This window comes from Streptomyces nigra, assembly GCF_003074055.1.
GTDB lineage: Bacteria > Actinomycetota > Actinomycetes > Streptomycetales > Streptomycetaceae > Streptomyces > Streptomyces nigra.
This window is the reverse complement of record NZ_CP029043.1, coordinates 1,542,501-1,998,626: the sequence shown is the minus strand read 5'-3', so window position 1 is coordinate 1,998,626 and position 456,126 is coordinate 1,542,501. Positions and strand designations below refer to the sequence as shown.

The following is a 456,126-nucleotide window of genomic DNA, read 5'->3' as shown; positions in this document are numbered from 1 at the left end:
GTCACCGCGGCGTTCCTCAGCGACACCGTCGGCGGCACCCCGCGCGCCAAGTACCAGGGTGTCGTACTGCCCCACGAGGCGCCGTTCGGCGCGGGCTCGGCCGAGCAGACCGCGCTGGAGAACTTCGAGCGCACCTTCGGTATCCCGCAGGTCGACGCCTACACCTGGGCCCACCCCGGCGTCGGCCTCGACTACACCACCGAGGGCGGCTGGGCGGGCAGCCTCGACGGACACGAGGCCGCCGTCACCGCCCAGGGCCGGGCCGGCGCCTTCGGCTATCTCGACGGCGCCTTCACCTTCGAGGACAACGACCCGTCGATCTCGGAGAGTTACGGCTACGCCGCCCGGCCCCGGGCCGGTTTCACCAGCTATGTCGACGTCCCGGTGCCGGGGGGCTCCGGGCGGGGCAGCCTGGTCGGCGAGTACGCCGCCGACGGGCGCCGCCAGCTCGTCGTCACCTTCGCCTACAACCAGTACCAGCAGCAGTTCCGTCTGCTGGCGCGCGGCATCGTGGAGTGGCTGACCCAGGGCGTCCACCTCGGCCAGGCCCGCAACTACCTCGCGGTGCACGTCGACGACGTGTTCGCGCCCGACGCCCGCTGGGACACCGAGCGCAACTGCACACCCGGCGACATCGACTGCGTCGGGGGCGGCGGCGAGGAGGCCCCGCCGATCCGGATGACCGAGCAGGACGCGGTCCGGGCCGCCCAGTGGCAGCGCGAGAGCGGCTTCCGCCTCGACATGGTCTACAACGCGGGCTCGGGCGAGGAGTGGAAGGCCGAGCACGGCGGCACCGACGCGCTCGCCGCGCGGCTGCTCGCCGACCGCAACCAGTACCGCTGGATCAACCACACCTACACGCACCCCTTCCTCGGCTGCGTCCAGGACACCTCGACGGTGCCGTGGAGCTGCGCGAAGAACGCCGACGGCTCGATCCGGTACATGAGCCGGTCCGAGATCTCCGCCCAGATCCGGGACAACCACACCTGGGGCGTGACCAAGGGCCTCCCGCTCGACCGCACGGAACTGGTCACCGGCGAGCACTCGGGCCTGAAGAACCTGCCGCAGCAGCCCGCCGACAACCCCAACCTGGCCGGCGCCCTCGCCGACAACGGGGTCAAGTGGATCGCCTCGGACAACTCCCGCGAGTCCGCCCAGCGCCCGGTCGGCTCCGCCCTCACCGTCCCCCGCTACCCGATGAACGTGTACTACAACACGGGCACGGCGGAGGAGATGGCCGACGAGTACAACTGGATCTACACCTCGAAGGCCGACGGCGGCAGCGGCATCTGCGAGTCCAACCCCGCCTCCACCTGCCTCGACGAGCCGCTGGACGTCGCCACCGGCTACGCCGAGCACATCGTGCCGCAGGAGGCCCGCGCGGCGCTCGGGCACGCCATCTCCAACGACCCGCGCCCGCACTACGTCCACCAGTCCAACCTGGCCGAGGACCGGATCCTCTACCCGGTCCTGGACAAGGTGCTCGCCGACCACGGCGCCCTGTTCGCGGACAACACCCCGCTGGAGAACCTCCGCCAGAGCGCCATCGGCACCGAGTTCAAGCGCCGTGACGCCTGGCAGAGCGCCCTCTCCCAGAACCGGGTGACCGCGTACCGGGTCGGCTCCAAGGTCACCGTCAGCGCGCCCTCCGGTGTGCAGATCCCGGTGACCGTGCCGGAGGGCACCCGTAAGCAACTCCTGCTCGGCACCGCCGCGTTCGGCACCCCGTACGCGGGGCTGCGCTCGGCGTGGACGACACCGGAGCTGCTCCAGACGGCGGTGACGCTGAGACTGCCGTAGCGGTCCGCCCGCGGGGACCCGGTGACGGGCGGCGGGTCCCCGCGGGCTCAGCCCAGCGACAGCACGACCAGCGCGGTGGTGGCCGCCGTCTCCGCGAGCCCGCCGAAGACGTCCCCGGTGACCCCGCCGAAGCGCCGGACGCAGTGCCGCAGCAGCAGCTCGGCGCAGCCCAGCGCGGCGAGGACAGCGAGCGCGGCGCGTACGGCACCGTCCGCCCCGAGGAGGGCCCCGGCAGCGGCGGCCACGACGGTCACGGCCAGTACGACGCCGGCGGCGGCCCGCACCGGGACGACCCCCGCGACCGCCGCCCCCAGCCCTTCCGGGCGGGCGGGCGGCACACCTGTCCGAGCGGCGAGGGTGAGCGCGAGCCGGGCCGCGACGGCCGCGACGATGGTGGCCAGGGCGCCCCGGGCGCATGAGTCGTCGTACAGCCGTGCCAGCGCGGCGACCTGCGCGAGCAGGACGAACAGCAGCGTGATCACACCGAACGGCCCGACGTCCGACTGCTTCATGATCCGCAGCGCGTCCTCGGCGGGCTTGGCGCTGCCGAGCCCGTCCGCGGTGTCGGCGAGCCCGTCCAGATGCAGCCCCCGGGTGAGGACGGCCGGGACAGCGGCCGCCGCGACCGCCGCGAGGAGAGGGCCGGCGCCCAGGAACAGCAGCACCAGGGCGACGGCGGCCGCACCGCACCCCAGCACCACCCCGACCAGAGGGGCGCACAGCATCCCGCCGCGCGCCGCGTCCCGGTCCCAGCGCTCCACCCGCACCGGGAGCACGCTCAGCGTGCCGAAGGCGAAGCGGAGGCCGTGCAGGGGCGGCGGGGTCATGGACACGCCCGCAGACTAGCCCGGACGTCCGTCCCGCCGGGCAGGCCACCCCCGTGCCGACCACACTGGGAACATGGGTGACTGGTGGCAGACCAACATCGTCGAACCGGGGAAACTTCCCCTGCTCCTGGCCCTGACCGCGTTCGTGGTGACGTTCCTTGTCACCCGGGTCATCACCCGCCTCATCCGGGCGGGCAAGGGCCCCTTCCGGAACATCAGCACCGGCTCGGTCCACATCCACCACGTCGTCCCGGGGATCATCCTCACGGTGATCGGCGGCTTCTGCGCGGTCGCGGGCGGTCAGCGCGGCTTCGGCTCGGCCCTCGCCGCGGTGATCTTCGGTATGGGCGCGGGCCTGGTCATGGACGAGTTCGCGCTGATCCTGCACCTGGACGACGTGTACTGGAGCGAGGAGGGCCGCAAGAGCGTCGAAGTGGTCGTGCTCACCGTCGCCCTCGTCGGCCTGCTGCTGCTCGGCTTCGCGCCGTTCGGGGTGGACGGCCTCGACGACGACGAGCTGCAGAGCCGGGGGACGGTCCTCGGCACCATCGGCGGGAACTTCCTGATCGCCCTGCTCGCCCTGTTCAAGGGCAAGGCCAAGATGGCCCTCTTCGGGGTGGTGATCCCGTTCGTCGCCCTGTTCGGCGCCATCCGCCTCGCCCGGCCCACGTCCCCCTGGGCGAAACGCTTCTACCGTCGCCGCCCGCGCGCCCGCGCCAAGTCCCTTCTGCGCTCCTACCACCACGACCGGCGCTGGCTCGTCCCCAGCCGCAAGTTTCAGGACTGGCTCGGCGGCGCTCCCGACATCGAGCCCGCCCGCGCCCTGGAACGCCGCTGACGCACCGACGCCACCGCGCACAGCACCGCCGCCGCCACGACGGCCACCACATGCTCCCGCCCGGCGAGGTTGTCCTTCAGCAGGACCTCGACGACCATCGCCGCCGCCACCGCACCCGCCGTCGGATACGCCCCGTGCCGCCAGCCCACGAAGACCGCCAGCCCCACCACGGCGGCCGACGGGCCGGTGTCCACGACCCGGGCGTCCGAGGCGGGCAGCCCCAGCGGATGGTCCGGGCCGAGCGCGACACCCAGGCGCGCGTACAGGGTCCCGGCGAGCGTCGCGGCGTAGGCGACGGCCACCGTCCGCCACCACCCCAGGGACAGCTCGGCGATCCCGAGGACGACCAGGATCTGCGCGAGCGCCCCCCACACCGGCAGGTCGGCCGCGGGCACGAACGGTGGCAACGGGGTGCGCGCGAGTGCCTGCCACAGCGGGTCCTCGGCCCGTACGCCCCCGAGGTCCTGGACGACCGGCTCGCCCCAGGGCTGGTTCTGGACCACCTGAACGAGCGCGGTGAGACCGACGGCGGCGAGCGTCAGGGGCACGCCCCGCCGGCGCCGCCGCGCCCATCCGGCCCGCACGGCCCGGCAGAGCGGGCCCCACTCGGCGCGGGCCGCGCGACCGAGCCTGTCAGCTCCCACGAACCGTGATCCTATGTCCCGGTTCGCCCTGCTTCCTGCTCAGCCGTCTCGGGGCCGCCCTACTCGGCGGCGGCCTCCAGAGGCTCGTCCGTCTTCGCCGGGGTCTCCGGCAGCTCCGCCGCCAGGGCGGCGGCGGCCTGCACCAGGGGCAGCGCCAGCAGCCCGCCGGCGCCCTCGCCGACCCGGACACCGTGGTCGAGCAAGGGCTCCAGAGCCATCCGGTCCAGCGCCTTCGCCTGCCCCGGCTCCCCGCTGACGTGCGCGGCCAGCCACCAGTCCGGCGCCCGGAACGCGACCCGCTGCGCCACCAGCGCGCACGCGGCGACCACCACGCCGTCCAGCAGGACCGGCAGCTTGCGCACCGCGCTCTGCAGCAGGAACCCGGTGATCGCGGCGAGATCCGCCCCGCCGACCGTCGCCAGCAGCTGCAGCTGGTCCCCGAGCACCGGCCGCGCCCGGCGCAGGGCGTCCCGGATCGCGGCGCACTTGCGCATCCACGCCAGGTCGTCGATGGCGACCCCGCCCCGACCGGTGACCACCGAGGCGTCCGTCCCGCACAGCGCGGCGACCAGAACCCCGGCCGCCGTGGTGCCGCCGACGCTCACGTCGCCCAGCACGATCAGATCCGTACCGGAGTCGGCCTCCTCGTCGGCGACCGCCATCCCCGCCCGGAACGCCGCCTCGGCCTCCTCGGCCGTCAGTGCGTCCTCGATGTCGATACGGCCGCTGCCGCGTCGCACCCGGTGCCGTACGACGTCCTCCGGGAGCGAGCCCGGGTCGCAGTCCAGTGCCATGTCGACCACCCGGACCGGGACGCCGAGCCGCCGCGCCAGCACGGACACCGGCCGGGCGCCCTCCAGGATCTCCCGCACCAGCTCCGCGGCGGTGCCCGCCGGTCGCGCCGACACGCCGAGTCCGGCGACCCCGTGGTCCCCGGCGAACAGCACGGCCTTGGGCCGTTCGACCGGCCGCACCGGAACCGCAGCCTGGGCGGCGGCCAGCCATTCGCCGAGCTCGTCGAGGCGGCCCAGCGCGCCGGCCGGCACGGTCTGGCGCTCCCGGCGTGCCTCGGCGTCGCGGCGCACCCCCGCGTCGGGGCGCTCGATCAGATCACTGAAGTCGTCGAGTTGAAGCGAGCTCATTCGCCGAACAGTACCGCCACCGCTCGAACAGAACGGCGCCCTGTCGCCTCCATCGCTTGCGCCGCGCGCCCACCACGACCGGGTGACGTCGTTGCACCCACCATCGGCATCCCATACGTTCCGTTTTGCAGTGGATTGTCGGGGCATGCTCGCACCGTCTCCGCCGTACGCCCTCGCCGTACGCCCCACGCCCGGGAGCCCCTCATGACCGCGACCGCACCCGCCGAACGCCCGGAGACCGCCTGCGCGTTCACGCTCGCCGCGTGCCGGGAGCACACCTACGTCCCCCGCCACCTCGGGCTCACCCGGCGCGGACCGCGCCATCTACGGGCCGCCGCCCGCGCGGCGCTCGGCTTCCCCGAACCGGAGAGCTGGCTCGACGTCGGCACCGGTTACGGCCGCTTCCCCGAGACCGCCAAGGAGGTCTTCCCGTACACCGCGTTCGACGGCCTGGACCCCAGCCACCGGGTCCTCCAGGCACGTGTCGCCGAACGCGTGGAGGAGGCCCACGTCGGGCATCTGACGGACCCCCGGATCACGGACCGGCTCCGCGACCGCTACGACGTCGTCAGCATGTTCCGGCACCTGGAACACGCCCCCGACCCGCTCGCCGAACTCCGCGCCGCCCTGGCCGTACTGCGCCCGGGCGGCCATCTGATCCTGGAACTCCCCAACTCCCGCTGCCTGTTCGCCGCGCTCCTCGGCCCGGCCTGGGTCCCGCACAGCCGCCCCGGCCATCTGCACCTGCTGCCGGCCGACGCGCTCCGCGAGGCACTGGAGTCCCACGGCTGCACGGTGGTGACGACGGACCACCGCGCCGCCCACCTCCCCTACGACCTGGCGGCCACGACGTCCCTGCTCCTGTCCCGCCTGCTCCCGTCCCCCCTGGACCGCCTGGGCGCCCCTTTGGTGGCAGCGGCCTGGACCCTGGACCACCTCCTGGCCCCGCTCCTGCGCCGCACCCCCCGAACGAACGCCTACAGAATCATCGCCCGCAAAGAACCAAGGTGACCTGAAGACGCCGGCGCCGGAGGTGCCTCCAGGGGCGCGGGGAACTGCGCGCCCAGCCCCGACGGCCCGCACTCGCGACACGGCAGAACCCGGCAGTTCAGCCGCGCAGCACCACCGCCTGTCCCGCCACCACCAAGACGACCTCCTCACACTCACCCGCCACCGCCGCGTTCAACCGCCCCAGTTCATCCCGGTACCGTCGCCCGGACGCCGTGGCCGGCACAATCCCGGACCCCACCTCGTTGGACACGGCCACAACGGTCCGCCGCGCCCCCCGCACCGCCTCGACAAGCAAGCGCACGCGCTCCCGCAGGGCCTTCTCCCCACCGTCCGCCCACACCGCGTCGTCCCACGCCCCCACCGCGTCCATCGCGTCCGTCAGCCACAGCGACAGGCAGTCCACCAGCAGCGGCGCCCCCTCCTCCGCCAGCAGCGGCACCAGGTCGCAGGTCTCGGTCGTCCGCCACGACCCCGGCCGCCGCTCCCGGTGCGCGGCGACCCGCTCCGCCCACTCGGTGTCCCCGCCCCGCGTGCCGCCGGTCGCCACGTACAGCACGTCAGGGAACGACTCCAGGCGCCGCTCCGCCTCCACCGACTTCCCGGACCGCGCGCCGCCCAGCACCAGCGTCCGCCGGGGCACGTCCGGCAGCTGCGCCCCGTCGTCGTACGCCCCCACGACCAGCGTCGTCCCGTCCGGCACCGCCCGCGCACCCGCCGCCGCGAGCCGCCGCCGCAGCTCGTCACCCGGCGGGACGTCGTGGTCCAGATGGACGGCGAGGACGTCCGTGTCCGGACCGACGGCCCCCACCGCCCGCAGCTTCGCCAAAGCGTCCGGCCGCCCCACGACATCGGCGGCCACCAGGTCGTACCGCCCCACCGACCCCTCCTCCAGACCGGCCGGCGCGCCCCCCGGCGGCAGATACAGCAGGCGTTTGCCGTCCGGCCCGGTGACCTCGTAGCCGGTGCCCGGCGCGTCCATGGCCACCGCCCGCACCCGATGCCCCGTCAGCAGCGCCAGCTCCCGTCCGTCCGGCACCCGGCCAGGCTGCGGCACGCCCGCCGGCACCTCCACGGCGGGCCCGTTGTGCGGATGGGTCAGCAGCACCTGCCGTACGGACCCCAGCGACCGCCCGGCCCGTGCCGCGGCGAACGCCGCGCCCGGCGTCAGATCGAGCATCAGCGCCCCGTCCACGAGGAGCGCGGTGGCGGCGCGCGCGCCGTCGCCGAGGGCGCGCGCGCACGCCGCGCACGGGCAGTCGGGGCGGGGGAGTCCCGCGGGGGCGCCGGTGCCGAGAAGAGTGAGTTCCACGCCCCGATTTTCGCCTGTCCGCGCAGGTCCCGCGCAGCCGACTAGGCTCAGCGCAGGAGCCGGACCTCGTTCCGGCTCTCCCTTTGCACGTGCTGACACCTTGGAGGCGTAGATGGCGGCATGGACGTGGCGGTTCGAGAAGGCCGACGGGGCGGAGGTCCAGCCCGCGGTGCAGCCCGAGGAGTTCACCACCCAGGGGGACGCCGAGTCCTGGATCGGGGAGCACTGGAAGGAGCTCCAGGAGGGCGGCGCGGACCAGGTCCGCCTGTTCGAGGACGCCACCGAGATCTACGGGCCGATGAGCCTGCACGCCGAAGCCGAGGCGTGACGCGACCGGGGCGGGGGCCGCGCGCCCCCGCCCCCGTCACTGCTCGCCCAGCGTCACGTCCGCCTTCTCCTCGTCCCCGTCGCGCAGGAACGTCACCGATGTCCGTTCCCCCGGCTCGTCGGCGGCCAGCGCCTCCGACAGCGACGCGATGGTGGTGATGTCCGTGTCACCCAGCCGGGTGATGACATCGCCCCGTCTGAGCCCGGCCTTGTCGGCGGCGCCGCCCGACTGCACCTCGACGACGGCCACCCCCACCGGGTCGAGATCCTGGTCCACGACCGTCCGCCCGGTGATGCCGAGCGCCGCCCGTCCCGAGTCGGTGACCCGGCCGTTCTCGATGATCTGATCGGCGATCTTCCGCACCGTCGACGCCGGGATCGCGAACCCGATGCCCGGCGCCGCGCCGCCGCCCGCGTTCGGGTCGACGGCGGCGAGCGTCGGGATGCCGACGACCCGGCTGTCCAGATCGACCAGGGCGCCGCCGCTGTTGCCCGGGTTGATGGCCGCCGACGTCTGCACCATGTTGGCGATCGTCGCGCCCGTACCGCCGTCGTCACCGCCCTCGGTGACGGTCCGTCCGGTCGCCGAGACGATGCCCTGGGTCACGCTGGACGACAGTCCGAGCGGCGACCCCATCGCCAGCACGATCTGCCCGACCCGCACCTTCGAGGAGTCCCCGAACTGGGCCGGACGCAGCCCGTCCGGCGGGTCGTCCAGCCGGACGACGGCGAGGTCCTGCGGCGGATACGACGCCACGAGCCGCGCGGTGAGTTCGCGCTCGCTGCCCGCGGTCGTCACCCGGAACGTCTTCTCGTTCCCGACGACGTGCGCGTTGGTGACGATGTGTCCCTGGTCGTCGTAGACCACCCCGGACCCGAGGTCACGGGCGGCCTGGATCTGCACGACCGACGGCAGGACGTCCCGGATCACCTGGAGATAGCCGTCCTGCAGATCGTCGGCGGCCGCCTTCGCCCGGGGGACGGCGGCCTGGCTCGTCGCGGCGCGCGGGTCACGCGGGGACGACGGCCCGGAGCACCCGGCGAGGAGCAGCGCGGCGCTCAGCAGCAGGGCCGCCGCGACGGCCGGCCGCGGGGCGGGGGGACGGCGAACATCCATGGCCCCGAGTCTCGCCCCGGCCCGCGCAGGCGGCCTGTGGAGCGCACCCGAACGGGCTCAGCCCCGCACTCCGCACAGATGCAGCAGGGCGGCCACACCCCGGTACGGGTCGGTCTTCCCGGCCCGCTCCTCGACGGCGAGGAGGGTGCCGAGGTCGTCGGGGATCTCCGCCCCGTCGGCGGCCGTGTCCGTGCACACCCGCACGCCGTACCAGGTGTGCAGGGGCGCCCCGATCCCGGCGAGCGTCGCCGTCAGATCGGACAGCCGGTCCGCCCGTACGTCCAGGCCGAGGCGGGTGGGGGTCCCCCCGTTCGAGTCTGCTCGAGAATGGGGGAGGTAGGCGCTGGTGTCGAAGGCGGCCAGCGCGGTCTCCCAGTCGCCGGCCAGGCCCGGGCGCAGGGCGAGCGCGTCGCCGTTGCGTACGAGCAGCGACAGCAGACCGCCGGGCGCCAGCATCCGCGCCAGCCCGGCCAGCAGCGGATCGGGCTCGTCGACGTACATGAGCACGCCGTGGCAGAGCACGACGTCGAAGCTGCCCGGCAGGAAGTGCACCCCGGTGTCGCGCCCGTCGCTCTGGACGAGACGCACCCGCTCCCGGATGCCCTCGGGCTCGCGGGCCAGCCGCGCGCGGGCCGCCGCGATCATCGTCGCGTCCCGCTCGACGCCCGTCACCTGGTGACCGGCGCGGGCCAGCCGCAGCGCCTGTGTGCCCTGGCCCATGCCCACGTCGAGGACACGCAGCCGCTTCCCGACCGGGAACCGGCCCGCTATCTGCTCGTCGAGCTGCCGGGTCACCAGCTCCTGCCGTACGACCTCACGCAGACCGCCCACCTTGCTCAGCCAGGCGTCGGCCGCGCCCCCGGAGAAGTCGGCAGCGCTCAGGGCCGCTCTCCGCGCTTGACCTGGGGCTTGGGCAGCCGGAGCCGGCGCATCTGGAGCGAGCGCATCAGCGCGTAGGCGACGGCGCCGCGGCGGCTCTCGTTCGGGAAGCGCTCGGCGAGCCGCTTCTTCAGACGGAACGCGGTGACGAACGAGTCGAGCACGATCAGCACGATCACGATGAGCCACAGCAGCAGCGCGATGTTCTGCAGCGCGGGCACCCGCACCATGCTCAGCACGAGGATGACCACGGCCATCGGGAGGAAGAACTCCGCGATGTTGAAGCGCGAGTCGACGAAGTCACGCGCGAACCGGCGGACCGGGCCCTTGTCACGCGCGGGCAGGTAACGCTCGTCGCCCGAGGCCAGCGCCTGGCGCTGCCGCTCCAGGGCGGCACGGCGCTCCTCGCGCTGGCGCTTGGCGGCGTCCTTGCGCGACATCGACGTGTTGGCCACGCTGCGGCGCTGCGACTGGGCCGCACTGCGCTTGGGCGTGGGGCGGCCCTTGGGGGCCTCGGGATGGCGGGTCTGAGTGGAGTCGGTCACCGGCGCCTTGGCGGCGTCCTGGGCCTTCTCTTCCTTGGCACGGCTACGGAACACAAAACCCAAGGGTACGGGGTGCACGGGGTTGGACCCCAGCCCCGTGGGGAACGATCCGGCAACACCAGTCGTCGTACGGGGACAGAGGGGACGTCGTGGACGGGTCCCTCCGGCGGTCACGGGGGGAGTCCCGCGGCGGCACCGGGCCTGCCGGTCACGGCACACCCGGGGGTCACCTACTCCTCACGCCGGAGCGGAGGCGTACGCAGTCGTCCTTGGGGATGAGCGCATCCGTCCCCGAACAGTGCGGTAATGGATGCAGGGCCCGTACTGTGGGTTCTGTCGCAGGTGCTGGAGCTGGAGTCCGTCAGAAGGGGGCGCGCGAAGCCCATGAGCGGTGTCATGAAGCGTATGGGGATGATCTTCCGCGCGAAGGCGAACAAGGCCCTTGACCGGGCCGAGGACCCGCGCGAGACCCTCGATTACTCGTACCAGAAGCAGCTGGAGCTGCTCCAGAAGGTGCGCCGGGGCGTGGCCGACGTGGCCACCTCCCGCAAGCGCCTGGAGCTCCAGCTGAACCAGCTCCAGTCGCAGTCGTCCAAGCTGGAGGACCAGGGCCGTAAGGCGCTCGCGCTCGGCCGCGAGGACCTGGCCCGCGAGGCGCTGTCCCGGCGCGCCGCCCTCCAGCAGCAGGTGACGGACCTGGAGACCCAGCACGCGACCCTGCAGGGCGAGGAGGAGAAGCTCACCCTCGCGGCCCAGCGGCTCCAGGCCAAGGTGGACGCCTTCCGCACCAAGAAGGAGACCATCAAGGCCACCTACACCGCGGCCCAGGCCCAGACCCGGATCGGCGAGGCGTTCTCCGGCATCTCCGAGGAGATGGGCGACGTCGGCCTGGCGATCCAGCGGGCCGAGGACAAGACGGCCCAGCTCCAGGCCCGCGCCGGCGCCATCGACGAGCTGCTGGCCTCCGGCGCCCTGGACGACCAGTCCGGTATGCACAAGGACGACATCCAGGCCGAGCTGGACCGGCTCTCCGGTGGTACGGATGTAGAGCTGGAGCTGCAGCGCATGAAGGCGGAGCTGGCGGGAGGCTCCTCGGCCGGACAGCAGGCCATCGAGGGCGGCACCGGACAGCAGCAGTCCCAGCAGCAGCCGCAGGACACCCCGCGCTTCGACAAGCAGTAGCGGACGGCCGGGGTCCACGCCGAGGAGGCCGAGATGGGCGACCTGATCGTCCGGATCATGGGTGAGGGGCAGGTGCGTCTCTCCGACAGCCACCTGCCCGAGCTGAACAAGCTGGACGACGAGCTCCTCGCGGAGATGGAGGGCGGCGACGGCCCCGGCTTCCGCCGCACCCTCACCGCCCTGCTCGCCGAGGTCCGCGGGCGGGGCACCCCGCTCCCCGACGACTCCCTGGAGCCGTCGGACCTGATCCTGCCGTCCCCGGACGCCACCCTGGAGGAGGTCCGGGAACTGCTCAGCGACGACGGACTGATCCCCAACTGACCCGTCACCCCTGCCGTAGCGGGGTGGCCGGCCAGCACCCGCGACACCGGGCACACCCATCCGAGGAAGACCGAGTTGGCCCCCGTTACGAGCTCCGCAGGGCAGCGCGTCCGCCGTCACCTCACGGCACACCCCATGGCCCTGGACGCGGCGCTGGCCGTCGCCGTCCTGGTCTGCATGGTGGCGGGCTCGTTCGTGGACCCGCACGGTGAGGACGGCGTCACCTGGGGGCTGCGCACCCCGGATGCCCTCAGCCTGCTGCTGATGGCCCTCGGCGCGGCGGCCCTCGTCCTGCGCCGCCGCGCCCCCATCCCGGTCCTCGCCGCGACCGGCGGCCTCTCCCTCGTGGAGTTCGCCACCGGCGACCCGCGCGCCCCCGTCGCCATGGCCGCGGTCGTCGCGCTCTACACCGTCGCCTCCACCACCGACCGCTCCACGACCTGGCGGATCGGCCTGCTCACCGTCACCGTCCTGACCGGCTCCGCGATGCTCGCCGGGCCGCTGCCCTGGTACTCCCAGGAGAACCTCGCCATCTTCGCCTGGACCGGCATCGGTGCCACCGCGGGAGACGCGGTCCGCAGCCGCCGGGCCGTGGTCACCGCCATCCGCGAACGCGCCGAGCGGGCCGAGCGCACCCGCGAGGAGGAGGCCCGCCGTCGGGTCGCCGAGGAGCGCCTGCGCATCGCCCGCGATCTGCACGACGTCGTCGCCCACCACATCGCCCTGGTCAATGTGCAGGCCGGCGTCGCCGCCCATGTCATGGACAAGCGGCCCGACCAGGCCAAGGAGGCCCTCGCCCACGTACGGGAGGCCAGCCGCTCCGCCCTCGACGAACTGCGCGCCACCGTCGGGCTGCTCCGGCAGTCCGGCGACCCCGAGGCCCCCACCGAACCGGCGCCCGGCCTCGACCGCCTCGACGACCTCGCGGGCACCTTCCGCAACGCCGGACTCCAGGTGGACGTCGCCCGAGCCGACCAGGACACCACGCTCCCCGCCGCCGTCGACCTCGCCGCCTACCGCGTCATCCAGGAGGCCCTGACCAATGTGCAGAAGCACGCCGGGCCCGGCGCCCGGGCCGAGGTCAGCGTCGTCCGCGTCGGCCCGAACGTCGAGGTCACCGTCCTCGACGACGGCTCCGGCCAGGACGACGGCACCGCGGGCGGCGGCCACGGCCTGCTCGGCATGCGCGAACGCGTCTCCGCCCTGCGCGGCACCCTGACCACCGGCCCCCGCTACGGCGGCGGGTTCCGCGTCCACGCGATCCTGCCGGTCGGAGCCGGCGTCCGGGCCACCGAGGACGCCGTGTGACGGGCGGACGGGAACTCGCCGGGACCCTCCGGCAGTTGTCGTGACACCGGAACCACCCCCCAGCGCCCGCCGAGGAAGCCGTATGCCGATCCGTGTCCTGCTCGCCGACGACCAGGCCCTGCTGCGCAGCGCCTTCCGGGTGCTGGTCGACTCCGAACCGGACATGGAGGTCGTCGGCGAGGCCTCCGACGGCGAGGAGGCGGTCCGGCTGGCGAAGCAGGAGCGCGCGGACGTCGTCCTCATGGACATCCGGATGCCCGGCACCGACGGCCTCGCCGCCACCCGCATGATCAGCGCCGACCCGGCCCTCGCCCATGTCCGCGTCGTCATACTGACCACCTTCGAGGTCGACGACTACGTCGTGCAGTCGCTGCGGGCCGGCGCGTCCGGGTTCCTCGGCAAGGGCTCCGAACCCGACGAGCTCCTCGCCGCGATCCGGGTCGCCGCGGGCGGCGAGGCCCTGCTGTCCCCGGCCGCCACCAAGAGCCTGATCGCCCGCTTCCTCGCCCATGGCGACGGCGACGGCCGCGACCCCGCCCGCGGCGAGCGGCTCGACGCCCTGACCGTCCGCGAGCGCGAGGTGCTGGTCCAGGTCGCCGGCGGACTCTCCAACGACGAGATCGCCGAGCGGCTCGAGGTCAGCCCGCTCACCGTGAAGACCCACGTCAACCGCGCCATGTCCAAGCTGGGTGCCCGCGACCGTGCCCAGCTCGTCGTCATCGCCTACGAGTCGGGGCTGGTACGTCCGAGGGTGGAGTGAACTCCAGCCCGTGTACTGCGCCCGGAGTAGACGCCGGGCGAGAAATGGACCTGGGGGCTAGGGAACGGGCTTCCGCGATGGCCCAGGGTGTAGGGGCGGGCGCCCACCTGTGTGCCGCGCCACCGCGGCCCGCCCGCCCGTCCACGCCTTCCGCCCACAGGAGAGAGACCTTCCACCCATGTCCTGGCTGTCCCGATTCAGCCTCGCGCAACGAGCTCTGATCGGCCTGATCTCGATCATCGCGCTGGTCTTCGGCGCGATCGCGATACCCCAGCTCAAGCAGCAGCTGCTGCCCTCCATCGAACTGCCCATGGTGTCCGTGATCGCCCCCTACCAGGGCGCGTCCCCGGACGTGGTCGAGAAGCAGGTCGTCGAGCCGATCGAGGACAGCCTCGAAGCCGTCGACGGCATCACCGGCGTCACCTCCACCGCCGCCGAAGGCAACGCCGTCATCATGGCGTCCTTCGACTACGGCCCCGGCACCCAGCAGCTCGTCGCCGACGTCCAGCAGGCCGTCAACCGGGCCCGCGTCCAGCTGCCCGACTCCGTCGACCCGCAGGTGATCGCCGGCTCCACCGACGACATCCCGACCGTCGTCCTCGCCGTCACCTCCGGCAAGGACCAGCAGGCCCTGGCCGACCAGCTCGACCGGACCCTGGTGCCCGCCCTCAAGGAGATCGACGGCGTCGGCCAGGTCACCGTCGACGGTGTGCGCGACCTCCAGGTCGCCGTCACGCCCGACGACGGCAAGCTCGCCGAGGCCGGGCTCACCCCGGCGGACCTCTCCAAGGCCCTCCAGGCCGGCGGCGCCACCCTGCCCGCCGGCTCCTTCGACGAGGACGGCGCCAACCACACCGTGCAGGTCGGCGGCGGCTTCACCTCGCTCGACCAGATCAAGGACCTGCGGGTCAAGGGCCAGGGCAAGGGCAAGCCCGTACGCCTCGCCGACGCGGCCGCCGTCGCCCAGGAGCAGGCCCCGGCCGACTCCCTCACCCGCACCGACGGCAAGCCCTCGCTGGCCGTCGCCGTGACGATGGACCGTGACGGCAGCGCCGTCGCCATCTCCGACGCCGTCGCGGACAAGCTGCCGAAGCTGCGCGCGGACCTCGGCTCGGACGCCACGCTCACCGTGGTCAGCGACCAGGGCCCGGCGGTGAAGAAGTCCATCGACGGACTGACCACCGAGGGCGCGCTCGGTCTGCTCTTCGCGGTCCTGGTCATCCTGGTCTTCCTCGCGTCGATCCGCTCGACGCTGGTGACCGCGGTGTCCATCCCGCTGTCGGTCGTCCTCGCCCTGATCGTGCTGTGGACGCGGGACCTCTCGCTCAACATGCTGACGCTCGGCGCGCTGACCATCGCGATCGGCCGGGTAGTCGACGACTCGATCGTGGTCCTGGAGAACATCAAGCGGCACCTCGGCTACGGCGAGGAGCGCGAGGACGCCATCCTCAAGGCGGTCCGCGAGGTCGCCGGCGCGGTGACCTCCTCGACGCTCACCACGGTGGCCGTCTTCCTGCCGATCGGCCTGGTCGGCGGCATGGTGGGCGAGCTGTTCGGCTCGTTCAGCCTGACGGTGACGGCGGCCCTGCTGGCGTCGCTGCTGGTGTCCCTCACGGTCGTGCCCGTGCTGTCGTACTGGTTCCTGCGCGCCCCGAAGGGCACGCCCGAGGACGCCGACGAGGCGCGCCGCGCCGCCGAGGAGAAGGAGGCGCGCAGCCGGCTCCAGCGGATCTACGTGCCCGTCCTGCGCTTCGCCACCCGCCGCAGGCTGACCAGTGTGCTGATCGCCGTCGCCGTCCTGTTCGGCACGTTCGGCATGGCGCCGCTGCTGAAGACGAACTTCTTCGACCAGGGCGAGCAGGAGGTCCTCACCGTCAAGCAGGAGCTCGAGCCCGGCACCAGCCTCGCCGCGACCGACGCGCAGGCCAAGAAGGTCGAGAAGCTCCTCGCCGGCACCGACGGCGTCAAGGACTACCAGGTCACCGTCGGCTCGTCCGGCTTCATGGCCGCCTTCGGCGGCGGCACCGACACCAACCAGGCGTCGTACCAGGTGATGCTGGAGGGCTCCGCGTCCTACGACGACGTGCAGAGCCGTATCGAGGCCGGCCTGAAGAAGCTCGACGGCATCGGCACGACCACCATCTCCGCCGGTGACGGCTTCGGCGCCCAGGACCTGAGCGTCGTCGTCAAGGCGGCCGACGGGGAGGTGCTGCGCTCGGCGGCCGAGCAGGTCCGCAAGGCCGTGGCAGGCCTGGACGACGTCACCGACGTCACCAGCGACCTGTCCCAGAGCGTGCCCCGCGTCTCGGTGCGGGCCAACGAGAAGGCGGCCGCGGCCGGCTTCGACGACCAGAGCCTCGGCCTGGCCGTGGCCCAGGCGGTCCGCGGCACCACCGCGGCCCAGGCGACCCTCGACGACACCGAGCGGGACGTCGTCATCAAGTCGGCCGAGCCGGCGACGACCCTGAAGGAGCTGCGGGCGCTGCGCCTCGGCCCGGTGAAGCTCGGGGACATCGCGGAGGTGAAGCTGGTGGACGGACCGGTGTCGATGACCCGGATCGACGGCCGGCGCGCCGCCACCATCACGGCCAAGCCGACCGGTGACAACACCGGCGCGGTCAGCGCCGACCTCCAGTCGAAGATCGACGGGCTGAAGCTCCCGGCGGGCGCGACGGCCGACATCGGCGGTGTCTCCGAGGACCAGGACGAGGCGTTCGCCAACCTGGGCCTGGCGATGCTGGCGGCGATCGCGATCGTCTTCATGCTGCTGGTGGCGACCTTCCGCTCGCTCGCGCAGCCGCTGATCCTGCTCGTCTCCGTGCCGTTCGCGGCGACCGGCGCGATCGGCCTGCTGGTGGCGACCGGCACCCCGATGGGCGTCCCCGCGATGATCGGCATGCTGATGCTGATCGGCATCGTGGTCACCAACGCCATCGTGCTGATCGACCTCATCAACCAGTACCGGGCCCAGGGGTACGGCGTCGTCGAGGCCGTGGTCGAGGGCGGCCGGCACCGGCTGCGCCCGATCCTCATGACGGCGCTGGCGACGATCTTCGCCCTGCTCCCGATGGCGCTCGGCGTCACCGGCGAGGGCGGTTTCATCGCCCAGCCGCTGGCCGTGGTCGTGATCGGCGGTCTGATCACCTCCACCCTGCTCACCCTGCTCCTCGTCCCGACGCTCTACGCGATGCTCGAACTGCGCAAGGAGCGCCGGGCGAAGAAGCGGGCGGCCAAGCGGGCCCGGAAGGCCGGCCTGCCCGAGCAGCCGGCGCCGGACGCCTCCTCCGAGGAGACACAGCCCGCGTCCGTGTGACGCGTGACCGTGTGACCCGCGACGGCCGGGTCCCGAACCTGAACAACCGGTTCGGGACCCGGCCGTCGTCGTTTCACCGTTACGTATGCTGGGGCCTCGAACTGGCTCACGGGGGAAGGGCTCGGGTGTGCCGCTGCGCAAGGACGACCCGAAGTCGGTCGGTGGCTACCGGCTGCTGGACCGGCTCGGCGCGGGCGGCATGGGTGCCGTCTACCGGGGCAGATCGCGGTCCGGCCGCGAGGTCGCCGTGAAGGTGGTGCACGCCCAGTACGCCGAGGACCCCGTCTTCCGGACCCGTTTCCGCCAGGAGATCGCCGCCGTCCGCAAGGTGAGCGGTGTCTTCACCGCCCCCGTCCTGGACGCCGACCCGGACGCCGAACGCCCCTGGATGGCGACCCAGTACGTGCCGGGCCCCTCGCTCGCCGCCCGGGTCCGCGACGAGGGACCGCTGAACCGGACGGAGCTCCGACGGCTGGCGCTCGGCCTGGTCGAGGCGTTGCGGGACATCCACCGCGCCGGGGTCGTCCACCGCGACCTCAAGCCCGCCAACGTGCTCATGGCCGACGACGGCCCCCGGGTCATCGACTTCGGCATCTCGCGCGCGGCCGAGAACCACAACACCCTCACCGAGACCGGCCAGATGATCGGCACCCCGCCGTTCATGTCCCCGGAGCAGCTGACCGACGCCCGCTCGGTGGGCCCGGCCTCCGACGTCTTCTCCCTGGGCGCCCTGATCGTCTTCGCCGCCACCGCGCGCGGCCCGTTCGACGCGGACAGCCCCTATCTGACGGCGTATCGGGTGGTGCACGACGCCCCGGTCCTGGACGGTGTGGCGGAGCCTCTGCGCCCGATCCTGGAACGCTGCCTGGCCAAGGACCCAGGGGAGCGGCCCGAACCGGGCACCCTGGCGGCCGAGTTCATGGCCGCGCTGCCGGAGACGGGCGACGACGACGGCGGCACGGTCCGGCTGCGCGCCGGCGAGCTGGCCCTGGTGCGGACCCGCCCCGCGGGGACCGCCGATGCCGATTCCCTCTCTCATGAGGAGCCGCCCGTCCGCCGAAGGGGCCGCGCCCGCAGGCTGTGGGCCGTGGCCGGGACCGCCGTCGTGCTCGCGCTCGGGCTGACGGCCTACCTCCTCGCCGGCCCAGGGGACGAGGACCGACCGAAGGGCACCGACGTCGCCGCGCCCTCCCGCTGGGCCGCCCTGCCGGCCGGCTGGCGGCCCTGGCAGACGACGACGGAGGCGACGGCCGCGAGCGGGGTGAAGCGGGCTTCCGACGTGGCCGGGGTGGGCCACTTCGACGCCCCGCGGTGCATGGCGGACGGAACGGCCGTGTTCTGCGCGGGCGACGGGACGCTGCCCGTGCGGATCGACGCGCTCACCGGGAAGGCCGTCTGGCGCGCCGACGGAGTGCCGTCCGCCCTGGGCAAGGGCCTGTTCAGCTTCTCGGTGCTCGGGGTCGTGGACGGCACGGTGGTGGTCGAGCAGCTGTACCGCCCCAGCAGGGAGGGAGAGCAGCGGTTCTCGGTCAGCGCCCTGGACGCGCGCACCGGGAAGCGGCTCTGGCACCGCGCGGTGAACGCCGGGCAGGCCCGTCCCCATATGTCCGGCGACCTCGTCGTCGCCCCGGACGACGGCGGCGGCCGGACGCTGGTCGCCCGCTCGGCACGCACCGGCGCCGAACGCTGGACGGCCGCCCTGCCGGAAGGCCAGTACTGCGACTGGGCGCCCACCCGGCCCGGCCTGCCCATGATGTGCGGGCCGGGCGCGGCGGCCGCGAAGAACCGGCTGCTCCTGAGCCTGGACGAGGCCGACGGCACCGCGCACACCGCCAAGGTGCCCTACGAGTCGGTTGCCCTCGGGATGTTCGAGGGACGTGTCCTCCTGCTCGACCGCGCCGACGACCTGCAAAGGGACGCGTATGCGCGGATCCGGCTGGTCGACACGGGCACGGGCCGCGCCACCACGACGCGGCTCGCCCATGAACTCGAAGGAGAGGTGACCCTCGCGGGCGGCGTCCTCTGGTGCGTCTCGACCTCCGGCCGTCTCACCGCCGTGTCGGCCCGGACCGGCGAGCGGCTGTGGACCACCCGGACCAGCATGGAGCGCTCCTGGGGCATCACCCACGACCCGCGCGCCCGCACGGTCTTCCTCTCCACCGCCAGCGGCCGGGTCGCCGCCCTAGACGCCAGGAAGGGCACCCTGCTCTGGGAGACGATGCCGCGTGCCCAGCGGGCGGAGAGCCTGGGCCAGGAGTCGTCACAGGTGCTGCTGAGCGGCGGCGCCCTCGTCGTCACCACGTCCGAGGGCGGTCTGTTCACGCTGGACCCCGCCCACCCCGACCGGGAGCCCGTGTCGGGGTGAGGGCGGGGCGGGCGGCTACGGCAGCGCCAGCATCCGCTCCAGCGCCAGCTTCGCGAACGCCTCGGTCTCCTTGTCGACCTCGATGCGGTTGACCAGGGTGCCCTCGGCCAGCGACTCCAGCGTCCACACCAGGTGGGGCAGGTCGATGCGGTTCATCGTCGAGCAGAAGCAGACCGTCTTGTCGAGGAAGACGATCTCCTTGCCCTCGGGCGCGAAACGGTTCGCCAGCCGGCGGACCAGGTTCAGCTCCGTGCCGATGGCCCACTTGGAGCCGGCCGGGGCGGCCTCCAGCGCCTTGATGATGTACTCGGTCGACCCGACGTAGTCCGCCGCGGCCACGACCTCGTGCTTGCACTCGGGGTGGACCAGGACGTTGACGCCCGGGATGCGCTCGCGCACGTCGTTGACGGAGTCCAGGCTGAAGCGGCCGTGCACCGAGCAGTGCCCGCGCCACAGGATCATCTTCGCCGCGCGCAGCTCGTCGGCGGTCAGCCCGCCGTTCGGCTTGTGCGGGTTGTAGACGACGCAGTCCTCCAGGGACATGCCCATGTCGCGGACCGCGGTGTTGCGCCCGAGGTGCTGGTCGGGCAGGAAGAGCACCTTCTCGCCCTGCTCGAAGGCCCAGTCCAGGGCGCGCTTGGCGTTGGACGAGGTGCAGATCGTGCCGCCGTGCTTGCCCGTGAACGCCTTGATGTCCGCGGACGAGTTCATGTACGAGACGGGTACGACCTGCTCGGCTATGCCGGCCTCGGTCAGCACGTCCCAGCACTCGGCGACCTGCTCGGCCGTCGCCATGTCGGCCATCGAGCAGCCGGCGGCGAGGTCGGGGAGGACGACCTTCTGGTCGTCGGAGGTCAGGATGTCCGCGGACTCCGCCATGAAGTGCACACCGCAGAACACGATGTACTCGGCCTCCGGGCGCGCGGCGGCGTCGCGGGCCAGCTTGAAGGAGTCACCGGTCACATCCGCGAACTGGATGACCTCGTCGCGCTGGTAGTGGTGGCCGAGCACGAAGACCTTGTCACCGAGCTTCTCCTTGGCCGCGCGGGCCCGCTCGACCAGGTCCGGGTCGGACGGCGAGGGAAGGTCACCGGGACACTCGACGCCGCGCTCGCTCCTCGGGTCGGCCTCGCGGCCGAGAAGCAACAGGGCGAGGGGCGTCGGCTGTACGTCGAGCTCCTGGGTCTGGGCGGTGGTCACGACACGCACCCTTTCTGTTCTGCGGCTCGCCGGCGCCGGAAGTCCGGTCCGGCGGGTCAAGCGGGACACCTTCTCCGACTTCTCGTCGGATTGACGCTATCTATCATAACCGGTTCACGTCAGTTTGACGATGCCGGTCGTGTCGATGTGACGGGAATCCCGGAACGACCCGCCCGCGGCCCCTCAACAGGGCGCTGTCCGCGCCGCCGGGCATGTGCGAGCATGAAGAGGGCGAGCAAGAGAAGCGGAAAAGCACGCTCGGCCCGGAATGAATCCGCGGCCTTGCCGGTTGCACTCGTCGGCAAGCAGTCTCCGTACAACCCGGGAGAGATGTAGATGTCCGTATCGGACGAGACCAGCACCGCCACCGACGGCATCATTCTGAGCGACGCCGCCGCGGCCAAGGTCAAGGCCCTGCTGGACCAGGAAGGCCGTGACGACCTGGCTCTGCGTGTCGCCGTTCAGCCGGGTGGCTGCTCGGGCCTGCGCTACCAGCTCTTCTTCGACGAGCGTTCGCTCGACGGCGACGTCGTGAAGGACTTCGGCGGAGTCAAGGTCGTCACCGACCGCATGAGCGCCCCGTACCTGGGTGGCGCCTCCATCGACTTCGTCGACACCATCGAGAAGCAGGGCTTCACGATCGACAACCCCAACGCGACGGGCTCCTGCGCCTGCGGCGACTCGTTCAGCTAGCCGGACCGGCCCGGACCGGCCGATCCGCGTGGAAAGGCGGCGACCCCCTCCGACGGGGCCGCCGCCTTCCTGTGTCCGGGAGTCCCTACCGGGCCCCGGACGTCTGCGGTGTCGCGGGCAGCCGCGCGCCCGGCTTCTCCAGCGGCACGCTCTGCCCGTCCGTGCCCACGACCTTCCGGTCGCCGAGCGGCTCGTCCAGCTGGACGGTCCGGTGGAACACCTTGGCGATGAGGATGCAGACCTTCTCCGGCCGCGTGGTCTCCGTCACCCGGACCGTCACGGTGCCGCCGCTCTCGCTCGCCGTCACGTCGTAGTCGGCGCACACCCCGCCGGTGAACGTCACGGTCAGCTCCCTGCCCTCGGCCGAGTAGCCCTCCACCGTCACGTTGCGGGTGACCGGCGACGCGGACGGGTCGTCCTTCGGGGCGGACGGACGCGGGCTCGGCCCGTCCGTCGCCTCACCGGACGACGAGGCCAGATACTCCGGATCGACCGCCGGATGCGTCACCGTGAAGCTGTCCCGCGCGTCGGGCGCCCGTACCTCGAACAGCCAGGACGGCACCAGGGCCTGCCGGCCGTCCACCGCGTGCGCGGCCAGCCCGAACACCGCCTTCTCGACCGTGACCGTGTCCTTCGACGGGGATTCCGGCGCCGCCTCGCAGGGCACCGCGGTGCCCTCCTTCAGCGGTACGGGGTCGGCGCAGCCCCCGATGCCCGTACGGCCGTCGGCGGCCGGTGTCCTGTTCATGAGCCCGAGCGTCTTCTCCGCGCTCAGCACCGGGTAGGTGTCGCTCTTCTCGGGCGACGCGAGCAGACCGCTGCCGCCGACCACCTCGCCCTGGGCGTTCACGGTGACCCCGGTGGTCCAGCCGTACGTGGGCAGCCCGTCCACCACCGGTTCGGCGTGCACCGTCCGCTGGGCGCCCATGACCTGGCTCGCGTCCAGCTTCGCCTCGTCCTGTCCGGCCGCCTCCAGCACCGGCTCCGCCGCCTTCTTCGCGACGTCCTCGGCGGGCGGGTCCCCGGCGCGGGCCGACGGCGTCTTGGAGCACTCGGCGACACCCCGGCAGTCGTCGGTGCCGGCGGCGAACCGCTGGAACGTCCAGGCGCCCGGCGCCTTCTTGTCCACCTGGAGCGTGGGCCCCGAGCCGTCCTTCACGCCGATGTGCCAGGTCTCGCCGCGGGACACAGGGGTGCCGTCCACGCCGAGCGCCTCGGCCAGCCGCGCCACGTCGTCCGCGCCGACCTGGCCCGCGGCCCGGTACACCGGCGCCGACCCCGGCCCGTCCGGCAGCTCGCCGCCCGCCCGGTACGTCACGCCGTACGGGTTCGGCTCCCCGGGCGCGATGCCGGGCGAACCGCCGCCGTCGGTGGCCCCGTCCAGGTTCAGCGGCGGGGGAGTGGAGCCGCCGGCCCCGGCCGCCGCGGACCCGTCCGACCCACCCGAGGCGTTCGCGGCGAGATAGGCACCGCCCCCACCGAGGAGCAGCACGGCGGCGGCTGCGGCGGCAATGGCGGCGGAAGACCGTCGTCGGCCCCCGGCCCCCTGGCCGTGCCGACCGTCGACGTCCGGCACATCGGCAGGGGCGCCCCCAGCATCCGGCACCCGGGCACCGGCCTCCACGGCTTCCGGCACCTCGGCACCGGCCTCGGCAGCTACGGCCTCCGGCGTCTCGGCCTCGGCATCAGCCTCTACGGCCTCCGGCGCCCGGTCCTCGTCACCAGTGCCGTCGGCGTCCGTCACATCGGCCTCGGCCTCGGCCTCCGCAGCCTGCGTGCCCTCGGCGTCCTCTCCCCGGCTGCCGTCCGAAGCACCGGCACCGGCGTCCTCGGCGTCCGACGCCTGACCCTCACCGGCACCCCCGGCGCCCACGCCCCCCGGAGCCTCCACGTCGGCCGACCCCCCGGCGCCGGGCGCCCCCGCGTCCCTCCGGTCGCCGCCGGAGGCAGCCGCGTCCTCACGGTCACCGCCGGAGGCAACCGGGTCGTCGTTCTCGGGTCGCTCGGTGTTCACCGCATCGCTCCTTTGGCTGCGCACATGTCCCAGAACCCTGACCCGGCCCTGTCAAAACCGGATCCGTCGGGTCGTATCCCGCATCCCCTTTACGGGGGACGCCGATGGGACGCAGCGGGGGAGCGCACGGTTCCCCATGAGGCGCCCGGGTGGGCGCCGGTCGCTCAGTCGCCGTAGTCGGACATCGCGTCCAGCAGCCGTGCCGACCTCGGCGGCACCGACACCCCGTGGATGAGTGCGGGAGAGACCGGGTGGGAAAGGACCCGGTCGGGGACGGCCCAGTGAGGTGCCATCCGCGCGCAGTCGCCGAGCAGCGATGCCAGCCCGGCCTCCTGGTCGGCCGGAGCGGGGGCGCGGACCTCGAATTTCGTCATGGCGGCACCGTAAGCACCCCGGGGCCCGAGAAGAAAGATCTACTATCGGGTAGTTTCGGCCACTTCAGCGAGCCGGTCACGGAAGGTAGCGTGGACTGTCAACCCAACCTCCCCCCAGGAGACTCCCCGCCGTGCGCATCGCAGTCACCGGCTCCATCGCCACCGACCACCTCATGACCTTCCCCGGTCGCTTCGCCGACCAGTTCGTCGCGGACCAGCTGCACACGGTCTCGCTCTCCTTCCTGGTCGACAACCTGGACGTGCGCCGCGGCGGTGTGGGCGCGAACATCGCCTTCGGCATGGGCCAGCTGGGCACGAAGCCGATCCTGGTCGGCGCCGCCGGCTCCGACTTCGACGAGTACCGGGCCTGGCTGGACCGGCACGGCGTCGACACCGGCTCGGTCCGTATCTCCGAGACCCTGCACACCGCCCGCTTCGTCTGCACCACGGACGCCGACCACAACCAGATCGGCTCCTTCTACACGGGCGCGATGAGCGAGGCCCGTCTGATCGAGCTGAAGACCGTCGCGGACCGTGTGGGCGGCCTCGACCTGGTCCTGATCGGCGCCGACGACCCCGAGGGCATGCTCCGCCACACCGAGGAGTGCCGCTCCCGGCAGATCCCGTTCGCCGCCGACTTCTCCCAGCAGATCGCGCGGATGGACGGCGAGGAGATCCGGATACTGCTGGACGGCGCGACCTACCTCTTCTCCAACGAGTACGAGAAGGGCCTCATCGAGTCGAAGACCGGCTGGAGCGACGCCGAGATCCTGTCCCGGGTCGGTCACCGCGTGACCACGCTCGGCTCGCGCGGTGTGCGCATCGAGCGGCAGGGCGAGGACCCGATCGAGGTCGGCTGCCCCGAGGAGGAGCGCAAGGCCGACCCCACCGGCGTCGGCGACGCCTTCCGGGCCGGCTTCCTGTCCGGTCTGGCCTGGGGCGTCTCCCTGGAGCGCGCCGCCCAGATCGGCTGCATGCTGGCGACCCTCGTCATCGAGACCGTCGGCACCCAGGAGTACCAGCTGCGCCGCGCCCACTTCATGGAGCGCTTCGCCAAGGCGTACGGCCATGACGCGAGCGAAGAGGTGCGGGCCCACCTGGCCTGAGCCCGGACCTCTCCGGACCGGCTAGCCGAGCCGGCGGACCAGGTAGGCCGTCCCCTGTTCCGCCGGTTCCTCGCCCACGTACTCCTGGCCCCGCATCTCGCACCACGCCGGGATGTCCAGCCGGGCCGCCTCGTCGTCGGACAGGACCCGCACCAGCCCGCCCACCGGTACCTGCCCGATGACCTTGGCGAGCTCGATGACGGGGATCGGGCACCGCTTGCCCAGTGAGTCCACGACCAGCACGTCGTCCCCTTCCTCCCGGGCCACCGGCCCCGAGGCCGGGGCGTCCAGCTTCTCCCGGACGCCCGCCACCGCCCCCGGCAGCACCTGAAGGAACCGCTCGACCTCCTCGGCGTCCGTGCCCGGCGGCAGCGACACCCGGATGTTCCCCTCGCTCAGCACCCCCATCGCCCTCAGCACATGGCTGGGCGTCAGAGTGCTGCTCGTACAGGACGAACCGGACGACACGGAGAACCCGGCACGGTCCAGCTCGTGCAGCAGTGTCTCCCCGTCGACATAGAGACAGGAGAAGGTGACGATCCCGGGCAGCCGCCGCACCGGATCGCCGACCACCTCCACGTCCGGCACCAGCCGCGGCACCCGCGCCCGGATCCGCTCCGTCAGCTCCCGCAGCCGTACCGCCTCTTGGGCCGCCTCCGCCCGTACGGCCCGCAGCGAGGCGGCGGCCGCGACGATCGCCGGGATGTTCTCGAACCCGGGAGCGCGGCCCGACTCCCGTTCGTCCACCGGACCTTGCGCGGCGAAGCGCACGCCCTTGCGGACCACGAGCAGCCCCACGCCCGACGGCCCGCCCCACTTGTGGGCGCTGCCGGTCAGCACCGACCAGTCGCCCTCCACCCGCCCCCACCCGAGCGACTGCGCCGCGTCCACCAGCAACGGCACCCCGGCCTCCCGGCACACCGCGGCCACCTCCGCCACCGGCTGCTCGGTGCCCACCTCGTGGTTGGCCGACTGCAGACACGCCAGCGCGGTGTCCGGACGCAGCGCCTCCCGGTAGGCGTCCGCCGTCACCGCCCCGGCGCGGTCCACCGCCACCTGACTGACCGAACCCCCCGCCGCTTCGTGCGCGTCAGCCGCATGGAGCACACAGGAGTGTTCGACGGCCGACACGATCAGGTGACGTCCGATCCGCCGCCGTCCGCCCAACACCCCGGCGACACCGGTGTGGACGGCCCGCGTCCCGGACGTCGTGAACGTCAGCTCGTCGGGCCGGCACCCCACCGCCTCGGCGGCCGCCTCCCGGGCGGCGTCCAGCAGCAACCGGGCCCGCCTGCCCTCCCGGTGGAGCCGTGCGGGGTCGGCCCACCCCTCGTCCAGCGAGGCCTGCAGGGCCTGCCGGGCGACGGAGTGGAGAGGAACACTGGAAGCAGCGTCGAAGTAGCCCACACGGCAACGCTAGAGCGTCCGTTCGGCGGCCCGCCTCCCAGGGGCGCGCAGGCCGTGCGACCGGCCCCGGACGGCCCGCCGCCGCCAATCCAGCGAACCCCCCGTTCCACTAGGCACCCCTCCCCGCGAACCCCCGGAGGGCGTCGGCTAGGGTTTGGTCCGCATAAACATCCAAACCCCTGCCCGACGCAGGGCGGCGACCGACCAGCGAGAAGGCCAGGCCGCAGCCGAACCGCGCGGGCGAGACTCTCGGGAAGGCGCTACGTGAGTCCCAACGGCTCCGACCGCTCGCCGCGGCGCCCGATGCGGCGGAAGCTGCTGCAGGCAATGACCGCGGGCCTGGTCCTGGCGACAGCCACCGGTTGCTCGTACAACTGGGAAGACTTCCCCCGCCTTGGTATGCCCACCCCGACCACGGAAGAGGCTCCTCGGATCCTCTCCCTGTGGCAGGGTTCCTGGGCGGCTGCGCTCGCCGTCGGCGTGCTGGTGTGGGGTCTGATCATCTGGAGCGCGATCTTCCACCGGCGCAGCCGGACGAAGGTCGAGGTTCCCCCGCAGACCCGGTACAACATGCCCATCGAGGCGCTGTACACCGTGGTCCCGCTCATCATCGTCTCCGTGCTGTTCTACTTCACGGCACGCGACGAGTCGAAGCTCCTCGAGCTCAAGGACAAGCCCGACGTCACGGTGAACGTGGTCGGCTTCCAGTGGAGCTGGTGCTTCAACATGGTCGCCGACGTCGAGGGCTCCACCGGCGACGCGAAGACGTCCAAGGAACTGGCCGCCATCCCGGACCGGTACAAGGACGACTTCCCGGCGAACGCCGGCGGCGTCTACGACTGCGGCACCCCCGGCACCCGGAACCCGCAGACGGGCAACCCGGGTCCGACCCTGTGGCTGCCGAAGGGCAAGACCGTCCGCTTCGTGCTCACCTCGCGTGACGTCATCCACTCCTTCTGGGTGGTGCCGTTCCTCATGAAGCAGGACGTCATCCCGGGCCACACCAACGCCTTCGAGGTGACCCCCAACCGTGAGGGCACCTTCCTGGGCAAGTGCGCCGAACTGTGCGGCGTCGACCACTCCCGGATGCTCTTCAACGTGAAGGTCGTCTCCCCCGACCTGTACGAGAAGCACCTGAAGGACCTCGCGAAGAAGGGGCAGACCGGTTACGTTCCCGCCGGCATCGCGCAGACGAGCCACGAGAAGAACCGGGAGACGACAAACCTGTGAGCATCGTCAACGAACCCTTGGGTGCCCCCGAGGCGGGCACCTATGAGAACGAACTGCCGGTCCGCCGCCGGCAGCCCGGCAACGTCGTGGTCAAGTGGCTCACCACCACCGACCACAAGACGATCGGCACGCTGTACCTGGTCACGTCGTTCGTGTTCTTCGTGATCGGTGGCGTGATGGCGCTGGTCATGCGCGCCGAGCTCGCTCGACCCGGTCTGCAGATCATGTCGAACGAGCAGTTCAACCAGGCGTTCACGATGCACGGCACGATCATGCTGCTGATGTTCGCGACGCCGCTGTTCGCGGGCTTCGCGAACTGGATCATGCCGCTGCAGATCGGCGCGCCCGACGTGGCGTTCCCGCGGCTGAACATGTTCGCCTACTGGCTGTACCTGTTCGGCTCGCTCATCGCGGTCGGCGGGTTCCTCACCCCCGACGGCGCGGCCGACTTCGGCTGGTTCGCCTACAGCCCGCTCTCGGACGCGGTCCGCTCGCCGGGCATCGGCGCCGACATGTGGATCATGGGTCTGGCCTTCTCCGGCTTCGGCACGATCCTCGGCTCGGTCAACTTCATCACCACGATCATCTGCATGCGCGCGCCGGGCATGACCATGTTCCGCATGCCGATCTTCGTGTGGAACGTGCTGCTGACCGCGGTCCTGGTCCTGCTCGCCTTCCCCGTGCTGGCGGCGGCGCTCTTCGCGCTGGAGGCGGACCGCAAGTTCGGCGCCCACATCTTCGACTCGGCCAACGGCGGAGCGCTGCTGTGGCAGCACCTCTTCTGGTTCTTCGGACACCCGGAGGTGTACATCATCGCGCTGCCGTTCTTCGGCATCATCAGTGAGGTCATCCCGGTCTTCTCCCGCAAGCCGATGTTCGGCTACATGGGCCTGATCGCGGCGACCATCGCCATCGCCGGTCTGTCCGTGACCGTGTGGGCGCACCACATGTACGTCACCGGCGGAGTGCTCCTGCCGTTCTTCTCCTTCATGACGTTCCTCATCGCCGTACCCACCGGCGTGAAGTTCTTCAACTGGATCGGAACGATGTGGAAGGGCTCGTTGTCCTTCGAGACACCGATGCTCTGGGCGGTCGGCTTCCTGATCACCTTCACCTTCGGTGGTCTGACCGGCGTCATCCTGGCCTCGCCTCCGCTGGACTTCCACGTCTCCGACTCGTACTTCGTGGTGGCCCACTTCCACTACGTGGTGTTCGGCACCGTGGTGTTCGCGATGTTCGCCGGCTTCCACTTCTGGTGGCCGAAGATGACCGGCAAGATGCTCGACGAGCGCCTCGGCAAGGTCACCTTCTGGACGCTGTTCATCGGCTTCCACGGCACCTTCCTGGTCCAGCACTGGCTGGGTGCCGAGGGCATGCCCCGTCGTTACGCGGACTACCTCGCGGCCGACGGCTTCACCGCCCTGAACACCTTCTCGACGATCAGCTCGTTCGTCCTCGGCCTGTCGCTCCTGCCGTTCTTCTACAACGTCTGGAAGACGGCCAAGTACGGCAAGCCGGTCGGCGTCGACGACCCGTGGGGCTACGGCCGTTCGCTCGAATGGGCGACGTCCTGCCCGCCGCCGCGGCACAACTTCATCACTCTGCCGCGGATCCGATCCGAATCCCCGGCGTTCGACCTGCATCACCCTGAGATCGCCGCACTCGACCAGCTCGAGAACGCGCCTCACGGTGACAAGGCTCTGGCTGGTGGCAAGGAGGCCGGCAAGTGAAGATCCAGGGCAGGATGTTCATGTGGCTGGGCGTCTTCATCCTCGCCATGGCGATCGTCTATGGCGTGTGGTCGAAGGAGCCGGCCGGTACCACGGCCCTCTTCCTGGCCTTCGGCCTCGCGGTCATGATCGGCTTCTACCTGGGCTTCACGGCCCGGCGGGTCGACGCGGGCGCGCAGGACGACAAGGAGGCGGACGTCGCGGACGACGCCGGCGAGGTGGGCTTCTTCAGCCCGCACAGCTGGCAGCCCCTCTCCCTCGCGATCGGTGGCGCTCTCGCGTTCCTCTCGATCGCGATCGGCTGGTGGCTGATGTACTTCTCGCTGCCGATGATCCTCATCGGCATCTGGGGCTGGGTCTTCGAGTACTACCGCGGTGAGAGCCGCACCCAGTGACCTGAACCCGTTCCACCGGAAGCCCGGACACTCCGTCAGGAGGGTCCGGGCTTCCGGCGTTCCCCGACACGCCGTACGCCTCCGCCGTCACCCGAACGCATGACTCGGCGCGCCGCCACGGACGTCGCTTCCTAGCGTGAGGCCATGAGCAATACACCGCGCACGAGCACCGTCATAGGCTGCGCGCTGCTGCTGATCGCGCTCGGCGCGAGTGCCGCAGGCTGCAGCAGCGACGGCAACCCGCTCTCCGCAGAGCCCTACGACGCCGCGGAGCAGATCGCCTTCAACGGCCCCATAGGGGACGGCCGCAAGGTCGACCCGGACAAGGCCCTGGAGATCACCGCCGAGGACTCCGACGGACGGATCACGGACGTCGTCGCCCAGGACGCCACAGGACGGCATGTGGCGGGCGAACTCTCGGCCGACGGCACCCGGTGGCACAGCACCTCCCCGCTGGCCGCCGACGCCCGCTACACGGTGCGGGTGAGCACGGAGGACGAGGACGGTGCCCCCGGCCGCAAGGTCGCCACCTTCGACACCAGCAGGCCGGCCAGCCAGAAGCCGCTCACGGTCACGTTCGGCCCCCGGGCCGGCAAGTACGGGGTCGGCCAGCCCGTCACCGCCAAACTGAGCGCGCCCGTGCGGACCAAGGAGGAGCGGGCCACCGTCGAACGGGCCCTGCGGGTGGAGTCGATACCCGCCGTCTCCGGTGCCTGGCACTGGGTCGACGACAAGGAACTCCACTACCGGCCCAAGGACTACTGGCCGGCCGGCGCGACCGTCCGCGCGCGCAGCAACCTGGAGGGCATCAGGGTCGGCGACCGGCTGCGGGGCGGCAAGTCCAAGTCCCTCAGCCTCGACATCGGCGACCGGGTCATCGCGGTCACGGACGCCGGGTCCCATGTGATGACCGTCTACCGCAACGGCGAGGTCATCCGCGAGATACCGGTCACCACGGGCAAGCCCGGCTACGACACGCGCAACGGCGTCAAGGTCGTCCTCGCCAAGGAGGGCACCGTCCGGATGACCAGCGCGAGCATAGGCAGCTCGGACTTCTACGACCTGATCGTGCATCACTCGGTGCGCGTCACCAACAGCGGCGAGTACGTCCACGCCGCCCCCTGGTCGACCGGCTCCCAGGGATACGCCAACGTCAGCCACGGCTGCACGGGCATGAGCACCGCCAACGCCGCCTGGTTCTACGAGACCATCAAGGAGGGCGACATCGTCGAGGTGGTGAACTCCGGCGGCGAGATGATGGCGCCCTTCGGCAACGGCTACGGCGACTGGAATCTCAGCTGGCGCAAGTGGCGCGGCGGAAGCGCCCTCGTCGCCGACACGCCGGACGGCCCCAGCCCGGCCGAACGGGCCAGGCTGAGACCGCAGAACGTCTGACCGCGGACGGCGCAGACGGAGCAGAGGCGGAGGCCCCGCCAAAAGCCCTCTAGGCGCTCTGCAGGCGCCTGGTGCGCAGCAGGGAGGCCAGGGCCTGGGCGAACTCCACGGGGTCCACAGGCAGCGTCACAGCGGCCTCGGCGCGGCTCCAGGTGGCCAGCCACGCGTCCTGCGGGCGCCCCATGAGGAGCAGCACGGGCGGGGCCTCGAACACCTCATCCTTGATCTGCTTGCACAGCCCCATGCCGCCCATGGGCACGGCCTCGCCGTCCAGGACGCAGACGTCGATCCCGCCCTTGTCCAGCTCCTTGATGACGGCGGCCGGCGTCGCGCACTCCACGAACTCCACCACCGGCACGTCCGGTGCGGGCCGTCGCCCGGTGGCGAGCCGCACCTGCTCGCGGGTGTTGGAGTCGTCGCTGTAGACCAGCACCGTGGCGGTCGGCTGCATGGGTTCCTCCGTGACGTCGGCGTCGTAAGGACAGGGCCCGTTGGGCCGGATGCTACTCCCTTGAACACCACGTCAACACCGGTATGAACGGGGAAGACACTCCGAACGGCACCCCCCGGAGTGAGGGCGGGATAAGCGACCGACATAATGTCGGTCGTGGCGACAGCAACGACAGTAGAAACCGGGCACGCGCACCCGTCGGTCAACAGGCCGAACCTCACCAGCGTCGGAACCATCATCTGGCTGAGTTCCGAGCTGATGTTCTTCGCGGCCCTCTTCGCGATGTACTTCACCCTGCGATCGGTGACGGGACCCGAGTTCTGGGCAGAGAAGGCCGAGGCCTTGAACTTCCCGTTCTCGGCGACGAACACCACGATCCTGGTGCTCTCCTCACTCACCTGCCAGCTCGGCGTCTTCGCCGCCGAGCGCGGTGACGTGAAGAAGCTCCGGGGCTGGTTCATCGTCACCTTCATCATGGGTGCGATCTTCATCGGCGGTCAGGTGTACGAGTACACCGAGCTGGTCAAGCACGAGGGCCTCTCGCTCTCGTCGGACCCGTACGGCTCGGTCTTCTACCTGACCACCGGCTTCCACGGCCTGCACGTGACGGGCGGTCTCATCGCCTTCCTGCTGGTCCTCGGCCGCACCTACGCGGCCCGGAGGTTCACGCACGAACAGGCGACCGCTGCGATCGTCGTGTCCTACTACTGGCACTTCGTCGATGTCGTCTGGATCGGACTCTTCGCCACGATCTACATGATCAAGTAGCCGGGCCCGATCCCGCGCGCGTTCCACCAACGCACCTACCAGAAGCATCGACGCAGAAGATCCTGACACCGGGGTAATCCGTGAAAAAGCTCTCCGCACGACGACGCCATCCGCTGGCGGCAGTCGTCGTCCTACTCCTCGCGCTGGCGTGCACGGGGGGGCTGTACGCCGTGTTCGCGCCCGCGGACAAGGCGCAGGCCGAGGAATCCGCCCAGTCCCTCACCATCGAGGAGGGCAAGAAGCTCTACACCGTCGGCTGCGCCAGCTGCCACGGAACCGATGGTCAGGGCACCTCCGACGGTCCGAGCCTGGTCGGCGTCGGCGCCGCCGCCGTGGACTTCCAGGTCTCGACGGGCCGCATGCCGGCCGCCACCTCCCAGGCCGCCCAGGTCCCGCGGAAGAAGAACATCTACTCGCAGGCCGAGATCGACCAGCTCGCGGCGTTCGTCGCCTCGCTGGGTGCCGGTCCCTCCGTCCCGACGAAGGACCAGTACGACCCCGAGGGCGCGGACATCGCCAAGGGCGGTGAGCTCTTCCGCAACAACTGCGCCCAGTGCCACAACTTCACCGGCAAGGGCGGCGCCCTGACGAAGGGCAAGTACGCCCCGAGCCTGGAGGGCGTCGAGCCCAAGCACATCTACGAGGCCATGCAGACGGGCCCGCAGAACATGCCGTCCTTCCCCGACACCGTGATGTCGGAGCAGAACAAGAAGGACATCATCGCGTACCTGCACGCGGTCAACAGTGACGAGACGGAGAACCCGGGCGGTCTGGAGCTGGGCGGCCTCGGGCCGGTCAGCGAGGGCCTCTTCGCCTGGATCTTCGGCCTCGGTGCCCTGATCGCGATCGCCACCTGGGTCGCAGCTCGGACCGCAAAGGCCAGGAAGTCATGAGTAGCCAAGACATCCCAGAAGAGAAGCTGCCCGCTGAGCAGGGCGCCCACGTCGCGGTGGCGGACGAGAAGCACCCGTTCGCCGACCCCGGGCTGCCCCCGCACGAGCACCGCATCCAGGACGTCGACGAGCGGGCCGCCAAGCGGTCCGAGCGCACCGTCGCCCTGCTGTTCACGCTCTCCATGCTGGCCACCGTCGGCTTCATCGCCTCCTACGTGGCGATCCCGCACGACAAGTCGGTCTTCGTCTTCCCGATCGGTCACCTCAACGCGCTGAACTTCGCGCTGGGCCTGACCCTCGGCGCGGCGCTGTTCTGCATCGGCGCGGGCGCGGTCCACTGGGCCCGCACCCTGATGTCCGACGTGGAGGTGGCGGACGAGCGGCACCCGATCGCCGCCGAGCCGGACGTCAAGGCCAAGGTCATGGCCGACTTCCGGCAGGGCGCCAAGGAGTCGGCGCTGGGCCGCCGCAAGCTGATCCGCAACACGATGTTCGGCGCGCTGGCCCTGTTCCCGCTCTCCGGCGTCGTCCTGCTGCGCGACCTCGGCCCGCTGCCCGGCACCAAGCTGCGCCACACGCTGTGGTCCAAGGGCAAGCTGCTCGTCAACATGAACACGAACGAGCCGCTGCGTCCCGAGGACGTCGCGGTCGGTTCGCTGACCTTCGCCAAGCCCGAGGGCCTGGAGGAGCACGACCACGAGTTCCAGAACGAGATCGCCAAGGCTGCCCTGATGATCATCCGGCTCCAGCCGGACGACATCAAGGACAAGCAGGAACTCGACTGGTCCTACCAGGGCATCGTCGCGTACTCGAAGATCTGCACCCACGTGGGCTGCCCGATCTCCCTGTACGAGCAGCAGACGCACCACGCGCTCTGCCCCTGCCACCAGTCCACCTTCGACCTCTCCGACGGCGCCAAGGTCATCTTCGGCCCGGCCGGTCACCCCCTGCCGCAGCTGCGCATCGGTGTGAACGACGAGGGCTACCTCGAGGCGCTCGGCGACTTCACGGAGCCCGTCGGTCCTGCATTCTGGGAGCGCGGATGAGCACTTCAGAGACCACCGAGTCCCGCTCTCGCGGGAAGGCGCCGGCCGGCGAGCGAGTCGCCGACTGGGCCGACGGCCGCCTGGGGATCTACTCCCTGGCCAAGGCCAACATGCGCAAGATCTTCCCCGACCACTGGTCGTTCATGCTGGGTGAGGTCTGCCTCTACAGCTTCATCATCATCATCCTCACGGGTGTGTATCTGACGCTGTTCTTCCACCCGTCGATGAACGAGGTGGAGTACCACGGCAGCTACGTCCCGCTGCAGGGCCAGCTGATGTCGGAGGCGTTCAGCTCCACGCTGCACATCTCCTTCGACGTCCGCGGCGGTCTGCTCATCCGGCAGATCCACCACTGGGCGGCGCTGATCTTCCTCGCCGGCATGTTCGTGCACATGATGCGCGTGTTCTTCACGGGCGCGTTCCGCAAGCCGCGTGAGATCAACTGGCTGTTCGGCTTCCTGCTGTTCGTCCTGGGCATGTTCACCGGATTCACCGGCTACTCGCTCCCGGACGACCTGCTCTCCGGCACCGGTGTCCGCTTCACCGAGGGCGCGATCCTGTCCATGCCGATCGTCGGCACGTACATCTCGTTCTTCCTCTTCGGCGGCGAGTTCCCGGGCGTCGACTTCGTGGCCCGGTTCTACTCGATCCACATCCTGCTGCTGCCGGGCATCATGCTCGGCCTGGTCGTCGGCCACCTGATCCTGGTCTTCTACCACAAGCACACGCAGTTCGCGGGTCCCGGAAAGACCAACAAGAACGTCGTCGGCATGCCGCTGCTGCCGGTCTACATGGCCAAGGCCGGAGGCTTCTTCTTCCTGGTCTTCGGTGTCATCGCGGTCATCGCGGCGATCGCGCAGATCAACCCGGTCTGGGCCATCGGCCCCTACCGTCCGGACATGGTCTCCACCGGCGCCCAGCCCGACTGGTACATGGGCTTCGCCGAGGGTCTGGTCCGGTACATGCCGGGCTGGGAGATCAACCTGTGGGGTCACACGCTGGTCCTCGGCGTGTTCATCCCGCTGGTGCTGTTCGGCGTGGTCCTCGCGGCGATCGCGGTCTACCCGTTCATCGAGTCCTGGGTCACCGGCGACAAGCGCGAGCACCACATCCTGGACCGCCCGCGGAACGCCCCGACGCGTACCGCGTTCGGCGTCGCCTGGATCACGGTGTACATGATCGGTCTGGTCGGCGGTGGCAACGACCTGTGGGCCACCCACTTCCACCTGTCGATCAACGCGGTCACCTGGTTCGTCCGGATCAGCTTCTTCGTCGGACCGGTCCTCGCGTTCATCATCACCAAGCGGATCTGCCTCGGCCTGCAGCGCCGGGACAAGGACAAGGTGCTGCACGGCCGCGAGTCGGGCATCATCAAGCGCCTGCCGCACGGTGAGTTCATCGAGATCCACGAGCCGCTCAGCCAGGACGCGACGTACACGCTCACCGCGCACGAGCAGTACAAGCCGGCCGAGATCGGCCCGACGGTCGACGAGAACGGCGTCGAGCGCAAGGTGAAGGCGTCCGAGAAGCTGCGCGCCAAGCTCAGCAAGTCGTACTACGGCCCGGACGGCCAGATCCCCAAGCCGACCGTCGAGGAGTACAAGGAGATCACGAGCGGCCACGGCCACCACTGATCGCTGCACCGCCACACACGGCAGAAGGGTCCCGTCCGGTCTTCGGACGGGGCCCTTCTCCGTGTCCGGCGCCTGGATAGGGTGGACCTCGTTGAGACCGATGTCCCGAAGTGCGGGACACCTGACCCTGGAGCGGCTTATGAGCGCTGTGACCCCCGCTGGAGGCGACACCGCGGCGGGCCGTTCCTGGCCCGAGGTGCTGAGCGCCCTGCTGGCCGGTCGGGACCTGAGCGCCGCCGACACCGCCTGGGCGATGGACCGGTTCATGAGCGGCGAGGCGTCCGACGCGCAGATCGCCGGGTTCATGGTCGCCCTGCGCGCCAAGGGCGAGACGGTCGAGGAGATCAACGGCCTGGTCGAGGCGATGTACGCCCACGCCCAGCCCCTGCACATCCCGGGCCCGGCCGTGGACATCGTCGGCACCGGCGGCGACCGGGCCAAGACGGTCAACATCTCCACCATGTCCGCCGTCGTGATCGCCGGGACCGGCGCCAAGGTCGTCAAGCACGGCAACCGCGCCTCCTCCTCGGCGAGCGGATCCTCCGACGTGCTGGAGAAGCTCGGCATCAACCTGGACCTGTCACCCGAAGGGGTGGCGCGGGTCGTGGACGAGGCCGGGATCACCTTCTGCTTCGCCGCCAAGTTCCACCCCTCGATGCGGTTCGTCGGCGGGGTGCGCCGGGACCTCGGCATCCCGACCTCGTTCAACCTGCTCGGCCCGCTCACCAACCCGGCCCGGGTCAGCGCGTCGGCCATCGGCTGCTTCGACACGCGGATGGCCGGGCTGATGGCCGGCGTCCTCGCCGAGCGCGGCTCGTCCGCCCTGGTGTTCCGGGGCGACGACGGCCTCGACGAGCTGACGACGACGGCCACCTCCCGGGTGTGGGTCGTCCGCGACGGCACGGTCCGCGAGGAGGGCTTCGACCCGCGGGACGTCGGCCTCGAACTGGTGCCGGTGGAGGCCCTGCGCGGCGCCGACGCCTCCTACAACGCGGAGGTCGCCCGGCGGCTGCTGGACGGCGAGACGGGCCCGGTGCGGGACGCCGTCCTGCTCAACTCGGCCGCCGCGCTGGTCGCGTTGGAGCCCGCGGACGCCCCGCTCGCCGAGCAGATCCGGCTCGGCATGGCGAAGGCCGCCGAGTCCATCGACTCGGGCGCGGCCAAGCGGACGCTGGAGCGGTGGGTGGCCGCCAGCAACGCCTGACAGGCACCTCGTCGTCCCGCGATCCGGACATGGGTTGCGGGACGACGATCATCTCGGTACGTTCCCGTACCAGGTCATGAGTGACAGTCATGAGGCCCCGGCCGACTGTCCGGCAACCCTCCGTCCGTGGCGGGGTGCCCCGGGTGAGGACCAGGCCGCAGGCAGCGAGGTCTGCGGCAAGCGCGGATCCCTCACGATTCCAGGGATCCTGGTCGTCGAGGAGTCTTCCGTGAGCAAGCGAATGCGATAGGGCCGCCGAGCCCCGCCTCCGCGCACCCTTCTTCACTTTCCCCTTCCTCTCACGGGAGTTCCGCCATGTCCGTCTCCACCGCTGCCTCCGCCCAGGACGTTTGTGCCCCGCTGCCCGTTCTGGGTGCCGATGTCACCGTTCCGCTCGTCACCGGGGGCGAGGTGGCCTACGCGGCCCTCGACTACGCCGCGAGCGCCCCCGCCCTCCAGCGCGTCTGGGACGACGTGGCCGCCTACGCGCCGTACTACGGCAGCGTCCACCGGGGCGCCGGGTACCTCTCGCAGCTCTCCACCGACCTGTTCGAGAACGCCCGGCGCACGGTCGCCGAGTTCCTCGGCTGCCGCGAGGACGACCAGGTCGTCTTCACGCGCTCCACCACCGACTCGCTCAACCTGCTCGCCGCCGCGCTCCCGGTCGGCTGCGAGGTCTTCGTCTTCGAGACCGAGCACCACGCGTCCCTGCTGCCCTGGCGGGACGCCCGCGTCACCTACCTCGACGCGCCCCGCACGCCCGGTGAGGCGGTACGGACCCTGGAGCACGCCCTGGCCGACCGCGAGCCCCACGGCCCGGCCCTGGTCTGTGTCACCGGCGCCTCCAACGTCACCGGCGAGCTGTGGCCCGTACGGGAGCTGGCGGCGGCCGCGCACGCGCACGGCGCCCGGATCGTGCTCGACGCGGCGCAGCTCGCCCCGCACCACCCGGTGAACGTGCGCGACCTGGACGTCGACTGGGTCGCCTTCTCCGGGCACAAGCTGTACGCCCCGTTCGGCACCGGCGTCCTCGCGGGCCGCGCGGACTGGCTGCGGGCGGCCGGGCCGTACCTCGCGGGCGGCGGCGCCAGCCGGTCGGTGACCCGGCGCGAGGACGGGGGAGTGGACGTCGAGTGGCACGACAGCGCCGCCCGCCACGAGGCCGGCTCCCCGAACGTCATCGGCGCCTACGCCGTCGCCTCCGCCTGCAAGGCGCTCACCGAGGCCGGCTTCGACAGCCTGGTCGCCCGGGAGCGGCAGCTGATCGAGAAGGTGCGCACCGGCCTCGCCGAGGTGCCCGAGGTCCGGGTGCTGTCCCTCTTCGGGGACGACGCCCCGCGCGTGGGCGTCATCTCGTTCGTCGTCGAGGGCTGGAACAGCTCGCACTTCGCCGCCGCCCTGTCCGCCGAGTACGGCATCGGCGTCCGCGACGGGCTGTTCTGCGCCCACCCGCTGGTGCGGACCCTGCTGGGCGGCGACCCGCAGACGCAGGGGGAGTGCGGCGCCCCGGAGGCGGCGCCCGGCGAGAAGTCCCTCAACGCGATCCGGGTCAGCTTCGGCGCCGGGACGCCGGACGAGCACGTCGAGCGGTTCGTGACGGCCGTGAAGGAGCTGGTGACGGACGGCGCCCGATGGAACTACCGGACCGAGAACGGCCGTTGCGTGCCCGACACCTCCGCCTGAGCGGGCCGTGCCCGGCGGCGCGCGGGCGCCGCCGGGACACCCCGGCTCAGCTGTCCAGGCCGATGGCGAACGCGGCCTCCAGGTCGTGCTGCGAGTACGTGCGGAAGGCGACGTGCGTGTCGGTGCCCTCGACGCCGGGGATCTTGCTGATCCGGCCCGGGATGACCTCGGCCAGGTCCTCGTGCCGCTTCACCCGCACCATGGCGATCAGGTCGTAGGTCCCGGTGACCGAGAAGACCTCGCTGACGCTGTCCAGCGACGCGATCTGCTCGGCGATCTCGGGGATCCGGTCCACGCTGGTCTTGATGAGGACGATCGCGGTGATCACGGCTGGTTCTCTCCCTCAGGGGCCGGAGCTCGGGTGGGTTTCACTCTAGTGCGCCGCCCGAAGCACGCCCACGCGTAGCCGAAGCCCAGGCCGAAGCCCACCAGGTGGGCCAGGTACGCCACCCCCGGGCCCGGTCCGGCCTGCCGTGCCGCGACCCACTGGACGGCCACCCAGAAGGGGAGCACCACCCAGGCGGGGAAGCGCAGCGGCAGGAAGAGCAGGAACGGCAGCAGGCTGGTCACCCGGGCCGTGGGGAACAGGAACAGGAACGCGCCGAGGACCGCCGAGATCGCCCCGGACGCGCCGACCAGGGGCTGGACCGAGTCGTCGTTCGCGGCGGCGTAGCCCAGCAGGGCCAGATACCCGCAGCCCAAACAGAACAGCGTGAACCGGGTCCGGCCCATCCGCTCCTCCGTCATCGCGCCGAAGACGTAGAGGAAGAGCATGTTGCCCAGCAGGTGGACCCAGCTGCCGTGCACGAAGAGGGCCGTGAGCGGGGTCAGCGCCGCCCGTGGGGTGCCCGCGAAGAGCTCCGCGGGCACCACGCCCCAGCGATGGAAGTAGGCCCGCTGCGCGGTGACCAGCTCCTCCCCGGAACCGAAGGCCGGATTGAGCCCGGCCGCGGGGCCCGCCAGGAAGAGCGCGGCGCACAGGGCGATCAGCGCGTGCGTCACCGGCGCCGACGGTCTGCGGCCCGCGGAGCCGGTCCGGGCCGGGGAGCGCGCCGGGCGCCTGGTGCGGATCATGAGTACAGAGCATGACGTAACGGGACGCACGCGCGCAGACCGCCTCGCCGCCGTGGACGGACGGGCGGCGGGTACCCGCCAGGCCGTAGGGTTACGAGCCACACGCACCGGCACACCCGGGCGTCGCGGACAATAGAAGGCCTAGAAGGAAAGAGCGCGGTCACGATGACGGTTCCCCTGCCCACCGAGACGACCCGGTGGCGCTGCACCCTCTGCGGCAACCTCACCCGCTTCGACGTGACCCGTTCGTCCAAGGTCGTGGAGTACGTCCACCTCGATCTGGCCGGCGAGCCGAAGGTAGAGGAGCGCGAGGTGCTCAGTGAGACGATCGAGTCGGTGCGCTGCCGCTGGTGCAACGCCGTGGACAAGGTGGAGCTCGTGGACAGGCCGGGCGCCGGCTCCTGACGGGAGCGGCACCGCACACGTATTGGGGTGACGGATGGTGGAGACACAAGGCGGGGAGCCGGACGACGGCACCGCTGAGGTGCTCGACCGTCCGCTGCCCGACGGGGTGCGCCGCAGGGTCGTGCAGATCGTGTCCGACGGGTTCGGCGGGCTGACCGTCGGCGAACTGCCCGCGCAGCTGCGGCAGTACGCCAGATTCGCGCCGAACCGCCGGGCGAAGTTCGCCGGGAACGCGATGGCGGCCGCCCTGGAGACCGATCCGCTGTTCCGTCAGCGCATCGGGGAGAAGCTCAGAGAGGCCCAGCCGGAGCTCACCGGCGCCCTCGACTCCGGTTCGGCGCCGGCGGCCGCGGACCCGCTCGACGTGGCGGCCGCGGCCTATGTGCTGCGGCCCGCGGGCTGGGTCAAGCTGGTCACCGCGGCCGGCGAGGAGGCCCAGCGGGCCGACGCCGAGCGGGCCGGCGAGGAGAGCCGCGCCGAGCTGGAGCGGCTGCGCGAGGAGCTGGCGCAGGCCCGCGAGCACACCCGGCACGAGACCGAGCGGCTGCGCGCCGAGCTGGACGCCTCGCGCAAGGAGGCCGAGTCCCTGCACCGCAAGCTGCGCTCGGCCCTCAGCGACGTCAAGCGCGGCGAGGCGGCCCTGCGCAAGGCCCACGCCGAGATCGAGGCCGTGCGGGCCGAGGGGACCACCCAGGTGTCGGCGGCCGAGAGCGAGACCCGGCGGCTCAAGGCGCGGCTCGCGGAGGCCGAGGCGGCGCTGGAGGCCACGCGCCGGGCGGCCCGCGAGGGGCGCAGCGTGGAGGACATGCGCGTACGGCTGCTCCTGGACACCCTGCTGGACGCCACGCAGGGGCTGCGCCGCGAACTGGCGCTGCCGCCGGTGTCGGTGCGGCCCGCCGAGACCGTGGACGCGGTCGAGCCGGGCCGGATGACCCCGAAGGACATCGCCGCCCGCGCGCTGTCCGAGCACGACCCGGCCGTCCTGGACCAGCTTCTCGCCCTGCCCCAGGCGCACTTGGTGGTCGACGGCTACAACGTCACCAAGACCGGCTATCCGCAGATGCCGCTGGAGAAGCAGCGTCTGCGGCTCCTCGGCCAGCTCTCGCAGCTCGCCGCGCAGACCGGTGCCGAGGTGACCTGTGTCTTCGACGGGGCCGAGCTGGCCGCGCCGGTGCTGCTGGCGCCGCCGCGCGGGGTGCGGGTGCTCTTCTCCAAGCCGGGGGTGACGGCCGACGAGCTGATCCGTCAGCTCGTGCGCGCCGAGCCGCCCGGCCGGCCCGTCATCGTCGCCTCGACCGACCGCGAGGTGGCGGACGGGGTCGCACGCGCCGGAGCGCGCCCCGTGGCATCTGCGGTACTTCTCAAGCGCCTGTCCTGAAGCGCCAACGTACAGGCGCAATGCCCGAATTGGCGCCCCTCGCGCGCAACGCAGCGTCAAGCCTGGGTGACGACCTGTGAGTTGTGTGTAAAGAATGACGGCTGGGGCGAGATTTTTCGGGTGAGGATTTGATCTGATCACAAGAGGGTCACTAGGGTCTGGCCTCGAACCTCCGAGCGGGTGATCACTCAGAAGAAGGAGTTCACCTCCGTGGCGTCCCACCGTCGACCCAAGCAGCCGAGCCGTGCACGTGTGACCGTGCTCACCACCGCGGCAGCCGCCGCCGTGGCCATCAGTTCTCAGGCGGCCAACGCGGCACCCAGCGAGAAGCCGAGCAAGGACGAGGTCAAGGCCAAGGTCGACGCCCTCTACGAGCAGGCCGAGCAGGCCACCGAGAAGTACAACGGCGCCAAGGAGAAGCAGGAGAAGCTCCAGAAGGAGATCTCCACGATCCAGGACAACGTCGCCCGGGGCCAGGACGACCTGAACGAGCTCCGCGACGCCATGGGTCTCGCCGCCGCCGCGCAGTACCGCACCGGCAGCATCGACTCCTCCGTCCAGCTGTTCCTGTCGGCCGACCCGGACGACTACCTGGACAAGGCCTCCACGATGGACCAGCTGAGCGCTCAGCAGGTCGAGTCGCTGAAGAAGATCCAGGAGAAGCAGCGCGAGCTGGCGCAGCAGCGCGCCGAGGCCGCCGACAAGCTCAAGGACCTCTCCTCCACCCGCACCGAGCTGGGCAAGAAGAAGAAGGAGGTCCAGGCCAAGCTGGGCGAGGCGCAGAAGCTGCTCAACAGCCTCAGCGCCGCCGAGAAGGCCGCCCTCGCCGCCGAGGACGCCCGGGCCAGCCGCTCCGCCTCGGACCGCGTCGACCTCGGCAACACCGCCCCCGGCACGGGCCGCGCCATGGCCGCCTTCCAGGCCGCCCAGAGCAAGATCGGCTCGCCCTACGTCTACGGCGCTTCCGGCCCGTCCTCCTTCGACTGCTCGGGCCTGACCTCCTGGGCCTTCGCCCAGGCCGGCGTCGGCATCCCGCGCACCTCGCAGGCGCAGGCCAACTACGGCACGAGGATCTACAGCCAGTCCCAGCTCAAGGTCGGCGACCTGGTCATCTTCTACGGTGACCTGCACCACGTCGGCTTCTACGCCGGCAACGGCCAGATCCTGCACGCCCCGCGCTCCGGCACGGTCGTGCGCTACGAGTCGATCAACAACATGCCGTTCCAGTTCGGCGTCCGGATCTGACCCGGAGCACCACCCAAGATCAACGCCGCGTGCCGCCCGATCGGGCGAATTGCGGTACCGCCGACTGCCCCCGCGCCCCGCCGATGACCTGCGTCAGAGGCGGGGCGTCACGGTGTGTGCCCGCCGCGGCCGTTGGTCGCCGCCCTGCCACGGAGCTACTGTCTGCCGCGTTTCCCCCGACGCCGGGGGAGCAGTCGTTGTCCGCCAGCGGAAGGAGCGCGGCTTCCCGTGGGGTCCCATCGTCGCCTTGAATCACCCGGGTTCGACCGGGGCGCCGGCGCAGCGCTGTGCGTCCTGTCGGCCGCGGCCGCCGCCCTCGGTGCCGTACCGGCGGCCGTCGCCGCGCCGCACGACGACACCCGGGCCGAGGTGGACCGCCTCTACACGGAGGCCGAGAAGGCCACCGAGGCGTACAACCGGGCCGAGGAACGCGCCGAGAAGCTGCGCACCGAGGTCAGAAGCGCCCAGGACCGCATCGCCCGGCAGCAGCAGGACATCAACTCCCAGCGGGACGCGCTCGGTTCGCTGGCCGGCGCCCAGTACCGCTCGGGCGGCATCGACCCGTCCCTCGCCCTGCTGCTCTCCGACGACCCGGCCGACTACCTCGACCGGGCCGCCACCCTCGCCCGGATCAGCGCCCACCACGCGGGCGAGCTCAAGGACCTCCAGGACGCCATGCGGCGCCTCGCCCAGGAACGGGCCGAGGCGGCCGGGAAACTCGCCGAGCTCGACAAGAGCCGCCAGGCCGTCGCCACGCACAAGCGGACCGTCGAGCGGAAGCTCACCCAGGCGCGCCGGCTCCTCAACTCCCTGACCGCCGCCGACCGCGCCGCCTACGAGCGGGCCTCCCGCTCGGGCCGCGACGAACTCCTCGGCCTCGGCGGCGCCCTGCCCGCGTCGGGCCGCGCCGCGGCCGCCGTCGCCGCCGCCCAGTCCGCGCTCGGCAGGCCGTACGTGTGGGGCGCCAACGGACCGTCCGGCTTCGACTGTTCGGGCCTGATCCAGTGGTCGTACGCGCAGGCAGGTGTCGCCCTGCCGCGCACCTCGCAGGGGCAGCGCTACGCCGGGCGGCAGGTCCCGCTCTCCGAGGCCCGGCCCGGCGACATCGTCACCTACCGCTCCGACGCCAGCCATGTCGGGATGTACATGGGCAACGGCCAGGTGATCCACGCGCCCTACCCGGGGGCGCCGGTGCGCTACGACCCGGTGGGCATGATCCCCGGCGCGACCGTCACCAGGGTCTGACCTCCGCGCCCGCGCCACCGTACGATCGGGAAATGGCTGGTCGCAGGCGGGTGCCGGGAACACGGGTCGTGGTCGCGCTCTGTCTGTTGCTCGCCGGGCTCGTCGGCTGCGGCGGGGAGCCCGGCGCCGACGGCACCCGCACCGAGGTGCAGCACCTCCTCGACCGCCGTGCCGAGGCCCTGCTCGGCCACGACCGGACGGCGTCCCCGCGTACGGGGGCGGCCGGCTGGGCGTCGCGGCTGCGTGAGGTGCCCCTCGCCGAGTGGTCCTACCGGGTCACCGGGCTGCGCCGGGACGGCGACCAGGCGGTGGCCGAGGCCGAACTGCGCTATCGCGTCGAGGGCTACGACCGCGCGCCCGTCACCGCGAACCGCACCCTCGGTCTCACCCGGGACACCGACGGCGACTGGTCCGTGCGGACCGAGCGGCCCGCCGAGGGCGCCGCCGAGCAGCTGTGGGACCAGGGCCGGGTCGAGGCCGTCCGCGGCGACCACAGCCTCGTCCTCGGCGTCGGCCGCTCCGAGAACGACCTGCGCGCGTTCGCGGGGCTCGCCGACCGCGCGGTGCCCGCCGTGTCAGGGGCCTGGGACGGCGACTGGTCCGGGCACGTCGTCGTCCTCGTGCCGAAGTCGCTGACCGGCATGGCGGCCCTGCTGGGCTCGCCCGAGTCCTCGTACCGGGGGATCGCCGCCGTCACCACCGGCGAGACCGACGCCCCGGCGAAGGCCCCCGCGGACCGGATCATCGTCAACCCGGACGCGTACGGCGTCCTCGGCGACCTCGGCCGGCAGGTCGTCCTCACCCACGAGACCACCCATGTGGCGACCCGCGCCCACACCACCCGCGCCACCCCGCTGTGGCTCTCCGAGGGCTACGCCGACTGGGTCGGCTACCGGGGCGGCGGCCGCACCCCGGACGAGGCCGCGCCCGAACTGGCCCGCGCGGTGCGCGAGGGACGGGTGCCGGCCGCGCTCCCGGCCGACGCGGACTTCGGCTTCACCGGCGAGTCCGGGCGCCTGGCGCGGGCGTACGAGGGCGGCTGGATGGCCTGCCGGATGATCGCCGGGCAGTGGGGCGAGGCCCGGCTCGCCGCGTTCTACCGGGCCGTCGGCGCGCACGACGGGCGCGAGGGCGCGGTGGCGGACGCCCTGGAGAAGGTGCTCGGCACCTCGACGGAGCGGTTCACCGAGCGGTGGCGGACGTATCTGCGCACCGAGTTCGGCTGATCCCGGCGCTTCAGGAGGGCAGGGACGTCTCGCGGGCGCGTTCCGCGGGCGGCGGCACGGGCAGCGGCTCGGGACGCCCGGTGGTGGAGCGCCACAGCGCGCGGGCCGCCAGCACGGTGGCGGCGACCAGCAGGCCGTTGCGGACGAACAGCAGGGTGACCCCGAGCGCGTCGCTCGCCACCACGTGCGCGAACCACACCGGGAACTCCAGCACCGTCGCCAGACACGCGGCGAGCACCAGGCCGGCCGGCAGCCGCATCGGGCTGCCCCGGAAGCACAGGCAGACGGCGGCCAGGCCGACCAGCCACACCAGATACTGCGGGCTGATCACCCGGCTGGTGGTGGTGAACATCAGCACCGCCACGAACGCCGCGTCCGCGAGCGTGTGCGGCGCGAACCGCCGCGCCCACAGCCGCCACAGCAGCAGCCAGCCGAACGCGAGGGCGCTCAGCGCCAGGGCGCCCGTGCTGACGGCGTCGACGTACGGGCCGAGGAACTCCACCGAGCCGTAGTTGAGCAGCACCTGGCCGTCCCAGCCGTGCTGCCGGGCCACATGGAGGACAAGGCCGCCCAGCGACTCGACCTCGGTGCCCCGGTCCCGCTGGAACGTCAGGAACGCGAACGCGCCGGGCATGGCCACGGCGAACCCGAGCGCGAGGGCGCCCGCGGTCAGGGCCGCCCACAGCCACGCCCCGCGCCGGCGGGCCGCCACCAGCAGCAGTACCGGCCACACCTTGAGCATCGCCCCGAACGCCGTCAGCGCGCCCATCAGCGCCGGGCGCCGGGCACCGGCCAGCAGCGCGGCCACGGCGACGGCGGTCACCATCACGTCGTAGCGCGCGTACACCGTCGGTCCGAGCAGCGGTACGCCCACCACCCACACCCAGGCCCCGCGGACGAGCCGGCCCGGGCGCAGGCCGGCGTACAGCAGGAGCAGCAGGACGACGAGGTCCGCGCAGAAGGCGAGGACGAAGAACGCCGAGGTGTAGTCGAGCCAGAAGACCAGTGCCGGCGAGAGGACGGCGAGAGCGGCGGCGGGCGGGTACTGCCAGGTGACGTCGTCCAGCGGGAAGGTGCCGGCGCGCAGCACCTCGTACCAGTCGTGGTAGATCACCGACACATCGCTGGTGACGTCCGGGCCGGGGAAGACGTACACCTTGAACACGAACAGCAGCAGGGCCGTCCTGGTCAGGCCCCAGACGGCCAGCAGCCACACCAGGGACCGCCGCGTGCCCGTCGTCTCCACCACAACCCCGTCCGTTCGATATCCGGCTCGAATGGACCATGATGTCCTGTCCCGCGGGGCACCGGCCACATACGCGGCCGGGCCCGGGCGCGTATGGACGCTTCGATAAGGTCGGCGGCGATGCACAAGACCCTGATCGTGACCAACGACTTCCCGCCCCGCCCCGGCGGCATCCAGGCGTTCCTGCACAACATGGCGCTGCGGCTCGACCCCGAGCGGCTCGTCGTCTACGCCTCCACCTGGAAGCGCGGGCGGGAGGGCGCCGAGGCCACCGCGGCCTTCGACGCCGAGCAGCCCTTCACGGTCGTACGGGACCGGACGACCATGCTGCTGCCGACGCCGGACGCGACCCGGCGGGCGGTGGACCTGCTGCGGGAGCACGGCTGTACGTCGGTGTGGTTCGGGGCTGCGGCGCCGCTCGGCCTGATGGCGCCGGCGCTGCGCAGGGCGGGCGCCGAGCGCCTTGTGGCCACGACCCACGGCCATGAGGCGGGCTGGGCGCAGCTGCCCGCCGCCCGGGGGCTGCTGGGCCGGATCGGGGAGAGCACCGACACGCTCACCTACCTCGGCGAGTACACCCGCTCGCGGATCGCCCGCGCGCTGTCGCCCGAGGCGGCCGCGCGGATGACGCAGCTGCCGCCGGGGGTCGACGAGAAGACGTTCCACCCCGGCTCGGGCGGCGACGAGGTCCGGGCGCGGCTCGGGCTGACGGACCGGCCTGTCGTGGTGTGTGTGAGCCGGCTGGTCCGGCGCAAGGGGCAGGACACCCTGATCCGCGCGCTGCCCCGCATCCTGGCCGCCGAGCCGGACACCGTGCTGCTGATCGTCGGCGGCGGGCCCTACGAGCAGGATCTGCGCCGGCTGGCCCGGGAGACCGGTGTCGCCGGCTCGGTCCGCTTCACCGGGGCGGTGCCCTGGTCGGAGCTGCCCGCGCACTACGGCGCCGGTGACGTCTTCGCCATGCCGTGCCGCACCCGGCGGGGCGGGCTCGACGTCGAGGGGCTCGGCATCGTCTACCTGGAGGCGTCGGCGACCGGGCTGCCGGTGGTGGCCGGTGACTCCGGCGGCGCGCCGGACGCCGTCCTGGACGGGGAGACCGGCTGGGTCGTGCGCGGCGACTCCCCGCAGGACGCGGCCGACCGCATCGTCACGCTGCTGGGGGACCCCGAGCTGCGGGTCCGGATGGGGGAGCGCGGCCGGGAGTGGGTCGAGGAGAAGTGGCGCTGGGACCTGCTGGCCGAGCGGCTCGAAGCCCTGCTCTGAGCCCGGTCGGCCGCAGGACGCACGAGGGCGCGGGCCCCCGAGGGGGACACCGCGCCCTTGCTCGTCTCCGGTGGAGCGCCTACTTCCGGTAGATCGCCTCGATCTCGTCGGCGAAGTCCTTCGCCACCACGTTGCGCTTCAGCTTCAGCGACGGCGTCAGATGGCCCGACTCCTCGGTGAACTGGGCGGGCAGGACACGGAACTTGCGCACCGACTCCGCCTTCGACACCGCGGCGTTGCCGTCGTCGATCGCCGACTGGATCGCGGCGAGCAGTTCGGGGTCCTCGCGCAGCGACACCGCCGTGGAACCGGCCGGCTTGCCGTGGTCGGCGCACCAGCGCCCGAGGAACTCGTCGTCGATGGTGACCAGGGCGCCCACGAACGGCCGTCCGTCGCCGACGACCATGCACTCCGCGACGAGCGCGTGCGCCCGGATACGGTCCTCGATCACGGCCGGGGCGACGTTCTTGCCGCCGGCGGTGACGATGATCTCCTTCTTGCGGCCGGTGATCCGGAGGTAGCCGTCCTCGTCGAGGGTGCCGATGTCACCGGTGTGGAACCAGCCGTCGGCCAGCGCCTCCTCGGTGGCGCCCGGGTTGTTCCAGTACTCCTTGAACAGGTGCTCGCCGTGCAGCAGCACCTCGCCGTCGTCCGCGATGCGCACCACGGAACCCGGCAGCGGCTGGCCGACCGTGCCGATCTTCTGCCGGTCCCAGGGGTTGAACGCGGTCGCCGCGCACGACTCCGTCAGGCCGTAGCCCTCCAGGACGGTGAAGCCGATGCCGCGGAAGAAGTGCCCGAGCCGCTCGCCCAGCGGGGCGCCGCCGGAGATGGCGTACTCGCCCCGGCCGCCGAGGACCGCGCGCAGCTTGCCGAAGACCAGCTTGTCGAAGACCTTGTGCTTGATCTTCAGACCGACGGACGGACCGGACGGCGTGTCCAGCGCCCGGCTGTACGCGATCGCCGTGTCCGCGGCCTTGTCGAAGATCTTGCCCTTGCCGTCGGCCTGCGCCTTGGCGCGCGCCGAGTTGTAGACCTTCTCGAAGACCCGCGGGACGCCCAGGATCAGCGTCGGGCGGAACGAGGCCAGCTCATCGGTGAGGTTCTTGATGTCCGGGACGGTGCCCAGCTTGATCGGCGCCATCATCGGGGCGATCTGCACCAGACGCCCGAAGACGTGGGCCAGCGGCAGGAAGAGCAGGACCGAACACTCGCCGGTGCGGAACAGGGGCCGCAGCCGCTCCACGATGTTGCCGCACTCGGCGAAGAAGCTGCGGTGGGTCAGCACGCAGCCCTTCGGGCGGCCCGTGGTGCCCGAGGTGTACACGATGGTCGCGGGGTCGTCGGCCTTCGCCAGCGAGCTGCGCTCCTCGACGGTGGCGTCGGCGACGTCCTGCCCGAGCCGGCCCAGCTCCTCGACGCCGCCGGCGTCGATCTGCCAGACGTGCTTCAGGGCGGGCAGCCGGTCGCGCACCGACTCGACGGCGGCGGTGTGGGCGTCCAGCTCCGTGACGACGGCGGTGGCGCCCGAGTCGCCGAGGATCCACTGCACCTGCTCCGGCGAGCTGGTCTCGTACACGGGCACGGTGACCGCGCCCGCGGACCAGATGGCGAAGTCCATCAGGGTCCACTCGTAGCGGGTGCGGGACATCAGGCCGACCCGGTCGCCGGGCTCGACGCCGGCGGCGATCAGGCCCTTGGCGGCCGCGCGCACCTCCGCGAGGAAGGCGGTCGCCGAGACGTCCTGCCAGGCACCGCCGACCTTGCGGGCGATGACGGCCACGTCGGGGTGCTGCGCGGCGTTTCTGCGGACGATGTCGGTGAGATTGCCGTCCGCAGGGACCTCGTACAAAGCCGGAAGGCTGAACTCGCGCAAGACTGCTGCTCCTCATAGGGCGCCGGCGCCACGACGTTGTGTGATGCGACCGATCGGTCCAAGGCTCGGGCAGGTGCTCACGGATTCACATGTTGAAATCCAGAGCACGACTGGACCGACCGGACGTTACCCGCCGGTATGGCGTCTCCGACAGGGGGTCCCGGCGAGATGTTCGCTGCGTCACACGGATTGGTGTTTCTGCGCGCACAGTAGTCGAGCGTTCGGACGACTGGCCAGTAACCATCGGTTCGGCCGCCACTGTTCACGTCCGCCCCACGGCGCCTACCCTTGATCGCCATGGCACCGACACCGACGGGAAACAACGGCACCCGCGTCCACGTGGTGAGCGACGTGCACGGCAACGCCCGTGACCTCGCCCGCGCCGGCGACGGCGCCGACGCCCTCATCTGCCTCGGCGACCTGGTGCTGTTCCTGGACTACGCCGACCACTCGCGCGGCATCTTCCCGGACCTGTTCGGCGTCGAGAACGCCGACCGGATCGTCGAACTGCGCACCGCCCGGCGCTTCGAGGAGGCCCGCGAGCTCGGGACGCGGCTGTGGGCCGGGATCGGCGAGGACCGGGCCGCGGTGATCGAGAAGGCGGTCCGCAAGCAGTACCGCGAGATGTTCTCGGTCCTGCCGACACCGACGTACGCCACCTACGGCAACGTCGACATCCCGCCCCTGTGGCCGGAGTACGCCGGCCCCGGCGTCACCGTCCTCGACGGGCAGCGGGCCGAGATCGGCGGCTGGACCTTCGGATTCGTCGGCGGCGGCCTGCGCACCCCGATGCGCACGCCCTACGAGATCAGCGACGAGGAGTACGCCGCGAAGATCGAGGCCGTCGGCGAGGTCGACGTGCTGTGCACCCACATCCCGCCGGAGGTGCCGGAACTCGTCTACGACACCGTCGCGCGGCGCTTCGAGCGCGGCAGCCGGGCGCTGCTGGCGGCGATCCGCCGCACCCGGCCCCGTTACTCGCTCTTCGGGCACGTCCACCAGCCCCTCGCCCGCCGGATGCGGATCGGCGCCACCGAGTGCGTGAACGTCGGGCACTTCGCGCGGTCCGGGAAGCCCTGGGCACTCGAATGGTGAGCGGAATCAGGCCCCCCGGGCGCTTTCCGGGCGATCGCCCAGGTGGGGGTGGATCCACCCGACCCGGCGCGCGGTAGCCTTCACGCTGCGCACGCGTGCGCACCACGAATTCTCACCGGCCGCTTCTGGAGGAGCCACGGCGATGGCGGAACACACCAGCTCGAGCATCACGATCGAGGCGGCACCGGCCGATGTCATGGGGGTCATCTCCGACTTCGCCCGCTATCCCGACTGGACCGGCGAGGTGAAGGAGGCGGAGGTCCTCGCGACCGACGGCCAGGGCCGCGCCGAGCAGGTCCGCCTCGTCATGGACGCCGGGGCGATCAAGGACGACCAGGTGCTGGCGTACACCTGGACCGGCGAGCACGAGGTCTCCTGGACACTGGTGAAGTCCCAGATGCTCCGCTCCCTGGACGGCTCCTACCTCCTCAAGCCGGCCGGCGCCGGCGCCACCGAGGTCACCTACGTGCTCACCGTGGACGTCAAGATCCCGATGCTCGGGATGATCAAGCGCAAGGCCGAGAAGGTCATCATCGACCGCGCCCTGGCCGGTCTGAAGAAGCGCGTGGAGTCCACCAAGTAGCTCCGCCCCCACCGAGAGCACCGCGCCGGGGCGGGACCGTGCCGTCCGTTACGGTTCACCCCTATGCGCACCATCCTGATCACCGGCCCGGGCGGCAGCGGCCGTACGACCGTCGCGGCGGCCACCGCGCTCGCGGCGGCCGCCGACGGCGCCCGCACGCTCGTGCTGAGTGCCGACCGCACCGACACCCTCGGCGCGGCACTCGGTGTGCGCACCGGGGCGGCCCCCGTCGAGGCCGCGCCCCGGCTCGCCGCCTGGCGCCCCGACGCCGCCACCGGCTTCCGCGACGACCTCGCCGCCTTCCAGGAGCGGGCCACCGGCGCCCTCGACCTCCTCGGCGCCTCCCGGCTCGACCCGGAGGAGGTCACCCCGCTGCCCGGCGCGGAGGAGCTCGCGCTGCTGCGGGCCCTGCGGGACGCCGCGCTCGCGGAGGCACACGACCTCCTCGTCGTCGACCTGCCCGCCACCCCCCCCGCCCTCGCCCTGCTCTCCCTGCCCGAGGAGCTGCGCCGCTATCTGCGCCGCCTGCTCCCGCCGGAACGGCAGGCGGCCCGCGCCCTGCGACCCGTCCTCGGCCGGCTGGCCGGCGTCCCCATGCCCGCGGAGTGGCTGTACGAGACCGCCGCCCGCTGGGACCTCGAGCTCGCCGCCGTCGAGGCCGTCGTCGCCGACCGCGACACCGTCGTACGGCTCGTCGCCGAACCCGGCCCGGGCGGCGCAGACGCGGCGCGCGACGCCGGGCTCGGCCTCGCCCTGCGGGGGCTGCGCCCCGACGTGCTGATCGCCAACCGGGTCCTGCCCGAGGCGGAGGCCGGACCGGGGAGCTGGCTCGCCGGGCCCGTCGCCCACCAGCGCAAGGTGACCGACGAGTGGCGCGGCGCCCACGACGTACGGGACGTCGCCCACCTCGGCCACGACCCCCGCGGCACCGACGACCTCGCCGCCCTCGCGGTCCCCGTCGTCAACGGGACGTCCTCCACCGTCGAGTGGCCCGTCACCGACCGGCTCGCCGACGACGGCGTCCTGGTCTGGCACATCCCCCTGCCCGGCGCCCACCGCGACGAGCTCGACCTGATCCGGCGCGGCGACGAACTCGTCCTCGCGGCCGGGCAGTTCCGGCGGATCGTGCCGCTGCCCTCCGTGCTGCGGCGGTGCACCGTGGACGGGGCCGCACTGCGCGACGGCGAGCTGCGGATCCGGTTCGCGCCGGACCCCGGCCTGTGGCCCCGCGCCCGGTGAAGCGGGTAGCGCCGTTCGGGTAACGTCGTAGGGACGAGCCGTAGTCAGGAGTCCGTCATGAGCGAAGAGCTCCCCCCGTCCGAGGCGGACGGGCACGAGCCCGTGGACGAGGTACGGACGGCCGACGCCGACGCCTGGGCGACGGCGTGCGCCGAGGACCTCGCCGAGGAGAAGGCCCGCCGCCGGGCCCAGAACGGAATGCCGCCCGGCTCGGCCGCCGAGGAGCTGCGCAAGTTCGTCGACGCCGTCGCCGACCGGCTCTCCACCCTGCAGTCCCCGCTGCTCGGCGCGGTCGCCGGACCCGCCGCCCAGCAGGTGGTCAAGCAGGTCGTCGAGCAGGCCAAGGCCGCCGTCGAACCGGTCATCGAGCGCAACCCCGACGTCTTCGACCATCTCGCCGCCGCCGGCGGCGAACTGCTCGCCGCCTACCGCTCGGCCGTCCAGCATCAGGAGCGGCGCTGGACCGCCGGGGACGACGCCGACAAGGCCTCGCGCGACGGCCGCGACCGGGGCGACGACACCGGTCCCGGCGAGCGCATCGACCTCGACTGACCCCGCCCGCCCGGGCCGAGACACCCCCTGGGTCCCCGGCCCCGTCCGCCGGACGGACGACGCGGACTGGAGGGCAGGGGCCTCGGGTACGGTTGGCCGTAGCGGGGCTCGACCGAAACTGAGGGATTCATGGGACTCACCATCGGCGTCGACATCGGCGGCACGAAGATCGCGGCCGGCGTGGTCGACGAGGAAGGCAACATCCTCTCGACCCACAAGGTGCCGACCCCGGGCACGCCCGAGGGCATCGTGGACGCCATCGCCTCCGCGGTGGAGGGCGCGCGCGCCGGACACGAGATCGTCGGCGTGGGCATCGGTGCGGCCGGATACGTCAACCGCCAGCGTTCGGAGGTGTACTTCGCGCCGAACATCGACTGGCGCAACGAGCCGCTGAAGGAGAAGGTCGAGGCCCGGGTCGGCCTCCCCGTCGTCGTGGAGAACGACGCCAACGCGGCCGCCTGGGGCGAGTACAAGTTCGGCGCGGGCAAGGGCCACCGCAACGTCATCTGCATCACGCTGGGCACCGGCCTCGGCGGCGGCATCATCATCGGCAACAAGCTGCGCCGCGGGCACTTCGGCGTGGCGGCCGAGTTCGGCCACATCCGCATGGTGCCGGACGGCCTGCTGTGCGGCTGCGGCTCGCAGGGCTGCTGGGAGCAGTACGCCTCCGGCCGCGCCCTCGTGCGGTACGCCAAGCAGCGCGCCAACGCCACCCCGGAGAACGCCGAGATCCTGCTCGGCCTGGGCGACGGCACCCCCGACGGCATCGAGGGCAAGCACATCTCCATGGCCGCCCGGCAGGGCGACCCGGTCGCCGTCGACTCCTACCGGGAGCTCGCCCGCTGGGCCGGGGCCGGCCTCGCCGACCTGGCCTCGCTGTTCGACCCGTCCGCGTTCATCGTCGGCGGCGGCCTCTCCGACGAGGGCGAACTGGTCCTCGACCCGATCCGCAAGTCCTACAAGCGCTGGCTCGTGGGCGGCAACTGGCGGCCGGTCGCCGACGTCATCGCCGCGCAGCTGGGCAACAAGGCCGGACTCGTGGGTGCCGCGGACCTGGCGAGGGAGCCCGACCCGATCATGTGACGCGGTACGCCCTGTGAGGGCACCGCACGCGCCACCGCTCCGGGGCGCGGGGACCTGCGCGGCCGGCCACACCGACCGGCCGACGCATGACTCCGCGCCCCGAGCCGGGGGCGAGCGTTACATTGATCGGCATGGCGCTGCTCCCCGAGTCCCGCACCGACCCCGACGGTTCAGCCACCCTCCGCGTCCTGAGCTACAACGTCCGCTCGCTGCGCGACGACACCGCGGCCCTCGCCCGTGTGATCCGCGCCTGCGCCCCCGACCTGGTCCTCGTCCAGGAGGCACCGCGGTTCTTCCGCTGGCGCAAGAAGCTCGCCCGGCTGGCCCGCGCCGCCGACCTCGTCATCCTCACCGGCGGTGCCCCCGCGGCGGGTCCGGCGATCCTGTGCGGTCTGCGCGCCACCGTGGAGCGCACCGAGGACGTGCTGCTGCCACTCGTCCCCGGGCACCACCGGCGGGGCTTCGCCACCGCCGTGGTCCGCTTCGGCGGCGCCCGTCTCGGCGTCCTCAGCTGCCATCTCTCCCTGCACTCGGACGAGCGGCTGGAGCAGGCCGGCATGCTGCTGGACCGGCTGTCCGCGCTGGGCGTGGAGCACGCCGTCGCCGGGGGCGACCTCAACGACCGGCCCACCGGCCGCACCTTCCGCAAGCTCGCCGGCAGCCTCCAGGACTGCTGGGCCACCGCTCCCTGGGGCGGCGAGCACACCTCGACCCCGCTCGACCCTCATCAGCGCATCGACGCGATCTTCGCCACCCAGGGCATTCAGGTGCTGGGCTGCGGTGTCCCGCTGGAGCAGCCTGGGGTGACCCAGGCGGATCTGCGGGCGGCCACCGACCATCTGCCGGTGCTCGCCGCCCTCAAGGTGCCCGCCGCCGGCCAGAGCTGATCCCGGCGACGGGCTGTCCGCGTCAGACGACGGCGCCCCGGCCGGGGTCGTCGTCGCCCTCGTCGTCGGTCTTCATCCGCATCACGAGCGTGGCGAAGCCGCCGAGGAAACCGCCGACGCAGAGCGTGGTCAGCCACCAGGTCATGTCCCAGCCGAGCAGTACGGCGAGGAGCAGCAGCACCGGCCCGCCGAGCACCCCGAGCCAGGCGAACTTCGCGGTCGCGTCCGCCTCGGGCAGCGGCGGCGGCTCCGGCGGGACGAAGTGGCCCTCGTCGTCGGCGTCGAAGTCCTCCTCCGACGGCTCGGGCACGCTGTAGTCGCGGGGGCCGACACCGGGCGCGAACTGGACGGAGCCGCCCAGCGGGCGCACCGGCGGGTCCTCGCCGCCGTCGTCCTTCACGGCGGTGTCGCCGGGCTCGGCCCGCTCGGCCTTCGGCTCGGCGTCCGCGGCACTGCCCACCGGGTCGTTGGTGCCCGATTCGAGCAGCGCCAGGTCCTCCACCGACTTGAACGGCTTGGCCCCGGGCGGATCCGTCGGCTCCTCGCCGTACCCGGCGACGATCGCGGCCCAGGCGGCGTCCTCGTCGAACGGCACCTGCTGCTCTTCGGGCTCGCCCTCCTCGCGTCTGTCGCGGTCGGAGCCGGAGTCGTGCTCAGCCACGTGCGGTCGTCCCTTCCTTGCCGGCACCAATCGCGAGCCGGCCGATGAATGCGAGGCTCTCCTCGATGATCCGGTCCGCGTCATGGTCCAACGTCGCGACATGACGGCTCTGTTCCAGCACGATCTCCGTCACGTCCGTCGACGACACCCGGCTCAGGATCCGGGCCGGGTCCGCCGCGGGCACCACGCGGTCCTCCCGGCTGCGCAGAAGCAGCAGGGGCTGGGTGACCTGCGGCAGCTCGCCGTCGACCAGGCGCAGGAAGGTCCGCAGGGAGTGCGCCGCGTGCAGCGGCACCCGGTCGTAGCCGATCTCGACGCCGCCCTCCTTCGCGATGTCGCCGGCGATCCCGGGCACCGTGCGCACCAGGTGCCGGGTGACGGGCAGGGTCCGCGCGAACAGGCCGTGCAGCCGGTTCGCCGGGTTGACGGCGACCACGCCGGACACGTCCGGCCCGTGCTTGGCGGCCAGCCGCAGCGCCAGGGCGCCGCCCATCGACAGCCCCGCGGTGAACACCTGGGAGCAGCGGTCGCGCAGCGCGCGCAGCTCGCGGTCCACCTCGGCGTACCAGTCCTGCCAGCCGGTGAGCCGCAGGTCCTCCCAGCGTGTGCCGTGCCCCGGCAGCAGCGGCACCGAGACCGTGAACCCGCGCTCGGCGAGCCGCACAGCCCAGGGGCGCAGCGACTGCGGGGAGCCGGTGAATCCGTGGCACAGGAGGACCCCGACCTCTGTGCCCTCGTGGCGGTACGGCTCGGCTCCAGGAAGGACCGGCACCTTACGGTCTCCCGTTCGTGAGAGGGACGGCATGGACGTGTACGGCGACATCGGCTCACGCGGCAGCCGCTTGTCGGTACGACCCGGTGAGGTTCACCGTACGCGACCGCACTGACACCGACCAGGGCCGTCGGGTCGGTCCGTCGCACTCCGGGTTAAGGTCTCCTCCACACACACAGGAGGCACAGGGTTGTTGTACGGCGCGATGAAGGTGGCCATCGGGGGACCGTTGAAGGTCGCCTTCCGGCCCTGGGTGGAGGGCCTGGAGAACGTTCCCGCCGAGGGTGCCGCGATCCTGGCCAGCAACCACCTGTCGTTCTCCGACTCGTTCTTCCTGCCCGCGGTCCTGGACCGCAAGGTGACCTTCATCGCGAAGGCCGAGTACTTCACGACCCCCGGGGTCAAGGGCCGGCTGACGGCGGCGTTCTTCAAGGGCGTCGGCCAGCTGCCGGTGGACCGCTCCGGCGCGCGCGGCGCGGGCGAGGCCGCCATCAAGAGCGGCATAGAGGTGCTGGAGCGGGGCGAGCTGTTCGGGATCTACCCGGAGGGCACCCGCTCGCCCGACGGACGGCTCTACCGGGGCAAGCCGGGCGGCCTCGCGCGCGTGGCGCTCGCCACCGGGGCGCCGGTCATCCCCGTCGCCATGATCGACACCGAGAAGATCCAGCCTCCCGGGCAGGTCATGCCCAAGCTGATGCGGCCGGGCATCCGGATCGGCAAGCCCATGGACTTCGGCCGCTACCAGGGCATGGAGCACGACCGTTTCGTGCTGCGGGCGCTGACCGACGAGGTCATGTACGAGATCATGAAGCTCTCCGGCCAGGAGTACGTCGACATGTACGCGACCGCCGCCAAGCGGCAGATCGCGGAGGCCGCCAAGGCCGAGAAGGAACAGGCGAAGAGGACGAGGAAGCCGGACGAGGAGCGTCCCGGGGCCCGGTAGGGCGTCCGGGGCCGGGCCCGTCCGGCACACAGGGGGTGGGGGCGTGGCCAGGCGCGAGCGGGTCATGAGGATGTCGGTGGAGCAGCCGCTGTGGCGTGCGCTCGCCGGGTACCGCGTACTGACCATGGTCTACGCGATCGGCCTGTTCGTCAGCGCGCACGACCAGGTGGCCCGGCCCTGGGTGGCCCTCGGCTACTTCGCCGTCCTGGTCGTCTGGACGCTGGCCACCCTGCCCAGGGTCGCCAACGCCGCGAGCTGCACCCGGCCCTTCCTCGCCGTGGACCTGTCCGTCGCCGTCGTCGGCATCCTGCTCACCCGGATCGCGGAGACGCCCGAGCGGATCGACGCCGGGGCGCCCACCCTGCCGTCGATCTGGACCGCGGGCGCCGTGCTGGCCTTCGCCATCAAGGGCGGCTGGCGCTGGGCGGCGTTCGCCTCCACCCTGGTCGCCGTCGCCAACCTGGCCGAGCGCTCCGGGGTGCCCACCCGCGACACCATCCACATGGTGCTGCTCGTCTGGATCGCCTCCATCGCCATCGGCTACGTCGTCGAGGTCGCCCGGGCCTCCGAGCGCACCCTCGCCCGCGCCCTGGAGATCGAGGCGGCCACCCGTGAACGGGAGCGGCTGGCCCGGGACATCCACGACAGCGTGCTCCAGGTGCTGGCGATGGTGCAGCGGCGCGGCGCGGTCATCGGCGGCGAGGCGGCCGAGCTCGGTCGGATGGCGGGCGAGCAGGAGGTGGCGCTGCGCACCCTGGTCTCCGGCGGCCTCGTCCCCGTGTCCCGGGTGTCGGAGGACGCCGCCGACGGCGCTCTCGTACGGGCCGTGGAGGTGCCGGACGAGGACGGCGACGGCCAGCCGGTGGATCTGCGGGCGCTGCTCGCCCCGTACGCCGGAGCGCGGGTCAGCCTCGCGGAGCCCGGGGCGCCGGTGCGGCTGGCCCCGGACGCCGCGCGGGAGCTGACGGCGGCCGTCGCGGCCGCCCTGGACAATGTGCGCACGCACGCCGGTGAGGGTGCGCGCGCGTGGATCCTCGTCGAGGACGAGCCCGGCGAGGTGGTCGTCACCGTCCGGGACGACGGCCCCGGCATCCCCGAGGGCCGGCTCGCCGAGGCCGAGGGGGAGGGCCGGCTCGGCGTCGCCCTGTCGATCCGGGGACGGCTGCGCGACCTCGGCGGCACCGCCGAGGTGATCTCGGTCCCGGGGCAGGGCACCGAGGTGGAACTGAAGGTACCGAAGGCCGGCAGTGCCTCACGGGGGAAGGCGGGACAGCGATGACGGACGGTACGGCCGCGCGGCGGGAGCCGATCAGGGTGATGGTGGTCGACGACCACCCGATGTGGCGCGACGCGGTCGCCCGCGATCTCGGGGCGTCGGGCTTCGAGGTCGTCGCCACCGCGGGCGACGGCGAGCAGGCGGTGCGCCGCGCCAAGGCCGCCGCCCCCGACGTCCTGGTGCTCGACCTCAATCTGCCCTTGAAGCCCGGCGTCCAGGTCTGCAAGGAGCTCGTCGCGCACAACCCCGCGCTGCGCGTGCTGGTGCTGTCCGCGAGCGGCGAGCACGCCGACGTCCTGGAGGCCGTGAAGTCCGGCGCGACCGGCTATCTGCTGAAGTCGGCGTCGACCGAGGAGCTGCTGGACGCGGTGCGCCGTACCGCCGTCGGCGACCCGGTGTTCACGCCGGGCCTGGCCGGGCTGGTCCTCGGCGAGTACCGCAGGCTGGCCTCGGAGCCGGCGCCGCCCGCGCAGGAGGCCGGCCGGTCCGGCGCCCCGCAGCTCACCGACCGCGAGACCGAGGTGCTGCGGCTGGTCGCGAAGGGCCTGAGCTACAAGCAGATCGCCGAGCGCCTGGTCATCTCGCACCGCACGGTGCAGAACCACGTCCAGAACACCCTCGGCAAGCTCCAGCTGCACAACCGGGTGGAACTGGTGCGGTACGCGATCGAGCGGGGCCTCGACGACGAGTGAACCGGGCGTCGCCGGATTGACGATCCGTCAAGCCAAATCCCCGGCCGTTCACCGGAATTGCCGGTCCGACCCATCGCTGTGTGACCTGGCTCACCATTAGCGTGGCCTCACCAGGCAACCGCGGCGAAGGGACATTTCCATGCGGGTCGGAGTACTGACCGGAGGCGGCGACTGCCCCGGTCTCAACGCCGTCATCCGGGCCGTCGTCCGCAAGGGCGTCCAGGAGTACGGCTACGACTTCGTCGGCTTCCGGGACGGCTGGCGGGGTCCGCTCGAGAACGACGCCATCCGTCTCGACATCCCCGCCGTGCGCGGCATCCTGCCCCGCGGCGGCACCATCCTCGGCTCCTCGCGCACCAACCCCCTGAAGGAACAGGACGGCATCCGGCGCATCAAGGACAACCTCGCCAAGCAGGAGGTCGAGGCGCTCATCGCCATCGGCGGCGAGGACACCCTCGGGGTCGCCGCCCGGCTGTCCGACGAGTACGGCGTGCCCTGCGTGGGCGTGCCGAAGACCATCGACAACGACCTGTCCGCCACCGACTACACCTTCGGCTTCGACACCGCCGTCGGCATCGCGACGGAGGCCATCGACCGGCTGCACACCACCGCCGAGTCGCATATGCGCGTCCTGGTCTGCGAGGTGATGGGCCGTCACGCCGGCTGGATCGCCCTGCACTCCGGGCTGGCGGGCGGCGCCAACGTCATCCTCATCCCCGAGCAGCGCTTCGACGTCGACAAGGTCTGCGCCTGGATCACCTCGCGCTTCAAGGCGTCGTACGCCCCGATCGTGGTGGTCGCCGAGGGCGCCATGCCCCAGGACGGCGACATGGTGCTCAAGGACGAGTCGCTCGACTCCTTCGGGCACGTCCGGCTCTCCGGCGTCGCCGAGTGGCTGGCCAAGGAGATCGAGAAGCGCACCGGCAAGGAGGCCCGCACCACCGTCCTCGGGCACATCCAGCGCGGCGGCACCCCGAGCGCCTTCGACCGCTGGCTCGCCACCCGCTTCGGGCTGCACGCCATCGAGGCGGTCCGCGACGGCGACTTCGGCACGATGGTCGCCCTGCGCGGCACGGACATCGTGCGCGTCCCGATCGCCGAGGCGACCGCGAAGCTGAAGACGGTCGACCCGAAGCTCTACGACGAGGTCGGCGTCTTCTTCGGCTGACGGCTGACGGCTGACGGCTGACGGCTGACGGCTGACGGCTGACGGCTGACGGCTGGACCGGCGATCGCTGACCGCCGCCGGGTCCGGGGCCGCCCGGCGGTGACGGGTTGTGGGCCGTATATTGCGGCCCACAGCCCCTACGGAGCCGGGAGCGGCCTTGGAGATCGTGGCGTTCGGCGTGCAGGCCGACGAGAAACCCCTGATCGAGCAGGCCTTCAGGGACCACCACGAGGTCCGCAGCCTGGACGTCTTCCTCAACGACGACACCGCCCCCATCGCGGTCGGCCACGAGATCGTCTGCACCAGCGTCAACTGCGACCTGGGCGCCTCCGTGCTGCGGGCCCTCGCGGCCGGCGGCACCCGGATGGTCGCCCAGCGCTCCACCGGCTTCAACAACATCGACCTCGACGTCGCCGCGGACCTCGGCCTGACCGTCGCCCGCGTCTCGTACTACTCGCCCTACTCGGTGGCCGAGTTCGCCTGGACCCTCGCCATGGCGGTGAACCGCCGGATCGTGCGCGCCTCCACGCGCACGCGTGACTTCGACTTCCGCCTCGACGGGCTGATGGGCCGTGATCTGCACGGCCGGACCGGGGGCGTCCTCGGCACCGGGAAGATCGGCGAGGCCTTCTCCCGCATCGCCCACGGGTTCGGCATGAAGCTGCTGGGCTGGGACGTCGCCGAGAACCCCGCCTGTATGCAGCTCGGCATGAAGTACGTCCCCAAGGAGCGGCTCCTGGCCGAGTCCGACCTGATCAGCCTGCACATCCCGCTGATGCCCGAGACCAGCAGGCTGATCGACGCGGCCGCCCTGAAGACGATGAAGGACGACGCGATCCTCGTGAACTCCAGCCGGGGCGGACTCATCGACACCGCGGCCCTCGTCGCCGAACTGCGCGAGGGCCGCTTCACCGGGGTCGGCCTCGACGTCTACGAGGCCGAGGCCGGCCTGTTCTTCCTCGACAAGTCGCTCCAGGCCATCGAGGACGACACCCTGGCCCGCCTGGTCACCTTCCCCAACGTCCTGGTCACCTCGCACCAGGCGTACTACACCCGGGACGCCGTCGGCCAGATCGTCGACACCACCGTGCGCAACGTCCTCGACTACACGGCCGGCCGCCGCTCGGAGAACGTGCTCGTGCCCCGCAGCTGAGCCACCAGCTCCCGGACGACGGCGGCGCCGTTCAGCGTCAGCACCGACTCGGGGTGGAACTGCACCCCGGCGAAGCCGGGCCCGCGCAGCGCGTGCACCTCGCCGTTGTCCGCCCGGCCGACCTCGACGCCGTGCGCGGCCAGCTCCTGGAGCGCCTCGTCGTCGCAGCGCGCCACGAAGCTGTTGTAGAAGCCGACCGTCTCCGGCCGTCCGAACAGGTCGATCGTGGTCTGCGCGCCCTGGTACGGCACGTCCTTGCGCACGATGTCCAGGCCCAGCTCGGCCGCGATCAGCTCATGGCCGAGGCAGACCCCGAGCACACCGTGCCGGTGGTGCCGGAGCACCTCGGCGGTCAGGTCCCGCAGCAGCCGCATCTTCGGGTCGGCCAGGTCGGAGGGGTCGCCGGGGCCGGGGCCGAGCACCACCGGGCCCTCGTGGGCGAGCACCGCCTCCCGCAGCCCGGGCTCGTCGTAGCGCCGGACGCTCACCCCGAGGCCGCCCGCGCGCAGCACATGCGCGAGCATCGCGGTGAAGGTGTCCTCGCCGTCCACGACCAGGGCGTCACCGGTCAGCTCGTCGCCCCGCTCCTGCATCCGCAGCCAGAACGGGGCCAGCGACGCCCGGCGCCCGTCCAGCGCGGCCCGTACGCGCGGGTCGTCGGCGAGCCGCACGCGCGCGTGCTCCGCCGCGGGCCGCGACGGCCGTACGCCCAGGGCCGCCAGCACCCCGGCCGCCTTCGCGTGGGTCTCGGCCACCTCGCCGGCCGGGTCCGAGCCGCGCACCAGCGTGGCGCCGACCGGAACCCGCAGCCGCCCGTCGGCGTCGATGTCGGCGGTGCGGATCAGGATGGGGGAGTCCAGGGTCTGCGCCCCGCCGGAGTCCCGTCCGAGCAGGGCCAGCGCGCCCGCGTAGTAGCCGCGCCCGCCGGACTCGTGCCGCTCGATGACCCGGCACGCGTTCTGCACCGGCGAGCCGGTCACGGTCGCCGCGAACATCGTCTCCCGCAGCACCTCCCGCGCGTCCAGCGAGGACTTCCCGCGCAACTGGTACTCGGTGTGCGCGAGATGGGCCATCTCCTTCAGCCGGGGCCCGATCACGACCCCGCCCATGTCGCCGACGGTGCACATCATCTTCAGTTCCTCGTCGACCACCATCGACAGCTCCTCGATCTCCTTGCCGTCGGCGAGGAAGCCGAGCAGATGCTCCGGGGTCGGGCCCTCGGGGGGTAGCGGTAGGTCCCGCTGATCGGGTTCATCACGACCGTGCCGCCCGACATCCGCACGTGCACCTCCGGGCTGGCCCCGACCAGTGTCCGCTCCCCGGTGTGCACGACGAACGTCCAGTACGCGCCCCGCTCGCCCTCCAGCAGCCGCCGGAACAGCGCCAGCGCGTCGGCCCGGGAGAACCCCTCGATCCGGCCCTCGTACGTCCGCCGGATCACGAAGTTGGCGCCCTCGCCGCGCCCGATCTCCTCGTCCAGCACCCGCCCGACGATCTCCGCGTACTCCTCGTCGCCGACGTCGAAGCCGCCGCCCTCGACCCGCACCTCGTGCGCCGGGAGCTGCGCCAGCGCGTCGTCCAGCGGCACGGTGTACGACTGCTCGGGCGTCAGCACCGTCAGCGGGGTGCCGTCGTCGCGGACGTCGAAGCCGCGCTCCCTGATCTGCCGGAAGGGCACGAGGGCGAGGCCCTCGTCGGGGAGGTCGGCGAGCCGCTCCCGGGTGCCGACGCGGCCGAGCAGGACCTCCACGGTGTTCTCGTCGTGGCCCGGCGCGCGACGGCGCAGCAGGGCGAACGGGCGGGGATCGTCGAGCAGGTCGAGCAGGTGCATGGGTCCGGTTCCCTCTCACTGGGAGGAACGGACCCCGAAAACACCGAAGGCCGCCCCTCGGGCGGCCTTCGCGAAGTCTTGGATACGCGCAGTCAGCGGGCCGCCGGATGAGCGGTCCACCACCAGTTCTGGATCGAGTGCGCGAACATGCCACGCACCCTACCGCATGTCCGACTGGTGTACCCCGTGTCTCAATTGCTGGGCATGGGGCGGGACGCCCGACACGACCCCGTAATGTTGAGGTCGTGACCGTGAACGCTAAGACCAGCCCGAGCGCTGGCAACACCTGGCGAAACCTGCCCGCGGCGCAGCAGCCCGAGTACCCCGACCCCGAGGCTCTGCGCGCAGTGATCGCGGACCTCGAGTCGTATCCGCCGCTCGTCTTCGCGGGCGAGTGCGACCAGCTGCGCGCCCGGCTGGCGGCCGTCGCCAAGGGAGAGGCGTTCCTCCTCCAGGGCGGCGACTGCGCCGAGGCGTTCGACGCCGTGTCCGCCGATCACATCCGCAACAAGCTCAAGACCCTCCTCCAGATGGGCGCCGTGCTGACGTACGCCGCCTCGGTGCCGGTCGTGAAGGTCGGCCGGATCGCCGGCCAGTACTCGAAGCCGCGCTCGAAGCCGACCGAGACCCGGGACGGCGTCACCCTGCCGACCTACCGCGGCGACTCCGTCAACGGCTTCGACTTCACCGAGGACGCCCGCGTCCCGGACCCCGAGCGCCTGAAGCGGATGTACAACGCGTCCGCCTCCACGCTCAACCTGGTGCGCGCCTTCACCACTGGCGGCTACGCCGACCTGCGCCAGGTGCACGCCTGGAACCAGGACTTCGTGAAGTCGTCCCCCTCCGGCCAGCGCTACGAGCAGCTCGCCCGCGAGATCGACCAGGCGCTGAACTTCATGCACGCCTGCGGGGCCGACCCGGAGGAGTTCAAGACCGTCGAGTTCTACGCCTCGCACGAGGCCCTGCTGCTCGACTACGAGTCCGCGCTGACCAGGGTCGACTCCCGCACCGGGCACCTGTACGACGTCTCCGGGCACATGGTGTGGATCGGTGAGCGCACCCGGCAGCTGGACGGCGCGCACATCGAGTTCGCCTCGCGGATCCGCAACCCCATCGGCATCAAGCTCGGCCCGACGACGACGGCCGAGGAGGCGCTGCAGTACATCGACCGCCTCGACCCGGAGCGCGAGCCGGGCCGGCTGACCTTCATCGTCCGCATGGGCGCCGACAAGATCCGGGACAAGCTCCCCGAGCTGGTCGAGAAGGTCACCGCCTCCGGTGCCACCGTGGCCTGGGTGACCGACCCGATGCACGGCAACACCTTCGAGGCGGCCTCCGGGCACAAGACCCGCCGCTTCGACGACGTGCTGGACGAGGTCAAGGGCTTCTTCGAGGTCCACAAGTCGCTGGGCACCCACCCGGGCGGCATCCATGTGGAGCTCACCGGCGACGACGTCACCGAGTGCGTGGGCGGCGGCGACGAGATCTTCGTCGACGATCTGCACCAGCGCTACGAGACGGCCTGCGACCCCCGGCTGAACCGCAGCCAGTCGCTGGACCTGGCGTTCCTCGTCGCGGAGATGTACCGCGACCAGTGATCTTCCCGATCATGGGGGGTGGGGCATGGATCACACAGGATCCATGCCCCACCCCACTTTTGTGCTCCTGCCATGACGGGTAAGGTTAGGTTTGCCTCACCGAACAGGGGATGGCACATCGACCCCGTCGGGAGGTGAACCGCGTGTACGTCTGCAGTTGCTTCGGCATCACCGAGCAGCAGGTCAAGAAGCACGCGGAGAACGGCGCCTGCACCCCCCGCCAGGTCGCCTCGGCCTGCAAGGCCGGCACCGACTGCGGATCGTGCGTGCGCCGTATCCAGGCATTGCTGGGCCGGGGCGCCTGCCCCCGCCCCGAGCTCGCCGACCAGGGCCGTCCGGTCGTCTCCGACCTCGAGGACGCCGCCTAGTCCGCCCAGCCCCCGGATCTAGCTGGGCTGCTCGATCTGCTGGGCGATGTAGAGCGCCTCGCCGAGCTTCTCGATGAGCTCCAGCTGGGTGTCCAGGTAGTCGATGTGGTGCTCCTCGTCCGCCAGGATCTCCTCGAAGATGTTCGCGGACGTGATGTCGCCCTTGGTGCGCATCACCTCGATCCCGCGCTTGAGGCGGTCGATCGCCTCCACCTCCACCTGCCGGTCGGCCTGGAACATCTCGGTGACCGTCTGGCCGACCCGGACGTGGAAGAGCCGCTGGTAGTTGGGCAGGCCGTCGAGCATGAGGATGCGCTCGGTGAGCTTGTCCGCGTGCTTCATCTCGTCGATGGACTCTTCCCGCGTGTACTTCGCGAGCTTCGTCCAGCCCTTGTTGTCCTGGATGCGGTAGTGCAGCCAGTACTGGTTGATCGCGGTGAGCTCACCGGTGAGCTGCTCGTTGAGGAATTCGAGGACCTCGGGGTCGCCCTGCATCGCTACGGGCTCCTTCCACGCGGGGGACTGGCAGGATGCGCCGCATGATTCCACCGGGCGCGAAGATCGTCCAGTAAGTCTTCACTTAGTAAGTAAGTGCATCCTTGGTCGGTTTTGGGTGGTGTGGTGGGGGGTGTGGTCAGGTGCACCGTCCCGGGTCTGTCAGGATGGAGGCATGGGTCAGCCGGTGGAGCGCGAAGGTGGGGCAGCAGCACATTCCGAGCTCCCGCCGGGTCAGCGCATCCAGCGCGGCTGGCCGGTCACGCACTACGGTCCGGTGCCCAAGTTCCGCCCCGAGCGCTGGGACTTCCGGGTCTTCGGCGCCACCGCCGACGGCGAGAAGCACAGCTGGACCCACGAGGAGTTCACGGCCCTGCCGTACACCAGCGTCGTCGCCGATCTGCACTGCGTCACGAAGTTCAGCTTGCTCGGCGCCGAGTGGGGCGGCATCCCGGCCCGCACGATCCTCGACATCGCGCCGCCCGCGTCCACCGTCACCCATGTCATGGTGTGGGCGGAGTACGGCTTCAGCTCCAACCTGCGGCTGGACGACTTCGCCCATGAGCGCGCGATCTTCGCCACCCACCGCGACGGCGAGCTGCTGACCGCCGAGCACGGCTTTCCGCTGCGCCTGGTCGTCCCCCATCTGTACGCCTGGAAAGGACCCAAGTGGGTCCGTGGCGTGGAGTACATGACCGCCGACCGCCGGGGCTTCTGGGAGGAGCGCGGCTACCACAACATCGGCGACCCGTGGCGCGAGCAGCGCTACTCCTACCAGGAAGAGCCCGGGGACGGCCCCGAGCTCTGACTCCCGGTTGCGTCGGCCTCAGTGGTACTGGTGCACCACCGCGTGGCCCCGGCCGCGCCCGATCATCCACTTGTTGACCGGGGTGGTGGCGACGAAGGCGACGGCCAGCGCGATCGCCAGCACCCACCAGAACAGCGGGTCGCCGAGCCCGGCGTCCATGGCGCCCGGCCACAGCACGATCACGCCGTTGTCGACCAGCTCCATCACCGCGATGGACAGGGTGTCCGCGGCCAGTGCCACCTTCACGGCGGCCCGCAGGCCGAGGCCCGCCTTGAGGACGCCGCGCAGGGTGAGCGCGTAGCCGAAGAAGAAGGCGAGCGCGATCGCGAGGATCAGGGTCGGCACGGCGCTCCAGCCGAGCGCGGTGCCGATCACCATGCCGAGCACCTCGCCGATGGCGCACCCGGTGAGGCAGTGGAGGGTGGCCCGGACGGCGGTCTCCCAGCCGGTGCCCCCGGTCATTCCCTCGTGGTGGTGGTGAACGTGTGACGCATGTGCTTCGTGTTGCATGACGCCCCCTGACGCGCGATATCCGTCTCTCGCTCCATCAGAACCATATACCCCCTGGGGGTATTCCGGTCTCGGTCAGCGGTCGCGAAGTTTCTTCAGCCGCTCCACATCCGCGGCATGACCCTCCTTGCCGCCCGGGGTCTCGATGATCAGGGGGACGCCCGCGGTGGCCGGGTGCGTCATCAGCGCGCGGAACGGGTCCTCGCCGATGTGCCCCGCGCCGATGTTCTCGTGCCGGTCCTTGTGGGCGCCGACGACGTCCTTGGAGTCGTTGGCGTGGATCAGCTTCAGCCGGCCCTCGCCGACCGTGTCCACCAGCAGGTCCAGGGTCTGGTGCATCCCGGAGGGGCCGGTGAGGTCGTGGCCGGCCGCGTAGATGTGGCAGGTGTCCAGGCAGACGCCCAGCTTCGGATGGGCGTCCAGCGCCTCGAAGTACGGCCCGAAGTCCCAGGTCCGCGAGCACAGCGAGGAGCCCTGCCCGGCGGTGGACTCCAGCAGCAGGAACGGGTCGTCGTCGTGGGTCAGCTCGTCCAGCAGCGGCAGCAGATGCTCGCGGACCTGTTTCAGGGCCACCGATCGGTCCCGGCCGCCGGTCGCGCTGCCCGTGTGCACCACCACGCCGAGCGCCCCGATCTCCCGGCCGCGCCGCAGCGAGTGCCGCAGCGACTCCACGGACCGCTCGACGGTCGCCTCGGTGTGCGAGCCGAAGTTGATCAGATACGGCGCGTGTACGTAGGCCGGTATGGACTCGGCGGCGCAGAGCGCCCGGAACTCCTCGTCCTGGCGCGGATTGCCGGGCGGGGTCGCCCAGCCCCGCGGGTTGGCGACGAAGACCTGGACCGTCTCGGCCTTCAGATCGCGGGCGTAGGCGAGGCCGACGGAGCTGAGGCCGCCGGCCACCGGGACATGGCCGCCGACGGGGTTGCGGGAGGGCCCGGGGAGGGCGGAACCGGACTGCTGACTTCTCACCCGTCCAGGGTGTCATGCGGCGGGAACGGCCCGGTCACCCGGCCGCCCCCGCCCGCCTCACCGGATGGTGATGGTGACCGTCGACCCCTTCGGCGCCTTGTCCCCGCCCTTGGGGGACTGCTTCTTCACCGTGTCCCCGAACAGGCCGAGCAGCCCGCGGTCCTCGTCGACCTCGAAGCCGGCGGCCTCCAGCTGGGCCTTGGCGTCGTCGACGCTGTCGCCGACCACGTCCGGGACCTCGATCATCTCGGGGCCCTTGGAGAGGGTCAGCGTGACGGTGTCGCCCTCGGCCGCCCGGGTGCCCTCGCCGGGCGACTGCCGGGCGACCAGACCCGCGTCGAACTCCGAGTTGACCCGGCCGGGGGCGATCCGCACCTTCAGGCCGGCCTCCTCCAGCTCGGCCCGCGCGTCCTCGGGGCTCTCGCCGGTGACGTCCGGGAGGTCGACCGGGCTGCCCTTGCTGACGGTCAGCGCGACCGCCGAGCCCGAGCGGACCGTGGAGCCCTCACCCGGGGACGTGGAGATGACCGAGCCGCGCGCGATCTCGTCGTCGAACTCCCGTGTCACCATGCCCGGCTCCAGACCGCGCTCCTTCAGCGCGGCCCGCGCCTGGGCCAGTGTGCGGTCCCTGAGGTCCGGCACCTTCACCGTCTTCGGGCCGAGGGAGACGACCAGGTCCACCGAGTCGTTCTGCCTAATGCGGGCGCCCGGCTTCGGGTCGGTGCTCATGACCGTGCCGCGGTCGAAGGTGTCGCTGTACGCCCGCCGCACCTTGCCGACGTCCAGCCCGTCCTGCTCCAGACGGTCCCTGGCCTGCGCCTCGTTCTTCGACAGCAGCGGGGGGACCTCGGTGAACTGCCCGGAGTTGATGTACCAGATCCCCGCGCCGAGGCCGAGGGCCAGCAGCACGGCGGCCACCACGACCATCGGGCCGCGCGGCCGGCGCGAGGCACGCGCGCGGGGCGGCCCGGCCGGCGGGGCCGGGGGCATCTCCAGACGGCTGGTGCGGTGGACGGGCTCGTCCCCGTCGACCGGCAGCGGCCGGGGCACCGTCAGCCCGCGCGGGATCACGCTCGTGCGGTCGTCCGCGTTGTCGTGCCCGTCGGACAGCGCCTGCGGCGGCATCGCGTCCAGCTGCTCGTCGGTGAGCGCCTGGCGCGCCACGCGGGCCTGCGCGAGCAGGGCCACGGCGTCGTACGGGCGGACGCCCGGGGTGCGGGCGGTGGCGGAGGCGACCAGCTCGTCCAGCTCGTAGGCCAGGCCCGGCACCACGGCGGAGGGCGGCGGGACGTCTTCGTGCAGATGCTTGTAGAGCACCACGGCGGGGGAGTCCCCGTCGTGCGGCTTCTCGCCGGTCAGCATCTCGTAGAGGACGACCCCGCACGCGTACACGTCGACACGGGCGTCGGCGGCGCCCGGCTGCTCTATCTGCTCGGGCGCGAGATACGAGACGGTGCCGAGGACGGCGCCGGTGGTGCTGGTCACGGTGTCCACCGAGCGCACCAGGCCGAAGTCGGCGACCTTGACCCGGCCGTCGTCCCCTATCAGGACGTTCTCCGGCTTCATGTCGCGGTGCACGAACCCCGCGCGGTGCGCGGCGCCGAGCGCGGCGAGCACCGGCTCCAGGATGTCGAGCGCGGCCCGCGGCTGGAGCGCCCCGCGCTCGCGCAGGACGTCGCGCAGGGTGCAGCCCGCGATGTACTCCATCGCGAGATAGACGTACGACCCGTCGGTGCCCTGGTCGAAGACCTGCACCACGTTCGGGTGGGCCAGCCGGGCGACGGACTTCGCCTCCCGGATGAACCGCTCGACGAACACCCCGTCCACCGCCAGCGCCGGATGCATCACCTTGAGCGCGAGCACGCGGTCGAGGCGGGTGTCCAGGGCCCGGTAGACCGTGGCCATCCCGCCGACCGCGATTCGCGCGTCCACGCGATACCGGCCGTCGAGCACCTGCCCGACCAGAGGGTCCTGAAGGGTCGTATCCACGCAGGTGAGTGTACGAGCCGACACCGACACCCCGTCCGGTCCCGCCGGGATCGGGGCGGGACTGCGACCGTCCTGTGACGGACGACTCAGCCTTCGGGAGCCGTGACCGAACGTACGTTCAGAACGCGGGCCGTTCCGGGTCCAGCCGCGCCAGGCCGTCCACCGGCGAGGACGCCTCCGCGAAGTGCCGCCTCGGGATGCGGCCCGCCCGGCGCGCCAGCCGGCCCGCCTCCACCGCGTGCCGCATCGCGTCGGCCATCAGCACCGGCTCCTGGGCCCGCGTCACCGCCGAGGCGAGCATCACACCCGCACAGCCCAGCTCCATCGCGAGCGCCGCGTCCGAGGCCGTACCGGCACCCGCGTCCAGGATCACCGGCACGCGCGCGTGCTCCACGATCAGCTGGAAGTTGTGCGGATTGCGGATACCGAGCCCCGAGCCGATGGGCGAGCCCAGCGGCATGATCGCCGCGCACCCGGCGTCCTCCAGCTTCCGCGCCAGCACCGGGTCGTCATTCGTGTACGGCAGCACCGTGAAACCGTCGTCCACCAGCGTCTCCGCCGCGTCCAGCAGCTCGACCGGGTCCGGCAGCAGGGTCCGCTCGTCGGCGATGACCTCCAGCTTCACCAGGTCCGTGCCGAGCGCCTCGCGCGCGAGGCGGGCCGTCAGCACCGCCTCGCCCGCGGTGAAGCATCCCGCGGTGTTCGGCAGCACCCGGATGCCGAGCCGGTCCAGCACCGACAGGACGGAGCCGTGCACCGAGGGGTCCACCCGGCGCATCGCGACGGTCGTCAGCTCCGTCCCGGACGCCACCAGCGCCCGCTCCAGGACGTCCAGGCTGGGCGCCCCGCCCGTGCCCATGATCAGCCGGGAGGTGAGGGACAGGTCCCCGATGACGAGGGGGTCGTCGGCCATGGTTCAGCCTCCTTGCACGGCGGTCAGGACCTCGACGCGGTCCCCCTCGCGCAGCGGCGTCGACGGCCACTGCGCGCGCGGGACGACGGTCTCGTTGAGGGCGGCGGCCACCCCGGAGGGGGCCTGCGTGAGAAGCCGTACGGCGGTGTCGAGCGCCGTACCGGGGTCGACCCGGCGCCGCTCGCCGTTGAGCGAGATGTTCATGCGGGCTGCTCCTCGCGGACGGCGGCGAACCGCAGCGGGGTGAAGTCACGGGCCACGTCCGGCAGTTCACCGGAGGTCAGGACGTGCGCCAGGACGTCCCCGGTGACCGGGGCGAGCAGCACGCCGTTGCGGCCGTGTCCGGTGGCGAGCAGCAGCCCGTCCAGCGCGGTCGGGCCGAGCAGCGGCGCGTTGTCGGGGGAGGCCGGGCGCAGGCCCGCCCGGGTCTCGGTCAGCGGCAGCTCGGTGATGCCGGGCACCAGCTCGTGGGCGTCCCGCAGCAGCTCGTACACGCCGCCGGCGGTCACCGTGGTGTCCCAGCCCAGCTCCTCGCTCGTCGCGCCGACGACCAGCTCGCCGTTCTCACGCGGCACCAGGTACACCTGGCTGCCCCGCACCACCGCCCGCACCGTACGGCTCAGGAACGGCGCGAGGCCCTTCGGCACGGTCAGCCGCAGCACCTGCCCCTTCACGGGCCGCACCGGCGGCCGTACGGCGTCGGGGACGCCCGCGAGCCGGCCGCTCAGGCTGCCCGCCGCGAGGACCACCCGGTCCGCGGCCAGCCGGGTGCCGTCCGTGGTGGTGACCCCGGTGGCCCGGTCCGCGGTGACGTCCAGGCGCTCGGCCCAGGTCCGGTGGAAGGTGACGCCGGCCCGCTCGCACGCGGCCAGCAGCGCCCCGGTGAGCCGCCGCGGGTCGATCTGGTGGTCGCCGTCCACCCGCAGCCCGCCGCGCACCCCGGGCGCCAGCATCGGCTCCAGGCGCCGGCACTCCCGGCCCGTCAGCCACTCCGAGTCCAGCCCCGAACGGCTCTGCAGGGCGTGCAGCTCGCGCAGGTGCGCGCGGTCGTCCGCGTCCAGGGCGACGGCGAGCGTGCCGCACCTGCGGTAGCCGAGGGCGTGCCCGGTGAGGTCGCCGAGCTCGGCCGCGAAGTCCGGATAGCGGCGGGCCGAGTCGAGGCTCAGGCCCAGCAGGGTCTGCTCGCCGTAGTGCAGTTCGGTGACCGCGGCCAGCATCCCGGCCGCCACCCGGGCGGCCCCGCCGCCCGGGTCCGGGTCCACCACGGCGGTGGCGAACCCGCGTTGCGCGGCCCGCCACGCCGTGACCAGTCCGATGATCCCGCCCCCCACGACGAGGACGTCTGAGGTACGCGTACGCGACATGGGCGTCCAGCCCCTCCCTTCGCCGGCATGACCCGGATCAGGTTCGTACGGTCGGAGGCCGCCAGCCTCCCTCTCAGCCCGGTGCGTCCGGGCTCCCGCGAGTGCTCTACGGTGGCCACCCTAGCCCGCAGTCCCCGGTATCGGTAAGGGAGCCTCCCCGCATGGCCCGCTCGCTCGAAGGTCTCGTCCTCGCCCCCGTCGCCGACCAGGCGCCGGGGCAGGTGGGGACGCGCACCCGGTTCACGTACCACGAGCAGGACGGCGTGATCTGGGCCGAGTACAGCGGCGGCGACGTCGTGCGCGGGCACCTCGTCGGCACCCGGGAGGGCGACCGCCTCGACTTCCGGTACGTGCAGCTGAAGCGGGACGGCACGACCTCGTCCGGGCACTGCCTGTCCACGGTGGGCGAACTCCCGGACGGGCGGGTGCGGCTGACGGAGACCTGGGAGTGGGAGTCGCAGCGGGGCAGCGGCACCAGCGTGGTGGAGCAGGTCCTCGCATCCGACTGACGGCCCGTCATGTGGCGGACGTACAACCGTTGCCGGCCGGCGGGGGTCTAGCGATCCAAGGACTGTTCCCCGGTGGGCGCCGTCCGTCCACCCGCGTCCCAGCAGAGGATCTCCCATGCCCAGACCCCCGCACAGCCGCCGCGCCTCGAGTGCCGCTGTCGTCGCCGGCCTGATCGTGCTGGCCGCGGCTCCCGCCGCCTTCGGCGAGGAAGCCGCACCCGACCTGGTCCTCGGCGGAGTCGAGCCGGTCCACGGGCTGCGGCCGGGGAGCACGTTCGACCTGCCGGTCACCGTGGCGAACAAGGGCACCGTGACCGCCCGGACGGCGTGGGTCTCCTACTCCGTCACCCGGGGGCTCGACCTCGTGGACGTCCCCTCCAACTGCCGTGTGCAGCACGTCAGGTCCTACGACGAGATGCCCGAGTACTGGACCGCGACGTGCGCGTACGACCAGCCGGTGGAGCCGGGCGTCGTCCTTACGCCCGAGAAGCCTCTCCGGGTCGAGGCACTGGACCGCGCGTACAACGACAGGCTGCGGCTGCGTGTCGGGTACGGGGACGCCCCGTCGGACGACGAGAACGGAGAGCCGTCGGTGCCGGGGACCGCGCCGGCGGTGAAACTGGTCGAGGGACCGGCCGGTGGCGCGGGTTCCGCGAAGTACGTCCACGTGCCGGTCACCACTGTCAACACGGCCGACTATCGGGTGACGGGTGCCGCGCTGAGCGGGAGGGCCGGTGACACGGTGACGATGAAGGTGAGGTTCGCCAACGCCGGGCCCGCCTGGCTCCTGGAGGAGGGCGAGGTGCCGGGCGTCCACGTCCTGATCAAGCTTCCCGCCGGAACGTCGGTGGTCAAGCGCGACTACTACTGCCACGACAAGGGCGGGACGTACAACTGCCCCGCACACCTCGGTATGAACATGCCCGAGGACGCCCAGATGGAATACACCTTCCAGCTGAGGATCGACAAGCGGATCGCCGGCGCCAAGGGCTCGATCGCGCTGAGCCCCGAACGCCGCTCGTTCGACCCCGACAAGGCCAACGACAAGGCCGACATCACGCTGGACGTGACGGGCGGCGGGTCGGCCGGCTCCACGGGAGGCTCGTCAGGCGGGTCGTCAGGCGGTTCCACGGGCGGCTCGGCCGGCGGGTCGTCGTCGACGGGTGGCGACGGCTCGAACGGCGGCGAACTGGCGGACACCGGCTCCTCGGCGCTGCCGCTCACGGGTGTGGCCGCCGCGGCGGTGGCCACGGGTGCGGGCGCGCTCCTCGCCATGCGACGCGGCCGGGGCCGGAACCCGAGCTGACGACGAGTGTCTATGGTGAGCGGGTGAGCGAGCCAACCACCCAGTCGCAGCGGTCCGTGGTCGTCGCCGGTGCCGGCATGGCCGGTGTGCAGACGGCGGTCGCCCTGCGGGAGAAGGGCTTCACCGGGACGATCACCGTGATCGGCGCCGAGCCCCACCAGCCGTACGACCGCCCGCCCCTGTCCAAGGCGGTGCTGCTCGGCACCGCCGAGGGCTCCGCCTTCGACGTCGACTTCGAGACGCTCGGCGTCGAACTGCGCCTCGGCTGCGAGGTGCTGGGCCTCCGCACCGCCGACCACGTCCTGGACACCGAGGCCGGGCCCGTCCCCTACGAGGTGCTGGTCCTCGCCACGGGCGCCGAGCCCCTGCGGCTGCCGGGCACCGAGGGCGTCCCCGGTGTGCATCTGCTGCGCACCCTGGACGACGCCGAGCGGCTGCGCCCGGTGCTCGCCCGGCAGCACGACGTCGTGGTCGTCGGCGCGGGCTGGATCGGCGCCGAGTTCACCACCGCCGCCCGTGAGGCCGGCTGCGCGGTCACCGTCGTCGAGGCCGCCGAACGGCCGCTCGCGGGCGCCCTGCCCGCCGAGGTGGCCGCCCCGATGGCCGCCTGGTACGCGGACAGCGGTGCGGTGCTGCGCACGGGCACCCGCGTGGAGCGCGTAGAGCCCGGCGAGGTCGTCCTGGCCGACGGCACGCGGGTACCGGCGGGCGCCGTCGTCGTCGGCATCGGGGCCCGGCCCGCCACCGCCTGGCTGACCGGCTCGGACATCGCGCTCGGCGCGCACGGCGAGGTCCTGGCCGACGACCGGCTGCGCACCTCGGTGCCGGACGTGTACGCGGTCGGCGACTGCGCCTCCTTCCCCTCCGGGCGCTACGGCGAGCGGCTGCTCGTCCACCACTGGGACAACGCCCTCCAGGGGCCGCGCACGGTCGCCGCCGACATCCTCGGCGAGACCGCCGCGCCCTACGACCCCGTGCCCTACTTCTGGTCCGAGCAGTTCGGCCGGTTCGTGCAGTACGCCGGACACCACCCGGGCGCCGACACGCTGCTGTGGCGCGGCGACCCGGCGGGCCCGTCCTGGTCGGTCTGCTGGCTGCGCGAGGGGCGGCTGACCGCGCTCCTGGCGGTGGGCCGGCCCCGGGACCTGGCCCAGGGACGGCGGCTGATCGAGGCGGGCACGCCGATGGACGCCACCCTGCTGGCGGACCCCGCGCGGCCCTTGAAGTCGGCGACCGCGTAGCGCGCGGGGGCGACGGCCGTGCCCGTGCGGACCGGCCTGGCTTCCGACTGTCGGTGCCAGATGGCAGGCTTGTTCCCGTGACCGAGATTGACGCAAAGATCGATGCTCTCGTCCCCGCCTGGCTCACCCTTCCCGACATCGCCGAGATGCTCGGCGTCGAGGTGACCCGCGTCCGGCAGCTGGTCAAGGAGGGCCAGCTCATCGCCGTACGCCGGGGTGAGAACCGCGCGCTGCACGTCCCCGCCGCCTTCATCGACGGGGACAAGGTCGTCAAGGGCCTGTCCGGGACCCTGACGCTCCTGCGGGACGACGGCTTCACGGACGAAGAGATGCTGGAGTGGCTCTTCACTCCCGACCCCTCCCTGCCCGGCACGCCGGCGCAGGCCCTGAGCGAGAACCGCGGCACGGAGGTGAAGCGCCGCGCCCAGGCGCTCGCCGTCTGACCCGCACACCGCCCGGCCCACGCGGCCGGCCCCGGGCCGTCGTCGACCGGTGACCCGGGCCCGGCCGCCCGGGTGAACGCCCCCGGGGCGTGGCGTCCGTCCGCCGCGCCCCGCGGGACAGCCCTGCCCGCCCGGCGACCCCGTCGGCGGCTTTGGGTACGGTGCCTGCGGCCGGCATCCGACCGGCACCGCCGACCCCAGGGGGCTCCGTATGTCCGACACCGCCACCGCGGGCAGCGCCCGCGCGCGACTCGCCGACGCCCGGCTCTATCTGTGCACCGACGCCCGCAGGCGCCAGGGCGACCTCGCGGAGTTCCTGGACGCCGTGCTCGCCGGCGGCGTCGACATCGTGCAGCTGCGCGACAAGGGCATGGAGGCCGCCGAGGAACTGGAGCATCTGCGGGTGTTCGCCGACGCGTGCGCCCGGCACGGCAAGCTGCTCGCCGTCAACGACCGGGCCGACGTGGCCCATGCCGCCGGCTCCGACGTCCTGCACCTCGGCCAGGGCGATCTGCCCGTCCCCGCCGCCCGCGCGATCCTCGGCCCCGACGTCCTGATCGGCCGCTCCACGCACAGCGAGGCGGAGGCCACCGCGGCCGCCCGCCAGGACGGCGTCGACTACTTCTGCACCGGGCCGTGCTGGCCCACCCCCACCAAGCCCGGCCGCCACGCCCCCGGTCTCGGCCTGGTCCGGCACACCGCCGCCCTCGGGACCGAGCGCCCCTGGTTCGCCATCGGCGGCATCGACCTCGGCAACCTCGACCAGGTGCTGGAGGCCGGCGCCCGCCGGGTCGTCGTCGTCCGGGCCGTCACGGAGGCGGACGACCCCGGGGCGGCCGCGGCGGAGTTCGCGAAGCGGCTGCGGCAGGACTGAACCGGTCCGTCTCATTTCCGCCGTCTCATTTTCCGTGCCGAGCCGTCTCGGATGATGGGCGTCCGGGGATCTTGGAGGGGTGTCCGGGGCGCTTCTCGGCCCCGATCTGTCCAAGGCGTGGACAGCAGGCCGACAAATCGGGCAAATGTCCGGCGTCCGGTTGGGGGACCGGGTACCCCTGGTTAACCTGCGAGTATGGCCCTCGGCACCGCATCCATCAGGTCGGACCACGCTCGTACCGTGCGCGACATGCTCGCGACCGGCAAGACGACGTATTCCTTCGAGTTCTACGCCCCCAAGACCCCGAAGGGCGAGCGGAACCTGTGGAACGCGCTGCGCAGGGTCGAGGCCGTGCGCCCCGATTTCGTCTCGGTGACCTACGGCGCGGGGGGCTCCACGCGCGCCGGCACCGTCAAGGCGACCGAGGCCATCGCCTCGGACACCACGCTGACGCCGATCGCCCACCTCACCGCCGTCGACCACTCCGTGGCCGACCTGCGCAACATCATCGGGCAGTACGCCGACGCCGGGATCCGCAACATGCTGGCGCTGCGCGGCGACCCGCCCGGTGACCCGCTGGGCGACTGGGTGCCGCACCCCCGGGGCCTGACCTACGCCGCCGAGCTCGTCGAGCTGATCAAGGCGTCCGGTGACTTCTGCGTGGGTGTCGCGGCCTTCCCGGCCATGCATCCGCGCTCCGCCGACCGGGAGACCGACGTACGGCACTTCGTGGACAAGTGCCGGGCCGGCGCGGACTACGCGATCACCCAGATGTTCTTCGAACCGGAGGATTATCTTCGGCTGCGCGACCGGGTTTCCGCCGTCGGCTGCGACACCCCGATCATCCCCGAGATCATGCCCATCGCCAGCGTACGGACCCTGGAGCGGATCCCCTCGCTCACCAACGCCGCGTTCCCGGACGCCCTCAGAGAGCGGATCCTCACAGCGAAGGACGATCCCGCGGCGGTACGCTCCATCGGTATCGAGTTCGCCACCGAGTTCTGTGCGCGGCTTCTGGCCGAGGGAGTGCCCGGACTGCACTTCATCACGCTCAACAACTCCACGGCGACACTGGAAATCCACGAGAACCTGGGCCTGCACCACCCACCGCAGGCCTAGACCGGTCGTCCTGATATACGTCACACTGCGTAGGCGGCCACTGGGAGAGGGGCGTACATGGGCTTGACGGTCCTCTACATCGCGTTCGGCGTCGTCGCGCTGTGGCTGCTCGGCGAGGTGCTGCTGCAGTACAAGGCGCGGCTGCGCTGGCGGCTGGTCGCCTTCGTCGGCTTCCTCGGCGTCGTCCTCGGCGTGCTCATCCCGTCCGTGATCGTCATCGGACTGGGCGCCGCGGCCTTCGCCGTCGGGCAGACCTACGTCACGCTGTCGTTCCGCCGTGGCTTCTCCGCCGGCTGGGCGGTCTCCGCGTCGGCCCTCGGCCCGCTGGCCGGCGCCAAGCGCCGCCGCGACGAGGAGGACCGCCAGGAGCCGACCCTGGAGGTCTCCGACCTGGAGGCCCGCGACGGCTACGCGGACGACGACACCGGCTACGGCCGGGCCGACGCCGGACAGATCGCCGACGACTACGACCGCGACGACGTCTTCACCCCCGCACGCGGGGGCCGGGGCGGCGCCGAGTCGTCCGCCGTCTACGAGCCGCAGCCCCTGCCGGAGGACACCGGCTCCTACGGCGTCTACAGCGACGCCGCCTACGCGGCCGCCGCCCAGCAGCAGGGCTACGCCGACGCGGGCCAGTCCCAGGAGCAGTACGCAGCCGCCGACCAGGGCTACGGGTACGACGGCTACGCCGGGTACGACCAGCAGCAGTACGGGTACGACGCCAACGGCCAGCAGCAGTACGCCGCCTACTCGGACCCGTACATCGGCACCCAGACCTACGGCGGCGGCTCCTACGACGCCTACGGGCAGCAGCAGTACGACCAGCAGCAGGCCTACGGGCAGGACCCGTACGCCACCGGCACCTACCCCGACGGCACGCCGGCCGCCGGCGTCTGGGTCCCGCAGCAGCGCACCGACGAGTACGGCGGCGAGCTCCCGCCGGAGCAGCAGCAGTACTACCAGGGCAACGGGCAGCAGCAGGGCCCTGGTTACGACGAGCAGTACCGTTTCTGACGGGTCCGCGCGCCGGGGCGCACGCCCGTCTCACTGCGAGCCCTGGAAGTCCGGCCCCTCCACGATCAGCCCGGCCGCCAGCGCGCCCGACATGCCCGCGTGCGGAAGCCCGCCGCCGGGGTGCGACCAGCCGCCGACCGTGAACAGCCCCGACAGGGCCGTGCTGTTGGACGCGTGCAGCATCCGTCCACCGGCGGCGGCCAGCGCCGGGGCGGGGACCGCGCCGCCCTCCGCGCCCGTCGCCTCCTCCACGGCGGCCGGGGTCACGACCTCGTGCCACAGCAGGCGCTCCCGCAGCTCCGGCACGGCCCGCTCGGCGACCGCGATCAGGTCGTCCGCGCGCCGGGCCGTCTCCTCGGCGGCACCGCCCCCGGCCGGCACCGTCGCCACCAGCACGGCCGTCTCATGAGCGGTGTCCGGGACCAGCGCCGGGTCACCGGCCCGCAGCACCGTGACCGTGGGACGCGCGGCCATGGCAGGCGCCGGGCCGAACAGGGCGTCCAGCTCGGCGTCGCGGTCCTCGGCGTGCACCACCGTGCGGTGCGCCGTGCCCTCCGGGCGGCCGCCGCGCAGGGCCAGCAGCACCGTCAGCCGGCTCGGCGCCCCGCGCCTGGCCGGGACCTCGCCCTCGGCGCGCACCGCCGTACCGCGCACGAGCCGGTCCAGGACGCCGGGCGCGACCCCGGACACCACGAGATCGGCCTCCACCGCGGTGCCGTCGGCCAGCTCCAGCCCGGCCGCCCGGCCGTCCTTCTCCAGGATCGCGGCGACCTCCGCCCCGAAGCGGAACTCCACCCGGCGGGCCAGGCACCGCTCGTACACGGCCCGCGCCAACTCCCGCAGCCCGCCGCGCACATACCAGGTCCCGAAGGCGTGCTCCATGTACGGCAGCACCGCCGCGTTCGCCGGCACCGCGCGGGGATCGAGGCCGTACGCGAGCGCGTGGCTCTCCAGGAGGGCGACCAGCCGGGGATCGCGCAGCTCCCAGGCGCCGACCTCGGCGAGGGTGCCGGCGCGCCGGGTGCGCAACAGCCGCTTGTGGGGCACCGCAGGGTAGGGCTCGCGCCCGGCCAGCACCGGCCAGTCGGGCCACAGGGGCTCCTCCAGCAGCGGTCTGCGGGTGCGGTCCCAGGTCTCGCGGGCGCGGACCAGGAAGTCGCCCCAGCGGCGGCCGGCCCCGGCGCCCAGAGCCTCGTCCAGGGCGGAGACGACGCCCGCGCGTGAGGCGTTCGGCAGCGCGGCCTCGGAGCCGTCCGCGAAGAGGTGCCGCGCGGACGGGTCGACCTGCACGAGGTCGACGCACTCCTCCAGCGGCTCCTTGCCGGTCTTGACGAACAGATCGCGGTACACGGCGGGCAGCGGGAGCAGCCCGGGACCCGTGTCGAAGGCGAAGCCGTCGCGCTCGAAGCGGCGCACCGCTCCGCCGTACGTCTCCGTCCGCTCGTACACCGCCACCCGGTGGCCCGCGACGGCCAGCCGGGCGGCGGCCGCCAAGGCGCCCATCCCGGCGCCGATCACCGCAATCCGTGCCATGCAGGGGACCTTATCGGCCGCCACCGACAACCGGTCCGCCGGGCCGCGTCCCAGCTCAGGCGGGCCGCTGGGGCACCGGGGTGCGCGCGAGCCGCTTCTCGGCCCGCCGCTCGGCCCGGCGCCGCAGGAACCGCCGGATCCGCGAGACGAGGAAGTACAGCAGCAGCACCCCGGCCAGCAGCAGGGCGCCCGCGACGACGGCGGCCGCGACGGGGTGGAAGATCGCGAGGGTGATGAGCGCGGCGACGCCGAGGTCCTCGGCGAGGCTCACCAGGATGTTGCTGAACGGCTCCGGGGAGCTGTTGACCGCCATCCGCGTCCCGGCCTTGACCAGATGGCTGACCAGCGCCGTGGCCCCGCCGACCGCGCCCGCCGCCAGCTCCGGCACCGAACCGCTCTGACCGGCGAGCAGCGCGGCGACGACCGCGCCGGACACCGGGCGGATCACGGTGTGCGCCGCGTCCCAGGCCGAGTCCACGTACGGGATCTTGTCGGCGACGGCCTCGCAGAGGAAGAGCACGCCGGCCGCGATCAGCACGTCCGGGCGCTGGAGCGCCTCGGGGACGTCGTCGCTCAGGCCGGTCGCGCCGAATATGCCGAGGAGCAGCACCACCGCGTACGCGTTGACGCCGCTCGCCCAGCCGCTCGTGAACACCAGGGGGAGTACGGACACGGGGGTGATCGTAGCCAGTGGGCGACGACGGGTCATGGGGCCGGGCGCGCAGCCCTGAGTACCCGTACCTAGCCGCGGAGATGAGTACGCGCGCGGATGGGCCGCGACCTGCCCGGACGGGAGAGTGGAGGCACGGAGAAGGGGATCGGCTCCGGCACCGGCGACACGGGGCGCCGGAACGGAGCGGCCCCGGATCCGCTCCTTCCGCCGACCCGGCGTCGGCGGGAGCGAGACCGGGGGACCCGGGGGACGGACCGAACGGGGGTCCAGCAGGAAACGGGGGAGTACGGGGGGCACGAGAAGGCGCCGGTCCGAGGACGGCCCGCGGGGGACGCGGCCGTCACGGACCGGCGCTTTCGTGTGTGCCGGAGGGACCTCAGCGGCGCCCGCTCACCCGGCCCTGCAACAGCCGGGACAGCGCCGCGTGGACGTCGTCCAGGGAGCGTTCCGGCTGGAACGACTTCCAGTCCAGCGCGGCCACCAGCACCATGCCGACCAGCGCGGCGGCGGTCAGCGGCACGTCGATCTCGTCGCTGAACTCACCGCCCTCCACACCCTCGCGGAGCACGTCCTCGACGACCGCCACGGCCTGCTGTCTGACCACCATCAGCGTGGACTGCCAGGCCCGGTTGGTCCGCCACAGCTCGGCCACATAGAGCTGGGTGAACGACGGGTAGCGGTCGATGAAGACGAGGCCCGCGCGGATCATCGCGTCGAGCGCGTCCACCTTGCTGCCGCCCTCGCGGGCCGTCGTCTCGGCGGCGTCCCGCAGGGAGGCCGTCAGCAGGCCCACCCCGTGCCGCAGCAACTCCTCGAAGAGGACCGACTTGCTGGCGAAGTTGTAGTAGACGGTGCCCTTCGCCACCCCGGCACGCTCGGCGATCTCGTCCACCGTGGTGGCGGAGAAGCCCTGTTCGGCGATGAGCGTGACGGCCGCCTCGTAGAGCTTCTGCCGGGTGGCCTCACGGCGCGTGCTGCCGCCCGACGCGGCGTTGCTGCTTTCCATGGCCCCGATTGTCCCGCGCCCGCTCACAGACTCAGCTCCGGGTGCAGCCGGTCGAGGGTCCACACCTGCCGGCGGCGGGCCGACAGCGCGGTCAGCGCCAGGCCGCCGGCCGTGAACGCGGCCAGGACCAGGCATCCCGTCCACACCGGTTGCAGCCCGCCGCCCGTGATGAGCCGGCGCAGCGCCTCGACGACGTACGTCATCGGCAGGAACGGGTGCAGCGCGTTGAAGAAGCCCGGGCTGGTCTGCACCGGGTAGGTGCCGCCCGCCGACGTCAGCTGCAGCATCAGCAGCGCCAGGACGAGGATCCGCCCGGCCGCGCCGAAGCGCGCGTTCAGCCACTGCACGATCGCCGCGAAGCACGCCGTCACCAGGAAGAGGAAGCCCACCGTCCCGGCCGCCCGCGCCATCTGCAGCCCGACCGCCCAGTGCAGCACCGCCATCAGCGCCCCGGTCTGCAGCACGCCGATCGCGACCACCGGCAGCCAGCCCGCCAGCGCGATCCGCCACGCAGAGGCGCCCGCCGCGAGCGCGCGCCGGTTCATCGGCGCGATCAGCATGTACGCCACCATCGCGCCCACCCACAGGGACAGCGGGATGAAGTACGGGGCGAAACCGGTGCCGTAGTTGGGCGCCTTGTGCATGTCCCGGGAGACCAGCTGGACCGGGTCGGCCATCACCTCGGTGCGCTGGTCGCGGTCCTTCTTGTCGTAGTCGGGGATCTTCCCGGCGCCCTCGTGCAGCCCGTTCGAGAGCTTGCCGGAGCCGTCGACCAGCTTGTACATGCCGCCGCTCAGGTCGTACGCGCCGGACTTGAGCCGGCCCACACCGGTGTCCAGGTCCACGGCGCCGGACTTCGCCGTGCCGAGACCGGTGTGCAGCCTCTTGGCGCCGGCGGCGACCTTCTCGGCGCCGTCGTTCAGCTTGTCGATACGGCTGACGGCGTCGTCGAGGTCCTCCGAGAGACGGGGCGCGCGCTCGGCGAGGGCGTCGGCCTGCTTCTGGAGCGTGGCGAGGTTCTTGTCGAGCCTCTTCAGATCGCCGTGCTGGTCGGCGATCAGCGTGTTCAGGTCGTCGGCGATCGTCGCCACGTCCGCCGCCGACTGCTTGGCCTTCTTCAGATCCGCGCAGACCGGGTCGGACAGGACGGCGTCCTCGCAGCGCGCCTGATAGACGGTGTCCAGGACGTCGGAGGCGGCGTGGGCGCCCTTGGCCGCTCCCGGGGCGCGTTCGACGAGGTCGTCGAGGTTGTTGCGCAGGGCGCCCGAGGTGTCGGAGACCAGCCGGGCGGTGTCGCCTATGGTCTTCTCGTTGCCCGCGAGGAACGGGCCGACCTTCCGGTCGACGGCGTTCACCTTGTCGGCCAGCGCCCGGGTGCCCGCGGCGACCCGCCGCGAGCCGTTCTCCAGGTCCCGCGCGCCCTTGTCGAGCCTCTTCAGCCCCGACGACAGCTCGCCGCTGCCTTCCTTGGCGTCCTTCAGGCCCTTGGCGAGGTCCTTGGAGCCCTTCTCGGCCTTGCCGATGCCGCCTTCGAGCTTGTCGGCGCCGTTCGCGGCCTTCACGGTCTCGCCGTGGATGTCGGAGAACGACACGAAGATGCGGTCCAGGAAGGACCGCGACGCCTTGGTGGACGCGGCGTCGCGCACCTCGCTGAAGACCGTCCGCGAGATCTGCCCGACGATGTAGTTGTTGGCGTCGTTCGTCCGCACCTGGAGGGCGCCGGTCTCCGGGCTCTCGCCGGCGCTGGAGGCGATCCGCCGGCTGAAGTCGGACGGCATGGACAGTGACAGGTAGTACGTGCCGTCCTCGACGCCCTTCTCGGCCTCGGCGGCGCTCACCTCGCGCCAGTCGAAGACGTCGCTCTCGTGCAGCCCCTCGGTGATGTCGTCGCCGGCCGTCAGCTCCTTCCCGCCGACGGTCGTCCCCGCGTCCTCGTTCACCAGGGCGACGGGGATGCGGTCGAGACGGCCGTACGGGTCCCAGAAGGACCACAGGTACAGCGCGCCGTACAGCAGGGGGAGCACGAGGACGGCGACCAGCGCGGCCCGGGGGAGCTTCCCCCGGCCGAAGCGCCGCAGCTCAAGCGCGGCCAGCCTGGGCGAGCGCATCGGCGGCCTCCTTTCCGTCGGTGCCGTTCTCGTCGGACTCGGAGTCCGACGCGGTCCCGGTGTCGTCGTCCGTCTTGTCGGTGCCCTCGTCGGTGCCGGTGCCGGCGGCCTCCTCGGCCGTCCCTGCCGTGGACACCCGTACCGTGCCGTCCGGGGCCTCGCTGCACACGGCCAGGACCGTGGTCCCGGACGCGGCGATCGACCTCAACAGCTCCCAGATCGCGGCGCGTTCGGCGTCCGAGAGCTTCAGGTCGGTGTCGTCGACGCCGAGCACGCGCGGGCGCGCGATGAGCGCGAGCGCCAGGGACAGCCGCAGCGCCTCCGCGCGCTCCAGATCCCGTACGGCGGTGCGCGCGCCCTTGGGCAGCGACTCCAGGTCCAGACCCGCGACCGTCAGGGCGCTCTCGATCCGCTCCCGCCGTGCCGCACGCCCCTCCTGCCGCGGACGCAGCAGCGCGCGCAGCGAGTCGCCGAACCGTCGCTGCAGCAGGGCGCGTTCGTTCAGGTGCTCGGCGACGGTCAGCGCCGGGTCGAGGTCGGTGACCCCGGGCACATGGGCGAGCGCGCTGACGCGCCGCACCGCCGCCATCCGCCGGGGCAGTTCCGCCCCCGCCACCGTCGCCGTGCCCTCGGTGGGTTTCATCCGCCCGGTGAGGGCCAGCAGAAGGCAGGTACGGCCGCTGCCGGACGGCCCCTCGATCGTGATCAGCGAACCGGGCCCGGCCTCGAAGGAGACCGCGCGGAACGCCCATCCGCGCGGTCCCCGGAGTCCGAGGCCCCGGGTCGTGACGCCGTCGGCTGCCACGGTTCCCCCCATCCCCGCCCCCTCATCTCTTTGAACTGACTGGTCAGTTCAAAAGGTAGCCCGAACTTGCGATCGAGGCAAAATCCCAGGTCGGAACGGATTGTCAGTGCCGTACCCCACGATGGGCACATACGGCAACCCGTATCGGGGCATGCCGTCACACAGACGACAGGAGGTTCGTCATGGCCAGCTCGCACGCAGCCGCCGCCCGCCGGCGCCGCGCCACCGGCCCTGCCCCCTCACTGACCGGCCCCGCGAGCGACGTGCACCCGGTGCTCCGCCGGGCCACGGCGCCGCCCGCCGCCCTCGACCTGCTCGCCCAGGCGCGCGCCGGACTCGACGAGGCGTCCGTCCTCGAGACCCCCAACGAGCGCTATGCCACGGCCCATCTGGCCGCCCTGCGCGTCGCCGCCGCCGTGCTCGCCGCCCGCGGCCGCCCGGAGACCACGCCCAGGCGCCGGGCCAGGATCCGGAGCGCCTGGGAAGTGCTCCCCGAGATAGCGCCCGAACTCGCCGAGTGGAGCGCGCTGTTCGCCGCCGGTGCCCGCCGTCGCGCCCGGGCCGAGGCCGGCATCCGGGGCGCGGCCAACCGCCGGGACGCCGACGACCTCATACGGGACGTGGCGATGTTCCTGCGGCTCGTCGAGCGGATGCTGGTGCTCCAGCCGGTCCTGCCCCAGCCGCGCCAGGACACCGACGCCGGCCCGGCCCCGGGACCCCGCTCCGAGGAGATGCCGGACGCGGGATGAGCCCGCGCGGGCCGCTGTCAGGACACCATCCACGGGCATACGGCGGCCCTGGTCGGCGCGGGAGTCCGGTGGGCGGGACGCCCGGGCCCGCCCGGTACCTGGATGGCCGCCCGGCGCCCGGGAGGCAATAGGGTGGGAGGTGCCTGCAGCCTCCCCGCGCCCCCTACCCGGCCCGGTGAGGCAGACCGTTCGCTCCGCCGTGCAGACGGCGGTCCCGCGCCGAGGAGTCAATCGCCGTGTCGGACCCGATGCGCCCGCCCGTCTCCGCCCAGCACCCCCAGGGGACACCGCGCTCCGGCCCCTCCCGGCCGCCCCGCGCCGGCCTGCGCACCGCCGTGGTCTGGGAGGTCCTCCAGGACGCCCTGGACCGCAGGGTCAAGGCCACGGGACGCCCCGCGCTGGACGTCCTCGACACCGGGGGCGGCAGCGGCAACTTCGCCGTGCCCCTGGCTCGCCTGGGCCACCGGGTCACCGTCGTCGACCCCAGCCCCAACGCGCTCTTCGCCCTGGAGCGGCGCGCCGCCGAGGCCGACGTCGCCGACCGGGTCCAGGGCGTGCAGGGCGACGCCCACGGGCTGTTCGACGTGGCCGAGCGCGGCGCCTACGACATCGTGCTGTGCCACGGCGTCCTGGAGTACGTCGACGACCCCGCCGAGGGCGTCCGCAACGCGGTGGCCGCGCTGCGCCCCGAGGGCGTGCTCAGCCTGCTCGCCGCCGGGCTCGGCGGCGCGGTGCTCGCGCGGGCCCTCGCCGGCCACTTCACGGAGGCCAAGCGGGCCCTGGAGGACCCCGACGGGCGCTGGGGCCAGGGCGACCCGGTGCCGCGGCGCTTCACCGTCGACCAGCTCACCGGGCTGGTCGAGGGCGCGGGCCTGCGGGTCGGTGCCGTGCACGGCGTGCGGGTCTTCGCCGACCTCGTGCCGGGCGTCCTCGTGGACACCGAGCCCGGGGCGCTGGAGGCGCTGCTGAAGCTGGAGGAGGCGGCGGCCGAGCTGCCCGCCTTCCACTCGGTGGCCACCCAGCTCCATGTGCTCGGTGAGACCGGCGAGGCGGCCGGGGCGTGAGCGGCCTGGTGCGTTCACCCCACCGGGGCATGCCTTGATCAGGGACTTGGCCGCACATGGAGTACGCCACAGGCCCCCCGTCCCGGCGCCCGGCGCCGTATGATCGAGGGAGACCGTTCCGGCATGACGGGTCGGCCGCTGGGGAAAGTAGATCTCAGCGAGCCGGGGCGCCATGCCGGGGCCCGGTTGGCCAATTGGCGTAGAGGGGCGGGTTTCACGGGGGCGATTCCCTGCCTATCCTGAAGGGACCCCCCGGGTCGCCCCGGCGACTGCACGATGAGGAGGACTCCGTGCCGCTCTCGGAGCACGAGCAGCGCATGCTCGAGCAGATGGAGCGAGCGCTGTACGCCGAAGATCCCAAGTTCGCGACAGCGCTCGAGGGAAGCGGGCTGCGCACGTACACCCGGCGACGGGTCTACCAGGCGGTCGCGGGCTTCCTCGTAGGTATCGCGCTCCTCATGGCTGGAATGGTCGCCAAGCAGGTGTGGCTCAGTGTGGTGGGCTTCCTTGTGATGCTTGGCTGTGCGGTCCTCGCCGTGACCGGCTGGCGCAAGGCCCCCAAACCGGGCGAGCAGCCCGCGGGCGGCCCGCAGGCCGGCCATCGGCCACGGCAGAGGCGCTCCATGATGGACAGGATCGAGCAGCGCTGGCAGCGCCGCCGCGACGAACAGGGCGGCCACTAGCCGCCGAGCCACTCCCGAACGACATCAGGGGGTGACCACCGAAGGGTGGTCACCCCCTGTCGTATGCCCGGGGCCGTACAGCTGAGGGCCGGTCGTATGGCCAAGGCCGTATGCCGCCGTATACCCAGGGCCATAAGGCCGCCGTATACCCGGGGCCGGGCCGTACGCCCGGGCCCTGCCCGGCGCCGGGCACAACCGCCTGCGCGGTCATCCGGCGCCCGGCTCACATCGGGCGCCGGCCCTCAGCCCCGCTGCCCCGGCGCCCACGGCCGGCGCCGGCTCGGGCGGGCCGCCGCCGCGCGCTGCTTCACCGCCGCCCAGCGGTCCGCGAGAGCCCACACCACCCGCACGGTCGAACGCGGAGCGAGGAGCGCCCGCAGCCGGGTCAGCAGGCTGACCTTGGCGTTCAGGTCGGCGCGGACCCTGCGGGCGTCCTCCGCCAGGCCGGCCACCGGGCGCGGGGCCGGGGCGTACAGGACCTGCTCGACCGCGTCCGCGATGCGGTGCACGGACTCCGCCGCCGGAGGATCGAGCAGGCCCAGGCGTACGATCCGGGCCGCGGTTCTGCGCGGGGTCTGGCTGTCGTCCGGCGGGATGCCGAAGTCCCACGCCGTGTCGGTCAGTTCCTGCCAGACCGCCAGCGTGTGCAGCGCCGCGTCCCCGTCCGAGCGGCCGTGCCCACCGAGCCGTACCGCTCTGGTCCGCAGCCGCCACAGCGCAGGCGCCAGCGGGATCAGCAGGGCCAGCAGCCCGCCGAGCGCCCAGGCCAGCGCCAGATACCACCGGGGGCCGTCGTCGTCCGAGCCCAGCGCCAGGGCCGGGGACTCGCTCGCGCACAGCTCGGGACGCTGACCCGCACAGCTGTCGCTCTCCGACGCCGAGGGGGACGGCGCCTCGCTCGCCGACTGCGAGGGGCGCGCCTCGTCCGGCTGCGCGCTGCTCGACGTGTCCGGCTGGGTGTACGACGGCACCGAGCCACGGGTCGGCGTCGGCTCGAAGCGCGTCCAGCCGACGCCCTCGAAGTACAGCTCGGGCCAGGCGTGCGCGTCCCGCAGCCCCACCGACACCGTGCCGTCGCCCTGCGGGGTGCCCGGCGCGAAGCCCACCGCGACGCGGGCCGGGATGTCCAGCGAGCGGGCCATCGCCGCCATCGCGAAGGAGAAGTGGACGCAGAAGCCCTCCCTGTCCTTCAGGAAGCGGGCGATCGCGCCGGGGCCGCTGCCGACCTTGACGTCGGTGTCGTACTCGAAGCCGCCCGTCAGCGAGAAGTAGTCCTGGAGCTTGACCGCCTGGTCGTAGCGGCTGGTCGCGCCCTCGGTGACCTCGCGCGCGGTGCGGGCGACGACGTCCGGCAGCGAGTCGGGCAGCTGTGTGAACTCACGCCGCAGCGCGGTCGGTGCCTCGGGCGCCTCCGCCAGCTGCTTCGCCGTCGGCCGCACGTCCAGGGAGCGCACGGTGTACGTGACACCGCGCGTGGTCTGACGGCGGTCGCCGACGACGGTCATGCCGAGCGGCTCGTACCGCCAGTCGCCGGGGATCTTCACGGCGCTCGGCGGATACGGCATCGGCAGCCAGTTCTGCGCGTACCAGTCGGCGGCCCGGACGGTCGTCACGACCTCCTTGCGCTTGATGTCCGGACCCAGCCCGAACGGGGTCGGGAACGGATCGGGCACCGCCTCGATGGTCCGCTTCGACGGCTGCCATGTCGTGCCGTCGAAGTCGTCGAGGGACACGATCCGCAGATACATGCTGGAGATGTCGGAGTTGTCGGTCCGCAGCGACAGGACCTGGCGGTCCTCCTCGACGTTCAGGCTGTCGCGCAGCGACACCAGCGGGTTCACCGCGGAGATCGTCCCGCCGCTCCCGCTGCCGGCGCCGATCCCCGTGCCCGCGGGGCCGAGCAGGCCGCCGTTCATGGCGGGCAGGGCGAGCGGCACGACCAGGGCGATACCCAGGGCGAGCACACCGATCCGCCGGCCGGTGCGCACCGGCGCGACCGCACCGCCCGGCGAAGCGCCGGGGTGGCGCGGGGCCCCGCTGAAGACCCGGCCCCACTGCGAGAGCCGGTCGCGGCCCTCGGCGAGGAGCAGCATCAGATAGCCGACGGCGGCGACCACGAACCACAGGCCGTCCGCCGCCCCCTCGGACAACCCCGCGGCCACCGAGTACAGCGCGAGCAGCGGCAGCCCGGCGGGGGCGGCGCTGCGGAACGTCACCGCGACGGCGTCCACCGCGAGCCCTATCACCAGGACACCGCCGACCAGCATCAGCCGGATGCCGGGCGTGAGCGGGGCGGGGGCCGAGTAGTGGTTGACGTCCTCGCCGCCCGCCTGCAGCAGATCGCCGAAGTGCCGGAACGCCTCCGGCCCGGGGATCACCCCGAGCACGGCCTCGCTGCTCGCGAACGCCAGGGTCAGCAGAGCCAGCGCGACGACGGCCTGCGTGGCCACGGTCAGCGGCCGGGCCAGCGGCACCCGCCGGGTCAGCATGCCCACGCCGCTCAGAATCGCCAGCATCAGCGCCGCCTGCATCAGCCAGCTCACCGACATGACCAGCGGCAGCAGGGCGCAGGACGCCATCAGGGTGGCCGCCGCGGCGCACAGCGCCATCCGTGTCCGCCCGCTCATCCCCACGCCTCCCCGCCACCGGCCGCGGTGAGCCCGCTGCGCTCCCGGTCGGCCTGCCGCCACATGTCCTCCAGCGAGGCGCCGCGGGGCACGCCGAGCGCGGTCCAGCCGGCCTCGCGCAGCAGACGCAGCCGCTCCCCGTGCCGGCCGGACAGGGCCCCGGGGACGTCCGTCGCCTCCCGCGTCCAGGTCTCGCTGTCGAGCACGAAGGCGATCGCGCCCCCGCTGCGCTGCCGCATCCGGGCGGCCACCGCCGCCTGTTCCTCGTCCAGGTCGCCGAAGAAGGCGACCAGCAGTCCCTCGTTGCCGCCGCGCAGCACGTCGTAGGCGCGCGACAGGCCCTCGTGGTCGGAGTGGTCGATCACCGCGAGGGTGTCCATCATCAGCCCGGCGGCGTCCGCCGACTCCTGGCTGGCGCCCGCGAATCCGTCGGTGCCCTCGCCCGGCACCGAGGACCCGGTGTCCGTCAGCAGCCGTACGGAGAAGCCCCGCTCCAGCATGTGCACCAGCACGGAGGCCGCACCGGAGACGGCCCACTCGAACGCCGAGTCGGGGCCCGCGCCCTGGAAGGCGTCGCCCCGGGTGTCGAGCAGCACGGTGCAGCGGGAGCGCTGCGGCTGCTCCTCGCGGCGCACCATGAGCTCGCCGTAGCGGGCGGTGGAGCGCCAGTGCACCCGGCGCAGGTCGTCGCCGTAGCGGTAGCCGCGCGGGATCACGTCGTCCTCGCCAGCCAGCGCCAGCGAGCGCTGCCGCCCGTCGCCGTACCCCTTCGCCTCGCCGCCGAAGCGGACCGGCGGCAGCGCCTCCACGCGCGGGACGACGGTGAGGTCGTCGTACGCGGAGAAGGAGCGGGTCAGCTCGCACATGCCGAACGGGTCGCTGAGGCGCAGCTGCAGCGGGCCCAGCGGATAGCGGCCGCGCAGGTCGGAGCGCACCCGGTAGGACACCTCGCGCCGGCCGCCCGCCTCCACCCGGTCCAGCACGAAGCGGGGCCGGGGACCGAGGACGTAGGGCACCCGGTCCTGGAGCATCAGCAGTCCGGTGGGCAGCCGGGAGACGTTGTCGATCCCCAGGTGCACCCGGGCCTCGCTGCCGGCGGGCACACGCGCGGGGGACAGCCGCCGGCTGCCCGCGACCCGGTAGCGGGTGCGGTACAGCACGGTCGCGCAGACCAGCGGCAGCGCGGCGAGCAGCAGCCCGACGCGCAGCAGGTCGCTCTGCCCCAGGACGTACGCGCAGACGGCGGCCGCGACGCCCGCCGCCAGGAAGGAGCGGCCGCGCGTCGTCAGACCGGCCAGTGCCGTACGGATCCCGCTGCGGTCACCGCGGTCCGCGTCGGCCCGGCCAGCCTCGCCGGAGGTCATCCGAGCCTCCGCGGCGGCTGATGGCCGTACGCCCCGGCGCCGCGGCCGAGACCGCCGAAGCCGCTCTGCTGGTGGGGCGCGGCCGGCACCGGGGTGCTCTGCAGGATCTCCTGGACGACCTGCTCGGCGGTGCGGCGGTTGAGCTGGGCCTGCGCGGTGGGCAGCAGACGGTGGGCCAGGACGGCCGGGGCGAGCGCCTGGACGTCGTCCGGCAGCGCGTACTCCCGACCGCTGAGGGCCGCCGACGCCTTCGCCGCGCGCAGCAGATGCAGCGTCGCGCGCGGGGAGGCGCCGAGTCTGAGGTCCGGGTGGATGCGCGTGGCCGCGACCAGCTCCACCGCGTACCGGCGGACCGGCTCGGCCACATGGACCCCGCGCACGGCGTCGATGAGTTTGACGATGTCGTGCGCGTGGGCCACCGGCTGGAGGTCCTCCAGCGGGGACACCCCGCCGTGCACGTCCAGCATCTGCAGCTCGGCCTCCACGCTGGGGTAGCCGACGGAGACCCGGGCCATGAAGCGGTCGCGCTGGGCCTCGGGCAGCGGGTAGGTGCCCTCCATCTCGACCGGGTTCTGCGTGGCCACCACCATGAAGGGGCTGGGCAGCTCGTAGGTGTGCCCGTCGATGGTGACCTGGCGCTCCTCCATGGACTCCAGGAGCGCGGACTGGGTCTTCGGCGAGGCGCGGTTGATCTCGTCGCCGATCACGATCTGCGCGAAGATCGCGCCCGGTTTGAACTCGAAGTCCTTGCGCTGCTGGTCCCAGATGGACACGCCCGTGATGTCGGACGGCAGCAGGTCGGGCGTGAACTGGATCCGCCGCACCGAGCAGTCGATGGATCGTGCCAGCGCCTTGGCCAGCATGGTCTTGCCCACGCCGGGGACATCCTCGATCAGAAGATGCCCCTCGGCGAGCAGTACGGTCAGCGAAAGCCGTACGACCTCGGGCTTGCCCTCGATCACACCCTCCACCGAACTGCGGACACGCTCCGCTGTGGCGGTCAGATCTGTGAGGCTCGCTCGATCGTCATAGGTCGTCACCCGGCCCTCCTCGGCCCGTTCTTACCGGGCCGACACAACGCGGACCGGCCCTCCCCTGGAACACGGGCACCACGCCTGAGGCGTTGCGCGTGCTGCCACACTCGCATTCTTGCTGCCGTTACCGATTCGTGTCACTCGACTGTGGACAACTGCCTGCGTTATGTCGGCCTTGGGGGCTTTTGTATGCCCCGCAGGGCGGGATCGACAGCGAAACGACAGGTGAAGCCGATGCTCACCAGGGGTGCGCGCGATGTCACCACGAGGTGTCGCCGGCCGGGGTCAGGAGGCGTCGACCTCGCGCAGCAGACCCGTCTTCACGTCGAAGACGAAGCCGCGCACATCGTCGTTGTGCAGCAGGAACGGCGAGGTGCGCACCCGCTGCATCGACTGGCGGACGTCCTGGTCGACGTCCCGGAAGGACTCCACCGCCCACGCCGGACGCTGGCCGACCTCCATCTCCAGCTCGTGCCGGAACTCCTCGGTGAGGGACTCCAGGCCGCAGTTGGTGTGGTGGATCAGGACGATGCTGCGGGTGCCGAGCGCCCGCTGGCTGATCGTGAGCGAACGGATCACGTCGTCGGTGACGACACCGCCCGCGTTGCGGATCGTGTGACAGTCACCCAGCTCCAGCCCCAGCGCGGCGTGCAGGTCGAGACGGGCGTCCATGCAGGCCACGATGGCGACGTGCAGGACGGGACGGGCGTCCATGCCCGGGTCGGCGAATTCGGCGGCGTACTGCGCGTTCGCGTCGACGAGGCGGTCGGTGACCGTCCCGCTGCGGTCTATCGCGTCGTCGGAGCCGGCGGGAACCGATGCAGAAGTCGTCATACCCATGACGGTACTGGTCACATCGGCGCCGGTCCTGTCGTGAGAGGGGACAAAGAACGTCATCGAGGCTTGTTGTGAGCTAACCCACAAGGGTGGTGTGAGTGCCCCCATACGGGCGGTTTCGCCGCCCGCCGGGCGTCATCGGAACCCGTCGCGGCGACGCGCAGGCCGGTTGATTGACCGCGCGACACCGTGGACTAAAGTGACGCGAAGCGGGAGGCGAGACTCCCCCTGCTGGACAGCAAACCCCGGAGGCTCCGGCGACTTTCCGGAGACCTCCCCGCGTGCGCGGCGCGTACGTGCGGCTCGGCCTCCTCCCGCTCCCGGTCGGCTGACGCTCCAGGCGCCGGCAGACCTCCCCTTCACGAGCGGCGGGAGACCCGGCGGTGCGTGCGCCGCCGGATCTGAGAGGGCCCAAGAGTGACAGGGCGCGAAGCGCTTCCCCACACGGACGGCGGGCGACGGGAGGACCGGCACGTCCCGGTGATGCTCCAGCGGTGCCTCGACCTGCTGGCCCCCGCCCTGGAGCGGCCCGGAGCCGTCGTCGTCGACTGCACCCTCGGCCTCGGCGGACACAGCGAGGCTCTGCTGAGGCGCTTCCCCGAGGCCCGGCTCGTCGCCCTCGACCGGGACACCGAGGCGCTGCGCCTCTCCGGCGAACGGCTCGCGCCCTACGGCGAGCGCGCCCACCTCGTGCACGCCGTCTACGACGAGCTGCCCGACGTCCTCGCCCGCCTCGGCGTCCCGCGCGTCCAAGGTGTCCTGTTCGACCTCGGCGTCTCCTCCATGCAGCTCGACGAGGCAGACCGCGGCTTCGCCTACGCCCAGGACGCCCCGCTCGACATGCGCATGGACCAGACGACCGGCATCAGCGCCGCCGAGGTCCTCAACACCTACCCGCCCGGTGAGCTCGTCCGCATCCTGCGCGCCTACGGCGAGGAGAAGCAGGCCAAGCGGATCGTGTCCGCCGTCGTGCGCGAGCGCGAGAAGGAGCCGTTCACCAACAGCGCCCGGCTCGTCGAGCTCATCCGGGACGCGCTGCCCCAGGCCGCCAAGCGCACCGGCGGCAATCCGGCCAAGCGCACCTTCCAGGCGCTGCGCATCGAGGTCAACGGCGAGCTGTCCGTCCTGGAGCGGGCGATCCCGGCCGCCGTGGAAGCCCTCGCCGTGGGCGGACGGATCGCGGTGCTGTCGTACCACTCGCTGGAGGACCGGCTGGTCAAGCAGGTCTTCGCGGCCGGCGCGACCACCACCGCCCCGCCCGGGCTGCCCGTCGTGCCCGAGCGCTACCAGCCCCGGCTCAAGCTGCTGACACGCGGTGCCGAACTTCCCACGGAGGAAGAGGTCGCCGAGAACCGCCGTGCCGCACCGGCGCGGCTGCGCGGCGCCGAGCGCATCAGGGAGTCCATCGAATGAGGGCCGAGAGGCAGGGGCGGACGCCCGGTCCCGGAGGGCACGCCGCCTCCGGACCGGAGCACCGGACGGGGGAGGGCGTGTGAGCGGGAAACCCGAACTGAGGGGCCGGGCCGCCCGGCTCGCCCGGCTCCTGCCCGCGGGGGCCGGACGCGCCGCCCGCGCCCCCTTCGTCCTCCTCGTCGTCCTTCTCCTCGGCGGCGGACTCATCGGACTGCTCGTCCTGAACTCCGCCCTCAGCGAGGGCGCGTTCCGGCTGGACGACCTCGAGCGGGAGACGAAGACCCTCACCGACGAGGAGCAGTCCCTCCAGCGCGACATCGACGCCTACTCCGCGCCCGACGCCCTCCAGCGCCGCGCCCGCGAACTCGGCATGGTGCCCGGCGGCGACCCCGCCTTCCTCGGCCCCGACGGCACCGTCAAGGGCGTCCCCAGCCCCGCGGCCGCCGGTCCCGCCGCCGCCCGCGACCCGCTCCTGCTCGCCCCCGAGGCCCTCACCGGCGACCCCGCCACACCCGGCACCTCACCCGCGCCGGACCCGGCCGCCGCCTCGCCGCAGGGCACGCCGAGCGCGTCCCCAGCCCCCTCCGACGCACAGCCCTCCCCGTACCCGACCCCCGGCAGGTGACGGAAGTGTCCGACAGGGAACCGCCGCGCCGCCGTGTGCCCGGACCCGCGAAGCCCGCCCGCTCCGGCGGCGCCCAGCGGCGCCCGGGACCCGGCGCCCGCCCCGCCCGCCGCCCGGCCCGGCCCCGCCCCGGCTCCCAGGGCACCATCCGGCTCGGCAGCCCCCGCCCCCGGCTGCGCATGGTCGGCCTGGCCCTGACCCTCGTCCTCAGCGCCTTCGTGGTGCGCCTGCTCCAGGTGCAGGGCATCGACGCGAGCACCTACGCCGCGAAGGCCGAGAAGAACCGCTACGTCGGCTACACCCTCGCCGCCGAGCGCGGCGGCATCACCGACCGCAACGGCGTTGCCCTCGCGACCAGCGTCGACGCGTACGACATCACGGCCGACCCCACCCTCTTCACCCGCGAGAAGCTCGGCGTCGACGACGGCCCCGAGCAGGCGGCCGCCCTCCTCGCGCCGATCCTCGGCCAGGAGCAGGACGACATCGTCAAGAAGCTCCGGCCGGCGAACAAGAACCTTCGCTACACCCTGCTGGCCAGCCGCCAGACCCCGCAGGTCTGGAAGCAGATCAAGGACCTGAAGACGGCGCTCGCCACCAAGTCCGAGGCCGACAAGGCCACGGTGAACGTCCTCGGCGGGGTCCTCTCGGTCGCCAGCAGCAAGCGCGTGTACCCCAACGGCGACCTCGCCGCCGGGATACTGGGCTGGGTCAACGCCGACGGCAAGGGCGGCGGCGGGGTCGAGCAGCAGCTGAACGAGGAGCTGTCCGGCAAGGACGGCGAGATCCGCTACGCCCAGTCCGGCGGGCGGCAGGTCCCCACCGTCAACGCCACCGAGACCCCGGCCGTGCCCGGCAGCGACGTCGAGCTCACCATCGACCGCGACATCCAGTGGGCCGCGCAGAACGCGATCAGCGAGCAGGTCGCCAAGTCCAAGGCGGACCGCGGGTACGTCATCGTCCAGGACACCCGCACCGGCGAGGTCCTCGCCATGGCCAACGCGCCCGGCTTCGACCCCAACGACCTGTCCGAGGCAAGCGGCGCCAACATGGGCAACGCGGCCCTCCAGGACGCCTACGAGCCCGGCTCCACCGCGAAGGTCATGTCGATGGCCGCCGTCCTGGAGGAGGGCGTGGCCACACCCGGCACGCATGTCGTCGTACCGAACCGGCTGCACCGCGGCGACCGGCTCTTCAAGGACGACATCGACCACGAGACCTGGTACCTCACGCTCAACGGCGTGCTCGCCAAGTCCAGCAACATCGGCACGATCCTCGCCACCGGCCAGCTCGGCAAGACCCAGCCCAAGGCCAACAAGGTCCTCTACGACTATCTGCGCAAGTTCGGCCTCGGCAGCTACACCGGGCTCGGCTTCCCCGGCGAGACCCCGGGCATCCTGGCCGCCCCCGGCAAGTGGTCGACGTCGCAGCAGTACACGATTCCTTTCGGCCAGGGCCTGTCCCTGAACGCCATGCAGGCCGCGTCCATCTACTCCACGATCGCCAACGGCGGTGTCCGCGTCGAACCCACCCTCGTCCGCGGCAGCAAGGGCCCCGACGGGCAGTTCACCGAGGCGCCCAAGCCCAGGAAGACCCGGGTGATCAGTGAGAAGACGGCGAAGACGCTCGCCCGGATGCTGGAGTCCGTCGTGGACGACCGCGAGGGCACCGGCACCAAGGCGCGCATCCCCGGCTACCGCGTCGCGGGCAAGACGGGTACGGCGAACCGAGTGGATCCGGCCACCGGCAAGTACCGCGGCTACACGTCGTCGTTCGCCGGCTTCGCACCCGCGGACAAGCCTCGGATCACCGTCTACTGCGCCATCCAGAACGCCACCCAGGGCAACTACTTCGGCGGCCAGATCTGCGGCCCCATCTACAAGCAGGTCATGGAGTTCGCGCTGAAGACCCTCCAGGTCCCGCCGACCGGGGCCAAGCCCGCCAACCTTCCGGTCGCCTACAAACCCTGACCCCCTGATCAGCACCGAGCAGCCAGGAACCGCACCGTGACAACGATCACCCCCGACCCCGGGAACCACGGCACCCCCCGCCCCTCACTTCGCCCGCAAGGGGGTACTCCCGGTACGCTCACCGCCGTGCCACACGCTGATCAGTCCCAAACCACCCAGAAGGGGCACCCCGTGACGTATCCGGGACCGCCCAGGCCGGTACAGGTCGCCGCCACACCCCTGGCGGAACTCGCCGATCAGCTGGGTGCCGCCACGCCGGCACAGCCGGACGGCGCCGTCGAGGTCACGGGCATCACCCATGACTCGCGGGCCGTCCGCCCCGGCGATCTGTACGCCGCCCTCCCGGGCGCCCGCCTGCACGGCGCCGACTTCGTGACCCAGGCCGCCGGCCTCGGCGCGGTCGCCGTGCTCACCGACCCGACCGGCGCCGAGCGCGCCGCCGCGACCGGCCTGCCGGTCCTGGTGGCCGACGACCCGCGCGGCCGGATGGGCGAACTCGCGGCCACCATCTACGGCCACCCGGGCCGCGACCTGCTCCAGATCGGCATCACCGGCACCTCCGGCAAGACCACCACCGCCTACCTCGTCGAGGGCGGCCTGCGCACGGCCCGCTCCACCGGCCTGATCGGCACGGTCGAGATGCGCATCGGCGACGAGCGGATCAAGTCCGAGCGCACCACCCCCGAGGCCACCGACCTGCAGGCCCTGTTCGCCGTCATGCGCGAGCGCGGCGTCGAGGCGGTCGCCATGGAGGTCTCCAGTCACGCCCTGGTGCTCGGGCGGGTCGACGGCTGTGTCTTCGACATCGCCGTCTTCACCAACCTGAGCCCGGAGCACATGGAGTTCCACTCCGACATGGAGGACTACTTCCAGGCCAAGGCACAGCTGTTCACCCCGGCGCGCAGCCGGCTCGGCGTGGTCAACGTCGACGACGAGTACGGCCGCCGGCTCGTGAAGGAGGCCGGCGTCCCGGTCGTCACCTTCTCCGCCGAGGGCCACCCGGACGCCGACTGGCGGGCCGAGGACGTCCGCATCGGCCCCATGGACGCCCGGTTCACGGTGATCGGCCCCAAGGACGAGCGGATCACCGCCACCTCGCCGCTGGCCGGTCCCTTCAACGTGGCCAACACCCTCGCCGCGATCGTCGCCCTGGCCGCCGCGGGTCTCGACCCGCAGACCGCCGCCGACGGCATCGCCGCCGTACCGGGCGTGCCGGGCCGGCTCGAGCGGGTGGACGCCGGGCAGCCGTACCTCGCGGTCGTGGACTACGCCCACAAGACCGACGCCGTCGAGTCCGTCCTGAAGGCCCTGCGCAAGGTCACCGAGGGCAAGGTGCACGTGGTGCTCGGCTGCGGCGGCGACCGGGACAGGACGAAACGGGAGCCGATGGGCGCTGCCGCGGCGCGGCTCGCCGACACCGCCGTCCTGACCTCCGACAACCCCCGCTCCGAGGACCCCCTCGCGATCCTCGCGGCCATGCTCCGGGGTGCTGCCTCCGTGCCGGCGCACGAGCGCGGCGAGGTGCAGGTCTTCGAGGACCGGGCCGCCGCGATCGCCGCCGCCGTCGCCCGCGCCCAGCCCGGGGACACCGTGCTGATCGCGGGCAAGGGCCACGAGCAGGGCCAGGACATCGCCGGGGTGGTCCGTCCCTTCGACGACCGCCAGGTGCTGCGCGAAGCCATCAAGAAGACCCAGGGATGAACTTGTGATCGCCCTCTCTCTCGCCGAGATCGCAGAAGTCGTCGGCGGGCAGACGTACGACATACCGGATCCGTCGGTCCAGGTCACCGGACCCGTCGTCCGGGACTCCCGTGAGGTGGAGCCCGGCAGCCTCTTCGTCGCCTTCGTCGGCGAGCGCGTGGACGGCCACGACTTCGCGGAAGCGGTCGTCGCGGCCGGCGCCGCCGCCGTCCTCGGCTCACGCCCGGTGGGCGTGCCCGCGATCGTCGTGCCGGACGTGCAGAAGGCCCTCGGCGCCCTCGCCCGCCATGTCGTCCGCCGGCTCGGTGCGACCCTCGTGGCGCTGACCGGCTCCGCCGGCAAGACCAGCACCAAGGACCTCATCGCCCAGGTGCTCCGCCACAAGGCGCCGACCGTGTTCACGCCGGGCTCGCTCAACAACGAGATCGGACTGCCGCTCACCGCCCTCAGCGCCACCGAGGACACCCGCTTCCTGGTCCTGGAGATGGGCGCGCGCGGCATCGGCCACATCCGCTACCTGACCGAACTGACCCCGCCGAAGGTCGGCCTGGTGCTCAACGTCGGCACCGCGCACATCGGCGAGTTCGGCGGCCGCGAGCAGATCGCCCAGGCGAAGGGCGAACTCGTCGAGAGCCTCCCCTCCGCCGAGGAGGGCGGCACCGCGGTCCTCAACGCCGACGACCCCCTCGTACGCGCCATGGCCTCCCGTACGAAGGCGAAGGTGGTCCTTTTCGGAGAGTCCGACGAAGCGGACGTTCGCGCCGAGAACGTGCGACTCACGGACAGCGGACAGCCCTCCTTCGTGCTTCACACACCCTCCGGGTGCAGCGATGTGACCATGCGCCTGTACGGTGAGCACCACGTGTCGAACGCGCTCGCCGCGGCCGCCGTCGCCCATGAGCTGGGCATGTCCGCGGAAGAGATCGCCACCGCGCTCTCCGAGGCGGGCTCCCTCTCCCGCTGGCGGATGGAGGTCACCGAGCGCCCGGACGGCGTGACGGTCGTCAACGACGCCTACAACGCGAACCCCGAGTCCATGCGAGCCGCTCTGCGCGCCCTCGCGGCGATGGGCCAGGGGCGCCGTACGTGGGCGGTGCTCGGCAAGATGGCCGAGCTCGGGGACGAGGCGCTCGCCGAGCACGACGCGGTCGGACGGCTCGCCGTCCGGCTCAATGTCGGCAAGCTCGTCGCGGTCGGGGGCAGGGAAGCGTCCTGGCTGCAACTGGGCGCATATAACGAGGGTTCGTGGGGTGAGGAGTCGGTGCACGTGTCCGACGCACAGGCGGCGGTCGACCTGTTGCGCAGCGAGTTGCGCCCAGGGGACGTCGTGCTCGTGAAGGCGTCCCGTTCGGTCGGTCTGGAGAGTGTCGCCGAGGCGCTGCTCGCGGGCGGTACCGAGGGTGAGGTCGCCGCCCGATGATGAATCAGGTCCTGTTCTCGGGTGTCATCGGTCTGTTCCTGACCCTGGTCGGCACTCCGCTGCTGATCAAGCTGCTGGCCCGCAAGGGCTACGGCCAGTACATCCGTGACGACGGCCCGCGCGAGCACCACAGCAAGCGCGGTACGCCGACGATGGGTGGTATCGCCTTCATCCTGGCGACGATCGCCGCGTACTTCCTGTCGAAGCTGATCACCGGCAAGCCGCCGACGTTCTCCGGCATCCTGGTGATCGGCCTCATGGCCGGCATGGGTCTGGTCGGCTTCCTGGACGACTACATCAAGATCGTCAAGCGGCGTTCGCTGGGTCTGCGGGCCAAGGCGAAGATGGCCGGCCAGCTGCTCGGCGGTATCGCCTTCGCGGTCCTGTCGCTGCAGTTCGCGGACAACCGCGGCAACACCCCGGCGTCCACCAAGCTCTCCTTCGTGCAGGACTTCGGCTGGTCCATCGGCCCGGTGCTGTTCGTCGTCTGGGCGCTGTTCATGATCCTGGCGATGTCCAACGGCGTGAACCTGACCGACGGTCTGGACGGCCTCGCCACCGGCGCCTCCGTGCTGGTCTTCGGCGCCTACACGTTCATCGGCGTCTGGCAGTTCCAGGAGTCCTGCGCCAACGCGCAGACCCTGACGAACCCGGGCGCCTGTTACGAAGTGCGCGATCCACTCGATCTCGCCGTCGTCTCCTCGGCGTTGATGGGCGCCTGCCTCGGCTTCCTGTGGTGGAACACGTCGCCCGCCAAGATCTTCATGGGCGACACCGGTTCGCTGGCCCTCGGCGGCGCGCTCGCCGGTCTCGCCATCTGCTCGCGCACCGAGCTGCTGCTCGCCATCCTCGGCGGCCTGTTCGTGCTCATCACCATGTCGGTGGTCATCCAGGTCGGTTCGTTCCGCCTGACCGGCAAGCGCGTCTTCCGTATGGCGCCACTGCAGCACCACTTCGAACTCAAAGGCTGGTCCGAAGTCCTTGTCGTGGTCCGCTTCTGGATCATCCAGGGCATCTGTGTGATCGTCGGACTGGGTCTCTTCTACGCGGGATGGGCAGCGGACAAGTGACCGACTGGCAGGGGAAGAACGTCACCGTCGCCGGGCTCGGCGTCTCCGGCATCCCGGCGGCCAAGGTGCTGCACGGCCTCGGCGCGAAGGTCACCGTCGTCAACGACGGCGACGACGACCGCGCCCGTGCGCAGGCCGCCGAACTGGAGGCGCTGGGCGTCACCGTGCGGCTCGGCGACGGGGCGACCCTGCCCGACGGCACCGAACTCGTCGTCACCGCGCCCGGCTGGAAGCCGGACAAGCCGCTGTTCGAGGCGGCCCGCGCGGCCGGCGTGGAGATCTGGGGCGACGTCGAACTCGCCTGGCGGCTGCGGGGCCCGGACGCGGCCCCCTGGCTCGCCGTCACCGGCACCAACGGCAAGACGACCACCGTCCAGATGCTCGCCGCCATCCTGCGCGCGGCCGGTCTGCGCACGGCGGCCGTGGGCAACATCGGGGTCTCCCTGCTGGACGCCGTCCTCGGTGACGAGCAGTACGACGTCCTCGCCGTCGAACTCTCCAGCTACCAGCTGCACTGGGCGCCCTCCCTGCGCGCCCACTCCGCCGCCGTGCTGAACCTCGCGCCCGACCACCTCGACTGGCACGGCTCCATGGAGGCGTACGCCGCCGACAAGGGCCGCGTCTACGAGGGCAATCGGGTCGCCTGCGTCTACAACGCCGCCGACAAGGCCACCGAGGACCTGGTGCGCGAGGCCGACGTCGAGGAGGGCTGCCGCGCCATCGGCTTCACCCTCGGCACCCCGGCCCCCTCCCAACTCGGCGTCGTCGAGGGCATCCTCGTCGACCGCGCCTTCGTGGAGGACCGGCACAAGAACGCCCAGGAGCTCGCCGAGGTCTCCGACGTCAACCCGCCGGCCCCGCACAACATCGCCAACGCCCTTGCGGCGGCGGCCCTCGCCCGCGCCTTCGGGGTGCCCCCGCGGGCCGTACGGGACGGGCTGCGGGCCTTCACCCCGGACGCCCACCGCATCGCGCACGTGGCGGACGTGGACGGCGTCGCCTACGTCGACGACTCCAAGGCCACCAACACCCACGCCGCCGAGGCGTCGTTGGCGGCGTACGAGTCCATCGTGTGGATCGCCGGCGGCCTCGCCAAGGGCGCCGAGTTCGAGGAACTGGTCGCCAAGTCCGCGCCGCGGCTGCGTGCGGCCGTGCTCATGGGCGCCGATCGAGCCCTGATCCGTGAAGCCCTGGCGCGACACGCGCCGGAAGTACCCGTCGTCGACCTCGACCGGACCGACACTGGGGCGATGCTCGCGGCAGTCCAGGAGGCGCGGCGGCTCGCACAGCCCGGCGACACGGTGCTCCTCGCTCCGGCGTGTGCCTCGATGGACATGTTCGCCAACTACAACCAGCGCGGTGACGCGTTCGCGGCGGCGGTCCGCGAACTCGGCGCGGGCGCCTGACGGCGGGTCTCGGCCACAGCGGGTGCTTCGGGACCCTTGGAGGACGCGTGACTCGGATGTGGCCGGACAGCACGTACGCCCTAGGCGAGGCGGTGAGCGCCGATGCCCGGTAGCCGTACCGGACGGCCCCCCGTCCAGCGGACCGTGCGGCGCCCCGCCGCCGCGCGCCCGGTGCGCGACAACGCCGTACGGCGGCTCCACCGGCGGCTGCGCCGGGCCTGGGACCGGCCGCTGACCGCCTACTACCTGATCTTCGGCGGCAGCCTCCTGATCACCGTCCTGGGTCTGGTGATGGTCTACTCGGCCTCCCAGATCACCGCGCTGCAGATGTCGCTGCCCGGCTCGTACTTCTTCCGCAAGCAGCTGCTGGCCGCGGTGATCGGCGCCGGGCTGCTCTTCGCGGCCTCCCGGATGCCGGTCAAGCTGCACCGGGCGCTCGCCTACCCGATCCTCGCGGGCGCCGTCTTCCTGATGGCGCTGGTGCAGGTGCCCGGGATAGGAGTCGCGGTCAACGGCAACCAGAACTGGATCGCGCTCGGCGGCTCCTTCCAGATCCAGCCCAGCGAGTTCGGCAAGCTGGCGCTGGTGCTGTGGGGCGCCGACCTGATCGCCCGCAAGCAGGACAAGAAGCTGCTGACCCAGTGGAAGCACATGCTGGTGCCGCTGGTGCCGGTCGCGTTCATGCTGCTCGGGCTGATCATGCTCGGCGGCGACATGGGCACGGCGATCATCCTGTCCGCGATCCTGTTCGGCCTGCTGTGGCTGGCGGGGGCGCCGACCCGGCTGTTCGTGGGCGTGCTGTCCGTCGCCGGCGCGATCGGCCTGCTGCTGATCAGGACCAGCGCGAACCGGATGGCCCGTCTGCAGTGCCTCGGCGCGACCGAGCCGCAGTCCGGGCCCGTCGACTGCTGGCAGGCCGTGCACGGGATCTACGCGCTCGCGTCCGGCGGGATCTTCGGATCCGGACTCGGGGCGAGCGTGGAGAAATGGGGCCAACTACCCGAAGCCCACACCGACTTCATCTTCGCCGTCACCGGTGAGGAACTGGGCCTGGCGGGGACGCTGTCGGTACTGGGTCTGTTCGCGGCTCTAGGCTATGCGGGTATCCGCGTGGCCGGACGCACGGAGGACCCCTTCGTCAGGTATGCCGCGGGAGGTGTGACCACCTGGATCACCGCGCAAGCCGTGATCAACATCGGTGCGGTGCTCGGCCTGCTGCCGATCGCCGGAGTCCCCCTCCCGCTGTTCTCCTACGGAGGATCCGCCCTGCTGCCGACCATGTTCGCCATCGGGCTGCTGATCGCGTTCGCGCGCGACGAGCCCGCTGCGCGGGCAGCGCTTTCCGTACGGCAACCACGCTTTGGTAAAAAGCGTGCGGGAGGCGCCGGGCTTGTTCGGGGGCCTCGGAGATGGAACACGATGCGACGGCGTGCCACGGCGGCGCGCTCGTCCGGAGAGCGGTGAATTTCGGTGCATGTCGTACTCGCCGGTGGGGGGACCGCCGGCCACATCGAGCCCGCGCTCGCCCTCGCGGACGCCCTGCGCAGGCAGGACCCGACCGTGGGGATCACGGCCCTGGGCACGGAACGTGGTCTGGAGACCACGCTCGTACCGCAGCGGGGCTATGAGCTCGCGCTGATCCCCGCCGTGCCCCTGCCACGCAAGCCCACGCCCGAACTGATCACCGTCCCGGGCCGGCTGCGCGGCACGATCAAGGCGACCGAGCAGATCCTGGAGCGCACCAAGGCGGACGCCGTCGTCGGCTTCGGCGGCTATGTCGCCCTGCCCGGTTACCTCGCCGCCAAGCGCCTCGGCGTGCCGATCGTCATCCACGAGGCCAACGCGCGCCCGGGCCTCGCCAACAAGATCGGCTCGCGCTACGCCGCCCAGGTCGCCGTCGCCACCCCGGACAGCAAGCTGCGCAACTCCCGTTACATCGGCATCCCGCTGCGCCACACCATCGCCACCCTCGACCGGGCCGCCCGCCGCCCCGAGGCTCGCGCGATGTTCGGGCTCGACCCCAACCTGCCGACGCTGCTGGTGTCCGGCGGCTCACAGGGCGCCCGCCGCCTCAACGAGGTCGTCCAGCAGGTCGCGCCCTACCTCCAGCAGGCCGGCATCCAGATCCTGCACGCGGTCGGTCCCAAGAACGAACTGCCGCACGTACAGCAGATGCCGGGGATGCCCCCCTACATCCCGGTAAGTTACCTGGACCGGATGGACCTCGCGTACGCCGCGGCCGACATGATGCTCTGCCGCGCGGGCGCGATGACCGTCGCCGAGCTCTCCGCCGTCGGACTCCCGGCCGCCTATGTCCCGCTGCCCATCGGCAACGGCGAACAGCGGCTGAACGCCCAGCCGGTGGTCAAGGCCGGCGGCGGCCTGCTGGTCGACGACGCGGAGCTCACCCCCGAGTGGGTGCAGCAGAACGTGCTGCCCGTGCTCGCCGACCCGCACCGGCTGTACGAGATGTCCCGCGCCGCCGGTGAGTTCGGCCGCCGGGACGCCGACGACCTGCTCGTCGGCATGGTGTACGAGGCGATCGCCTCGCACCGCCGCCAGTGACCGTATGACGGAGGGTAGGGAGCGTGGCCGGATCGACGACCGCCGAGCGCGGTGAACGCCAGCAGGAGTCGTCCGACCCGCCCCTCACCCGGCGGCGGTTGAGGCTGCCCCGGCTTCGTATGATCATCATTCTTTCCATCGTCCTGGTGCTGCTCGGCGCCGGCTCCGTCTGGCTGCTGTACGGCTCCTCGTGGCTGCGCGTCGAGCGGGTGTCGGTGTCCGGGACCCGGGTACTGACACCGGAGCAGGTACGGGACACCGCCGACGTCCCCGTCGGCGCACCGCTCGTCTCCGTCGACACCGAGGCGATCGAGGCGCGTCTGCGGCGCGAACTGCCCCGTATCGACCAGGTCGACGTGGTCCGTGCCTGGCCGCACGGAATCGGTCTGAAAGTGGTGGAGCGTACTCCGGTCCTGACGGTGCGAAGCGGGGAGGAATTCGTCGAAGTGGACAGAAAAGGCGTCCGTTTCGCCACCGCCCCTGAGCCGCCGAAAGGCGTCCCCGCGCTGGAATTGACGGTCTCCCGGTCGAGTTCCGCTTCGGCGAGCCTGCGGCGCTTCGGCGAGGCCCGGCTGGTGCGGGAGGCGGTGCGGGTCGCGGGCGCCCTCCCGGCGTCCGTCGCCCGGGGCACGCAGGTCGTCAAGGTCCGTTCCTACGACGACATCTCGCTCCTCCTGACCGGCGGCACGACCGTCGACTGGGGCAGCGGCGAGAACGGCGCGGCGAAGGCTCGCACACTCCACGCTCTCATGAAAGCCTCCCCGCGTGCGCGGCACTTCGACGTCAGTGTCCCCACGGCCCCGGCGTCATCAGGGAGTTGACGCACATCCGCGCAGGCCAGCACCCTGGTTGGGCAGCGACACGGCTGATCACATAGGGTGAAAAGAAAAACGGGAGGTTCGGCGTGTTCGTTGAACGTGCGCCACTTGTCGACTTAGTGTCCTGTTCAGAAGACTTCAGGGAACAGACACACTGGTAACCCTAAACTTCAGGGTTAGGGTTCGGGTCGGCGCTATGGACCGTCCCATTCGGCATCAGTCACCGGGTTCGCGAAGCGCACCGCTTCCGTCCTCCGGTGACCCGTAACTCGAGGCGAGAGGCCTTCGACGTGGCAGCACCGCAGAACTACCTCGCAGTCATCAAAGTCATCGGTGTCGGCGGCGGTGGTGTCAATGCCATCAACCGGATGATCGAGGTCGGTCTCAAGGGCGTCGAGTTCATCGCCATCAACACCGACGCGCAGGCGCTGTTGATGAGCGACGCCGACGTCAAGCTCGACGTCGGCCGCGAACTCACCCGCGGACTCGGCGCCGGAGCGAACCCGGCCGTCGGCCGCAAGGCCGCCGAGGACCACCGCGAGGAGATCGAGGAGGTCCTCAAGGGGGCCGACATGGTCTTCGTGACGGCCGGTGAAGGCGGCGGCACCGGCACCGGCGGCGCGCCCGTCGTGGCCAACATCGCCCGCTCCCTGGGCGCGCTCACCATCGGCGTGGTCACCCGCCCGTTCACCTTCGAGGGCCGGCGCCGCGCCAACCAGGCCGAGGACGGCATCGCCGAGCTGCGCGAAGAGGTCGACACCCTCATCGTCATCCCGAACGACCGGCTGCTGTCCATCTCGGACCGCCAGGTCTCGGTCCTGGACGCCTTCAAGTCGGCCGACCAGGTCCTGCTCTCCGGTGTCCAGGGCATCACCGACCTCATCACCACCCCCGGCCTCATCAACCTCGACTTCGCCGACGTCAAGTCGGTCATGTCCGAGGCAGGTTCGGCCCTCATGGGCATCGGCTCGGCCCGCGGCGACGACCGCGCGGTGGCCGCGGCCGAGATGGCGATCTCCTCGCCGCTCCTCGAGGCGTCCATCGACGGCGCCCGCGGTGTCCTGCTCTCCATCTCCGGCGGCTCCGACCTCGGCCTGTTCGAGATCAACGAGGCCGCCCAGCTGGTCAGCGAGGCCGCCCACCCCGAGGCCAACATCATCTTCGGCGCGGTCATCGACGACGCCCTCGGCGACGAGGTGCGGGTCACCGTGATCGCGGCCGGCTTCGACGGCGGCCAGCCGCCGGCCCGCCGGGACAACGTCCTCGGCTCGGCCTCGTCCACCCCGGCGCGCCGCGAGGAGCCCGCGCCCGCGGCCCGGCCGCAGCCCGAGAGCCGTCCGTCCTTCGGGTCCCTCGGCAGCGTGACGCCGAAGGAGGAGCCCGAGCCGGCGCCGGAGCCGGTGGCCGACATCCCGGTCGCCCCGCCGGTCCCGCCGTCGCGGACCTACGCCGACAGCGCGGCGGAAGAGCTGGACGTACCGGACTTCCTCAAGTGATCCTTCTGACGTGATAGGACAGCGCGACACCGTGAGCGGCGCGCACTTCGCTTTCACCGACCGGTGGGGCGGGGTGAGCGCCGCTCCGTATGAGGAGCTCAACCTCGGCGGGGCGGTCGGCGACGACCCCCGGGCCGTCGGGGCCAACCGCGAACGCGCGGCCGAGTCGCTCGGGCTCGACCCGGGCGACGTCGTCTGGATGAACCAGGTGCACGGCACCGATGTCGCCGTGGTCGACGGACCGTGGGGCGACGCGCCGGTGCCCGAGGTCGACGCGATCGTCACGACGCGCCGGGGGCTCGCCCTCGCGGTCCTCACCGCCGACTGCGTGCCGGTGCTGCTGGCCGACCCGGTCGCCGGGATCGCCGCCGCGGCCCACGCCGGACGCCCCGGCATGGTCGCCGGGGTCGTCCCGGCGGCGGTGGCGGCGATGACCCGGCTCGGCGCCGACCCCGCCCGGATCGTCGCCCGCACCGGACCCACGGTGTGCGGCCGGTGCTACGAGGTGCCCGAGGAGATGCGCGCCGACGTCGCCGCCGTCGAACCGGCGGCGCACGCCGAGACCAGCTGGGGCACCCCCGCCGTGGATGTCGCCGCCGGAGTGCACGCGCAGCTCGCCCGGCTCGGGGTGCGCGACCGGGAGCGGTCGCCGGTGTGCACACGGGAGTCGCCCGACCACTTCTCGTATCGCCGCGATCGCACCACGGGGCGACTCGCGGGATATGTCTGGCTGGACTGAATGGACATGACGGATCGTAAGGACGAACTCGCCGAGAACCTGGCGAAAGTGGAGCGTCGGATCGCCGCCGCCTGTGCGGCCGCCGGGCGCTCCCGTGACGAGGTGACCCTGATCGTGGTCACCAAGACCTACCCCGCGAGCGATGTGCGGATCCTGTCGGAGCTCGGTGTGCGGCACGTCGCCGAGAACCGCGACCAGGACGCGGCCCCCAAGGCCGCCGACTGCTCGAATCTGCCGCTCACCTGGCACTTCGTCGGACAGTTGCAGACCAATAAGGTCCGGTCCGTGGCTGGTTATGCCGATTTCGTGCAGTCCGTCGACCGGGCCCGCCTGGTGGCGGCCCTGTCGAAGGAGGCCGTACGGCAGGAGCGCGAGCTGGGCTGTCTGATCCAGGTGGCGCTGGACGCGGGTGAGAGCGCGCGCGGCGAGCGCGGCGGAGTGGCGCCGGGCGGCGTCGAGGAGTTGGCGGGTCTCGTCGCGGACGCGCCGGGGCTGCGGCTGGCGGGCCTGATGACCGTCGCGCCGCTCACCGGCGAGTACGCGGGCCGCCAACGGGCGGCGTTCGAGCGGTTGATGGATTTGTCGACTGACCTGCGCCGAGCTCATCCGGCTGCGAACATGGTGTCGGCAGGGATGAGCGCGGACCTCGAGGAGGCCGTGGCGGCCGGTGCGACACATGTGCGCGTCGGCACTGCGGTACTCGGAGTCCGCCCCAGGCTCGGGTAACGTCGCCAAGAAGTCGGACCACAGCAGAAAATATGGTCAATGTCGCCGAAAGGCGGACGTAACGACCGCGTGGATCGAAGGCACTTGGCAGTCGTCAGCCGATCCACCACAGAGCGGAGGACTCAGAGAATGGCCGGCGCGATGCGCAAGATGGCGGTCTACCTCGGCCTCGTGGAGGACGATGGGTACGACGGCCGGGGGTTCGACCCCGACGACGACTTCGAGCCCGAACTGGACCCGGAGCCGGAGCGGGACCACCGACGGCACGAGCCGTCCCACTCATCTCACAGTGCACATCAGTCCCAAAGGGACGAAGAGGTGCGAATCGTGCAGCCGCCCGCGCCCCGCGAACCGGTGGCCCGGTCGGCTTCGCTGTCCGCGGAATCCGGGCGTCCGGCGCGCATCGCGCCCGTGGCGTCCATCACACAAGAACGCGCAAGCCTGGAGAAGAACGCACCGGTGATCATGCCCAAGGTCGTGTCGGAACGAGAGCCGTACCGGATCACCACACTTCACCCGCGGACCTACAACGAGGCCCGTACCATCGGGGAACACTTCCGTGAAGGCACCCCGGTGATCATGAATCTGACTGAGATGGATGACACAGACGCGAAGCGACTTGTCGACTTTGCGGCCGGTTTGGTGTTTGGTCTTCACGGCAGTATCGAGCGGGTGACCCAGAAGGTGTTCCTGTTGTCTCCTGCTAACGTCGATGTCACGGCGGAGGACAAGGCCCGCATCGCAGAGGGCGGGTTCTTCAACCAGAGCTGAGACGCACCACCGGAAGAGCAGCACACCCGACAGGGACAGGGGAGAGGGAAACACCAATCATGAGCGTGGTCCTGCAGGTTCTTTACATCGCGCTGATGGTGTTCCTCATCGTGCTCATCTTCCGGTTGGTCATGGACTACGTCTTCCAGTTCGCCCGCTCATGGCAACCCGGCAAGGCGATGGTGGTCGTTCTGGAGGCCACCTACACTGTCACTGATCCACCGCTGAAGCTTCTGCGGCGGTTCATTCCGCCGCTGCGTCTCGGGGGCGTGGCGCTCGACCTGTCCTTCTTCGTACTGCTGATCATCGTCTACATCCTGATCACGCTCGTGCGGAGCGCGATGTGAACGATGTGACAGATACGGTCTTGCCGACTGCCGACGACTACGTTGAGGTGAAGAGATGCCGTTGACCCCCGAGGACGTGCGGAACAAGCAGTTCACGACCGTCCGCCTCCGAGAAGGCTATGACGAGGACGAGGTCGATGCCTTCCTCGACGAGGTCGAAGCCGAACTGACCCGCCTGCTCCGCGAGAACGAGGATCTGCGCGCCAAGCTGGCCGCGGCGACGCGTGCTGCTGCCCAGAACCAGCAGAACATGCGCAAGCCTCCGGAGGGCCCGGGCGGACCGGGCGGTCCGCAGGACCAGCAGCAGGGCGGTATGCCGCAGCAGGGCATGCGTGGTCCCGGGGGACCCGTTCCCGCCGGGATATCGGGCCCGCCGCAGCAGCAGATGGGTGGCCCCATGGGTGGTCCGCCCCAGCTGCCGAGCGGTGCCCCGCAGCTGCCCGCCGGCCCCGGCGGGCAGGGTGGCCCGCAGGGTCCCGGTCCGATGGGCCAGGGTCCGGGGCCGATGGGCCAGCCCCCCATGCAGCAGATGGGCGGCCCCATGGGCGGTCCTATGGGTGGCCCGATGGGCGGTCCCGGTCAGGGCGGCCCCGGTGGCGACAGCGCGGCCCGCGTTCTGTCGCTCGCCCAGCAGACCGCCGACCAGGCGATCGCGGAGGCCCGTTCCGAGGCCAACAAGATCGTGGGCGAGGCGCGTTCGCGCGCCGAGGGTCTGGAGCGTGACGCCCGTGCCAAGGCCGACGCCCTGGAGCGGGACGCGCAGGAGAAGCACCGCGTCGCGATGGGCTCCCTGGAGTCCGCCCGCGCCACGCTGGAGCGCAAGGTCGAGGACCTGCGCGGCTTCGAGCGCGAGTACCGCACGCGGCTGAAGTCCTACCTCGAGTCCCAGCTGCGTCAGCTGGAGACCCAGGCGGACGACTCGCTGGCCCCGCCGCGCACTCCGGCCACGGCGTCGCTGCCGCCGTCCCCGGCGCCCTCGATGGCTCCGGCCGGCGCGAGCGCCCCGTCGTACGGCGGCAACCAGACGATGGGCGGTGGCCCGTCGCCGGCCGGCCCGTCCTACGGCGGCCAGCAGCAGATGTCGCCGGCCATGACCCAGCCGATGGCCCCGGTCCGGCCGCAGGGCCCGTCCCCGATGGGACAGGCTCCGTCGCCGATGCGCGGTTTCCTCATCGACGAGGACGACAACTGACGGTCGGTAGTACGCCTCAGGCGTCGGCAGCGTTCAGGGCGAGGCCCCGGATTCAGTTCCGGGGCCTCGCCCTTTTGCTACGCGTGTTCACGGTGTATACGGCGTTTGTTCGGTGCTGGGTGTGATGTCCGACGCACACAACGCCGAAGGCCCGGCACCACCAAGATTTTTCCGGTGGGCCGGGCCTTCGCGTCAGGGCCTTGGCGTTCAGGGCCGTCGCGTTCAGGGGCTTCGCGTCGAAGGGCTGAGCGTCACGCCTTCCGGAGGCGGAACGTCAGGGTAAGGCCCTCGTCGGTGAACGGGGCGCCGTAACCGGAGTCGTCCGCCTCGCCCTGGGCGAAGTCCGTCGCCAGGACCTCGTCGGCGATCAGCCCGGCGTGCCGGTCGAGCGCCTCGACCGTCGCCGGGTCCGTCGCCGTCCAGCGCAGGGCGATCCGGTCGGCCACGTCCAGGCCGCTGTTCTTACGGGCCTCCTGGATCAGGCGGATCGCGTCGCGCGCCAGACCGGCGCGGCGCAGCTCCTCGGTGATCTCCAGGTCCAGGGCGACCGTGGCGCCCGAGTCGGAGGCCACCGACCAGCCCTCACGCGGGGTCTCCGTGATGATCACCTCGTCCGGGGCGAGGGCGACCGTCTCGCCGTCGACCTCGACCGACGCCGTGCCCTCGCGCAGGGCCAGGGACAGGGCGGCGGCGTCCGCGTTCGCGACGGCCTTCGCCACATCCTGGACGCGCTTGCCGAACCGCTTGCCCAGGGCGCGGAAGTTGGCCTTGGCGGTGGTGTCCACCAGGCTGCCGCCGACCTCGGACAGCGACGCCAGCGACTCGACGTTCAGCTCCTCGGTGATCTGCGTACGCAGCTCCGGGTGCAGGGCGTCGAAACCGGCGGCGGCGATCAGCGCGCGCGACAGCGGCTGACGGGTCTTGACGCCCGACTCCGCGCGCGTGGCGCGGCCGAGCTCGACCAGGCGGCGGACCAGGACCATCTGCTGGGACAGCTGCGGGTCGATCGCCGGCAGGTCGGCCTCCGGCCAGGACGCCAGATGCACCGACTCCGGCGCGTCCGGCGTCACCGGCACGATCAGGTCCTGCCACACCCGCTCGGTGATGAACGGGGTGAGCGGGGCCATCAGCTTGGTGACGGTCTCCACGACCTCGTGCAGGGTGCGCAGCGCCGCCTTGTCGCCCTGCCAGAAGCGGCGGCGCGAACGGCGGACGTACCAGTTGGACAGGTCGTCGACGAACGCCGAGAGCAGCTTGCCGGCGCGCTGGGTGTCGTAGCCCTCCAGCGCCTGGGTGACCTGGTCGGTGAGCGCGTGCAGCTCGGACAGCAGCCAGCGGTCCAGGACCGGGCGGTCGGCGGGGGCCGGATCGGCCGCGGACGGCGCCCAGTTGGACGTACGGGCGTACAGGGCCTGGAAGGCGACCGTGTTCCAGTACGTCAGGAGCGTCTTGCGGACGACCTCCTGGATCGTGGTGTGGCCGACGCGGCGGGCCGCCCACGGGGAGCCGCCCGCCGCCATGAACCAGCGCACCGCGTCCGCGCCGTGCTGGTCCATCAGCGGGATGGGCTGCAGGATGTTGCCCAGGTGCTTGGACATCTTGCGGCCGTCCTCGGCGAGGATGTGGCCGAGGCAGACGACGTTCTCGTACGACGACTTGTCGAAGACGAGCGTGCCCACCGCCATCAGCGTGTAGAACCAGCCGCGGGTCTGGTCGATGGCCTCGCAGATGAACTGCGCGGGGTAGCGGGCCTCGAACAGCTCCTTGTTCTTGTACGGGTAGCCCCACTGCGCGAACGGCATCGAACCCGAGTCGTACCAGGCGTCGATCACCTCCGGCACGCGCGTGGCGGTCTTCTCACAGGTCGGGCAGGCGAAGGTGACCTCGTCGATGTACGGCCGGTGCGGGTCGAGGCCGGACTGGTCGGTGCCGGTCAGCTCGGACAGCTCCGCGCGGGAGCCGACGACCGTGAGGTGGTCGTCCTCGCAGCGCCAGATCGGCAGCGGGGTGCCCCAGTAACGGTTGCGGGAGAGCGCCCAGTCGATGTTGTTGTTGAGCCAGTCGCCGTAGCGGCCGTGCTTGACCGTGTCCGGGAACCAGTTGGTGCCCTCGTTCTCCTCGAGGAGGCGGTCCTTGACGGCCGTGGTGCGGATGTACCAGGACGGCTGCGCGTAGTAGAGCAGCGCGGTGTGGCAGCGCCAGCAGTGCGGGTAGCTGTGCTCGTACGGGATGTGCTTGAAGAGGAGGCCGCGCTCGTCGAGGTCGGCGGTGAGCTTCTCGTCGGCCTTCTTGAAGAAGACGCCGCCGACGAGCGGGACGTCCTCCTCGAAGGTGCCGTCGGGGCGGACCGGGTTCACGACCGGGAGGCCGTAGGAGCGGCAGACCTTGAGGTCGTCCTCACCGAAGGCGGGGGACTGGTGGACCAGACCGGTGCCGTCCTCGGTGGTGACGTACTCGGCGTTGACCACGTAGTGGGCCTCGGCCGGGAACTCGACCAGCTCGAACGGGCGCTGGTACGTCCAGCGCTCCATCTCGGCGCCCGTGAAGGACTGTCCGGTGGTCTCCCAGCCCTCACCGAGGGACTTCTCGACCAGCGGCTCGGCGACGACCAGCTTCTCCTCGCCGTTCGTCGCGACGACGTAGGTGACGTCGGGATGCGCGGCGACGGCCGTGTTGGAGACGAGGGTCCACGGGGTGGTCGTCCACACCAGGAGGGCGGCCTCGCCGGCCAGCGGGCCGGAGGTCAGCGGGAAGCGGACGTAGACGGAGGGGTCGACGACCGTCTCGTAGCCCTGCGCAAGCTCGTGGTCGGACAGGCCGGTGCCGCAGCGGGGGCACCAGGGGGCGACCCGGTGGTCCTGGACCAGCAGGCCCTTGTTGAAGATCTCCTTCAGCGACCACCAGACGGACTCCACGTACTCGGGGTCCATCGTCCGGTAGGCGTCGTCGAGGTCGACCCAGTAGCCCATGCGGGTCGTCAGCTCGGCGAAGGCGTCGGTGTGGCGGGTCACCGACTCACGGCACTTGGCGTTGAACTCGGCGATGCCGTACGCCTCGATGTCCTGCTTGCCGGAGAAGCCGAGCTCCTTCTCGACCGCCAGCTCCACGGGCAGGCCGTGGCAGTCCCAGCCGGCCTTGCGGGCCACGTGGTAGCCGCGCATGGTGCGGAAGCGGGGGAAGACGTCCTTGAAGACGCGGGCCTCGATGTGGTGGGCGCCCGGCATGCCGTTGGCGGTGGGCGGGCCCTCGTAGAACACCCACTCGGGGCGCCCCTCGGACTGCTCCAGGCTCTTGGCGAAGATCTTCTGCTCGCGCCAGAAGTCGAGCACCGCGTGCTCGAGCGCGGGCAGGTCGACCTGGGCGGGCACCTGGCGGTACGTCGGCTGTGTCATCAGCGAGCTTCCTCCGGCGGACTTGCTGCCTTCCGTCCGGAGGGACGAGAGCCGGCTCTTTCCGTGCGCCGGTGCGGCGCGCTCCCGCGGTACCACCCTCCTTGGCCCTCCGGTGCGGGGTGTGCGCCGGTGAGCCCCCTCATTGGGGTCGCGATACCGGTTCTACTCGCCGCTGCGATGACGCTGCTGCGGCTTTCCTCCGGCGGCTCCGGGGTGATCTTCACGTCGCGCTCGCCCCCGGGCTCACACCGTCCCCGGGTCGCTCTGGGCTGCGTACGCCGCTACTCGTCCCCATCCACGCTTTTCGCTCAGCCCAGTGTACGGCGCCGCGGGGACACCGGCCGACCGGATTTACGGCACCGGAGCCGAGGGCGCGTGGGCGGGCGGACGCGGCGCGCGGTGACTCGAATGGCGCGGCACGCCTGTTCGGATCCCGGGACGTCGTTCCCGGCGGCATACCCGGCGGGGAGCTGGGCACAACGGATGCAAGTCCGGCGCGCTCCCTGCGCGGGGCGGGCGAATCGGGCGGTGTGCCCCGTTGCCGCGGGACTCGAGTCGATTTATCGTCCCAGCACGATTCGCGAGCAAGATCATAAAATGTGAAGGGGCCGCGGCATGGTGGCGAAGAAGACCGCCGTACAGCAGTCGGGGTCGAGCGGCTCGACCCGTGCCGGTGCCTCCGGGGGCGCGGCCGCCTCCGGGCGCGCGGCCAAGGACGTGAACGGCGGGAAGAGCGCCCAGGGGGGCGCGACCGCGAAGAAGGTGGCCGGGGCCGCCGCGAAGAAGGGGGCCACCAGGAGCACGGCGTCCGCGCGCGCGGACACCGGCGCGGGGAAGAAGAAGGCGAGCGTGACGGAAGGGACCGCCAGGGCGAGCGGGACGCGCGGCACCAGGAAGACCACCGCCGGCGGTGCGAAGAAGAAGGCGGTGGACGCGGGACGGGCGGCCGGGGAGCGGACGGCCGGCCGGAGCAGGGCCAAGAAGGCGGGCGCGGCGCAGACCGCGGAGCAGACGGGAGCCACGACAGTGGTTGCGAAGAAGACTCCTGGCACGGCCACGGCGGCCAAGACCGCCGTTCCCAAGGCGCGCATCGCCGCGGCGGACCCCGGCGACCTGGCCGTACGCCCCGGTGAGGACCCCTGGACCCCGGAAGAGGTCGAGGAGGCGCGGGCCGAGCTCCAGGCCGAGGAGACCCGGCTGCGCGAGGAGCTCAGCTCCTCCGAGCGGTCCCTCGCCGGTCTGATGCGGGACTCCGGGGACGGGGCCGGCGACGACCAGGCGGACACCGGCGCCAAGAACATCACGCGCGAGCACGAACTGGCCCTCGCCGCGAACGCGCGCGAGATGCTGATCCAGACCGAGCACGCCCTGGAGCGGCTGGACGCGGGCACCTACGGTCTGTGCGAGAACTGCGGCAACCCGATCGGCAAGGCCAGGATGCAGGCCTTCCCGCGCGCGACGCTGTGCGTGGAGTGCAAGCAGAAGCAGGAGCGCCGGTACTGACCGGCAGGCGGGTGACGCGGGACGTGCCGTACCCTCGTCCTCAGTCAGGTACCTAGGTCGAGGGACTCACGTGGCAGAGGCGGAGCGCATCATCGGTACGCCGGACTCCCCGGAGACGGGGGACGCCGGGCCGGAGCAGTCCGACCGGCGGGCGAAGGACACGGCGGACGCCGAGCGGCCCCGGGGCAGGCGCCGGATCGCCGTGCTGTTCGGCGTCGCCGCGTTCGCGTACGTCCTCGACCTGGTCAGCAAGATGTGGGTGGTCGCCGAGCTCGAGCACCACCCGCCGATCGAGATCATCGGGGACTGGCTGCAGTTCGAGGCGATCCGCAACGCGGGCGCTGCCTTCGGCTTCGGCGAGGCCTTCACCGTGATCTTCACGGTGATCGCGGCCGCCGTGATCGTGGTGATCGCCCGGCTCGCCCGCAAGCTGTACAGCCTGCCCTGGGCGATCGCGCTCGGCCTGCTGCTCGGCGGGGCGCTCGGCAACCTCACCGACCGGATCTTCCGCTCGCCCGGCGTCTTCGAGGGCGCCGTCGTGGACTTCATCGCGCCGAAGCACTTCGCCGTGTTCAACCTCGCGGACTCCGCGATCGTGTGCGGCGGCATCCTGATCGTGCTGCTGTCGTTCCGGGGCCTGGACCCGGACGGGACCGTCCACAAGGACTGACCGCAGGCCGGGTGCGACGGGGTTTTCCACAGGCCCGTGCGGGCCGGCCTGCCCCGTCCGGCATACTCGACGGGTGAGCACGATTCCCGAGATCCGTACCCTGCCCGTGCCGGACGGCCTGGAGGGCGAGCGCGTCGACGCCGCCATCTCCCGCATGTTCGGCTTCTCCCGTACGAAGGCGGCCGAGCTGGCCGCGGCGGGGAAGGTCACGGTCGACGGGTCGGTGGTCGGGAAGTCCGAGCGGGTGCACGGCGGGGCCTGGCTGGAGGTCGAGATGCCGCAGGCCCCCGCTCCCGTGCAGGTCGTCGCCGAGCCCGTCGAGGGCATGGAGATCGTCCATGACGACGACGACATCGTCGTGATCGTCAAGCCCGTCGGCGTCGCCGCCCACCCCTCGCCGGGCTGGAGCGGGCCGACGGTGATCGGCGGGCTGGCCGCCGCCGGCTACCGGATCTCCACCTCGGGCGCCGCCGAGCGCCAGGGCATCGTGCACCGGCTCGACGTGGGCACCTCCGGCCTCATGGTCGTCGCCAAGTCCGAGTACGCGTACACCTCGCTCAAGCGCCAGTTCAAGGAGCGCACGGTCGACAAGCGGTACCACACGCTCGTCCAGGGCCACCCCGACCCGACCAGCGGCACCATCGACGCCCCCATCGGCCGCCATCCGCAGCACGACTACAAGTGGGCGGTCACCGCCGAGGGCAAGGCGTCGGTCACGCACTACGACCTCATCGAGGCGTTCCGCGCGGCCTCGCTGCTCGACGTGAAGCTGGAGACCGGGCGCACCCACCAGATCCGCGTCCACATGGCCGCCCACCGGCACCCCTGCGTCGGCGACCTCACCTACGGCGCCGACCCGACGCTCGCCAAGCGGCTGCGGCTGACCCGCCAGTGGCTGCACGCCGTGCGGCTCGGCTTCGAGCACCCCGGGGACGGGCAGTGGGTGGAGTTCGCCAGCGACTACCCGGCCGACCTCCAGCAGGCCCTCGACCAGGTGCGCGAGGAGACCTACGCATGAGCCCGGCCGTCACGGTCAGGGTCGCCGAGGACCCCGCCGACCGCGAGGCGTGCTTCGCCGTCCGCAAGGAGGTCTTCGTCGCCGAGCAGGGCGTCCCGCCGGAGATCGAGTACGACGCCTACGACGAAGGCGCGGTCCATGTGCTGGCGGTCCGCGAGGACGGGCTGCCGCTCGGGACCGGCCGGCTGCTGTACGGCGAGGCGGCCGCCGCGAAGACCGGCGGGGACCCCGCCGTGGGCGCGCTCGGGCGGCTCGCCGTGACGAAGGAGGCCCGGGGCCTGGGCGTCGGCGCGGCCCTCGTGCGGGCCGTGGAGGACGCGGCCCGCGTGAGGGGCCTCACGGCCGTCGATCTGCACGCGCAGACCCACGCTCTGGGTTTCTACGAGCGTCTGGGGTACCAGGCGTACGGACCCGAGTTCCCCGACGCCGGGATACCCCACCGGGCGATGCGGCGCGACCTGACGCCGTAGGGCGCGAACGCGCTGGTGGGACGCGCTGCGTGGCAGGCTTGAGTCCGTCCGTGGATGCCTACTCGTCGGAGCGCTGACCGTGGATCAGTTGGCCCTGCTGTTCGTGCTGTTGCTCGGGGCCCTGGTGAGCGTCCCGGTCGGGGACCGGATCGGTCTGCCCGCGCCCGTGCTGATGACCCTGTTCGGGATCGTCCTCGCGCTGCTGGAGTTCGTCCCCAACGTGGACGTCCCGCCCGACCTGATCCTGCCGCTGCTGCTGCCACCGCTGCTCTACGCCGCCGTACGCCGCACGTCCTGGCGGCAGTTCGCGGCGAACGTTCGGCCCATCCTGCTGCTGGCCGTCGCCCTGGTCTTCGTCACCACCCTGTGCGTGGCCGCCGTCGCCCACACCATCGTGCCGGGCCTGCCGATCGCCGCGGCCGTGGCGCTGGGTGCCCTCGTCGCACCGCCCGACCCGGTCGCGGCCACCGCCGTGGCGGGCCAGCTCGGGCTGCCCCGCCGCCTGGTGTCGATCCTGGAGGGCGAGGGCCTCTTCAACGACGTCACGGCGATCGTGCTCTACCACGTGGCGATCGCCGCCGCCGTGAGCGGCACCTTCTCCCCGTGGCAGGCCGGACTCGACCTGGTGCTGTCCGCGGTGGTCGCGCTGGCCGTGGGGCTCGCCCTCGGCTGGGGCGCCTACAAGCTCATGGACCTCCTCGGCGACCCCACCCTGCAGATCGGGCTCTCGCTCCTCGTGCCGTACGCCTCGTACGTGATGGCCGAGGAACTGCACGGCTCCGGTGTGCTCGCGGTGCTCGTCACCGCCCTGTTCCTCGCCGAGTACGCCACCGACGCCGACGACGTCATGACCCGGCTCGCCGGGCACACCTTCTGGGACATCGTCGACACACTCGTCACCGGTGTCGCCTTCGGCCTGGTGGGCCTCGAACTGCACAACGCCATCAGCACCGCGTCCGGCCGCTGGGGCGAGATGCTCACCTGGGCCGGCGCGATCGTCGGTGTCGTCGTGCTCGTGCGCCTGCTCTATCTGCTGCCGGCCAGCTGGCTCGCCAAACGGATGCACGCCAGACGGGACGTCGAGGAGGAGATCCCGATGACCTGGCGCGAGACCGTCGTCATGTGGTGGTCGGGAATGCGCGGGGTGGCGTCCGTGGCGCTGGCGCTGGCCATCCCCCTGGAGACCGACGCGGGCTCGCCGTTCCCCGACCGGGACGAGATCATCTTCATCGCGTTCGGCGTGATCATGGCGACCCTCGTGCTCCAGGGGCTGACCCTGCCGTGGCTGGTCAAGCGGCTCGGCGTGGAGGCCGACAGCGAACACGAGAAGGAGTTCGAACGGACTCTGGCGATCCGCGCGGCCAAGGCCGCCAAACGCAGACTGCGGGAGATCGAGGCCGTCGAGGATCTGCCCGACGAGCTGTCCGAGCAGATGCTGCGGCGGGCCCTGGAGATCGGTGTGCGGATCAGCCCCGACCTGGGCGAGGAGGAGCGCCGGGAGGCCCACGATCAGCGGGTCAGACGGCTGAAGCGGGTACGGCGCATCCAGGGCGAGCTGCTGAGCGCCGCCCGGCACGAGGTGCTCGCGGCCCGCAGCGAGCCGGGCGCCGACCCCGAGGTCGTCGACCGGGTGCTGCGCCACCTGGACGTGCGCAGTCTGCGCTGATCCGCCCGCCGGGGCCGGTGACTTCGTACCATCTGATCATGGCTCGCAACGTTGTCATCAGTGGAGGCGGTACGGGGATCGGGCTGGCGACGGCCCGGTTGTTCGCCGCGGACGGCGATCAGGTGCTGCTGCTCGGGCGGCGCGCCGAGGTCCTGGAGGAGGCCGGGGTGCCCGGCGCCCTGACCTTGGCGGCGGATCTGAGCAGGCCGCGCGGGGCGCGGGCGGTGGAGCGCTTCGTCGCCGCCGAGTTCGGCACCGTGGACGTGCTGATCCACAGCGCCGGCGGCTCGGGCGGGCTGGAACCCTGGGTGGAGAGCGACGAACCGCTCGACGTCGTCCTGCACGACTGGACCCTGAACTTCGGCCTCAACACGCTGACCGCCGCCCTGCTCACCGAGGCGCTGAAGGACCGGCTCGCCGACCCCGGCGGGCGGGTGCTGTTCCTCAGCTCCATCGCCGCCTTCCGGGGCTCCGGCAGCGGGGCGTACGCGGCGTCCAAGGCGGCGCTGCACCCGTACGCCCATGATCTCGCCCGTCAGTTGGGGCCGCGCGGGATCACCGTGAACGTCGTCGCGCCCGGGTACGTCGAGGACACCGGGTTCTTCGGCGACGCGATGAGCGAGGAGCGGCGCGCGCGGCTCATCGCCGAGACGTCCAACGGGCGGGCCGGGACGCCCGGCGATGTGGCCGCGACGCTGCACTTTCTGGCCTCGCACGCCGCCGGCCACATCACCTCACAGATCATCCAGGTCAACGGCGGGGCCGAACGCGGGCACTGAACCCGTCAGGGCCGTTCGGTCCGGGCCGAGGGCTGCTGGCCGCGGGGCAGGGTGCGGCGGGCCGTCGGGACGCGGTCGGGGACCGGGAAGCCGGGCGGCAGGACCGCGTCCGCCGCGTTGACGCGGGGCAGCGCGTACGGGTGCCGCTCGGTCAGCCAGCGGATCAACTGCTCGCGGACCGTGACCCGCACCGTCCACAGGTCGTCCGCGTCCTTCGCGGTGACCAGGGCGCGGACCTCCATGGTGGAGGGCGTGGAGTCGGTGACGACCAGGCCGTGGTCGCGGCCGTCCCAGGCCGGGCACTCGCGCACGATGTCGCGGAGCTTCTCGCGCATCGCGTCCAGCGGCGCCGAGTGGTCGACGTGCAGATAGACCGTGCCGGTCATCTGCGCGCCGCCGCGCGACCAGTTCTCGAACGCCTTCGCCGTGAAGTACGACACGGGCATCGTGATCCGGCGCTCGTCCCAGGTCCGCACGGTCAGGAAGGTCAGGGTGATCTCCTCGACCGTGCCCCACTCCTCGTCGACCACGACCGTGTCCCCGATGCGCACCATGTCGCCGAAGGCGATCTGCAGGCCGGCGAACATGTTGCTCAGCGTGGACTGGGCGGCCACACCGGCGACGATGCCGAGGATGCCGGCCGAGGCCAGCAGCGAGGCGCCGGCCGCGCGGAACGCCGGGAACGTCAGCAGCATCGCGGCCACCGCCACCACGCCGACGACCGCGGACACCACGCGCATGATGAGCGTCACCTGGGTGCGGACCCGGCGGACCCGGGCCGCGTCGTGGTGCACCCGGGCGTAGCGGCTGTACGACGTCTCCACGACCGCGGCGGCGATCCGGATCGCCAGCCAGGCCGCGGCGCCGATCAGCACGAGCGTGAGCACCCGGCCCACGGCGACGCGGTGCTCCACCAGCAACTGGGACTCGTCGTAGGACCCTCTGAGCAGGGCCGCGCACAGCACGACCTGCCAGGGCACCCGGGCGCGGCGCAGCAGACCCCACAGCGGGGTCTCGCCGTGCCGTTCGTCGGCCTTGCGCATCACGAGGTCGGTGGCCCACCCGATGAGCAGGGTGAGCAGGACCGAGCCGCCGATCACGAGCAGTGGACGGAGTATCGTCTCCATCCCTCGAACGTAACCAGCCTTCGGGGGGCCTGAACATCATGGCCGGTGAGGCGCTGGTCACGGCCTCGCCGGGGCGGCTGGCACCATGGCCTCATGAACATCATGCTGTTTCACTCGACCTATGGGCTCAGGCCCGCGGTGCGGCAGGCCGCGGACCGGCTGCGTGCCGCCGGACACGAGGTGTGGACGCCCGACCTGTTCGAAGGGCACACCTTCGGGACGGTCGAGGAGGGCATGGAGTTCAACATGTCGATCGGCAAGGACGAGCTGCTGAAGCGGGCCGTCCTGGCCGCGGCCCCCTACTCGGACCGGGGGCTGGTCTACGCCGGGTTCTCGCTCGGCGCCTCGATCGCGCAGACGCTGGCGCTCGGCGACGACAAGGCCCGCGGGCTGCTGCTTCTGCACGGCACCTCGGACATCGCGGCGAACGCCTCCGTGGACGACCTCCCGGTGCAGTTGCACGTGGCCGAGCCGGACCCGTTCGAGACGGACGACTGGCTGAGCGCGTGGTACCTCCAGATGGGCCGCGCGGGCGCCGACGTCGAGGTCCACCGGTACGCGGGCGCCGGGCACCTCTACACGGACCCCGACCTCCCCGACTACGACGAGGAGGCGGCCGAGGCCACCTGGCGGGTGGCACTCGGCTTCCTGGAGAGCCTCTCAAACCTGGGGCCCGGTCACACCGGGTCGTAGGTGCGCTCGACCTTCTGCGTGCCGTTGCGGGTGCGGTAGGAGCGGGTCCACTTCGCGGTCGCGTCGCGCTTGGTGCGGTCGGACAGGACGTAGTAGTCCATCTGCGCGCGCTCGGCCGTGATGTCGAGGATCCCGTAGCCGTGCCGGTCGGTGTCGACCCAGTGGACATGCCGGTTCGCGGCGCGGATGACCGGGGACGCGATCGCGGAGAGTGTGCCCTCGGGGACCTTGACGATGTCGTCCAGGTTGTCCGACGTCACCGAGGTGACGACGAACTCCGTGGCGGCGGAGGCCGACAGCGGATAGGTGCCGGCGTCGACGGGGACGTCGTTCGCCCACGCCATGTGGATGTCGCCGGTGAGGAAGACGGTGTTGCGGATCGCGTTCGACCGCAGATGCGCGAGGAGTTCACGGCGGTCGTCCGTGTAGCCGTCCCACTGGTCGGGGTTGAGGGCGAGCCCCTCCTGCGGCAGGCCCAGCAGCTTGGCGAGCGGCTTGAGCAGATCGGCGGAGAGGGAGCCGATCGCGAACGGCGAGATCATCACGGAGTTGCCCACCAGCCGCCAGGTGGTGTCCGAGGACTTCAGGCCCGCCTTCAGCCAGTCCAGCTGGGCGCGTCCGGTGAGCGTGCGGTCGGGGTCGTCGACCTCGCCGTCGCCGACCGAGACCTGCTGGGAGCGGAAGGAGCGCAGGTCGAGCAGGGACAGGTCGACGAGCTTGCCGAAGCGCAGCCGGCGGTAGGTGGTGCCGGCGATCGCCGGGCGCACCGGCATCCACTCGAAGTACGCCTGCTTGGCGGCGGCCTGACGGGCCGTCCAGGCGCCCTCGGCGCCCTCGGTGTGGTTCTCGGCGCCGCCCGACCAGGTGTCGTTGGCGAACTCGTGGTCGTCCCAGATCGCGATGACCGGCGCCTTGGTGTGCAGGGCCTGGAGGTCGGGGTCCGTCTTGTACGTGGCGTGCCGGATCCGGTAGTCGGCGAGCGTGACGATCTCGTGGGCGGGGGAGTGCGGGCGGACGACCTTGCCGCGGGTGCCGTAGTCCCCGGTGCCGTACTCGTAGATGTAGTCGCCGAGATGGAGCCAGGCGTCGAGGTCGCCGCGGGCGGCGAGATGGCGGTACGCCGAGAAGTAGCCGGCCTCCCAGTTGGCGCAGGAGACCACGCCGAAGCGCAGGTTGGTCACCGCCGCGTCCGCCGCCGGCGCGGTGCGGGTCCGCGCCGCCGGGGAGTCGGTGCCGCCGGCCGAGAAGCGGAACCAGTAGTCGGTGGCCGGTGACAGGCCGCGGATGTCGGCCTTGACGGTGTGGTCGGAGGCCGCGGTCGCGGTGGTCGAGCCCTTGGCGACGACGTTCATGAACGCCTTGTCCAGGGCGACGGTCCAGCTGACCTCGACGTCCGGGCCGATCCCGGAACCGGGGACGGCGTCGGGCGTCGGCGTCACCCGGGTCCACAGCAGGACGCCGTCCGGCAGGGGATCGCCGGAGGCGACACCGTGCAGGAAGGCGGGGGCGGCGTCGACGGCGCGGGCGGGCAGGGCGCCGGCGAGCGGGACGGCCAGAACAGCCGTCGCCGCCGCGGCCTTGACGACCGAACGGCGGCGAGGGCTGAGCGCGTTGTACTGATCGGATGATCTGTATCGACTGGTCACAGCCGAACAGGTTACTGAGCGGTACTCGATCGGGCGGGCGAATCCGCGGAAATTCGCCCGCCCTTCACACGGAGGTCCGGCTTCCTTGCGGTCACCGGCGCTCGAAGGCGGAGATCAGCCCTTCAGCGCCGCGTCCACGGCCTTGGTGTACTCGTCCACCGTCCACGGCGCGTTGGCGTTGGACTTCTCCAGGATCTTGCCGTCCATCACCAGGCTCGGCGTGCCCGTCACACCGTCCTTGTTGGTGTCGAAGGTCTTCGACATGGCCAGCGCCCAGGCGTCGTACGTGCCCTTCTTGACGGCGTTCTGGAACTCGGTGTTGCCCTTCAGATCGGGCACGCTGTCCGCCACCTTGATCAGGTACGCGTCGTCCTTGAACTTGTCCTCGGACTCCAGCGGGTGGAACTTCTCCGAGTACAGGGCGCTCTTGTAGGCGAGGAACGCCTCGGGGCTCACATTCAGCGCGGCGCCCAGGGCGCTCATCGCGTTCTTCGAGCCCTCGCCGTTCGCCCCGATATCGCCCTCCTTCATCTGGTCGCCGTCGAGGAAGGTGCCGCCGACGAACTGCAGCTTGAACTTGCCGGCGTCGATGTCCTTCTCGACGGTCGGGCCGACGGCCTGCTCGAAGGAGGCGCAGACCGGGCAGCGCGGGTCCTCGTACAGCTTCAGGGTCTTCTTGGCGCTGTCCTTGCCGATGACGACGGTCGTGCCGTTCGTCCCGGTCGTGTTCGCCGGCGCGGTGACCTTGGCGTCGGTCAGCGACTCCCAGTAATTGGGCTTGTTCGCCTGGACGACCGCGTAGCCGATGCCGCCGGCCGCCGCCAGGACGCCGACGACCGAGGCCGCGACGACGATCTGGCGCCTGACCTTCGCGCGCTTGGCCTCGCGCTCGCGTTCGGCGCGCAGGCGCTCTCGGGCCGCCGACTTCGCCGCTTGGCTGTTCCGCTTGCTCATTGGTGATCTCCATGCATGGGGACGCGCACACGTCGTGTGCGGGGTACGTACGGGTGGGCCGTATTGCTCAGAAGGCGTTCACACGAACGCGGGGGAGCAGGGCGGTCCACGCCGTCCCAGGGAGTGCACGAGGAGCATCAGGCGCGCGGCGGCCGGGCGGTGCGCCGGGCGGGGCAGGCGCCGGGCCGGCGAGGCCCGCCGGACCGTCACCGCGGCGACCGCCAGCAGCAGCGGCCGGAACGTGGTCGCGCCGACGGCCCGCAGCAGCTGGGCCAGGGCCCGCTCGCCCCGGCGCAGCCAGGCCGCTGCGGCGAGGCCGACACCGACATGGGCGGCGAGCAGGAACCAGGCGGTGGCCGGGTCCGCGTGCGCGAGGAGCCCGCCGAGCCGGTCCGGGTCGGTGCCGGTGACCTGGGCCAGCGGGGTGCCGACCTTGGTGCCGTCGCCGCACAGCACGTCCCAGCCGACGGAGGCCAGCGGGCCCGCGACCGGACCGCCCGCCCTGCCGTAGCAGACGTGCTGCCCGGTGGTGAGGATCGTGTCGGCGGCCAGCTCCAGCGGGATCAGCAGCGCGGCGATCCGCCCGAAGCTCCGCTCCCGCCCGGCCAGCGCGTAGGCCAGGGCGAACACGGCGGCCGCCAGCAGGGCCACCGTGTTCAGCGGCAGGGGCGCACGGGACAGCAGGACGTGCGACGCCGTGCTCAGCGTCACCACGAGTGACGTGAACAGCGCCGCGCGTACCGCTCGCAGCTGGGTCCCGGAGATGTCCATATCGAAAGAAGAGTGTGGCATGAGAGGAGGTAAGGGACCCCTAAAGAGTGCCTGTGAGAGGTCCCCGGGGGCCGGTGGGCGAACCTTCCGTCACAGACCCGGGATCCGTCCGTTGCGGAACAGGTCCACGAAGATCTGGTGGTCGGCACGTGCGCGTGCGCCGTAGTCGTGCGCGAAGGAGACCAGCAGCTCGGCGAAGTTCTCCTCGTCGGCGGCGATCGCCGCGTCGATGGCGCGCTCCGTCGAGAACGGCACCAGCGACTCGCCGGAGGTGTCGTCCGCCGCCGCGTGCATCGCCGCGGTGGCCCGGCCGAGATCGGCGACGACCGCCGCGATCTCCTCCGGGTCGTCGATGTCGCTCCAGTCCAGGTCCACGGCGTACGGCGAGACCTCCGCGACCAGCTGGCCCGAGCCGTCCAGCTCCGTCCAGCCGAGCCACGGGTCGGCGTGCGCCTGGAGCGCGCGCTGGGAGATCACCGTGCGGTGGCCCTCGTGCTGGAAGTACCCGGCGATCGCCGGATCCGTGATGTGGCGGGAGACGGCCGGGGTCTGGGCCTGCTTGATGTAGATCACCACATCGTTCTCCAGGGCGTCGCTGTGGCCCTCCAGCAGGATGTTGTACGACGGCAGGCCCGCCGAGCCGATTCCGATGCCGCGCCGCCCCACGACGTCCTTGACCCGGTAGGAGTCGGGGCGGGCCAGCGAGGCGTCCGGCAGCGTCTCCAGATAGCCGTCGAACGCCGCGAGCACCTTGTACCGCGTGGCGGCGTCCAGCTCGATGGAACCGCCGCCGGGGGCGAAGCGGCGCTCGAAGTCCCGGATCTCCGTCATCGAGTCCAGCAGCCCGAAGCGGGTCAGCGAGCGGGCGACGCGCAGCGCGTCCAGGAGCGGGCCCTGGGCGGTGTCCAGCGTGTACGGCGGCACCTCGTCGCTCTTGGCGCCGGTCGCCAGGGCGTGGATGCGCGCGCGGTAGGCCTCCGCGTAGATCCGCACCAGCTCGCTGATCTGGTCGTCGCCGAGCGCCTTGGCGTAGCCGATCAGGGCGACGGAGGCGGCGAAGCGCTTGAGGTCCCAGGTGAAGGGGCCGACGTAGGCCTCGTCGAAGTCGTTGACGTTGAAGACCAGCCGGCCGTTGCTGTCCATGTACGTGCCGAAGTTCTCCGCGTGCAGGTCGCCGTGGATCCACACGCGCGAGGTGCGCTCGTCCAGGTACGGGCCGCCCCGCTTCTCGCTGTCGAGGTCGTGGTAGAAGAGGCTCGCCGTGCCCCGGTAGAAGGCGAAGGCCGAGGCCGCCATCTTCCGGAACTTCACGCGGAACGCGGCCGGGTCGGCGGCCAGGAGCTCGCCGAAGGCGGTCTCGAAGACGGCGAGGATCTCGTCGCCGCGCTGCTCGTCGTTGAGCTGGGGGACCGACATCGCTGGGTGCCTCCTGGTGCATGCGTACGACAGCGTTTCTGTCGTATCGAACGGGCGGGCCCATCGGAAAGTGCCCGCAAGCCCTCGCAGTGAAGGTACGCGGGGGAGAGCCGTGCGTGTCAGTGCCGAGGCATAGACTTCGACGCTGTCCCCGGAAGTGTCCGCCCGCCTGTCACCGACTGTTTTCCATGGAGGCCACGTCGTGTCGAAGCCGCCGTTCACGCACCTGCACGTCCACACCCAGTACTCGCTGCTGGACGGTGCCGCGCGGCTGAAGGACATGTTCAACGCCTGCAACGAGATGGGCATGACCCATATCGCCATGTCCGACCACGGCAACCTGCACGGGGCGTACGACTTCTTCCACTCCGCGCAGAAGGCCGGGATCACCCCGATCATCGGGATCGAGGCGTATGTCGCCCCCGAGTCCCGGCGCAACAAGCGCAAGATCCAGTGGGGCCAGCCGCACCAGAAGCGCGACGACGTCTCCGGTTCCGGTGGCTACACCCACAAGACGATGTGGGCCGTGAACAGCACGGGGCTGCACAACCTCTTCCGGCTCTCCTCCGACGCCTACGCCGAGGGCTGGCTGCAGAAGTGGCCCCGGATGGACAAGGAGACCATCTCGCAGTGGTCCGAGGGGATCGTGGCCTCCACCGGCTGCCCCTCCGGCGAGGTGCAGACCAGGCTGCGGCTCGGCCAGTTCGACGAGGCCCTGAAGGCCGCCGCCGACTACCAGGACATCTTCGGCAAGGACCGGTACTTCCTGGAGCTGATGGACCACGGCATCGACATCGAGCACCGGGTCCGCGACGGCCTGCTGGAGATCGGCAGGAAGCTCGGCATCCCGCCCCTGGTGACGAACGACTCGCACTACACGTACGCGCACGAGGCGACCGCCCACGACGCCCTGCTGTGCATCCAGACCGGCAAGAACCTCTCCGACCCGGACCGCTTCAAGTTCGACGGCACCGGCTACTACCTGAAGTCCACGGACGAGATGTACGCCATCGACTCCTCGGACGCCTGGCAGGAGGGCTGCGCCAACACCCTGCTGATCGCCGAGATGGTCGACACCACGGGCATGTTCGAGAAGCGCGACCTCATGCCCAAGTTCGACATCCCCGAGGGCTACACCGAGGTCACCTGGTTCAAGGAGGAGGTCCGCCGCGGCATGGAGCGCCGCTTCCCGGGCGGCATCCCCGAGGACCGTCAGAAGCAGGCCGACTACGAGATGGACGTCATCATCTCGATGGGCTTCCCCGGCTACTTCCTCGTCGTGGCCGACTTCATCATGTGGGCCAAGAACAACGGCATCGCGGTCGGCCCCGGCCGAGGCTCCGCGGCCGGTTCGATCGTCGCGTACGCCATGGGCATCACCGACCTCGACCCCATCCCGCACGGCCTGATCTTCGAGCGGTTCCTCAACCCCGAGCGCATCTCCATGCCCGATGTCGACATCGACTTCGACGAGCGCCGGCGCGTCGAGGTGATCCGGTACGTGACGGAGAAGTACGGCGCCGACAAGGTCGCCATGATCGGCACCTACGGCACCATCAAGGCCAAGAACGCGATCAAGGACTCCGCGCGCGTGCTGGGCTACCCGTACGCGATGGGCGACCGCATCACCAAGGCGATGCCCGCCGACGTCCTCGGCAAGGGCATCCCGCTCTCCGGTATCACGGACCCGAGCCACCCCCGGTACTCGGAGGCGGGCGAGGTCCGCGCGATGTACGAGAACGAACCGGACGTGAAGAAGGTCATCGACACCGCGCGCGGCGTGGAGGGCCTGGTCCGGCAGATGGGTGTGCACGCCGCCGGCGTGATCATGTCCAGCGAGACCATCACCGAGCACGTGCCCGTCTGGGTCCGGCACACCGACGGCGTGACCATCACGCAGTGGGACTACCCGAGCTGCGAGTCGCTCGGCCTGCTGAAGATGGACTTCCTCGGCCTGCGCAACCTGACGATCATGGACGACGCCGTCAAGATGGTGAAGTCCAACAAGGGGATCGACATCGATCTCCTCAGCCTCCCGCTGGACGACCCCACGACCTTCGAACTGCTCCAGCGCGGCGACACCCTCGGCGTCTTCCAGTTCGACGGCGGCCCCATGCGCTCGCTGCTGCGTCTGATGAAGCCGGACAACTTCGAAGACATCTCCGCCGTGTCGGCCCTGTACCGCCCGGGCCCCATGGGCATGAACTCCCACACGAACTACGCGCTGCGCAAGAACGGGCAGCAGGAGATCACGCCCATCCACAAGGAGCTCGAGGAGCCCCTGCGGGAGGTCCTGGACGTCACCTACGGCCTGATCGTCTACCAGGAGCAGGTGCAGAAGGCCGCCCAGATCGTCGCCGGCTACTCGCTCGGCGAGGCCGACATCCTCCGCCGGGTGATGGGCAAGAAGAAGCCCGAGGAACTGGCGAAGAACTTCACGATCTTCCAGGCCGGCGCCCGGAAGAACGGCTACAGCGACGAGGCCATCCAGGCGCTGTGGGACGTGCTGGTCCCGTTCGCCGGCTACGCGTTCAACAAGGCGCACTCGGCCGCGTACGGCCTGGTGTCGTACTGGACCGCCTACCTCAAGGCGAACCACCCCGCCGAGTACATGGCAGCGCTGCTCACGTCCGTCAAGGACGACAAGGACAAGTCCGCGGTCTATCTCAACGAGTGCCGGCGCATGGGCATCCGCGTGCTCCCGCCGAACGTCAACGAGTCCGTGCACAACTTCGCCGCCCAGGGCGACGACGTGATCCTCTTCGGCCTGGAGGCCGTCCGCAACGTCGGCACCAACGTCGTCGAGTCGATCATCAAGAGCCGCAAGGCGAAGGGGAAGTACTCCTCCTTCCCCGACTACCTCGACAAGATCGACGCGGCCGCGTGCAACAAGCGGACCACCGAGTCGCTGATCAAGGCGGGCGCGTTCGACAGCCTCGGGCACACCCGCAAGGGCCTCACCGCCCACTTCGAGCCGATGATCGACAACGTGGTGGCGGTCAAGCGCAAGGAGGCCGAGGGCCAGTTCGACCTCTTCGGCGGGATGGGCGAGGAGCAGAGCGACGAGCCCGGCTTCGGACTCGACGTGCAGTTCACCGACGAGGAGTGGGACAAGACCTATCTGCTCGCCCAGGAGCGGGAGATGCTCGGTCTGTACGTCTCCGACCACCCGCTGTTCGGTCTGGAGCACGTGCTGTCCGACAAGGCGGACGCGGGCATCGCCCAGCTCACCGGCGGAGAGCACTCCGACGGCGCGGTCGTCACCATCGGCGGCATCATCTCGGGCCTCCAGCGCAAGATGACCAAGCAGGGCAACGCCTGGGCGATCGCCACGGTCGAGGACCTCGCGGGCTCCATCGAGTGCATGTTCTTCCCGGCGACCTACCAGCTCGTCTCGACCCAACTCGTCGAGGACGCCGTGGTGTTCGTCAAGGGCCGCCTCGACAAGCGCGAGGACGTTCCGCGGCTCGTCGCGATGGAGCTGCAGGTGCCCGACCTCTCCAACGCGGGCGCCAACGCGCCGGTGATCCTCACCATCCCGGCCACGCGGGTCACCCCGCCGATGGTCAGCCGGCTCGGCGAGATCCTCAGCCACCACAGGGGCGAGAGCGAGGTCCGCATCAAGCTCCAGGGGCCGACCAAGACGACGGTGCTGCGCCTCGACCGGCACCGGGTGAAGCCCGATCCGGCGCTGTTCGGCGACTTGAAGGTGCTGCTCGGCCCGTCCTGCCTGGCCGGCTGACCGGCCGCCGCAGGAGTCGTCACGAAAGGGGCGCGTCCCGCACGGGACGCGCCCCTTTCGTCATACCCGGGTCTCAACAACCCTTACGCGGAGATCAGTTGTGACCGAAGCGCTTCTGCCGGCCCTTGCGGGCGATGTCGCCCGGGCTCGCCTGCGCGAGGGCGGGCCCGGCCGGGGGCTCCATCACCGTGGTGGTCTCGTTCTGCCGGGCACCACGCGCGGACTGGGGCTGCTTACGGTCCTGCTTCTTGTTCTTGGCCATGGTGATCTGCCTCCTGTGGGGGATCTAGGGGCCAGGGCCGGGACCAGATTCACATAGCCAGACAAAGAGTGCATGTCGGATAATTACCCTGTGTAGTGGCGGTTGTCGGGACGCCCGCCCCGCCGGGACGCCGTCCCGATCCGCCGAAACGCCACGCCGAAGATCGAGTTCGGCCCGTTAACCCCCGCACGGTCGGGCAGACTCGAAGAAAGCCTGAAGCAAACCTCCCGGGAAGAGGGTGAGTCGTGTGGACCGCTGCATCGTCCTGGTGGACGCCGGGTATCTGCTGGGGGCCGCCGCCAGCCTGCTCGCCGGGGAACCCTCCCGGTCCCGGATCAGCGTCGACCACGCCGCCCTCATCCAGGCGTTGCGCGCCTGCGCCGAGTCGGACACCCAGCAGCCCCTGCTGCGCATCTACTGGTTCGACGGCGCGCCCGACCGGGTCCCGCAGCCCGAGCACCGCCGGCTGCGGGTGATGCCGCGGGTCACCGTCCGGCTGGGCGCCCTGACCCGCAGCGACGGCCGCTGGGCGCAGAAGGGCGTGGACGCCGCGATGCACGCCGAACTCACCGAGCTCGCCCGCAACCGCGCCTGCTCCGACGTCGTCCTCGTCACCGGCGACGGGGATCTGCTGCCGGGCATGATGGCCGCCAAGGAGCACGGGGTCGCCGTCCATCTGTGGGCCGTGCAGGCCGCCGACGGCGACTACAACCAGTCCGAGGACCTGGTGGCCGAGGCGGACGAGCGGCGCGTGCTCGACCGGGCCTGGATCACCCAGGCCGTACGCGCCAAGGAACTGACCGGCGTGTGCGCGCCGCCGCCGGTGCCGCGTCCGGAGATCGCCGCGATCCTCTCCGCGCCCCTGCCCGACTCCGCGCTCGGCGCGACGGGCGAGCGGCGCGCCGAGGAGCCCGAGCACGCGCCCGCCGCCTCGGCCGACACCGGCGCACCGGAGCGCGTCCCGGCACCCAAGGGCGTCCCCACGCCCAAGGACCTCGCCGCCCTTCGCGCACCCGGCGTCCAGACCGCCCAGCCGGCGAGCGCCACCCTGCGCTGGTCCTCGGACAAGGGCTGGGTCGACCGTCCCGGCACCGCGGCCGAGCCGCCCGAGATCGCCTCCATGCCGACCCTCGCGCAGTTGACCACCGCCGAGCAGCGCTGGGCCGACCGCGAGGAGGACATCACGACGGTCGGAGGCGACCCGTACGAGGTCGGACAGGTCTTCGCCCGCCGCTGGATGGGGCGGCTCGGGGAGCAGGGGCATCTGCAGAAGCTGTCCGCGATGTACCCGCGCATCCCGCACCGCATCGACGGCGAGCTGCTGCGCTACGCGGCCCGCTTCGGCCTGCTCGCCCACAAGGACGACCAGATCGACGAGCACGACCGGTACGCGATCAGGGCGGGCTTCTGGCGCGAGATCGACGTGCGCACGGCGGAACACGCGCCGGCGGCCGACTGACGGACGCGGTCCCGCACGGCGTGTCGGACGTGCGGGGCGAGCTGGGGAATCGGCCGTATCCGGCGACCCGGGGACGGATCGGGGCGGCGGACCCCGTAGTCTCGTGCCTTGTGAGTACGCGCGCGGGACAGGCACTTCGGCACGGTGGTGACGTCGTGTGTGCCGTGCGCGGGCTGACCAAGACCTACCCGGCCGTCCGGGGGCGCCGCGGAGCGCCCGGCACGCCCGCGCTGCGGGCCACCGACGACGTGCGGCTCGACATCGCCCAGGGCGAGATCTTCGGGCTGCTCGGACCCAACGGGGCCGGCAAGACCACCGTCGTACGGCAGCTGACCGGGCTGATGCGGCCCGACTCCGGCAGCGTCGAGATCCTCGGGCACGACATCGTGCGCCACCCCGAGCGGGCCGCGCGCATCCTCGCCTACCTCGGCCAGGAGTCGACGGCCCTGGACGAGCTGACCGTCTCCCTCGCCGCCGAGACCACCGGCCGGCTGCGCGGCCTGGACGCCCGCACGGCCCGGGCCGAGCGCGACGACGTCCTCGACGAGCTGGGGCTCACCCCGATCGCCGGACGGCCCCTGCGCAAGCTCTCCGGCGGACAGCGCCGGCTGGCCTGCTTCGCCGCCGCGCTGGTGGGGGAGCGGCCGCTGCTCGTCCTGGACGAGCCGACCACCGGCATGGACCCGGTGGCCCGGCGCGCCGTCTGGTCGGCCGTGGACCGCCGGCGCGCCGAACGCGGCACCACGGTGCTGCTCGTCACCCACAACGTCATCGAGGCCGAGACCGTCCTCGACCGGGTCGCCGTGCTCGACCGGGGCCGGGTCATCGCCTGCGACACGCCGTCCGGGCTCAAGGAGCGCGTGGCCGGCGAGGTCCGTGTCGAGCTGCTCTGGCGGGAGCGGGCGCCGCTGGAGGTGCCCGAGGTCGCCGCGCTCCAGGACCGCGCCGTCGAGTCCGGCCGCCGCTGGACCCTGCGTCTCGCCCCCGAGGAGGCCCGCACGGTCGTCGCCACCGTCACCGGCGGGGCCGCCTTCGCCGCCCTGGACGACTTCACCCTCGCCGCGCCCAGCCTGGAGGACGTCTACCTGGCGCTGGGCGGTGCCGCACAGAAGGGCCTGGTGAAGGCGTGAGCGAGCGGAGTGCCACATCCGTACTGGAGACCGTACGGAGCAGGGCCACCGTTGTGTCGATCCCCTGTGCGAAAGGGAGCAGCGCCACGTGAGTGTCGTACCCGCCGAGGTTCTGCCGGGCGGCGCCCTGGCCGCGGACCGGACGTCCGGTCGGGCCCCGGCCGAGCTGGGGCCGCGCGCACGGCTGTGGCCGTCGCTGTGTGCCGTGTACCGGGCGCAGCTGTCCCGGGCGCGGGTCGCGCGCATCCCGCTGCTGTTCGTCGCGACCTTCCAGTCGGTCGGGATCATGATCCTGATGCGCGGTGTCGTCGACGGCGGGGCCGAGGCGCAGGCCGTGGTGGCCGGGTCGTCGGTGCTGGTCGTCGCCTTCGTCGCGCTGAACCTGCTCGCGCAGTACTTCGGGCAGCTGCGCGCCAGCGGCGGGCTCGACCACTACGCCACGCTGCCGGTGCCGCCCGCGGCCGTGGTGCTCGGCGCGGCCGGCGCGTACGCCTCCTTCACCGTGCCCGGGACCGTCGTGACGGCCGTCTTCGGCTGCCTGCTGTTCGGGCTGCCGATGACGCACCTGTGGATCCTCCTCGCCGTGATCCCGCTGGCCGGAGCCGCGCTCGCCGGGCTCGGCGCCGCCCTCGGGCTGCTCGCGCCGCGCCCCGAGCTGGCCACGCTGCTCGGGCAGCTCGGCATGTCCGCCGCCCTGCTGCTGGGCGTCCTGCCCGCCGACCGGATGCCGGAGGTGGTCCGGTTCGCCCGCGATCTGCTGCCCTCGACGTACGGCGTCGAGGCGTTCGCGCGGACCTTCGGGGAGCGGCCCGGCTGGGGGTTCGTCCTCGGTGACCTGGCCGTGTGCGCGGGCGTCGGCGTCGTCTCGCTGGCCGTCGCCACCTGGGCGTACCGCCGGGCGGCCGTCCGGTGACGCGCCGCACGGGGCGGCCTGGCACGATGGCAGGGTGACCGCTCCGCTGACTCCTCCACCGCCGCCGCGTGACCCGTCCTCCCCCGGGGGATGGCAGCAGCCCGCTGCCGGGTACACGGCCGCCGTGCCGCACGACGCCATATCCGACGCCGCCGGGGGCCCGCCGCCCGGCCCGTACGGCGCGCCGTCGTACGGGCAGGACGGCCCCGGGATGAAGGCCGAGCTGCGCGAGGGCGCCGTCGTCACGGTCGTGGTCGCGCTTCTCGGCGCGCTGCTCGGGGTGCTGTGGTGGCGGCTGGCGCCGAGCGTGCCGCTCGTCGGGGACGTCGTCGACGACGGCTGGGTCGTGTACTTCAAGGACTCCGAGGGCGAGCAGGCCATCGGGGTGGACGGCACCTTCACCCTGCTCGCGCTCGCGTTCGGCCTGGTGAGTGCCGTGGCCGTGTTCCTGTGGCGGCGGCGCGGCGGTGTGCCGCTGGTGGTGGGGCTGGCCCTGGGCGGCTTCCTCGGGTCGCTGCTGGCCTGGCGGATCGGGGTCTGGCTCGGCCCCACGGAGAACGTCATCGCCCACGCCAAGGCGGTGGGCAAGGGCGTCACCTTCTCGGCGCCCCTCAAGCTGGGCGCGAAGGGGGCCTGGCTGGCCTGGCCGCTCGCGGCCCTGATCGTGCACCTCGGCCTGACCGCGCTGTTCGGTCCCCGGGAGCCGGACCCGTACGAGAAGCAGCCCCCGGAGCCGAAGGACCCGTACGGCGCGCCGATGGCCTGAGGCCGCGGTGTGCCCAGGGGGCGCGTCTGCCCCCTGAGCGGTGGACCGTCACCTCACGCCGGGCGGCGTCCGTGGTTCGAACGGCCCTTCCTGATACGCCACTTGCGTTTGCGCGTCCTCTTCGACATGTCCTTGGTACTTAACCGAGGACGGGACTGCCGTCGAGGGCTCGTACACGCCAGGTGGAGGGCTCACGCACGTCCGACGGGAGCGAGGACCGCGCCCGTGAGCGCCGCCAGATCGGCGGGCGCGAGCTCCACCTCCAGGCCCCGGCGGCCCGCCGAGACGCAGATCGTGTCGTGGTCCGACGCCGAGGCGTCCAGGACCGTGCGCAGCCTCTTGCGCTGGCCCAGCGGCGAGATGCCGCCCCGCACATAGCCGGTGGTGCGCTCCGCGAGCGCCGGGTCCGCCATGGCGGCGCGCTTGCCGCCGACCGCCGCCGCCAGCGCCTTGAGGTCCAGCTGGCCCGCCACCGGGACCACCGCCACGGTCAGGGCGCCGTCCACGTCCGCGACCAGCGTCTTGAAGACCCGGTCCGGGGAGACGCCCATCGCCTGCGCGGCCTCCTCGCCGTACGAGGGGTGCGCGGGGTCGTGGTCGTAGGAGTGGACGGTGTAGGCGACACCGGCCGCGGTCAGCGCGACCGTGGCCGGGGTTCCGCCGGACTGCTGCTGCTTCTTCGACTTCTTCGCCATGGTGGCCGTTCCCCAGGGGTGGTGCGTCAGTTGAGGCTGGTCGGTACGCGGGTCAGGTCGGACGCCGGGAGCGAGGGCAGGGTACGGATGATCGAGGTCTCGGCGCGAAGGAGTTTCAGCTCGTCGCGCAGCCGGGACGCGGTGTCCGGGGCCTGGAGGAGCCGCTGCTTGGTCGGCGTGTCCAGCATCATCGCGGCGGCCACCAGGTAGGACACGACCGACGGCTGGTCCGGCAGGTCGGCGGTGGTGGACACGGACCGCTCACGGGCGCCGGCCAGCCGCTTCTGGTACTGCCGGAAGGCCCGCAGCACGCCTTCGGCGAGCGCTCCGGCCTCGTCGCCCGGCTCCTCGGTGAGCTCCTCCAGCTCGGCCGTCAGGAACGGACCCGACGCGTCCACGGAGACGAGCCGCACCCGGGTCGTGCCGGTCGCCAGCACCTCGAAGGTGCCGTCGGCCCGCTCCCGGATCGTCGCCGCGTCCGCGACGCACCCCACGGTGTGGAAGGCCGCCAGCGGGTCGGGGCCGAAGCCCGCGGCGGGGCCGCGCTCGGGAACGGCGGTCGGGTCCGGCATCCCGGGGGCGGCGACGGCCACCTCGTGGCCGTCCCGGATGGCGACCACGGCGAACCGGCGCGGATCCTCCTCGGGGGTCTTGAGGAGTTCGCGCATCATGGCGCGATACCGCTCCTCGAAGACGTTCAGCGGCAGGACGAGCCCCGGGAAAAGCACCGAGTTCAGCGGGAAGAGCGGAAGGCGGACGGTCACGGCGCCAAAGCCTAGTGGTCGCGCCGGCCGGCACGACGGGCGCGCCCACCTGGTGGATGCCCGGCGCGCCCCCCGGCCGGGGCCGCGCGCCGCCGCACCTGGTGCCGCACCTCCAGGAAACGGCCCAGCGGATCCTCCGCGGACCGGCTCCACGGGTAGGACGTGGCGTGCGGCCCGATCAGCCGCAACTGCTCCAGAGCGTCGTCCCAGCGGCCGAGTTCCACGAGGACGCAGGTCAGCTTGTTGCGGACGGCCGCGAGCCACAGGTCGGCCGTCGGGAACCGGGCCGAGAGCGCGACGGCCCGGTCGGCCGCGGCGTGCAGCCGCTCCGGGGGCACTCCGGGGCCGCACCCGTCGTTCAGGTAGGCGAGCGCCGCCCGGGCCGGCAGGGCCTGGACGAGGGAGTCGGCGGGGGCGTCCTGCGCGGCGCGGTCGGCGAAGTCCAGGCACTCGCGGTGCGAGCCGTGCCAGGAGGAGGCCAGATAGCGCAGGGCGGCGACATGGCAGCCGTAGTGCAGCGGGGCGCGGCGCACGGCCGCCTCCCACAGCTCGCCGAAGTAGGTGTGCCCGGCGCGGGAGCCGCGCGCGTGGTCCAGGGCCAGGCGCCAGGGCACCGGGTCGCGGTCGTCGGCCCGGGCGGCGGCGGTGATCAGCGGGCTCACCCCGCGCAGCAGCTCGGCGCGGGCCGGGGAGCGCCAGGCGTGGTCGACGGCGAGCTGGGCGCGCAGCAGCAGGACGTCCGGGTCGTCCGGGGCGGCGGCGTACCAGGTCTGCACCCACTCCGGCCGCGAGCGGGCGAAGGCGGCGAGCCGCAGGACGTACCGGTCGCGGTGGTCCCAGCGCCCGAGGGCGCGGGTGGCGGCGAGCAGGTCGGCGGCGGCGCGGTGGGACCCCTGGCCGGCCGCGACCAGCGCGGGGCCCAGGCGGTCGTCTGGCGCGTCGAGGAGCACCTCGTCGTCGGCGGGGAGTCCGGCGGCGGGGTGCTGCGCTGAGGGGCTGGTCGTCCGTGACGCCCGGCCGAACGGGAGCAGCAGAGCCATGGTGTCGACCATTGAAGGACCGCTGGTCACCGCCGCGCCAGAGGGAACGGCCAAGACGGGGAAAGTTGTACGCCCGCAGGTCAAGAACCGGTAAAGGTCAACTGTTCAACAACTGTCGGACATCCATGAAATCAGCTCACTCGTCACACCATTCCCATCGACATCGGACGTCCCGCCGGCCTCAGCTTCGGCGCAGTGTGCGCGTCGCCCCCGCCGCCACGGTCGTCGCCAGGATCCAGCCCAGCAGGATCATCGCCGCCGACACCCACTGCCACACGCCGCTGAGCTGCCAGAACCCCACCTGCCCCAGGTCGATCACCGGCAGCAGCAGATCCAGCGCGAACAGCGTCGGGTTCCAGGTCGGATGCTCACCGCCCTTGATCGGCGGATGATCGGCGTACCCGAAGGCCACCGAACCCGCCGCCCACAGGATCGCCATCCACACGGCGGCCCGGCCCGGCCGATAGCCGTAGGCGACCATCCAGTCCTGGACGTACCCCCACAGCTTCCCGGCGGGCGGCAGCGTCTCGCGCCGCCGGCGCTGCTTGGCGAGCAGCACCTCGCGCGCGTCCTCGTCCTCCCCGCCGGCCCGCAGCACGGAGGCCAGCAGCTCGTACGGCTCCGGGTTGTACTCGGCGGTCGCGGCCGCCACCCACTCCAGCCGCCGCTCCAGCGGGAACGGCCCGCGCGGCACCAGGTTCTCGTAGCCGAAGCCGCCCATGTGCAGCAGCCCCGGCCCCGGCCAGGCGTCCGCCCGGTCCATCAGGTTCACCACCCGCGCGCCCGACAGCACCACCCGGCCGCGCTCCATCCGCTCCCCGAGGAACCGCAGCTCCGGCGTCTGGATCCGGCGCATCGACAGCTCCTGCTCGTCCGTGAAGACGAACCGGGCCCGCTCCAGGTCGACCGCGTCCCCGAACCGCCCGTCGTCCAGCCGCACCCCGCCCCGGCACTCGAACCGCTGCACCCGGGTCCCGCGCGCCGGGGTGCGCCCGCTCAGCAGCGGACTGCCGACCCCCGCCGGGGTCAGGTACAGGGTCCGCCCGACGGTCAGCTGCGGCGCGTTCAGCGCGAGCCGGGTGTACGGGTTGACCAGCCGCGCCCCCCGCAGGCTCAGCGACACGCCGATGCTCGCGCCGCGCAGACTCAGCTCGCCGTGCGACTCCAGCATCTCGGCCTGGAGGTCCTGGCCGACGCTCATACCGTCCCCGGCGATCGAGCGGCCGCTGCGGTCCCGGTAGACCACCGCCTGGCTGAGCAGCAGATCCGTGCCGATGTGGGCGTCCGTGATCCGCACGCCGTTGTGGAAACGGCAGCGCGGCAGATGCAGATCGCCCTCCGTGTGCACCCGCGCCGCCTCCAGCCGCGGCACCGAGCAGTCCACCAGCCGCAGCGTGGTGAACCGGGCCTCCGGCAGCAGGACCTCCCGCTCGAAGCGGCAGCCGCGCATCTCGACGTACGGCTCGATGGTGCCGCCCGCCAGGTCCAGCGCGCCGCTGACCTGCACGCCCACCAGCTTCAGCGAGGACACCCGGCCCGCCAGCGGGGGCGGCCCGTCCAGCAGCAGCCAGCAGACGATCCGGGCCCGCACGGTCCGCTCCTCGCCCCAGGGATGACCGCCGTGCGGATCGTCGACCACGGTGTCGCCGCTGCTCAGGTCGTACACGCTGCCGTTGCGGAACGCCTGCCACATCCCGGCCTCGGCGGCGGTCAGATCGTCCGGCAGGTCCCCGTCCCGGATGCCGGCCCCCTCGGTCACGTCCTTCTCATCCTCCCCGGCTACTCGCGAGTCAGTGGCCCGTACCACCGTGATGCCCGCTGGGTGACGCCCCGAACGCAAGACGTGAAGAGGATCTTCCGGGTTCCCGGGACGGTCTGTATCAGCCATTGATACGCGTCCCCGGCGTCCGACGCGGGTCTGAGAGAATTGGGTACGTGATCTCCCGAATCGATCTGCGCGGCGACGCCCTCCCCGAGGGCCCCGCCCTGCGCGACCTGCTGCCCCGAGCCGACTTCGACGTCTCGGCCGCCCTCGAGAAGGTGCGTCCGATCTGTGAGGCCGTGCATCATCGGGGCGACGCGGCGCTGATCGACTTCGCCGAGAAGTTCGACGGAGTCCGGCTCGACCAGGTGCGCGTCCCCGCCGAGGCCCTGGAGAAGGCCCTCGCGGAGCTCGACCCGGCCGTGCGCGCGGCCCTGGAGGAGTCCATCCGCCGCGCCCGGCTCGTCCACCGCGAGCAGCGACGCACCGCGCACACCACCCAGGTCGTCCCCGGCGGCTCGGTCACCGAGAAGTGGGTACCGGTCGACCGCGTCGGCCTGTACGCGCCCGGTGGCCGCTCGGTCTACCCGTCGTCCGTGGTCATGAACGTCGTGCCCGCCCAGGAGGCGGGGGTGCCGTCGATCGCGCTGGCCTCACCGGCCCAGGCGGAGTTCGGCGGGCTGCCGCACCCGACGATCCTCGCCGCCTGCGCGCTGCTCGGCGTCGACGAGGTGTACGCCGCCGGCGGCGCCACCGCCGTCGCGATGTTCGCGTACGGCACCGAGTCCTGCCCGCCGGCCACCATGGTCACCGGCCCCGGCAACATCTGGGTCGCCGCGGCCAAGCGCTACTTCACCGGGAAGATCGGCATCGACGCCGAGGCCGGCCCCACCGAGATCGCGGTCCTCGCGGACTCCACGGCCGACCCGGTGCACGTCGCCTCCGACCTGATCAGCCAGGCCGAGCACGACCCGCTGGCCGCCGCCGTCCTCGTCACCGACTCCGTGGAGCTCGCGGACGCCGTGGCCGAGGAGCTGGAGCCGCAGGTCGCCGCCACCAAGCACATCGACGACCGGATCGTGCCCGCCCTCAAGGGCAAGCAGTCCGCGATCGTCCTCGTCGACGGGATCGACGAGGGCCTGCGGGTCGTCGACGCGTACGGCGCCGAGCACCTGGAGATCCAGACGGCCGACGCCGCCGCCGTGGCCGACCGGGTCCGCAACGCGGGCGCGATCTTCATCGGCCCCTGGGCGCCCGTCTCCCTCGGCGACTACGCGGCCGGGTCCAACCACGTCCTGCCCACCGGCGGCTGCGCCTGCCACTCCTCCGGCCTGTCCGTCCAGTCCTTCCTGCGCGGCATCCACATCGTGGACTACACGCGCGACGCGCTCGCCGAGGTCGCGCATCACGTGGTGACGCTCGCGGAGGCGGAGGATCTGCCGGCCCACGGCGCGGCGATCAAGGCACGGTTCGGCTGGAAGGTACCCGAGAGCAAGTGACTGGCATCGACGATCTCCCCGTACGGGACGAGCTGCGCGGCAAGTCCCCCTACGGGGCGCCCCAGCTGGACGTCCCCGTACGGCTCAACACCAACGAGAACCCCTACCCGCTGCCCGAGCCCCTGGTCGAGCGGATCGCCGAGCGCGTCCGCGAGGCCGCCCGCGACCTCAACCGCTACCCCGACCGGGACGCGGTCGAGCTGCGCACCCGGCTGGCCCGGTATCTGACGGACACCTCCGGCCACCCGGTGGGCCTCGCCGACGTGTGGGCGGCCAACGGCTCCAACGAGGTCATCCAGCAGCTGCTGCAGACCTTCGGCGGCCCCGGCCGTACCGCGATCGGCTTCGAGCCGTCGTACTCGATGCACGCGCTCATCGCGCGCGGCACCGGCACCGGCTGGATCTCCGGCCCCCGCGACGACGACTTCACCATCGACCTCGACGCCGCCCGGCGGGCGATCGCCGAGCACCGGCCCGACGTCGTCTTCATCACCACCCCCAACAACCCCACCGGCAACGCGGTCCCGCGCGAGACCGTCCTCGCCCTGTACGAGGCCGCACAGGCGGCCAAGCCGTCGATGGTGATCGTCGACGAGGCGTACGTCGAGTTCAGCCACGGCGACTCGCTGCTGCCGCTGCTCGAAGGACGGCCGCATCTCGTCGTCTCCCGGACGATGTCGAAGGCCTTCGGCGCGGCCGGTCTGCGCCTCGGCTACCTCGCCGCCGACCCCGCCGTGGTCGACGCCGTCCAGCTCGTCCGGCTGCCGTACCACCTGTCGGCCGTCACCCAGGCGACCGCGCTGGCCGCGCTGGAGCACACCGGCACACTGCTGAAGTACGTCGAGAAGCTGAAGGCCGAACGCGACCGGCTGGTCGCCGAACTGCTCGCCATCGGCTACGAGGTGACCGCCTCGGACGCCAACTTCGTGCAGTTCGGGCGGTTCGACGACGCCCACGAGGTCTGGCAGAAGATCCTCGACCGGGGCGTCCTGGTCCGGGACAACGGCGTACCCGGCTGGCTGCGGGTCACCGCCGGCACCCCCGAAGAGAACGACGCGTTCCTCGACGCGGTCCGTGAAGTGAAGAAGGAGCAGAGCGCATGAACCGCGTAGGACGCATAGAGCGGGTGACGAAGGAGACCTCGGTCCTCGTCGAGATCGACCTCGACGGGTCCGGCAAGGTCGACGTGGCGACCGGCGTCGGCTTCTACGACCACATGCTCGACCAGCTCGGCCGCCACGGCCTGTTCGACCTCACCGTCAAGACCGAGGGCGACCTGCACATCGACTCCCACCACACCATCGAGGACACCGCCCTCGCGCTGGGCGCCGCCTTCAAGCAGGCCCTCGGCGACAAGGTGGGCATCTACCGCTTCGGCAACTGCACGGTCCCGCTGGACGAGTCCCTCGCCCAGGTCACCGTCGACCTGTCCGGCCGCCCCTACCTCGTGCACACCGAGCCCGAGAACATGGCGCCGATGATCGGCGAGTACGACACCACGATGACCCGCCACATCCTGGAGTCCTTCGTCGCCCAGGCGCAGATCGCGCTGCACGTGCACGTGCCGTACGGACGCAACGCCCACCACATCGTGGAGTGCCAGTTCAAGGCGCTGGCCCGGGCCCTGCGCTACGCCTCCGAGCGCGACCCGCGCGCGGCCGGCATCCTGCCGTCGACGAAGGGCGCGCTGTAACCCCATGAACGGGCTGTCCACCATCCTGATCGTCGTCGGCCTCTTCCTGGTCGGCGGCATCATCTCGTTCGCCAAGCAGCAGATGCCCAAGAGCCTCATCGTGCTGCTCTCCGTCAGCGCCGCGCTGTGCCTCGTCGCCGGCGTCCTGAGGCTGGAGGTGTGAAATTGACCGCCAAGAACGTCGTGGTCTTCGACTACGGCTTCGGCAACGTGCGCTCCGCCGAGCGGGCCCTCGCCCGCGCCGGGGCGAACGTCGAGATCACCCGTGACTTCGACAAGGCCATGAACGCCGACGGACTGCTCGTGCCCGGCGTCGGCGCCTTCGCCGCCTGTATGCAGGGGCTCACCGACGCCCGCGGCGACTGGATCATCGACCGGCGGCTGTCCGGCGGACGTCCCGTCATGGGCATCTGCGTCGGTATGCAGATCCTGTTCGCGCGCGGCATCGAGCACGGCGTCGAGGCCGAGGGCCTCGGCGAGTGGCCGGGCTCCGTCGAGCCGCTGCAGGCCGACATCGTGCCCCACATGGGCTGGAACACCGTCGAGCCGGCCCCCGGCAGCGAGCTCTTCGCCGGCCTGGACGCCGACGCCCGGTTCTACTTCGTGCACTCCTACGCCGTGCACCATTGGAGCCTGCAGACCGAGAACCCGCTGATGACCGCCCCCAAGGTCACCTGGTCGACGCACGGTGAGCCCTTCGTGGCCGCCGTGGAGAACGGCGCCCTGTGGGCCACCCAGTTCCACCCCGAGAAGTCCGGCGACGCCGGAGCCCAGCTGCTCACCAACTGGATCGGAAGCCTGTAGAGACATGGCCAAGCTCGAACTCCTCCCCGCCGTCGACGTCCGTGACGGCCAGGCCGTCCGCCTCGTGCACGGCGAGTCCGGCACCGAGACCTCCTACGGCTCCCCGCTGGAGGCCGCCCTCGCCTGGCAGCGCTCCGGCGCCGAGTGGCTGCACCTGGTCGACCTGGACGCCGCCTTCGGCACCGGCGACAACCGCGAGCTGATCGCCGAGGTCGCGAAGGCCATGGACATCAAGGTGGAGCTGTCCGGCGGCATCCGTGACGACGACACCCTCGCCGCCGCGCTCGCCACCGGCTGCACCCGCGTCAACCTCGGCACGGCCGCCCTGGAGAGCCCCGAGTGGGTCGCCAAGGTCATCGCCGAGCACGGCGACAAGATCGCCGTCGGCCTCGACGTCCGCGGCACCACCCTGCGCGGCCGCGGCTGGACCCGCGACGGCGGCGACCTCTACGAGACGCTGGAGCGCCTCGACAAGGAGGGCTGCGCCCGCTACGTCGTCACCGACATCGCCAAGGACGGCACCCTCCAGGGCCCCAACCTGGAGCTGCTGAAGAACGTCTGCGCGGCCACCGACCGCCCGGTCGTCGCCTCCGGCGGCGTGTCCTCCCTGGACGACCTGCGGGCCATCGCCGAACTCGTCCCGCTCGGCGTCGAGGGCTCCATCGTCGGCAAGGCCCTGTACGCGAAGGCGTTCACCCTGGAAGAGGCCCTGGAGGCCGTGTCGTCATGACGTCCGAGCCCGTGCGGCGCGTGCAGAGCGGCAGCCCCTGGGAGGAGCCCTTCGGGTTCGCACGCGCCGTCGCGGCCGGCGACCGCGTCCTCGTGGGCGGCACCACCGCCTTCCGGGGACCGACCCTGTACGGGGAGGGCGACCCGTACGAACAGGCCAAGGTGGCCTTCACCGGCGCGCTGGAGGCGGTCGCCGCCTTCGGCCTCGGCCCCGAGTCGGTCGTCCGCACCCGGATGTACCTGAGCCACACGCGGGACATCGACGAGGTGGGCCGCGCCCACAAGGAGATCTTCGACGCGGTGCGCCCCGTCTCGACCCTGCTGGTCGTGGAGGGTTTCGTCGACCCGCGCATCCTGGTCGAAGTAGAGCTAGAGGCATACAGAGGAGCCGTGGATCAATGACCCTGGCGGTCCGAGTCATCCCCTGCCTGGACGTGGACAACGGCCGGGTCGTCAAGGGAGTCAACTTCCAGAACCTGCGCGACGCGGGCGACCCCGTCGAGATGGCCAAGGTGTACGACGCCGAGGGCGCCGACGAGCTGACGTTCCTGGACATCACCGCGTCCTCCGGCAACCGGGAGACCACCTACGACGTCGTGCGCCGCACCGCCGAGCAGGTGTTCATCCCGCTGACCGTCGGCGGGGGCGTGCGCACCGCCGAGGACGTCGACAAGCTGCTGCGCGCCGGCGCCGACAAGGTCGGCGTCAACACGGCCGCCATCGCCCGCCCGGACCTCATCCGGGAGATCGCCGAGCGGTTCGGCCGGCAGGTGCTCGTCCTCTCCGTCGACGCGCGCCGCACCCCCGAGGGCACCTTCGAGGTCACCACCCACGGCGGCCGCAAGGGCACCGGCATCGACGCCGTCGAGTGGGCGCACCAGGCCGCCGAGCTGGGTGCCGGCGAGATACTGCTGAACTCGATGGACGCCGACGGCACCAAGGACGGCTACGACCTGGAGATGATCCGCGCCGTGCGCAAGCACGTCACGATCCCCGTGATCGCCTCCGGCGGCGCCGGCAAGCTCGCCGACTTCACCCCGGCCGTCGAGGCGGGCGCCGACGCGGTGCTCGCGGCGTCGGTCTTCCACTTCGGCGACCTCAGGATCGGCCAGGTCAAGGACGCGCTGCGGGAGGCCGGACACCCGGTCCGCTGACCGGCGCCCTCAGGCGTCAGATCCCGAGCTGCTTCGTCTCGTGCAGCTTGGCGATCGCGTCCTTGTCGCCGTCCAGCTCGACCTTCGCCGCGCTCTGCCGGCCGTAGGAGAACAGCAGCAGCTCCGAGGGCTCGCCGGTCACCGTCACGACCGGCGTGCCCCGGTGGGCGACGACCGTCTGGCCGTCGGGGCGGCGCAGCACCAGGCCCGTGGGCGCGCCGCGGCCCATCAGACGGGCGGCCCGCTCCAGCCGGGACCACAGTGCGTCCTGGAACACCCGGTCCAGCTCACGCGGCGTCCAGTCGGGCTGCGCCCGGCGCACGTCCTCCGTGTGGACGTAGAACTCGATGGTGTTCGACGCCTCGTCGATCTGCTTGAGCTGGAAGGGCGAGAAACGCGGCGGGCCGGTACGGATGAGCTGGATCAGCTCCTCGTACGGCTTGGCCGCGAACTCCTCCATCGCCTTGTCCAGGCGCGGCCCGAGTTGCTTGATCAGCATGGCGGCGGCCGCGTCGGGCCGGCGCTCGCGCACCACCACGTGCGCCGCGAGATCACGGGTGCGCCAGCCCTCGCAGAGCGTCGGGGCCTCGGGGCCCTCGGCCTCCAAGAGGTCGGCGAGGAGGAGTCGTTCACGCTGTGCGAAGGTCGACATGGTGTCAGCCTACGACCGCGTACCGGGTCCGCCCAGTGGACGCCCGCCCGGAGCAGCCCGCCGCGCGCGGCACAATGGCAGGCATGACCACCAGCACGCCCCGCCCGTCCAGTGGGCTGGACCCCGAGATCGCCGCACGCCTCAAGCGCAGCGCGGACGGGCTCCTGCCGGCCATCGCCCAGCAGTACGACACCCGTGAGGTGCTGATGCTCGGCTGGATGGACGACGAGGCGCTGCATCGCACGCTCACCACCGGCCGCTGCACCTACTGGTCGCGCAGCCGGCAGGAGTACTGGGTCAAGGGCGACACCTCCGGCCACGTCCAGTGGGTGAAGTCGGTCGCCCTGGACTGCGACGCCGACACGCTCCTCGTCCAGGTCGACCAGGTCGGCGCCGCCTGCCACACCGGCGCCCGGACCTGCTTCGACGCGGACGTCCTCCTCGGCGACGCCGCCACCGCGGATCAGTAGGGTCGGCGGCCATGGACCTCGAGACCTTCCGCAAGCTGGCCACCGACCGGCGCGTCATCCCGGTCACCCGCAAGCTCCTCGCCGACGGCGACACCCCGGTCGCCCTCTACCGCAAGCTGGCCGCCGAGCGCCCCGGCACCTTCCTGCTGGAGTCCGCGGAGAACGGCCGCTCCTGGTCCCGGTACTCCTTCGTGGGCGTGCGCTCCGCCGCGACGCTCACCGAGCGCGACGGCCGGACCCACTGGCTCGGCACCCCGCCGGTCGGCGTCCCCGCCGACGGCGACCCGCTCGCCGCGCTGCGCGCCACCATCGAGGCCCTGCACACCCCGCACCAGGACGGCCTGCCGCCCTTCACCGGCGGCATGGTCGGCTACCTCGGCTACGACATCGTGCGCCGCCTGGAGAAGATCGGCCCCGGCGAGCGCGACGACCTGGGGCTGCCCGAGCTGACCATGCTCCTCACCAGCGACCTCGCCGTCATGGACCACTGGGAGGGTTCGGTCCTGCTGATCGCCAACGCGATCAACCACAACGACCTCGACTCCGGCGTCGACGAGGCCTACGCCGACGCCGTCGCCCGCCTCGACGCCATGCAGGCCGACCTCACCCGCCCGGTCGCCCAGCCGCCCGCCGTCCTGCCGCCCTCCGAGCTGCCCGAGTACACCGCGCTGTGGGGCGGCGAGGACTTCCAGGCCGCCGTCGAGGACATCAAGGAGCGCATCCGGGCCGGCGAGGCCTTCCAGGTCGTCCCCTCGCAGCGCTTCGAGACGCCGTGCACCGCGAGCGCGCTGGACGTCTACCGGGTGCTCCGGGCGACCAACCCGTCGCCGTACATGTACCTGTTCCGGTTCGACGGGTTCGACGTCGTCGGCTCCTCGCCGGAGGCGCTCGTCAAGGTCGAGGACGGGCGGGCCATGGTCCACCCGATCGCCGGCACCCGCTGGCGGGGGGCCACCCCGCAGGAGGACCAGGCGCTCGCCGACGACCTGCTCGCCGACCCCAAGGAGCGCGCCGAGCACCTGATGCTCGTCGACCTCGGGCGCAACGACCTCGGACGGGTCTGCGAGCCCGGCTCCGTCGAGGTCGTCGACTTCATGTCGATCGAGCGCTACTCCCACGTCATGCACATCGTCTCGACGGTCACCGGAAAGGTCGCCGAGGGCCGCACCGCCTTCGACGTCCTCACCGCCTGCTTCCCGGCCGGCACCCTCTCCGGCGCGCCCAAGCCCCGCGCGATGCAGATCATCGACGAACTCGAACCGTCGCGGCGTGGCCTGTACGGCGGCTGCGTCGGCTACCTCGACTTCGCCGGCGACTCCGACACCGCCATCGCCATCCGTACGGCCCTGCTGCGCGACGGCACGGCCTATGTGCAGGCGGGCGCCGGCATCGTCGCCGACTCCGACCCGGTCGCCGAGGACACCGAGTGCCGCAACAAGGCGGCAGCCGTCCTGCGCGCCGTCCACACCGCGAACCGGCTGGCCTAGGCCGTGTCCGCAAAGTCCCGCCTGCCGTTCGACGCCCGGCACGCCCTCTCGCCGCACCGGCCGGCCACCCGCGTACAACCAGTACGCGGGAGCCCGTCCGGCGCTCCCCCCAGCTCTTCGAGCAGGGGGTACCCCCAGAGCACGCACCGGACGCCGCTCGGCCCGCCCTACGGGCGGACGACGCGACTTTACGGACACGACCTAGGACCTTTCGTATGGATCAGCCCGCGACGCCGGGATGATCCGAACGAAAGGCCCTGAGCGCTCCGGGCGGCCACGTGGTGTCAGTCACCCGAACCCCGGGTCACCGTTCGGGCGGGGTTCGGGTGATAGTGGAGTACGTGACTGCTGTTCCTCACCCCCGTTCCGAAGCCCCGGGCTCCGCCCGCGCGGGCCGTCTGAGTCTCGCCCTCGCCCTGCTGAGCGGGGCGGCCGGCGCGGCCGTGGCCCTGCTCGCCACCCGGCAGCGCTGGTCGGAGGGCACCGCCGCGGTAGCCGGCGGCTCGTTCCCGCTCACCGCCAAGGGCAGCGACGTCACCGGCGTCCCCGCGGCCCTCGCGATAGTCGGGCTCGCCGCGCTGGTCGCCGTCTTCGCCGTCCGCCGGGCCGGCCGCGTCCTGGTCGCCGCGCTGCTCGCGCTGTCCGGCGCCGGCACCGTCGCCGCCGCCCTGCTCGGCGCCTCCGACAGCTCCGCGCTGGACGAGCAGGCCGCCCGCGTCTCCGGTGACACCGCCGCCACCGTCCAGTCCCTCACCCACACCGCCTGGCCGTACGCCGCCGCCGTCGGGGGCGCCCTGATCCTGCTCGCCGGGCTCCTGGCCCTGCGCTACGGCCGGATCTGGCCCGGCATGTCCGGCCGCTACGAGCGCAACGGCGCACCGCGCCCGCGCCGCGCGGCCCGCCCCGCCGACCCCGACCGCCCGGAGGAGATCTGGAAGGCGCTCGACCGGGGCGAGGACCCGACCGGAGCCTGACGTCCGCCCGGCCGCGACCCCCGATGACCGCACGCGCGCGCGTGCGGGACAATGACCGGGAGCGACCGGCTCACCCCACGTACGACACGTACACAGCAACGAGGAGCAAGCAATGGCGGGCAGCAGCCACGGTCACACTTTGGCCGCCTGGACCGGTGTCACGATCGCCTTCATCGGGTTCTGCGTGGCGGGCGCCTTCATGGTGATGGCCCAGCCGGCGGGTTTCTGGGCCGGTATGGGCGTCGTGATCCTCGGCGGCATCGTCGGCTGGGTCATGAGCGCCATGGGGCTGGGCCAGCCCAAGGACGCCCACGAGCCGCACCTCACCACCGAGGAGCGCCAGGCGGCCGGCGCCAAGGGCTGACCACCGCGCGACGCACCGAGGGGCGACCCGGCACCGACGGACGTGCCCGGGGGCGCCCCTCACGCCTGTGCGGGGCACAATGCTCGACGTGGACACCGACAGCCTCGGGACGCCGGCGCCCGGCGCGGCCGCCCTCGCCCGCCGCCTCGCCGTCCCGGCCGGCCTGCTCGCGGCCGTCGCCGGGGCCTTCGTGTACGTCGGCGCGGTCGACCCCAACGAACCGGGCCACTACCCGGCCTGCCCCCTGCTGGAGTACACCGGGATCTTCTGCCCGGGCTGCGGCGGACTGCGCAGCGCGCACGCCGTCGTGCACGGCGACCTCGCCGCCGCGCTCCAGGCCAACGTCCTCGCCGTGGCGGGATACGCGCTCTTCGCCGTGCTGTGGACCGTCTGGGTGGTCCGCGCGACACGCGGGCGCCCGCTGCGGATCGACCTCGGCCCGGCGCACCTGTGGACGGCCGGCGCTCTGACGCTGGTCTTCACCGTTGTCCGGAACTCGCCGTTCGGTGGCTGGCTGCACCCTTGATCAACCGTGGGACGTCCAGGTACTGGGACCGACGTCAACCGGATGCGAGGGCTCGGCCCGCCTGCGGCTACCATCGCAGTGACCATCGGTTTTGAACCGCTTTCTCAGCCAACCGTCTGGAAGGGGGCCGCTCGCGTGAGTGTGCTCGACGAGATCATCGACGGAGTCCGTGCCGACCTCGCGGAGCGGCAGGCGCGCGTCAGCCTCGACGAGCTCAAGGAGCGCGCGGCGAAGGCCCCCGCGGCCAAGGACGGTGTCGCCGCGCTCCGCGGCGACGGAGTCAAGGTCATCTGCGAGGTCAAGCGCTCCAGCCCGTCCAAGGGCGCGCTGGCCGCCATCGCCGACCCGGCCGGACTCGCCGCGGACTACGAGGCGGGCGGCGCCGCCGTCATCTCCGTCCTCACCGAGCAGCGCCGCTTCGGCGGCTCGCTGGCCGACCTGGAGGCCGTCCGCGCCCGCGTGGACATCCCGGTCCTGCGCAAGGACTTCATCGTCACGTCGTACCAGCTGTGGGAGGCCCGCGCGTACGGCGCCGACCTCGCCCTGCTGATCGTCGCGGCCCTCGACCAGGCCGCCCTGGAGTCCCTCATCGAGCGCGCCGAGTCCATCGGGCTCACCCCGCTCGTCGAGGTCCACGACGAGGACGAGGTCGACCGCGCGGTCGACGCCGGCGCCAAGATCATCGGCGTCAACGCCCGCAACCTCAAGACCCTCGAGGTCGACCGGGGCACCTTCGAGCGCGTCGCGCCCGAGATCCCGGACAGCCTCGTCAAGATCGCCGAGTCCGGCGTCCGCGGCCCGCACGACCTCATCGCGTACGCCAACGCCGGCGCCGACGCGGTCCTGGTCGGCGAGTCCCTCGTCACCGGCAAGGACCCGAAGACCGCGGTCTCCGACCTGGTGGCTGCGGGCGAGCACCCGGCGCTGCGGCACGGCCGCGGCTGAGCACCGATAGAATCGGCGCGATGACGCTCACGACGACCACCACGGACCGGTACGCCCGCCTCGCGCGGGGCTGCCGCCCCCGTGGCTGCCGAGCCCCGGCCCGCCGGGTCCACGGCCGTCGCGTGCGCTACGTCATCGGAGACGAACCCGGGCAGGTCAACGGCCGCCGATGGCAGCGCCCCTCTTAGGCCGTGTCCGCAAAGTCGCGCCTGCCGGCCGACGCGACTTCACGGACACGACCTAGGGGCGCGGGGCCCTTGTCGATGTGCGGCCACCGCCGCGCGGGCGCGACCAGCCACGACGCTGCCGCAGCCGACCGACAGCCTCCCGCCCCACGGCGCTCAGTGTTTTTTCGGCACACTCACCGTGAGGTTTCCGCATGCCCAGCGACTTCTTCATCCCCGACCCGGAGGGTCAGGTCCCCACGCCCGAAGGTTACTTCGGAGCCTTCGGCGGCAAGTTCATCCCGGAGGCCCTCGTCGCCGCCGTGGACGAGGTGGCCGTCGAGTACGACAAGGCCAAGCACGACCCCGAGTTCGCCCGTGAGCTCGACGACCTGCTGGTCAACTACACCGGCCGGCCCAGCTCCCTCACCGAGGTGCCCCGGTTCGCCGCAGAGGCCGGGGGCGCCCGGATCTTCCTCAAGCGCGAGGACCTGAACCACACCGGCTCCCACAAGATCAACAACGTGCTCGGCCAGGCCCTGCTCACCAGGCGCATGGGCAAGACCCGGGTGATCGCCGAGACCGGCGCGGGCCAGCACGGTGTCGCGACCGCGACGGCCTGCGCGCTGTTCGGCCTCGACTGCACGATCTACATGGGCGAGATCGACACCCAGCGCCAGGCCCTCAACGTGGCCCGGATGCGCATGCTCGGCGCCGAGGTCATCGCCGTGAAGTCCGGCAGCCGCACCCTCAAGGACGCCATCAACGAGGCGTTCCGCGACTGGGTCGCCAACGTCGACCACACCCACTACCTGTTCGGCACGGTCGCCGGTCCGCACCCGTTCCCCGCCATGGTCCGCGACTTCCACCGGGTCATCGGCGTCGAGGCCCGCCGCCAGATCCTGGAGCGCGCCGGACGCCTGCCCGACGCGGCCATCGCCTGCGTCGGCGGCGGCTCCAACGCCATCGGCCTCTTCCACGCCTTCATCCCGGACGCCGACGTCCGTCTCATCGGCTGCGAACCCGCCGGGCACGGCGTCGAGACCGGCGAGCACGCGGCCACCCTCACCGCGGGCGAGCCCGGCATCCTGCACGGCTCCCGCTCCTACGTCCTCCAGGACGACGAGGGCCAGATCACCGAGCCGTACTCCATCTCCGCCGGACTGGACTACCCGGGCATCGGGCCCGAGCACTCCTACCTCAAGGACAGCGGACGTGGCGAGTACCGCGCGATCACCGACGACGCGGCCATGCAGGCCCTGCGCCTGCTGTCGCGCACCGAGGGCATCATCCCGGCGATCGAGAGCGCCCACGCGCTCGCCGGCGCCCTGGAGGTCGGCCGGGAACTCGGCCCGGACGGGCTGATCGTCGTCAACCTCTCCGGCCGCGGCGACAAGGACATGGACACCGCCGCCCGCTACTTCGGGCTGTACGACACCGACGCCGAGGTCGCCGCCGACGAGGCCGACGTCGCGGAGATCGAGGGGGACGCCAAGTGAGCGGGAACATCCAACTGCTGTCGGACACCCTCGCCGCCGCCAAGGCCGAGGACCGGTCCGCGCTGATCGCCTATCTGCCGGCCGGCTTCCCCACCGTGGACGGCGGCATCGCGGCGATCAAGGCCGTCCTGGAGGGCGGCGCCGACGTCGTGGAGGTCGGTCTGCCGCACAGCGATCCGGTGCTCGACGGCCCGGTCATCCAGACCGCCGACGACATCGCCCTGCGCGGCGGGGTCAAGATCGCCGACGTGCTGCGCACGGTCCGGGAGGCCCACGCGGCCACCGGCAAGCCGATCCTCGTCATGACGTACTGGAACCCCATCGACCGCTACGGCGTCGAGCGGTTCACCGCCGAGCTGGCCGAGGCGGGCGGCGCCGGCTGCATCCTGCCCGACCTGCCCGTGCAGGAGTCCGCGCTGTGGCGGGAGCACGCCGACAAGCACGGTCTGGCGACCGTGTTCGTCGTGGCGCCCAGCAGCAAGGACGAGCGGCTCGCCCAGATCACCGCGGTGGGCAGCGGCTTCGTCTACGCCGCCTCGCTGATGGGGGTCACCGGCACCCGTGCGTCCGTCGGCGCGCAGGCGCACGACCTGGTCGAGCGCACCCGGGCGACCGGGACCGGCCTGCCCGTCTGCGTCGGCCTCGGTGTCTCCGACGCCGAGCAGGCCGCCGAGGTCGCCGGGTTCGCGGACGGCGTGATCGTCGGATCGGCCTTCGTCAAGCGGATGCTGGACGCGCCGGACGACGCGGCCGGTGTCGAGGCCGTCCGGGAACTCGCGGGCGAGCTGGCGAAGGGCGTGCGCCGGCGGACGTGACCGGCTCCCGCGCCGGGCGCGGGACATCGTCGGAAGAAGGGCCTTCCGTACGAGTCGCTCGAACGGGTGGACCTGGGACCGGGGAGGCGCGGTGCGCCTCCCCGGTTCGTTTCTGCGGTTGTGAGCGAAAAGAATCGAGACGCGAAGCGGACCGCCCGGGAGCGGCTGGCGGTCGAGCGGGAGAAGCAGAAGGCGGCCGACCGGCGGCGGCGCACACTGATCGTGGGCGCGAGCGTCGTCTGCGTACTGGGCCTCGCCGCCGTGATCGGGGTCGTCGCCGCCAACGCCGGCAAGGACAGCGGCAATGACGCCGGGCCGGTCGTCGGCCCCTCCGGAGCCCAGGGCAAGGACGGGCTGGCCATCCCGGTCGGCGAGGCGAGCGCCCCCTCGACGCTCACGGTCTGGGAGGACTTCCGCTGCCCGGCCTGCAAGTCCTTCGAGGACGCCTACCGCTCGACGATCCACGGGCTGACCGACTCCGGCAAGCTCAAGGTCGAGTACCACCTGGCGACGATCATCGACGGCAACATGGGCGGCACCGGCTCCCGCAACGCGGCGAACGCCGCGGCCTGCGCCCAGGACGCCGGGAAGTTCGTCGAGTACCACGACGTGCTGTACCGCAACCAGCCGCCGGAGATCGACGACGCCTTCGGTGAGAACAGCAAGCTGCTGGAGCTCGCCCGCAAGGTGGAGGGCCTGGACACGCCGGCCTTCCGCACGTGCGTCGAGGACGGCACGCACAACGGCTGGGTGGAGAAGTCCAACGACGCCTTCAAGTCGGGCGGCTTCAGCGGCACCCCCACCGTCCTGCTGAACGGCAAGAACATCTACCAGGACCAGACGATGACGCCCGCCAAGCTCAAGCAGATGGTGGAGGCGAACGCGAAGGGCTGAGCGCCCGTACGGGCACGGCCTGTTATGGACCCGTAGCCGGGCTGCCCGACATCGGTGCCGCCCGGCAGGGTAGCGTCGACCTTGCCATGGAACTTGCCTACATTCCCAGCCCGTCGCGCGGGGTGATCCACCTCGGTCCCATTCCGCTGCGCGGCTACGCCTTCTGCATCATCATCGGTGTCTTCGTAGCCGTCTGGCTCGGCAACAGGCGCTGGGTCGCCCGGGGCGGGCGGGCCGGCACGGTCGCGGACATCGCCGTCTGGGCCGTCCCGTTCGGCCTGATCGGCGGACGCCTCTACCACGTGATCACGGACTACGAGCTGTACTTCAGCGAGGGCCGTGACTGGGTGGACGCCCTCAAGATCTGGGAGGGCGGCCTCGGCATCTGGGGTGCCATCGCGCTGGGCGCGGTCGGCGCGTGGATCGGCTGCCGCCGCCGCGGCATCCCGCTGCCCGCGTACGCCGACGCCGTCGCCCCCGGCATCGCCCTGGCGCAGGCCCTCGGCCGCTGGGGCAACTGGTTCAACCAGGAGCTGTACGGCCGCCGCACCGACGTGCCGTGGGCGCTGGAGATCACGTCCTCCACGGACGGGCGGGTCCCGGGCCTCTACCACCCGACGTTCCTGTACGAGTCGCTGTGGTGCATCGGCGTCGCCCTGCTGGTGATCTGGGCCGACCGCCGCTTCCAGATGGGCCACGGCCGGGCGTTCGCGCTGTACGTCGCCGCGTACTGCGCCGGCCGGTTCTGGGTCGAGTACATGCGCGTCGACGACGCCCACCACATCCTCGGCCTGCGGCTGAACAACTGGACCGCGCTCCTGGTCTTCCTGCTCGCCGTGACCTACATCGTGGTGTCGGCGAAGAAGCGGCCCGGGCGTGAGGCCGTCGTCGAGCCCGGTGCGGCCGACGACGACTCAGGCGCTGCGTCCGCTGACAAGAAGACGGAGAGCGACGCCGCGACCGAGGACGAGAAGACGTCCGAGGCGGACGACGAGGCCAAGCCGGAGTCCGAGGCCACGTCCGAGTCCGAGGACGCCAAGGAACCGCGCGACGAGGCCGAGTCGGCTCGCAAGGGCTGACCCCCGACGGTCATCTCACGAAGGGCGCCCGGTCGACCGGGCGCCCTTCGTGTGTCTCAGCCGCGACGCGCCAGGGACAGCGTCCGGCGCGCGGCGGCCACCATCGCCGCGTCCACGAACCGCCCGTCCGGCAGCGCCAGCGCCCCCTGGTCCCTCGCCGCCGCCTTCACGATCGTCTCCGCCTGCTCCACCTCCCGCTCCGAGGGCAGATAGGCCCGCTCGATCACGGGCAGCTGCCGGGGGTGGATCGCCGCGCGGCCGAGGAAGCCCAGCGCGCGGCCGTGCGCGCAGGTCGCCGCCAGGCCCTCCAGGTCGCGGATGTCCGGGTGGATGGACTGGGCCGGCGGGGGCAGCCCGGCGGCCCGTGCGGCGACCACGACCCGGGAACGGCACCAGTCGAGCCCTGCGTCGCCCCGTACGCCCAGGTCGGCGCGCAGGTCCGCCTCGCCGAGGGAGATACCGCGCAGGGCCGGGTGCGCGGACGCGATCGCGTGCGCCCGTTCGATGCCGAGGGCCGATTCCAGGAGCGCGTGCAGCCGGGTCGTGCCCGGCGCCGAGGGCGGTGTGGTCTCGGCGAGATGGATGACCTGGTCGGCCGACGTCACCTTCGGCAGCCGCAGCGCGGCCAGACCGGGCAGGGCGGCCAGCGCCGCGAGATCCCGCTGCGCCGGCGGGGTGCCCAGCGCGTTCACCCGGACATGGACGGGCACGGGGTGCTCCGGCGCGGACAGCAGCTCGGCCGTGGCCGCCCGCGCGTAGTCCTTGCGGTCCGGGGCCACCGCGTCCTCCAGGTCGACGATGACGACGTCGGCGCCGGACGCGAGTGCCCCGGCCACCACCCGGGGCCGGTCCCCGGGGGCGTACAGCCAGGTCAGCGGGTACGGGGTGGTCTCCGCCGGGACGGTCACAGCGCGCCCTCCTCCCGCAGGGCCGCGAGGTCGGCGGGGGACAGCCCGAGACCGGTGAGGACCTCGTCGGTGTCCGCGCCGTGCGGCCGGCCCGCCCAGCGGATCGTGCCGGGCGTGGCGGAGAGCCGGAACAGGACGTTCTGCATCCGCAGCGGGCCCAGCTCGGGATCGTCCACGGTGGTGACCGTGTCGAGCGCCGCGTACTGCGGGTCCGTCATCACGTCCCGGATGTCCTGGACCGGGGCCACCGCCGCCTCCGCCTTCTCGAAGGCGGCCAGGACGTCGGCGCGGGTGTGCCGGGCGATCCAGTCGCCGACCGCCCGGTCCAGCACGTCGGCGTGGCGCGCCCGGTCCACGCCCGTCGCGAACCACGGCTCGTCGATCAGGTCGGGGCGCCCCACGAGCCGCATCACGCGCTCGGCGATCGACTGGGCGGACGTGGAGACGGCGACCCAGGTGCCGTCGGCCGTGCGGTAGGTGTTGCGCGGGGCGTTGTTGGCGGAGCGGTTGCCGGTGCGCTCCTGGACGTAGCCGAGCTGGTCGTACCAGGTCGGCTGGGGTCCGAGGGCCATCAGCATCGGCTCGATGAGCGCCATGTCGACGACCTGGCCCTCGCCGGTGCGCTCACGGGCCGCGAGGGCCGTCATCACGGCGTACGCGGTGGCGAGGCCCGCGATCGAGTCGGCCAGGCCGAACGGCGGGAGCGTCGGGGGCGCGTCGGGCTCCCCGGTGAGCGCGGCGAAGCCGCTCATCGCCTCGGCGAGGGTGCCGAAGCCGGGGCGGTGGGAGGAGGGGCCGAACTGCCCGAAGCCGGTGACCCGGGTCAGGACCAGACGGGGGTTGGCGGCCGACAGCTCCGGCCAGCCCAGGTCCCACTTCTCCAGGGTGCCGGGGCGGAAGTTCTCGATGATCACGTCCGCGGTGGCGGCCAGCCGCAGCAGGGTGGCGCGGCCGCCGGGCCGGGACAGGTTCAGGGTGATCGCGCGCTTGTTGCGGCCGAGGACCTTCCACCACAGCCCCACCCCGTCCTTGGCGGGGCCGTGCCCACGGGACGGGTCCGGCTTCTCGGGGTGCTCGACCTTGATCACCTCCGCGCCGAAGTCGCCGAGCATCGTCGCGGCCAGCGGGCCGGCGAACAGGGTGGCCAGGTCGATCACGCGCAGGCCGGCCAGGGGCGCCGGGGCCGCCGCGCTCATGACGCGTACCGTTCGTCGATCTCGGGCCGGTACGGCATCGACACCGTGGCGCCCTCCCGCTGCACGGACAGCGCGGCCGCGCAGGACGCCCAGGCCAGCGCGTCGGGCATCGGGCGGCCCTCGCCCAGTGCCACCGCGAGGGCGCCGACGAAGGTGTCGCCGGCGCCGGTGGAGTCGACGGCGGTGACCTTCAGGGCAGGGACCGTGAGCGGTTCGGCGCCCCGGGCGGCGTACAGGCTGCCGGACGCGCCCAGGGTGACGACGACCTCGGGGACCAGGCCCAGCAGGACGCCGGCCGCCTCGCGGGGGTCGGTGCGGCCGGTCAGGGTGGCGGCCTCGTGCTCGTTGGGGACGATCAGGTCGATGGCGCCGAGGAGCTCGTCGGGGAGCGGCCGGGCGGGGGAGGGGGTGAGGACCGTACGGACGCCGTGGCGGCGGGCGGCGCGGGCGCCCGCGAGCACGGCGGGCAGCGGGATCTCCAGCTGGAGCAGCAGGGTGTCGGCGTCGGCGATCACGCCCTCGTCACCCGGGCTGAGGTGGTCGAGGGTGGCGTTGGCGCCGGGGATGACGACGATCGCGTTGCCGCCCTCGTCGTCGACGACGATGTGCGCGGTGCCGGAGGGGCCCTCGACGGTGCGCAGGTCGTCGGTGTCGACCCCGGAGTGCTCGAGCGCGGAGCGCAGCTGGGCGCCGTAGGTGTCGTTGCCGACGGCGCCGATCATCAGCACGTCGCCGCCCGCGCGGGCCGCGGCGGTCGCCTGGTTGGCGCCCTTGCCGCCGGGGATCGTGCGGAACTCCCGGCCGGTGACGGTCTCGCCGCGCTGCGGGGCCTTCTCTACATAGGTGACGAGGTCCATGTTCGTGCTGCCGAGCACGACGATGTCGGTCATGGGCGGACGGCCTCCAAGGGGGTGAGGTCCGGGGCGGGGGCTTGGGCGAGGTCGTGTGTGAGCCGGGCGAGCGTGTCGAAGCCGGTGCCGTCGAGGCCGCCGACGGAGGTGGCGAGACGGTTCTTCAGCGGGGCGGTCCAATGGTCGGGCAGGGCGGCGGGGGAGCCGGCGAGAAGGCCTGCGACGCTGCCCGCCGTCGCGCCGTTGGAGTCGGTGTCCCAGCCGCCGGACACGGCACGGCAGATGGAGCCGGTGAAGTCGCCGTCGGCGTGGGTGAGGGCGGCGGCGATCAGGGCCGTGTTGGGGACGGCGTGGACCCAGTGGTGGTCCTCCCCGTGGACGGCGTGCAGTCGGTCGACGACCGTGTCGAAGTCCTCGTGGGCGCGCGCCAGCGTCATCGCGTGGTCGACGGCCCGGGCGAGGCGGGACTCGGACGGGATCACCGCGAGCCCGGCGCGCAGGCAGTCGTGGACGTCCTGCGGCCCGGTCGCGTGGGCCGCGCGGGCGATGACCGCCGCCGCGAACATCGCCGCGTAGACGCCGTTGGCGGTGTGCGTGAGGGTGGCGTCCCGGTGGGCCTGTTCGGCCGCGGCACCCGGATCGCCGGGGTGGGTCCAGCCGTGGACGTCGGCCCGGATGAGGGCACCGATCCACTCGCGGAACGGGTTGCGGTGGCGGGCCGTGTGCGGGGGTTCGACCCCGAGGAGGAGGTTGCGCAGCGCGACGCGTTCGGCGGTGAACGTACGGCCCGCGGGGAGTTCGTCCAGCCAGAGGCGGGCCACGTCCGCGGTGGTGAAGGCCCGGCCGTACCGCTGGAGCAGCAGCAGGTTGAGCAGCGGGTAGTTGAGGTCGTCGTCCTCGGGCATGCCGTCGATGTTCTCGGCCAGCGAGGTCGTGGCGGAGCGGCGGTTCCAGGGATGGGCGGCGAGCAGCTCGGGCGGGACGCCCCGGGCCGTGAAGTAGCCGCGCAGGGGCCAGTTGCCGGTCGGCCGGGCGAGCGCGCGGATGGCGTCGAGCGGCAGCTTCTCGACCGGCTTGCCCAGCAGACAGCCGACGGCCCGGCCCAGCCAGGCGGCCTCGAGCCGGGCCGGAGAGGTCCGCGCGGGGGAGGCCGGGGGCGCGGGCCAGTCGGGGCGGAGAGCCTTGATGGCGGCGAGGTCGGTGGGCTCCCGGTCCGCCGTCCGGCTCGGCAGGTCGGCCAGTTCGTCCAGCAGGTCCTCGGCCAGCGTGCGCAGATAGCGGGACGCCGGTTGTGGCGAGGCGCCCGCCCGCGCGGGAGCCGTACGGCCTCCGGCCGCCGCCCAGCGGGCCGCGATCCGTGCCGGCTCCCTGCCGTCCAGGGCGGCCTGGCGCAGCTCGTGGCCGATCAGATCCTCGGGCTGCACCCAGGTCACGCGGAGCACGGCCGGCCCTCCAGCGTCTCGAACGCCGCCTCGTGGGCGCGGCGGCGGGCCACGTCCCGGGTGTGCACCTCACGGGCCACCTCGGTCAGGACGCGGGGCGGCTCCCACAGGTCCAGCCGGCTGGCCTCCGCGACCGTCTTCGCCCAGTCCTCCGGGACCGGGGAGCCGAGGGCGCCGGCCACCGCGCCCGCCATCGTCGCGATCGAGTCGCAGTCACGGCCGTAGTTCACCGAGCCCAGCACCGCCCGGCGGAAGTCGCCGCCCCCGATCAGCACCATGGCCAGGGCGATGGGCAGTTCCTCGATCGCGTGCAGCCGGGAGGGCCGGCGGGCGCCCAGGGAGGGCCGGCGGTAGTCGGGGCCGACGGTGTCGTAGGGGGCGACCGCCTCGCGCAGCGGGACCAGCGCGGACTCGAAGTCGCCGTGAGCCGTGGCGGTCTCGCAGCACTTCTCGATGGCCTCGCGGGTGCCGTCCCGGGCCAGGGACAGACAGGCGCCGACGACAGAGTCGGGGGTCGCGCCGGGGGAGCAGGCCGCCGCCACGGCCGCCGCGAACACACCGGCCGCCTCACGTCCGTACGACGACTGGTGGGCGCCCGCGACGTCCAGCGCCTCGGCGTACGCGGCGCGCGGGTCGGCGGCGTTGACCAGGCCGACGGGGGCCATGTACATCGCGGCACCGCAGTTCACGATGTTGCCGACGCCGGCCTCCCGGGGGTCGACGTGGCCGTAGTGGAGGCGGGCCACGAGCCACTTCTCCGCCAGGAAGATCCGGTGCAGGGGGAGCGCCTCGGCCTCCAGCTCCGGGATCCAGCGGGGGTTCGCCATCAGGTCCGGGACCAGGTGGTCGGCGATCGCGTACGCGTCGAGGTGGTCGCGGACGGCCGCGTAGACGCGGATCAGCGCGTGCGTCATCAACGTGTCGTCGGTGACGTGCCCGTCGCCCTTGTGGTACGGCGCGATGGGGCGGGCCGTACGCCAGTCCTCGCCGTTCCAGGGGCCGACGACGCCGTGGACGCGGCCGCCGTGGCGCTCCAGGATCTGATCCGGGGAGTAGCCCTCCACCGGGCCGCCGAGGGCGTCGCCGACGGCCGCGCCGACCAGGGCGCCGGTGATCCGTTCGTCGAGACGCGGACCACTGTTTTCATCTGCTTTGGGCGTCATGCCGGAATCATCCTCCTGGTCGGTCCGGTTGTGCGGCTTCCAGGAGGTCGGCGAGTTCCACCAGGTCGGTGCCGGTGAGCCGGGGGAGCGCGCAGCCGGAGAGGGTGCGGCAGGCGTCGCGCCAGGCCGCCGCGACGCACGCGGCGCCGCCGAGCGCGCCGGTGAGCGCGCCGGTCAGGGCCGGTGCCGAGTCCGCCACCCGGGACAGGCAGGCGGCGGCGGGGACCGCCTCGGCGATACGGCCGTCCGCGGCGACGGCGAGCGCGAGGGCGACCGGCACGGTCTCGGCGGCGGCGACGCCGTAGCTGTAGACGTGGTCGACGATCTGGTGCTCCAGGAGGGGGACCAGGGCGAAGGCGCCGTCCGCGGCGCGGGCGAGGTCCACGGCGTGGTGGGCGTTGCGTCCGATCTCCGTGCCCTCGGGGAGTTCGGTGAGCGCCGCCGTGACGCAGGTGCCGGTGGGCGCGCCGGTGAGGGCCAGGGAGACGGCCGCGGCCATCGCCCGGGCGCCGAGGACGCCGTCGCCGTCCTGGGTGTAACGGGCGTCGAACTCGGCCAGGCCGGCGGCGCGTTCGGGGTCGCCGGGGTGGGCGACGGCCAGGACGCAGGCGCGTACGCAGGCCGCGTCGTCGAAGAAGTGCGGGTTGTCGTGGCCGGTGGCGGGTGGGCGGAGGCCGGTGGCGAGGTTGCCGAGGCCGGCGCGGACGGAGATGCGGGCGCGCAGCGGTAGGACCGCCGACTCGACCTCGGGGGCGCGGTCGGCTGCGGCGGCGATCTCGCCGGCGAGGGCGTTCCAGGTGAGGTCGATGGCTGCCCTGACGCGGCGGTCGCGGCTGAGGTCGCCCAGGGCGGTGTCGTCGCCGGCCCGCAGCAGGGCCTCCGCGGTGAACGCCGCCCACTCGGCGTCGTCGGAGGGGCCCAGACGGAGGGGTTCGGGGGGCTGGTTGAGGGCGATCGGTACGGGGAGGGTGGTCGTGGCGTTCTGCTCGGCGAACGTCTCCAGTTCGCGGGTCAGGCGCCGCGTCCAGTCCGGCATACGCGCGGCCCGGTGCCGGGCGGCGGGCCAGCCGGCGGCGTCGCCTGCGGCCAGGCCCAGGAGGAGTCCTTGGATGCGGTGCGCCGCGCCGGGCTGGGGTGCAGCGGCCTCGGCTTCGCCTTCGGCCAGGAGTTTCCCACCCGCACGGGGGTGCTGCGCGGGCTCGCGGGTGGGGACGGCCTCGGCTTCGCCTTCGGCCAGGAGTCTGCCACCCGCACCACCCGTGCAGCTTTCGTCGTCGGGTGCGGGTGGCCCCGGTGGGGCGAACTCGTCGTCGGCGTCCTCCGGTTCGGGGGGTGGGAGGAGGAGCGTCGGGCCTGTGGTGGGTGGGGACGCTTCGTCGGGGGTGGGGTCGGACCACGGGGTTGGGGGGGTCATCCGAGGGGCTCCTTTGTCGGGGTGAGGGCTCCGGTGATCCATTTGCGGTCGTCGCCGGGGACCAGGAGTTCCGCCACCTCCAGGACGTGGTGGCCCGCCATCGACGGCAGGCAGCTGCCGCGGGCCGGGGCGATCGCGGCCGCCCAGTCCGGGGGGATCGCCTGCTCGCCCTGCGTCGCGCCGGCCAGTGCGCCCGCCACCGCGGCAGTCGTGTCCGCGTCGCGACCCATGTTCACCGCCGTCAGGACCGCCTGGACGAAGTCGCCGTCGGCCGCCGCGTACGCGCCGAAGGCCAGGGCGACCGCCTCGGGGGCCAGGTCGGTCCAGGGGTAGCCGCCGATGACCACCGCGGAGCGCACCGCGCGTTCCCCCTCGTGGGCGACCGCGGCTGCCCGGCGCAGGGAGCGGGCCGTCCAGGAGTCGTCCGGGACCACGGCCAGCGCCGAGGCCACCACCACCGGGGTCGGGGCGCCCGTCATCGCCGCGGCCACCCCGGCCGCCACGGCCTGGCCGCCGTAGATGCCCTCGCCGTCGTGGCTCACCGAGCCGTCGATGGCGACCAGCCGGGCGGCCTCGGCGGGGCGGCCCGCGGCGAACACGCCGAAGGGCGCCGCCCGCATGGCCAGCCCGTCGCTCCAGGCGTGCCGGTGCTGTGCGGAGATGGGCGCCGCGAGACCCCGGCGGAGGTTCTCCAGCGTGCCCCGCTCGCTGAACCCGGCGCCCCGGAACGGCCCCTCCGCCCGGTCCGCGATCCACTCGTGCCAGGCGGCCTCGACATGGGCCGGCGTGAGCGCCGAGCCGTGGCGGGCGAGCAGCAGCCCGGAGAAGATCGCGTACTCGGTGTCGTCGGTACCGCACGGCCGTTCGCTGACGAAACCGGTGATGCGGCCCCACCGGGCGCGGATCTCCGAGGGCTTCATGTTCTCGGCGGGGGCGCCCAGCGCGTCGCCCACCGCCAGGCCCAGCAGGGCGCCGCGCGCCCGCTCGCGGAGTTCGCCGGCGTCACCGGGCGCCGGGACCGAGGGGATGCAGGCGATCGATGCCATACGCGGCCTCTCCTCCGGGGGCTCCGCCCAGGGCGCGGAGCCCTTTGCGGATGTGTCCCACCGTCGGCGGTTGACCTGAGCCTCGACGGCCCCACTGTCACCCGGTCGACGTGGCGTCCGAGGCCCCGGCGGCGTGGCGGGTTTTAGGGCAAAACCGCAGGTTAGCCCAGCCTTTCCTTGCTGGCGGGCGGGAATGGGGCGGCGTAGATTGGGTGTTGTCAAAGAGTAGAACACGTCTAAAGCAAGCCTTGCCTGACTTCGCGTTCTGCCGCCTCATCTGGCTTTTCCGAAGCTTTTCCGGCCACCTGACTTCCGGGGGGAACCTCATGGCGATCATCGAGACCGAGGCCGCGCTGCACGAGGCGCACCGTGACAACCACACGCACCGCGACGTGAACGGCGGCTGGCTGCGCCCCGCGGTCTTCGGCGCGATGGACGGCCTCGTCTCCAACCTCGCCCTCATGACCGGTGTCGCCGGCGGTGCCGTCAGCCACCAGACCATCGTGCTCAGCGGCCTCGCGGGCCTCGCGGCCGGCGCCTTCTCCATGGCCGCCGGCGAGTACACCTCGGTCGCCTCGCAACGCGAGCTCGTCGAGGCCGAACTGGCCGTCGAGCGGCGGGAGCTGCGCAAGCACCCCGAGGACGAGGAGGCCGAGCTGGCGGCCCTCTACGAGGCCCGGGGCGTGGACGCCGACCTCGCGCGGGCCGTCGCGGCACAGCTCTCCCGCGACCCCGAGCTGGCCCTGGAGATACACGCCAGGGAGGAGCTCGGCATCGACCCCGGCGACCTGCCCTCGCCCCTGGTCGCCGCGGTGTCGTCGTTCGGGTCCTTCGCCCTCGGCGCCCTGCTGCCCGTCCTGCCGTACCTGCTCGGCGCCACCGCGCTGTGGCCGGCCGTCCTGCTCGCGCTGCTCGGCCTCTTCCTGTGCGGTGCGGTCGTGGCCAAGGTGACGGCGCGCAGCTGGTGGTTCAGCGGTCTGCGGCAGCTCGCCCTGGGTGGCGCGGCGGCCGGTGTGACGTACGCCCTGGGCAGCTTCTTCGAAACGGCCGTAGGATAGCGCGGCTGGAACTTATACGTCGGACCGCATAAGTTTCCGTTACTCGCTGGTTTCGGATGCATGACCACCGGGCATGAGCCGTAAGCACTGTGGGCAATGAAGCCTGCAGCGCACACGCGGGGTGGGCGACGACGCCCCTTCCGCCTCCTCGAGGACCGACGGGCATGGACCTGTCCCGCTCGGTCCCCCCCCATACTTCGAGCCACGTGCGCGGGACCCCTGCCGCAGGCCGTGGTGTCCGCATGGTGGAACGGAGTATCCCGGTTCCCGAGAGTCGTTCCATCATGTAACCTGCACGAAATTTTGCGATCACGCAAAGGGCCAACGTCGTCCCTTGCACCTGCCCCCCGGCTTCCGACCCGGGGGATTCCCAGACAAATGACGACGACGGGAGAGCCGATGCGTACGCCGCGCCAGCCGTCCCAGCACTCCACGAATGGCCAGAACTGGTCGTTCATGGATGCTCGCCCTGCTGCGCAGGGTATGTACGACCCCCGCGACGAGCACGACGCCTGCGGCGTCGGCTTCGTGGCCACCCTCACCGGAGAGGCGAGCCACACGCTGGTCGAGCAGGCGCTGACCGTTCTGCGCAATCTCGAGCACCGCGGCGCCACCGGCTCCGAGCCCGACTCGGGTGACGGCGCGGGCATCCTCTCCCAGGTGCCGGACGCCTTCCTGCGCGAGGTCACCGCATTCGAGCTGCCCGAGGCCGGCGCCTACGCCGTCGGCATCGCCTTCCTGCCGGAGGAGGGGACCGAGGACACCGTCGCGCGCATCGAGACGATCGCCGCCGAGGAGGGCCTCGACGTCCTCGGCTGGCGCGAGGTCCCGGTCGCCCCCGGACTGCTCGGCGCCACCGCCCGCTCGACGATGCCGGCCTTCCGCCAGATCTTCGTCGCCGACGGCACCTCCACGGACATCGCCCTGGACCGCAAGGCGTTCGTGCTGCGCAAGCGCGCCGAGCGCGAGGCCGGGACGTACTTCCCGTCGCTGTCGTCCCGCACGATCGTCTACAAGGGCATGCTGACCACCGGCCAGCTGGAGCCCTTCTTCCCGGACCTGTCCGACCGCCGTTTCGCCTCCGCGATCGCGCTCGTCCACTCGCGCTTCTCCACGAACACCTTCCCGTCGTGGCCGCTCGCGCACCCCTACCGCTTCGTCGCGCACAACGGTGAGATCAACACCGTCAAGGGCAACCGCAACTGGATGCGCGCCCGCGAGTCGCAGCTCGTCTCCGACCTGTTCGGCGACAAGGGCCTGGAGCGCGTCTTCCCGGTCTGCACCCCGGACGCCTCCGACTCCGCCTCCTTCGACGAGGTGCTGGAGCTCCTCCACCTCGGCGGCCGCTCCCTGCCGCACTCGGTGCTGATGATGATCCCGGAGGCGTGGGAGAACCACGACTCCATGGACCCGGCCCGCCGCGCCTTCTACCAGTTCCACTCCACGATGATGGAGCCCTGGGACGGCCCGGCCTGCGTCACCTTCACCGACGGCACCCAGGTCGGCGCGGTCCTCGACCGCAACGGTCTGCGCCCCGGCCGCTACTGGGTCACGGACGACGGCCTCGTCGTCCTCGGCTCCGAGGTCGGCGTCCTCGACATCGACCCCGCCAAGGTCGTCCGCAAGGGCCGCCTCCAGCCGGGCCGCATGTTCCTCGTCGACACCGCCGAGCACCGCATCATCGAGGACGACGAGATCAAGGCGTCCCTCGCCGGCGAGCAGCCGTACGCGGAGTGGCTGGAGGCCGGCGAGATCGAGCTGTCGGACCTGCCCGAGCGCGAGCACATCGTGCACACCCACGCCTCGGTCACCCGCCGCCAGCAGACCTTCGGCTACACCGAGGAAGAGCTGCGCATCATCCTCGCGCCGATGGCCAAGGCCGGCGCCGAGCCGATCGGCTCGATGGGCACCGACTCGCCGATCGCCGCGCTGAGCGACCGCCCCCGGCTGCTCTTCGACTACTTCACCCAGCTGTTCGCGCAGGTCACCAACCCGCCGCTGGACGCCATCCGCGAGGAGCTCGTCACCTCGCTGCGCTCCTCGCTGGGCCCCCAGGGCAACCTGCTCGAGCCGACCGCCGCCTCCTGTCGCTCGGTCACCCTGCCCTTCCCGGTGATCGACAACGACGAGCTGGCCAAGCTCATCCACATCAACGCCGACGGCGACATGCCCGGCTTCAAGGCCGCGACGCTCTCCGGCCTGTACCGGGTCTCCGGCGGCGGCGACGCCCTCGCCGCGCGCATCGAGGAGATCTGCGCCGAGGCCGACGCCGCCATCGAGAACGGCGCCCGGCTGATCGTCCTGTCGGACCGCCACTCCGACGCCGAGCACGCGCCGATCCCGTCGCTGCTGCTCACCGCCGCCGTCCACCACCACCTCATCCGCACCAAGCAGCGCACCCACGTGGGCCTGCTGGTCGAGGCCGGCGACGTCCGCGAGGTCCACCACGTCGCCCTGCTCATCGGCTACGGCGCCGCCGCGGTCAACCCGTACCTGGCGATGGAGTCCGTCGAGGACCTGGTCCGCGCCGGCACCTTCCTGCCCGGCATGGAGGCCGAGCAGGCCATCCGCAACCTGATCTACGCTCTCGGCAAGGGCGTCCTCAAGGTCATGTCGAAGATGGGCATCTCCACCGTCGCCTCCTACCGGGGCGCCCAGGTCTTCGAGGCCGTCGGTCTCGAAGACGCCTTCGTGGAGAAGTACTTCAACGGCACGGCCACCAAGATCGGCGGCGTCGGCCTCGACGTCATCGCCCAGGAGGTCGCCGCCCGGCACGCCAAGGCCTACCCGGCCTCCGGCATCGCCCCGGCGCACCGCGCGCTGGACATAGGCGGCGAGTACCAGTGGCGCCGCGAGGGCGAGCCGCATCTGTTCGACCCGGAGACGGTCTTCCGCCTCCAGCACTCCACGCGCACCGGCCGCTACGACATCTTCAAGAAGTACACCGAGCGCGTGAACGAGCAGTCCGAGCGGCTGATGACGCTGCGCGGCCTGTTCGGCTTCAAGTCGGACCGCCCCTCGATCCCCGTCGAGGAGGTCGAGCCGGTCTCCGAGATCGTCAAGCGCTTCTCCACCGGCGCCATGTCGTACGGCTCCATCTCCAAGGAGGCGCACGAGACCCTCGCCATCGCCATGAACCAGCTGGGCGGCAAGTCCAACACCGGTGAGGGCGGCGAGGACCCGGACCGTCTGTACGACCCGGCCCGCCGGTCCTCCATCAAGCAGGTCGCCTCCGGCCGCTTCGGTGTGACCAGCGAGTACCTCGTCAACGCAGACGACATCCAGATCAAGATGGCCCAGGGCGCCAAGCCCGGCGAGGGCGGCCAGCTGCCCGGCCACAAGGTGTACCCGTGGGTGGCGAAGACCCGGCACTCCACGCCGGGCGTGGGGCTCATCTCCCCGCCGCCGCACCACGACATCTACTCGATCGAGGACCTGGCCCAGCTGATCCACGACCTGAAGAACGCCAACCCGCAGGCCCGCATCCACGTGAAGCTGGTCTCCGAGGTCGGCGTCGGCACGGTCGCGGCCGGTGTGTCCAAGGCCCACGCGGACGTCGTGCTGATCTCCGGTCACGACGGCGGCACCGGTGCCTCCCCGCTGACCTCGCTGAAGCACGCGGGCGGCCCCTGGGAGCTCGGCCTCGCCGAGACCCAGCAGACGCTGCTGCTCAACGGCCTGCGCGACCGCATCGTCGTGCAGACCGACGGCCAGCTGAAGACCGGCCGTGACGTCGTCATCGCCGCGCTGCTGGGCGCCGAGGAGTTCGGTTTCGCGACCGCGCCGCTCGTCGTCTCCGGCTGCGTCATGATGCGCGTCTGCCACCTGGACACCTGCCCGGTCGGCATCGCCACCCAGAACCCGGTGCTGCGCGACCGGTTCTCCGGCAAGGCCGAGTACATCGTCAACTTCTTCCGGTACATCGCCGAAGAGGTCCGCGAGCTCCTCGCCGAGCTGGGCTTCCGCTCCATCGAGGAGGCCGTCGGTCACGCCGAGGCGCTCGACGTGACCCGCGCGGTCGACCACTGGAAGGCGCAGGGCCTGAACCTGGAGCCGCTCTTCCACGTGCCCGACCTGCCGGCCGGCGCGGTCCGCCACCAGCTGGTCCAGCAGGACCACGGCCTGGAGAAGGCGCTCGACAACGAGCTGATCAAGCTCGCCGCCGACGCTCTCGCCGCCGACTCGGTGACCGACGCCCAGCCGGTGCGCGCCCAGGTGAAGGTCCGCAACATCAACCGCACGGTCGGCACCATGCTCGGCCACGAGGTGACGAAGAAGTTCGGTGGCGCGGGCCTGCCCGACGACACCATCGACATCACCTTCACCGGCTCCGCGGGCCAGTCCTTCGGCGCCTTCCTCCCGCGCGGTGTCACGCTGCGGCTGGAGGGCGACGCCAACGACTACGTCGGCAAGGGCCTCTCCGGCGGCCGGATCGTCGTCCGCCCGGACCGGGCCGCCGACCACCTGGCCGAGTACTCGACGATCGCGGGCAACACCATCGCCTACGGCGCGACCGGTGGCGAGCTGTTCCTGCGCGGTCGTACCGGCGAGCGGTTCTGCGTCCGCAACTCCGGCGCGACGGTCGTCTCCGAGGGCGTGGGCGACCACGGCTGCGAGTACATGACCGGCGGTCACGCGGTGGTCCTCGGTGAGACGGGCCGCAACTTCGCGGCCGGTATGTCCGGTGGCATCGCCTACGTCATCGACCTCGACCGGGACAACGTCAACGCCGGCAACGTCGATGCCGTCGAGGCGCTCGACGAGAGCGACAAGCAGTGGCTGCACGACGTCGTGCGCCGCCACCAGGAGGAGACCGCGTCCACGGTCGCCGAGAAGCTCCTCGCCGAGTGGGACACCGCGGTGGACCGCTTCAGCAAGATCATCCCCAGCACGTACAAGGCAGTGCTCGCCGCCAAGGACGCCGCCGAGCGAGCCGGTCTCTCCGAGACCGAGATCACCGAGAAGATGATGGAGGCGGCGACCAATGGCTGATCCCAAGGGCTTTCTCAACCACGGGCGCGAGGTCGCCAAGTCCCGCCCCGTCGACGTCCGGCTGAAGGACTGGAACGAGGTCTACGTCCCCGGCTCGCTGCTGCCGATCATCAGCAAGCAGGCCAGCCGGTGCATGGACTGCGGCATCCCGTTCTGTCACAACGGCTGTCCGCTCGGGAACCTCATCCCGGAGTGGAACGACTACGCCTACCGCGAGGACTGGGCGGCCGCCCAGGAGCGGCTGCACGCGACCAACAACTTCCCGGAGTTCACCGGTCGCCTCTGCCCCGCGCCCTGCGAGTCGGCGTGCGTGCTCGGCATCAACCAGCCGCCGGTCACCATCAAGAACGTCGAGGTCTCCATCATCGACAAGGCGTGGGAGGCCGGGGACGTCGCCCCGCAGATCCCGGAGCGCCTGTCCGGCAAGACCGTCGCCGTCATCGGCTCGGGCCCGGCGGGCCTCGCCGCCGCCCAGCAGCTGACCCGCGCCGGCCACACGGTCGCCGTCTACGAGCGCGCGGACCGCGTCGGAGGCCTCCTCCGGTACGGCATCCCCGAGTTCAAGATGGAGAAGCGGCACATCAACCGCCGTATCGAGCAGATGCGCGCGGAGGGCACCCGCTTCCGCACCGGTGTCGAGATCGGCCGCGACCTCAAGGCGACCGACCTGAAGAAGCGGTACGACGCCGTCGTCATCGCCGCCGGCTCCACCACCGCCCGTGACCTGCCCGTCCCCGGCCGGGAGCTGAAGGGCGTCTACCAGGCGATGGAGTACCTGCCGCTGGCGAACAAGGTCCAGGAGGGCGACTACGTCACCTCCCCGATCTCCGCCGAGGGCAAGCACGTCGTCGTCATCGGCGGCGGCGACACCGGCGCCGACTGCGTGGGCACCGCCCACCGCCAGGGCGCGGCCTCGGTCACGCAGCTGGAGATCATGCCCCGCCCGAACGACGACCGGAACAACGTCACCCAGCCGTGGCCGACGTTCCCGATGCTCTACAAGGTCACGTCCGCGCACGAGGAGGGCGGCGAGCGGGTCTACTCCGTCTCCACCACCCACTTCGAGGGCGACGAGGACGGCAACGTCCAGTGGCTGCACCTCACCGAGGTCGAGTTCGTCGACGGCAGGCTGACCCAGAAGCCGGGCACGGAGCGCAAGATCCCCGCCCAGCTGGTCACCCTCGCCATGGGCTTCACCGGCACCGACCGGGAGAACGGCCTGGTCGAGCAGTTCGGCCTGGAGCTCGACGAGCGCGGCAACATCGCCCGCGACGCCGACTTCCAGACCAACGTGCCGGGCGTGTTCGTCGCCGGTGACGCGGGCCGCGGCCAGTCGCTCATCGTGTGGGCGATCGCGGAGGGCCGATCGGCCGCCCGCGGCTGCGACCGTTTCCTGACCGGCGCCAGCGAGCTGCCGGCCCCGATCCGCCCGACGGACCGCGCCCTGGCGGTCTGATCCCGGCGGATCATCCGAGAACGTCCCGTACAACGGCGTACGGGCGGGAAATCCGGGGGCTTCCCCCGGACCCCCCGAGACGGCGTCTGCCTCGTCCCCGACCGGACGAACGGGCAGGCGCCGTCGGCATGCCCGTGGCTTTACGGCAGCCGGTACGTCTCGCCGTAGACCTTCCACTGCAGTGGGGGCTTCAGGGCGAGGTTTCCGTCGTAGAGGAACTGGCGCTGGGCCGTGTCGATGCGGCTGGTGTCGATGCCGGGGCGCTTGTCCTTCATGGCGGCGCGGCGGATGTCCAGGAAGATGTCCAGGTACGCCTTCTCCGAGCCGCCCTGGGCGGGGGTGTCCGCCTCGCGCTGGGCGCGTTCGCGCAGCACGTAGAAGCCGTCGTCGTCGATACCGGGGCCGTGGAAGACCATCGCGTCGAAGTAGATGAACTGGCCGAGCGTGCCCAGGCCGTCGAGCTTGGCCAGGCGTACCGCCGGTTCGAAGTAGGCGCGGTCCCGTTCGGCGAGCTGCGCCTGCTGGAACTCGGGTTTGCGGGCCTCCGCCTTCCACGCCTCGGTGAAGCCGGGGTCCAGGCCCTCGTGCGAGTCGGTGCCGTTGACCTCGCGCAGCGCCGGCAGGTACGTCGCGAGCCCGTTGTCCGGGTGGTCGGCGGTGTAGCGCTCGACCAGGGTGAGCAGGTCGTCGGTGCCGGTGCAGAAGCCGATGATGCCCGCCGTGTAGCCCTGGCCGTCGCCGATGTCCTCGATGTAGCCGAAGGTGCCGCGCCAGTTCAGGGTGGAGTTCTCGGCGCTCGACACCAGTTGCTGGGCCAGTGTCCTCATGGCCGGCGCGGCGAGGCCCGGCGGCCGGGACGCGATCAGCTCGTCGTCCGCCGAACGCTCGTCCTCCGCCCGGGACTTGGCCTCCTGCCGCGCGTCGTCCCGGCTGTTCGTGACGGCCGGCCCGGCCGGGCCCTCGGCGGAGTCGGTCGGCATGAGGAAGTACGCCGCCGCGGTGAGCGCCAGCGGCGCCGCCGCGAAGATCAGGATGCCGGAGCGCTTCACTGGGGTATCCCTCCACCGGTCAGTTCGGAGACCTTGGCGAACGCGGCCATGGCCAGCAGTGCGAGGACGCCCGCGCACGCGGCCGCCTGGATCAGGGCCTGCCGCGGCCCGCGCGGGGCGTAGGCGAAGGCGGCGGTCACCGCCGCACCCGTCAGCAGGCCGCCCAGATGCCCCTGCCAGGACGTCAGACCCGCCGACAGCACCAGCCACAGCATCAGGAACACCATGAACCGGTTGACGGCCCGCATGTCCGCGCCGATCCTGCGGGCCAGGACGTAGTAGGCGGCGCCCAGCCCGAAGATCGCGCCGGACGCGCCCAGCGACTCCACGTTCACGTCGGTGAGCATCAGCTCGAACACCGAGCCGCCCAGCGTCGCCAGCAGATACAGCGCGACGAACCGCAGCCGGCCCAGCATGGGCTCCACGGCCCGGCCGAGCTGCCACAGCGCGACCATGTTCAGCACGATGTGCAGCAGCCCGAAGGTGCCCTCGGTCGGCGGCATGTGGAGGAAGCCGCTGGTGAGCAACCGCTCCCACTCCCCGGCGACCAGACCGGACGGCTCGAAGCCGGACGGGTACCCGGGCCGGTAGATGTAGAAGCCGCCGTCCGGTCCGATCAGCCGGGCGGAGAGCATCGCGAACCGGTCGACCAGCTCGGGGCGGGCCAGCTCGGCCAGATACGCGAGCACGTTCAGGCCGATGAGGACCGACGTCACCAGCGGGGTCGTCGTGACCCGCCCGCCGACGAGCGTGCGGGCCTGCCGGACCGAGCGTGCCCCCTCCTTCACGCACTCCACGCACTGGTGCCCGACGGCCGCCTCCCGCATACAGGACGGGCAGATGTAGCGCTCGCAGCGCGTGCAGCGCACATGCGACTCCACCTTGGGGTGGCGGTAGCACGTGGTGACGGCTGCGTCGGTGGACTCGGGCTCCACTGCCGGCTCCCTGGAGGATCGAATGAACGGTGAGCCGGTGGGGACGGCGGCGAACAAAATATCGAACCCCGGTGCCGAAATCGAATGCCGGTACAGAACGGAAGGGAAGAGCGGGACAGGTGTGCCGTAGGGTCGGCCGCCGGGGTGCCGTACGAGGGGGCCCGGGATGCCGTACGAGGGGGATGGGGAATGGCCGCGATCAGTCTGAGCAAGGTGGAGGAGACCGCGCCCGCGCTGGCCGGCGTGTACCGCAGCGCCGGGGTGTCGCTGCGCAAGCACGGGCTGGACGAGGCACGGGCCGCCGTCTACCTGGTGGTCGACTACTCCGGCTCGATGAAGCCGTACTACAAGGACGGCAGTGTGCAGGCGCTCGCCGACCGGGTGCTCGGGCTGTCGGCGCATCTGGACGACGACGGCAGGGTCCCGGTCGTCTTCTTCTCCACGGACGTCGACGCCGTCACCGACATCGCGCTGGACGGGCACGAGGGCCGGATCGAGCGGATCGTGTCCGGACTCGGGCACATGGGCAAGACCAGCTACCACCTGGCCATGGACGCCGTCATCGACCACTACCTGGACAGCGGCTCGAAGGACCCCGCCCTCGTGGTGTTCCAGACCGACGGCGGGCCCATCAACCGGCTCGCCGCCGAGCGGTATCTGTGCAAGGCGGCGCGGCTGCCGCTGTTCTGGCAGTTCATCGGGTTCGGCGACCGGGGCAGCAAGCAGTTCGACTTCCTGCGCCGGCTCGACGAGCTGCCGGTGCCGGACAAGCGGGTCGTCGACAACGCCGGCTTCTTCCACGCCGGCTCCGACCCGTCCGCGATGCCGGACACCGAGCTCTACGACCGCCTCGTCGCGGAGTTCCCGCAGTGGCTGGCGGCCGCGCGGACGCGGGGCATCGTGCCGTCGGCCTGAGCACGGCCGGCGCTCACCGGCGGCCCGCGCCGCGCAGCACCTCGGTCCGGCAGCTGTCCGGGTCGCCCCAGGCGGCGCGCAGCACCCGGGCCTTGGTCAGCCACAGCGACAGGTCGTACTCGGCGGTGTAGCCGATCGCGCCGTGCGCCTGGAGGGCGGCGCGGGCGGTGGCGTACGCGGCCTCACCGGCGGCGACCTTGGCGGCGGCGACGTCCGCCGGGTCCAGGGTGAGGGCGGCCCCGAAGAGCAGGGGCCGGGCGAACTCCAGCCCTGTCTTGGCGTCGGCCAGCCGGTGCTTCACGGCCTGGAACGAGCCGACCGGGACGCCGAACTGGGTGCGCTGCCGGACGTAGGTGACCGTCCGGTCCAGCAGGGCCTCCCCGACGCCGAGGGCCTGCGCGGCGGTGCACAGCCGGGCGTACACGAGGGCCCGCGCCGGGGGCGGACCGGTCAGGAGCAGCTCCCCTCCGGGGTCGAGCGGGGTGAGACGGCGGGCCGGGTCCAGGGAGGGGCGCACCGGGCCGTGCCCGGGGGCGAGGCGCAGCCCCTCGCCGGTGACCGTGAGCCGGACGTCGGCCGTGTCCCCGTCCAGCGCGTACGGCGCCGTCCACGCCACCGTCGCCAGGGCCTCGCCCGACAGCAGCGCCGGCACCAGCCGCCCGGCGGGACCGGGCTCGGGCAGCCCCGCCAGCAGTACGGCCGCCGTGGCCGTCTCCACGAGGGGGCCCGGTACGGCGTGCCGACCCAACTCCACGAAGGCGGCGGCGAGTTCCACGGGGAGGGGGCCCAGCCCGCCGCGGGACCCGGGGACCGCCAGCGCGAACACGCCCGCCTCGGCGATCCGGGACCACAGCGCACGGCCCGCCGCGTGCACGCCCCGGCTCCAGGCGCGGACGACCGCCGGGGTGTCCGCCGCCGTCAGCATCTTGTCCAGCGAGCCGGTGAAGGCCCGCTGCTCGGCGTCGAGAAGGAATCTCATCGGCGGCGCTCCTTCGGCAGAACGGGCAGGGACCTCATCGGCGGCGCTCCTCCCGCAGGGAACTCATCGCAGGCACCCTCTCGGCAGCCCGTGCGGGAGTTTCATCCTCGGCGTCCCTTCGGCAGACCCAGCAGCCGTTCCGCGACGATGTCCCGCTGGATCTCGTTCGTGCCCGCGTACAGCGGTCCGGCCAGCGCGAAGACGTACCGCTCCGCCCACTCGGTGTCCGCCGCCTCGCCCTCCGGGCCGAGCAGATCCAGGGCCGTCTCCTGCAGCGCGATGTCGTACTCCGACCAGAACACCTTGTTCATGCTGGACTCCGGGCCGAGCGACCCGCCCTCCGCCAGCCGGGACGCAGCCGCCCACGCGAACAACTGGTAGGCGCGGGCCCCGATCAGCGCGTCGGCGACCCGGGCCCGCGCGCTCTCCGGCTCGCCCCGTGCCCGCCACAGCCGGTGGAGCCGGTCCGCGCCCGCGAGGAAGCGGCCGGGGGAGCGCAGCATCAGCCCGCGTTCGTTGCCCGCCGCCGCCATCGCGATCCGCCAGCCGTCGCCGGGCTCCCCGATCACGTCGGCGTCCGGCACGAACACCTCGTCCAGGAACAGCTCGGCGAAGGCCGGTCTGCCGTCGAGCCGGGCGATCGCACGGACCGTGACACCCGGGGCCCGCAGGCCGAACATCAGGTAGATCAGGCCCAGATGGGGCCGCTCCGCGTCCGGGTCGCAGCGGAACAGCCCGAACGCGCGGTCAGCGAACGCCGCCCGCGACGACCACGTCTTCTGCCCCGACAGCAGCCAGCCGCCGGACACCCGCACGGCCCGCGACCGCAGGGAGGCCAGGTCCGAACCGGCCTCCGGCTCCGACCACGCCTGCGCCCAGACCACCTCCCCGGTGGCCATGGGCGGCAGCACCCGCGCGCGCTGCTCCTCGGTGCCGTGCGCGAGGAGCGTCGGGGCGAGCAGACTGACGCCGTTCTGTCCGACGCGGCCCGGCGCCCCCGCCGCGTAGTACTCCTCCTCGAACAGCAGCCATCGCACCAGGCCGGCGTCCCGGCCGCCGTACCGGGCCGGCCAGTCGACGACCGACCAGCGATCGGCGGCCAGTTCGGCCTCCCAGGCGCGGTGCGCGGCGAAGCCCTCCTCGGTCTCCAGCGAGGGCGGCGGTTCGGCCGGCACATGTGCGCGCAGCCAGGCGCGGGCCTCGGCGCGGAACGCCTCGTCGGCGGCGGAGTGCATGAGGTCCACGGCCGGTCCCCCTCCGGACGGCTTCCCTAACAAGTGTTTGGTAGGTTAGCGTGCTGCCATGACACCCGTCGAGGCACCGGCGTACGTTCCCGGGCACGGACTGCTCCGCGGGCGCACGGCCGTCGTCACCGCGGCGGCGGGCGCCGGCATCGGCGGCGCGACCGCCCGCCGGCTCCTCGAGGAGGGCGCCCGGGTCCTGATCAGCGACCCGCACACCCGGCGGCTCAAGGACCACCAGGCCGAGCTGGCGGCGGAGTTCGGGGACGCGGTGACGTCCACGGCGTGCGACGTCACCGACGAGACCCGGGTGCGCGACCTGTTCGACACCGCGGAGCGCGAGCACGGCCGGCTGGACATCGTCGTCAACAACGCCGGGCTCGGCGGCACCGCACCCCTGGTCGACATGACCGACGAGCAGTGGACGCGCGTCCTCGACGTCACCCTCGGCGGCACCTTCCGCTGCACCCGGGCCGCCCTGCGCCGGATGCGCGCGACCGGCGGCGGTGTCATCGTCAACAACGCCTCCGTCGTCGGCTGGCGCGCCCAGGCCGGGCAGGCCCACTACGCCGCCGCCAAGGCCGGGGTGATGGCGCTGACCCGGTGCGCCGCGGTCGAGGCCGCCGCCTACGGGGTGCGGGTCAACGCGGTGGCGCCCAGCCTCGCCCTGCACCCGCACCTCGCCCGGGTGACGACGCCCGAACTGCTGGAGGAGCTGACCGCGCGCGAGGCGTTCGGGCGGGCCGCCGAACCCTGGGAGGTGGCCAACGTGATCGTCTTCCTCGCGTCGGACTACTCCTCGTACATGACCGGGGAGACCGTCTCCGTCAGCAGCCGGCACCCCTAGATCGACCCAGGACAATGGACCGGTGCCGACCAAGAAGAAGGAACCCCAGGTGACCGCCGCGGCCGCCCGACGCCGTGAACTCCTCGACACCGCCGCCGAGGTGTTCGCCGAACAGGGCTACAACGCCACGACCGTCCGCACCATCGCCGACCACGCCGGCATGCTCGCGGGCAGCCTCTACTACCACTTCGACTCCAAGGAGTCGATGCTCGAGGAGATCCTGCGGACCTTCCTCGACGAGCTGTGGGCCGGCTACGACGCCGTCCTGGAGTCCGGGCTGGGCCCGCGCGAGACGCTGGAGGCGCTCGTCACCGAGTCGTTCCGGGAGATCGACCGGCACCGGGCCGCCGTCGCGATCTACCAGAAGGAGAACAGGCAGCTCGCCGCGCAGGAGCGGTTCGCCTTCCTCGCCGACTCGCAGCGCCGGTTCGAGAAGGCGTGGCTGTCGACGCTCGAGCGCGGCGTCGCCGCCGACGTGTTCCGGCCCGACCTCGACGTCCGGCTGACCTACCGGTTCGTCCGCGACACCGTGTGGGTCGCCGCGTCCTGGTACCGGCCCGGCGGACAGCACAGCCCCGAGGAGATCGCCCGGCAGTACCTGTCGATGGTGCTGGACGGGATCGCCGTACGCCGATAACCCCTAGGTGGCAGGGAGTCGCCATGGCCGAGGCCTACATCGTCGAAGCGGTCCGTACGCCCGTCGGGCGGCGCGGAGGAGGACTCGGCGCGGTCCACCCCGCCGACCTGGGCGCCCACGTCCTGAAAGCCCTGATCGCACGTGTCGACGTCGACCCGGCCGCCGTCGAGGACGTCGTCTTCGGCTGTCTGGACGCCGTCGGTCCGCAGGCCGGCGACATCGCGCGGACCTGCTGGCTGGCGGCCGGACTGCCCGAGGAGGTGCCGGGCGTCACCGTGGACCGGCAGTGCGGCTCCTCGCAGCAGGCCGTGCACTTCGCCGCGCAGGCCGTGCTGTCCGGCACCCAGGACCTGGTGGTCGCGGGCGGCGTGCAGAACATGTCGATGATCCCCATCGCCTTCGCCACCCGGCAGGCCGCCGAGCCGCTGGGCCTGACCGAGGGCCCCTTCGCGGGCAGCGAGGGCTGGCGCGCCCGGTACGGGACGAAGCCCGTCAACCAGTTCGTCGGGGCGGAGACGATCGCCGCGAAGTGGCGCATCGGGCGGCGCGAACAGGAGGAGTTCGCGCTGCGCTCGCACCGGCGGGCGCTGCGGGCCGTCGACGAGGGCCGCTTCGAGCGGGAGATCGTGCCGTACGGGCCGGTCGCCGTGGACGAGGGGCCCCGCCGGGACACCTCGCTGGAGAAGATGGCCGCGCTGCGGCCGGTCCTCGACGGGGGCACGATCACCGCCGCCTGCTCCTCGCAGGTGTCCGACGGCGCGGCGGCGATGCTGCTGGCCTCCGAACGGGCGGTGCGCGAGCACGGCCTCATACCCAGGGCGCGGGTGCACCATCTGTCGGTGCGCGGGGAGGACCCCATCCGGATGCTCACCGCGCCGATCCCCGCCACCGCCCACGCGCTGAAGAAGACAGGGCTGCCGATCGACGCCATCGACCTCGTGGAGATCAACGAGGCGTTCGCCCCGGTCGTCCTGGCCTGGCTGAAGGAGACCGGCGCCGACCCCGACCGCGTCAACGTCAACGGCGGCGCCATCGCGCTCGGGCATCCGCTGGGCGCCACCGGCGTACGGCTCATGACGACCCTCCTGCACGAACTGGAGCGTACGGGCGGCCGGTTCGGGCTGCAGACCATGTGCGAGGGCGGAGGACAGGCCAACGTCACCGTCATCGAACGGGTCTGACGGCACCTCAGTACCCGCTCACCCCTGCCCGCGCCTCCTCCGCCTCCCGCATGATCCGGTCCACGAGGTCCGCGCACGACGGCAGGTCGCCGATCACCCCGGCGACCTGCCCGGCGGCCATCACCCCCAGATCCGTACGGCCGTCCACCATGGCCGCCCGCAGCAGCATCGGGGTGTTCGCGGCCAGCAGCACCTGGCTCCACGTCAGATCCTTGCCGTGCCGCAGCGCCCGGCCCTCCTGGAGCATCCGGCGCCAGCCGGTGCCCGACAGCGCCCGGTAACCGGCCGCCGCCCGGACCGCCCGCGCCAGCGCCCGCACCCGGCCGGAGCGCTCCAGCGCGTCGACCAGGTCCGTGCGCAGCATCCGGTGCGGCAGACCGTCCACGGCCCGGGTGACCGTGACATCGGCGACCGTGGCCGCCAGATAGCGGGCCTTCACCGCGTCCGGCACCGTCGAGTCCGACGTCAGCAGGAACCGCGTCCCCATCGCCACCCCGGCCGCCCCGTAGGCCAGCGCCGCCACCAGTCCGCGCCCGTCGAAGAAACCGCCCGCCGCCACGACCGGTATCCGCACCGCGTCGACCACCTGTGGCAGCAGCACCGTCGTCGCCACCGCGCCGGTGTGCCCGCCGCCCTCCGCGCCCTGCACGATCACAGCGTCCGCGCCCCACCCGGCGACCTTCTCGGCGTGCCGCGGCGCCCCCACCGTGGGCACGACGAGCACCCCCGCCTCCTTGAACCGGGCGATCAGCTCCGGGGAGGGCGCGAGGGCGAACGAGGCGACCCGCACCCCCTCCGCGATCAGGACATCGGCCCGGTCCCCGGCGTCCGGGGCGTCGGCCCGCAGATTCACCCCGAACGGCGCGTCCGTACGAAACCTGACCTCGCGTACCGCCTCGCGCAGCCGGTCCACCGTCATCGTCGCCGACGCCAGGATGCCCAGCGCCCCCGCGTTCGCCGTGGCCGCCACCAGACGCGGGCCCGCCACCCAGCCCATCCCCGTCTGCACGACCGGGTGCCGCACTCCGGTCAGCCGGGTCAGCGCCGTCTCCATCACCCGGCGACCTCCCGCGCCCGGGCGTTCCCCGGGTCGAGGACCTCGCGGATCAGCCGCAGTTCGGCCGGGGTGGGTGCCCGCGTCACCGCCACCTCGTCCGCCACGGCCGGCTCGAACGAGGTGGCCTCCCGCACCTGTTCCACGGTGACGCCGGGGTGCACCGCGACGAGCCGCATCGTGCGGTCGGGTGTGCCGAAGTCGAAGACACCGAGGTCGGACACCACCCGCCGCAGACAGTGGTAGCGGGCGCCGGCCGCACGGTCGTTGCCCACCCCGCACACCAAGTCGACCCGCTCCACGAAGACCCGCCGCGAATGCCGCGGCACCCAGTAACTCGTCGGGTTGTTCAGGGTGTTGACCGGCGCTCCCCGCACGCCGAGCAACTGGCGACTCGGCCGCTCCCAGGGGCCGACGCACGAGATGTTCTGGTTGCCGTGCCGGTCGAGCTGGCTCGCGCCCATCATCACGTGCCGGCGGCCGCCGGTGACCAGCGTGAGGTGCTGCCGGTACGGCAGCCAGCCCTCGACCGTGCCGTCGGGCGTGACCAGCAGGGCCTCCCCGTCGGTCAGCAGCAGATCCGGTGCGAAGGTCAGCCGGGCCAGCCGGGCGCCGACGGACGGGATCACCCCCATGGGACTGGCCAGCACCTCCCCGTCGCCCCGCCACTCCTCCGCGCAGGCGATCACGCAGTGCTCGGCACGGGTCACCTCCGTCATGGCCGCCTCCCCACGGCCGCCCGGTACGCCTGTTCGTCGCCGCCGAGATAGCGGGCCGCGAACTCCGGCCACGGTGTGGTCGCGTATGTCCGCTGGAACTCCTCGTCCCGGCCGTAGTCGGGGGCGCAGGACGTGAAGTGCGCGCCGCCCGGCGCCTCGATGACCCCCGTGACCCGGTGCCGTTTGACCAGCAGCGACTGCGGGGGCCCGCCCTTGGCCAACTCGGCGGTGTCGACGATCCGTTCGCAGGACACGTACGCCGTGTCCGCCGCCTCGCAGAACAGGTCGTCGAAGTACGGGTCGGGGCCCAGATACTGCCCGTTGCCCCGCCGGTCGGCGCGGTTGACGTGCACCAGGGCCGCGTCGAGCCGCAGCGCGGGCATGGCCACGAACGTCTCCCCGTCGTCGTACGGCGATGTCACCGTCCGCAGGCCCGGGTTGATCCGCATGACGTCGGAGCCGAGGCCGGCCCGCACCGGCAGGAACGGCAGCCGGTTCGCCGCCGCCCGCAGCCCCCACAGGAACATCGCCTCGTCGACCTCCGTCAGATCGAGCTCCCCGCGTTCGCGCGCCGCGCGGAAGTGCGGTTCGAGGGGGATGGAGTCCAGCGTCGCGAACGGGGCGACGAGCCTGCGGATCCGGCCGGCCGCCGCCAGCATCCCGACGTCCGGGCCGCCGTACGACACGACCGTCAGGCCTGTCACCCCGGACCGCAGCAGCGCCCTGACCAGCGCCATCGGCTTGCGGCGCGAACCCCAGCCGCCGATCCCGACCGTCATGCCGTCCCGCAGCCGGGAGACGGCCTCGTCGGCGGTCATCGTCTTGTCCGGCATCTACGCCCCCTCCGTCCCGCGCGTCCCGAAGCCGGCCCGCACCCGCTCGGCGACCCCGCTGAGCCCCGCCTCGAAGGTGAAGCCCTGCTCGAAGCGGTAGCTGCGGCGCACGTCGACCGGGTCGATGCCGTTGAGCGCGGCCTTGGCCAGGCGCAGCAGCCGCCCGTCCTTCGCGGCGATCTCCCGCGCCAGCTCCAGGGCGGCCGACGGCAGTTCGGCGCGCGGCACGACCCGCCACACCGAGCCGTGCGCGAGCAGCTCGGCCGCGGTGGCCGTGCGCGCCGTGTAGTACAGGGCGCGCAGCAGATGCTGCGGGACCAGCCGGGCCAGATGGGTCGCCGCGCCCAGCGCGCCCCGGTCCAGCTCGGGCAGCCCGAACACGGCGTCCTCGCTCGCCACGATCGCGTCCGCGTTGCCCACCAGTCCGATGCCGCCGCCCAGGCAGAAGCCGTGCACCGCCGCCACGACCGGCACCGGGCACTCGTACACCGCGGCGAACGCCTCCGCGCAGGCGTGGTTGACGTCGATCAGCGTGTCGTGGCCGCCGCGCTGGAGCTCCTTGATGTCGACCCCGGCGTTGAACCCGCGTCCCTCGGCGGTGAGGACGACACAGCGGACGTCCCGGTCGCGGCCCGCGCTGCGCACGGCGTCGGCCAGCGCCGACCAGCCGTCCACCGGCAGGGCGTTCACCGGCGGGAAGTCCACCGTGACGACGGCGATTCCCTCGGGATCCGTCCCGTCTTTCAGGGACGAGGTGGAGACACCCATGGCCGCATCAGCTACCTTTCCACCAAACGTTTGTTAGGTGGAGGGTAGCGGGGCATGGGGCTGGACGGGAAGGTCGTGGTCGTCACCGGCGGCACCCGCGGGGTCGGCGCCGGCATCGCGCGGGCCTTCGCCGAGGCCGGCGCCCAGGTGCTGACCTGCGCCCGCAGGCCGCCAGAAATGCCGCTGCCCGGCACCGAGTTCACGCCCCTGGACCTGCGGGACACGAGCGCTGTGCAGGACTTCTTCGGAGCGCTCCCGCGTCTGGACGTCCTCGTCAACAACGCGGGCGGCACCCCCTACCGGCGGCTGACCGACGCCGGCGCCGAGCGCCACGCGCGCGTCATCGAGCTGAACCTCCTCGCCCCGCTGACCGCGTCCCTGGCCGCCCACGAGCATCTGGAGCGCACGCGGGGCTCCGTCGTGATGATCGGCAGCGTCAGCGGCGGCCGGCCCTCGCCCGGCTCGGCGGCGTACGGGGCCGCCAAGGCCGGACTGGAGAGCCTCGCCCGGTCCATGGCGGTCGAGTGGGCGCCGCGGGTGCGCGTCAACACGCTGGTCGTCGGCATGGTCCGCACCGAGCGGTCGGGTGACCACTACGGAGACGAGCGCGGTGTCGCCCGGGTCGCCCGCACCGTCCCGCTGGGCCGCCTCGCCGAACCGGCCGACGTCGGAGCGGCCGCCGTCTTCCTCGCCTCCGCCGCCGCCGCCTACATCAGCGGTGCGAGCCTGCTCGTGCACGGTGGCGGCGAGCGGCCCGCGTTCCTGGACGCCGTCACCGATACCGAGGAGGCATGACATGAGCGGGATCTGCACGGAACGGGTCGTCGTCGTCACCGGCGCGGGCCGGGGCCTGGGCCGCGCCCACGCGCTGGCGTTCGCCGCCGAGGGCGCCCGCGTCATCGTCAACGACCTCGGCGTCGGCCCCGACGGCACCCGCGGCGACGACGGCCCGGCGCGGCGCGTCGCCGACGAGATCCGCGCGGCGGGCGGCGACGCCGTCCCCCACACCGGCGACGTGGCCACCGCCGACGGCGCGGCGTCCCTGGTCACCACGGCCCTGCGGACGTACGGGCGGCTCGACACGCTCGTCAACAACGCCGGGTTCCTGCGCGACCGCATGCTGGTCAACCTCGGCGAGGACGACTGGGACGCCGTGGTCCGCGTCCACCTCAGGGGCCACTTCCTGCCGCTGCGGCACGCCGCCGCGCACTGGCGGGCGGAGACCAAGGCGGGCCGGGCCCCGGCCGCCCGGATCGTCAACACGAGCAGTGGCGCCGGGCTGCTGGGCTCCGTCGGGCAGGGCGCCTACAGCGCCGCCAAGGCCGGGATCGTGGCCCTCACCCTCGTCGCCGCCGCCGAGCTGGCCCGCTACGGCGTCCAGGTCAACGCGATCGCCCCGGCGGCCCGCACCCGGATGACCGAGGCCGTCTTCGCCGAGGCGATGGCGGCCCCCGGCACCGGCTTCGACGCCATGGCCCCGGAGAACGTCTCCCCGCTGGTCGTCTGGCTGGGCTCGGCGGCGAGCACCGGGGTCACCGGCCGCGTCTTCGAGGCGGAGGGCGGCCGGATCACCGTCATGGAGGGCTGGGCGCCGGGTCCCACCGCCGACAAGGGAGCCCGCTGGACACCCGAGGAGGCGGGGGAGACGGCACGGAAGCTGTTGGAGGAGGCCCATCCTCCGCGTCCCGTGTACGGGACGTGACCGGGAACGGCGGCCGCTGTCAGGTGTCGCACTCCAGCACCGTCCGGCACAGCCCGCACCGCGCGCGGACCCGCCCCCGCACCGGCACCCGGATCCGCTGCTGACACGTCGGACAGGGGAACGACACCCCGAGCGGACCCCGCTCCTCCGGCGTGAACGCGTACGCCACACCCGGCCGCGCCCCACCCTCCCGATGGTCCCGCGCCTGCCGCCGGTCATGGGCGTACCGCCGACGGCCCGCCCACCCGGCGGCGGTCAGCGGCGGCTGCCGCGCGTCCTCCCGCGCCCGCGCCAGACCCCTGCCGTACGCCGTGTACGCCTGCGGGCTGGTGAACCAGACCGAGGGGTCCTCGTCGAACAGCAGGGACCGCTTGGCCAGGACGTATCCGAACTCCTCCGGGGTCAGATAGCCCAGCTTCTGAGAGGAGGCGGCATCCTCCCGGTAGGCGTCCAGCAGCAGCCAGCCCGCGCCCAGATACGTGGTCACCGTGTCCGTCAGGATCTCGTTGTCCCGGGTGCCGGGGAACGCCAGGTCCAGCCGGTGCAGATACACATGGGCCACCTCGTGCGCCAGCGCCGCCCCGATGTCCCGCCGATGTGTACGGAAGCGGTCGTTCAACTCGACGAAGTACTCGGGGCCCGCCGTCAGTTCGACGTTCGCCGCATGGCTCATCTCCCGGAACCCGACGACCAGGCGCGCGTCCGGCAGCCGGAAGTGCCGCACCAGCTCGCGCGCCACCCGCTGCGCCCCCAGATGCAGATCGTCCATGTCGCCGAACGCCACGTCGGCGGGGGCCACGCTGGCCGCGAAGGTCCGGACCGTCTCGTACGACAGACGCCGGTAGAGCGCGGTGATCGACGCCCGCACCGTCTGAAGATGCGGAAAGCCGTGCTCGACCGGACCGCCGTTCGCCACGCCGCACCCCCTGGACGTCTCGAACCCGATTCCACTCTACGGGGGAGTGAGGGGGATTTCCCCGCCGAGGTTCCACACCCCCGGCGTGAGATCCGTCCTTGCCACACCACCCGGTCGATCTTCATACTGCGGGCCGCTCAACACGCCATGAAAGGACGTATGTTGACCCAGAGCCCGCCGAAGAGAACCGGCATATCCCTGGCCACCCGAGCCGCGGCGGTGGGCGCCGTCGCGCTCGCGGTCGCCTCCCTGCAACCCCTCTCCGCGCACGCCGACACCCGCGTCGTCGGTGGAACGACCGCCGCACAGAACGAGTTCCCGTTCATGGTCCACCTCTCCATGGGCTGCGGCGGGGCGCTCTACAAGAAGGACGTGGTCCTCACCGCCGCCCACTGCATGAACGGGTCCGGCCCCGACACGAGCATCACCGTCACCGCCGGCGTCAACGACCTGACCTCCTCCTCCGCGATCAAGGTCAGGTCGACCAAGGTCAAGGTCGCGACCGGCTACGACGGCACCGGCAAGGACTGGGCGCTGATCAAGCTGGCCCGGCCGATCGACAAGCCGACGCTGAAGATCGCCACCACCGACCGCTACAACCGCGGCATGTTCACGATCGCCGGATGGGGTGACATGAAGGAGGGGGCCAACACGGGCACGACCAAGCTCCGCAAGGCCACCGTCCCCTTCGTCGCCGACCGCGTCTGCAAGCGCCACTACGGCAACCGGCTGGTGTCGAAGGAGGAACTGTGCGCCGGCTGGCAGTCCGGCGGCATCGACACCTGCCAGGGCGACTCCGGCGGCCCCATGTTCCGCAAGGACGACGGGGGCAAGTGGATCCAGACCGGCATCGTCAGCTGGGGCGACGGCTGCGCCCGCACCGGCGTGCCCGGCGTCTACACCGAGGTCAGCCACTTCGCCAAGGACATCGCCCGCGCGGCGAACGCCCTTTAGAGCTCCGGACCTCGCACCGGCCGCAGGAGCGGATCGCGTCCCGCGCCCTCCAGCTCCAGCAGCCACACGTCGTTGACGCCCTCCCGCAGGACCGGCCCGGGCACGTACAGCGAACGCTGGGGGCCCGCGGACCAGTAGCGGCCCAGGCAGAAGCCGTCGACCCAGACGAAGCCGCGGGTCCACCCCGGCAGCTCCAGCCGGGCGTCACCGGCGCCCCGCACCACGACGGTGCCCCGGTACAGCCCCGGGGCACCGTCCCCGGGCACCCCGTCCGACGCCACCGCCCGCACCGCCCCGGCCGCGTCCAGCGCCTCCAGCCGCAGGCCCCGCGCGCGGACGCCGTGCAGACACTGCCGCTCGTGCAGGACGCCGCCGGTGATCCCCTTGGCCTCGCCCAGCCGGGGCCCGTAGTTCACCCGGCCCAGCGACTCCACCCACAGCTCCACAGGCGCGGGCCCGGCGACCGGCTCCGCGAGGACCGCGTCCTCCCCGGTCAGCGTCCCCGCCCGCACCCCGTCGACGTACACCACGGCCATGTCCCGCAGCCCGCGCACCGACAGCGGGTACGGCCGCCGCGGCCCCGGCACGTCCAACGCGTACCGCACCAGGCCCCGCTCGACGCCCAGGTCCTCGAACGTGGGCGGCACCGGCTCCATCACCTCCGGTCCGCCCAGCGCCTCCAGCACCCCGACCAGGGACGCCCAGCCCGCCCACTCCGTCCCCGCATCGGCCCTCAACACCGCCGGCATGGGCGGCGGTTCGGGCAGCGGGCCGTCCGCACACCCGGCGAGTACCTCGCGGAACGCCCAGAACTTCGGGGTCGGAGCGCCCCGTTCGTCGATCGGGGCGTCGTAGTCGTACGACGTGACGTCCGGCTCCAGCGGCCCGTCGTGCAGCGCGCCGCCCCGGTTGGCGCCACGCCCCCGGTCCGCTTCCGCGCCCAGCAGGGCCGCGCCGTCCCCGGCGGCTGGAGCGACCAGGTCCCCGACCCCGCCGATCCGCCCGTGATCGGGCGAACGGACCCTCCGGCCGCCCCGTAGGCTGGGCGCCCATGACCAGCAACACGTCCCCCGACGCCGTCGACCCCGCCGTCCGCGAGGAACTCGCCCGGCTGCGCGACAGCATCGACAACATCGACGCGGCCGTCGTCCACATGCTCGCCGAACGGTTCAAGTGCACCCAGCAGGTCGGCCACCTCAAGGCCCGCCACCAGCTGCCGCCCGCCGACCCGGCCCGCGAGGCCCGCCAGATCGCCCGGCTGCGCACCCTCGCCGAGAACGCCAAACTCGACCCCGCGTTCGCCGAGAAGTTCCTGAACTTCATCATCGCCGAGGTCATCCGGCACCACGAGAGCATCGCCGTCGACACGACCGACGGCACCGCACCCGCCGCGGACGCGTCCGGCCCGGGGGAGTGACCGCGGGGCGGCGCCACCCCCGATCCGGCACCGGCTCCGCCCCCTCAGCCCCACACCCTCCCAGGTGAACCGGACATCACGCCCTTACCGGGCCTCCTCTGTGCCTGACCGGCGGCATCAGGCAGCATGTCGTTCATGTCCGTACTGACGCGCGACGAAGCGCAGACCCGTGCCCAGCTCCTCGACGTCCACCGGTACTCGATCGCACTCGATCTGACCACCGGGGACGACACCTTCGACTCGCACACCGTCATCGCGTTCACCGCGCGCGCCGACGCGGACACCTTCGTCGAGCTCAAGCCGGCCCACCTGCGCTCCGTCACCCTCGACGGCATCCCCCTCGACCCGGAGACCCTGGACGGCAACCGCCTCCCCCTCAAGGGCCTCACCGCCGGCGAGCACGAACTGCGCGTCGACGCCGCCATGCGCTACTCCCGCACCGGCGAGGGCATGCACCGCTTCACCGACCCCAGCGACGGCGAGACCTACGTCTACACCCAGATGTTCCTCGACGACGTCCAGCGCGTCTTCGCCGCCTTCGACCAGCCCGACCTCAAGGCCGTCTTCGACCTGGACGTCACCGCCCCCGACGGCTGGACCGTCCTCGCCAACGGCGTCACCGAACACCTCGGCGACGGCCGCTGGCGCGCCGCGACCACCCCGCTGATCTCCACCTACCTCGTCGCCGCCGCCGCCGGACCCTGGCACTCCGCGCGCACCGAGCACCGCGGCCTGCCCTTCGGCATCCACTGCCGGCGCTCCCTCGCCCCCTACCTGGACGCCGACACCGACGAACTCTTCGAGATCACCCGGCAGTGCTTCGACCGCTTCCACGAGAAGTTCGAGGAGCCCTACCCCTTCGACTCCTACGACCAGGCGTTCGTCCCCGAGTTCAACGCCGGCGCCATGGAGAACCCCGGCCTCGTCACCTTCCGCGACGAGTTCGTCTACCGCTCCGCCGTCACCGACACCGAACGCCAGACCCGCGCCATGGTCATCGCCCACGAGATGGCCCACATGTGGTTCGGCGACCTCGTCACCCTGCGCTGGTGGGACGACATCTGGCTCAACGAGTCCTTCGCCGAGTACATGGGCTACCAGATCTGCGGCGAGGCCACCCGCTTCAGCGACACCTGGACCGACTTCGGCGTCGCCCGCAAGGCCTGGGGCTACGACGCCGACCAGCGGCCCACCACCCACCCCGTGGCCCCCGAGAACGTCGACGACACCGCCTCCGCCCTGCTCAACTTCGACGGCATCTCCTACGCCAAGGGCGCCTCCGCGCTCCGCCAGCTCGTCACCTGGCTCGGCGAGAAGGACTTCCTCGCCGGCATCAACACCCACTTCGCCCGGCACAAGTTCGGCAACGCCACCCTCGCCGACTTCATCGACTCCCTCGCCTCCGCCACCGAACGCGACGTCCACGCCTGGGCGGACGCGTGGCTGCGCACGACCGGCGTCGACACCCTCAGCGCCTCCGTCGACGCCGTCCCCGGCGAGTGGACCCTCGCCCTGGACCGCGCCGGCAGCCGCCCTCACCGCGTGACCGTCGGCGTGTACGACCGGGACCTCAGCGACGGACGCACCCTCACCCTGCGCGAGCGGTACGAGACCGACGTGCCCGTCACCGAACCGGCGCCGCGCCCCGGCACCCGCCCGGCCCTGGTCGTCCCCAACGACCTCGACCTGACCTACGCCAAGATCCGTCTCGACGACACCTCCCTGGAGACCGTCCTCCGCGGCCTGTCCGGCATCCCCGACGCGCTCACCCGCGCCGTCGTCTGGAACAGCCTGCGGGACATGGTCCGCGACGGCGAACTGGCCCCCTCCGACTACCTGGCCACCGCCGGCGCCCACCTGCCCGAGGAGACCGACCTCGCACTGGTGCAAGGCGTCCTCGCGTTCGCCGCCGGGCACATCGCCGACCGGTATCTGCGGCCCGAGGAACGGCCCGCCGCCCTCACCACCCTCACCTCGCTGTGCCGGGACATCATCCGCCGTACCGAGGACGGCGACCACCCTGGCCTCCGGCTCATCGCGGTACGGCACTTCATCTCCGCCGCCGCCCACCCCGACACCATCGCCGCCTGGCTCGCCGAAGGCACCGTCCCCGGCGGACCCGAGCTCGACCCCGACCTGCGCTGGCGCGTCCTCGCCCGGCTCGCCGTGCTCGGCGCCGTCGACGAGGACGCCATCGCCGCCGAACTCGACCGCGACCCCAGCGCCACCGGCCAGGAAGGCGCCGCCCGCTGCCGGGCCGCCCTGCCCGGCGAGGACTCCAAGGCCTGCGCCTGGGACGCCATGTTCGGCTCCGACGACCTGTCCAACTACCTGTTCACCGCCACCGCGCAGGGCTTCTGGCAGCCCGAACAGGCCGACCTGGTACGGCCGTTCGTGGCCCGCTGGTTCCAGGACGCGCCCGCCGTCGCCGCCCGCCGCGGCCCCGCCATCGCCGACGCCGCCGGCCGCCACGCCTTCCCGGCGCACGCCGTCGACACCGAGACCCTGAGCCTCGGCGAGGCATGCCTGAAGGACGCCGACCCCGCCCCGGCCCTGCGCCGCAGGCTCGCCGACCACCTCGACGACCTCGCCCGCGCCCTGCGCGTCCGCGAAGCACAAGGCGACTAGGACGCCGAGAGCGGGGGCGCCGGTTCCGCCGGCGCCCCCTACTCCGCCGTACGGGCGACAGCGGGTAGGACACGCGCTCGACGTACGTAAATACCCCCTTTCGGGTTCCGGTCAGGGGGCTTTCCGGGTGGATCCGGGCAACCGGGTCCAAGCTGGAGGCCCTTCTCGTCCAGTGCGCCCGGAGGACCCGATGAGCACGCCCTGGCCGCTCGCGTCAGGCCCCGAAGGCCCCCACGCCCTGCGGCCGTTGCTCGACACCGTGCTCACCGCCCTCGACGCGGGCGCCCGAGCCCGAGGCGGACCGCTGCCCGCAGGCGGCCCCCGGGCCGTCACCGCCCGCGTACGCGCCGCCCTCCCCGACGCACTGCCCGAGCGCGGCGACCCCGACGCCCTCCGCGACCTCGTGCACACCCTCGCCGAAGGCTCCGCCGACCCCGCCGACCCGCTGTGCGCCGCCCACCTGCACTGCCCGCCGCTCGCCGTGGCCGTCGCCGCCGACCTCGCCGCGAGCGCCCTCAACCCGTCCCTGGACTCCTGGGACCAGGCCCCCGCCGCGTCCGCACTCGAAACCCTGGTCACCCGCGCCCTCGCCCACGAGATCCACCCCCCGCCCGCCGGCCCCGACGCCCTCATGACCACCGGCGGCACCGAGTCCAACCAGCTCGCCGTCCTCCTCGCCCGCGAGACCCGGGGTCCCGGCGTCCGCCTCCTGCACGGCGCCAACGCCCACCACTCCCTGCCCCGCGCCGCCTGGCTGCTCGGACTCAGCGACCCCGTCACCGTCCCCGCACCCGCCGGAGTCCTCGACCCCGCCGCCCTCGACGAGGCCCTCACCCACCTCCCCGGCCCCCACCTCGTCGCCGCCACCGCCGGCACCACCGACGCCGGACTCATCGACCCGCTCCCCGAGATCGCCGCCCTGTGCGCCGCCCACGGCGCCCGCCTCCACATCGACGCCGCCTACGGCGGAGGCCTCCTCTTCAGCGCCCGGCACCGCCACCGGCTCACCGGCCTCGACGCCGCCCACACCGTCACCCTCGACCTGCACAAACTCGGCTGGCAGCCCGTCGCCGCCGGACTCCTCGCCGCCCGCGACCCCGCCGACCTCCAGGCGCTCCACCACCGCGCCGACTACCTCAACGCCGACGACGACACCGACGCCGGCCTGCCCGACCTGCTCGGCCGCTCCCTGCGCACCAGCCGCCGCCCCGACGTCCTCAAGATCGCCGTCACCCTCGCCACCCTCGGCCGCGACGGACTCGGCCGGCTCGTCGACCAGGTCTGCGACCGCGCCGCCGAGTTCGCCGACCTCGTCGCCCGCCACCCCGGCTTCGACCTCTACGACCGGCCCACCATCAGCACGGTCCTGTTCCGGCCCGCGCACGCCACGGACACCGCCGTCGCCGCCGTACGCCGGCACCTCCTCACCGACGGCCGCGCCGTCCTCGGCCGCGCCCACGCCGACGGGCGTCTGTGGCTCAAGACCACCCTGCTCAACCCGCAGGCCCGCCCCGACGCCCTGGCCGCCCTCCTGAAACTGGTGGAAGGAAACACCGCCGGATGACCCCGCAGTCCCACCCCCGGCACCCCGCACCCGACACCCCCCGCGACCTCGTCGGCATCGGCATCGGCCCCTTCAACCTCTCCCTCGCCGCCCTCGCCCACCCCCTCGCCGAGGTCGACGCCGTCTTCTACGAACAGCGCCCCGCCTTCTCCTGGCACCCCGGCCTCCTCCTCGACGGCGCCCGCATCCAGGTCCCCTTCCTCGCCGACCTCGTCACCCTCGTCGACCCCGCCAGCCCCTGGACGTTCCTCAACCACCTGCGCAGCCGCGACCGGCTCTTCCCCTTCTACTTCGCCGAGCGCTTCCACATCCAGCGCGCCGAATACGACGCCTACTGCCGCTGGGTCGCCGAGAACCTCCCCGGACTGCACTTCGGCCACCACGTCGACGCCGTCCGCTTCAACCCCGAACGCGACGTCTTCGAGGTCGACCACATCCGCCGCGACCCCGGCACCGGCATCGAGGAACTCGGCCGCACCCACGCCCGCAACATCGTCGTCGGCATCGGCACCGAACCCGACGTCCCCGACACCCTCAGACCCCTCGTCGACGCACCCGGCGTCCCCGTCGTCCACGCCGCCGACTACCTCACCCACCGCGACACCCTGCTCGCCGCCGGCCACATCACCGTCGTCGGCTCCGGACAGTCCGGCGCCGAGATCTTCCTCGACCTGCTCCGCCACAGGCCCGCCGGACACGAACGGCTCCACTGGCTCGGCCGCACCGAGTCCTTCGCCCCCATGGAGTACTCCAAGCTCGGCCTGGAGCACTTCACCCCCGACTACACCCGCTACTTCCAGGCCCTCGCCGAACCCGTCCGCGACAAGCTCGTCGCCTCCCAATGGCAGCTCCACAAAGGCATCGACGCCGACACCCTCGCCGCCATCCACGACGAGCTCTACCGCCGCACCCTCGACGGCGGCTGGCCCGACACCGTCCTCACCCCCGGCGTCGCCGTCCGCACCGCCGGACGCCTCGCCACCACCAAGATCGAACTCCATCTGGAGCACCCCGACCAGAACGCCCGCACCCGCCTCACCACCGACGCCGTCGTCCTCGCCACCGGCTACCGCGAACGCCCCCTCAACCGCCTCCTCGCCGGACTCGACCCCTACCTGCGCCGCGACACCAAGGAACGCCCCCGCGTCGACGACACCTACCGGCTCGTCATGGACCCCACCGTCAGCGGCTCCGGCTGCCACGTCTACGTCCAGAACGCCGAACGCCACACCCACGGCGTCGGCACCCCCGACCTCGGCCTCGCCGCCTGGCGCAGCGCCACCATCCTCAACGCCGTCACCGGCAAGGAGACCTACCCGCTGCCCGACCGGACCGCCTTCACCACCTTCGGCCTGGAACAGCCGGAGCCCCGGCTCCCCGAAGCGCGCCGCCCGAAGGCACTGACACCGCTCACCGAGGGAATCCGGGGCTCCTGACCCAGGCCGCCGCCGTCAGAACACCGGAGTGCCCTCACGGGTCAGCTTCCAGTCCACCGACGCGAAGTCCTTCGGGTCCAGCACACCCTTCGCGGTCACCCACTCCGCGATCCGGGTCCGGATCTCCGTCGACTCCGACCACAGCTCCTGGGCCGACGCCACATGCGGGAACGCCCCGCCACCGTTGGCCCGGTAGTTGTTCACCGCGAAAACGAACTTCTGCGCGTCGTCCAGCGCGGCACCCTGGTACGACAGATTCCTGATCCGCTGCCCGGCCGGCTGCGCGATGTCGATGTCGTACGACAGCCCCGACACATAGTCGTAGTTGTAGTCCGGCCGGTTGTTCGCGTTCGTCAGCTTCGCCACGTCCACCGGAGCACCCGGCGCCGTCTGCACGAAGTACTCCGCCGAATACTCCAGGTACGCCCGCACCTGAGCGCCCGTCATCAGCTTCGCGACCAGCGTGTTGTCGTACACGTACAGGCTCGACAGATCCCGGATCGTCACCTCGCCGGCCGGGATCTCCGACGTCCGCGAGAACGGCGACGCCTGCGAGATCACCGGCAGCGCGGCATGCTCCGTGCCCGCCAGCGCCGCCTTCACCACGTCCTCCTGGACCTTGGTGATCAGATCGATGATCGGGGCGTCCATGTACCGGGCGTCCACCGTCGTCAGCGTCTCCGTCGCCGTCCCGACGACCTGGTTGACGTACTCCACGACCAGGTCGTGGTCCTCCTTCAGCAGCCGCGTGATCCGCGGGTCGTCCGGCACCGACTTCGAGTCCCGCACCGACGCCCGGACCGACTCGACCGTCCAGCAGCCCCGCTCGAAGACCAGCTCGACGTCGAACAGCGACAGCCGCTGCGCGAAGCACAGCGGCTCCGACAGCACGACCGTCCGGCCGGTCTTCTCGTTCGTGACCTTCAGCTCCGCGATCTCCGTGTGCGCGTGCCCCACCAGGATCGCGTCGATCCCCGGCACCTTCTGCGCCACCAGCGCCGCCGAGTTCTCCACATACGGCAGCTGGTCACCGTACGACGACGTGCCCGACGTACCCGAGTGCGCCGACACCACGACCACGTCCGCGCCCATCGACCGCAGCTTCGGCACCCACTTCGCGGCCTGCTCCTCCAGACCCGGGAACACCAGCCTGCCCTCGACGTACGCCTTGTCCCAGATCGCGATGCCCGGGTTCGTCAGCCCCAGCACCGCCACCTTCACCGGCGGCGCGCCCTTCACATGGAACGTCTTGATGAAGTACGGCGGGAACGCCGGCTTCAGCGTCTTCGCGTCCAGCGCGTTCGCGCCCAGCAGCGGGAAGTCGCACTGCGACTCGAACTTGCGCAGCGTCTCGATGCCGTAGTTGAACTCGTGGTTGCCGAGCGCCACCGCGTCGTACCCGATCGCGTTCATCGCCGCCGCCATCGGGTGGACCGGGCCGCCCTTCGCGGTGATCGGGTCGACCTTCGCGTAGTAGTACGTCAGCGGGGTGCCCTGGATCGTGTCGCCCGCGTCGATGAGGAGCGTGTTGCCGCGCCCCTTCTCCTTGCGGACCTGGTTCACCAGCGTCGAGACCCGCGACAGGCCCTTCGCGTTGCCCGCGGCGTCCGTGTACTCCGCGTCCTTGAAGTAGTCCCAGTTGAAGACGTTCCCGTGCAGGTCCGTCGTGCCCATCACGGTCAGCGCGTACCGCTTCATCCTCGGCCCCTTCGCCGGCTGCGCGGCATGCGCCGCCGGGGCACCCGTCGCACCGGCCACCGCCACCCCCGCTCCGGTCACGGCTGACTTCTTCAGGAACTTCCGGCGGTCCAACGGCATGAGTGCATCTCCCGAGGGGAAGGGCCAACAACGCGCGTAGATTCTGACCTGGGCATGGCAGCGCGCAACAGCCCCCGCAGGTTTCGAATTGATGACCTGACGGCCCCGTAACCCGGCAAGCAGTGACACAGTGGGACGTATGGCCACCGCTTCAGAGGACCCCCACCCCGACGCACCCCACATCGCCGTCCGCGGCGAGGCCCACCTCGACGTCGACCCCGAGATCGCCCGCATCGGCGTCACCGTCACCTCCCGCGGCAAGGACCGGCGCACCGCCCTCGACGACCTCACCCGCCGCAACACCGCCGTCCTCGACCTCCTCAAGAGCTACGGCGACGCCGTCGAACGCCTGGAGACCGGCACCTTCTCCCTCAGCCCCCAACTCAAGGACAAAGGCCGCGGCGAACGCGTCCACGCCTACCACGGACACGTCCACCTCACCGCCGACCTCACCGACTTCAACGCCCTCGGCGAACTCACCACCCGCCTCGCCGACTTGGACCTCACCCACGTCGACGGCCCCCGGTGGACGCTGCGCCCCGACTCACCCGCCCACCGCCGGGCACGGCAGCAGGCCGTACACGAAGCCGTCCAACGCGCCCGCGAATACGCCGAAGCCCTCGGAGCAGACCTCGCCGCCCTCCTGGAACTCGCCGACCTCGACACCGACACCCCCACGGCGCCCGTCGCCCGGACCCGCTCCCTCACCTACGGCGCCCCCGACGACACGCCCGCACCCCTCGACCTCGAACCGCAACGCCAGCACGTCGTCGCCCGGGTGAACGCCCGCTTCACCATGACCCCACCCCGGCTGTGACTCCCCGTCCACGCGTGGAATCCCCCGATGGGGTGCCCCGGAATTGCTCATCGGAGCACCCCGCCGCACAATTCAACTCTTGTCAAAAACCCTTCAAGCAAAGGTCGTTGGGTCGTCACCGATGACCAATTCTCTACCCACCGGTAAGTCATAGAGTCGAACCATGCGCCGAGCCAAGATCGTCTGCACCCTGGGCCCCGCCACCGACGGCTACGACCGCACAAAGGCACTGGTCGACGCCGGAATGGACATCGCCCGGTTCAACCTCAGCCACGGCACCCACGCCGAGCACGAGGAGCGCTACCAGCAGGTCCGCAAGGCCTCCGACGAGACCGGCCGCAGCGTCGGCGTCCTCGCCGACCTTCAAGGCCCGAAGATCCGCCTCGGCCGCTTCACCGAAGGACCCGTACTCCTCGAACGCGGCGACACCTTCACCCTCACCGTCGAACCCGACGCCGAAGGCGACCGCCACCAGTGCGGCACCACCTACCCCGGCCTCGCCGACGACGTCACCCCCGGCGAACGCGTCCTCGTCGACGACGGCAAGGTCTGCCTCCAAGTCACCGGCATCGACGGCCCCCGCATCCACACCACCGTCGTCGAAGGCGGCATCGTCTCCGACCACAAGGGACTCAACCTCCCCGGCGTCGCCGTCTCCGTCCCCGCCCTCTCCGACAAGGACCAGGCCGACCTGCGCTGGGCCCTGCGCACCGGCTTCGACATCGTCGCCCTGTCCTTCGTCCGCTCCGGCCGCGACATCGACGACGTCCACCGCATCATGGACGAGGAGGGCCGCCGCCTCCCCGTCATCGCCAAGATCGAGAAACCCCAGGCCGTCGACACCCTCGACGACATCGTCGCCGCCTTCGACGGCATCATGGTCGCCCGCGGCGACCTCGGCGTCGAGATGCCCCTCGAACAGGTGCCGATCGTCCAGAAACGCGCGATCACACTGGCCCGGCGCAACGCCAAGCCCGTCATCGTCGCCACCCAGATGCTCGACTCCATGATCGACCACTCCCGCCCCACCCGGGCCGAGGCGTCCGACGTGGCCAACGCCGTCATCGACGGCACCGACGCCGTGATGCTCTCCGGCGAGACCAGCGTCGGCAAATACCCCGTCGAGACCGTCCGCACCATGGCGAAGATCGTCGAAGCGGCCGAGGAGGACGTCCTCGCCCACGGGCTGCCCCCGCTGACCGAACACAACAAACCCCGCACCCAGGGCGGCGCCGTCGCCCGCGCCGCCGCCGAGATCGGCGACTTCCTCGGCGCCCGCTTCCTCGTCGCCTTCACCCAGTCCGGCGACACCGCCCGCCGGCTCTCCCGCTACCGCTCCCCGATCCCCCTCCTCGCCTTCACCCCCGAACCGGCCACGCGGTCGCAGCTCAACCTGACGTGGGGCGTGGAGACCTTCCTCGGGCCGCACGCGGACTCCACGGACGCGATGGTCGACCAGGTGGACGAACTGCTGCTGCGGTACGGCCGCTGCAAGAAGGGCGACACGGTGGTCATCACCGCAGGCTCGCCGCCCGGGGTGTCGGGCTCGACCAACCTGGTCCGCGTCCACCACATCGGCGAGGACGACACCCCGCACTGACGGGTCAGTACTTGGGGCCTACGTGAGCGTCCATGAGGGCTACGGATGGCTTTCGGGCGATGGAGACGATGAACGGGTCGCTGCCGCGGGCGAGCGTGGTCCACCGCACGCCGAGCTTGTCGAGCGTGTCGGTGAAGAGCCTGCGGATGTCGTCCGACTTGTTGGCCAGGAGATAGCGCGGATACTCGTACCGCTTGCGCTCACCTGCGACCAGCCGGGTGGTCCAGTTGGTGATGCGGCAGCCGTCGGAGTGGATGAGGCCGCGGATGAATTCCCAAGGGTGAGCGTCGACGATCTCCTGCTGCCAGGGTTCGAGGACGATGGCTCGCTCGTGCTTCTTGCCAGGGCCGTGCTGCGGGAACAGGCAGGGGAGGTGCTTCGAGTAGACCTTCACATTCCGGCAGCCGGTCCTGCGGACCCGGCAGACGGCGTTGTCGGGGAACACGGCACGCATGGCCCTCTCGCAGTCGTCCATCAGGCCAGGCCAGGACTCGGCGCAGGCGATCATGAGGTTCGGGACGCGATGCGCGGAGTAGTGGCTGATGTGCCCGTCGCCGAGGTAGAGACCGAGCAGGTACCCGTAGGCTGGCCGATCGAGATGCCGACCGTCGCACCGGGGGCACTTCGGATCGTGCCGGCCGGGACACTCGCCGCGGCGCGCACGGTCGAGGTGTTTCCAGTAGCTGATCGTGCCGGGTGCGATCGCGAGGGCACGCGCCACGTCCGCGTTGCTCATACCGGCGTGCAGAAGAGTGAGGGCCTTGTCTCGTACGTCAGTGCCGTGACCGTTCATGCGAGCACTCTGTGTCACGGAAAGTGACGACACGCAGCAAAAAGCGGATGTTCACGAGAACGGGAACATCCGCTTTTCCACGGTGCCGGGTATGGGATTCGAACCCACACGTCCTTGCGGACAGAGGTGTTTGAGACCTCCGCGTCAACCAGTTGCGCCAACCCGGCGAGTATGGCTGCGCGAAAGCATACCGGGTCACCGCACTTCCCCGCCTCTAGGTAGGCTGCTTAAGCAGCAGCACCTGCCCGGCCCGCAACAAGGAGCCCCCGTGACCGCCCCCGAGTCGCCCCAGCCCGTGGACGCGCCCGACGACGACAAGTCGCACGTGCCTCCGCTGACGACCCGTGTCGTCATCGCCGAGGACGAGGCCCTGATCCGGCTCGACCTCAAAGAGATGCTCGAGGAGGAGGGGTACACCGTCGTCGGTGAGGCCGGTGACGGTGAGCAGGCCGTCGAGCTGGCGCGCGAGCACCGCCCCGACCTCGTCATCCTCGACGTGAAGATGCCGAAGCTCGACGGCATCTCGGCGGCCGAGAAGATCGCCGAGGAGAGCATCGCCCCGGTGCTGATGCTGACGGCGTTCTCGCAGCGCGACCTCGTGGAGCGGGCCCGGGACGCCGGGGCCATGGCCTACCTGGTGAAGCCGTTCAGCAAGAGCGACGTCGTGCCGGCGATCGAGATGGCCGTCTCGCGGTTCACGGAGCTGAAGGAGCTGGAGAAGGAGGTCGCGGACCTCAGCCAGCGCCTGGAGACCCGCAAGCTGGTGGACCGGGCGAAGTCCGTCCTGCAGACGCAGTACGGGCTGACCGAGCCGGCCGCGTTCCGCTGGATCCAGAAGACGTCGATGGACCGCCGGATGTCGATGCAGCAGGTCGCCGAGGCCGTGATCCAGGACGCCGAGGAGAAGAAGGCCGCCAAGGGCTGACCCGCCCCCTGAGCGCATGACTGAGGCCCGTGCCCCTGACCGGGGGGCACGGGCCTCAGCTCTTGAGGGCGTCAGTCCTCGCCGAGGTACGCCTTGCGCACCGACTCGTCGTGCAGGAGGTCCTGCCCGGATCCGGAGAGGACGATCTTGCCGACCTCCATGACGTGACCGTGATCGGCCAGGGAGAGGGCGGCCTGGGCGTTCTGCTCGATGAGCAGGATGGTGGTGCCCGCGGCCTTGAGCTCCTGGATGGTCGCCATGATCTTCTGCATCATGATCGGCGAGAGTCCCATGCTGGGTTCGTCGAGCATGAGCAGCTTCGGCCGGGACATCAGCGCCCGCCCCATGGCGAGCATCTGCTGCTCGCCGCCGGAGAGGGTGCCCGCGGCCTGCTTGCGGCGTTCCCCGAGGATGGGGAAGAGGTCGTAGGCGCGCTGGATGTCCTTCTCGATGCCGTCCTTGTCGTTGCGCAGGAAGGCGCCGAGGCGCAGGTTGTCCTCGATCGTCATGCGCGGGAAGATGTGCCGCCCCTCGGGGGAGTGGGCGAGTCCCAGGGAGACGACCTTGTGTGCGGGGACTTTCTTCAGCGACTTGCCGTCGAACTTGATGTCGCCGGACAGGGGCTGGAGTAGGCCGGACAGGGTGCGCAGGGTGGTGGTCTTGCCGGCGCCGTTGGTGCCGATGAGGGTGACGACCTCGCCTGCTTCGACCTTGAACGAGATGCCCTTGACGGCCTCGATCTTGCCGTAGGCGACTCGGAGGTCCTCGACCTCGAGCAGTGCGGTCACTTCTCGTCCCCTTCCGTGGTGCTGTGCGCGTCGCTCTCCGCGGCCTCGACCTCGGCGGCTTCGGCGGCACCGGGGGCGCCTTCGAAGGGTTCGCCGAGGTAGGCGGCGATGACGCGCTCGTCGGCCTGGACGACCTCGGCGGGGCCTTCGACGATCTTCTCGCCCTGGACGAGCACGGCGACCCGGTCGCAGAGGTTCATGATGAACCGGATGTCGTGCTCGATGACGAGGACGGCGATGCCCTGGTCCCGGATGGCGAAGATGAGTTCTTCGGCCGCGCGGGTCTCCTGGGGGTTCATGCCGGCGGTGGGTTCGTCGAGGAGGAGCAGGCCGGGTTCGCTCGCGAGGGCCCGGGCGATCTCCAGCTTGCGCTGTTCGCCGTAGGGCAGGTTGCGGGCGAGGTGGTCGGCCTTGGCGGCGAGGCCGGTGAACTCGAGGAGTTCCATGGCCCGTTCGCGGGAGGCCTCTTCGGCCTTCCTGAAGCCGGGCAGGCGCAGCAGGGCGGACCAGAGGCCTTCCTTGGTGCGGGTGTGCCGGCCGACGAGCACGTTCTCCAGAACGGTCATGTTGGCGAAGAGCCGGATGTTCTGGAAGGTGCGGGCGATGCCGGCCTGGGTGACCAGGTGCGGCTTGGGCGGCAGGACGGTGCCCTTGTAGGCGACCTTGCCCTCGGTCGGCACGTACAGGCCGGTGAGGCAGTTGAAGAAGGTCGTCTTGCCGGCGCCGTTGGGGCCGATGAGGCCGACGATCTCGCCGGTGTTGACGGTGAGGTCGACGTCGCGGACGGCGGTGAGGCCGCCGAAGCGCATGGTGACGCCGCTGGCGTCGAGCACCTTCGTGGTGGTGGGTGTGGTCGTGGTGGTGGTCATGGCGGTCACGCCCCTGCCTTGGCGACGCCGGTCGCGCCTTCGGGCAATGGCTTGTCCTCCGGTACGTCGAGCTGTCCGGTCTCGTGGAATTCGAGCTGCTTCCTGCGGTCGGCGACCAGGCCCTCGGGGCGGAAGCGCATCAGGAGCATCAGGGCGATACCGAAGAGGAGCAGCTGGTACTCGGCCATGAACTGGAGCTTGGCCGGGATCAGGTAGAGCAGTGCGGCGCCGATGAGGGGGCCGCTGATGGTGCCCATGCCACCGAGGATGACGGCGGCGAGCAGGAATGCGGAGTTCGGCGGAACCGGGCCGGCGAACTCGTACTGCTCGGGGGTGACGCTGTAGGAGACGTGGGCCTGGACGGTGCCGGCGAGGCCGGCGAGGCAGGCGCCGAGCGCGAAGGCGAGGAGCTTGAGGCGGAAGCCGTTGATGCCCATGGCGGTGGCGGCGGTCTCGTCCTCGCGGATGGCGACCCAGGCGCGGCCGATGCGGGATTCCGCGGAGCGGCGGAAGACCAGCACGACGACGGCCGTGAACAGCAGCATCAGCAGGTAGTAGTTGGCGGATCGGGTGAGCTCGTGGCCGAGGACGTCGTGCGGGACTCCGAGGTTGAAGCCGAAGATCGCCAGGTCGGGGATCTGCGGGATGCCGTTGGAGCCGTTGGTGACGTCGGGTCCGCTGTTGCCGTTCAGGTTGTTCATGGTGATGCGGAAGATCTCACCGAAGCCGAGCGTCACGATGGCGAGGTAGTCGCCGCGCAGGCGCAGGGTCGGTGCGCCGATGACGACGCCGAAGATCAGCGAGGCGAGCGCGCCGGTGAGCACCGCCGCCCAGAACGGGAACTTGACGCCGATGGTGGAGGCGGGGGAGCCGGACACCAGGGCGGCGGCGTAGGCGCCGACGCCGAGGAAGGCGACGTAGCCGAGGTCGAGGAGGCCGGCGAGGCCGACGACGACGTTGAGGCCCAGGGCGACCGTGGCGAAGATCAGGATGTTCGCGCCGATGAGGGCGAACTGGTCGTTGCTCTGGGTGAAGGGGAAGCAGATCGCCGCCGCGAAGGCCGCTCCGAGGGTGACGTTGCGGTGTTTGGCGGTGAGTGCGGAGAGCCGCTTCAGCAGTCCGGCGCGGGTGACGGCGGTGAAGCCGAAGGCCGCGAGGACGAGGAAGCCGATGAACAGCTCGGAGTACTCGGTGCTGATGCCGTACGCGAAGACGTACAGGCCGACGCCGAAGCCGGCGGCGATGATCAGGATCTCGAGCCAGGAGGGGAGGTCCTTGGCGCGGCCGGGCTCGGGGGCGGTGAGCGCGTGGCGGACGCGGCCCCACAGGTGGGGGTCGGGGTCGCCGGCGTCGTAGGGCTGGTCGACGGGGAGGCCGAGGGCGCCCACGACGGCGACGAGGGCGCCGATGCCGGAGACCCAGGCGCCGGGTTCCAGGTTGACGAGGCCGCCGAGTTCCTGCGCGATGGCGCCCATGGCGTAGCCGGTGACGCCGAGCACGCCGAGGGCGGCGAGGAGGACGGGGCTGTTCTTGCCGCCGGGGGTGAGCCAGCGCAGTCCGCGGATGCCGTAGCCGGCGAGTGCGAACAGGAGGGTCAGCAGGGAGCCGACGAGGGTGAGGATCTGGAGGCCGCCGGGGTAGCCGGTGACGGTCAGGTTGCCCGGGAACTCGTCAGTCCAGGTCCAGGCGAGGAAGGTGCCGATGAGGGCGAGGGCGGAGCCGGCGACCGTGAGTCCGCGGGCCGCGGCGTGCGGCAGCGGGATGATCGGGGTGGCTTCGGGGGTGGACACCTTGGTGGTGTCGTCGGTGGTCTTGTCCATGGGGATGTCGGTGGTCATGGGTATCACGCCCTATCCGCGACGCGTTCGCCGAGCAGGCCCTGTGGCCTGAACAGGAGGACGAGGATGAGAAGCGCGAACGCCCACACGTCCTTCCAGGCGCCGCCGCCGAAGAGGTCCATGCCGGGGATGTCACCGATGTAGCCGGTGGCGAGGGACTCGGCGACGCCGAGCACGATGCCGCCGAGCATGGCGCCGTAGATGTTGCCGATGCCGCCGAGGACGGCCGCGGTGAAGGCCTTGAGGCCCATCAGGAAGCCCATTTGGAAGCCGACCTGGCCGTTCTTGAGGCCGTAGGCGACGGCCGCGACGGCGGCGAAGGCGGCACCGATGGCGAAGGCCATGACGATGATGCGGTCGGTGTTGATGCCCATGAGCTTGGCGGTGTCGGGGTCCTGGGCGGTGGCCTGCATGCCGCGGCCGGAGCGCGTCTTGTTGACGAACAGGCCGAGGGCGATCATGCAGAGCGGGGCGGCTATGAGGACGAAGAGGTCGCCGCGCTGGATGTTGGCGCCGAGGATGTCGACGGGGTCGCCCTGGAAGCGGGGGAAGGGGACGTCCTTCTTGGCGTCGGGGAACCACATCCATACGGCCTGCTGGAGGACGATGGAGAGGCCGATCGCGGTGATGAGGGGCGCCAGGCGGGGTGCGCCGCGCAGGGGGCGGTAGGCGAACCGTTCCGCCGCGGTGCCGACGGCGACCGAGACGAGAACGCCACCGATGATCATGAGGGGGACCGCCGCCCCGAGGCCGAAGCCGTCGGGGAGGACCATCCAGACGGTGAGGGCCCCGAAGCCCCCGACCATGAAGATCTCGCCGTGGGCGAAGTTGATGAGCTGGACGATGCCGTAGACCATCGTGTAGCCGATCGCGATGAGTCCGTACATCGCGCCGAGGATGAGTCCATTGGCCAGCTGTTGCGGCAGTTCGTTCACCGCAGGGCCTCCGTGGAGTGGTTCGGATATGGCGCCGCGCGGGGAGCGCTGGTGGGCGCTTCCCGCGCGGCCTGGATCAATGTGTGAGTTGGATGGGTTCTCTGACTCGTCCTTCGTCAGCCGAGCTTGGGCTCGCCGCTGAACTCGGGCGCCCAGGCGTTGTCCTTGATCTTGTAGGCGGTCATGGTGTGGTTCGTGGTGTCACCGAACTCGTCGAAGGAGATGGTGCCGGTGACGCCGTCGAACTTGACCTTGGCCATGCCGTCCAGGACCGCCTTGCGGCCGTCGGACGGGACCTTGCCGTCGTTGCCCTCGACGGCCAGCTTGACCGCCTCGATGATGGCCCAGGTGGCGTCGTAGGTCAGGCCGCCGTAGGCCTCGTAGTCGTCCTCGTAGCCCGCCGCCTTGTAGTCCGCGATGAAGGTCTTGGCGGAGGGGAGCTGCTCGACGGGCCGGCCGACGGAGGTCGCGAGGTCGCCCTCGGCCTTCTTGTTCAGCTTCGGGAACTCGCCGGAGTAGATGCCGTCGCCGCCCATGAGCGGGATGTTCTGGCCGCTGTCCTTGAGCTGCTGGCTCAGCGGGCCGGCGGCCGGGTACTCGCCGCCGTAGTACAGGGCCTGGGCGCCGGTCTTCTTGATCTTGGCGACCACGGCGTTGAAGTCACGGTCGTCGGGGTTGATGTGGTCGGTGCCCACGATCTTGCCGCCGAACTTCGTGAAGTTCGCCTTGAAGGACGCGGCGAGGCCGGCGCCGTAGGTCTTCTGGTCGTCGATCAGGTAGACCTTCTTGAGCTTCGCCTTGTTGAACAGGTAGTCCGCGGCGAAGGCGCCCTGGATCTCGTCCGTGGTGGCGGTGCGGAAGAACGTCTTGAACTGGCGGACGCGGTCGCCGGTCTTCCAGCCGTCGCCCTGGGTCAGCTCGGTGCCGGTGTTGGCCGGGGAGACCTGGGTGAGGCCGGCGTCATTGAGCGGCTTCTGCATCTGCTGCGAGACGCTGGAGTTCAGCGGGCCGACGACGCCGAGGACGTCCTTGTTGCTGATGAACTTCTGGGCGTTCTGCTGGCCGACGGAGGGCTGGGCCTGGTCGTCCAGGGCCTCGATCTTGAACTCGACGCCCTTGACGAACTCCTTCTTGTTGGCCGTCTTGGCGGCCAGGTCCGCGGAGTTCTTCATGCCGAGGCCGAGCGCGGACAGGTCGCCGGACAGCGGGGCGTCGAGGCCGATCACAACTGTGGTCTTGTCGCCGTTGCTGCTGCCGCCGTCGTCGTCACGCGACCCACAAGCCGTGAGTGTCAGCGATCCCGCCGCGAGCGCGGCGGTAATGGCGATGATCGAACGTTGACGCACGAATCAGGTCCTTTCCCTGGCACGGCGGTTCCCCATGGAACGCGCCGAGTCGAGCGCTGGGGACGAAGTGACTTCGAATCCGATGGCTCGGTGACTGGCCGTGACTCTAAGCGCGGGTGGGGAACATGGAGGAGGCTCTGACCAAGGCTGTGACGCTCTTGTTATGACACGCGGTATCCCTGAGCGGTACTGCGTGGGGGGAAGAGCGGATTTCCGGCCGATTCGCCCTGTCCACATAGTGAGAATCCGCAGCGTTCGCGCGTAGCTTCTTCACTAGCGTTCACGTGTTTAGGTGCTGACCGTATTCGGTGCCGAAGGCAACCGGGGGCCTTGCGGGGGTGTGCGGGAAAGCGGCGCGCGGCGGGCGTGCGGGCGGCTTTCATTGCAGCCGTATTACGCAGAGTTACATGCGTGAAAGATGTCCGGCGTGCCGCACGATATTCGTGTAAGGGGCACGGAAAGTGGAATTGCGGATTTCGTTCGTCAGCCCCAGGGGCCTCCCGTGGGTTCGCCGTTCCGGTACCGCTTCTCGCAGGCCGTGCGCGCCCGGCGGTCGATGAGCCGGCCGGCCGCCTCGTCGCCGGCGCGCTCACGCTCGGCGCGGGCCGCGTCGACCACCGTCCGCAGGATCTCGTACTGCCCGTCGGACAGCCCCATCGACTGGTAGTCGCCGTAGGTGTCGCCGGTCAGGGCCCGGCGCGACCAGTACGCGATGATCCCCGTGCACAGCCGGGCCGGTGAAGTCGTCGCAGCGGACGGGGAGTTGCCGGCCGCCGTCGGGTGCGCCGGGGAGGGCCGCGCGCCCGGCTCCCCGCAGCCGCCCGCCGAGCAGGCGGCCAGCAGGGCCAGCCCGAGCGCGGCCCCCTTCCGGCGCACCCCTGCCTTGGTCATGCCCCGACCGTATGCCGCCGCGCGGCAGGGATCAACGGCGGGGTGGGGAAAGGGAGTTGACCCGCGCTCAGTCCGCCGCGCGGACCCGCTCCGCGTCGCCCGGGTTCACATCGCGCAGCATGCAGGTCAGCCGCGCCGTGCACACCCGCCGCCCCTGCTCGTCACTGATCACGATCTCGTACGTCGCCGTCGAGCGGCCCCGGTGCACCGGTGTGGCCACACCGGTGACCAGGCCCGAGCGGGCGCCCCGGTGGTGGGTGCAGTTGAGGTCCACACCCACCGCGATCTTCGAGGTGCCGCCGTGCAGCATGGAGCCCACCGAGCCGAGCGTCTCCGCGAGCACCGCGGACGCGCCGCCGTGCAGCAGCCCGTACGGCTGGGTGTTCCCCTCCACCGGCATCGTCCCCACGACCCGCTCGGCGGACGCCTCCACGATCTGGACGCCCATACGCGTGCCGAGATGCCCGGCCGAGAACAGGGCCTGAAGATCGACGCCGAGCGCGGCGTACTCGTCGATGACCTCCTGCGGGAACTTCACGTGCTGCTGCTCGCCCATGGGCCCGGCTCCGTTCGTCGTGATCACTCGGTGGCGTGACGCACCGCCTGAGCAAACGCTCAGTCGGTCGCCGATTGTTCCAGACGTACGATCACGGACTTGCTGGCCGGGGTGTTGCTGGTGTCCGCGGTGGCGTCCAGCGGCACCAGAACGTTGGTCTCCGGGTAGTACGCCGCCGCGCAGCCCCGCGCCGTCGGGTACGCCACCACCCGGAACCCGGGCGCGCGCCGCTCCACGCCGTCCCTCCACTCGCTCACCAGATCCACGTACGCGCCGTCGGCGACCCCGAGCCGCCGGGCGTCCTCCGGGTTGACCAGCACCACCCGGCGGCCGTTGCGGATGCCCCGGTAGCGGTCGTCCAGGCCGTAGATCGTGGTGTTGTACTGGTCGTGCGACCGCAGCGTCTGCAGCAGCAGCCGCCCCTCGGGGACCTCCGGGTACTCCACCGGCGCCGCCGTGAAGTTGGCCTTGCCGGTCGCCGTCGGGAAGCGGCGCTCGTCGCGCGGGGCGTGCGGCAGCGTGAAACCGCCGGGACGCTCCACGCGCGCGTTGAAGTCCTCGAAGCCCGGCACGACCCGCGCGATCCGGTCCCGGATCGTCGCGTAGTCCTTCTCGAACTCCTCCCACGGCGTCCGGCTCTTCTCGCCCAGCACCCGGCGGGCCAGCCGGCACACGATCGCCGGCTCCGACAGCAGATGCGCACTCGCCGGCTCCAGCCGCCCCCGGGAGGCGTGCACCATGCCCATGGAGTCCTCGACGGTGACGAACTGCTCGCCGCCGCCCTGCAGATCGCGCTCGGTACGGCCCAGCGTCGGCAGGATCAGCGCCCGCGCGCCCGTCACTGCGTGGCTGCGGTTCAGCTTCGTCGACACGTGCACCGTCAGCCGGGCCCGGCGCACGGCCGCGTCGGTGACGGCCGTGTCCGGTGTGGCCGCCACGAAGTTGCCGCCCATCGCGAAGAACACCTTCGCCTCGCCGTCGCGCAGCGCCCGGATGGCCCGTACGACGTCCAGGCCGTGCTCACGCGGCGGCGCGAACCCGAACTCCCGCTCCAGGGCGTCCAGGAAGGCGGGCGCGGGCCGCTCGAAGATGCCCATCGTGCGGTCGCCCTGCACATTGGAGTGACCACGCACCGGGCACACGCCCGAACCGGGCCGGCCGATGTCGCCGCGCAGCAGAAGGAAGTTGACGATCTCCCGGATCGTCGGCACCGAGTGCTTGTGCTGGGTCAGGCCCATCGCCCAGCACACCACCGTGCGCCGCGACGCGAGCACCATCTCCAGCGCCTTGTCGACGTCCTCGCGCGCGAGGCCCGTCGCCGTCAGCGTCTCGTCCCAGCCGGCGGCGCGGGCGGCCTCGGCGAACTCCTCGAAGCCGTGCGTGTGATCGCGGACGAAGTCCTCGTCGACGGCGCCCTCGGTCTCCAGGATCAGCTTGTTCAGCAGCCGGAACAGCGCCTGGTCGCCGCCGATGCGGATCTGCAGGAACAGATCGGTCAGCGCGGCGCCCTTGAGCATGCCCTGCGGGGTCTGCGGGTTCTTGAACCGCTCCAGACCCGCCTCGGGCAGCGGGTTGACGGTGATGATCCGCGCGCCGTTCGCCTTCGCCTTCTCCAGCGCCGACAGCATCCGCGGATGGTTCGTCCCCGGGTTCTGCCCCGCGACGATGATCAGCTCGGCCTGGTACAGGTCCTCCAGCAGGACGCTGCCCTTGCCGACGCCGAGCGTCTCCGACAGCGCCGACCCGGACGACTCGTGGCACATGTTCGAGCAGTCCGGCAGATTGTTCGTGCCCAGCTCACGGGCGAAGAGCTGATAGAGGAAGGCCGCCTCGTTGCTGGTGCGGCCCGACGTGTAGAAGACGGCCTCGTCGGGCGAGCCCAGCGCGGCGATCTCCTCGGCGACGATGTCGAAGGCCCGCTCCCAGCTCACCGGCTCGTAGTGGGTGCCGCCCTCCGGCAGATACATGGGGTGCGTGAGCCGCCCCTGCTGCCCGAGCCAGTGGCCGCTGCGCGTCGCCAGATCGGCCACCGGGTGCGCGGCGAAGAACTCCGGGGTGACCCGGCGCAGCGTGGCCTCCTCGGCGACCGCCTTCGCGCCGTTCTCGCAGAACTCCGCCGTGTGCCGGTGCTCGGGCTCCGGCCAGGCGCACCCCGGGCAGTCGAAGCCGTCCTTCTGGTTGACCCGCAGCAACGTGAGCGCGGTGCGCTTCACCCCCATCTGACGCTGGGCGACCCGCAGGGTGTGGCCGATGGCGGGCAGGCCCGCCGCCGCGTGCTTCGGCTCGTCGACCCGGGGCGCGTCCTGGACCGGATCACCCGTGGGCGGCTTGCTGGCCATCGCGCACTCTCCTTCGTGTACACGTGTGACGTACGTCTCCGATCCTCGCATGTGCAACGGTGCCTGCGGGGAGCGGGTGTTCGGGCCCGGCGCCCGGCCGGGACGGTCCGCCGGCGCCCCGGCGGCACCCGGCTGTCAGTGGGGCGTGGCAGGATCGGGGGCGTGGCAGATTCAGCATCGAAGCAGACCGACAGCACCCCCGGCGGCGGCCGGCCCCGCCTGATGCTCATGGACGGGCACTCACTGGCCTACCGCGCCTTCTTCGCGCTGCCCGCGGAGAACTTCACGACGGCGACGGGCCAGCCGACGAACGCGATCTACGGCTTCGCGTCGATGCTGGCCAACACGCTGCGTGACGAGGCGCCCACCCACTTCGCCGTGGCGTTCGACGTGTCCCGCAAGACCTGGCGCTCCGAGGAGTTCACCGAGTACAAGGCGAACCGCTCCAAGACCCCGGACGAGTTCAAGGGCCAGGTCGAGCTGATCGGCGAGCTGCTCGACGCGATGCACGTGTCCCGGTTCGCCGTCGAGGGCTTCGAGGCCGACGACGTGATCGCCACTCTCGCCACCCAGGCCGAGGCCGCCGGTTTCGAGGTGCTGATCGTCACCGGCGACCGTGACTCGTTCCAGCTGGTCAGCGAGCACACCACCGTGCTCTACCCGACCAAGGGCGTCTCCGAGCTGACCCGGTTCACCCCGGAGAAGGTCCTCGAGAAGTACGGCCTCACCCCCGCCCAGTACCCGGACTTCGCTGCCCTGCGCGGCGACCCGTCGGACAACCTGCCCGGCATCCCCGGCGTCGGCGAGAAGACCGCCGCGAAGTGGATCAACCAGTTCGGGTCCTTCGCCGAGCTGGTCGAGCGCGTCGACGAGGTCAAGGGCAAGGCCGGGCAGAACCTCCGCGACCACCTGGAGGCCGTCAAGCTCAACCGCCGCCTCACCGAGCTGGAGCGCCAGGTCGAGCTGCCCAAGACCGTCGCCGACCTCGCGCGCGAGCCGTACGACCGCAAGGCCGTCGCGATGATCCTGGACACCCTGGAGATCCGGAACCCGTCGCTGCGCGAGCGGCTCTTCGGCGTCGACCCGGGTGCCGAGGAGGCCGAGACCACCCCCGTCTCCACCGAGGGCGTCGCCCTGGACGGCACTGTCCTCGGCACCGGCGAGCTGGCCGGCTGGCTGACCGAGCACGCGGGCGGGCCGCTCGGCGTGGCCACCGTCGACACCTGGGCGCTGGGCACCGGCTCGGTCGCCGAGATCGCCCTGGCCGCCGACAGCGGCGCCGCCGCCTGGTTCGACCCCTCCCAGCTGGACGAGGCCGACGAGCAGGCGTTCGCCGGCTGGCTCGCGGACCCCGCCCGGCCCAAGGTCTTCCACAACGCCAAGAGCGCCATGCGGGTCTTCGCCGAGCACGGCTGGACCATCGAGGGCGTCCACATGGACACCGCGCTCGCCGCCTACCTGGTCAAGCCGGGCCGCCGCTCCTTCGACCTGGACGCCCTGTCCCTGGAGTATCTGCACCGCGAGCTGGCGCCCGCCGCCACGGCCGACGGCCAGCTCGCCTTCGGGGCGGACGAGGGCGCCGAGGCCGAGGCGCTCATGATCCAGGCCCGGACCGTCCTCGACCTCGGCGAGGCCTTCGAGGGCCGGCTGCGGGAGGTCGGCGCCGCCGAGCTGCTGCGCGACATGGAGCTGCCGACGTCCGCGCTGCTCGCCCGCATGGAGCGGCACGGCATCGCGGCCGACCGGGCCCACCTGGAGGCCATGGAGCAGATGTTCGCGGGCGCCGTGCAGCAGGCCGTGAAGGAGGCGCACGCGGCGGCCGGGCACGAGTTCAACCTGGGCTCGCCCAAACAGCTCCAGGAGGTCCTCTTCGGCGAGCTCGCCCTGCCCAAGACGAAGAAGACGAAGACCGGCTACACCACCGACGCCGACGCCCTGGCCTGGCTCGCCGGCCAGACGGACAACGAACTGCCGGTGATCATGCTCCGCCACCGCGAGCAGGCGAAGCTGCGGGTCACCGTCGAGGGCCTGATCAAGACGATCGCGGCGGACGGCCGGATCCACACCACGTTCAACCAGACCGTCGCCGCCACCGGCCGCCTCTCCTCCACGGACCCCAACCTGCAGAACATCCCGGTCCGCACCGACGAGGGCCGCGCGATCCGCCGGGGCTTCGTCGTCGGCGAGGGCTTCGAGTCCCTGATGACGGCGGACTACAGCCAGATCGAGCTCCGGGTGATGGCCCACCTCTCCGAGGACGAGGGCCTGATCGAGGCGTTCACCTCCGGTGAGGACCTGCACACCACGGCCGCCTCCCAGGTCTTCGCCGTGGAGCCGGCCGCCGTGGACGCCGAGATGCGCCGCAAGATCAAGGCGATGTCCTACGGCCTCGCCTACGGGCTGTCGGCCTTCGGCCTCTCCCAGCAGCTGAACATCGAGGCGGCCGAGGCCCGCACCCTGATGGACGCCTACTTCGAGCGGTTCGGCGGCGTCCGCGACTATCTGCGCCGGGCGGTCGACGAGGCCCGCGCGACGGGCTACACGGCGACCCTCTTCGGCCGCCGCCGCTATCTGCCCGACCTCAACAGCGACAACCGCCAGCGCCGCGAGGCGGCCGAGCGCATGGCGCTGAACGCGCCCATCCAGGGCACGGCGGCCGACATCGTCAAGATCGCCATGCTCAACGTGGACCGCGCCCTGCGCGAGTCGGGCCTCGCCTCCCGGATGCTCCTCCAGGTCCACGACGAAATCGTCCTGGAGATCGCCCCCGGCGAACGCGAGGCGGCGGAGGAACTGGTCCGCCGCGAAATGTCGAACGCCGTCCACCTGAGGGTCCCCCTGGGCGTCTCGGTGGGCGCAGGCCCCGACTGGGAATCAGCGGCCCACTAGCCGGCTGGCAAACGCCGGGCCGGCCCACCACCGGCCCGGCGTGCCAACGGCACGCCCAAAGTGGCGCGGGGAACTGCGCGACCCCCCACGGTCCGCACACAACACACGGCCGGGCCCACCCCGCGGAACAGACATCACCCGGCACACGAAGAGGCGCCCCGACGGGAGTCACCCACGTGGCCCCCGCCAAACCGCCCCCGACATCCACCGCCGGTAAGGATGCCGACATGGGTATACACACGCTCAACCGCCGGACGGCAAGCGGCGGCGCCCCGACCCCAGCCGACTGGCCCCTGCCCCCCACCCCACCCCGGCGCCCCGCCCTCGCCCCCACCGCGAGCACCGCCCGCATCCCCACCGAACTCATCGGCACGGTACGGCGCACCATGACAGCGGTCCGCCGGCGCCTGACCCGCCGGCTGCGCGACTGGACGGAACTCGCCCGCTCCTACGTGGCCCTGGCGCTGACCCTGTTCCCGGCAGCCCCCGGCACGGCCGACGTCACCGCACCCCCGGCCGGCTCCGCTCCCGCACGGCGCCACCCGTCCCCGTACTGCCAGGGACCGGGACCGGACGCCACAGCCTGACGGCGGCGCCGTACAGAACAAGTCCCACGGCGAGCCCGGCGCCCGCGCCGAAGCACAGCGTCGGGATCAGCTCCCAGTACTTCGCGGTGGCGCCCCAGTAGTCCCACCACCGCGACGCCCGCTGGAACGCCGCCACCCCCGCACACGCGCCGAGCACCGCCAGGGCCGCCCACCGGTCCCGCACGGACAGCACCGGCACGCCCGGCGTGGGAATCCCCGCACCCACGCCCCGAGTCCGCCGCAACGCCACCGCCACGAACACCCCGATGACGACCGCAGCGACCGCCGACCCCCCGTACTGGAGGTACCAGTACAGCGGCGACCGCGCGACCTCCTCGCCCAGCACCGGGAACAACCGCATCCCCCAGCGGTCGAGATGCGTGAAGGCGTCCCACACGACATGGGTGAGCCCGCCCAGGACGGCGGACACGTACCAGCGCGCGGCCAGCGCCGGTGTCACGCGCGCCCGGGGCGCCCCGCACCGCAGCAGCGCGGCCGGCCGCGCCTGGAGCCGGGCCGGCAGCAGCGCCACCAGCGGCTCGCGCAGCAGCAACCACACCCCCACCAGCGCCCAGGCGATGACGACGTCGACGGTGAGGACGCCGGGAAAGGAGTGCGTGACGTCGCCGAACTCCATGGCCCCGGACAGGACACTCGCCGCGTAGTAGGTCATGTCGGGAGCGAAGGAACCGGCCACCATCACCGCCGGCACGAGTCCGGCCCGGCCGGTTCCCGAGGTGCGCAGGGCGGGCAGGACGGCGGCCGCGTGGCTGAGCGTGAACGGCAACAGGGCTCCTCGGATGCGGTCTTGACGGGACCGGTCCGGCCCCCCTCGTCGGCGACCCCAGTATGCGTGACGGCCCGATGGTGAACGGCCTGTGGTCAACCGGGAAATATCGGGCAGCAACGGGTGTGCGCGTAAGGGAAGTTGTCGTAGGGTCGCCTGGGTCACCGTGCCGAGACCCGCGAACGAACAGATGAACGACGACGCGATCCTCGCCGCGAGGGCAACTGTCGTGGCGAGTCGATCGTCACTACAGGGGCGGGCCCGGCACGGCGGGTCCGGCAGACCGGCACGGACGTCAGGGCGTCCACGGGAGGGGTCCACCAGATGGCGGCGGAATTCGGCAGGCTCCGCAAGGGGGCGGTGAACACCACGGTCGCCGCGGTCGTGGTGGCGGCACTGGCCGCGTCCCAGGCACCGGGAGTGACGACCGACGGCGCCGGCAGAAAGGTGACCACCGGCACCCAGCCGTCCCCGGACACCCCCGCCGCCGACAGCGCGACCGGCAACTCGCCGTACTACACGGACCTCCCGCCGCTCAACAGCCCCAACCCGGCCCCGTCGGCGGGCACCACGGTCACTCCGGCGGCCGGTGAGGCGGGCATACCGGCCACGGTCCTCGACGCCTACAAGAAGGCGGAGGCCGCGCTGCGGGAGTCCAAGCCGCACTGCAACCTGCCCTGGCAACTCCTCGCCGCCATCGGCAAGGTCGAGTCGGGCCAGGCCCGCGGCGGCCGGGTCGACGCCAACGGCACCACCCTGTCCAAGATCCTCGGCCCGCAGCTCAACGGCGCCGGCTTCGCGAACATCAGTGACACCGACGACGGCGCCTACGACGGCGACGCCCGGTACGACCGTGCCGTCGGCCCCATGCAGTTCATCCCGTCCACCTGGAAGTGGGCGGGCCGCGACGGCAACGGCGACGGCCGCAAGGATCCCAACAACGTCTACGACGCGGCCCTCGCCGCCGGCCACTACCTGTGCCGCTTCGACTGGAACCTCGCCGAGCAGGCCGACCTCGACCGCGCGATCCTGAGCTACAACAACTCCCGGGACTACCTCAACCTCGTCATGCGGTGGCTGGACTACTACCGCAAGGGCACCCACGAGATCCCGGACGGCACGGGCACCCTGCCGTCGGGCCGCAGCGACGACGGCGCGGGCGCCAACCCCACGCCGTCGCCCACGCCGTCGACCCCCTCGTCCCCTTCGCCCCCGTCCGCGCCCACGACGCCGTCCAAGCCCGGCGGTTCCGAGCCGGGCGACGGCGGCTCCGGCGGTCCCAAGCCGACCCCGCCGCCCAGCACGACGCCTCCCACCCCCACCGACACGGTGGACCACCTGGAGGACGCCGGCACCGCCAAGCTCACCGCCATGGCGGGGGACACCTTCGCCGAGAAGATCAGCGCCCGTGCCGAGACGGACTCCGGCAAGGCCGTCGCCCGGGTCCGCGTCCGCTTCACCATCACCGGCGACACCGACGCCGTCTTCAGCACCGGCGAGAAGGTCGCCGCCGTCCTCACCGACGGATCCGGCAAGGCGGTGGCTCCGGCGCTCCGGGCGGGCGAGGACACCGGCGAGTTCACCGTCCGGGCCACCGTCGTCGGCCGTTCGGTGGCCGGCCTCGACTACACGGCGACCGTCACCGAGCGCGCCGCCGACACCCTGGCCCGTACCGGCGACACCGCGCTGACCTGTGTGCCCGGTGGCGGGTTCGCCGAGCGGGTCGAGGTGAAGGCCACCTACAAGGGCGCCGTCGCCGACAAGGTCGCCGCCACCGCCACCCTGATCAAGGCGGCGGACGACCCGGACGAGAACGACAAGGGCCCCTACTTCAAGGACGCCGACGGCAAGCCGGTGCGCACCCTGACCGGTCTGAAGACCGACGCCGACGGCCTGCTGGAGCTGCCGAAGCTGTACGCCGACGACACCACCGGCACCTTCCTGCTCCGTATCGCCACGGCCGGCGGCGCGACCCTGACGGTCGAGCTGAAGGTCGCCGCCGCCGAGACGCCGCCGGCGGAGGAGCCCACGGAGAGCGCCTCGCCGTCCGCGTAGCCGGTACTGCACACCTAGGGAAGGGGCGTCCGGCTGCCGGGCGCCCCTTCCCTATGTGCGCGACGTGTTCTCATCTCGGCCGCCCGTTGCTACGGTGCCGGATCTGACGATGCATCAGCTCCGGGTCCCCGGGAGGCACGTATGCGCGCCCTGATCGCCGCCGCGGCCGGACTCGCCGCCGCCGTCGCCCTGGTCCTCGCGCTCACCGCCGTCGGCACCCCCTCCGGCGGCACCTCCCCGAAACCGCTGCTGACCACCGTGCCCGCCCATCCGTGACCCGGCCCGGAAGGGAGGCCGCCATGCGCCGCACGGCCGGCCTGATCCTGCTCGCCCTCGCCGTCCTCTGCGCGGCGCTGTCCCCGCTGCTGCGCTGGTACGCCTTCCCGCGCCTGGCCAAGATCCCCGCGAACCAGTACCAGGACATGGTCCTGGAGGCGAAGGACGCCACCCTCCTCGACTACGGCACCATGCGGGCCCGCAAGGTCGACAGGGTCACCATCGTGCAGACCCTCAAGGGCGACGTGGCGGCCTCCGAACGGATCGAGCGGACCACGGACCGGGACGTCGTGGTCTGGGACGGCCTGTCCTACGTCGTCGGCCCCGACGGAGAGATGGTCTCCCGCATTCCCGAGCGCTACATCTTCGACGCCCACACCCAGGAACCCGTCCACGCCCCCGGCGAGTCGGTCGACGGCGACCCCGTGCGCCGCGACGGCATCGAGTTCAAGTGGCCCTTCCTCACCGAGAAACGGGACTACGCCTACTTCGACGCGCAGGCCCGTGTCACCGCCCCCATCCACTACCAGGGCACCCAGGACTTCCGGGGCGTCGAGGTCTACTACTTCGAGCAGGTCATCCCCTGGACCAAGGTGCCGTTCCCCAAGACCCTGCCCGTCGAGGGCGTCACCGCGAAGTCACTGGCCGGCACGGGCACGACCCGCTGGTACACCACCGTCCGCAAGTTCTGGGTGGAACCCCTCACCGGCGCCCCCGTCTACGGCGAGGAGATCCACAAGGAGGAGCTGCGCGGCGGCACACTCCTCGGCGGCCGGGACAAGGTCACCGCGTTCGCCGGGCACGTCAAGATGCGCGAGGACTACATCGAGCACACCGTCGACCTGGTCAAGACCAACCGCACCCTCGTCCTGCTGCTGACGTCCCACCTCCCCTGGGGCCTGCTCGTCCTCGGCGGGCTGCTGCTCGCCCTGGCCCTCTGGCTGGAGGCGCGCGGCCGCCGCCCGGGCGACCCGGAACCGGCCGAGGACGGCGAACCGGAACCCGTCACCGCCTGAGCCGCGCGTTGGTGTGCCGGGTCGGCTCGGCGGACGCCGGGTCCTCCGGCCACGGATGCTTCGGATAACGGCCGCGCAGCTCCGCCCGCACACCCCGGTAGCCGTCCCGCCAGAACGAGGCGAGATCGGCGGTCACGGCGGCCGGACGCCCGGCGGGGGAGAGCAGATGCACCAGCAGCGGCACCCCGGCCACCGCCGGCGAGGCGTCCAGCCCGAACATCTCCTGCAGCTTCACGGCCAGCACGGGCCGCTCCGGATCGCCGTAGTCCACCCGGATCCGCGAGCCGCTGGGCACGGTCACACGTTCCGGGGCCAGTTCGTCCAGGCGCCCCGCCTCGCCCGTGGCCCACGGCAGCAGCCGCGCCAGGGCCTGCCCGGCGTCGATCCGCCCGAGGTCCGCCCGCCGCCGGGCCCGGCCCAGCTCGGGCTCCAGCCACTCGTCCACGCGCGCGTGCAGCGCCTCGTCCGACACGTCCGGCCATGGATCGCCCCGGTGCAGCCGCAGGAACGCCAGCCGCTGCCGCAGCACCACGGCGTCCGGGGACCAGCGCAGCAGCCCGAACCCCTCTCGCCGCAGCCCGTCGAGCAGAGCGGCCCGTACGAGGGCCGGGTCGGCGCCGGGCAGGGGGCGCTCCGCCAGCTCGATCGCGCCGAGCCGCTCGACCCGCCGGGCCACCACATCGCCGTCCGCCCAGTGCACCTCCTCACCCTCCCGGTGCAGGGAGGCCGCCGCCGAGCGGGCCGTCGCCTCGTCGATGACGGCCGCGAGGCGCACACGCGCGTGCCCGCGCCCCACCGGCCGGTCGGCGACCGCCACCGCGATCCAGGGGGCGCCCCGCAGCGGACTGCCCTCGGCGAGCTCCGCGCGCGTGCCGGACGCCATCAGATACGACCCGCCGTCCGCCTTCGCCACCCGCTCGGGGAACGCCAGCGCGGCGACGTGCCCCACCGTGCGGTCGTCGGGGGCGCCCTGGCCGCCGCGGGTGCCGGCGCCCGCCCGCAGCCGCCGCACCTCCGCCCGCCAGCGCCCGGCATAGCCGTCGCCGCCCCGCCGGGCAGCCCGCAGCGCCGCCCCCAGATCGTCGCCGTACTCGCGCGGCGGCTCCTCGCTGAGCAGCGCCACCACCTCGGCGGCCGCGTCCGGGCCGTCCAGCAGGGCCCGGCCCAGCCTGGGGTGCAGACCGAGCCGGGCCAGGGCCGTGCCCCGCTCGGTCGCCCGCCCGTCGCCGTCCACCGCCCCCACGGCCGTCAGCACGCTCCGTGCCGCCGCCATCGCCCCGGCCGGCGGCGCATCCAGCAGAGCCAGCCCGGCCGCGTCCGGATCGCCCCAGCAGGCCGCCTGCAACGCGAACGCCGTCAGATCGGCCACCTTGATCTCCGGCGCCGGGAAACGGGGCAGCCGCGCGTCCTCCGCCTCGGCCCAGCACCGGTACACCGCCCCCGGCGCCTCACGCCCGGCCCGGCCCGCCCGCTGCCGTCCGGCGGCCTGCGAGGCCCGTACCGTCGTCAGCGCGCTCAGCCCGCGCGCGTGATCCACGCGGGGCTCACGCGCCAGCCCGGAATCGACGACGACCCGCACCCCGGGGACCGTCAACGAGGACTCCGCCACGGACGTCGCCAGCACCACCCTGCGCCGCTCCCCGACGGACAGCACCGCGTCCTGCACGGCCGCCGGCGCCCGCCCGTGCACCTGGAGGACCTCCGCGTCCCCGAGATCCCCGAGCTGCCCGGCGACCCGCGCGATCTCCCCGACCCCCGGCAGAAAACACAGCACGTCACCCGGCCGCTCCGCCAGCGCCCGCCGCACCACCGAGGCCACATGCGCGAGCAGAACCGGATCGACCCGCGTCCCGTGCGGCGGCCGCACCGGACGCGACGGCGGCACCCACACCGTCTCCACCGGATGTGCGGCGCCCTCGGCCACGACGACCGGCGCGCCGCCCAGCAGCCCGGCCCAGCCCTCCGCGTCCGTCGTCGCCGACGCGGCCACCAGCCGCAGCTCCGGCCGCAGCGTCTCCCGGACGTCCCACAGGAACGCCGCCGCCGTGTCCGCGTCCAGATGCCGCTCATGGCACTCGTCGAGCACCACCACGTCCACGCCCGCCAGCTCCGGGTCGCGCTGGAGCCGCTGCAGCAGCACCCCGGTCGTCACGACCTCCACCCTGCTCCGGGGGCCCACGACCCGCTCGCCGCGCACGGTGTGACCGACGCTCTCCCCGGGCCGCTCGCCCAGCAGCCACGCCATCCGCCGGGCCGCCGCCCGCGCGGCGATCCGGCGCGGCTCGGCGACCACGACCCGCCGTACGGGCCCCTCACCGAGCAGGCCCGCGAGCGCCAGCGGCACCAGCGTCGTCTTGCCGGTACCCGGCGGGGCGACCAGCACGGCGGTGCCGGGCCCCTCCAGGGCGTCGGTCAGCGCGGGCAGGGCGCCGCGCACCGGCAGCGCGTCCAGGGCGTCGTAACGGATCACGCCCCCAGTGTCGTACGCCCCGCCGGGCGCGAGTGCGTCAGTCCCGCTCGCACACGAAGATCGCCGTGCCCGGGATCAGATGCCCGCGCAGCGGCGACCAGCCGCCCCACTCCGCGGTGTTCCAGGCCGGCCACTCCGGCTCCACCAGATCCACCAGCCGGAACCCGGCCGCCACGACGTCCCGCACCCGGTCGCCGATCGTGCGGTGGTGCTCCACATACACGGCGTGGCCCTCGTCGTCCTGCTCCACATAAGGGGTGCGGTCGAAGTACGACGCGGAGACCGACAGCCCCTCCGGGCCGGGCTCGTCCGGGAACGCCCAGCGGATCGGATGGGTCACCGAGAACACGAACCGGCCGCCGGGCCGCAGCACCCGGCGCAGCTCCCGCAGCACCAGCACCGGGTCGGCGACGAAGGGCAGCGCCCCGTACGCCGAGCACGCCAGGTCGAACGAGCCGTCGGCGAAGGGCAGCGCCCCCGCGTCGGCGCACACCAGCGGGAACGCGCCCCCGATCCGCAGGGCGTGCTGGAGCTGCCGGTGGGAGATGTCCAGGGCGACCGGGCGGGCGCCCTGCGCGGCCAGCCAGCGCGAGCACTGCGCCGCACCGGCCCCGATCTCCAGGACGTCCTTGTTCTTCAGCGTCTCGGGCGGGCCGAGCAGCTCGGCCTCCACCTCGTCCAGTCCCTCGGGCCCCCATACGAAGCGGTCGTCCCCGAGGAAGGTGCCGTGCTCGATCTGGTACTCGTCCGCGTTGCGGTCCCACCAGCCCCGGTTGGCACGGGAGCTCTCCGCGGTGCCGGCTTCGCGCCGGGTCGCCTCCGGTTCCGCTTCGGGTTCCGGGGAGGAGGCGGACGGGATCTCGGGCGATGCGGGCTCTTGGATGATCGGCTCCCTCGTCGTACTCTTCCGTCACCTGAACGGCGCGGCCCCTCCAGGCGGTGTCACGCGAGGGGTGTCCCTAGGCGCGCGTGGCCTGTGGAGACAGGTTCTGTGCCGGGTATGCGGCGATCCGCCCCGGGTGTGCGGCTTCGCGCATTGACCCTGCCCGGCTGCCCCCGTATGCTACAAGTTGCGCTGCGGGCCTGCGCACCTCAGACGTAGCAGGCTGCGCTCGCATCTGTTGTATGTCCCCTCGGTTGTCGAGGCGCCATAAGGGTTCTCCCGTTTGGCGCTTCCTTGGCTGTCCGGCTTCTTCAGAGCGATACGGGCTCCCGGCGTAGCAGTACCTACGACTCAATGTCCGTACCGGAGCCCTTTCCCACATGACGAGCAGCACCGAGACCACCGCCACCACCCCGCAGGTTGCGGTCAACGACATCGGTAACGAGGAAGCCTTCCTCGCCGCGATCGACGAGACGATCAAGTACTTCAACGACGGCGACATCGTCGACGGCGTCATCGTGAAGGTCGACCGGGGCGAGGGCCTGCTCGACATCGGTTACAAGACCGAAGGTGTCATCCCGAGCCGTGAGCTCTCGATCAAGCACGACGTCGACCCCAACGAGGTCGTCGCCGTCGGTGACGAGATCGAAGCCCTCGTTCTCCAGAAGGAGGACAAGGAAGGCCGCCTGATCCTCTCGAAGAAGCGCGCCCAGTACGAGCGCGCCTGGGGCACCATCGAGAAGATCAAGGAAGAGGACGGCATCGTCACCGGTACCGTCATCGAGGTCGTCAAGGGTGGTCTCATCCTCGACATCGGCCTCCGCGGCTTCCTCCCGGCCTCCCTCGTGGAGATGCGCCGTGTCCGCGACCTCCAGCCCTACGTGGGCAAGGAGCTCGAGGCGAAGATCATCGAGCTGGACAAGAACCGCAACAACGTGGTCCTGTCCCGCCGTGCCTGGCTGGAGCAGACCCAGTCCGAGGTGCGCCAGACGTTCCTCACCACCCTCCAGAAGGGTCAGGTCCGTTCCGGCGTCGTCTCCTCGATCGTCAACTTCGGTGCCTTCGTGGACCTGGGTGGCGTCGACGGTCTGGTCCACGTCTCCGAGCTGTCCTGGAAGCACATCGACCACCCGTCCGAGGTCGTCGAGGTCGGTCAGGAAGTCACCGTCGAGGTCCTCGACGTCGACATGGACCGCGAGCGTGTCTCCCTGTCGCTGAAGGCGACCCAGGAAGACCCGTGGCAGCAGTTCGCCCGCACCCACCAGATCGGCCAGGTCGTGCCCGGCAAGGTCACGAAGCTGGTTCCGTTCGGTGCGTTCGTCCGCGTGGACGAGGGCATCGAGGGTCTGGTCCACATCTCCGAGCTGGCCGAGCGCCACGTGGAGATCCCGGAGCAGGTCGTCCAGGTCAACGACGAGATCTTCGTCAAGGTCATCGACATCGACCTCGAGCGCCGTCGCATCAGCCTCTCGCTGAAGCAGGCCAACGAGTCCTTCGGTGCCGACCCGGCCTCGGTCGAGTTCGACCCGACCCTGTACGGCATGGCCGCGTCGTACGACGACCAGGGCAACTACATCTACCCCGAGGGCTTCGACCCCGAGACCAACGACTGGCTCGAGGGTTACGAGAAGCAGCGCGAGGAGTGGGAGCGCCAGTACGCCGAGGCGCAGCAGCGCTTCGAGCAGCACCAGGCGCAGGTCATCAAGTCCCGCGAGGCGGACGAGAAGGCCGCTGCCGAGGGTGGCGAGGCCGCTGCTCCGGCCGCGTCCGGTGGCGGTTCGTACTCCTCCGAGGGTGCCGACAACAGCGGCGCGCTCGCCTCGGACGAGGCGCTCGCCGCTCTGCGCGAGAAGCTGGCGGGCGGCCAGAGCTGACGCTCTCCGTCCGACAGAGCCCAAGACCGAGGGGCCGTACCTTTCGAGGTACGGCCCTTCGGCCGTTCCCGGCCCGCTGTCGCCGGTCACGCGGGCTGCCGGTCACGCCTCCTGCCGGCCGCCGGCCGGGAAACGATCAAGAACTCCTCCGTCCGGGGAATGCCGCCGCCCGTAGGGGCGTTGTCACATACGGACACGAGGAGGAGCGGTCACTGTGCTTGATCCGCAGGATTTGTACACGTGGGAGCCGAAGGGCCTGGCCGTCGTCGACATGGCGCTCGCCCAGGAGTCGGCCGGCCTTGTCATGCTCTACCACTTCGACGGCTACATCGACGCGGGGGAGACCGGCGACCAGATCGTCGAGCGGCTCCTGGACTCGCTGCCCCACCAGGTCGTCGCCCGCTTCGACCACGACCGGCTCGTCGACTACCGCGCCCGCCGCCCGCTGCTGACCTTCCGGCGCGACCGCTGGTCCGGGTACGAGGTGCCCGCCATCGAGGTCCGGCTCGTCCAGGACGCCACCGGTGCCCCGTTCCTGCTGCTGTCCGGCCCCGAGCCGGACGTGGAGTGGGAGCGCTTCGCCGCCGCCGTGAAGCAGATCGTCGAACGGCTCGGCGTGCGTCTGTCGGTGAACTTCCACGGCATCCCCATGGGCGTCCCGCACACCCGTCCCGTCGGCCTCACCCCGCACGGCAACCGCACCGACCTGGTCCCCGGCCACACCAGCCCCTTCGACGAGGCCCAGGTCCCCGGCAGCGCCGAGTCGCTGGTCGAGTACCGGCTGATGGAGGCCGGACACGACGTGCTCGGGGTCGCCGCGCACGTCCCCCACTACATCGCCCGCTCGCCGTACCCGGACGCCGCGCTCACCGTCCTGGAGGCAGTCACCGCGGCCACCGGACTGGTCCTGCCCGGTGTGGCGCACGGGCTGCGCACCGAGGCCCACCGCACGCAGAACGAGATCGACCGGCAGATCCGCGAGGGCGACGACGAGCTCACGAACCTCGTCGAGGGCCTCGAGCACCAGTACGACGCGGTCGCGGGCGCCGAGACCCGGGGCAACATGCTCGCCGAACCGGTGGACATCCCCTCCGCCGACGAGATCGGCCGCGAGTTCGAACGCTTCCTGGCCGAGCGGGAGGGCGACGGCTGACGGGCCGCGGCGGCGTCTAGGCTGGCGGCCATGTTGAAGGTGGGTCTGACCGGCGGTATCGGTGCCGGCAAGAGCGAGGTGTCCCGGCTGCTCGTGGAGCACGGGGCCGTCCTGATCGACGCGGACCGTATCGCCCGCGAGGTCGTCGCGCCCGGCACCCCGGGCCTGGCCGCCGTCGTCGAGGCGTTCGGGGAGGACGTCCTCGCCGCCGACGGCAGCCTGGACCGGCCCCGGCTGGGCTCCATCGTCTTCACCGACCCGGAGCGGCTGGCCGTGCTGAACTCGATCGTGCACCCGCTCGTCGGGGCGCGTTCGCGTGAACTGGAGGAGGCCGCCGCCGAGGACGCCGTCGTCGTGCACGACGTGCCCCTCCTCACCGAGAACGGCCTCGCCCCGCTGTACGACCTCGTCGTCGTCGTGGACGCCGACCCCGGCACCCAGCTGGACCGGCTGGTGCGGCTGCGCGGCATGACCGAGGCGGACGCCCGCGCCCGGATGGCCGCCCAGGCGACCCGGGAACAGCGCCGCTCGATCGCGGACATCGTCATCGACAACGACGTACCGCTGGACGAGCTGCGGCGGCGCGTGAAGGACGTCTGGGAGGACCTGGTGCGCCGGGCGAGGGCCTGAGCCTCGGGAGCGCCGTACGTCGACCGGCGGTGCCGGAATAGCGGCCCGGCGTCCGGGCGTTGAACCCTCCCAGCGAGGGAAGGACTCTGCCGTGCCCCAGACCAGCGGTTCCACCGGACGTACTCCGGAGACCCATGTCATCGACTTCCGCGCCGCCGAGCAGCTGCTCGACGCGCGCGATCCGCGCGGCGCGGTCAAGCTGCTCGACGGTGTCATCGCCGCGCACCCGGAGAACACCGCGGCCCGGCTGCTGCGCGCGCGGGCCTTCTTCGCCGCGGCACAGCTGCGCCCCGCCGAGCTGGAGTTCACCATCGTCCTGGAGCGCGAGCCGGACAACGCGTTCGCGCATTTCGCGCTCGCCCGCACCTATGAGCGGCAGGGCCGCCGCGACCAGGCCACCCGGCACTTCCGGCTGGCGGCGGCGCTCGACCCGAACCCGGAGTACGTGAAGGCGGCCCGGTTCGAGGACTGAGGCCCCTGGGACTTTGCGGACACGACCTAGGGCTCCTCGTGGCGTGGGGGCGGTGGGCCGTGCGGGTCCCGTGGGGCGGTGCTGTGCGGCCGGGCGGGCGGCCGGCCCTCCTCGTACGCCTCGTACGGCGGCACGTCCGGGCCGGGCTGGTAGTGCGGGCCCTGCCGGATGTGCCGGACGACCATGATCATGTCGATCGTGATCACCAGCCAGAGCACACCGCAGGCCACGGCCCAGCCGGGACGCCCGGCGACCGCGAACGCGACCGTGCCGAAGGCCGACCAGGCCACCCCCCACACGCACAGCCAGAAGCGGATCCGCAGCGGGCTGCGCGCCGTCCTCGGCTCACTCCCGGTACGCATGGGAACCACCTCTCCTCCAGCATGCCTCGGACTCCGGGTACCCCGTGTCGGATCGTCCGCCGGCGGCCGATGACTTTCGCGGCCACCCCGGGTCTGTCACTCCGACCGCATCACAGATCACGGATCACGGATCGCAGACCGGTATCGCAGACCGTGGATCGCAGACCCAGGAGAGAGCATGTCCGAGACCACCGCCTCCCGTACCGCCCCCGCCCGCGCCGTGATCCCGCAGGGGCGCACGGCCCGGACCGCGCTGCGCGGTCTGCAGATCCTGCTCGCCCTCTTCTACGCGGGCGCGAGCGCGCTGCCGAAGCTGATCGCGCACCCGTCTGGGGCGGAGACCTTCGAGCGGCTCGGCTGGGGCAGCACGGGGATGTACACGATCGGTGTGCTCGAACTGGCCGGTGCCATAGCGCTGTTGATCCCCGTGCTCCAGTCGGTCGCGGCGATCGCGCTGAGCGCGCTCATGGTGGGGGCGTTCATCGTCTCGGTCACCGCGCTGGGCGGGGAGAACGCGGCGACCCCGCTCATCCTGATCGTCCCGCTGGCCCTGATCGCCTGGGCCAGGCGCGGCTCCCTCACCGATCTGCGGCGACTGGTGGCCCGGGACGCCTGAGCGCCCCGGACGTCAGCCGCGCCCCGGACATCACCGTCCGCGCGGCTGTGCCGGGCCGCTGCCGCCGCCCATCAGGCCGCGCAGCCGCTCCAGCTCCCGCCGGTCCCGCTTGGTCGGCCGGCCCGCGCCACGGTCACGGACACCGGCCGGGGCGACGGCCTCGCGCGGCGGCGGAGGCGGCGAGTTGTCGACGAGGCACTGGGCGGCGACCGGGGCACCGACCCGCTTGCGGATGAGCCGTTTCACGACGACGACCCGCTCCCGGTGCTCCTGCCGCAGCCGGACCTCGTCGCCGACGCGGAGCAGGTGCGACGGCTTCACGTTCTGGCCGTTCACGCGCACATGCCCGCCCTTGCAGGCGGCGGCGCCCGCGGAGCGGGTCTTCACCAGGCGTACGGCCCAGATCCAGCTGTCGACCCGGACGGGCTCGCCGTTCTGCGGCACGGCCGCCTCGGCGGCGGCCACGGCGGCGACGATCTTCGGGTCGACGGTCTGGGACTCGGCGGTCTGGGACTCGGCGGTGGCCGGGCCTGCCGGCTCCCGTGCGGCGTCCGGTCCGGCCGTCGTGCCGGTCTTCTCCACGGTGTCCTCGGTCTCCTGGGTCTCCACGGTGTCCTCGGAAGGCATGTCTCGACCTTAGTCTGCGGCCCGGGCCGGCGGCGGTGTCCGGCCACCCGGCGGCCGTACGGTGGAGGGGTGGATGCGCTCGCTGATCTCGACCGGCGGATCACCGGCTGCCGGGCCTGCCCGAGGCTGGTCGACTGGCGCGAGGAGGTGGCCCGCACCAAACGCGCCGCCTTCGCCGACCAGACCTACTGGGGCCGCCCGGTGCCCGGCTTCGGCCCGCCCGACGCCCGGCTGCTCATCGTCGGGCTCGCCCCGGCCGCGCACGGCGGCAACCGCACCGGCCGGATGTTCACCGGCGACCGTTCCGGGGACGTGCTGTACCAGGCCCTGTACGACGTGGGACTGGCCTCGCAGCCGACCTCGGTCGCCGCCGACGACGGCCTGGAGCTGTACGGCGTCCGCGTCACCGCCCCCGTGCACTGCGCGCCGCCCGCCAACCGGCCCACCCCCGGCGAACGGGAGACCTGCCGGGCCTGGCTCGTACGGGAACTGGGGCTGCTGAAGCCCACGATGCGCGCCCTCGTCGTCCTCGGCGCCTTCGGCTGGCAGGCCACGCTGCCCGCGCTGCGCGACGCCGGCTGGACCGTGCCCCGGCCCCGGCCCGCCTTCGCGCACGGCGCCCGGGTCGCCCTCGACGGCCTGGACGTCTTCGGCTGCTTCCACGTCAGCCAGCGCAACACCTTCACCGGCCGGCTCACCCCCGCCATGCTGCGCGACGTGCTGCGCACGGCGGCCGGGGCGGCGGGGCTCGGCACCTGAGACGCCCACCGCGTCAGGCGGGCTGCCCGGGGCGCCACACGTACCGCACGTCCGGCTCCCGCTCCTCGTTGCCGCTGCCGTCCGTGGACTCGGCGGCGACGAAGCCGTGCCGGGCGTAGAAGCGGTGGGCGGGCCCGTTGACCTGGAACGTCCACAGGCTCAGCCCCTCGGGGCGGCGGCGCTTGGCGAGGCCGACGAACCGGTCGCCCACGCCACGGCCGCGCCACTCGGGGTCCAGATACAGCTGGGCGAGCTCGTCACCGTCGAGGACCATCAGCCCGACGACCCGTCCGGCGTGGTCGGCGACCCATGTCTCCTGCGACGGCAGCACCACCTCGCCGAAGTACGCGCGCACCTCGTCGTCGGAGTGCGGCCGGACCACGGACGGCAGGGCCGCGGTGAACGACCGCAGCCACACGTCGGCGACGGCCCGGGCGTCGGCCGCCACGGCCCGGCGCAGGGCGACGGCGTTCAGGACCGCACCTCCGGTCCCGCGTCCGGAACGGCGGCCGTGGCCGTGATCTCCACCAACTGCCCGGAGTAGCCGAGGCAGGCCACCCCGAGCAGCGTCGACGAGTGCGGGCCCGTGCTCAGCCCGGACGCCTCGACGACCTCCCACACGGCGGAGAGCACCGCCGTGTCACCGCTCACGACGTACACCTCGGTCGACAGCACATGCGCCAGATCGCTGGCCACGGCCCGCAGTTGCTCCTCCAGATCGGCCACCACCTGCTCGGCCTGCCGTACCGGATCACCCTCGCCGACCAGCTTGCCCTCCGCGTCCAGCGGCACGGACCCGGCGAGAAACGCGATCCGCGTGCCCGCCTCCACGACGGACGCATGCGAGTACGTGGGGGGCGGGAAGAGGGCCGGTGAGGTGACGCGGCGGATCATGAAGGCTGCTCCTGGGATGCTGAGAGGTCCTGAGCGGTGAAGGTGCCCAACCAGCCGATCATGCGGGGCCGTGGAGCCACGCGCATCCGAATTTCCGCCGGTCCGCTGCCGCGTGATTTCCCATGGCGGCGCGGCGGACGGCTCCGTACGCTTCCGGCATGGCCACCGCCTCCGACGACACCGTCTTCCTCGACACCCTCGCCGGCCGGCTCGCCGCCCTCCCCACCGTCCGGGCCGTCGCGCTCGGCGGCTCCCGGGCGCAGGGCACCCACCGGCCGGACAGCGACTGGGACCTGGCCGTCTACTACCGCGGCCCCTTCGACCCGGACGACCTGCGCGCGGCCGGCTGGGAGGGCGAGGTGTCCGAGGTCGGCGGCTGGGGCGGGGGCGTCTTCAACGGCGGCGCGTGGCTGACCGTCGAGGGACGCCGGGTCGACGTGCACTACCGCGATCTCGACGTCGTGGAACGGGAGATGGCGGAGGCCGAACAGGGACGGTTCCGGGTGGAGCCGCTGCTGTTCCACCTCGCGGGCATCCCCAGCTACCTGGTCGTCGCCGAGCTGGCGATCAACCGGGTGCTGCGCGGCGAACTGCCGAGCCCCGACGGCTATCCGGCCAGGCTGCGTCGCACGGCGAGCGAACGCTGGCACGACACCGCCCACGCCACCCTCGCCTACGCCCGCGCCCACCACGCCCCGGCCGGCCGCCTCACGGAGGTGGCGGGTGCCATCGCCACGGCGGCCGTACAGACGGGGCACGCCGTGCTCGCCGGGCGAGGAGAGTGGGTGACCAACGAGAAACGACTGCTGGAACGGGCGGGACTGCGCTCGGTGGACGCCGTCCTCGCTGGGCTGGAGCCGAGCCCGGACGCCCTGCTGCGGGCGGTGACGGAGGCGGAGACGCTGTTCGCGGCCGTCTGATCCCGCGGATCGGGCACGGGCGGCCCCGGCACCGTCGCCTTTCGCTACGCCGAGCGCGGTGACCGGCACGGGCAGTCTTCGGCGTCGTCGCCTTTCTGGAGCGCCGCGTGCCGGCGCGGTGACCGGCACCCGCCGGGCCTGGCACGGTCACCTTCTCGAGGCGCCGGGTGCCGGGCAAGCCGCCTGGCACGCACTGGCTGCGGCGTCGTCGCCTCGCCGGAAAACCCCGCGGGGCACGGCAACCGGAACGTGCCGTGCCTGGCACGGTCACCTTCCCGGGACGTCCCGCGCCGGGCACGGCGGCCGGCACCCGCTGTCCCCGGCGTCGTCGCCTTCCCGGAACACCGGGCGCGGGGCAGCCACCGGCACGCGCGTTCCCCGGCAGCGCCGCCTTCCCGGACCCGCGCGCCGGGCACGGCAACCGGCACAAACCGTCCCGGGCGTCGTCGCCCTACGGAGCGCCGCGCGCCGGGCACGGCAACCGGCGCCGGCCGTGTCCGGCGTCGTTACCCTCCCCGGAACGGCGCCCGTGACGACCCGCACCCGCCTTCCCCGCCACCGTCACCTCCCGGAAACACCGTCGTCCCGTGCGGCACACGTCGTGGCAGTACCGTGGAAGGCACAGTCCGCCGCCCGGCCGCCGTCGCCCGAAGGCGTTTCGCCCTCGTCCGACAGGAGCCCTGTGTCCCGCCGCGCGCGTCCGCTTCCGCCCTGGCTCGCCCACGCTCTGCGCGCCCAGCGGGGACCGGTGCCGTGGGGCGCGGTCGTCCGGGGGGCGCTGTCCGCCGGGCCCCTGCTGCTGGCCGCCGTCCTGGCAGGCCGGGCCACCCTCGGGGTCGTCGCCGCCATCGCCGCCATGCTCGCCGGGATCAACGACCGTCCTGGCAGCCGCCGCTCGTCCGTGCACCGGATCGGTGTGCCCGCGCTGGCGGGAGCGGCCGGTGTGCTCGCCGGCACCTACGCCGGCGACCACCTGGGGGCCGTACCGCTCACCCTCGTCCTCACCCTGCTCGGGCTCGTCGCCGGCGGGGTGTGCGCCGTCGGGCCCGTCGCCTCCGCCGCCGGCACCCAGGTGCTCGTCGCCACGGCCGTCGGCGCCGGGATGCCGCTGCCCGAGAGCGCGGGCCAGCGGGCCCTGGCCTTCCTCGCCGGCGCGGCCTGGCTGCTCGCGCTCAGGCTGGCGCTGCCCACCCCGGGTTCCCTCGCCGGTGACTTCCGGTTCGACGGGGAACGGGCCGCCGTCGCCGGGGTGTACGACGCGATCGCCGGACTCCTCGACGCCGTCGGCACCGACCACGCCCTCGCCCGCCGGGCCGCCCTCACCGCCGCCCTCGACCAGGCGCAGGACGCCCTGACCGGGCCCCGGCTGCGCCGGTACGCCTCGTCGTCCGCCGAGCGGCGGCTGCACGCCCAGTACGCGGCCGCCCTGCCGCTCGCCGAGGCGGCCACCGCGCTCGCCTGGGCCGGGGAGGCCGTACCCGCCCGGGCCGGCGAGGGGCCCCGGCGCCTCGCCACCGCCGTGCGCGGCAGCACCCACACCGGGCCGCTGCCCGCGCCCTCCCGGTCGGCGCCCGCCCTGCGCGCCCTCGACGACGCCCTGCTGCACGCCGCCGAGGCCTTCGACCGGGGCCGGGAGAACCGGAACCTGCACGCCCGGCGCCGTACCGTCCGCGACCGCGTCCGCGCCGGGCTCGGGGCGGGCGGACGGGAGTACGGGCTGCGTGTCGCCCTGTGCTTCGGGGCCGCCGCCGGCATCGCCCAGGCGCTCCACCACGCCCACTGGTACGGGCAGCACACCCACTGGTACTGGCTGCCCGCCACCGCCGTCTTCCTCGTCAAGCCCGACCTCGGGCCGCTGGTCTCCCGGGTGCTGTGCCGGGCGGCCGGAACGGTCCTCGGCGCCCTGGTCTTCGCCGGTTTCGCGGCCGTACTGCCCCGGCCCGAGGGGCTTGTCGCGCTCGTCGCGGTCAGCGGCGCCCTGATCCCGGTGGCCACCCGGCACTTCGCCGCCCAGACCGCCGTCGTCACGGTCCTCGTGCTCGCCCTGGTCATGGTGGGCGGCGAACCGCAGGCGTCCGTAGGGCGGATCGGGGAGACCCTGCTGGCCTGCGCGATCGTGCTCGTCGCCGGGCATCTGCCGATGCCCGGACAGCGCGGCGGGGGAGTACGGTCCCGGCTCACCGCCGCCGCGGACGCCGCCACCGCCTACCTCACCCATGTGCTGGGCGAAGCCGGCACGGAAACGGACGGGGACCCCGACGCGCCGCGCGCCGTGCGCTGGACGCTGCGCCGTGAGGCCTACCGGACGCTCGCCGAGGCCCGGGGCGCCGTCGCGCTCACCGCCGCCGAACTGCCCGCGCTCGCCCGGCACGCCCAGGGCGCGGACCACGTCGTCACCACCCTCGAACAACTCGTCGACGCCACCACCGCGTGCGCCGTGCACCTCGACGACACCGGACGGCTCACCCCGCAGCACACCGCCCGGCTCACCGAACTCCTCGACACCCTCGCCGGGGAACGTCACCGCACCGGGCTGCGCGTCCCGGAGGCCGCCGCAGTGCCCGCCCTCGCCGGCTGACACCCCGCAACCGCCCCCGCGGAGGCACCCCGGCGCCGTACCGTGACGGCATGACGCCTCCTCCCGCCGATCTCGTCATCACCCGGTGCACGGTGCTCACGCACGACGATCAGGAGACGATCGGGTTCGCCGAGGACGCCTCGATCCTCGTCCGGGACGGGGTCGTCGAAGCGGTCGTCAGCGGGGCCGAGGCCGGCGGGGTGCCCGCCCGCGAACGCATCGACGCCCACGGGCAGATCGCCCTGCCCGGGCTGATCAACTGCCACACCCACGCCCCCATGGCCGCCCTGCGCGGAGTCGCGGAGGACCTGCCGACCGACGCCTGGTTCAACGACGTCGTCTGGCCCGTCGAGTCCAACCTCACCGCCCGCGACGTCGAGTTGGGGGCCCGGCTCGCCTGCGCCGAGATGATCCGCGCCGGAGTCACCTGCTTCGCCGACCACTACTTCGCCATGGACGCCGTCGCCGCCGTCGTCGAGGAGTGCGGGATCAGGGCCCACCTCGGCGAGGCGTACTTCTCCTCGCAGGGCCCGGCCGGCCGGGAGAGATCGCTGGAGTTCGCCCTGGAGCACCGCGGGCGCGCGGGCGGCCGGATCACCACCACCCTCGCCCCGCACGCCCCCTACACCGTGGACGACACCGACCTCGCCGCAACCGCCCGCCTCGCCCACGAGCACGGCCTGCCCGTCCATCTGCACGCCGCCGAGAACCGCGACCAGACCACCACCAGCCTGGAACGCCACGGCGTCACACCCATCGAGGTGCTGCGCCGCACCGGACTCCTCGACACCGACGTCCTCATCGCGCACGGCACGGGCATCCTCGACGAGGACCTGCCCGCGCTCCGCGACGCCGGCGGCCGTGTCGCCGTCGCCACCGCGCCCCGCGGCTACCTCAAGTTCGGCTGGCCCACCACCACACCGGTGCGGGCGCTGCGCGAGATCGGCGTCCCGGTCGGCCTCGCCACCGACGGCGCCGCCTCCAACAACTCCCTCGACGTCTGGGAGTCGATGGCCCTCACCGCCCTCGTCCAGAAGTCCACGACCGGCGACCCACGCTGGCTGACCGCCCGTCAGGCCCTGCACCACGCCACCCTGCAGAGCGCGCGGGCCGTCGGACTCGGCGACACCATCGGCAGCATCGCGCCCGGGCGCCGCGCCGACATCGTGCTCGTCGACCTCAGCGGCCCCCACACCCAGCCCGTGCACGACCTGGCCGCCACCCTCGTGCACAGCGCCCGGTCCTCCGACGTGCGCACCACGATCGTCGACGGCCGGATCCTGATGCGCGACCGGGAACTCCTCACCCTCGACGTGCCGTCCGTGGTACGGGAGTTGGGGGAGCGGCTGCCCGCACTCCTGGACCGCGGCCACGGCCGGCGCATCCAGGAGTACGACACGTAAGGGGAAGTCCGCCGAGAAATTTCACGGTACGGCGATGAGTTCCGGCGACGGCCCCGGTCACCCCTGTGGACGGACCGTTGTACAGAAGGGGCGCCGATGTCGCTTCCGGAGATCGTTTCGCGCGAGCAGTGGCGCGCGGCACGCGAGGAACTGCTGGTCAAGGAGAAGGCGGCGACCCGCGCGCGGGACGCGCTGAACGCCGAGCGGCGCGCCCTGCCCATGGTCGAGGTCATCGAGGAGTACGTGTTCGAGGGCGGCGACGGCAAGGCCACGCTGCTGGACCTGTTCGAGGGCCGGCACCAACTCGTCGTGTATCACTTCATGTTCGCGCCCGAGTGGGAGGCGGGCTGCCGCACCTGCTCGGCGTTCCTGGACCAGATCGGCCAACTCGCGCATCTGCACGCGCGCGACACGACGTTCGCCGCCGTCTCCCGGGCGCCGTTCACCCGGATCCTGCCGTTCAAGGCCCGGATGGGCTGGAGCGTCCCCTGGTACTCCGCCTGCGGCCCCGACTTCAACCTCGACTTCGAGGTGACCCTGGAACGCGACGGCGAACTGGTGGAGCGGCCCGGCCTGAGCTGCTTCCTGCGGGACCGGGACCGGGTCTTCCACACCTACTCGACGTACGGGCGCGGCCTCGACGGGCTCGGCTCGACCACCGGGTTCCTGGACCTGACCGCGCTGGGCCGGCAGGAGAAGTGGGAGGAGCCCCAGGGGCGCGCGTCCGCCTTCGGTAGTCCTGCGGGCGCCGGGCCCGTCCGCTATCACGACGAGTACGAGGGCTGACACGGACCGTCGTCCCCCGTGATGCCCTGTGCCCATCCGTTCACGGACAGCGGTGAACGGGTGTCAAGTACGTCTCAGTACCGTCACCGGCCGAGGCGATCGGCACCCCTCAGGCGTTAACTCCTACAAGTACGACGCCACGGGAGGTGCAGGATGGTGAACGGGCGAACGGTGCTCGAACGCTTTCCGGCGGGCGGGCCGCGCGGATCGTGGCCGGCCGAGGAGTTCGCGCATGCGCGACGCATGGAGGGTCTCGCGGCCGAGGTCGTGATGGACCTGGCCACGGACGCCTTCCTGGTGATCGTCCGCGGTGACGCCACGGCGGACGTCACCGCCTGAGGAACTCAGTGATGACCGGGCGGGTCAGCCCGGCCTCGGTGCGGGCACCCGGGCCGTGAACTGCTCCGCCTGGAGCGAGTACAGCTCCGCGTACAGGCCACCGGTGGCCAGCAGTTCCTCCGGGGTGCCGGACTCCACGAGCCGGCCCTGGTCGAGGACGTGCACCAGATCGGCGTGCCGGACCGACGCCAGCCGGTGGGTGATCAGCACGACCGTCTGACCGGCCGAGGCCAGGGCGCGGATCTTCTCGAAGACCTCCAGCTCCGCCCGGGCGTCCAGGGCCGCCGTCGGCTCGTCCACGATCAGGATGCGTCCGCGCCGGTACGCGGCCCGCGCGATGCCCAGCCGCTGCCACTGGCCGCCGGACAGCTCGTGCCCGCCGTTGAACTGCCGGGCCAGCAGGGTGTCCAGGCCGCGCGGCAGGTCCGCCACCACGTCCTGAGCGCCGGCCTGGGCGATCGAGGTGTCCAGCCGCTCCTCGGTCAGCGGCACGGACGACCGGCCGACGGCCACGTTGACGCGTGCGGTGAACGGCCAGCGCTTGAAGTCCTGGGCCACCATCGCGATGCGTTCGGCGAGCTGGTGCCGGTCGGCGCCGGCCGCGTCGACGTCGTCCCACAGGATGCGGCCCCGGTCCGGGGTGTAGAGGCCGGCGAGCAGCTTGACCAGGGTCGTCTTGCCCGAGCCGTTCTCGCCGACGAGCGCGACGATCCGGCCGAGCGGCAGGGTCAGCGTGACGTCGTCCAGGGCCGGGCGGGACGACTCACCCGGGTAGGAGAAGCTGACATGCTCGAAGCGCACCTCCCGCGGGTCCTCGGGCAGCGGCGCCCCGCCCACCGGGATCGCCCGCTCGGCGGCCTCCTCGTACAGCCGCTGCAGATCGCCGACGAAGAGGGCCTCCTCGTGCAGCGCGTTGACCTCCAGGACGAGGGTGTCCAGGCTCGACGAGCCGGTCCGGATCGCGATGACCGCCGTACCCGCCACTGACAGCGCCATCGCCCCGGCGAGCAGCAGCCCGCCGAGCGTCGCGTACGTCGCGACGGTCGCGAGCCCCGTCCAGGCCGCCGCGATCAGCCCGGTGCGGGCCGCGAGCCGGGCCAGCCGCGCCTGCTCGGCCTCGGCGGTCTCCGACATCGCCCGGTAGTGCCGCAGCAGGAACGGCCCCACGCCGTGCACACGGATCTCCGGCGCGGCGGCCGGCTCGGTCAGCAGCCCGCTGATCAGATGCCCGGCGCGGGCGTGCTGCACCCAGGTGTGGAACGACTCGTAGCGGCGCCGGGCGTTGGTCAGCGCACTCCAGGCGCTCGGCAGCGTCATCGTGGCGAGGAGCGGCAGCAGCGCCGGGTGGAGCACGGTGAGCACACCGGCGGCGGCGATCAGCGAGATGGCCGCGTTCACCACCCGGGTGCTGTACGCGATCATGCGGCGGGCGGACGACGCCCCGTACTGCGCGGTGTCCAGCAGCTTGTGGAACGCGTGGTCCTCGATCGCGGCCAGCTCCACGGCCGCCGCCCGCTCCAGATACCGCTCGGTCGCGACCCGCTCCACCTTGGGCTCCAGCCGCCCGGTGGCGTACGTGGAGGCGGCGCGCAGCAGTGTCGAGACGACCATGACGGCGGCCATCGTGAGGAGCGCGGGAGCGGCGTCCCGCAGCCGCTCGTCGATGGCGCCGCCGCCGATCAGCCGGCCCAGCACGCTGTTCACGGCCAGCAGGGCGACGGCCTGGGCGAGACCCCGCGCGATCTCCGCGACGAGCACGGTCCGCGCGGCGCGCCGGTCGGCCTGCCAGGCCAGCCGGAAGCTGGTGGCCAGCAGCGACGGCAGCCGCCGCACCATGGCGCGCAGGCTCAGCTCCAGGAAGGCGTCCCGGTGCTGGTTCCATCCCATGTCGTACCGGAGCGGCCCGCCGAACAGCAGCCGCTCCGACTCCGACACCCCGGTGTCCTCGCCGTCCTGCTTCTTCCCCACTTCACGCCCTCCCCGCTCATCCCCCCCGGACCGCCGCGGCGGAGGGCCACTATGACGGGGCGGGCACGCCGGGCGGGAGGGCGCGGGGCGGGCGGGCGGATGCGCGCGGGCGTACGGCCGGCGGTGGAGGGGCCTCGCGCGGGTTCAGGCGCTGAGCTGCCGGGACCAGCTCGGGGTGGTGCCGATCACCCGGCACAGCGCCAGATACAGCGGGATCGGCGGCGTGTACGGCACCGTGCCGTCCGGGAGGTGGATCAGACGGGGCGTGTCGGGGACGATCGCGCCGGTCGAGTAGCGGACGGACTCCGGCCACTCCAGGGCGTAGTCCGAGTCCGAGGGGACGATCCACCACCAGTGCGACTCGTCGGCGTACACGCATCCGACGCGCGGCAGCCGGGGCAGGACCAGCGGGCCGATACGGGCGGGGACGGCCACCGCGTCGCAGCCGAGGGGTGCCGTCATGCCCTCCGGGAGGGGCAGCCGGCGCGGAGCGGCGGTCGTGCGCATGCCGCGGCGGAAGCGGACCAGCGAGTCCAGGCTCAGCGTCTGGCCGCCGCCGGACAGACCGATCACAGCCATGCGGCCCCCGTCCCTGTGCCGTCGTGCCCTGTGCTGGGGTGTTCTGGGAAGGTGTCGCCCGTCCCGTCGTGGCGGCCGTGCGCCTCGTCCTCGTCGCCGGAGCCGTCGGCCGGGCCGGGCTTGGGGCGGGAGCCCCAGCCGAGGTCGTTCCGCGGTTCCCGGGCGTCCACCGGGGCGCCGGCGTCCGCCGTAGTGCGCGGCAGCTCGGCCCACACGATCAGACCGGACCCGTGCTCGTGGGCCCCCCACGCATGGCACAGCGCGTCTATGAGGAGCAGCCCCCTGCCGTGCTCCTCCGCCTGACGCGCGGGCGACGAGTGGGGCTCACCGGCCGCGCACCCCTCGTCGCGCACGGCTATGCGGACGAGATCGGCACCGTCGTGCAGCTCGCACACGATGTGCTCGCTGGCGGTGTGCACGATCGCGTTGGTGACCAGTTCCGACACGACCAGGGCCGCCGTCTCACAGGTGTCCTCGCACACCGACCACCGGCTCAGCCGCGCCGTGGTCAGCCGTCTGGCCTGGGCGGCCGAACCCGGGTGCGCGGCCAGCTCGAACCGGAACCGGCGCTCACCGGCACGGCGCTGCGGGCCGACTCCCCTCCCCGCGGCGGAATCGGCTCGGGCGGGGGGTGGCCCGTCGGCACCGAGGCCGTGGGGGACCACAGTGGCGTCTGTTCCTAAGGGCGGGGACGGAATCACGCTTGCCACTATCGCCCCGCCGTGAACACTTGGCAAGTGTCACTCTGAAAATTGCAGAGTGCCGTATGACTCTCTGGAACGGCGTGGCACACTGCTCGCAACAGCTTGTCGAACGGCGCCAGTTGGGATCAGCGGAGATCCATCAGGTCTTCGAACAGATCTTCGAATGGCGCCGTCGGCCTGTCGGCGACCAGTCGAAGATGAGCCGGCCCTCACCGGGCCGAACCCGTGCCTGGAGGTGGACGTGAGCGAGCCGCGGTCCGCGCCGACAGTGGGCCAGGTCGTACTCGGCCGGCGCCTGCTCGACCTGCGCGAGAGCGCCGGCCTCAAGCGGGAGGACGCCGCCCGCATCCTGCGGGTCGCACCCGCCACGGTCCGCCGCATGGAGATGGCCGAGGTCTCGCTCAAGATCCCGTACCTCCAGCTGCTGCTGAAGGCGTACGGCGTCTCCGACGCGGAGGCCGACGCCTTCGTCCACCTCGCCGAGGAGGCCAACAAGCCCGGCTGGTGGCAGCGGTTCCACGACATCCTGCCCGGCTGGTTCTCCCTGTACGTCAGCCTGGAGGGCGCGGCCGCGCTCATCCGGTCGTACGAACCGCACTTCGTCCCCGGACTGCTCCAGACCGAGGACTACGCGCGCGGCGTGCTGCGCTCGGGCGCCATCGGCCAGACCAGCCCCGACGACATCGAACGCCATGTCGACCTGCGGATGCGCCGCCAGCGTCTCCTCACCCGCGAGGACGCGCCCCGCATCTGGGTCGTCATGGATGAGACCGTGCTGCACCGCCAGGTCGGCGGTCCGGAGGTGATGCGCGCCCAGATCGACAAACTGCTCGACGCCACGAAGCTGCCCCACGTGACCCTGCAGATCGCCCCGTTCGCCAACGGGGTGCATCCCGGCACGTTCGGCCCCTTCGTGCTCTTCCGATTCGCCGTGCCGGAACTCCCGGACATGGTCTACAGCGAGTACCTGACCGGCGCCGTCTACCTCGACGCGCGCAATGAGGTGGCCACCCATCTCGAGGTCATGGACCGCATGGCGGCACAGGCCGCTACGGCACATCGCACGAAGGAGATCCTGCGGGATCTCCGCAAGGAGCTGTGAATGGATCGCATCAAGCCGCGCATACCCGTCTACAACGGCATGCCCGCGCGGGACTTGGGCAGTGAGGGCTGGCACAAACCGTGGAGCGGGGGAAACGGCGGCAACTGCCTGGAGGCGATGAAACTCTCCGACGGGCGCATCGCCGTCCGGCAGTCCACCGACCCGGACGGACCGGCCCTGATCTACACGACGGACGAGATGACGGCGTTCATCGAGGGCGCCAAGGCGGGGAAGGCGGACTTCCTGCTCTCCTGACCCTCCCGCACGACCGTTGCTCATCTGCTGTGTTCCTGCGATTCCCCTAATTTGGTGTTGAGTTGAAGACTTCCTGCCGACGGACCTTACGGAGTACGCCATGACCGGGCCGCACCCCGCCGAGATCGACACGAGCAAGCCCCACCCCGCGCGGATGTACGACTGGTACCTCGGCGGGAAGGACAACTACCCCGTCGACGAGGCCATGGGCCGCCAGATGCTCGCCCTCGACCCGCGGGTGCCGGTCATGGCACGCGTCAACCGCGCGTTCATGCACCGGTCCATCACCTGGCTCGCGCAGCGGGGCGTACGACAGTTCCTCGACGTCGGCACGGGCATACCGACCGAGCCGAACCTCCACCAGGTCGCCCAGCGGGTCGCGCCCGACGCACGCGTCGTCTACTGCGACAACGACCCCATCGTGCTGGCCCACGCCGAGGCCCTGCTGCGCGGCACCGACGAGGGTGCCACGCGGTACCTCCAGGCCGACGTGCGCGATCCGGAGGCCGTCCTCGAGGGCGCCCGCAAGGTCCTCGACCTCGACCGCCCGGTCGCCCTCTCGCTCATCGCGCTGCTGCACTTCGTCCCCGACGAGGACGGCGCGCACGAGCTGGTCGGCAAGCTGCTGTCCGAACTCCCCTCGGGCAGCTACCTGGTGATGACCCACGCGACCGCCGACTTCACCCCCGAGGAGTCGGAGGCGGCCACCGCCAAACTCCGCGCGGCGGGCGTCACGCTGGCACTGCGCTCACACGCGGAGTTCAGCCGGTTCTTCGACGGCCTGGAACTCGTCGAACCGGGGGTACAGGTCCCGCACCTGTGGCACCCCGAACTGGGCGATCCCGTCCCCGGACAGGAGGACGGGATCATTCCGGGGTATGGCGCGGTGGGGCGCAAGCCTTAGGACTCTGCGCTTCAGAAGTACGACATGATGCGCCGGGGCGCGTCCACCAGCCGGCTCACCACCACGACCGGCAGCGGGGGCTGCTCGGCCTTGGCGGGGCTGAGGTTCAGCCCGTAGTAGATCTGCTCGAGGGACGGCGGTCCGACGGCGAGGTTGCGCCGGACCGCGTCCGTCGCCGAGTCCTGCCCGGAGTTCACGAGGTAGGCGGCCACCATCGCGCCCGTACGGCCGACACCGGCGCCGCAGTGCACGAACACGGGGCCCGGCGCCGAGGAGACGATGTCCATGAAGCGCTGCACCTGCTTCGGCGACGGCGTCTGCCCGTCCCGGATCGGCAGCCGTACGGCGGACAGCCCGGCCTTGTCCGGTTCGGACAGCTCGGCCGCGCTCATGTGCTCGGCGCGCAGGTCGACCACCGTGGTGACGCCCATGGCCGCCAGGGCCCGGTAACCGGCGGGGGAGGGTGCGGAACCGCGCCACAGGCGGCCGTCGCCGTCCACCGGCTGGAAGTGGTTCACGCCCTGTACGGCCCGGGTTCCGGCCGGTGCCGGAGTCTCCGCGCGGGCCCAGAAGGACAGACCCAGAATGCTCCCGGCGCCCACGGCCCACAGCACGAGGTAACCGATGAGGGTGAGGGTGACGGCCCGCAGCAGGCGTCGCGACAGTGGGCGAGGACGCAGGGCAGGGTTGGGCAGGGTGGCGGAGAGGACAGCCATGAGCGACCCGGGGAACTAGGGGACGAGGGCGCTTAGGCAGAGTACCCAAGGATCCGAGATCAATGGGTGAAACGTACGATTATTGTGCAATAGGTCGCATTTGACATGTCCGGTGAGTGGCGGCCCAGGGCTTCCTCGAGGGCTGCAATCGGCGCGCCGGGGCGTGAGACGGGCGCCGCCGGGGCGTGAGATGGGGTCATCGGGGCGTGAAATGGGGTCATCGGGAGTCGTCGCCCGACTCCACGTCGCTCACGGCGACCACCGTGAAGTGGGCGCGCTCCAGCGTCGCGTCCTCCAGACAGCCGCGCAGCCGCATCATGTCGTGATCGGTGAGCGCCGGGCGCACCACCCCGGCGTACATGCCGTTGCCGAGATCACCGAGCGGCGCGTGCCGCAGCGGAGCGGACGTCGAGTGCCGGCAGCTCTCCCAGATCTGCCGCGCGGCCAGCGCCTGCCCGGCCGGAGAGGCGTGGCTGCCCCGCGTGTCGAGGCGCACGACCACCGAGGTCGCCTCGTGCTCGTTGCCCTCCTCCGGCCTGGTCTGGGTCAGATCGGCCAGCCCCACGACCAGCGCGGCGATCAGGGCACCCCCGAAAAGCGTGACGGCGGTGACGTGCGCGGTACGGCCCCGCCCGGCGCCGATCGCCGGCAGGTCGTCCAGATCGCCGGGGGCCGCCGGATCCGGCGCGGCCAGCACCGACAACCGGCCGGCCAGCCGGCGCTCCACCGGCCTCGCCGTCACCGCCGCGAACCTCTGCACCACCCACGCCAGCCCGGACAGCACCACCCCGGCGACCATCAGCACCGGCACGAAGACATACGTCCGGTCCGCCGGATCCTCCAGCCAGCGGAAACGCCTCTCCTGCCGGGCGGCGACCGGTTCACGCAGCCGGCCCAGCACATCCTCCGTGCGGCGCCCGTCTGGCTCGTACGGGCGCCGGGCGCCGTCGTCCAGCCGCTGCTCGATACGGTTCAGCCGCCCCAACGTCACCAGCCCGAACAGCATCACCTCCACCACCAGCAGCAACACTCCGCAGATCAACGCCCGTTGCCACTGCCAGCGGTACAGATAGACGATCAGATAGGTGCCCGCACCGGCGGCGGCCAGCGCTCCGAAGACATAGGCGATCTTCTTCATGACGCGCCCCCCGGTCGTAGGTCTCCTCCCGCTCGTGCCTTCCGTCCGGCTCGTATGTGCTGTCCGGCCCGTACGCCCTCTCCGCCTCGTACGTCCTCTCCTTCTCGTACGTCCCTTCCGGCTCGTACGTCCTGTGCGGCTCGTACGTCCGGTGTGGCTTGTACGTCCTCTCCCTGTCGTAGGGCCTCTCCCTGGCCTATGGGTTCTCCCAGCCGTACGTCTCCCGCCGTCCCGTCGACGACGATCCGCGAACCCGGCGGGAACCGGCGCACCGCGTCCGTGACGCCGACGACCGTGGGGATCCCGAACTCCCGTGCCAGGACCGCCAGATGGGACAGCGCGCTGCCGGTCTGGGCGACCAGGCCCGTGAGGCCGGGCAGCAGCGGGGCCAGCGCCGGGTCGAGGGTGCGCACGACCAGCACGGCGTCAGAGGGCCGGGGGGCCGTCCCCGCCCAGACGGTCCCGAGCGCACGGCCCGCCGAGACGCCCCGCGCCCCGCCGTCGCCACCGGAGCCGCGTTCGACGACGACCTGGCCGTCACCGGTCAGCCGGAAGGCGTCCGGCAGCGCGGGAGTGGCGGGCGGCGGCACCCGTGCGGGAAGGTCGGCGGGCAGCGCGCCGCCCTCCAGGACGGCGGTCAGCTCCGGCCACCGCAGCAGCGCCACCCGGTCCGGCCCGATCCCCAGCCGCTCCGCGACCTCCCGCACCAGCCGCACCTGCAACTCCTGCACCCACCGCACCCGCAGCCGCAGGGCTTCGCGGGGCGGCAGGGAGGCGGGGCCGGCGGACGGCGTACCGGCCGCAGTCTCCATAGCCGCAGGAGGCTGCGGCTGCCGCGATCGCGCCGGGAGGAGTGTCGGCTCCGGCAGCGCCCGGGGCTCTCGCAGACTGGGAGCTGTGAGTGCCAGGACCACCGGGTCCGTGGCGATCACGCGGCTGTCCGGGACGCCGCGCGCACGGGCCCGGTCCAGGGCGGCGAGCGCGACACCGGCCGCCGTCCGGCCGCCCGGCGGCTCCCGCAGCAGAGCGCCGGCGAGGGCCTCCTGCGCGTGCAACGACACCAGCACCCGGCGCGACCAGCGCAGCTCCGCCGCCAACTCGGTTCCGGCGAGGGTGGACGGCGGCGGTATCTCCGCGAGGTGGCTGTCGACGTCGGCGACGACATCACGGGCCAGACCGGGCAGGGCGGCCGTCAGGCGCCCCATGCGCCAGGCGGCCGTCAGCCTGCGCGCCCCGGGCGCCGGATTCAGCAGCGCCAGCCAGCGGTGCCGGGGCGGCACCGTCCCCAGCAACCGCAGATCCGCCGCCGCACGCCCCCCGACCGTCGTGACCACAGGCATCGACCGCAGCACCCGGCGCGGCGCCGTACCCCCGATGTCCAGCGCGGCCGCCAGCCCCCGGGCCATCGGCGCCACCCACAGATCCTCCTCCAACGGCGTGAGCTGATCCGGCAGCGTCTCGGCCACCGGCCCCGGCCCCAGCAACCGGGCCCCGCGCGCCGGACGGGCCGCCATCGCCGTGATCGGCCGGCTCTGGAACAGCCACAGACGCCCGTCCGCGTCGAAACCGAACTCGATGTCCTGCGGAGCACCGAAGACCCGCTCCGCCCGACGCGCGAGCCGCGCCAGCCGGAACAGCTCCCCACGCGTCAGCAACGCCCCGTCCCCGGCGGAACCCGGCCGGTGGCTCGGCTCGCCCGAGGAATCGGCCAGCAGGTCCTCCGACGCCCAGGACCGCGGCGCCGCAGGCTCCTCCGGAGGGTCCTCGGCGGCCAGGACGCGGATCAGACGCCCCCGGCGGCTCAGCCAGTGATCGGTGCTCGCCCGGGTCCCGCCGACCAGGCTGTCCGGCCCGCCCGGCACCGCGCTGACCAGCATGCGATCAGCACGCCCCGCCACCGGATCGGCACCGAACAGCACCCCGCCGACCCGTGCGCCGAGCATCGGCTGCACCAGGACCGCCATCGGTGCCGTGGACCCGTCGGACAGACGGGCGGAGTCCTGGACCGTACGGACGGCCGCGCGAAAGCTCGCCCAGCCCCGCACATCGAGCACCGAGGCGAACCGGCCCGCCAGCGACGACTCCTCCGTGTCCTCCTGCGGCGAGGAGGACCGCACGACAAGCGGCCGGGCGCCGCCGTCCGAGAGCTCGTCCCAGGCACGACGCAGCGCGACCTCGTCCTCTCTCGCACCATGAGGGATCACGAACCCCGGCAGCACCGGCAGACCCGCGGCCGCCGCGCGGGCGAGATTCGCCGCCTTCGAGCCGGTCAGGGCGAGCGCGCTGCCGGCGCGGCTCAACGGCACCACTGCCGGGCCGCAAGGCCCCGCGCCACCGGGTGACGTAGCGCCCCGGTGCCCTTCCCTGCCGCGCGCACCTTCTCCGTGACGTGCATCGAGCGTCGTCATGAACACCCTCCAGGGCCGACCGCCAACAGGGGGGACGCGCTGGGGTGGCCCTGCGCCTGACGGCGGCACGAAGGATGGGGGCGGGTCACGACCGGCACGCGTCCGATCGCGTCGGTGACGGCCGCCTCCTTTACCGATGATCCCACTCCAGAGCGCATCCATGCAGCCCTTAAGCGACTTTTCGGACAGTTCGGGGGAGGAGGTGTGAGGAGCGGGCCGATCGTGTCCTGCGATGCCAGGTAGTGGCGTTCGCGAGGCGTGGTCACCCGTGTACGGCTCGCTTGCGACCGGCGCTCACGGCCTCGAAGGCAGCACCTGGGGGGTGGGGCCGTGGCTCACACCGTCATCGGACGGTCGTACGGCGATATCGGCGCCGGCAGCCGCGAACTACCGGTCAGATACGCGTCCACGGCCGCCGCCACCGCCCGCCCCTCGGCGATCGCCCACACGATGAGCGACTGCCCCCGGGCGGCGTCACCGGCGGCGAACACCCCGGGCACGTTCGTCGCGAACCCGGCGTCCCGCGTGATCGTCCCGCGCGGCTCCATCTCCAGCCCGAGCTGGTCGACCAGCCCGTCCGCGCGGTCCGGACCCGAGAAACCCAGCGCGAGCAGCACCAGATCGGCGGGCAGGGTCCGCTCGGTGCCCGGCACCGGCCGGCGCAGCGCGTCCACCTCGACCAGGTGCAGCCGACGCACATGACCGTCCTCGTCACCGGAGAAGCGGAGCGTCGACGCCGCGAACAACCGCGCGTCGGCGTCCGCCGCCGGAGCCGACCCGAGATCCCGCGCCTCCTCGTGCGCGGCCGACAACCGGTACACCTTCGGATACGTCGGCCACGGCTCGGCATCGTCGTCCCGCTCCGTGCCCGGCTGGGCGTAGATGTCCAACTGCGTCACCGACGCGGCACCCTCCCGCAACGCCGTACCGAGACAGTCGGCCCCCGTGTCACCACCGCCGACGATGACCACGTGCTTCCCGGCCGCGGACATCGGGGACACCTCCAGATCCCCCTCACACACCCGGTTCGCCAGCGGCAGATACGCCATCGCCTGCTCGATCCCCCGCAACTCCCGCCCCGACACCGGCAGTTCCCGCCACGCCGTGGCCCCAGTAGCGAGCACCACGGCGTCATAACGCGACCGCAGCTCGGCGGCACCGATGTCCCGCCCCACCGCCGTCGACGTCCGGAACCTGGTCCCCTCGACCCGCATCTGCTCGATCCGCCGGTCCAGATGATGCTTCTCCATCTTGAACTCGGGGATGCCGTACCGCATCAGCCCCCCGATCCGGTCGTCCTTCTCGTACACCGCGACCGTGTGGCCCGCGCGCGTCAGCTGCTGCGCCGCCGCGAGCCCGGTGGGCCCCGACCCGACCACGGCGACCGTCCGCCCCGACAGCCGGTCCGGGGGGCTCGGCGGCGCCAACCCCTCCTGCCAGGCCCGGTCCGCGATCGCGCACTCGACGTTCTTGATGGTGACGGCGGGCTGGTTGATCGCCAGCACACATCCGGCCTCGCAGGGCGCCGGGCACAGCCGTCCCGTGAACTCGGGAAAGTTGTTCGTCGCGTGCAACCGGTCCGCCGCGGCCCGCCAGTCCTCACGCGAGACCAGGTCGTTCCACTCGGGAATCAGATTGCCCAGCGGGCAGGCGTCGTGACAGAACGGGATGCCGCAGTCCATACAACGGTCCGCCTGCTTACTGATGATCGGCAGCAACGCCCCCGGGACATACACCTCGTCCCAGTCCCGCACCCGTTCCTCGACCGGCCGACGCGGCCACTCCTGGCGGGGGGTGTTCAGGAAACCCTTGGGATCGGCCATGGCCGTCTTCCTCGCGTGCGCGCGTCACATCCGCAGGTCACAGGTCCGCAGGCCACACATCCGTGAGCCCTGCGTCATCGGGCGGCATCCTTCCGGCCACGATACGTCCCGCCCGCCACCCGCGCAGGATGGCCGACAGCGCCTTCCCAGCGGGCCTTCGCACAGCGCCTTCGCACAGCGCCGTCGCACAGTGCACTCCCGGGCCGTCGGCGCATCCCGGCGATCCGGCGGATCAGCTGTGGATCAGCATCAGCTGTGGATCAGCAGCAGCCGTGGATCAGCTGAGGGCGAGGGAGTAGGACACCATCGCGGCCGCCGACGCCACCGTGCGGACATGGTTCCACGCCGACCACTCCCGCACATACGCCGGCCAGTACGCGCTCGCCTCCTGCGTACCCGGCTCCAGCTTCGCCAGCGCCTCGTTCCGGGGCACGTTCGCCATCATCGTCACCCCGAACGAACCGAACAGATACAACGCGCTGCCCAGCAACAACTCCACGGTCACCCGGTCCGGCCACAGCACGAACGTCACCACGGCGATCACCGCGCACAGCACCGCCGACCCCAGGAACAGCAACAGGAACGCCGGCATCAGTGCGGCCCTGTTGATCGCCCTCATAGCGGCCACGCCCTGCGCCGGAGGCAGCGAGGCGAGCCCGGGCATCACGAAGGTCGAGAAGGCACAGAAGACGCCCGCGACCAGGCCGGTCCCGACCACACCGATCACGACGAGTACGAAGTACGGCCCGTCCATCATGTCCAACGTCAACTCCCGTTTCCCACCGCGATCCTGCCCGGCCTCTCCGGTCACCACCAGGAAAACCCTGTGCGAATACGGTGCCCATGGCCGAGCGACCCGATCACATACGTGAGCGTCCATGGGGGGGGAGGGGGCCGCCCCCTCCCCCAACCCCCGTTCCCCCTCCGCCCCCTCCCTCCCGCCCCGCCACACCCGCAGCGCCCCCTCCACCGCCGCCCCGATCCTGCGGCGAGCCTCATGCCGCGGCACCCCACTCATCAGCAGCTCGTCGTACGGCGTGTCCAGGTGCCGTACCGACGCCGCCACCGCCGACGTGACGGCGCCCTCGGACAGCGCGCGCCCCGCCGCACTGCGCCCCACCCGCCCGCTGCCCCGCACCGAGGCATGCCCGGCGATGTCCCGCGCCCGCTCCGGAGGGCACCCCGGGAACAACCGGCGTATCTCCGCCGCGAACGCCTCCGCGAACCGCGCGTCCTCCCGCTCCCGCCGTCGCGCGTCCCGTGCCCGGCGCCGCCGCCGGGCCTCCGCGTCGGCCAGGCAGCGCTGCTCCGCCCGGGCGAGCCCCGCCTCCTCCACCAGCACGCCCTGCCGCTCGTACCGGCCCTTGCGCCGGTTGAACCGCACGACCACCGCGGACAGTCCGCTCTCCTCCCGCGACCGTGGTCAACGCGGTGTCGCCGCGCGGCAGGAACACCAGGTGCCCGAGGTCGGCACAGTCGAGGCACCGAGGTGTCCCGTCCTCCAGTACGAGCATCCGCAGCGGCCCCGTCCGGCACTCCGCGCAGTGCCTCCGCTTGAGGGGCTGCACGACGAGGGGACCAGCGCGTGACGAGGATGTGGCCGAGCGTGACATGCTCAGGTGATCCCCCCTCCTCCCCGGCGCGGAACGCCCCCGCCCACCTCCGACGTTGCCTTTCCGTGCCTGTGCCTGTGCCCGTGCCCGTGCCCGAGTCCAGGCCGGCGCCAGGGGCGCCGGGACTCGCTCCCGCCCCCTGCCGCATCATGGGCCGTGTGCGACTCGAAGCGATCACCTGGGAGCGGCTCGCCGACTCTCTGGCCGAGCGGCTCCTCGACCTGAGGCGGGCCGACGGCGGCGCCTGGCCGCGTGTGGCCCTCGACGGTGCCCCGGCGGCCCGCCCGGGCGAGCTGGCCGAACGGGTCGCCGAGGCACTGCGGGTACGAGGCCGTCCCGCCCTCACCGTCGGCGCGGAGGGCTTCCTGCGGCCCGCCTCGGTCCGCCTGGAGTATGGGCACGAGGACGTGGACGCCTACTACGACGGCTGGCTCGACACCGGCGCCCTGTGGCGCGAGGTCTTCGGCCCCCTCGAACCCGGCGGTGACGGCCGTGTCCTGCCCGACCTGTGGGACCCGGTCACGGACCGTGCGACCCGCAGTGACTACACCCGACTCCCGCCCGGCGGTGTGCTGTTGCTCCACGGCCCCCTCCTGCTGCGGCACTGGTTCCCCTTCGATCTGACCGTCCACGTCCTCCTCTCGCCCGGCGCGCTGCGCCGCCGCACCCCCGAGGCCGATCACTGGACCCTGCCGGCCTTCGAGCGCTACGACCGCGAGACCGACCCGGCCGCCACGGCCGACGTCCTGATCCGCGCCGACGACCCCCGCCACCCCGCCTGGACCGGCTGACCCGAGCGCCGGCTCGGGCGACCGGGCGCACCCGCCCACACCACGGCTGCCCCGCCCCGAGATCCCGGCCCCCGGCGCCGGTCAGCCCTCGGGCGCCACCCCAGCCCCCGACCCCAACGCTCTCCAGGTGCGTGGGCCCCAGCCCCCGGCGACAATTGACTGCGCCGGGACTAGCGGTGCGTCCCGCGCCGCGCCGGCCGTCCGGCAACGGGAGGTAATCCATGACCACTGCCGGAGACATCATGCACCGCGGCGCCCAGTGGATCCCGGCCCACGAGACCCTGGACCGGGCCGCCCAGCTGATGCGCGACCTGGGCGTCGGAGCCCTGCCCATCAGCGACCAGAACGAACGGCTCTGCGGAATCCTCACCGACCGCGACATCGTCGTCGGCTGCGTGGCCATGGGGCACGACCCGAGCAAGGTCACCGCAGGCGAGATGGCCCAGGGGACCCCCCGCTGGATCGAGGCGGACGCCGACATCAGCGATGTTCTCCGCGAGATGACGGATCACCAGATCCGCCGGCTCCCGGTCATCGAGGACAAGCGCCTCGTCGGCATGATCAGCGAGGCCGACCTCGCCCGGAACCTGCCGGAGAGCGACGTCGGTCACTGGGCCGAGAGCGTCTACTCCCGGAGCGGCGAGACGATGACGCACTGACCACCGGCCGACGGGGTCACCTCCTGGACGCCCCTGCCCGGCAGACCGAGCCGGACGGGGGCGTGTCGGTGCCCGTCCGCCCTATGCCCGGACGCTGCATCCCCGTCCTCCCTCACAACCAGCCGTTGCGACGGAACCCGCGGTACAGGACCACACACGCCACGGATATGACGGCCAGGACGAGCGGGTAGCCGAACGTCCACCGCAGCTCCGGCATGTGCTCGAAGTTCATCCCGTACACCCCGCACACCATGGTCGGCACGGCGACGATCGCGGCCCACGCCGTGATCTTCCGCATGTCCTCGTTCTGGGCGACGGTGACCTGGGCCAGGTGCGCCTGGAGGATCGAGTTCAGCAGTTCGTCGAAGGAGAACAGCTGCTCCTTGGCCCGCAGCAGATGGTCGGAGACGTCACGGAAGTACGCCTGTATCTCCGGGGCCACGACCCGGATCGGCACGGTGGCCAGTTCCTCCAGAGGGCGGCTGAGCGGCACCACGGCCCGCTTCAGTTCCAGGAGTTCACGCTTGAGCTGGTATATCCGGCCCGGGTCGGCCCGTGCGCCGTCCTCCGCGAAGACGTCCGTCTCGACCTTGTCGATGTCCTCCTGCACGGAGTCGATGACGCTCAGATAGTCGTCCACGACATGGTCCGCGATCGCGTGGAGCACCGCGGCCGGCCCCTGGGTGAGCTGCTCGGCGTTCGCCTCCAGCTCCTCGCGCAACGGGCCGAGCGAGCCGTGCCGTCCGTGCCGCACCGTGATCACGAAATCATGGCCGACGAACAGCATGATCTCACCCGTGTCCACGACCTCGCTGGTCGCCGTGAGCTCCTCGTGCTCGACGTAGCAGACCGTCTTGAACACGGCGAACAGCGTGTCGTCGTATCGCTCCAGCTTGGGCCGCTGATGTGCCTCGACCGCGTCCTCGACGGCCAGCGGATGCAGGGCGAACAGCTCCGCGATCCCCGTGAACTCCTCGGCCGTGGGCTCGTGCAGCCCGAGCCAGACGAATCCGCCGCCGCGCTTGCGTACCCGCTTCAGGGCGTCGGCCACGTCGTCGCTCTCCGGGACCCGCCTGCCGTCCTGGTACGTCACGCAGTTCACGACGGAGGAGCCCAGCGGGGATCTGGCCGGGTGACTCAGATCGACGCGCGGACGCCGACGAGTCAGCCGTGCCACCTTGCGCAGACCGCCGACCTTCGAAAGGCCGGTGACCTTGCGCAGATTCCCTGCCATGGACATCTGCAACTCCCTGCGTCGGCTTGCCTGCGCGGGTTTATGAACGGCCGGCTGCGGCACAAGCTGCGCCGTGCACCGCGTCATGGCCCGTCAGTCTGCCAGGTGGGAGTGAGACGCGGGAAAGCCTGTGGGAGCAGCACATTCCGCTTGGTTCCCGCCTGTGGACGAAGCGCCGCCCCCTCCGTTCCCGGAGTCCCGCCCCCTCCGTTCCCGGAGTCCCGCCCCCTCCGTTCCCGGAGTTCCGCACCCCGTTCCCCAGGCGCCTCGCACCCCCGTTCCCCACGGGTCCCGCACCCCCGTCCCCCAAGAGTGGGGAAGCCGAAATTCGGGGCGGCAGGGCCGAGCGTCACCCTCTTCGGACAAGGGCGGCAACTGGGATGATCGGGGCATGACGCGAACCGACGGATACCTCCTCGACAACCGGCAGGCCGAGGCAGCCGAGCGCTTCGACGCCTTCGCCGCACTCTTCGACCCCACGACGTTCCGGCACCTCGAACGACTCGGCGTCGGCGCCGGCTGGCGCTGCTGGGAGGTGGGCGCCGGAGGCACCTCGGTGGTGTCCTGGCTGGCCAAGAAGGTCGGCCCCACCGGGCGCGTCGTCGCCACCGACATCGACACCTCCCGGCTCGCACCCGCCGCCCGCCCGCCGGTCGAGGTGCTCGTGCACGACGTCGCAGCCGACGAACCCCCGGAGGAGGGCTTCGACCTGGTGCACGCCCGGCTCGTCCTCGTCCATGTGCCGGACCGGGAACGGGCGTTGCAGTCCATGATCGACTCGTTGCGCCCCGGTGGTCGCCTCCTGATCGAGGACGCCGATCCGGCGATGCAGCCCCTGCTCTGCCCCGAGGACCACGGCCCGGAGCAGCAGCTCGCGAACCGGCTGCGCAACGGCTTCCGCACCCTGCTCGCCGAGCGCGGCGCCGACCTCTCCTACGGCCGCCGGCTGCCGCGTCTGCTGCGCGAGGCCGGACTGCTGCGGGTGGAGGCCGACGCGTACTTCCCCCTCGCCTCGCCCGCCTGCGCCGCCCTGGAGTCCGCCACCGTCCGGCAGATCCGGGACCGGCTGGTCACCGAGGGCATCGCCACCGACGAGGACATCGACCGCCACCTCGCCAATGTGGCCGCCGGTGGCATGGATCTGGCCACCGCCCCGATGATCTCGGCATGGGGACGCAAGGCGCCGGAGGAGACCGGCGCCTGACCGCCGCCCGCGGACCTCACCCCGCCGACGGCGGTCTGCCGCCCACCTGTTGTACGGCCACGGCACCGGCCCGGCATCCCTGCCGCGCCGCCTCCTCGGGGCCGGCGCCCGTGATCAGTGCGGCGAGGAAGGCGCCCGTGAAGGCGTCCCCCGCACCGGTCGTGTCCCGCGCCTCCGCCGGTTCCGCCGGAACACACGCGCACACGGCGCCGTCCCGCGCCACCAGCGCCCCGTCCGCGCCCTGCTTGGCGACCACCAGCGGCACCCGGCGGCTCAGTTCGGCCGCCGCCCGCGCCGCGTCCGCCGTCCCCGTGAGCAGCCGGGCCTCGTCCCGGCTGGGCAGCAGGATGTCCACCCCCGCCACCGCCTCCAGGAACCGGTCGGCGCCCAGCTGCACCAGGAAACCGGCCGACGCCGGGTCCAGGCTCACCGGTACGCCTCGCGCGCGTGCCGACCGCAGAGCCGCCGCCACCAGCGCCCGGCTCGTATCCGAGAACAGCAGATACCCCGACAGATGCAGGTGACCCACCCCGTCGAGCAGGCCCTCCGACCAGTCCTCGGGTCCCAGTCTCAGGGACGCGCCGCTGTCCGTGAGGAACGTCCGCTCGGCGGCGGCACCGCCGTCGACCAGGCAGATCACCGTCCCGGTCGGCGCCTTCGGGTCGACGACGAGCAGCGGCCGTACCCCGCCGGCCGTCAGCTCCCGCTCGTGCCAGGCCGAGGCGTCCACTCCGACCCGGCCCAGCAGCCGTACGTCGGCACAGCCCCGGTACGCCGCCCAGCAGGCCACGTTGGCGCCCGCGCCGCCCGGTACCGTCCGGATGGCCGCCGCCGTGTCCGTGCCGGAGGCGAGCGGCCCGTGATGGCGGGCGATCACGTCCGTCACCACGTCCCCGACGACCAGCAGGGCGCCAGGGGAGGACCCCGGGACGCTCACACCCCGGTCCAGGCCGCCGCGATCCGGCCCGCCAGCCGTACGTTGCCGCGCACCGCCGCCAGATTGGCGCTCAGGGAGGCGCCGTCGGTGTGCCGTACCAGGTAGTCCAGCAGGAACGGGGTGACGGCCTGGCCGGTCACCCCGCGCTCCTCGCACGCGTGCAGCGCGTCGGCGAGCACACGCGCGTGCAGCTCCGGAGCGAGCTGCTCCTCCTCCGGCACCGGGTTGGCGACGATCAGCGCCGACGCGGGCCCGTCGAGGCTGTCCTGCGCGCGCATCACCTCGGCCACCTCCCGGGGCGAGCGCAGGGTCCAGTCCACGGGGTGCCCCGAGTCGGACAGATAGAAGCCGGGAAAGCGGTCGGTTCCGTAGCCGGCCACCGCGATCCCCAGGGTCTCCAGTCGCTGCAGCGTGGCGGGGACGTCCAGGATCGACTTCACGCCCGCGCACACCACCGTGACGCGGGTCCGCGCCAGCAGCCCCAGGTCGGCCGACTCGTCCTGCGTGACCGTCCACTCCCGGTGCACCCCGCCCAGGCCGCCCGTCGCGAACACCCGGACCCCGGCGAGGGCCGCCAGCTGGGCGGTCGCCGACACCGTCGTCGCCCCGCTCGCCCCGGCCGCCACCGCGAGCGGCAAATCCCGGTGCCCCAGCTTCCGGATCCCGTCCTCGTTGGCGATCCGCTCCAACTGCTGCTTGTCCAGGCCGACGTGCGGCCGTCCGTCCAGCACGGCGATCGTCGCGGGGACCGCGCCCTCCCGCCGTACGACGTCCTCCAGTTCCAGCGCCACATGGAGGTTGCGCGGACGGGGCAGCCCGTGCGCGATGATCGTGGATTCCAGGGCCACCACCGGGCGACGCGCGTCGACCGCGTCCCGTACTTCCTCCGACACCACCAGCACCACGCGACTGCCTCCTGTCTGTCGGTACTCCCTCATCCCTGGCGGGCCACACGCCCCGTCAAACCCTTGCGGCCTGTGGAAGAGGACACCAGCCTGGAGCGCATGAAGGACAACACCGCACGTCTCGACCACGTAGTCCTCTGGGTCAGCGACCCGGAGGCGGCGGCCGGCTTCTACGAGAAGGCCGTCGGCATGGAGCCCGTACGGCTCGCCGAGTTCACCGCGGGATCGGTCCCGTTCCCCTCCGTCCGTCTCAACGAGGAGACGATCATCGACCTCATGCCGCTCGCCATGGCCGAGCGGATGAAGATGCTGCCCGGCGCCACCGAGAGCGCCGGCCACCCCGTCAACCACGTCTGCCTCGCCCTGCCCGGCGAGGACTTCGACGCCCTGCGGACCCGCCTCGAAGAAGGCGGCACACCGGTGTCGGACGTCTCGGAGAACTCCTTCGGCGCCCGCGGGAACGCCACCCGGAGTTTCTACTTCCGCGACCCCGACGGCAACGTCTTCGAGGCCCGCCACTACGACTGAGGCCCGCCACTACGACTGAGGCCCGCCACTACGACTGACCCCGGCTGACCACGACCGACCGGCGGGACCGGCGGACCTCGAAAGGGGGGCCACACGCGCGTGGCCCCCTTCCTCACGGGTCAGGCGTCAGACCGGCTGTACGCCGTCCAGCGCCCCGTGCGGGTTGAGCACGTACTTCCGGCTGGCGCCCTGGTCGAACTCGGCGTACCCGGTCGGCGCGTCCTCCAGGCCGATCACGGTGGCGTTGACCGCCTTCGCGATGTGGACCCGCTCGTGCAGGATCGCCATCATCAGGCCCCGGTGGTACTTCATGACGGGGCACTGCCCGGTCGTGAGGGTGTGGCTCTTCGCCCAGCCCAGACCGAGGCGCACCTTCAGCGTGCCGGTCTGCGCGTCCTGGTCGACACCGCCCGGGTCGTCCGTGACGTACAGGCCGGGAATGCCGAGCGCACCACCCGCGCGCGTGATGCCCATCAGGGAGTTGAGGACCGTGGCGGGCGCCTCCCCGGCGTCCTTGCCGTGGCCCCGGGCCTCGAAGCCGACCGCGTCGACCGCGGCGTCCACCTCGGGCTCCCCGAGGATCTGCGCGAGCTGGTCCTCGACGGTGCCCTGTGAGACGTCGACCGTCTCGCACCCGAAGCTGCGCGCCTGCGCGAGGCGTTCGGCGTTCAGGTCGCCGACGATGACGACGGCGGCGCCCAGCAGCTGCGCCGCGGCGGCGGCCGCGAGCCCCACCGGGCCCGCCCCGGCGATGTACACCGTCGACCCGACACCGGCACCCGAACTGACCACACCGTGGAAGCCGGTCGGGAAGATGTCCGACAGCATGGTCAGGTCGAGCAGCTTCTCGAGCGCCTGCTCCCGGTCGGGGAACTTCAGCGCATTGAAGTCCGCGTACGGGACCATCACGTACTCGGCCTGCCCCCCGACCCAGCCGCCCATGTCGACATAGCCGTACGCGGCACCCGGCCGGGCCGGGTTGACGTTCAGACAGATGCCGGTCTTGCGCTCCTTGCAGTTGCGGCAGCGCCCACAGGCGATGTTGAACGGTACGGAGACGATGTCGCCCACGTCGAGGAACTCGACGTCGGGGCCCCGTTCGACGATCTCCCCGGTGATCTCGTGTCCGAGGACCAGCCCCTCCGGCGCGGTCGTCCGCCCGCGCACCATGTGCTGGTCGCTTCCGCAGATGTTGGTCGCGAGGACCTTGAGGATCACCCCGTGCCGGCAGACACGGCCGACGTTGGCAGGGTGGACTCCTGGACCGTCCTTGAGCTCGAGCGTCGGATAGTCGATGGTCCTGACCTCGACCGCGCCCGGCTTCAGATACGCCACTGCCCTGTTTCCGCTCATGCGTGATCTCCGTCCCTTCGGCTCCCGTCTCTTCCGGAAGCCAGTCGGATACCAGCGGCTGCGCGCACATCCGAGTCTGCTACCGCTCGCGCCGTCCGGCCAGCCGTCACGCGGTCACGGGCCGCCGAACGTCCATGACGGCCTGGAACAGCCCCTGTTCGGCCGGGGGGGCGCCGGATCAGTCGCCCGCGGCGGCCTTGCTCCGCCCGCCCCGCGTGAACAGGGCCAGCGCCGCCAGCGGCAGCAGCAGGCAGGCGGCGAAGAAGTTCAGCCACGCGTAGCTCGCCGTGGCGACGACCAGGCCCGCGGCCGCGCCGCCGATGCCCGCCGAAGCGTTCATGACGAGGTCCGACAGGCCCTGAGCGGCCGCCCGCGCGGCCTGCGGCACGGAGTCCGTGAGCAGCGCCGAACCCGAGACCAGACCGGCCGACCAGCCCAGGCCCAGCACGAACAGGCCGGCCGCCGTCTGCCCGTGCCGGCCGCCCGCCGTACCGGTGAGGAGCACCGCGCACGCCAGCAGCCCCACGGCCAGCCCTATCCCGGACAGCCGGCCCAGCCGGTCCGACAGCCGGCCCATCAGTGGGGCGAAGGCGTACATGCCCGCGATGTGGCCGCTGATGACCAGGCCGATCAGCTCGATGCCGGCGCCGTGATGCTCCAGGTCGACCGGGGTCATCGACATGACCGACACCATCGCGGTGTGCGCCACGGCGACCGCCACGATCGCCAGCCGGGCCCGCGGCGAGGCGGCCACAGCCGCCATGCCGGCGCGCAGCGAGCGCCCGGCGGGCGTCTGCTCCTCGGCCGGTGCGAGGGCTCGCGCCGTCAGCAGTGGGTCCGGCCGCAGCAGTACGGCCACCACGACCGCGGACAGCAGGAAGATCCCCGCCGCCCACAGGAACGGACCCGCCGCCTCGGGTATCCCGAGGCCGGTGACGCTGCGCCCGGCGGGTGCCGCGATGTTCGGGCCGATCACCGCGCCGATGGTGGTCGCCCATACGACCAGGGAGATGGCGCGGGCCCGCTGCTCGGGCTCGGCCAGGTCTGCGGCCGCGAAGCGGGCCTGGAGGTTCGCCGAGGAGGCGGCGCCGAACAGCGCCAGGCCGAACAGCAGCAGCGGGAAACTTCCGGCCCGGGCCGCGAGCACGCTGACCCCGGCGCCCAGGGCGCCGATCAGATACGCCAGGACGAGCCCGGGACGACGCCCGCGCGCGGTCATCAGCGCGGCCAGCGGCATCGACAGCACCGCCGTCCCCGCGACGGTCGCGGTGGGCGCGAGCCCCGACAGCGACTCGGTGCCGCTGACCTCCTTGGCGAGGACCGCGGCGAGCGCGATGCCGGTGGCCACGCCGAGGCCGCCGAGGATCTGCGTCGCCATCAGCACGGCCGACGTCCGCCGCCGCAGGGCCGCGAGGTCCTGGGGCGTCACCGGCACGGCCGCCCGCTCCACGCTCGTCATGACAGCTGCCCGGAGCCGGCGCGCGTCCAGCCGGACGGCGCAAGGCGACACACCGGACCGGCCGCGTACGGGCGGGTGAAAAATGTCGTCGTCACGGGCGCAGTCTCCCCCTCCGATGCGCCGGCCCAACCGATTACCTCCGGCCGGACCGCCTCACACGACTCACCTCCGGCCGGACCGCGGCGCACGGCTCACCTCCGGCGGGACCGCCTCCAGCGCCTACCTCCGGCAGGACCGTGGCCCCGACTCACCTCCGGCAGGACCGCCGCTCACGACGCCGATCGGTCACCGTGAGCCGGTCAGAACAGCGGCTCCGGCAGGACTCCCTCCAGCGCCAGCAGCTTCCGCTTGGTCTCCAGACCGCCCCCGAAGCCCCCGATGCCGCCGTCGCTCTCCACGACCCGGTGGCACGGCACGACGACCGGCAGCGGGTTGGCGCCCATCGCCATGCCCACCGCCTGGGCCGCGCCCGGCTGCCCGACCCGTCCCGCCAGATCGCCGTACCCGACGACCGCCCCGAACGGCACCGAGGACGCCAGCTCGCGCAGCACCTGACGGTTGAAACCCGAGATCAGGGACCAGTCCAGCGGCAGCTCGAAGTCCCGGCGCCTCCCCGCGAAGTACTCCTCCAGCTGACGTATCGGCTCGGCGAGCAGCGCGGACCCTGGATCCTCGACCGGCTCGGCGCCCAGCCGCGACGCGAGCCGCTCCAGCGTCTTCCCGCACACCTGCGGCGTGGCGTGGAACACGACGCTGACCAGGCCGTCCGGTGTGGCGGCCAGCATCAGCGGACCGATGGCGGTGCCGACGACGGCCCACACCACCCGCTGCTCGTCCTGCCCATGGCTGTCCATGTGCTTCACCGTACGGGCCGCCACTGACAACGCCCCCGGAGCGCAGCTCAGGCAGCCGGGAAGGCGTCCCGCACCACGTCCGGACTGTTGGTGATGATCCCGTCGACCCCGTACCCGGCGACCTGCCGGGCCGTGTCCGCGTCGTTCACCGTCCAGGTGAACACCTCCAGCGGCCCCCCGTGCGGGCCGTCGAACGCGTGGACGGAGGAGACATAGCCGGGGGAAACCGTGGTGTACGACGGGTTGATCTGGTCGGCGAAGGCGGCATACCGGGAGAGGTCCGCCACGGACGGCGTCCCCAGGAAGCCGGTCTTCACCGTCGGCAGCAGGTCGTGGACGGCCCGGACACTGTCGGCGCTGAAGCTCTGCACGATCAGCCGGCCCGCCAGGTGCGAGGCGTCGAGCCAGCCCTCGTCGCCGAGGACCTTCAGGGTCTGCTGCTCGATGCCCGGGTACAGGGCGGGGTTCTTGATCTCCAGCAGCAGCTTCTGGCGGTGCGACTCCGTCCGGTCCAGGAACTGCTGGAGCGTCGGTACGCGCGCGCCGGCGAACTCCGGCCCGAACCAGCTGCCCGCGTCCAGCCGGGCGATCTCCGCCGCGGTGAAGTCCTTCACCTTCCAGGGGGAGCGGCCGGGGAAGACCTCCTCGGCGTCCGTCGTGCGCTTCAGGTTGTCGTCGTGGATCACGACCAGCTCGCCGTCCTTGGTGCGCTGGACGTCGTTCTCGACCCACTCGACACCCAGCTCGGCGGCCTTGTCGACGGCGGCCAGGGTGTTCTCGGGCGCATAGGAGGAGGCCCCGCGGTGGGCGATGACCGTCGGCCGCTCGGCCCGGACGCCGGCTCCGGCGGCGGGAGCGGGAAGCAGCAGGGCGGCGGTTCCCAGCAGTGCGGCCGTCGTGGCGGCAACAGCGCGCGCGTGCATACGTACTCCTCGTGTCGAAGATCACGGTCAGCTCAACTCTGACAGCACAGGGTCAACGACGAAGGAGTACGGGACGGCCACAGAACAGCCGGAGTTGCCCCGCCCGCTCACTCGTGCCGCACAACTGGGGCAAGGCCGTGTTTCTTTGCAGGAGAATCGTTCGACCCTTGCGGTGGGGGTTACTCTCTGCCTCAACCCTGGCCCGCTCGGGCGGTCCCGGGAGGGGGCGCACGTTCGAACATTCCGGGATGTAAACAGGCGGAAGGGCAGCCGCGTATGCAGGGGACGGTCGACGGTTTCAGCTACGGGATCGTCACACCGCTGGTGGCCTACCTCATGGCCTGCCTCGGTGGTGCGCTCGGACTGCGGTGCACCACCAGATCGATGCTCGTCGCGCGCTCCTGGCGCCCCGCCTGGCTCGCCCTCGGCTCGGCGGCCATCGGGTCCGGCATCTGGACCATGCACTTCATCGCCATGATGGGGTTCACGGTCGACGGGACCCCGATCCACTACGACAAGCCGATGACGTTCGCCAGCCTCGCCCTCGCCATCGTCATGGTCGGCATCGGCATCTTCATCGTCGGCAGCCGCGGCGCGCGCGGGACGGCCCTGTTCACCGGCGGCACCATCACCGGCCTGGGCATCGCCTCCATGCACTACCTCGGCATGGCGGGTCTGCGCCTCGACGGCAGGCTGGAGTACAACACGCTGACCGTCGCCGCCTCCGTCGTCATAGCGATGCTCGCGGCCACCGCGGCGCTCTGGGCGGCCGGGCAGGTCAGGGGAGTGCTCTGGAGCGTCGGCGCCAGCCTCGTCATGGGCCTCGCCGCCAGCGGCATGCACTACACCGGGATGGCCGCGCTCCGCGTCCATGTGCACGGCACCGGCGCCGGCGGGCCCGGCGACTCACCGGCCTCCCTGCTCGCGCCGATGCTGGTCGGCCCGCTCGCCTTCCTGCTCCTCGCCGGAGCCGTCATGATCTTCGGCCCGAAGACGGTCCTGGGCCGGCCCGAGGAGGCCCCCGCCGAGGAGAAGCCCGGCGTACCCGCCCGGGCCGTCGTCCCGCGCCAGATCCGGCGCCCCGCGCAGACGGCCCGCCGCACCGTCCAGCGAGCCCCCCGGACCCCGCAGAACCACTGATCAGGCCACGTTGTCAGTGGGGGGTCGTACGGTTGATTCCATGCGGCCCGTTTCCAGCATCGAACGCACGGTGGCGCCTTTCGAGGTCGTCAGTCCCTACCAGCCCAACGGCGACCAGCCCGCGGCCATCGCCGACCTCGCCCGGCGCATCGAGGCCGGGGAGAAGGACGTCGTCCTGCTCGGCGCGACCGGCACCGGCAAGTCCGCGACCACCGCGTGGATGATCGAGAAGCTCCAGCGTCCCACCCTGGTGATGGCGCCGAACAAGACGCTGGCCGCCCAGCTGGCGAACGAGTTCCGCGAACTCCTGCCGAACAACGCCGTCGAGTACTTCGTCTCGTACTACGACTACTACCAGCCCGAGGCGTACGTCCCGCAGTCGGACACCTACATCGAGAAGGACTCCTCGATCAACGAGGAGGTCGAGCGCCTGCGCCACTCCGCGACCAACTCGCTGCTCACCCGCCGCGACGTCGTCGTGGTCGCCTCGGTGTCCTGCATCTACGGCCTCGGTACACCGCAGGAGTACGTGGACCGCATGGTCCCGCTCCGGGTCGGCGAGGAGATCGACCGGGACCAGCTGCTGCGCCGCTTCGTCGACATCCAGTACACGCGCAACGACCTCGCGTTCACCCGGGGCACCTTCCGGGTCCGCGGCGACACCATCGAGATCTTCCCGGTCTACGAGGAGCTCGCCGTGCGCATCGAGATGTTCGGCGACGAGATCGAGGCCCTGTCCACGCTGCACCCGCTCACCGGCGAGATCATCAGCGACGACGAGCAGCTGTACGTCTTCCCGGCCTCCCACTACGTCGCCGGCCCCGAGCGCATGGAGCGGGCCGTCAACGACATCGAGAAGGAGCTCGGCGAGCGCCTCGCCGAGCTGGAGAAGCAGGGGAAGCTGCTGGAGGCCCAGCGCCTGCGCATGCGCACCACGTACGACCTGGAGATGCTCCGCCAGATCGGCACGTGCTCCGGCGTGGAGAACTACTCGATGCACTTCGACGGCCGTGAGCCCGGCTCCCCGCCGAACACGCTGCTGGACTACTTCCCGGACGACTTCCTGCTCGTCATCGACGAGTCGCATGTCACCGTGCCGCAGATCGGAGCCATGTACGAGGGCGACGCCTCCCGCAAGCGCACCCTCGTCGACCACGGCTTCCGTCTGCCCTCGGCCCTCGACAACCGCCCGCTGAAGTGGGAGGAGTTCCAGGAGCGCGTCGGGCAGACCGTGTACCTGTCGGCGACCCCCGGCACCTACGAGCTCTCCCGCTCCGACGGCCAAGTCGAGCAGATCATCCGCCCGACCGGCCTCGTCGACCCGCAGGTCGTCGTCAAGCCCACCGAGGGCCAGATCGACGACCTGGTCCACGAGATCCGCGGCCGCGTCGAGAAGGACGAGCGCGTCCTGGTCACGACCCTCACCAAGAAGATGGCCGAGGACCTCACGGACTACTTCCTGGAGCTCGGCATCCAGGTGCGCTATCTGCACAGCGACGTCGACACCCTGCGCCGTGTCGAGCTGCTGCGCGAGCTGCGCGCGGGCGAGTTCGACGTGCTCGTCGGCATCAACCTCCTGCGTGAGGGCCTCGACCTGCCCGAGGTGTCCCTGGTGGCCATCCTCGACGCGGACAAGGAGGGCTTCCTGCGTTCGGGTACGTCCCTCATCCAGACCATCGGCCGCGCGGCGCGCAACGTCTCCGGCGAGGTCCATATGTACGCGGACAAGATCACGCCGGCGATGGAGAAGGCCATCGACGAGACCAACCGGCGCCGCGAGAAGCAGATCGCGTACAACGAGGAGCGCGGCATCGACCCCCAGCCGCTGCGCAAGAAGATCAACGACATCGTCGCGCAGATTGCCCGCGAGGACGTCGACACCGAGCAGCTGCTCGGCAGCGGCTACCGGGCCAAGAAGGACGGCCGGGGCACCAAGGCGCCGGTGCCGTCGCTCGGCAGCAAGGCCGCCCAGGCCGCGAAGCCGGCCAAGGGCAAGGCGAAGGCCAAGGAGACGGTGCCGACCGACCAGCCGGCGGCCGAGCTCGCCCAGCAGATCGAGGAACTGACGGAGCGTATGCGCGCGGCCGCCGCGGACCTGCAGTTCGAGATCGCCGCCCGACTGCGCGACGAGGTCTCCGAGATGAAGAAGGAACTGCGTCAGATGAAGGAGGCCGGACTCGCCTGACCGGCCCACGCCCTCGGCCTGTGACCAGGCCCGCGCGTACGCGCAGTGTTGCAAGACCGACACAAAGTGGGGACCGGGGTACGTCGCTGTCAGTGCCCCTGCGTAGGGTTCTCGTCATCCGCGGAGCCCGCGGGCAACAGGGGACTGTTCGAGAGGGGAATCAGCACGTGACCGTCAACATGACCAAGGGTCAGGCCATCAGTCTGCAGAAGAACGACGGGGGCAGCCTGACCGCGGTGCGCATGGGTCTCGGCTGGCAGGCGGCTCCCCGGCGCGGCCTGTTCGGCTCGCGTACGCGGGAGATCGACCTCGACGCCTCCGCGGTCCTCTTCGCGGACAAGCAGCCGGTCGACGTCGTCTTCTTCCGTCACCTGGTGAGCGACGACGGCTCGGTCCGTCACACCGGTGACAACCTCGTCGGCGGTGTCGGCCAGGGCGGCGACGACGAGGCCATCCTCGTCGACCTCGCGCGTATCCCGGTCCACATCGACCAGATCGTCTTCACCGTGAACTCCTTCACGGGACAGACCTTCCAGGAGGTGCAGAACGCCTTCTGCCGTCTCGTCGACGAGACCAACGGCCAGGAGCTGGCCCGCTACACGCTCGCGGGCGGCGGCGCCTACACGGCCCAGATCATGGCGAAGGTGCACCGCACGGGCCCGGGCTGGACGATGACCGCGCTCGGCACCCCGGCCAACGGCCGCACCTTCCAGGACCTGATGCCGGCGATCCTGCCGCACCTGTAGGTCCGCGCGGCGAGCGGCACCCGACACGACAGACGACACAGGGGGACGAAGGCATGACGGCCGAGCTGGTGCGGGGGCAGAACCACCCGCTCTCCCAGTCCCGTCTGGAGATCAGGGTCTCGGCCGGCACGCCGATGGTGGCGGCCGCCACGCTCGGCGACGAGCAGGGCAGGATCCACGGCGTGGAGTGGGTGGCGCATCCCGGCACCCCCACCCTGCCCGGCCTCGAGGTCTCCCGGCAGGCGGCCGCCGACCACCGTCTCGCGGTCGACCTGGACGCCATGCCGGAGGCCGTGCACCGGATCAGTGTGCTGCTCGCCCTGCCGACCGGCGTCGGCGGCCCGACCCGCTTCGGCGCCGTCCCCGCCCCGTTCGTCGCCGTCACGGGCCTCGACGGCACCGAGCTCGTCAGCTACACCGTGGCCGGCCTGGACTCCGAATCCGCCGTCGTCGCCCTGGAGCTCTACCGCCGCCAGGACGCCTGGAAGGTCCGGGCCATCGGCCAGGGCTACGCGGGCGGCCTCGCCGACCTCTTCACCGACCAGGGCCTCGCCCAGGCCGGTCAACTCGCCGGCGGCATCCACGAAGCCGTCGCCCAGGGAGTCGCCCGCTCGGTTCCGGCGCCCCCCTCCCGCCCGGACGGCGACCGCTCCCGGCAGCCCGCCGCCCCCGCCCTCGGCCCGGACCAGAGCGGCCCCGCGAGCGCGCCCAACTCCGTGCCGCAACAGCCGACGTCGCCGTACGGCACACAGCCGCCGGGCGCGTCCGGTCAGCCCGCGCCGCAGCCCCCGTACCAGGGCGGAAGCGGCGCCGGTGACGGCGCCCAGCAGTCCGCGCCCACCTCCGGCGGCGGCATCGACTACAGCCACCCGCGCCGGCAGACCTCCGCCCCGCCGCCTCCGCCGCCCACCGCGCCCCCGGCCGAGCCCGGCAGGCCGCCGCAGCCCGTCGCCGGCGATGCCACCGGCTGGTCCATGGAGGAGCGGCTCTACAACCAGGTCTGGGGCATGTTCGAGGACCTGGCCCGCACCACCGCGGCCTACCGCAGCGCGGTCGACTTCGCCGAGTCGCGCATGGAGAAGGAACTCGACCAGGTCCTGTCGGACCCGCGCAGCAGGATCGGCGGGCAGGGCGACGCGGCCCGCGAGGCCGCGCAGGCCCGGCACACCGAGCTGGTCAACCAGGCCCGTGCGGCCCTCGACCGCGACATGGCCCAGCTCACCGCCGAGTCCGAGGTCGTCGAGCCCGCGCTGCCGCCCGCGTTCGCCCGCTGGGACAACCCGGCCTGGCACGCCTATCGCGTCCCGATGGAGATCCCCATGGCCGTCCGCCTGGGCGACCTCCATCTGCCCGAGAGCGCCGACCTGCGCATCCCCATGCTGATCAGGCTCCCGCTGGAGCGCGGCCTGTGGATCGACAGCGGCCGCGCCGCCTCGCTCGACGGCTCCTTCACCGACGCCCACGACCTGCGTCGCCTCGCGATGGACACGGCCGTGGCGCACGCGGCACGCCTCCTGGCCGTCTATCCGGCCGGCGAGTTCACCGTGCATGTGATCGACCCCGCCGGTTCGGGTGCGCAGGCCCTCGCTCCGCTCGTGCAGACGGGCGTGCTCGCGGGTCCGCCCGCGGCGGGCGCGGCCGGTGTCGCGGACGTCCTGGCCCGCCTGACCGAGCGCGTCGACCTGGTGCAGATGGCGCTGCGCGGCGGAGCGCCCGACGCCCTCCCGCCCGGCTTCGACACCTCTCAGCAACTGCTGATCGTCAACGACTTCCCGCACGGCTTCGACGACCGGGCCGTGACCCAGCTGCGCTATCTCGCGGACGAGGGCCCGGCGGTCGGTGTCCACCTGATGATGGTCGCCGACCGTGAGGACGCCGCGGGTTACGGCCCGCTGCTCGACCCTCTGTGGCGGGCGCTGCTGCGGCTGACCCCGGTGCCGGACGACCACCTGGCCGACCCGTGGGTCGGGCACGCCTGGACCCACGTGCCCCCGCTGGTACCGCCCGGCAGCCAGGTGCTCCAGCAGGTGCTCACCCAGGTTGCCACCGCCCGCGCCAAGCATTGGTAAAAGGTCCCTGACCTGCCCACTTGGCATTTCTTTTGCCAAGCGCTTTACCTTTCCTTGGTGATTGGTTACTGTTGATCCCACGGAGGGGAGTACTCCCTGTCTGCTGCGGCGTACCCGTCAATACGGATCAGGCCAGATCCCGGGGCGTCGGCCCATCGTGGGTGGAAGAGACCTCCGGCGCGCGACGACGCTGACATCTGCCGTTACGACTGCCGGAGGCGCAGTGGAAGTTTCAACGACCCTGTGGGTCCTGACCATCGTGGGCCTCGCCGCCCTCATCGCCGTCGACTTCTTCATCGGCCGCAAGCCGCATGACGTGTCGATCAAGGAAGCCGGAATCTGGACCGTCGTCTGGATCGCACTGGCCGGCCTGTTCGGCCTCGGCCTGCTGATCTTCGGCGGGGGGCAGGCGGGCGGCGAGTTCTTCGCCGGCTTCATCACCGAGAAATCGCTGAGCGTCGACAACCTCTTCGTCTTCGTCCTGATCATGGCGAAGTTCGCGGTGCCGTCGCAGTACCAGCAGCGCGTCCTGCTGGTCGGCGTCCTCATAGCCCTGGTGCTGCGGGCCATCTTCATCGCCGCGGGCGCCGCCATCCTCGCCAGCTTCTCGTGGGTGTTCTACCTCTTCGGCGCCTTCCTCATCTGGACGGCCTGGAAGCTCATCCAGGAGGCCCGATCCGGCCAGGAGGACGAGGAGTTCGAGGAGAACAAGCTGCTCAAGGCCGCCGAGCGCAGGTTCGGTGTCGCCGACCGCTACCACGGCACCAAGCTGTGGATCCGGGAGAACGGCAAGCGGGTCATGACCCCGATGCTGGTCGTGATGCTCGCGATCGGCACGACGGACGTGCTCTTCGCCCTGGACTCCATCCCGGCGATCTTCGGCCTGACGCAGGACCCGTACATCGTCTTCACCGCGAACGCCTTCGCGCTGATGGGTCTGCGGCAGCTGTACTTCCTCATCGGCGGCCTGCTGCGCAAGCTGGTCCACCTGAGCTACGGCCTGTCGATCATCCTCGGCTTCATCGGCGTGAAGCTGGTGCTGCACGCCCTGCACGAGTCGGGGGTCCACGTCCCCGAGATCAGCATCCCGGTCTCGCTCGGCGTGATCTGCTCCGTCCTGATCGTCACCACCCTCACCAGCCTCAGGGCCTCGAAGAAGCAGGCGGAGGCCGAGGCGGTGCGCCAGGACAGCGAGGGCACTCCCAAGGACAGCGTCGACGTCTGAGCGCCCACCGCGGCAGCACGTCGAGGACGACAGCGGGAGTGGTGTCCGGCTCACCGCCGGGCACCACTCCCCGTGCATGGCCGACCGCCCGCCGGGCGGTCGGCTCCGACCAGGACCGCGACCTACAGGAGATGACCGATCCCGCACCACGACACCCGACACACGAGCCCCCCGGCCGACGAGGGTGCCGCGGCACCGCCCGAGCACTCCGCAGACGATGCGAACCCGAAGAGCCTTTGCGACGATCGCTCCATGATCGATCGGCTGAGACCGCTCGCTGCCCGGTGGACGACCGCCGTGCCGGTCCTCGCGGCCGTGCTGCTGGTCCTCACCTGGGGCCGGGACCTGCCCGGCGCGGTCGTCGCGGTGGTCACGCTGGTCCTCGCCGGAGCCGTCCTCGCCGCCGTCCACCACGCCGAGGTGGTCGCCCACCGGGTGGGTGAACCCTTCGGCTCCCTCGTCCTCGCCGTCGCCGTCACGATCATCGAGGTCGCCCTCATCGTGACCCTGATGCTCGACGGCGGCGACAAGAGCGCCACCCTGGCCCGGGACACCGTCTTCGCGGCCGTGATGATCACCTGCAACGGCATCGTCGGCCTGTGCCTCCTGGTCGCCTCCCTGCGGCACCGTACGGCGGTCTTCAACCCCGAGGGCACCGGCGCCGCCCTGGCGACCGTCGCCACACTCGCCACCCTCAGCCTGGTGCTGCCCACCTTCACCACGAGCAAGCCCGGGGCCGAGTTCTCCACGGTGCAGCTGTCGTTCGCCGCGGTCTCCTCGCTGATCCTCTACGGCCTGTTCGTGACGACCCAGACCGTGCGGCACCGCGACTACTTCCTGCCGGTCAGCCGCAAGGGCGAGGTCATCACCTCCGACGCGCACGCCGACGCGCCCTCGAAGCGCGCCGCGCTCATGAGCCTCGGCCTGCTCGGCCTCGCCCTGGTCGGTGTGGTCGGCCTGGCCAAGGGAGTGTCACCCACCATCGAGTCCGGCGTGCAGGCGGCCGGACTGCACCACGCCGTCGTCGGTGTGATCATCGCCCTGCTGGTGCTGCTCCCCGAGACGATCGCCGCCCTGCGCGCCGCCCGCCGGGACCGCGTACAGACCAGCCTGAACCTGGCGCTCGGCTCGGCGATGGCCAGCATCGGCCTCACCATCCCCGCGGTGGCGCTGGCCTCCCTCTGGCTGTCCGGCCCGCTCGTCCTGGGACTCGGCCCCACCCATATGGTGCTGCTGGCCCTGACGGTGGTGGTGAGTTCGCTGACGGTCGTCCCCGGGCGGGCGACACCGCTCCAGGGCGGTGTCCACCTCGTGCTGTTCGCTGCGTATCTGGAGCTCGCGATCAACCCGTGAGCCCGCGCCGGCGGCACGGCATCACGGGGTCCGGTCATCCGGTGGCGGGCTCGGCCGCCGGCGTCACCGCCGCCACCGGGCGGGTCTCCGGGAGCAGCAAGAAGCAGCCCAGGCTGAGCAGCGCGATCCCCGTCAGATACACGCCCACACCCCAGGGCACCCTCCCGCCCTGCCCGGCGAGCGCGGTCGCCACGATCGGGGTGAGCGCGCCGCCGAGGACCCCGCCGAGGTTGTAGCCGACCGCCGCACCCGTGCAGCGCACCCGGGGCTCGTACAGCTCCGGCAGATACGCGGCGATCACCGCGAACATGGTGATGAACGCGATCAGCGCGCCGGTCAGGCCCAGGAACATCGGCAGGGGCCGGCCCGTCGCGAGCAGCGCGACCATCGGCAGCATCCACAGCGCGGCCGCGGCGCATCCCGTCAGGCACAGCGGCCGCCGCCCGTACCGGTCGCCGAGCAGCGCCATCACCGGGGTGAGCGCGCCCTTGACCACCACCGCGCCCATCACACACGTCAGCATGACGGTACGGCTCACCCCGAGCCGTTCCGTGCCGTAGGCGAGCGACCAGGTCGAGACCGCGTAGAAGATCGCGTACCCGACCGACAGCGCCCCGGCCGTCAACAGCAGAAGCCGCCAGTGGTCGCGCACCACCTCGACGAGCGGCACCCGCGCGTGGTCGTCGATCTCCAGGAACCGCGGACTCTCCGCGAGCGACGACCGCAGCCACAGCCCCGCCACCGCGAGCACCCCGGCGGCCCAGAACGGCACCCGCCAGCCCCACGCCGCGAACTGCTCCTCGGACAGCCCGGCCGACAGGCCCAGCACCACGCCGTTGGCCAGCAGGAAGCCCAGCGCCGGACCGACCTGCGGGAAACTCGACCACAGCGCCCGCCGATGGGCCGGCGCGTGCTCCACGGTCAGCAGGACGGCCCCGCCCCACTCGCCGCCGAGCCCCAGCCCCTGCAGAAAGCGCAGCACGAGCAGAAGCAGGGGCGCGGCCACGCCGATCGACCCGTACGTCGGGACACAGCCGACCGCGACCGTGGAGGCGCCGGTCAGCAGCAGCGAGGCGACGAGGACCGGCCGCCGGCCGCGCCGGTCCCCGATGTGCCCGAACAGCACCGACCCCAGCGGCCGCGCCACGAAGCCCACGCCGAACGTGGCGAAGGCGGCCAGCGTCCCCGCCACCGGCGAGAACGTGGGAAAGAACAACGGCCCCAGCACCAGGGCCGCCGCGGTGCCGTAGACGAAGAAGTCGTAGAACTCGATGGCCGTCCCGGCGAGCGACGCGCCCGCGAGCCGCAGCATGGAAGGCGCCCTTACGGTGCGTACATCGCGCATGCCCGGTCAACTACCCAGCGTGATCGCTGGTTACGGGGGCGTGCGGGCGCGTGGGGGTCGGTCAGTACGTGACCGTGATGCGCCGGGCGGGACCGTCGACGCGCACCGCGCCGCCGTACGGGATCACCAGCTGCGGATCGGTGTGGCCGAAGTCGACGTCGAAGACGATCATCGTGTCGGGGGCGTACGCCTTCATCGCGCGCTCGACGGCCGCGCGCTGCTCGGCGGCGTACTCGGCGGCCTCCTCCGGGGAGGTGGGGCGCTCGAAGGACCATGTCTTCGCCCGGCCCATGAGCAGCGCGGAGAACCGCTGGAGCAGCCCGCGCTCGCCCATGTTCCGCAGGGTGCGGAAGACCTCCTCGCCGCTGGGCATCTCCTCGCTCGTCTCCAGCAGCAGGACGCCGCCGTCGTACTCGGTGAGGTCGTGGGCGATCTCGCGGTCCGCCATCAGCAGCCAGCCGAGGATCTCCAGACAGCCGCCCCAGGTGCGGCCCTCCACGACGCGGTCGGCGTTGACCCAGCTCCAGGGATCGGCGGGCCGCAGCTCCGCCTCCGAGTCGAAGGTCGCGGGATCGGCCCAGTCGCGGTTGATGTCGTTCCAGCGTTCGGCGGGGCTCAGGGTGTACTCGCCGGAGGTGAAGAGCGCGGCCCGCAGGGAGTCGGCGGTCTGTGGGTTCATGGCGCCGGGGCGGCCGAGCTCGACCATCACGCTGCCCCCGTGGTACGCGACGATGCCGGTGTTGCGCAGGAACATCAGCAGGTTCGTGTTGTCGCTCATCCCGAAGAACGGCTTCGGGTTCGCCCGGATCAACTCCCGGTCCAGATACGGCAGCACGGTGATCTGGTCGTCGCCGCCGATGGACGCGATGACCGCTTTGATGTCCGGATCGACGAAGGCGGCGTGGATGTCGTCCGCCCGCTGCTGAGGCGTCGACCCCATCGTTCGGGTCGCCGGATACTCGACCGGTTCGAGCCCGAAGTCCTCACGCAGCCGCTTCAGGCCCAGCTCGAACGGCTGAGGGAAGAGCCCGGGCAGCCCGGCGCCGGGCGAGATGACGGCGACACGGTCACCGGGGGAGGGCTTGGGCGGATAGGAGATCATGGTCATGCCCAGAGAGTAGGCGGCCGGGAGAGCCGACCGCACCGTGATAAACCGGGGTCCGAGCAGCGGTGGTTCCCGCACCGCGCGACCCCGAACGGACCGGAGGAACCGTGCCCCGCACCCTCGCCGACGCCCCCGTCATGATCTTGAACGGCCCCAACCTGAACCTGCTCGGGCAGCGGCAGCCGGAGATCTACGGCTCCGAGACCCTCGCGGACGTGGAGGCACTGTGTGCCAGGACGGCGGCCGCCCACGGCGGCACCGTCGACTTCCGCCAGTCCAACCACGAGGGCGAGTTGGTCGACTGGATCCACGAGGCACGGCTCGGCCACTGCGGCATCGTGATCAACCCGGGCGCCTACTCGCACACCTCCGTGGCGATCCTGGACGCCCTCAACACCTGCGACGGGCTGCCCGTGCTGGAGGTCCACATCTCCAACATCCACCGGCGCGAGTCGTTCCGGCACCACTCCTACGTCTCCCTGCGGGCCGACGGGGTCATCGCGGGGTGCGGTGTGCAGGGCTACGCGTTCGGGGTGGAGCGGGTCGCGGCGCTGGCCGGGTCGGGCCGCGCGGACACCTGACCGGGCGGCTCGCCGGGGCCGCCGGCCGAGGGCGGGGATGGGAAGACCGGCGGCCCGTACCGCTCAGGAGCCGTCATCCTGCGCGGGGCACCACCAGTGCACCGCGCGCCGTCGCACGCCGGGAGCGCACGCGTGGCCCCACCGCGTGCGCGGCGTTCACACGGGGCGCGTACGCCGGGCTCTATGGCGCGCCCCGTACAGGAACGGCCTCACCAGCCGCGGGCGCGCCACTCCGGCAGATGCGGGCGCTCGGCGCCCAGCGTGGTGTCGTCGCCGTGCCCGGGGTAGACCCAGGTCTCGTCGGGCAGCACGTCGAAGATCTTGGTCTCGACGTCGTGGATCAGGCGGGCGAACGCCTCGGGATCCTTACGGGTGTTGCCCACACCGCCCGGGAAGAGGCAGTCTCCGGTGAACACATGCGGATGCCCGTGCGGGTCGTCGTAGACGAGGGCGATCGAACCCGGTGTGTGCCCGACCAGATGGCGCGCGGTGAGCTCCACGCGCCCCACCCGGATGACGTCGCCGTCGTCCATGAGCACGTCGGTCGGGACCGGGATGCCGTCGGCGTCCTCGCGTCCGGCGTAGGTGCGCGCGCCGGTGGCCTCCACGACGGCGGCGAGGGCCTGCCAGTGGTCGCCGTGCTGGTGGGTGGTGACGACGGACGCGATGCCGTCGTCACCGATCGTGCCCAGCAGGGTGTCCGCGTCGTTGGCGGCGTCGATCAGCAGTTGCTCGTCCGTGGCCCGGCAGCGCAGCAGATAGGCGTTGTTGTCCATCGGGCCGACCGCGATCTTGGTGATCATCAGGTCCTTGAGCTCGTGCACGTCGGCGGGGCCACCGACCGTCACCTGTCCGCTGTACGTCATGGCGGCAGCCTATAGCGCGACGCTGACAAGCGGCCGTCCCGGACGCCGGGACAGCCCTTAGAGCGGCGGCAGCGACGGCAGGGTGCCGCCCTCGACGGTCAGCGCGGAGCCAGTACGGCGGCCGGCGAGCCAGCCGAGCAGGTCGGGTCCGATGCCCCGGACGGTGATCGCCGGCTCGTCCGCGTCCCGGCCCGTGCGCCACACGCGCGTGCCGTCCGTCAGCCGGACCGGCTCGACGTCCGGGTTGCCGGCGAAGCGCTCCGCGAGGAAGTCCGTCTCGCGCTCCACGAACTCGGCGGGCAGGTCCTCGAGCTCGTACCCGATGCCCAGGTCGACGTGGTGCAGCTCCACCTCGATCCAGCGCCGGAAAGGGATGCGGGCGGCGGCGTCCGTCACACCGTTGCGCAGCTCCACCGTGCGCGACCAGTCGGCGGGCACGGCCGCGGCCTGCTGGAAGCGGTCGGCGCTCTGCCGGACGTCGGTGACCTGGATGTCCAGGGGGCGGGAGGCATCCCGCTCGATGTCGGCGTCGCGGGCCGCGGCGGAGGCGTACATGGGACGGCCCTCGAGAACGTTCACCAAAGCGTCCACGTTACGGGCGAGGTGCGCGAGGACATGACCGCGGCTCCAGCCGGGAAGCCGTGACGGCTCGGTCACAGAGGCGTTGTCCAGCTTGCCGACTGCGGTGAGCAGCCGTTCGGTCGCCTCGCGTACGGACTCCAGGTCACGAGCGTGATCAATCATGGGCCTGACATTAGCTCCACCACACCTTTGGGTGAAGGTGGTGAACAACGCCCTTAAATCGAATGCGCGTGCTATAGGCTCGATCACGGCGTCGGGCATGCTGGATGGCCCGGGATTGTTGTCCCTCACGGAATCCGACCGGCGTTGTCAGTGGCTCCCCCTAGTCTGGAAATGACGGGGGCCTCGCCCCTGTCACTTCTCTCAAGAAAGGTGCGGACCGGCGTGGCCGACCGTCTCATCGTCCGTGGCGCGCGCGAGCACAACCTGAAGAATGTCTCGCTCGACCTGCCGCGCGACTCGCTCATCGTCTTCACGGGCCTGTCGGGGTCGGGCAAGTCCTCGCTGGCCTTCGACACCATCTTCGCCGAGGGGCAGCGACGCTACGTCGAGTCGCTGTCGTCCTACGCCCGGCAGTTCCTCGGGCAGATGGACAAGCCGGACGTCGACTTCATCGAGGGTCTGTCCCCGGCGGTCTCCATCGACCAGAAGTCGACCTCGCGCAACCCGCGCTCCACGGTCGGCACCATCACCGAGGTCTACGACTACCTGCGTCTGCTCTTCGCGCGCATCGGCAAGCCGCACTGTCCCGAGTGCGGCCGCCCCATCACGCGCCAGTCGCCGCAGGCCATCGTCGACCGGGTCCTGGAGCTGCCGGAGGGCAGCCGCTTCCAGGTCCTGTCGCCGCTCGTCCGCGAGCGCAAGGGCGAGTTCGTCGACCTCTTCTCCGACCTGCAGACCAAGGGCTACTCACGCGCACGCGTGGACGGCGAGACGATCCAGCTGTCCAGCCCGCCCACGCTGAAGAAGCAGGAGAAGCACACCATCGAGGTGGTCGTCGACCGCCTCACGGTGAAGGACTCCGCCAAGCGCCGCCTCACCGACTCCGTCGAGACCGCCCTCGGCCTGTCCGGCGGCATGGTCGTGCTCGACTTCGTCGACCTTCCCGAGGACGACCCCGAGCGCGAGCGCATGTTCTCGGAGCACCTGTACTGCCCGTACGACGACCTCTCCTTCGAGGAGCTGGAGCCCCGCTCCTTCTCCTTCAACTCGCCGTTCGGCGCCTGCCCCGAGTGCACGGGCATCGGCACGCGCATGGAGGTCGACCCCGAGCTGATCGTCCCCGACGAGGACAAGTCCCTCGACGAGGGCGCCATCCACCCCTGGTCGCACGGGCACACCAAGGACTACTTCGGCCGGCTGATCGGCGCCCTCGCGGACGCCCTCGGCTTCCGGACGGACATCCCGTTCGCCGGTCTGCCGCAGCGCGCCAAGAAGGCCCTGCTGTACGGCCACAAGACGCAGATCGAGGTGCGGTACCGCAACCGGTACGGCCGCGAGCGCGTCTACACGACGCCGTTCGAAGGCGCCGTCCCCTTCGTGAAGCGCCGGCACAGCGAGGCGGAGAGCGACGCGAGCCGTGAGCGCTTCGAGGGGTATATGCGCGAGGTGCCGTGCCCCTCGTGCCAGGGCACCCGGCTGAAGCCGATCGTCCTCGCCGTCACGGTCATGGGGAAGTCCATCGCCGAGGTCTCCGCCATGTCCATCAGCGACTGCGCGGACTTCCTCGGTGAGCTGAAGCTGAGCGCCCGCGACAAGAAGATCGCCGAGCGCGTGCTGAAGGAGGTCAACGAGCGGCTGCGGTTCCTGGTCGACGTCGGCCTGGACTACCTCTCGCTCAACCGCGCGGCCGGCACCCTGTCCGGCGGCGAGGCCCAGCGCATCCGGCTCGCCACCCAGATCGGTTCCGGACTCGTCGGCGTCCTCTACGTCCTCGACGAGCCGTCCATCGGTCTGCACCAGCGGGACAACCACCGGCTGATCGAGACCCTGGTCCGCCTGCGCGACATGGGCAACACCCTCATCGTCGTCGAGCACGACGAGGACACCATCAAGGTCGCCGACTGGATCGTCGACATCGGCCCCGGCGCCGGTGAGCACGGCGGGAAGGTCGTCCACAGCGGCTCCCTGAAGGAGCTGCTCGCCAACGACGAGTCGCAGACCGGCCAGTACCTGGCGGGCAAGAAGGCCATCCCGCTGCCCGACATCCGGCGCCCGCTGGACCCGTCCCGGCAGCTCACGGTCCACGGTGCCCGGGAGAACAACCTCCAGGACATCGACGTCTCCTTCCCGCTCGGCGTCTTCACCGCGGTGACCGGCGTCTCCGGCTCGGGCAAGTCGACCCTGGTCAACGACATCCTGTACACGCACCTGGCCCGCGAGCTGAACGGCGCCCGCAGCGTCCCCGGGCGGCACACGCGCGTGGACGGCGACGACCTGGTCGACAAGGTCGTGCACGTCGACCAGTCGCCCATCGGCCGTACGCCGCGGTCGAACCCGGCGACGTACACCGGCGTCTTCGACCACATCCGCAAGCTGTTCGCCGAGACCACCGAGGCGAAGGTCCGCGGCTATCTGCCCGGCCGCTTCTCCTTCAACGTCAAGGGCGGTCGCTGCGAGAACTGCGCGGGCGACGGCACGATCAAGATCGAGATGAACTTCCTCCCGGACGTCTACGTCCCGTGCGAGGTCTGCCACGGCGCCCGGTACAACCGGGAGACCCTGGAGGTCCACTACAAGGGCAAGTCCATCGCCGAGGTCCTGAACATGCCGATCGAGGAGGCCATGGACTTCTTCGAGGCCGTCCCGGCGATCAACCGGCACCTCAAGACGCTCAACGACGTCGGCCTCGGCTACGTCCGGCTCGGCCAGGCGGCGACCACGCTGTCCGGCGGTGAGGCGCAGCGCGTGAAGCTCGCCAGCGAGCTCCAGAAGCGCTCCACCGGCCGCACGGTCTACGTCCTCGACGAGCCGACCACCGGTCTGCACTTCGAGGACATCAGCAAGCTGCTGAAGGTCCTGTCGGGCCTGGTCGACAAGGGCAACACGGTCATCGTCATCGAGCACAACCTGGACGTGATCAAGACGGCCGACTGGCTCGTCGACATGGGCCCCGAGGGCGGCGCCGGAGGCGGTCTCGTCGTCGCCGAGGGCACGCCCGAGGAGGTCGCCGCGGTCCCCGCCAGCCACACCGGCAAGTTCCTGCGCGAGATCCTCGACGCCGACCGGATCAGCGACGCGGCCTCGGTGAAGGCCCCGCGCAAGACGGCCCGGAAGACCGTCGCGGCCGACTCGGCGACGCGCAGGACGGCGACGGCCCGTACTGCCGACAAGGCCACCGGCACCGCGAAGAAGACGGCGGCGAAGAAGGCGTCGTCCGCGAGCACCGCGAAGAAGACGACGCGGGCACGCAAGTCGTCCTGAGCAGTGGGTCCGCCCCATCGCGGACGGACCAAATCATTCCGGAACGGGCGGCGCCCCGCGGGAACTTCCCGCGGGGCGCCGCCCGTTCCCTCATCAGCGGCCTCATCCGGCGGCCCGCACCGCACTTTGACTCCTCAACAGCGCACGAGACACCGAGGGGACGAGCCCCGGTCGTCTAGCCGGGAAAGTCCGCCAGTTCGGAGGCGTACGGCGGTTCCGCGCCTGCCCGGGAACAGGTGATCGCGGCAGCCCGCGCCGCGAACCCCAGCAGCCGCGTCCAACCCTCCGCGCCCAGTCCCACGAGCGCGTCGGCGGACAGCGCGTCCTGAGCGGCCAGCCCGTGCAGCAGGGCCGCGTTCACGGTGTCGCCCGCACCGATCGTGTCCACCACCTCGACGGCCTCACCCGGCACCGAGTGCACCGCCCCGTCCCGCGTGTAGGCGGTCAGCCCGTCCCCGCCCCGGGTGATCACGACGGCCGCCGGTCCCGCGGCCAGCCATTCACGCGGTGTCCCGCCCAGCCACGCCGCGTCCTCCTCGGACAGCTTGAGCAGCGACACCGAGGGCAGCCAGCTCTCGAACCGGGCCCGGTAGCCGTCCGCGTCCGGTATCAGCCCCGCCCGGATGTTCGGGTCCAACGCGGTGAACACGCCTTGCGCGGCAGCCTGCCGCATCAGCTGCTCATACGCGGTCGCCCCCGGCTCCAGGACGAGCGAACAGGTCCCGAAGGACACCGCGCGGGTCCGCTGCGGCAGCTCCGGGGGTGCCGAGAAGAGCCGGTCGGCGGTGCCGTCGACATAGAAGGAGTAGGCGGCCGACCCCTTGGCGTCGACAGTGGCGACGGCCAGCGTGGTCGGCTCCGGGCCGCGCTGCACGGCCGACACATCCACCCCGGCCTCACGGAGCCCGTCCAGCAGGGCCTCTCCGAAGGCGTCGAGGGACGTCCGGGAACAGAAGGCGGTGGGGGAGCCGAGCCGGCCCAGGGCGACGGCGGTGTTGTACGGGCCCCCGCCGAGCGCCGGCCGCAGCGGGGCGAGAGCGCCCGTGCCCTGCGGCACCAGATCGATCAGGGCCTCGCCGGCGACGACGATCACGAGGGGGTTCCTTTCACGGACGTCAGGGGCTGTTCGGCACATCCGCACGAAGTGCGGTGCACGAAGGTGCAGGGCAGACGCAGGACCCGGGCGGGCCCGTCCGGCGCCGCGAGGCGGTCAAGAAGGACCCGGACGGCCTCGGCGCCCATGTCCCTGCTGGGCTGGGCGATCGCGGTGAGCCGGGGAGAGAACAGATCGGCCCAGGCGAAGTCGTCGAAGCAGCACAGGGCGATGTCCTCGGGCACCGACAAGCCGTGCTCGCGCAGGGCGCGCAGGGCGCCGATGGTCATGGCGTTGTTGGCGGTGACCAGCGCGGTGGGCGGCGAGGCGAGAGCCAGCAGAGCGGCGGTGGCCTGTCCGGCGCCCGGGGACTCGGAGTCGCCGTGCACGACCAGGCTCTCGTCGTACACGAGCCCGGCGGCGGCCAGGCCGTCCCGGTACCCGGCGAGCCGCTCGTCGGTGGTGCTCAGCCCGGGCAGTCCGGCGATCATGCCGATCCGGCGGTGACCGAGCCCGGCGAGATGGGTGACGAGCCGGGCCACGGGGCCGGCGCTCTCGGCACAGACCTGGTCGCAGACGAGCGTGCCGTCCGCCGGAAGATCGACCACCCGGTCCAGCAGGACGGTCGGCACCTTGTGACGGCCCAGGTAGGCGAGGAGCTCGCCCGGGTCGGGCGACGGCGCCACGATCATGCCGTCGACCCGGCGCTCGTGCAGCAGCTGCACGACCTTGCGCTCATGGCGCGGATCGTCGTGCGGGTCGGCGATGAGCAGGCTGTACCCGTGCTCCAGGGCCGCGGCCTCGATGCCCTGGAGGATTTCCGTGAAGTAGGGATTGCTGATCGCCGACACCGCGAGCCCGATGGAGCGGGTGCGGGAGGTCACCAGGGAGCGCGCGAGGGTGTTCGGCGTGTAGCCGAGCTCGTCCACCGCGTCCAGCACCGCCTGGCGGGTGTGGGACAGCACGGGCCGGGTGCCGTTCAGGACGTGGGAGACGGTCGCCACGGACACACCCGCGCTGCGCGCGACATCGGCCATGGTCGCCATGGCGGCTCCTCCCGCTCGTGACCGGTGCGATCTCAGCACGGGCAGGGCACATCGTGGCCGCCCTGGCTGCTTCCATCCGGGAAGGTACCGCACGGAACCGGACGACGTAAACGCTTGCGCAAGCGTTTACGTCACTCGGCGGCCGGGCCTTCCCGTAGCTCCTCCCGATCCTGACGACCGAGCAGGCGGCGCAGGGTGCTCACTCCCAGGCCCACCCGATGCCCACGATCCCCGTCCGTACCCGCTGCTCGACGAGGTGGACGGACCGGTGCTGGGCGCTCAGGACCAGCCGCTGCCGGCCACCGCGGGGCGCCGCGGCCGAGTGCTGGGAGAAGCGGTGACAGTGCAGGGGGACGGCGTTCTCGGCGAAGCGGACCTGGAGGGCGTACTGCCCGCCCGCGAGCGGGAAGCCCCGCGCGTACTCGTGGGAGACGTCGGCCGTGCCGTCCTCCACGCCGTACCGGAAGAGGTGCGTCTCACCCGCCCGGAGCCGGGTGCCGAAGAGCAGTTCGGCGACGAGGACGCCGGTCTCCTGGTGCCGGCGGACGCGCCCGGTGCGGCAGTTCTCCAGGGCGTGCACACTCATGCGCTCCGGCAGACAGCCCGGGTCGCCGTGGTGGACGGCCACGAAGCGGTCCACGCCGTCCGTGTGGGCCCGCACGATGTGGTGGGACTCGCACTCCGCCAGCTCCCGGCGCTCCCCGATCCGGACCCGTTCGTGGTGGGCCAACGTGTGCAGACCGCCGTCGCGGGGGCTGTTCAGCTCGGACAGCAGTTGTTCCAGGACGCCCGACGCCTCCACCAGGGCCCGGTAGGAGCGGGCCGCCGGGCGCTGGTGGGCGGCCTGCCCGTCAGCCTCGGCGAGCAGCCGGATCAGGGACTCCTCGGGCAGCTGGAGTATCTCCTCCAGGGCCCGCACCGCGCGCAGGGACTCCGGGCGCTGCGGCCGGCGGGCCCCCTGCTGCCAGTAGCTCAGGCTGGTCACGCCGACCTTCACCCCGCGCCGCGAGAGGTGGTGCTGGACACGCTGCAGGGGCAGACCCCGTGCCGCGATCGCGGCACGCAGGGCGACGTGGAAGGGGCCGCCTCGCAGGGCCGTGTCCAGCTCCGCGGTGCTGACGGCGGCGATGTCCGCGTGCTGAGGGGCGTGCGGCATGCAGGGGCCTTTCTGCTGTGGTGTCACAACGGCTGGTCGGACCGTTCACGCGGCTCGGGGCCACCCGGTCGGCGAGGGTGGGGCGGGGGTCTTCACATCCGTAAGCCGTCGTTCAGGGCCCCGAGTTCCCCCGCATTGAAGCGTGTCGGCCAGGCCCCGACAACACTTGTGCCGCAACGGCTGCGCCGTCCTGGCCGAGTCCCTGCGCATCGGCTTCCGGACACCCCGTGCCACGGCGCGCCGCCCATGACGGCGACCGGCGCCATCGCGCCCGAAGGCCCAGGCCCCGAGTCCCCAGCTCCGTCGGCCGGTCGGCTGCTCCTCACGGAGGGTGACGGAACGTGGGCATCCGAACGCCATCCCGTCCGGAGCAGGCCCGCCCCGGACGGTTGTCCACAGGCCGCTGACCACGGCGACCGGGGCTGTCAGGTTGTCCACAGGCTCGCCGGACTGTCACTGCGCGCCAGTAGGGTGTGAGACATGGCCGACCCCTCCAGCTACCGCCCCAAGCCGGGACAGATCCCGGACTCGCCCGGGGTGTACAGGTTCCGTGACGAGCACCGCCGGGTGATCTACGTCGGAAAGGCGAAAAGCCTGCGCCAGCGCCTGGCGAACTACTTCCAGGACCTGGCGGGCCTGCACCCGCGCACCCGGTCGATGGTCACCACCGCCGCCTCCGTGGAGTGGACCGTCGTCTCCACCGAGGTCGAGGCACTGCAGCTGGAGTACTCCTGGATCAAGGAGTACGACCCCCGGTTCAACGTCAAGTACCGCGACGACAAGAGCTACCCGTATCTCGCGGTGACGATGAACGAGGAGTATCCGCGTGTGCAGGTGATGCGCGGTCACAAGAAGAAGGGCGTCAGGTACTTCGGGCCGTACGCGCACGCCTGGGCGATCCGGGACACCGTCGACCTCCTCCTGCGGGTGTTCCCCGTCCGCACCTGCTCGGCCGGCGTGTTCAAGAACGCCCGCCGCACCGGCCGGCCCTGCCTCCTCGGCTATATCGGCAAGTGCTCCGCCCCCTGCGTGGACCGCGTCTCCGCCGAGGAGCACCGGGAACTGGCCGAGGAGTTCTGCGACTTCATGACCGGCCGCACCGGCACCTATCTGCGCCGCCTGGAGCGGCAGATGGGGGAGGCCGCCGAGGCGATGGAGTACGAGCGTGCCGCGCGGCTTCGGGACGACATCGGGGCCCTGAAGAAGGCCATGGAGAAGAACGCCGTCGTGCTCGCCGACGCGACGGACGCCGACCTGATCGCCGTCGCCGAGGACGAGCTGGAGGCGGCCGTCCAGATCTTCCACGTGCGCGGCGGACGGGTGCGCGGTCAGCGCGGCTGGGTCACCGACAAGGTGGAGGAGATCACCACCGGCGCCCTCGTGGAGCATGCCCTGCAGCAGCTCTACGGCGAGGAGACCGGGGACGCCGTGCCCAAGGAGGTGCTCGTCCCGGCCCTGCCCGACCCGCTGGAGCCGGTGCAGGAGTGGCTGTCGGGGCGGCGCGGCGCCCAGGTCTCGCTGCGTGTGCCGCAGCGCGGCGACAAGCGCGCCCTCATGGAGACCGTCGAGCGCAACGCGCAGCAGGCCCTCATCCTGCACAAGACCAAGCGCGCCTCCGATCTGACCACCCGTTCCCGCGCGCTGGAGGAGATCGCCGACGCCCTGGAGCTGGACAGCGCCCCGCTCCGGATCGAGTGCTACGACATCTCGCATCTCCAGGGCGACGACGTGGTGGCCTCCATGGTCGTCTTCGAGGACGGACTGGCCCGCAAGAGCGAGTACCGCAGGTTCCAGATCAAGGGTTTCGAGGGGCAGGACGACGTCCGCTCCATGCACGAGGTGATCACCCGCCGGTTCAAGCGCTACCTCGCCGAGAAGGAGCGCACGGGGGAGTGGGCCGACGGCGAGAGCCCGGACGGTACCGCCGGCGCGAGCGACGATTCGGGTCCCCTCACGGACGTCTCCTCCGCCCCGCTGTCCGACGGTCTCAAGGACGAGGACGGCCGTCCCAAGCGCTTCGCCTACCCGCCGCAGCTCGTCGTGGTCGACGGCGGGCAGCCGCAGGTCGCGGCGGCCCAGCGGGCCCTGGACGAACTGGGCATCGACGACATCGCCGTCTGCGGCCTCGCCAAGCGGCTGGAGGAGGTCTGGGTCCCCGGCGAGGACGACCCGGTCGTCCTGCCGCGCACCAGCGAGGGCCTGTATCTGCTCCAGCGCATCCGGGACGAGGCCCACCGGTTCGCGATCACCTACCAGCGCACCAAGCGGTCCAAGCGCTTCCGGTCGAGCCCGCTGGACGACGTCCCCGGTCTGGGCGACACCCGCAAGCAGGCACTGATCAAGCACTTCGGGTCGGTGAAGCGGCTGCGGGCCGCGACCATCGACCAGATCTGCGAGGTGCCGGGCATAGGCCGCAAGACGGCCGAGACCATCGCCGTGGCCCTCGCGCAGGCGGCCCCGGCCGCGCCCGCCGTGAACACCGCGACAGGAGAGATCATGGAGGACGAGGCACCCGACCCCACGGCGGGGGCCTCGGGGGAGCCCGTGTCCGCGGGCGCCCCGGACGAACGACGGGGGCAGGAGACATGAACGAGCACGACGCAGGGGCCACGACCGACCGAGATCCGCGGTCCCGGGACACGCAGGGCGATCCCGGAGAAGTTCAGCAGGACGCACACCAGACAGACGGAGCACAGGTGAGTACGGGCAGCGAGAAGGCCGGGGTCCCCGAGGCGGCCATCCCCGAGCTGGTGATCATCTCCGGTATGTCCGGGGCAGGGCGCTCCACGGCCGCGAAGTGTCTGGAGGACCTCGGCTGGTTCGTCGTGGACAACCTGCCTCCCGCCCTGATCCCCACCATGGTGGAGCTCGGCGCGCGCTCGCAGGGCAACGTGGCGCGGATCGCGGTCGTCGTCGACGTCCGCGGCCGGCGCTTCTTCGACAACCTCCGCGAGTCCCTCTCCGACCTCGACGCGCGGGGTGTGACCCGGCGGATCGTCTTCCTGGAGTCCTCGGACGACGCCCTGGTGCGCCGCTTCGAGTCCGTGCGCCGTCCGCACCCCCTGCAGGGCGACGGCCGGATCGTCGACGGGATCGCCGCCGAGCGGGAGCTGCTGCGCGAGCTGCGCGGCGACGCCGACCTGGTGATCGACACCTCCAGCCTGAACGTGCACGAGCTGCGGGCGAAGATGGACGCCCAGTTCGCCGGCGAGGAGGAGCCCGAGCTGCGGGCCACCGTCATGTCCTTCGGCTTCAAGTACGGCCTGCCCGTGGACGCCGACCTGGTCGTGGACATGCGGTTCCTGCCGAACCCGCACTGGGTCCCGGAGCTGCGCCCCTTCACCGGCCTCAACGAGGAGGTGGCGGCCTACGTCTTCAACCAGCCCGGCGCCAAGGAGTTCCTCGACCGGTACGCCGAGATGCTCCAGCTGGTTGCTGCGGGCTACCGTCGTGAGGGCAAGCGTTATGTGACGATCGCCGTCGGCTGTACGGGCGGGAAGCACCGCTCGGTGGCCATGTCGGAGAAGCTCGCCGCGCGCCTCGCGGCCGAGGGTGTGGAGACGGTGGTCGTGCACCGGGACATGGGACGGGAATGACCGGACGTACTCCGCGGCTGAGCAGGCTGCGCCGGGCGGTGCCGGAGGGGCGCGCCAGCCGCGCCGGCCGTACCACCGAGACCCGGGGCGGCAAGCCGCGCCGTCGCGGCGCCCAGCCCAAGGTCGTCGCCCTCGGCGGCGGCATGGGCCTGTCGGCGTCGCTCGCCGCGCTGCGCCGGATCACCGGCGACCTCACCGCCGTCGTCACCGTCGCCGACGACGGCGGCTCCAGCGGGCGTCTGCGCGACGAGCTGGGCGTGCTGCCGCCCGGCGACCTGCGCAAGGCGCTGGCCGCGCTGTGCGGCGACGACGACTGGGGCCAGACCTGGTCCCGGGTCATCCAGCACCGCTTCCACTCCCAGGGCGACCTGCACGACCACGCCGTCGGCAATCTGCTGATCGTCGCCCTGTGGGAGCAGCTCGGCGACCACGTCCAGGCCCTGGACCTGGTCGGCAAGCTGCTCGGCGCGCACGGCCGGGTGCTGCCCATGTCGGCCGTGCCGCTGGAGCTCCAGGCCCTGGTCAAGGGGCACGACCCGGAGCGGCCCGACGAGGTCGACACGGTCCGGGGTCAGGCCACCGTCGCGCTGACCCGGGGCGAGGTGCAGTCGGTGCACCTGGTTCCGCACGACCCGCCGGCCGTCCCCGAGGCCGTCGCCGCGGTGCGGGACGCGGACTGGGTGGTGCTGGGCCCCGGCTCCTGGTTCTCCTCCGTCATCCCCCACCTGCTGGTGCCGGAACTGCTGGACGCCCGCACCGAGACGAAGGCGCGCCGGGTACTCTCCCTGAACCTCGCCCCGCAGCCGGGAGAAACCGAAGGCTTCTCCCCGCAGCGTCATTTGGAGGTTTTGGGACGACACGCCCCTAAACTCGCCCTGGACGTGGTGCTGGCCGACGAGGCCGCCGTGCCCGACCGCGAAGTGCTCACGGAGGCCGCGAAGCGGCTCGGTGCCGCGGTCGAGCTGGCCCCGGTGGCCCGGACGGACGGGACGCCCCGGCACGACCCGGAGCTCCTCGCCGCCGCGTACGACCGTATTTTTCGGATGCATGGAAGGATCGGCCCATGGCGATGACGGCAGCGGTGAAGGATGAGATCTCCCGGCTCCCCGTCACCCGGACCTGCTGCAGGAAGGCGGAGGTCTCCGCCATTCTGCGGTTCGCCGGCGGCCTCCACCTGGTCAGCGGACGCATCGTGATCGAGGCGGAGCTCGACACGGCGATGGCGGCCCGCAGACTCAAGCGGGACATCCTGGAGATCTTCGGGCACAGCTCCGAGCTGATCGTCATGGCGCCCGGCGGGCTGCGGCGCGGTTCGCGTTACGTCGTTCGGGTGGTCGCGGGCGGTGACCAGCTGGCCCGGCAGACCGGCCTGGTCGACGGGCGCGGGCGACCGATCCGCGGGCTGCCGCCGCAGGTGGTCTCGGGGGCCACGTGCGACGCCGAGGCCGCCTGGCGCGGAGCCTTCCTGGCGCACGGCTCGCTGACCGAGCCCGGCCGTTCCTCCTCCCTGGAGGTGACCTGCCCCGGGCCCGAGGCCGCGCTTGCCCTGGTCGGCGCCGCCCGCCGGCTGTCCATCGCGGCCAAGGCCCGCGAGGTACGCGGCGTGGACCGCGTGGTCGTCCGGGACGGCGACGCGATCGGCGCCCTGCTGACCAGGCTCGGCGCCCATGAGTCGGTGCTGGCCTGGGAGGAGCGCCGGATGCGCCGCGAAGTGCGGGCCACGGCCAACCGCCTCGCCAACTTCGACGACGCCAACCTGCGCCGCTCCGCCCGGGCGGCCGTCGCCGCCGGAGCCCGGGTGCAGCGCGCGCTGGAGATCCTCGGCGAGGAGGTCCCCGAGCACCTCGCCGCGGCCGGCCGGCTGCGCATGGAGCACAAGCAGGCGTCCCTGGAGGAGCTGGGCGCGCTCGCCGACCCGCCGCTGACCAAGGACGCGGTCGCCGGCCGTATCCGCCGGCTGCTGGCCATGGCCGACAAGCGGGCCCAGGACCTCGGCATCCCCGGCACCGAGGCCAATCTCAGCGACGAACTCGCCGACAACCTCGTGGGATGACGGTCTGAGCTGACCCGATGTCAGAAGATAGGTGCCGATGCCCACTTGGGACATCGGCACCGTCATTTGTCGCTCTTTGCGGCACTCTTGACTAGGACATGATGTGGCATGAGCCTGGCAGTCATTCGCCGCTGTGGCGAAACACTGCTAGGGGGGTACATGAGACCCAGAGCGAGATCGATCCTCGCTGTCGGCGCTCTCCTCTTCGGGGGAGCGAGTATCGCACCCGTCGCCCAGGCACAACCGGGGAATTCGCCCGACCCGAGCGAAGTCAAGGTCTTCCGGGCCGAGGTCACCAAACAGCAGGTACCCCTGCTGCTGGCGGCCGGCCAGGACGGCCACGAACTCAGTGAGCAGGCGCCCGAGAAGGGCAAGGCCACCGTCGAGGTCTATCTGACCGACGAACAGGCCGGGAAGCTGCGCAAGCAGGGCGTCGACCTCACCGAGCACCAGGTCACCGCCCGCTCCGAGGCCCGTACCGAGAAGGCCGCCGACGGCGTGTTCCGCCCGTACGGCGGGAGCGGCGGGCTCAAGGAGGAGATCGTCCGGACCGGGCAGGAGAACCCCGGTCTCACCAAGGTCGTCTCCATCGGCAAGACCGTCCGCGGCCAGGACATCCTGGCCCTGAAGCTGACCAAGCACGCCGCCAAGTCCAAGGACGGCTCCAAGCCGGCCGTCCTGTACATGTCCAACCAGCACGCCCGCGAGTGGATCACGCCGGAGATGACCCGGCGGCTGATGCACTACTACCTGGACAACTACAAGAAGGACAAGCGCGTCCGGAAGATCGTCGACTCGACCGAGCTGTGGTTCGTCCTCTCGGCCAACCCCGACGGCTACGACCACACCTTCAAGGACTCCTCCACCCGGCTGTGGCGCAAGAACCTGCGGGACGTCAACGGCGACGGCGCCATCAGCACCGGCGACGGCGTCGACCTGAACCGCAACTTCGCCTACAAGTGGGGCTACGACGACGAGGGTTCGTCGCCCAACCCCACCAGTGAGACCTACCGCGGCGCGTCCCCCGGCTCCGAGCCCGAGACCAAGGCTCTCGACGCCCTGCAGAAGCGCGTCGGCTTCACCTTCGGCATCAACTACCACTCCGCCGCCGAGCTCCTCCTGTACGGGGTCGGCTGGCAGGTGGCCACCAACACGCCCGACGACGTGATGTACAAGGCGCTCGCCGGCACACCCGACAACTCCGCGATCCCCGGCTACCACCCGCAGGTGTCCTCGGAGCTGTACACGACCAACGGCGAGGCGGACGGCCACGCCGCGAACGTCAATGGGCTGGCGATGTTCACCCCCGAGATGTCGACCTGCCAGACCGCGTCGAACATCGACCCGAACGACCAGTGGAACGCGTCGGACTGCCGGTCGGTGTTCAACTTCCCCGACGACGAGAAGCTGATCCAGGACGAGTTCGCGAAGAACGTGCCGTTCGCGCTCAGTGTCGCCGAGAGCGCCGACCGTCCCGACCAGCCCGCCTCCTCGCTCGGGCTGAAGGCCGCCGACTTCACCCCGGCACCCTTCACCACGTCGTACGCGCGCGGCGCCGACCAGGAGGTCTCCGTCGTCGTCCGCAAGGCGCTGCGCGACAAGGAGCTGAAGTACCGCGTCAACGGCGGTCGTACCTGGGATGTGGCGCTGCGGCCCTGGAGGGGCGGCGAGACGTTCGGCGGCGAGGACAACCTCTACTTCGACGAGTACCGTGCCAAGGTCCTCGACGGCGACCAGGGCGACAAGGTCGAGGTGTGGTTCACCGGCGAGACCCGCAAGGGCAAGAAGGTCTCCAGCCCCCGCTTCACCTATACGATCGCCGCCCGCCCGCGCGCGGACGTGCTCGTGGTCGCCGAGGAGGCCGCGGGAGCCCCGCAGGCGCAGAAGTACGTGGACGCGCTGAAGGCCGCCGGCCACCGGGCCGTCGTATGGGACGTCGCCGCCCAGGGCGCGCCCGACGCCCTCGGTGTGCTCGGCCACTTCGACACCGTCGTCCACTACACGGGTGCCGGCGTCCCCGGCAACGCCACCCAGCTCCAGCTGCGCGCCTACCTCAACGAGGGCGGCAAGCTGCTGGAGGCCGGTGAGCAGGCCGGCGGCAACGTCGACCTCGGCGACGGCACCCTGTCGAACGACTTCAGCCAGTACTACCTGGGCGCCTACACCCGGACGTCCGTGCCCGGGGCCACCGGCTTCACCGGTTCCGGCGGGCTCGGCGGCTTCTCCGGCGCGCTCGCCGGCGCACCCGGCAACCCGCTCGACCGCGCCGGGAACTACAGCGTCACCTCGGACCAGCTGCCCGTCGCTTCGTACCCGCAGTTCAAGAGCGCCGGAGCGGGCCAGTTCGCCGGCACGGTCAACCCGTACGGGCCGTTCGCGGGCGACTGGATGGCGGCCGCCGTGCACTCCGACGACGCCTGGAAGCGGCTGACCAGGACCGTCGATCTCACCGGGGTCACCGCGGCCCAGCAGCCCACCCTGCGCACCCAGCTGCTGTGGGACGTCGAGCCGGGATACGACAACGTCCTGATCGAGGCCCACACCACCGGTGCCGACGACTGGACGACGCTCCCGGAGAAGAACGGCGCGTCCAGCTCCACCGTGCCAGAGGAGTGCGAGGCCGGCTTCTACATGAACGAGCACCCGTGGCTCGCGCACTACCTCACGCAGTCCCCGCAGGGCTGCTCGGCGACCGGCAGCAGCGGCAGCTGGAACGCCCTGACCGGCGCCTCCGCGGGCTGGAGGCAGGTCGAGTTCGACCTGAGCGCGTACGCGGGCAAGTCCGTCGAGGTCTCGCTCAGCTATGTCTCCGACCCGGGCTTCGGCGGCCGCGGCGTCCTCGCCGACCAGGCCTCGCTCGTCGTCGGCGGCACGGCGGTGGAGACGGAGGGCTTCGAGACGTCCCTCGGCGCCTGGAGCGTGACCGGACCGCCCCCGGGCAGCCCGGCCGTCCTCAAGGACTGGGCGCGCACCGGAACGCTGTTCCAGACCTTCGGGGCGGTCACCACGCGCGACACGGTCCTCCTCGGCTTCGGCCTGGAGCACCTGCCGTCGGCAGCCGATCGAACGGCGCTCATCAGAAAGGCATTTTCCTCACTTGAGAGGTGACTCGCCGAGGTGGCGCACGCCCGGCGGAGCATGACCGGATCGGCCGATCCGGGCTCCTGGGCGGGGCGGTCCGTACCCTACTGACGGGTACGGGCCGCCGTGCCGTGTATGAGGCATCTGGATGTCACCACGGCGGCTTCTGGGAGGTAGGGTCGGAGGCGGTCGGGGACATCCCAAACAGAGCTCGCCGGCACCGCATGGCCGGCGTACCAACGAGGAGATCGGTTCGTGACGATCCGCGTAGGCATCAACGGCTTCGGTCGTATCGGTCGCAACTACTTCCGCGCGCTGCTGGAGCAGGGTGCAGACATCGAGATCGTGGCTGTCAACGACCTGGGTGACACCGCGACCACCGCTCACCTGCTGAAGTACGACACCATCCTGGGTCGTCTGAAGCAGGAGGTCAGCCACACCGCCGACACCATCACGGTCGACGGCCACACCATCAAGGTCCTTTCCGAGCGCAACCCCGCGGACATCCCGTGGGGCGAGCTGGGCGTCGACATCGTCATCGAGTCGACCGGCATCTTCACGAAGAAGGACGACGCCGCCAAGCACATCGCGGGCGGCGCCAAGAAGGTCCTCATCTCGGCTCCGGCCAAGGACGAGGACATCACCATCGTGATGGGCGTCAACCAGGACAAGTACGACCCGGCGAACCACCACGTCATCTCCAACGCCTCCTGCACCACCAACTGTGTGGCGCCGATGGCGAAGGTCCTCGACGAGAACTTCGGCATCGTCCGCGGTCTGATGACCACGGTCCACGCGTACACCAACGACCAGCGCATCCTGGACTTCCCGCACAAGGACCTGCGCCGCGCCCGCGCCGCCGCGGAGAACATCATCCCGACCACCACGGGTGCCGCCAAGGCCACCGCGCTGGTCCTGCCGCAGCTCAAGGGCAAGCTCGACGGCATCGCGATGCGCGTCCCCGTCCCGACCGGCTCGGTCACCGACCTGGTCCTGGAGCTCGGCCGCGAGGTCACCAAGGAAGAGGTCAACGCCGTCTTCCAGAAGGCCGCCGAGGGTGAGCTGAAGGGCATCCTCGAGTACACCGAGGACCCGATCGTCTCCTCGGACATCGTCAACGCCCCGGCGTCCTGCACCTTCGACTCCTCCCTGACCATGGTCCAGGAGGGCAAGAACGTGAAGGTCATCGGCTGGTATGACAACGAGTGGGGCTACTCCAACCGCCTCGTCGACCTGACGGTCTTCGTCGGCGACCAGCTCTGATATCCAGAGCAGGCACCTCGATGTGAGGTCAGGGCTCGGGCGGCGCAGGGACGCGCCGCCCGAGCCCTGACTCACGTACAGAACAGACCTGTTGGATCACGAGCGCTTCCGAGCGATCACGAGCTCTTCCCAGGAGTCCCCTACATGAAGACGATCGACGAACTTCTCTCCGAAGGCGTCGCCGGCAAGCGGGTGTTCGTCCGCGCCGACCTCAACGTGCCGCTGGACGGCACCACCATCACCGACGACGGCCGCATCCGCGCCGTGCTGCCCACCGTCAAGGCCCTCGCCGAGGCGGGCGCCCGCGTGGTCGTCGCCTCCCACCTGGGCCGCCCCAAGGGCGCCCCGGACCCCGCCTTCTCGCTCGCCCCGGCGGCCGCGCGCCTCGGTGAACTCCTCGGCACCGACGTGTCCTTCGCGACCGACACGGTCGGCGACTCCGCCCAGGGAGTCGTCGCGGGCCTCGCCGACGGACAGGTCGCCGTCGTGGAGAACCTGCGCTTCAACGCCGGTGAGACCAGCAAGGACGACGCCGAGCGCGCCGCCTTCGCCGACCGGCTCGCCGCGCTCGCCGACGTCTACGTCGGCGACGGCTTCGGCGCGGTGCACCGCAAGCACGCCTCGGTGTACGACCTGCCGGCCCGGCTGCCGCACTACGCCGGCCACCTCATCGCCACCGAGGTCGGCGTCCTCAAGAAGCTCACCGACGACGTCCAGCGGCCGTACGTCGTCGCGCTCGGCGGCGCCAAGGTCTCCGACAAGCTCGCCGTCATCGACCAGCTGCTCGGCAAGGCCGACCGGCTGCTCATCGGCGGCGGCATGGCGTACACCTTCCTCAAGGCCAAGGGGTACGAGGTCGGCATCTCCCTCCTCCAGGAGGACCAGATCCCGGTCGTCACCGAGTACCTGGAGCGCGCCGAGAAGAGCGGCGTGGAGATCGTGCTGCCGGTCGACGTCCTGGTCGCGTCCGAGTTCCCGGACCTGAGGACCAAGGCCCCGGCCCACCCCACGACCGTCGCCGCGGACGCCATCCCCGCCGACCAGGAGGGCCTGGACATCGGTCCGGAGACCCGCAAGCTGTACGCCTCGAAGCTCGCCGACGCCGCCACCGTCTTCTGGAACGGCCCGATGGGCGTCTTCGAGCACCCCGACTACGCCGAGGGCACCAAGGCGGTCGCCCAGGCGCTCGTCGACTCCAAGGGCTTCACCGTGGTGGGCGGCGGCGACTCCGCCGCGGCCGTCCGTACCCTGGGCTTCGACGAGACGGCATTCGGCCACATCTCGACCGGAGGCGGCGCCTCCCTCGAATACCTCGAGGGCAAGACGCTCCCCGGCCTCGCCGCACTGGAGGACTGACTCTTTATGAGCACGCGCACGCCGCTGATGGCGGGCAACTGGAAGATGAACCTCAACCACCTCGAGGCCATCGCGCACGTCCAGAAGCTCGCCTTCGCCCTGGCCGACAAGGACTACGAGGCCGTCGAGGTCGCGGTCCTGCCGCCCTTCACGGACCTGCGCTCGGTGCAGACCCTGGTCGACGGCGACAAGCTGAAGATCAAGTACGGCGCCCAGGACCTCTCCGCGCACGACTCCGGCGCCTACACCGGCGAGATCTCCGGGTCGATGCTGGCCAAGCTGAAGTGCACGTACGTGGCGGTCGGCCACTCCGAGCGCCGCCAGTACCACGCCGAGACCGACGAGCTCGTCAACGCCAAGGTCAAGGCCGCCTACAAGCACGGTCTGACCCCGATCCTGTGCGTCGGCGAGGAGCTGGACGTCCGTGAGGCGGGCAACCACGTCTCGCACACGCTCGCCCAGGTCGAGGGCGGTCTGAAGGACCTCCCCGCCGAGCAGGCCGAGACCGTCGTGATCGCCTACGAGCCCGTCTGGGCCATCGGCACCGGCAAGGTCTGCGGCGCCGAGGACGCGCAGGAGGTCTGCGCCGCCATCCGCGGCAAGATCGCCGAGCTGTACACGCAGGACGTGGCCGACAAGGTCCGCATCCAGTACGGCGGCTCCGTGAAGTCGGGCAATGTCGCCGAGATCATGGCGCAGGCCGACATCGACGGCGCCCTGGTGGGCGGTGCCTCGCTGGACGCGGACGAGTTCGTCAAGATCGTGCGTTTCCGTGACCAGTGAGTAGGCCATAGCGGCGATCCGTCGTACCCTTGCGGGGGCATGGTAGGCCTCGATGCGTGGCTCGCTCCGCGCGGCTGCCGTGCCCCCGTCGTTCATCCGAGTCCGAGAGAGTTGGTCCAGCCGTGGTTTTGGGGTTCTCGATCGCCCTGATCGTCTTCAGCGGGTTGCTGATGCTGCTGGTGCTGATGCACAAGGGGAAGGGCGGCGGCCTCTCCGACATGTTCGGTGGCGGCATGCAGTCGTCCGTCGGCGGCTCCTCCGTCGCCGAGCGCAACCTGGACCGGATCACCGTGGTGGTCGGTTTGCTGTGGTTCGCGTGCATTGTCGTGCTCGGCATGCTGATCAAGGTGAACAACTGACCGGCACGCACCCGTTTTCACGTAAGGCCCCATGTTCGGTACGCGCAGCTCAGCGCGGCCTATCATGGGGCTTGCGTCTAGGTGTGGGGGGCTTGTAACTCCAATCACTGGACGCGCGTTGGGCCTTACGTAGACTGAGGCGCTCGCAGCGAAGCGAAACGCCGACTCGCTTTGCGGCACCATCACGCAGGGAGTTACGACCGTGGCAAGTGGCAACGCGATCCGAGGAAGCCGGGTCGGGGCGGGGCCGATGGGCGAGGCCGAGCGCGGCGAGTCCGCACCGCGTCTGCGCATCTCCTTCTGGTGCTCCAACGGGCACGAGACGCAGCCCAGCTTCGCAAGCGACGCGCAGGTTCCCGAGACCTGGGACTGCCCCCGCTGTGGCTTCCCCGCCGGACAGGACCGGGACAACCCGCCGGACCCGCCGCGCACCGAACCGTACAAGACGCACCTCGCGTACGTACGGGAGCGGCGCAGCGACGCGGACGGCGAGGCGATCCTCGCCGAGGCGCTCGCCAAACTGCGCGGCGAGATCTAGGGCCTTTCGTTTGGATCATCCCGGCGTCGCGGGGGCCGGCACGCGCATCTGCGGCGTTGTCGTCGGTTGCCGACTCCCCCACGCTCGGCTTCGCTCGCGCGGGAGGGGCCCCTATCGCGTCGACGCCCTCCTGCGCCTTGCAGTTGCACGCACCAGACCCCGCTCGGGCACGTCACCATGTCCCGTCGGCCCCAGCCGGGCTGATCCAAACGAAGGGCCCTAGACATCGACGACCGGCCGGGTGCCCCAGGGCACCCGGCCGGAGCCGTGTCACCCCCCGCCCCGTCCGCGCTCCGCGGCCGTTGTCAGTGGTGCCCTCTACGGTGGTTCTCGTCGGCGCCCACGCGTCGACGCACCGGGAGGGGGACCTGTGTCGACGACGGGGGAGACGGGCGTGCGCGCGCCCGCCTGGCGTGGCGGATTCGGCCGGCTGTGGGGCGCCGCCGTGCTCTCCGCCTTCGGCGACTCCCTGCGTACGGCCGCCCTGCCGCTCCTCGCCGTCACACTGACCGACCGGCCCCTGCTGATCGCCGCGGTCACCGCCTGCGGCTATCTGCCGTGGATCGTCTTCGGCCTGCTCGGCGGCGCCGTCGCCGACCGGGTCGACCAGCGGCGCGCGATGTGGACGGTGGACGCCTTACGGGGCGCCCTGGTCGCCGTCTTCGCGGTCGCCGTGGCGCTCGGACACGCGTCGATCGGCCTGCTCATCGCCCTCGCCTTCACCCTGACCACGCTCCAGACCCTGTTCGACAACGCCGCCACCGCCCTGCTCCCCGCCCTGGTGGACCCGGACGCGCTGGGCGCTGCGAACGCCCGGCTGATGACCGGGCAGCGCATCGCCGGCGGACTGCTCGGGGCGCCCGCCGTGCCGCTGCTGCTCATGGCCGGCGCCGCCGCCCCCTTCCTCGCCGACGCGGCGACCTTCCTGGTGGCCGCCGCCCTCGTCGCCTCCCTGCGCACCCCGCCGCCCGGCAAGGCGCCCCGGCCCGCCGGCAGCACCCTGCGCCGGGAGATCGCCGACGGGCTGCGCACCCTGTGGCGCGACCGGGTCCTGCGCGGCCTGTGCGCCGCGACCGCCCTGTGCAACATCGGCATGGGCGCCCTCGTCGCCACCCTGGTCGTCCTGGTCACCGGCTGGCTCGACGCGGGCACCACCGGTTACGCCGTCGCCTCCACCGCGTACGCCGCCGGGAGCCTGGCGGGCGGGGTCGGGCACGGGCCGGTCACCGCCCGGCTCGGGCTGACCCGGGCCGTGCTGCTCGCCGGGCTCGTGCAGATCGGCGCTCTGGTCGTCATGGGTGCCGTGCGCAGCCAGACGGCGCTGGCCGCGGCCCTCGCCGTCTTCGGCTTCATGGGCATGGTGTGGAACGTCAACACCACGACCCTGATGCAGCGGCGGACCCCCGCCGACCGGCTGGGCCGGGTCGCCTCCGCCTTCCGCACCCTGGCCGTCGCCGGCGCCCCGGTCGGCGCTCTGCTCGGCGGGGCCGTCGCCACCGCCTGGGGCCCCAACACCCCCGCGCTGCTCACCGCCGCCTTCTTCGTCCTGGCCGTCCTCGCGCTGATACCCGGGCGCGGGCGGGACGTATCTGTTGATGCGCCGGACGGCGACGTCACGACGGCTCACGTCCCGCGCTGATCAATTAGGTTGGAACAGCTGGGACAGGCACGAAAGAAGGCTGAAGTCGGACATGAACGCAGACGGCCGTACCAGGCTCAACCAGACCCCCGAGTGGACCGCGCTCGCCGAGCACCGTGAGGAGCTCGACGGTGTGGGACTGCGGGAGCTGTTCGCCGCTGACCCGGGCCGTGGCACGGGGTACACCCTGCAGGTCGGCGACCTGCACATCGACTACTCCAAGCACCTCGTCACCGACGAGACGCTGCGGCTGCTGCGCGAGCTGGCCGCCGCGACCGACGTGTTCGGGCTGCGGGACGCCATGTTCCGCGGCGAGAAGATCAACACCACCGAGGACCGCGCCGTGCTGCACACCGCCCTGCGCGCCCCGCGCGACGCGGTGATCGAGGTCGACGGGGAGAACGTCGTCCCCGCGGTGCACGCCGTCCTCGACAAGATGGCCGACTTCGCCGAACGGGTCCGCTCCGGGGCCTGGACCGGCCACACCGGCAAGCGCATCCGCAACGTCGTCAACATCGGTATCGGCGGCTCCGACCTGGGCCCGGCGATGGCGTACGAGGCGCTGCGCGCCTTCACCGACCGGGACCTCACCGTGCGGTTCGTCTCCAACGTCGACGGCGCCGACCTGCACGAGGCCACCCGCGACCTGGACGCGGCCGAGACGCTGTTCATCATCGCGTCCAAGACCTTCACCACCATCGAGACCATCACCAACGCCACGTCCGCCCGTGAGTGGCTGCTCGCCGAGCTGAAGGCCGGCCCGGAAGCGGTCGCCCGGCACTTCGTCGCCCTGTCGACGAACGCCGGGAAGGTCGCCGACTTCGGCATCGACACCGCCAACATGTTCGAGTTCTGGGACTGGGTCGGCGGACGCTACTCGTACGACTCGGCGATCGGGCTCTCGCTGATGATCGCCATCGGCCCGGACCGCTTCCGGGAGATGCTCGACGGCTTCCGGCTCGTCGACGAGCACTTCCGCACCGCGCCCGCCGAGTCCAACGCCCCGCTCCTGCTCGGTCTGCTGGGCATCTGGTACGGCAACTTCCACGACGCCCAGTCCCACGCGGTCCTGCCGTACAGCCACTATCTGTCCAAGTTCACCGCCTATCTCCAGCAGTTGGACATGGAGTCCAACGGCAAGTCCGTCGGGCGGGACGGACGCGAGGTCGACTGGCAGACGGGGCCGGTGGTGTGGGGGACGCCCGGCACCAACGGGCAGCACGCCTACTACCAGTTGATCCACCAGGGCACCAAGCTGATCCCGGCGGACTTCATCGGCTTCGCCGAGCCTGTCGTTGAGTTGAGCGACCGTCTCAAGGCGCAGCACGACCTGCTGATGGCGAACTTCTTCGCCCAGACGCAGGCGCTGGCGTTCGGCAAGACACCGGACGAGGTGCGGGCCGAGGGTGTGCCCGAGGAACTGGTGCCGCACAAGACGTTCAAGGGCGACCACCCGACGACGACGATCCTCGCGCGCGAGCTGACGCCGTCCGTGCTCGGCCAGCTGATCGCGCTGTACGAGCACAAGGTGTTCGTGCAGGGCGCCGTGTGGAACATCGACTCCTTCGACCAGTGGGGCGTCGAGCTCGGCAAGGTCCTCGCCAAGCGCGTCGAGCCCGCGCTGACCGAGGGCGCCGAGGTGCCGGGTCTCGACGCGTCGACGAAGGCGCTCGTCGCCCGCTACCGGGAGCTGCGCGGCCGGGCGTGACGGCGGATGCGGGAGTGGGGCGGCGGCGCTCGGCCGTCCGTCGGCCCCTCCCGCCCACGACGGCTCGGCGGGCCGACGGCGCCCGAAGGCCCGTCAGGCCGCCGCGCTCAGCGTGTCCGCGAGGCGGCGGCGGGCCGCCCGGGACGCCGGGAGCGCGGCCAGCGCGGTCGCTCCCGCCACCGCAGCCGCGCCGAGCAGCAGCAGAAGCCAGGCCGACGGCCCCGCGGCGATGCCGGAGCCGATCCCGCTGGACGCCCCCTGCGCGTCGATGAGCCAGTGCGCGAGCGGCACGCCGACCACCGTGGCGAGGATCGCGGCGACGAGCGCGGTGCAGCCGGTCGACACGACGGTGATCGCCGTGATCTGCCGTGGCGACAGACCGATGGCCTTCAGGGCCAGCAGATCGCGCTCGCCCTCGCGAACCGTCCCGCCGATCGCCGTCAGCAGTTCGATCAGCCCGATGAGGGCCAGGACGACGATCAGCCCGACGATCACCCCGCGCAGCGGAGAGAGCCCGTCGGCCGGGTTGGGCACGGCGTGCACGTCGAGGTGGCCCCTCCCGGCGGCCGTCAGCCGGTCGGTGACCGCCTCCGGGTCGGCGCCGGGACGCAGCCGCAGCTCGTAGAGCGTGGGGCCGAGCCCGGGGTCGTTCTCGCGGAGGGTGTCGAGGGAGGTGGAGATGACGCGGCCCGCGTTCTCCGGTTCGATGCTGCGGCCCACGATGTGCAGGACCTGCGGCTGGTCGCCCACGGTGATCCGGACCCAGTCGCCGACCCGTGCGTCCAGCAGGGCCAGCAGACCCTGGCCGGCCACCGCCTCGTCGCGGCCCGTCGCGGCACGGCCCTCGGCCAGGGAGTACGGGTAGGGGTCCTGCCGGGTGCCGAGCCCGCGCAGCGCGATCGTCGCCGTCTGCCCCGGGACCAGCGCCGCCACCTCGACCCCCGGATAGGCGGCCGCGACCTGCGGGTCGTCCTCGAGGACGGTCCGGGCGGCCCGGTCGGTCAGGCCGGAGTCGGCGTGCACGGTGAGCGAGGTGGGCAGGCCGACCTGCTCAGGCCGGCCGTCGAAGCGGTCGATGGTCGTCCAGGCGCTCATCGCGACCACGATCAGCAGCAGCGGCAGCGCCAGCCGCGCGACCGTGGCCGGCGACCGCAGCCGTCTGCTGAACGCCCGGTGCCAGCCCAGCACCAGCGCCGGCGGCAGCCGTAGCCCCAGCGCGCTCCGGGCCGCACCGGACAGACGTCCGCTGGGGGAGGCCGCCCGCCGCGGCACCGGTACCGGAGGCACCCGCCCCGCCCGCCACGCGGCCAGCCCCGTGGTCGCGCCGATGAACAGCACCACCGCCACCGGCACCACGAGCAGCGCCACCGTGTGCCCGGGCAGCCCGTGCCACACCCCGACGGCGTCCCCGAGCCGGCCCGGTATCCGGCTGCCCAGGCCCTGGACCACGGCCGCGGCGGCCAGCGCGCCCAGGAGCGCGTACGCGAGATGCTGGATCAGGAAGACCCGGACGACCTGGCCCGGGGTGAACCCGATCGCCTTCAGCACCGAGATGTCCCGCAGATGCCCGCGGATCCGGGTGCCGATCGCCCCGTGCACGGCCAGCCCCGCCGCCACCAGGGCGCCCAGCCCGAACAGCCCCAGCACCTGCCCGAGCAGCCGGTTGTCGCCCTGGGCCTCGGCCCGGGCCTGCTTCCAGGTGGAGACCTCGCTGACCGCGCCGGAACCCAGCACCGTCACGGCGCGCTGGACGGCGTAGTCGGTGTCCTCGGGATCGGTCAGACGCAGCGCGACCACCCGCCCCCTCGGCTCGCCCACCGCGGACGGCTGCGCCCACACCAGTCCGGGCTGCTCACCGGGCCGGTAGCGCTTCTCCGCGCTGTCCGCCACACCGAGCACGGTGACCGTGCGGTCCGTGCCGGGCAGGGTGAGGGTGTCGCCGGGCGCGGCGAGCAGGGCCCGGGCCAGGCGGCTCTCCAGGACCACACCGTCGGGGTCGGCCGGGTCGAGCCAGTGCCCGGAGGTCAGCAGGGGTCGGCCGACGGACGGCTCCTCGGGGGTGCCGCGCAGTTCGACGGCGGCGCGGGTGCCGCGCGAGGCCAGGGTGGCGGAGGCGGTGGGGTAGGGGCCGGTGACGGACTCGACGCCGTCGAGGCCGGTCAGCTTCCCGGTGTCGGCGGAGGGCGCGGTGTGCAGCCACACATGCGCGCCGCGCGCCTGGGTGAAGACCCGCTGCCAGGGGTTGGTGGCGTATCCGAAGAGGGCGGTGGCCAGCAGCAGCGAGACCACGATCCCGGCCGTGGCGAGCACCAGGAACAGCGCCTCGCCGCGGTGCGTGCGCAGATCGGAGTGCGCCCAGCGCAGGGTGGCTCGCATGGCCTCAGCCCCTCGGCCCGGACACGGGGCGGCGGTCGTACTCCGGCATGTCAGTCCCTGAGCTCCAGCACACCGGACGCACCGGTCCGGCGGGGCGGGGCGCCGCCGTCGAGCGTCGCGTCGTCGGCTATCCGGCCGTCGAAGAAGCTGATCACGCGGTCCGCGGCGCTCGCGAGCCGGGCGTCGTGGGTGACCAGCACGATGGTCTGCCCGCGCTGGTGGAAGCGGGTCAGCAGCCGCATCACCTCACGGGTGCCCTTGCTGTCCAGGCTGCCCGCGGGTTCGTCGGCCAGCAGCAGCGGCGGACGGTTGACCAGGGCCCGGGCGAGCGCCACCCGCTGCTGCTCACCGCCGGACAGCTCGCCCGGCATGCTGCGCTCCTTGCCCACGAGACCCAGCTCCGCCAGCAGCTCCACCCGCTCGGCGCGGGCCCGCTTCGGCGGGACGCCGGCCAGCAGGGCGGGCAGCTCGACGTTGTCGGCGACGGACAGGTCGGAGACCAGGTTGAAGAACTGGAACACGATGCCGATGCGCTTCCTGCGCTCGACCGCCCAGCGGGCCTCGCGCCAGCCGTCCGCGCACTCGCCGTCGAGCCAGATGCTGCCGCTGTCCGGGCGCTGCAGACCGCCGAGCAGATGCAGCAGGGTCGACTTGCCGGCACCGGACGGGCCGGTGACGGCGACGAACTCGCCGCGCCGGACGGAGAGGTCGACACCCCGCACGGCATGGGCCGGGGCGCCCTCGCCGTGATGCGTCTTGACCAGGCCCTCGGCGCGCAGCACAGGAGTGGGGTCGTCGCTCACTCCAGCTCCTCCAGCTCCTCCAGCTCCTCCTGGCACCGTTCCAGCCAGTCGAGGTCGGCCTGCAGGTGCAGCATCGCGCCCTCGATGAGCAGATGCGCGATGCGGTTGTCCCGGTTCTCGGCGGCGGCCAGCTTCGACAGATGACGCATGGTGTTCAGGTACTGGCGCCGCTGTCGGTTGATGAGGGCGATCTGGTCGGTGAGGCCGGTCTGCGGGGCCAGGGCCAGTTTCATGAAGAACTCGTCCCGCACCCGAGGTTCGTCCTCGGTCTCCTCGAACCAGGCGCGCAGCGCCTCACGCCCGGCGTCGGTGAGGTGGTAGACCTTCTTGTTGGGCCGGCCCGACTGCTCGACGTCCTCGCCCTCTATGAGTCCCGACTTCTCGAGACGGCCGAGGGTGACGTAGATCTGGCCGACGTTCGGCTGAGGGTACGCGGAGCCCAGCATCAGCTCAAGGTCCTGCTTCAGCTCGTATCCGTGCGCCGGGCCGCGCGCCAGCAGGGCCAGGAGGGGCAGCCGCACTCGTGCTCTCCTCCCGATCCCGAGCCAATGTGCCGCGAACCCTAGTATCGCGCATACCTAACGGGTATACATGGCCTCTGTCCCCGGGCGACGACGCCCGGTGCCAGGTGTACAGGGAGGAACCTATGCGGTGGATCCACGCCGCCGGTAGGGGCCTTCTCGTCCTCGTCGTGATCCTGACCGGCTACATCGCCTCCGGAGCCCACGCCGACGAGGGTCCCGGGGCCGGCCGCGGGCCGATGACCCTGGCCACCGCGGGCGACCTCACCGGGTACCTCGGCTCCGTCCTGGAGGGCTGGAACCGTACGCATCCCGACGAGCGGGTCACCCTCGTCGAGCTGCCCGACTCCGCCGACGAGACCCACGCGCAGATGACCACCGACCTGCGTGACGGCGACCGCAGCCGCTTCGACATCCTCAACATCGACGTCAGCTGGACCTCGGAGTTCGCCGCCCAGGGCTGGATACGCCCCCTGGAGCGCGACCGCTTCCCGCTGGACACCTTCCTGAAGCCGGTCGTCGGCACGGCCACCTACGACGGACGGCTGTACGCGGTCCCGTACGTCACCAACGCCGGCCTGCTGCTGTACCGCAAGGACGTTCTCGCCGACGAGGGCGTCGACCCGCCGCGCACCTGGGCCGAGCTGGAGCGGGCGGCGCGGACCATCGCGCCCAAGCACGGACTCGACGGGTACGCGGGCCAGTTCCTCCCCTACGAGGGCCTCACCGTCAACGCCGCCGAGGCCGTGTACTCGGCGGGCGGCTCCATCCTCGGCGACGAGGGCGAGCGCGTCACCGTCAACTCCGAGGCGGCCCGCGACGGCATCGACTTCCTCGCCCGCGGGGTGCGCGAGGGCTGGATCCCCAGGAAGGCGCTCACCTACAAGGAGGAGGAGTCCAAGCAGGCCTTCCAGGACGGGCGCCTGCTGTTTCTCCGCAACTGGCCGTACGCCTACGCCGTCGCGTCGGCCGAGGGCTCACCGGTCGCCGGGAAGATCGGCGCCGTACCACTGCCCGGGCCCGACGGACCCGGCACGAGCGTGCTGGGCGGCTCCAACCTCGCCGTCAGCACCCATGCCCGGCACCCGGACTCGGCGGCCCGGCTGCTCGCCTATCTGACCAGCGAGCACGTCCAGCGCCAGGTGCTCACACGCGGCGCCCTGCCGCCCGTACGGGCCGACCTGTACGAGGACCCGGAGCTGGTCCGGAGGTTCCCGTATCTGCCGACGCTGCGCGAGAGCGTGCGGACGGCCGCCCCGCGCCCCAAGAGCCCGCGCTACGGCCAGGTGAGCCTCGTCGTGCAGGCGGTCGTGCGGGACGCCATGGCCGGGCGCGACACGCCCGAGGCCGCGGTGCGCCGGCTGGCGCGCGAGCTCGACGCCATCGCGCGCTGAGCTGTTTCGGTACCCCTCACCTACATACATGTTAGGTAACGGCGACATCTCATCCTCCTGAATCCCGTACGGGTATGCCCGGATTTGCCGTGCCAACTGTTCGGTAGCTTGCGCCATTTCATTGACACCCCTCTGAAACAGATACCTAACATGCATGCATGCTGAGTAAGTACCACTGGTGGCGCGACGCGGTGATCTACCAGGTCTACGTCCGCAGCTTCCTCGACAGCACCGGCGACGGTGTGGGCGACCTCGCCGGGGTCCGCGCGGGGCTGCCGTATCTCAAGAAGCTCGGGGTCGACGGGATCTGGCTGAGCCCCTTCTACCCCTCGCCGCAGCACGACCACGGCTACGACGTCGCCGACTACTGCGACGTCGACCCGCTCTTCGGGGACCTCGCCGAATTCGACCTGCTGGTCACGGCGGCCCGCCGGCTCGGCGTCAAGGTGCTGCTCGACATCGTCCCCAACCACTGCTCCAGCGAGCACCGGTGGTTCCAGGAGGCGCTGGAGGCCGGACCCGGCAGCGCGGCCCGCGCCCGCTTCCACTTCGCCGACGGCCGCGGCGCCGACGGCAGCGAGCCGCCCAACAACTGGCACGCCATGTTCGGCGGTCCCGCGTGGAGCCGGGTCACCGAGGCGGACGGGCGGCCCGGCCAGTGGTACCTGCACATGTTCACCCCCGAGCAGCCCGACTGGAACTGGCGCAACCCCCAGGTCGGCGCCGAGTTCGACCGGGTCCTGCGGTTCTGGCTCGACCGGGGCGTCGACGGCTTCCGCATCGACGTCGCCGCCGGCCTCTTCAAGCACCCGGAACTGCCCGACTCCGACGACCCGGAGGCGGACGCCCGCACCCGCGACTCGGTCAACCCGCTCGCCTGGAACCAGCCCGAGGTGCACGCGGTGTGGCGCTCCTGGCGCTCCATATGCGAGGAGTACACCGCCCGGGACGGCCGCGACCGGCTCCTCGTCGGCGAGGTGTCCGTGCCCACCGCCCGCGAACACGCCCTGTACGTCCGCTCCGACGAACTCCACCAGGCGTTCTTCTTCGACCTGCTCGGCGCCCCCTGGGACGCCGACGCCTTCCGCAAGGTCATCTCCGAGGCCATGCAGGACATCGCCGGCACCGGCTCCACGGTCACCTGGGTGCTCAACAACCACGACCAGGTCCGCACCGTCACCCGGTACGGCGAACCCGCCACCGAGGGCAGCGGCGTCGGCGCCGCCCGTGCCCGCGCCGCCGCGCTGCTGATGCTGGCGCTGCCCGGTGCCGCGTACATCTACCAGGGCGAGGAGCTTGGCCTGCCCGAGGTCGTCGACCTGCCCGACGACGTCCTGACCGACCCGATCTTCCGGCGCACCGGAAGCCGCGCCCGGATCCGTGACGGCTGCCGGGTGCCGCTGCCCTGGTCGGGACAGGCGTCACCGTTCGGCTTCACCTCCGGTGAGGAGAGCGCCAAGCCCTGGCTGCCCCAGCCCGAGTACTTCGCCGAGTACGCCACCGACCGGGCGCTGGCCGACACCCGCTCCTTCTGGCACCTGTACCGCGACGGTCTGCAACTGCGTTCCGCGCTGCCCCAGTTGGGCGAGGGGACGCTGCGCTGGCTGGACAGCCCGCCCGGTGTCCTGGCCTTCGCCCGCGGCGACGGCCTGGTCTGCGCCGTCAACTTCGGCACGGCCGCCACCTCCGCGCCGGTCTCCGGCACCCCGCTGCTGTCGAGCGGGCCCTGCCCGTCCGGGGTGCTGCCCGGCTCCACCGCCGCCTGGTGGATCAGCGACGGGACCGAGTCACCCGCCGCCCCCTGACCCCCCGCACCTCCCGAAACTCCGGAACCTCCGGCCGTTCTTCCCATTCCCCGAAGGGACATCGATGATGATGCGACGCCGTACCACCCTGCTCACCGGCTGTACCGCCCTCGTCCTGGCGCTCGGCGCGACCGCCTGTGGCGGCGACCCCGTCTCGGCCGGCGGCGGCGACAAGGCACTCGACGGACAGACGGTCACCGTGGCCGGAGTCTGGACCGGCACCGAGCAGAAGAACTTCCAGAAGGTGCTGGACGCCTTCAGCGAGAAGACCGGCGCCAAGACGACGTTCGTCTCCACCGGCGACAACGTCTCCACCGTCGTCGGCAGCAAGATCGAGGGCGGCAACGCCCCCGACGTCGTGATGGTCCCGCAGGTCGGCGTCCTGAAGCAGTTCGCGCAGAAGGGCTGGCTGAAGCCGCTGTCGGCCACCGCCCAGAAGTCCGTGGACGCCAACTTCGCGCCCGTCTGGAAGAACTACGGCAGCGTCGACGACACCCTGTACGGCCTCTACTTCAAGGCCGCCCACAAGTCGACGGTCTGGTACAGCCCCGACGCCCTCGCCCAGGCCGGCGTCGAGCCGCCGACCTCGTACGACGACCTGCTGAAGGCCGGTCGGACCGTCTCCGACTCCGGGCTCGCCGCGTTCTCCGTCGCGGGGCAGGACGGCTGGACGCTGACCGACTGGTTCGAGAACGTCTACCTCTCCCAGGCCGGCCCCGAGAAGTACGACGCCCTCGCCACGCACCAGCTGAAGTGGACCGACGCCTCGGTCGTGAAGGCGCTGACCACGCTCGGCGAGCTGTTCAAGGACAAGCAGCTGATCGCGGGCGGCCAGAAGGGCGCCCTGAACACCGACTTCCCTGGCTCCGTGGAGAAGGTGTTCGGCCCGAAGCCCGAGGCCGGCATGGTCTACGAGGGCGACTTCGTCGCGGGCGTCGCCAAGGACCAGTTCGGCCGGAAGATCGGCGAGGACGCGAACTTCTTCCCGTTCCCGGCGGTCGGCGGCGGCAAGCCGCCCGTCGTCAGCGGCGGTGACGCGGCCGTCGTCCTGAAGGACGGCAAGAGCCAGAAGGCCGGCATGGCCCTTCTGGAGTACCTGGCCACCCCCGAGGCCGCCGCCGTGTGGGCCGAGGCCGGCGGCTTCCTGTCCCCGAACAAGAACGTCGATCTCGCCTCCTACGGCGACGACGTCACCCGTGAGACCGCCAAGTCGCTGGTCGCCGCCGGTGACTCGGTCCGCTTCGACATGTCCGACCAGGCCCCGGCGGCCTTCGGCGGCACCAAGGGCGCCGGCGAGTGGAAGCTTCTGCAGGACTTCCTGCGCGACCCGTCCGACCCGAAGGGCACCGCCGCCAAGCTGGAGGCCGCGGCGGCCAAGGCCTACGAGGGCCAGGGCTGATCCGTCATGACCGCGACCCTCGTCAACGAGGCGGGGCCCCGGCCGCCCGCCGCGAGCCCCGGCGCGACCCGCGCCCGGCGCTCGCGGCGGCGCGCCCGCGTCATCGCCGTACTCTTCGTCCTGCCCGCGCTGCTCCTGCTGGGCGCCCTGGTCGTCTACCCGGTGCTGTTCTCCGTCGGCCGGAGCTTCTTCGACGCCTCCGGCACCCGCTTCGTCGGCGGCGACAACTACAGCGAGATGTTCCGGGACCCGGCCACCCTCAAGGCCATCCGCAACACCACCATCTGGGTCGTGGTGGCCCCGGCCCTGCTCACCGGCTTCGGCCTCATCCTGGCCGTGCTGGTGGAGAAGGTCCGCTGGGCGACCGCGTTCAAGCTCCTGCTGTTCATGCCGATGGCCGTGTCCTTCCTCGCCGCCGGCATCATCTTCCGGCTCGCCTACGACGAGGACCCGGACAAGGGCGTCCTCAACGCCGCCGCGGTCTCCGTGCACGACATGTTCCAGGACACGTCGGCCTACCCGACGGCCCGCGCCCGCGACGGGCAGGGCCTGACGAAGGCGGCCGACGGCTCCTACCGCACGACCGACACCGTCGCGCCCGGGAAGAGCGTCCCGCTGGGCCTGGTCGGCGTCCTGCCCGCCGACCTGCCGGACGGCGCCGGACCGGCGTACGAGGCCGCGCGCCGCACGGCCGGCGCCGGTGAGCTGACGGGGGTCGTCTACCTGGACTTCACCCCCGGCGGGGGCGGGGAACAGGGCGTCGTCGACCGGCGCGAGAGCGGACTGCCCGGGATGAAGGTCGAGGCCGTGCGCGCGGGGGAGACCGTCGCCACCACGACCACGGCGTCCGACGGATCCTTCCGCTTCGAGGACCTCGACGACGGCTCGTACACCGTGCGGCTGCCGGCGTCGAACTTCGCCGCCCCCTACGAGGGCATCTCCTGGCTCGGCCCCACGCTCGTCACCCCGGCGATCATCGGGGCGTACCTGTGGATCTGGACCGGGTTCGCGATGGTCCTGATCGGCGCGGGCCTGTCCGCGCTGCCGAGGGACTCGCTGGAGGCGGCCCGGATGGACGGCGCCAACGAGTGGCAGATCTTCCGCCGGATCACCGTGCCGCTGCTCGCCCCGGTCCTCACCGTCGTCTTCATCACCCTCGTCATCAACGTGATGAAGGTCTTCGACCTCGTCTACATCATCGCGCCCGGCCCGGTGCAGGAGGACGCGACCGTGCTCGCGACGCAGATGTGGCTGGTGTCGTTCGGCGGTGGCAACAACCAGGGCCTCGGCAGCGCCCTCGGCGTGCTGCTCCTGCTGCTGGTCATCCCCGCCATGGTCTTCAACGTCCGCCGCTTCAAGAGGAGTCAGCGATGAACGCGGTCAGGCGCGGCCTGGGCAACTCGCTCGTACAGGCCTTCCTCGTGGTGATCGGCCTGGTCTGGCTGACCCCGCTCGCCGGGCTGTTCCTGTCGTCCATGCGGTCCGCCGAGGACACCGCGACCGGCGGCTGGTGGACGGTCTTCACCAGCCCCGGCCAGTTGTCCTTCGACAACTACTCGGCCCTGCTCGCCAACTCCGGTATCACCCAGGCCTTCTGGAACACGGTCCTGATCTCGGTGCCGACGACCGTGCTGGTGGTGGTGCTCGCCGCCCTGGCCGGGTACGCCTTCGCCTGGCTGGACTTCCCGGGCCGCGAGGCGATCTTCCTGCTCGTCGTGGCGCTGCTCGTGGTCCCGGTGCAGATCGGCCTGCTCCCGGTCGCCAAACTCTTCGGTCAGCTCGGTCTGTTCGGCACGATCCCGGGCGTCGTCCTGTTCCACGTCGCCTACGGTCTGCCGTTCGCGGTGTTCCTGTTGCGGAACTACTTCGCCGAGATGCCCAAGGAGATGCTGGAGGCCGCCCGCATGGACGGCGGCAGCGAGTGGCGGATCTTCACCCGTCTGGTGCTGCCGGTCGGCCGCCCGGCGATCGCCTCGCTGGCCATCTTCCAGTTCCTGTGGGTCTGGAACGACATGCTGGTGGCCCTGCTCTTCGCCGACAGCTCCTCCCAGCCGCTCACCGTGGAACTCCAGTCCCAGATCCGCCAGTTCGGCAGCAACATCGACGTCCTGGCCCCGGGCGCGTTCCTGTCCCTGGTGGTCCCGGTGGTGGTCTTCTTCGCCTTCCAGCGGCACTTCGTGCAGGGGGTGATGGCGGGCTCGGTGAAGTAGCCGGTCCCCCATACGAGTTCGGGCCCCGCTTCCCAGGAAGCGGGGCCCGAACTCGTCCACGAAGACCGGTCAGGGAATCGCCGGCGGATACAGCGACCGCGGCAGCTGCGAGGCCGCTGCCGCGTCCAGGAGCCACAGGGTGCGGGAGCGGCCCCGCGCGCCCGCCGCCGGGGCCTGGATCTCGCCCGCGCCCGAGAGGGCGATCGCCGCCGCCTCGGCCTTGTCCTCGCCGGCCGCCAGGAGCCACACCTCGCGCGCCGCGCGGATCGCGGGGAGCGTGAGGGTGATTCGGGTCGGCGGGGGCTTGGGGGCGCCGTGGACGCCGACGACCGTACGCTCCGTCTCCCGTACCGCGGGCAGTTCCGGGAACAGGGAGGCGACGTGCGTGTCGGGGCCCACGCCCAGCATCAGGACGTCGAACGTGGGCACCGAGCCGTGGTTCTCCGGGCCAGCGGCCCGCGCCAGCTCCTCCGCGTAGGCGGCGGCAGCCGCCTCCACGTCCGAGCCGAACGGGCCGTCCGAGGCGGGCATGGCGTGCACCCGCTTCGGGTCCAGGGGCACCGAGTCCAGCAGGACCTCACGGGCCTGCGTGACATTGCGCTCCGGGTCGCCCTCGGGCAGGAACCGCTCGTCGCCCCACCACAGGTCGAGGCGGCCCCAGTCGACGGCGTCCCGGGCGGGCGCCGCCGCCAGCGCGGCCAGCAGGCCGTTGCCGTTGCGGCCGCCGGTGAGGACCACGGACGCCGAACCCCGGGAGGCCTGGGCGTCCACGATCTTCGTGATCAGGCGGGCAGCCGCGGCCTGCGCCATCAGTTCCTTGTCGCGGTGCACGACCAGCTGCGGGGTGTTCACTTGGCTGCCGCCTTCTTCACCGGTTCCCCCGCCGTCGCTTCCTTCGCTTCTGCGGCGTCTTCGACAGGAGTCTCGGCCGCTTCTCCTTTGGCCGGCTCGTCCTGCGCCGCCTTCCCCGTCTCCGTGGGCCGGGCCGGCGCGGACGCGTGGAGCCGGTCCACGCCGAAGCGCAGTGCCGACGCGTAGGTGTCGTCCGGGTCCAGCCGGCGCAGCTCCTCCGCGATCAGCTCGGCGGTCTCCCGCCGCTTCAGCGCCACCGCGCGGTCCGGCTGCCCCTGGATGGAGAGCGTCGCCAGCGAGCCGTCCGCCCGGTCGAGCACGATCGGGCCGCAGTCGGTGTCCAGCCGTACCGCCGTCAGACCGGGGCCCGACGACAGGGACCGCTGCACGGGGACGTCCAGCCGGTCCGCGAGCCACATCGCCAGCAGCTCACAGCTCGGGTTGAACTCCTCGCCCTCCACCTCGACGGCCTTCACCTCGCAGACCACCTGGTCCAGGGCCGCCGCCAGCATCGAGCGCCACGGCGTGATCCGGGTCCAGGACAGGTCGGTGTCGCCCGGCGTGTACGTCCCTGCGCGCGCCGACAGCTCCCGCACCGGCTGCTCCGCGGCGTAGGTGTCGGTGACCCGGCGCTGGGCGAGCGCGCCCAGCGGGTCGTTCGCCGGGTCGATGGGCGCGTTCACCGGCCACCAGACGACCACGGGGGCGTCCGGCAGGAGCAGGGGCAGGACGACGGACTGGGCGTGCTCGGACACCTCGCCGTAGAGGCGAAGCACCACCGTCTCGCCGGTGCCCGCGTCGGCGCCGACCCGCACCTCGGCGTCCAACCGGGACTGCGTGCGGTCCCGGGGCGAGCGCGAGACACGCTTGATCACCAGCAGGGTGCGCGAGGGGTGCTCGCGCGAGGCGTCGCCGGCGGCCTTCAGGGCGTCGTAGGCGTTCTCCTCGTCCGTGACGATGACCAGCGTCAGCACCATGCCGACGGCCGGCGTGCCGATGGCCCGCCGCGCCTTCACCAGCGCCTTGTTGATCTTGCTGGCCGTGGTGTCCGTGAGGTCTATCTTCATGGCCGGCGCCAGCTCCGTCCCTCTCGTGCGAGCATTTCGTCCGCCTCGACGGGACCCCAGGTGCCCGCCGGGTACTGGGCGGGCCTGCCGTGCCGGTCCCAGTACTCCTCGATCGGGTCGAGGATCTTCCAGGACAGCTCGACCTCCTCCGTGCGCGGGAAGAGGTTCGAGTCGCCGAGCAGGACGTCGAGGATCAGCCGCTCGTACGCCTCGGGCGAGGACTCCGTGAAGGACTCGCCGTACGCGAAGTCCATCGACACGTCCCGGATCTCCATGGAGGTGCCGGGCACCTTGGAGCCGAAGCGGACGGTGACGCCCTCGTCGGGCTGGACGCGGATGACGATCGCGTTCTGGCCCAGCTCCTCGGTGGCCGTGGAGTCGAACGGGGAGTGCGGGGCCCGCTGGAAGACGACCGCGATCTCCGTGACGCGCCGGCCGAGCCGCTTGCCGGTGCGCAGATAGAAGGGGACGCCCGCCCAGCGGCGGTTGTCGACCGACAGCTTGACCGCGGCGTACGTGTCGGTCTTGGACTGGGGGTCGATGCCCTCCTCCTGGAGGTACCCGACCGCCTTCTCGCCGCCCTGCCAGCCCTCGGCGTACTGCGCGAACACCGTGTCGCGGCCCAGGTCCTTCGGCAGCCGGACGGCGCCGAGCACCTTGGTCTTCTCGGCGGCGAGCGCGTCCGCGTCGAAGGATGCGGGCTCCTCCATGGCGGTGAGCGCCATCAGCTGCAGGAGGTGGTTCTGGATGACGTCGCGGGCGGCGCCGATGCCGTCGTAGTAGCCGGCCCGGCCGCCGATGCCGATGTCCTCGGCCATGGTGATCTGTACGTGGTCCACGAAGGACCGGTTCCAGATCGGCTCGAACATCGTGTTGGCGAAGCGGAGCGCCAGGATGTTCTGGACGGTCTCCTTGCCCAGGTAGTGGTCGATGCGGAAGACCTGGTCCGGGGCGAAGACCTCGTGGACGACCTTGTTCAGCTCCTCGGCGGAGGCCAGGTCGTGTCCGAACGGCTTCTCGATGACCGCGCGGCGCCAGGAGCCGCCCGTCTGGTCGGCGAGCCCGTGCTTCTTCAGCTGCTGGATGACCACCGGGAAGGAGCGCGGCGGCACCGACAGGTAGAAGGCGAAGTTGCCGCCCGTGCCCTGGGCCTTGTCCAGCTCCTCGATGGTGGCGCGCAGCCGCTCGAAGGCGTCGTCGTCGTCGAAGGTGCCCTGGACGAAGCGCATGCCCTGGATGAGCTGCTGCCAGACCTCCTCGCGGAAGGGGGTGCGGGCATGGGCCTTGACCGCGTCGTGGACCTCCTGGGCGAAGTCCTCGTTCGCCCACTCGCGGCGGGCGAAGCCGACGAGCGAGAAGCCCGGCGGCAGCAGTCCCCGGTTCGCGAGGTCGTACACAGCGGGCATCAGCTTTTTACGTGACAAATCGCCCGTAACGCCGAAGATCACCAGGCCCGACGGCCCCGCGATACGCGGGAGCCGTCGGTCGGCGGCGTCACGAAGCGGGTTCGCTTCGGTGACGTTGAAGGGTGGCAAGGGATCAGCCCTCCGAGGGGGCGAGGCGCTCCAGCTCCGCCTCGGTCGACTTGAGCAGGTCGTTCCAGGACGCCTCGAACTTCTCGACGCCCTCGTCCTCCAGCAGCTGCACGACCTCGTCGTACGAGATCCCGAGCCGCTCGATGGCGTCGAGGTCGGTGCGGGCCTGCTCGTACGTGCCGGACACGGTGTCGCCGGTGATCTCGCCCTTCTCCTCCACCGCGTGCAGGGTGGCCTCGGGCATGGTGTTGACGGTGTTCGGCGCCACCAGTTCGTCGACGTACATGGTCGGCTTGTAGGCCTTGTCCTTCACGCCGGTCGACGCCCACAACGGACGCTGCTTGCGGGCGCCCGCCTTCTCCAGCGCGTTCCAGCGGTCGGAGGAGAAGACCTCCTCGTACGCCTGGTAGGCGAGCCGGGCGTTGGCGATGGCGGCCTTGCCGCGCAGGGCCTTGGCCTCGTCGGTGCCGAGCGCGTCGAGGCGCTTGTCGATCTCGGAGTCCACCCGGGACACGAAGAACGAAGCCACCGAACGGATCTGCGACAGGTCCAGGCCCTTGGCCTTCGCCTTCTCCAGACCGGTGAGGTAGGCGTCCATGACCTCGCGGTAGCGCTCCAGCGAGAAGATCAGCGTGACGTTGACGCTGATGCCGCGGCCGATGACCTCGCTGATCGCCGGGATGCCGGCCAGGGTGGCCGGGATCTTGATGAGCGTGTTCGGCCGGTCGACCAGCCAGGCCAGCTGCTTGGCCTCCGCGACGGTCGCGTGCTCGTTGTGCGCGAGCCGCGGGTCGACCTCGATGGAGACCCGGCCGTCCTGGCCGTCGGTGGCGTCGAAGACCGGGCGCAGGATGTCCGCGGCGTCCCGGACGTCCGCGGTGGTGATCATGCGGATGGCCTCTTCGACCGTGACCTTGCGGGCCGCGAGGTCGGAGAGCTGCTGGTCGTAGCCGTGCCCCTCGCTGATGGCCTTCTGGAAGATCGTCGGGTTGGTGGTGACGCCGACGACATGCTGCTGGTCGATCAGCTCCGCCAGGTTGCCGGACGTGATGCGCTGGCGTGACAGGTCGTCCAGCCAGATCGCGACGCCTTCCTCGGAGAGGCGCTTCAGTGCGTCTGTCATGGAAAATCAAACTCCTACGTTGCGTATGTGAGCGTCAGCGCCGGGCCGCTGCGAGGGATTCCCGCGCGACGGCCGCCACGTTCTCGGCGGTGAAGCCGTACTCCTGGAAAAGGACCTTGCCGTCGGCGGAGGCGCCGAAGTGCTCCAGCGACACGATGCGGCCCGCGTCGCCGACGTACTTGTGCCAGGTCAGGCCGATCCCCGCCTCGACGGCGACACGCGCCCTCACGGACGGCGGCAGGACGCTGTCCCGGTACCCCTGGTCCTGCTCCTCGAACCACTCCACGGACGGCATGGACACGACGCGCGTCGGCACCCCGTCGGCCTGGAGCCGCTCGCGCGCCTCGACCGCCACGTGCACCTCGGAACCGGTGGCGATCAGGATGACCTCAGGGTCGCCGCCTTCAGCCTCGAACATCACGTAGCCGCCGCGGACCGTGTCCTCGTTGGCCTCGTACGTCGGCACACCCTGCCGGGTGAGCGCCAGACCGTGCGGGGCGCCCTTGCCGTACTCCTTGGTCCAGCGCCGCAGGATCTCGCGCCAGGCGATCGCGGTCTCGTTGGCGTCCGCCGGGCGGACGATGTTCAGGCCGGGGATGGCGCGCAGCGACGCCAGGTGCTCGACCGGCTGGTGCGTCGGGCCGTCCTCGCCCAGACCGATGGAGTCGTGCGTCCACACGTACGTCACCGGCAGGTGCATGAGGGCCGACAGCCGCACCGCGTTGCGCATGTAGTCGGAGAACACCAGGAAGGTGCCGCCGTAGATCCGGGTGTTGCCGTGCAGCGCGATGCCGTTCATCTCCGCGGCCATGGAGTGCTCGCGGATGCCGAAGTGGATCGTGCGGCCGTACGGGCCGGCCTCCGGCAGCGGGTTGCCCTCGGGCAGGAACGACGACGTCTTGTCGATCGTCGTGTTGTTCGAGCCCGCCAGGTCGGCCGAGCCGCCCCACAGCTCCGGGATGACCGCGCCGAGCGCCTGCAGCACCTTGCCGGACGCCGCGCGCGTCGCCACGCCCTTGCCGGGCTCGAAGACCGGGACCTTCTCCTCCCAGCCGGTGGGCAGCGCGCCCTTGGCGATGCGGTCGTACTCGGCGGCGCGCTCGGGGTTGTTGTCCCGCCACTGCTGGAAGGACTTCTCCCACACGGCACGGGCCGCCTGCCCGCGCTCCAGGGCACCGCGGGTGTGCGCGAGGACCTCGTCGGAGACCTCGAAGGTCTTCTCCGGGTCGAAGCCGAGGACCCGCTTGGTGGCCGCGACCTCGTCGTCGCCGAGCGCCGAGCCGTGCGCGGCCTCGGTGTTCTGCGCGTTGGGGGCCGGCCAGGCGATGATCGAGCGCATCGCGATGAAGGACGGGCGGTCGGTGACCTTCTTGGCCTCCTCGATCGCGTCGTAGATCGCGTTCGGGTCCAGGTCGCCGTCGGGCTTGGGGGCCACGCGCTGCACATGCCAGCCGTACGCCTCGTACCGCTTGACCGTGTCCTCGGAGACGGCCGTCTCGGTGTCGCCCTCGATCGAGATGTGGTTGTCGTCCCACAGCAGGATCAGGTTGCCCAGCTTCTGGTGCCCGGCCATCGAGGACGCCTCGGCGGAGATGCCCTCCTGCAGACAGCCGTCACCGGCGATGCAGTAGATGAAGTGGTCGAACGGGGAGGTGCCCGCGGCGGCCTCCGGGTCGAACAGGCCGCGCTCGTAGCGGGCGGCCATGGCCATGCCGACGGCGTTGGCGACCCCCTGGCCCAGCGGGCCGGTCGTCGTCTCCACACCCGTGGTGTGACCGTACTCCGGGTGGCCGGGGGTCTTCGAGCCCCACGTCCGGAACGCCTTGAGGTCGTCCAGCTCCAGGCCGAAACCGGCCAGGTAGAGCTGGGTGTAGAGAGTCAGGGACGAGTGGCCGGCGGACAGCACGAAGCGGTCCCGCCCGACCCAGTCGGCGTCCGAAGGGTCGTGCCGCATCACCTTCTGGAAGAGGGTGTAGGCGGCGGGCGCCAGGCTCATCGCCGTACCAGGATGGCCGTTACCGACCTTCTGTACGGCATCTGCGGCCAGGACGCGGGCGGTGTCCACCGCCCGCTGGTCCAGCTCGGTCCACTCGAGGTCTGTGGTGGTCGGCTTGGTGCTCACCCTGGGTCAGGGCTCCTCTCCACATGTCGGTTGCCGGCGTCACGGGCACGCGCCCACCGGCTGCCGGCGTACTCGGCGTCGGCCGGCCGTTGTCGAGCCTACCCCCGGAAGTACGTGCGTTTTTTCGACTCATCCCAGACTGCCGGGACTCTTCGGGATGTGCCTGTCGGCCGCGTCGTTCCGGGGCTCGGCACATGAATACGCACCCCGTCATCCGAGCGCTCAATCGAGCCACCGCGCGCCCTTCGGACCACGCCCCCAACACGACCCGACCCCCGCGACGGTCCGGGTATGGGCAACGTCTACAGTGGCGTGGTACGCGCGAGCCTTTACCGGGACTTCACACGGTCGGGCTTGCTGGGATGTCTCTGTCAGGGGTGTGCGTGACGGCCGTTGAATCCCGTCCAGCGGGGATTGTCGGGACGAGCCAGAGCCCGAGCCGACGGCCGATCGGGGCCCGGGTCGCGGCGTTCGTGGCGCTGACCAAGCCGCGGATCATCGAGCTGCTGCTCATCACCACCGTTCCGGTGATGTTCCTGGCCGAGCGGGGCGTTCCCGACCTCGGACTGGTGCTCCTCACCTGTGTGGGCGGTTACCTCAGCGCGGGCGGCGCAAACGCGCTCAACATGTACATCGACCGCGACATCGACGCCCTGATGGACCGCACCTCCCAGCGTCCCCTGGTCACCGGGATGGTCAGTCCGCGCGAGTGCCTGGCCTTCGGCATCACCCTCGCGGTCGTGTCGACGCTGCTCTTCGGCCTCACCGTCAACTGGCTGTCGGCGTGGCTGTCACTCGGAGCGCTCCTCTTCTACGTCGTCGTCTACACGATGCTGCTCAAGCGCCGTACCTCGCAGAACATCGTGTGGGGCGGCATCGCGGGCTGTATGCCGGTGCTGATCGGCTGGTCCGCCGTCACGAACTCCCTCTCCTGGGCGCCGCTGATCCTCTTCATGGTGATCTTCTTCTGGACGCCGCCGCACTACTGGCCGCTGTCCATGAAGGTGAAGGAGGACTACGCGCGCGTGGGCGTGCCCATGCTCCCCGTCATGGCCTCCAACAAGGTCGTCGCCAAGCAGATCGTCCTCTACAGCTGGGTGATGGTCGCGGTCTCGCTGCTGCTGACGCCGCTCGGCTACACGGGCTGGTTCTACACCGCGGTCGCGCTCGGCGCGGGCGGCTGGTGGCTGTGGGAGGCGCACGCGCTGCAGAACCGCGCGAAGGCCGAGGTGACCGGCGCGAAGCTCAAGGAGATGCGCCTGTTCCACTGGTCGATCACCTATGTCTCGCTGCTCTTCGTGGCCGTCGCGGTCGACCCCTTCCTGCGCTGACACGGCGGTACCAATGCCGCTGACACGCTGAGGCGCGGGTCACGCACCCCTCCCGTCGCCAAGCGATCTACTGATCGGTAGCATCCTGGCCATGGCAGACGACACGCAGCAGGCCGACGACCGCAAGGTGACCCGCCTCGCCCACCGGATCAACGCCTTCGCCAAGTCCCACGGCGGTGCCGAGGCCCAGATCGCGTACATCGGCGAGCGCGGCGCCCGTATCGTCCTCGTGGGCGAGGACGGCGGCTGGGGCGACCTGGTGGCCCCCACGTTCGAGACCGCCGAGAAGGCCGTCGAGAAGGCCGGGATCACCCGTCACGAGACCTTCGACGGCGAGCTCGCGGCGAAGGTGCGGACGGGCCCGTACGAGTGGAAGCGGATGGCCGGTATCCAGATCGGCGGCTGAGAGCCCGCCCGTCTCTCCCCAACACCTCGGCACGGGTTCACCCGTTAGGACGTGTAGAGCACGCCACGTCCAAGCCACGGGGAGCCCGGATGATCGACACGCCGTCCCTCGTGGACCAGTACTGCCACGGCGTACTGAGAGCGGAACTGGGCCTCGGCACCTTCGAGGCCCAGCTCGCCCGCACCGAGGGACCGCCGGCCCCCGGCACCACGCTCTTCGACACCCAGACCGGATTCGCCGTGCGGCGCTGGTGCCCCCCGCTGCTCGGTCTGGAGCCGCACTGCCCGCCCGCCCGCTATCTGGCCCGGCGCCGCGAACTCGGCGTGTGGGAGGCCGGCCGCCGGCTGCTGCGGGGCAGCGGCATCACCACCTATCTGGTCGACACCGGCCTGCCCGGCGACCTCACCGGCCCCCCGGAGATGGCCTCCGCCGCCTCCGCCGAGGCCCATGAGATCGTCCGCCTCGAACTCCTCGCCGAACAGGTCGCCGACACCTCCGGCACCGTCGAGTCCTTCCTCGCCAACCTCGCCGAGTCGGTGCACGCCGCCGCCGCGCACGCCGTCGCCTTCACCTCGGTCGCCGGTGTGCGCCACGGCCTCGCGCTGGCCCCCGAGCCGCCGGGGCCGGGGGAGGTGCGGGGCGCGGCCGGGCGCTGGCTCGCCGACCGAGGCGTCGGCGGCGAGCTGACCGACCCGGTGCTGCTACGGCATCTGCTGTGGATCGCGGTGGCGTCCGGGCGGCCCCTCCAGCTGCACGCCGGACTGGGCCAGCCGGGCCTGCGCATCGACCGCACCGACCCGGTCCTGCTCACCGACTTCGTCCGCGCCACCGCCGGCCTCGGCACCGACCTGGTCCTGCTGCACGGCTACCCGTACCACCGGCACGCCGCCCATCTCGCCGGTGTCTTCCCGCACGTCTACGCCGACTCCGGCGCCGCCCTGGTGCGCACCGGCGCCCGCGCGGCCACGATCCTCGCCGAGATCCTGGAGCTCGCCCCGTTCGGCAAGATCCTCTTCTCCAGCGGCGCCCAGGGCCTGCCCGAGCTGCATGTCGTCGGGGCACAGCTGTTCCGCGAGTCCCTCGCCAGGGTGCTCGGCGCCTGGGTCGCGGAAGGCGCGTGGTCCCCGGCGGACGCGCAGCGCGTGGCGGAGATGGTGTCGTCGGGGAACGCCCGGCGGGTCTACGGCCTCCAGTGAGCGGGCTGTACGGCCCCCACACCCCGGACCAGACTGACGGGATGCCGACCCCGACCGATGCCCTGCTCGACCGCTTTCTGACCGCCCTCGGACCGCTGGAACCCGTCGCCGTCTGGGCGCACGGCTCGCTGGCCGGCGGCGACTACCAGGAGGGCCGCAGCGATCTGGACCTGATCGCCGTCCTGCCCGGCCCGCTCGCCCCGCGCACCCTCTGGCGCCTCGCGACCCTGCACGCCCGGCTGCGGACCGCGCCGCTCGCCCCGCTGCTGCACTGCTCCTACCTCACGCCGGACACCCTGGACGACCCGGCGAGGCGCCATCCGACCTGGGCGCACGAGGAGCTGTTCCGGCGGCCGGTCACCCCGGTGACCCGGCGGGAGCTGCATGTCTTCGGGCGCGTGCTGCGAGGCGAGGCGCCCGCCGCCCTGCTGCCGCCGGTGCCGGACCACGAGCTCGCCGCGTTCGTCGTCGCCGACCAGCGGGACTTCTGGCGGCCCGCCCTGGCCGACGCCCGGCGGTGGACCCGGGAGGTCTGGGTCGACCTGGGCCTGATCACGTTCGCGCGGGCGAGCGTCACCGCGCGCGAGGGACGTCTGATCTCCAAACGGGAGGCGCTGGAGCTGCTGCCCGGGCTGGGGGCGCCCGCCGAGGTCGTCGCGGACGTCCACGGCCGGCGCTACGGCACGGCCGCGCCGGCGTCCGACGTGTGGGCGGCGCGCAGGGCCGCGCTGACGCGGGCCTACCTGGGGCCGGCGATCGACGCGCTGGTGGCGTCGTACGGCTGAGCGGGCAGGTCGGGGACGGACGTCTCCGGCCGCTCGCGCAGCGCCAGCAGCACCCGCAGCACCGCGATCCACACCAGGGCCGAGCCCAGCATGTGCAGGCCGACCAGCACCTCGGGCAGGTCCGTGAAGTACTGGACGTAGCCGATGACGCCCTGCGCGAGGAGGACCAGGAACAGGTCGCGGGTGCGGTCCAGCGGGCCCTTCGGGGCGTCGACGGCCTTGAGGACGAACCAGAGCGCGAAGGTCAGCGTCACCACGATCCAGGCCAGCACGGCGTGCAGCTTGGTCACGGTCTCCCAGTCGACCGGCATCCGCGCGACCTCGCTGGAGTCGCCCGCGTGCGGCCCCGCACCGGTCACCACGGTGCCCGCCACGATCAGCAGCACCGACGCGGCCACCAGGAACCACACGAGCTGCTGGATGGCCTTACCGACCAGCGGACGCGGGGTCGCGTCCCCCTCACGGGTGCGCTGCCACATCACCGCGGCGACCGCGATGAGCGCCGACGACGCCACGAAGTGGGCCGCGACGGTGTACGGGTTCAGGCCGACGAGCACGACGATGCCGCCGAGCACGGCGTTGCTCATCACGATCCAGAACTGGGCCCAGCCCAGCCGGGTCAGGCCCCGCCGGTACGGCTTCGTCGAGCGGGCGGCGATGATCGCCCAGCCGACCGCCGCGCACAGCACGTACGTCAGCATGCGGTTGCCGAACTCGATCGCGCCGTGCAGGCCCATCTCGCGGGTGTTGGTGAGCGAGTCGGCCGTGCACTTCGGCCAGGTCGGGCAGCCGAGCCCGGAGCCGGTGAGCCGGACGGCCCCGCCGGTGACCACGATGATCACCGACATCACGAGCGCGGCGAGCGCCGCGCGCCGGACGGTCCTCGGATCCGGGGTCCAGCGGGCGGCGATGAAGGCGAGCGGGTTGCGCACGGCGGCCTGGGCGTCGGCGCGGGTCAGGTTCTGCACGCGCACCATCGTAGGCCGCCGCTTGTGCACGCTTTCACGAGGGGGGCGCCCGGCGCGGGCCGCGCGCTACTCCCAGCGGAAGAACCGGCCGGCCGCCGCCAGGCCCACGACCGCCCATACGGCCAGGATCCCCGCGTCGCCCCAGGGCATCGCGGAGCCGTGCTGGAGCACGTCCCGCAGCCCGTCGGAGAGCGCGGAGACGGGCAGCAGGGCGAGGACGTCCTGGGCCGCGTCGGGGAACTTGTCCAGCGGCACGATCACCCCGCCGCCGACCAGCAGCAGCAGGAAGACCAGGTTGGCCGCGGCCAGCGTGGCCTCCGCCTTGAGCGTCCCCGCCATCAGCAGTCCGAGCCCGGAGAACGCGGCCGTCCCGAGGACCAGCAGCAGGAGCACGGCCGCCGGGTTGCCGTGCGGCGACCAGCCGAGCGCGAAGGCGATCAGCGTCAGCAGGACGATCTGCAGCACCTCGGTGACCAGCACCGACAGCGTTTTGGCGGTCATCAGGCCCCAGCGCGGCAGCGGTGAGGACGCCAGCCGCTTCAGGACGCCGTACCGGCGCTCGAAGCCCGTGGCGATGGCCTGCCCGGTGAACGCCGTCGACATGACGGCGAGCGCCAGGATGCCGGGGGCGAGGAAGTCGACGGCCTTCCCCTCACCCGTGTCCACGATGTCGACGGAGCTGAAGAGGACCAGCAGCAGGGTGGGGATCACCACGGTGAGCAGCAGTTGCTCGCCGTTGCGCAGGAGCATCTTCGTCTCCAGCGCCGCCTGGGCCGCGATCATGCGGGGGAGCGGGGCCGCGCCCGGCTTCGGGGCGTACGTCCCGGTGCTCGTGGTGGTCATGAGCGCAGCTCCTTGCCGGTCAGCTCCAGGAAGACGTCCTCCAGGGTGTGCCGCTCCACCGAGATCCGGTCCGGCATCACGCCGTGCTGCGCGCACCAGGACGTCACCGTGGCGAGCAGTTGTGGGTCGACCTTGCCGCCGACCCGGTAGGAGCCGGGCGTCAGCTCGGCGGCCGTGCAGTCGGCGGGCAGCGCCTTGAGCAGGGAGCCCACGTCGAGGCCGGGGCGGCCGGTGAAGCGCAGGGTGTTCTCGGCGCCGCCGCGGCACAGCTCCTCGGGGGAGCCCTGGGCGATGACCCGGCCCGCGTCGATGATGGCGACGTCGTCCGAGAGCTGTTCGGCCTCGTCCATGTAGTGCGTGGTGAGGATCACCGAGACGCCGTCGGCGCGCAGGTCCCGGACCAGGTCCCAGGTGGCGCGGCGGGCCTGCGGGTCGAGTCCGGCGGTGGGCTCGTCGAGGAAGACCAGCTCGGGTCGCCCGACGACGGCCATGGCGAGCGCGAGGCGCTGCTGCTGGCCGCCGGACAGCCGGCGGTAGGAGGTCCGGCCGCAGCTCCCGAGCCCCAGCCGCTCGATCAGCGCGTCCACGTCCAGCGGGTGGGCGTGCAGCTTGGCGACATGGCGCAGCATCTCGTCCGCGCGGGCGCCCGAGTAGACGCCGCCGGACTGGAGCATCACGCCGATCCGGGGCCTCAGCGCGGCGGACTCCCGCACCGGGTCGAGGCCGAGGACGCGCACCGTGCCGGAGTCCGGTCTGCGGTAGCCCTCGCAGGTCTCGACCGTCGTCGTCTTGCCCGCGCCGTTCGGGCCGAGCACGGCTGTGACGCCCGCCCGGGCCACCAGGTCGAGACCGTCCACCGCGGTTTTCCCGCCGTACCGCTTCACCAGGGCGTGGACCTGGACCACGGGCTCGTTTCGCATGGCTCAAGAGTCTAGGGAGAGCGCGGGTCCCCCGAACGGCCGGGTGCGCATCTCCCCGTCCGGCGGCCTCACAGCTCCACGGCGCGGGGGCGGTGCGTCTCCAGCCACGGCACCGCGTAGGCCACGGCGTCGGCCAGCGGGAACAGGCGCGCGTCGGCCCCGCCGACCCTTCCGCGCAGGACCGGGCGGTCCCGTTCGAAGTCGTGCCCCAGCTCGTCGAAGCGCTCCGAGGTGATCGACACCTCGGTGACCACCTCCCACCCCTCGGGCCCCGGCCGTCCCACCCGCACCAGCGGGGAGGGGATCCGGTACTCGGCCAGGTGGAAGGCGGTGCAGGTGTCGTAACCGGCGCCGAGCAGCAGCACGCGCGCGTGCAGCGCCTCCAGCCGGGCCAGCGGGCTGCGCTCGCCGAGCCGGCAGTCGGTCGCGTGTCCGTCGGTGATCTCCCGCGCGCGGGAGCCGAGGGCGGCGAACGAGGTCTGCGGGTGGGCGCTGCGGGTGGCGCCGGGCCAGGTCCGCACGGTCTCCGGGACGACGCCCACGCCGCGTGAGGGCGTGATCCGGGGGTCGTAGACGGGCATGGTCGCCCGGACGGTCTCCCACCACTCCTCGGGCACCGGCGGGTTCTGCCAGACGGCCGGGTCGGAGAGGTCGCCGGTCTGGGTCGGGACCACCACGGTGCCGTCCGGGCCGAGGGCGTCCAGCAGGCCTTGAACAACCGTCACGGGGCCTCCGCAGACCCATCCGAGGGCGCGCAGCGAGGAGTGCAGGAGGAGGGTGTCACCCTCCCGGACGCCGAGCTCGCGCAGCTGGGCCGCGAGGGTGCCGCGGGTGACAAGAGGGCCGGTCGGAGGGGGTGTCGCCATGGTCCCGGAGTGTCCCCGACCAGGTCGCCGGATGCCACCGGTTTGATCGATCAAAGATCGTTTCCGCAGGTCACATTAGGTTTACCTAAGTGACGTAGGGCACCGTCATCGCGGACGGGGGCCGCTTGCCTGGGTTCGAGGAATTACGCAACAATGGCGTTGTGAAAAACGTCGGCGAGGCTCGGGAGACCCCCACGGGGTCCCCTCAGGAGGAACTCGCGACCGGTGAGCGCTCGACGCGCAACCGGGTCGCGCGATCCATCCTGGACCACGGGCCGTCGACCGTCGCCGAGCTGGCCGGCCGGCTGGGTCTCACCCAGGCCGCCGTGCGCAGGCATCTCGACGCGCTGGTCGCCGACGACGTCGTGGCGGCCCGGGAACAGCGGGTCTACGGCACGCGCACGCGCGGACGCCCCGCCAAGGTCTTCGCGCTCACCGACTGCGGCCGCGACGCCTTCGACCAGTCCTACGACAAGCTCGCGGTGGACGCCCTGAAGTGGATCGCCGAGCGCGAGGGCGGAAGCGAGGCGGTCGCCGCCTTCGCCCGCGCCCGCATCGAGGCCCAGGCGCGCGCCTACCGTGAGGCCGTCGAGGCGGCCGCACCCGACGAGCGCACCGAGGCCCTCGCCAAGGCCCTCAGCGCCGACGGGTACGCTGCGGCGGCGCGCAGTGCGCCTCACCCGCAGCAGGGCGAGCAGCTCTGCCAGCACCACTGCCCGGTCGCCCATGTCGCGGAGCAGTTCCCGCAGCTGTGCGAGGCGGAGACGGAGATCTTCGCCGAGCTGCTCGGGACGCACGTCCAGCGACTGGCGACCATCGCGCACGGCGACGGCGTCTGCACGACGTTCATCCCCAGGATTTCCCACACCACTCACCACGCATCTGCAAGCACGGCCGGGAGGAACCCCGCATGACTCTCCCCACGGAGACTGCCCACCCTGAGCTCGAGGGCCTGGGCACGTACGAATACGGCTGGGCCGACTCCGACGAGGCCGGTGCCGCAGCGAAGCGCGGCCTGAACGAGGACGTCGTCCGCGACATCTCCGGCAAGAAGTCGGAGCCGGAGTGGATGACGAAGCTGCGCCTCAAGGGTCTGAAGCTCTTCGAGAAGAAGCCCATGCCGAACTGGGGCTCGGACCTGTCGGGCATCGACTTCGACAACATCAAGTACTTCGTGCGCTCCACGGAGAAGCAGGCGGCGTCCTGGGAGGAGCTCCCCGAGGACATCAAGAACACCTACGACAAGCTGGGCATCCCGGAGGCCGAGAAGCAGCGCCTCGTCGCCGGTGTCGCCGCCCAGTACGAGTCGGAGGTCGTCTACCACCAGATCCGCGAGGACCTGGAGGAGCAGGGCGTCATCTTCCTCGACACCGACACCGCCCTGAAGGAGCACCCGGAGCTCTTCAAGGAGTACTTCGGCACCGTCATCCCGGCCGGTGACAACAAGTTCGCCGCGCTGAACACCGCCGTGTGGTCGGGCGGCTCCTTCATCTACGTGCCGAAGGGCGTGCACGTCGAGATCCCGCTCCAGGCCTACTTCCGGATCAACACCGAGAACATGGGCCAGTTCGAGCGGACCCTGATCATCGTCGACGAGGGTGCCTACGTGCACTACGTCGAGGGCTGCACCGCCCCGATCTACAAGTCGGACTCGCTGCACTCCGCGGTCGTCGAGATCATCGTCAAGAAGAACGCGCGCTGCCGCTACACGACCATCCAGAACTGGTCGAACAACGTCTACAACCTGGTCACCAAGCGCGCCGTCGCCTACGAGGGCGCCACCATGGAGTGGATCGACGGCAACATCGGCTCCAAGGTGACGATGAAGTACCCGGCCGTCTACCTGATGGGCGAGCACGCCAAGGGCGAGACCCTGTCCATCGCCTTCGCGGGCGCGGGCCAGCACCAGGACGCCGGCGCCAAGATGGTCCACATGGCCCCGAACACGTCCTCCAACATCGTCTCCAAGTCGGTGGCGCGCGGCGGCGGCCGCACCTCCTACCGCGGTCTGATCGAGATCGGCGAGGGCGCCCCGGGTGCGAAGTCCAACGTGCTCTGTGACGCTCTGCTCGTCGACACGATCTCGCGGTCGGACACCTACCCGTACGTCGACGTCCGCGAGGACGACGTCTCCATGGGCCACGAGGCGACCGTCTCCAAGGTCTCCGAGGACCAGCTCTTCTACCTGATGAGCCGCGGTCTGAGCGAGGACGAGGCGATGGCGATGATCGTGCGCGGCTTCGTCGAGCCGATCGCCAAGGAGCTGCCGATGGAGTACGCCCTGGAGCTCAACCGGCTGATCGAGCTGCAGATGGAAGGCGCGGTCGGCTAGCACCCGCCCTCCGCTCCGGCAGCAGGCGGCCCGCCCCCGCGGCGGGCCGAAGATCGTAAACGTAGGAAGAGAGCAGACCGACAGCCATGGCTGAGGCCCAGAACATCCCGGTGGGCAGCACCACCGCCGGCTCGATCGCGGTGGCCGCGGAGTCGACCGTCGTCTCGCGCATGAGCGCGCCCCCGTCCTTCGACGTGGCGGACTTCCCCGTCCCGCACGGCCGCGAGGAGGAGTGGCGGTTCACCCCGCTGGAGCGCCTGCGCGGCCTGCACGACGGCACCGCCGTCGCGACCGGCGAAGGCGTCAAGGTCACCGTGACGGCGCCCGACGGCGTCGTCGTCGAGACCGTCGGCCGTGACGACGCCCGCCTCGGGAAGGCCGGCACCCCCGTGGACCGCGTCGCCGCCCAGGCGTACTCCGCCTTCGAGCAGGCCGGCGTGGTCACCGTCCCCAAGGAGACGGTGCTCACCGAGCCCATCCGCATCGCCGTGCACGGCGAGGGCGGGGTCCGCTACGGCCACCAGCTCATCGAACTGGGCGCGTTCGCCGAGGCCGTCGTCGTCATCGACCACACCGGTGACGCCGTGCTCGCCGCCAACGTCGACTTCGTCCTCGGTGACGGCGCCAAGCTGACCGTCGTCTCCGTCCAGGACTGGGACGACAAGGCCGTGCACGTCGCCCAGCACAACGCCCTCGTGGGCCGCGACGCCTCCTTCAAGTCGGTCGTCGTCACCTTCGGCGGCGACGTCGTCCGGCTGAACCCGCGCGTCGAGTACGCCGGCCCCGGCGGCGAGGCCGAGCTGTTCGGCCTGTACTTCACCGACGCCGGGCAGCACCAGGAGCACCGCCTCCTGGTCACCCACAACACCCCGCACTGCAAGTCCAACGTCGTCTACAAGGGCGCGCTGCAGGGCGAGGACGCGCACGCCGTCTGGATCGGCGACGTCCTCATCGAGGCCAAGGCCGAGGGCACCGACACCTACGAGATGAACCGCAACCTGGTTCTGACCGACGGCGCCCGTGTCGACTCCGTGCCGAACCTGGAGATCGAGACCGGTGAGATCGTCGGCGCCGGCCACGCCTCCGCGACCGGCCGCTTCGACGACGAGCAGCTGTTCTACCTGATGGCCCGCGGTATCCCGGAGCACGAGGCCCGCCGCCTCGTCGTCCGCGGCTTCTTCGCCGAGCTCGTCCAGCAGATCGGCGTCGACGACATCGAGGAGCGCCTGCTCGCCAAGATCGAGACGGAGCTGGAGGCGTCGGTCGGATGACTGACACACCGGCGTTCGTACGCGTCTGCGCGCTGAGCGAGCTGGAGGAGGACACCCCCAAGCGGGTGGAACTCGACGGCACGCCGGTCTCGGTCGTCCGTACCGAGGGAGAGGTGTTCGCCATCCACGACATCTGCTCCCACGCGAACGTCTCGCTCTCCGAGGGCGAGGTGGAGGACTGCCAGATCGAGTGCTGGCTGCACGGCTCCGCGTTCGACCTCCGCACCGGCAAGCCGTCCGGCCTTCCCGCGACGCGCCCTGTCCCCGTATACCCCGTAAAGATCGAAGGGGACGACGTGCTCGTCTCCCTCACCCAGGAGTCCTGAGGCACCCATGGCTACGCTTGAAATCCGAGACCTGCACGTCACCGTCGAGGTCGAGAACGGCACGAAGGAAATCCTCAAGGGTGTCGACCTCACCGTGAAGCAGGGCGAGACGCACGCCATCATGGGCCCCAACGGCTCGGGCAAGTCGACGCTCGCCTACTCCCTCGCGGGTCACCCGAAGTACACCATCACGTCCGGCTCCGTCACCCTCGACGGCGAGGACGTCCTGGAGATGTCCGTCGACGAGCGGGCCCGCGCCGGCCTGTTCCTCGCCATGCAGTACCCGGTCGAGGTCCCCGGCGTCTCCGTCTCCAACTTCCTGCGCACCTCCGCCACGGCGGTGCGCGGCGAGGCCCCCAAGCTGCGCACCTGGGTGAAGGAGGTCAAGGAGGCCATGGAGCGCCTCAACATGGACCCCGCCTTCGCCGAGCGCAACGTCAACGAGGGCTTCTCCGGTGGTGAGAAGAAGCGCCACGAGATCCTTCAGCTCGAGCTGCTCAAGCCGAAGGTCGCCATCCTCGACGAGACCGACTCCGGCCTGGACGTCGACGCACTGCGCGTCGTCTCCGAGGGCGTCAACCGCGTCCGTGAGACCGGTGAGGTCGGCACCCTCCTCATCACCCACTACACGCGCATCCTGCGCTACATCAAGCCCGACCACGTGCACGTGTTCGCGAACGGCCGTATCGCCGAGTCCGGCGGCGCCGAGCTCGCGGACCAGCTGGAGGCCGAGGGCTACGACAAGTACGTGAAGGGTGGCGCATCCGCGTGACACAGCTGCCGGGCCTCCTCGACACCGAGGCGCTGCGCAAGGACTTCCCGATCCTGGACCGCGTCCTGCACGACGGCAGGAAGCTCGTGTACCTGGACAACGCGGCGACCTCGCAGACGCCGCGCCAGGTCCTCGACGTGCTCTCCGAGTACTACGAGCAGCACAACGCCAACGTCCACCGTGGAGTGCACGTCCTCGCCGAGGAGGCCACGGCACTGTACGAGGGCGCGCGGGACAAGGTCGCGGAGTTCATCAACGCGCCCTCGCGCGACGAGGTGATCTTCACCAAGAACGCCTCCGAATCGCTCAACCTCGTGGCGAACATGCTGGGCTGGGCCGACGAGCCCTACCGCGTGGACGCCGACACCGAGATCGTCATCACGGAGATGGAGCACCACTCCAACATCGTGCCGTGGCAGCTGCTCGCGCAGCGCACGGGCGCGAAGCTGAAGTGGTTCGGCCTCACCGACGACGGCCGTCTCGACCTGTCGAACATCGACCAGGTGATCACGGAGAAGACGAAGATCGTCTCCTTCGTGCTGGTGTCGAACATCCTCGGCACCCACAACCCGGTCGAGGCCATCGTGCGCCGCGCGCAGGAGGTCGGTGCCCTGGTCTGCATCGACGCCTCGCAGGCCGCGCCGCACATGCCGCTGGACGTGCAGTCCCTCCAGGCCGACTTCGTGGCCTTCACCGGCCACAAGATGTGCGGCCCGACCGGCATCGGCGTCCTGTGGGGCCGCCAGGAGCTGCTGGAGGACCTGCCCCCGTTCCTCGGCGGCGGCGAGATGATCGAGACCGTGTCGATGCACTCGTCGACGTACGCCCCCGCCCCGCACAAGTTCGAGGCCGGCACCCCGCCGATCTCGCAGGCCATCGGTCTGGGCGCGGCGATCGACTACCTCGACTCGATCGGCATGGACAAGATCCTCGCCCATGAGCAGGCCCTCACCGAGTACGCGGTGAAGCGCCTGCTGGAGGTCCCCGACCTGCGGATCATCGGCCCCACCACGGCCGAGGACCGCGGCGCCGCGATCTCCTTCACGCTGGGCGACATCCACCCGCACGACGTGGGCCAGGTCCTCGACGAGCAGGGCATCGCGGTCCGGGTCGGACACCACTGCGCCCGCCCCGTCTGCCTGCGCTACGGAATTCCTGCGACCACGCGAGCGTCGTTCTATCTGTACTCCACGCCGGCCGAGATCGACGCTCTGGTGGACGGCCTGGAGCACGTACGGAACTTCTTCGGCTGACGGGACGGGACGAGCGATCGCATGAAGCTGGACTCGATGTACCAGGAAGTCATCCTGGACCACTACAAGAACCCGCACGGGCGTGGTCTGAGGGATGGCGACGCCGAGGTGCACCATGTGAACCCGACGTGCGGCGACGAGATCACCCTGCGTGTGAAGTACGACGGCACGACGATCCAGGACGTCTCGTACGAGGGCCAGGGCTGCTCGATCAGCCAGGCGAGCGCGTCCGTACTGAACGAGCTCCTCGTCGGCAAGGACCTCTCCGACGCGCGGACGATCCAGGAGACCTTCCTGGAGCTGATGCAGTCCAAGGGGAAGATCGAACCCGACGACGCCATGGAGGAGGTCCTGGAGGACGCGGTCGCGTTCGCCGGGGTCTCCAAGTACCCGGCCCGGGTCAAGTGCGCCCTCCTCAGCTGGATGGCGTGGAAGGACGCGACGGCCCAGGCGCTGGGCGGAGCCGACGCCGAAAGGAAGACGGCATGAGTGACACCGTGGAGATGAAGCCGGCCTCGGAGGAGGAGCTTCGCGAGGCCCTGATGGACGTCGTCGACCCCGAGCTGGGCATCGACGTCGTCAACCTCGGCCTGATCTACGGCATCCACGTCGACGAGGCGAACATCGCGACCGTCGACATGACCCTGACCTCGGCGGCCTGCCCGCTGACGGATGTCATCGAGGACCAGGCCAAGTCCGCCACGGACGGCCTCGTCAGCGAGCTGCGCATCAACTGGGTGTGGATGCCGCCGTGGGGGCCGGACAAGATCACGGACGATGGGCGTGAGCAGCTGCGTGCGCTTGGGTTCAACGTCTGAGGTTCTGGCTTTGACCTGCCTGTGGCCCCTGGCTTTCGAGCCGGGGGCCACAGGTGTGTCCGGGGGCTCATGGGGCGGGTGCGTCGACCAGCCGGAACGCCGAGTCCGCCAGGAACAGTCCCTCCCGCTGGTAGGGGTCCAGCCGCAGCCGGAAGTCCCGGTGGCGCAGGAACCGGCCGGGATGGTTCACGGACTCCAGCATGACCGCGCCGGAGTACGGCGAGCGGCGCGGGCAGAAGGTGGCGTCCTGACGGAACAGGGCGGAGCCGTCGTCGCGGTCCGCGCGCAGCAGGAAGTCACGGTGGCGGAGATAGCGGCCGTCGGCGGTGGCGAAGGAGTGGCAGGAGGCGTCGCCCAGCCCCGCGACCAGCCGGAAGGCGATGTCGCCGCGCTGCCCGGAGCCGACGGGGTCGAGCCGCACCGATCCGCCGCTCACACGCCACTGCCGGTCGGGGTAGTTGACGGCGCGGACGGAGCGCCAGACGCCCTGGGCAGGCGGCCGGGAGGTGGTCTCCTCCGAGGCCGAAGGGGACGCCGTGGGCGACTTGGTGGACTCCTCCGGTGTGGGCGTCGGCGTCTTCTCCTGCCCCGCCGCCATGCCGCTGTCCCCTTCGGGAGGGGTCTGCGAGGGCGTGGCGAACGAGATCAGACCGGGCAGGCTCACGTCGACGGGCGAGGGAGTGGCCGCCGCCGGCGCCCCGTCGCTGTCCTTACCCGACACGGTCAGCGCCGTGGCACACGCGACGACCGTCGCCACGGCCAGCCCACCGGCCAGCCACAGGCGGCGCGTCCCCGGCGCCCGGGACGTGTCCGGCGCCCATCCGTCCTCCCAGACCGGCCGGTCCTGGGGTGACCTGGATGTGTGGTCGGGCATGGGTGTTCCTCCAGCGGCGTCCAACGGCGACGGCGGCGGCTGTGCGGATCAGGTAGGTGAACGCTGGAACACTAGTGGATACGGCGGCTCAAGTCCCTTGAATGGCATGCAAGTTGCGTATACCGGCGGCCGAAAGGTGATCGACGGCCCGGTACCGGCCCGTCCCCCGTCCTCCGCACGGCAAGATGGCGGGAGATCATCCGCCGTGACGACAGGAGTGCCCCGCCCATGTTCCAGCGCGTCCCCCGTGCCCTGCGACGGCTGACGGCGGCCGTGGTCCTGTGCGGCACGCTCGGGGCGGCCGTGACCGGCTGCACCGGTTCCGGCGGCTCCGGCGGCTCCGGCGATGAGTCGGACGGTGCCGTGCCCCGGGCGGTGCGGGCACCCGAGCCCGGACTCGCCTTCGACTACCAGATCGGCGGTCCCTACCGGCCCCCGGCCGGGGTGCGCGCGGTGTCCCGCGACCGTACGTCGGAACCGGCGGAGGGCGTCTACAACATCTGCTACGTCAACGCCTTCCAGGCCCAGCCGGAGACCGACGACTGGTGGCACGAGCACCACCCGGACCTGGTGCTGCGCGACGCCGACGGCGACCCGGTCGTCGACCGTGACTGGGACGAGCTCGTCCTGGACATCTCCACGTCGGGCAAGCGCGGGCGGCTCGCGCGGATCGTGGGCGAGTGGATCGACGGCTGCGCGAAGGCCGGCTTCGACGCCGTGGAGGCGGACAACCTCGACTCGCACGAGCGCTCCGAGGGGCTGCTGACCGCCGCCGACAACGTGGCCTTCGGCAAGCTGATCGCCGCCCGGGCGCACGCCGCCGGGCTCGCGATCGGCCAGAAGAACGCCGCCGAACTGGCCGACCGGGGCCGCCGGATCGGCTTCGACTTCGCGGTGGCGGAGGAGTGCGGGCAGTACGACGAGTGCGATGTGTACGCGGACGCCTACGACGGCCGGGTCTTCGACATCGAGTACCGGAAGGACGGCTTCGACGCGGCTTGCGAGGACTGGGGCGACCGGGTGTCCGTGGTGCTGCGGGACCTGGACGTGGTGGCGCGGGGGGAGTCGGGCTACCGGCGCCGTACCTGCTGAGCCGCTGTACCGGTGCCGGCTGATGTGTACGCTCGTACACATGGGATACCTGCTGCTCGCCGGAGCCATCGCGGCCGAGGTGGCCGCCACCACCGCCATGAAGTACAGCGAAGGCTTCAGCAGGCTGCTGCCCTCCGTGCTGACCGCCCTCGGCTACCTGATCTCCTTCACGCTGCTCGCGCAGACCCTGAAGACCGTCTCCGTCGGGACGGCCTACGCGATCTGGGCCGGCGTCGGCACGGCCACCATCGCCACCATCGGCGTGCTGTTCCTGGGGGAGGGGATGACCGCCGTCAAGGCCGCCGGTATCGCGCTGATCATCGTCGGCGTCGTCGTGCTCAACCTGGGCGGTGCGCACTGATGGCCCGGCGCTACGACCCCGAACGGCGTCAGCGGATCATCGACGCGGCGATCCGGGTGGTCGGCGCGCACGGCATCGGCGGGCTGAGTCATCGCACGGTGGCGGCGGAGGCGGATGTGCCGCTCGGCTCCACGACGTACCACTTCAAGACCCTCGACGATCTCCTCGTGGCCGCGTTGCGCCAGGCCAACGAGGGGTTCGCCAAGGTGATCGCCTCGCGCGGCGGTCTGGAGGACCCGGGGACCGACCTGGCCGCCGAGCTCGCCGGCTGGATGGGCGAGTGGCTGGCGGGCGACCGCACCGGCGTGGAGCTGGAGTACGAGCTGTACCTCGCCGCGCTGCGCCGGCCCGCCCTGCGCCCGGTCGCCGCCGAGTGGGCCGGTGCCCTGGCCGCCCTGCTGGCCCGCCACACGGACCCGGTCACGGCACGGGCGCTGGTGGCGCTGATGGACGGGATCTGCCTGCAGGTACTGCTCACGGAGGTGCCGTACGACGAGGAGTACGCGCGCGAGGTACTGGGCCGGGTGCTGCGCTGAACGAGGGCGGCGGGGCCGCGGGGGAGTCGGTGCGAGGCCCGTCCGGAGCCGCCGTCCGGCCGCACGTCCGGCCCGTACGCTGAGACGCCGCGGAGGCCGGTTGGCCCGCGTGGCCCCGCGCCGGTTAGGTTTCCCTCATGACCGACACGACTGCTCCTCGCACCACCGGCGCCGTGGCCGCCGGCCTCGCCACGATCGCCGCCGACGGCACCGTTCTGGACACCTGGTTCCCCGCGCCCGAACTCGTCGCCGAGCCCGGCCCCTCCGGCAGCGAGCGGCTGTCCGCCGAGAAGGCCGTGGAACTGCTCGGTGAGGGCGCCGCCAAGGCGATCGGCCCGGACGCCCGGCGCGGTGTCGAGGTCGTCGCGGTCCGCACGGTCATCGCCTCGCTCGACGAGAAGCCCATCGACGCGCACGACGTCTACCTGCGCCTGCACCTGCTCTCCCACCGCCTGGTCAAGCCGCACGGCCTGAGCCTGGACGGACAGTTCGGCTTCCTCGCCAACGTGGCGTGGACGTCCCTCGGCCCGGTCGCCGTGGACGACGTCGAGAAGGTCCGCCTGAACGCCCGCGCCGAGGGCCTGCACCTCCAGGTGACCTCGATCGACAAGTTCCCGCGGATGACGGACTACGTGGCCCCCAAGGGCGTGCGCATCGCCGACGCCGACCGGGTCCGGCTGGGCGCACACCTCGCCGAGGGCACGACGGTCATGCACGAGGGCTTCGTCAACTTCAACGCCGGCACGCTCGGCACGTCGATGGTCGAGGGCCGTATCTCCGCGGGCGTCGTCGTGGGCGACGGCTCGGACATCGGCGGCGGCGCCTCCACGATGGGCACCCTGTCCGGCGGCGGCAACGTCATCATCTCCATCGGCGAGCGCTGCCTGATCGGCGCCGAGGCGGGCGTGGGCATCGCGCTGGGCGACGAGTGCGTGGTCGAGGCCGGCCTGTACGTCACGGCGGGCACCCGCGTGACGATGCCCGACGGCCAGATCGTCAAGGCCCGCGAACTCTCCGGCGCCTCCAACATCCTCTTCCGCCGCAACTCGGTCACGGGCACGGTCGAGGCCCGCCCGAACAACGCGGTGTGGGGCGGCCTGAACGAGGTCCTGCACAGCCACAACTGACCACGGGCGGCCGTGCCTTTCGGCCGCCGAATCGATCAACACCCTGCCCTGCGGCCGAGTTGACGGCACCCGTCGACGTCGGTCATCGCTGAGCGCCCTTCCACGGCCCCAAGCCGAGCCCGGGAGGGCGCTCACGGGCTCGGTCCACCGGCCCCCGGTTCCGGTGACGGTCGGCGGCGGGTGAGCGGCACGGGCGAAACCGGCCGGATTCGAACCGGCGTCCTCGCGGTTTTGGAGACCGCGCGCGACGACCACTGCGCTACGGCCTCGCCCTACAGGGAGCCTACGGCCAGGCCGGCCGCTACGGGGCATGAAGGGGTCCGGCGGCAAACGAAGCATGGAACGGCGCGGCGAGGGTGGGCCTCCGGTGGGCGCGGGGGGCCCGCCGGGGGCAGAACACCCTGCAGTTCCTCATCGAGGCGGTGCTGCTCGGGCTGTTCGGCGGACCGGCCGGCGCCGCGCCGGGCGTCGTGGCGGTGTTGGGGTACGCGGCCGTGCAGGAGTGGCCCGCCATCGTGCCGCCGGCGTGGATCGTGGCCGGCCCTGCGGTGTCCGTGCTGGCCGGGACCGTGGCCGGTCTGTACCCCGCGCTGCGGGCGGGCCGGATGTCACCCACCGGGGCGCTCCGCTCGGCCTGAGACCCCTCTCATCGCCCCTCTGACGTGCACGAACGAGGTACTTCGCGTGACCTTCGGCCGGGGCAGGCAGATGAACGGGTGGACACAGGGTCCGATCAGACGCCGAACCGATGAGATGAGGGCCGAGGTTTGAGGACGGCACGGAGGAGGACGGGGCGCGGGCTGCCGCGGCTCGGAGCGGGACTGCTGGCCGCGGGCGCCGTGTGCGGGCTGGCCGCGGGGAACGCCCACGCCGACGAGAGCAACCACGGGGCGCACAACGGGCCCCGGATCGGGCTGGTCAACACCGGGCAGGTCGACGACCCCATGGAGGATGTGCTGGAGCACTTCCTGCTCGTGGGCGACGGCTACACCTGGAGCTGAGCCGGGCTGATGGAGGGGGAGGGCTTCGGCCCTCCCCTTTTTTTCGCCGGGTGGCATAGCGGCGGGGGTCCGCGCGCGTCACAGGGAGCAGGAGGGGCGGACGTCCGGTCCGTCCGGGGGGAAGAGAAGGTGACGATGGATGCCGAAGCTGAGGACGGCTTCCGGGAGTTCGTGGCGAGCAGATCGTCCGCGCTGCTGAGGACCGCGGTGCTGCTGAGCGGCGGCGACCGGCACGCCGCCGAGGACCTCCTGCAGAACGCCCTGATCAAGGCCGCCGGCCGCTGGCAGCGCATCGACGAACCCGAGGCGTACGTACGGCAGATCCTGTACCGGCAGCAGATCAGCCGCTGGCGGCTGAAGTGGCGCCGGCGCGAACTCACCGTCGCCGAGCCCCCGGAGCACGGGAGCGGCCCGGACGACACCTCGGCAGCCGCCGAACTGCGGCTGCTGATGCGCGGCGCGCTCGCCCGGCTCACCCCGCGCCAGCGCACCGTCCTGGTGCTGCGCTACTTCGAGGACCTGCCCGAGGCCGACGTGGCCCGCATCCTCGGCTGCTCGGTCGGCACGGTACGGTCCACCACCCACCGCTCGCTCGCCCGGCTGCGCGCCCTCGCCCCCGAGCTCCGCGCCCTCGGCCCCGAGGCGCCCGGCACGCCCGGCGCCCGGCCGGCGCCGTCCCGCGACTTCTCCCCGATGGAGGTGCGTTAAGTGAACGTCGAGGACCTGGTACGCCACTCCCTGCGCGAGCAGGCCGGCGAACAGCCGCCCGTCGACGCGGGCTTCGCCGACCGGGTGCTCACGGCCCGCCGGCGCCGCCGCACCCGCCGGATCGCCTCCGTCGCGGCGGCCACCGCGGCCGTGGTCGGCATCGCGGTCGCCGTGCCCCTGCTCGGCGGCGGCGAGCCGGACACCCGCCCCGCCGTCGGCCTGCGGCAGGACGGCGTCCAGGCCCACCCGGACCAGTCGCCGCCGCGCCAGGCGATCGGCGCCGGCGAGACGGTGCTCGCCGCCCACTACACCACCGAGCTGCGCACCGAGTCCGCGAAGCGGGGCAGCATGGAGCGCACCTACTGGCTGCTCGACAAAGAGACCGGCACGTACAGGAAGGACACCCGCTGGTCGTACGTCGCCGTCGCGCCCGGACTGAAGACGGCCGCCGTGCTGGAGCGGGGGCTGCCCGCCCACCGGATCGGCCTGCTCGACCTGGCGTCGGGCCGCGTCGAACGCTGGATCCCGGTCCAGCACGGCGTCGGCGGCCTCGCGTTCAGCCACGACGGGAGCAGGCTCGTGGCGACGACGTACAAAGAGAACCCCGACCTGCGGACCAAGGAGAAGGTGAACGGTCCCGACGGGCCGGTGTGGGAGTGGACCTCCGCGTACGGCCGGTCGAGCCGGTCCGGCTTCTACGTCCTCGACATCGGGCGGGAGACGGGCTCCTACGGCTGGAGCGCCGTCCCGCCCGGGAACGACATCAACGCCCGTCAGGACTTCGCGTTCAGCCGGTCCGGCGACCTGGTGTACGGGCAGTACATCGGCGACCGTGACGGACTCCAGCGGTTCTACTCCTTCGACGGCGAGAAGGCCGCCGCCCCGGCCGGGGAGAAGCATCTGCGCTCGGACGTCCCCGCGCGGCTGTCCCCGGACGGCCGGCTCGCCGCCCTCGGGCTCTCCAGGGAGCTCGACGGCTCCCCGGGCCGGAGCTACTCCTCGATCCTCGACCCCCGCACCGGCAAGGAGATCGCCAAGGTGCGCGGCGCCCAACTCCTCGCCTGGGCCGACGACAAGCGGCTCATCGCCTGGGAGCGGGTGACCGGGCTGGACGAGCCGTACCGGCCCCGGCTGGTCCTGGTCACCCTGGGCAGCGACAAGGTCGTCCCCCTCAGCGGCGTCCGTGAACCCGACAAGGACGTGCAACAGCAGGGCTGGGAACCGGTGTTCGCCCGCCGGTGAGCTACCGGGTCAGCTCCTCGTACGCCGCCAGCAGTCCGTCGGTCGCCTCCCGGCCGGCGGACCGCAGCGGTGCGCGGACCGGGCCGCCGGGCAGGCCGAGGGCGCCGAGCAGGGCCTTGGCGGTGACGGCTCCGGGCAGTCCGGCGCTCATCATCAGCTCGATGAGCGGGATGGCGCGTTGCTGGAGGCGGGCGGACACGGGGGTGTCGCCCGCCTCGAACGCGTCCAGCACCGACCGCAGATGACGCGGGATCACATTGGCGACCGTACTGACATAGCCGGTGCCGCCCACGGCACGGAGGGCGAGGATGTGCTCGTCGCAACCGGCGTAGTACGCCAGTCCCGTGCGGCCGATGACCTTCTGGGCGCCCAGGAAGTCGTACGAGCAGTCCTTCACCGCCACGATCCTCGGGTGCCCGGCGAGCCGCAGCATCGTCTCCGGTTCGATGCGGGTGCCGGTGCGGCCGGGGATGTCGTAGAGGACGAGCGGCAGTCCCGCCGCGTCGGCGACCTCGCGGAAGTGCGCCTCCACGGCGTCCTGCGGGGGCCGGCTGTAGTAGGGGGCGACCACCAGCAGACCGTCGGCGCCCGCCTTCTCGGCGGACAGGGCCAGTTCGACCGTGTGGCGGGTGTCGGCGGTGCCGACACCCGCGACGATCGAGGCACGGTCGCCCACGGCCTGCCGTACCGCCCGGATGAGGTCCGCCTTCTCGGCGTCGGAGGTCGTCGGCGACTCGCCGGTCGTCCCTGACAGCACCAGCCCCTCGCACCCCTCGTCCACCAGCCGCCCCGCGAGACGCTGGGCGCCGTCGAGGTCGAGCGCGCGCTCCGCCGTGAACGGGGTGACCATCGCGCACAGGGCGCGGCCGAAGGGCGCGGCGGCGAGGGTGTCGGCAGTCGTCATGGAAGTAGTGTCGGCAGGCGCGATCGTGTAGCTCCACTTAATTTGTCTACGAGATATTGGTAAGCAGTGCTGATGGGTCGTCGAAGGGCCTGTCCAACTGGCCAGTCGTCGGCCGCACTTGACCTCGATCAAACTTGAGGTCGAAAGGTGGTGTCCGCGGGTGACCGCCCGCGTACACGACCACCCGGAGGCCGTCATGACCCGCCGTACCGAGAACCAGCCCGACCCCGCCCGTCCCGACCTCGGCGCCGCCCTCTTCAGCACCTGGCGGGTGGGGACACCGCTGCGGCAGAAGGAGGCCGTCGAGGCGATCGCCGGGGCGTGGGAGCGGCGGCCCTGGCCCGCCGGGGGACTGCTCGGGTACCACGTCTACACCGGGCACGACGCCTCCACCCTGCTGCACTACTCGCAGTGGCGGAGCCCGCAGGACTACGACGCCTTCGTCAAGGCGCACCGTCAGGAGCGGGTCGACGAGATCGACACCGCCGTCCCCGGGATCGAGCGCCTCGGGCTCGGGCACTTCCGGCACTACCGCAGCCTGGTCCGGCCGGGCGACACCCGGGTGCCCGGCTGTGTCGTGATCGTCGACATCGAGTTCGAGGGGCCCGACCCGGACCGTCGGCGGGCCTGGGTGGACGCCGTCGCCGAGGCACTGGAGGCCGAGCCGCGCCCGCACCCCGGGGGCGTCTCCGCCCACTTCCACCTCTCCATCGACGGCACCCGGGTCCTCAACTACGCCGAGTGGGAGACCGCCCAGGCCCATGTCGACGCGCTGGCCGCGCCCGGCGACGGGATCGGCTCGGCGACCGGGCTGTGGCGGCGTGTGCAGACCTGGCCGGGGCTCAAGGGCAGCACCGTCAGCCGGTACGACCATGCGCTCGGCCTCATCCCCGGCTGAGCCTGCCGGGGGCCGTCTCACCGAAAAATCGGGTCGCCTGGACAAAAAAAATTTTCGGTGAGACGGTGGACGCATGCTGGACGTCACCGTGATCGAGGACCCCGAGGCCGCAGCCGTCTGTCTGGACCCCATCCGGGCCAGGCTGCTCGCCGAGCTGGCGGCCGGGCCCGCCTCGGCCGCCATGCTGGCCGGAAAGGTCGACCTGCCCCGCCAGAAGGTGAACTACCACCTGAAGGCCCTGGAGCGGCACGGCCTGGTCGAGCTGGCCGGGGAGCGCCGCAAGGGCAACGTCACCGAGCGGCTGATGCGCGCGACCGCCGCGTCGTACGTGATCTCCCCGCTCGCGCTGGCGTCCGTACAGCCCGACCCGGACCGCTTCCGCGACCAGCTCTCCGCCCGCTGGCTGCTGGCGCTCGGCGCCCGGCTCGTCCGGGACGTCGGCTCGCTCATCACCGGGGCCGCCAAGGCCCGCAAGCGGCGGGCCACCTACGCGCTGGACGGCGAGGTCCGCTTCGCCTCGGCGGCCGACCGGGCGGCTTTCGTCGAGGAACTGACCGCCGGAGTGAGCGCGCTGATCCGGAAGTACGACGCGCCCGGCGCCGAGAGCGGCCGCGACCACCGGATCGTCGTGGCCCTGCATCCCACGCTCAAGCCCACCGGGGCCGACGGGCCCGCGCCCGTGTCCGGCCCGGAACCGACCCCGTAGCACCCAGGAGAACGTCATGCCGAAGGAATTCGAGATCGCCCGCGAGTTCGAGGTCGACGCCACGCCCGAGGAGGTGTGGGAGGCCGTGACCGCCGGCACCGGCGGCTGGCTCTGGCCGATGGAGCCGCCCGAGCCCCGTACGGGCGGCAAGGGGCCGTTCGGCTCCGAGGTGACCGTCTGGGACCCGCCGCACCGCTACACCAACCGCGTCGAGGACGTCGAGGGGATCTCCGAGCAGACCCTCAACCAGCTCGACTACACCGTCGAGCCGCGCGACGACGGCCGCCGCGCCTGGGTGCGCTATGTGCACAGCGGGATCTTCGTCGACGACTGGGACAACCAGTACGACGGCGCGAGCCGCCACACCGACTTCTATCTGCACACCCTGCGCCAGTACCTCACGGTCTTCCGGGGCCGGCCGGTCACCGCCTTCGCCGCGTTCGACGGGCCCGAGGCGGCCAAGGCGCCGGACGCCCTCGTCATCGTGGGCCACGCCCTGGGCCTCGCCGACGACACGGCCGGGGGCGCGCGGGTGCGGGTCACCGGTCCCGGCGGGCAGGTGACCGACGCCGTCGTCGACTACCGCGACCCGTACTTCCTGGGGCTGCGCACGGACGACGCGCTGCTGCGCTTCTTCGGCCGCAACCACTGGGGCCATGTCGTCGGCATGTCCGTGCACGACTTCGCGCCGGGCGCCGACGCCGCCGCGGACGAGGAGACGTGGAAGGGCTGGCTGAACGGCGTGTTCAGCCAGCCCTGATCACGACGGGAGACTACGGACGGAACCGCAGTACCTGCGGGTCGTGGTCGCTGATCTGGTCGTTGAACTCGGCGTTGATGTGCACGCTGTCGTACTCGAAGTCGCAGCCGCGCCGGATCGAGGGGCTGACCAGGATCTGGTCCAGCGTCTGGGCGTTGCCCTGGTAGACGTACGAGTAGCGCTCGCTCCTCGGCAGCGACTTGATCGCCGACCAGAGCACGCCGTCGTCCTCGAGGATCTTGGCGGTGCCGGAGAACTCGAAGTCGTTGATGTCGCCGAGGGCGATCACGTCCGCGTTCTTCTGCGTCTTCAGGACGTCCTCGACGAAGCCGTGGACCGCCGCGGCCTGCGCATGGCGCTGGACCTCGGAGCTCCGGGACGGCGGCTGGTACTGCGAGGTCAGACCTTGGTCGCCGCCCTTGGAGTTGAGGTGGTTGGCGATCACGAAGACGGTCTTGCCCCGGAAGACGAACTCGCCGGCCAGCGGCTTGCGGCTGTTCGCGAAGGCCGCGTTCGCCGGGTCGATCCGGCCGGGGGAGACCGTCAGGGCGGCCTTGCCGCGCACCTTCGTGACACCGGCGGGCGTGGTCGCGTCGCCGCCCGCGCGGTCGGTGAAGGAGACCCGCTCCGGGTTGAACAGGAACGCCTGGCGGATGTTGCCGCCCGGCTCGCCGCCGTCGGCGCCGTCCACCGGGTCGATCGAGCGCCAGTCGTAGCGGGGGCCGCCCGCGGCGACGATCGCGTCCGCCAGCTTCGCCAGCGTCTGACCGGCGGAGACCGTCCCGTCGTTCGTCGCGCCGTTGTCGTCCTGGATCTCCTCCAGCGACACGATGTCGGGCGAGCGCAGGTTGTTCACGATCGCGGAGGCGTGCGCGGCGAACGTGGCGTCGGACGGGTCGAGGTTCTCCACGTTGTACGTGGCGACCGCGAGCTCCGTGCGGGCCTGCCGGCGCGTGGTCTCCTTGGCCAGACCGGCACTCTTCAGCGTGCCGATCTCGTTGGCGACCAGGGTGTAGCCGCCGTACTGGTTGTAGTCCAGGGGGCCGGACGTCGTGCCCGTGAGGACGTCGCCGACGTTCGCGGCGGGGAAGTCGGCGGGCTTGCCCAGGGACTGGATCTGCAGCCGGCCCGTGTTCTGCGCGTCGTAGGAGCCGTAGACCGTGACGCCGCGGCGGGAGGCGTTCTCCCTCGGCTTCACCGTCACCCACAGTTCGGTGTACGGGTCGGTGGCGCCGACCACGCGGGTGTCGGCGACCTGGACGTTCTCGCCCTCCAGGGACTCGTAGAAGTCCAGGGCGTACTCGGCGGGCCGCAGGGTGAGGCCGTTGATGGAACCGCCCGCGGCGCTGTCGCCGGCCGGGCTGTAGGCGGCCGGCACCGACTTCGCGTCGACGACCCGGGCGGCCGGGACCGCGTTGCCGCTGGAGACGACGGTCACGGTGGGGCGGGTGATCTCGGTGACCGACTGGTTGCCGGAGGAGGCGCCGCCGGGCACGAACTCGGTGACCGTGCCCGCCACCAGGACCGAGTCGCCGACGGCGACCTTCGGGGTGGAGCTGGTGAAGACGAACACGCCCTCACTGGTGGCCGGGTCGGCGTCGGGATTCGGGTCCTGCATCCAGAAGCCTCTGGAGGAGCCGTAGCCGCGCACACCGGTGACGATTCCGGCCACATCGGTGACCTGCCGGCCGGCGTACGGGGATATGCGCGTGGAGCCCTGGATGTCGTGGATGGCGGCGGTGTCCGCGTGGGCGGGAGCGGTGAGGGCGACGGTGGACGCCGCGGAACAGACGGCGGCGACGGTGAGCGCGGCGAGACGCGCGGACTTCTTGCTCGGCAAGGGATCCCTCCGGGGACATGCGTGGGCGCCGGGACGAGGGTGGTGCGGGCAACGCTGGAGGCGCGACCGGCGGTGCGACGACGCGCGTAGAAATCCAGTGAACAGATGTCCGCCAAATTTCTACGCGCGTAATCTCGTTGGTGGTCATGTCACTTGTCAAGGTTTCGGCCATGTACGCCGCCCTGCGGGGAGATGAACCGGGCGGCATGGGTGGATATCCGTCTAGGCTGAGCGGCTGAACCCCGACGGGTACGGCCGCGCAAGTCCTAGGAGAACCAGCCGATGTCAGACAGCTCCCCCCTGCCGCCGGTACGGCTGCACCCCGAAGCGGAGCTGGCGCGGGACGCGCTGTCCACGCCGTTGCTCTCCCGTGCCGCCCGGCTGGCCCGCTGGGCCGGCCCGGACACCCGGGTCGACGCGGGCGGCGGCCTCGTCGACGAGCAACTGCCCGCCGCCGCCGAGGTGCTCGGGCTCACCGGCGACGACGCCGCCGCGCACACGAGCGAGGCCTGGCGGGTGGCCGTCGACACCGGACTGGTCGAGGTCGTCGACGAGGAGGCCGGCACGGTCACCGCGGGCGCCGATCTGGACCTGCTGACCCGGGGCGCCCCGCAGGACGTCCTCGCGGTGTGGCTCGCCGCACTGGAGACGGCGCTCGCCGACGCCGGCGTGCCCGACCTCGACGACCTGGTCGACGCCATGGAGGCCGGGGGAGAGGTCGACCTGTCCTCCCTCGACTGGGACCCGGAAGGCGAGGCGGAGTTCCTCGACGGTGTCCTCGGCAACCTGTACCTGCTCACCGTCAGCGAGGACGGCCCCCAGGGCGGCCCGGTGCCGCTGCCGGCCCTCGCCGCGTCCGTGATCGTGCCCAGCGACATGAGCGAACCCACCAACGACGTGCTGGAGCAGGTGTCCGACGCCATGATGCGGCTGGACGACCAGTTCCGGGCCCTGGAGCCGGCAGGTCTCGTCGCGTACCAGCCGGTCGACGAGGCGCTGCTCGCGGACGCCGACGGCGCCGAGGAGCCCGCGGCCGGCGTCGACGACACCGACGTCTCGCGCTACGGCATGGTCCGGCTCACCCCGCTCGGGCTGTACGGGCTGCGGGCCCGCTTCCTGGAGGCCGGCTTCGACGCGCCCGCCGTCGGCGACCTCGCGGACAAGGGTGCCGAGACGCTCCTCGACGGCACCGCCGGCTATCCGCAGAGCGCCGCGCAGGCCGAGACCGAGCAGTGGCTGGCCCGCCGTGACCCGCTCCCCGCCGCCCGGGAGCTGCTGTCCGCCGCCAAGGGCCTGGACGAGGGGGCGCCGCTGCGCCGGCTGCGCTGCCAGCAGGCGCTGTCGCTGGTCGGCGCCGAGGCGGAGCCCGCGCTGCGGGAGGTCCTCGACGACGCCGAACTGGGCGGGCTGGCCCGGGTCTGGCTGTCCGAGGCGGGCTTCGCCGACGTCCCGCCGCCCACCCAGGAGCTGGTGTTCTGGCTGACCATCGACACCCTCGCGGCCCAGCTGGCGGCCGAGGGGAACTCCGAGGAACTGCGGGCGCTGGTGGAGGGCCTGGCCGCCCAGCACAGCGGCTTCTTCGACAAGGTGTGGCGGGTCGGGCACCCGGCCACGGCGGACGTCCTGGAGGCGATGGGCCGGCTTCACCCGGACAAGAAGGTGGCCAAGGAGGCCCGTAAGGCGGCTTTCAAGGCACGCTCGCAGCACGGGAGTTGATCACTCTCCTTTGGGAGATGATGGCGCCGCGATTAATTCGCTCGCCCTCTCCCGCGGCCACTCCTTACAGTGATGAACGTCCAGGTGCGAAGGCAGGACCTACTTCCACTGATAATGGGGCGGTCGCGGGTTCGAGTCCCGCCGCCGGCACAACGCGCCGGTGTAGCTCAGGGGTCAGAGCACCTACGTCGGTTCCGCCGACTTCGATCTCTGGACACCACAACTTCACGCACCTCCCGGTGCGCCGGCCGCGGTTACTTCTCTTCCAAAGAATCCCGACCGCGGCCAACTCGATCTCGGGAGGCGCAGCTCATGGTGGGTGCCCGGTGCGCAGGCGGCGGATACTTCGGGGAACTGGTGGGGGACATCCCCCGTGCGGGTTCGAATCCCGTCATCGGCTCAGGGCCGGTGTGGCGGAACGGAAGACGCGCCAGTTGACAAGGACCGCAGCCGAATTCGTCCTCGGGCACCCTCCTTCTGCCGCGCCTTCCTCCGTGAAGGCAGCAGCAAAAGAGGGGGAATTCCATCATGGCGCGATTCAACACGCGGGCCGCCAAGGCGCAGCCCACCTCGCGGGTGACGTCGACCGGCCGTGTCCTGCGCACCTATGAGGGCGGCCGGGGAAGCGAGCGTGACGCGCGTTCCGAACTGTTCCTGCTCGCCGTCGCCAACTTCGTCTCCCAGAAGACCTTCTACGAGAGCGGCGCCGACCGCGACGACCGGTTCGCCGCGCTCGTGCGCGAACTCGCCGTCAGCGACCCGGAGTGGACGGCCGGCCTGCTCGGCTGGCTGCGCACCGAGGGCAACCTCCGTACGGCCGCCCTCGTGGGCGCCGCCGAGTATGTGAAGGCGCGCCTGGACGCGGGCGCCTGCGACGGCCCCGCCAACCGGCGGGTCGTCGACTCGGTGCTGCGCCGCCCCGACGAGCCCGGCGAGCTGCTCGCCTACTGGACCGCGACCTACGGCCGCAATGTGCCCAAGCCCGTCAAGCGCGGCATCGCCGACGCCGTGCGCCGTCTCTACAGCGGCAAGTCGCTGCTGAAGTACGACACCGCGTCCAAGGGCTACCGCTTCGGCGACATCCTCAACCTGACGCACGCGGCGCCCGACCCGGCTAAGCCGTGGCAGGGCGAGCTGTTCCGGTACGCGCTCGACCGCCGGCACCACCCGGAGACGGCCGTGCCGCCCGCGGCGGACGCCGTGCTCACCGCGCACCGCGAGCTGATGGCGGTGCCGGTCGGACAGCGGCGCGCGCTCGTCACGTCCGAGGGCGGCGCCGAGCGGCTGGCGGCGGCCGGGATGACCTGGGAGGCGCTCGCGGGCTGGCTCCAGGGCCCCATGGACAAGGCGGCCTGGGAGGCCGTCATCCCGTCCATGGGTGTGATGGCGCTCGTGCGGAACCTGCGCAACTTCGACGAGGCCGGCGTCAGCGACGAGATGGCGGCCCGGGTCGCCGCCCGGATCAGCGACCCGGCGGAGGTCGCGCGGTCGCGGCAGTTCCCCTTCCGGTACCTCGCCGCGTACCGGCACGCGCCCTCGCTGCGCTGGGCGTACCCGCTGGAGCAGGCGCTCGGCCACTCGCTGGCCCATGTGCCCGCCCTGCCGGGCCGGACGCTGATCCTCGTCGACCGCTCGGGTTCGATGTTCTGGTCGCGGCTGTCGGACCGCTCCGAGCTGAACCGCGCCGACGCGGCGGCGATCTTCGGCACCGCGCTGGCGCTGCGCGCCCGCAAGGCCGACCTGGTGGAGTTCGGCTCCACCAGCGCCGCCGTGCCGTTCCGCGCGGGTGAGTCGGTGCTGAAGATCCTCGGCCGCTTCGGCGACCTCGGCGGCACCGACACCACCGGCGCCGTCCGCGCGCACTACCGCAGGCACGACCGGGTGCTGATCGTCACCGACGAGCAGTACGCCCCCAGCCACCACGGCGACCCGACCGAGCAGGTCCCCGCCGACGTGCCGGTCTACACCTGGAACCTCGCCGGCTACCGCGCGGGCCACGGCCCGTCGGGCACCGGGAACCGGCACACGTTCGGCGGACTGTCGGACGCCGCGTTCCGGATGGTGCCGCTGCTGGAGAGCGCCCGGGACGCGGACTGGCCCTGGGCGGCCTGAGGGGGACTGATACGGCCCGCACTCCTCAGGGCTGTCCCGTCATTCCCGGCGGACGACCCGACAACGCGGCTACGGCACCTCGCCGCGTTGTCGGGTCGTCCGCATACATCCGGTATGCGGACGGCCCGCCGCCTTGCGATGCACCGCATCCGACGCCGCGCGCCGATCCACCGGGAATGACGGGACGGCCCTTAGCTGGTCAGGATCTCAAGGACGGGAGCGAGCTCCGGGTCGAAGGGCGGAGGCGGTCCGACCGGCTGGGGGGATAGCAGGTCCGTGATGTGCGTGGTCATGTGTTCTCCTTGTGGTGGTCGACTGGGTGCCTGCCTGCCCCAGCTCACGGGGCAGCGGCTCGTGTCATGTGACCAATGCGGCCCGCCATCTGGTGGGGCGACCTGAGCGCTCGACACGTGAACTGGTGACGCGCAGCGTCGGGGGACGCGCGGCACGATCGCGACGACCAGGCCGGCGCCGGAAGCGCGACGACGGCGTCGTCGACGCGCTTCTCGGTGTCGCGGCAGCGTCTGAGAGTTCTCCGTGTGAAGGAGGGGGTTCCGCCGTCGGACCGAGCAGTTCGCGAGTGGCTACTCGGAGCCGGTGCTTGGCTCAGACGGTTCGGACAGTGCCGCCGTCAATGACGTACTCCGCGCCCACAATGGATGAGGCTCGGTCCGAGACAAGGAAGCCGACCAGGTCCGCAACCTCTTCCGTCGATGCGAACCTTCCGAGCGGAACCCCTCCGAGGGAAGCCATCAAGCTCTGCTTCGCCTCCTCGCGGGTCAGTCCGTTGCCCTCGGCGAGCTGGTCGATGAAGCCCTCATACGCTCCGGTCTGAATCCCCCCGGGGCTGACAGCGTTTACTCGCACTCCTCGTGGCGCCAGTTCGTTCGCAAGACCCTTGCTGTATGTACGCAGCGCACCCTTCGCTGACGCGTACGGCAACGTCGCGTCGTGCAACGGCATCTGACGCTGGATCGACGTGACGTGGACAACTACGCCTGATCCGGCCTCCACCATTGCCGGCAGAAGCGCTCGATCCAGTCGGACGGCTCCCAAGAAGTTCAGGTCGAGTTCCGCCAGCCAGTGCTCCTCAGTCGCTGCCGCGTACCCGCCAGGCGGGGTTGACGACCCTCCGACAACGTGCACCAGGATGTCCAGCGCACCTCCCTCGGAGATCTTGGACGCCACAACCTCCACACCGCCCACCGTGGAAGTGTCCGCCTCGATGAATCGGTCGGGGCGCTCGTAGCCGCCGGGCATGGTGCGTGCCGTGGTCCACACGTCGGCACCCATCTCTCGCAGTCTCTCTACGACGGCCTTGCCCGAGCCCTTCGAACCGCCCGTGACCAGCGCCCGGCGACCGTCGAGACGATCGCGATCTGAACTAGACATTTTTCTCTCCACTGAAGATCGAGGTGGTGCGGGTTCGGTCAGGCCGGGTGGTTGGCGATGACGAGTTCGGCGATGAGGTCGTCCCGTAGCGCGAACCGGTAATCGAGCTCGGCGACGCCACCCGGGAAGGTGCCTTCGAGCCGCACGGTCACCACCCAGTGGGTGCCATCGACGCGGTGAACGCCGATTTGCTCGGTCGTGTATTCGAATTCGGACCCGGCGTCCCGCAGGAACGCGTAGGTCTTCTCTCGGCCGCGGAAGGTCTCGTCCTGATCGACGATCACCGCATCCTCGGCGAGGAACGACGAGGCGGTGTCGGCGTCGCGGACGATGTGGGCTGCGAAGAACCTGCGCACGGTGGTCGGGAGCAGGTCGGAGGGGAGATCGGTGTGCTGTGTCATGAGCCCACCGTGTGACCTCACGGCGGGGGAGGGTCAAGCCGTGGACTCTCCCCCAGGGGGAGCGTTCAGAATGACGGGATGCTGACCATCGGCGAATTCTCGCGGCTGACCCACCTGAGCGTACGAACCTTGCGCCGGTATCACGAGGCGGCCCTGCTGGAACCCGCCGTGGTGGACGAGACCACCGGTTACCGCTACTACGGCGTCGACCAGATCCCGACCGCCCAGGTCATCCACCGGCTCCGCGAGCTCGACGTCCCCCTGAACGACGTGCAGCAGATCCTGCGGACCCCCGACCCCGGTGTCCGGGCGGCCCTGGTCACGGACCACCTGCAACGCCTCGAGGACACGCTCGACCGCACCCGCGCCGCGGTCGTGTCGCTGCGCCGCCTCCTGCGGCCCGACCCCGCGCCGATCGACGTCGAGCTGCGAGCGGAGCCCGCCCGGACGGTCGCGGCGGTGGAGGCCGTGGTCGGGCATCAAGACATGGCGACCTGGTACGCAGGCGCGATGGCCGAATTGGAGGCGGCAGTCGGCGCCGCCGTGACCGGACCGCCGGGCGGCTGCTACGACAACGCCCTTTTCGAGCAGGAGCGCGGTCACGCGGTCGTCTACCTGCCGACCGCTGCGCCACCTCGCACCGGACGCGTGCACCCCACGACTCTGCCGGCCGCGGAACTGGCCGTGACCACCCACGTCGGCGAGCACGACGGCATCGAGGTCACGTACGGCGAACTCGGGACCTGGGTCGTGGAGAACGCGATGTCGGTGGCCGGGCCGGTACGGGAGCGCTACGTTGTCGGCCCCCGCGACACCAGCGATCCCGCCGCATGGCGCACCGAGATCGGCTGGCCGGTCTTTCGTGTCACCTGAAGCGGTCGGTGCGGTGCGGAGCCCTGGAACAACGGAGCGGACAGCCCTTGGGGGTGCGGGCCGCACCTTTGCCCGGGTCGCGCTCCTCCGGGCACGCCCTCTTGTCCACTCGGGTAGCTGACATCTAACATTTCAGTTCATGGAGGCCATGCGACCCGTCGGCCGGACCCTGCTGCGGGACCGGGCGTACGAGGCGATCCGGGACGCCATCGTGGCCGGGGAGATCGAGCCCGGAGCGGTGGTGCGCGACGCAGACCTGGCCGAGCGGCTCGGGCTGTCCCGGGCGCCGGTGCGCGAGGCCTTCTCGCGGCTCGTGGACGAGGGGCTGCTGGAGAGCAAACCGCAGAGCTACACCCGGGTCACGCCCCTCGTGGCCGCCGACGTCCGGGACGCGGCCGCCGTGGTCGGCGCGATGCACGAACTGGTCACCAGGGTCGCCGTGCCCCGGCTGACCGGCGCGGACGTGGACGCCATGCGCGCCGCCAACACGCGGTTCGCCGCCGCCGTCGCGGACGGCGAGGTGGACCTCGCCCTGCGGGCCGACGACGCCCTGCACGACGTCCTGGTCCGGATGAGCGGCAACCGTGCGGCGGCGGCCACCGTCGCCCGTTACACCCCGCTCATCCGGCGCCTGGAGCGGCAGCGGTTCGGGGAGGGCGGCACCTGCCGCTCGGCCGGGCTGCACGACCGGCTGATCGAGGCGTGCGCCGCCGGGGACGTGGACGCCGCCGTCCGCGTGACCGCGGAGATCTGGCGCACCCTCGCCGACCTGGCCGACGACCTGGCCGACCCGGAGACACCGGGCGGACCGGGCTCCGGCTGACACCGAGGACGATCCACCCCCTTCCCTGGAGGCGCCCCATGTCCCCGTCCCTCTCCTCCTACGCGCGCCACCCCCTCCTCTTCGGACCGTCCCCCGTGCACCCGCTGGAGCGGCTGACCGCCCACCTCGGCGGCGCCTCGCTGTGGGCCAAGCGCGAGGACTGCAACTCCGGGATCGCCTACGGCGGCAACAAGACCCGCAAGCTGGAGTACCTGGTCGCCGACGCGCTCGCCCAGGGCTGCGACACCCTCGTCTCCATCGGCGGGGTGCAGTCCAACCACACCCGGCAGGTCGCGGCCGTCGCCGCCCGCGCGGGCCTCAAGTGCGTGCTGGTGCAGGAGAGCTGGGTGGACTGGCCCGACGCCGTCTACGACAAGGTCGGCAACATCCTGCTGAGCCGGCTCGCCGGAGCCGATGTCCGGCTGGTGCGCGCCGGGTTCGGCATCGGCTTCAAGGAGAGCTGGGAGCAGGCCCTGCGGGAGGTGGAGGAGTCCGGCGGCAAGCCGTACGCCATCCCGGCCGGCGCATCCGACCATCCGCTCGGCGGACTCGGCTTCGCCGGATGGGCGTACGAAGTCGCCGAGCAGGAACGGGAGTCGGGGGTCTTCTTCGACACGGTCGTCGTCTGCTCGGTGACCGGCTCCACGCAGGCCGGGATGGTCGCCGGGTTCGCGGCGCTGGAGGAGGCGGGGGGACGTCCGCGCCGGGTCATCGGCGTCGACGCCTCCGCGAAGCCGGCCGAGACCCGGGCGCAGATCGCCCGGATCGCGGACCGCACCGGGCGGCTCATCGGCGTGGAACGGGAGCTGACCGAGGCGGACGTCGAACTCGACGAGCGCTACCACGCGGGCACCTACGGCATACCGGACGACACCACCCTGGACGCCATGCGGCTGGCCGCACGCACCGAGGGCATGGTCACCGACCCCGTCTATGAGGGGAAGTCGATGGCGGGCATGATCGACCTCGTCCGGCGCGGGGAGATCGGACCGGACTCCACGGTGCTGTACGCCCACCTGGGCGGGCAGCCGGCGTTGAACGCGTACAGCGCGTTGTTCTGAGCCGGGGCTCGGTGGACGGGGCCAGGCCGACGGTGGGGGGCGCTCTCCGGACGAGGGAGCGCCCCCCACCGTCGTACCTCCCGCTACAGCGCCTGGGCTGCGGGCTTCACCATGCCGCGGACCGTGCGGGACTTCACGAAGTCGCCGACGGCCGTCATCTCCCACTCGCCGGAGAACTGGCGGATGAGCTTCGCCATGATCACGCCGGTCTGCGGCTCGGCCGCGGTGAGGTCGAAGCGGACCAGCTCCTCGCCGGTCATGGCGTCCATCAGCCGGCAGTACGCCTTGGCGACCTCGGTGAACTTCTGGCCGGAGAACGAGTTGACCGTGAAGACCAGGCCGGTGACGTCCATGGGGAGGCGCCCCAGGTCGACGGTGATGACCTCGTCGTCCCCGGCGCCCTCACCCGTGAGGTTGTCGCCGGAGTGGCGGATCGCGCCGTTCACGATCTGCAGCTTGCCGAAGTAGCAGCTGTCGATGTGGTTGCGCTGCGGGCCGTAGGCGATGACGGAGGCGTCGAGGTCGATGTCCTTGCCGCGGTATGCCGGCTCCCAGCCGAGGCCCATCTTGACCTGCGACAGGAGGGGCTGGCCGCCCTTCATCAGGGAGACGGTCTGGTTCTTCTGGAGGCTGACGCGGCCCTTGTCGAGGTTGATCTTCCCGGCGCCGGGCGCGGGCGGGGCGGGCGGGGCGGGCGGTGCCGAAGGGGCCGGGGGAGCGGCCGGGGTGACGGGGGCGGCCGCCACGGGCGGGGCCGGCGGGGTGGTGGGCTGGGGCGGGGCGACGGGGGTGGCGGCCGGGGCCGGTTCCTCGACGGTGACGCCGAAGTCGGTGGCGATGCCCGCCAGGCCGTTCGCGTAGCCCTGGCCGACCGCGCGGGCCTTCCACTGGCCGTTGCGCAGGTAGATCTCCATGATCACCAGCGCGGTCTCGTCGCCGAGCTGCGGGGGAGTGAAGGTGGCGAGGACGGCCTGGTCGTCGGCGCCGCGGAGGGTGGCCGTGGGCTCGATGCCCCGGAAGGTCTGGCCGGCCGCGTCCGGGCTCGCCGTGACGACGATCTTCTCGATGCCCGGGGGTACGGCGGTGGTGTCGACCGTGATCGAGTCGGGGGAGGTGCCGCCGCCCGAGCGGTAGGTCACGCCTGGGCCGGACGGCTGGTTGTAGAAGATGAAGTCGTCGTCGGAGCGCACCTTGCCGTCGGCGGTGAGCAGCAGGCCCGATACGTCTAGCCGCACCGGGGCGGTGACGTCCACCGTCACGCGTGCGGTGGGGAGAGGGATGTTCGAGCCGGGGGTCATAGCTGTCATGCCGGGTGAACGAGCGAGGCCGTTTTACCGTTCCCTTACCCGGGGCTGAACGGTGGGTGCCGGGCATTTTCTCTCGCCCCCGCCGCCCCTACCCGTCCCGTCCCTCGGGGGCTGCCGCCCCCGGACCCCCGCTTCGGCCCTGAACGGGCCTCGTCCTCAATCGCCGGACGGGCTGGGTGGGAGCGAGGTGCGTCCTCGAGCGACGGACGTGCTGGGTGAGGGCCGAGGTGCGTCCTCGGGCGAGGGACGGGGTGGGGTCAGCCGCGGTTGCGGGGGTGGGCGCGGGCGGTGCGTTCGTTGCCGCGGCGGTAGTTGCCGGTCCAGCGGGCCATGACGAGTTGCGGGTCGGTCGTGACCTCGGCGAGGAAGCGGGCGGCCCGGTCGCCCCGCAGGACGGTGGCGCGGCGGCCGTGGTGGGTGATGTCGACGGTTCCGTCGGGATGGGCCTCGTACGCGAAGCCGCTCGGTTTGGGCATGCGGTGGATGGTACGGGCGCGGGGGTGCCGACGCCCAAAGGTTTTCCCGGGGGCTGCCGCCACGCCGGAGGGGTTGTGATCAGCCCGTCCGGCGTTTGAGGACGAGGCCCTTTCAGGGCCGAGAGCGGGGGTCCGGGGGCGGCAGCCCCGGGGATGGGACGGGTAGGGGCGGCGGGGGCGAGGGAAGCTCTACGGCACGACCACTATCTTGCGGCCCACTCCCGCCGCGAACTGGTCCAGGGCCTGGGGGTACTGATCCAGCGGGAGGCGGTCGCTGATGAAGACGTCCGGGTCCAGGACACCGTTCGCGAAGAGCTCCGCCGCGCGTTCATAGCTGTGCAGGACGGCCATCGACCCCGTGATGGTGATCTCCTGGTTGTAGATCCGGTACGGATCGATCTCCACGCGCGTCGCGTAGTCGGCGACGCCGAACTGCAGGAACGTTCCCGCCTTCGCCACCCGGCCGAGCCCGTCCTGGATCGCCCCCGCGTTGCCCGTCGCGTCGATCACCAGCTCCCACCCCTGCGGGCGGTCCAGCTCGTCGGCGCCGGCGGCGGACGCCGAGACGCCGAGGGCGCGGGCCGTCTCCAGCCGGGCCGGGTTGACGTCCACGACGTCCACGCTCGCCGCCCCCGTCCGCTTCGCCAGTTCCAGCATCATCAGGCCCATCGTGCCGGAGCCGTAGATGAGGACGTGCGCGCCGAGGCGGGACCGGAGCACGTCGTAGCCGCGCACCGCGCAGGACAGCGGCTCGATGAGGGCCGCGTCCTGGGTGCGGACGTGCTCGGGGAGCTTCACGCAGTTCGCCACCGGGGCGACGGCGTACTGCGCGGCCCCGCCCGCCGTGGTGACGCCGATCGCCGCCCACCGCTCGCACAGGTTGTTGTGCCCCGTACGGCAGTAGCGGCACTCGTGGCAGTACAGGGAGGGGTCGACGGCCACCCGGTCGCCCACGGACAGCTCCGTGACACCGGTGCCGACCCCGACGACCTCGCCCGCGAACTCGTGCCCGGGCACGATCGGCAGCTCGGGCGCGAACTCGCCCTGGAGGATGTGCAGATCGGTGCCGCACAGGCCGCACGCGGCGACCTCGACGACGACCTCGCGCGGGCCGGGCGTCGGGTCGGGGACCTCGGCGACGACGGCCTTGCCCACGGACTCGATGACGGCGGCCTTCATTTCACGGCTCCCAACGACAGGCCCTGGACCAGCTTGTCCTGGGCGGCGAACCCCGCGGCGAGCACCGGCAGGGAGATGACGAGCGACGCGGCGCACACCTTGGCCAGGAACAGGCCCTGGCTGGTGATGAAGCCGGTCAGGAAGACGGGTGCGGTCTCGGCGACCACGCCGGTGAGCACCCGGGCGAAGAGCAGCTCGTTCCAGCTGAAGATGAAGCAGATCAGAGCGGTCGCGGCGATGCCCGGCAGGGCGATCGGGGCCACCACGCGGGTGAGCACCGTCGGCAGCCGAGCCCCGTCCACCCGGGCCGCCTCGATCACGGCGACGGGGATCTCGGCGAGGAAGGACTGCATCATCCACACCGCGATCGGCAGGTTCATCGAGGTGTAGAGGATGACCAGCAGCCAGATGTTGTCGAGCATGCCGGTGTTCTTCGCGAACAGGTACAGCGGCAGCAGGCCCGCCACGGCCGGCAGCATCTTCGTCGACAGGAAGAAGAACAGGACGTCCGTCCACTTCCGCACCCGGCGGATCGACAGCGCGTAGGCCGCCGGGAGGGCGAGGACCAGGACGAACAGCGTGGAGACGAGTGACGCCACCGCCGAGTTGATCAGGGCCGGCCAGGGGCTAGCGCCGCCGCCCGCGCCGAAGAACTCGCGGTAGCCGTCCAGGGTCAGGGACGCGGCGAAGGACGGCGGGTTGGTCGCCGCGTCCTGCTCGGAGTGGAAGGACGTCAGCGCCATCCAGGCGATGGGCAGGAAGAACGCGATCCCGAGCAGCCAGGCCACCAGGCCGAGGCCCGTTCCCTTGCGGCGGCTGCGAAGTCGTACGGCCACGGCGCTCATGCGCGTGACACCTCCTCGCGGAACAGGGACGACACCACGCGCAGCGCGAAGGTCGCGATGATGATCGAGCCGATGACCACCAGGACGCCGGCCGCCGAGGCGAGGCCGTTCTCATGGGCCTGGTAGAAGCTCTGGTAGACGGTGTAGGGGAGGTTGGCTGTGCCGAGGCCCCCGGACGTGAGCGTGAAGACGGCGTCGAAGTTCTGGACGATGTAGATCGAGCCCAGCAGGGCGCCGAGTTCGAGATAGCGGCGCAGGTGGGGAAGGGTGAGATGGCGGAAGATCTGCCAGTCGCTCGCGCCGTCGACGCGGGCCGCCTCGATCTGCTCGTGGTCGCGGCTCTGCAGGCCGGCCAGCAGGATCAGCATCATGAACGGCGTCCACTGCCAGACGAGCGAGGCCTCCACCGCGAGCAGGGGGGTGTTGGAGATCCAGTCCGGCTGTGGGCCGCCCACATAGTGCAACAGCCCATTGAAAAGGCCGTATTCAGGGTTGTAGAGCACATGCTTCCAGAGCAGTGCGGCGGCGACCGGTACGACGAGGAACGGCGCGATCAGCAGGGTGCGGACCACTCCGCGGCCCTTGAAGCGGCGGTCGAGCAGCAGGGCGAGCAGCAGTCCGAGGACCAGGCTGGCCAGCACCACCGCGACCGTCAGCAGCACGGTCGTCCACACCGAGTGGCGCAGGTCGGCGTCGGTGAGGACCTCCTGGTAGTTGCCCAGCCCGGCGAACTTCCGGGCGTCCGGGTACAGGGAGTTCCAGTCGAAGAAGGAGATGACCAGCGTCGCCACGAACGGCAGCTGGGTCACCACGATCATGAAGATCAGCGCGGGCAGCAGGGGTGCCCTGGTCGCCCAGTTGCGCAGTCGGGCGGAGGGCGGACGGGTGGTGCGTACGGACGGTGTGGCCACGGGGGCCGTGGTGGTCGCTGTCATCGCCCCTCGTACTCCTCGGAGATCTTCTCGGCGAGCTGCTGGGACTTCCTCAGGGCCGAGTCGACGGACTGGCGTCCGGCGATGGCCGCGCTGATCTCCTGGGAGACCTTGGTGCCGAGGTCGGTGAACTCGGGGATGCCGACGAACTGGATGCCGGGCGCGGGCCGCGGCTGCACACCCGGGTCCTTCGGGCGGGCGCCCTCGATGGACTCCTTCGTCATCTCCTGGAAGGCCGCCGCCTCCGCGCGGTAGTCCGGGTCGGCGTAGGTGGAGGCGCGCTTGCCGGCCGGGATGTTGGACCAGCCGAACTCGTCGCCGACGAGCTGCTCGTACCGCTTGCCCGACGCCCAGGAGACGAACTTCCAGGCCTTGTCGGGGTTGCGGGAGGCGTCCTGGATGCCCCACGCCCAGGTGTAGAGCCAGCCGGAGGACTCGGTCTTCTCGACGGGCGCCGGGGCGTAGCCGACCTTGCCCTTCACCGGGGACTTGGCCGCCTCCAGGGAACCGGCCGCCGAGGTGGCGTCGTACCACATGGCGACCTTGCCCTGGGTCATGTTGTTCAGGCACTCGGCGAAGCCGGACTGGGCCGCGCCGGACTCGCCGTGCTCCCGCACCAGGTCGACATAGAACTTCGTCGCCTTCTTCCACTCGGGGGAGTCGAGGCGCGCCTTCCAGTCCTTGTCGAACCAGGTGCCGCCGAAGGTGTTCACGACCGTCGTCAGCGGGGCCATCACCTCGCCCCAGCCCGGGAGTCCGCGCAGGCAGATGCCCTTCATGCCCGGTTCGGCGCCGTCCGTCTTCGCCGCGAACTCGGCCACCTGCTGCCAGGTGGGGTGCGCCGGCATGGTCAGGCCGGCCTTCTCGAAGACGTCCTTGCGGTACATCAGGAAGGACGACTCGCCGTAGAAGGGCTGGCCGTAGAGCTTGCCGTCGTCACCGGTGAGGGATTCGCGCATCGGCTTGAGGACGTCCTGCTCGTCGTAGCCGGGGTCCTCGGCGACGTAGGAGTCCATCTCCTTCAGCCAGCCGTTGCGGGCGTAGATCGGTATCTCGTAGTTGGAGAGCGTGGCGACGTCGTACTGGCCGGCCTGGTTGGCGAAGTCCTGGCTGATCTTGTCGCGGACGTCGTTCTCGGGGAGGACGGTGAAGTTGACCTTGATGCCGGTCTCCTGCGTGAAGCGCGGCGCGAGCTTCTGGAGCTCGGTCATCTGGGGGTTGTTGACCATCAGGACGTTGATGGCGTCACCCCCGGAGCCGGCCCCGCCCGCTCCGGTCCAGCAGCCGGAGAGCAGCGGGGCGAGCAGCGTCCCTGCGGCGGCCGCGGCGAGCGTGGCTCGCGGTGGCCGTCGTCGGCTCTGGGTTCGCATGGATCGCTCCTGGACGTGAGGGACTTATGGGGAGACAAGGGGCGGCCGACGGTGTGGCGGTGCCCCGTGGGGAGGGGGGTGGTGCGTCAGACGCGGACGACCTGCGGCCCCATGAGCGCGTAGCGGTGGGCCTCGGCGGACGGGAGCAGGGTGCTCGTGACGATCGTCTCCAGCGCGCCGATCTCGGCGAACCGGCAGAAGCTGACCGCCCCGAACTTGGTGTGCACGCCCGCGAACACGGTGCGGCGCGCCGCGCGGATGGCCTGGGCCTTGACCTCGCTGACCGCCGGGTCGGGCGTGGTGAGGCCGTGTTCGCGGGAGATGCCGTTGGCGCCGATGTACGCCAGGTCGATGACGAAGCCGGCCAGCATCTTGGTGGTCCAGTGGTCGACCGTGGCGAGGGTGCCGGACCGGACCCGCCCACCGAGCAGGAGCACGGAGGCGTGCTCGGACCCGGCGAGGGCGCCCGCGACCGGCAGGGACGCGGTGACCACGGTCAGCGGCCGGTCGGTGGGCAGGGCCTCGGCGATGAGCTGCGGGGTGAAGCCCTCGTCGACGAAGACCGTCTCGGCGTCCCCGAGCAGCTCGGCCGCGGCGGCCGCGATCCGGCGCTTCTCGGGGACGTGGCTGGTGGCGCGGAAGGCGAGCGTCGTCTCGAAGCCGGCGCTCTCCACCGGGTAGGCGCCGCCGTGGGTGCGGCGCAGCAGCCCGTGGTCCTCCAGGACCCGCAGGTCCCGGCGTACGGTCTCCTTCGCCACGCCCAGCTCGGCGGCGAGCGCGGTGACGTCCACGGAGCCGTCGCGCCGTGCGGCCCGCACGATCTCGCGCTGCCGGTCCTCGGCCGTTCTCGTGCTCATGCCCGACCCTTGCCTTTCGCCGCCGATGCCTGGCTGGTTCGCCTCCGGACCCGTCCGTCCGGTGCCCGTTCGGGCCCGGTGGTGTCCCTGGGGGAAAGTTCTACAGCGGGTGTCCGGCGCTGACCAGCTCTGTTGCGCGCCCGATGCTGCCCGTATGTGCCCGTTCACGGTGCGGTGTGTCCGTCTCGGACCTGCGGGGTTGTGTGCGGCGGCGTGGTTTCGGGCGCGGCCGGTGCCCGAACGCGGCGGCGGGCGGGCCCGTTCGGTGCCCGCCCGCCGTGTTCCGGCCGCTGTGTTCCGGTCAGTACGGCCAGATCGGCGGGTCGCTGACGAAGTGGCCACCCAGGTAGGCGTGCGCGATGTCTGCCGGGTCGAGCTCGCCCTGCTCGGCGATCAGCTTCGCGGCGTACGGCTCGGAGTCGTCCCGCGGGTCGTAGCCGAGGGCGCGGGCGCTGGTGAGGTCCCACCACAGGCGGGTGTTGGCGGAGGAGCCGTGGACGACGGTGTGCCCGACGTCCGGCGCGGTCAGCGCCGCGTGGAAGAGCCGGGCGCCGTCGGCGGGGCTCATCCACACCGAGAGCATCCGGACGCTGGTGGGCTCGGGGAAACAGGAGCCGATGCGCACCGACACCGTCTCCAGGCCGTGCTTGTCCCAGTAGAGCTGGGCCAGGTCCTCGCCGAAGCACTTGGAAAGGCCGTAGAAGGTGTCCGGGCGGCGCGGGGTGCCGACGGGGATCAGCGGGTCGTCGCCCTGGGGGCGGGGTGTGAAGCCGACGGCGTGGTTGGACGAGGCGAAGACGATCCGTCCGACGCCCTCCTCGCGGGCGGCCTCGTAGAGGTGGTAGGTGCCCTCGATGTTGGCGCGCAGGATCTTCTCGAACGGGGCTTCCAGGGAGATGCCAGCGAGATGGATGATCGCGTCGACGCCGCGCACGGCCTCGCGCAGCGCCTCCCGGTCGGCGAGGTCGGCGACGATCGCGTCCGGCGCGTCCTCGATGGGGCGCATGTCGAGCAGCCGCAGGTCGTAGCCGTACGCCGGGAGCAGGCCCCGCATCAGGGTGCCGAGGCCGCCGGCGGCGCCGGTGAGCAGAACGGTGCGGGGTGCGGGCATCCTCGGGCTCCTGGGGTCGGCGCTGCACGGTCGGGCTCGGTCGGAATAACGGTGCGCATGCTTGGACCGTATTCACATGCATGGACACTGCCGGACACGCTAAGGAGCCGTCGCCGATCGCGTCAAGTCTCCCCCGAAGTGCGCCGATTCGCCGCCGCTCCGCACGAATGCGCGCTTGACCGGCCTCGATGGCGCTCCTTAGGCTGACATCGTTCAAGAATATAGACGTGGATCAGAAACGTGAGCGCCTGTTCTAGGGAGAGCCCGTGACGCCAGCCCCTCTCGCCGCACGCCTGAGCATTCCCGGCGGGCCGCTGTTCTTCCCCGTCACCGCCTTCGGCCCCGACGGATCGGTCGACCTCGACACGTACCGCACGCACGTCCGCCGCGGTGTCGAGGACGGGGCGGCGGCCGTCTTCGCCTGCTGCGGGACCGGCGAGTTCCACGCCCTCACCCCCGAGGAGTTCCAGGCCTGCGTACGGGCCGCCGTCGAGGCCGCCGAGGGCAGGGTGCCGGTCGTCGCCGGGGCCGGCTACGGCACCGCGCTCGCCGTGCGGTACGCGGCGCTCGCCGAGGAGGCGGGCGCCGACGGGCTGCTCGCGATGCCGCCGTACCTCGTCGTCGCCGGACAGGAGGGGCTGCTCCGGCACTACCGCGGGCTCGCCGCCTCGACCGCGCTCCCCGTCGTCGTCTACCAGCGCGACAACGCCGTGTTCACCCCGGACACCGTCGTCGAACTGGCCCGCACGGACGGGATCATCGGCCTCAAGGACGGCCTCGGCGACCTCGACCTCATGCAGCGGACCGTCAGCGCCGTCCGCACCGAGGCGCCCGGCGGCTTCCTGTACTTCAACGGCCTGCCGACCGCCGAGCAGACCCAGCTCGCCTACCGCGCCCTCGGCGTCACCCTCTACTCCTCCGCCGTCTTCTGCTTCGCCCCCGAGATCGCCCTCGCCTTCTACCGGGCCCTGCACAACGGCGACGAGGACACCGCCGGGCGCCTCCTCGACGGTTTCTACCGCCCGTTCGTCGAACTGCGGGCGCAGGGCCCCGGATACGCCGTCGCCCTCGTCAAGGCCGGCGTGCGGCTGCGCGGCCTCGACGTGGGAGAGGTCCGGCCCCCGCTGCACGAACCGGCCGAGGACCACCTCAAACAGCTCGCCCAGCTCATCGAGCGCGGCCACACCCTCCTCGACGCGGACCCGGAGGGGACCCGGTGAGGGCGTCGGCGTTCGTCTACCCCTGGGACGTCAACGGGGATCCGGAGGCACCCGGCCGCATCGCCGGCCTCGGCGTACACCAGGCCACCCTCGCCTCGGCCTACCACTCCACCCGCACCCTCACCCCGCGCCACCCCCGCCACCGCATCGTCACCGCCGACCACGCGGCCGTGCTCTACCCGATGGACGACGGCCGCTGGGAGGGCCGCGTACCGCGCCCGTACCCGGCGGGCGACTGGGCGCCCGGCGACGCCTTCGGCGAGGCAGCCGCCGCGCTCACGGACGCCGGTCTGGAGGTGCACACCTGGGTGGTGCTCGCGCACAACTCCCGTATGGGCGCCGAGCATCCGGCCACCTCGGTCGTCAACGCCTACGGCGACCGCTACCCGTGGGCCCCGTGCGTCGCCCAGCCCGCCACGCGCGCGTACGTCGTCGACCTCGCCGCCGAGGCCGCCGTACGGCCCGGGGTGCGCGGCACCGAGCTGGAATCCCTCGGCTGGTACGGGCTCCAGCATCTGCACGCCCACGACAAGACCGCCGGGATCGCGCTCGGGGACGCCGGGCAGTACCTGATGTCGCTCTGCTTCTGCCCGGACTGCGCGCGGGGCTACGGGGAGCGGGGCGTGGACGCCGACGCGCTCGCCGCCGCCGTACGCGCCGCCCTCGAACCGCTGTGGCGCGGCACGGCCGCCGACGAGGGCTGGGCCGGAGTGGAGAAGCTGCTCGGCGAGGAGTACGCGGCGGCCACGCGCGCGTGGCGCGACGACACCGCCCGCACCCTCCAGGAGGACACGGTCGCGGCGGTCCGCCGGGCCGCGCCCGCCGGATTCCAGGTGCTGCTCCACGCCGACCCGGTCACCTACCACTGCGGCGCCAACGCGGGCGTCGACCCCGCGCACATCCTCTCCGTCGCGGACGGCGTGGTCGTGCCCTGCGCGGGCGGTCCGCAACTGCTCGCCCCCTTCGCGGAACGGGGCGGCGAGAGCGCGGTCCTCGCCGCCAACCTCCAGGTGGTCTCCGGGATGGGCGGCAGCCCCGGCACGCTCGCCGCGGACGCGGCCCGCGCACGGGACCGGGGCGCCACCGAACTGCGGCTCTATCACGCCGGGTTGGCGTCGGACGACGACCTGTCGGCGGTGCGGGAGGGGCTCGCCGCGCTCTGACGCGGAAGTGCCGCGCTCGCCGCCCACACCACGCCCAGGACGGCGAGCAGCACCGCCACGTCCACCGCCTCGACCAGGGCGGCCCCCACCGCCAGCCCGACCGCGTTCGGCGCGAGGACCAGCGCGTGGGCGGTGGCGGCGGTACGGCCGAGCAGCGCGTCCGGCGTCTCGCGCTGCACGGCCGTGAACGCGGCGACCAGCACACACGGCAGCCCCGCGCCGATCGCCGCCGAGCACCCCAGCGCGACCGCGTCCGACGGCACCGCCCGCAGCCCCGCCGCGACGGCGGTCACCGCGATGCCGTACCCGGCCAGCCGGTGAGCGCCGAGACGGCGCAGCGCCGGGCCCGCCAGCAGCCCGGCCACCACCGAACCGCCGCCCTGGACGGCGTAGAGCACCCCGGCATAGGCGGGCGCGTGCCCCAGCGCGTCGATCACGGCGTACAGCGCCGCCCCGTTGACCCCGGCGCACAGCATGGTGGCGCCCCCGGCCAGGACGAGCGGGCGCAGCCGGGGGTGCCTCCACAGATGCCGGGCGCCCTCCGCGATCCGCACCCGCTCCCCTCGGGCCGGTGGCGGCTCGGGCACCCGCAGGCAGGCGTACAGTGCGGCCGCGAGGACGAAGGAGGCGGCGTCGAGCAGGACGACGGCGTCCGCGCCGTACGCCCCGTAGAGGACGGCGCCCGCCGGGGGAGCGACGAGCTTCAGGCCCTCGGAGACGGTCATGCGCAGCCCGTTGAACTCCCCGAGCAGGGACGCCGGGACGGCACCGGCGACGAGCGCGGACTCGGCGGCGTCCTGCACGACACCCACGGCGCCGTAGACGAACAGGACCGCGAACACGACCCGGACGCGCCCCGGCGAGTCGACGGCCGTGAGGACGGGCAGGAGCGCCGCCGGGAGCAGATGGAGACCGATCAGCAGCGGCCCGCGGCGGACGGTGTCGGCCAGGGTGCCGAGGACCGGGCCGGCGGCGGTGGGCGCCCACAGGGCGAGCAGACACAGGGCGGCCAGCCCGTCGGAGCCGGTGAGGTCCTTCACCCACACTCCGGCCACCAGCCACAGCGCGGAGGTGCCGAAGCCGGAGACCAGGACGGCGGCGAGACACAGGCGGGCGTCGCGACGACGCAGGACGCGGGGGAGCGTCAGGGAGACGGTGTGCTTCATGCCCGCCCACGGTGCGGCTGAGGCGGGGGTGCCGGCATCGGGCGGAAGCCCTGTTCCGCGTCGTCAGTCCCCGGCGGTCTCTGAGGACGGTTTCGCGTGGAGGACCTCGCGGGCCTGCTCGGCGGCGCGGGCCAGGTTCTCGGCCACGTACTGCAGGAAGTGGCTGACGTTCTCCAGCCGGACGGCCGCCGGGGTGCCGGGCCCGAGCACGTCCACGCCCTCGCGGGCGAGCTCCACCTGCTCCTCCAGCGACCGGACGCTGGCGATCATCGACTGGTACCAGAGGTCCTCGTCGATGACGTACCGCTCGCGCCGGCGCTCGTCACGCTGTCTGCGGACCAGAGACTGGCTCTCCAGGAACGCGATCGACTTCGAGACGGTGGCCGGGCTGATCCTCAGCCGCTTCGCGAGGTCGGCCGCCGTCATGCTGCCGGTGTCGCTGGTGAGGAGGCAGACCATCACCCGGGACATCGTCTTGGCCAGGCCCGAGCCCATCATCACGGTGGTGAACCGCTCCTCGTACTCGGCGACGGCGTCCGCGTCGCGTCCGTACGGCAGCGGGCCGGACGCCGGGTCGGGAGCCGAGGCCGTACGGCGCCGGTGGGCCCGGCGCTCGGCCGCGCGGTGGGCGAGGTCCGCGCGGTACTCGGTGGGGCCGCCGTTGCGCATGACCTCGCGGGTGACCGTCGACGTGGGCCGGTCGAGGCTCCTCGCGATCTCCGCGTAGGCCAGGCCGTCCGCGAGCCCCGTCGCGATCCGCTGGCGTTCCTGCTGGGTGAGCCTGCCTCCCGGCATCGGGTTCTCCTTCTCCGTGCGCGTAGGGGGCCAGCGTAGCGTTCGGGTCCATCTCGTTGCAACGGACGCGAGAGAGGTCGTTGCATTGTCCTCAGATCCATTGCAACGAAATAGTGGCAATGAGCTGTGGTTATGGGTTTCCGATGCAACAAGTATGTTGCCCACTCCATGAACGCAACGTAGCGTTTCGGGTGTCGGAAACAGCCGGTACACCACCTGGGAGACACCATGCACACCTTCGACGCCCCCGCCCCGATCGCCCTCGTCCTCGACGTCCCCGCGGGCCGTCTCCAGCTCATCGCCGGCGAGCGGCGCGACGCCGTCGTCGAGGTGCGTCCCGCGGACGCGTCCCGCGGCCGTGACGTCGAGGCCGCCGAGCGGATCGACGTCACCTGCGCCGACGGCGTCCTCCGCGTCACCGCCGCCACGCCGTCCGGGATGCGCTCCCTGCGCGACCCGGGCTCGGTCGAGGTGACCGTCCAGCTCCCCGCCGGCTCCCGTGTCGACGCCAAGGCCTCCCTGGCCGAGCTGCGCGGCGTCGGACGCCTCGGCGACCTCGCCTTCGAGGGGGCCCAGGCCACCGTCAAGGTCGACGAGGCCGACAGCGCCCGTCTCGCCCTCCAGGCCGGCGACATCACGGTCGGCCGGCTGCGCGGCGCCGCCGAGATCAGCACCGAGAAGGGGGACATCGCCGTCACCGAGGCCGTCCACGGCCAGGTCACCCTGCGCACCGGGCACGGCGCCGTCACCGTCGGGGCCGCCCGCGACGTCTCCGCCGCCCTCGACGCCGGCACCGCCTACGGCCGCGTCCACAACAGCCTCAGGAACGCCGACGGCGCCGGCGCCGCCCTTCAGATCCACGCCACCACCGGCTACGGCGACATCACCGCCCGCAGCCTCTGACACCCACACCACACACCCACAGGGGGAACCCGCTCATGAGCGACGCGGCCATCACCGCGCACGACCTGCGCAAGTCCTACGGGGGCACGACCGTCCTCGACGGCATCGACCTGACCGTCCCGCGAGGCACGATCTTCTCGCTCCTCGGGCCCAACGGTGCCGGGAAGACCACCGCCGTCAAGATCCTCTCCACTCTGATCCCGCCGGACCCCGGCAGCGGCACCCTCCGGGTCGGCGGCCACGACCTCGCGACCGACCCCCAGGCCGTACGCGCCGCCATCGGCGTCACCGGGCAGTTCTCCGCCGTGGACGGCCTGATCACCGGCGAGGAGAACATGCTCCTCATGGCCGACCTGCACCACCTGCCCCGGCGGGAGGGCCGGCGGGTCGCCGCCGAGCTGCTGGAGCGCTTCGACCTCACCGAGGCCGCGGGGAAGCCGGCGTCCACCTACTCGGGCGGTATGAAGCGGCGCCTGGACATCGCCATGACGCTGGTCGGCGACCCGAGGATCATCTTCCTCGACGAGCCCACCACCGGTCTCGACCCGCGTTCACGGCACTCCATGTGGCAGATCATCCGCGCGCTGGTCGCCGACGGCGTCACCGTTTTCCTCACCACCCAGTACCTGGAGGAGGCCGACGAACTCGCCGACCGGATCGCCGTGCTGAACGACGGGAAGATCGCGGCCGAGGGGACCGCCGAGGAGCTCAAGCGGCTGGTCCCCGGCGGCCACGTCCGGCTCCGCTTCACCGACCCGGCCGCCTACCGGGGCGCCCGCGCCGCACTGAGCGGGGTCCACCCGGACGACGAGGCCCTCGCGCTCCAGATCCCGAGCGGCGGCAGCCAGCGCGAGCTGCACGCCCTTCTCGGCCGGCTCGACTCCCTCGGCATCGAGGCCGACGAGCTGACCGTGCACACCCCCGACCTCGACGACGTCTTCTTCGCCCTGACCGGCGACGCCGTCATCCCCTCCCAGACCGAGGAGAACGCCCGATGAGCACCCTGTCCCTCGCAGTACGCGACTCCTCGACCATGCTGCGCCGCAACCTCCTGCACGCCCGGCGCTACCCGTCGCTCACACTGAACCTGCTGCTCACGCCGGTCATGCTGTTGCTGCTCTTCGTCTACGTCTTCGGCGACACCATGAGCGCCGGCATCGGCGGCGGGGCCGCGGACCGCTCCGCGTACATCGCGTACATCGTCCCCGGCATCCTGCTCATGACCATCGGCAGCACCACGGTCGGCACGGCGGTGTCCGTCTCCAACGACATGACCGAGGGGATCATCGCCCGTTTCCGCACCATGGCGATCCACCGCGGCTCGGTGATCGTCGGGCATGTCGTCGGCAGTGTCATCCAGGCGGTGGCCAGCGTCATCGTGGTCGGCGCGGTGGGCGTGGCCATCGGGTTCCGCTCCACCGACGCCACCGTGCTGGAGTGGTGCGCCGCGTTCGGGCTGCTCGTGCTCTTCGCCACCGCGCTCACCTGGATCGCGGTCGGCATGGGCCTGGTCAGCCCCAACGCGGAGGCCGCCAGCAACAACGCGCTGCCGCTGATCCTGCTGCCGCTGCTGTCCAGCGCGTTCGTCCCGCTCGACGCGATGCCGGGCTGGTTCCGGCCGGTCGCCGAGTACCAGCCGTTCACCCCGGCCATCGAGACCCTGCGGGGACTGCTCCTCGGCACCGGCATCGGCCACCACGGCTGGCTGGCCCTCGCCTGGTGCCTGGGCCTCGCGGTGCTCGGTCACCGCTGGTCCCGGGCCCGGTTCGACGCCGAGCCGAAGTGACCCCGGCGAAAACCCGTCGGAATCTGTCGGTCCTCCCCCTGGGGGAGGACCGCAGCCGTTCCTGGCGTGGTGCCCCGTCCGAGTGGTCCAACCGCTGAGCAGGAGAAGGCACTTCGCATGCAGTACGTCGCGCCGATCGGCGTCGGTCTCGTCTACGTCCTCCTGATGTCGCTCGTCCCGGAGCCGCACCGGCGCCGCTTCAACGCCGTCATGGTGGCCGGCGCCGGCGCCGCCTATCTGAGCGGCGGCGGGCTGGGCGGCTGGGAGTTCGCGTTCACCGCCCTGGTCACCTGGGTCGCGTACCGGGGACTGGACTCCTGGACCTTCGTGGGCGTCGCCTGGCTTCTGCACACCGCCTGGGACGCCGTCCACCACCTGCACGGCAACCCGATCATCCCCTTCGCGGACACCTCCTCCCTGGGCTGCGCGATCTGCGACCCGGTGATCGCCCTGTGGTGCTTCACGGGCGGCCGGACCCCGCGTGAGCTGCTGCGGCGGTGGCGCGGAGCGGGGGAGCGGGGCGAGGACCCGGCCTGGGCGGCGGACGCCGTGCGCTGAGGGCCCCGGCACCGATGAGTTCCGAGCCCGGTCCCGGTCCACCCTTCACACGATCGATCTGTGAGGAGCCGGCTCATGACGGACACGACTCTCGATCTCGGACCGCAGGCGCGCGCCGTCGCCCGGCTCGCCCTGGCCGTACGGGACGACCAGCTGGCGGCGCCGACGCCCTGCCCGGACCTCGCCGTCCGTCATCTGCTGGGGCATCTGCTCGGGCTGTCCGTCGCCTTCCGCGACGCCGGCCGCAAGGACTTCGGTGCCACGACCGACACCGCCCCGGACTCCGCCGTACCGGACGTCGGGCCCGGCTGGCGCGAGGAGCTGCCCAAGGTCCTCGACGAGCTCGCGGAGGTGTGGCGCGCCCCGGACCCGTGGACCGGGACGACCCGCGCGGGCGGCATCGAGATGCCCGGTGCCGTCGCGGGCGCCGTGGCCGCCGACGAACTCGTCATCCACGGCTGGGACCTGGCCCGCGCCACCGGGCAGCCGTACGACCCCGACCCGGCGGCGGTCCGGGCCTCCTACGCGTTCCTGTGGGCCGCCGCCGACGAGGACGGCAGGGACGGCAACGGCATCTTCGGTTCCGTCGTCCCGGTGCCGGACGAGGCGCCCCTGCTGGACCGCGCGGTGGGCCTGAGCGGGCGGAACCCCGGCTGGAGCCCGGCCCGGTAGGGGACCGGGGCGCGGCACGCCTCCGTCGCGCCCTAGTCGCCATCGCCCGGCAGTACTTGCGCACTGCCACGCCGAGGGAACCTGCCCCGGCACGGCCCCTCGAGGACGAGCGAACGCCCCGCCGGTCGTCACCGGCGGGGCGTTCGTGCTGCCGGCCGAGGGGGGCTCAGGCCGGCAGGTCCCGGGGCGGGTGGGGGCCGCTCCGTGAAGTCAGATGACATGCAGCGCGGTTCGGTTGCCTCGGCGGCCGCGGAGTGCGGGCGGGGTCTTCCGCCGATGCCCTTCCGTAACACGGGGAAAACCTGAAACCCCTGCGGCGGGGGAACAATCCAGCCAGCATCCGCACAGTGATCCATCGGGCGACGAGGAGTGACGGCATGTCAGAAGCGCAGAAGGCGGTCGACCGGGCCGGTGCGCCCGAACCGGGCGTGAACAGCGTCGACCGGTTCTTCAAGATATCCGCGCGCGGCTCCACCCTGCCCCGTGAGATACGCGGCGGATTCGCCACCTTCTTCACGATGGCGTACATCCTTGTCCTGAACCCCATCATCCTGGGCAGTGCCGAGGACAAGTTCGGCCACCAGCTCGACCCCGTCCAGCTCACCACCGCCACCGCCCTGGTGGCCGCGGTCATGACCGTCATCATGGGCGTCGGCGGCAATCTGCCGCTCGCGCTCGCCGCAGGCCTCGGGCTGAACGCCGTCGTCGCCTTCCAGATCGCGCCGCTGATGTCCTGGGACGACGCGATGGGGCTGATCGTCATGGAGGGCCTGCTGATCTGCGTCCTCGTGGTCACCGGGCTGCGCGAGGCCGTCATGCACGCCATACCGCAGCCGCTCAAGCAGGCGATCAGCGTCGGCATCGGCCTGTTCATCGCGTTCATCGGCTTCGTCGACGCCGGGTTCGTCACCCGGATCCCGGACGCCGCGAACACCACTGTGCCCGTCCAGCTCGGCGGCACCGGCACCCTCGGCGGCTGGCCGATCCTGGTCTTCTGCCTCGGCGTGCTGCTGACGGTCGCGCTGCTCGCCCGCAAGGTGAAGGGCGCCATCCTGATCAGCATCGTCACCATGACGGCCGTCGCGATGCTCATCGACTCCCTGGCCGACGTCAAGAGCTGGGGCCTGACCACACCCGCCTGGCCGGACCAGGTGGTCGACACCCCGGACTTCGGTCTCCTCGGTCACTTCAGCCTGTTCGGCGCGTTCGGCGAGACCACCGCCATCACCGTGGTCCTGCTGATCTTCACGCTGATCCTGTCCGACTTCTTCGACACCATGGGCACGGTCGTCGGCGTCAGCGCGGAGGCCGGTCTCCTCGACGAGCAGGGCAAGGTGCCGAACCTCGGGCGGGTGCTGCTCATCGACGGTGCGGCGGCGGCCGCGGGCGGCGCCGCGTCGGCCTCCTCGGCCACCTCCTACATCGAGTCGGCGGCCGGCGTCGGGGAGGGCGCCCGCACCGGCTTCGCCAACCTGGTCACCGGCGGCCTCTTCGCGCTCGCCCTCTTCCTCACCCCGCTGCTCACCATCGTCCCGCTCCAGGCCGCCGCGCCCGCCCTGGTCGCCGTGGGCTTCCTGATGATGACGCAGGTCAAGAACATCGAGTGGGACAGGTACGAGATAGCCATCCCGGCGTTCCTGACCATCGCCGTCATGCCCTTCACCTACTCGATCACCAACGGCATCGGCGCGGGCTTCGTCGCCTACGTCCTGATCAAGATCGTGCTCGGCGGGGCCAAGGAGATCCACTGGCTGCTGTGGGGGACCTCGGCGCTGTTCCTCGTGTACTTCGCCATCGACCCGATCGAGCAGATCCTCGGCGTGCGGTGAGGACCCCCTAGGTGTGCTGTCCCGGGACAGCACACCTAGGCGCGCAGGGCCGCCTCCATCACCTTCCTGGCCACGGGGGCGGCCAGGCCGTTGCCGCTGACCTCGGAGCGGGCGGCGTTCGACTGCTCCACCAGCACCGCCACGGCGACCTCCTTGCCGTCGGCCTTCCCGTAGGACGTGAACCAGGCGTACGGCGTCTTGCTGTTCTTCTCGCCGTGCTGGGCGGTGCCCGTCTTGCCGCCGACCGTCGCGCCCGCGATCCGCGCGTTGGTGCCGGTGCCCTCCTCGACGACCGTGCGCATCGCCGACTGCAGCTGCTCGGCGGTGCGGGAGCCGACGATCTCCTCGCTGCCCGCGCTGTCGTCGTAGTCCTCCAGGACGTCACCGTTGCCGTCGGTGATCTGCGCGACCATGTGCGGCGAGACCAGCTTGCCGCCGTTGGCGATGGCCGCGGACACCATGGCGATCTGCAGCGGAGTCGCGGTGACGTCGAACTGCCCGATGCCGGACAGCGCGGTCTGCGCCTTGTCCATGCCCGTCGGGTACACGCTCTCGTACGCCCGCACCGGCACGTCCTGCTTGTCGTCGTTGAAGCCGAACTTCTCGGCCATCGCGCGGACCTTGTCCTGGCCCAGGTCGACGGCGACGCTCGCGAAGACGTTGTTGCACGAGTACTGCAGGGCGACGCGGAGGGAGGCGTCCTCGCAGGGCGCCGAGGGGTTCTCGTTCGTCAGCTTGCTGTTGGACTGCGCCAGCGGGTACGGGTCCGGGCTGTCCGTCGGCTCGTCCACCGACTCGTACAGGCCGTCCTCCAGCGCGGCCGCCGCGACGACCAGCTTGAACGTCGAGCCCGGCGGCAGCGGCTGGCGCAGCGCGCGGTTCGTCATCGGCTTGTCCGGGTCGGAGGTCAGCGCCTTCCAGGCGTCCGCGTCACCCGTGGTGATCGTCGTCGGGTCGTACGACGGGGTGGAGGCGACCGCCAGGATGCGGCCCGTGGCCGGGTCGATCGCGACGGCGGCCCCCTTCTTGTCGCCGAGCGCCTCGTAGGCGGCCTTCTGCACGGCCGGGTCGATCGTGGTCACCACGTTGCCCGGGTCGGACCGCTTGTTCGTCACCGTGTCCAGCACGCCCTTGAGACGGTTGTCCGTGCCGTCCAGCAGATCGCGGTAGACGCCCTCGAGCTGGGTCGCGCCGAACGCCTGCGAGCTGTACCCGGTCACGGCCGAGTACAGCGAGCCGTCCCGGTACGTCCGCTTGTACGCCAGGTCGCCGCCCGTCGTCCGCGCGGAGCCGGTGACCGGCTTGCCGCCCACGATGATGTCCCCGAGCGGCGCGCTGTACAGCGCGATCGTGTTCCGCCGGTTGTCCTTGTCGTCCGCGAGGGCCCGGCCGTCGTAGAACTGCACCCAGGTCGCCCTGCCCAGCAGGGCGAGCACCAGGAGCAGTGTGAAGACGGAGGCCCGCCTGATCGTCTTGTTCATCCCACTTCCAGGGACGAACGGATCGGGGTGGATCGTTCCCTCGCGCCCGGTTTCTCATCTCACGTTCATGCGGCGGGCCCGGCGGACGGGGGTGTCAGCCGTCCAGATGCAGGACGTACTCCTCGATCTCCGCGCCCCGCGCCTGGGCGAAGGCCCGTGCCCGCGCCGTCACCCGGAACCCGCACTTGGCCAGCACCCGCAGCGAGCCCTCGTTGTCGGCGGCGGCGCGCGCGTACAGCGGGCGCTCGGGCACCTCGGCGAGCAGCCGGCGCAGGGCGGCCGTGGCGATGCCCCGGCCCCAGTACGCGCGGTCGACCCAGTACGTCACCTCGCGCTCGCCGGGCTCGCCGTAGACGGCGGCGCTGCCCACCACGTCCCCGTCGGCGAGGATCGTGCGCAGCACGTCGGAGGAGGAGCGCAGCCTTCGCCAGTGGGCGTCGAAGGCGGCCCGGTCGGTCGGGTCCTCGGGGGTGAAGGCCGCCATGCGCAGGGCCTCGGGGTCGTTGAGCTGGCGGAAGAAGACCGGCAGATCGCTGTCGTGCACCGCGCGCAGTTCGACGTCCATGACGTCAGAGCCTACGAGTGGCCAGGGTCAGTCTGTCGCGCGCGTCGAACAGCGCGTCCTTCACCATCTGCTCGTGCGCGGGCGTGAGCCGCGCCACCGGGACCGAACAGCTGATCGCGTCCCGGGCCGGGGTGCGGTAGGGGATCGCCACGCCGAAGCAGCGCAGCCCCAGCGTGTTCTCCTCGCGGTCGACGGCGAAGCCCTGCTCACGGACCTGGTGCAGCTCCTCGATGAGCTTCTCCCGGTCGGTGATCGTGTTCTCGGTCAGCGCGGGCAGCGTCTCCGGAAGCATCTTGCGGACCTGTTCGTCCGAGTAGGTGCTGAGCAGCGCCTTGCCGAGCGAGGTCGAGTGCGCGGGGAGCCGGCGGCCGACCCGGGTGAACGGCCGCAGATAGTGCTGGGACTGGCGGGTGGCGAGGTAGACGACGTTCGTGCCGTCGAGACGGGCCAGGTGGATGGTCTCGGTGGTGTCGTCGGAGAGCCGGTCCAGGGTGGGCCGGGCCGCCGCGACCACCTCGTCGCCGTCGATGTAGGAGGTGCCGACCAGCAGCGCCCGGACGCCGATGCCGTACCGGGTGCCCGTCGCGTCGGTCTCCACCCAGCCCAGCTCGACCAGGGTGCGCAGCAACATGTAGAGGCTGGACTTGGGGTAGCCGACGGCCTCCTGGACCGCCGCGAGGGAGTGCATACCGGGGCGTCCGGCGAAGTACTCCAGCAGTTCGACCGTCCGTACCGCGGACTTGACCTGCGCCCCGCCGCCCGTCTCGCCAGCCGACATCGCCCTTGACCCCTTCGTTCGACGGGAAATACTCTCCGCAGCATATTCACCATCAGAGACAGCGTTCAGTATATCGAACAAGCCTGGTGGTGGACCGTGCAGTTTCCGTAGTGCGGCAATACAGGTGGAGGGACCCGCGGTGGCAGCAGCACCAGTCTGGAGTGTCGACCCCCGAACCGGGAAGCAGCGTGAACAGGTTGCGGTGGAGGCCACAGCCCAGGAGGTGGACGAAGCGGTCCGCGCCGCGCACGAGGCGCGCGGCTCCCTCGCCGACCGCACCGTCCGCGCCGCCTTCCTGCGTACGGCCGCCGACCGGCTCCAGGCGGCGGGGGAGCAGCTCGTCGAGGCCGCCGACGCCGAGACCGCGCTCGGCCCGGTCCGGCTCACCGGGGAACTCGCCCGCACCTGCTACCAGCTGAGGGCCTTCGCGGACATCGTCGACGAGGGCGCCTTCCTGGACGTCGTCATCAACCACCCCGACGACACCGCCACCCCGCCCATCCCGGACCTGCGCCGCTACAAGGTGCCGCTCGGCGTCGTCGCCGTCTACTCCGCCTCCAACTTCCCGTTCGCCTTCTCCGTCGCCGGCGGCGACACCGCGAGCGCCCTCGCCGCGGGCTGCCCGGTCGTCGTCAAGGCGCACCCCGACCACCCCGCGCTCTCCGAGCTGGTCGCCCATGTGCTGCGCACGGCCGCCGCCGCGCACGGCGTCCCGGCCGGTGTCGTCGGCCTGGTGCACGGCTTCGAGGCCGGTCTGGAACTCATCCGGCACCCGCTGGTCGCCGCGGCCGGCTTCACCGGCTCGGTGCGCGGCGGCCGGGCCCTGTTCGACGCGGCGGCCGCCCGCCCGGTCCCGATCCCGTTCCACGGCGAACTGGGCTCGCTGAACCCGGTCCTGGTCACCGAGGCCGCCGCCGCCGAGCGCGGCGAGGCCATCGGCACCGGGCTCGCGGGCTCGATGACGCTGGGCGTCGGCCAGTTCTGTGTGAAGCCGGGCCTGGTCCTGGTGCCGTCCGGCGCGGGCGGCGACAACCTGGTCAAGTCCCTGACGGACGCCGTCAGCAACTCGGAGGCCGGCGTCCTGCTCGACCACCGGATGCGCGACAACTTCCTCGCCGGGGTGGCCGAGCGCACGGGCCTGCCCGAGGTGGAGTCGCCGGTGACGCCGGGCGCGGGCGGCGACCACACCGTCAGCGCCGGGTTCCTCACGGTCGCCGCGAGCGCGCTGGCCGAGGAGGGCGCCCACGACGTGCTCCTGGAGGAGTGCTTCGGGCCGGTGACGGTCGTCGTCCGCTACGACGACGAGGCCGAGGCCACTCGGGTGCTGTCCCGGCTGCCGGGCAACCTGACGGCGACCGTCCAGCTGTCCGGGGAGGAGGCGGCGGGCCAGGGGCGCGGCGCGGACATCCTCGCGGAGCTGACCCCGCTGGCCGGACGCGTCCTCGTCAACGGCTGGCCCACCGGGGTCGCCGTCGCGCCGGCCCAGCACCACGGCGGGCCCTACCCGGCGACGACCTCGACCTCCACCTCCGTCGGCGGCACCGCCATCGAACGGTGGCTGCGGCCGGTGGCGTACCAGGGCGCGCCCGAGGCGCTGCTGCCCCCGGAGCTGCGCGACGACAACCCGCTCGGGCTGCCCCGCCGGATCGACGGCGTCCTCGAGATCTGAGGGCGCGCGGACCACCCGGCGCGGGTGTCCGGGCGGTCCGCCTGGAAGAATTCCGTCATGGAACTGGAGATACCCGAACTGCCCTTCCCGCTGCGGACCTACGGCCCGGACGGGCACTGGGCCTACGAGGACGGCGTCCTCTCCGGATGGGCGGGACCCCGGCAGGACCGGTTCGTGCCGCCCACCGGCGAGGCCCTGGACGCGGCGTCCGACGCGCCGCGGCTGCTGGGCGCGCCCGAGGGCGACTTCCAGCTGATCGCGCGGGTCACCGTCGGGTTCGCCGGGTCCTTCGACGCCGGGGTGCTCTACGTCCATGTCGGCGAACGGGCCTGGGCCAAGCTGTGCCTGGAGTACTCCCCGGACGTGCCGACCGTCTGCACGGTCGTCACCCGGGGCCACTCCGACGACGCCAACTCCTTCACCGTGGAGGGGAGTTCGGTGTGGCTGCGGGTGAGCCGCACCGGCCGCGCCTTCGCCTTCCACGCCTCCCGCGACGGCGAACGCTGGACGTTCGTCCGCCTGTTCACGCTCGGCGACGAGAAGGAGACCGGCGCCGCCCTGGTCGGGTTCATGACGCAGTCGCCGCTGGGCGAGGGCTGTGTGGTGACGTACGACCACCTGGCCTTCCGGCCCGAGTGGCCGAAGGACCTGCGGGACGGCAGCTGACCCCGGTGGGCCGGGCGCCCGGAACCGGGGCACGCCCGGCCACGTCCCTCCTCACATGATCCATGAACGAGTCCCGGGGACCCGGGTGATCCGGCCCGTCGTGCCCGCCGAGCTGGCGGACGTCGTCGCGCTGCACACTCGGGCCCGCGCCACCTACTACCCGGGCGGGCTCCCGCAGGACGGCACCGACTGGCACGCGGCCTGGCGCACCGCCGTCGAGCGGCCCGGCGGGCGGGTGCTGTGCGTCGCCGAGCAGGGCCGCCTCATCGGCCTGGCGTCCTTCCGCACCCCCGAGGGCGCCGCCGCCGACCTGGTCAAGCTGTACCAGTTCCATGTCGACCCCGAGCACTGGCGCCGGGGCGTCGGCACCGCCCTGCACCGGGCCTGCGTCGAGGAGTGGACGGCCGACCGCAGACACACGGCGGTCCTCGACGTGCACGTGGACAACCGGCGCGCCCAGGACTTCTACGCCCGCCAGGGCTGGCTGCCCGACCCGGAGAACCCGCCCGCCGACGGCGACCACCACCGGTGTCTGCGCTTCGAGGTCCCCGGCGCCTGAGACCGCGCGCGGGGAATGAAACCGGCTGCTTGAACGTTCATCGACCCGGCGGAGGCGGTCTCCGCACCCGAACGAACCGGAGAGAGCCTCACCCATGCGCGTCGAGATCTGGAGCGACATCGCCTGCCCGTGGTGCTACGTGGGCAAGGCCCGCTTCGAGAAGGCGCTCGCCGCCTTCCCGCACCGCGACCAGGTCGAGGTCGTGCACCGCTCCTTCGAACTGGACCCCGGCCGCGCCAAGGGCGACACCCAGCCCGTGATCACCATGCTCACCAAGAAGTACGGAATGAGCGCCGCGCAGGCCCAGGCCGGCGAGGAGAACCTGGGCGCCCAGGCCGCCGCCGAGGGGCTCGCCTATCGCACCGAGGGCCGCGACCACGGCAACACCTTCGACATGCACCGTCTGCTGCACCTCGCCAAGCGCCACGGCCGTCAGGACGAGCTCGTCCAGATCCTGTACCGGGCGAACTTCGCCGAGGAGCGGTCCGTCTTCTCGGAGGGCGACGACCGTCTCGTGGAGCTGGCCGTCGAGGCCGGGCTCGACGCCGAAGAGGTACGCGCGGTCCTCGCCGACCCCTCCGCGTACGCCGACGACGTCCGCACCGACGAGCGCGAGGCCGCCCAGCTCGGCGCCACCGGCGTCCCCTTCTTCGTGCTCGACCGCACGTACGGCGTCTCCGGCGCCCAGCCCGCCGAGGTCTTCACCCAGGCGCTGACCCAGGCGTGGGGCGACCGTTCGCCGCTGACGCTCCTCGACTCGGGTGACGCCGACGCGTGTGGCCCCGACGGGTGCGCGGTCCCGCAGGGCTGACGAAATCGCAGGTCAGCGCCTATATATAAGCGTTGCTTAGATGAACGACGTAAGAAATCGCAATGGACCGGCACGGTCCGCAGGGCTCAGAGTTGGCTCATGGAGACCTTCGAGAGCCTCGTCCGCGCTGAGTTCGCCCCGAAGAACGTCTATCTGAACACCGCGAGCAACGGCCTGCTCCCGGCCCGCACCGTGGCCGCCCTCGACCGGGCCGCGCGGATGCGGGCCGACGGCGTCGCGCTCGGCTCGCTCTACGAGGACGTCGAGGCGGTCCGGGCCTCCTTCGCCCGGCTGGCCGGCGTCCCCGTCGAGCGGGTCGCGCTCGGCGGGTCCGTCGCCGAGTACGGGGCGCTGATCGCCGCGTCCCTGCCCGAGGGCGCCGAAGTCCTCACCGCCGAGGCCGACTTCGCCTCTCTGGTGAACCCCTTCCATATGCGCGGCGACCTCAAGGTGCGAGCCGTCCCGCTGGAGCGGCTCGCCGAGTCCGTACGGCCGGACACCGCGCTCGTCGCCGTCAGCTCCGCGCAGTCCGCCGACGGGCGGCTCGCCGACCTGGCCGCGGTGCGCCGGGCGGCCCGGGAGCACGGGGCCCGCACCTATGTCGACGCCTCCCAGTCGCTGGGCTGGCTGCCGGTTCAGGCCGCCGAGGACGACTTCACCGCCGCTGTCGCCTTCAAGTGGGTGCTCGGCCCGCACGGCATCGCGTTCTTCGTCGCCCCCGACGACTTCGGCGGGCTGACGCCGCTGCTCGCCGGCTGGATCGCCGGGGAGGTGCCGTGGGAGAGCTGCTACGGCCCCGTCGAGGAACTCGCCCGCTCCGCACGGCGGTTCGACATCAGCCCCGCCCTGTTCGGCTTCGCAGGGCTGCGCGCCTCCCTGGAGCTGGTGGAGCAGCTGGGCGTGGACGCCATCCAGGCCCACGACCTCGCGCTGGCCGACCGGTTCCGCGCGGGCCTGGCCCGCCTCGGCCACACCCCGGTGCCCGCGCCGGGCTCCGCGATCGTCTCCGTGCCCGGACTCGGCTCCCGGCAGGGCGAGTTGAGCCGCGCCGGCATCGAGGTCTCCGACCGCGCGGGCCATCTGCGCGCCGCCTTCCACCTCTACAACACCGCCGCCGACGTCGACCGGCTGCTGGACGCCCTGTCCGCCTGACCCCGCACACGGCGACGCGGCCCGCTCCGTACGAGAAGTACGGCCGGGCCGCGTCGCCGCAGGCGTGCGGGAGGTCACCTCACCGGGGTGAAGTCCCTCGCGCCGATGAACTCCGGCCGCCGGACCGGAGCCGCGAAGGGCTCCACGGCGGCGTTCTCCACGCTGTTGAACACGATGAAGACGTTGCTGCGCGGGAACGGCGTGATGTTGTCGCCGGAGCCGTGCATGCAGTTGCAGTCGAACCAGGTCGCCGAACCGGCCTTGCCCGTGAACAGCTTGATGCCGTACTCCGACGCCATCTTGGTCAGCGCCTCGTCGGACGGCGTGCCCGCGTCCTGCATCTGCAGCGACTTCTTGTAGTTGTCCTTCGGCGTCTCTCCCGCACACCCGAGGAAGGTCTTGTGGGAGCCGGGCATGATCATCAGCCCGCCGTTGGTGTCGTGGTTCTCCGTCAGCGCGATCGAGACCGAGATGGTGCGCATGTTCGGCAGGCCGTCCTCGGCGTGCCAGGTCTCGAAGTCGGAGTGCCAGTAGAAGCCGCTGGCACCGAACCCGGGCTTGACGTTGATCCGCGACTGGTGGACGTAGACGTCCGAGCCGAGGATCTGCCGGGCCCGGCCGACGACCCGCTCGTCGCGCACGAGCTTCGCGAACACCTCGCTGATCCGGTGCACCTCGAAGACGGACCGGATCTCCTTGGACTTCGGCTCCACGATGGAGCGCTCGTCCGCGCGGATGTCCGGGTCGTTCACGAGCCGGTCCAGCTCGCGCTGGTAGACGGCGACCTCGTCCGGGCCGATCAGCTGGTCGACGGCGAGGAAGCCGTCGCGGTCCAGGGCCTGCAGCTCAGTGGCCGAGACCGGTCCGGGGGTGTCCGGGGAACCCCAGACGACCGGGTCCTGCCGGGGGGTCGCCACCTCGGTGGCACCGCGGGTCGGGTACAGATCGGTGACGTGCGTGGTCGTGGTCACGGTGACTCACACCTCCTCGGTGAGCAGCGGGTAGACGCCGTTCTCGTCGTGGTCCTCCCGTCCGGTCACCGGCGGGTTGAACACACAGATGCAGTGGAAGTCCTCCTTGACCTCGAGCGTGTGCCGCTCGTGGCCGTTCAGGAGGTACATGGTGCCCGGCGTGATGTGGTAGGTCTCGCCGGTCTCGCGGTCGGTCAGCGTGGCATCGCCCTTGGTGCAGACGACGGCCTCGATGTGGTTGGCGTACCACATGTCGGTCTTCGTGCCCGCGTACAGGATCGTCTCGTGCACGGAGAAGCCGACCCCCTCCTTGGCGAGGACGATGCGCTTGCTCTCCCAGGTGCCGGACGCCGATTTCACGTGGCGGTCGGTGCCTTCGATCTCCTTGAACGAACGGACGATCACGGTGTTGCGATGCCTCCTAGGTGGTGGTGTTCCCTGCCGCGTACGGGGTCAGGCGGTCTCGCGGACGGAGCGGGCGAGGATGCTGAGCCCCTCGTCCAGCTCCTCCGGGGTGATGGTGAGAGCGGGCAGCAGCTTCACGACCTCGCTCTCGGGGCCCGACGTCTCGATCAGCAGTCCGAGCTCGAAGGCGCGGTGGGCGATCCGGCCGGCGCGTTCCTTGTCGTGGAACTCCATGCCCCAGACCAGGCCGCGGCCCCGGTACTCCTTGACGTCGGGCAGGTTCTCCTCGCAGATGGCGATCAAACCCTGTTCGACCTGCTCGCCGCGCGTGCGGGTCTGCTTCTCCATCGCCGAGCCGTCGGCCCAGTACGACTCCAGCGCCGCCGTCGCCGTGACGAAGGCGGGGTTGTTGCCGCGGAAGGTGCCGTTGTGCTCGCCCGGCTCCCAGATGTCCAGCTCGGGCTTGAACAGGCACAGCGACATGGGCAGGCCGTAGCCGCTGATGGACTTGGACACGGTGACGATGTCCGGCGTGATGCCCGCCTCCTCGAAGGAGAAGAAGGCGCCGGTGCGGCCGCAGCCCATCTGGATGTCGTCGACGATGAGCAGCATGTCCTGGCGCTCGCACAGCTCGGACAGCGCGCGCAGCCACTCGGGGCGGGCCACGTTGATGCCGCCCTCGCCCTGCACGGTCTCCACGATCACGGCCGCGGGCTTGTTCAGGCCGGATCCCTGGTCCTCCAGGAGCCGCTCGAACCACAGGAAGTCCTCGACGGTGCCGTCGAAGTAGTTGTCGAACGGCATGGGGGTGCCGTGGACCAGCGGGACACCGGCGCCGGCGCGCTTGAAGGCGTTGCCCGTGACGGCCAGCGAGCCCAGCGACATGCCGTGGAAGGCGTTGGTGAAGGACACGATGGCCTCGCGGCCCTTGACCTTGCGGGCCAGCTTCAGCGCGGACTCGACGGCGTTGGTGCCCGTCGGGCCCGGGAACATGACCTTGTACGGCAGGTCGCGGGGCCGCAGCACCAGGTCCTGGAAGGTCTGCAGGAAGGACCGCTTGGCGCTGGTGGACATGTCGAGCCCGTGCGTGACGCCGTCGCGCTCCAGGTAGTCGATCAGGGCGCGTTTCAGCACCGGGTTGTTGTGCCCGTAGTTCAGCGACCCGGCACCGGCGAAGAAGTCCAGATACTCGTGGCCGTCCTCGTCGTACATGCGGCTGCCGCGCGCACGGTCGAAGACAGTGGGCCAGCCTCGGCAGTAGCTGCGCACCTCGGACTCGAGGGTCTCGAAGACGCTGAGGTCGGGCTGGGTGATGGTCACGACGAATCGCTCCTCGTTGCGTGGGGGGAGGTCAGAGGGAGAGGGGACCGATGCGGTACAGCACTTCGGAGTCGTGCGGACCGTCGGGGAAGAGTGCGGCCGGGAACAGCACCTCGCGCTCCAGCGGCGCTCCATGGCGCTCGGCGAAGGAGGTGAACAGGCGTTCGGAGGCGGTGTTGCCCGGGGTGATGGTGGTCTCGACACCGGTCACGCCGTGCTCGCGGCGGACACGGGCGACGAGGCCGTCCAGCAGGGAGGCGGCGAGCCCGCGTCCGCGGTACGCGCCGTCCACGGCCACCTGCCAGACGAGCAGGGTGTGCGGGCGGTCCGGGCGTACGTACCCGGTGACGAAGCCGACCGGTTCGCCGCGCTCGTCACGCGCGACGGCGGATGTGCCGGCGAAGTCCCGGCACCACAGCAGATAGCTGTACGACGAGTTCAGGTCGAGCGCCTCGGAGTCGCGGGCGATGCGCCACAGCGCGGCACCGTCGGCTGTCGCCGGACGGTCGATTTGCAGGTCTGCTTGTGCGGCAGTCATGCAAATTGAATTTACCGAGAGAAATTGAAAAATGCATGGCCGAAAGGGGTTACGGATGCCGTCGGCCTGTGTTATCACGCGGGCGTGAGCAGGGCCGCCCAGAGACGGCAATGCGCCCGGTTTGCCCGGTTAATACCGGGCAAACCGGGCGCGATGTGGAACGTGTCACAGCCATGTAACTTCTATGGACTGTGCGCGGAATAACATATTCCGCAGTTCACGGAATCTCCGCGTTTAAGGTCCGGGAAAGCGGGCAGAAGCCCTATGGAAAGCTGCCCCTATAAAGAATTTCGAGAATTGCCCGGAATTCAGGCCGCAAAGATGTCGTCCACGGCCCGCAGAGCCGCCTCGACATCCACCGCCGGCCCCTTCTCCGCCAGCGCGGCCCCCAGCGCCGCCAGGCTGCCGCGGACCACGCCCGCCGTGGCGTCCGTCCCGTAGTGGTTGACCCGGATCATCTCCTTGGCCAGCGCCCCGCCCCCGGCCGCCAGCGGCAGCGCCGGATCCGACGCCAGCGCGCGGGCCACCACCTCCGACGCCTCGACGCCGGCCGGCGTCCGCAGCGTCGTCGCCACCGGAGCCGCGTCCCGCACGTCGTGCACATACGGCTCCAGGCCGCCGCCCAGCGCCACGGCCCCCGCCCGGGTGGCCAGCGCCGCCGCGCGGTGCCGGGCCATGACCGTGTCCAGGCCGTCCGCCTCGATCCGCTCCATACACGCCTCCAGCGCCAGCATCTCCAGCTGCGCCGGCGCGTGCAGCAGCGTCCTGCGGCCGCCGTCGATCCACCGCTCCTTCCAGTCCAGGAGCGACAGATACGACCGGCGCGGTGCCCCCGGGTTCGCCGCCATCCGGGCCCACGCCCGCTCGCTCACCGACACCGCCGACACCCCGGCCGGGCCGCCCATCGCCTTCTGCGTCCCGATCACGCACAGGTCCACGCCCCACGCGTCCGGCAGCACCGGCTCGGCCCCGATCGACGCCACCGCGTCCAGATAGAACAGCGCCCCGTGCTCCCGCACCACCTCGCCGATCTCCGCGACCGGGTTGGTGTTGCCGGTGGCCGCCTCCGCGTGCACCAGGGACACGAAGTCGATCTCCGGGTGCTCCGCGAACGCCTCCCGGATCTGCTCCGCCGTGACGGCCGTGTGGAACGGCACCGCCAGATCGATCACCCGGGCGCCGCAGTCCCGCAGCCAGTCGCCGAAGGTCTGCCCGTACGGGCCCGTGATCACGTTCAGCGCGGTCGTGCCCGGCCCGGCCGTCCCCCGGATGGCGCCCTCCAGCGGCAGCAACGCCTCGCCCTGCATGATCACGACGTCCTGCCGGGTGCCGAGCAGCCGTGCCACACGGTCCTCCACCGCGGCGAAGCGGGCGGCGCTCAGCGGGGCCAGATCCAGGAAGGGGTGGGTCACGGCGGAACTCTCTTCGCTCTTTGCGCTCCGGTTCTTCACTCCGAAGCCGACCCCACGAGCGTAATCCCGCCGCGTACGGGCACATCTACACCCTGGGCCCCACCCGGGCACAGCCCTGTCCGCTCCCCACTTCTCAGGTCGAACGGCCCTTGGACCATCGGTTTGGTTTGAGGACCTCAAACCTCTCCTTATAATCGGAACTCTCAGTTCCCCTACAGGAGGCTCCCCCCGTGAAGACGACCTTCGGGCGCCGGACCCGCGTTCTGGCCGCCACCACCGCGACGGCCGGGCTGGTGCTCGTGGCCGGCTGCTCCTCCGGCGACGACGGCGGCAGCGGCACCAAGACCGCGGCCGGCGGTGTCGAGCTCGTCAAGGCGGGCCAGCTCACCACCTGCACCCACCTGCCGTACCCGCCCTTCCAGTCCGAGATCGACGGCAAGGTGCAGGGCTTCGACGTCTCCCTCATCGACCTGGTCGCCGACGACCTCGGGGTGAAGCAGGCGATCCTCGACACGCCCTTCGAGAACTTCAAGACGGGCGCCTTCCTGAACTCCGGCGAGTGCGACCTCGCCGCGGCCGGAATGACGATCACCGACGAGCGCAAGAAGAACGTCGACTTCTCCGACCCGTACTTCGAGGCCACGCAGGCCCTCCTGGTCGACAAGAAGAGCGGCATCTCGTCCTTCGCGGACCTCAAGGGCAAGAAGGTCGGCGCCCAGGCGCAGACCACCGGCGAGGACTACGCCAAGAGCAAGGGCCTCGACCCGGTCTCCTTCGAGTCCTCCGACGCCGTCATCAACGGTCTGCGCACCGGACAGGTCCAGGCCGTCGTCATCGACTACCCGGTCGTCCAGGGCTGGCTGAAGGACAAGGCCAACGCCGACGCCTTCGAGGTCGCCGAGCAGATCAACACCGGCGAGCAGTACGGCTTCACGGTGAAGAAGGGCAACACCAAGCTCCTCGCCGCGATCAACAAGGCGCTCGCCGAGGCCAAGGCCGACGGCACCTACAAGAAGCTGTACGAGAAGTGGATCGGCCCGTACGACGAGTCCGCCGCCTCCCCGTCGCCCGCCGCCTGACCCCGATGAGCGACGCGGAAGCACCCCTCCAGCCGAAGAAGAAGGGTCTGACCCGGCGCCAGAGGCGCAGTCTGTCGCGCGGCGTCCAGTACGTCGTCTTCGTCGCGGCCGTGATCGCCTTCGCGGTCGCGGCCGACTGGGACCGGCTGAAGAACCAGTTCGCGCAAGGCTCGATCGCCCGGGAGATGTTCCCCGAGGTCATCACCCTCGCGCTGAAGAACACCGTGCTCTACACCGTGTCCGGCTTCGTCTTCGGACTCGTGCTCGGCATGGTGATCGCGCTGATGCGGCTGTCGTCCGTCGGGCCCTACCGCTGGGTGGCCGGCGTCTACATCGAGATCTTCCGCGGACTGCCCGCCCTGCTGATCTTCATCTTCATCGGTGTCGCCGTGCCGCTGGCCTTCCCCGGCACGGAGATCCCCGGCGGCACCTACGGCAAGGTCGCGCTCGCCCTCGGACTGGTCGCCGCCGCGTACATGGCGGAGACCATCCGGGCCGGCATCCAGGCCGTCCCCAAGGGCCAGATGGAGGCCGCGCGCTCGCTCGGCTTCTCGCCGGCCCGCGCGATGATCTCCATCATCATCCCGCAGGCGTTCCGGATCATCCTGCCGCCGCTCACCAACGAACTCGTCCTGCTGTTCAAGGACTCCTCGCTGGTGCTGTTCCTCGGTGTGACCCTGGAGGAGCGGGAGCTGTCCAAGTTCGGGCGCGACCTCGCCAGCCAGACCGCCAACTCCACACCGATCCTGGTCGCGGGCCTGTGCTACCTGCTGATCACGATCCCGCTCGGCTTCGTCGTCCGCCGTATGGAGGCCAAGGCCCAGGAGGCCGTCAAGTGAGTACCACGGCAGAGATCCAGGTCCGCGACCTGCACAAGTCCTTCGGCGACAACGAGGTGCTGCGCGGCATCGACCTGGAGATCCGGCAGGGCGAGGTGGTGTGCGTCATCGGCCCGTCCGGCTCGGGCAAGTCGACGCTGCTGCGCTGTGTGAACCTGCTGGAGGAGCCCACCAAGGGCCAGGTCTTCGTGGGCGGCGCCGAGCTCACCGACCCGGACGTCGACATCGACGCCGTACGCCGCCGGATCGGCATGGTCTTCCAGCAGTTCAACCTGTTCCCGCACCTCACGGTCACCGAGAACCTGACCCTGCCGCAGCGCCGGGTGCTGCGCCGGGGCAAGGAGGCCGCCGCGAAGGTCGCCGCCGAGAACCTGGCGCGCGTCGGACTGGCCGAGAAGGCCGGCGCCTACCCCGCCTCCCTCTCCGGCGGCCAGCAGCAGCGCGTCGCCATCGCCCGCGCCCTCGCCATGGGCCCCCAGGTCATGCTCTTCGACGAGCCGACGTCCGCGCTGGACCCCGAACTCGTCGGGGACGTGCTCGCCGTCATGCGGATGCTCGCCGACGAGGGCATGACGATGATGGTCGTCACCCACGAGATGACGTTCGCCCGCGAGGTCGCCGACCGGGTCGTCTTCATGGACGGCGGTGTGATCGTCGAGGACGGCACCCCCGACGAGGTCATCGGCAACCCGCGCCACGAACGCACCCGGCACTTCCTCTCCCGCCTCCTCGACCCGGCGATGGCCGACGTCGAGGAAGATGTCCAGGACCAGGTGGGCAAGACCGAGTAGCGGCTCATTAGGGTGCAGGGCATGAGCGAACGCGCGGTGCTGCACGTGAGGGGCCGGGTCCTCGCCGGTCCGGACGACGTCCGGGACGAGCTGTGGGTCGTCGGCGGACGGATCACCTACGACCGTCCCGCCGGCGCCCGCGACGTACGCACCGTCGAGGGCTGGGCCCTGCCCGGCCTGGTCGACGCGCACTGCCACGTCGGACTCGGTCCGCACGGCCCCGTCGACGCCGGTACCGCCGAGAAGCAGGCCCTCACCGACCGCGACACCGGCACTCTGCTGGTCCGGGACGCCGGCTCGCCCTCCGACACCCGCTGGATCGACGACCGCGAGGACCTGCCGAAGATCATCCGGGCCGGCCGGCACATCGCCCGCACCCGCCGTTACATCCGCGGCTTCGCGCACGAGATCGAACCCGAGGACCTGGTCGCCTACGTCGGCCAGGAGGCCCGGCGCGGCGACGGCTGGGTCAAGCTCGTCGGTGACTGGATCGACCGCGACCTCGGGGACCTGGCGCCCACCTGGCCGCGCGAGGCCGTCGAGGCGGGCATCGCCGAGGCGCACCGGCTGGGCGCCCGGGTCACCGCGCACTGCTTCGCCGAGGACTCCCTGCGGGACCTCGTGGAGTCCGGCATCGACTGCGTCGAGCACGCCACCGGCCTCACCGACGAGCTGATCCCGCTGTTCGCCGGGCACGGCGTGGCGATCGTGCCGACCCTGGTCAACATCGCGACCTTCCCGAAGCTCGCCGACGGCGGCGAGGCCAAGTTCCCCTGCTGGTCGGCCCATATGCGCCGGCTGTACGAACGCCGCTACGACACGGTCCGCAACGCCCACGACGCCGGCATCCCCGTCTTCGTCGGCACCGACGCGGGCGGCACCCTGCCGCACGGCCTGGTGGCCGCCGAGGTCGCGGAGCTGGTCACCGCCGGCCTGTCCGCCGTCGACGCCCTCGCGGCGGCGACCTGGGCGGCCCGCGCCTGGCTCGGCCGGCCCGGACTGGAGGAGGGCGCCGCGGCCGACCTCGTCGTCTACGAGACGGACCCCCGCGCCGACGTCCGGGTCCTCGCGGACCCCCGCCGCATCGTCCTGAACGGCCGCGTCGTCGGCTGACCGCTCAGCCCGACGCCGCCTCGGCGAAGACCTCCCGCGCCACGCCGTAGCCCTCGAAGGCCCGCGCGGCACCGGCGTACGCCTCGATGTGGATGAACGCCTCGACGATCTCCTCCGGGGTGACCCCGCTGTTGAGCGCGATGCGCAGCTGTCCGCGCAGCGGTTCCAGGGTGCCCAGCGTCGCGGCGATCGTCACCGACACCAGCGCCCGGGTGCGCGTGTCGAGGACCTCGGTGCGCGGCCACGCGTCGCCGAAGGTGTGGACGGTGGCCAGGCGCTTGAAGTCCGCCGCGTTGGCGGGCTCGCCCTCGCCGGGATCGAGGAAGCGCTCCAGAGGCATGCCGAGCAGTCGCTCGGCCGTGCCCAGCGCGGCGGAGTAGTCCCGCTCCTGGTCGGACATCTGCGCTTCCTCTCGTTCCGGTGAGCCGGTCGACGCAGCGTAACGACGGGAACGGCCCCGGGTGACGCGTACCGCGCCGACGGCGCCCCGTGTTCACGCGGGCGCTCGCCCGGATGAGGGTACGGAGGTGACTTCGGGGAACACCCGTGCCGCCGGATTCGAAAAGGTTCACGGGAAAGTCACGTTGGAGTGAAGTGGCGGCGGAACGCTGACTGCCGACCCGAGGTGCGCGATTCTTGCCGAGTCCCGAGCACGTTTTCTCTGGGGGTCCCCACCTTGAACGGCAAGAAATTCCGCATGCCCGCACGCCGGTTCGCCACCCTCGCGACGGCCACCGCCCTCGCCGCCGGCCCGGCGGTCCTCGGCGCTGCGGGCCCGGCCCAGGCGACCGAGGACGAGGGCCGGGCGAGCGCCGTCGTCCTGCGCACCGGCCTCGACGTCTCCCTGCTCAACAAGACCGTGAACGTCCCGCTCGCGGTGTCTCTCAACGAGGTTCAGGCTCCGCGCAGCGCCGAGAAGACGGCGCTGACGGCCCGCCTCGACGGCGTCGACGGCGGCGAGCCCTTCAGCGTCGTCGAGGCAGACGTCGCCAAGGCGAGCGCCACCGTCGAGGACGGCCGCGCCGAGGGCTTCACCGAGCTGGCCCGCGCCAAGGTCCATGTCCCGGGCCTGCCCCTGCTGTCGCTCATCGAGGTCGGCCAGGTCACCTCCAAGGCGACCTGTGTGGCGGGGGAGAAGCCGACCGCCACGTCCAACCTGCTGGGCGACGTCACCGTCCTCGGCAAGAAGGTCAAGCTCACCGCGGGCGGCACCACCCAGGTCGAGGTGCCGGGCGTGGGCGAGGTGCGCCTCGACTACTCCAGGACCGAGCAGACCTCTCGGACGGCCGCCGCCACGGCCCTGGAGCTCAAGGTCTCCGTCAACCCGCTGAAGCTCAACGTGGCCGAGGTCGAGGGCACCCTCACCCTGGCGAAGGCCACCTGCGAGACCCCGGCCGCCCCCGAGGAGGAGGCAGCCCCGGGCACCGAGCCCGCCGGTGAGATCGAGCCGCAGGGCGAGAAGGCCGACGAGGGCCTCGCCGAGACCGGCGGCAACTCCATGACGCCGTACATCGCGGGCGGCGCGGTGGCCCTGCTCCTCGCGGGCGGCGGAGCCGTGGCCCTGGCGAGGCGCGGCCGCGACTGACGGACGCCACACGCCTGAACGGGCCCCCGGGACGCCGTGCCCGGGGGCTCTGTCACGCCGAGGGCAGCACCCGGCGCAGGGCCTGGAGGAAGCCGTCCGTCGTCGCGCGGTCCCGGACCGCCAGGCGCAGCCAGTTCTCGTCCAGGCCGGGGAACGTGTCCCCCGGCGGACGGCGTACCCCTGGGCGCGCAGCGCCCCCCGTACCGCCGTCGCGTCCGGCAGTCGGACGAGGACGAAGGAGGCCTCGGCAGGACCGGCGACCCGCAGCCCGGCCGGGGCGAACGCCTCCAGTCCCGCGAGCAGATGCGCCCGGTCGGAGGCGACGCGCTCGGCGGCCTGCGCCGCCTCCGTCAGGGCGCGCGGCGACACACACGCCTCGGCGGCGGCCAGCGCCGGCGTGGACACCGGCCACAGCGGCTGGGCCCGCTCCAGCACGGCGACGGTCTCCGGGGCGGCGAGGACATAGCCGATCCGCAGCCCGGCCAGCCCCCATGTCTTCGTCAGGCTGCGCAGCACCACCAGGCCCGGCACATCGGTCCGCCCCGCCAGCGCCTCCCGCTCGCCCGGCACCACGTCCATGAACGCCTCGTCCACGACCAGGGTCCGCCCGGGCCGGGCGAGCGCGGCGATCGTGGCCGCCGGGTGCAGCACCGACGTCGGGTTCGTCGGATTGCCGATCACCACCAGGTCGGCGTCCTCGGGGACGGCCGCCGGGTCGAGCCGGAAGCCGTCCTCCGCCCGCAGCAGGACCCGGCCCACGGTGTGCCCGGCGTCCACCAGCGCCGCCTCCGGCTCCGTGAACTGGGGGTGCACCACGACCGGCCGGCTCACCTTCAGCGCACGCGCGAGCAGCACGAACGCCTCCGCCGCGCCCGCCGTCAGCAGCACCCGCCCGGGCGGCAGCCCGTGCCGGGCCGCCACCGCCGCCCGTGCGGCCCGCCCGTCCGGGTAGGCGGCGAGCGAGCCCAGCGTCCCGGCGATCCGCTCCCGCAGCCAGTCCGGCGGGGTGTCCGCGCGGACGTTCACCGCGAGGTCGACCAGCGCCGATCCGTCGTCGCGGACCTCGGCGTCGCCGTGGTGCCGCAGATCGTGGCCGCCGTCAGTGCGCATGCGCGTGACCGCCGTGGTGATGCCCGTGCCCGTGGTGATGCCCGTGCCCGTGGTGGTGACCGTCGTCGTCCGGGTGGAAGTGCGGCTGCTGCGGCAGACCGACCTTGTCCTCGAATCCGGGCAGCGCGATCCGGTACACGCACGAGTCGCAGTTCATCCGCAGATCGCCGCGCACCGCCTCCTCGTACCGCTCCCACACCAGGTCGAGCAGCTCCGGCTCCGGACCGATGACGTCCGCCGAGCGCACCTCGACGTCCGGGTGCGCCGCCGCCCACTCCTCGGTCTGCCGCCGCACCCGGTCCGGGAGGATCCCGGTGAACAGGAAGTACGGCAGCACGACGATCCGGCGGGCCCCGAGCCGCGCGCACCGGTCGAGGCCGCCCGGCACGTCCGGCGCGGCCAGCGACACGAACGCCGTCTCCACCCCGGCATAACCGCGGCCCTCCCACAGCAGCCGGGCCGCTTTGTGCACCTCGGCGTTGGCGTCCGGGTCGGTGGAGCCGCGCCCCACCAGCAGCACGGTGACGTCCTCGCGGCCGTCCGCCGTGCCGAGCGCCTCGTCGAGCCGCCGCTCCAGGACCCGCAGCAGCGACGGGTGCGGGCCGAGCGGGCGGCCGTAGGTGTACGTGATCCCGGGGTGCCGTTCCTTCTCGCGGGCCAGCGCCGCCGGGATGTCGCCCTTGGCGTGCCCGGCCGACACCAGCATCAGCGGCACGGCGGCGAACCGCCGCACCCCGCGTTCGACGAGGCCGGTCACGGCGTCGCCCAGCGGGGGCGGGGACAGCTCGATGAAGCCGCCCGCGACGGGCAGTTCGGGGTGCCGGTCCCCCAGTTCCCGGACGAAGGCGCGGAACGCCTCGGCTCCGGCCTCGTCCCGGGTGCCGTGGCCGGCGATGAGCAGGGCGGGCGGGGAGGGGGTCACGATGTCTCCTCGGACGATGAAGGGAAGGGTGGAACGGGGTGGTACAGCAGGGCGTTGAGCGCGGCCGAGGCGACCGCCGAACCGCCCTTCTCGGACACGTTGCTGACGGCGGGCAGGCCGCTCGCGCGCAGCGCGGCCTTGGACTCGACGGCACCGACGAACCCGACGGGCAGACCGATGACGAGCGCGGGCCGGGCGTCCAGCGTCAGCAGCTCCTCCAAGGCGGTCGGCGCGTTGCCGATCACCCAGATCGCGCCGGCGCCGACCTGCTCGTGGGCCAGCCGGACGGCGTGCGCGGACCGGGTCAGTCCGGGCCCGGACCGGGCGTCCCTGATCCGGCAGACGGTCTCCCGGCGGGTGATCCCGGCCGCCACCATCTCGACGTCCGCGACGACGGGCGCCCCTGCGTGCAGCGCGGCGTGCGCCCGCTCCAGGACCGGCTCGTCCAGGACGAGGTCGGCGGCGTAGTCGAGGTCGGCGGCGGAGTGCACGACCCGCTCGACGACGGCCCGGGTCAGCGGCGGCAGGTGCGAGGTGTCCAGCCGGGCGCGCATCCGCCGGTAGGACTCCTCCTCGATGGGATGGACGACACGGTTCACCTCGGGCCCTCCTGAGCGCTCTGCCAGCGGTAGCCGCGCGGGGTCACCATGCGTCCGGCGACCTCCCGGGTGGCGGTGTTGCCGACGGTGACGACCGTCATCATGTCGACCGTCGCCGGGTCCAGGCCGCCCAGCGTGGTGAGCCGGGCGGACTCGTCGGGCCGGGACGCGTTGCGCACGACGCCGACCGGTGTGGTGGGCGTGCGGTGCTTGGCGAGGATCGCGAGCGCCTCGGGGAGCTGCCAGTTCCGGCCGCGCGAGCGCGGGTTGTAGAAGGTGACGACGAGGTCGGCCTCGGCGGCGGCCCGGACCCGCCGCTCGATGACCTCCCACGGGGTGTGCAGGTCGGAGAGGCTGATCGACACATGGTCGTGGCCGAGCGGGGCGCCGAGGACCGCGGCCGCCGCCAGGGCCGCCGTCACCCCGGGGACGCCGACCACGTCGATGTCGTCGGACGCCTCGGCCAGCGCGGGGGAGGCCATGGCGTACACGCCCGCGTCCCCGCTGCCGATGAGGGCGACGGCGTGCCCCTCGCGGGCCTCCGCGACCGCCGTGCGGGCCCGCTCCTCCTCCGCGCCGAGGCCGGACTCGAGGACGCGGGTGCCGGGCCGCAGCAGATCGCGGATCTGGTCGACGTACTGGTCGAGACCGACGAGCACCGAGGCCCGCCGCAGCTCGGCCTTCGCGCGCGGGGTCAGCAGATCGCGGGCCCCGGGCCCGAGGCCCACGACCGCGAGCCGGCCGCGCACCGGCCGCCGGGCCACCGCGCAGGTGGCCATCGCCGGGCTGCCGTCGGCCCGTTCGGACTTCCGCTTCGGTACGAGCAGCTCGCCGCCGCGCACGAGTGCGGCGGCCTCGGCGACCGAGGGGGTGCCGACGGCGGCCAGCGGCGCGTCGGAGGGGTGGGGGACCGGGACGGCGGCCAGCAGGTCCGGGGCATGGGTGACCAGGGGGACGCCGAGGCGTTCGGCGGCCTCGACGATGCCGGGCTCGCCGGCCTTCGCGTCGACGGTCGCGAGTTCGGCGACGGACGCGGCGGACAGCCCGGCGTCGCGCAGCGCGTCCCCTACGAGCGTCAGCACCTCGTCGGCCGGGGCGCCCCGGGAGGCGCCGACGCCGACGACCAGGGTCGGCGGCCGCAGTACGACCTCGCGCTCCACGGCCTCCACCAGCCGGTCCGTCACCCGGACCGTGTACGCGCCCTCGGTGCCGGCCGGCAGCGGTGGCAGCGGCCACGCCACCTCGGCCCGCAGCGCGACCGGCTCCCCGTCCAGCAGCGCCCGGGACACCCCGGCGACATCGCCCTCGACCGGCAGGCCGAGCGTGTCCAGACCGGGCAGCCCCACGGCGTCGGTGGCCGTCGTCACCACGGGCTCGGCGTCCAGCACCTCGCCGACCTCGTACGCGAGGTCGTTGGCGCCGCCGCCGTGCCCGCCGGTCAGCGCCACGGCGAACCGCCCGCCCTCGTCGACGCACACCACCCCGGGGTCGGCCGTCTTGTCGTCGAGCAGCGGGGCGATGAGCCGGACGACCGCGCCCGTGGCCAGGAAGCACACCAGCTGCCCGCACTCCCCGAACGCCCGCCGTACGGCGTCCCCGACGGGCCCGTCGTACACCCGGGTGCGGTCCGGCCACGCCGCGGCCAGCCGGTCCCGCGCCGCCGCCCCCGCCGCGGTGGCGGAAATGAGGCCGATCACTGAGCAACTCCCTTGCCGTCCACGGGGCTTCTGACGCCCCACAACAGGAAAACCGGATTGGCGGCCGCCAGCCGGGTCACGTCCCCGGGCAGCGGTGCCAGCCGGGACGACTGCAACAGCACCCCGTCGCAGTCGAATCCGGCGTCGATGAGCGCCGCCCGCGCGGCCGGCACCCGGTCCAGCGCCGCCATGGCGACCACGACCGTCCGCCGCGCCCGGAGCGCGCACGCGGTGACGACGGCGGCCAGCTCCCGCCCCCCGCCGCCCACGAACACGGCGTCGGGAGCGTCCAGTTCGGACAGGACGTCGGGCGCAGCCCCCTGCACCACATGGACGTCCACACCGTGCGCGGCCGCGTTGTCCCGGATCCGCGCGACACCGTCCGCGGTCTTCTCCACGGCCGTGACGGCGGCCCCGAGCCGCGCGCACTCCACGGCCACCGAACCGGAGCCCGCGCCGACGTCCCACACCAGATCGCCGAGCCGGGGCCCGAGCCGGGCCAGCGCGAGTGCCCGCACCTCGAACTTCGTGATCATCGAGTCGCGGTGCGCGAACGCGTCCTCGGGCAGCGCCCAGGACGCGGGACCCCGCTCCGGTCCGGCGACCGTGCGCGCGGCACCCGCGACGGCGGAGCCCTTGAGACACAGCACGATGTTCACGGCCGTACCCCAGTCCCGGGCGGCGGCCTCCGCCGGCGTCACCCGCTCGACCCGCTCACCGGCGGACCCCAGAGCCGACGCCACGACCAGCACCCGGTCCGCGTCCGCACGGGCCAGTGCCGCCCCCAGCTCGGCGGGACCGGCGCCCGGCCCGGTCAGCACGGCCACCTTCGGCTGCGCCCGGCAGACCCGCACGGCCGTCCGCGCGTCCCGCCCGTGCGCGCTGACGACCACCGCGTCGTCCCAGGTCAGGCCCGCCCGCGCGAACGCGGACGCCACCGAGGACACCCCCGGCCGCACATCCAGGCACTCCGCGCCGAACCGCTCGGCCAGCACCCGCGCGATCCCGAAGAACCCCGGATCACCCGAGGCGAGCACGACGACGGGGCGCTCCTTCGCGACATACGCGGCGATGGTGTCCAACGCCGGCGCGAGCGGGCCGAGCACGACCCGCTCCGCCGCGGCGGGCAGCCGTACGGCCTCCAGGTGGCGCCGTCCGCCGACCACCAGCTCGGCGCCGGCGAGGACGTCCTGGGGCGGCGGGGCACCCGTCCCCGTGCCCACCACCGTGATCATGTACTGGCCCCCCGTTCGCGCAGCGCCCGGCGGGCCGCCGGGTCGGCCCTGCGGTACCCGTGGAAGTGGCCCGGGTGGTACAGGTGCGAGCGGGTGCCGTGCGCCTCCAGGGCCGGGCCGACCAGGAAGAGCGTGTGCTTCCAGAGCTTGTGCTCCTTCACCGTCTCCTCCAGCGTCCCGACCGTGCACCGCACGACCAGCTCCTCCGGCCAGGTCGCCTGGTAGGCGACGACGACCGGCGTGGACGTCGGATAGCCGCCCTCCAGCAGCTCCCGCACCAGCTGCCCGCTGCGGGCGGCCGACAGGAAGACCGCCATGGTGGTGCCGTGCTTGGCGAACTCGCGGACCTCCTCGCCGGGCGGCATCGGCGTCTTGCCGCCGCCGAGCCGGGTCAGCACCACGGACTGGGCGACCTCGGGGATCGTCAGCTCCCGCTGCGCGATGGCGGCCACGGCGGAGAACGCGGACACACCCGGCACCACCTCGGTCCTGAGGCCGAGGTCCGCGCACCGGTCCAGCTGCTCCTGGGTGCCGCCCCACAGGGCCGGGTCCCCGGAGTGGATGCGGGCGACCTTCAGGCCCTCGTCGAGGGCCCGTTCGTAGACGGCGACGACGTCCTCCAGGGACAGCGCCGCCGAGTCGAGGACCTCGGCGTCCTCGCGGGCGTGCTGGAGGACCTCCGCCTGGACCAGGCTGGCCGCCCAGATCACCACGTCGGCCTCGGCGATGGCGCGGGCGGCACGGAACGTCAGCAGATCGGCGGCGCCGGGGCCGGCACCGACGAAGGTCACCTTGCCGGTTCGGGCATCGGCCATGGGGTGGGGTCCTCTCGAGGGGTGTGGCAGAAGGGGAGGTTCAGAGCTTTCCGCCCCGGCCGCCGTCGCGGCGGGCGGGTGCGATGAGCGTCGACAGATAGGGCAGCGGGGCGTCGTCGAGGTCGGCGGCCGGCCGGATCGACTCCTCCGGCAGTCCCAGCGCCGACCCCCACACCGCACCGTCGGCGCGCCCGCTCTCGCGCAGCGCCTCGGCGACCTCGCGGGCCTGGCGCCCGAACTTGTAGGCGACGACCGTGCCGGGCCCGGCCAGGGCCTCCTTGAGCACCGCCGCCCCGGCCGTGACGGGCACCAGCGTCAGCGGCTCGGTCCCCTCCGTCAGGACGGCACCGGAGCGCGCCGCGAGGTCCTGCATGGCGGTGATGCCCGGGACCGTCTCGACGACGGTGCCCGGCACGGACGCGACGATCGTCTGCGCGAGATAGGTGAACGTCGAGTACACGTTGGGGTCGCCGATGGTCGCGAAGGCGACGGCCGAGTGCCCGGCCAGCAACGCGGCGACCCGCCGCCCTGCCGCGTCCCAGGCGGCCTCCCGCCGGGCGCGGTCCGTACGCTCGTTCAGCGCGAACACCACCCTGACGATCTTCTCGGCGGGCACGTAGTGCAGCACGGTCGCCTCGGCGCGCCCCCGCTCCCCGCTGTCCATCACGGGGACGACGACCACATCGGCTGCGCGCAGCGCGTTGACGCCCTTGACGGTCACCAGCTCCGGGTCGCCGGGGCCCACCCCGACTCCGATCAGCCTGCTGCTCATGACGTCCGGCACCTCTCGACGAACCGACGGGCCACACCGGGTTCGGCGGCCCAGTGGGTGTGCAGATAACTCGCGTGCACGCCGTCCCGTACGAACCCCTCGACGCGCCGATCGGGTGCGCGCACGCCCCAGGCGGGCGCCGGCCCCGCGCCCGGCTCGACGACGGTCCGATGGAACTCGTGGGCCCGCATCCGCGTCCCCGCGGCGGCGAGCGGACTGTCGCCGACGGCGACGGCGTCCCGGTAGCCGAGCGTGAGCCGCTCGGTCATCCGGGCCGTGGCGTCCAGCACCCCGCACATCGGCAGCCCGTCCAGTTCACGGCACAGATACAGCAGCCCCGCGCACTCGGCGGCCACCGGGGCGCCGCTCGCCGCGAGATCGCCGACGGCCTTGCGCAGCGGCTCGTTCGCGGACAGCTCGGCGGCGTACACCTCGGGGAACCCGCCCCCGATCACCAGCCCGGCCGTGCCGTCCGGCAGACCCTCGTCCCGCAGCGGGTCGAAGGGGACGACGTCGGCCCCGGCGGCGGCGAGGAGTTCGGCGTGCTCCGCGTAGGAGAACGTGAACGCCGGTCCACCGGCCACGGCGACGACCGTCCGCCCGACCGGCGCGACGGCCGGCGGCTCCCAGGCGTCGCACGCCAGCTGCCCGGCGCCGCGCGCCAGCGCCAGCAGGGCGTCCAGATCGCATCCCGCCTCGACCTGCGCCCCCATCGCCGCCACGGCCTCCACCGCGTCGGCGTGCCGTTCCGCGGCCGGGACCAGGCCCAGATGCCGGGACGGCGTGTCCACCGGCGCGGCCCGCCGCAGCACGCCCAGCACCGGGACACCCGCCGCGTCCAGCGCCTCCCGCAGCAGTTCCTCGTGCCGGTCGGAGGCGACCTTGTTGAGGATCACCCCGCCGATCCGCACCTCCGGGTCCCAGGACGCGAACCCGTGCACGAGCGCCGCCACCGAACGGGACTGCGACGACGCGTCCACGACCAGCACCACCGGCGCCCGCAGCAGCTTCGCGACCTGCGCCGTGGACGCCAGCTCGCCCTCGCCCGCGGCCCCGTCGAACAGCCCCATCACGCCCTCGACCACGGCGATGTCGCAGCCCCGCGCCCCGTGCCGGAACAGCGGGCCGATCAGGTCGGCGCCGCACAGATAGGCGTCGAGGTTGCGGCCCACCCGCCCGGTGGCGAGCGCGTGATAGCCGGGGTCGATGTAGTCCGGGCCCACCTTGTGCGGGGACACGGCGAGCCCCCGCGCGGCGAACGCGGCCATCAGCCCGGTGGCGACGGTGGTCTTGCCGCTGCCCGAGGAGGGCGCGGCGACGACCAGCCGGGGGACGGACGGGCTCACCACTCGATGCCCCTCTGGCCCTTCTGGCCGGCGTCCATCGGATGCTTCACCTTGGACATGTCGGTCACCAGATCGGCGTACGCGACCAGCTTCTCCGGCGCGTTCCGCCCGGTGATCACGACGTGCTGGGTGCCGGGCCGGGCCCGCAGCACCTCCACGACCTCGTCGGTGTCGATCCACCCCCAGTGCAGGGGGTAGGCGAACTCGTCCAGCACATACAGCTTGTACGTCTCTGCGGCCAGGTCCCGTTTGACCTGCTCCCAGCCCTCGCGGGCCTTCTCCTCGTTGTCGAGCTGCGCGTCGCGCTGCACCCAGGACCAGCCCTCGCCCATCTTGTGCCAGTCGACGGTGCCGCCCTCGCCGCTGGCACCGAGCACCCGCAGCGCGTTCTCCTCGCCGACCTTCCACTTGGCCGACTTCACGAACTGGAACACCCCGATGGGCCACCCCTGGTTCCAGGCGCGCAGCGCCAGCCCGAAGGCCGCGGTCGACTTGCCCTTGCCGATGCCCGTGTGCACGACCACCAGCGGCCGGTTGCGCCGCTGACGTGTCGTCAACCCGTCGTCCGGCACCACACTCGGCTGTCCCTGCGGCATTACGCGGCCCTCCTCTGCACGTCCTTCACCAGTCCGGCGATGCTGTCCGCGCGCAGCTCGTCCAGCGTCACGGCCGTACCGCCCAGTTCGCCCGCCAGCTGCCCGGCGAGACCGAGCCGCACCGGGCCCGACTCGCAGTCCACGACGACCGAGGCGACCCCGTCGGCCGCGAACAGCCGCGCCGCGCGCCCGGCCAGCGCGACCGGCTCGGGACCGCCGGTGGCCCGCCCGTCCGTCACCAGCACCACCAGCGCCCGGCGCGCGGGATCGCGCAGCCGCTCCACCCGCAGCACCTCGTGGGCCCGCAGCAACCCCGCGGCGAGCGGGGTGCGCCCACCCGTCGGCAGCGTCTGCAGCCGGGCCGCCGCGGCGTCAACCGACGACGTCGGCGGCAGCGCGACCTCGGCGGCCGACCCCCGGAAGGTCACCAGGCCCACCTTGTCCCGCCGCTGGTAGGCGTCCAGCAGCAGCGACAGCACGGCCCCCTTCACGGCGCTCATCCGCTGCCGGGCCGCCATCGACCCGGAGGCGTCCACCACGAACAGCACGAGATTGCCCTCGCGGCCCTCACGGGTGGCCTGCCGCAGATCGTCCCGGCGCACGACCAGGCCCGGCCCGGACCGTCCGCGCGCCCGCTGGTGCGGCGCCGCCGCCTGCACGGTCGCCGCGAGGTGCAGCTTCGTCAGCGCGCCCTTGGGGCGGCGGGCGCCCGTGGTCCGCCCGTGCTCGGTCCGCGCCCGCGACCGCCGCCCGGCGGCCCCCTCACCGATGCCGGGCACGCTCAGCACCTTGGCGCGAAAGGGCTCCGAGGCCCGTACGGGCGAGTGCTCGCCGCCCCCGGAGGCGTGCGGCCGCCCGTCCTCGCCGGCCTCGGGGCGGGCCGCGGTGTCGCCGTCGCCCTGGGGCGCGTCGTCGGGTTCCGGCTGACCGCCGCCTCCGCCGGGGCCGTCCGGGCCGGGGTCCGGGTCCGGATCGTCGTCGTCCGGGCCGCCGAACTCCTCCAGCGTCTCGTCCAGTCTGTCCTCGTCCAGGCCCGGCGCGTCGAAGGGGTTGCGGCGCCTGCGGTGCGGCAGCGCGAGCAGCGCCGCCTGCCGGACGTCCTCCGCGAGCACGTCGGTGCGCCCCGCCCACGCGGCCAGCGCGACGGCCGTCCGGGCCATCACGATGTCGGCCCGCATCCCGTCCACCTCGAACGCCGCACAGGTCGCCGCGATCTGCCGCAGCGCCCCGTCACCGAGCCGCACCGACGGCAGCAACTCCCGTGCCGCGACGATGCGCTGCCGTACGGCCGCCTCCTCGTCCGCCCAGCCGGCCGCGAAACCGGCCGGATCGTCGTCGTACGCGAGGCGCCGCCGGACGACCTCCACCCGCTGGTCCGGCTCCCGGGACGCCGCGACCTCCACGGTCAGCCCGAACCGGTCCAGCAACTGCGGCCGCAGCTCGCCCTCTTCGGGGTTCATCGTGCCGACGAGCAGGAACTTCGAGGCGTGCCGCACGGAGACGCCCTCGCGCTCCACGTACGAGGCGCCCATCGCCGCCGCGTCCAGCAGCAGGTCGACCAGGTGGTCGTGGAGGAGGTTCACCTCGTCGACGTACAGGATGCCGCGGTGCGCGTCGGCGAGCAGGCCCGGCTCGAACGCCTTCACGCCCTCCGCGAGCGCCCGCTCGATGTCCAGGGCGCCGACCAGCCGGTCCTCGGAGGCGCCGACGGGGAGCTCGACCATCCGGGACGGCCGGGAGGCACCCGTGCCCGCCTCGTGCGGCCCGTCCGGGCAGCCCGGGTCGGGGGCCGCCGGATCGCACGAGAAGCGGCACCCGGCGACGACGGACACCTCCGGCAGCAGGGCCGAAAGGGCCCGGACCGCCGTCGACTTGGCGGTGCCCTTCTCGCCGCGCACCAGCACCCCGCCGACCGCCGGGGACACGGCGTTCAGCAGCAGCGCGAGCCGCAGGTCGTCCTGGCCGACCACGGCCGTGAAAGGAAAGGGGGTGGTCACTTCTCGTCGCCCTCCAGGTCGCCTTCGAGCTCCAGATAGGTGGCCCGCAGCCGGTCCAGCGTCTCCGCGTCCGGCTCCGCCCACAGGCCGCGGTCGGCGGCCTCCAGCAGCCGCTCGGTGATGCCGCGCAGCGCCCACGGGTTGGACTTCTTCATGAAGTCCCGGTTCTCCGCGTCGAAGACGTACGTGGCCGAGAGCTTCTCGTACATCCAGTCGTCGACCACGCCGGCCGTGGCGTCGTAGCCGAACAGGTAGTCGACGGTCGCCGCCATCTCAAAGGCGCCCTTGTAGCCGTGCCGGCGCATCGCCGCCATCCAGCGCGGGTTCACCACCCGGGCCCGGAACACCCGGTGGGTCTCCTCGCCGAGCGTGCGGGTGCGCACCTGGTCGGGCGTGGCCGAGTCGCCCACGTACGCCTCCGGGCTGGTGCCCGTCAGATGCCGCACCATCGCGACCATGCCGCCGTGGTACTGGAAGTAGTCGTCGGCGTCGACGAGGTCGTGCTCACGGGTGTCGACGTTCTTCGCGGCGATGTTGATCCGCCGGAACGCCGTCTCCATGTCGCCGCGCGCCGCCCGTCCGTCCAGCCCGCGCCCGTAGGCGTAGCCGCCCCAGACCGCGTACACCTCCGCGAGGTCGGCGTCCGAACGCCAGTTGCGGGCGTCGATCAGCGGCAGCAGCCCGGCGCCGTACGCGCCCGGCTTCGAGCCGAAGACCCGGGCCGTGGCCCGCCGCCGGTCGCCGTGCGCGGCGGTGTCCTCGTCGGCGTGCGCCTTCACGAAGTTGTGCTCGGCGGGCTCGTCCAGCTCGGCGACCGCGCGCACGGCGTCGTCGATGAGCCCGACGACGTGCGGGAACGCGTCCCGGAAGAACCCGGAGATCCGGACGGTGACGTCGATGCGGGGCCGCCCCAGCTCCGCCAGGCCGACCACCTCGAAGCCGGTGACCCGGCGCGAGGCGTCGTCCCACACCGGGCGGCAGCCCAGCAGCGCCAGGATCTCCGCGATGTCGTCGCCCTGCGTCCGCATCGCCGAAGTGCCCCACACCGTCAGGCCCACGGACTTCGGGTACTCGCCCGTGTCCTGGAGGTAGCGCTGCACCAGCGAGTCGGCGAGCGACTGCCCGACCTCCCAGCTCAGCCGGGACGGGATCGCCTTGGGGTCGACGGAGTAGAAGTTCCGGCCGGTCGGCAGCACGTTGACCAGACCGCGGGTCGGGGAGCCGGAGGGGCCCGCCGGGACATAGCCGCCGTCGAGCGCCTTGAGGATGTGCCCGATCTCGTCCGTGGTGCGGGCCAGCCGCGGCACCACCTCGGCGCACGCGAACTCCAGCACCCGCAGGGCGTCCGGGAGGTCGGTGCCGAGGACCGCCCGCAGCACGTCGCGGCTCTCGGCGACCGCCCAGTCCCGGTCCTCCAGGCCCTCCGCGATCCGCCGGCACAGCTGCTCCAGCAGGTCGATCGCGTCGGACGCCGTGCGTGCCGGGCCGTCCACCAGGTCCGTCAGCTCGGCCGGGACCTTCACCGGCGCCCCCGGCTCGGCCAGCAACTCCGCCTCCGCCAGGCCGAAGTGGGCGGCCAGCGAGGCCCGCAGCCCGGGGATCGCGTTCGCCTGCCCGCCCCACACCTGGGACGCGCGCAGCACCGCCAGCACCAGGTTCACCCGCGGCTCGCCCACCGGGCCGCCGCCCAGGATGTGCAGCCCGTCGCGGATCTGCACGTCCTTGATCTCGCACAGATAGCCGTCGATGTGCATGACGAACTCGTCGAACGCGTCGTCGTCCGGCTGTTCGTCGACATGCAGGTCGTGGTGGAGCTCGGCCGCCTTCACCAGCGTCCAGATCTGCGCGCGCACCGCCGGTGCCTTCGTCGGGTCCAGATCGGAGACGAGCGCGTACTCGTCCAGCAGCTGCTCCAGCTTGGCCAGATCGCCGTAGGTGTCGGCGCGGGCCATCGGCGGGACGAGGTGGTCGACGACGGTGGCGTGGCCGCGCCGCTTGGCCTGGGTGCCCTCGCCGGGGTCGTTCACGATGAACGGGTAGACCAGAGGCAGTTCGCCGAGGACGGCGTCCGGGGCGCAGCCGCGGCTCAGCCCGAGGCCCTTGCCGGGCAGCCACTCCATCGTGCCGTGCTTGCCCATGTGCACGATCGCGTCGGCGCCGAAGCTGTTCTCCAGCCAGCGGTAGGCCGCCATGTAGTGGTGCGAGGGCGGCATGTCCGGGTCGTGGTAGATCGCGATGGGGTTCTCGCCGAAGCCGCGCGGCGGCTGGATCATCACGACGACATTCCCGAACTGCAGCGACGCCAGCACGATGTCGTCGCCGTCGACGTACAGCGAGCCCGGCGGCTCGCCCCACGCGTCCAGCATGGCCTGCTTGAGGTCCGCGTCCAGCGTGTCGAACCAGGTCGTGTAGTCGGCGAGCGGCACCCGCGCGGGCGCCGACGCCAGCTGTTCCTCGGTCAGCCACTCGACGTCGTGCCCGCCGGCCTCGATGAGCCGGTGGATCAACTCGTCGCCGTTGTCGGGGTACTCGGTGAGCGCGTAGCCCGCCTCGGACAGCGCGTCCAGCACCCGTACCGCCGAGGCGGGTGTGTCCAGGCCGACCGCGTTGCCGACGCGGGAGTGCTTGGTCGGGTAGGCGGTGAAGACGAGAGCCAGCTTCTTCTCGGCGTTCGGCTTGTGCCGCAGCCGGGCGTGCCGGACGGCGATCCCGGCGACCCGCGCGGCCCGCTCCGGGTCGGCCACGTACACCGGCACGTCGTCCGGGCCCTGCTCCTTGAACGAGAACGGCACGGTGACCAGGCGCCCGTCGAACTCGGGGATCGCCACCTGCATCGCCGCGTCCATCGGGGACAGCGCCGCGTCGGACTCCTTCCAGGCGGCCCGCGAGGACGTCAGGCACAGCCCCTGCAGGACCGGCACGTCCAGCTCGGCGAGCCGGCCGATGTCCCAGGCCTCCTCGTCGCCGCCCGCGGAGGCCTGCGAGGCGTGGGTGCCGCCCGCCGCGAGGACGGTGGCGACCAGGGCGTCGGCCCGGCCCAGGATCTCGTACAGCCCGTCGTCCGCGCCGCGCAGCGAACCGCAGTACACGGGCAGCGCGTTGGCGCCCCGGGCCTCGATCGCGTCGCACAGCGTGTCCACGAACGCGGTGTTGCCGGAGAGGTGGTGGGCCCGGTAGAAGAGCACGCCCACCGTCGGCCGGCCGTCCTGCCACGGACGCGAGCCGTGCACGCCGTACTCGGGCATCGGGCGCGGCTCCAGGAACCCCTCGCCCGTCAGCAGCACGGTGTCGGACAGGAACCGGGCCAGTTCGGTGAGGTTGGCGGGGCCGCCCGCCACCAGGTACTTCAGCGCCTCCGCGACCACACCGGCCGGCACCGACGACTCGGCCATCAGCTCGGCGTCCGGCACGGACTCGCCGCCCAGCAGGACGGTCGGCACCCCCGACGCCTCGAGCACGGCGAGCCCGTCCTCCCAGGCCCGTTTCCCGCCCAGCAGCCGTACGACGGCGATGTCGGCGCCCTCGATCAGCGCGGGCAGTTCGGCCCCGACGTCCAGGCGGGTCGGGTTGCCGATCCGGTACGCGGCGTCGCCGGCGCGTGCCGCCAGCAGGTCCGTGTCGGCGGTCGACAGCAACAACACAGTGCTCATGCGGGCGCTCCCGGTGGGATGAAGGGCAGTCCTCGCGGCGCGCCCGACTCGATGAGCCGCCACAGCGCGTCCGTGTCCGCGTGGTGTTCGATGAGATCGCCGAGCCGGTCGAGCTGCTCCTCGCGCAGCGCGGCGAAGGAGGTGCCGGGCGCCGGCACGAAGCGGCGGCCCGCGGCGGCCGCCACCTCCCGCAGGAAGGCACGCCGGAAGCCGTCCGACTCCAGCGAGCCGTGCCAGTGGGTGCCCCAGGTCTGGCCGACCCGGCAGCCGTCCAGGAAGGGTTCACCCGCCAGGACTTCGGCGACGCCGTGGTGGATCTCGTAGCCCTCGACGGGTTCGCCGAGCGCTTCGCCGACCGGCCGGGTCAGGGTCTTCTCCCGGGCGAACCGCACCCGTACGGGCAGCACACCGAGGCCGTCGACATGGCCGGCGCGACTCTCGACGTCGTCCTCGATGTGCTCGCCGAGGACCTGGAAACCGCCGCAGATCCCGAGGATCGGCCGGCCCTCGGCGGCCCGGCGCACCAGCGCCGCCGCCAGCCCCCGCTCGCGCAGCCAGCGCAGCGCCTTCACGGTGCCGCGGGTGCCGGGCACGACGACCAGGTCGGCGTCGGCCAGCTCCTCCGGCCGGTCCACGAACCGCACGACGACGCCCGGTTCGGCGGCGAGGGCGTCGACGTCCGTGAAGTTGGACATCAGCGGCACCGCGCACACGGCGACCCGCAGCACGTCCTCGCCGACCGGGGCGGCCACCTCCGACTCGCGCACCGCGCCGCGCAGCGACACCCGCAGGCCGTCCTCCTCGTCGATGCCGAGGCCGTGCCGGAACGGCAGCACGCCGTACGTCCGCCGGCCGGTCAGGCCGTGCAGCATGTCCAGGCCCGGCTCCAGCAGCGAGACGTCCCCGCGGAACTTGTTGACGAGGAACCCGGCGACCAGCTCCTGGTCCTCGGGCGCCAGCAGCGCCACGGTCCCGAAGAACGAGGCGAAGACACCACCGCGGTCGATGTCGCCGACGACCAGCACGGGCAGGTCCGCGCCGCGGGCGATCCCCATGTTCACGATGTCGGTGCGCCGCAGGTTGATCTCGGCCGGGGAGCCCGCGCCCTCGCAGATCACCGCGTCGTACGCGCCCCGCAGTTCGGCGAGCGAGTCGAGCACGGTGCCGAGCAACTGCTCCTGCCTGCCGCCGTGGTAGCCGCGGGCGCTCATCTCGCCGACCGGCCGGCCGAGCAGCACGACCTGGCTGCTGCGGTCGCCGCCGGGCTTGAGCAGCACGGGGTTCATCAGCGCGGTCGGCTCCACCCGGCAGGCCTGCGCCTGCATGGCCTGCGCGCGCCCGATCTCCGCGCCCTCGCGGGTCACGAAGGAGTTCAGCGACATGTTCTGCGCCTTGAAGGGCGCCACCTTCACGCCCTGCCGCACCAGCCACCGGCAGATCCCGGCGGTGACGACGCTCTTGCCGGCGTCGGAGGTGGTGCCGGCGACCAGGAGTCCACCGTTCACGAGGTCCTTCCTCTCGTCCCGCGCCGCCGCCCCGGCAGCAGCCGGGCGCCGGCGCACACGCCCAGCGCGAGCACGCCCACCCGCTGCGAGAGCCGGACGGCCCGCTCGATGTCCCCGACCTCGACGGCCCGTCCTGCGGCGCCGTTGAGCACGGGCCGGTGCTCCACCCGGCCGCCGTACGACAGCGTCCCGCCCAGCCGCACGCCGAGCGCCCCCGCGAACGAGGCCTCCACGGGGCCCGCGTTGGGGCTGGGATGCCGGTGGGCGTCGGCCCGCCAGGCCCGTACGGCACCCCGGGGATCGCCCCCGGCGACGGCGGCCAGCGCGGCGGTCAGTCGGGCGCCCGGCCAGCCGGCGACGTCGTCGAGGCGTGCCGAGGCCCAGCCGTAGCGGCGGTACCTGGGGGAGCGGTGCCCGACCATGGCGTCGAGGGTGTTGACGGCCCGGAAGCCCGCGAGGCCCGGCACGCCGGCGACGGCTCCCCACACCAGTGCGCCGACCACGGCGTCCGAGGTGTTCTCGGCGACGGACTCCACGACGGCCCGCGCGATCCCGTCGGCGTCCAGCGCCTGCGGGTCGCGTCCGCACAGGTGCGGCAGCCGCGCCCGTGCCGCGTCGACGTCTCCGGCCTCCAGGGCGCGCCCGATCGTCCGGGCCTCGCGGGCGAGCGACGTGCCGCCGACGACGGCCCAGGTGACGGCGCCGGTCAGGGCGACGGAGGTGGCGGGGGAGGGGCGCACGGCGCGGGCGGCGAGCGCGGCGGCCGCCACGGCGCCTCCGGCGCACACGGCGGTGTGCAGCACACCCCAGGCGCGGTGGTCGCGCCACAACACCCGTTCCACGGCGCCCGCGGCACGTCCGAACGCGGCGACCGGATGCCCCCGGCGTGGATCGCCGAGCAGCAGGTCACCGAGGAGTCCGGCGGCGGCGCCGTACGCGAAGACGCGTTCGGCACGCACGGGGTTCAGCCGGTGGTGGCGTCAGACAGGGGTCCGGTACTGCGTGACGATCGGCAGGCGAGCATCGCGTGATGTCCTCACTCAGGGTGTCCACGCCCTGGTTCGACGAGACCGGCGGCGAGAGTTCCTGGCTCCCGGGGGTATCTACCCCGGTGACAGTGGCGGGACCGCGCCGGATTCGCACCGGCTTCCTCTTCTGCCGCCGTAGATGGCTCCGGAAGTCCACCACGGGTCGCGACGGCCGTCAACTTGCCTGTGACCTGCGACGGGAGAGTGTGCGCAGGCCCACACACACCGAAGGTGCGCGACGGAGTTCCGTCGCGCACCTCAGGAGTCGAAGGCCGTACGTCAGGCCACGATGAGATAGATGCCGTAGGCCACGGCCGCCGTGCAGGCGGCGAAGCACGCGTAGGCGCCGGTGACCGCGAGCGCGGCCGAGTCGCCCTGCGCGACCGCCCGTTCGCGGCGCGAGAGGCCCGCGATGCCGAGGGTGAACAGGCCCACGAGGGCCACCGTGACCACGAGACTGACACCGAAGACGGAGCCGAGAGCCGCCCAGTCGATCTTCATACTGCTGCTTCCTTGGGTTGCCGGGAGGAGTGACCGGGAGTCAGACGCCGAGCTTGGTGGGCTCGGGTCCGCCGGCCGGAGCCGGGACGGTGACCGCGAGGTCCTCGGTCACCGTGCCCGTGGGAGGCGGGGTCACGGCGGCCATGGCGGTGGTCACCACGCCGGCCGGCTCGTCGTCGGCGATGACGTTGGTGTGGTCGACGACCTCGCGGCGGGAGATCTTCCAGATCGCGAAACTGGAGGCGACCAGGAAGACCGCGACGGCGGCGGTGCCCCAGGTGCCGAGGCCCGTCACATACTCGGCGAGCGCGGCGACCAGCGCGGCCGCCGGCAGCGTCAGACCCCAGGCGACGAACATCCGGGTGGCCGTGGACCAGCGGACCACACCGCCCTTGCGGCCGAGGCCCGCGCCCATCACGGCGCCGGAGACGGAGTGCGTGGTGGACAGCGAGAAGCCGAGGTGCGAGGAGGCCAGGATGACCGTCGCGGCGCTGGTCTGGGCGGCGAAGCCCTGCTGCGGCTGGAGGTCGGTCAGGCCCTTGCCCATGGTGCGGATGATGCGCCAGCCGCCGAGGTAGGTGCCGAGCGCGATGGCCAGACCGGCGGAGAGGATCACCCAGGTGGGAGGGTCCGAGTCGGGGGCGAGGGCGCCGCCCGCGACCAGGGCGAGGGTGATGATGCCCATGGTCTTCTGCGCGTCGTTGGTGCCGTGGGCGAGCGAGACGAGGCCCGCGGAGGCGATCTGGCCCGCGCGGTAGCCCTTCTTCGAGGCCTCGCCGTCGGCCTTCCGGCCGAGCCGGTAGGTGAGCCGCGTGGCCAGCAGGGCCGCGACGCCCGCGACGATCGGGGCGGCGATGGCCGGGAGCAGGACCTTGGTGACGAGCACGTCACCGTGGACGGCGCCGACGCCGGCCGAGGCGATGGCCGCGCCGATCAGGCCGCCCATGAGGGCGTGCGACGAACTGGAGGGCAGGCCCACCAGCCACGTGAGGAGGTTCCAGAGGATCGCGCCGACCAACGCGGCGAAGATGACCTCGGGACGGATGCCGGTCTCGTCGACGAGACCCTTGGAGATCGTGTTGGCGACCTCCACGGAGAGGAAAGCGCCCACAAGGTTGAGCACGGCGGACATGGCCACCGCGACCTTGGGCTTGAGCGCACCGGTCGAGATGGTGGTGGCCATCGCGTTGGCGGTGTCGTGAAAACCGTTCGTGAAATCGAACGCGAGCGCGGTTACCACCACGATCGCGAGGATCAGCGAGAAGTTTTCCATTTACCCAGGCAATCGTTCGAGGTCATTGGCTCGATGAACGTAGGAAACCTGAGTGAACGGAAGGTGAACTGGGGCGGGCCGCACGGTGTCCGGGACGGAGGGTTTCCCCAATGAACGGAAGCCCTCCGTCCGCACGGCCCGGGCGGGGCCCGGCTAGCGGCCCCGGGCGAACCTCTTGAGCTGCGTCAGCGACCCGTTGAAGAGATTCTGGTCACCCGGCAGGCTGCCGGCGTTGTCGTACTGCCAGAAGGTCCAGGCGCGCCATCCGGAAGGCAGTGTTCCGGGGCTCGGTGCATCGTAGCGGGCCACCCACCGCGCGTGGTCGCCGGCGAAGGCGCGGGAGGACCCGGTGCAGGTGTTCCACCAGTGGGCGGTGGTGTAGATCACCGGTCGGCGGCCGGTCAGCCGGCGCACCTCGTCGCTGAACGCCCGGATCCAGGAGACCAACGCCGTCTTCCGCAGCCCGTAGCACTTGTGCTTCTTGCTGTACGGGTTGTACTCGATGTCGAGCGCCGGCGGCAGGGTCCAGCCGTCGGGCCGCCAGCCGCCGCCGTTGCGCACGAAGAACGCCGCCTGCGCCCGACCCGAGGACCGGTCCGGCAGGGCGAAGTGGTAGGCGCCGCGCACCAGGCCGGCGGCGCGGGAGCCGTCGTACTGCTGGCCGTAGTAGGGGTTGCGGTACGTGTGCGACTCGGTCGCCTTGACGTAGACGAACCGGGCGCCCTTCGCCCGGCCGGCCTGCCAGTCGACGTTCTTCTGGTGCGAGGAGACGTCGTGGCCTCTCGGTTTCCCGGCGGCGGCGGCCGGGGTCCCGGCGAGGGCGGTGGCGCTCAGCGCCAGCACCGCCGCGCAGGCCGCCGCGAGACGGGAGCGGTGGGTGCGCCGGTCACGGCGACGGGACGGTTTGCGGGCACGGGCCATGGTTCCCCCCGGAATGGCGACGTGTGCGGCAAATCACCCGGAGATTATCCGAAGATCGTTGAACTCTGATCGATTGCACGCCAAGAAGGTGGACTGGGTGATATGTACCGCTATGCGCCCTCCCGGAGGTCGCCCCTCCGCCCTAAAGTGCCCCCGCGCACCGGCGACTTCGCGCACCGCGCCTGGCAGGATCGCCGTATGGCTGAGGAACGGTGGGAGCAGGGGGACGCACGGGAACCGCGGGACGAGGAGGTTCCGGACCGGCGCACGGTGCGGCCCGAGGAGGCGGCGGCCTGGGAGGCCCTGGTCGCGACGGCCCGCCGGACCGTCGCCGAGGGCCTCGTGGTCGGCACCTCCGGGAACGTCTCCGTCCGCGTCGGGGACACCGTGCTGGTCACACCGTCCGGCGTGCCCTACGACCGGCTCACACCCCGGGACGTCACGGGCGTCGACCTCGACGGCCGGCAGGTGCTCGGCACGCTGGTGCCGACCAGCGAGCTGCCCATGCACCTGGCCGTCCACGGCGCCACCGACGCCCGCGCGGTCGTGCACACCCACGCCGTCCACGCGACGGCCGTCTCGACCCTCGTCACCGAGCTCCCGCTGATCCACTACATGGCCGCCGCCCTCGGCGGACCCGTCCGGGTCGCCCCCTACGCGACGTACGGCACGCGCGAGTTGGCCGAGAACATGCTGCGGGCCCTCACCGGCCGCACCGCCTGCCTCCTGGGCAACCACGGCACCGTCGCCCACGGCGCCACCCTGGACCAGGCGTACGACCGCACGGCCCAGCTGGAGTGGATGTGCCGCGTCTGGCTCACGGCCTCCTCGGTCCCCGGCCTGACCCCGGCCCTCCTCTCCGAGGACCAGGTGGCGGAGGTGGGGGAGCGGCTGAAGGGGTACGGGCAGCGGGGCTGACACCGGGGCCGGGTCACCCCGCCCCGCCCTCCCACTGGCCGACCGACCCGTCGTTCCGGACACTGGACGGGTGCGCACTGTCCGAACGACGGCCGCAGCCGTCACCGTGGCCCTGGCCGCCGGCGCCGCGAGCGTCGCCGCCGGGCGGCTCGCCAGCGGCGCCGCCCTGACGGCACCGCCCGGCCGCCCGCTGCCCACCGAACCCCGGCTCACCGTGCACGCCACGGCCCCCGGGCAGATCGCCCTCACCCGCGACCTGGCCTCGCTGCGCCCCGGCACCTACGGTCTGGCCGGTGACGGCTCGCACGCCGTCGTCGGGCCGGTCCTCGAGACGGCGCGGCACACCGCCGACACCGTCGTCCGGCGCCTGGAGCGCGTCACCCACGGCGACCTCAAGCCCGGCGACAGCGTCTGGCTCACCCCCAACGTGTACGTCGGCAACCCCGGCGCCACCCTCGGCCTCGACCACGCCGACATCGACATCCCCGGCGAACTCGGTTCGCTGCCCGCCTGGTTCGTGCCCGGCGCCCGGGGCACCTGGATCATCGCGGTGCACGGCCTGGGCACCACCCGCGAACACGCCATGAACCTCATGCGGCCCCTGCACGCCCGCCATGTCCCGGTGCTCGCCCTCGCCTACCGCGGCGACCTCGGCGCGCCCCGCTCCCCGGACGGCCTGAACCACCTCGGCGAGACCGAGTGGCGCGACGTCGACGCCGCGATCCGCTACGCCGTCCGCTACGGCGCCCGCAAGGTCGTCCTGCTCGGCTGGTCCACCGGCGCCACCATGGCGCTGCGCGCCGCCGCCCGCTCCAGCCTGCGCGACCGGGTCGCCGGGCTCGTCCTGGACTCCCCGGTGCTCAGCTGGGAGACCACGCTGCGCGCCCTGGCCGCCGCCCGGCACACCCCGAGCGTCCTGCTGCCCCTCGCCGTCCGCGCCGCCCAGGGCCGCGCGAACCTCACCGCCGACCGCTCCGGCACCGACGCCCTCGACGGCGTCACCGTGCCCACCGTCGTCTTCCACGGTCCCGGCGACCGGGTCGCCCCCTGGACCCTGTCCCGCCGCCTGGCCCGCGCCCACCCCGGCCTGGTCACCCTGCACACCGTGCGGGACGCACCGCACGCCGCCATGTGGAACGCCGACCCGGAGTTCTACGAGGAGTCGCTGCGCCGCTTCCTGACCCCGCTGGTCTGAGAGACCCCTAGGCCGTGTCCGCAAAGTCCCGCCTGCCGTTCGACGCCCGGCACTCCCCCAAGCTCTTCGAGCAGGGGGTACCCCCAGAGCACGCACCGGACGCCGCTCGGCACGCCCTACGGGCGGACGACGCGACTTTACGGACACGACCTAACCGCGGCCGCGCCCCCGCCCGCTGCCGCGCCATTCCGTTTAAGGCCGTACCGCTGGCCTGTTCCCGGTGCCCGGGCACCCGTCGGACCCCTTGCGCGGCCCGCCCCCGGAGCCGCCCACGGCATTCCGTTTGGGTTTTCGGACCGTCAACCGGAAGACTGCACCCGTGACGTCCCGTATCCCGCGCGACTCCAGGCTTCGACTCGTCCGCCCGCGACCCCTGGCCGCCGCCCCCGGAGCAGTGAACCAGCGGCGCCCGCGCCGGCCCGCGCCCCGGCCGCCGGAGGGCACTCCGGCCCGCTCCGAGCTGGCCGGAACGGCACGCTCCCTGCTCGCCGGCGCGGTCCGTGTCGCCCTGTGGGCCGACACCGCCCTGCGGCCCGGCCGGACGAACGCGAACCCCGACGGCAAAGGCACCCTCTCCGACGAGACCGCCGAACGCGCGGCCCGCGCCCTCGGGCTGACCGTGACTCAGGTCCGCGCCGACTGGGACACCGCCCGGCTCGCCGGCCTCGTCGAGGTGCACGGCGACAGCGCCCGCCCCAGCTGGCGGCTGCGCGCCTGGGACCGTGACGACAGCGCCGTCCTGCGCGGCTGGGTCGCCCTCTTCGACGCCTGGTCGCTGGCCCACCCCGAGCCCGCCGACCTCGACCACGCGGCCGTCGCCGACGTCGTCTCGGCCCTGCCCCAGGTGCTGTCCTTCCTCCAGCTGTCCGCCGGACCCGTCCCCGTCGAGCAGCTCCTGGACCTCCTGGAGCAGCGCGTCACCGAGCTGCGCACCGAACGCTGCGAGATCCCCTACGGCCCCCAGCCCGAGCCGCTGCCCGACGCGAGACCCGCCGAGGACACCCCCCTCGCCCCGCTGCTCGACTGGGCCCTCACCGCCCTCGCCTCCGTCGGCGCCCTCACCTACGGCGCCGCCCAGGCCACCCTGACGCCGCTCGGCAGCTGGGCGGTCTGGGTCAAGCTGGAGCAGATCTGCGTGGCCGCCCAGAGCCCCGCCGGGAACTTCGAGCGGTCCGCCGAGGACATGCTGCGCGGCTGCGCCCAGCTGCGCCCCAACGCCGCCCGCGACGAGTACCGCGCCTGGCTCGCCGCCCGCCCCGTCGGCAGCGCCGTCACCGAGCTGCTGGCCGCCGCCCGCGGCGACGACGCCCTGCTGCGCGGCCTCGCCTTCGAGGCGCTGCGCGTCGTCGGCGCCCCCGCCGAACCCGATGTGCGCGCGGTCGCCGACGAGCCCGCCCTGCGTCCCTACGCCCTGCTGTGGCTCGCCGAGCACGACGGCGTCGACCCCGAGGACGCCCACGAGGTGCTGACCCGCGAGGAGGCCACCTGGCTGTGGGTCGACACCGCCGCCGCGGTCGCCGACCACGGCGAGGCCCCGATGCTCGTCCGGCACCTGGAGTCCGCGGTGCAGCCGACCGTGCCCGCCCTCCTCGACGAGGTGCGTGCCGTCGGCCACCCCCGCACCGTGCAGGTCCTGGTCGCCCTCGCCGCCGCGCACCCCGACCCGGCGCTCGCCAAGGCCGTGCGCCGCGCCGCCTTCCAGGTGCACACCGGGGGCAGCTGAGCCGGGCCAGCGCCCCTCAGCCGGGCGTCCCGGGGACGTAGGTGCCGAAACTCCAGACGTTGCCCTCCAGATCCCGGGCCATGTAGTCCCGGCCGCCGTAGTCCTGGTCGGTCGGGGGCATCAGGATCTCGGCGCCGTGCTCCACGGCCCGCCGGTGGTGTGCGTCGACGTCGTCCACGACGACGTACACCCCGGCCGGGCCCGCGCCCTTCATCGCCCGGTCGAAGGCGCTGCCGGTGCCCCGGGAGCCCAGCATCACCACCCCGTCGCCCTGCGCCAGTTCGGCGTGCACGACCTTGCCGTCGTCGCCCTCGTACACCGCGAGCGCGGTGAACCCGAAGGCGTTCGTGAGCTGTTCGACCGCCGCCTTGGCGTCCGTGTAGAGCAGCGTCGGGCTGATGCCCGGACGCCCACCGCCCGTACCCGCCATGCCGTCACCCTTCCGTGCCGTACGAAAACCGGCGGCCGTCGCCGCCGCCGGTGTGATGCATGACCCGTCGCCGGTCGTCCGAACCCGGGAAAAGCGCTTGCACGGCCCCGTTAGACTGGCCGCATGGCCATTCTCCTCGCGCATTAGACGGCGGGACTGTCCTCAGCCGCCCAAAACCGCCACCTAACCCCGCCCTGGAGTCTGACCGTGATCTCCGCCACCGGTATCGAGCTGCGCGCCGGCGCGCGCGTCCTCATCGAGTCCGCGACCTTCCGGGTCGCCAAGGGTGACCGCATCGGCCTCGTCGGCCGCAACGGCGCGGGCAAGACGACCCTCACCAAGTGCCTGGCCGGTGAGGGCATCCCCGCCGCCGGACAGATCACCCGCTCGGGCGAGGTCGGCTACCTCCCGCAGGACCCCCGCACCGGCGACCTCGACGTCCTCGCCCGCGACCGGATCCTCTCCGCCCGCGGCCTCGACGTGCTGATCCGCAAGATGCGCGACAACGAACAGCGCATCGCCAACGGCAAGGGCGCCACCCGCGAGAAGGCCCTCAAGCAGTACGAGCGCCAGGAGACGGAGTTCCTCACCAAGGGCGGCTACTCCGCCGAGGCCGAGGCCGCCACCATCGCCGCCGCGCTCAACCTCCCCGACCGGGTGCTCGGCCAGCCGCTGCACACCCTCTCCGGTGGTCAGCGCCGCCGTATCGAGCTCGCCCGCATCCTCTTCTCGGACGCCGACACCCTGCTCCTCGACGAGCCGACCAACCACCTCGACGCCGACTCGATCGTCTGGCTGCGGGACTACCTGAAGACGTACCGCGGCGGCTTCATCGTGATCTCCCACGACGTCGACCTGGTCGAGACGGTCGTGAACAAGGTGTTCTACCTGGACGCCAACCGCGCCCAGATCGACGTCTACAACATGGGCTGGAAGCTCTACCAGCAGCAGCGCGAGGCGGACGAGAAGCGCCGCAAGCGCGAGCGCCAGAACGCCGAGAAGAAGGCCGCCGCGCTCAACGCCCAGGCCGACAAGATGCGTGCCAAGGCCACCAAGACGGTCGCCGCCCAGAACATGGCCCGCCGCGCCGAGCGCCTGCTGTCCGGTCTGGAGGAGGTCCGCCAGTCCGACAAGGTCGCCAAGCTGCGCTTCCCCGAGCCCGCCCCCTGCGGCAAGACCCCGCTCACCGCCGAGGGCCTGTCGAAGTCGTACGGCTCCCTGGAGATCTTCACCGACGTCGACCTGGCCATCGACAAGGGCTCCCGCGTGGTCATCCTCGGCCTCAACGGCGCCGGCAAGACCACCCTGCTCCGGCTGCTCGCCGGGGTGGAGCAGCCGGACACCGGCGCGGTCATCCCCGGTCACGGGCTCAAGGTCGGCTACTACGCCCAGGAGCACGAGACCCTGGACCCCGACCGCACCGTCCTGGAGAACATGCGCTCGGCGGCCCCCGACATGGACCTCGTCGAGGTCCGCAAGGTGCTCGGCTCGTTCCTGTTCTCCGGCGACGACGTCGACAAGCCCGCCGGCGTGCTCTCCGGCGGCGAGAAGACCCGGCTGGCCCTCGCCACCCTGGTCGTCTCCTCGGCGAACGTCCTGCTGCTCGACGAGCCCACGAACAACCTCGACCCGGCCAGCCGTGAGGAGATCCTCGGCGCGCTGCGCACGTACAAGGGCGCGGTCGTCCTCGTCACCCACGACGAGGGCGCCGTCGAGGCCCTGCAGCCGGAGCGGATCATCCTGCTGCCCGACGGCGTCGAGGACCTGTGGGGCGCCGGCTACGCGGATCTCGTCGCCCTCGCTTGATCGAAAACGTGATCCACGGGCTATGGATCATTCGGCCCACGGGTGATCCACCATCTGTGTGAGATCTCCTCGTACCGAGGTGTGTAGTACATCGATTTCGCGCCCTCGTCGGTTATCGGCGGGGGCGCGCGCATGCCAGGACGCTGACCTGGGAATTCACAAATGAACCCGTTCGGCTGTACGGACGCGAGATCACGGAATTCCCTATTCCGTATGTGGGGACGCACTCCTGTCGTCACAACCATGTCTCACGGACCTTGCCGAATGGGTGGCCATGTAGCCCCGGAGGGGTGATCATGAGGAGACCAGAGCGCACTTCCCATGAGGAGGCACGGGTGGCCGAGACTCTGAAGAAGGGCAGCCGGGTGACCGGCGCCGCGCGCGACAAGCTCGCGGCAGACCTGAAGAAAAAGTACGACTCCGGTGCGAGCATCCGGGCACTGGCCGAGGAGACCGGCCGCTCGTATGGCTTCGTCCACCGGATGCTCAGCGAATCGGGCGTCACGCTGCGTGGGCGTGGCGGGGCGACGCGAGGCAAGAAGGCCGCATCGTCCTGATCCCGGGCGGTCCATCGTCTTCGATGGTGACCACCCGGCCGGTCCTCCCCTGAGCCCTTGAGGGGCCCGGCGGGACTCCGGATCGACCGGGTGGTTACTGTGCAGTCACTTAGTGGGTGCCTTCATCTCGGCATCCGCAGGCTGACCGCACGCATCGGAGGCACCCCATGGCTTCGCCCGACCAGGAACTCGCTCCCCTGCTCGACAAGGACAACGTCCGGCTCACCGTCGACGGCGCGATCGCGACGGTGACCCTGACCAACCCGGCCAAGCGCAACGCGCAGAGCCCCGCCATGTGGCGGACGCTCGCCGAGGCCGGGCGCGTCCTGCCGGGCAGCGTGCGGGTCGTCGTGCTGCGCGGTGAGGGCCAGTCCTTCTCCGCCGGGCTCGACCGCGCCATGTTCACGCCCGAGGGGATCGAGGGCGAACCCTCCTTCATCGACCTCGCGCGCAGCAGCGACGGCGAGCTCGACGCCGCGATCGCGGGCTACCAGGAGGCGTTCACCTGGTGGCGGCGCAACGACCTGGTGTCCATCGCCGCCGTGCAGGGACACGCCATCGGGGCGGGCTTCCAGCTCGCGCTCGCCTGTGACGTGCGCGTCGTCGCCGACGACGTGCAGTTCGCCATGCGCGAGACCAGCCTCGGGCTGGTTCCCGACCTGACCGGCACGCATCCGCTCGTCGGGCTCGTCGGCTACGGCCGTGCGCTGGAGATCTGTGTGACGGGCCGCTTCGTGTCGGCCGAGGAGGCCGTGACCAGCGGGCTCGCCAACCTCGCCGTGCCCGCGGACCAGCTCGACGACGCCGTACGGGATCTGGCCGGGGCGATCGTCGCCGCGCCCCGGGACGCCGTCGTGGAGACCAAGGCGCTGCTGCGCGGCGCCACCGACCGCACCTACGACGAGCAGCGCGGCGCCGAGCGGGCCGCGCAGGCCCGCCGTCTGCGGGACCTGGCCGGCCTCGGAGAGTGAGCCGCGCGCGGATCAGCCGGCGGAGGTGACCACCACGGCCACCGTCGGCCGGTCGGCGAGGGCCCGGCCCACCCGCTCGCGCACCTCCCGGGCCACCTCGACGGCCCGGTGGTCCGCCGCGACCGCCAGCTCGACACGCACATGCCGGTGCGGCAGGGCCGTTCCGTTCTGCCGCGTCTCGATGTGCACCGAACGGCCCAGCGCGCCGGTCAGCCCGGTGACCCCGGGCACCGCCAGGGCGACGGCCGTGACGCGCTCCTCGTCGGGGTTCGCGGGCCGCGCCGGGGGCACCGGCTCGGACGCCCGGGCGGACGCCGGGCCTTTGTCACCGCCGTCCTCGTCGAAGAGGGCCGTCACCCGCAGATCGACCTCGGTCACCGTCAGACCGAGGTGATCCGAGGCGGCCGACAGCGCCGCGCGCAGCCGGTCCGCCGTGACCGGCAGCGGCTCGGCGCCGGCCGCCGCGCACTCCGCCGTGATCCGCAGCGGCCCCGGCGGCAGGGCGCTCGGCGGGGGCGGCACGACCGGCTCGGCGGTGCCGCCCGGACCGGCCGGCCCGATCCGCAGCGCGCCCAGCCGGGCACCGCGCACCGGCTCCGCCGCGCGCCGCAGCACCGCCTCGGCCGCCCTCTCGAAGATCCACGCGCCGTCGCGCGCGCCGCCCAGCGGCAGCAGCCGTCCGAGTCCGGTCTGGCGCCGCACCGCCCGCTGCAACCGATCCGCCGTCGTCATTCCTCCAGCCTGCCGTATCCATGGCGCGGTATCCCGTAACCATGCTTACGGTGGTCGAGGGACGACGACCGAAAGGGACGGACGGCCATGACCGAGATGACGGAGCAGAAGATCCAGGGGGCCGGGCGCGGCACGGACACCGGTGCCCGGGGCAGGACCACCATCGCCGATGGTGTCGTGGAGAAGATCGCCGGAATGGCCACCCGCGACGTGGAGGGTGTGCACGCGATGGGCAGCGGCCTGTCGCGGACCTTCGGCGCGATGCGGGACCGGGTCCCCGGCGGCGGGACGGACAAGTCGGTCACCCGCGGGGTCAAGGCCGAGGTCGGTGAGAAGCAGGCCGCGCTCGACCTGGAGATCGTCGTCGAGTACGGCGTGTCGATCGCCGACGTCGCCCGTGACGTGCGCGAGAACGTGATCAACGCGGTGGAGCGGATGACCGGCCTCGAGGTCGTGGAGGTCAACATCGCGGTGACCGACGTGAAGCTGCCGGACGACGAGGAAGAGGAACCGGAGCGCCGCATCCAGTGAGCCACCGGGGCAGGGTCCGTGAAGGCGCCGAGAAGCTGAGGAGCGCACGATGAGCATGGCCGTGGTCGGCATGATCGCCGGCATGGCACTGGCCTTCGCCGGTTACTTCGGCGGATTCGGCGCCTTTTTGCTGGTGGCGGCCCTGGGTGCCGTCGGGTTCGCCGTCGGCCGGTTCCTGGAGGGGGACTGGGAGCTCGGCGACTTCTTCCGGCACCGCGACGAACGGCGGCGGTGACGGCCGTGAGCGGCGGTGCGACGGAGGTCCGCAGACCGCCGGCCGAGATCGCTCCCGGCGAGCGCGGCTCCCTGCGGATCGCCGACCGGGTCGTCGCGAAGATCGCCTCCCAGTGCGCCCGCGAGGCGGTCGGGCCGCCGGTCCCGGGCGCCGAACGCCCCTACGCCAACGTCGTCGTCGCCCACGACACCGTCCGCGCCCGGGTCCACGTCGAGCTCGACCACCCCACCGACATCGGCGCGCGCTGCGCGGCCGTGCGTCGCCATGTCGCCGAACGGGTAAGCGCGTTGGTGGGCATGGAGGTGACGGAGGTCGCCGTGCACGTCGAGCGGCTGCACCCGGCGGCCGCGCGTGTCGCGGCCCAGGGGAGGACGCGATGACCGAGTCCCAGGGGACCGACGGCGCCACCGAGCGGCTGCCGGTCCTGGAGAAGACGACCGGGTCCGGCGACTACGGCCAGTCGTCGTCGGCGGCCGACTACGAACTCCCGGCCCCCGCCGGTCGCGAGGGCCGCTTCTGGTCGGCGCGCCGGATCCCCGCCGCGCTCACCGCGCTGGCGGTGTTCGTCGTCGCCGGCTTCTTCCTGTACGACATCGTCTCCGTGCGCGCCGGCCGGCCCGGCATGCGCTGGCGCCGGGAACTGGCCGACCAGCTGGCCCACCGCCCCCTCGACGACACCTGGGTGCTGGTCGGCGCGGGCCTGGTCGCCGTTCTCGGGCTGTGGCTGCTCGTCCTCGCGGCCACCCCGGGACTGCGGCCCGTCCTGCCGATGCGGCGCACCCACGCCGACGTCCGCGCCGGGCTGCACCGTGACCTCGCCGCGCTGGTCCTGCGCGACCGGGCGATGGAGGTCTCGGGCGTCCAGTCCGTACGGGTCCGGGTGCGCCGCCGCAAGGCCGAGGTCCGGGCCGTCTCGCACTTCCGCGACCTGGACGAGGTGCGCGCCGAGCTGGACGCCACGCTCACCGAGACCGTGCGAGGCCTGGGCCTGTCCCGGAAGCCCGCGCTGTCCGTGCGGGTGCGGAAACCGGGACGGAAGGGGTGAGGGCCGTGCTCAGGACCGTGAACCGGGTGCTCGTCGGGCTCGTCGGACTCGTGCTGTTCCTGCTGGGCGGCTCGGTGTTCGCCGTCGGGCTGGGCGCGCCCGCGCCCTCCTGGTGGATCCACGACGACCGGCACGACGTGCTGCTCAGCGACGCGGAGCGGACCCGCTGGCGGGACGACGACTGGTGGTGGCCGGTCGTCATCGCCGCCCTCGCGGTGCTGGTCCTGCTCGCCCTGTGGTGGCTGACGGCGAACCTTCGCCGGCGCCGCCTCACCGAGGTCCTCGTCGACACCGGCGACGGCGAGGGCGCGCTGCTGCGGGGCCGCGCCCTGGCGGACGCCCTCGCGACCGAGGCCGCCGCCCAGGAGGGGGTGCAGCGCGCCCGTGTCCATCTGCGGGGCAGGCGCACCGCGCCCGAGACCCGGGTACGGCTCCGGTTGGAACCGCACGTGGACCCCGGGGCGGCGCTCGACACGTTCACCGAGGGGGCCCTCGCGCACGCCCGCAATTCGGCGGGCCTGGCGTCCCTGCCCGCGGAGGTCCGCCTCAGGGGTGTCAAGCACGGTGCGGAACGCGTCAGTTGAGCCCCCGCGGCCGTACGGCGCTCAGAAGCCGTGCCGCATACCGCCGTCCACCGGCAGCATGACACCCGTCAGATAGGAGGCCGCCGGGGACAGCAGGAACGCCGCCGCCCGGCCGAACTCCTCCGGACGGCCGTAGCGGCGCAGCGGGATCCGCGACTCGTTCGCCGCCCGGGTGGCCTCCGGGTCGGCGGACAGGCCGTCCAGCTCCCGCACCCGGTCGGTGTCGATCCGCGCCGGCAGCAGCCCCACCACGCGGATGCCGCGCGGACCCAGCTCGTCCGACAGGGACTTGGCGAACCCGGCGAGGCCCGGCCGCAGCCCGTTGGAGATGGTCAGCCCCGGGATCGGCTCGTGCACCGAGCCCGACAGCACGAACCCGATGACACCGCCCTCGTCGAGTTCGGCCGCCGCCGTGCGCGCGAGGCGGACCGCGCCCAGGAACACCGACTCGAACGCGGCCTGCCACTGCTCGTCCGTGTTGTCCGCGACGAACCCGGCGGGCGGGCCGCCGACGCTCACGAGGATGCCGTCGAAGCGGCCGAACGCCTCGCGCGCGGCGGCGACGAGCCGCTCCGGGGCCCCCGGGTCGGCGTTGTCGACGGCCACGCCGACGGCGCCCGGCCCCAGTTCGGCGGCCGCCGCGGCGGCCCGTTCCTCGTCCCGGCCGGTCAGGACGACCTTCGCGCCGTCGGCCACGAGTTCTCGCGCGGTCGCCTTGCCCAGGCCGCGCGTGGCACCCGTGACGACGTACACCCGGTCCTTCAGTCCAAGATCCATGGCCCCTATCCTGCCCCGCCGTCCCCGGACAGGGCGAGGGCGGTGTTCACCAGGCCGATATGGCTGAAGGCCTGCGGGAAGTTGCCCAGCTGGTGCCCGGCGACCGGGTCGTACTCCTCGGCCAGCAGGCCCACGTCGTTGGCGAGCCCCACCAGATGGTCGAACAGGTCGCGCGCCTCCTTGGTCCGGCCCGCCATGTGCAGGGCCTCCGCCAGCCAGAAGGAGCAGGCGACGAACGCGCCCTCGCTGCCCGGCAGCCCGTCGACGGACCGCCCCTCGGTGCTGTAGCGGCGCAGCATCCCGTCCTGGCTGAGCTCGGCGCGTACCGCGTCGATCGTGCCGATGACCCGGGGGTCGTCCGGCGGCAGGAAGCCGACGCGGGGGATGAGCAGCACGGCGGCGTCCAGCTCCGTGGAGCCGTAGGACTGGGTGAAGGTGTTGCGCTCGGCGTCGTAGCCGCGCTCGCACACCTCCCGGTGCACCTCGTCGCGGAACGCGCGCCAGCCCTCCAGGTCGCCGTCGAGCTGCGGGTTGTGCTCCAGCGTGCGCACCGCCCGGTCCGCGGCCACCCACACCATCACCTTGGAGTGCACGAAGTGCCGGCGGCCGCCCCGCACCTCCCACAGCCCCTCGTCGGGCTGTTGCCAGTGCGCGCGCAGCCACTCCACCAGGGCCACCTGGATCGCCCACATGTGCGGCTCGGTGGGCAGGCCGGCCTCCCGGGCCAGCGCGAGGGTGTCCATGACCTCGCCGTACACGTCGAGCTGGAGCTGGTTGACCGCCTCGTTGCCGATGCGGACGGGCGCGGAGCCGCGGAAGCCGGACAGCCAGGGCACCTCGAACTCGGGCAGCCGCCGCTCACCCGCGAGGCCGTACATGATCTGCAGGTCGGCCGGGTCGCCGGCGACCGCGCGCAGCAGCCAGTCGCGCCACGCCTCGGCCTCCTCCCGGTAGCCCGCCGACAGGCCGACGTTCAGGGTGAGAGTGGAGTCGCGCAGCCAGCAGTAGCGGTAGTCCCAGTTGCGCACCCCGCCCAGCTCCTCGGGCAGCGAGGTCGTGGCGGCGGCGACGATCCCGCCGGTGGGCCGGTAGGTGAGCGCCTTCAGGGTGATCAGGGAGCGGACCACGGCGTCGCGGTAGGGGCCGTCGTAGCGGCACTGCCCCGCCCAGGCGCGCCAGTCGCGTACGCTGGCCTCCAGCGCCTCGTACGGGTCGATCAGCGCGGGCCGCGGGCGGTGCGAGGGGTGCCAGGTCAGGACGAACGCGACCTTCTCCCCCTCCTCGACCGTGAACTCGGCGTGGGTGCCGAAGTCCTCGCCCCAGGTGTGCACCTGGGGTTCGCTGCGCAGCCAGACCGAGTCCGGGCCGGCGACGGCCACCCGGTGCCCGTGGGACTCGCGCACCCACGGCATCACGGCGCCGTAGTCGAAGCGCAGCCGCAGGGCGCTGTGCACGGTGACCCGGCCGCGCAGGCCCTCGACGATCCGTACGAGGTCGGGGGCCCCGTCGCGCTGGGGCATCAGATCGGTGACCCGGATCGCGCCGTCCGCGGTCTCCCACTCGGTGTCCAGCACCAGGGTGTCCGGGCGGTAGGCGCGGCGGGTACAGGGCCCGTCGACGCCCTTCGGCGCGATCCGCCAGTGGCCGTTGTCCTCGTCGCCGAGCAGCTTGGCGAAGCAGGCGGCCGAGTCGAAGCGGGGCAGGCACAGCCAGTCGACCGAACCGTCCCTGCCGACCAGGGCAGCCGTCTGCTCGTCGCCGATCAGGGCGTAGTCCTCGATACAGGGGTGCACGCAAGTGCGGATTCCCCGGGGTGCACACCGCCAATCAGGAGGAGGCACACGGAGTGACCGAAGTGACCGGTGCCACAGCCGCCGTCAGGGTGCCGGCGTCGTCACGGCGACGGGGTCCGTCTCGGCCGGCTCCGACGCGTCCGACGCCCGCTCCCGGGCCTCGCGGCGGGCCAGGATGAACCAGCCGAGCGGGACGCCCGCGGCGAACAGCCACCACTGGAGGGCGTACGCGTAGTTCAGCGCGGCGTTCTCGTCGCCCGGCGCGCCGATCGGCTCGGGGCTGTCGCCCTTCGGCTCGGGCGCCGTCTGCACGATGTAGCCGCCGAGGACCCGGGCGTCCAGGCGCTTGGCCTCCCGGGCGCTGTCGATCAGCATGACCTGCCGCTCGGGCAGGCCCTCGAGGTTCTTGATGCCGCTGGCCTCGGTCGTCCCGTCCGGCATCAGCCGGCCGGTGACGGTGATCCGGCCGGCGGGCGGCGCGGGGATCTTCGGGAAGGCCGTCTGGCTGGGGCCGTCGGCGGGGATCCAGCCGCGGTTGACCAGCAGCACCCGGCCGTCGGTCAGCACGAAGGGGGTCAGGACGTGGAAGCCGACCTTGTCGTCCGAGCTGACGCGCCGCCGGACGACCACCTCGCGGTCCGGGTCGAAACGGCCCACGGCGGTCACGGTCCGGTAGCGCTGCCCGGTGGTGACGGTGTGCCCCGGCGAGGTCAGCCGCTCCACCGGCACCGGCTTCGCCTCGAGGGCGGCGGCCACCAGGTCGTTGCGGGCGCGGCGCTCCTCGTAGCGGTGCATCTGCCAGAAGCCCAGCTCGATCATCGTGGGGATGAGAAGCAGGGCGATCAGCGTGAGGATCACCCACTGCCGGGACAACAGGAAGCGGTACACCCCACGACCGTACAACTCGGTCGAGGGGTGTCTTCACGCGGGTACCTGGTCACACCTTGTCGACGATGCCCGCCTTTCCCTCGGCGCGGGCGCAGTGGGCACCGCAGTACCAGTTGCCGTCGACCTCGACCCCCTGCCCGATGATCTGCACACGACAGTGCTCGCAGATGGGGGCCATGCGGTGGATCGCACAGGAGAAGCAGTCGAAGACGTGCACCGCGCCCTGCGCGTGCACCTCGAAGGTCATGCCGTAGTCGTTTCCGCACACTTCACATGTCGCCATGCGCCACAGGGTGGGCCGTCGCCGCGGCCGGGGCGAGACCGCTCCGGGCGAGTCGCGCGTCAATCACCCGTCCGTACGGTCACCCCTGGGTGGCCGGTTCGACGTCCTCCAGAAGCTGCCCGAACGCCGCCTCGTCCACGACCGGCGTCCCGTACTGGCGGGCCTTGAGCACCTTCGAGGTGCCCGAGTCCGGGTCGTTCGTGACGAGCAGGCTGGTCAGCCGGGACAGACTGGTCGACACATGGAGCCCGGCGTCCACCGCCCGGTCCTCCAGCAGATCCCGCTCGGTGGACGTGTCGCCCGAGAACGCCACCCGCATCCCCTGCTTCAGCCGACCGCCCGCGACATAGCGCCCCGGGTTGGGGTAGGGGCAGGCGGGCCGCTTGCGGGACGGGCGCCAGCTGGTCGGGCGGTAGCCGCCGGCCCCGCCCGGCTGACGGCCGATCCGGGGCGCCGAGTCCCGCCACTCGGTCAGCGGCAGGCACTCCTGCAGCGGCAGCCGGACCATGCCCGCCGCCGCGGCCCGCAGGCTCGGCCGGAACGCCTCCGCCAGCACCCGCGCGTCGTCCAGCGCGTGGTGCGCCCGCCGCTGTACGACACCGAAGTGCGCGGCCAGCGTGGCCAGCTTGTGGTTGGGCAGGGGCAGGCCCAGCTCCTTGGAGAGCGCGATGGTGCACAGCCGCTGCCGCACCGGCGCCTGCCGCTCGGCGCGCGCGTACTCCCGGGCGATCATCTGCCAGTCGAAGACGGCGTTGTGCGCGACGAGCACCCGTCCGTCGAGCCGGGCCGCGAACTCCTCGGCTATGTCCGCGAAGAGGGGGGCGCCCTCGAGGGCCTCGCTCGTCAGACCGTGGATCCAGACCGGGCCCGGGTCCCGCTCCGGATTGACCAGCGTGTACCAGTGGTCCTCGACCTCGCCCAGCGCGTCCAGCCGGTAGACGGCCGCGGAGATGATCCGGTCGTCCCGGGCGAGGCCTGTGGTCTCCACGTCAACGACCGCGTATCCCTGCGGATACGCGGCCGGCCACGCAGTCGGGGAGGACGCTGTGGTCGTCGGGTCTTCGAGCATGGTCACTGAGGATACGGGCCGGGACCGACAGGTCCGGCCGTCAGGTGCCCGGCCCCGCCCGTCCGTTCGGGCCCGCCGAACACCTGGGCGCCAATCGGGCGGCCGACGCGCGGTGTTGCGGAGCATCGGGGCGCGGGAGCGTCGGTACGTCCCCGATGTCCCCGGCGGTGCGATCCTCCCCATATGACCGAACCGAAGCGCGACCAGGTCCACGAAGGCGCCCTGGGGGAGCGGTTGAACTGGCTGCGCGCGGCCGTCCTCGGCGCCAACGACGGCATCGTGTCGACGGCCGGCCTCGTCGTCGGCGTGGCCGGCGCGACCGACACCCGGTCCGCCCTGCTCACCGCGGGCCTGGCCGGGCTGCTCGCCGGGTCGGTGTCCATGGCGGCGGGGGAGTACGTGTCGGTCTCCACCCAGCGCGACTCGGAGCGGGCCGCGCTGGCCCACGAGCGGCGCGAGTTGAGGGAGCGTCCGCAGGCCGAACTGGAGGAGCTGGCGGAACTCCTGCGGCGCAGAGGGCTGTCGCGCGAGGTGGCCCACGAGGCCGCCGTCCAGCTGACGGAGCGGGACGCGCTGCGGGCACACGCGCGCGTGGAGCTCGGCATCGACCCGGACGCGCTGACCAACCCCTGGCACGCGGCGTGGGCGAGCTTCCTGGCGTTCACCGCCGGGGCGCTGCTGCCGCTGCTCGCGATGGTGCTGCCCCCGGCCGACACCCGGCTGGCCGTCACCGTGGCCTCCGTCCTGACCGCCCTCGCCCTGACCGGCTGGAGCAGCGCCCGCCTCGGCGCCGCCGCCACCGGCCGCGCGGTCCTGCGCACGATGGCGGGCGGGGCGCTGGCCATGGGCGTCACCTATGCGGCGGGCAGCGCGCTGGACGTGGCGGGGGTGTAGGCCCGTCGGGCGGGGCCGGGCCCCCGACGGCTCCCCGAAGCGCGCCGCCCCTGCCCAGACCGCGGCTCCCCGAAGCGCGCCGCCCCTGCCCCGGCCACGGCTCCCCGAAGCGCGCCGCCCCCCTGCCCGGACGTACCGTGAGAGGCGCGCCCGCGCACCCCGGGCGCACGGACGCCCACGAGAAGGACCCCCGCATGCGAGCCACCACGATCCACGCCCCCTTCGACATGCGGGTCGAGAGCGTGCCCGACGCCGCCGTCCAGCACCCCACGGACGCCGTCGTACGGGTGCTGCGCGCCTGCATCTGCGGCAGCGACCTGTGGGCCTATCGGGGCGAGTCGGCCCGCAAGCCGGGGCAGCGGATCGGCCACGAGTTCCTCGGTCTCGTCGAGGAGACCGGCGCCGACGTGAGCGGGCTGCGGCGCGGCGACCTCGTCGTCGCCCCCTTCATGTGGTCCGACGGCGTCTGCGACTACTGCCGTGAGGGCCTGACGACGTCCTGCGAGCACGGCGGCTTCTGGGGCTCCGAGGGCTCCGACGGCGGCCAGGGCGAGGCCGTCCGGGTGCCGTTCGCCGACGCCACCCTCGTGCGGCTGCCCGGGGACGCGGCCTCCGACGACCGGCTGCTCGCCGCGCTGCTGACCCTGTCCGACGTCCTCGGCACCGGCCATCACGCCGCCCTCGGCGCGGGCGCCCGGCCGGGCGCCACGGTCGCCGTCGTCGGGGACGGCGCCGTCGGCCTGTGCGCGGTGCTCGCCGCCCGGCGGCTCGGCGCCGAACGCATCATCGCCCTCGGCCGGCACCCGGGCCGCACCGACATCGCCCGCCGCTTCGGCGCCACCGACGTGGTCGCCGAACGCGGTGAGGCCGCCGTCGAGGCCGTCCGCGAACTCACCCGCGGCCAGGGCGCGCACGCCGTCGTGGAGGCCGTCGGGACCGAGCAGTCCATGCGTACGGCCCTCGGTGCCGCCCGGGACGGCGGCGCCATCGGGTTCGTCGGCGTCCCGCACGGCAGCGGCACCGGCCTCGACCTCGGCGTCATGTTCGACGGCAACATCGCGCTGCGCGGCGGTGTCGCCCCGGTGCGGACCTACATCCCGGAGCTGCTGCCCGACGTGCTGGACGGCACGATCGACCCGTCGCCCGTCTTCGACCGGACCGTCGGCCTGGAGGAGGTCCCGGACGGCTACCGGGCGATGGACGAGCGCACCGCCCTCAAGGTCATGGTCACGCCCTGACGCCTCACCAGCGGATCGGCACCGGCAGCGCCGTCAGCAGCCCCGACAGCGCGACGACGCCGGCCAGCGCGACGACCTCGGCGCGCGCGGGCGTGCATGCCGTCAGCGGATCGGCGGCCCGGCGCAACCGGATCCGGGCCCACAGCGCCAGCCCGGCGACGGCCACCATCAGGATCACCTTCGCCAGCAGAGCCCGCCCGTACGCCGTGTCCGTCAGCTGCGTCAGGATCGTGTCCGCCGGCATCCGGCGCAGCGAGCTGGCCACCCCGGTGGCCGTCAGGGCGGCCAGCAGCGCCGCCGCCACGCGCGCGTAGAGGCCGAGCAGGGCCGCGCCCGCCTCCAGGGCACCCCAGCCGCGCAGGGTCCGCAGGACGTACAGCAGCCCGCCCACCCACAGCGAGGCGCAGGTCAGATGGACCAGCGTCAGCGCGGAGCCGAGCAACGGGTCGTACTCGGTGGTGGGATGGGCGCGCAGCGCCTCCGCGACCACCAGCGCGCCCAGCGGCCACACCTGGCTGCCGGGCCGGCCCGACAGCGCGCACAGCCCGGCCACCACGAACGCGTTGACCTCCAGCAGCGCCAGCTTGCCGTCACGCGTGGCGTACAGCCCGCCCACGTCGAGGTCGGCGAGGCTGTGCGGCACCAGATTGCCCGTGGACACCACCGAGGCCAGCCCGAGCGCGGCGACGAACCCGACGGCGGCGGCGTACGGCGCCCAGCCGCGGGGCAGCGCCGCCGGGGCCCCCGGCACCGACCGCACCAGCCGCCGTACGAACAGCTCGCCCAGTGGGACGCACAGCGCGGCGAACAGCACCGTGCGCAGCAGCCCGATCCCGGCCGTGCCCGGCGCGGCGGCCTCACCGGTCCCCCGCAGCGCGGCCGACGGCCCGAGCAACGGGACGCATGCGGCGGCGGCCACCAGAACCAGCACGGCGACCGCCCGGCCCACACCGGGGCGGGACCCGGGCTCGCTCCCCTCGGGGACACCGGGCGCACCGGGCAGGGATCTCGTCGACGTCACCTCGAGATCTTCACAAAGCAGCGCAGAGACGCACAAGTGCCGGAAAAGAACTGGCGGTGGGTCGTTCCGCCGCCGTGCTCACCTCCAGGTCGCCGGGTCCGCGCCCCACACCCCCGGGGGCCGCGCCCAGTCGCGCGGGCCGCCCTCGAAGGAGACCGGCGGCAGGGCGTACCGCAGCCGGCCCAGCGCGCTGTCCCGCTCGGCGAGCCAGGCGTCCGGGGCGTCGTACACCGCGTCCCCCGCCGGGCCCGGTGCGACCTCCTGGGTCAGCCAGTGCGCCGTACGCGCCAGGGACACCTCGACACGGGACCCGTGGCCGTCCTCGCTCCGCTCGGTCAGCGCGCGCAGGACGGCCGCCGCCAGGAGATAGCCCGTGCCGTGGTCGAGGGCCTGCGCGGGCAGGGCGCCGGGCCGTTCGGCCGAACCCTCCGTCACCGCGACGCCGGTGGCGACCTGGACGAGGCTGTCGAAGCCGCGCCGCCCGCCCCAGGGCCCGTAGGCGCCCCACGCCGACAGCTCCGCCACGATCAGTCCTGGCCGCCGCTCGGCCAGCGCCCGCGCCGAAAGCCCGAGCCGGTCCAGGGCGCCCGGCCGGTACCCGGTGACCACCACGTCCGCCGCCGTCAGCAACTCCTCGAAGGCGCGCCGGTCCACGGCCGCGTCCAGCAGCGCCGAGCGCTTGCCGAAGCCCGTGTCGGTGTGCTGGTCGGCCAGTTCGGGCAGCCGGGGCGGGTCCAGGCGCAGGACGTCGGCGCCGAGCAGGGCGAGGGTGCGGGTCGCGACCGGCCCCGCGATGACCCGGGTCAGATCCAGGACCCGTACCCCGGCGGCGGGCAGCAGGGGAGTGCCGTCGAGCGACGGGAGGGCACGCGCGCGTGCCGGGGCCGTCCGCTCCCGGACGACCAGGGGGCGCCGGGCGACCTGAGCCGCCTGCTCGTGCGCCGCCCACTCCCCGGGCGTGCGCAGCGCCACCGCGAGACCGCCGGCGGCGTACACGGTGTCCTCCACCTCGCGCGCGGGCCGTTCGGCGACGGCCGCCGCCACGGCGTCCGGGTCCTCCCGGGGCACCTCCAGGGCGGCCAGCAGGGCGGCGCGGTGGTGCGGATAGTTCGCGTGGGTGCGCACCCAGCCGTCGGCGGCCTGCCAGAACCGGGACAGCGGCGCGAACCAGACGGGCGCGCGCCCGTCCACCAGCAAGTGCCGCTCGCTCACGAACGCCGTGGCGACCGCCCCGTCGTCCAGCCGGACCCGGGGCACCTCGGCGAGACCGGCACGCCGGGCGCCCGCCTCCGCGGCGGCCAGGGCGCACGCCCCCACGCAGGCGCGCGCCGCCTCCCGCACGGGAAGGCGCGCGACGAGCGCGCCCTCCCGCACCACGGGTGACACCTGTCCGAGCAGGGCGGCGTCGCCGCCCACCGCCGACCAGGCGGATTCCAGTGCGGTCATGACCGCACTATGCACCCTTGAGCTAGTCGACGGCGTCGAGGGCGTCGACGATGCCGGCCCCGTAGAAGCCGTTGAGGCGCTTGCCGCCCTCGCACACCGCGTCCTGAGTGCCGTCGCCGTTCTGGTCGTAGGAGTCCGGGCAGCCCGGGTTGTCCGCCTGGACCTTCAGCAGGGCCGTCAGCTGCGCCGGAGTCGCCTTCGGGTAGCGGGACTTGAGCAGCGCGGCGACGCCCGCGGCGTGCGGGGACGCCATCGAGGTGCCCTGCAGGAAGCCGTAGCCGCCGTCCGGCAGCGTGGACAGGATGCGCCCGTTCTTCGACGGGGTGTCCGGCACCTGGTAGCGGCCGTCACCGCCGGGCGCGGCCACGTCGACGACACGGTGACCGTAGGACGAGTAGTACGACTTGGCCTTCTGCACGCCGGTCGCGCTGACCGTCAGGACGCCCGGCAGCTGCGTCGGGATGTCGAGGCACACCGACGGGTCGATGGTGCGCGGCACCGGGGTGGTGTCGTTCGGGCTGGACGCGTCCTCGATGGCGTCGGAGGCCAGGTCGTGGTTGGAGTTGCCCGCCGAGGCGACGTGCAGGGTGCCCTTGCGCTGGGCGTACAGCTGGGCCCGGTTGACCGCGTCGACGATGGCCTTCTGGTCCGGGTCCGTCTTGCAGTTGTACAGCCACGGGTCCACGTAGTAGCTGTTGTTCGTGATCTCCACGCCGTGGTCGGCGGCGAACACGAAGGCGCAGACGACGTTCTCCGGGTAGAACAGCCCGCTGTCCGGGTCGCTCACCTTGATGCCGGCCACCTTGACGCCGGGCGCGACACCGGCGACGCCGACGCCGTTGCGGGCCGCGGCGATCTCACCGGCCACATGGGTGCCGTGGTAGTCGCCGCTCGTGTACGGCCGCCAGGCGCCCTCGCTGGTGTCCGCCTTGCCGCCCACGCAGTTGGCCGACTGGGAGGCGGAGAAGTTCGGGGCGAGGTCCGGGTGGGTGTCGTCGACGCCGGTGTCGATGACGGCGACGGTCACCTTGCGGCTGCCCGGGTTGATCTGCGCGGCCTTGTCGGCGCCGATCGCCCGCAGGTCCCACTGGTCCGCCTCGAGCGGCTCCGGGGTGGCCGTACCGGTGGTGGCGCCCTTGGCGGCGCCGGCGATCTTCGCGGCCTGCTGCTTCGTCAGGGGCTGGACGGGCCCCTCGTCGGTCGTGCCGGCGGCCTTCAGCGGCGCCGTACGGGTCGCTCCCGCGGACTGCACGCCGTGCACCGCCCGTATCGTCCGGGCGAATTCGGGGTTCGCCGAGTGGACGACGATGACGCCGATCCGCTCGTAGGCGGTCACCACGGTGCCGCCGGCCGCCCGGATCGCCTTCTTCACGGACTCGATCGTGCGGTGGTCCGTCCTGGTGTTGACGACGTACGCCAGGGAGGACGCGTCCGTGGCCTGGGCGGCGGGCTCCGTGAGCGGGGCCGCGGACGACGCCGTCGGCAGGAAGCCGAGCGTGGCGGTCAGCGAGAGGACCAGCGGGACCGCGAGGCCGAGACGGCGTCTGGACCGCAGATGAGTCATGGGATCTCCACATCATCCGGAACGGAACGGCCCGGGACGCGGATCGGCGCCCGGGCAGGTACATGACGAGTGGTGCAGCCCGAAGCTATCCCCGAACTCCCTGGCCAGCAATCCGGACGCGGCATCTTCGGAAAGTGGCGAGGGGAGTTGAACCGGTCCCCGCGCGGCGCCGTGACCTTGGGCAGGAGGCGCGAGCCCGAGCGTGCCCCCTTTTGGATCACTGGCAGGAGCCCTACCATCGCCAGCCGGTCACGTGATCCATATCACTGCGATGAACAGAGCCGTCATGTCCGTACCCACCCCGCCCCCGACCCCCGAACCGTCCCCGTCCACCGCCGCACCAGCGCCCGCAACGCGAGGAGACTCCGTGGCTACCGACGCACCGCCCCCCTCGAAAGAGACACACCGACTCCCGACCACCGAGGAGTTCAGCGAGGTGCAGAAGAGCGCGGAGTTCGCCGAACTGCGCAGCTCCTACCGCAACTTCGCCTTCCCGCTGACCGTCGCCTTCATCGTCTGGTACCTGCTGTACGTGCTGCTCTCGAACTACGCGGGCGGCTTCATGGGCACCAAGCTGATCGGCAACATCAACGTCGCATTCGTCTTCGGAATCGCCCAGTTCGTCACCACGTTCCTCATCGCCTGGTGGTACGCGCGGCACGCGAACGCCAAGCTCGACCCCAAGGCCGAGGCCATCAAGACACGTATGGAGGGCGGCGCATGAGCCCCGCGATGACCCTCGCGGCCAACGAGGCCAGCGAGCACCGGCCGCTGATCATCACCCTGTTCGCGCTCTTCGTGGTCGCGACCCTCGTCATCACCGTCTGGGCCGGCCGCCAGACCAAGGACGCCGCCGACTTCTACGCCGGCGGGCGGTCGTTCAGCGCCTTCCAGAACGGCCTCGCCGTCTCCGGCGACTACATGTCCGCCGCGTCCTTCCTCGGCATCGCCGGCGCCATCGCCCTCTTCGGCTACGACGGCTTCCTGTACTCCATCGGATTCCTCGTCGCCTGGCTGGTCGCCCTGCTCCTGGTGGCCGAGCCGCTGCGGAACTCCGGCCGCTACACGATGGGCGACGTCCTCGCGTACCGGATGCGGCAGCGTCCGGTCCGCACCGCCGCCGGCACCTCCACGATCGTCGTGTCGATCTTCTACCTGCTGGCCCAGATGGCGGGCGCGGGCGTCCTGGTCTCGCTGCTGCTCGGCATCACGTCCGACGCGGGCAAGATCCTGATCGTCGGCCTGGTCGGCATCCTGATGATCGTCTACGTCTCCATCGGCGGTATGAAGGGCACCACCTGGGTGCAGATGGTCAAGGCCGTGCTGCTCATCGGCGGCACGATCCTGATCACCTTCCTGGTGCTGCTGAAGTTCAACTTCAACGTCTCCGACCTGCTGGGCAAGGCCGCCGAGAACAGCGGCAAGGGCTCCGCCTTCCTGGAGCCGGGCCTGCAGTACGGCGCGGACAACCTCACCAAGCTGGACTTCATCTCCCTGGGCATCGCCCTGGTGCTCGGCACCGCCGGCCTGCCGCACATCCTGATCCGCTTCTACACGGTGCCCAACGCCAAGGCCGCCCGTAAGTCGGTGAACTGGGCGATCGGCATCATCGGCGGCTTCTACCTGATGACGATCGCCCTCGGCTTCGGTGCCGCCGCGCTGATCAGCCAGAAGGAGATCATCGCGTCCAACCCGTCGGGCAACACCGCGGCCCCGCTGCTCGCACTGCACCTGGGCGGCGTCGACTCGGCCTGGGGCGCGATCCTGCTCGCCACGATCTCGGCGGTCGCCTTCGCGACGATCCTCGCGGTGGTCGCCGGCCTCACCCTGGCATCGTCCTCGTCGTTCGCCCACGACATCTACGCGAACGTCATCAAGAAGGGCACGGCCACGGAGAAGGAGGAGGTCCGGGCCGCCCGCCTGGCCACCATCGGCATCGGCGCCGTCTCCATCCTCCTCGGCGCCCTCGCCCGCGACCTCAACGTCGCCGGCCTGGTCGCCCTGGCCTTCGCGGTCGCCGCCTCCGCCAACCTGCCGACGATCCTCTACAGCCTGTTCTGGAAGCGCTTCACCACCCAGGGCGCCCTGTGGTCGATCTACGGCGGCCTGATCGTCGCCGTCGGCCTGGTCCTCTTCTCCCCGGTCGTCTCCGGCGACCCCAAGGCGATGTTCCCGGACGTCGACTTCGCCTGGTTCCCGCTGAAGAACCCGGGCATCATCTCCATCCCGTTCGGCTTCCTCATGGGCTGGCTCGGCACGGTCCTCTCCAAGGAGGAACCGGACACCGGCAAGTACGCGGAACTGGAAGTCCGCTCCCTGACCGGCACGGGCGCCCACTGACCGATCCCGTTCCCGGCGGCCGCGTCGCAGACATCTGCGACGCGGCCGCTTCATATGCCCCACCTCGTACGTCCCTACCACCACCCCCGTCCCAGCTCGTGGGATCGGACCCGTGTCACTGTCCGTGCGGTCACGTAGGCTCGCAGATGACGGACGTCGAGAACTGGTCATGACCAGGAGGGGGCCCCACGTGCTCATCGACACCTACGGCCGGGTGGCCACGGACCTGCGGGTCTCGCTGACCGACCGCTGCAATCTGCGATGCACGTACTGCATGCCCGAAGAGGGCCTGCAGTGGCTGGCCAAGCCCGATCTGCTGACCGACGACGAGATCGTGCGGCTCATCGACATCGCCGTCACCTCCCTCGGTATCGAGGAGGTCCGCTTCACCGGCGGTGAGCCCCTTCTGCGCCCCGGCCTGGTCGGCATCGTCGAGCGGGTCGCCGCGCTCGACGCCCGCCCCCGGATGTCCCTGACGACGAACGGCATCGGGCTGAAGCGCACGGCCCCCGCTCTCAAGGCCGCCGGGCTGGACCGGGTCAATGTCTCCCTCGACACCTTGAGGCCCGACGTCTTCAAGACCCTCACCCGCCGCGACCGGCACAAGGACGTCCTGGAGGGTCTGTACGCCGCCCGCGAGGCCGGTCTGACCCCGGTCAAGGTCAACTCCGTGCTGATGCCGGGGCTGAACGACGACGAGGCCCCCGACCTCCTCGCCTGGGCCGTCGAGCACGACTACGAGCTGCGTTTCATCGAGCAGATGCCCCTGGACGCCCAGCACGGCTGGAAGCGCGACGGCATGATCACCGCCGGGGACATCCTCACGTCCCTGCGCACGCGCTTCGAGCTGACCGAGGAGGGTGCCGAGAAGCGGGGCTCGGCCCCGGCGGAGCGGTGGATCGTGGACGGCGGACCCCATGTCGTCGGCGTGATCGCCTCCGTCACCCGCCCCTTCTGCTCGGCGTGCGACCGCACCCGGCTCACGGCCGACGGCCAGGTCCGCACCTGCCTCTTCGCCACCGAGGAGACCGACCTGCGCGCGGCCCTGCGCTCCGGGGCGCCGGACGAGGAGATCGCCCGGATCTGGCGGCTGGCGATGTGGGGCAAGAAGGCGGGCGCGGGCCTCGACGACCCGTCGTTCGTGCAGCCGGACCGGCCGATGTCCGCCATCGGGGGATAGGCCTGGCAGACCCCGGCCGGGTGCCAGGGGGCTCTACGCCCCCCGCGCCTGCCACTCCTCGAGCCGTACGACGTCCTTCAGGAACCCTCGCACCCCGAGGAACTGCGACAGATGCTCGCGGTGCTCCTCGCACGCCAGCCACGTCTTGCGGCGGTCCGGCGTGTGGATCTTCGGGTTGTTCCACGCCAGGACCCACACGGCGTCGGAACGGCAGCCCTTGGCGGAACAGACGGGGGTCTCGTCACTCACGATTTTCGTCTCACAGATTTGCGCACAAAAAGGCGACGCCGAGCAGCCACGGGGGGAGCTGCCCGGCGTCGGTCCGTCGCTCCGACGGGGGATGCGGAGCGCCTACGAAGTATGTCACGGGTAACCCGCCGCCCGGCACCTGAACAACACTATTGATCTGAGGTTTTACTGAGGTTGGCGCGCCCCTGACTTCCGGAGTGCAACGCTCCGGGACATCACGCCCGGTCGCGTGGTTCGCTTTGTCCGCCGGGCCCCGCGGAGCCCGCCACATCTTCCGGAGACGGTTCCGCGAAACCGTCATTCGTCCGCGACGGATCGATCATGGGACGCGTCGGCATGGCCACGAAGGTCGACGGGAGCGACGGCGCGTTCTCCCGCCCCGCGTTGGCGATCACCACGGCGATGTACGGCAGGACCAAGCCGAGCACCAACGCCACGACGGCGACGTGCCGTTCGACGTTCCACAGCGTGGCCGCGAGGATCACCGAGAGGGTGCGGATCGACATCGAGATGACATAGCGGCGTTGGCGACCGCGTACGTCCTCCTGCAGCCCGGTCCGGGCTCCGGTGATCCGGAACACCTGGGCGCCACCACCCGCATGCAGCTTCCGCATCAGATTCCACCATCCGCCCGCATCGGACCCTCCCCCTGCTCTCACCCGTCCACCGCCGGTCGGGGGGCCGGACCGGGACAAGTCCCACCGTACGCCTCGTCTGCGCCGCCTTCGAGACCGGGTCTCCCGGCGCCGGGGCGGTACCTCCTGGGCCCTCATACGTACGGCCGTGCCCGGCATGCGGCGTACCCCGAGCGGCCCAAGACTGGCCGTACTGCTCCACCCGAGCCGTACAAGGAGGCAGCATGGGCTGGTTGTGGGCGATCATCGTGGGATTCGTGCTGGGCCTGCTGGCCAAGGCACTGATCCCGGGCAAGCAGCACAGCCCCCTCTGGCTGACCACGATCTTCGGCATCCTCGGCGCGATCGTCGGCAACTCCATCGCCCGGGCGTTCGGCGTCGAGTCGACCCCTGGCATCGACTGGAGCCGGCACATCTTCCAGATCGTCGCCGCCGTGGTCATCGTCTACGTGGGCGACATGCTCTATATGGCCACGCTGGGCAAGAGACGCAAGGAACGGGCCTGAGCAGGAAACGGTGAACAGGACACGGCGAGGGGCTGCCGGAGGCCCCTCGCCGCGCACCCGTCGCTCAGCCGCCGGTGACCTCGACCGCCGCCAGGTTCTTCTTGCCGCGCCGCAGCACCAGCCAGCGCCCGTGCAGCAGGTCCTCCTTCGCGGGGACCGCGTCCTCGCCGGCCACCTTCACGTTGTTCACGTAGGCGCCGCCCTCCTTCACGGTGCGCCGCGCGGCCGACTTGCTGGCCACCAGACCCACCTCGGCGAACAGATCGACCACCGGGCCGAGCTGCTCGACCTGGATGTGCGGGACCTCGGACAGCGCGGCCGCCAGCGTCCGGTCGTCCAGGTCCGCCAGCTCGCCCTGGCCGAACAGCGCCTTGGACGCGGCGATCACCGCGGCCGTCTGGTCGGCGCCGTGCACCAGCGTCGTCAGCTCCTCGGCCAGCGCGCGCTGCGCCGCCCGGGCCTGCGGACGCTCCTGCGTCTGCTTCTCCAGCTCTTCCAGTTCCTCACGGGACCGGAAGGACAGGATGCGCAGGTACGTGGAGACGTCCCGGTCGTCCGCGTTCAGCCAGAACTGGTAGAACGCGTACGGCGTCGTCATCTCCGGGTCGAGCCAGATGGCGCCGCCCTCGGTCTTGCCGAACTTGGTGCCGTCCGCCTTGGTCATCAGCGGCGTCGCCAGCGCGTGGACCTGCGCGTGCGGCTCCAGCCGGTGGATCAGGTCGAGACCCGCCGTGAGGTTGCCCCACTGGTCGCTGCCGCCCTGCTGGAGCGTGCAGCCGTACCGCCGGTACAGCTCCAGGAAGTCCATGCCCTGCAGCAGCTGGTAGGAGAACTCGGTGTAGCTGATGCCCTCCTCCGACTGCAGGCGGCGGGCCACCGAGTCCTTGGTGAGCATCTTGTTGACACGGAAGTGCTTGCCGATGTCCCGCAGGAACTCGATGGCGGACAGTCCGGCCGTCCAGTCGAGGTTGTTCACCATCGTCGCCGCGTTGTCCCCCTCGAAGGAGAGGAACGGCTCGATCTGGGCGCGCAGCCGGTTCACCCAGTTCGCGACGGTCTCCGGGTCGTTCAGCGTGCGCTCGGCCGTCGGGCGGGGGTCGCCGATCTGCCCGGTGGCGCCGCCGACCAGCGCGAGCGGGCGCAGGCCCGCCTGCTGGAGGCGGCGCATCGTGAGCACCTGGACCAGGTGGCCGACGTGCAGGCTGGCCGCCGTCGGGTCGAAGCCGCAATAGAACGTGACGGGACCGTCCGCGAGCGCCTTGCGCAAGGCGTCCTCGTCGGTGGACAGGGCGATCACGCCGCGCCACTTCAGCTCGTCGACGATGTCCGTCACGGTTCTCGTGTCTCCTTGATGATCTCGGGCGGTCGAGTGACAGCCGCCTACGAGGTTATACGCCCTGACTGACAGAGCTCATGTTGAAATCGGGGACGCGCAGCGCCGGCATGGCCGCCCTGGTGAACCAGTCGCTCCACTCCCGCGGCAGCGTCTTCTCCGTCCGGCCCGCCTCGGTGGCCCGGCCCAGCAGGTCCACCGGCGACTCGTTGAACCGGAAGTTGTTGACCTCGCCGGTCACCTCGCCGTTCTCGACGAGGTAGACGCCGTCCCGGGTCAGACCGGTCAGCAGCAGCGTCGCAGGGTCGACCTCGCGGATGTACCACAGGCAGGTCAGCAGCAGCCCGCGCTCCGTGGCCGCGACCATCTCCTCCAGCGAGCGGTCCTCACCGCCGTCCAGGATCAGGTTGTCGACGCCGGGCGCGACCGGCAGACCGGTCAGCCCGGCGCTGTGCCGGCTGGTCGTGAGGTGCCGCAGCTCGCCCCGGTGCATCCAGTCGGTGGCGGTCAGCGGCAGCCCGTTGTCGAACACGGACTGGTCGCCGCCCGAGGAGTGCGCGATCACGAAGGGCGCGGACTCCAGGCCCGGCTCGTTCGGGTCGCTGCGCAGGCTCAGCGGAAGCTCGGTCAGCCGCTCGCCCACGCGCGTACGGCCGCCGGGCTGGGAGAAGACCGTACGGCCCTCCACCGCGTCCCGCCCGGACGCCGACCACAGCTGGTAGATCAGCAGGTCGGCCACGGCCGTCGGCGGCAGCAGCGTCTCGTAGCGGCCCGCCGGCAGCTCCAGGCGCCGCTCGGCCCAGCCCAGGCGCACCGCCAGCTCGGCGTCCATGGCGGTGGGGTCGACGTCCTTGAAGTCACGGGTGGAGCGGCCCGCCCAGGCGGAACGGGTGCGGTCCGGCGACTTCGCGTTCAGCTCCAGCGTGCCGTTCGGCTGGTCGTGCCGCAGCCGCAACCCCGTTGAGGTGCCCAGGTACGTGGAGACGAGTTCGTGGTTGGCGAAGCCGTACAGCTCCCGACCGCCCGCACGCGCGCGTGCGAACGCCTCGCCGAGCGCCGGGGCGAAGTCGGCGAACACCGTGGACGACGTCTCGGCCGGCGCGTCGGTGAAGTCGGGCGACGCCGGTACGTCCCGCACCAGCGGCTGCGCGTCCTCGGCGGGCCCCGCCGCGCGGGCCGCGGCCTCGGCGGCCCGCACCAGCGGCTCCAGCTCGTCCGCGGTCACCGCGGCCCGCGAGACGACACCGGAGGCCGTGCCCTCCTGGCCGTCGACGGTCGCGACGACGGTGAGCGTGCGCCCGCGCGTGACGCCGTTCGTGGTGAGGGCGTTGCCGGCCCACCGCAGATTCGCGGTCGACTGCTCGTCGGCGATCACGACACAGCCGTCCGCCCGGGACAGCTCCAGGGCGCGCTCGACGATCTCGTGCGGCTTGTTGGTCGGGGCGCTCATCGGCCGGCCTCCTGGGTGGTGTTCAGAATGTTGACGCCCTTGAAGAGGGCCGACGGGCAGCCGTGCGACACCGCCGCGACCTGCCCGGGCTGGGCCTTGCCGCAGTTGAAGGCGCCGCCGAGCACATAGGTCTGGGGGCCGCCGACGGCCGCCATGGAGCCCCAGAAGTCCGTGGTGGTCGCCTGGTAGGCGACGTCCCGCAGCTGGCCGGTGATCCGGCCGTTCTCGATCCGGAAGAAGCGCTGCCCGGTGAACTGGAAGTTGTAGCGCTGCATGTCGATCGACCAGGACCGGTCGCCGACCACGTAGATCCCGCGGTCGACGCTGCCGATCAGGTCCTCCGTGGACATCCCCGCCGGATCGGGCCGGAGCGACACATTGGCCATGCGCTGCACGGGCACATGCCCGGGGGAGTCGGCGAACGCGCACCCGTTGGAGCGCTCGAACCCGGTGAGCCTCGCGATGCGCCGGTCCAGCTGGTAGCCGACCAGGGTGCCGTTCTTCACCAGGTCCCAGGACTGGCCGGCGACGCCCTCGTCGTCGTACCCGATGGTCGCGAGGCCGTGCTCGGCGGTGCGGTCACCGGTGACGTTCATCAGGTCGGAGCCGTAGCGGAGCTTGCCCAGCTGGTCGAAGGTGGCGAAGGAGGTGCCGGCGTAGGCGGCCTCGTAGCCGAGGGCGCGGTCCAGCTCGGTGGCGTGCCCGATGGACTCATGGATGGTGAGCCACAGGTTCGACGGGTCGACGACGAGGTCGTACGAGCCGGCCTCCACGCTCGGCGCCCGCATCTTCTCGGCGAGCAGCTCGGGGATCTGCGCCAGCTCGGACTCCCAGTCCCAGCCGGTGCCGGTCAGGTACTCCCAGCCGCGTCCGACCGGCGGCGCGATCGTGCGCATGGAGTCGAACTCGCCGCTGGACTCGTCCACCGCTACGGCCGTCAGCTGCGGGTGCAGCCGGACGCGCTGCTGGGTGGTGACGGTGCCCGCGGTGTCGGCGTAGAACTTGTTCTCGTGGACGGTGAGCAGTGAGGCGTCCACGTGGTTGACGCCGTCCGCCGCGAGCAGCCGCGCGCTCCAGTCGGCGAGGAGCCCGGACTTCTCCTCGTCGGGCACCGTGAACGGGTCGATCTCGTACGACGAGATCCACGTCCTGTCGCTGTGCACCGGCTCGTCCGCGAGCTCGACGCGCTCCTCGGACCCGGCCGCCTTGATCACCTGCGCGGACAGCTTCGCCATCGCCACCGCCTGTGAGGCGACCTTGGCGGCGGCGTCCATCGTGAGGTCGACACCGGAGGCGAAGCCCCAGGTCCCGCCGTGCACGACCCGTACCGCGTAGCCGAGGTCGGTGGTGTCCGACGACCCGGCGAGCCGGGCGTCCCGCAGCCGCCAGGAGGCGCTGCGCACCCGCTCGAACCGGAAGTCCGCGTGCTCGGCGCCCAGCGCACGCGCGCGTGCCAGGGCCGCGTCGGCCAATGCGCGCAGCGGAAGCGCTGTGAAGGCTTCGTCGATGGTATGGGGCACGGGGGTCTCCCTGCTGTCGTGGCCTGTCGGCACCGATCATGTCGCGCGGGCGGCGCCGGGGACCACACGTTTCCGGTGGGAACCGGCGAGTTTCTGTAGGGACCCGACAGTGACTTCCCCGCGCCACTGTCGGTGCCCGAATGTCCGCCGCCCAGGCACGACCGATAGGTTTTCGGAGAAGCCGCCTGTCATCCAGCTGTCCGGGCGGAGTGTCAGACCCCAATCGAAAGGGTGATCCGTTGAGCCGCTCGGTTCTCGTCACCGGAGGCAACCGGGGCATCGGCCTCGCCATCGCCCGCGCGTTCGCCGAAGCCGGCGACAAGGTCGCCATCACGTACCGCTCCGGTGAGCCGCCGGCCGCCCTGACGGACCTCGGCTGCCTCGCCGTCAGGTGCGACATCACCGACACCGAGCAGGTGGAGCAGGCCTACAAGGAGATCGAGGACGCGCACGGGCCCGTCGAGGTGCTCGTGGCCAACGCCGGCATCACCAAGGACCAGCTCCTGATGCGGATGTCCGAGGAGGACTTCACCTCGGTCCTCGACACCAACCTCACCGGCACCTTCCGCGTCGTCAAGCGCGCCAACCGCGGCATGCTGCGCGCCAAGAAGGGCCGCGTCGTGCTGATCTCCTCGGTGGTCGGCCTCCTCGGCGGTCCCGGCCAGGCCAACTACGCCGCCTCCAAGGCCGGCCTGGTCGGCTTCGCGCGCTCCCTCGCCCGTGAGCTGGGCTCGCGCAACATCACCTTCAACGTCGTCGCGCCCGGCTTCGTCGACACCGACATGACCAAGGTGCTCACCGACGAGCAGCGCGCGAACATCGTGTCGCAGGTCCCGCTCGGCCGTTACGCGCAGCCGGAGGAGATCGCCGCGACGGTGCGGTTCCTCGCCTCGGACGACGCCTCGTACATCACTGGAGCCGTCATCCCCGTTGACGGCGGACTGGGAATGGGTCACTGATCACCATGAGCGGAATTCTCGAGGGCAAGCGCGTCCTGATCTCCGGTGTGCTGATGGAGTCCTCCATCGCCTTCCACGCCGCCAAGCTGGCCCAGGAGCAGGGCGCCGAGATCATCCTCACCGCGTTCCCGCGGCCCACGCTGACCGAGCGCATCGCCCGGAAGCTCCCCAAGCCCACCAAGGTCATCGAGCTCGACGTCACCAACGACGAGCACCTCGGCCGCCTCGCGGACATCGTCGGCGAGGAGCTCGGTGGCCTCGACGGCGTCGTGCACTCCATCGGCTTCGCGCCGCAGGACGCGCTCGGCGGCAACTTCCTGAACACGCCGTTCGAGTCGGTCGCCACCGCCATGCACGTCTCGGCGTACTCCCTGAAGTCGCTGACCATGGCCTGCCTGCCGCTGATGCAGAACGGCGGCTCGGTCGTCGGCCTCACCTTCGACGCGCAGTACGCGTGGCCGCAGTACGACTGGATGGGCCCGGCCAAGGCCGCCCTGGAGGCCACCAGCCGCTACATCGCGCGTGACCTGGGCAAGCAGAACATCCGCTGCAACCTGATCTCGGCGGGTCCGCTCGGCTCCATGGCCGCCAAGTCCATCCCGGGCTTCAGCGACCTCGCCGCGGTGTGGGACACCCGCTCCCCGCTGGAGTGGGACCTGAAGGACCCGGAGCCGGCCGGCAAGGGCATCGTCGCCCTGCTCAGCGACTGGTTCCCGAAGACGACCGGCGAGATCATCCACGTCGACGGCGGTCTGCACGCCATCGGCGCCTGATCACCGCACGTCCCGACGCCCCGTTCCCCGCCGCGCGCGGGGGGCGGGGCGTCACCCGTTCGGCCCACCCGGCCGGGCGGCCAGGGCCCCCGACCAGGCACCCTGGAGTACGCGTTCACCACGCGAGCCCCTCACCAGCAACGGCCGAGGAGGTCCCCTTGTGCGCTTCTCCCGCCGCTTGGCCTCAACGACCGTCGCCGTCGCTCTCGTGCTTCCCCTGTCGTACGAGGCGGCGGCCCACGCCCCCGCACAGGTGCCGGCCGCCGAGGAGCCCTTCGGCGCCGAGTGCCGGATACGGGTCACCGGTTCCGAGGTGACGGCGTTCTGCCACAACCCCTATCCGAGGACCGACCGCGTGCGTCTGCACGTCGAGTGCGCCCGTTGGTGGGACCTCGACGCCGACGGCTCCGCCGTCCGGGCCGCGCCCGCGCAGACCGTCCGGCTGACCGGCCGCTGCTGGAAGGAGGTCGAGTCGGCCTGGATCAGTCACCGTCCGGACCGCTGAGCCGCTCCGGACGGCACAGGAACGGATAGCTCGCCGCCTCCGCAGCGGCCGCCTCGGCGTCGCCCGCGCGGATCGCGTCCAGGAGGCGGGAGTGGTCCATGTGCGTCTCCGGCGTCAGCCGCGGGCCCACGTCGTCGCGCAGCCAGTCCCGCAGCACCTCGCCGAGGTCGGCGTACATCGCGCTCATCACGTCGTTGTGCGAGGCCGCCACGACCGCCAGATGGAAGGTGGCGTCGGCCGTCACGAACGCCTCAGCGTCGCCCGACTCCCACGCCTCCTCGCGCCGCACCAGCAGGGTGTCCAGCTGCTTGAGGTCCTTCTCGGTGCGCCGCTCCGCGGCCAGCTTCGCGGCGGCCGACTCCAGCGTGGCGCGCAGCTCCGCGATGTGACGCGGGTCGGCGTCGGCGAAGCGGCGGTGCATCACACCGGCCAGCTCGCTGGTGGCGACCACATAGGTGCCGGAGCCCTGGCGGATGTCCAGCAGGCCGTTGTGCGCGAGCGCCCGGACGGCCTCACGGACGGTGTTGCGGGCGACCCCGAGCTGCTCGACGAGCTCCGGCTCCGTCGGGATACGGGAGCCGACCGGCCATTCGCCCGACGTGATCTGGTTGCGCAGGGCCGCGATGACCTGCTCGGACAGCGCCGAGCGGCGGGGGTGGCTCAGGGGCATGACACACCTTCGCACGACGGGGGCGGAACGGGGCAGCCCCAGGGTGGACAACCAATCATCCCATGATTCTATGATGGCTTCCATGGCACGCGAGGAGAACCGGGCGACGACGTCCACACGGATACGCACCCCCGAGGCCCCCACCCCGGCGAAGCCCGCCCCGCACGCGTGGACGACGCGGCTGCTCATCGCCGGCATCGTCCTCACCGCGCTGAACCTGCGCCCCGCCATCACCAGCCTCGGCGCCCTGCTCGAAGAGGTCCGCGACGCGCTCGGCATGAGCGGCAGCGTCGCCGGACTGCTGACCTCCGTGCCCCCGCTCTGCTTCGCCGTCTTCGGCGTCACCGCGCCCCGGCTGGCCCGCCGCTTCGGGCCCGCCGCCGTGGTCTGCGCGGGCATGGTCGCCATCGCAGCCGGCCTGCTGATCCGGCCCTTCACCGGCGGCACCGCCGGATTCCTGGCCGCCAGCGCCCTCACCCTCATGGGCATCGCCGTCAGCAACGTCCTGATGCCCGTCATCGTCAAGCGCTGGTTCCCCGACCGGGTCGGCTCCATGACCGGCCTGTACTCCATGGCCCTCGCCCTCGGCACCGCCTCCGCCGCCGCCGTCACGGTCCCCATGACCGAGGCCCTGGGCGGCAGTTGGCAGACCGGACTCGCCGTATGGGGCGGCCTCGGCGCGGCCGCAGTCCTGCCCTGGGTGCCCTTCGTGCGGGACCGGGGTGCGACGACGGCGCAGGACACCCACGCGCGGGTGGACGAGCGGGGCACGGCACCCGCGCGGGACGCGCACGCGCGCGTGGACGCCCCCCGGCTGCGTGTCACCCGCAGCCGCACCGCCTGGGCCCTCGCCGTCTACTTCGGCCTCCAGGCCACCGGCGCCTACATCACCATGGGCTGGATGGCGCAGATCTTCCGGGACTCCGGCGTGCACGCCGGCACGGCCGGGCTGCTGCTCGCCGTCACCATGGTCATGGGCGTGCCCCTGGCCTTCGTCATTCCGCGCCTCGCCACCCGGCTCCCCCACCAGGGCCCCATCGTGCTCGCGCTCGGCGTCTGCGGCCTCGCCGGCTACGCCGGGCTCTACCTCGCGCCCGCCGGCGGCTCCTGGCTCTGGGCCCTGCTGCTCGGCATCTCGAACTGCTCGTTCCCGCTGGCCCTGACCATGGTCGGCATGCGGGCCAGGACCAGCGCGGGCGTCGCCCAGCTGTCCGGCTTCGCCCAGAGCACCGGCTATCTGATCTCCATCCCCGGGCCGCTCCTGGTGGGCGTCCTCTACCAGCACAGCGGCGGCTGGGGCCTGCCCATCGCCCTGATGGCCGGTCTCATGATCCCGCAGATGGCCGTGGGCGTCCTGGCCGGACGCGACCGTACGGTGGAGGACGAGGCGACGCGCTGATCGCACCCCCGCCGGGGCCCGTGCGGCCGGGGGTGCGAGACTGGGCGTATGCCCGTGCTCGACCCGAACCCCCAGAACGGCCAGAAGAAGCTGCTGCTCGTCTTCGGCGCGTTCCTCGCCATCTTCGTGATCATCGGAATCATTGCGACGATCGCCGCCCCCTGACCCGGCCGCCCCGCCGGGCACCATCCGCCCCCCGGCAGCCCCGGGGGTGGGGCCAGCCCCCGCATCCCCTAGGGGGTGAGTGTCAGGGTCAACTGGGTGGATCACCGGATGGGTTGACTGCCCCACGCTCCGTACCTTCGAGATGTGCCCGCTTCGAGGCGGCCACAAAGGCTCGAGGACCCACGGAGGCAGCATGTCGGCCCGCACGCACACCCCGCACCGGCCGGCGTCCACGGGCCGTGCCGACACCCGGCTGCCCTGGTGGGCCCTCGCCCTGCCGGCGCTCGCCTTCGTGACGCTCCTGCTGCTCATCCTGAACCCGTCCGAGGCGCAGGCCGCCCCCACCGAGCCCGGGATCAGCCTGCTCCTGGAGCGCGTACAGCAGCTGGTCACCCGCTGAGCACACCCGAAGGGGCCGGTCAACTCCCTGCGCCCCGTGGCCTGTTTCATGCGAAGCTGGATGTCATGAGCGTCGCAGAACCCCGCAGGATTGTCATCTTCCGGCATGCGAAAGCCGACTGGCCCCAGGTGACGGACCACGAGCGTCCCCTCGCCGAGCGGGGCCGCATGGACGCGGCCGAGGCCGGGCGGAGGCTGGCGGACACCGCCATCCCGTTCGACCTGGCCCTGTGCTCCACCGCGGTCCGCACCCGCGAGACCTGGAAGCTCGCCGTCCATGAGTTCCAGCACCGGCCGAAAACGGTCTACGAGGAGCGGATCTACGAGGCCTCGCCCGGTGAGCTGATCGCCGTGCTCAACGAGACCCCCGACGACGTGCAGAACCTCCTTCTGATCGGCCACAACCCCGGCGCCCAGGGTCTCGCCGAGGTCCTCGCGGGCTCCGCCGAGGGCGACGCCCGTGACCGGATGGACCGCCGCGGCTTCCCCGCAGCCGCCTTCGCGGTCCTCACGTTCAGCGGCACCTGGAAGACCCTGGAGCCCGGCGTGGCCACGCTGGTCGACTACTGGGCGCCCTCCGAGTGACCGACGCGCACATGCAAGGGCCCGGCGCCGCCACGGCGCCGGGCCCTCATGCGTTTCCGCCTCCGTGGGGCGTCACTCCCCGTCGACCATGTCCGCCGCCTCGACCTCCTCGCGGGTGACGCCCAGCAGATACAGGACCGTGTCCAGGAAGGGCACGTTCACCGCCGTGTGCGCCGCCTCGCGGACCACGGGCTTGGCGTTGAAGGCGACCCCGAGGCCGGCCGCGTTCAGCATGTCCAGGTCGTTGGCGCCGTCACCGATCGCCACCGTCTGGGCCAGCGGGACGCCCGCCTCCGCCGCGAACCGGCGCAGCAGCCGCGCCTTGCCCGCACGGTCCACGATCTCGCCCGTGACCCGGCCCGTGAGCCGGCCGTCGACGATCTCCAGCGTGTTCGCCTGGGCGAAGTCGAGCCCCAGGCGCTCCTTCAGATCATCCGTGACCTGGGTGAACCCGCCCGACACCACGCCCACTTGGTAACCGAGCCGCTTCAGGGTCCGGATCAGCGTACGGGCGCCCGGCGTCAGCCGCACCTCGCTGCGCACCTTGTCGACCACCGAGGCGTCCAGCCCCTCCAGCAGCGCCACGCGCGCGTGCAGCGACTGCTCGAAGTCCAGCTCCCCGCGCATCGCGGCGGCCGTGACCTCGGCGACCTTGTCCTCACAGCCGGCGTGCGCCGCGAACAGCTCGATGACCTCGTCCTGGATCAGCGTCGAGTCGACGTCCATGACGACCAGGCGCTGGGCCCGGCGGTGCAGGCCCGCCGCGACCACGGCGATGTCGACGCCGAGGGCCGCCGCGTCCGGCGCCAGCGCGGTGCGCAGCGGCTCGGTCTCGGCACCGGAGACCGCGAACTCCACGGCCGTCACGGGGTACTTGGCGAGCCGGAAGATACGGTCGATGTTGGCGCCGGAGCCGGTGATCCGGGAGGCGATCGCGGCGGTCGCCTCCGCGGTGAGCGGGTGCCCGAGCACGGTCACCAGGGAGCGTCCGACGCCTCGCGGACGGTTGTCGCCCAGGCCGGAGATGATCTCCGCCTGCATCTTCATCGACTCCGCCCAGCTGTGGACGGTCGCCCGCAGATCCCCCTCGAGCCCGGCCGGCGGCTCGGTCACGAGCGCGCACAGGGTGATCCGGCCACGGGTGACGACCTGCTCGATGTCGACCACGTCGACCGCGTAGGCGGCCAGCGTGTCGAAGAGTCCGGCCGTGATGCCCGGCCTGTCCTTCCCGAAGATCTTGACGAGAAGGGTGGGGAGGTCTGAGGTCTGCGAAGCGCTCATGGTCCCTCCACCGTATCCGGCACCCCGTGCCTCCCGCCCCCGAGGTCCGCCTGCCGGACACCGGACTCCGGCCCCGGCCCGGCCGGCGCCAACCTCGCGTCCTGCTTCCGCCTGCCTCCAGCCACCCCGGGATGCGTCCCTCTCGCCCGGACCGGAAAGCACCCCGCCCAGAGGCTGTACGTCCCCGGGCCCGGACCAGCAGCGGCGTGCCGCCCCTACCGCCTGCCCCCAGGCGTCCCCGGCGGTGGCGGAGGAGGCGGAGGTCCGTCCTCCGTGCCGGGGGAGCGGCGGCGTGGTGGCTCGATGGGGCGTACGACCGTGGGGGCGCCGTACACGTCCCCGTCCCGGGGAGGCGGAGGCTGCGGGGGCCCGGCGCCCTCGGGATTCCGCGCCCTGTCGGACGCCCCCGCGCCCCCCTGCGCCTCCGTGCGTCCGGAGGACTCGGGCTGTGCCTGCTGTCCGGACGGCCCGGCACCCGGCGGGCGCGCGTCCTCGGGCTCCCGCAGCTCCTCCGGCACCCGCAGATACGGGTTCGTCGCCGGGTTGGGTGGCCGGTACGGGGTGCCGGGCCGGTACGGCCCGTTCTCGTACGAGGCCCCCGCGTCGGCCTCCGCGTCGACCCCCATGCCCGCCAGGGCCAGCCGCGCCGCCCGCACTCCCGCCGCCCCCGACAGCCGCGCCGCCAGCGCTCCCACCGCACCCGCCCCGGCGCCCCACGCGGCCCCCAGTAGCAGGGCCATGGCCAGGCTGCCCCGCAGCTCCACGCTCGCGCCGAACGCGTCGAAGCCCAGGACCGACAGGGAGGCGTCCGCGGACACCGCGGTGAGCCGCACCAGCAGGGCCAGCGCCAACGCCGTCACGGTCCCCAGCCGCAGCGCACAGCGCCCGGCGAACCGCAAAGCCCCCGGATCCCGTACGCCTCCGGGCCCCGCCACCGAGGGCCCGGCGAACCCCAGAGCCCCCGGACCCTGTACGCCCCCGGCACCCGCCACGGGCCGCCCGGCGGACCGAGAAGCCCCCGGCTCCGGTGCGCCCCCGGCACCCGCCCCCGGGTGCCCAGCGAACCTCAGAGCCCCCGGATCCCGTGCGCCCTCCGCACCCGCCACCGACTGCCGCCCGGCGAACCGTCCAGCCCCCCGCTCCCATCCGCCCCCGCGTCCCGCCACCGGCGTCCGCACAGCCGTAAGCACGCCCGCCAGCAGCATCATCAAGGCCGCCGCCACCCCCAGCAGCCACACCCGGCCGTCCAGTTCCGCGAGGCGGGGCAGCGTCACGGAGTGGTCGCTGCCGTCGGTCAGGAGGTCGTCCAGGGGGTCGGGGAGCAGGCGGGTCAGAGGGCCCGTCGCGCGGCCGTCGAACGGGACGAACAGGCCGATCGGCACGCCGAGCCACACCCCGTTCGGGGCGCCGAGCAGCGCCGCCCCCGCGATCCGCTTCGGGTGGTCGTCGCCGACCGCCGCCCAGGCCGCCGCGGCGAACCCGGCGGCGACCGCGACCAGCAGAACCGTCACGAGGGCGGACACCGCGGGCCGTACGACCCGGTGCACGGCGTCCCAGCCGCGCGGCAGCGGCGTCCGGCGTGAGGCCAGCAGGGCGATCAGGAGGACCCCGACGCACCAGACCAGTCCGCCGAGCAGGGTCGGAGCCGTGTCCACCGTGAAGCCGACCGCGGCCTCCGCGCCGACCAGGTCGCCGATCCGGTCGGGCAACAGCCCCCCGATGTCCCCGAGCCCCGGCACCTCGACGCCCCCGCCGGCGCCCGGCACGTCGTCGAGGCCCAGCGCACCGCCGTCGATCGTGACGACGTCGTGCCCGGCCCAGGCCAGCCCGCCCAGCATCGCCACGAACAGGGCGACCACCGTGCCCGCGCGCGCGAGGAGTTCGGACGGCGCGATCACATCCCCCGCCGTCCGCAGCGACCGCAGGAACAGCCACGCCAGCAGCAGCGCGCCGACCAGCCCCACCCCCAGGGGCGTGACGTCGATGGCCGTGGCCGCCTCCGCGCCGGTCAGCCCGAACGCGGACACGTCCCCGGACGGCGTGACCGAACCGCCCACCCCGAGCGCCACCACCGCCGCGGACATCGGCCCCAGCGCGGCCGTCTCGTCCGCGCCCAGCAGATGCAGCCCCAGGGCGGCCGTACCCGCCATCCCGATCAGCGCCCAGCTCACGGCAACGACCGCGGACAGCAGGACGTCGACCCACGGCGGCCCGGCGCCCCGCCCCGAGTCCCCGGCGTTCTTGGACGCGCCCATGGCAGACCCCCCGATCCGCTGCGCGGTCGTTCGCCGCGCATGTCCCCCTCGCGTGGATTACCACTCTCCGGACTGATTTCCACCCCGTCAACGGAACCGGCGGAACCGTATACGCGTGCTCCTCACAAGGTCCGACTTTCGGTCAGGGGGCGGAGCCTGAAATAGTTCCCGACGATGTTCGACATCCCTAGACTCCCTGTGATGGGGGTAACTCGGGGGACTACTCAGTGGGGCATGGAGTGCCGGAACTCGTACTGGAATTGAATGGACGGACCTGGACGCTCGACGCGTCCAGGTCCTACACCCTGGGACGCGATCCCCAGGGAGACATCGTGCTCGACGACGCCAGGGTCTCCTGGCGTCATGCCACGATCAGCTGGAGCGGCCGCAGTTGGGTCATCGAGGACCACGGCAGCACCAACGGCACGTTCGTGCAGGGTCATCGGATCCACCACCTGGAGATCGGCCCCGGTTCGGCCGTCCATCTGGGCAACGCGACCGACGGACCGCGTCTGAACGTCTCCGGCGCCGCGGCCTCCGCCGCCCCGCAGCAGGCACAGCCGCAGCAGCAGCCGTACGCCGCACAGGGAGCGCAGGGCGGTTGGGCCCAGGCGGCGCCCGCCCAGCCGGCGCCGCAGCAGCAGGGCGGGCAGGGAGGACAGGCCGGACAGCCCGGGTGGCAGCAGCCCCAGCAGCGGGACGCGCACATCCCGCAGCAGCAGGGTGCCGGTGGTGGCGCGGGGGCGCCGCCGGTCTACGGCGACCGCAGCCCGACCACGTTCCACCAGTTCTCCGTCGGCCGCGTGATGCGCATCGGCCGTGCGCTGGAGAACGAACTGGTCGTCTCCGACCTCCAGGTCTCCCGGCACCACGCCGAGTTCCACTCGACGCCCGACGGCCGGATGGAGATCCGTGACCTCGGCTCCCACAACGGCACCTACGTCAACGGTCAGCCGATCGCCAAGGGCGGCTCGCAGCTGCTCGGCCCCACCGACATCGTCGGCGTCGGCCACTCCACGTTCCGTATCGTCGGCGACCGGCTCGAGGAGTTCGTCGACACCGGTGAGGTCTCGTTCTCGGCCCGCCATCTGACCGTCACGGTCGACGGCGGCAAGCAGATCCTCAAGGACGTCTCCTTCGGCGTCCCCGAGAAGTCCCTCGTCGCGGTCATCGGCCCGTCCGGCTCCGGCAAGTCGACGCTGCTCAAGGCGCTCACCGGCTACCGGCCCGCGAACCAGGGCGACGTCCTCTACGACAACCGCAACCTCTACAAGCAGTTCGCCGAGCTGCGCCAGCGCATCGGTCTGGTCCCGCAGGACGACATCCTGCACAAGGAGCTGACCGTCAAGAAGGCCCTCAAGTACGCGGCCAAGCTGCGCTTCCCGGCCGACACCACGGCCGCCGAGCGCGAGGCCCGGATCGACGAGGTGCTGCGCGAGCTGAAGCTGGACATCCACAAGGAGAAGAAGGTCACCTCCCTCTCCGGCGGCCAGCGCAAGCGTGTCTCGGTGGCCCTGGAGCTGCTGACCAAGCCGTCGCTGATCTTCCTGGACGAGCCCACCTCGGGCCTCGACCCGGGCATGGACCGCGATGTGATGCAGCTGCTGCGCGGCCTCGCCGACGACGGCCGTACGGTCCTCGTGGTCACCCACTCCGTGGCCGAGCTGGCGCTGTGCGACAAGCTGCTGGTGATGGCGCCGGGCGGCGCGGTGGCCTACTTCGGCCCGCCGGAGGAGGCGCTGAACTTCTTCGGCTACGACACCTGGGCCGACGTCTTCTCCGCCTTCGAGAACTACCGCGACTACGACTGGGCGGGACGCTGGAAGGGCTCGCAGCACTACCAGATGTACGCCGCGGACATCGACGCGATAGCCCCGCAGTCCGTACAGGTGCCGCCGATGCAGGCGATGCGCCCGCCCAAGCCCCAGGGCTGGATGTCCCAGTTCGTCACGCTGGTGCGGCGCTATGTGTCGGTCATCGTGTCCGACAAGGGCTTCCTCGCGCTGATGGTGATCCTGCCGGGCGTCCTCGGCGCGGTCAGCCTGCTGATCGACTCCGGCAAGGGACTGCTGCCGAACCCGGCGAACCCGCAGACCGGCCGGATCATCCCGAACGGCACGGCCACGACCGTCCTGCTGATCCTCGCCGTGGGCGCCTGCTTCGCCGGCGCCGCCAACTCGGTGCGAGAACTGATCAAGGAACGGGTCATCTACGAGCGGGAGCGCGCGACCGGCCTGTCGCGCTCCGCGTATCTGATGTCCAAGGTCTTCGTGCTCGGTGTCATCACCGTGCTCCAGGGCCTGATGGTCGGCGTCATCGGCTTCTCCAGCCGGGAGATCCCCGAGGAGGGCCTGGTCCTGGGGAACCTGACGCTGCTCGAGCTCTCAGTGCCGATCATGGCGCTGGGCTTCACGTCGATGATGTTCGGCCTGATCATCTCGGCCCTGGTGAAGACCGCCGAGAAGACCATGCCGCTGCTGGTCATGTTCGCGATCATCCAGGTCGTGTTCACGGGCTGTCTCTTCGCCCTGAACGGATCGATCGGCGCCAACCAGATCTCGTATCTGATGCCGTCGAGGTGGGCGGTGGGCGCGGCCGGCGCCACGCTGGACTTCAACAAGATCAGCCCGCCCGACAAGGGGGAGAGCGGCGATCCGCTCTGGGAGCACACCGTCGGCGCCTGGACCATGGACATGCTGGCCCTGATCGCCCTCGGCGTGGTCTGCGGCATCTTCGTGGCCCGCTTCCTGCGGCGCCACGAGCCGGAGGTCATGCGGAAGTAGTCCGCGTACGACGGGACCGGCCTCTGCGAGGCGAAGCGCGGCACCCCCGACAGGGGTGCCGCGCTTCCACGTGTCGCTGAGACGGAGAGGTCCGCCGAGTGCCTCAGTACGCGCTGTTGACGTTGTCGATCGAACCGTAGCGGTCGGCCGCGTAGTTGGCGGCGGCGGTCAGGTTCGCGACCGGGTCGTACTGGCTCCATGCGGTGCCGGGGACGTGGTAGGCGTCGAAGGTCGGCTTGATGACCTGGAGCAGACCGATCGACGGGACGCCGTTGCGGGCGTTGATGTCCCAGTTGTTGATGGCGTTCGGGTTGCCCGAGGACTCACGCATGATGTTCTTGTGCAGGCCGTGGTAGGTGCCCGGGATGTCGTGCTTCTTCATGATGTCCAGGGCCTCACGGATCCAGCCGTCGAGGTTGTTCGGGTAGGTCTTGGCGGCGACCTGCTTGACCTCGACCCGCTTGGCGGACCGGCTCGCGGCCTCCTTCGCCTTGCGGTCGGCCTCCGCCTTCTTCGCGGCGGCGGCCTTCTTGGCGGCGTCGGCCTTCTTCTTGGCCGCGCTGTCGGCGGCGGCCTTCTTCTTCGCTGCCGCGTCCGCCGCGGCCTTCTTCGCGGCGATCTCCTGCGCCTTCACCGACTTCGAGGCGAGCTGGTCGGTGACCTGGCCCTTGACGTCCTTGATCTGCTCGTTGCTGTACGCGACCTTGCCCGTGGGGGCTTCGGCCGTGTTCGAGCCGGCGTTGCCGGGGACGGCGGCGGAGACGGCGATGGCGGCGGCACCGAGCGTGGTGACTCCGGCCATGGCGATCTTGTGGCGCTTGGTGATCGGGCGACTGAGGATGCGGTTCTTGGTGTTCTTGAGCATGGCAGTGGGGACCTCTCTGAGTTGCGGGAGGTCGCTCGCTGTCCGGCGGGGACACGGGTGCTTCCTGCACAAACGCCGCGGGCTGACCCGCGGCGCTGAGCGACGAGAGCAATTCTTAGCGGCCGCAAAATGCCGTGGCAAAGGTGTGACCTACGATCCCCGATAGGAGACCCAGGAAGGGCAAAATAGGACAGACGGGACTGTATGGGCCGCTCAAAAGGGACACAGCCACCTACTACGGACTTTCGTACGTGACGTGGACCCTATGCGCGGGCTCACACCACCACGGCTCCCGTCTTACGCGCAGTTGCTGACGCAACGCTCTGCGTGAGGCCCTTCCGGGGGCAGCACGAGATGGACGTCCCCGAACTCGTGCCACAGGTATCGCCCGTGCAGCGCCTGGGCGTAACCCCGCTCCACCGCCGCCCACCCCGCGACGGCCTCCAGCATCAGCAGATGCGACGCCTCCGGCTCGTGCAGCCCGGTCAGCGGGCCGTCCACCACCCGCACCCCCCGCTCCGGGGTGATGACGAGATCCGTCCACCCCTCCCGCGCGCGGACGACACCGTCGGCGTCCACCGCCGACTCCACGGCCCGCACGGCCGTCGTCCCGACCGCGACGACCCGCCCGCCCGCCGCCCGCGCCGCACGGATCAGCCGCGCCGAGACCTCCGGCACCCGGAACCGCTCCGGATACGGCGGCTCGTGCGCCTCCGCCGACGCCACCCCCGTGTGCAGCTCGATCGGCGCGAACTGCACCCCCCGGCTCACCAGCTCCGTCACCATCCGCACCGTGAAGGGACGCGCAGCACTCGGCATCTCCGCACTGCCCGCCCCGTCGGCCGACGGCAGCGCGAACACGGTCCGGTACACGGACAGCGGCTGATCCCGCGCCGTGTAGGAGTACCGGATGGGCCGCCCGTGGGCCCGCATCACGCCCAGGACCCGCCCCGGCCCGGCGGGCGCCGGCCCCGAGCCCCCGTCGTCCACGAGCGGCCGGGCCCACCACAGGCGCCCGCCCGCCCGGTCCAGCGGCTCCTCCAGCAGCAGCCGCAGGCCGCCGGGCAGACTCACCTCCGTCCCCGCGGGCCCGCCCGCACGCGCGCGCGTGGTCCCCCGCCCGTCGGGATCCCGCAGCTCGACCGCCCAGCGCCCGTCGTCCCCGCGCGTGGAGAAGTGCACCACCACGCGCGCGTGCCCGACCGCCCCGTCCACCGCGGCGGGCAGCGTCTCCGACGTGTTGACGACCAGCACGTCCCCCGCCCGCAGGAGCCCCGGCAGCTCGCGGAACCCGTGATGGGTCACCTCCGTCCCCCGCGACACCAGCAGCCGTACGGCGTCCCGGTCCAGCCCCGGCCCCCGCTGCTCGGCCGGCACCCGCGCCGAGAGCTCCGGCGGCACCCGCACCGCGACCCTCATCACCGTCCCTCCGGCAGGCCGGAGGCCGCGTACCGCCCCGAGGCCGGACGCTCGTCCAGCAGCCGCAGGAACGCCGGCACCGCCGCCGCCGGCTCGGGCCGTGGCCCGTCGTCGTCCGGTACGGCCGCCGCGTACAGGTCCGTGGCCATGTCCCCGGGGTCCACCGCCCACACCCGCAGCCCAGGCTCCTCCGCCGCGAGCACCGCCGCCAGCTGGTCCAGCGCGGCCTTCGACGCCCCGTACCCGCCCCACGCCCCGTAGGCCTCGACGGCCGCGTCCGAGCTCACCGTGATCACCGCGCCCGCCGCCGACGCCCGCAGCAGCGGCAGCGCCTCCTGGACCAGGCCCAGCGCGGCGACCACGTTCACCTCCAGCGCCCGCCGCAGCCCGTCCACCGGCAGCGCGTCCAGCCGTACGAGGGGCTCCGCGCCCAGCGCGCTGGCGTTGCTCACCAGCAGATCGACACCGCCCAGCCGCCAGGCGGCCTCCGCCAGCGCGGCCCGGTGCTCGGCCCGCGTCACGTCCCCCGGCACGGCCGCCACGCGCGTGCCGTACCGCCGCAGCGCCTCAGCCGTCCGCTCCAGCGCCCCGGCCGTCCGCGCGTCCAGGACCAGATCCCACCCCCGTCCGGCCAGCCCCTCGGCCAACGCCCGGCCCAGCCCCTTCGAGGCCCCCGTGATGATCGCAACCGGCATGACAACCGTCCCCTCGTCCCGGTCCGCCGCGGATCCGGCGGTGCCCACACGCTAGGAACGGGCCCGCCCCGGCCGCCTCGGCCGCGAGCCGCAACCGCCGGGGCCGTTCGCCCTACGCCCCACGCCCGGGGGACCGAAGACCTAGGTCCGCCGCCCTACGAAGGGCCGTCACGGGGTCCGATCCCCGTGTCACACCCCGCCGGTACCGTGAGGACATGAGTCAAGGCCCCCGGTCCGGCCTCGCCGCGGTCAGCTCCGCGCTGCTGGCCATGAGCAGGCATCTGGAAGTGCGGGACGTCCTCAAGACGATCGTCGCCTCCGCCCGCGAGCTGCTCGACGCGCAGTACGCCGCGCTCGGCGTCCCGGACGACCACGGCGGCTTCGCCCAGTTCGTCGTGGACGGTGTCAGCGACGAGCAGTGGAAGGCCATCGGCCCCCTGCCCCGCCAGCACGGCATCCTCGCCGCCATGCTCGAGGACGCCAAGGTCGAGCGCCTCGCGGACGTCCGCAAGGACCCCCGCTTCGAGGGCTGGCCCTCGGCCCACCCCGACATGTCCGACTTCCTCGGCCTGCCCATCCGCGACGGCGACGAGGTCATCGGCGCGCTCTTCCTCGCCAACAAGAACTGCCCGAAGGAGTACGGCGGCTGCGGCTTCACCGCCGACGACGAGGAACTGCTCGCCATCCTCGCCCAGCACGCGGCGATCGCCCTCACCAACGCCCGCCTCTACGAGCGCAGCCGCGAGCTGACCATCGCCGAGGAGCGCTCCCGGCTCGCCCACGAACTGCACGACGCCGTCAGCCAGAAGCTGTTCTCCCTGCGGCTGACCGCCCAGGCCGCCACCGCACTCGTCGACCGCGACCCGGCCCGCGCCAAGGGCGAACTCCACCAGGTCGCCGCCCTCGCCGCCGAGGCCGCCGACGAGCTGCGCGCCGCCGTCGTCGAGCTGCGCCCCGCGGCCCTCGACGAGGACGGCCTCGTCGCCACCCTGCGCACCCAGATCCAGGTCCTCGACCGCGCCCACAGCGCGCGCGTGACCTTCGCCGGCCGCGGGGTGAAGGCCCTGCCCGCCGCCCAGGAGGAGGCCCTGCTGCGCGTCGCCCAGGAGGCCCTGCACAACGCGCTGCGGCACTCCGGCGCCGAGCACGTCGACGTGACGCTCGACCGGCGCGGCGCCGGAGCCGTGCTGCGCGTCACGGACGACGGCGGCGGCTTCGACCCGAGGACCGTGCGCCGCGCAGGGCGCCATCTGGGCCTGGTCTCCATGCGGGACCGGGCGAGCGGCGTCGGCGGCACGCTGACCGTGGAGTCGGAGCCCGACAAGGGCACCACGATCGAGATGGAGGTCCCCGGTGGCTGACGCAATCAGGGTGCTGCTCGTCGACGACCACCAGGTCGTCCGCCGGGGCCTGCGCACCTTCCTGGAGATCCAGGACGACATCGAGGTGGTCGGGGAGGCCGCCGACGGCGCCGAGGGCGTGGACCGCGCCGAGGAACTGCGGCCGGACGTCGTCCTCATGGACGTCAAGATGCCGGGCATGGACGGCGTCGACGCGCTGCGCCGGCTGCGCGAGCTCGACAACCCCGCGCGCGTGCTCATCGTGACCAGCTTCACCGAGCAGCGCACGGTGATCCCGGCCCTGCGCGCGGGCGCCGCCGGATACGTCTACAAGGACGTCGACCCGGACGCGCTCGCCGGGGCCATCCGCTCGGTGCACGCCGGGCACGTCCTGCTCCAGCCGGAGGTCGCCAGCGCCCTGCTCTCCCAGGAGGAGGCCGGCGGGGGACAGGGACGGGCGGGGTCGCTGACCGAACGGGAGCGCGAGGTGCTCGGGCTGATCGCGGACGGCCGGTCGAACCGCGAGATAGCACGGGCGCTGGTCCTGTCGGAGAAGACCGTCAAGACGCACGTCTCCAACATCCTCATGAAGCTCGACCTCGCCGACCGCACCCAGGCCGCCCTGTGGGCCGTACGCCATGGCGTGACCGGCTGAAACGCTCTGCGCAGGGGGTCACGCAGGGCGATCCGGAAGCTTCCCCTCCGGACTGAGATTCATACCGTCGTGGGAATGTCCCCCGGATGGCCGCATCCTTCCCGGAGCTCCGGCGTTCTCCAGTGCGTGCTGCGGCGACTGCCGCGGCGATCGCTAGGAGGGCTTGAAAGTGAAGAACCTGAAGAAGGCAGCGGCCGTGACGATGGTGGCGGGTGGCCTGCTGGCCGCCGGTACCGGAATGGCCTCCGCCACCGACGCGCACGCCGAGGGCAAGGCCGTGGGCTCGCCGGGCATCGTCTCGGGCAACCTGATCCAGGCCCCGATCCACATCCCGGCCAACGTCTCGGGCAACAGCGTGAACGTCATCGGCGTCCTGAACCCGGCCTTCGGCAACCTGGCCGTCAACAAGTGACGCCTCGCCGAACCAGGCAGTGACCTCAGGCCTCCCGGGCACTCCCCCCGGGAGGCCGGTCCGCGACCGGCCGGAGGCCGGACCGCAGAGCAGGGAGGGGTGCGCCGGGCCCACGTCCGGCCCTCCCGGCACCCCTCCCGTCGGGGGCCCGCCTCAGCGGGTCTCCCGCTGCTCCACCGCCGCGTTGTACGCCGCCACCTGGGCCCGCCGGGCCACCCGCTCGACCGGCCGCAGCGCCTCCGCGCGCGCCCGCATCTCGGCGGAGCTCACCGCACCGCCGTGCCCGTTCTCCTGCGCCAGCGCGATCAGCAGGCCCACCCGGCGCGCCAGCTCCAGCACCCGGACCGCCCGCGGTGGATACCCGGGCGCCAGGATCTCCTGACCCCGCTCGGCCCGGGCCCGGTACGCGTCGATCGCCGCCTCGGCCACCGGCCCCGACGCGGCCACGTCCAGCCGCGCCAGCGCCTCGGTCGCGTCCCGCAGGCCCTCCGCCAGTTCCCGCTCGGCTTCGCCCAGCGACGGCACATCGGCGGGCGGCGCCTCCCGCACCGGCAGGACGTGCCAGACGACCTCCGCATGCACATCGCCCTCGGGCCCGGCCTCGTACACCTCGGGCACCAGCCCGAAGGCCGCCCCGTGGCAGACCACCGCCTCCTCGGCCTCCAGGGCCCGCGCGTTGAACTCCGGCGGCCCGCTCAGCCCCAGCGGATGCCCCGGCGCGGGCAGCGCCACCCGGAGACCGGCGACCCCGAGCCTGCGCAGCCGGCCCAGGGCCAGCGTCAGACCGACGGGCGCCGACTCGCCGGGCAGCCCCTCCACCCGGTGCACGGCGTCGTCCCCGACGATGTGGAGCACAGCGTCATCCGGTGAGACAAGTCCGGCCAAAAGGGCATTTCCCCAAGCGGCAAGGCGTCCTGAACGTGGTTCCGAGAGCATGCCACCACCCTAAGGACCGACCGATGGAAGGATGGGCCGGACCGGTGGCGTAGATTTCCTGGAGGGGCTGCGCCCACAGGCGCACGCGACCACCGAGACGCCGAGACCGGTCACAGCAAGGGGAGACAACGCGCTCATGAGCGATGTTCTGGAGCTTCAGGACGTAACCGTGGTCCGTGAGGGCCGGGCTCTCGTGGATCAGGTCTCCTGGTCGGTCAAGGAGGGCGAGCGCTGGGTCATCCTCGGCCCGAACGGCGCCGGCAAGACCACCCTCCTGAACGTCGCCTCCAGCTACCTCTACCCGACCAAGGGCACCGCCACGATCCTCGGCGAGACCCTCGGCAGGCCGGGAACCGACGTCTTCGAGCTGCGCCCCCGTATCGGCGTCGCGGGCATCGCCCTGGCCGAGAAGCTCCCCAAGCGCCAGACCGTCCTGCAGACGGTGCTGACCGCCGCGTACGGAATGACCGCCACCTGGAACGAGGACTACGAGGAGGTCGACGAGCAGCGGGCCCGCGCCTTCCTCGACCGCCTCGGCATGACCGAGTTCAGCGACCGGAAGTTCGGCACGCTCTCCGAGGGCGAGCGCAAGCGCACCCTCATCGCCCGCGCCCTCATGGCCGACCCCGAGCTGCTCCTCCTCGACGAGCCCGCCGCCGGACTCGACCTCGGCGGCCGTGAGGACCTCGTCCGCCGCCTCGGCCGGCTGGCCCGCGACCCGATCGCGCCCTCGATGCTCATGGTCACCCACCACGTCGAGGAGATCCCGCCGGGCTTCACCCACGTCCTGATGATCCGTCAGGGCAAGGTGCTCGCCGCCGGCCCCATGGAGCTCGAGCTCACCTCCCGCAACCTCTCCCTCTGCTTCGGCCTCCCGCTCGTCGTCGAACAGGTCGGCGACCGCTGGACGGCCCAGGGCCTTCCCCTCGCCTGACCTCGCGTTCGCACGACCGGCGCCCTGTCCGTGACAGGGCCCCCGGCCCTACCATGACCATGTGGAAATCGACGCGTGGGTATGGTGGTTGGTCGGCGCGACAGCGCTCGGCATCGGGCTCGTCATCACCGCGATGCCCGAACTCGGCATGCTGGCGGTGGGGGCCGTCGCGGCCGCCCTGGTGGCCGGATTCTTCGACGGTGACGCCGTCGCGCAGGTCGTCTCCTTCGTCGTCGTGTCCACCGCGCTCATCGCCGTCGTCCGGCCCATCGCGAACAGACACCGCGCACAACGACCCCAACTCGCCACAGGCATCGACGCGTTGAAGGGCAAGCAGGCGGTCGTGCTGGAGCGCGTCGACGCCTCCGGCGGACGGATCAAGCTCGCCGGCGAGGTCTGGTCGGCCCGCGCGCTCGACACCGGCCGCACCTACGAAGTGGGCCAGGAAGTCGACGTCGTGGACATCGAGGGGGCCACGGCCATCGTCATGTGACCTCGTACGACATAAGTGGCGCGAAGCCCTCACGGGGCACGCGACGGTCTGTCAGACTCGTCATCAAGATCTTCAACAAGTCTGAGATCTTCCGAAGTTGGCGTAGTTGCCGCAGTGGAGAAGGGGTACGGGGAAACGACGATGGAACCGGTCATCATCGTTCTGGTCATCCTGGTGGTGTTGGTCTTCATCGCCCTGATCAAGACGATCCAGGTCATCCCGCAGGCGAGCGCGGCCATCGTCGAGCGCTTCGGCCGTTACACGCGGACACTCAACGCGGGCCTCAACATCGTGGTCCCGTTCATCGACACGATCCGCAACCGCATCGACCTGCGCGAGCAGGTCGTGCCGTTCCCGCCGCAGCCGGTGATCACCCAGGACAACCTGGTCGTGAACATCGACACCGTCATCTACTACCAGGTGACCGACGCCCGGGCCGCCACCTACGAGGTCGCCAGCTACATCCAGGCCATCGAGCAGCTCACCGTCACCACGCTCCGCAACATCATCGGTGGCATGGACCTGGAGCGCACCCTGACCTCCCGCGAGGAGATCAACGCGGCCCTGCGCGGCGTCCTCGACGAGGCCACCGGCAAGTGGGGCATCCGCGTCAACCGCGTCGAGCTCAAGGCGATCGAGCCGCCCACCTCCATCCAGGACTCGATGGAGAAGCAGATGCGCGCCGACCGTGACAAGCGCGCCGCGATCCTCACCGCCGAAGGTACGCGCCAGGCCGCCATCCTCACCGCCGAGGGTGAGAAGCAGTCCCAGATCCTGCGCGCCGAGGGTGAGGCCAAGGCCGCGGCCCTGCGCGCGGAGGGCGAGGCCCAGGCGGTCCGTACGGTCTTCGAGGCCATCCACGCCGGCGACCCCGACCAGAAGCTGCTCTCCTACCAGTACCTCCAGATGCTGCCGAAGATCGCCGAAGGCGACGCCAACAAGCTCTGGATCGTCCCCAGCGAGATCGGCGACGCCCTCAAGGGCCTGTCGGGCGCCATGGGCAACTTCGGCAACCTGGGCGGCGGCGGATCCACGGGTGTCCCCGGCCAGGCGACGGAACGCCGAGAGAAGCCGTCGATCGACTGAGGGTTTCGCCGGTACGGCAAAGGGGCCCGACTTCCTCAGGAAGCCGGGCCCCTTTGCCGCCCAGAGCAAACGGTGATGGGTTACGCCGCGTCCATCCCCAGCCAGTCCGGCAGAGCCGCGAACTCGTCGGCCCCCAGCGCGAGCAACATCGCATCGGCGGGAGTCGGCTCGAACGGCTCCCGCAGCAACGGCATCCCCGCCTGCTCCGGCGTCCGGTCCGCCTTGCGGTGATTGTCCTCCGCGCACGACGCGACCGTGTTCAGCCAGGTGTCCTGACCCCCGTGCGACCGCGGCACCACATGGTCCACGGTCGTGGCCCTGCGCCCGCAGTACGCGCACCGGTGCCGGTCCCTGACCAGCACACCCCGCCTCGACCACGGCGCTTGTCTTCGGAACGGCACCCTCACATACCGGCAGAGCCTGATCACCCGCGGCGCCGGTATGTCCACCGCGGCGCCGCGCATGCGCAGTTCGGGGTGGGCCTGCTCGACGACGGCCTTGTCCTGGAGCACCAGAACGACGGCTCGGTTCAACGTCACCGTCGACAGCGGCTCGAAGCTCGCGTTCAGTACCAGCGTGTCCCGCATCGCAGCCCACCTCCCGTGCACAGTGCCCACCCCCTGGCGGGCTGGGATCAACTCTGGCCGGGCACGCCGAGATGGACAACGAAATAAAAAGTGCCCGCCCCCGATCACTTCCATCACCGGGGGCGGGCAAACGTTCCATGAACGTCAGGATTACGCGGGCACCTCGTACTCGGCGATCAGGTGCGCACGCGCGAGCGTGTGGAACCGCAGATTGAACCCGACGACGGCAGGGCTGGCGTCCGAGTCCGGACCGAGCTTCTCCTGGTCCACGGCGTACACCGTGAACACATACCGGTGCGGCCCGTCCCCGGGCGGCGGCGCGGCCCCACCGAAGTCCTTCGACCCGTAGTCGTTCCGCGCGTGCACGGCACCCTCCGGCAGCCCCTCGAAGGAGCCGCCGCCCGCACCTGCGGGCAGCTCGGTCACCGACGCCGGGATGTCGAAGAGCACCCAGTGCCAGAACCCGCTCCCCGTGGGGGCGTCCGGGTCGTAGCAGGTCACGGCGAAGCTCTTGGTGCCCTCCGGGAAGCCCTCCCAGCGCAGCTGCGGCGAGGTGTTGCCCGCCGCGTGCACCTGGGCGTCCTTCAGGGTCCCGCCGTCCTGGACGTCCTCACTCGTGACCGTGAAGGACGGCACGGGCGGATGGAAGTCGTGGGGGAGCGGCCGCCGTTTGAGCTCGGACACTTCGATACCTCCTGACGAAACAGTGGAATCAGCAGTTCCGAGCCTAGAACCAGTTGCGCTTGCTGCCGACCTCGGACAGCCACTGGTTGAGGTACGCCGCCCAGTCGGTCGTGTGGAAGTCGTTCAGACCCACCTGGAAGGAACGGAAGGTGTCGCTGCCCTCGCTGAACAGCCCCGGCTTCTTGTCCATCTCCAGCACGACGTCCATCGCGTTCGCGTCCGCCACGAAGCTCAGCTCGACCTGGTTCAGACCGCGGTACTGCTGCGGCGGCAGGAACTCGATCTCCTGGTAGAACGGCAGCTTCTGGCGCGTACCGCGGATGTGACCGCGCTCCATGTCGGCGTTCTTGAAGCGGAAGCCGAGCTGGATGAAGGCGTCGAGCAGCGCCTTCTGCGCGGGCAGCGGGTGCACGTTGACCGGGTCCAGGTCACTGGAGTCCACGGCACGCGCGATCGCCAGCTCCGTCGACACACCGATGTTCATACCGCGCAGCGCCTGCCCGTCGATCATGGTGATCGGCGTCTCCCACGGGATCTCCAGCCCGAACGGCACCGCGTGCACCGCACCGGCCTGCAGCTCGAAGGCCCCGCCCAGCCGCGCCTTCGCGAACTCGACGTCCTGCTTGAACTCGCCGTCCTGCGTCTCGACCTCGACACGGGCCTGCAGACCGACGGCCAGACCCTCGATGTCCTGGTTCACGGATCCGCCCTGAATCCGCACCTCACCCTGCACGACACCGCCCGGGACGACGTTGACCTCGGTCAGCACCGTCTCGACCGAAGCACCGCCGGCCCCCAGGCTCGCGAGCAGCTTCTTGAACGCCATGACTCTCCTCTACTCAGAGTGGATCCCCTGATCCGTACAAACGCGAATCGGCCGTGGCCGGTTCCGCGTCCCACCCTGACAAGGCGTGCGCTCCCTGACCACCCCCGACGACCACGGCGTCTCCATTACGCTCGGACGGCATGATCGTGACCACCGACCGTACGCCCCCGCCCCGGACCCGCACCGACCGGCCCGCTCCGCACGGAGCACGGCGACCGGCATGAACGTCGACGACCTGGCCCACGCCGCCGAAGCGGTCGCACCCAAGCTGCTCGGCGCCGTCCTCACCCACAAATCCGCCGAGGGCACCGTCAGCATCGCCATCACGGAGACCGAGGCGTACTCCGGCGCGGCGGACCCGGCGTCCCACGCCTACCGGGGCAGGACGGCCCGCAACACGGTCATGTTCGGCCCGGCAGGACACCTTTACGTCTACCGGTCACACGGCCTCCACTGGTGCGCGAACGTCGTCACCGGAATCGACGGCATCGCGTCCGCGGTCCTGATCCGGGCGGGCAGGGTCATCGAGGGGGAGGACCTGGCCCGCGAACGGCGCGGCCCCAAGGTCGAGGACGCCCGTCTCGCCCGGGGCCCGGGTAACTTCTGCCAGGCGCTCGGCATCACGGCGGCGCACGACGGCGCGAATCTGCTGACGGGCACATCGGTCACGCTGTCCGAGGGGGAGCCGGTGCCCGACGCGCTCGTCAGGGTCGGCCCCCGAGTCGGCGTGAGCAAGGCGCACGACTGGCAGCACCGCTTCTACGTCGCCGGCGACGTCACGGTCTCGGTGTACCGGCTGAGCCCGAGGGCCAAGCCCAGCCCGAGTTGACGCGCCTTGGCGGGACGCGTAATGTAGCCCAAGCCGCTGAAGCGGGTACTGCGAAGTCAGCAGCCGTAGCGGCCAACCCACTACCTAGTACAGCCCCT

421 protein-coding genes, 2 tRNA genes, 5 pseudogenes and 3 riboswitches (1 of these 431 cut by a window edge) are annotated in these 456,126 nt (G+C 72.1%); of the genes and pseudogenes, 243 read left to right on the top strand and 185 right to left on the bottom strand.

Going from position 1 to position 456,126, the window contains the following annotated elements:
- Positions 1–1,800, top strand: the 3' portion of a protein-coding gene (locus DC008_RS09280) for a hypothetical protein (protein ID WP_108706545.1). Its footprint begins 234 nt before the window's first position; only the last 1,800 of its 2,034 coding nucleotides appear in the window; its start codon lies beyond the left edge, outside the window; its stop codon occupies positions 1,798–1,800.
- Positions 1,801–1,847: 47 nt separating this feature from the next.
- Here the strand turns inward: DC008_RS09280 and DC008_RS09275 are convergent, their stop codons facing one another.
- Entirely contained in the window at positions 1,848–2,627 is a 780-nt protein-coding gene (locus DC008_RS09275) for an adenosylcobinamide-GDP ribazoletransferase (RefSeq protein ID WP_164492438.1), read from the bottom strand.
- A gap of 73 nt (positions 2,628–2,700) precedes the next feature.
- Between DC008_RS09275 and DC008_RS09270 the strand changes: the two genes are divergently transcribed.
- Positions 2,701–3,465 (top strand): hypothetical protein, encoded by a 765-nt coding sequence (locus tag DC008_RS09270; RefSeq protein ID WP_108706543.1) that lies wholly within the window; start codon positions 2,701–2,703, stop codon positions 3,463–3,465.
- Here DC008_RS09270 and DC008_RS35685 read toward each other — a convergent pair.
- Positions 3,405–4,109, bottom strand: a complete 705-nt coding sequence (locus DC008_RS35685; protein ID WP_208645831.1) for a hypothetical protein — start codon at positions 4,107–4,109, stop codon at positions 3,405–3,407. The genes DC008_RS09270 and DC008_RS35685 overlap by 61 nt on opposite strands.
- A 59-nt stretch (positions 4,110–4,168) precedes the next feature.
- Positions 4,169–5,251: a nicotinate-nucleotide--dimethylbenzimidazole phosphoribosyltransferase gene (gene cobT / locus DC008_RS09260; RefSeq protein WP_108706542.1), complete on the bottom strand. Its 1,083-nt coding sequence runs from the start codon at positions 5,249–5,251 to the stop codon at positions 4,169–4,171.
- A gap of 204 nt (positions 5,252–5,455) precedes the next feature.
- Between cobT and DC008_RS09255 the strand changes: the two genes are divergently transcribed.
- Complete coding sequence (locus DC008_RS09255) at positions 5,456–6,262, top strand: class I SAM-dependent methyltransferase (RefSeq protein ID WP_108706541.1); 807 nt, start codon at positions 5,456–5,458, stop codon at positions 6,260–6,262.
- Positions 6,263–6,359: 97 nt separating this feature from the next.
- Here the strand turns inward: DC008_RS09255 and DC008_RS09250 are convergent, their stop codons facing one another.
- Entirely contained in the window at positions 6,360–7,571 is a 1,212-nt protein-coding gene (locus DC008_RS09250) for a bifunctional adenosylcobinamide kinase/adenosylcobinamide-phosphate guanylyltransferase (RefSeq protein ID WP_108706540.1), read from the bottom strand.
- A 112-nt stretch (positions 7,572–7,683) separates the two neighbouring features.
- Here DC008_RS09250 and DC008_RS09245 point away from each other — a divergent pair, with 112 nt between their 5' ends.
- Complete coding sequence (locus tag DC008_RS09245) at positions 7,684–7,899, top strand: hypothetical protein (protein ID WP_108706539.1); 216 nt, start codon at positions 7,684–7,686, stop codon at positions 7,897–7,899.
- Positions 7,900–7,935: 36 nt separating this feature from the next.
- Here the strand turns inward: DC008_RS09245 and DC008_RS09240 are convergent, their stop codons facing one another.
- The 3 genes from DC008_RS09240 to DC008_RS09230 all read right to left on the bottom strand — a co-directional run bounded on the left by DC008_RS09240 (position 7,936) and on the right by DC008_RS09230 (position 10,493).
- On the bottom strand, positions 7,936–9,015 hold the full coding sequence (locus DC008_RS09240) for a S1C family serine protease (protein ID WP_108706538.1): 1,080 nt from the start codon (positions 9,013–9,015) through the stop codon (positions 7,936–7,938).
- Between the two features lie 57 nt (positions 9,016–9,072).
- Positions 9,073–9,810, bottom strand: coding sequence for a class I SAM-dependent methyltransferase (locus DC008_RS09235; RefSeq protein WP_108710621.1), 738 nt, complete (start codon positions 9,808–9,810; stop codon positions 9,073–9,075).
- An 83-nt stretch (positions 9,811–9,893) separates the two neighbouring features.
- On the bottom strand, positions 9,894–10,493 hold the full coding sequence (locus DC008_RS09230) for a DUF3043 domain-containing protein (protein ID WP_055624501.1): 600 nt from the start codon (positions 10,491–10,493) through the stop codon (positions 9,894–9,896).
- 342 nt (positions 10,494–10,835) lie between these two features.
- Between DC008_RS09230 and DC008_RS09220 the strand changes: the two genes are divergently transcribed.
- The 6 genes from DC008_RS09220 (at position 10,836) to DC008_RS09195 (ending at position 19,688) form a co-directional block, all read left to right on the top strand.
- Positions 10,836–11,621, top strand: coding sequence for a PspA/IM30 family protein (locus DC008_RS09220; protein WP_079033842.1), 786 nt, complete (start codon positions 10,836–10,838; stop codon positions 11,619–11,621).
- Between the two features lie 42 nt (positions 11,622–11,663).
- Positions 11,664–11,942: a PspA-associated protein PspAA gene (gene pspAA, locus DC008_RS09215; protein ID WP_108710619.1), complete on the top strand. Its 279-nt coding sequence runs from the start codon at positions 11,664–11,666 to the stop codon at positions 11,940–11,942.
- Positions 11,943–12,017: 75 nt separating this feature from the next.
- A complete protein-coding gene (locus DC008_RS09210) occupies positions 12,018–13,250 on the top strand; it encodes a sensor histidine kinase (RefSeq protein WP_425276533.1) in 1,233 nt (410 codons plus the stop codon).
- Between the two features lie 82 nt (positions 13,251–13,332).
- The gene (locus DC008_RS09205) at positions 13,333–14,010 is read left to right on the top strand and encodes a response regulator (RefSeq protein WP_055624504.1); all 678 of its coding nucleotides are present in this window, start codon (positions 13,333–13,335) and stop codon (positions 14,008–14,010) included.
- A 178-nt stretch (positions 14,011–14,188) separates the two neighbouring features.
- On the top strand, positions 14,189–17,323 hold the full coding sequence (locus tag DC008_RS09200; RefSeq protein WP_108706536.1) for an efflux RND transporter permease subunit: 3,135 nt from the start codon (positions 14,189–14,191) through the stop codon (positions 17,321–17,323).
- A 127-nt stretch (positions 17,324–17,450) separates the two neighbouring features.
- Positions 17,451–19,688, top strand: coding sequence for a protein kinase domain-containing protein (locus DC008_RS09195; RefSeq protein WP_108706535.1), 2,238 nt, complete (start codon positions 17,451–17,453; stop codon positions 19,686–19,688).
- Positions 19,689–19,703: 15 nt separating this feature from the next.
- On the opposite strand, the gene nadA is transcribed toward DC008_RS09195, so the two are convergent.
- A complete protein-coding gene (nadA, locus tag DC008_RS09190; RefSeq protein WP_108706534.1) occupies positions 19,704–20,888 on the bottom strand; it encodes a quinolinate synthase NadA in 1,185 nt (394 codons plus the stop codon).
- A 336-nt stretch (positions 20,889–21,224) separates the two neighbouring features.
- Between nadA and DC008_RS09180 the strand changes: the two genes are divergently transcribed.
- The gene (locus DC008_RS09180) at positions 21,225–21,581 is read left to right on the top strand and encodes an iron-sulfur cluster assembly accessory protein (protein ID WP_030951236.1); all 357 of its coding nucleotides are present in this window, start codon (positions 21,225–21,227) and stop codon (positions 21,579–21,581) included.
- 85 nt (positions 21,582–21,666) lie between these two features.
- Here DC008_RS09180 and DC008_RS09175 read toward each other — a convergent pair whose 3' ends face one another.
- Both DC008_RS09175 and DC008_RS09170 read right to left on the bottom strand, forming a co-directional pair.
- A complete protein-coding gene (locus DC008_RS09175; RefSeq protein ID WP_341867279.1) occupies positions 21,667–23,595 on the bottom strand; it encodes a hypothetical protein in 1,929 nt (642 codons plus the stop codon).
- Positions 23,596–23,759: 164 nt separating this feature from the next.
- Positions 23,760–23,969: a hypothetical protein gene (locus tag DC008_RS09170; protein ID WP_055624508.1), complete on the bottom strand. Its 210-nt coding sequence runs from the start codon at positions 23,967–23,969 to the stop codon at positions 23,760–23,762.
- A 131-nt stretch (positions 23,970–24,100) separates the two neighbouring features.
- Between DC008_RS09170 and DC008_RS09165 the strand changes: the two genes are divergently transcribed.
- Complete coding sequence (locus DC008_RS09165) at positions 24,101–25,075, top strand: carbohydrate kinase family protein (RefSeq protein WP_055624509.1); 975 nt, start codon at positions 24,101–24,103, stop codon at positions 25,073–25,075.
- 21 nt (positions 25,076–25,096) lie between these two features.
- Here the strand turns inward: DC008_RS09165 and DC008_RS09160 are convergent, their stop codons facing one another.
- The gene (locus tag DC008_RS09160; RefSeq protein WP_108706532.1) at positions 25,097–26,482 is read right to left on the bottom strand and encodes a cysteine desulfurase/sulfurtransferase TusA family protein; all 1,386 of its coding nucleotides are present in this window, start codon (positions 26,480–26,482) and stop codon (positions 25,097–25,099) included.
- A gap of 264 nt (positions 26,483–26,746) precedes the next feature.
- Between DC008_RS09160 and ctaC the strand changes: the two genes are divergently transcribed.
- The 4 genes from ctaC (at position 26,747) to DC008_RS09140 (ending at position 31,232) form a co-directional block, all read left to right on the top strand.
- A complete protein-coding gene (ctaC, locus tag DC008_RS09155) occupies positions 26,747–27,712 on the top strand; it encodes an aa3-type cytochrome oxidase subunit II (protein ID WP_062667617.1) in 966 nt (321 codons plus the stop codon).
- Positions 27,709–29,442: an aa3-type cytochrome oxidase subunit I gene (ctaD, locus tag DC008_RS09150; RefSeq protein ID WP_108706531.1), complete on the top strand. Its 1,734-nt coding sequence runs from the start codon at positions 27,709–27,711 to the stop codon at positions 29,440–29,442. Before ctaC ends, ctaD begins: the two co-directional genes overlap by 4 nt.
- Entirely contained in the window at positions 29,439–29,837 is a 399-nt protein-coding gene (locus DC008_RS09145; protein WP_108706530.1) for a cytochrome c oxidase subunit 4, read from the top strand. Before ctaD ends, DC008_RS09145 begins: the two co-directional genes overlap by 4 nt.
- 144 nt (positions 29,838–29,981) lie before the next feature.
- A complete protein-coding gene (locus tag DC008_RS09140) occupies positions 29,982–31,232 on the top strand; it encodes a L,D-transpeptidase (RefSeq protein WP_108706529.1) in 1,251 nt (416 codons plus the stop codon).
- A 49-nt stretch (positions 31,233–31,281) separates the two neighbouring features.
- Here the strand turns inward: DC008_RS09140 and DC008_RS09135 are convergent, their stop codons facing one another.
- Positions 31,282–31,683: a response regulator gene (locus tag DC008_RS09135; RefSeq protein ID WP_055624515.1), complete on the bottom strand. Its 402-nt coding sequence runs from the start codon at positions 31,681–31,683 to the stop codon at positions 31,282–31,284.
- A gap of 147 nt (positions 31,684–31,830) precedes the next feature.
- Here DC008_RS09135 and ctaE point away from each other — a divergent pair, with 147 nt between their 5' ends.
- From ctaE to DC008_RS09105, 6 genes are all read left to right on the top strand, one after another.
- Positions 31,831–32,451, top strand: a complete 621-nt coding sequence (ctaE, locus tag DC008_RS09130; RefSeq protein WP_055624516.1) for an aa3-type cytochrome oxidase subunit III — start codon at positions 31,831–31,833, stop codon at positions 32,449–32,451.
- An 80-nt stretch (positions 32,452–32,531) separates the two neighbouring features.
- Positions 32,532–33,344: a cytochrome bc1 complex diheme cytochrome c subunit gene (qcrC, locus tag DC008_RS09125; RefSeq protein ID WP_108706528.1), complete on the top strand. Its 813-nt coding sequence runs from the start codon at positions 32,532–32,534 to the stop codon at positions 33,342–33,344.
- Positions 33,341–34,390 (top strand): cytochrome bc1 complex Rieske iron-sulfur subunit, encoded by a 1,050-nt coding sequence (gene qcrA / locus DC008_RS09120; RefSeq protein ID WP_108706527.1) that lies wholly within the window; start codon positions 33,341–33,343, stop codon positions 34,388–34,390. The genes qcrC and qcrA overlap by 4 nt, the downstream gene beginning before the upstream one ends.
- Entirely contained in the window at positions 34,387–36,024 is a 1,638-nt protein-coding gene (gene qcrB / locus DC008_RS09115) for a cytochrome bc1 complex cytochrome b subunit (RefSeq protein ID WP_108706526.1), read from the top strand. The genes qcrA and qcrB overlap by 4 nt, the downstream gene beginning before the upstream one ends.
- A gap of 139 nt (positions 36,025–36,163) precedes the next feature.
- Positions 36,164–37,228, top strand: a complete 1,065-nt coding sequence (gene trpD, locus DC008_RS09110) for an anthranilate phosphoribosyltransferase (protein ID WP_108706525.1) — start codon at positions 36,164–36,166, stop codon at positions 37,226–37,228.
- Positions 37,229–37,300: 72 nt separating this feature from the next.
- A riboswitch (SAM riboswitch) is annotated at positions 37,301–37,417 on the top strand.
- 126 nt (positions 37,418–37,543) lie between these two features.
- Positions 37,544–38,911 carry an aminotransferase class V-fold PLP-dependent enzyme gene (locus tag DC008_RS09105; RefSeq protein ID WP_108706524.1) on the top strand — a complete coding sequence of 456 codons (1,368 nt, stop codon included), beginning with the start codon at positions 37,544–37,546 and terminating at the stop codon, positions 38,909–38,911.
- A 46-nt stretch (positions 38,912–38,957) separates the two neighbouring features.
- Here DC008_RS09105 and DC008_RS09100 read toward each other — a convergent pair whose 3' ends face one another.
- Both DC008_RS09100 and DC008_RS09095 read right to left on the bottom strand, forming a co-directional pair.
- Positions 38,958–39,239 (bottom strand): Lrp/AsnC family transcriptional regulator, encoded by a 282-nt coding sequence (locus DC008_RS09100; RefSeq protein ID WP_055624522.1) that lies wholly within the window; start codon positions 39,237–39,239, stop codon positions 38,958–38,960.
- Positions 39,236–39,985, bottom strand: a complete 750-nt coding sequence (locus DC008_RS09095) for a rhomboid family intramembrane serine protease (RefSeq protein ID WP_108706523.1) — start codon at positions 39,983–39,985, stop codon at positions 39,236–39,238. Before DC008_RS09095 ends, DC008_RS09100 begins: the two co-directional genes overlap by 4 nt.
- Before the next feature lie 165 nt (positions 39,986–40,150).
- On the opposite strand from DC008_RS09095, the gene DC008_RS09090 reads away from it, so the two are divergent.
- The 5 genes from DC008_RS09090 (at position 40,151) to DC008_RS09070 (ending at position 45,484) form a co-directional block, all read left to right on the top strand.
- On the top strand, positions 40,151–40,390 hold the full coding sequence (locus DC008_RS09090; RefSeq protein WP_055624524.1) for a hypothetical protein: 240 nt from the start codon (positions 40,151–40,153) through the stop codon (positions 40,388–40,390).
- Positions 40,391–40,424: 34 nt separating this feature from the next.
- Positions 40,425–41,768 carry an NYN domain-containing protein gene (locus DC008_RS09085; RefSeq protein WP_108706522.1) on the top strand — a complete coding sequence of 448 codons (1,344 nt, stop codon included), beginning with the start codon at positions 40,425–40,427 and terminating at the stop codon, positions 41,766–41,768.
- Between the two features lie 210 nt (positions 41,769–41,978).
- Positions 41,979–43,013 (top strand): C40 family peptidase, encoded by a 1,035-nt coding sequence (locus DC008_RS09080; protein ID WP_108710617.1) that lies wholly within the window; start codon positions 41,979–41,981, stop codon positions 43,011–43,013.
- 228 nt (positions 43,014–43,241) lie between these two features.
- Positions 43,242–44,258, top strand: a complete 1,017-nt coding sequence (locus DC008_RS09075; RefSeq protein WP_108706521.1) for a C40 family peptidase — start codon at positions 43,242–43,244, stop codon at positions 44,256–44,258.
- Positions 44,259–44,290: 32 nt separating this feature from the next.
- Complete coding sequence (locus DC008_RS09070) at positions 44,291–45,484, top strand: hypothetical protein (RefSeq protein WP_108706520.1); 1,194 nt, start codon at positions 44,291–44,293, stop codon at positions 45,482–45,484.
- 10 nt (positions 45,485–45,494) lie between these two features.
- On the opposite strand, the gene DC008_RS09065 is transcribed toward DC008_RS09070, so the two are convergent.
- The gene (locus DC008_RS09065) at positions 45,495–46,730 is read right to left on the bottom strand and encodes a glycosyltransferase 87 family protein (RefSeq protein WP_108710616.1); all 1,236 of its coding nucleotides are present in this window, start codon (positions 46,728–46,730) and stop codon (positions 45,495–45,497) included.
- A 120-nt stretch (positions 46,731–46,850) separates the two neighbouring features.
- Here DC008_RS09065 and DC008_RS09060 point away from each other — a divergent pair, with 120 nt between their 5' ends.
- Positions 46,851–47,993: a glycosyltransferase family 4 protein gene (locus tag DC008_RS09060; RefSeq protein ID WP_108706519.1), complete on the top strand. Its 1,143-nt coding sequence runs from the start codon at positions 46,851–46,853 to the stop codon at positions 47,991–47,993.
- Positions 47,994–48,072: 79 nt separating this feature from the next.
- Here DC008_RS09060 and DC008_RS09055 read toward each other — a convergent pair whose 3' ends face one another.
- On the bottom strand, positions 48,073–49,869 hold the full coding sequence (locus DC008_RS09055; RefSeq protein ID WP_108706518.1) for an AMP-dependent synthetase/ligase: 1,797 nt from the start codon (positions 49,867–49,869) through the stop codon (positions 48,073–48,075).
- Positions 49,870–50,166: 297 nt separating this feature from the next.
- On the opposite strand from DC008_RS09055, the gene DC008_RS09050 reads away from it, so the two are divergent.
- The 6 genes from DC008_RS09050 to DC008_RS09025 all read left to right on the top strand — a co-directional run bounded on the left by DC008_RS09050 (position 50,167) and on the right by DC008_RS09025 (position 55,308).
- Positions 50,167–50,964, top strand: coding sequence for a metallophosphoesterase family protein (locus tag DC008_RS09050; protein ID WP_108706517.1), 798 nt, complete (start codon positions 50,167–50,169; stop codon positions 50,962–50,964).
- A 142-nt stretch (positions 50,965–51,106) separates the two neighbouring features.
- Positions 51,107–51,547, top strand: coding sequence for an SRPBCC family protein (locus tag DC008_RS09045; protein WP_055624531.1), 441 nt, complete (start codon positions 51,107–51,109; stop codon positions 51,545–51,547).
- A 63-nt stretch (positions 51,548–51,610) separates the two neighbouring features.
- On the top strand, positions 51,611–52,786 hold the full coding sequence (locus tag DC008_RS09040) for an ArsA family ATPase (RefSeq protein WP_108706516.1): 1,176 nt from the start codon (positions 51,611–51,613) through the stop codon (positions 52,784–52,786).
- A 57-nt stretch (positions 52,787–52,843) separates the two neighbouring features.
- Positions 52,844–53,338 (top strand): DUF5304 domain-containing protein, encoded by a 495-nt coding sequence (locus DC008_RS09035; RefSeq protein WP_108706515.1) that lies wholly within the window; start codon positions 52,844–52,846, stop codon positions 53,336–53,338.
- 129 nt (positions 53,339–53,467) lie between these two features.
- Positions 53,468–54,421 carry an ROK family glucokinase gene (locus DC008_RS09030; protein WP_055624534.1) on the top strand — a complete coding sequence of 318 codons (954 nt, stop codon included), beginning with the start codon at positions 53,468–53,470 and terminating at the stop codon, positions 54,419–54,421.
- Between the two features lie 131 nt (positions 54,422–54,552).
- The gene (locus tag DC008_RS09025; protein WP_108710615.1) at positions 54,553–55,308 is read left to right on the top strand and encodes an endonuclease/exonuclease/phosphatase family protein; all 756 of its coding nucleotides are present in this window, start codon (positions 54,553–54,555) and stop codon (positions 55,306–55,308) included.
- Positions 55,309–55,330: 22 nt separating this feature from the next.
- Here the strand turns inward: DC008_RS09025 and DC008_RS09020 are convergent, their stop codons facing one another.
- Both DC008_RS09020 and DC008_RS09015 read right to left on the bottom strand, forming a co-directional pair.
- A complete protein-coding gene (locus tag DC008_RS09020; protein WP_108706514.1) occupies positions 55,331–55,969 on the bottom strand; it encodes a hypothetical protein in 639 nt (212 codons plus the stop codon).
- Positions 55,962–56,741 (bottom strand): alpha/beta hydrolase, encoded by a 780-nt coding sequence (locus DC008_RS09015; RefSeq protein WP_108706513.1) that lies wholly within the window; start codon positions 56,739–56,741, stop codon positions 55,962–55,964. Before DC008_RS09015 ends, DC008_RS09020 begins: the two co-directional genes overlap by 8 nt.
- Positions 56,742–56,931: 190 nt before the next feature.
- On the opposite strand from DC008_RS09015, the gene DC008_RS09010 reads away from it, so the two are divergent.
- From DC008_RS09010 to DC008_RS08990, 5 genes are all read left to right on the top strand, one after another.
- Entirely contained in the window at positions 56,932–57,684 is a 753-nt protein-coding gene (locus DC008_RS09010; RefSeq protein WP_208645830.1) for a lysophospholipid acyltransferase family protein, read from the top strand.
- Positions 57,685–57,727: 43 nt separating this feature from the next.
- Positions 57,728–58,963: a MacS family sensor histidine kinase gene (gene macS / locus DC008_RS09005; RefSeq protein WP_108706511.1), complete on the top strand. Its 1,236-nt coding sequence runs from the start codon at positions 57,728–57,730 to the stop codon at positions 58,961–58,963.
- Positions 58,960–59,652 carry a response regulator gene (locus DC008_RS09000; protein ID WP_108706510.1) on the top strand — a complete coding sequence of 231 codons (693 nt, stop codon included), beginning with the start codon at positions 58,960–58,962 and terminating at the stop codon, positions 59,650–59,652. The genes macS and DC008_RS09000 overlap by 4 nt, the downstream gene beginning before the upstream one ends.
- A 139-nt stretch (positions 59,653–59,791) precedes the next feature.
- Positions 59,792–60,820: a 6-phosphofructokinase gene (locus tag DC008_RS08995; protein ID WP_108706509.1), complete on the top strand. Its 1,029-nt coding sequence runs from the start codon at positions 59,792–59,794 to the stop codon at positions 60,818–60,820.
- A gap of 157 nt (positions 60,821–60,977) precedes the next feature.
- Positions 60,978–61,973: a 2-hydroxyacid dehydrogenase gene (locus tag DC008_RS08990; RefSeq protein WP_108706508.1), complete on the top strand. Its 996-nt coding sequence runs from the start codon at positions 60,978–60,980 to the stop codon at positions 61,971–61,973.
- Here DC008_RS08990 and DC008_RS08985 read toward each other — a convergent pair.
- Positions 61,925–63,804, bottom strand: a pseudogene (locus DC008_RS08985) (anthranilate synthase family protein). The gene DC008_RS08990 and the pseudogene DC008_RS08985 sit on opposite strands and share 49 nt — an antisense overlap.
- A 92-nt stretch (positions 63,805–63,896) precedes the next feature.
- The gene (locus tag DC008_RS36430; RefSeq protein ID WP_079033853.1) at positions 63,897–63,953 is read right to left on the bottom strand and encodes a trp operon leader peptide; all 57 of its coding nucleotides are present in this window, start codon (positions 63,951–63,953) and stop codon (positions 63,897–63,899) included.
- 96 nt (positions 63,954–64,049) lie between these two features.
- On the opposite strand from DC008_RS36430, the gene DC008_RS08975 reads away from it, so the two are divergent.
- A complete protein-coding gene (locus DC008_RS08975; protein WP_108706507.1) occupies positions 64,050–65,402 on the top strand; it encodes a class II 3-deoxy-7-phosphoheptulonate synthase in 1,353 nt (450 codons plus the stop codon).
- Between the two features lie 143 nt (positions 65,403–65,545).
- Complete coding sequence (locus tag DC008_RS08970) at positions 65,546–65,770, top strand: (2Fe-2S)-binding protein (RefSeq protein ID WP_235074973.1); 225 nt, start codon at positions 65,546–65,548, stop codon at positions 65,768–65,770.
- An 18-nt stretch (positions 65,771–65,788) separates the two neighbouring features.
- Here the strand turns inward: DC008_RS08970 and bfr are convergent, their stop codons facing one another.
- Positions 65,789–66,265, bottom strand: coding sequence for a bacterioferritin (gene bfr / locus DC008_RS08965; protein ID WP_055624546.1), 477 nt, complete (start codon positions 66,263–66,265; stop codon positions 65,789–65,791).
- A gap of 175 nt (positions 66,266–66,440) precedes the next feature.
- On the opposite strand from bfr, the gene DC008_RS08960 reads away from it, so the two are divergent.
- On the top strand, positions 66,441–67,073 hold the full coding sequence (locus tag DC008_RS08960) for a sulfite oxidase-like oxidoreductase (protein WP_108706505.1): 633 nt from the start codon (positions 66,441–66,443) through the stop codon (positions 67,071–67,073).
- An 18-nt stretch (positions 67,074–67,091) separates the two neighbouring features.
- On the opposite strand, the gene DC008_RS08955 is transcribed toward DC008_RS08960, so the two are convergent.
- The 6 genes from DC008_RS08955 to thiO all read right to left on the bottom strand — a co-directional run bounded on the left by DC008_RS08955 (position 67,092) and on the right by thiO (position 72,818).
- Positions 67,092–67,583 (bottom strand): DUF4396 domain-containing protein, encoded by a 492-nt coding sequence (locus DC008_RS08955; RefSeq protein WP_108706504.1) that lies wholly within the window; start codon positions 67,581–67,583, stop codon positions 67,092–67,094.
- A gap of 75 nt (positions 67,584–67,658) precedes the next feature.
- A complete protein-coding gene (locus DC008_RS08950; protein ID WP_108706503.1) occupies positions 67,659–68,552 on the bottom strand; it encodes a deoxyribonuclease IV in 894 nt (297 codons plus the stop codon).
- 57 nt (positions 68,553–68,609) lie between these two features.
- Positions 68,610–70,541, bottom strand: coding sequence for a Stk1 family PASTA domain-containing Ser/Thr kinase (pknB, locus tag DC008_RS08945; RefSeq protein WP_164492276.1), 1,932 nt, complete (start codon positions 70,539–70,541; stop codon positions 68,610–68,612).
- Between the two features lie 118 nt (positions 70,542–70,659).
- Positions 70,660–71,454, bottom strand: a complete 795-nt coding sequence (locus tag DC008_RS08940) for a thiazole synthase (protein WP_108706501.1) — start codon at positions 71,452–71,454, stop codon at positions 70,660–70,662.
- A 3-nt stretch (positions 71,455–71,457) separates the two neighbouring features.
- Complete coding sequence (gene thiS / locus DC008_RS08935; protein ID WP_108706500.1) at positions 71,458–71,658, bottom strand: sulfur carrier protein ThiS; 201 nt, start codon at positions 71,656–71,658, stop codon at positions 71,458–71,460.
- Positions 71,655–72,818 (bottom strand): glycine oxidase ThiO, encoded by a 1,164-nt coding sequence (thiO, locus tag DC008_RS08930; protein WP_108706499.1) that lies wholly within the window; start codon positions 72,816–72,818, stop codon positions 71,655–71,657. The genes thiS and thiO overlap by 4 nt, the downstream gene beginning before the upstream one ends.
- A riboswitch (TPP riboswitch) is annotated at positions 72,816–72,927 on the bottom strand. It overlaps the preceding gene by 3 nt.
- A gap of 52 nt (positions 72,928–72,979) precedes the next feature.
- Here thiO and DC008_RS08925 point away from each other — a divergent pair.
- The 7 genes from DC008_RS08925 (at position 72,980) to DC008_RS08895 (ending at position 79,324) form a co-directional block, all read left to right on the top strand.
- The gene (locus tag DC008_RS08925; RefSeq protein ID WP_108706498.1) at positions 72,980–73,327 is read left to right on the top strand and encodes an avidin-fold protein; all 348 of its coding nucleotides are present in this window, start codon (positions 72,980–72,982) and stop codon (positions 73,325–73,327) included.
- Positions 73,328–73,442: 115 nt separating this feature from the next.
- Entirely contained in the window at positions 73,443–74,633 is a 1,191-nt protein-coding gene (locus DC008_RS08920) for a hypothetical protein (protein ID WP_108706497.1), read from the top strand.
- Between the two features lie 77 nt (positions 74,634–74,710).
- On the top strand, positions 74,711–75,874 hold the full coding sequence (locus tag DC008_RS08915) for an NAD(P)/FAD-dependent oxidoreductase (RefSeq protein WP_382107175.1): 1,164 nt from the start codon (positions 74,711–74,713) through the stop codon (positions 75,872–75,874).
- A gap of 77 nt (positions 75,875–75,951) precedes the next feature.
- Positions 75,952–76,317 carry an Rv2175c family DNA-binding protein gene (locus DC008_RS08910; RefSeq protein WP_004001914.1) on the top strand — a complete coding sequence of 122 codons (366 nt, stop codon included), beginning with the start codon at positions 75,952–75,954 and terminating at the stop codon, positions 76,315–76,317.
- 211 nt (positions 76,318–76,528) lie between these two features.
- Positions 76,529–77,191: a thiamine phosphate synthase gene (gene thiE, locus DC008_RS08905; protein ID WP_108706495.1), complete on the top strand. Its 663-nt coding sequence runs from the start codon at positions 76,529–76,531 to the stop codon at positions 77,189–77,191.
- Between the two features lie 195 nt (positions 77,192–77,386).
- Positions 77,387–78,310: a methylenetetrahydrofolate reductase [NAD(P)H] gene (gene metF, locus DC008_RS08900; RefSeq protein ID WP_108706494.1), complete on the top strand. Its 924-nt coding sequence runs from the start codon at positions 77,387–77,389 to the stop codon at positions 78,308–78,310.
- Positions 78,311–78,367: 57 nt separating this feature from the next.
- Complete coding sequence (locus DC008_RS08895; protein WP_108706493.1) at positions 78,368–79,324, top strand: SCO2102 family sporulation regulator; 957 nt, start codon at positions 78,368–78,370, stop codon at positions 79,322–79,324.
- Positions 79,325–79,354: 30 nt separating this feature from the next.
- On the opposite strand, the gene DC008_RS08890 is transcribed toward DC008_RS08895, so the two are convergent.
- The 5 genes from DC008_RS08890 to DC008_RS08870 form a co-directional block, all read right to left on the bottom strand.
- A complete protein-coding gene (locus DC008_RS08890; RefSeq protein ID WP_108706492.1) occupies positions 79,355–80,857 on the bottom strand; it encodes a phytoene desaturase family protein in 1,503 nt (500 codons plus the stop codon).
- Positions 80,858–80,912: 55 nt separating this feature from the next.
- Entirely contained in the window at positions 80,913–81,530 is a 618-nt protein-coding gene (locus DC008_RS08885; RefSeq protein ID WP_208645829.1) for a DUF4126 domain-containing protein, read from the bottom strand.
- 376 nt (positions 81,531–81,906) lie between these two features.
- Positions 81,907–82,536, bottom strand: a complete 630-nt coding sequence (locus tag DC008_RS08880) for a TetR/AcrR family transcriptional regulator (RefSeq protein WP_108706490.1) — start codon at positions 82,534–82,536, stop codon at positions 81,907–81,909.
- 23 nt (positions 82,537–82,559) lie between these two features.
- A complete protein-coding gene (locus DC008_RS08875) occupies positions 82,560–84,644 on the bottom strand; it encodes a YhgE/Pip family protein (RefSeq protein ID WP_108706489.1) in 2,085 nt (694 codons plus the stop codon).
- Positions 84,616–85,461 carry an ATP-binding cassette domain-containing protein gene (locus DC008_RS08870; protein WP_108706488.1) on the bottom strand — a complete coding sequence of 282 codons (846 nt, stop codon included), beginning with the start codon at positions 85,459–85,461 and terminating at the stop codon, positions 84,616–84,618. The genes DC008_RS08875 and DC008_RS08870 overlap by 29 nt, the downstream gene beginning before the upstream one ends.
- Positions 85,462–85,631: 170 nt before the next feature.
- Here DC008_RS08870 and DC008_RS08865 point away from each other — a divergent pair, with 170 nt between their 5' ends.
- The 3 genes from DC008_RS08865 (at position 85,632) to DC008_RS08855 (ending at position 87,945) form a co-directional block, all read left to right on the top strand.
- Positions 85,632–86,198 (top strand): SAV_6107 family HEPN domain-containing protein, encoded by a 567-nt coding sequence (locus DC008_RS08865; RefSeq protein ID WP_055624565.1) that lies wholly within the window; start codon positions 85,632–85,634, stop codon positions 86,196–86,198.
- 236 nt (positions 86,199–86,434) lie between these two features.
- Positions 86,435–87,262 (top strand): methyltransferase, encoded by an 828-nt coding sequence (locus tag DC008_RS08860; RefSeq protein WP_108706487.1) that lies wholly within the window; start codon positions 86,435–86,437, stop codon positions 87,260–87,262.
- Positions 87,263–87,552: 290 nt separating this feature from the next.
- Positions 87,553–87,945: a DUF3040 domain-containing protein gene (locus DC008_RS08855; RefSeq protein WP_108706486.1), complete on the top strand. Its 393-nt coding sequence runs from the start codon at positions 87,553–87,555 to the stop codon at positions 87,943–87,945.
- Positions 87,946–88,187: 242 nt separating this feature from the next.
- On the opposite strand, the gene DC008_RS08850 is transcribed toward DC008_RS08855, so the two are convergent.
- The 4 genes from DC008_RS08850 to DC008_RS08835 form a co-directional block, all read right to left on the bottom strand.
- The gene (locus tag DC008_RS08850; RefSeq protein WP_108706485.1) at positions 88,188–90,572 is read right to left on the bottom strand and encodes a transglutaminase TgpA family protein; all 2,385 of its coding nucleotides are present in this window, start codon (positions 90,570–90,572) and stop codon (positions 88,188–88,190) included.
- Positions 90,569–91,936, bottom strand: a complete 1,368-nt coding sequence (locus tag DC008_RS08845; RefSeq protein WP_108706484.1) for a DUF58 domain-containing protein — start codon at positions 91,934–91,936, stop codon at positions 90,569–90,571. Before DC008_RS08845 ends, DC008_RS08850 begins: the two co-directional genes overlap by 4 nt.
- The gene (locus tag DC008_RS08840) at positions 91,933–92,976 is read right to left on the bottom strand and encodes an AAA family ATPase (protein WP_055624570.1); all 1,044 of its coding nucleotides are present in this window, start codon (positions 92,974–92,976) and stop codon (positions 91,933–91,935) included. The genes DC008_RS08845 and DC008_RS08840 overlap by 4 nt, the downstream gene beginning before the upstream one ends.
- Positions 92,977–93,255: 279 nt before the next feature.
- The gene (locus DC008_RS08835) at positions 93,256–93,804 is read right to left on the bottom strand and encodes a beta-class carbonic anhydrase (protein WP_108706483.1); all 549 of its coding nucleotides are present in this window, start codon (positions 93,802–93,804) and stop codon (positions 93,256–93,258) included.
- A 420-nt stretch (positions 93,805–94,224) separates the two neighbouring features.
- On the opposite strand from DC008_RS08835, the gene rsmH reads away from it, so the two are divergent.
- The 16 genes from rsmH (at position 94,225) to DC008_RS08755 (ending at position 112,063) form a co-directional block, all read left to right on the top strand.
- Complete coding sequence (gene rsmH / locus DC008_RS08830) at positions 94,225–95,220, top strand: 16S rRNA (cytosine(1402)-N(4))-methyltransferase RsmH (RefSeq protein WP_279632307.1); 996 nt, start codon at positions 94,225–94,227, stop codon at positions 95,218–95,220.
- 79 nt (positions 95,221–95,299) lie between these two features.
- On the top strand, positions 95,300–95,845 hold the full coding sequence (gene ftsL / locus DC008_RS08825; RefSeq protein ID WP_108706481.1) for a cell division protein FtsL: 546 nt from the start codon (positions 95,300–95,302) through the stop codon (positions 95,843–95,845).
- A 5-nt stretch (positions 95,846–95,850) separates the two neighbouring features.
- The gene (locus DC008_RS08820; protein ID WP_425276532.1) at positions 95,851–97,812 is read left to right on the top strand and encodes a peptidoglycan D,D-transpeptidase FtsI family protein; all 1,962 of its coding nucleotides are present in this window, start codon (positions 95,851–95,853) and stop codon (positions 97,810–97,812) included.
- Positions 97,813–97,983: 171 nt separating this feature from the next.
- On the top strand, positions 97,984–99,513 hold the full coding sequence (locus DC008_RS08815) for a UDP-N-acetylmuramoyl-L-alanyl-D-glutamate--2,6-diaminopimelate ligase (protein ID WP_108706479.1): 1,530 nt from the start codon (positions 97,984–97,986) through the stop codon (positions 99,511–99,513).
- Positions 99,514–99,517: 4 nt separating this feature from the next.
- Positions 99,518–100,933 (top strand): UDP-N-acetylmuramoyl-tripeptide--D-alanyl-D-alanine ligase, encoded by a 1,416-nt coding sequence (locus DC008_RS08810; protein ID WP_108706478.1) that lies wholly within the window; start codon positions 99,518–99,520, stop codon positions 100,931–100,933.
- Positions 100,930–102,003: a phospho-N-acetylmuramoyl-pentapeptide-transferase gene (gene mraY, locus DC008_RS08805; RefSeq protein WP_108706477.1), complete on the top strand. Its 1,074-nt coding sequence runs from the start codon at positions 100,930–100,932 to the stop codon at positions 102,001–102,003. Before DC008_RS08810 ends, mraY begins: the two co-directional genes overlap by 4 nt.
- Entirely contained in the window at positions 101,985–103,409 is a 1,425-nt protein-coding gene (gene murD, locus DC008_RS08800) for a UDP-N-acetylmuramoyl-L-alanine--D-glutamate ligase (RefSeq protein ID WP_108706476.1), read from the top strand. The genes mraY and murD overlap by 19 nt, the downstream gene beginning before the upstream one ends.
- A gap of 102 nt (positions 103,410–103,511) precedes the next feature.
- Positions 103,512–104,873 carry a putative lipid II flippase FtsW gene (ftsW, locus tag DC008_RS08795; RefSeq protein ID WP_055621617.1) on the top strand — a complete coding sequence of 454 codons (1,362 nt, stop codon included), beginning with the start codon at positions 103,512–103,514 and terminating at the stop codon, positions 104,871–104,873.
- Between the two features lie 6 nt (positions 104,874–104,879).
- Positions 104,880–105,974 (top strand): undecaprenyldiphospho-muramoylpentapeptide beta-N-acetylglucosaminyltransferase, encoded by a 1,095-nt coding sequence (gene murG, locus DC008_RS08790; RefSeq protein ID WP_055621616.1) that lies wholly within the window; start codon positions 104,880–104,882, stop codon positions 105,972–105,974.
- 23 nt (positions 105,975–105,997) lie between these two features.
- On the top strand, positions 105,998–106,795 hold the full coding sequence (locus tag DC008_RS08785; protein WP_108706475.1) for a cell division protein FtsQ/DivIB: 798 nt from the start codon (positions 105,998–106,000) through the stop codon (positions 106,793–106,795).
- A 287-nt stretch (positions 106,796–107,082) separates the two neighbouring features.
- Positions 107,083–108,288 carry a cell division protein FtsZ gene (gene ftsZ / locus DC008_RS08780; protein ID WP_108706474.1) on the top strand — a complete coding sequence of 402 codons (1,206 nt, stop codon included), beginning with the start codon at positions 107,083–107,085 and terminating at the stop codon, positions 108,286–108,288.
- A 10-nt stretch (positions 108,289–108,298) separates the two neighbouring features.
- Positions 108,299–109,027, top strand: a complete 729-nt coding sequence (gene pgeF / locus DC008_RS08775) for a peptidoglycan editing factor PgeF (RefSeq protein WP_108706473.1) — start codon at positions 108,299–108,301, stop codon at positions 109,025–109,027.
- A gap of 6 nt (positions 109,028–109,033) precedes the next feature.
- On the top strand, positions 109,034–109,753 hold the full coding sequence (locus DC008_RS08770; protein ID WP_108710614.1) for a YggS family pyridoxal phosphate-dependent enzyme: 720 nt from the start codon (positions 109,034–109,036) through the stop codon (positions 109,751–109,753).
- Positions 109,754–109,882: 129 nt separating this feature from the next.
- Complete coding sequence (locus DC008_RS08765; RefSeq protein WP_055621612.1) at positions 109,883–110,524, top strand: cell division protein SepF; 642 nt, start codon at positions 109,883–109,885, stop codon at positions 110,522–110,524.
- Between the two features lie 59 nt (positions 110,525–110,583).
- Positions 110,584–110,871, top strand: a complete 288-nt coding sequence (locus tag DC008_RS08760) for a YggT family protein (RefSeq protein ID WP_055621611.1) — start codon at positions 110,584–110,586, stop codon at positions 110,869–110,871.
- A gap of 55 nt (positions 110,872–110,926) precedes the next feature.
- Positions 110,927–112,063, top strand: a complete 1,137-nt coding sequence (locus tag DC008_RS08755; protein ID WP_108706472.1) for a DivIVA domain-containing protein — start codon at positions 110,927–110,929, stop codon at positions 112,061–112,063.
- Positions 112,064–112,314: 251 nt separating this feature from the next.
- On the opposite strand, the gene ileS is transcribed toward DC008_RS08755, so the two are convergent.
- Positions 112,315–115,455: an isoleucine--tRNA ligase gene (ileS, locus tag DC008_RS08750; protein WP_108706471.1), complete on the bottom strand. Its 3,141-nt coding sequence runs from the start codon at positions 115,453–115,455 to the stop codon at positions 112,315–112,317.
- A 615-nt stretch (positions 115,456–116,070) separates the two neighbouring features.
- Between ileS and DC008_RS08740 the strand changes: the two genes are divergently transcribed.
- From DC008_RS08740 to DC008_RS08715, 6 genes are all read left to right on the top strand, one after another.
- Positions 116,071–116,958: a TraR/DksA C4-type zinc finger protein gene (locus DC008_RS08740; protein WP_108706470.1), complete on the top strand. Its 888-nt coding sequence runs from the start codon at positions 116,071–116,073 to the stop codon at positions 116,956–116,958.
- Between the two features lie 70 nt (positions 116,959–117,028).
- On the top strand, positions 117,029–117,628 hold the full coding sequence (gene lspA, locus DC008_RS08735; RefSeq protein ID WP_108706469.1) for a signal peptidase II: 600 nt from the start codon (positions 117,029–117,031) through the stop codon (positions 117,626–117,628).
- Between the two features lie 73 nt (positions 117,629–117,701).
- Positions 117,702–118,646, top strand: a complete 945-nt coding sequence (locus tag DC008_RS08730; RefSeq protein ID WP_108706468.1) for an RluA family pseudouridine synthase — start codon at positions 117,702–117,704, stop codon at positions 118,644–118,646.
- Positions 118,643–119,116 carry a GNAT family N-acetyltransferase gene (locus DC008_RS08725; RefSeq protein ID WP_108706467.1) on the top strand — a complete coding sequence of 158 codons (474 nt, stop codon included), beginning with the start codon at positions 118,643–118,645 and terminating at the stop codon, positions 119,114–119,116. Before DC008_RS08730 ends, DC008_RS08725 begins: the two co-directional genes overlap by 4 nt.
- A gap of 79 nt (positions 119,117–119,195) precedes the next feature.
- Positions 119,196–120,782, top strand: coding sequence for a Na+/H+ antiporter (locus DC008_RS08720; protein ID WP_108706466.1), 1,587 nt, complete (start codon positions 119,196–119,198; stop codon positions 120,780–120,782).
- A gap of 38 nt (positions 120,783–120,820) precedes the next feature.
- Complete coding sequence (locus DC008_RS08715; RefSeq protein ID WP_108710613.1) at positions 120,821–121,561, top strand: SDR family NAD(P)-dependent oxidoreductase; 741 nt, start codon at positions 120,821–120,823, stop codon at positions 121,559–121,561.
- A 5-nt stretch (positions 121,562–121,566) separates the two neighbouring features.
- Here the strand turns inward: DC008_RS08715 and DC008_RS08710 are convergent, their stop codons facing one another.
- On the bottom strand, positions 121,567–122,688 hold the full coding sequence (locus tag DC008_RS08710) for a mechanosensitive ion channel family protein (protein ID WP_108706465.1): 1,122 nt from the start codon (positions 122,686–122,688) through the stop codon (positions 121,567–121,569).
- 93 nt (positions 122,689–122,781) lie between these two features.
- On the opposite strand from DC008_RS08710, the gene DC008_RS08705 reads away from it, so the two are divergent.
- Positions 122,782–123,381: a dienelactone hydrolase family protein gene (locus tag DC008_RS08705; protein WP_108706464.1), complete on the top strand. Its 600-nt coding sequence runs from the start codon at positions 122,782–122,784 to the stop codon at positions 123,379–123,381.
- On the opposite strand, the gene DC008_RS08700 is transcribed toward DC008_RS08705, so the two are convergent.
- The 4 genes from DC008_RS08700 to DC008_RS08685 all read right to left on the bottom strand — a co-directional run bounded on the left by DC008_RS08700 (position 123,366) and on the right by DC008_RS08685 (position 128,168).
- On the bottom strand, positions 123,366–125,027 hold the full coding sequence (locus DC008_RS08700; protein ID WP_108706463.1) for an alkaline phosphatase D family protein: 1,662 nt from the start codon (positions 125,025–125,027) through the stop codon (positions 123,366–123,368). The genes DC008_RS08705 and DC008_RS08700 overlap by 16 nt on opposite strands.
- A gap of 114 nt (positions 125,028–125,141) precedes the next feature.
- Positions 125,142–125,981: a thioredoxin domain-containing protein gene (locus DC008_RS08695; protein ID WP_108706462.1), complete on the bottom strand. Its 840-nt coding sequence runs from the start codon at positions 125,979–125,981 to the stop codon at positions 125,142–125,144.
- 78 nt (positions 125,982–126,059) lie between these two features.
- Entirely contained in the window at positions 126,060–126,752 is a 693-nt protein-coding gene (locus DC008_RS08690) for a hypothetical protein (protein ID WP_108706461.1), read from the bottom strand.
- 90 nt (positions 126,753–126,842) lie between these two features.
- A complete protein-coding gene (locus tag DC008_RS08685) occupies positions 126,843–128,168 on the bottom strand; it encodes a DUF2252 domain-containing protein (RefSeq protein ID WP_108706460.1) in 1,326 nt (441 codons plus the stop codon).
- 202 nt (positions 128,169–128,370) lie between these two features.
- Between DC008_RS08685 and dnaE the strand changes: the two genes are divergently transcribed.
- A complete protein-coding gene (dnaE, locus tag DC008_RS08680; protein WP_108706459.1) occupies positions 128,371–131,910 on the top strand; it encodes a DNA polymerase III subunit alpha in 3,540 nt (1,179 codons plus the stop codon).
- 94 nt (positions 131,911–132,004) lie between these two features.
- Here the strand turns inward: dnaE and DC008_RS35395 are convergent, their stop codons facing one another.
- Positions 132,005–132,172, bottom strand: a complete 168-nt coding sequence (locus DC008_RS35395; RefSeq protein ID WP_164492275.1) for a hypothetical protein — start codon at positions 132,170–132,172, stop codon at positions 132,005–132,007.
- A gap of 247 nt (positions 132,173–132,419) precedes the next feature.
- Here DC008_RS35395 and DC008_RS08675 point away from each other — a divergent pair, with 247 nt between their 5' ends.
- From DC008_RS08675 to DC008_RS08660, 4 genes are all read left to right on the top strand, one after another.
- Positions 132,420–133,631, top strand: a complete 1,212-nt coding sequence (locus tag DC008_RS08675; RefSeq protein ID WP_108706458.1) for an NYN domain-containing protein — start codon at positions 132,420–132,422, stop codon at positions 133,629–133,631.
- Between the two features lie 155 nt (positions 133,632–133,786).
- Positions 133,787–134,761 carry an ABC transporter ATP-binding protein gene (locus DC008_RS08670; RefSeq protein ID WP_108706457.1) on the top strand — a complete coding sequence of 325 codons (975 nt, stop codon included), beginning with the start codon at positions 133,787–133,789 and terminating at the stop codon, positions 134,759–134,761.
- An 88-nt stretch (positions 134,762–134,849) separates the two neighbouring features.
- Positions 134,850–135,674 (top strand): ABC transporter permease, encoded by an 825-nt coding sequence (locus DC008_RS08665; RefSeq protein WP_108706456.1) that lies wholly within the window; start codon positions 134,850–134,852, stop codon positions 135,672–135,674.
- Positions 135,675–135,708: 34 nt separating this feature from the next.
- Positions 135,709–136,440, top strand: coding sequence for a DUF2567 domain-containing protein (locus tag DC008_RS08660; protein WP_108706455.1), 732 nt, complete (start codon positions 135,709–135,711; stop codon positions 136,438–136,440).
- A gap of 53 nt (positions 136,441–136,493) precedes the next feature.
- On the opposite strand, the gene DC008_RS36555 is transcribed toward DC008_RS08660, so the two are convergent.
- The 5 genes from DC008_RS36555 to DC008_RS08640 form a co-directional block, all read right to left on the bottom strand.
- Positions 136,494–136,568, bottom strand: a complete 75-nt coding sequence (locus DC008_RS36555) for a hypothetical protein (protein ID WP_474777616.1) — start codon at positions 136,566–136,568, stop codon at positions 136,494–136,496.
- A 63-nt stretch (positions 136,569–136,631) separates the two neighbouring features.
- Positions 136,632–137,135 (bottom strand): Cys-tRNA(Pro) deacylase, encoded by a 504-nt coding sequence (ybaK, locus tag DC008_RS08655; protein WP_108706454.1) that lies wholly within the window; start codon positions 137,133–137,135, stop codon positions 136,632–136,634.
- Between the two features lie 26 nt (positions 137,136–137,161).
- Positions 137,162–137,899 (bottom strand): LON peptidase substrate-binding domain-containing protein, encoded by a 738-nt coding sequence (locus DC008_RS08650; RefSeq protein WP_108706453.1) that lies wholly within the window; start codon positions 137,897–137,899, stop codon positions 137,162–137,164.
- 11 nt (positions 137,900–137,910) lie between these two features.
- On the bottom strand, positions 137,911–138,951 hold the full coding sequence (locus tag DC008_RS08645) for a hypothetical protein (protein ID WP_108706452.1): 1,041 nt from the start codon (positions 138,949–138,951) through the stop codon (positions 137,911–137,913).
- A 169-nt stretch (positions 138,952–139,120) separates the two neighbouring features.
- Positions 139,121–140,698, bottom strand: a complete 1,578-nt coding sequence (locus DC008_RS08640) for an oxidoreductase (protein WP_108706451.1) — start codon at positions 140,696–140,698, stop codon at positions 139,121–139,123.
- 176 nt (positions 140,699–140,874) lie between these two features.
- Here DC008_RS08640 and hisD point away from each other — a divergent pair, with 176 nt between their 5' ends.
- From hisD to hisF, 8 genes are read left to right on the top strand one after another with little or no spacing between them, the layout of a single operon-like run.
- Positions 140,875–142,200 (top strand): histidinol dehydrogenase, encoded by a 1,326-nt coding sequence (gene hisD / locus DC008_RS08635; protein WP_108706450.1) that lies wholly within the window; start codon positions 140,875–140,877, stop codon positions 142,198–142,200.
- Positions 142,197–143,303 carry a histidinol-phosphate transaminase gene (locus DC008_RS08630; RefSeq protein ID WP_108706449.1) on the top strand — a complete coding sequence of 369 codons (1,107 nt, stop codon included), beginning with the start codon at positions 142,197–142,199 and terminating at the stop codon, positions 143,301–143,303. The genes hisD and DC008_RS08630 overlap by 4 nt, the downstream gene beginning before the upstream one ends.
- The gene (gene hisB, locus DC008_RS08625; RefSeq protein WP_031483403.1) at positions 143,300–143,893 is read left to right on the top strand and encodes an imidazoleglycerol-phosphate dehydratase HisB; all 594 of its coding nucleotides are present in this window, start codon (positions 143,300–143,302) and stop codon (positions 143,891–143,893) included. The genes DC008_RS08630 and hisB overlap by 4 nt, the downstream gene beginning before the upstream one ends.
- 4 nt (positions 143,894–143,897) lie before the next feature.
- On the top strand, positions 143,898–144,056 hold the full coding sequence (locus DC008_RS35390) for a hypothetical protein (RefSeq protein ID WP_164492274.1): 159 nt from the start codon (positions 143,898–143,900) through the stop codon (positions 144,054–144,056).
- On the top strand, positions 144,053–144,697 hold the full coding sequence (hisH, locus tag DC008_RS08620; RefSeq protein ID WP_208645828.1) for an imidazole glycerol phosphate synthase subunit HisH: 645 nt from the start codon (positions 144,053–144,055) through the stop codon (positions 144,695–144,697). The genes DC008_RS35390 and hisH overlap by 4 nt, the downstream gene beginning before the upstream one ends.
- Before the next feature lie 4 nt (positions 144,698–144,701).
- Positions 144,702–145,427, top strand: a complete 726-nt coding sequence (gene priA, locus DC008_RS08615) for a bifunctional 1-(5-phosphoribosyl)-5-((5-phosphoribosylamino)methylideneamino)imidazole-4-carboxamide isomerase/phosphoribosylanthranilate isomerase PriA (RefSeq protein WP_055621584.1) — start codon at positions 144,702–144,704, stop codon at positions 145,425–145,427.
- A complete protein-coding gene (locus tag DC008_RS08610) occupies positions 145,424–145,828 on the top strand; it encodes a RidA family protein (RefSeq protein ID WP_108706447.1) in 405 nt (134 codons plus the stop codon). Before priA ends, DC008_RS08610 begins: the two co-directional genes overlap by 4 nt.
- On the top strand, positions 145,825–146,580 hold the full coding sequence (hisF, locus tag DC008_RS08605; protein ID WP_055621582.1) for an imidazole glycerol phosphate synthase subunit HisF: 756 nt from the start codon (positions 145,825–145,827) through the stop codon (positions 146,578–146,580). The genes DC008_RS08610 and hisF overlap by 4 nt, the downstream gene beginning before the upstream one ends.
- 16 nt (positions 146,581–146,596) lie before the next feature.
- On the opposite strand, the gene DC008_RS08600 is transcribed toward hisF, so the two are convergent.
- Entirely contained in the window at positions 146,597–147,232 is a 636-nt protein-coding gene (locus DC008_RS08600; RefSeq protein WP_108706446.1) for a TIGR03085 family metal-binding protein, read from the bottom strand.
- Positions 147,233–147,306: 74 nt separating this feature from the next.
- Between DC008_RS08600 and hisI the strand changes: the two genes are divergently transcribed.
- The 11 genes from hisI (at position 147,307) to lgt (ending at position 156,449) form a co-directional block, all read left to right on the top strand.
- The gene (hisI, locus tag DC008_RS08595; protein WP_208645827.1) at positions 147,307–147,702 is read left to right on the top strand and encodes a phosphoribosyl-AMP cyclohydrolase; all 396 of its coding nucleotides are present in this window, start codon (positions 147,307–147,309) and stop codon (positions 147,700–147,702) included.
- A gap of 11 nt (positions 147,703–147,713) precedes the next feature.
- On the top strand, positions 147,714–149,189 hold the full coding sequence (locus tag DC008_RS08590; RefSeq protein ID WP_108706444.1) for an anthranilate synthase component I: 1,476 nt from the start codon (positions 147,714–147,716) through the stop codon (positions 149,187–149,189).
- A 332-nt stretch (positions 149,190–149,521) separates the two neighbouring features.
- Complete coding sequence (locus DC008_RS08585; protein ID WP_108706443.1) at positions 149,522–150,163, top strand: TIGR02234 family membrane protein; 642 nt, start codon at positions 149,522–149,524, stop codon at positions 150,161–150,163.
- A 112-nt stretch (positions 150,164–150,275) separates the two neighbouring features.
- Complete coding sequence (locus DC008_RS08580) at positions 150,276–150,527, top strand: HGxxPAAW family protein (protein ID WP_055621577.1); 252 nt, start codon at positions 150,276–150,278, stop codon at positions 150,525–150,527.
- A 79-nt stretch (positions 150,528–150,606) separates the two neighbouring features.
- Positions 150,607–151,053: a DUF2752 domain-containing protein gene (locus DC008_RS08575; protein ID WP_108706442.1), complete on the top strand. Its 447-nt coding sequence runs from the start codon at positions 150,607–150,609 to the stop codon at positions 151,051–151,053.
- Between the two features lie 135 nt (positions 151,054–151,188).
- On the top strand, positions 151,189–151,998 hold the full coding sequence (gene trpC / locus DC008_RS08570) for an indole-3-glycerol phosphate synthase TrpC (RefSeq protein WP_108706441.1): 810 nt from the start codon (positions 151,189–151,191) through the stop codon (positions 151,996–151,998).
- A 20-nt stretch (positions 151,999–152,018) separates the two neighbouring features.
- A complete protein-coding gene (gene trpM / locus DC008_RS35385; RefSeq protein ID WP_164492273.1) occupies positions 152,019–152,186 on the top strand; it encodes a tryptophan biosynthesis modulator TrpM in 168 nt (55 codons plus the stop codon).
- 191 nt (positions 152,187–152,377) lie between these two features.
- Complete coding sequence (gene trpB / locus DC008_RS08565; protein ID WP_108706440.1) at positions 152,378–153,661, top strand: tryptophan synthase subunit beta; 1,284 nt, start codon at positions 152,378–152,380, stop codon at positions 153,659–153,661.
- Positions 153,658–154,476, top strand: a complete 819-nt coding sequence (trpA, locus tag DC008_RS08560; protein WP_108706439.1) for a tryptophan synthase subunit alpha — start codon at positions 153,658–153,660, stop codon at positions 154,474–154,476. Before trpB ends, trpA begins: the two co-directional genes overlap by 4 nt.
- Before the next feature lie 120 nt (positions 154,477–154,596).
- Positions 154,597–155,370, top strand: a complete 774-nt coding sequence (locus DC008_RS08555; protein WP_055621572.1) for a DsbA family protein — start codon at positions 154,597–154,599, stop codon at positions 155,368–155,370.
- Positions 155,371–155,456: 86 nt separating this feature from the next.
- Positions 155,457–156,449 carry a prolipoprotein diacylglyceryl transferase gene (gene lgt / locus DC008_RS08550; protein ID WP_108706438.1) on the top strand — a complete coding sequence of 331 codons (993 nt, stop codon included), beginning with the start codon at positions 155,457–155,459 and terminating at the stop codon, positions 156,447–156,449.
- A 56-nt stretch (positions 156,450–156,505) separates the two neighbouring features.
- Here the strand turns inward: lgt and DC008_RS08545 are convergent, their stop codons facing one another.
- Genes DC008_RS08545 through DC008_RS08515 form a run of 7 tightly spaced genes read right to left on the bottom strand, consistent with a single transcriptional unit; the run spans position 156,506 to position 164,469 of the window.
- Positions 156,506–157,357: an HpcH/HpaI aldolase/citrate lyase family protein gene (locus tag DC008_RS08545; RefSeq protein WP_108706437.1), complete on the bottom strand. Its 852-nt coding sequence runs from the start codon at positions 157,355–157,357 to the stop codon at positions 156,506–156,508.
- On the bottom strand, positions 157,354–158,553 hold the full coding sequence (locus DC008_RS08540) for a CaiB/BaiF CoA transferase family protein (RefSeq protein WP_108706436.1): 1,200 nt from the start codon (positions 158,551–158,553) through the stop codon (positions 157,354–157,356). The genes DC008_RS08545 and DC008_RS08540 overlap by 4 nt, the downstream gene beginning before the upstream one ends.
- A complete protein-coding gene (gene rbsK, locus DC008_RS08535; RefSeq protein WP_108706435.1) occupies positions 158,550–159,443 on the bottom strand; it encodes a ribokinase in 894 nt (297 codons plus the stop codon). Before rbsK ends, DC008_RS08540 begins: the two co-directional genes overlap by 4 nt.
- Positions 159,440–160,846, bottom strand: coding sequence for an ADP-ribosylglycohydrolase family protein (locus DC008_RS08530; protein WP_108706434.1), 1,407 nt, complete (start codon positions 160,844–160,846; stop codon positions 159,440–159,442). The genes rbsK and DC008_RS08530 overlap by 4 nt, the downstream gene beginning before the upstream one ends.
- Positions 160,834–162,009 carry an ADP-ribosylglycohydrolase family protein gene (locus DC008_RS08525; protein ID WP_108706433.1) on the bottom strand — a complete coding sequence of 392 codons (1,176 nt, stop codon included), beginning with the start codon at positions 162,007–162,009 and terminating at the stop codon, positions 160,834–160,836. The genes DC008_RS08530 and DC008_RS08525 overlap by 13 nt, the downstream gene beginning before the upstream one ends.
- Positions 162,010–162,016: 7 nt before the next feature.
- Positions 162,017–163,423 carry an ADP-ribosylglycohydrolase family protein gene (locus tag DC008_RS08520; protein ID WP_108706432.1) on the bottom strand — a complete coding sequence of 469 codons (1,407 nt, stop codon included), beginning with the start codon at positions 163,421–163,423 and terminating at the stop codon, positions 162,017–162,019.
- The gene (locus tag DC008_RS08515) at positions 163,420–164,469 is read right to left on the bottom strand and encodes an ADP-ribosylglycohydrolase family protein (protein ID WP_108706431.1); all 1,050 of its coding nucleotides are present in this window, start codon (positions 164,467–164,469) and stop codon (positions 163,420–163,422) included. The genes DC008_RS08520 and DC008_RS08515 overlap by 4 nt, the downstream gene beginning before the upstream one ends.
- 326 nt (positions 164,470–164,795) lie before the next feature.
- Between DC008_RS08515 and DC008_RS08510 the strand changes: the two genes are divergently transcribed.
- The 3 genes from DC008_RS08510 (at position 164,796) to DC008_RS08500 (ending at position 171,975) form a co-directional block, all read left to right on the top strand.
- On the top strand, positions 164,796–165,527 hold the full coding sequence (locus tag DC008_RS08510; RefSeq protein ID WP_055621563.1) for a VIT1/CCC1 transporter family protein: 732 nt from the start codon (positions 164,796–164,798) through the stop codon (positions 165,525–165,527).
- A 483-nt stretch (positions 165,528–166,010) separates the two neighbouring features.
- A complete protein-coding gene (gltB, locus tag DC008_RS08505; protein ID WP_108706430.1) occupies positions 166,011–170,519 on the top strand; it encodes a glutamate synthase large subunit in 4,509 nt (1,502 codons plus the stop codon).
- Positions 170,512–171,975, top strand: a complete 1,464-nt coding sequence (locus DC008_RS08500) for a glutamate synthase subunit beta (RefSeq protein ID WP_108706429.1) — start codon at positions 170,512–170,514, stop codon at positions 171,973–171,975. Before gltB ends, DC008_RS08500 begins: the two co-directional genes overlap by 8 nt.
- 140 nt (positions 171,976–172,115) lie before the next feature.
- Here DC008_RS08500 and DC008_RS08495 read toward each other — a convergent pair whose 3' ends face one another.
- Together DC008_RS08495 and DC008_RS08490 are read right to left on the bottom strand one after the other, a co-directional pair.
- Positions 172,116–173,024 (bottom strand): chitosanase, encoded by a 909-nt coding sequence (locus DC008_RS08495; RefSeq protein ID WP_108706428.1) that lies wholly within the window; start codon positions 173,022–173,024, stop codon positions 172,116–172,118.
- Positions 173,021–173,959, bottom strand: a complete 939-nt coding sequence (locus DC008_RS08490; protein WP_108706427.1) for a rhomboid family intramembrane serine protease — start codon at positions 173,957–173,959, stop codon at positions 173,021–173,023. Before DC008_RS08490 ends, DC008_RS08495 begins: the two co-directional genes overlap by 4 nt.
- 189 nt (positions 173,960–174,148) lie before the next feature.
- Between DC008_RS08490 and DC008_RS08485 the strand changes: the two genes are divergently transcribed.
- A complete protein-coding gene (locus tag DC008_RS08485) occupies positions 174,149–174,874 on the top strand; it encodes a vWA domain-containing protein (protein WP_108706426.1) in 726 nt (241 codons plus the stop codon).
- Between the two features lie 13 nt (positions 174,875–174,887).
- On the opposite strand, the gene DC008_RS08480 is transcribed toward DC008_RS08485, so the two are convergent.
- Both DC008_RS08480 and DC008_RS08475 read right to left on the bottom strand, forming a co-directional pair.
- Positions 174,888–175,853, bottom strand: a complete 966-nt coding sequence (locus DC008_RS08480; RefSeq protein WP_108706425.1) for an acyl-CoA dehydrogenase family protein — start codon at positions 175,851–175,853, stop codon at positions 174,888–174,890.
- A 101-nt stretch (positions 175,854–175,954) separates the two neighbouring features.
- The gene (locus DC008_RS08475) at positions 175,955–177,088 is read right to left on the bottom strand and encodes an acyl-CoA dehydrogenase family protein (protein WP_382109217.1); all 1,134 of its coding nucleotides are present in this window, start codon (positions 177,086–177,088) and stop codon (positions 175,955–175,957) included.
- Positions 177,089–177,155: 67 nt separating this feature from the next.
- Between DC008_RS08475 and DC008_RS08470 the strand changes: the two genes are divergently transcribed.
- Genes DC008_RS08470 through DC008_RS08460 form a run of 3 tightly spaced genes read left to right on the top strand, consistent with a single transcriptional unit; the run spans position 177,156 to position 179,759 of the window.
- A complete protein-coding gene (locus DC008_RS08470) occupies positions 177,156–177,941 on the top strand; it encodes an SDR family oxidoreductase (protein WP_108706423.1) in 786 nt (261 codons plus the stop codon).
- 22 nt (positions 177,942–177,963) lie between these two features.
- Positions 177,964–178,578 carry a TetR/AcrR family transcriptional regulator gene (locus DC008_RS08465; RefSeq protein WP_108706422.1) on the top strand — a complete coding sequence of 205 codons (615 nt, stop codon included), beginning with the start codon at positions 177,964–177,966 and terminating at the stop codon, positions 178,576–178,578.
- Positions 178,579–178,601: 23 nt separating this feature from the next.
- Positions 178,602–179,759 carry an acetyl-CoA C-acetyltransferase gene (locus DC008_RS08460; protein WP_108706421.1) on the top strand — a complete coding sequence of 386 codons (1,158 nt, stop codon included), beginning with the start codon at positions 178,602–178,604 and terminating at the stop codon, positions 179,757–179,759.
- A 7-nt stretch (positions 179,760–179,766) separates the two neighbouring features.
- Here DC008_RS08460 and DC008_RS08455 read toward each other — a convergent pair whose 3' ends face one another.
- Genes DC008_RS08455 through DC008_RS08440 form a run of 4 tightly spaced genes read right to left on the bottom strand, consistent with a single transcriptional unit; the run spans position 179,767 to position 183,133 of the window.
- Positions 179,767–180,813, bottom strand: a complete 1,047-nt coding sequence (locus DC008_RS08455; protein WP_108706420.1) for an NAD(P)H-dependent flavin oxidoreductase — start codon at positions 180,811–180,813, stop codon at positions 179,767–179,769.
- Positions 180,813–181,532: a CoA-transferase subunit beta gene (locus DC008_RS08450; protein WP_108706419.1), complete on the bottom strand. Its 720-nt coding sequence runs from the start codon at positions 181,530–181,532 to the stop codon at positions 180,813–180,815. Before DC008_RS08450 ends, DC008_RS08455 begins: the two co-directional genes overlap by 1 nt.
- Entirely contained in the window at positions 181,529–182,365 is an 837-nt protein-coding gene (locus DC008_RS08445) for a CoA transferase subunit A (protein ID WP_108706418.1), read from the bottom strand. Before DC008_RS08445 ends, DC008_RS08450 begins: the two co-directional genes overlap by 4 nt.
- Complete coding sequence (locus tag DC008_RS08440) at positions 182,366–183,133, bottom strand: enoyl-CoA hydratase family protein (RefSeq protein ID WP_108706417.1); 768 nt, start codon at positions 183,131–183,133, stop codon at positions 182,366–182,368.
- A gap of 54 nt (positions 183,134–183,187) precedes the next feature.
- Between DC008_RS08440 and DC008_RS08435 the strand changes: the two genes are divergently transcribed.
- Together DC008_RS08435 and DC008_RS08430 are read left to right on the top strand one after the other, a co-directional pair.
- Entirely contained in the window at positions 183,188–183,928 is a 741-nt protein-coding gene (locus DC008_RS08435; RefSeq protein ID WP_108706416.1) for an SDR family oxidoreductase, read from the top strand.
- A gap of 1 nt (position 183,929) precedes the next feature.
- On the top strand, positions 183,930–184,835 hold the full coding sequence (locus DC008_RS08430) for an SDR family oxidoreductase (protein WP_108706415.1): 906 nt from the start codon (positions 183,930–183,932) through the stop codon (positions 184,833–184,835).
- Positions 184,836–184,854: 19 nt separating this feature from the next.
- Here the strand turns inward: DC008_RS08430 and DC008_RS08425 are convergent, their stop codons facing one another.
- Complete coding sequence (locus DC008_RS08425) at positions 184,855–185,751, bottom strand: hypothetical protein (protein WP_108706414.1); 897 nt, start codon at positions 185,749–185,751, stop codon at positions 184,855–184,857.
- Positions 185,752–185,910: 159 nt separating this feature from the next.
- Between DC008_RS08425 and DC008_RS08420 the strand changes: the two genes are divergently transcribed.
- Positions 185,911–186,705 (top strand): S1 family peptidase, encoded by a 795-nt coding sequence (locus DC008_RS08420; protein WP_108706413.1) that lies wholly within the window; start codon positions 185,911–185,913, stop codon positions 186,703–186,705.
- Here DC008_RS08420 and DC008_RS08415 read toward each other — a convergent pair.
- Positions 186,702–187,622, bottom strand: a pseudogene (locus tag DC008_RS08415) (beta-galactosidase); the annotation flags it as partial. The gene DC008_RS08420 and the pseudogene DC008_RS08415 overlap by 4 nt on opposite strands.
- A gap of 3 nt (positions 187,623–187,625) precedes the next feature.
- On the opposite strand from DC008_RS08415, the pseudogene DC008_RS35905 reads away from it, so the two are divergent.
- The 5 genes and pseudogenes from DC008_RS35905 to DC008_RS08395 form a co-directional block, all read left to right on the top strand.
- Positions 187,626–187,745, top strand: a pseudogene (locus DC008_RS35905) (AraC family transcriptional regulator); the annotation flags it as partial.
- 11 nt (positions 187,746–187,756) lie between these two features.
- Positions 187,757–188,122 (top strand): chorismate mutase, encoded by a 366-nt coding sequence (locus tag DC008_RS08410; protein WP_055621543.1) that lies wholly within the window; start codon positions 187,757–187,759, stop codon positions 188,120–188,122.
- Between the two features lie 126 nt (positions 188,123–188,248).
- Positions 188,249–190,750, top strand: coding sequence for an aminopeptidase N (gene pepN, locus DC008_RS08405; RefSeq protein WP_108706411.1), 2,502 nt, complete (start codon positions 188,249–188,251; stop codon positions 190,748–190,750).
- Between the two features lie 190 nt (positions 190,751–190,940).
- Positions 190,941–192,314, top strand: coding sequence for a pyridoxal phosphate-dependent decarboxylase family protein (locus tag DC008_RS08400; protein WP_208645826.1), 1,374 nt, complete (start codon positions 190,941–190,943; stop codon positions 192,312–192,314).
- Positions 192,311–193,750 carry a lysine N(6)-hydroxylase/L-ornithine N(5)-oxygenase family protein gene (locus DC008_RS08395; RefSeq protein ID WP_108706409.1) on the top strand — a complete coding sequence of 480 codons (1,440 nt, stop codon included), beginning with the start codon at positions 192,311–192,313 and terminating at the stop codon, positions 193,748–193,750. The genes DC008_RS08400 and DC008_RS08395 overlap by 4 nt, the downstream gene beginning before the upstream one ends.
- A gap of 15 nt (positions 193,751–193,765) precedes the next feature.
- Here the strand turns inward: DC008_RS08395 and DC008_RS08390 are convergent, their stop codons facing one another.
- Positions 193,766–195,568 carry a bifunctional metallophosphatase/5'-nucleotidase gene (locus DC008_RS08390; RefSeq protein ID WP_108706408.1) on the bottom strand — a complete coding sequence of 601 codons (1,803 nt, stop codon included), beginning with the start codon at positions 195,566–195,568 and terminating at the stop codon, positions 193,766–193,768.
- 139 nt (positions 195,569–195,707) lie between these two features.
- On the opposite strand from DC008_RS08390, the gene DC008_RS08385 reads away from it, so the two are divergent.
- Positions 195,708–196,385 carry an SIMPL domain-containing protein gene (locus DC008_RS08385; protein ID WP_108706407.1) on the top strand — a complete coding sequence of 226 codons (678 nt, stop codon included), beginning with the start codon at positions 195,708–195,710 and terminating at the stop codon, positions 196,383–196,385.
- A 163-nt stretch (positions 196,386–196,548) separates the two neighbouring features.
- Positions 196,549–197,985, top strand: a complete 1,437-nt coding sequence (gene pyk, locus DC008_RS08380) for a pyruvate kinase (protein WP_108706406.1) — start codon at positions 196,549–196,551, stop codon at positions 197,983–197,985.
- 4 nt (positions 197,986–197,989) lie between these two features.
- On the opposite strand, the gene DC008_RS08375 is transcribed toward pyk, so the two are convergent.
- Both DC008_RS08375 and DC008_RS08370 read right to left on the bottom strand, forming a co-directional pair.
- A complete protein-coding gene (locus DC008_RS08375; protein ID WP_108706405.1) occupies positions 197,990–198,778 on the bottom strand; it encodes a hypothetical protein in 789 nt (262 codons plus the stop codon).
- A gap of 83 nt (positions 198,779–198,861) precedes the next feature.
- Positions 198,862–198,945 (bottom strand) — tRNA-Leu (locus tag DC008_RS08370).
- Positions 198,946–199,046: 101 nt separating this feature from the next.
- Between DC008_RS08370 and DC008_RS08365 the strand changes: the two genes are divergently transcribed.
- Positions 199,047–199,703, top strand: coding sequence for an ANTAR domain-containing response regulator (locus DC008_RS08365; RefSeq protein WP_055621537.1), 657 nt, complete (start codon positions 199,047–199,049; stop codon positions 199,701–199,703).
- A 71-nt stretch (positions 199,704–199,774) separates the two neighbouring features.
- Here the strand turns inward: DC008_RS08365 and DC008_RS08360 are convergent, their stop codons facing one another.
- From DC008_RS08360 to DC008_RS08325, 8 genes are all read right to left on the bottom strand, one after another.
- Positions 199,775–200,491 (bottom strand): ABC transporter ATP-binding protein, encoded by a 717-nt coding sequence (locus DC008_RS08360; RefSeq protein WP_108706404.1) that lies wholly within the window; start codon positions 200,489–200,491, stop codon positions 199,775–199,777.
- On the bottom strand, positions 200,488–201,360 hold the full coding sequence (locus DC008_RS08355) for an ABC transporter ATP-binding protein (RefSeq protein WP_108710612.1): 873 nt from the start codon (positions 201,358–201,360) through the stop codon (positions 200,488–200,490). Before DC008_RS08355 ends, DC008_RS08360 begins: the two co-directional genes overlap by 4 nt.
- Positions 201,361–201,365: 5 nt before the next feature.
- The gene (locus DC008_RS08350) at positions 201,366–203,180 is read right to left on the bottom strand and encodes a branched-chain amino acid ABC transporter permease (RefSeq protein WP_108710611.1); all 1,815 of its coding nucleotides are present in this window, start codon (positions 203,178–203,180) and stop codon (positions 201,366–201,368) included.
- A gap of 23 nt (positions 203,181–203,203) precedes the next feature.
- Positions 203,204–204,133: a branched-chain amino acid ABC transporter permease gene (locus DC008_RS08345; RefSeq protein WP_108706403.1), complete on the bottom strand. Its 930-nt coding sequence runs from the start codon at positions 204,131–204,133 to the stop codon at positions 203,204–203,206.
- A gap of 116 nt (positions 204,134–204,249) precedes the next feature.
- Entirely contained in the window at positions 204,250–205,479 is a 1,230-nt protein-coding gene (locus DC008_RS08340; RefSeq protein ID WP_374207445.1) for a branched-chain amino acid ABC transporter substrate-binding protein, read from the bottom strand.
- A gap of 483 nt (positions 205,480–205,962) precedes the next feature.
- Positions 205,963–206,370: a hypothetical protein gene (locus DC008_RS08335; protein ID WP_108706402.1), complete on the bottom strand. Its 408-nt coding sequence runs from the start codon at positions 206,368–206,370 to the stop codon at positions 205,963–205,965.
- Between the two features lie 67 nt (positions 206,371–206,437).
- A complete protein-coding gene (locus DC008_RS08330) occupies positions 206,438–206,926 on the bottom strand; it encodes a PaaI family thioesterase (protein WP_108706401.1) in 489 nt (162 codons plus the stop codon).
- 59 nt (positions 206,927–206,985) lie between these two features.
- Complete coding sequence (locus DC008_RS08325; RefSeq protein WP_108706400.1) at positions 206,986–209,265, bottom strand: FdhF/YdeP family oxidoreductase; 2,280 nt, start codon at positions 209,263–209,265, stop codon at positions 206,986–206,988.
- A gap of 162 nt (positions 209,266–209,427) precedes the next feature.
- On the opposite strand from DC008_RS08325, the gene polA reads away from it, so the two are divergent.
- Positions 209,428–212,154 (top strand): DNA polymerase I, encoded by a 2,727-nt coding sequence (gene polA, locus DC008_RS08320; RefSeq protein WP_108706399.1) that lies wholly within the window; start codon positions 209,428–209,430, stop codon positions 212,152–212,154.
- 227 nt (positions 212,155–212,381) lie between these two features.
- The gene (locus DC008_RS35185) at positions 212,382–212,741 is read left to right on the top strand and encodes a hypothetical protein (RefSeq protein WP_123953989.1); all 360 of its coding nucleotides are present in this window, start codon (positions 212,382–212,384) and stop codon (positions 212,739–212,741) included.
- Here DC008_RS35185 and DC008_RS08315 read toward each other — a convergent pair.
- A complete protein-coding gene (locus DC008_RS08315) occupies positions 212,656–213,528 on the bottom strand; it encodes a DUF4184 family protein (RefSeq protein WP_108706398.1) in 873 nt (290 codons plus the stop codon). The genes DC008_RS35185 and DC008_RS08315 overlap by 86 nt on opposite strands.
- A 324-nt stretch (positions 213,529–213,852) precedes the next feature.
- Here DC008_RS08315 and DC008_RS08310 point away from each other — a divergent pair, with 324 nt between their 5' ends.
- From DC008_RS08310 to pgfA, 3 genes are all read left to right on the top strand, one after another.
- Positions 213,853–215,583, top strand: coding sequence for a lytic transglycosylase domain-containing protein (locus DC008_RS08310; protein WP_108706397.1), 1,731 nt, complete (start codon positions 213,853–213,855; stop codon positions 215,581–215,583).
- A gap of 141 nt (positions 215,584–215,724) precedes the next feature.
- The gene (locus DC008_RS08305) at positions 215,725–215,859 is read left to right on the top strand and encodes an SPW_0924 family protein (protein ID WP_107096731.1); all 135 of its coding nucleotides are present in this window, start codon (positions 215,725–215,727) and stop codon (positions 215,857–215,859) included.
- Between the two features lie 23 nt (positions 215,860–215,882).
- Positions 215,883–216,875 carry a cell envelope lipid trafficking protein PgfA gene (pgfA, locus tag DC008_RS08300; RefSeq protein WP_108706396.1) on the top strand — a complete coding sequence of 331 codons (993 nt, stop codon included), beginning with the start codon at positions 215,883–215,885 and terminating at the stop codon, positions 216,873–216,875.
- On the opposite strand, the gene hrpB is transcribed toward pgfA, so the two are convergent.
- Entirely contained in the window at positions 216,865–219,345 is a 2,481-nt protein-coding gene (hrpB, locus tag DC008_RS08295) for an ATP-dependent helicase HrpB (RefSeq protein ID WP_108706395.1), read from the bottom strand. The genes pgfA and hrpB overlap by 11 nt on opposite strands.
- A 37-nt stretch (positions 219,346–219,382) precedes the next feature.
- Positions 219,383–220,231: a class I SAM-dependent methyltransferase gene (locus DC008_RS08290; protein WP_208646106.1), complete on the bottom strand. Its 849-nt coding sequence runs from the start codon at positions 220,229–220,231 to the stop codon at positions 219,383–219,385.
- A 377-nt stretch (positions 220,232–220,608) separates the two neighbouring features.
- Between DC008_RS08290 and rpsA the strand changes: the two genes are divergently transcribed.
- From rpsA to DC008_RS08270, 4 genes are all read left to right on the top strand, one after another.
- Entirely contained in the window at positions 220,609–222,102 is a 1,494-nt protein-coding gene (gene rpsA / locus DC008_RS08285; protein ID WP_108706393.1) for a 30S ribosomal protein S1, read from the top strand.
- A 214-nt stretch (positions 222,103–222,316) separates the two neighbouring features.
- Positions 222,317–223,255: a PAC2 family protein gene (locus tag DC008_RS08280; RefSeq protein WP_108706392.1), complete on the top strand. Its 939-nt coding sequence runs from the start codon at positions 222,317–222,319 to the stop codon at positions 223,253–223,255.
- 30 nt (positions 223,256–223,285) lie between these two features.
- Positions 223,286–223,885, top strand: coding sequence for a dephospho-CoA kinase (gene coaE / locus DC008_RS08275; RefSeq protein WP_108706391.1), 600 nt, complete (start codon positions 223,286–223,288; stop codon positions 223,883–223,885).
- A gap of 91 nt (positions 223,886–223,976) precedes the next feature.
- Positions 223,977–224,357, top strand: a complete 381-nt coding sequence (locus DC008_RS08270; RefSeq protein ID WP_055621522.1) for a tetratricopeptide repeat protein — start codon at positions 223,977–223,979, stop codon at positions 224,355–224,357.
- Between the two features lie 26 nt (positions 224,358–224,383).
- On the opposite strand, the gene DC008_RS08265 is transcribed toward DC008_RS08270, so the two are convergent.
- On the bottom strand, positions 224,384–224,719 hold the full coding sequence (locus DC008_RS08265; protein ID WP_108706390.1) for a DUF6343 family protein: 336 nt from the start codon (positions 224,717–224,719) through the stop codon (positions 224,384–224,386).
- A 178-nt stretch (positions 224,720–224,897) separates the two neighbouring features.
- Between DC008_RS08265 and DC008_RS08260 the strand changes: the two genes are divergently transcribed.
- Complete coding sequence (locus tag DC008_RS08260) at positions 224,898–225,335, top strand: DoxX family protein (RefSeq protein ID WP_108706389.1); 438 nt, start codon at positions 224,898–224,900, stop codon at positions 225,333–225,335.
- 30 nt (positions 225,336–225,365) lie between these two features.
- On the opposite strand, the gene DC008_RS08255 is transcribed toward DC008_RS08260, so the two are convergent.
- Positions 225,366–225,962, bottom strand: a complete 597-nt coding sequence (locus DC008_RS08255) for an RNA-binding S4 domain-containing protein (RefSeq protein WP_108706388.1) — start codon at positions 225,960–225,962, stop codon at positions 225,366–225,368.
- 69 nt (positions 225,963–226,031) lie between these two features.
- Between DC008_RS08255 and DC008_RS08250 the strand changes: the two genes are divergently transcribed.
- On the top strand, positions 226,032–226,721 hold the full coding sequence (locus tag DC008_RS08250) for a uracil-DNA glycosylase (protein WP_108706387.1): 690 nt from the start codon (positions 226,032–226,034) through the stop codon (positions 226,719–226,721).
- A 13-nt stretch (positions 226,722–226,734) separates the two neighbouring features.
- On the opposite strand, the gene DC008_RS08245 is transcribed toward DC008_RS08250, so the two are convergent.
- Together DC008_RS08245 and DC008_RS08240 are read right to left on the bottom strand one after the other, a co-directional pair.
- Entirely contained in the window at positions 226,735–227,196 is a 462-nt protein-coding gene (locus DC008_RS08245) for a GNAT family N-acetyltransferase (protein WP_108710609.1), read from the bottom strand.
- Positions 227,193–227,615: a RidA family protein gene (locus DC008_RS08240; protein WP_108706386.1), complete on the bottom strand. Its 423-nt coding sequence runs from the start codon at positions 227,613–227,615 to the stop codon at positions 227,193–227,195. The genes DC008_RS08245 and DC008_RS08240 overlap by 4 nt, the downstream gene beginning before the upstream one ends.
- A gap of 158 nt (positions 227,616–227,773) precedes the next feature.
- On the opposite strand from DC008_RS08240, the gene DC008_RS08235 reads away from it, so the two are divergent.
- From DC008_RS08235 to DC008_RS08215, 5 genes are all read left to right on the top strand, one after another.
- Positions 227,774–228,535 (top strand): nucleotidyltransferase domain-containing protein, encoded by a 762-nt coding sequence (locus tag DC008_RS08235; protein WP_108706385.1) that lies wholly within the window; start codon positions 227,774–227,776, stop codon positions 228,533–228,535.
- A gap of 682 nt (positions 228,536–229,217) precedes the next feature.
- Entirely contained in the window at positions 229,218–231,113 is a 1,896-nt protein-coding gene (locus tag DC008_RS08230; RefSeq protein WP_108706384.1) for an FUSC family protein, read from the top strand.
- Between the two features lie 50 nt (positions 231,114–231,163).
- Positions 231,164–232,516 (top strand): amidohydrolase, encoded by a 1,353-nt coding sequence (locus DC008_RS08225; RefSeq protein ID WP_108706383.1) that lies wholly within the window; start codon positions 231,164–231,166, stop codon positions 232,514–232,516.
- A 96-nt stretch (positions 232,517–232,612) separates the two neighbouring features.
- Complete coding sequence (locus DC008_RS08220; protein ID WP_108706382.1) at positions 232,613–233,302, top strand: DUF899 domain-containing protein; 690 nt, start codon at positions 232,613–232,615, stop codon at positions 233,300–233,302.
- A gap of 153 nt (positions 233,303–233,455) precedes the next feature.
- Positions 233,456–233,641, top strand: coding sequence for a hypothetical protein (locus DC008_RS08215; protein ID WP_055621512.1), 186 nt, complete (start codon positions 233,456–233,458; stop codon positions 233,639–233,641).
- Positions 233,642–233,665: 24 nt separating this feature from the next.
- On the opposite strand, the gene DC008_RS08210 is transcribed toward DC008_RS08215, so the two are convergent.
- From DC008_RS08210 to DC008_RS08200, 3 genes are all read right to left on the bottom strand, one after another.
- Positions 233,666–235,609, bottom strand: a complete 1,944-nt coding sequence (locus DC008_RS08210) for an ABC transporter ATP-binding protein (protein ID WP_108706381.1) — start codon at positions 235,607–235,609, stop codon at positions 233,666–233,668.
- A gap of 144 nt (positions 235,610–235,753) precedes the next feature.
- The gene (locus tag DC008_RS08205) at positions 235,754–236,188 is read right to left on the bottom strand and encodes a hypothetical protein (RefSeq protein ID WP_055621510.1); all 435 of its coding nucleotides are present in this window, start codon (positions 236,186–236,188) and stop codon (positions 235,754–235,756) included.
- Entirely contained in the window at positions 236,179–236,898 is a 720-nt protein-coding gene (locus DC008_RS08200) for an ATP-binding protein (RefSeq protein WP_108706380.1), read from the bottom strand. The genes DC008_RS08205 and DC008_RS08200 overlap by 10 nt, the downstream gene beginning before the upstream one ends.
- Before the next feature lie 235 nt (positions 236,899–237,133).
- Here DC008_RS08200 and DC008_RS08195 point away from each other — a divergent pair, with 235 nt between their 5' ends.
- The 3 genes from DC008_RS08195 (at position 237,134) to DC008_RS08185 (ending at position 239,153) form a co-directional block, all read left to right on the top strand.
- Positions 237,134–237,994 carry a helix-turn-helix domain-containing protein gene (locus DC008_RS08195; RefSeq protein ID WP_108710608.1) on the top strand — a complete coding sequence of 287 codons (861 nt, stop codon included), beginning with the start codon at positions 237,134–237,136 and terminating at the stop codon, positions 237,992–237,994.
- A complete protein-coding gene (locus DC008_RS08190) occupies positions 237,995–238,249 on the top strand; it encodes a DUF397 domain-containing protein (protein ID WP_108706379.1) in 255 nt (84 codons plus the stop codon).
- 100 nt (positions 238,250–238,349) lie between these two features.
- Positions 238,350–239,153: an SAM-dependent methyltransferase gene (locus tag DC008_RS08185; RefSeq protein ID WP_108706378.1), complete on the top strand. Its 804-nt coding sequence runs from the start codon at positions 238,350–238,352 to the stop codon at positions 239,151–239,153.
- Between the two features lie 11 nt (positions 239,154–239,164).
- On the opposite strand, the gene DC008_RS08180 is transcribed toward DC008_RS08185, so the two are convergent.
- The 6 genes and pseudogenes from DC008_RS08180 to DC008_RS08155 form a co-directional block, all read right to left on the bottom strand.
- Positions 239,165–239,869 carry a fused DSP-PTPase phosphatase/NAD kinase-like protein gene (locus DC008_RS08180; protein ID WP_108706377.1) on the bottom strand — a complete coding sequence of 235 codons (705 nt, stop codon included), beginning with the start codon at positions 239,867–239,869 and terminating at the stop codon, positions 239,165–239,167.
- Positions 239,870–240,086: 217 nt separating this feature from the next.
- Positions 240,087–241,007 (bottom strand): hypothetical protein, encoded by a 921-nt coding sequence (locus DC008_RS08175; protein ID WP_108706376.1) that lies wholly within the window; start codon positions 241,005–241,007, stop codon positions 240,087–240,089.
- Positions 241,004–243,313: a PEP/pyruvate-binding domain-containing protein gene (locus DC008_RS08170; protein ID WP_244221485.1), complete on the bottom strand. Its 2,310-nt coding sequence runs from the start codon at positions 243,311–243,313 to the stop codon at positions 241,004–241,006. The genes DC008_RS08175 and DC008_RS08170 overlap by 4 nt, the downstream gene beginning before the upstream one ends.
- A gap of 437 nt (positions 243,314–243,750) precedes the next feature.
- Positions 243,751–245,238, bottom strand: coding sequence for a glutamate synthase subunit beta (locus DC008_RS08165; protein WP_108706374.1), 1,488 nt, complete (start codon positions 245,236–245,238; stop codon positions 243,751–243,753).
- A gap of 277 nt (positions 245,239–245,515) precedes the next feature.
- Complete coding sequence (locus tag DC008_RS08160; RefSeq protein WP_108710607.1) at positions 245,516–245,995, bottom strand: anthrone oxygenase family protein; 480 nt, start codon at positions 245,993–245,995, stop codon at positions 245,516–245,518.
- Between the two features lie 186 nt (positions 245,996–246,181).
- Positions 246,182–246,851: pseudogene (locus tag DC008_RS08155) on the bottom strand (DUF2293 domain-containing protein); the annotation flags it as partial.
- A 158-nt stretch (positions 246,852–247,009) separates the two neighbouring features.
- On the opposite strand from DC008_RS08155, the gene DC008_RS08150 reads away from it, so the two are divergent.
- Positions 247,010–247,642 carry a nucleoside/nucleotide kinase family protein gene (locus DC008_RS08150; RefSeq protein WP_108710606.1) on the top strand — a complete coding sequence of 211 codons (633 nt, stop codon included), beginning with the start codon at positions 247,010–247,012 and terminating at the stop codon, positions 247,640–247,642.
- Positions 247,643–247,863: 221 nt separating this feature from the next.
- Complete coding sequence (locus DC008_RS08145) at positions 247,864–248,301, top strand: CBS domain-containing protein (RefSeq protein WP_108706373.1); 438 nt, start codon at positions 247,864–247,866, stop codon at positions 248,299–248,301.
- Positions 248,302–248,413: 112 nt separating this feature from the next.
- Here the strand turns inward: DC008_RS08145 and DC008_RS08140 are convergent, their stop codons facing one another.
- On the bottom strand, positions 248,414–249,541 hold the full coding sequence (locus tag DC008_RS08140) for a magnesium and cobalt transport protein CorA (RefSeq protein WP_108706372.1): 1,128 nt from the start codon (positions 249,539–249,541) through the stop codon (positions 248,414–248,416).
- Positions 249,542–249,926: 385 nt separating this feature from the next.
- Between DC008_RS08140 and DC008_RS08135 the strand changes: the two genes are divergently transcribed.
- Positions 249,927–250,739: a methyltransferase domain-containing protein gene (locus tag DC008_RS08135; protein ID WP_108706371.1), complete on the top strand. Its 813-nt coding sequence runs from the start codon at positions 249,927–249,929 to the stop codon at positions 250,737–250,739.
- Between the two features lie 16 nt (positions 250,740–250,755).
- On the opposite strand, the gene DC008_RS08130 is transcribed toward DC008_RS08135, so the two are convergent.
- Together DC008_RS08130 and DC008_RS08125 are read right to left on the bottom strand one after the other, a co-directional pair.
- Positions 250,756–251,676 (bottom strand): carbohydrate kinase family protein, encoded by a 921-nt coding sequence (locus DC008_RS08130; RefSeq protein ID WP_108706370.1) that lies wholly within the window; start codon positions 251,674–251,676, stop codon positions 250,756–250,758.
- On the bottom strand, positions 251,673–252,581 hold the full coding sequence (locus tag DC008_RS08125) for a pseudouridine-5'-phosphate glycosidase (protein ID WP_208645825.1): 909 nt from the start codon (positions 252,579–252,581) through the stop codon (positions 251,673–251,675). The genes DC008_RS08130 and DC008_RS08125 overlap by 4 nt, the downstream gene beginning before the upstream one ends.
- A 99-nt stretch (positions 252,582–252,680) precedes the next feature.
- Here DC008_RS08125 and DC008_RS08120 point away from each other — a divergent pair, with 99 nt between their 5' ends.
- Complete coding sequence (locus tag DC008_RS08120) at positions 252,681–253,109, top strand: VOC family protein (RefSeq protein ID WP_208646105.1); 429 nt, start codon at positions 252,681–252,683, stop codon at positions 253,107–253,109.
- A gap of 126 nt (positions 253,110–253,235) precedes the next feature.
- Here the strand turns inward: DC008_RS08120 and fdhA are convergent, their stop codons facing one another.
- The 4 genes from fdhA to DC008_RS08100 all read right to left on the bottom strand — a co-directional run bounded on the left by fdhA (position 253,236) and on the right by DC008_RS08100 (position 257,698).
- Positions 253,236–254,462: a formaldehyde dehydrogenase, glutathione-independent gene (gene fdhA, locus DC008_RS08115; RefSeq protein WP_108706368.1), complete on the bottom strand. Its 1,227-nt coding sequence runs from the start codon at positions 254,460–254,462 to the stop codon at positions 253,236–253,238.
- 178 nt (positions 254,463–254,640) lie between these two features.
- The gene (locus DC008_RS08110; protein ID WP_108706367.1) at positions 254,641–255,921 is read right to left on the bottom strand and encodes an MFS transporter; all 1,281 of its coding nucleotides are present in this window, start codon (positions 255,919–255,921) and stop codon (positions 254,641–254,643) included.
- A gap of 299 nt (positions 255,922–256,220) precedes the next feature.
- Positions 256,221–256,775 (bottom strand): methylated-DNA--[protein]-cysteine S-methyltransferase, encoded by a 555-nt coding sequence (locus DC008_RS08105; protein ID WP_108706366.1) that lies wholly within the window; start codon positions 256,773–256,775, stop codon positions 256,221–256,223.
- A gap of 47 nt (positions 256,776–256,822) precedes the next feature.
- Entirely contained in the window at positions 256,823–257,698 is an 876-nt protein-coding gene (locus DC008_RS08100; protein ID WP_108706365.1) for a glycerophosphodiester phosphodiesterase, read from the bottom strand.
- Positions 257,699–257,974: 276 nt separating this feature from the next.
- Here DC008_RS08100 and DC008_RS08095 point away from each other — a divergent pair, with 276 nt between their 5' ends.
- From DC008_RS08095 to DC008_RS08070, 6 genes are all read left to right on the top strand, one after another.
- On the top strand, positions 257,975–258,838 hold the full coding sequence (locus DC008_RS08095) for an MHYT domain-containing protein (RefSeq protein WP_108706364.1): 864 nt from the start codon (positions 257,975–257,977) through the stop codon (positions 258,836–258,838).
- 40 nt (positions 258,839–258,878) lie between these two features.
- On the top strand, positions 258,879–261,023 hold the full coding sequence (uvrB, locus tag DC008_RS08090; protein WP_108706363.1) for an excinuclease ABC subunit UvrB: 2,145 nt from the start codon (positions 258,879–258,881) through the stop codon (positions 261,021–261,023).
- A 167-nt stretch (positions 261,024–261,190) separates the two neighbouring features.
- Entirely contained in the window at positions 261,191–261,769 is a 579-nt protein-coding gene (locus DC008_RS08085; protein ID WP_108706362.1) for a TerD family protein, read from the top strand.
- A 53-nt stretch (positions 261,770–261,822) separates the two neighbouring features.
- Complete coding sequence (locus tag DC008_RS08080) at positions 261,823–263,838, top strand: TerD family protein (RefSeq protein WP_108706361.1); 2,016 nt, start codon at positions 261,823–261,825, stop codon at positions 263,836–263,838.
- 223 nt (positions 263,839–264,061) lie between these two features.
- Positions 264,062–265,063: a TerC family protein gene (locus DC008_RS08075; RefSeq protein WP_108706360.1), complete on the top strand. Its 1,002-nt coding sequence runs from the start codon at positions 264,062–264,064 to the stop codon at positions 265,061–265,063.
- A 252-nt stretch (positions 265,064–265,315) separates the two neighbouring features.
- Entirely contained in the window at positions 265,316–266,416 is a 1,101-nt protein-coding gene (locus DC008_RS08070; RefSeq protein WP_108706359.1) for a calcium:cation antiporter, read from the top strand.
- Between the two features lie 34 nt (positions 266,417–266,450).
- Here the strand turns inward: DC008_RS08070 and DC008_RS08065 are convergent, their stop codons facing one another.
- Together DC008_RS08065 and DC008_RS08060 are read right to left on the bottom strand one after the other, a co-directional pair.
- On the bottom strand, positions 266,451–267,728 hold the full coding sequence (locus DC008_RS08065) for an MFS transporter (RefSeq protein WP_108706358.1): 1,278 nt from the start codon (positions 267,726–267,728) through the stop codon (positions 266,451–266,453).
- 94 nt (positions 267,729–267,822) lie between these two features.
- Complete coding sequence (locus tag DC008_RS08060; RefSeq protein WP_108706357.1) at positions 267,823–268,869, bottom strand: S66 family peptidase; 1,047 nt, start codon at positions 268,867–268,869, stop codon at positions 267,823–267,825.
- Positions 268,870–268,973: 104 nt separating this feature from the next.
- Here DC008_RS08060 and aroQ point away from each other — a divergent pair, with 104 nt between their 5' ends.
- Positions 268,974–269,447, top strand: coding sequence for a type II 3-dehydroquinate dehydratase (aroQ, locus tag DC008_RS08055; protein WP_108706356.1), 474 nt, complete (start codon positions 268,974–268,976; stop codon positions 269,445–269,447).
- A 209-nt stretch (positions 269,448–269,656) separates the two neighbouring features.
- Here aroQ and DC008_RS08050 read toward each other — a convergent pair whose 3' ends face one another.
- Complete coding sequence (locus tag DC008_RS08050) at positions 269,657–270,313, bottom strand: MBL fold metallo-hydrolase (protein WP_108706355.1); 657 nt, start codon at positions 270,311–270,313, stop codon at positions 269,657–269,659.
- A 57-nt stretch (positions 270,314–270,370) separates the two neighbouring features.
- Positions 270,371–271,057: a maleylpyruvate isomerase family mycothiol-dependent enzyme gene (locus tag DC008_RS08045; protein WP_108706354.1), complete on the bottom strand. Its 687-nt coding sequence runs from the start codon at positions 271,055–271,057 to the stop codon at positions 270,371–270,373.
- A gap of 222 nt (positions 271,058–271,279) precedes the next feature.
- Between DC008_RS08045 and uvrA the strand changes: the two genes are divergently transcribed.
- Positions 271,280–274,318: an excinuclease ABC subunit UvrA gene (uvrA, locus tag DC008_RS08040; protein ID WP_108710604.1), complete on the top strand. Its 3,039-nt coding sequence runs from the start codon at positions 271,280–271,282 to the stop codon at positions 274,316–274,318.
- A 175-nt stretch (positions 274,319–274,493) separates the two neighbouring features.
- On the opposite strand, the gene DC008_RS08035 is transcribed toward uvrA, so the two are convergent.
- From DC008_RS08035 to DC008_RS08025, 3 genes are all read right to left on the bottom strand, one after another.
- Entirely contained in the window at positions 274,494–275,411 is a 918-nt protein-coding gene (locus tag DC008_RS08035) for a carbohydrate kinase family protein (protein WP_108706353.1), read from the bottom strand.
- Positions 275,408–276,457, bottom strand: coding sequence for a LacI family DNA-binding transcriptional regulator (locus DC008_RS08030; protein ID WP_108706352.1), 1,050 nt, complete (start codon positions 276,455–276,457; stop codon positions 275,408–275,410). Before DC008_RS08030 ends, DC008_RS08035 begins: the two co-directional genes overlap by 4 nt.
- Positions 276,458–276,656: 199 nt before the next feature.
- Positions 276,657–277,613: a hypothetical protein gene (locus DC008_RS08025; protein ID WP_108706351.1), complete on the bottom strand. Its 957-nt coding sequence runs from the start codon at positions 277,611–277,613 to the stop codon at positions 276,657–276,659.
- Positions 277,614–278,093: 480 nt separating this feature from the next.
- Here DC008_RS08025 and uvrC point away from each other — a divergent pair, with 480 nt between their 5' ends.
- From uvrC to pgi, 12 genes are all read left to right on the top strand, one after another.
- On the top strand, positions 278,094–280,202 hold the full coding sequence (gene uvrC / locus DC008_RS08020) for an excinuclease ABC subunit UvrC (RefSeq protein ID WP_108706350.1): 2,109 nt from the start codon (positions 278,094–278,096) through the stop codon (positions 280,200–280,202).
- Positions 280,199–281,209: an RNase adapter RapZ gene (gene rapZ / locus DC008_RS08015; RefSeq protein ID WP_108706349.1), complete on the top strand. Its 1,011-nt coding sequence runs from the start codon at positions 280,199–280,201 to the stop codon at positions 281,207–281,209. Before uvrC ends, rapZ begins: the two co-directional genes overlap by 4 nt.
- Positions 281,206–282,282, top strand: coding sequence for a gluconeogenesis factor YvcK family protein (locus DC008_RS08010; RefSeq protein ID WP_108706348.1), 1,077 nt, complete (start codon positions 281,206–281,208; stop codon positions 282,280–282,282). The genes rapZ and DC008_RS08010 overlap by 4 nt, the downstream gene beginning before the upstream one ends.
- Positions 282,273–283,262, top strand: a complete 990-nt coding sequence (whiA, locus tag DC008_RS08005; RefSeq protein ID WP_055621477.1) for a DNA-binding protein WhiA — start codon at positions 282,273–282,275, stop codon at positions 283,260–283,262. Before DC008_RS08010 ends, whiA begins: the two co-directional genes overlap by 10 nt.
- Before the next feature lie 159 nt (positions 283,263–283,421).
- A complete protein-coding gene (locus DC008_RS08000) occupies positions 283,422–286,370 on the top strand; it encodes a M14 family metallopeptidase (protein WP_108706347.1) in 2,949 nt (982 codons plus the stop codon).
- A 228-nt stretch (positions 286,371–286,598) separates the two neighbouring features.
- Positions 286,599–287,606 carry a type I glyceraldehyde-3-phosphate dehydrogenase gene (gene gap, locus DC008_RS07995; RefSeq protein ID WP_055621475.1) on the top strand — a complete coding sequence of 336 codons (1,008 nt, stop codon included), beginning with the start codon at positions 286,599–286,601 and terminating at the stop codon, positions 287,604–287,606.
- A gap of 144 nt (positions 287,607–287,750) precedes the next feature.
- A complete protein-coding gene (locus DC008_RS07990; RefSeq protein ID WP_108706346.1) occupies positions 287,751–288,962 on the top strand; it encodes a phosphoglycerate kinase in 1,212 nt (403 codons plus the stop codon).
- 6 nt (positions 288,963–288,968) lie between these two features.
- Positions 288,969–289,745, top strand: coding sequence for a triose-phosphate isomerase (gene tpiA, locus DC008_RS07985; RefSeq protein WP_108706345.1), 777 nt, complete (start codon positions 288,969–288,971; stop codon positions 289,743–289,745).
- 128 nt (positions 289,746–289,873) lie between these two features.
- Complete coding sequence (secG, locus tag DC008_RS07980; RefSeq protein WP_055621472.1) at positions 289,874–290,104, top strand: preprotein translocase subunit SecG; 231 nt, start codon at positions 289,874–289,876, stop codon at positions 290,102–290,104.
- A gap of 202 nt (positions 290,105–290,306) precedes the next feature.
- Positions 290,307–290,642: an RNA polymerase-binding protein RbpA gene (locus tag DC008_RS07975; protein ID WP_003976875.1), complete on the top strand. Its 336-nt coding sequence runs from the start codon at positions 290,307–290,309 to the stop codon at positions 290,640–290,642.
- Positions 290,643–291,012: 370 nt separating this feature from the next.
- Entirely contained in the window at positions 291,013–292,281 is a 1,269-nt protein-coding gene (locus tag DC008_RS07970) for an MFS transporter (protein ID WP_108706344.1), read from the top strand.
- Between the two features lie 52 nt (positions 292,282–292,333).
- Complete coding sequence (gene pgi, locus DC008_RS07965; protein ID WP_108706343.1) at positions 292,334–293,989, top strand: glucose-6-phosphate isomerase; 1,656 nt, start codon at positions 292,334–292,336, stop codon at positions 293,987–293,989.
- Positions 293,990–294,082: 93 nt separating this feature from the next.
- Here pgi and DC008_RS07960 read toward each other — a convergent pair whose 3' ends face one another.
- Genes DC008_RS07960 through DC008_RS07950 form a run of 3 tightly spaced genes read right to left on the bottom strand, consistent with a single transcriptional unit; the run spans position 294,083 to position 297,689 of the window.
- Positions 294,083–296,365 carry an ABC transporter permease gene (locus DC008_RS07960; protein WP_108706342.1) on the bottom strand — a complete coding sequence of 761 codons (2,283 nt, stop codon included), beginning with the start codon at positions 296,363–296,365 and terminating at the stop codon, positions 294,083–294,085.
- 50 nt (positions 296,366–296,415) lie between these two features.
- Entirely contained in the window at positions 296,416–297,168 is a 753-nt protein-coding gene (locus DC008_RS07955; RefSeq protein WP_108706341.1) for an ABC transporter ATP-binding protein, read from the bottom strand.
- Positions 297,165–297,689, bottom strand: coding sequence for a PadR family transcriptional regulator (locus DC008_RS07950; RefSeq protein ID WP_108706340.1), 525 nt, complete (start codon positions 297,687–297,689; stop codon positions 297,165–297,167). The genes DC008_RS07955 and DC008_RS07950 overlap by 4 nt, the downstream gene beginning before the upstream one ends.
- 125 nt (positions 297,690–297,814) lie before the next feature.
- On the opposite strand from DC008_RS07950, the gene DC008_RS07945 reads away from it, so the two are divergent.
- From DC008_RS07945 to DC008_RS07925, 5 genes are all read left to right on the top strand, one after another.
- Positions 297,815–299,083, top strand: a complete 1,269-nt coding sequence (locus DC008_RS07945; protein WP_108706339.1) for an ABC transporter substrate-binding protein — start codon at positions 297,815–297,817, stop codon at positions 299,081–299,083.
- A gap of 158 nt (positions 299,084–299,241) precedes the next feature.
- Positions 299,242–300,888 (top strand): glycoside hydrolase family 13 protein, encoded by a 1,647-nt coding sequence (locus DC008_RS07940; protein WP_208645824.1) that lies wholly within the window; start codon positions 299,242–299,244, stop codon positions 300,886–300,888.
- Positions 300,889–300,955: 67 nt separating this feature from the next.
- The gene (locus tag DC008_RS07935) at positions 300,956–302,287 is read left to right on the top strand and encodes an ABC transporter substrate-binding protein (RefSeq protein ID WP_108710602.1); all 1,332 of its coding nucleotides are present in this window, start codon (positions 300,956–300,958) and stop codon (positions 302,285–302,287) included.
- Between the two features lie 6 nt (positions 302,288–302,293).
- Positions 302,294–303,661: an ABC transporter permease gene (locus tag DC008_RS07930; protein WP_108706338.1), complete on the top strand. Its 1,368-nt coding sequence runs from the start codon at positions 302,294–302,296 to the stop codon at positions 303,659–303,661.
- Positions 303,658–304,497, top strand: coding sequence for a carbohydrate ABC transporter permease (locus DC008_RS07925; RefSeq protein WP_055621464.1), 840 nt, complete (start codon positions 303,658–303,660; stop codon positions 304,495–304,497). Before DC008_RS07930 ends, DC008_RS07925 begins: the two co-directional genes overlap by 4 nt.
- Before the next feature lie 69 nt (positions 304,498–304,566).
- Here the strand turns inward: DC008_RS07925 and pgl are convergent, their stop codons facing one another.
- Genes pgl through tkt form a run of 5 tightly spaced genes read right to left on the bottom strand, consistent with a single transcriptional unit; the run spans position 304,567 to position 311,196 of the window.
- Positions 304,567–305,349, bottom strand: coding sequence for a 6-phosphogluconolactonase (gene pgl, locus DC008_RS07920; protein WP_108706337.1), 783 nt, complete (start codon positions 305,347–305,349; stop codon positions 304,567–304,569).
- Positions 305,346–306,416 (bottom strand): glucose-6-phosphate dehydrogenase assembly protein OpcA, encoded by a 1,071-nt coding sequence (gene opcA, locus DC008_RS07915; RefSeq protein WP_108706336.1) that lies wholly within the window; start codon positions 306,414–306,416, stop codon positions 305,346–305,348. The genes pgl and opcA overlap by 4 nt, the downstream gene beginning before the upstream one ends.
- Complete coding sequence (gene zwf / locus DC008_RS07910; RefSeq protein ID WP_108706335.1) at positions 306,413–307,951, bottom strand: glucose-6-phosphate dehydrogenase; 1,539 nt, start codon at positions 307,949–307,951, stop codon at positions 306,413–306,415. Before zwf ends, opcA begins: the two co-directional genes overlap by 4 nt.
- Before the next feature lie 4 nt (positions 307,952–307,955).
- Entirely contained in the window at positions 307,956–309,074 is a 1,119-nt protein-coding gene (tal, locus tag DC008_RS07905) for a transaldolase (protein WP_108706334.1), read from the bottom strand.
- 34 nt (positions 309,075–309,108) lie between these two features.
- Positions 309,109–311,196, bottom strand: coding sequence for a transketolase (gene tkt, locus DC008_RS07900; protein ID WP_108706333.1), 2,088 nt, complete (start codon positions 311,194–311,196; stop codon positions 309,109–309,111).
- Positions 311,197–311,558: 362 nt separating this feature from the next.
- Here tkt and DC008_RS07890 point away from each other — a divergent pair, with 362 nt between their 5' ends.
- From DC008_RS07890 to DC008_RS07875, 4 genes are all read left to right on the top strand, one after another.
- Complete coding sequence (locus tag DC008_RS07890; protein WP_267146380.1) at positions 311,559–312,527, top strand: heme o synthase; 969 nt, start codon at positions 311,559–311,561, stop codon at positions 312,525–312,527.
- A 91-nt stretch (positions 312,528–312,618) separates the two neighbouring features.
- Positions 312,619–312,933, top strand: coding sequence for a hypothetical protein (locus DC008_RS07885; protein ID WP_108706331.1), 315 nt, complete (start codon positions 312,619–312,621; stop codon positions 312,931–312,933).
- 89 nt (positions 312,934–313,022) lie between these two features.
- Positions 313,023–314,129 (top strand): amidohydrolase family protein, encoded by a 1,107-nt coding sequence (locus DC008_RS07880; RefSeq protein WP_108706330.1) that lies wholly within the window; start codon positions 313,023–313,025, stop codon positions 314,127–314,129.
- Positions 314,130–314,170: 41 nt separating this feature from the next.
- Positions 314,171–314,914 carry a nucleotidyltransferase domain-containing protein gene (locus tag DC008_RS07875; protein WP_108710601.1) on the top strand — a complete coding sequence of 248 codons (744 nt, stop codon included), beginning with the start codon at positions 314,171–314,173 and terminating at the stop codon, positions 314,912–314,914.
- Here the strand turns inward: DC008_RS07875 and DC008_RS07870 are convergent.
- The 4 genes from DC008_RS07870 to DC008_RS07855 all read right to left on the bottom strand — a co-directional run bounded on the left by DC008_RS07870 (position 314,869) and on the right by DC008_RS07855 (position 318,511).
- The gene (locus DC008_RS07870) at positions 314,869–315,891 is read right to left on the bottom strand and encodes a COX15/CtaA family protein (RefSeq protein WP_108706329.1); all 1,023 of its coding nucleotides are present in this window, start codon (positions 315,889–315,891) and stop codon (positions 314,869–314,871) included. The genes DC008_RS07875 and DC008_RS07870 overlap by 46 nt on opposite strands.
- 57 nt (positions 315,892–315,948) lie before the next feature.
- The gene (locus DC008_RS07865) at positions 315,949–316,725 is read right to left on the bottom strand and encodes an ABC transporter permease (protein ID WP_108706328.1); all 777 of its coding nucleotides are present in this window, start codon (positions 316,723–316,725) and stop codon (positions 315,949–315,951) included.
- On the bottom strand, positions 316,722–317,645 hold the full coding sequence (locus tag DC008_RS07860) for an ABC transporter ATP-binding protein (RefSeq protein ID WP_108706327.1): 924 nt from the start codon (positions 317,643–317,645) through the stop codon (positions 316,722–316,724). Before DC008_RS07860 ends, DC008_RS07865 begins: the two co-directional genes overlap by 4 nt.
- A 68-nt stretch (positions 317,646–317,713) precedes the next feature.
- Positions 317,714–318,511 (bottom strand): AAC(3) family N-acetyltransferase, encoded by a 798-nt coding sequence (locus tag DC008_RS07855; RefSeq protein WP_108706326.1) that lies wholly within the window; start codon positions 318,509–318,511, stop codon positions 317,714–317,716.
- 161 nt (positions 318,512–318,672) lie between these two features.
- On the opposite strand from DC008_RS07855, the gene DC008_RS07850 reads away from it, so the two are divergent.
- The 8 genes from DC008_RS07850 (at position 318,673) to DC008_RS07815 (ending at position 325,283) form a co-directional block, all read left to right on the top strand.
- Positions 318,673–319,425 (top strand): helix-turn-helix transcriptional regulator, encoded by a 753-nt coding sequence (locus tag DC008_RS07850; RefSeq protein WP_108706325.1) that lies wholly within the window; start codon positions 318,673–318,675, stop codon positions 319,423–319,425.
- Positions 319,422–320,843, top strand: coding sequence for a Fe-S cluster assembly protein SufB (gene sufB, locus DC008_RS07845; RefSeq protein WP_055621449.1), 1,422 nt, complete (start codon positions 319,422–319,424; stop codon positions 320,841–320,843). The genes DC008_RS07850 and sufB overlap by 4 nt, the downstream gene beginning before the upstream one ends.
- Positions 320,844–320,929: 86 nt before the next feature.
- Positions 320,930–322,114, top strand: coding sequence for a Fe-S cluster assembly protein SufD (gene sufD / locus DC008_RS07840; protein WP_108706324.1), 1,185 nt, complete (start codon positions 320,930–320,932; stop codon positions 322,112–322,114).
- Positions 322,111–322,440, top strand: coding sequence for a non-heme iron oxygenase ferredoxin subunit (locus tag DC008_RS07835; protein WP_055621447.1), 330 nt, complete (start codon positions 322,111–322,113; stop codon positions 322,438–322,440). Before sufD ends, DC008_RS07835 begins: the two co-directional genes overlap by 4 nt.
- Positions 322,441–322,447: 7 nt before the next feature.
- Positions 322,448–323,212 carry a Fe-S cluster assembly ATPase SufC gene (sufC, locus tag DC008_RS07830; RefSeq protein WP_055621446.1) on the top strand — a complete coding sequence of 255 codons (765 nt, stop codon included), beginning with the start codon at positions 322,448–322,450 and terminating at the stop codon, positions 323,210–323,212.
- Positions 323,209–324,465, top strand: a complete 1,257-nt coding sequence (locus DC008_RS07825) for a cysteine desulfurase (RefSeq protein WP_108706323.1) — start codon at positions 323,209–323,211, stop codon at positions 324,463–324,465. Before sufC ends, DC008_RS07825 begins: the two co-directional genes overlap by 4 nt.
- 21 nt (positions 324,466–324,486) lie before the next feature.
- Positions 324,487–324,954: a Fe-S cluster assembly sulfur transfer protein SufU gene (gene sufU, locus DC008_RS07820; RefSeq protein WP_108706322.1), complete on the top strand. Its 468-nt coding sequence runs from the start codon at positions 324,487–324,489 to the stop codon at positions 324,952–324,954.
- Positions 324,951–325,283 (top strand): metal-sulfur cluster assembly factor, encoded by a 333-nt coding sequence (locus DC008_RS07815; RefSeq protein WP_108706321.1) that lies wholly within the window; start codon positions 324,951–324,953, stop codon positions 325,281–325,283. Before sufU ends, DC008_RS07815 begins: the two co-directional genes overlap by 4 nt.
- 67 nt (positions 325,284–325,350) lie before the next feature.
- Here the strand turns inward: DC008_RS07815 and DC008_RS07810 are convergent, their stop codons facing one another.
- Complete coding sequence (locus DC008_RS07810) at positions 325,351–326,157, bottom strand: AbfB domain-containing protein (RefSeq protein ID WP_108706320.1); 807 nt, start codon at positions 326,155–326,157, stop codon at positions 325,351–325,353.
- 228 nt (positions 326,158–326,385) lie between these two features.
- On the opposite strand from DC008_RS07810, the gene DC008_RS07805 reads away from it, so the two are divergent.
- The 4 genes from DC008_RS07805 (at position 326,386) to dapD (ending at position 329,273) form a co-directional block, all read left to right on the top strand.
- On the top strand, positions 326,386–327,249 hold the full coding sequence (locus DC008_RS07805; protein WP_108706319.1) for an endo alpha-1,4 polygalactosaminidase: 864 nt from the start codon (positions 326,386–326,388) through the stop codon (positions 327,247–327,249).
- 40 nt (positions 327,250–327,289) lie between these two features.
- Complete coding sequence (locus tag DC008_RS07800; protein WP_108706318.1) at positions 327,290–327,610, top strand: DMT family transporter; 321 nt, start codon at positions 327,290–327,292, stop codon at positions 327,608–327,610.
- Positions 327,610–328,146, top strand: coding sequence for a TetR/AcrR family transcriptional regulator (locus DC008_RS07795; protein ID WP_108706317.1), 537 nt, complete (start codon positions 327,610–327,612; stop codon positions 328,144–328,146). The genes DC008_RS07800 and DC008_RS07795 overlap by 1 nt, the downstream gene beginning before the upstream one ends.
- Positions 328,147–328,283: 137 nt before the next feature.
- A complete protein-coding gene (gene dapD, locus DC008_RS07790) occupies positions 328,284–329,273 on the top strand; it encodes a 2,3,4,5-tetrahydropyridine-2,6-dicarboxylate N-succinyltransferase (protein ID WP_055621438.1) in 990 nt (329 codons plus the stop codon).
- A gap of 194 nt (positions 329,274–329,467) precedes the next feature.
- Here the strand turns inward: dapD and DC008_RS07785 are convergent.
- Positions 329,468–329,542 (bottom strand) — tRNA-Trp (locus tag DC008_RS07785).
- A gap of 87 nt (positions 329,543–329,629) precedes the next feature.
- Between DC008_RS07785 and DC008_RS07780 the strand changes: the two genes are divergently transcribed.
- The 4 genes from DC008_RS07780 (at position 329,630) to DC008_RS07765 (ending at position 332,224) form a co-directional block, all read left to right on the top strand.
- Positions 329,630–329,911 (top strand): ABC transporter permease, encoded by a 282-nt coding sequence (locus DC008_RS07780; protein WP_108706316.1) that lies wholly within the window; start codon positions 329,630–329,632, stop codon positions 329,909–329,911.
- Between the two features lie 129 nt (positions 329,912–330,040).
- Entirely contained in the window at positions 330,041–330,274 is a 234-nt protein-coding gene (locus DC008_RS07775) for a hypothetical protein (protein ID WP_108706315.1), read from the top strand.
- Between the two features lie 135 nt (positions 330,275–330,409).
- Positions 330,410–330,982 (top strand): SigE family RNA polymerase sigma factor, encoded by a 573-nt coding sequence (locus tag DC008_RS07770; RefSeq protein ID WP_108706314.1) that lies wholly within the window; start codon positions 330,410–330,412, stop codon positions 330,980–330,982.
- Entirely contained in the window at positions 330,983–332,224 is a 1,242-nt protein-coding gene (locus DC008_RS07765) for a hypothetical protein (RefSeq protein WP_108706313.1), read from the top strand.
- A 1-nt stretch (position 332,225) separates the two neighbouring features.
- On the opposite strand, the gene dapA is transcribed toward DC008_RS07765, so the two are convergent.
- A complete protein-coding gene (gene dapA / locus DC008_RS07760) occupies positions 332,226–333,128 on the bottom strand; it encodes a 4-hydroxy-tetrahydrodipicolinate synthase (RefSeq protein WP_108706312.1) in 903 nt (300 codons plus the stop codon).
- A gap of 196 nt (positions 333,129–333,324) precedes the next feature.
- Here dapA and DC008_RS07755 point away from each other — a divergent pair, with 196 nt between their 5' ends.
- The 3 genes from DC008_RS07755 to DC008_RS07745 all read left to right on the top strand — a co-directional run bounded on the left by DC008_RS07755 (position 333,325) and on the right by DC008_RS07745 (position 335,492).
- Positions 333,325–334,026: an antibiotic biosynthesis monooxygenase family protein gene (locus DC008_RS07755; protein ID WP_108710600.1), complete on the top strand. Its 702-nt coding sequence runs from the start codon at positions 333,325–333,327 to the stop codon at positions 334,024–334,026.
- A 73-nt stretch (positions 334,027–334,099) separates the two neighbouring features.
- On the top strand, positions 334,100–334,732 hold the full coding sequence (locus tag DC008_RS07750; protein ID WP_108706311.1) for an ArsR/SmtB family transcription factor: 633 nt from the start codon (positions 334,100–334,102) through the stop codon (positions 334,730–334,732).
- Between the two features lie 16 nt (positions 334,733–334,748).
- Entirely contained in the window at positions 334,749–335,492 is a 744-nt protein-coding gene (locus tag DC008_RS07745; protein ID WP_108706310.1) for an SRPBCC family protein, read from the top strand.
- Between the two features lie 13 nt (positions 335,493–335,505).
- On the opposite strand, the gene DC008_RS07740 is transcribed toward DC008_RS07745, so the two are convergent.
- Positions 335,506–337,332 carry an endonuclease/exonuclease/phosphatase family protein gene (locus tag DC008_RS07740; protein ID WP_108706309.1) on the bottom strand — a complete coding sequence of 609 codons (1,827 nt, stop codon included), beginning with the start codon at positions 337,330–337,332 and terminating at the stop codon, positions 335,506–335,508.
- Positions 337,333–337,614: 282 nt separating this feature from the next.
- Here DC008_RS07740 and DC008_RS07735 point away from each other — a divergent pair, with 282 nt between their 5' ends.
- Both DC008_RS07735 and DC008_RS07730 read left to right on the top strand, forming a co-directional pair.
- A complete protein-coding gene (locus tag DC008_RS07735; RefSeq protein ID WP_108706308.1) occupies positions 337,615–339,048 on the top strand; it encodes a hypothetical protein in 1,434 nt (477 codons plus the stop codon).
- Between the two features lie 528 nt (positions 339,049–339,576).
- A complete protein-coding gene (locus DC008_RS07730; RefSeq protein WP_108706307.1) occupies positions 339,577–341,160 on the top strand; it encodes a TROVE domain-containing protein in 1,584 nt (527 codons plus the stop codon).
- A gap of 606 nt (positions 341,161–341,766) precedes the next feature.
- On the opposite strand, the gene DC008_RS07725 is transcribed toward DC008_RS07730, so the two are convergent.
- Together DC008_RS07725 and DC008_RS07720 are read right to left on the bottom strand one after the other, a co-directional pair.
- Positions 341,767–342,552: an SDR family oxidoreductase gene (locus DC008_RS07725; RefSeq protein ID WP_108706306.1), complete on the bottom strand. Its 786-nt coding sequence runs from the start codon at positions 342,550–342,552 to the stop codon at positions 341,767–341,769.
- Positions 342,553–342,590: 38 nt separating this feature from the next.
- A complete protein-coding gene (locus DC008_RS07720; protein ID WP_108706305.1) occupies positions 342,591–342,953 on the bottom strand; it encodes a nuclear transport factor 2 family protein in 363 nt (120 codons plus the stop codon).
- Between the two features lie 78 nt (positions 342,954–343,031).
- On the opposite strand from DC008_RS07720, the gene DC008_RS07715 reads away from it, so the two are divergent.
- The 3 genes from DC008_RS07715 to DC008_RS07705 all read left to right on the top strand — a co-directional run bounded on the left by DC008_RS07715 (position 343,032) and on the right by DC008_RS07705 (position 345,710).
- The gene (locus DC008_RS07715; RefSeq protein WP_108706304.1) at positions 343,032–343,826 is read left to right on the top strand and encodes a MerR family transcriptional regulator; all 795 of its coding nucleotides are present in this window, start codon (positions 343,032–343,034) and stop codon (positions 343,824–343,826) included.
- Between the two features lie 139 nt (positions 343,827–343,965).
- Positions 343,966–344,649 (top strand): GntR family transcriptional regulator, encoded by a 684-nt coding sequence (locus tag DC008_RS07710; protein ID WP_108706303.1) that lies wholly within the window; start codon positions 343,966–343,968, stop codon positions 344,647–344,649.
- A gap of 38 nt (positions 344,650–344,687) precedes the next feature.
- Entirely contained in the window at positions 344,688–345,710 is a 1,023-nt protein-coding gene (locus DC008_RS07705) for a 1-aminocyclopropane-1-carboxylate deaminase (protein ID WP_108706302.1), read from the top strand.
- A gap of 83 nt (positions 345,711–345,793) precedes the next feature.
- Here DC008_RS07705 and DC008_RS07700 read toward each other — a convergent pair whose 3' ends face one another.
- The 8 genes from DC008_RS07700 to DC008_RS07665 all read right to left on the bottom strand — a co-directional run bounded on the left by DC008_RS07700 (position 345,794) and on the right by DC008_RS07665 (position 353,787).
- Positions 345,794–347,008, bottom strand: coding sequence for a TerD family protein (locus DC008_RS07700; RefSeq protein WP_208646103.1), 1,215 nt, complete (start codon positions 347,006–347,008; stop codon positions 345,794–345,796).
- A 266-nt stretch (positions 347,009–347,274) separates the two neighbouring features.
- The gene (locus DC008_RS07695; protein WP_108706300.1) at positions 347,275–347,493 is read right to left on the bottom strand and encodes a hypothetical protein; all 219 of its coding nucleotides are present in this window, start codon (positions 347,491–347,493) and stop codon (positions 347,275–347,277) included.
- Positions 347,494–347,682: 189 nt separating this feature from the next.
- Positions 347,683–348,672, bottom strand: coding sequence for a zinc-dependent alcohol dehydrogenase family protein (locus DC008_RS07690; RefSeq protein ID WP_108706299.1), 990 nt, complete (start codon positions 348,670–348,672; stop codon positions 347,683–347,685).
- Entirely contained in the window at positions 348,669–349,517 is an 849-nt protein-coding gene (locus tag DC008_RS07685) for a carbohydrate ABC transporter permease (protein ID WP_108706298.1), read from the bottom strand. Before DC008_RS07685 ends, DC008_RS07690 begins: the two co-directional genes overlap by 4 nt.
- The gene (locus tag DC008_RS07680; protein ID WP_055621424.1) at positions 349,514–350,452 is read right to left on the bottom strand and encodes a carbohydrate ABC transporter permease; all 939 of its coding nucleotides are present in this window, start codon (positions 350,450–350,452) and stop codon (positions 349,514–349,516) included. The genes DC008_RS07685 and DC008_RS07680 overlap by 4 nt, the downstream gene beginning before the upstream one ends.
- Positions 350,449–351,819 (bottom strand): ABC transporter substrate-binding protein, encoded by a 1,371-nt coding sequence (locus tag DC008_RS07675; protein ID WP_108706297.1) that lies wholly within the window; start codon positions 351,817–351,819, stop codon positions 350,449–350,451. The genes DC008_RS07680 and DC008_RS07675 overlap by 4 nt, the downstream gene beginning before the upstream one ends.
- 86 nt (positions 351,820–351,905) lie before the next feature.
- The gene (locus tag DC008_RS07670) at positions 351,906–352,676 is read right to left on the bottom strand and encodes a DeoR/GlpR family DNA-binding transcription regulator (protein WP_108706296.1); all 771 of its coding nucleotides are present in this window, start codon (positions 352,674–352,676) and stop codon (positions 351,906–351,908) included.
- Positions 352,677–352,977: 301 nt separating this feature from the next.
- On the bottom strand, positions 352,978–353,787 hold the full coding sequence (locus DC008_RS07665) for an NAD-dependent epimerase/dehydratase family protein (protein WP_108706295.1): 810 nt from the start codon (positions 353,785–353,787) through the stop codon (positions 352,978–352,980).
- Between the two features lie 266 nt (positions 353,788–354,053).
- Between DC008_RS07665 and DC008_RS07660 the strand changes: the two genes are divergently transcribed.
- Complete coding sequence (locus DC008_RS07660) at positions 354,054–355,007, top strand: 5-dehydro-4-deoxyglucarate dehydratase (RefSeq protein ID WP_108706294.1); 954 nt, start codon at positions 354,054–354,056, stop codon at positions 355,005–355,007.
- Positions 355,004–356,170, top strand: coding sequence for a hypothetical protein (locus tag DC008_RS07655; RefSeq protein ID WP_108706293.1), 1,167 nt, complete (start codon positions 355,004–355,006; stop codon positions 356,168–356,170). Before DC008_RS07660 ends, DC008_RS07655 begins: the two co-directional genes overlap by 4 nt.
- Here DC008_RS07655 and DC008_RS07650 read toward each other — a convergent pair.
- Positions 356,107–357,336 carry an MFS transporter gene (locus tag DC008_RS07650; protein ID WP_108706292.1) on the bottom strand — a complete coding sequence of 410 codons (1,230 nt, stop codon included), beginning with the start codon at positions 357,334–357,336 and terminating at the stop codon, positions 356,107–356,109. The genes DC008_RS07655 and DC008_RS07650 overlap by 64 nt on opposite strands.
- 63 nt (positions 357,337–357,399) lie before the next feature.
- Positions 357,400–358,131: a helix-turn-helix domain-containing protein gene (locus DC008_RS07645; protein WP_108706291.1), complete on the bottom strand. Its 732-nt coding sequence runs from the start codon at positions 358,129–358,131 to the stop codon at positions 357,400–357,402.
- A gap of 228 nt (positions 358,132–358,359) precedes the next feature.
- On the opposite strand from DC008_RS07645, the gene DC008_RS07640 reads away from it, so the two are divergent.
- The 6 genes from DC008_RS07640 to DC008_RS07615 all read left to right on the top strand — a co-directional run bounded on the left by DC008_RS07640 (position 358,360) and on the right by DC008_RS07615 (position 363,879).
- Positions 358,360–359,034 carry a DUF4097 family beta strand repeat-containing protein gene (locus tag DC008_RS07640; RefSeq protein WP_108706290.1) on the top strand — a complete coding sequence of 225 codons (675 nt, stop codon included), beginning with the start codon at positions 358,360–358,362 and terminating at the stop codon, positions 359,032–359,034.
- A 35-nt stretch (positions 359,035–359,069) separates the two neighbouring features.
- A complete protein-coding gene (locus tag DC008_RS07635; RefSeq protein WP_108706289.1) occupies positions 359,070–360,032 on the top strand; it encodes an ATP-binding cassette domain-containing protein in 963 nt (320 codons plus the stop codon).
- Positions 360,029–360,820 carry an ABC transporter permease gene (locus DC008_RS07630; protein WP_108706288.1) on the top strand — a complete coding sequence of 264 codons (792 nt, stop codon included), beginning with the start codon at positions 360,029–360,031 and terminating at the stop codon, positions 360,818–360,820. The genes DC008_RS07635 and DC008_RS07630 overlap by 4 nt, the downstream gene beginning before the upstream one ends.
- A 117-nt stretch (positions 360,821–360,937) precedes the next feature.
- Positions 360,938–361,378: a DUF6010 family protein gene (locus tag DC008_RS07625; protein ID WP_108706287.1), complete on the top strand. Its 441-nt coding sequence runs from the start codon at positions 360,938–360,940 to the stop codon at positions 361,376–361,378.
- A gap of 75 nt (positions 361,379–361,453) precedes the next feature.
- Positions 361,454–362,050 carry a TIGR03086 family metal-binding protein gene (locus DC008_RS07620; protein ID WP_108706286.1) on the top strand — a complete coding sequence of 199 codons (597 nt, stop codon included), beginning with the start codon at positions 361,454–361,456 and terminating at the stop codon, positions 362,048–362,050.
- Positions 362,051–362,427: 377 nt separating this feature from the next.
- A complete protein-coding gene (locus DC008_RS07615; RefSeq protein ID WP_108706285.1) occupies positions 362,428–363,879 on the top strand; it encodes an NCS2 family permease in 1,452 nt (483 codons plus the stop codon).
- A gap of 35 nt (positions 363,880–363,914) precedes the next feature.
- Here the strand turns inward: DC008_RS07615 and DC008_RS07610 are convergent, their stop codons facing one another.
- The 3 genes from DC008_RS07610 to DC008_RS07600 all read right to left on the bottom strand — a co-directional run bounded on the left by DC008_RS07610 (position 363,915) and on the right by DC008_RS07600 (position 366,703).
- Complete coding sequence (locus tag DC008_RS07610; RefSeq protein ID WP_108706284.1) at positions 363,915–365,360, bottom strand: peptidoglycan D,D-transpeptidase FtsI family protein; 1,446 nt, start codon at positions 365,358–365,360, stop codon at positions 363,915–363,917.
- 94 nt (positions 365,361–365,454) lie between these two features.
- On the bottom strand, positions 365,455–365,925 hold the full coding sequence (locus tag DC008_RS07605) for a GNAT family N-acetyltransferase (RefSeq protein WP_108706283.1): 471 nt from the start codon (positions 365,923–365,925) through the stop codon (positions 365,455–365,457).
- 4 nt (positions 365,926–365,929) lie between these two features.
- Positions 365,930–366,703, bottom strand: coding sequence for an IclR family transcriptional regulator (locus tag DC008_RS07600; RefSeq protein WP_030956770.1), 774 nt, complete (start codon positions 366,701–366,703; stop codon positions 365,930–365,932).
- 139 nt (positions 366,704–366,842) lie between these two features.
- On the opposite strand from DC008_RS07600, the gene DC008_RS07595 reads away from it, so the two are divergent.
- The 5 genes from DC008_RS07595 to DC008_RS07575 all read left to right on the top strand — a co-directional run bounded on the left by DC008_RS07595 (position 366,843) and on the right by DC008_RS07575 (position 371,560).
- On the top strand, positions 366,843–368,372 hold the full coding sequence (locus DC008_RS07595) for an aldehyde dehydrogenase (NADP(+)) (RefSeq protein WP_108706282.1): 1,530 nt from the start codon (positions 366,843–366,845) through the stop codon (positions 368,370–368,372).
- A gap of 57 nt (positions 368,373–368,429) precedes the next feature.
- Positions 368,430–369,038 (top strand): DUF1349 domain-containing protein, encoded by a 609-nt coding sequence (locus tag DC008_RS07590; protein ID WP_108706281.1) that lies wholly within the window; start codon positions 368,430–368,432, stop codon positions 369,036–369,038.
- 55 nt (positions 369,039–369,093) lie between these two features.
- Positions 369,094–369,597 carry a GNAT family N-acetyltransferase gene (locus DC008_RS07585; RefSeq protein WP_208645823.1) on the top strand — a complete coding sequence of 168 codons (504 nt, stop codon included), beginning with the start codon at positions 369,094–369,096 and terminating at the stop codon, positions 369,595–369,597.
- Between the two features lie 94 nt (positions 369,598–369,691).
- Positions 369,692–370,408 (top strand): DsbA family oxidoreductase, encoded by a 717-nt coding sequence (locus DC008_RS07580; RefSeq protein WP_108706279.1) that lies wholly within the window; start codon positions 369,692–369,694, stop codon positions 370,406–370,408.
- 99 nt (positions 370,409–370,507) lie between these two features.
- Positions 370,508–371,560 (top strand): aminotransferase class V-fold PLP-dependent enzyme, encoded by a 1,053-nt coding sequence (locus tag DC008_RS07575; protein WP_108706278.1) that lies wholly within the window; start codon positions 370,508–370,510, stop codon positions 371,558–371,560.
- A gap of 74 nt (positions 371,561–371,634) precedes the next feature.
- Here the strand turns inward: DC008_RS07575 and thpD are convergent, their stop codons facing one another.
- The 5 genes from thpD to DC008_RS07550 all read right to left on the bottom strand — a co-directional run bounded on the left by thpD (position 371,635) and on the right by DC008_RS07550 (position 376,206).
- The gene (thpD, locus tag DC008_RS07570) at positions 371,635–372,531 is read right to left on the bottom strand and encodes an ectoine hydroxylase (RefSeq protein WP_108706277.1); all 897 of its coding nucleotides are present in this window, start codon (positions 372,529–372,531) and stop codon (positions 371,635–371,637) included.
- A gap of 6 nt (positions 372,532–372,537) precedes the next feature.
- Entirely contained in the window at positions 372,538–372,936 is a 399-nt protein-coding gene (locus DC008_RS07565) for an ectoine synthase (RefSeq protein WP_108706276.1), read from the bottom strand.
- A 48-nt stretch (positions 372,937–372,984) separates the two neighbouring features.
- Complete coding sequence (ectB, locus tag DC008_RS07560; RefSeq protein WP_055621392.1) at positions 372,985–374,256, bottom strand: diaminobutyrate--2-oxoglutarate transaminase; 1,272 nt, start codon at positions 374,254–374,256, stop codon at positions 372,985–372,987.
- A gap of 31 nt (positions 374,257–374,287) precedes the next feature.
- A complete protein-coding gene (gene ectA / locus DC008_RS07555) occupies positions 374,288–374,794 on the bottom strand; it encodes a diaminobutyrate acetyltransferase (protein ID WP_055621391.1) in 507 nt (168 codons plus the stop codon).
- 308 nt (positions 374,795–375,102) lie between these two features.
- Positions 375,103–376,206, bottom strand: coding sequence for a pyridoxal-phosphate-dependent aminotransferase family protein (locus DC008_RS07550; protein ID WP_108706275.1), 1,104 nt, complete (start codon positions 376,204–376,206; stop codon positions 375,103–375,105).
- 230 nt (positions 376,207–376,436) lie between these two features.
- On the opposite strand from DC008_RS07550, the gene DC008_RS07545 reads away from it, so the two are divergent.
- Genes DC008_RS07545 through DC008_RS07530 form a run of 4 tightly spaced genes read left to right on the top strand, consistent with a single transcriptional unit; the run spans position 376,437 to position 380,028 of the window.
- Positions 376,437–377,285, top strand: coding sequence for a basic amino acid ABC transporter substrate-binding protein (locus DC008_RS07545; protein ID WP_108706274.1), 849 nt, complete (start codon positions 376,437–376,439; stop codon positions 377,283–377,285).
- Positions 377,286–377,290: 5 nt separating this feature from the next.
- Positions 377,291–378,124: an amino acid ABC transporter permease gene (locus DC008_RS07540; protein WP_108706273.1), complete on the top strand. Its 834-nt coding sequence runs from the start codon at positions 377,291–377,293 to the stop codon at positions 378,122–378,124.
- Positions 378,121–378,915 (top strand): amino acid ABC transporter ATP-binding protein, encoded by a 795-nt coding sequence (locus DC008_RS07535; RefSeq protein ID WP_055621387.1) that lies wholly within the window; start codon positions 378,121–378,123, stop codon positions 378,913–378,915. The genes DC008_RS07540 and DC008_RS07535 overlap by 4 nt, the downstream gene beginning before the upstream one ends.
- Before the next feature lie 21 nt (positions 378,916–378,936).
- Complete coding sequence (locus tag DC008_RS07530; RefSeq protein ID WP_108710599.1) at positions 378,937–380,028, top strand: amidohydrolase family protein; 1,092 nt, start codon at positions 378,937–378,939, stop codon at positions 380,026–380,028.
- 4 nt (positions 380,029–380,032) lie between these two features.
- Here DC008_RS07530 and DC008_RS07525 read toward each other — a convergent pair whose 3' ends face one another.
- A complete protein-coding gene (locus tag DC008_RS07525; protein ID WP_055621385.1) occupies positions 380,033–380,428 on the bottom strand; it encodes a carboxymuconolactone decarboxylase family protein in 396 nt (131 codons plus the stop codon).
- 276 nt (positions 380,429–380,704) lie between these two features.
- On the opposite strand from DC008_RS07525, the gene DC008_RS07520 reads away from it, so the two are divergent.
- Positions 380,705–381,613 (top strand): SCO1860 family LAETG-anchored protein, encoded by a 909-nt coding sequence (locus tag DC008_RS07520; protein ID WP_108706272.1) that lies wholly within the window; start codon positions 380,705–380,707, stop codon positions 381,611–381,613.
- Positions 381,614–381,665: 52 nt separating this feature from the next.
- Here the strand turns inward: DC008_RS07520 and cobC are convergent.
- From cobC to DC008_RS07440, 16 genes and pseudogenes are all read right to left on the bottom strand, one after another.
- Positions 381,666–382,723 (bottom strand): annotated as a pseudogene (gene cobC / locus DC008_RS07515) (Rv2231c family histidinol phosphate aminotransferase CobC).
- Positions 382,713–383,645, bottom strand: coding sequence for a sirohydrochlorin chelatase (locus tag DC008_RS07510; protein WP_108706271.1), 933 nt, complete (start codon positions 383,643–383,645; stop codon positions 382,713–382,715). Before DC008_RS07510 ends, cobC begins: the two are co-directional and overlap by 11 nt.
- Positions 383,642–384,244 (bottom strand): precorrin-8X methylmutase, encoded by a 603-nt coding sequence (locus DC008_RS07505; RefSeq protein WP_108706270.1) that lies wholly within the window; start codon positions 384,242–384,244, stop codon positions 383,642–383,644. The genes DC008_RS07510 and DC008_RS07505 overlap by 4 nt, the downstream gene beginning before the upstream one ends.
- Positions 384,241–385,941 (bottom strand): precorrin-3B C(17)-methyltransferase, encoded by a 1,701-nt coding sequence (cobJ, locus tag DC008_RS07500; protein ID WP_108706269.1) that lies wholly within the window; start codon positions 385,939–385,941, stop codon positions 384,241–384,243. The genes DC008_RS07505 and cobJ overlap by 4 nt, the downstream gene beginning before the upstream one ends.
- Complete coding sequence (gene cbiE, locus DC008_RS07495) at positions 385,938–387,176, bottom strand: precorrin-6y C5,15-methyltransferase (decarboxylating) subunit CbiE (protein ID WP_108706268.1); 1,239 nt, start codon at positions 387,174–387,176, stop codon at positions 385,938–385,940. The genes cobJ and cbiE overlap by 4 nt, the downstream gene beginning before the upstream one ends.
- A complete protein-coding gene (gene cobM, locus DC008_RS07490) occupies positions 387,173–387,991 on the bottom strand; it encodes a precorrin-4 C(11)-methyltransferase (RefSeq protein WP_108706267.1) in 819 nt (272 codons plus the stop codon). Before cobM ends, cbiE begins: the two co-directional genes overlap by 4 nt.
- Before the next feature lie 40 nt (positions 387,992–388,031).
- Positions 388,032–388,763: a precorrin-2 C(20)-methyltransferase gene (gene cobI / locus DC008_RS07485; RefSeq protein ID WP_108710598.1), complete on the bottom strand. Its 732-nt coding sequence runs from the start codon at positions 388,761–388,763 to the stop codon at positions 388,032–388,034.
- Positions 388,760–390,109: a cobyrinic acid a,c-diamide synthase CobB gene (locus tag DC008_RS07480; protein ID WP_108710597.1), complete on the bottom strand. Its 1,350-nt coding sequence runs from the start codon at positions 390,107–390,109 to the stop codon at positions 388,760–388,762. Before DC008_RS07480 ends, cobI begins: the two co-directional genes overlap by 4 nt.
- Positions 390,106–390,705 carry a cob(I)yrinic acid a,c-diamide adenosyltransferase gene (cobO, locus tag DC008_RS07475; protein ID WP_108706266.1) on the bottom strand — a complete coding sequence of 200 codons (600 nt, stop codon included), beginning with the start codon at positions 390,703–390,705 and terminating at the stop codon, positions 390,106–390,108. The genes DC008_RS07480 and cobO overlap by 4 nt, the downstream gene beginning before the upstream one ends.
- Complete coding sequence (locus DC008_RS07470) at positions 390,705–392,702, bottom strand: putative cobaltochelatase (RefSeq protein WP_108706265.1); 1,998 nt, start codon at positions 392,700–392,702, stop codon at positions 390,705–390,707. Before DC008_RS07470 ends, cobO begins: the two co-directional genes overlap by 1 nt.
- The gene (gene cobN / locus DC008_RS07465) at positions 392,699–396,352 is read right to left on the bottom strand and encodes a cobaltochelatase subunit CobN (protein ID WP_108706264.1); all 3,654 of its coding nucleotides are present in this window, start codon (positions 396,350–396,352) and stop codon (positions 392,699–392,701) included. Before cobN ends, DC008_RS07470 begins: the two co-directional genes overlap by 4 nt.
- Positions 396,349–397,857, bottom strand: a complete 1,509-nt coding sequence (locus tag DC008_RS07460; RefSeq protein ID WP_108706263.1) for a cobyric acid synthase — start codon at positions 397,855–397,857, stop codon at positions 396,349–396,351. The genes cobN and DC008_RS07460 overlap by 4 nt, the downstream gene beginning before the upstream one ends.
- Positions 397,854–398,816, bottom strand: coding sequence for a cobalamin biosynthesis protein (locus DC008_RS07455; protein WP_108706262.1), 963 nt, complete (start codon positions 398,814–398,816; stop codon positions 397,854–397,856). Before DC008_RS07455 ends, DC008_RS07460 begins: the two co-directional genes overlap by 4 nt.
- Positions 398,817–398,918: 102 nt before the next feature.
- A riboswitch (cobalamin riboswitch) is annotated at positions 398,919–399,058 on the bottom strand.
- A 106-nt stretch (positions 399,059–399,164) separates the two neighbouring features.
- A complete protein-coding gene (locus tag DC008_RS07450; protein ID WP_055621371.1) occupies positions 399,165–399,386 on the bottom strand; it encodes a hypothetical protein in 222 nt (73 codons plus the stop codon).
- Positions 399,387–399,426: 40 nt separating this feature from the next.
- Positions 399,427–400,659, bottom strand: a complete 1,233-nt coding sequence (locus DC008_RS07445; RefSeq protein ID WP_108706261.1) for an inorganic phosphate transporter — start codon at positions 400,657–400,659, stop codon at positions 399,427–399,429.
- A gap of 153 nt (positions 400,660–400,812) precedes the next feature.
- Positions 400,813–401,580 (bottom strand): lysozyme, encoded by a 768-nt coding sequence (locus tag DC008_RS07440; protein WP_108706260.1) that lies wholly within the window; start codon positions 401,578–401,580, stop codon positions 400,813–400,815.
- A 198-nt stretch (positions 401,581–401,778) separates the two neighbouring features.
- On the opposite strand from DC008_RS07440, the gene DC008_RS07435 reads away from it, so the two are divergent.
- From DC008_RS07435 to DC008_RS07425, 3 genes are all read left to right on the top strand, one after another.
- Positions 401,779–402,498: a class II aldolase/adducin family protein gene (locus tag DC008_RS07435; RefSeq protein ID WP_108706259.1), complete on the top strand. Its 720-nt coding sequence runs from the start codon at positions 401,779–401,781 to the stop codon at positions 402,496–402,498.
- A gap of 70 nt (positions 402,499–402,568) precedes the next feature.
- Positions 402,569–403,693: an alpha/beta hydrolase family protein gene (locus tag DC008_RS07430; RefSeq protein WP_108706258.1), complete on the top strand. Its 1,125-nt coding sequence runs from the start codon at positions 402,569–402,571 to the stop codon at positions 403,691–403,693.
- A gap of 319 nt (positions 403,694–404,012) precedes the next feature.
- Positions 404,013–405,416: a hypothetical protein gene (locus DC008_RS07425; protein WP_164492271.1), complete on the top strand. Its 1,404-nt coding sequence runs from the start codon at positions 404,013–404,015 to the stop codon at positions 405,414–405,416.
- 16 nt (positions 405,417–405,432) lie between these two features.
- Here the strand turns inward: DC008_RS07425 and DC008_RS07420 are convergent, their stop codons facing one another.
- Complete coding sequence (locus DC008_RS07420; protein ID WP_108706256.1) at positions 405,433–405,846, bottom strand: VOC family protein; 414 nt, start codon at positions 405,844–405,846, stop codon at positions 405,433–405,435.
- A 207-nt stretch (positions 405,847–406,053) separates the two neighbouring features.
- Here DC008_RS07420 and abc-f point away from each other — a divergent pair, with 207 nt between their 5' ends.
- The 3 genes from abc-f (at position 406,054) to DC008_RS07405 (ending at position 409,180) form a co-directional block, all read left to right on the top strand.
- Positions 406,054–407,652 (top strand): ribosomal protection-like ABC-F family protein, encoded by a 1,599-nt coding sequence (gene abc-f / locus DC008_RS07415; protein WP_055621365.1) that lies wholly within the window; start codon positions 406,054–406,056, stop codon positions 407,650–407,652.
- A 335-nt stretch (positions 407,653–407,987) separates the two neighbouring features.
- Positions 407,988–408,209, top strand: coding sequence for a helix-turn-helix domain-containing protein (locus DC008_RS07410; RefSeq protein WP_004002281.1), 222 nt, complete (start codon positions 407,988–407,990; stop codon positions 408,207–408,209).
- 167 nt (positions 408,210–408,376) lie between these two features.
- A complete protein-coding gene (locus DC008_RS07405; RefSeq protein WP_108706255.1) occupies positions 408,377–409,180 on the top strand; it encodes an enoyl-CoA hydratase/isomerase family protein in 804 nt (267 codons plus the stop codon).
- Between the two features lie 12 nt (positions 409,181–409,192).
- On the opposite strand, the gene DC008_RS07400 is transcribed toward DC008_RS07405, so the two are convergent.
- Positions 409,193–409,912: a nucleopolyhedrovirus P10 family protein gene (locus tag DC008_RS07400; RefSeq protein WP_108706254.1), complete on the bottom strand. Its 720-nt coding sequence runs from the start codon at positions 409,910–409,912 to the stop codon at positions 409,193–409,195.
- A gap of 87 nt (positions 409,913–409,999) precedes the next feature.
- Between DC008_RS07400 and DC008_RS07395 the strand changes: the two genes are divergently transcribed.
- The 5 genes from DC008_RS07395 to amaP are packed head-to-tail and all read left to right on the top strand — an operon-like array spanning position 410,000 to position 412,307.
- Positions 410,000–410,443 carry an Asp23/Gls24 family envelope stress response protein gene (locus tag DC008_RS07395; RefSeq protein WP_108706253.1) on the top strand — a complete coding sequence of 148 codons (444 nt, stop codon included), beginning with the start codon at positions 410,000–410,002 and terminating at the stop codon, positions 410,441–410,443.
- A gap of 49 nt (positions 410,444–410,492) precedes the next feature.
- Positions 410,493–410,678 (top strand): hypothetical protein, encoded by a 186-nt coding sequence (locus tag DC008_RS07390; RefSeq protein ID WP_086866747.1) that lies wholly within the window; start codon positions 410,493–410,495, stop codon positions 410,676–410,678.
- Complete coding sequence (locus DC008_RS07385; protein ID WP_108706252.1) at positions 410,675–411,058, top strand: Asp23/Gls24 family envelope stress response protein; 384 nt, start codon at positions 410,675–410,677, stop codon at positions 411,056–411,058. Before DC008_RS07390 ends, DC008_RS07385 begins: the two co-directional genes overlap by 4 nt.
- Positions 411,055–411,723 (top strand): DUF6286 domain-containing protein, encoded by a 669-nt coding sequence (locus tag DC008_RS07380; protein WP_108706251.1) that lies wholly within the window; start codon positions 411,055–411,057, stop codon positions 411,721–411,723. The genes DC008_RS07385 and DC008_RS07380 overlap by 4 nt, the downstream gene beginning before the upstream one ends.
- The gene (gene amaP, locus DC008_RS07375; protein WP_055621358.1) at positions 411,720–412,307 is read left to right on the top strand and encodes an alkaline shock response membrane anchor protein AmaP; all 588 of its coding nucleotides are present in this window, start codon (positions 411,720–411,722) and stop codon (positions 412,305–412,307) included. Before DC008_RS07380 ends, amaP begins: the two co-directional genes overlap by 4 nt.
- A 21-nt stretch (positions 412,308–412,328) precedes the next feature.
- On the opposite strand, the gene DC008_RS07370 is transcribed toward amaP, so the two are convergent.
- The 5 genes from DC008_RS07370 to DC008_RS07350 all read right to left on the bottom strand — a co-directional run bounded on the left by DC008_RS07370 (position 412,329) and on the right by DC008_RS07350 (position 417,117).
- Entirely contained in the window at positions 412,329–413,084 is a 756-nt protein-coding gene (locus tag DC008_RS07370; RefSeq protein ID WP_108706250.1) for an SDR family oxidoreductase, read from the bottom strand.
- 5 nt (positions 413,085–413,089) lie between these two features.
- Positions 413,090–414,877: a glycoside hydrolase family 15 protein gene (locus DC008_RS07365; protein ID WP_108706249.1), complete on the bottom strand. Its 1,788-nt coding sequence runs from the start codon at positions 414,875–414,877 to the stop codon at positions 413,090–413,092.
- A gap of 84 nt (positions 414,878–414,961) precedes the next feature.
- A complete protein-coding gene (locus DC008_RS07360) occupies positions 414,962–415,765 on the bottom strand; it encodes an SURF1 family cytochrome oxidase biogenesis protein (protein WP_108706248.1) in 804 nt (267 codons plus the stop codon).
- A 49-nt stretch (positions 415,766–415,814) separates the two neighbouring features.
- A complete protein-coding gene (locus DC008_RS07355; protein ID WP_079033591.1) occupies positions 415,815–416,048 on the bottom strand; it encodes a hypothetical protein in 234 nt (77 codons plus the stop codon).
- A gap of 79 nt (positions 416,049–416,127) precedes the next feature.
- Positions 416,128–417,117 (bottom strand): DEDDh family exonuclease, encoded by a 990-nt coding sequence (locus tag DC008_RS07350; protein WP_108706247.1) that lies wholly within the window; start codon positions 417,115–417,117, stop codon positions 416,128–416,130.
- A 183-nt stretch (positions 417,118–417,300) separates the two neighbouring features.
- On the opposite strand from DC008_RS07350, the gene DC008_RS07345 reads away from it, so the two are divergent.
- Positions 417,301–418,011, top strand: coding sequence for a VIT1/CCC1 transporter family protein (locus tag DC008_RS07345; protein WP_108706246.1), 711 nt, complete (start codon positions 417,301–417,303; stop codon positions 418,009–418,011).
- A gap of 194 nt (positions 418,012–418,205) precedes the next feature.
- Positions 418,206–419,249, top strand: coding sequence for a zinc-dependent alcohol dehydrogenase family protein (locus DC008_RS07340; protein ID WP_108706245.1), 1,044 nt, complete (start codon positions 418,206–418,208; stop codon positions 419,247–419,249).
- Between the two features lie 4 nt (positions 419,250–419,253).
- On the opposite strand, the gene DC008_RS07335 is transcribed toward DC008_RS07340, so the two are convergent.
- The 3 genes from DC008_RS07335 to DC008_RS07325 form a co-directional block, all read right to left on the bottom strand.
- Entirely contained in the window at positions 419,254–420,252 is a 999-nt protein-coding gene (locus tag DC008_RS07335; protein ID WP_108710596.1) for a CopD family protein, read from the bottom strand.
- Between the two features lie 96 nt (positions 420,253–420,348).
- Entirely contained in the window at positions 420,349–421,716 is a 1,368-nt protein-coding gene (locus DC008_RS07330; protein WP_108706244.1) for a CoA transferase, read from the bottom strand.
- 22 nt (positions 421,717–421,738) lie between these two features.
- Positions 421,739–423,280: a S8 family peptidase gene (locus tag DC008_RS07325; RefSeq protein WP_108706243.1), complete on the bottom strand. Its 1,542-nt coding sequence runs from the start codon at positions 423,278–423,280 to the stop codon at positions 421,739–421,741.
- Positions 423,281–423,647: 367 nt separating this feature from the next.
- On the opposite strand from DC008_RS07325, the gene DC008_RS07320 reads away from it, so the two are divergent.
- From DC008_RS07320 to moaA, 3 genes are all read left to right on the top strand, one after another.
- On the top strand, positions 423,648–424,004 hold the full coding sequence (locus DC008_RS07320) for a DUF485 domain-containing protein (protein ID WP_108706242.1): 357 nt from the start codon (positions 423,648–423,650) through the stop codon (positions 424,002–424,004).
- Positions 424,001–425,620 (top strand): solute symporter family protein, encoded by a 1,620-nt coding sequence (locus DC008_RS07315; RefSeq protein WP_108706241.1) that lies wholly within the window; start codon positions 424,001–424,003, stop codon positions 425,618–425,620. The genes DC008_RS07320 and DC008_RS07315 overlap by 4 nt, the downstream gene beginning before the upstream one ends.
- A 190-nt stretch (positions 425,621–425,810) precedes the next feature.
- Complete coding sequence (gene moaA / locus DC008_RS07310) at positions 425,811–426,800, top strand: GTP 3',8-cyclase MoaA (protein ID WP_235074383.1); 990 nt, start codon at positions 425,811–425,813, stop codon at positions 426,798–426,800.
- A gap of 33 nt (positions 426,801–426,833) precedes the next feature.
- Here the strand turns inward: moaA and DC008_RS07305 are convergent, their stop codons facing one another.
- Both DC008_RS07305 and DC008_RS07300 read right to left on the bottom strand, forming a co-directional pair.
- The gene (locus tag DC008_RS07305; protein WP_108706239.1) at positions 426,834–427,049 is read right to left on the bottom strand and encodes a hypothetical protein; all 216 of its coding nucleotides are present in this window, start codon (positions 427,047–427,049) and stop codon (positions 426,834–426,836) included.
- 215 nt (positions 427,050–427,264) lie between these two features.
- Positions 427,265–427,663 (bottom strand): DUF3099 domain-containing protein, encoded by a 399-nt coding sequence (locus DC008_RS07300; protein ID WP_055621343.1) that lies wholly within the window; start codon positions 427,661–427,663, stop codon positions 427,265–427,267.
- 245 nt (positions 427,664–427,908) lie between these two features.
- On the opposite strand from DC008_RS07300, the gene DC008_RS07295 reads away from it, so the two are divergent.
- Positions 427,909–428,190, top strand: coding sequence for a GlsB/YeaQ/YmgE family stress response membrane protein (locus DC008_RS07295; RefSeq protein WP_108706238.1), 282 nt, complete (start codon positions 427,909–427,911; stop codon positions 428,188–428,190).
- Between the two features lie 64 nt (positions 428,191–428,254).
- On the opposite strand, the gene tyrS is transcribed toward DC008_RS07295, so the two are convergent.
- The 3 genes from tyrS to DC008_RS07280 are packed head-to-tail and all read right to left on the bottom strand — an operon-like array spanning position 428,255 to position 432,493.
- Positions 428,255–429,523, bottom strand: a complete 1,269-nt coding sequence (tyrS, locus tag DC008_RS07290) for a tyrosine--tRNA ligase (RefSeq protein ID WP_108706237.1) — start codon at positions 429,521–429,523, stop codon at positions 428,255–428,257.
- 55 nt (positions 429,524–429,578) lie between these two features.
- Complete coding sequence (locus tag DC008_RS07285; RefSeq protein ID WP_108706236.1) at positions 429,579–430,973, bottom strand: metallopeptidase TldD-related protein; 1,395 nt, start codon at positions 430,971–430,973, stop codon at positions 429,579–429,581.
- Positions 430,970–432,493 (bottom strand): TldD/PmbA family protein, encoded by a 1,524-nt coding sequence (locus DC008_RS07280; RefSeq protein WP_108706235.1) that lies wholly within the window; start codon positions 432,491–432,493, stop codon positions 430,970–430,972. Before DC008_RS07280 ends, DC008_RS07285 begins: the two co-directional genes overlap by 4 nt.
- 239 nt (positions 432,494–432,732) lie before the next feature.
- On the opposite strand from DC008_RS07280, the gene fabG reads away from it, so the two are divergent.
- From fabG to DC008_RS07265, 3 genes are all read left to right on the top strand, one after another.
- Positions 432,733–433,452 (top strand): 3-oxoacyl-[acyl-carrier-protein] reductase, encoded by a 720-nt coding sequence (gene fabG, locus DC008_RS07275; RefSeq protein WP_108706234.1) that lies wholly within the window; start codon positions 432,733–432,735, stop codon positions 433,450–433,452.
- Positions 433,453–433,457: 5 nt separating this feature from the next.
- Positions 433,458–434,225, top strand: a complete 768-nt coding sequence (gene fabI / locus DC008_RS07270) for an enoyl-ACP reductase FabI (protein WP_055621337.1) — start codon at positions 433,458–433,460, stop codon at positions 434,223–434,225.
- 160 nt (positions 434,226–434,385) lie between these two features.
- Positions 434,386–434,730 (top strand): hypothetical protein, encoded by a 345-nt coding sequence (locus DC008_RS07265; RefSeq protein ID WP_055621336.1) that lies wholly within the window; start codon positions 434,386–434,388, stop codon positions 434,728–434,730.
- On the opposite strand, the gene DC008_RS07260 is transcribed toward DC008_RS07265, so the two are convergent.
- The gene (locus DC008_RS07260) at positions 434,708–435,400 is read right to left on the bottom strand and encodes a FadR/GntR family transcriptional regulator (protein ID WP_108706233.1); all 693 of its coding nucleotides are present in this window, start codon (positions 435,398–435,400) and stop codon (positions 434,708–434,710) included. The two genes, DC008_RS07265 and DC008_RS07260, sit on opposite strands and share 23 nt — an antisense overlap.
- Positions 435,401–435,470: 70 nt before the next feature.
- Between DC008_RS07260 and DC008_RS07255 the strand changes: the two genes are divergently transcribed.
- The 4 genes from DC008_RS07255 (at position 435,471) to DC008_RS07240 (ending at position 437,948) form a co-directional block, all read left to right on the top strand.
- Entirely contained in the window at positions 435,471–436,799 is a 1,329-nt protein-coding gene (locus tag DC008_RS07255) for a CynX/NimT family MFS transporter (RefSeq protein ID WP_108706232.1), read from the top strand.
- A 48-nt stretch (positions 436,800–436,847) separates the two neighbouring features.
- Positions 436,848–436,964 carry an SGM_5486 family transporter-associated protein gene (locus DC008_RS36240; RefSeq protein WP_108706231.1) on the top strand — a complete coding sequence of 39 codons (117 nt, stop codon included), beginning with the start codon at positions 436,848–436,850 and terminating at the stop codon, positions 436,962–436,964.
- Between the two features lie 193 nt (positions 436,965–437,157).
- Positions 437,158–437,364 (top strand): hypothetical protein, encoded by a 207-nt coding sequence (locus DC008_RS07245; protein WP_108706230.1) that lies wholly within the window; start codon positions 437,158–437,160, stop codon positions 437,362–437,364.
- Between the two features lie 65 nt (positions 437,365–437,429).
- Positions 437,430–437,948: a SixA phosphatase family protein gene (locus tag DC008_RS07240; protein WP_108706229.1), complete on the top strand. Its 519-nt coding sequence runs from the start codon at positions 437,430–437,432 to the stop codon at positions 437,946–437,948.
- A 72-nt stretch (positions 437,949–438,020) separates the two neighbouring features.
- Here the strand turns inward: DC008_RS07240 and serB are convergent, their stop codons facing one another.
- Both serB and DC008_RS07230 read right to left on the bottom strand, forming a co-directional pair.
- On the bottom strand, positions 438,021–439,229 hold the full coding sequence (gene serB, locus DC008_RS07235) for a phosphoserine phosphatase SerB (protein ID WP_055621331.1): 1,209 nt from the start codon (positions 439,227–439,229) through the stop codon (positions 438,021–438,023).
- A 215-nt stretch (positions 439,230–439,444) separates the two neighbouring features.
- Positions 439,445–441,484 carry a streptophobe family protein gene (locus DC008_RS07230; RefSeq protein ID WP_108706228.1) on the bottom strand — a complete coding sequence of 680 codons (2,040 nt, stop codon included), beginning with the start codon at positions 441,482–441,484 and terminating at the stop codon, positions 439,445–439,447.
- 227 nt (positions 441,485–441,711) lie between these two features.
- Between DC008_RS07230 and DC008_RS07225 the strand changes: the two genes are divergently transcribed.
- Positions 441,712–444,267 carry an ABC transporter ATP-binding protein/permease gene (locus DC008_RS07225; protein WP_108706227.1) on the top strand — a complete coding sequence of 852 codons (2,556 nt, stop codon included), beginning with the start codon at positions 441,712–441,714 and terminating at the stop codon, positions 444,265–444,267.
- A gap of 103 nt (positions 444,268–444,370) precedes the next feature.
- On the opposite strand, the gene DC008_RS07220 is transcribed toward DC008_RS07225, so the two are convergent.
- The 3 genes from DC008_RS07220 to DC008_RS07210 form a co-directional block, all read right to left on the bottom strand.
- Entirely contained in the window at positions 444,371–445,132 is a 762-nt protein-coding gene (locus DC008_RS07220) for a transglycosylase SLT domain-containing protein (protein ID WP_108706226.1), read from the bottom strand.
- A gap of 297 nt (positions 445,133–445,429) precedes the next feature.
- Complete coding sequence (locus DC008_RS07215) at positions 445,430–446,551, bottom strand: S-adenosylmethionine:tRNA ribosyltransferase-isomerase (protein ID WP_108706225.1); 1,122 nt, start codon at positions 446,549–446,551, stop codon at positions 445,430–445,432.
- The gene (locus tag DC008_RS07210; RefSeq protein ID WP_108710594.1) at positions 446,551–447,246 is read right to left on the bottom strand and encodes an SDR family NAD(P)-dependent oxidoreductase; all 696 of its coding nucleotides are present in this window, start codon (positions 447,244–447,246) and stop codon (positions 446,551–446,553) included. Before DC008_RS07210 ends, DC008_RS07215 begins: the two co-directional genes overlap by 1 nt.
- A 215-nt stretch (positions 447,247–447,461) precedes the next feature.
- On the opposite strand from DC008_RS07210, the gene DC008_RS07205 reads away from it, so the two are divergent.
- The 3 genes from DC008_RS07205 (at position 447,462) to chpE (ending at position 449,653) form a co-directional block, all read left to right on the top strand.
- Positions 447,462–448,607 carry a GAF domain-containing sensor histidine kinase gene (locus tag DC008_RS07205; protein ID WP_108706224.1) on the top strand — a complete coding sequence of 382 codons (1,146 nt, stop codon included), beginning with the start codon at positions 447,462–447,464 and terminating at the stop codon, positions 448,605–448,607.
- Positions 448,600–449,241 (top strand): response regulator, encoded by a 642-nt coding sequence (locus DC008_RS07200; protein WP_108706223.1) that lies wholly within the window; start codon positions 448,600–448,602, stop codon positions 449,239–449,241. The genes DC008_RS07205 and DC008_RS07200 overlap by 8 nt, the downstream gene beginning before the upstream one ends.
- Before the next feature lie 169 nt (positions 449,242–449,410).
- The gene (gene chpE, locus DC008_RS07195; RefSeq protein ID WP_055621323.1) at positions 449,411–449,653 is read left to right on the top strand and encodes a chaplin ChpE; all 243 of its coding nucleotides are present in this window, start codon (positions 449,411–449,413) and stop codon (positions 449,651–449,653) included.
- A gap of 153 nt (positions 449,654–449,806) precedes the next feature.
- Here chpE and DC008_RS07190 read toward each other — a convergent pair whose 3' ends face one another.
- Positions 449,807–450,589 carry a hypothetical protein gene (locus DC008_RS07190; RefSeq protein WP_108706222.1) on the bottom strand — a complete coding sequence of 261 codons (783 nt, stop codon included), beginning with the start codon at positions 450,587–450,589 and terminating at the stop codon, positions 449,807–449,809.
- Between the two features lie 136 nt (positions 450,590–450,725).
- Between DC008_RS07190 and DC008_RS07185 the strand changes: the two genes are divergently transcribed.
- The 3 genes from DC008_RS07185 (at position 450,726) to DC008_RS07175 (ending at position 453,102) form a co-directional block, all read left to right on the top strand.
- Positions 450,726–451,523, top strand: a complete 798-nt coding sequence (locus DC008_RS07185; RefSeq protein ID WP_108706221.1) for an ABC transporter ATP-binding protein — start codon at positions 450,726–450,728, stop codon at positions 451,521–451,523.
- Between the two features lie 61 nt (positions 451,524–451,584).
- Positions 451,585–452,016, top strand: coding sequence for an NfeD family protein (locus DC008_RS07180; RefSeq protein ID WP_208645822.1), 432 nt, complete (start codon positions 451,585–451,587; stop codon positions 452,014–452,016).
- A 141-nt stretch (positions 452,017–452,157) separates the two neighbouring features.
- On the top strand, positions 452,158–453,102 hold the full coding sequence (locus DC008_RS07175) for an SPFH domain-containing protein (RefSeq protein WP_055621319.1): 945 nt from the start codon (positions 452,158–452,160) through the stop codon (positions 453,100–453,102).
- An 80-nt stretch (positions 453,103–453,182) separates the two neighbouring features.
- On the opposite strand, the gene DC008_RS07170 is transcribed toward DC008_RS07175, so the two are convergent.
- From DC008_RS07170 to DC008_RS07160, 3 genes are all read right to left on the bottom strand, one after another.
- Positions 453,183–453,689 (bottom strand): HNH endonuclease, encoded by a 507-nt coding sequence (locus DC008_RS07170; RefSeq protein ID WP_108706219.1) that lies wholly within the window; start codon positions 453,687–453,689, stop codon positions 453,183–453,185.
- Between the two features lie 150 nt (positions 453,690–453,839).
- The gene (locus DC008_RS07165; RefSeq protein ID WP_108706218.1) at positions 453,840–454,373 is read right to left on the bottom strand and encodes a YbhB/YbcL family Raf kinase inhibitor-like protein; all 534 of its coding nucleotides are present in this window, start codon (positions 454,371–454,373) and stop codon (positions 453,840–453,842) included.
- Positions 454,374–454,416: 43 nt separating this feature from the next.
- Positions 454,417–455,199: a sporulation protein gene (locus DC008_RS07160; RefSeq protein WP_108706217.1), complete on the bottom strand. Its 783-nt coding sequence runs from the start codon at positions 455,197–455,199 to the stop codon at positions 454,417–454,419.
- Between the two features lie 220 nt (positions 455,200–455,419).
- On the opposite strand from DC008_RS07160, the gene DC008_RS07155 reads away from it, so the two are divergent.
- Complete coding sequence (locus DC008_RS07155; RefSeq protein ID WP_108706216.1) at positions 455,420–456,028, top strand: DNA-3-methyladenine glycosylase; 609 nt, start codon at positions 455,420–455,422, stop codon at positions 456,026–456,028.
- The last annotated feature ends 98 nt before the right edge of the window (positions 456,029–456,126 follow it).

Bases quoted from the DNA above. Each gene is read 5' to 3' on its own strand.
- DC008_RS09275 (WP_164492438.1), bottom strand. From the start codon at position 2,627: ATGACCCCGCCGCCCCTGCACGGCCTCCGCTTCGCCTTCGGCACGCTG.
- DC008_RS09270 (WP_108706543.1), top strand. From the start codon at position 2,701: ATGGGTGACTGGTGGCAGACCAACATCGTCGAACCGGGGAAACTTCCC.
- cobT (WP_108706542.1), bottom strand. From the start codon at position 5,251: ATGAGCTCGCTTCAACTCGACGACTTCAGTGATCTGATCGAGCGCCCC.
- DC008_RS09255 (WP_108706541.1), top strand. From the start codon at position 5,456: ATGACCGCGACCGCACCCGCCGAACGCCCGGAGACCGCCTGCGCGTTC.
- DC008_RS09245 (WP_108706539.1), top strand. From the start codon at position 7,684: ATGGCGGCATGGACGTGGCGGTTCGAGAAGGCCGACGGGGCGGAGGTC.
- DC008_RS09240 (WP_108706538.1), bottom strand. From the start codon at position 9,015: ATGGATGTTCGCCGTCCCCCCGCCCCGCGGCCGGCCGTCGCGGCGGCC.
- DC008_RS09220 (WP_079033842.1), top strand. From the start codon at position 10,836: ATGAAGCGTATGGGGATGATCTTCCGCGCGAAGGCGAACAAGGCCCTT.
- DC008_RS09205 (WP_055624504.1), top strand. From the start codon at position 13,333: ATGCCGATCCGTGTCCTGCTCGCCGACGACCAGGCCCTGCTGCGCAGC.
- DC008_RS09200 (WP_108706536.1), top strand. From the start codon at position 14,189: ATGTCCTGGCTGTCCCGATTCAGCCTCGCGCAACGAGCTCTGATCGGC.
- DC008_RS09180 (WP_030951236.1), top strand. From the start codon at position 21,225: ATGTCCGTATCGGACGAGACCAGCACCGCCACCGACGGCATCATTCTG.
- DC008_RS09170 (WP_055624508.1), bottom strand. From the start codon at position 23,969: ATGACGAAATTCGAGGTCCGCGCCCCCGCTCCGGCCGACCAGGAGGCC.
- DC008_RS09140 (WP_108706529.1), top strand. From the start codon at position 29,982: ATGAGCAATACACCGCGCACGAGCACCGTCATAGGCTGCGCGCTGCTG.
- DC008_RS09135 (WP_055624515.1), bottom strand. From the start codon at position 31,683: ATGCAGCCGACCGCCACGGTGCTGGTCTACAGCGACGACTCCAACACC.
- ctaE (WP_055624516.1), top strand. From the start codon at position 31,831: ATGTCGGTCGTGGCGACAGCAACGACAGTAGAAACCGGGCACGCGCAC.
- qcrA (WP_108706527.1), top strand. From the start codon at position 33,341: ATGAGTAGCCAAGACATCCCAGAAGAGAAGCTGCCCGCTGAGCAGGGC.
- qcrB (WP_108706526.1), top strand. From the start codon at position 34,387: ATGAGCACTTCAGAGACCACCGAGTCCCGCTCTCGCGGGAAGGCGCCG.
- trpD (WP_108706525.1), top strand. From the start codon at position 36,164: ATGAGCGCTGTGACCCCCGCTGGAGGCGACACCGCGGCGGGCCGTTCC.
- DC008_RS09105 (WP_108706524.1), top strand. From the start codon at position 37,544: ATGTCCGTCTCCACCGCTGCCTCCGCCCAGGACGTTTGTGCCCCGCTG.
- DC008_RS09095 (WP_108706523.1), bottom strand. From the start codon at position 39,985: ATGATCCGCACCAGGCGCCCGGCGCGCTCCCCGGCCCGGACCGGCTCC.
- DC008_RS09090 (WP_055624524.1), top strand. From the start codon at position 40,151: ATGACGGTTCCCCTGCCCACCGAGACGACCCGGTGGCGCTGCACCCTC.
- DC008_RS09085 (WP_108706522.1), top strand. From the start codon at position 40,425: ATGGTGGAGACACAAGGCGGGGAGCCGGACGACGGCACCGCTGAGGTG.
- DC008_RS09070 (WP_108706520.1), top strand. From the start codon at position 44,291: ATGGCTGGTCGCAGGCGGGTGCCGGGAACACGGGTCGTGGTCGCGCTC.
- DC008_RS09060 (WP_108706519.1), top strand. From the start codon at position 46,851: ATGCACAAGACCCTGATCGTGACCAACGACTTCCCGCCCCGCCCCGGC.
- DC008_RS09050 (WP_108706517.1), top strand. From the start codon at position 50,167: ATGGCACCGACACCGACGGGAAACAACGGCACCCGCGTCCACGTGGTG.
- DC008_RS09045 (WP_055624531.1), top strand. From the start codon at position 51,107: ATGGCGGAACACACCAGCTCGAGCATCACGATCGAGGCGGCACCGGCC.
- DC008_RS09040 (WP_108706516.1), top strand. From the start codon at position 51,611: ATGCGCACCATCCTGATCACCGGCCCGGGCGGCAGCGGCCGTACGACC.
- DC008_RS09035 (WP_108706515.1), top strand. From the start codon at position 52,844: ATGAGCGAAGAGCTCCCCCCGTCCGAGGCGGACGGGCACGAGCCCGTG.
- DC008_RS09030 (WP_055624534.1), top strand. From the start codon at position 53,468: ATGGGACTCACCATCGGCGTCGACATCGGCGGCACGAAGATCGCGGCC.
- DC008_RS09025 (WP_108710615.1), top strand. From the start codon at position 54,553: ATGGCGCTGCTCCCCGAGTCCCGCACCGACCCCGACGGTTCAGCCACC.
- DC008_RS09000 (WP_108706510.1), top strand. From the start codon at position 58,960: ATGACGGACGGTACGGCCGCGCGGCGGGAGCCGATCAGGGTGATGGTG.
- DC008_RS08995 (WP_108706509.1), top strand. From the start codon at position 59,792: ATGCGGGTCGGAGTACTGACCGGAGGCGGCGACTGCCCCGGTCTCAAC.
- bfr (WP_055624546.1), bottom strand. From the start codon at position 66,265: ATGCAGGGCGACCCCGAGGTCCTCGAATTCCTCAACGAGCAGCTCACC.
- DC008_RS08960 (WP_108706505.1), top strand. From the start codon at position 66,441: ATGGGTCAGCCGGTGGAGCGCGAAGGTGGGGCAGCAGCACATTCCGAG.
- DC008_RS08955 (WP_108706504.1), bottom strand. From the start codon at position 67,583: ATGCAACACGAAGCACATGCGTCACACGTTCACCACCACCACGAGGGA.
- DC008_RS08940 (WP_108706501.1), bottom strand. From the start codon at position 71,454: ATGGCCGACGACCCCCTCGTCATCGGGGACCTGTCCCTCACCTCCCGG.
- thiS (WP_108706500.1), bottom strand. From the start codon at position 71,658: ATGAACATCTCGCTCAACGGCGAGCGGCGCCGGGTCGACCCCGGTACG.
- thiO (WP_108706499.1), bottom strand. From the start codon at position 72,818: ATGTCGCGTACGCGTACCTCAGACGTCCTCGTCGTGGGGGGCGGGATC.
- DC008_RS08925 (WP_108706498.1), top strand. From the start codon at position 72,980: ATGGCCCGCTCGCTCGAAGGTCTCGTCCTCGCCCCCGTCGCCGACCAG.
- DC008_RS08920 (WP_108706497.1), top strand. From the start codon at position 73,443: ATGCCCAGACCCCCGCACAGCCGCCGCGCCTCGAGTGCCGCTGTCGTC.
- DC008_RS08915 (WP_382107175.1), top strand. From the start codon at position 74,711: ATGGCCGGTGTGCAGACGGCGGTCGCCCTGCGGGAGAAGGGCTTCACC.
- thiE (WP_108706495.1), top strand. From the start codon at position 76,529: ATGTCCGACACCGCCACCGCGGGCAGCGCCCGCGCGCGACTCGCCGAC.
- metF (WP_108706494.1), top strand. From the start codon at position 77,387: ATGGCCCTCGGCACCGCATCCATCAGGTCGGACCACGCTCGTACCGTG.
- DC008_RS08895 (WP_108706493.1), top strand. From the start codon at position 78,368: ATGGGCTTGACGGTCCTCTACATCGCGTTCGGCGTCGTCGCGCTGTGG.
- DC008_RS08890 (WP_108706492.1), bottom strand. From the start codon at position 80,857: ATGGCACGGATTGCGGTGATCGGCGCCGGGATGGGCGCCTTGGCGGCC.
- DC008_RS08880 (WP_108706490.1), bottom strand. From the start codon at position 82,536: ATGGAAAGCAGCAACGCCGCGTCGGGCGGCAGCACGCGCCGTGAGGCC.
- DC008_RS08875 (WP_108706489.1), bottom strand. From the start codon at position 84,644: ATGCGCTCGCCCAGGCTGGCCGCGCTTGAGCTGCGGCGCTTCGGCCGG.
- DC008_RS08870 (WP_108706488.1), bottom strand. From the start codon at position 85,461: ATGGGGGGAACCGTGGCAGCCGACGGCGTCACGACCCGGGGCCTCGGA.
- DC008_RS08865 (WP_055624565.1), top strand. From the start codon at position 85,632: ATGGCCAGCTCGCACGCAGCCGCCGCCCGCCGGCGCCGCGCCACCGGC.
- DC008_RS08850 (WP_108706485.1), bottom strand. From the start codon at position 90,572: ATGAGCGGGCGGACACGGATGGCGCTGTGCGCCGCGGCGGCCACCCTG.
- DC008_RS08845 (WP_108706484.1), bottom strand. From the start codon at position 91,936: ATGACCTCCGGCGAGGCTGGCCGGGCCGACGCGGACCGCGGTGACCGC.
- DC008_RS08835 (WP_108706483.1), bottom strand. From the start codon at position 93,804: ATGACGACTTCTGCATCGGTTCCCGCCGGCTCCGACGACGCGATAGAC.
- mraY (WP_108706477.1), top strand. From the start codon at position 100,930: ATGATGAATCAGGTCCTGTTCTCGGGTGTCATCGGTCTGTTCCTGACC.
- murD (WP_108706476.1), top strand. From the start codon at position 101,985: ATGGGCAGCGGACAAGTGACCGACTGGCAGGGGAAGAACGTCACCGTC.
- ftsW (WP_055621617.1), top strand. From the start codon at position 103,512: ATGCCCGGTAGCCGTACCGGACGGCCCCCCGTCCAGCGGACCGTGCGG.
- DC008_RS08770 (WP_108710614.1), top strand. From the start codon at position 109,034: ATGACGGATCGTAAGGACGAACTCGCCGAGAACCTGGCGAAAGTGGAG.
- DC008_RS08765 (WP_055621612.1), top strand. From the start codon at position 109,883: ATGGCCGGCGCGATGCGCAAGATGGCGGTCTACCTCGGCCTCGTGGAG.
- DC008_RS08760 (WP_055621611.1), top strand. From the start codon at position 110,584: ATGAGCGTGGTCCTGCAGGTTCTTTACATCGCGCTGATGGTGTTCCTC.
- DC008_RS08755 (WP_108706472.1), top strand. From the start codon at position 110,927: ATGCCGTTGACCCCCGAGGACGTGCGGAACAAGCAGTTCACGACCGTC.
- ileS (WP_108706471.1), bottom strand. From the start codon at position 115,455: ATGACACAGCCGACGTACCGCCAGGTGCCCGCCCAGGTCGACCTGCCC.
- DC008_RS08740 (WP_108706470.1), top strand. From the start codon at position 116,071: ATGGTGGCGAAGAAGACCGCCGTACAGCAGTCGGGGTCGAGCGGCTCG.
- DC008_RS08725 (WP_108706467.1), top strand. From the start codon at position 118,643: ATGAGCCCGGCCGTCACGGTCAGGGTCGCCGAGGACCCCGCCGACCGC.
- DC008_RS08715 (WP_108710613.1), top strand. From the start codon at position 120,821: ATGGCTCGCAACGTTGTCATCAGTGGAGGCGGTACGGGGATCGGGCTG.
- DC008_RS08710 (WP_108706465.1), bottom strand. From the start codon at position 122,688: ATGGAGACGATACTCCGTCCACTGCTCGTGATCGGCGGCTCGGTCCTG.
- DC008_RS08705 (WP_108706464.1), top strand. From the start codon at position 122,782: ATGAACATCATGCTGTTTCACTCGACCTATGGGCTCAGGCCCGCGGTG.
- DC008_RS08695 (WP_108706462.1), bottom strand. From the start codon at position 125,981: ATGAGCAAGCGGAACAGCCAAGCGGCGAAGTCGGCGGCCCGAGAGCGC.
- DC008_RS08690 (WP_108706461.1), bottom strand. From the start codon at position 126,752: ATGGACATCTCCGGGACCCAGCTGCGAGCGGTACGCGCGGCGCTGTTC.
- DC008_RS08685 (WP_108706460.1), bottom strand. From the start codon at position 128,168: ATGTCGGTCCCCCAGCTCAACGACGAGCAGCGCGGCGACGAGATCCTC.
- DC008_RS35395 (WP_164492275.1), bottom strand. From the start codon at position 132,172: ATGGCCAAGAACAAGAAGCAGGACCGTAAGCAGCCCCAGTCCGCGCGT.
- ybaK (WP_108706454.1), bottom strand. From the start codon at position 137,135: ATGGCGAAGAAGTCGAAGAAGCAGCAGCAGTCCGGCGGAACCCCGGCC.
- DC008_RS08645 (WP_108706452.1), bottom strand. From the start codon at position 138,951: ATGGTCGACACCATGGCTCTGCTGCTCCCGTTCGGCCGGGCGTCACGG.
- hisB (WP_031483403.1), top strand. From the start codon at position 143,300: ATGAACCGCGTAGGACGCATAGAGCGGGTGACGAAGGAGACCTCGGTC.
- DC008_RS35390 (WP_164492274.1), top strand. From the start codon at position 143,898: ATGAACGGGCTGTCCACCATCCTGATCGTCGTCGGCCTCTTCCTGGTC.
- priA (WP_055621584.1), top strand. From the start codon at position 144,702: ATGGCCAAGCTCGAACTCCTCCCCGCCGTCGACGTCCGTGACGGCCAG.
- DC008_RS08610 (WP_108706447.1), top strand. From the start codon at position 145,424: ATGACGTCCGAGCCCGTGCGGCGCGTGCAGAGCGGCAGCCCCTGGGAG.
- hisF (WP_055621582.1), top strand. From the start codon at position 145,825: ATGACCCTGGCGGTCCGAGTCATCCCCTGCCTGGACGTGGACAACGGC.
- DC008_RS08600 (WP_108706446.1), bottom strand. From the start codon at position 147,232: ATGTCGACCTTCGCACAGCGTGAACGACTCCTCCTCGCCGACCTCTTG.
- hisI (WP_208645827.1), top strand. From the start codon at position 147,307: ATGGCAGGCATGACCACCAGCACGCCCCGCCCGTCCAGTGGGCTGGAC.
- DC008_RS08590 (WP_108706444.1), top strand. From the start codon at position 147,714: ATGGACCTCGAGACCTTCCGCAAGCTGGCCACCGACCGGCGCGTCATC.
- DC008_RS08580 (WP_055621577.1), top strand. From the start codon at position 150,276: ATGGCGGGCAGCAGCCACGGTCACACTTTGGCCGCCTGGACCGGTGTC.
- DC008_RS08575 (WP_108706442.1), top strand. From the start codon at position 150,607: ATGCTCGACGTGGACACCGACAGCCTCGGGACGCCGGCGCCCGGCGCG.
- trpM (WP_164492273.1), top strand. From the start codon at position 152,019: ATGACGCTCACGACGACCACCACGGACCGGTACGCCCGCCTCGCGCGG.
- trpB (WP_108706440.1), top strand. From the start codon at position 152,378: ATGCCCAGCGACTTCTTCATCCCCGACCCGGAGGGTCAGGTCCCCACG.
- lgt (WP_108706438.1), top strand. From the start codon at position 155,457: ATGGAACTTGCCTACATTCCCAGCCCGTCGCGCGGGGTGATCCACCTC.
- DC008_RS08540 (WP_108706436.1), bottom strand. From the start codon at position 158,553: ATGAGCGCGGCGGCCCCGGCGCCCCTGGCCGGCCTGCGCGTGATCGAC.
- rbsK (WP_108706435.1), bottom strand. From the start codon at position 159,443: ATGACCGACATCGTCGTGCTCGGCAGCACGAACATGGACCTCGTCACC.
- DC008_RS08525 (WP_108706433.1), bottom strand. From the start codon at position 162,009: ATGACGCCCAAAGCAGATGAAAACAGTGGTCCGCGTCTCGACGAACGG.
- DC008_RS08520 (WP_108706432.1), bottom strand. From the start codon at position 163,423: ATGACCCCCCCAACCCCGTGGTCCGACCCCACCCCCGACGAAGCGTCC.
- DC008_RS08515 (WP_108706431.1), bottom strand. From the start codon at position 164,469: ATGGCATCGATCGCCTGCATCCCCTCGGTCCCGGCGCCCGGTGACGCC.
- DC008_RS08510 (WP_055621563.1), top strand. From the start codon at position 164,796: ATGGCGATCATCGAGACCGAGGCCGCGCTGCACGAGGCGCACCGTGAC.
- gltB (WP_108706430.1), top strand. From the start codon at position 166,011: ATGTACGACCCCCGCGACGAGCACGACGCCTGCGGCGTCGGCTTCGTG.
- DC008_RS08500 (WP_108706429.1), top strand. From the start codon at position 170,512: ATGGCTGATCCCAAGGGCTTTCTCAACCACGGGCGCGAGGTCGCCAAG.
- DC008_RS08485 (WP_108706426.1), top strand. From the start codon at position 174,149: ATGGCCGCGATCAGTCTGAGCAAGGTGGAGGAGACCGCGCCCGCGCTG.
- DC008_RS08480 (WP_108706425.1), bottom strand. From the start codon at position 175,853: ATGAGATTCCTTCTCGACGCCGAGCAGCGGGCCTTCACCGGCTCGCTG.
- DC008_RS08475 (WP_382109217.1), bottom strand. From the start codon at position 177,088: ATGCACTCCGCCGCCGACGAGGCGTTCCGCGCCGAGGCCCGCGCCTGG.
- DC008_RS08470 (WP_108706423.1), top strand. From the start codon at position 177,156: ATGACACCCGTCGAGGCACCGGCGTACGTTCCCGGGCACGGACTGCTC.
- DC008_RS08460 (WP_108706421.1), top strand. From the start codon at position 178,602: ATGGCCGAGGCCTACATCGTCGAAGCGGTCCGTACGCCCGTCGGGCGG.
- DC008_RS08455 (WP_108706420.1), bottom strand. From the start codon at position 180,813: ATGGAGACGGCGCTGACCCGGCTGACCGGAGTGCGGCACCCGGTCGTG.
- DC008_RS08450 (WP_108706419.1), bottom strand. From the start codon at position 181,532: ATGACGGAGGTGACCCGTGCCGAGCACTGCGTGATCGCCTGCGCGGAG.
- DC008_RS08445 (WP_108706418.1), bottom strand. From the start codon at position 182,365: ATGCCGGACAAGACGATGACCGCCGACGAGGCCGTCTCCCGGCTGCGG.
- DC008_RS08440 (WP_108706417.1), bottom strand. From the start codon at position 183,133: ATGGGTGTCTCCACCTCGTCCCTGAAAGACGGGACGGATCCCGAGGGA.
- DC008_RS08435 (WP_108706416.1), top strand. From the start codon at position 183,188: ATGGGGCTGGACGGGAAGGTCGTGGTCGTCACCGGCGGCACCCGCGGG.
- DC008_RS08430 (WP_108706415.1), top strand. From the start codon at position 183,930: ATGAGCGGGATCTGCACGGAACGGGTCGTCGTCGTCACCGGCGCGGGC.
- DC008_RS08420 (WP_108706413.1), top strand. From the start codon at position 185,911: ATGTTGACCCAGAGCCCGCCGAAGAGAACCGGCATATCCCTGGCCACC.
- DC008_RS08410 (WP_055621543.1), top strand. From the start codon at position 187,757: ATGACCAGCAACACGTCCCCCGACGCCGTCGACCCCGCCGTCCGCGAG.
- pepN (WP_108706411.1), top strand. From the start codon at position 188,249: ATGTCGTTCATGTCCGTACTGACGCGCGACGAAGCGCAGACCCGTGCC.
- DC008_RS08400 (WP_208645826.1), top strand. From the start codon at position 190,941: ATGAGCACGCCCTGGCCGCTCGCGTCAGGCCCCGAAGGCCCCCACGCC.
- DC008_RS08395 (WP_108706409.1), top strand. From the start codon at position 192,311: ATGACCCCGCAGTCCCACCCCCGGCACCCCGCACCCGACACCCCCCGC.
- DC008_RS08390 (WP_108706408.1), bottom strand. From the start codon at position 195,568: ATGCCGTTGGACCGCCGGAAGTTCCTGAAGAAGTCAGCCGTGACCGGA.
- DC008_RS08385 (WP_108706407.1), top strand. From the start codon at position 195,708: ATGGCCACCGCTTCAGAGGACCCCCACCCCGACGCACCCCACATCGCC.
- pyk (WP_108706406.1), top strand. From the start codon at position 196,549: ATGCGCCGAGCCAAGATCGTCTGCACCCTGGGCCCCGCCACCGACGGC.
- DC008_RS08375 (WP_108706405.1), bottom strand. From the start codon at position 198,778: ATGAACGGTCACGGCACTGACGTACGAGACAAGGCCCTCACTCTTCTG.
- DC008_RS08355 (WP_108710612.1), bottom strand. From the start codon at position 201,360: ATGACCACCACCACGACCACACCCACCACCACGAAGGTGCTCGACGCC.
- DC008_RS08350 (WP_108710611.1), bottom strand. From the start codon at position 203,180: ATGGACAAGACCACCGACGACACCACCAAGGTGTCCACCCCCGAAGCC.
- DC008_RS08335 (WP_108706402.1), bottom strand. From the start codon at position 206,370: ATGACCAAGGCAGGGGTGCGCCGGAAGGGGGCCGCGCTCGGGCTGGCC.
- DC008_RS08330 (WP_108706401.1), bottom strand. From the start codon at position 206,926: ATGGGCGAGCAGCAGCACGTGAAGTTCCCGCAGGAGGTCATCGACGAG.
- DC008_RS08325 (WP_108706400.1), bottom strand. From the start codon at position 209,265: ATGGCCAGCAAGCCGCCCACGGGTGATCCGGTCCAGGACGCGCCCCGG.
- DC008_RS35185 (WP_123953989.1), top strand. From the start codon at position 212,382: ATGGGTATACACACGCTCAACCGCCGGACGGCAAGCGGCGGCGCCCCG.
- DC008_RS08310 (WP_108706397.1), top strand. From the start codon at position 213,853: ATGGCGGCGGAATTCGGCAGGCTCCGCAAGGGGGCGGTGAACACCACG.
- DC008_RS08305 (WP_107096731.1), top strand. From the start codon at position 215,725: ATGCGCGCCCTGATCGCCGCCGCGGCCGGACTCGCCGCCGCCGTCGCC.
- pgfA (WP_108706396.1), top strand. From the start codon at position 215,883: ATGCGCCGCACGGCCGGCCTGATCCTGCTCGCCCTCGCCGTCCTCTGC.
- rpsA (WP_108706393.1), top strand. From the start codon at position 220,609: ATGACGAGCAGCACCGAGACCACCGCCACCACCCCGCAGGTTGCGGTC.
- coaE (WP_108706391.1), top strand. From the start codon at position 223,286: ATGTTGAAGGTGGGTCTGACCGGCGGTATCGGTGCCGGCAAGAGCGAG.
- DC008_RS08265 (WP_108706390.1), bottom strand. From the start codon at position 224,719: ATGCGTACCGGGAGTGAGCCGAGGACGGCGCGCAGCCCGCTGCGGATC.
- DC008_RS08260 (WP_108706389.1), top strand. From the start codon at position 224,898: ATGTCCGAGACCACCGCCTCCCGTACCGCCCCCGCCCGCGCCGTGATC.
- DC008_RS08255 (WP_108706388.1), bottom strand. From the start codon at position 225,962: ATGCCTTCCGAGGACACCGTGGAGACCCAGGAGACCGAGGACACCGTG.
- DC008_RS08240 (WP_108706386.1), bottom strand. From the start codon at position 227,615: ATGATCCGCCGCGTCACCTCACCGGCCCTCTTCCCGCCCCCCACGTAC.
- DC008_RS08235 (WP_108706385.1), top strand. From the start codon at position 227,774: ATGGCCACCGCCTCCGACGACACCGTCTTCCTCGACACCCTCGCCGGC.
- DC008_RS08225 (WP_108706383.1), top strand. From the start codon at position 231,164: ATGACGCCTCCTCCCGCCGATCTCGTCATCACCCGGTGCACGGTGCTC.
- DC008_RS08220 (WP_108706382.1), top strand. From the start codon at position 232,613: ATGTCGCTTCCGGAGATCGTTTCGCGCGAGCAGTGGCGCGCGGCACGC.
- DC008_RS08215 (WP_055621512.1), top strand. From the start codon at position 233,456: ATGGTGAACGGGCGAACGGTGCTCGAACGCTTTCCGGCGGGCGGGCCG.
- DC008_RS08205 (WP_055621510.1), bottom strand. From the start codon at position 236,188: ATGGCTGTGATCGGTCTGTCCGGCGGCGGCCAGACGCTGAGCCTGGAC.
- DC008_RS08190 (WP_108706379.1), top strand. From the start codon at position 237,995: ATGGATCGCATCAAGCCGCGCATACCCGTCTACAACGGCATGCCCGCG.
- DC008_RS08185 (WP_108706378.1), top strand. From the start codon at position 238,350: ATGACCGGGCCGCACCCCGCCGAGATCGACACGAGCAAGCCCCACCCC.
- DC008_RS08180 (WP_108706377.1), bottom strand. From the start codon at position 239,869: ATGGCTGTCCTCTCCGCCACCCTGCCCAACCCTGCCCTGCGTCCTCGC.
- DC008_RS08175 (WP_108706376.1), bottom strand. From the start codon at position 241,007: ATGAAGAAGATCGCCTATGTCTTCGGAGCGCTGGCCGCCGCCGGTGCG.
- DC008_RS08165 (WP_108706374.1), bottom strand. From the start codon at position 245,238: ATGGCCGATCCCAAGGGTTTCCTGAACACCCCCCGCCAGGAGTGGCCG.
- DC008_RS08160 (WP_108710607.1), bottom strand. From the start codon at position 245,995: ATGATGGACGGGCCGTACTTCGTACTCGTCGTGATCGGTGTGGTCGGG.
- DC008_RS08145 (WP_108706373.1), top strand. From the start codon at position 247,864: ATGACCACTGCCGGAGACATCATGCACCGCGGCGCCCAGTGGATCCCG.
- DC008_RS08140 (WP_108706372.1), bottom strand. From the start codon at position 249,541: ATGTCCATGGCAGGGAATCTGCGCAAGGTCACCGGCCTTTCGAAGGTC.
- DC008_RS08135 (WP_108706371.1), top strand. From the start codon at position 249,927: ATGACGCGAACCGACGGATACCTCCTCGACAACCGGCAGGCCGAGGCA.
- DC008_RS08120 (WP_208646105.1), top strand. From the start codon at position 252,681: ATGAAGGACAACACCGCACGTCTCGACCACGTAGTCCTCTGGGTCAGC.
- fdhA (WP_108706368.1), bottom strand. From the start codon at position 254,462: ATGAGCGGAAACAGGGCAGTGGCGTATCTGAAGCCGGGCGCGGTCGAG.
- DC008_RS08110 (WP_108706367.1), bottom strand. From the start codon at position 255,921: ATGACGAGCGTGGAGCGGGCGGCCGTGCCGGTGACGCCCCAGGACCTC.
- DC008_RS08105 (WP_108706366.1), bottom strand. From the start codon at position 256,775: ATGGACAGCCATGGGCAGGACGAGCAGCGGGTGGTGTGGGCCGTCGTC.
- DC008_RS08100 (WP_108706365.1), bottom strand. From the start codon at position 257,698: ATGCACGCGCGCGCTGTTGCCGCCACGACGGCCGCACTGCTGGGAACC.
- DC008_RS08095 (WP_108706364.1), top strand. From the start codon at position 257,975: ATGCAGGGGACGGTCGACGGTTTCAGCTACGGGATCGTCACACCGCTG.
- uvrB (WP_108706363.1), top strand. From the start codon at position 258,879: ATGCGGCCCGTTTCCAGCATCGAACGCACGGTGGCGCCTTTCGAGGTC.
- DC008_RS08080 (WP_108706361.1), top strand. From the start codon at position 261,823: ATGACGGCCGAGCTGGTGCGGGGGCAGAACCACCCGCTCTCCCAGTCC.
- DC008_RS08070 (WP_108706359.1), top strand. From the start codon at position 265,316: ATGATCGATCGGCTGAGACCGCTCGCTGCCCGGTGGACGACCGCCGTG.
- DC008_RS08065 (WP_108706358.1), bottom strand. From the start codon at position 267,728: ATGCTGCGGCTCGCGGGCGCGTCGCTCGCCGGGACGGCCATCGAGTTC.
- DC008_RS08060 (WP_108706357.1), bottom strand. From the start codon at position 268,869: ATGACCATGATCTCCTATCCGCCCAAGCCCTCCCCCGGTGACCGTGTC.
- DC008_RS08050 (WP_108706355.1), bottom strand. From the start codon at position 270,313: ATGACGTACAGCGGACAGGTGACGGTCGGTGGCCCCGCCGACGTGCAC.
- DC008_RS08045 (WP_108706354.1), bottom strand. From the start codon at position 271,057: ATGATTGATCACGCTCGTGACCTGGAGTCCGTACGCGAGGCGACCGAA.
- DC008_RS08030 (WP_108706352.1), bottom strand. From the start codon at position 276,457: ATGGCGACCATGGCCGATGTCGCGCGCAGCGCGGGTGTGTCCGTGGCG.
- DC008_RS08025 (WP_108706351.1), bottom strand. From the start codon at position 277,613: ATGCCGCACGCCCCTCAGCACGCGGACATCGCCGCCGTCAGCACCGCG.
- uvrC (WP_108706350.1), top strand. From the start codon at position 278,094: ATGGCCGACCCCTCCAGCTACCGCCCCAAGCCGGGACAGATCCCGGAC.
- rapZ (WP_108706349.1), top strand. From the start codon at position 280,199: ATGAACGAGCACGACGCAGGGGCCACGACCGACCGAGATCCGCGGTCC.
- DC008_RS08010 (WP_108706348.1), top strand. From the start codon at position 281,206: ATGACCGGACGTACTCCGCGGCTGAGCAGGCTGCGCCGGGCGGTGCCG.
- whiA (WP_055621477.1), top strand. From the start codon at position 282,273: ATGGCGATGACGGCAGCGGTGAAGGATGAGATCTCCCGGCTCCCCGTC.
- DC008_RS08000 (WP_108706347.1), top strand. From the start codon at position 283,422: ATGAGACCCAGAGCGAGATCGATCCTCGCTGTCGGCGCTCTCCTCTTC.
- DC008_RS07990 (WP_108706346.1), top strand. From the start codon at position 287,751: ATGAAGACGATCGACGAACTTCTCTCCGAAGGCGTCGCCGGCAAGCGG.
- tpiA (WP_108706345.1), top strand. From the start codon at position 288,969: ATGAGCACGCGCACGCCGCTGATGGCGGGCAACTGGAAGATGAACCTC.
- pgi (WP_108706343.1), top strand. From the start codon at position 292,334: ATGAACGCAGACGGCCGTACCAGGCTCAACCAGACCCCCGAGTGGACC.
- DC008_RS07960 (WP_108706342.1), bottom strand. From the start codon at position 296,365: ATGCGAGCCACCCTGCGCTGGGCGCACTCCGATCTGCGCACGCACCGC.
- DC008_RS07945 (WP_108706339.1), top strand. From the start codon at position 297,815: ATGCGGTGGATCCACGCCGCCGGTAGGGGCCTTCTCGTCCTCGTCGTG.
- DC008_RS07940 (WP_208645824.1), top strand. From the start codon at position 299,242: ATGCTGAGTAAGTACCACTGGTGGCGCGACGCGGTGATCTACCAGGTC.
- DC008_RS07935 (WP_108710602.1), top strand. From the start codon at position 300,956: ATGATGCGACGCCGTACCACCCTGCTCACCGGCTGTACCGCCCTCGTC.
- DC008_RS07930 (WP_108706338.1), top strand. From the start codon at position 302,294: ATGACCGCGACCCTCGTCAACGAGGCGGGGCCCCGGCCGCCCGCCGCG.
- DC008_RS07925 (WP_055621464.1), top strand. From the start codon at position 303,658: ATGAACGCGGTCAGGCGCGGCCTGGGCAACTCGCTCGTACAGGCCTTC.
- opcA (WP_108706336.1), bottom strand. From the start codon at position 306,416: ATGAAGATAGACCTCACGGACACCACGGCCAGCAAGATCAACAAGGCG.
- tal (WP_108706334.1), bottom strand. From the start codon at position 309,074: ATGACAGACGCACTGAAGCGCCTCTCCGAGGAAGGCGTCGCGATCTGG.
- DC008_RS07890 (WP_267146380.1), top strand. From the start codon at position 311,559: ATGTCTCTGTCAGGGGTGTGCGTGACGGCCGTTGAATCCCGTCCAGCG.
- DC008_RS07885 (WP_108706331.1), top strand. From the start codon at position 312,619: ATGGCAGACGACACGCAGCAGGCCGACGACCGCAAGGTGACCCGCCTC.
- DC008_RS07880 (WP_108706330.1), top strand. From the start codon at position 313,023: ATGATCGACACGCCGTCCCTCGTGGACCAGTACTGCCACGGCGTACTG.
- DC008_RS07875 (WP_108710601.1), top strand. From the start codon at position 314,171: ATGCCGACCCCGACCGATGCCCTGCTCGACCGCTTTCTGACCGCCCTC.
- DC008_RS07870 (WP_108706329.1), bottom strand. From the start codon at position 315,891: ATGGTGCGCGTGCAGAACCTGACCCGCGCCGACGCCCAGGCCGCCGTG.
- DC008_RS07865 (WP_108706328.1), bottom strand. From the start codon at position 316,725: ATGACCACCACGAGCACCGGGACGTACGCCCCGAAGCCGGGCGCGGCC.
- DC008_RS07860 (WP_108706327.1), bottom strand. From the start codon at position 317,645: ATGCGAAACGAGCCCGTGGTCCAGGTCCACGCCCTGGTGAAGCGGTAC.
- DC008_RS07855 (WP_108706326.1), bottom strand. From the start codon at position 318,511: ATGGCGACACCCCCTCCGACCGGCCCTCTTGTCACCCGCGGCACCCTC.
- sufB (WP_055621449.1), top strand. From the start codon at position 319,422: ATGACTCTCCCCACGGAGACTGCCCACCCTGAGCTCGAGGGCCTGGGC.
- sufD (WP_108706324.1), top strand. From the start codon at position 320,930: ATGGCTGAGGCCCAGAACATCCCGGTGGGCAGCACCACCGCCGGCTCG.
- DC008_RS07835 (WP_055621447.1), top strand. From the start codon at position 322,111: ATGACTGACACACCGGCGTTCGTACGCGTCTGCGCGCTGAGCGAGCTG.
- sufC (WP_055621446.1), top strand. From the start codon at position 322,448: ATGGCTACGCTTGAAATCCGAGACCTGCACGTCACCGTCGAGGTCGAG.
- sufU (WP_108706322.1), top strand. From the start codon at position 324,487: ATGAAGCTGGACTCGATGTACCAGGAAGTCATCCTGGACCACTACAAG.
- DC008_RS07815 (WP_108706321.1), top strand. From the start codon at position 324,951: ATGAGTGACACCGTGGAGATGAAGCCGGCCTCGGAGGAGGAGCTTCGC.
- DC008_RS07810 (WP_108706320.1), bottom strand. From the start codon at position 326,157: ATGCCCGACCACACATCCAGGTCACCCCAGGACCGGCCGGTCTGGGAG.
- DC008_RS07805 (WP_108706319.1), top strand. From the start codon at position 326,386: ATGTTCCAGCGCGTCCCCCGTGCCCTGCGACGGCTGACGGCGGCCGTG.
- DC008_RS07800 (WP_108706318.1), top strand. From the start codon at position 327,290: ATGGGATACCTGCTGCTCGCCGGAGCCATCGCGGCCGAGGTGGCCGCC.
- DC008_RS07795 (WP_108706317.1), top strand. From the start codon at position 327,610: ATGGCCCGGCGCTACGACCCCGAACGGCGTCAGCGGATCATCGACGCG.
- dapD (WP_055621438.1), top strand. From the start codon at position 328,284: ATGACCGACACGACTGCTCCTCGCACCACCGGCGCCGTGGCCGCCGGC.
- DC008_RS07770 (WP_108706314.1), top strand. From the start codon at position 330,410: ATGGATGCCGAAGCTGAGGACGGCTTCCGGGAGTTCGTGGCGAGCAGA.
- dapA (WP_108706312.1), bottom strand. From the start codon at position 333,128: ATGACGACTGCCGACACCCTCGCCGCCGCGCCCTTCGGCCGCGCCCTG.
- DC008_RS07755 (WP_108710600.1), top strand. From the start codon at position 333,325: ATGACCCGCCGTACCGAGAACCAGCCCGACCCCGCCCGTCCCGACCTC.
- DC008_RS07750 (WP_108706311.1), top strand. From the start codon at position 334,100: ATGCTGGACGTCACCGTGATCGAGGACCCCGAGGCCGCAGCCGTCTGT.
- DC008_RS07745 (WP_108706310.1), top strand. From the start codon at position 334,749: ATGCCGAAGGAATTCGAGATCGCCCGCGAGTTCGAGGTCGACGCCACG.
- DC008_RS07735 (WP_108706308.1), top strand. From the start codon at position 337,615: ATGTCAGACAGCTCCCCCCTGCCGCCGGTACGGCTGCACCCCGAAGCG.
- DC008_RS07730 (WP_108706307.1), top strand. From the start codon at position 339,577: ATGGCGCGATTCAACACGCGGGCCGCCAAGGCGCAGCCCACCTCGCGG.
- DC008_RS07725 (WP_108706306.1), bottom strand. From the start codon at position 342,552: ATGTCTAGTTCAGATCGCGATCGTCTCGACGGTCGCCGGGCGCTGGTC.
- DC008_RS07720 (WP_108706305.1), bottom strand. From the start codon at position 342,953: ATGACACAGCACACCGATCTCCCCTCCGACCTGCTCCCGACCACCGTG.
- DC008_RS07715 (WP_108706304.1), top strand. From the start codon at position 343,032: ATGCTGACCATCGGCGAATTCTCGCGGCTGACCCACCTGAGCGTACGA.
- DC008_RS07710 (WP_108706303.1), top strand. From the start codon at position 343,966: ATGGAGGCCATGCGACCCGTCGGCCGGACCCTGCTGCGGGACCGGGCG.
- DC008_RS07705 (WP_108706302.1), top strand. From the start codon at position 344,688: ATGTCCCCGTCCCTCTCCTCCTACGCGCGCCACCCCCTCCTCTTCGGA.
- DC008_RS07700 (WP_208646103.1), bottom strand. From the start codon at position 347,008: ATGACCCCCGGCTCGAACATCCCTCTCCCCACCGCACGCGTGACGGTG.
- DC008_RS07695 (WP_108706300.1), bottom strand. From the start codon at position 347,493: ATGCCCAAACCGAGCGGCTTCGCGTACGAGGCCCATCCCGACGGAACC.
- DC008_RS07690 (WP_108706299.1), bottom strand. From the start codon at position 348,672: ATGAAGGCCGCCGTCATCGAGTCCGTGGGCAAGGCCGTCGTCGCCGAG.
- DC008_RS07685 (WP_108706298.1), bottom strand. From the start codon at position 349,517: ATGAGCGCCGTGGCCGTACGACTTCGCAGCCGCCGCAAGGGAACGGGC.
- DC008_RS07680 (WP_055621424.1), bottom strand. From the start codon at position 350,452: ATGACAGCGACCACCACGGCCCCCGTGGCCACACCGTCCGTACGCACC.
- DC008_RS07675 (WP_108706297.1), bottom strand. From the start codon at position 351,819: ATGCGAACCCAGAGCCGACGACGGCCACCGCGAGCCACGCTCGCCGCG.
- DC008_RS07670 (WP_108706296.1), bottom strand. From the start codon at position 352,676: ATGAGCACGAGAACGGCCGAGGACCGGCAGCGCGAGATCGTGCGGGCC.
- DC008_RS07665 (WP_108706295.1), bottom strand. From the start codon at position 353,787: ATGCCCGCACCCCGCACCGTTCTGCTCACCGGCGCCGCCGGCGGCCTC.
- DC008_RS07650 (WP_108706292.1), bottom strand. From the start codon at position 357,336: ATGAAGCACACCGTCTCCCTGACGCTCCCCCGCGTCCTGCGTCGTCGC.
- DC008_RS07645 (WP_108706291.1), bottom strand. From the start codon at position 358,131: ATGCCGGGAGGCAGGCTCACCCAGCAGGAACGCCAGCGGATCGCGACG.
- DC008_RS07640 (WP_108706290.1), top strand. From the start codon at position 358,360: ATGCACACCTTCGACGCCCCCGCCCCGATCGCCCTCGTCCTCGACGTC.
- DC008_RS07635 (WP_108706289.1), top strand. From the start codon at position 359,070: ATGAGCGACGCGGCCATCACCGCGCACGACCTGCGCAAGTCCTACGGG.
- DC008_RS07630 (WP_108706288.1), top strand. From the start codon at position 360,029: ATGAGCACCCTGTCCCTCGCAGTACGCGACTCCTCGACCATGCTGCGC.
- DC008_RS07625 (WP_108706287.1), top strand. From the start codon at position 360,938: ATGCAGTACGTCGCGCCGATCGGCGTCGGTCTCGTCTACGTCCTCCTG.
- DC008_RS07620 (WP_108706286.1), top strand. From the start codon at position 361,454: ATGACGGACACGACTCTCGATCTCGGACCGCAGGCGCGCGCCGTCGCC.
- DC008_RS07615 (WP_108706285.1), top strand. From the start codon at position 362,428: ATGTCAGAAGCGCAGAAGGCGGTCGACCGGGCCGGTGCGCCCGAACCG.
- DC008_RS07610 (WP_108706284.1), bottom strand. From the start codon at position 365,360: ATGAACAAGACGATCAGGCGGGCCTCCGTCTTCACACTGCTCCTGGTG.
- DC008_RS07605 (WP_108706283.1), bottom strand. From the start codon at position 365,925: ATGGACGTCGAACTGCGCGCGGTGCACGACAGCGATCTGCCGGTCTTC.
- DC008_RS07600 (WP_030956770.1), bottom strand. From the start codon at position 366,703: ATGTCGGCTGGCGAGACGGGCGGCGGGGCGCAGGTCAAGTCCGCGGTA.
- DC008_RS07590 (WP_108706281.1), top strand. From the start codon at position 368,430: ATGGAACTGGAGATACCCGAACTGCCCTTCCCGCTGCGGACCTACGGC.
- DC008_RS07585 (WP_208645823.1), top strand. From the start codon at position 369,094: ATGATCCATGAACGAGTCCCGGGGACCCGGGTGATCCGGCCCGTCGTG.
- DC008_RS07580 (WP_108706279.1), top strand. From the start codon at position 369,692: ATGCGCGTCGAGATCTGGAGCGACATCGCCTGCCCGTGGTGCTACGTG.
- DC008_RS07575 (WP_108706278.1), top strand. From the start codon at position 370,508: ATGGAGACCTTCGAGAGCCTCGTCCGCGCTGAGTTCGCCCCGAAGAAC.
- ectA (WP_055621391.1), bottom strand. From the start codon at position 374,794: ATGACTGCCGCACAAGCAGACCTGCAAATCGACCGTCCGGCGACAGCC.
- DC008_RS07540 (WP_108706273.1), top strand. From the start codon at position 377,291: ATGAGCGACGCGGAAGCACCCCTCCAGCCGAAGAAGAAGGGTCTGACC.
- DC008_RS07530 (WP_108710599.1), top strand. From the start codon at position 378,937: ATGAGCGAACGCGCGGTGCTGCACGTGAGGGGCCGGGTCCTCGCCGGT.
- DC008_RS07525 (WP_055621385.1), bottom strand. From the start codon at position 380,428: ATGTCCGACCAGGAGCGGGACTACTCCGCCGCGCTGGGCACGGCCGAG.
- cbiE (WP_108706268.1), bottom strand. From the start codon at position 387,176: ATGATCACGGTGGTGGGCACGGGGACGGGTGCCCCGCCGCCCCAGGAC.
- cobM (WP_108706267.1), bottom strand. From the start codon at position 387,991: ATGGCCGATGCCCGAACCGGCAAGGTGACCTTCGTCGGTGCCGGCCCC.
- cobI (WP_108710598.1), bottom strand. From the start codon at position 388,763: ATGAGCAGCAGGCTGATCGGAGTCGGGGTGGGCCCCGGCGACCCGGAG.
- cobO (WP_108706266.1), bottom strand. From the start codon at position 390,705: ATGCCGCAGGGACAGCCGAGTGTGGTGCCGGACGACGGGTTGACGACA.
- cobN (WP_108706264.1), bottom strand. From the start codon at position 396,352: ATGAGCACTGTGTTGTTGCTGTCGACCGCCGACACGGACCTGCTGGCG.
- DC008_RS07450 (WP_055621371.1), bottom strand. From the start codon at position 399,386: ATGAAGATCGACTGGGCGGCTCTCGGCTCCGTCTTCGGTGTCAGTCTC.
- DC008_RS07445 (WP_108706261.1), bottom strand. From the start codon at position 400,659: ATGGAAAACTTCTCGCTGATCCTCGCGATCGTGGTGGTAACCGCGCTC.
- DC008_RS07440 (WP_108706260.1), bottom strand. From the start codon at position 401,580: ATGGCCCGTGCCCGCAAACCGTCCCGTCGCCGTGACCGGCGCACCCAC.
- DC008_RS07435 (WP_108706259.1), top strand. From the start codon at position 401,779: ATGGCTGAGGAACGGTGGGAGCAGGGGGACGCACGGGAACCGCGGGAC.
- DC008_RS07420 (WP_108706256.1), bottom strand. From the start codon at position 405,846: ATGGCGGGTACGGGCGGTGGGCGTCCGGGCATCAGCCCGACGCTGCTC.
- DC008_RS07405 (WP_108706255.1), top strand. From the start codon at position 408,377: ATGGCTTCGCCCGACCAGGAACTCGCTCCCCTGCTCGACAAGGACAAC.
- DC008_RS07400 (WP_108706254.1), bottom strand. From the start codon at position 409,912: ATGACGACGGCGGATCGGTTGCAGCGGGCGGTGCGGCGCCAGACCGGA.
- DC008_RS07395 (WP_108706253.1), top strand. From the start codon at position 410,000: ATGACCGAGATGACGGAGCAGAAGATCCAGGGGGCCGGGCGCGGCACG.
- DC008_RS07390 (WP_086866747.1), top strand. From the start codon at position 410,493: ATGAGCATGGCCGTGGTCGGCATGATCGCCGGCATGGCACTGGCCTTC.
- DC008_RS07380 (WP_108706251.1), top strand. From the start codon at position 411,055: ATGACCGAGTCCCAGGGGACCGACGGCGCCACCGAGCGGCTGCCGGTC.
- DC008_RS07370 (WP_108706250.1), bottom strand. From the start codon at position 413,084: ATGGATCTTGGACTGAAGGACCGGGTGTACGTCGTCACGGGTGCCACG.
- DC008_RS07355 (WP_079033591.1), bottom strand. From the start codon at position 416,048: ATGGCGACATGTGAAGTGTGCGGAAACGACTACGGCATGACCTTCGAG.
- DC008_RS07350 (WP_108706247.1), bottom strand. From the start codon at position 417,117: ATGCTCGAAGACCCGACGACCACAGCGTCCTCCCCGACTGCGTGGCCG.
- DC008_RS07345 (WP_108706246.1), top strand. From the start codon at position 417,301: ATGACCGAACCGAAGCGCGACCAGGTCCACGAAGGCGCCCTGGGGGAG.
- DC008_RS07340 (WP_108706245.1), top strand. From the start codon at position 418,206: ATGCGAGCCACCACGATCCACGCCCCCTTCGACATGCGGGTCGAGAGC.
- DC008_RS07330 (WP_108706244.1), bottom strand. From the start codon at position 421,716: ATGACCGCACTGGAATCCGCCTGGTCGGCGGTGGGCGGCGACGCCGCC.
- DC008_RS07325 (WP_108706243.1), bottom strand. From the start codon at position 423,280: ATGACTCATCTGCGGTCCAGACGCCGTCTCGGCCTCGCGGTCCCGCTG.
- DC008_RS07315 (WP_108706241.1), top strand. From the start codon at position 424,001: ATGAGCCCCGCGATGACCCTCGCGGCCAACGAGGCCAGCGAGCACCGG.
- DC008_RS07300 (WP_055621343.1), bottom strand. From the start codon at position 427,663: ATGCGGAAGCTGCATGCGGGTGGTGGCGCCCAGGTGTTCCGGATCACC.
- DC008_RS07295 (WP_108706238.1), top strand. From the start codon at position 427,909: ATGGGCTGGTTGTGGGCGATCATCGTGGGATTCGTGCTGGGCCTGCTG.
- DC008_RS07285 (WP_108706236.1), bottom strand. From the start codon at position 430,973: ATGAGCGCCCCGACCAACAAGCCGCACGAGATCGTCGAGCGCGCCCTG.
- fabI (WP_055621337.1), top strand. From the start codon at position 433,458: ATGAGCGGAATTCTCGAGGGCAAGCGCGTCCTGATCTCCGGTGTGCTG.
- DC008_RS07260 (WP_108706233.1), bottom strand. From the start codon at position 435,400: ATGCCCCTGAGCCACCCCCGCCGCTCGGCGCTGTCCGAGCAGGTCATC.
- DC008_RS07255 (WP_108706232.1), top strand. From the start codon at position 435,471: ATGATGGCTTCCATGGCACGCGAGGAGAACCGGGCGACGACGTCCACA.
- DC008_RS36240 (WP_108706231.1), top strand. From the start codon at position 436,848: ATGCCCGTGCTCGACCCGAACCCCCAGAACGGCCAGAAGAAGCTGCTG.
- DC008_RS07245 (WP_108706230.1), top strand. From the start codon at position 437,158: ATGTCGGCCCGCACGCACACCCCGCACCGGCCGGCGTCCACGGGCCGT.
- DC008_RS07240 (WP_108706229.1), top strand. From the start codon at position 437,430: ATGAGCGTCGCAGAACCCCGCAGGATTGTCATCTTCCGGCATGCGAAA.
- serB (WP_055621331.1), bottom strand. From the start codon at position 439,229: ATGAGCGCTTCGCAGACCTCAGACCTCCCCACCCTTCTCGTCAAGATC.
- DC008_RS07230 (WP_108706228.1), bottom strand. From the start codon at position 441,484: ATGGGCGCGTCCAAGAACGCCGGGGACTCGGGGCGGGGCGCCGGGCCG.
- DC008_RS07220 (WP_108706226.1), bottom strand. From the start codon at position 445,132: ATGCTCAAGAACACCAAGAACCGCATCCTCAGTCGCCCGATCACCAAG.
- DC008_RS07215 (WP_108706225.1), bottom strand. From the start codon at position 446,551: ATGAGGGTCGCGGTGCGGGTGCCGCCGGAGCTCTCGGCGCGGGTGCCG.
- DC008_RS07210 (WP_108710594.1), bottom strand. From the start codon at position 447,246: ATGCCGGTTGCGATCATCACGGGGGCCTCGAAGGGGCTGGGCCGGGCG.
- DC008_RS07205 (WP_108706224.1), top strand. From the start codon at position 447,462: ATGAGTCAAGGCCCCCGGTCCGGCCTCGCCGCGGTCAGCTCCGCGCTG.
- DC008_RS07190 (WP_108706222.1), bottom strand. From the start codon at position 450,589: ATGCTCTCGGAACCACGTTCAGGACGCCTTGCCGCTTGGGGAAATGCC.
- DC008_RS07185 (WP_108706221.1), top strand. From the start codon at position 450,726: ATGAGCGATGTTCTGGAGCTTCAGGACGTAACCGTGGTCCGTGAGGGC.
- DC008_RS07175 (WP_055621319.1), top strand. From the start codon at position 452,158: ATGGAACCGGTCATCATCGTTCTGGTCATCCTGGTGGTGTTGGTCTTC.
- DC008_RS07170 (WP_108706219.1), bottom strand. From the start codon at position 453,689: ATGCGGGACACGCTGGTACTGAACGCGAGCTTCGAGCCGCTGTCGACG.
- DC008_RS07160 (WP_108706217.1), bottom strand. From the start codon at position 455,199: ATGGCGTTCAAGAAGCTGCTCGCGAGCCTGGGGGCCGGCGGTGCTTCG.
- DC008_RS07155 (WP_108706216.1), top strand. From the start codon at position 455,420: ATGAACGTCGACGACCTGGCCCACGCCGCCGAAGCGGTCGCACCCAAG.